This window comes from Parasutterella sp. St.1A3 (assembly GCF_059728705.1).
The window spans coordinates 401934-863306 of sequence record NZ_BAAGFK010000001.1 but is presented as its reverse complement, the minus strand read 5'-3'; the positions used below and the strand labels follow the sequence as shown (position 1 = coordinate 863306).

General features: G+C 49.6%; 424 protein-coding genes, 15 tRNA genes, 3 rRNA genes, 3 other RNA genes and 2 pseudogenes (2 of these 447 running past the window's edge). 176 read left to right on the top strand and 271 right to left on the bottom strand.

All coding sequences use genetic code 11. The annotated features are described in order from the left end of the window. The 5 genes from AC6I1F_RS04110 to xth all read left to right on the top strand — a co-directional run. On the top strand, positions 1-710 hold the end of the coding sequence (locus AC6I1F_RS04110; protein ID WP_290373230.1) for a PAS domain-containing sensor histidine kinase. The gene continues 1675 nt to the left of window position 1, outside the view; only the last 710 of its 2385 coding nucleotides appear in the window; the start codon falls outside the window, past its left edge; the stop codon is at positions 708-710. A gap of 322 nt (positions 711-1032) precedes the next feature. Further along, positions 1033-1710: a response regulator transcription factor gene (locus AC6I1F_RS04105; protein WP_160334092.1), complete on the top strand. Its 678-nt coding sequence runs from the start codon at positions 1033-1035 to the stop codon at positions 1708-1710. 101 nt (positions 1711-1811) lie between these two features. Continuing rightward, positions 1812-2666, top strand: coding sequence for a bifunctional methylenetetrahydrofolate dehydrogenase/methenyltetrahydrofolate cyclohydrolase FolD (gene folD, locus AC6I1F_RS04100; RefSeq protein WP_160334093.1), 855 nt, complete (start codon positions 1812-1814; stop codon positions 2664-2666). 11 nt (positions 2667-2677) lie between these two features. Further along, complete coding sequence (locus AC6I1F_RS04095; RefSeq protein ID WP_290432843.1) at positions 2678-4735, top strand: M3 family metallopeptidase; 2058 nt, start codon at positions 2678-2680, stop codon at positions 4733-4735. Further along, entirely contained in the window at positions 4732-5529 is a 798-nt protein-coding gene (gene xth / locus AC6I1F_RS04090) for an exodeoxyribonuclease III (protein WP_289163380.1), read from the top strand. Before AC6I1F_RS04095 ends, xth begins: the two co-directional genes overlap by 4 nt. Here xth and AC6I1F_RS04085 read toward each other — a convergent pair. The 7 genes from AC6I1F_RS04085 to rph all read right to left on the bottom strand — a co-directional run bounded on the left by AC6I1F_RS04085 (position 5513) and on the right by rph (position 13251). Continuing rightward, positions 5513-6556, bottom strand: a complete 1044-nt coding sequence (locus AC6I1F_RS04085) for a radical SAM protein (protein WP_289163377.1) — start codon at positions 6554-6556, stop codon at positions 5513-5515. The two genes, xth and AC6I1F_RS04085, sit on opposite strands and share 17 nt — an antisense overlap. Positions 6557-6577: 21 nt before the next feature. After that, a complete protein-coding gene (gene ntrC, locus AC6I1F_RS04080; protein WP_289163375.1) occupies positions 6578-7984 on the bottom strand; it encodes a nitrogen regulation protein NR(I) in 1407 nt (468 codons plus the stop codon). A gap of 30 nt (positions 7985-8014) precedes the next feature. Continuing rightward, a complete protein-coding gene (gene glnL, locus AC6I1F_RS04075; protein WP_160334098.1) occupies positions 8015-9085 on the bottom strand; it encodes a nitrogen regulation protein NR(II) in 1071 nt (356 codons plus the stop codon). A gap of 52 nt (positions 9086-9137) precedes the next feature. After that, the gene (glnA, locus tag AC6I1F_RS04070) at positions 9138-10559 is read right to left on the bottom strand and encodes a type I glutamate--ammonia ligase (RefSeq protein WP_160334099.1); all 1422 of its coding nucleotides are present in this window, start codon (positions 10557-10559) and stop codon (positions 9138-9140) included. Between the two features lie 205 nt (positions 10560-10764). Beyond that, positions 10765-11904, bottom strand: a complete 1140-nt coding sequence (gene hemW / locus AC6I1F_RS04065; protein WP_290149520.1) for a radical SAM family heme chaperone HemW — start codon at positions 11902-11904, stop codon at positions 10765-10767. Next, on the bottom strand, positions 11901-12506 hold the full coding sequence (gene rdgB / locus AC6I1F_RS04060; RefSeq protein WP_289163369.1) for an RdgB/HAM1 family non-canonical purine NTP pyrophosphatase: 606 nt from the start codon (positions 12504-12506) through the stop codon (positions 11901-11903). The genes hemW and rdgB overlap by 4 nt, the downstream gene beginning before the upstream one ends. Next, the gene (rph, locus tag AC6I1F_RS04055) at positions 12499-13251 is read right to left on the bottom strand and encodes a ribonuclease PH (protein ID WP_290432845.1); all 753 of its coding nucleotides are present in this window, start codon (positions 13249-13251) and stop codon (positions 12499-12501) included. Before rph ends, rdgB begins: the two co-directional genes overlap by 8 nt. A gap of 189 nt (positions 13252-13440) precedes the next feature. On the opposite strand from rph, the gene AC6I1F_RS04050 reads away from it, so the two are divergent. Both AC6I1F_RS04050 and AC6I1F_RS04045 read left to right on the top strand, forming a co-directional pair. Continuing rightward, complete coding sequence (locus tag AC6I1F_RS04050; RefSeq protein WP_289163365.1) at positions 13441-14343, top strand: YicC/YloC family endoribonuclease; 903 nt, start codon at positions 13441-13443, stop codon at positions 14341-14343. A 281-nt stretch (positions 14344-14624) separates the two neighbouring features. Beyond that, the gene (locus AC6I1F_RS04045; protein WP_160336414.1) at positions 14625-16436 is read left to right on the top strand and encodes an IS1634 family transposase; all 1812 of its coding nucleotides are present in this window, start codon (positions 14625-14627) and stop codon (positions 16434-16436) included. 158 nt (positions 16437-16594) lie between these two features. Here AC6I1F_RS04045 and ilvC read toward each other — a convergent pair whose 3' ends face one another. The 6 genes from ilvC to tadA form a co-directional block, all read right to left on the bottom strand. Beyond that, positions 16595-17611, bottom strand: a complete 1017-nt coding sequence (gene ilvC / locus AC6I1F_RS04040; RefSeq protein ID WP_160334104.1) for a ketol-acid reductoisomerase — start codon at positions 17609-17611, stop codon at positions 16595-16597. Between the two features lie 47 nt (positions 17612-17658). Continuing rightward, the gene (ilvN, locus tag AC6I1F_RS04035; protein ID WP_290432846.1) at positions 17659-18153 is read right to left on the bottom strand and encodes an acetolactate synthase small subunit; all 495 of its coding nucleotides are present in this window, start codon (positions 18151-18153) and stop codon (positions 17659-17661) included. Then, the gene (gene ilvB / locus AC6I1F_RS04030) at positions 18153-19895 is read right to left on the bottom strand and encodes a biosynthetic-type acetolactate synthase large subunit (RefSeq protein ID WP_290432847.1); all 1743 of its coding nucleotides are present in this window, start codon (positions 19893-19895) and stop codon (positions 18153-18155) included. Before ilvB ends, ilvN begins: the two co-directional genes overlap by 1 nt. Before the next feature lie 187 nt (positions 19896-20082). Further along, complete coding sequence (locus AC6I1F_RS04025; RefSeq protein ID WP_290432848.1) at positions 20083-21969, bottom strand: hybrid sensor histidine kinase/response regulator; 1887 nt, start codon at positions 21967-21969, stop codon at positions 20083-20085. After that, the gene (locus AC6I1F_RS04020) at positions 21966-22871 is read right to left on the bottom strand and encodes an LD-carboxypeptidase (RefSeq protein WP_289163360.1); all 906 of its coding nucleotides are present in this window, start codon (positions 22869-22871) and stop codon (positions 21966-21968) included. Before AC6I1F_RS04020 ends, AC6I1F_RS04025 begins: the two co-directional genes overlap by 4 nt. After that, positions 22864-23700 carry a tRNA adenosine(34) deaminase TadA gene (gene tadA / locus AC6I1F_RS04015; protein ID WP_290432849.1) on the bottom strand — a complete coding sequence of 279 codons (837 nt, stop codon included), beginning with the start codon at positions 23698-23700 and terminating at the stop codon, positions 22864-22866. Before tadA ends, AC6I1F_RS04020 begins: the two co-directional genes overlap by 8 nt. A 658-nt stretch (positions 23701-24358) precedes the next feature. Between tadA and AC6I1F_RS04010 the strand changes: the two genes are divergently transcribed. After that, positions 24359-26074 (top strand): IS1634 family transposase, encoded by a 1716-nt coding sequence (locus tag AC6I1F_RS04010; RefSeq protein WP_497801608.1) that lies wholly within the window; start codon positions 24359-24361, stop codon positions 26072-26074. Between the two features lie 61 nt (positions 26075-26135). Here AC6I1F_RS04010 and AC6I1F_RS04005 read toward each other — a convergent pair whose 3' ends face one another. The 4 genes from AC6I1F_RS04005 to AC6I1F_RS03990 all read right to left on the bottom strand — a co-directional run bounded on the left by AC6I1F_RS04005 (position 26136) and on the right by AC6I1F_RS03990 (position 30052). Continuing rightward, a complete protein-coding gene (locus tag AC6I1F_RS04005; RefSeq protein ID WP_289163489.1) occupies positions 26136-26285 on the bottom strand; it encodes an Arm DNA-binding domain-containing protein in 150 nt (49 codons plus the stop codon). A 255-nt stretch (positions 26286-26540) separates the two neighbouring features. Then, entirely contained in the window at positions 26541-28106 is a 1566-nt protein-coding gene (gene guaA / locus AC6I1F_RS04000; protein WP_160334109.1) for a glutamine-hydrolyzing GMP synthase, read from the bottom strand. 85 nt (positions 28107-28191) lie between these two features. Further along, positions 28192-29658: an IMP dehydrogenase gene (guaB, locus tag AC6I1F_RS03995; RefSeq protein WP_160334110.1), complete on the bottom strand. Its 1467-nt coding sequence runs from the start codon at positions 29656-29658 to the stop codon at positions 28192-28194. 100 nt (positions 29659-29758) lie between these two features. Next, positions 29759-30052 carry an RnfH family protein gene (locus AC6I1F_RS03990; protein WP_289170922.1) on the bottom strand — a complete coding sequence of 98 codons (294 nt, stop codon included), beginning with the start codon at positions 30050-30052 and terminating at the stop codon, positions 29759-29761. 101 nt (positions 30053-30153) lie between these two features. On the opposite strand from AC6I1F_RS03990, the gene smpB reads away from it, so the two are divergent. Both smpB and AC6I1F_RS03980 read left to right on the top strand, forming a co-directional pair. Further along, positions 30154-30603, top strand: a complete 450-nt coding sequence (gene smpB, locus AC6I1F_RS03985) for an SsrA-binding protein SmpB (protein WP_290432840.1) — start codon at positions 30154-30156, stop codon at positions 30601-30603. A 12-nt stretch (positions 30604-30615) separates the two neighbouring features. Continuing rightward, positions 30616-31164, top strand: a complete 549-nt coding sequence (locus tag AC6I1F_RS03980; RefSeq protein ID WP_289173850.1) for a phospholipase D-like domain-containing protein — start codon at positions 30616-30618, stop codon at positions 31162-31164. 32 nt (positions 31165-31196) lie between these two features. On the opposite strand, the gene AC6I1F_RS03975 is transcribed toward AC6I1F_RS03980, so the two are convergent. From AC6I1F_RS03975 to ppsA, 5 genes are all read right to left on the bottom strand, one after another. Next, complete coding sequence (locus tag AC6I1F_RS03975; protein ID WP_160334114.1) at positions 31197-32366, bottom strand: iron-containing alcohol dehydrogenase; 1170 nt, start codon at positions 32364-32366, stop codon at positions 31197-31199. 25 nt (positions 32367-32391) lie between these two features. Next, the gene (locus tag AC6I1F_RS03970) at positions 32392-32913 is read right to left on the bottom strand and encodes a hypothetical protein (RefSeq protein ID WP_160334115.1); all 522 of its coding nucleotides are present in this window, start codon (positions 32911-32913) and stop codon (positions 32392-32394) included. Continuing rightward, positions 32906-33391 carry a hypothetical protein gene (locus AC6I1F_RS03965; protein ID WP_289171920.1) on the bottom strand — a complete coding sequence of 162 codons (486 nt, stop codon included), beginning with the start codon at positions 33389-33391 and terminating at the stop codon, positions 32906-32908. The genes AC6I1F_RS03970 and AC6I1F_RS03965 overlap by 8 nt, the downstream gene beginning before the upstream one ends. Continuing rightward, positions 33388-33837: an NfeD family protein gene (locus AC6I1F_RS03960; protein ID WP_237178660.1), complete on the bottom strand. Its 450-nt coding sequence runs from the start codon at positions 33835-33837 to the stop codon at positions 33388-33390. The genes AC6I1F_RS03965 and AC6I1F_RS03960 overlap by 4 nt, the downstream gene beginning before the upstream one ends. Positions 33838-33920: 83 nt before the next feature. Beyond that, complete coding sequence (gene ppsA, locus AC6I1F_RS03955) at positions 33921-36299, bottom strand: phosphoenolpyruvate synthase (protein ID WP_160334117.1); 2379 nt, start codon at positions 36297-36299, stop codon at positions 33921-33923. An 89-nt stretch (positions 36300-36388) separates the two neighbouring features. Here ppsA and ppsR point away from each other — a divergent pair, with 89 nt between their 5' ends. Beyond that, on the top strand, positions 36389-37255 hold the full coding sequence (gene ppsR, locus AC6I1F_RS03950; RefSeq protein ID WP_160334118.1) for a posphoenolpyruvate synthetase regulatory kinase/phosphorylase PpsR: 867 nt from the start codon (positions 36389-36391) through the stop codon (positions 37253-37255). Here ppsR and AC6I1F_RS03945 read toward each other — a convergent pair. From AC6I1F_RS03945 to frr, 13 genes are all read right to left on the bottom strand, one after another. Further along, positions 37248-38051: a TrmH family RNA methyltransferase gene (locus tag AC6I1F_RS03945; protein ID WP_160334119.1), complete on the bottom strand. Its 804-nt coding sequence runs from the start codon at positions 38049-38051 to the stop codon at positions 37248-37250. The genes ppsR and AC6I1F_RS03945 overlap by 8 nt on opposite strands. Further along, a complete protein-coding gene (gene rnhB, locus AC6I1F_RS03940) occupies positions 38048-38683 on the bottom strand; it encodes a ribonuclease HII (protein ID WP_160334120.1) in 636 nt (211 codons plus the stop codon). Before rnhB ends, AC6I1F_RS03945 begins: the two co-directional genes overlap by 4 nt. After that, on the bottom strand, positions 38683-39834 hold the full coding sequence (gene lpxB, locus AC6I1F_RS03935) for a lipid-A-disaccharide synthase (protein ID WP_290149317.1): 1152 nt from the start codon (positions 39832-39834) through the stop codon (positions 38683-38685). Before lpxB ends, rnhB begins: the two co-directional genes overlap by 1 nt. Further along, the gene (gene lpxA, locus AC6I1F_RS03930) at positions 39834-40628 is read right to left on the bottom strand and encodes an acyl-ACP--UDP-N-acetylglucosamine O-acyltransferase (RefSeq protein WP_251569881.1); all 795 of its coding nucleotides are present in this window, start codon (positions 40626-40628) and stop codon (positions 39834-39836) included. The genes lpxB and lpxA overlap by 1 nt, the downstream gene beginning before the upstream one ends. Before the next feature lie 9 nt (positions 40629-40637). After that, positions 40638-41081, bottom strand: coding sequence for a 3-hydroxyacyl-ACP dehydratase FabZ (fabZ, locus tag AC6I1F_RS03925; protein ID WP_160334123.1), 444 nt, complete (start codon positions 41079-41081; stop codon positions 40638-40640). 1 nt (position 41082) lies between these two features. Then, complete coding sequence (gene lpxD / locus AC6I1F_RS03920) at positions 41083-42171, bottom strand: UDP-3-O-(3-hydroxymyristoyl)glucosamine N-acyltransferase (protein WP_290432839.1); 1089 nt, start codon at positions 42169-42171, stop codon at positions 41083-41085. Between the two features lie 153 nt (positions 42172-42324). Then, positions 42325-42825 carry an OmpH/Skp family outer membrane protein gene (locus AC6I1F_RS03915; protein ID WP_160334125.1) on the bottom strand — a complete coding sequence of 167 codons (501 nt, stop codon included), beginning with the start codon at positions 42823-42825 and terminating at the stop codon, positions 42325-42327. Between the two features lie 42 nt (positions 42826-42867). Beyond that, positions 42868-45189: an outer membrane protein assembly factor BamA gene (gene bamA, locus AC6I1F_RS03910; protein WP_370593384.1), complete on the bottom strand. Its 2322-nt coding sequence runs from the start codon at positions 45187-45189 to the stop codon at positions 42868-42870. A 31-nt stretch (positions 45190-45220) separates the two neighbouring features. Then, positions 45221-46570 (bottom strand): RIP metalloprotease RseP, encoded by a 1350-nt coding sequence (rseP, locus tag AC6I1F_RS03905; protein ID WP_160334127.1) that lies wholly within the window; start codon positions 46568-46570, stop codon positions 45221-45223. A gap of 5 nt (positions 46571-46575) precedes the next feature. Continuing rightward, positions 46576-47760 carry a 1-deoxy-D-xylulose-5-phosphate reductoisomerase gene (locus AC6I1F_RS03900; RefSeq protein WP_290432838.1) on the bottom strand — a complete coding sequence of 395 codons (1185 nt, stop codon included), beginning with the start codon at positions 47758-47760 and terminating at the stop codon, positions 46576-46578. Between the two features lie 9 nt (positions 47761-47769). Beyond that, a complete protein-coding gene (locus AC6I1F_RS03895; RefSeq protein ID WP_160334129.1) occupies positions 47770-48624 on the bottom strand; it encodes a phosphatidate cytidylyltransferase in 855 nt (284 codons plus the stop codon). A 4-nt stretch (positions 48625-48628) separates the two neighbouring features. Further along, a complete protein-coding gene (uppS, locus tag AC6I1F_RS03890) occupies positions 48629-49372 on the bottom strand; it encodes a polyprenyl diphosphate synthase (protein WP_289163510.1) in 744 nt (247 codons plus the stop codon). A gap of 15 nt (positions 49373-49387) precedes the next feature. Further along, a complete protein-coding gene (gene frr / locus AC6I1F_RS03885; protein WP_497801788.1) occupies positions 49388-49909 on the bottom strand; it encodes a ribosome recycling factor in 522 nt (173 codons plus the stop codon). Between the two features lie 288 nt (positions 49910-50197). Here frr and AC6I1F_RS03880 point away from each other — a divergent pair, with 288 nt between their 5' ends. Then, on the top strand, positions 50198-50329 hold the full coding sequence (locus AC6I1F_RS03880; protein WP_255453124.1) for a hypothetical protein: 132 nt from the start codon (positions 50198-50200) through the stop codon (positions 50327-50329). Positions 50330-50433: 104 nt separating this feature from the next. On the opposite strand, the gene pyrH is transcribed toward AC6I1F_RS03880, so the two are convergent. The 3 genes from pyrH to rpsB all read right to left on the bottom strand — a co-directional run bounded on the left by pyrH (position 50434) and on the right by rpsB (position 52915). Beyond that, positions 50434-51159, bottom strand: a complete 726-nt coding sequence (pyrH, locus tag AC6I1F_RS03875) for a UMP kinase (RefSeq protein ID WP_251451299.1) — start codon at positions 51157-51159, stop codon at positions 50434-50436. Between the two features lie 23 nt (positions 51160-51182). Further along, a complete protein-coding gene (gene tsf, locus AC6I1F_RS03870; RefSeq protein WP_290432836.1) occupies positions 51183-52070 on the bottom strand; it encodes a translation elongation factor Ts in 888 nt (295 codons plus the stop codon). Positions 52071-52156: 86 nt separating this feature from the next. Then, positions 52157-52915 (bottom strand): 30S ribosomal protein S2, encoded by a 759-nt coding sequence (gene rpsB, locus AC6I1F_RS03865; RefSeq protein ID WP_160334134.1) that lies wholly within the window; start codon positions 52913-52915, stop codon positions 52157-52159. A 296-nt stretch (positions 52916-53211) separates the two neighbouring features. On the opposite strand from rpsB, the gene map reads away from it, so the two are divergent. Together map and glnD are read left to right on the top strand one after the other, a co-directional pair. Beyond that, positions 53212-54027 carry a type I methionyl aminopeptidase gene (gene map / locus AC6I1F_RS03860; protein WP_160334135.1) on the top strand — a complete coding sequence of 272 codons (816 nt, stop codon included), beginning with the start codon at positions 53212-53214 and terminating at the stop codon, positions 54025-54027. 17 nt (positions 54028-54044) lie between these two features. Further along, positions 54045-56594, top strand: a complete 2550-nt coding sequence (glnD, locus tag AC6I1F_RS03855; protein WP_290432835.1) for a [protein-PII] uridylyltransferase — start codon at positions 54045-54047, stop codon at positions 56592-56594. Here glnD and ligA read toward each other — a convergent pair. Then, complete coding sequence (gene ligA, locus AC6I1F_RS03850; protein ID WP_497801607.1) at positions 56591-59392, bottom strand: NAD-dependent DNA ligase LigA; 2802 nt, start codon at positions 59390-59392, stop codon at positions 56591-56593. The genes glnD and ligA overlap by 4 nt on opposite strands. A gap of 92 nt (positions 59393-59484) precedes the next feature. Next, a complete protein-coding gene (locus AC6I1F_RS03845; RefSeq protein ID WP_290149324.1) occupies positions 59485-60666 on the bottom strand; it encodes a hypothetical protein in 1182 nt (393 codons plus the stop codon). Between the two features lie 236 nt (positions 60667-60902). Here AC6I1F_RS03845 and AC6I1F_RS03840 point away from each other — a divergent pair, with 236 nt between their 5' ends. The 7 genes from AC6I1F_RS03840 (at position 60903) to AC6I1F_RS03810 (ending at position 69065) form a co-directional block, all read left to right on the top strand. Further along, positions 60903-62285: an ISAs1 family transposase gene (locus AC6I1F_RS03840; protein ID WP_160336431.1), complete on the top strand. Its 1383-nt coding sequence runs from the start codon at positions 60903-60905 to the stop codon at positions 62283-62285. 233 nt (positions 62286-62518) lie between these two features. Beyond that, positions 62519-62938 (top strand): preQ(1) synthase, encoded by a 420-nt coding sequence (queF, locus tag AC6I1F_RS03835; RefSeq protein WP_160334139.1) that lies wholly within the window; start codon positions 62519-62521, stop codon positions 62936-62938. 148 nt (positions 62939-63086) lie between these two features. Further along, complete coding sequence (gene dapC / locus AC6I1F_RS03830; RefSeq protein ID WP_251451284.1) at positions 63087-64271, top strand: succinyldiaminopimelate transaminase; 1185 nt, start codon at positions 63087-63089, stop codon at positions 64269-64271. Between the two features lie 11 nt (positions 64272-64282). Beyond that, positions 64283-65089, top strand: coding sequence for a 2,3,4,5-tetrahydropyridine-2,6-dicarboxylate N-succinyltransferase (gene dapD, locus AC6I1F_RS03825; RefSeq protein WP_160334141.1), 807 nt, complete (start codon positions 64283-64285; stop codon positions 65087-65089). Positions 65090-65141: 52 nt separating this feature from the next. Then, entirely contained in the window at positions 65142-66284 is a 1143-nt protein-coding gene (gene dapE, locus AC6I1F_RS03820; RefSeq protein ID WP_289077733.1) for a succinyl-diaminopimelate desuccinylase, read from the top strand. Continuing rightward, positions 66277-67167, top strand: a complete 891-nt coding sequence (gene prmB, locus AC6I1F_RS03815; protein ID WP_251451278.1) for a 50S ribosomal protein L3 N(5)-glutamine methyltransferase — start codon at positions 66277-66279, stop codon at positions 67165-67167. Before dapE ends, prmB begins: the two co-directional genes overlap by 8 nt. Then, entirely contained in the window at positions 67167-69065 is a 1899-nt protein-coding gene (locus tag AC6I1F_RS03810) for an ABC-F family ATP-binding cassette domain-containing protein (protein WP_289163780.1), read from the top strand. Before prmB ends, AC6I1F_RS03810 begins: the two co-directional genes overlap by 1 nt. On the opposite strand, the gene AC6I1F_RS03805 is transcribed toward AC6I1F_RS03810, so the two are convergent. Then, entirely contained in the window at positions 69058-69435 is a 378-nt protein-coding gene (locus AC6I1F_RS03805; protein ID WP_497801787.1) for a DUF1178 family protein, read from the bottom strand. The genes AC6I1F_RS03810 and AC6I1F_RS03805 overlap by 8 nt on opposite strands. 121 nt (positions 69436-69556) lie before the next feature. Between AC6I1F_RS03805 and AC6I1F_RS03800 the strand changes: the two genes are divergently transcribed. Continuing rightward, complete coding sequence (locus AC6I1F_RS03800) at positions 69557-71353, top strand: IS1634 family transposase (RefSeq protein ID WP_281523370.1); 1797 nt, start codon at positions 69557-69559, stop codon at positions 71351-71353. Positions 71354-71531: 178 nt separating this feature from the next. On the opposite strand, the gene AC6I1F_RS03795 is transcribed toward AC6I1F_RS03800, so the two are convergent. After that, on the bottom strand, positions 71532-71954 hold the full coding sequence (locus tag AC6I1F_RS03795) for a DUF1178 family protein (protein ID WP_290149329.1): 423 nt from the start codon (positions 71952-71954) through the stop codon (positions 71532-71534). Between the two features lie 313 nt (positions 71955-72267). Between AC6I1F_RS03795 and AC6I1F_RS03790 the strand changes: the two genes are divergently transcribed. The 4 genes from AC6I1F_RS03790 to AC6I1F_RS03775 all read left to right on the top strand — a co-directional run bounded on the left by AC6I1F_RS03790 (position 72268) and on the right by AC6I1F_RS03775 (position 72641). Further along, positions 72268-72343, top strand: a tRNA-Gly gene (locus AC6I1F_RS03790). A 12-nt stretch (positions 72344-72355) separates the two neighbouring features. After that, a tRNA-Cys gene (locus AC6I1F_RS03785) sits at positions 72356-72429 on the top strand. A gap of 6 nt (positions 72430-72435) precedes the next feature. Continuing rightward, a tRNA-Gly gene (locus AC6I1F_RS03780) sits at positions 72436-72511 on the top strand. Positions 72512-72565: 54 nt separating this feature from the next. Beyond that, a tRNA-Gly gene (locus AC6I1F_RS03775) sits at positions 72566-72641 on the top strand. A gap of 167 nt (positions 72642-72808) precedes the next feature. On the opposite strand, the gene AC6I1F_RS03770 is transcribed toward AC6I1F_RS03775, so the two are convergent. Both AC6I1F_RS03770 and AC6I1F_RS03765 read right to left on the bottom strand, forming a co-directional pair. Continuing rightward, the gene (locus AC6I1F_RS03770; RefSeq protein ID WP_290149331.1) at positions 72809-74326 is read right to left on the bottom strand and encodes a helicase HerA-like domain-containing protein; all 1518 of its coding nucleotides are present in this window, start codon (positions 74324-74326) and stop codon (positions 72809-72811) included. Positions 74327-74434: 108 nt separating this feature from the next. Further along, positions 74435-75841: an ISAs1 family transposase gene (locus AC6I1F_RS03765; RefSeq protein ID WP_290149333.1), complete on the bottom strand. Its 1407-nt coding sequence runs from the start codon at positions 75839-75841 to the stop codon at positions 74435-74437. 207 nt (positions 75842-76048) lie between these two features. Here AC6I1F_RS03765 and AC6I1F_RS03760 point away from each other — a divergent pair. Then, positions 76049-76125: transfer RNA gene (locus tag AC6I1F_RS03760), tRNA-Arg, on the top strand. Positions 76126-76230: 105 nt separating this feature from the next. Here AC6I1F_RS03760 and AC6I1F_RS03755 read toward each other — a convergent pair. The 32 genes from AC6I1F_RS03755 to AC6I1F_RS03600 all read right to left on the bottom strand — a co-directional run bounded on the left by AC6I1F_RS03755 (position 76231) and on the right by AC6I1F_RS03600 (position 108912). Then, positions 76231-76599, bottom strand: coding sequence for a hypothetical protein (locus AC6I1F_RS03755; RefSeq protein WP_160334032.1), 369 nt, complete (start codon positions 76597-76599; stop codon positions 76231-76233). Continuing rightward, complete coding sequence (locus AC6I1F_RS03750; protein ID WP_160334033.1) at positions 76593-77048, bottom strand: hypothetical protein; 456 nt, start codon at positions 77046-77048, stop codon at positions 76593-76595. Before AC6I1F_RS03750 ends, AC6I1F_RS03755 begins: the two co-directional genes overlap by 7 nt. A gap of 64 nt (positions 77049-77112) precedes the next feature. Next, positions 77113-77559 carry a lysozyme gene (locus AC6I1F_RS03745; RefSeq protein ID WP_160334034.1) on the bottom strand — a complete coding sequence of 149 codons (447 nt, stop codon included), beginning with the start codon at positions 77557-77559 and terminating at the stop codon, positions 77113-77115. Next, positions 77556-77771, bottom strand: coding sequence for a hypothetical protein (locus AC6I1F_RS03740; RefSeq protein WP_160334035.1), 216 nt, complete (start codon positions 77769-77771; stop codon positions 77556-77558). Before AC6I1F_RS03740 ends, AC6I1F_RS03745 begins: the two co-directional genes overlap by 4 nt. Beyond that, positions 77768-78088, bottom strand: a complete 321-nt coding sequence (locus AC6I1F_RS03735; RefSeq protein WP_160334036.1) for a phage holin family protein — start codon at positions 78086-78088, stop codon at positions 77768-77770. Before AC6I1F_RS03735 ends, AC6I1F_RS03740 begins: the two co-directional genes overlap by 4 nt. Continuing rightward, positions 78081-79334 carry a radical SAM/SPASM domain-containing protein gene (locus AC6I1F_RS03730; RefSeq protein WP_160334037.1) on the bottom strand — a complete coding sequence of 418 codons (1254 nt, stop codon included), beginning with the start codon at positions 79332-79334 and terminating at the stop codon, positions 78081-78083. The genes AC6I1F_RS03735 and AC6I1F_RS03730 overlap by 8 nt, the downstream gene beginning before the upstream one ends. Then, a complete protein-coding gene (locus AC6I1F_RS03725; RefSeq protein WP_160334038.1) occupies positions 79331-80311 on the bottom strand; it encodes an SPASM domain-containing protein in 981 nt (326 codons plus the stop codon). The genes AC6I1F_RS03730 and AC6I1F_RS03725 overlap by 4 nt, the downstream gene beginning before the upstream one ends. After that, on the bottom strand, positions 80304-81182 hold the full coding sequence (locus AC6I1F_RS03720) for a hypothetical protein (protein ID WP_160334039.1): 879 nt from the start codon (positions 81180-81182) through the stop codon (positions 80304-80306). The genes AC6I1F_RS03725 and AC6I1F_RS03720 overlap by 8 nt, the downstream gene beginning before the upstream one ends. 49 nt (positions 81183-81231) lie before the next feature. Beyond that, on the bottom strand, positions 81232-81762 hold the full coding sequence (locus AC6I1F_RS03715) for a hyaluronate lyase N-terminal domain-containing protein (RefSeq protein ID WP_290432676.1): 531 nt from the start codon (positions 81760-81762) through the stop codon (positions 81232-81234). 12 nt (positions 81763-81774) lie between these two features. Then, positions 81775-82257, bottom strand: coding sequence for a hyaluronate lyase N-terminal domain-containing protein (locus AC6I1F_RS03710; RefSeq protein ID WP_289170928.1), 483 nt, complete (start codon positions 82255-82257; stop codon positions 81775-81777). Positions 82258-82265: 8 nt separating this feature from the next. Continuing rightward, positions 82266-82628: a hyaluronate lyase N-terminal domain-containing protein gene (locus tag AC6I1F_RS03705; protein ID WP_289170929.1), complete on the bottom strand. Its 363-nt coding sequence runs from the start codon at positions 82626-82628 to the stop codon at positions 82266-82268. After that, positions 82628-84865, bottom strand: a complete 2238-nt coding sequence (locus tag AC6I1F_RS03700; protein WP_290432675.1) for a hypothetical protein — start codon at positions 84863-84865, stop codon at positions 82628-82630. The genes AC6I1F_RS03705 and AC6I1F_RS03700 overlap by 1 nt, the downstream gene beginning before the upstream one ends. Before the next feature lie 63 nt (positions 84866-84928). Then, entirely contained in the window at positions 84929-91387 is a 6459-nt protein-coding gene (locus tag AC6I1F_RS03695; protein ID WP_289170931.1) for an LPD3 domain-containing protein, read from the bottom strand. Between the two features lies 1 nt (position 91388). After that, positions 91389-93947, bottom strand: coding sequence for a hypothetical protein (locus AC6I1F_RS03690; RefSeq protein WP_289187174.1), 2559 nt, complete (start codon positions 93945-93947; stop codon positions 91389-91391). Continuing rightward, a complete protein-coding gene (locus AC6I1F_RS03685; RefSeq protein ID WP_160334046.1) occupies positions 93947-94717 on the bottom strand; it encodes a hypothetical protein in 771 nt (256 codons plus the stop codon). The genes AC6I1F_RS03690 and AC6I1F_RS03685 overlap by 1 nt, the downstream gene beginning before the upstream one ends. 7 nt (positions 94718-94724) lie before the next feature. Continuing rightward, positions 94725-96806, bottom strand: coding sequence for a phage tail protein (locus tag AC6I1F_RS03680; RefSeq protein WP_160334047.1), 2082 nt, complete (start codon positions 96804-96806; stop codon positions 94725-94727). Between the two features lie 3 nt (positions 96807-96809). Further along, positions 96810-97442, bottom strand: a complete 633-nt coding sequence (locus AC6I1F_RS03675) for a phage connector family protein (protein ID WP_290432674.1) — start codon at positions 97440-97442, stop codon at positions 96810-96812. Between the two features lie 68 nt (positions 97443-97510). Continuing rightward, positions 97511-97924, bottom strand: coding sequence for a Bbp16 family capsid cement protein (locus AC6I1F_RS03670; RefSeq protein WP_160334049.1), 414 nt, complete (start codon positions 97922-97924; stop codon positions 97511-97513). Positions 97925-97934: 10 nt separating this feature from the next. Further along, a complete protein-coding gene (locus AC6I1F_RS03665) occupies positions 97935-98984 on the bottom strand; it encodes a major capsid protein (RefSeq protein WP_237178658.1) in 1050 nt (349 codons plus the stop codon). 17 nt (positions 98985-99001) lie between these two features. After that, a complete protein-coding gene (locus AC6I1F_RS03660; protein ID WP_160334050.1) occupies positions 99002-99700 on the bottom strand; it encodes a hypothetical protein in 699 nt (232 codons plus the stop codon). Then, on the bottom strand, positions 99693-99989 hold the full coding sequence (locus AC6I1F_RS03655; RefSeq protein WP_160334051.1) for a Bbp19 family protein: 297 nt from the start codon (positions 99987-99989) through the stop codon (positions 99693-99695). Before AC6I1F_RS03655 ends, AC6I1F_RS03660 begins: the two co-directional genes overlap by 8 nt. Before the next feature lie 242 nt (positions 99990-100231). Next, positions 100232-101929, bottom strand: a complete 1698-nt coding sequence (locus AC6I1F_RS03650) for a portal protein (RefSeq protein ID WP_202074496.1) — start codon at positions 101927-101929, stop codon at positions 100232-100234. Beyond that, positions 101929-102234, bottom strand: coding sequence for a hypothetical protein (locus AC6I1F_RS03645; RefSeq protein ID WP_160334053.1), 306 nt, complete (start codon positions 102232-102234; stop codon positions 101929-101931). The genes AC6I1F_RS03650 and AC6I1F_RS03645 overlap by 1 nt, the downstream gene beginning before the upstream one ends. After that, positions 102204-102656 (bottom strand): hypothetical protein, encoded by a 453-nt coding sequence (locus tag AC6I1F_RS03640; protein ID WP_160334054.1) that lies wholly within the window; start codon positions 102654-102656, stop codon positions 102204-102206. Before AC6I1F_RS03640 ends, AC6I1F_RS03645 begins: the two co-directional genes overlap by 31 nt. After that, positions 102643-103104, bottom strand: coding sequence for a GNAT family N-acetyltransferase (locus tag AC6I1F_RS03635; protein WP_160334055.1), 462 nt, complete (start codon positions 103102-103104; stop codon positions 102643-102645). The genes AC6I1F_RS03640 and AC6I1F_RS03635 overlap by 14 nt, the downstream gene beginning before the upstream one ends. Continuing rightward, positions 103104-104654, bottom strand: a complete 1551-nt coding sequence (locus AC6I1F_RS03630; protein ID WP_160334056.1) for a terminase — start codon at positions 104652-104654, stop codon at positions 103104-103106. Before AC6I1F_RS03630 ends, AC6I1F_RS03635 begins: the two co-directional genes overlap by 1 nt. A 216-nt stretch (positions 104655-104870) precedes the next feature. Beyond that, positions 104871-105269, bottom strand: a complete 399-nt coding sequence (locus AC6I1F_RS03625) for a hypothetical protein (protein ID WP_160334057.1) — start codon at positions 105267-105269, stop codon at positions 104871-104873. Then, complete coding sequence (locus tag AC6I1F_RS03620) at positions 105256-105594, bottom strand: hypothetical protein (protein ID WP_160334058.1); 339 nt, start codon at positions 105592-105594, stop codon at positions 105256-105258. Before AC6I1F_RS03620 ends, AC6I1F_RS03625 begins: the two co-directional genes overlap by 14 nt. Further along, positions 105587-105916 carry a hypothetical protein gene (locus AC6I1F_RS03615; RefSeq protein ID WP_160334059.1) on the bottom strand — a complete coding sequence of 110 codons (330 nt, stop codon included), beginning with the start codon at positions 105914-105916 and terminating at the stop codon, positions 105587-105589. Before AC6I1F_RS03615 ends, AC6I1F_RS03620 begins: the two co-directional genes overlap by 8 nt. A 94-nt stretch (positions 105917-106010) precedes the next feature. Further along, entirely contained in the window at positions 106011-106319 is a 309-nt protein-coding gene (locus AC6I1F_RS03610; protein WP_288319268.1) for a hypothetical protein, read from the bottom strand. After that, positions 106313-108658, bottom strand: a complete 2346-nt coding sequence (locus AC6I1F_RS03605; RefSeq protein ID WP_288319269.1) for a phage/plasmid primase, P4 family — start codon at positions 108656-108658, stop codon at positions 106313-106315. The genes AC6I1F_RS03610 and AC6I1F_RS03605 overlap by 7 nt, the downstream gene beginning before the upstream one ends. After that, positions 108655-108912 carry a hypothetical protein gene (locus tag AC6I1F_RS03600; protein ID WP_288319270.1) on the bottom strand — a complete coding sequence of 86 codons (258 nt, stop codon included), beginning with the start codon at positions 108910-108912 and terminating at the stop codon, positions 108655-108657. The genes AC6I1F_RS03605 and AC6I1F_RS03600 overlap by 4 nt, the downstream gene beginning before the upstream one ends. 120 nt (positions 108913-109032) lie before the next feature. On the opposite strand from AC6I1F_RS03600, the gene AC6I1F_RS03595 reads away from it, so the two are divergent. Continuing rightward, positions 109033-109776, top strand: coding sequence for a helix-turn-helix domain-containing protein (locus tag AC6I1F_RS03595; protein ID WP_289170934.1), 744 nt, complete (start codon positions 109033-109035; stop codon positions 109774-109776). Between the two features lie 3 nt (positions 109777-109779). Beyond that, the gene (locus tag AC6I1F_RS03590) at positions 109780-110202 is read left to right on the top strand and encodes a hypothetical protein (protein WP_288319272.1); all 423 of its coding nucleotides are present in this window, start codon (positions 109780-109782) and stop codon (positions 110200-110202) included. On the opposite strand, the gene AC6I1F_RS03585 is transcribed toward AC6I1F_RS03590, so the two are convergent. Both AC6I1F_RS03585 and AC6I1F_RS03580 read right to left on the bottom strand, forming a co-directional pair. Beyond that, positions 110199-110864 carry a terminase small subunit-like protein gene (locus AC6I1F_RS03585; protein ID WP_288319273.1) on the bottom strand — a complete coding sequence of 222 codons (666 nt, stop codon included), beginning with the start codon at positions 110862-110864 and terminating at the stop codon, positions 110199-110201. The genes AC6I1F_RS03590 and AC6I1F_RS03585 overlap by 4 nt on opposite strands. After that, on the bottom strand, positions 110833-111096 hold the full coding sequence (locus AC6I1F_RS03580) for a helix-turn-helix domain-containing protein (RefSeq protein ID WP_289187170.1): 264 nt from the start codon (positions 111094-111096) through the stop codon (positions 110833-110835). The genes AC6I1F_RS03585 and AC6I1F_RS03580 overlap by 32 nt, the downstream gene beginning before the upstream one ends. A gap of 1021 nt (positions 111097-112117) precedes the next feature. On the opposite strand from AC6I1F_RS03580, the gene AC6I1F_RS03575 reads away from it, so the two are divergent. Genes AC6I1F_RS03575 through AC6I1F_RS03560 form a run of 4 tightly spaced genes read left to right on the top strand, consistent with a single transcriptional unit; the run spans position 112118 to position 113917 of the window. Continuing rightward, positions 112118-112270 (top strand): hypothetical protein, encoded by a 153-nt coding sequence (locus AC6I1F_RS03575; RefSeq protein ID WP_288319275.1) that lies wholly within the window; start codon positions 112118-112120, stop codon positions 112268-112270. Between the two features lie 11 nt (positions 112271-112281). After that, the gene (locus tag AC6I1F_RS03570) at positions 112282-113049 is read left to right on the top strand and encodes a hypothetical protein (RefSeq protein ID WP_290432673.1); all 768 of its coding nucleotides are present in this window, start codon (positions 112282-112284) and stop codon (positions 113047-113049) included. A 2-nt stretch (positions 113050-113051) separates the two neighbouring features. Next, complete coding sequence (locus AC6I1F_RS03565) at positions 113052-113738, top strand: hypothetical protein (RefSeq protein ID WP_290432672.1); 687 nt, start codon at positions 113052-113054, stop codon at positions 113736-113738. Further along, on the top strand, positions 113735-113917 hold the full coding sequence (locus AC6I1F_RS03560; RefSeq protein WP_160334070.1) for a hypothetical protein: 183 nt from the start codon (positions 113735-113737) through the stop codon (positions 113915-113917). The genes AC6I1F_RS03565 and AC6I1F_RS03560 overlap by 4 nt, the downstream gene beginning before the upstream one ends. A 131-nt stretch (positions 113918-114048) precedes the next feature. Here the strand turns inward: AC6I1F_RS03560 and AC6I1F_RS03555 are convergent, their stop codons facing one another. Further along, positions 114049-114435 carry a hypothetical protein gene (locus AC6I1F_RS03555; RefSeq protein ID WP_288319278.1) on the bottom strand — a complete coding sequence of 129 codons (387 nt, stop codon included), beginning with the start codon at positions 114433-114435 and terminating at the stop codon, positions 114049-114051. Between the two features lie 291 nt (positions 114436-114726). Between AC6I1F_RS03555 and AC6I1F_RS03550 the strand changes: the two genes are divergently transcribed. The 8 genes from AC6I1F_RS03550 to AC6I1F_RS03515 all read left to right on the top strand — a co-directional run bounded on the left by AC6I1F_RS03550 (position 114727) and on the right by AC6I1F_RS03515 (position 121386). Further along, on the top strand, positions 114727-115266 hold the full coding sequence (locus AC6I1F_RS03550; protein ID WP_290432671.1) for a hypothetical protein: 540 nt from the start codon (positions 114727-114729) through the stop codon (positions 115264-115266). A gap of 163 nt (positions 115267-115429) precedes the next feature. Further along, positions 115430-115786 carry a hypothetical protein gene (locus AC6I1F_RS03545; RefSeq protein ID WP_160334072.1) on the top strand — a complete coding sequence of 119 codons (357 nt, stop codon included), beginning with the start codon at positions 115430-115432 and terminating at the stop codon, positions 115784-115786. Positions 115787-115841: 55 nt separating this feature from the next. Further along, positions 115842-116486, top strand: a complete 645-nt coding sequence (locus AC6I1F_RS03540; RefSeq protein WP_288319279.1) for a hypothetical protein — start codon at positions 115842-115844, stop codon at positions 116484-116486. Continuing rightward, a complete protein-coding gene (locus tag AC6I1F_RS03535) occupies positions 116479-117777 on the top strand; it encodes a DUF2800 domain-containing protein (protein WP_288319280.1) in 1299 nt (432 codons plus the stop codon). Before AC6I1F_RS03540 ends, AC6I1F_RS03535 begins: the two co-directional genes overlap by 8 nt. Before the next feature lie 157 nt (positions 117778-117934). After that, the gene (locus tag AC6I1F_RS03530) at positions 117935-118573 is read left to right on the top strand and encodes an ssDNA-binding protein (RefSeq protein WP_288319281.1); all 639 of its coding nucleotides are present in this window, start codon (positions 117935-117937) and stop codon (positions 118571-118573) included. Positions 118574-118769: 196 nt separating this feature from the next. Then, positions 118770-120854 carry a DNA polymerase gene (locus AC6I1F_RS03525; RefSeq protein WP_288319282.1) on the top strand — a complete coding sequence of 695 codons (2085 nt, stop codon included), beginning with the start codon at positions 118770-118772 and terminating at the stop codon, positions 120852-120854. Between the two features lie 2 nt (positions 120855-120856). Next, positions 120857-121159 carry a hypothetical protein gene (locus AC6I1F_RS03520; protein WP_288319283.1) on the top strand — a complete coding sequence of 101 codons (303 nt, stop codon included), beginning with the start codon at positions 120857-120859 and terminating at the stop codon, positions 121157-121159. Positions 121160-121170: 11 nt separating this feature from the next. Continuing rightward, entirely contained in the window at positions 121171-121386 is a 216-nt protein-coding gene (locus AC6I1F_RS03515) for a hypothetical protein (protein WP_288319284.1), read from the top strand. Between the two features lie 2 nt (positions 121387-121388). Here the strand turns inward: AC6I1F_RS03515 and AC6I1F_RS03510 are convergent, their stop codons facing one another. Next, positions 121389-121985 (bottom strand): DUF4145 domain-containing protein, encoded by a 597-nt coding sequence (locus tag AC6I1F_RS03510; protein WP_160334079.1) that lies wholly within the window; start codon positions 121983-121985, stop codon positions 121389-121391. Here AC6I1F_RS03510 and AC6I1F_RS03505 point away from each other — a divergent pair. The 5 genes from AC6I1F_RS03505 to AC6I1F_RS03485 are packed head-to-tail and all read left to right on the top strand — an operon-like array spanning position 121984 to position 124879. Next, positions 121984-122229, top strand: a complete 246-nt coding sequence (locus AC6I1F_RS03505) for a hypothetical protein (RefSeq protein ID WP_160334080.1) — start codon at positions 121984-121986, stop codon at positions 122227-122229. The two genes, AC6I1F_RS03510 and AC6I1F_RS03505, sit on opposite strands and share 2 nt — an antisense overlap. Next, positions 122226-122537: a VRR-NUC domain-containing protein gene (locus AC6I1F_RS03500; RefSeq protein WP_160334081.1), complete on the top strand. Its 312-nt coding sequence runs from the start codon at positions 122226-122228 to the stop codon at positions 122535-122537. Before AC6I1F_RS03505 ends, AC6I1F_RS03500 begins: the two co-directional genes overlap by 4 nt. Further along, entirely contained in the window at positions 122534-123925 is a 1392-nt protein-coding gene (locus AC6I1F_RS03495) for a DEAD/DEAH box helicase (protein WP_289187160.1), read from the top strand. The genes AC6I1F_RS03500 and AC6I1F_RS03495 overlap by 4 nt, the downstream gene beginning before the upstream one ends. Then, entirely contained in the window at positions 123922-124515 is a 594-nt protein-coding gene (locus tag AC6I1F_RS03490) for a hypothetical protein (RefSeq protein ID WP_160334083.1), read from the top strand. The genes AC6I1F_RS03495 and AC6I1F_RS03490 overlap by 4 nt, the downstream gene beginning before the upstream one ends. Beyond that, positions 124505-124879 carry a DUF3310 domain-containing protein gene (locus tag AC6I1F_RS03485; RefSeq protein ID WP_288319286.1) on the top strand — a complete coding sequence of 125 codons (375 nt, stop codon included), beginning with the start codon at positions 124505-124507 and terminating at the stop codon, positions 124877-124879. Before AC6I1F_RS03490 ends, AC6I1F_RS03485 begins: the two co-directional genes overlap by 11 nt. Positions 124880-125031: 152 nt before the next feature. Here the strand turns inward: AC6I1F_RS03485 and AC6I1F_RS03480 are convergent, their stop codons facing one another. Next, the gene (locus AC6I1F_RS03480) at positions 125032-126219 is read right to left on the bottom strand and encodes a tyrosine-type recombinase/integrase (protein WP_290432670.1); all 1188 of its coding nucleotides are present in this window, start codon (positions 126217-126219) and stop codon (positions 125032-125034) included. Positions 126220-127097: 878 nt separating this feature from the next. On the opposite strand from AC6I1F_RS03480, the gene AC6I1F_RS03475 reads away from it, so the two are divergent. Next, positions 127098-127418 (top strand): DUF4372 domain-containing protein, encoded by a 321-nt coding sequence (locus AC6I1F_RS03475; RefSeq protein ID WP_160334148.1) that lies wholly within the window; start codon positions 127098-127100, stop codon positions 127416-127418. A 12-nt stretch (positions 127419-127430) separates the two neighbouring features. Beyond that, positions 127431-128291, top strand: a complete 861-nt coding sequence (locus tag AC6I1F_RS03470; protein WP_497801786.1) for an IS4 family transposase — start codon at positions 127431-127433, stop codon at positions 128289-128291. A 61-nt stretch (positions 128292-128352) separates the two neighbouring features. Here AC6I1F_RS03470 and AC6I1F_RS03465 read toward each other — a convergent pair whose 3' ends face one another. The 6 genes from AC6I1F_RS03465 to AC6I1F_RS03440 all read right to left on the bottom strand — a co-directional run bounded on the left by AC6I1F_RS03465 (position 128353) and on the right by AC6I1F_RS03440 (position 134979). Further along, on the bottom strand, positions 128353-128964 hold the full coding sequence (locus AC6I1F_RS03465; protein WP_290150151.1) for a hypothetical protein: 612 nt from the start codon (positions 128962-128964) through the stop codon (positions 128353-128355). Between the two features lie 40 nt (positions 128965-129004). Beyond that, on the bottom strand, positions 129005-129505 hold the full coding sequence (locus AC6I1F_RS03460) for a hypothetical protein (RefSeq protein WP_290150152.1): 501 nt from the start codon (positions 129503-129505) through the stop codon (positions 129005-129007). Beyond that, positions 129469-129654 carry a hypothetical protein gene (locus AC6I1F_RS03455; RefSeq protein WP_290150153.1) on the bottom strand — a complete coding sequence of 62 codons (186 nt, stop codon included), beginning with the start codon at positions 129652-129654 and terminating at the stop codon, positions 129469-129471. The genes AC6I1F_RS03460 and AC6I1F_RS03455 overlap by 37 nt, the downstream gene beginning before the upstream one ends. Positions 129655-130007: 353 nt before the next feature. Next, a 5S ribosomal RNA gene (rrf, locus tag AC6I1F_RS03450) occupies positions 130008-130122 on the bottom strand. A gap of 143 nt (positions 130123-130265) precedes the next feature. Further along, positions 130266-133148: ribosomal RNA gene (locus AC6I1F_RS03445) — 23S ribosomal RNA — on the bottom strand. A gap of 286 nt (positions 133149-133434) precedes the next feature. Next, a 16S ribosomal RNA gene (locus tag AC6I1F_RS03440) occupies positions 133435-134979 on the bottom strand. The 16S, 23S and 5S rRNA genes sit together here, the layout of an rRNA operon. Positions 134980-135409: 430 nt before the next feature. On the opposite strand from AC6I1F_RS03440, the gene mobA reads away from it, so the two are divergent. Further along, positions 135410-136027 (top strand): molybdenum cofactor guanylyltransferase MobA, encoded by a 618-nt coding sequence (gene mobA, locus AC6I1F_RS03435; RefSeq protein ID WP_289171534.1) that lies wholly within the window; start codon positions 135410-135412, stop codon positions 136025-136027. A gap of 1 nt (position 136028) precedes the next feature. Beyond that, positions 136029-137246, top strand: coding sequence for a molybdopterin molybdotransferase MoeA (moeA, locus tag AC6I1F_RS03430; protein WP_251452616.1), 1218 nt, complete (start codon positions 136029-136031; stop codon positions 137244-137246). Here moeA and AC6I1F_RS03425 read toward each other — a convergent pair. Both AC6I1F_RS03425 and lolA read right to left on the bottom strand, forming a co-directional pair. Continuing rightward, positions 137221-138069 carry a metallophosphoesterase family protein gene (locus AC6I1F_RS03425; protein WP_160336032.1) on the bottom strand — a complete coding sequence of 283 codons (849 nt, stop codon included), beginning with the start codon at positions 138067-138069 and terminating at the stop codon, positions 137221-137223. The genes moeA and AC6I1F_RS03425 overlap by 26 nt on opposite strands. 199 nt (positions 138070-138268) lie before the next feature. Further along, positions 138269-138886, bottom strand: coding sequence for an outer membrane lipoprotein periplasmic chaperone LolA (lolA, locus tag AC6I1F_RS03420; protein ID WP_160336033.1), 618 nt, complete (start codon positions 138884-138886; stop codon positions 138269-138271). Between the two features lie 403 nt (positions 138887-139289). On the opposite strand from lolA, the gene AC6I1F_RS03415 reads away from it, so the two are divergent. Both AC6I1F_RS03415 and AC6I1F_RS03410 read left to right on the top strand, forming a co-directional pair. Then, positions 139290-140312, top strand: a complete 1023-nt coding sequence (locus AC6I1F_RS03415) for an amidohydrolase family protein (RefSeq protein ID WP_160336034.1) — start codon at positions 139290-139292, stop codon at positions 140310-140312. Positions 140313-140320: 8 nt separating this feature from the next. Further along, positions 140321-140995 carry an orotate phosphoribosyltransferase gene (locus tag AC6I1F_RS03410; protein WP_289077481.1) on the top strand — a complete coding sequence of 225 codons (675 nt, stop codon included), beginning with the start codon at positions 140321-140323 and terminating at the stop codon, positions 140993-140995. 46 nt (positions 140996-141041) lie between these two features. On the opposite strand, the gene AC6I1F_RS03405 is transcribed toward AC6I1F_RS03410, so the two are convergent. Beyond that, on the bottom strand, positions 141042-143570 hold the full coding sequence (locus AC6I1F_RS03405; protein ID WP_290432891.1) for a DNA translocase FtsK: 2529 nt from the start codon (positions 143568-143570) through the stop codon (positions 141042-141044). 88 nt (positions 143571-143658) lie between these two features. Here AC6I1F_RS03405 and trxB point away from each other — a divergent pair, with 88 nt between their 5' ends. Together trxB and AC6I1F_RS03395 are read left to right on the top strand one after the other, a co-directional pair. After that, a complete protein-coding gene (gene trxB / locus AC6I1F_RS03400; RefSeq protein WP_160336037.1) occupies positions 143659-144621 on the top strand; it encodes a thioredoxin-disulfide reductase in 963 nt (320 codons plus the stop codon). A gap of 12 nt (positions 144622-144633) precedes the next feature. Then, positions 144634-145284 carry a Smr/MutS family protein gene (locus AC6I1F_RS03395; RefSeq protein WP_289172234.1) on the top strand — a complete coding sequence of 217 codons (651 nt, stop codon included), beginning with the start codon at positions 144634-144636 and terminating at the stop codon, positions 145282-145284. 31 nt (positions 145285-145315) lie between these two features. Here the strand turns inward: AC6I1F_RS03395 and AC6I1F_RS03390 are convergent, their stop codons facing one another. The 3 genes from AC6I1F_RS03390 to argH (AC6I1F_RS03380) form a co-directional block, all read right to left on the bottom strand. Continuing rightward, complete coding sequence (locus tag AC6I1F_RS03390) at positions 145316-145654, bottom strand: P-II family nitrogen regulator (RefSeq protein ID WP_289172233.1); 339 nt, start codon at positions 145652-145654, stop codon at positions 145316-145318. A gap of 35 nt (positions 145655-145689) precedes the next feature. Beyond that, a complete protein-coding gene (locus AC6I1F_RS03385; protein WP_290432890.1) occupies positions 145690-147306 on the bottom strand; it encodes an NAD+ synthase in 1617 nt (538 codons plus the stop codon). 132 nt (positions 147307-147438) lie between these two features. Beyond that, positions 147439-148869: an argininosuccinate lyase gene (argH, locus tag AC6I1F_RS03380; RefSeq protein WP_290432889.1), complete on the bottom strand. Its 1431-nt coding sequence runs from the start codon at positions 148867-148869 to the stop codon at positions 147439-147441. A 158-nt stretch (positions 148870-149027) separates the two neighbouring features. Here argH (AC6I1F_RS03380) and hemC point away from each other — a divergent pair, with 158 nt between their 5' ends. Genes hemC through ppa form a run of 3 tightly spaced genes read left to right on the top strand, consistent with a single transcriptional unit; the run spans position 149028 to position 151296 of the window. Next, positions 149028-149963 (top strand): hydroxymethylbilane synthase, encoded by a 936-nt coding sequence (gene hemC / locus AC6I1F_RS03375; protein WP_289163555.1) that lies wholly within the window; start codon positions 149028-149030, stop codon positions 149961-149963. Continuing rightward, positions 149960-150718, top strand: coding sequence for a uroporphyrinogen-III synthase (locus AC6I1F_RS03370; protein WP_160336043.1), 759 nt, complete (start codon positions 149960-149962; stop codon positions 150716-150718). Before hemC ends, AC6I1F_RS03370 begins: the two co-directional genes overlap by 4 nt. Before the next feature lie 44 nt (positions 150719-150762). Beyond that, positions 150763-151296: an inorganic diphosphatase gene (gene ppa / locus AC6I1F_RS03365; RefSeq protein WP_160336044.1), complete on the top strand. Its 534-nt coding sequence runs from the start codon at positions 150763-150765 to the stop codon at positions 151294-151296. A gap of 57 nt (positions 151297-151353) precedes the next feature. Here the strand turns inward: ppa and AC6I1F_RS03360 are convergent, their stop codons facing one another. Continuing rightward, the gene (locus tag AC6I1F_RS03360; RefSeq protein ID WP_289184308.1) at positions 151354-152409 is read right to left on the bottom strand and encodes a branched-chain amino acid aminotransferase; all 1056 of its coding nucleotides are present in this window, start codon (positions 152407-152409) and stop codon (positions 151354-151356) included. A gap of 18 nt (positions 152410-152427) precedes the next feature. After that, positions 152428-153744: a metallopeptidase TldD-related protein gene (locus tag AC6I1F_RS03355; protein WP_497801606.1), complete on the bottom strand. Its 1317-nt coding sequence runs from the start codon at positions 153742-153744 to the stop codon at positions 152428-152430. Positions 153745-153848: 104 nt separating this feature from the next. Between AC6I1F_RS03355 and yjgA the strand changes: the two genes are divergently transcribed. The 4 genes from yjgA (at position 153849) to gluQRS (ending at position 157818) form a co-directional block, all read left to right on the top strand. Beyond that, positions 153849-154391, top strand: coding sequence for a ribosome biogenesis factor YjgA (yjgA, locus tag AC6I1F_RS03350; protein WP_251452625.1), 543 nt, complete (start codon positions 153849-153851; stop codon positions 154389-154391). Then, positions 154384-155655 (top strand): molybdopterin adenylyltransferase, encoded by a 1272-nt coding sequence (gene mog / locus AC6I1F_RS03345; protein WP_290432887.1) that lies wholly within the window; start codon positions 154384-154386, stop codon positions 155653-155655. The genes yjgA and mog overlap by 8 nt, the downstream gene beginning before the upstream one ends. 79 nt (positions 155656-155734) lie before the next feature. Next, complete coding sequence (locus AC6I1F_RS03340; RefSeq protein ID WP_290432886.1) at positions 155735-156907, top strand: mechanosensitive ion channel domain-containing protein; 1173 nt, start codon at positions 155735-155737, stop codon at positions 156905-156907. 41 nt (positions 156908-156948) lie between these two features. Continuing rightward, positions 156949-157818: a tRNA glutamyl-Q(34) synthetase GluQRS gene (gene gluQRS, locus AC6I1F_RS03335; RefSeq protein ID WP_160336050.1), complete on the top strand. Its 870-nt coding sequence runs from the start codon at positions 156949-156951 to the stop codon at positions 157816-157818. A 3-nt stretch (positions 157819-157821) separates the two neighbouring features. On the opposite strand, the gene AC6I1F_RS03330 is transcribed toward gluQRS, so the two are convergent. Continuing rightward, positions 157822-159183 (bottom strand): DEAD/DEAH box helicase, encoded by a 1362-nt coding sequence (locus AC6I1F_RS03330; RefSeq protein WP_160336051.1) that lies wholly within the window; start codon positions 159181-159183, stop codon positions 157822-157824. 303 nt (positions 159184-159486) lie between these two features. Beyond that, positions 159487-159993 (bottom strand): hypothetical protein, encoded by a 507-nt coding sequence (locus AC6I1F_RS03325; RefSeq protein WP_290432885.1) that lies wholly within the window; start codon positions 159991-159993, stop codon positions 159487-159489. A 1349-nt stretch (positions 159994-161342) separates the two neighbouring features. Between AC6I1F_RS03325 and AC6I1F_RS03320 the strand changes: the two genes are divergently transcribed. The 4 genes from AC6I1F_RS03320 (at position 161343) to AC6I1F_RS03305 (ending at position 165087) form a co-directional block, all read left to right on the top strand. Continuing rightward, positions 161343-163052, top strand: a complete 1710-nt coding sequence (locus AC6I1F_RS03320) for an IS1634 family transposase (protein ID WP_497801605.1) — start codon at positions 161343-161345, stop codon at positions 163050-163052. A 404-nt stretch (positions 163053-163456) separates the two neighbouring features. After that, positions 163457-163696 carry a hypothetical protein gene (locus AC6I1F_RS03315; protein WP_497801604.1) on the top strand — a complete coding sequence of 80 codons (240 nt, stop codon included), beginning with the start codon at positions 163457-163459 and terminating at the stop codon, positions 163694-163696. An 18-nt stretch (positions 163697-163714) separates the two neighbouring features. After that, entirely contained in the window at positions 163715-164143 is a 429-nt protein-coding gene (locus AC6I1F_RS03310) for a helix-turn-helix domain-containing protein (protein ID WP_160336441.1), read from the top strand. Next, a complete protein-coding gene (locus AC6I1F_RS03305) occupies positions 164125-165087 on the top strand; it encodes an IS3 family transposase (RefSeq protein ID WP_353653788.1) in 963 nt (320 codons plus the stop codon). The genes AC6I1F_RS03310 and AC6I1F_RS03305 overlap by 19 nt, the downstream gene beginning before the upstream one ends. A gap of 565 nt (positions 165088-165652) precedes the next feature. Here AC6I1F_RS03305 and istB read toward each other — a convergent pair. Beyond that, positions 165653-166438, bottom strand: a complete 786-nt coding sequence (gene istB, locus AC6I1F_RS03300) for an IS21-like element helper ATPase IstB (protein WP_497801603.1) — start codon at positions 166436-166438, stop codon at positions 165653-165655. Next, the gene (gene istA, locus AC6I1F_RS03295) at positions 166410-167981 is read right to left on the bottom strand and encodes an IS21 family transposase (RefSeq protein WP_251453080.1); all 1572 of its coding nucleotides are present in this window, start codon (positions 167979-167981) and stop codon (positions 166410-166412) included. The genes istB and istA overlap by 29 nt, the downstream gene beginning before the upstream one ends. 265 nt (positions 167982-168246) lie before the next feature. Here istA and AC6I1F_RS03290 point away from each other — a divergent pair, with 265 nt between their 5' ends. The 3 genes from AC6I1F_RS03290 (at position 168247) to AC6I1F_RS03280 (ending at position 171526) form a co-directional block, all read left to right on the top strand. Further along, positions 168247-168948, top strand: a complete 702-nt coding sequence (locus tag AC6I1F_RS03290) for an IS1634 family transposase (protein ID WP_497801602.1) — start codon at positions 168247-168249, stop codon at positions 168946-168948. Between the two features lie 12 nt (positions 168949-168960). Next, positions 168961-169665, top strand: a complete 705-nt coding sequence (locus AC6I1F_RS03285) for a transposase (protein WP_497801601.1) — start codon at positions 168961-168963, stop codon at positions 169663-169665. A 772-nt stretch (positions 169666-170437) separates the two neighbouring features. Next, complete coding sequence (locus AC6I1F_RS03280; protein ID WP_251452640.1) at positions 170438-171526, top strand: Fic family protein; 1089 nt, start codon at positions 170438-170440, stop codon at positions 171524-171526. A 20-nt stretch (positions 171527-171546) separates the two neighbouring features. Here the strand turns inward: AC6I1F_RS03280 and AC6I1F_RS03275 are convergent, their stop codons facing one another. The 33 genes from AC6I1F_RS03275 to AC6I1F_RS03115 all read right to left on the bottom strand — a co-directional run bounded on the left by AC6I1F_RS03275 (position 171547) and on the right by AC6I1F_RS03115 (position 194070). After that, complete coding sequence (locus AC6I1F_RS03275) at positions 171547-171927, bottom strand: hypothetical protein (RefSeq protein ID WP_251452643.1); 381 nt, start codon at positions 171925-171927, stop codon at positions 171547-171549. Beyond that, a complete protein-coding gene (locus AC6I1F_RS03270) occupies positions 171928-172299 on the bottom strand; it encodes a YcbK family protein (protein ID WP_370267201.1) in 372 nt (123 codons plus the stop codon). Then, positions 172296-172517, bottom strand: coding sequence for a hypothetical protein (locus AC6I1F_RS03265; protein WP_160336447.1), 222 nt, complete (start codon positions 172515-172517; stop codon positions 172296-172298). Before AC6I1F_RS03265 ends, AC6I1F_RS03270 begins: the two co-directional genes overlap by 4 nt. Then, positions 172514-172834: a phage holin family protein gene (locus tag AC6I1F_RS03260; RefSeq protein ID WP_251450741.1), complete on the bottom strand. Its 321-nt coding sequence runs from the start codon at positions 172832-172834 to the stop codon at positions 172514-172516. Before AC6I1F_RS03260 ends, AC6I1F_RS03265 begins: the two co-directional genes overlap by 4 nt. A gap of 34 nt (positions 172835-172868) precedes the next feature. After that, positions 172869-173576 carry a hypothetical protein gene (locus AC6I1F_RS03255; RefSeq protein WP_251450739.1) on the bottom strand — a complete coding sequence of 236 codons (708 nt, stop codon included), beginning with the start codon at positions 173574-173576 and terminating at the stop codon, positions 172869-172871. Then, entirely contained in the window at positions 173569-173934 is a 366-nt protein-coding gene (locus AC6I1F_RS03250; RefSeq protein ID WP_251450736.1) for a hypothetical protein, read from the bottom strand. The genes AC6I1F_RS03255 and AC6I1F_RS03250 overlap by 8 nt, the downstream gene beginning before the upstream one ends. Positions 173935-173942: 8 nt before the next feature. Further along, the gene (locus AC6I1F_RS03245) at positions 173943-175349 is read right to left on the bottom strand and encodes a hypothetical protein (RefSeq protein ID WP_251450734.1); all 1407 of its coding nucleotides are present in this window, start codon (positions 175347-175349) and stop codon (positions 173943-173945) included. A 12-nt stretch (positions 175350-175361) separates the two neighbouring features. Then, positions 175362-175484: a hypothetical protein gene (locus tag AC6I1F_RS03240; protein ID WP_277612790.1), complete on the bottom strand. Its 123-nt coding sequence runs from the start codon at positions 175482-175484 to the stop codon at positions 175362-175364. Between the two features lie 141 nt (positions 175485-175625). Then, on the bottom strand, positions 175626-176387 hold the full coding sequence (locus tag AC6I1F_RS03235) for a phage tail protein (RefSeq protein WP_202074648.1): 762 nt from the start codon (positions 176385-176387) through the stop codon (positions 175626-175628). Beyond that, complete coding sequence (locus tag AC6I1F_RS03230; protein ID WP_289184799.1) at positions 176365-177003, bottom strand: YmfQ family protein; 639 nt, start codon at positions 177001-177003, stop codon at positions 176365-176367. Before AC6I1F_RS03230 ends, AC6I1F_RS03235 begins: the two co-directional genes overlap by 23 nt. Beyond that, positions 176994-178034: a baseplate J/gp47 family protein gene (locus tag AC6I1F_RS03225; protein WP_251450730.1), complete on the bottom strand. Its 1041-nt coding sequence runs from the start codon at positions 178032-178034 to the stop codon at positions 176994-176996. The genes AC6I1F_RS03230 and AC6I1F_RS03225 overlap by 10 nt, the downstream gene beginning before the upstream one ends. Continuing rightward, the gene (locus tag AC6I1F_RS03220) at positions 178031-178444 is read right to left on the bottom strand and encodes a phage GP46 family protein (protein ID WP_160336442.1); all 414 of its coding nucleotides are present in this window, start codon (positions 178442-178444) and stop codon (positions 178031-178033) included. Before AC6I1F_RS03220 ends, AC6I1F_RS03225 begins: the two co-directional genes overlap by 4 nt. A 6-nt stretch (positions 178445-178450) precedes the next feature. Continuing rightward, positions 178451-178651 (bottom strand): hypothetical protein, encoded by a 201-nt coding sequence (locus AC6I1F_RS03215; RefSeq protein ID WP_290432949.1) that lies wholly within the window; start codon positions 178649-178651, stop codon positions 178451-178453. Between the two features lie 24 nt (positions 178652-178675). Continuing rightward, positions 178676-179209 (bottom strand): phage baseplate assembly protein V, encoded by a 534-nt coding sequence (locus AC6I1F_RS03210; RefSeq protein WP_251450727.1) that lies wholly within the window; start codon positions 179207-179209, stop codon positions 178676-178678. Between the two features lie 58 nt (positions 179210-179267). Then, positions 179268-179588: a hypothetical protein gene (locus tag AC6I1F_RS03205; protein WP_160336395.1), complete on the bottom strand. Its 321-nt coding sequence runs from the start codon at positions 179586-179588 to the stop codon at positions 179268-179270. A gap of 17 nt (positions 179589-179605) precedes the next feature. Beyond that, on the bottom strand, positions 179606-179971 hold the full coding sequence (locus tag AC6I1F_RS03200; RefSeq protein WP_371873845.1) for a phage baseplate assembly protein: 366 nt from the start codon (positions 179969-179971) through the stop codon (positions 179606-179608). Between the two features lie 134 nt (positions 179972-180105). Next, the gene (locus tag AC6I1F_RS03195) at positions 180106-180429 is read right to left on the bottom strand and encodes a hypothetical protein (protein ID WP_160336396.1); all 324 of its coding nucleotides are present in this window, start codon (positions 180427-180429) and stop codon (positions 180106-180108) included. A 20-nt stretch (positions 180430-180449) separates the two neighbouring features. Beyond that, positions 180450-181547, bottom strand: a complete 1098-nt coding sequence (locus AC6I1F_RS03190) for a phage baseplate assembly protein (protein WP_160336397.1) — start codon at positions 181545-181547, stop codon at positions 180450-180452. A 257-nt stretch (positions 181548-181804) separates the two neighbouring features. Beyond that, positions 181805-183028: a DNA circularization protein gene (locus tag AC6I1F_RS03185; protein ID WP_251450725.1), complete on the bottom strand. Its 1224-nt coding sequence runs from the start codon at positions 183026-183028 to the stop codon at positions 181805-181807. Then, positions 183028-184569: a phage tail tape measure protein gene (locus AC6I1F_RS03180; protein ID WP_289187183.1), complete on the bottom strand. Its 1542-nt coding sequence runs from the start codon at positions 184567-184569 to the stop codon at positions 183028-183030. Before AC6I1F_RS03180 ends, AC6I1F_RS03185 begins: the two co-directional genes overlap by 1 nt. Before the next feature lie 142 nt (positions 184570-184711). Further along, positions 184712-184975, bottom strand: coding sequence for a phage tail assembly protein (locus tag AC6I1F_RS03175; RefSeq protein WP_160336386.1), 264 nt, complete (start codon positions 184973-184975; stop codon positions 184712-184714). Continuing rightward, positions 184975-185331: a phage tail tube protein gene (locus tag AC6I1F_RS03170; RefSeq protein ID WP_251450720.1), complete on the bottom strand. Its 357-nt coding sequence runs from the start codon at positions 185329-185331 to the stop codon at positions 184975-184977. Before AC6I1F_RS03170 ends, AC6I1F_RS03175 begins: the two co-directional genes overlap by 1 nt. Positions 185332-185342: 11 nt before the next feature. Continuing rightward, positions 185343-185945, bottom strand: coding sequence for a phage tail sheath C-terminal domain-containing protein (locus tag AC6I1F_RS03165; RefSeq protein WP_497801600.1), 603 nt, complete (start codon positions 185943-185945; stop codon positions 185343-185345). A 39-nt stretch (positions 185946-185984) separates the two neighbouring features. Next, positions 185985-186863: a hypothetical protein gene (locus AC6I1F_RS03160; protein ID WP_497801599.1), complete on the bottom strand. Its 879-nt coding sequence runs from the start codon at positions 186861-186863 to the stop codon at positions 185985-185987. Continuing rightward, positions 186860-187429 carry a phage tail terminator protein gene (locus AC6I1F_RS03155; protein ID WP_160336408.1) on the bottom strand — a complete coding sequence of 190 codons (570 nt, stop codon included), beginning with the start codon at positions 187427-187429 and terminating at the stop codon, positions 186860-186862. Before AC6I1F_RS03155 ends, AC6I1F_RS03160 begins: the two co-directional genes overlap by 4 nt. Continuing rightward, positions 187426-187935, bottom strand: a complete 510-nt coding sequence (locus AC6I1F_RS03150; protein WP_160336407.1) for a hypothetical protein — start codon at positions 187933-187935, stop codon at positions 187426-187428. Before AC6I1F_RS03150 ends, AC6I1F_RS03155 begins: the two co-directional genes overlap by 4 nt. After that, on the bottom strand, positions 187916-188275 hold the full coding sequence (locus AC6I1F_RS03145; RefSeq protein WP_251450716.1) for a phage head completion protein: 360 nt from the start codon (positions 188273-188275) through the stop codon (positions 187916-187918). The genes AC6I1F_RS03150 and AC6I1F_RS03145 overlap by 20 nt, the downstream gene beginning before the upstream one ends. Continuing rightward, the gene (locus AC6I1F_RS03140; RefSeq protein ID WP_160336001.1) at positions 188272-188610 is read right to left on the bottom strand and encodes a head-tail connector protein; all 339 of its coding nucleotides are present in this window, start codon (positions 188608-188610) and stop codon (positions 188272-188274) included. The genes AC6I1F_RS03145 and AC6I1F_RS03140 overlap by 4 nt, the downstream gene beginning before the upstream one ends. Positions 188611-188658: 48 nt before the next feature. Next, positions 188659-189831, bottom strand: a complete 1173-nt coding sequence (locus tag AC6I1F_RS03135) for a phage major capsid protein (RefSeq protein ID WP_251450714.1) — start codon at positions 189829-189831, stop codon at positions 188659-188661. Further along, the gene (locus tag AC6I1F_RS03130) at positions 189832-190548 is read right to left on the bottom strand and encodes an HK97 family phage prohead protease (RefSeq protein ID WP_251450712.1); all 717 of its coding nucleotides are present in this window, start codon (positions 190546-190548) and stop codon (positions 189832-189834) included. After that, positions 190541-191764: a phage portal protein gene (locus AC6I1F_RS03125; protein WP_160336004.1), complete on the bottom strand. Its 1224-nt coding sequence runs from the start codon at positions 191762-191764 to the stop codon at positions 190541-190543. The genes AC6I1F_RS03130 and AC6I1F_RS03125 overlap by 8 nt, the downstream gene beginning before the upstream one ends. Positions 191765-191773: 9 nt before the next feature. Continuing rightward, positions 191774-193480, bottom strand: a complete 1707-nt coding sequence (locus tag AC6I1F_RS03120; RefSeq protein ID WP_160336005.1) for a terminase large subunit — start codon at positions 193478-193480, stop codon at positions 191774-191776. Next, on the bottom strand, positions 193477-194070 hold the full coding sequence (locus tag AC6I1F_RS03115; protein WP_160336006.1) for a P27 family phage terminase small subunit: 594 nt from the start codon (positions 194068-194070) through the stop codon (positions 193477-193479). Before AC6I1F_RS03115 ends, AC6I1F_RS03120 begins: the two co-directional genes overlap by 4 nt. Before the next feature lie 183 nt (positions 194071-194253). Between AC6I1F_RS03115 and AC6I1F_RS03110 the strand changes: the two genes are divergently transcribed. Next, positions 194254-195141 carry a hypothetical protein gene (locus AC6I1F_RS03110; protein WP_160336007.1) on the top strand — a complete coding sequence of 296 codons (888 nt, stop codon included), beginning with the start codon at positions 194254-194256 and terminating at the stop codon, positions 195139-195141. Between the two features lie 51 nt (positions 195142-195192). On the opposite strand, the gene AC6I1F_RS03105 is transcribed toward AC6I1F_RS03110, so the two are convergent. Next, entirely contained in the window at positions 195193-195594 is a 402-nt protein-coding gene (locus tag AC6I1F_RS03105) for an HNH endonuclease signature motif containing protein (protein WP_160336008.1), read from the bottom strand. A gap of 91 nt (positions 195595-195685) precedes the next feature. On the opposite strand from AC6I1F_RS03105, the gene AC6I1F_RS03100 reads away from it, so the two are divergent. After that, positions 195686-196114, top strand: a complete 429-nt coding sequence (locus AC6I1F_RS03100; RefSeq protein WP_160336009.1) for a hypothetical protein — start codon at positions 195686-195688, stop codon at positions 196112-196114. A 357-nt stretch (positions 196115-196471) separates the two neighbouring features. Here AC6I1F_RS03100 and AC6I1F_RS03095 read toward each other — a convergent pair whose 3' ends face one another. Together AC6I1F_RS03095 and AC6I1F_RS03090 are read right to left on the bottom strand one after the other, a co-directional pair. Further along, positions 196472-196843: a hypothetical protein gene (locus AC6I1F_RS03095; protein WP_160336010.1), complete on the bottom strand. Its 372-nt coding sequence runs from the start codon at positions 196841-196843 to the stop codon at positions 196472-196474. Between the two features lie 378 nt (positions 196844-197221). Further along, positions 197222-199744 carry a DUF5906 domain-containing protein gene (locus tag AC6I1F_RS03090; protein WP_290432755.1) on the bottom strand — a complete coding sequence of 841 codons (2523 nt, stop codon included), beginning with the start codon at positions 199742-199744 and terminating at the stop codon, positions 197222-197224. A 364-nt stretch (positions 199745-200108) separates the two neighbouring features. Between AC6I1F_RS03090 and AC6I1F_RS03085 the strand changes: the two genes are divergently transcribed. Beyond that, a complete protein-coding gene (locus tag AC6I1F_RS03085; RefSeq protein ID WP_290432754.1) occupies positions 200109-200264 on the top strand; it encodes a hypothetical protein in 156 nt (51 codons plus the stop codon). A 138-nt stretch (positions 200265-200402) separates the two neighbouring features. Here AC6I1F_RS03085 and AC6I1F_RS03080 read toward each other — a convergent pair whose 3' ends face one another. Then, positions 200403-200585 (bottom strand): hypothetical protein, encoded by a 183-nt coding sequence (locus tag AC6I1F_RS03080; RefSeq protein ID WP_290432753.1) that lies wholly within the window; start codon positions 200583-200585, stop codon positions 200403-200405. A gap of 78 nt (positions 200586-200663) precedes the next feature. Beyond that, positions 200664-200870 (bottom strand): hypothetical protein, encoded by a 207-nt coding sequence (locus AC6I1F_RS03075; protein WP_290432752.1) that lies wholly within the window; start codon positions 200868-200870, stop codon positions 200664-200666. Between the two features lie 102 nt (positions 200871-200972). Between AC6I1F_RS03075 and AC6I1F_RS03070 the strand changes: the two genes are divergently transcribed. The 7 genes from AC6I1F_RS03070 to AC6I1F_RS03040 all read left to right on the top strand — a co-directional run bounded on the left by AC6I1F_RS03070 (position 200973) and on the right by AC6I1F_RS03040 (position 204063). Beyond that, positions 200973-201617 carry a LexA family transcriptional regulator gene (locus AC6I1F_RS03070; protein ID WP_290432751.1) on the top strand — a complete coding sequence of 215 codons (645 nt, stop codon included), beginning with the start codon at positions 200973-200975 and terminating at the stop codon, positions 201615-201617. A gap of 133 nt (positions 201618-201750) precedes the next feature. Next, positions 201751-202065: a hypothetical protein gene (locus tag AC6I1F_RS03065; RefSeq protein WP_290432750.1), complete on the top strand. Its 315-nt coding sequence runs from the start codon at positions 201751-201753 to the stop codon at positions 202063-202065. Between the two features lie 49 nt (positions 202066-202114). After that, entirely contained in the window at positions 202115-202453 is a 339-nt protein-coding gene (locus AC6I1F_RS03060) for a single-stranded DNA-binding protein (RefSeq protein ID WP_290432749.1), read from the top strand. A gap of 256 nt (positions 202454-202709) precedes the next feature. Then, positions 202710-202919, top strand: a complete 210-nt coding sequence (locus tag AC6I1F_RS03055) for a hypothetical protein (protein ID WP_160336019.1) — start codon at positions 202710-202712, stop codon at positions 202917-202919. After that, a complete protein-coding gene (locus tag AC6I1F_RS03050) occupies positions 202909-203463 on the top strand; it encodes a 3'-5' exonuclease (protein ID WP_160336020.1) in 555 nt (184 codons plus the stop codon). Before AC6I1F_RS03055 ends, AC6I1F_RS03050 begins: the two co-directional genes overlap by 11 nt. After that, a complete protein-coding gene (locus AC6I1F_RS03045; RefSeq protein WP_160336021.1) occupies positions 203460-203849 on the top strand; it encodes a hypothetical protein in 390 nt (129 codons plus the stop codon). Before AC6I1F_RS03050 ends, AC6I1F_RS03045 begins: the two co-directional genes overlap by 4 nt. Next, positions 203842-204063 carry a helix-turn-helix domain-containing protein gene (locus AC6I1F_RS03040; RefSeq protein WP_160336022.1) on the top strand — a complete coding sequence of 74 codons (222 nt, stop codon included), beginning with the start codon at positions 203842-203844 and terminating at the stop codon, positions 204061-204063. The genes AC6I1F_RS03045 and AC6I1F_RS03040 overlap by 8 nt, the downstream gene beginning before the upstream one ends. Before the next feature lie 27 nt (positions 204064-204090). On the opposite strand, the gene AC6I1F_RS03035 is transcribed toward AC6I1F_RS03040, so the two are convergent. From AC6I1F_RS03035 to rpsU, 9 genes are all read right to left on the bottom strand, one after another. Continuing rightward, positions 204091-204507, bottom strand: coding sequence for a hypothetical protein (locus tag AC6I1F_RS03035; RefSeq protein ID WP_160336023.1), 417 nt, complete (start codon positions 204505-204507; stop codon positions 204091-204093). Further along, positions 204504-205067 (bottom strand): Panacea domain-containing protein, encoded by a 564-nt coding sequence (locus AC6I1F_RS03030; protein ID WP_160336024.1) that lies wholly within the window; start codon positions 205065-205067, stop codon positions 204504-204506. The genes AC6I1F_RS03035 and AC6I1F_RS03030 overlap by 4 nt, the downstream gene beginning before the upstream one ends. A 91-nt stretch (positions 205068-205158) precedes the next feature. Beyond that, positions 205159-206412 carry a tyrosine-type recombinase/integrase gene (locus tag AC6I1F_RS03025; protein ID WP_290432748.1) on the bottom strand — a complete coding sequence of 418 codons (1254 nt, stop codon included), beginning with the start codon at positions 206410-206412 and terminating at the stop codon, positions 205159-205161. Positions 206413-206584: 172 nt separating this feature from the next. Continuing rightward, positions 206585-206661: transfer RNA gene (locus AC6I1F_RS03020), tRNA-Ile, on the bottom strand. 9 nt (positions 206662-206670) lie between these two features. Further along, positions 206671-209247 carry an RNA polymerase sigma factor RpoD gene (rpoD, locus tag AC6I1F_RS03015; protein ID WP_160336026.1) on the bottom strand — a complete coding sequence of 859 codons (2577 nt, stop codon included), beginning with the start codon at positions 209245-209247 and terminating at the stop codon, positions 206671-206673. A gap of 279 nt (positions 209248-209526) precedes the next feature. Beyond that, positions 209527-210840 carry a Na+/H+ antiporter NhaC family protein gene (locus tag AC6I1F_RS03010; protein ID WP_160336027.1) on the bottom strand — a complete coding sequence of 438 codons (1314 nt, stop codon included), beginning with the start codon at positions 210838-210840 and terminating at the stop codon, positions 209527-209529. A 4-nt stretch (positions 210841-210844) separates the two neighbouring features. Next, positions 210845-212794, bottom strand: a complete 1950-nt coding sequence (gene dnaG, locus AC6I1F_RS03005) for a DNA primase (RefSeq protein ID WP_160336028.1) — start codon at positions 212792-212794, stop codon at positions 210845-210847. A 109-nt stretch (positions 212795-212903) separates the two neighbouring features. Continuing rightward, positions 212904-213350, bottom strand: a complete 447-nt coding sequence (locus AC6I1F_RS03000; protein WP_160336029.1) for a GatB/YqeY domain-containing protein — start codon at positions 213348-213350, stop codon at positions 212904-212906. 33 nt (positions 213351-213383) lie between these two features. Further along, positions 213384-213596: a 30S ribosomal protein S21 gene (rpsU, locus tag AC6I1F_RS02995; RefSeq protein ID WP_008811706.1), complete on the bottom strand. Its 213-nt coding sequence runs from the start codon at positions 213594-213596 to the stop codon at positions 213384-213386. 259 nt (positions 213597-213855) lie between these two features. Between rpsU and AC6I1F_RS02990 the strand changes: the two genes are divergently transcribed. Both AC6I1F_RS02990 and tsaD read left to right on the top strand, forming a co-directional pair. Further along, positions 213856-214548, top strand: coding sequence for an AAA family ATPase (locus AC6I1F_RS02990; protein WP_160334974.1), 693 nt, complete (start codon positions 213856-213858; stop codon positions 214546-214548). A gap of 73 nt (positions 214549-214621) precedes the next feature. Then, positions 214622-215653, top strand: a complete 1032-nt coding sequence (gene tsaD / locus AC6I1F_RS02985; RefSeq protein ID WP_160334973.1) for a tRNA (adenosine(37)-N6)-threonylcarbamoyltransferase complex transferase subunit TsaD — start codon at positions 214622-214624, stop codon at positions 215651-215653. A gap of 12 nt (positions 215654-215665) precedes the next feature. Here tsaD and ybaK read toward each other — a convergent pair whose 3' ends face one another. The 3 genes and pseudogenes from ybaK to ispH form a co-directional block, all read right to left on the bottom strand. After that, a complete protein-coding gene (ybaK, locus tag AC6I1F_RS02980; protein ID WP_160334972.1) occupies positions 215666-216157 on the bottom strand; it encodes a Cys-tRNA(Pro) deacylase in 492 nt (163 codons plus the stop codon). After that, entirely contained in the window at positions 216150-216581 is a 432-nt protein-coding gene (locus AC6I1F_RS02975; RefSeq protein WP_255453139.1) for a methylated-DNA--[protein]-cysteine S-methyltransferase, read from the bottom strand. The genes ybaK and AC6I1F_RS02975 overlap by 8 nt, the downstream gene beginning before the upstream one ends. Before the next feature lie 63 nt (positions 216582-216644). Continuing rightward, positions 216645-217568: pseudogene (gene ispH, locus AC6I1F_RS02970) on the bottom strand (4-hydroxy-3-methylbut-2-enyl diphosphate reductase); the annotation flags it as partial. A gap of 333 nt (positions 217569-217901) precedes the next feature. Between ispH and rpmB the strand changes: the two are divergent. From rpmB to AC6I1F_RS02935, 7 genes are all read left to right on the top strand, one after another. Then, positions 217902-218135 carry a 50S ribosomal protein L28 gene (rpmB, locus tag AC6I1F_RS02965; RefSeq protein WP_008811700.1) on the top strand — a complete coding sequence of 78 codons (234 nt, stop codon included), beginning with the start codon at positions 217902-217904 and terminating at the stop codon, positions 218133-218135. A gap of 12 nt (positions 218136-218147) precedes the next feature. Further along, on the top strand, positions 218148-218315 hold the full coding sequence (gene rpmG, locus AC6I1F_RS02960; RefSeq protein ID WP_160334970.1) for a 50S ribosomal protein L33: 168 nt from the start codon (positions 218148-218150) through the stop codon (positions 218313-218315). 170 nt (positions 218316-218485) lie between these two features. Further along, a complete protein-coding gene (locus AC6I1F_RS02955; protein ID WP_160334969.1) occupies positions 218486-220999 on the top strand; it encodes a sensor histidine kinase in 2514 nt (837 codons plus the stop codon). A gap of 10 nt (positions 221000-221009) precedes the next feature. Beyond that, complete coding sequence (locus tag AC6I1F_RS02950; RefSeq protein WP_160334968.1) at positions 221010-221726, top strand: response regulator transcription factor; 717 nt, start codon at positions 221010-221012, stop codon at positions 221724-221726. A gap of 132 nt (positions 221727-221858) precedes the next feature. After that, positions 221859-223142, top strand: a complete 1284-nt coding sequence (locus AC6I1F_RS02945; protein WP_290432747.1) for a citrate transporter — start codon at positions 221859-221861, stop codon at positions 223140-223142. A 40-nt stretch (positions 223143-223182) separates the two neighbouring features. Then, positions 223183-224397, top strand: a complete 1215-nt coding sequence (locus tag AC6I1F_RS02940) for a hypothetical protein (protein WP_202074549.1) — start codon at positions 223183-223185, stop codon at positions 224395-224397. Positions 224398-224419: 22 nt separating this feature from the next. Continuing rightward, entirely contained in the window at positions 224420-225415 is a 996-nt protein-coding gene (locus tag AC6I1F_RS02935) for an asparaginase (protein WP_160334966.1), read from the top strand. 70 nt (positions 225416-225485) lie between these two features. On the opposite strand, the gene AC6I1F_RS02930 is transcribed toward AC6I1F_RS02935, so the two are convergent. Continuing rightward, positions 225486-227024, bottom strand: a complete 1539-nt coding sequence (locus AC6I1F_RS02930) for an RsmB/NOP family class I SAM-dependent RNA methyltransferase (RefSeq protein ID WP_160334965.1) — start codon at positions 227022-227024, stop codon at positions 225486-225488. A 26-nt stretch (positions 227025-227050) separates the two neighbouring features. After that, the gene (gene purN / locus AC6I1F_RS02925; RefSeq protein ID WP_160334964.1) at positions 227051-227704 is read right to left on the bottom strand and encodes a phosphoribosylglycinamide formyltransferase; all 654 of its coding nucleotides are present in this window, start codon (positions 227702-227704) and stop codon (positions 227051-227053) included. A gap of 192 nt (positions 227705-227896) precedes the next feature. On the opposite strand from purN, the gene AC6I1F_RS02920 reads away from it, so the two are divergent. From AC6I1F_RS02920 to dut, 5 genes are read left to right on the top strand one after another with little or no spacing between them, the layout of a single operon-like run. Next, a complete protein-coding gene (locus AC6I1F_RS02920) occupies positions 227897-228844 on the top strand; it encodes a bifunctional riboflavin kinase/FAD synthetase (protein WP_160334963.1) in 948 nt (315 codons plus the stop codon). A 33-nt stretch (positions 228845-228877) separates the two neighbouring features. After that, on the top strand, positions 228878-231745 hold the full coding sequence (ileS, locus tag AC6I1F_RS02915; RefSeq protein ID WP_160334962.1) for an isoleucine--tRNA ligase: 2868 nt from the start codon (positions 228878-228880) through the stop codon (positions 231743-231745). Further along, positions 231745-232248, top strand: a complete 504-nt coding sequence (lspA, locus tag AC6I1F_RS02910) for a signal peptidase II (protein WP_160334961.1) — start codon at positions 231745-231747, stop codon at positions 232246-232248. The genes ileS and lspA overlap by 1 nt, the downstream gene beginning before the upstream one ends. Before the next feature lie 17 nt (positions 232249-232265). Then, positions 232266-233489, top strand: coding sequence for a bifunctional phosphopantothenoylcysteine decarboxylase/phosphopantothenate--cysteine ligase CoaBC (coaBC, locus tag AC6I1F_RS02905; RefSeq protein WP_160334960.1), 1224 nt, complete (start codon positions 232266-232268; stop codon positions 233487-233489). Then, on the top strand, positions 233461-233907 hold the full coding sequence (dut, locus tag AC6I1F_RS02900; protein ID WP_160334959.1) for a dUTP diphosphatase: 447 nt from the start codon (positions 233461-233463) through the stop codon (positions 233905-233907). The genes coaBC and dut overlap by 29 nt, the downstream gene beginning before the upstream one ends. Positions 233908-233914: 7 nt before the next feature. Here the strand turns inward: dut and AC6I1F_RS02895 are convergent, their stop codons facing one another. Beyond that, the gene (locus tag AC6I1F_RS02895; protein WP_160334958.1) at positions 233915-236092 is read right to left on the bottom strand and encodes an AAA family ATPase; all 2178 of its coding nucleotides are present in this window, start codon (positions 236090-236092) and stop codon (positions 233915-233917) included. Positions 236093-236104: 12 nt separating this feature from the next. Beyond that, positions 236105-236413, bottom strand: coding sequence for an ATP-dependent Clp protease adaptor ClpS (locus AC6I1F_RS02890; RefSeq protein ID WP_160334957.1), 309 nt, complete (start codon positions 236411-236413; stop codon positions 236105-236107). A gap of 301 nt (positions 236414-236714) precedes the next feature. Here AC6I1F_RS02890 and AC6I1F_RS02885 point away from each other — a divergent pair, with 301 nt between their 5' ends. Together AC6I1F_RS02885 and AC6I1F_RS02880 are read left to right on the top strand one after the other, a co-directional pair. Further along, positions 236715-236921, top strand: coding sequence for a cold-shock protein (locus tag AC6I1F_RS02885; RefSeq protein WP_160334956.1), 207 nt, complete (start codon positions 236715-236717; stop codon positions 236919-236921). A 59-nt stretch (positions 236922-236980) separates the two neighbouring features. Continuing rightward, entirely contained in the window at positions 236981-237418 is a 438-nt protein-coding gene (locus tag AC6I1F_RS02880) for a DUF192 domain-containing protein (protein WP_160334955.1), read from the top strand. Positions 237419-237501: 83 nt separating this feature from the next. On the opposite strand, the gene AC6I1F_RS02875 is transcribed toward AC6I1F_RS02880, so the two are convergent. Further along, a complete protein-coding gene (locus AC6I1F_RS02875; protein ID WP_160334954.1) occupies positions 237502-238089 on the bottom strand; it encodes a superoxide dismutase in 588 nt (195 codons plus the stop codon). A gap of 58 nt (positions 238090-238147) precedes the next feature. Further along, entirely contained in the window at positions 238148-239764 is a 1617-nt protein-coding gene (gene xseA / locus AC6I1F_RS02870) for an exodeoxyribonuclease VII large subunit (RefSeq protein WP_497801598.1), read from the bottom strand. Positions 239765-240270: 506 nt separating this feature from the next. On the opposite strand from xseA, the gene AC6I1F_RS02865 reads away from it, so the two are divergent. The 7 genes from AC6I1F_RS02865 to AC6I1F_RS02835 all read left to right on the top strand — a co-directional run bounded on the left by AC6I1F_RS02865 (position 240271) and on the right by AC6I1F_RS02835 (position 247461). Further along, a complete protein-coding gene (locus AC6I1F_RS02865) occupies positions 240271-241683 on the top strand; it encodes an ISAs1 family transposase (protein ID WP_497801597.1) in 1413 nt (470 codons plus the stop codon). Positions 241684-241790: 107 nt separating this feature from the next. Next, a complete protein-coding gene (gene lpxK / locus AC6I1F_RS02860; protein ID WP_160334952.1) occupies positions 241791-242831 on the top strand; it encodes a tetraacyldisaccharide 4'-kinase in 1041 nt (346 codons plus the stop codon). Positions 242832-242844: 13 nt separating this feature from the next. Next, entirely contained in the window at positions 242845-243039 is a 195-nt protein-coding gene (locus tag AC6I1F_RS02855) for a Trm112 family protein (protein WP_202074548.1), read from the top strand. Next, positions 243036-243806 carry a 3-deoxy-manno-octulosonate cytidylyltransferase gene (gene kdsB, locus AC6I1F_RS02850; protein WP_497801596.1) on the top strand — a complete coding sequence of 257 codons (771 nt, stop codon included), beginning with the start codon at positions 243036-243038 and terminating at the stop codon, positions 243804-243806. Before AC6I1F_RS02855 ends, kdsB begins: the two co-directional genes overlap by 4 nt. Positions 243807-243905: 99 nt before the next feature. Then, complete coding sequence (adk, locus tag AC6I1F_RS02845; protein ID WP_160334950.1) at positions 243906-244559, top strand: adenylate kinase; 654 nt, start codon at positions 243906-243908, stop codon at positions 244557-244559. 52 nt (positions 244560-244611) lie between these two features. Further along, entirely contained in the window at positions 244612-245631 is a 1020-nt protein-coding gene (galE, locus tag AC6I1F_RS02840) for a UDP-glucose 4-epimerase GalE (RefSeq protein ID WP_160334949.1), read from the top strand. A 177-nt stretch (positions 245632-245808) separates the two neighbouring features. Continuing rightward, on the top strand, positions 245809-247461 hold the full coding sequence (locus tag AC6I1F_RS02835) for an IS1634 family transposase (protein WP_160334948.1): 1653 nt from the start codon (positions 245809-245811) through the stop codon (positions 247459-247461). A 280-nt stretch (positions 247462-247741) separates the two neighbouring features. On the opposite strand, the gene AC6I1F_RS02830 is transcribed toward AC6I1F_RS02835, so the two are convergent. From AC6I1F_RS02830 to AC6I1F_RS02785, 10 genes are all read right to left on the bottom strand, one after another. Continuing rightward, the gene (locus tag AC6I1F_RS02830) at positions 247742-248356 is read right to left on the bottom strand and encodes a TlpA family protein disulfide reductase (protein WP_160334947.1); all 615 of its coding nucleotides are present in this window, start codon (positions 248354-248356) and stop codon (positions 247742-247744) included. A 30-nt stretch (positions 248357-248386) separates the two neighbouring features. After that, a complete protein-coding gene (locus AC6I1F_RS02825) occupies positions 248387-249190 on the bottom strand; it encodes an ABC transporter permease subunit (RefSeq protein WP_160334946.1) in 804 nt (267 codons plus the stop codon). Beyond that, a complete protein-coding gene (locus AC6I1F_RS02820; RefSeq protein ID WP_160334945.1) occupies positions 249187-249924 on the bottom strand; it encodes an ABC transporter ATP-binding protein in 738 nt (245 codons plus the stop codon). Before AC6I1F_RS02820 ends, AC6I1F_RS02825 begins: the two co-directional genes overlap by 4 nt. Continuing rightward, the gene (gene nosD, locus AC6I1F_RS02815) at positions 249911-251206 is read right to left on the bottom strand and encodes a nitrous oxide reductase family maturation protein NosD (RefSeq protein ID WP_160334944.1); all 1296 of its coding nucleotides are present in this window, start codon (positions 251204-251206) and stop codon (positions 249911-249913) included. The genes AC6I1F_RS02820 and nosD overlap by 14 nt, the downstream gene beginning before the upstream one ends. Next, positions 251206-251622, bottom strand: coding sequence for a nitrous oxide reductase accessory protein NosL (locus tag AC6I1F_RS02810; RefSeq protein ID WP_251450632.1), 417 nt, complete (start codon positions 251620-251622; stop codon positions 251206-251208). The genes nosD and AC6I1F_RS02810 overlap by 1 nt, the downstream gene beginning before the upstream one ends. Positions 251623-251796: 174 nt before the next feature. Beyond that, positions 251797-252732: an NrfD/PsrC family molybdoenzyme membrane anchor subunit gene (nrfD, locus tag AC6I1F_RS02805; protein WP_160334942.1), complete on the bottom strand. Its 936-nt coding sequence runs from the start codon at positions 252730-252732 to the stop codon at positions 251797-251799. Positions 252733-252734: 2 nt separating this feature from the next. After that, positions 252735-253496, bottom strand: coding sequence for a 4Fe-4S dicluster domain-containing protein (locus AC6I1F_RS02800; protein WP_160334941.1), 762 nt, complete (start codon positions 253494-253496; stop codon positions 252735-252737). A gap of 131 nt (positions 253497-253627) precedes the next feature. Next, positions 253628-254395, bottom strand: a complete 768-nt coding sequence (locus AC6I1F_RS02795; protein ID WP_288319305.1) for an FKBP-type peptidyl-prolyl cis-trans isomerase N-terminal domain-containing protein — start codon at positions 254393-254395, stop codon at positions 253628-253630. Positions 254396-254443: 48 nt separating this feature from the next. Beyond that, positions 254444-254869, bottom strand: a complete 426-nt coding sequence (locus tag AC6I1F_RS02790; RefSeq protein WP_160334939.1) for a rhodanese-like domain-containing protein — start codon at positions 254867-254869, stop codon at positions 254444-254446. A 63-nt stretch (positions 254870-254932) separates the two neighbouring features. Then, positions 254933-256981: a multiheme c-type cytochrome gene (locus AC6I1F_RS02785; protein WP_160334938.1), complete on the bottom strand. Its 2049-nt coding sequence runs from the start codon at positions 256979-256981 to the stop codon at positions 254933-254935. A 390-nt stretch (positions 256982-257371) separates the two neighbouring features. Between AC6I1F_RS02785 and AC6I1F_RS02780 the strand changes: the two genes are divergently transcribed. Together AC6I1F_RS02780 and AC6I1F_RS02775 are read left to right on the top strand one after the other, a co-directional pair. Next, a complete protein-coding gene (locus AC6I1F_RS02780) occupies positions 257372-259438 on the top strand; it encodes an IS1634 family transposase (RefSeq protein ID WP_497801595.1) in 2067 nt (688 codons plus the stop codon). A gap of 135 nt (positions 259439-259573) precedes the next feature. After that, the gene (locus AC6I1F_RS02775) at positions 259574-259888 is read left to right on the top strand and encodes a cyclase family protein (protein ID WP_497801594.1); all 315 of its coding nucleotides are present in this window, start codon (positions 259574-259576) and stop codon (positions 259886-259888) included. Positions 259889-259946: 58 nt separating this feature from the next. Here the strand turns inward: AC6I1F_RS02775 and AC6I1F_RS02770 are convergent, their stop codons facing one another. From AC6I1F_RS02770 to AC6I1F_RS02720, 11 genes are all read right to left on the bottom strand, one after another. Further along, on the bottom strand, positions 259947-260216 hold the full coding sequence (locus AC6I1F_RS02770) for a hypothetical protein (protein ID WP_160334411.1): 270 nt from the start codon (positions 260214-260216) through the stop codon (positions 259947-259949). Then, positions 260197-260727: a DUF805 domain-containing protein gene (locus tag AC6I1F_RS02765; RefSeq protein ID WP_160334412.1), complete on the bottom strand. Its 531-nt coding sequence runs from the start codon at positions 260725-260727 to the stop codon at positions 260197-260199. The genes AC6I1F_RS02770 and AC6I1F_RS02765 overlap by 20 nt, the downstream gene beginning before the upstream one ends. 525 nt (positions 260728-261252) lie before the next feature. Then, positions 261253-262188: a protein translocase subunit SecF gene (gene secF, locus AC6I1F_RS02760; protein WP_160334413.1), complete on the bottom strand. Its 936-nt coding sequence runs from the start codon at positions 262186-262188 to the stop codon at positions 261253-261255. Between the two features lie 2 nt (positions 262189-262190). Further along, positions 262191-264089 (bottom strand): protein translocase subunit SecD, encoded by a 1899-nt coding sequence (gene secD / locus AC6I1F_RS02755; RefSeq protein ID WP_290432679.1) that lies wholly within the window; start codon positions 264087-264089, stop codon positions 262191-262193. Positions 264090-264186: 97 nt separating this feature from the next. Next, entirely contained in the window at positions 264187-264537 is a 351-nt protein-coding gene (gene yajC / locus AC6I1F_RS02750) for a preprotein translocase subunit YajC (protein ID WP_160334415.1), read from the bottom strand. 99 nt (positions 264538-264636) lie between these two features. Then, on the bottom strand, positions 264637-265770 hold the full coding sequence (gene tgt / locus AC6I1F_RS02745; protein WP_160334416.1) for a tRNA guanosine(34) transglycosylase Tgt: 1134 nt from the start codon (positions 265768-265770) through the stop codon (positions 264637-264639). Continuing rightward, positions 265767-266831: a tRNA preQ1(34) S-adenosylmethionine ribosyltransferase-isomerase QueA gene (gene queA / locus AC6I1F_RS02740; RefSeq protein ID WP_290432678.1), complete on the bottom strand. Its 1065-nt coding sequence runs from the start codon at positions 266829-266831 to the stop codon at positions 265767-265769. Before queA ends, tgt begins: the two co-directional genes overlap by 4 nt. 43 nt (positions 266832-266874) lie before the next feature. Then, on the bottom strand, positions 266875-267456 hold the full coding sequence (gene greB, locus AC6I1F_RS02735; protein WP_160334418.1) for a transcription elongation factor GreB: 582 nt from the start codon (positions 267454-267456) through the stop codon (positions 266875-266877). 62 nt (positions 267457-267518) lie between these two features. Continuing rightward, positions 267519-269543, bottom strand: a complete 2025-nt coding sequence (gene ftsH / locus AC6I1F_RS02730; protein WP_160334419.1) for an ATP-dependent zinc metalloprotease FtsH — start codon at positions 269541-269543, stop codon at positions 267519-267521. Between the two features lie 217 nt (positions 269544-269760). Next, positions 269761-273210, bottom strand: a complete 3450-nt coding sequence (gene dnaE / locus AC6I1F_RS02725; protein ID WP_160334420.1) for a DNA polymerase III subunit alpha — start codon at positions 273208-273210, stop codon at positions 269761-269763. A gap of 220 nt (positions 273211-273430) precedes the next feature. Then, positions 273431-274075 (bottom strand): RlmE family RNA methyltransferase, encoded by a 645-nt coding sequence (locus AC6I1F_RS02720; protein ID WP_160334421.1) that lies wholly within the window; start codon positions 274073-274075, stop codon positions 273431-273433. A 42-nt stretch (positions 274076-274117) separates the two neighbouring features. Between AC6I1F_RS02720 and yhbY the strand changes: the two genes are divergently transcribed. Further along, positions 274118-274648 carry a ribosome assembly RNA-binding protein YhbY gene (gene yhbY / locus AC6I1F_RS02715; protein ID WP_160334422.1) on the top strand — a complete coding sequence of 177 codons (531 nt, stop codon included), beginning with the start codon at positions 274118-274120 and terminating at the stop codon, positions 274646-274648. Positions 274649-274665: 17 nt separating this feature from the next. Here the strand turns inward: yhbY and greA are convergent, their stop codons facing one another. The 5 genes from greA to carA form a co-directional block, all read right to left on the bottom strand. After that, positions 274666-275139, bottom strand: coding sequence for a transcription elongation factor GreA (greA, locus tag AC6I1F_RS02710; RefSeq protein WP_160334423.1), 474 nt, complete (start codon positions 275137-275139; stop codon positions 274666-274668). 138 nt (positions 275140-275277) lie between these two features. Then, a complete protein-coding gene (locus AC6I1F_RS02705; RefSeq protein WP_160334424.1) occupies positions 275278-276282 on the bottom strand; it encodes an ornithine carbamoyltransferase in 1005 nt (334 codons plus the stop codon). Positions 276283-276332: 50 nt separating this feature from the next. Continuing rightward, positions 276333-279554: a carbamoyl-phosphate synthase large subunit gene (carB, locus tag AC6I1F_RS02700; RefSeq protein ID WP_160334425.1), complete on the bottom strand. Its 3222-nt coding sequence runs from the start codon at positions 279552-279554 to the stop codon at positions 276333-276335. Next, positions 279547-280161 (bottom strand): D-sedoheptulose 7-phosphate isomerase, encoded by a 615-nt coding sequence (gene gmhA, locus AC6I1F_RS02695; RefSeq protein WP_160334426.1) that lies wholly within the window; start codon positions 280159-280161, stop codon positions 279547-279549. The genes carB and gmhA overlap by 8 nt, the downstream gene beginning before the upstream one ends. Continuing rightward, positions 280158-281348, bottom strand: coding sequence for a glutamine-hydrolyzing carbamoyl-phosphate synthase small subunit (carA, locus tag AC6I1F_RS02690; RefSeq protein WP_251449948.1), 1191 nt, complete (start codon positions 281346-281348; stop codon positions 280158-280160). The genes gmhA and carA overlap by 4 nt, the downstream gene beginning before the upstream one ends. 286 nt (positions 281349-281634) lie before the next feature. Here carA and tal point away from each other — a divergent pair, with 286 nt between their 5' ends. The 4 genes from tal to AC6I1F_RS02670 all read left to right on the top strand — a co-directional run bounded on the left by tal (position 281635) and on the right by AC6I1F_RS02670 (position 285930). Then, on the top strand, positions 281635-282603 hold the full coding sequence (gene tal, locus AC6I1F_RS02685; RefSeq protein WP_288319267.1) for a transaldolase: 969 nt from the start codon (positions 281635-281637) through the stop codon (positions 282601-282603). Between the two features lie 30 nt (positions 282604-282633). Then, a complete protein-coding gene (gene gmk / locus AC6I1F_RS02680; RefSeq protein ID WP_160334429.1) occupies positions 282634-283284 on the top strand; it encodes a guanylate kinase in 651 nt (216 codons plus the stop codon). 16 nt (positions 283285-283300) lie between these two features. Beyond that, positions 283301-283501, top strand: coding sequence for a DNA-directed RNA polymerase subunit omega (gene rpoZ / locus AC6I1F_RS02675; protein ID WP_160334430.1), 201 nt, complete (start codon positions 283301-283303; stop codon positions 283499-283501). A 110-nt stretch (positions 283502-283611) separates the two neighbouring features. Next, entirely contained in the window at positions 283612-285930 is a 2319-nt protein-coding gene (locus tag AC6I1F_RS02670) for a RelA/SpoT family protein (protein WP_160334431.1), read from the top strand. Between the two features lie 122 nt (positions 285931-286052). Here the strand turns inward: AC6I1F_RS02670 and ansB are convergent, their stop codons facing one another. The 9 genes from ansB to ffs all read right to left on the bottom strand — a co-directional run bounded on the left by ansB (position 286053) and on the right by ffs (position 293899). Next, positions 286053-287096: an L-asparaginase 2 gene (ansB, locus tag AC6I1F_RS02665; protein WP_160334432.1), complete on the bottom strand. Its 1044-nt coding sequence runs from the start codon at positions 287094-287096 to the stop codon at positions 286053-286055. Positions 287097-287473: 377 nt separating this feature from the next. Further along, positions 287474-288307 carry an ABC transporter permease gene (locus AC6I1F_RS02660; RefSeq protein ID WP_160334433.1) on the bottom strand — a complete coding sequence of 278 codons (834 nt, stop codon included), beginning with the start codon at positions 288305-288307 and terminating at the stop codon, positions 287474-287476. A 1-nt stretch (position 288308) separates the two neighbouring features. Continuing rightward, on the bottom strand, positions 288309-289118 hold the full coding sequence (locus AC6I1F_RS02655; RefSeq protein WP_160334434.1) for an ABC transporter ATP-binding protein: 810 nt from the start codon (positions 289116-289118) through the stop codon (positions 288309-288311). Positions 289119-289180: 62 nt separating this feature from the next. After that, the gene (locus tag AC6I1F_RS02650) at positions 289181-290227 is read right to left on the bottom strand and encodes an ABC transporter substrate-binding protein (RefSeq protein WP_160334435.1); all 1047 of its coding nucleotides are present in this window, start codon (positions 290225-290227) and stop codon (positions 289181-289183) included. Positions 290228-290324: 97 nt separating this feature from the next. Then, on the bottom strand, positions 290325-290465 hold the full coding sequence (locus AC6I1F_RS02645) for a hypothetical protein (protein ID WP_160334436.1): 141 nt from the start codon (positions 290463-290465) through the stop codon (positions 290325-290327). A 135-nt stretch (positions 290466-290600) separates the two neighbouring features. Next, a complete protein-coding gene (recR, locus tag AC6I1F_RS02640) occupies positions 290601-291209 on the bottom strand; it encodes a recombination mediator RecR (RefSeq protein ID WP_160334437.1) in 609 nt (202 codons plus the stop codon). A gap of 4 nt (positions 291210-291213) precedes the next feature. Further along, complete coding sequence (locus AC6I1F_RS02635; protein ID WP_304879052.1) at positions 291214-291522, bottom strand: YbaB/EbfC family nucleoid-associated protein; 309 nt, start codon at positions 291520-291522, stop codon at positions 291214-291216. 39 nt (positions 291523-291561) lie between these two features. Continuing rightward, entirely contained in the window at positions 291562-293688 is a 2127-nt protein-coding gene (gene dnaX, locus AC6I1F_RS02630; protein WP_160334439.1) for a DNA polymerase III subunit gamma/tau, read from the bottom strand. A gap of 115 nt (positions 293689-293803) precedes the next feature. Beyond that, positions 293804-293899: signal recognition particle sRNA small type (gene ffs, locus AC6I1F_RS02625), an RNA gene on the bottom strand. 250 nt (positions 293900-294149) lie between these two features. On the opposite strand from ffs, the gene trxA reads away from it, so the two are divergent. The 5 genes from trxA to AC6I1F_RS02600 all read left to right on the top strand — a co-directional run bounded on the left by trxA (position 294150) and on the right by AC6I1F_RS02600 (position 299615). Then, positions 294150-294473 (top strand): thioredoxin, encoded by a 324-nt coding sequence (gene trxA / locus AC6I1F_RS02620; protein WP_160334440.1) that lies wholly within the window; start codon positions 294150-294152, stop codon positions 294471-294473. Positions 294474-294601: 128 nt separating this feature from the next. Then, positions 294602-295858 carry a transcription termination factor Rho gene (gene rho / locus AC6I1F_RS02615; RefSeq protein WP_160334441.1) on the top strand — a complete coding sequence of 419 codons (1257 nt, stop codon included), beginning with the start codon at positions 294602-294604 and terminating at the stop codon, positions 295856-295858. 194 nt (positions 295859-296052) lie between these two features. Then, positions 296053-296346: a type B 50S ribosomal protein L31 gene (locus tag AC6I1F_RS02610; RefSeq protein WP_160334442.1), complete on the top strand. Its 294-nt coding sequence runs from the start codon at positions 296053-296055 to the stop codon at positions 296344-296346. 132 nt (positions 296347-296478) lie between these two features. Then, a complete protein-coding gene (locus tag AC6I1F_RS02605) occupies positions 296479-298212 on the top strand; it encodes an ArnT family glycosyltransferase (protein WP_160334443.1) in 1734 nt (577 codons plus the stop codon). 11 nt (positions 298213-298223) lie between these two features. After that, positions 298224-299615: an MATE family efflux transporter gene (locus tag AC6I1F_RS02600; protein ID WP_160334444.1), complete on the top strand. Its 1392-nt coding sequence runs from the start codon at positions 298224-298226 to the stop codon at positions 299613-299615. A 34-nt stretch (positions 299616-299649) separates the two neighbouring features. On the opposite strand, the gene AC6I1F_RS02595 is transcribed toward AC6I1F_RS02600, so the two are convergent. After that, positions 299650-299973: an FMN-binding protein gene (locus AC6I1F_RS02595; RefSeq protein WP_160334445.1), complete on the bottom strand. Its 324-nt coding sequence runs from the start codon at positions 299971-299973 to the stop codon at positions 299650-299652. 150 nt (positions 299974-300123) lie between these two features. Here AC6I1F_RS02595 and AC6I1F_RS02590 point away from each other — a divergent pair, with 150 nt between their 5' ends. Then, positions 300124-302667 (top strand): molybdopterin-dependent oxidoreductase, encoded by a 2544-nt coding sequence (locus AC6I1F_RS02590; protein WP_289164156.1) that lies wholly within the window; start codon positions 300124-300126, stop codon positions 302665-302667. Between the two features lie 67 nt (positions 302668-302734). On the opposite strand, the gene htpX is transcribed toward AC6I1F_RS02590, so the two are convergent. From htpX to gyrA, 11 genes and pseudogenes are all read right to left on the bottom strand, one after another. After that, the gene (gene htpX / locus AC6I1F_RS02585) at positions 302735-303625 is read right to left on the bottom strand and encodes a protease HtpX (RefSeq protein WP_160334446.1); all 891 of its coding nucleotides are present in this window, start codon (positions 303623-303625) and stop codon (positions 302735-302737) included. 138 nt (positions 303626-303763) lie between these two features. Next, the gene (locus tag AC6I1F_RS02580; protein ID WP_289172009.1) at positions 303764-304756 is read right to left on the bottom strand and encodes a tetratricopeptide repeat protein; all 993 of its coding nucleotides are present in this window, start codon (positions 304754-304756) and stop codon (positions 303764-303766) included. A 165-nt stretch (positions 304757-304921) separates the two neighbouring features. Beyond that, a pseudogene (locus AC6I1F_RS02575) lies at positions 304922-305221 on the bottom strand (integration host factor subunit beta); the annotation flags it as partial. Between the two features lie 20 nt (positions 305222-305241). Next, positions 305242-306939 (bottom strand): 30S ribosomal protein S1, encoded by a 1698-nt coding sequence (rpsA, locus tag AC6I1F_RS02570; RefSeq protein WP_160334448.1) that lies wholly within the window; start codon positions 306937-306939, stop codon positions 305242-305244. A 91-nt stretch (positions 306940-307030) separates the two neighbouring features. Continuing rightward, positions 307031-307687, bottom strand: a complete 657-nt coding sequence (gene cmk, locus AC6I1F_RS02565) for a (d)CMP kinase (protein ID WP_160334449.1) — start codon at positions 307685-307687, stop codon at positions 307031-307033. A 2-nt stretch (positions 307688-307689) separates the two neighbouring features. Beyond that, positions 307690-308985 carry a 3-phosphoshikimate 1-carboxyvinyltransferase gene (gene aroA / locus AC6I1F_RS02560; protein ID WP_251569719.1) on the bottom strand — a complete coding sequence of 432 codons (1296 nt, stop codon included), beginning with the start codon at positions 308983-308985 and terminating at the stop codon, positions 307690-307692. A gap of 20 nt (positions 308986-309005) precedes the next feature. Further along, the gene (locus AC6I1F_RS02555) at positions 309006-309869 is read right to left on the bottom strand and encodes a prephenate dehydrogenase (RefSeq protein WP_497801593.1); all 864 of its coding nucleotides are present in this window, start codon (positions 309867-309869) and stop codon (positions 309006-309008) included. Between the two features lie 2 nt (positions 309870-309871). After that, positions 309872-310993: a histidinol-phosphate transaminase gene (gene hisC / locus AC6I1F_RS02550; protein ID WP_289077132.1), complete on the bottom strand. Its 1122-nt coding sequence runs from the start codon at positions 310991-310993 to the stop codon at positions 309872-309874. Further along, a complete protein-coding gene (gene pheA, locus AC6I1F_RS02545; protein WP_289172008.1) occupies positions 310990-312111 on the bottom strand; it encodes a prephenate dehydratase in 1122 nt (373 codons plus the stop codon). Before pheA ends, hisC begins: the two co-directional genes overlap by 4 nt. A 14-nt stretch (positions 312112-312125) precedes the next feature. Continuing rightward, a complete protein-coding gene (serC, locus tag AC6I1F_RS02540; RefSeq protein WP_160334454.1) occupies positions 312126-313193 on the bottom strand; it encodes a 3-phosphoserine/phosphohydroxythreonine transaminase in 1068 nt (355 codons plus the stop codon). Continuing rightward, complete coding sequence (gene gyrA, locus AC6I1F_RS02535; RefSeq protein ID WP_289163239.1) at positions 313177-315969, bottom strand: DNA gyrase subunit A; 2793 nt, start codon at positions 315967-315969, stop codon at positions 313177-313179. Before gyrA ends, serC begins: the two co-directional genes overlap by 17 nt. A 14-nt stretch (positions 315970-315983) precedes the next feature. On the opposite strand from gyrA, the gene AC6I1F_RS02530 reads away from it, so the two are divergent. The 7 genes from AC6I1F_RS02530 (at position 315984) to AC6I1F_RS02500 (ending at position 325215) form a co-directional block, all read left to right on the top strand. Continuing rightward, a complete protein-coding gene (locus tag AC6I1F_RS02530) occupies positions 315984-316427 on the top strand; it encodes a HigA family addiction module antitoxin (RefSeq protein ID WP_289172006.1) in 444 nt (147 codons plus the stop codon). Beyond that, complete coding sequence (locus tag AC6I1F_RS02525; protein ID WP_289168625.1) at positions 316417-317757, top strand: amidohydrolase family protein; 1341 nt, start codon at positions 316417-316419, stop codon at positions 317755-317757. The genes AC6I1F_RS02530 and AC6I1F_RS02525 overlap by 11 nt, the downstream gene beginning before the upstream one ends. A gap of 95 nt (positions 317758-317852) precedes the next feature. Then, entirely contained in the window at positions 317853-318488 is a 636-nt protein-coding gene (locus tag AC6I1F_RS02520; protein WP_237178686.1) for an OmpA family protein, read from the top strand. A gap of 29 nt (positions 318489-318517) precedes the next feature. Then, positions 318518-319186 carry an HAD family hydrolase gene (locus AC6I1F_RS02515; protein WP_353889931.1) on the top strand — a complete coding sequence of 223 codons (669 nt, stop codon included), beginning with the start codon at positions 318518-318520 and terminating at the stop codon, positions 319184-319186. 65 nt (positions 319187-319251) lie between these two features. Further along, positions 319252-323289, top strand: a complete 4038-nt coding sequence (locus AC6I1F_RS02510; RefSeq protein WP_289172005.1) for a DUF748 domain-containing protein — start codon at positions 319252-319254, stop codon at positions 323287-323289. 38 nt (positions 323290-323327) lie between these two features. Beyond that, positions 323328-323693, top strand: a transfer-messenger RNA (tmRNA) gene (gene ssrA, locus AC6I1F_RS02505). Positions 323694-323883: 190 nt separating this feature from the next. After that, positions 323884-325215 carry a tyrosine-type recombinase/integrase gene (locus AC6I1F_RS02500; protein WP_289163234.1) on the top strand — a complete coding sequence of 444 codons (1332 nt, stop codon included), beginning with the start codon at positions 323884-323886 and terminating at the stop codon, positions 325213-325215. Between the two features lie 325 nt (positions 325216-325540). Here AC6I1F_RS02500 and AC6I1F_RS02495 read toward each other — a convergent pair whose 3' ends face one another. The 7 genes from AC6I1F_RS02495 to AC6I1F_RS02465 form a co-directional block, all read right to left on the bottom strand. Further along, on the bottom strand, positions 325541-326182 hold the full coding sequence (locus AC6I1F_RS02495) for a hypothetical protein (RefSeq protein WP_289163232.1): 642 nt from the start codon (positions 326180-326182) through the stop codon (positions 325541-325543). A gap of 38 nt (positions 326183-326220) precedes the next feature. After that, the gene (locus tag AC6I1F_RS02490; protein WP_289163230.1) at positions 326221-326961 is read right to left on the bottom strand and encodes a hypothetical protein; all 741 of its coding nucleotides are present in this window, start codon (positions 326959-326961) and stop codon (positions 326221-326223) included. Positions 326962-326967: 6 nt separating this feature from the next. Continuing rightward, the gene (locus AC6I1F_RS02485) at positions 326968-329475 is read right to left on the bottom strand and encodes a hypothetical protein (protein WP_289163229.1); all 2508 of its coding nucleotides are present in this window, start codon (positions 329473-329475) and stop codon (positions 326968-326970) included. Then, a complete protein-coding gene (locus AC6I1F_RS02480; RefSeq protein ID WP_289163227.1) occupies positions 329468-329728 on the bottom strand; it encodes a helix-turn-helix transcriptional regulator in 261 nt (86 codons plus the stop codon). Before AC6I1F_RS02480 ends, AC6I1F_RS02485 begins: the two co-directional genes overlap by 8 nt. 113 nt (positions 329729-329841) lie before the next feature. Then, the gene (locus AC6I1F_RS02475) at positions 329842-330684 is read right to left on the bottom strand and encodes a hypothetical protein (protein ID WP_289163225.1); all 843 of its coding nucleotides are present in this window, start codon (positions 330682-330684) and stop codon (positions 329842-329844) included. Further along, positions 330668-331825 (bottom strand): hypothetical protein, encoded by a 1158-nt coding sequence (locus AC6I1F_RS02470; RefSeq protein ID WP_289163223.1) that lies wholly within the window; start codon positions 331823-331825, stop codon positions 330668-330670. Before AC6I1F_RS02470 ends, AC6I1F_RS02475 begins: the two co-directional genes overlap by 17 nt. 53 nt (positions 331826-331878) lie before the next feature. After that, entirely contained in the window at positions 331879-336888 is a 5010-nt protein-coding gene (locus AC6I1F_RS02465) for a type ISP restriction/modification enzyme (protein ID WP_497801592.1), read from the bottom strand. A gap of 1077 nt (positions 336889-337965) precedes the next feature. Between AC6I1F_RS02465 and AC6I1F_RS02460 the strand changes: the two genes are divergently transcribed. From AC6I1F_RS02460 to AC6I1F_RS02450, 3 genes are all read left to right on the top strand, one after another. Then, a complete protein-coding gene (locus tag AC6I1F_RS02460) occupies positions 337966-339762 on the top strand; it encodes an IS1634 family transposase (protein WP_497801591.1) in 1797 nt (598 codons plus the stop codon). Positions 339763-340138: 376 nt separating this feature from the next. Continuing rightward, positions 340139-340342, top strand: a complete 204-nt coding sequence (locus tag AC6I1F_RS02455) for a hypothetical protein (RefSeq protein ID WP_289163219.1) — start codon at positions 340139-340141, stop codon at positions 340340-340342. A 265-nt stretch (positions 340343-340607) separates the two neighbouring features. After that, a complete protein-coding gene (locus AC6I1F_RS02450) occupies positions 340608-340823 on the top strand; it encodes a hypothetical protein (protein ID WP_289174043.1) in 216 nt (71 codons plus the stop codon). A gap of 1509 nt (positions 340824-342332) precedes the next feature. On the opposite strand, the gene AC6I1F_RS02445 is transcribed toward AC6I1F_RS02450, so the two are convergent. The 3 genes from AC6I1F_RS02445 to cysK form a co-directional block, all read right to left on the bottom strand. Beyond that, on the bottom strand, positions 342333-344144 hold the full coding sequence (locus AC6I1F_RS02445; protein ID WP_160336414.1) for an IS1634 family transposase: 1812 nt from the start codon (positions 344142-344144) through the stop codon (positions 342333-342335). Between the two features lie 1133 nt (positions 344145-345277). After that, positions 345278-345814, bottom strand: coding sequence for a protein adenylyltransferase Fic (gene fic, locus AC6I1F_RS02440; protein WP_160336276.1), 537 nt, complete (start codon positions 345812-345814; stop codon positions 345278-345280). A 551-nt stretch (positions 345815-346365) separates the two neighbouring features. Then, positions 346366-347289 carry a cysteine synthase A gene (gene cysK / locus AC6I1F_RS02435; RefSeq protein ID WP_289169063.1) on the bottom strand — a complete coding sequence of 308 codons (924 nt, stop codon included), beginning with the start codon at positions 347287-347289 and terminating at the stop codon, positions 346366-346368. A 449-nt stretch (positions 347290-347738) separates the two neighbouring features. Here cysK and AC6I1F_RS02430 point away from each other — a divergent pair, with 449 nt between their 5' ends. Both AC6I1F_RS02430 and AC6I1F_RS02425 read left to right on the top strand, forming a co-directional pair. After that, positions 347739-348308: a DUF3251 domain-containing protein gene (locus tag AC6I1F_RS02430; RefSeq protein WP_160336279.1), complete on the top strand. Its 570-nt coding sequence runs from the start codon at positions 347739-347741 to the stop codon at positions 348306-348308. Between the two features lie 184 nt (positions 348309-348492). Continuing rightward, positions 348493-349449 (top strand): AEC family transporter, encoded by a 957-nt coding sequence (locus tag AC6I1F_RS02425; protein WP_251570742.1) that lies wholly within the window; start codon positions 348493-348495, stop codon positions 349447-349449. Here AC6I1F_RS02425 and AC6I1F_RS02420 read toward each other — a convergent pair. The 4 genes from AC6I1F_RS02420 to msbA all read right to left on the bottom strand — a co-directional run bounded on the left by AC6I1F_RS02420 (position 349446) and on the right by msbA (position 355857). Then, entirely contained in the window at positions 349446-350732 is a 1287-nt protein-coding gene (locus AC6I1F_RS02420) for an MFS transporter (RefSeq protein ID WP_353889482.1), read from the bottom strand. The genes AC6I1F_RS02425 and AC6I1F_RS02420 overlap by 4 nt on opposite strands. A 22-nt stretch (positions 350733-350754) precedes the next feature. Beyond that, a complete protein-coding gene (locus AC6I1F_RS02415) occupies positions 350755-351954 on the bottom strand; it encodes a M20 metallopeptidase family protein (RefSeq protein WP_289169062.1) in 1200 nt (399 codons plus the stop codon). 439 nt (positions 351955-352393) lie between these two features. Next, positions 352394-353917, bottom strand: a complete 1524-nt coding sequence (locus tag AC6I1F_RS02410) for an SLC13 family permease (RefSeq protein WP_289077140.1) — start codon at positions 353915-353917, stop codon at positions 352394-352396. A gap of 167 nt (positions 353918-354084) precedes the next feature. Further along, positions 354085-355857, bottom strand: a complete 1773-nt coding sequence (msbA, locus tag AC6I1F_RS02405) for a lipid A export permease/ATP-binding protein MsbA (protein WP_251570732.1) — start codon at positions 355855-355857, stop codon at positions 354085-354087. A gap of 91 nt (positions 355858-355948) precedes the next feature. Here msbA and AC6I1F_RS02400 point away from each other — a divergent pair, with 91 nt between their 5' ends. The 3 genes from AC6I1F_RS02400 to dcuC all read left to right on the top strand — a co-directional run bounded on the left by AC6I1F_RS02400 (position 355949) and on the right by dcuC (position 359390). Then, positions 355949-356890, top strand: a complete 942-nt coding sequence (locus AC6I1F_RS02400; RefSeq protein ID WP_160335640.1) for a glycosyltransferase family 9 protein — start codon at positions 355949-355951, stop codon at positions 356888-356890. Between the two features lie 45 nt (positions 356891-356935). After that, positions 356936-357868: a DMT family transporter gene (locus AC6I1F_RS02395; RefSeq protein WP_289169061.1), complete on the top strand. Its 933-nt coding sequence runs from the start codon at positions 356936-356938 to the stop codon at positions 357866-357868. 142 nt (positions 357869-358010) lie between these two features. After that, positions 358011-359390: a C4-dicarboxylate transporter DcuC gene (gene dcuC, locus AC6I1F_RS02390; protein ID WP_160335638.1), complete on the top strand. Its 1380-nt coding sequence runs from the start codon at positions 358011-358013 to the stop codon at positions 359388-359390. Between the two features lie 166 nt (positions 359391-359556). Here dcuC and AC6I1F_RS02385 read toward each other — a convergent pair whose 3' ends face one another. After that, on the bottom strand, positions 359557-360333 hold the full coding sequence (locus AC6I1F_RS02385; protein ID WP_289169060.1) for a dienelactone hydrolase family protein: 777 nt from the start codon (positions 360331-360333) through the stop codon (positions 359557-359559). Between the two features lie 137 nt (positions 360334-360470). After that, positions 360471-361379 carry an AraC family transcriptional regulator gene (locus tag AC6I1F_RS02380; protein ID WP_289169059.1) on the bottom strand — a complete coding sequence of 303 codons (909 nt, stop codon included), beginning with the start codon at positions 361377-361379 and terminating at the stop codon, positions 360471-360473. Positions 361380-361698: 319 nt separating this feature from the next. On the opposite strand from AC6I1F_RS02380, the gene AC6I1F_RS02375 reads away from it, so the two are divergent. Continuing rightward, positions 361699-363489, top strand: a complete 1791-nt coding sequence (locus AC6I1F_RS02375; protein ID WP_497801590.1) for an IS1634 family transposase — start codon at positions 361699-361701, stop codon at positions 363487-363489. A 227-nt stretch (positions 363490-363716) separates the two neighbouring features. Here AC6I1F_RS02375 and AC6I1F_RS02370 read toward each other — a convergent pair. From AC6I1F_RS02370 to AC6I1F_RS02280, 19 genes are all read right to left on the bottom strand, one after another. After that, positions 363717-363792: transfer RNA gene (locus tag AC6I1F_RS02370), tRNA-Glu, on the bottom strand. Between the two features lie 36 nt (positions 363793-363828). Next, positions 363829-363904 (bottom strand) — tRNA-Ala (locus AC6I1F_RS02365). A gap of 34 nt (positions 363905-363938) precedes the next feature. Continuing rightward, a tRNA-Glu gene (locus AC6I1F_RS02360) sits at positions 363939-364014 on the bottom strand. A gap of 36 nt (positions 364015-364050) precedes the next feature. After that, a tRNA-Ala gene (locus AC6I1F_RS02355) sits at positions 364051-364126 on the bottom strand. A 34-nt stretch (positions 364127-364160) separates the two neighbouring features. Further along, a tRNA-Glu gene (locus AC6I1F_RS02350) sits at positions 364161-364236 on the bottom strand. A gap of 37 nt (positions 364237-364273) precedes the next feature. Further along, positions 364274-364349 (bottom strand) — tRNA-Ala (locus tag AC6I1F_RS02345). Positions 364350-364385: 36 nt separating this feature from the next. Beyond that, positions 364386-364461, bottom strand: a tRNA-Glu gene (locus AC6I1F_RS02340). A 37-nt stretch (positions 364462-364498) separates the two neighbouring features. Beyond that, a tRNA-Ala gene (locus AC6I1F_RS02335) sits at positions 364499-364574 on the bottom strand. Between the two features lie 77 nt (positions 364575-364651). Then, on the bottom strand, positions 364652-366088 hold the full coding sequence (gene gltX / locus AC6I1F_RS02330; RefSeq protein WP_289169118.1) for a glutamate--tRNA ligase: 1437 nt from the start codon (positions 366086-366088) through the stop codon (positions 364652-364654). A 271-nt stretch (positions 366089-366359) separates the two neighbouring features. Further along, a complete protein-coding gene (locus tag AC6I1F_RS02325) occupies positions 366360-368039 on the bottom strand; it encodes a putative transporter (protein ID WP_160335634.1) in 1680 nt (559 codons plus the stop codon). A 311-nt stretch (positions 368040-368350) separates the two neighbouring features. Next, positions 368351-370687 carry a Fe(2+) transporter permease subunit FeoB gene (feoB, locus tag AC6I1F_RS02320; protein WP_290432532.1) on the bottom strand — a complete coding sequence of 779 codons (2337 nt, stop codon included), beginning with the start codon at positions 370685-370687 and terminating at the stop codon, positions 368351-368353. 9 nt (positions 370688-370696) lie between these two features. Next, a complete protein-coding gene (locus AC6I1F_RS02315; protein WP_160335632.1) occupies positions 370697-370924 on the bottom strand; it encodes a FeoA family protein in 228 nt (75 codons plus the stop codon). A gap of 16 nt (positions 370925-370940) precedes the next feature. Beyond that, a complete protein-coding gene (locus AC6I1F_RS02310) occupies positions 370941-371186 on the bottom strand; it encodes a ferrous iron transport protein A (protein WP_289172196.1) in 246 nt (81 codons plus the stop codon). A 27-nt stretch (positions 371187-371213) separates the two neighbouring features. After that, positions 371214-372314 (bottom strand): porin, encoded by a 1101-nt coding sequence (locus AC6I1F_RS02305; protein WP_289172195.1) that lies wholly within the window; start codon positions 372312-372314, stop codon positions 371214-371216. A 312-nt stretch (positions 372315-372626) separates the two neighbouring features. After that, positions 372627-373601: a carboxylesterase family protein gene (locus AC6I1F_RS02300; protein WP_251452486.1), complete on the bottom strand. Its 975-nt coding sequence runs from the start codon at positions 373599-373601 to the stop codon at positions 372627-372629. A 213-nt stretch (positions 373602-373814) separates the two neighbouring features. Beyond that, positions 373815-373889 (bottom strand) — tRNA-Val (locus AC6I1F_RS02295). Positions 373890-374472: 583 nt separating this feature from the next. Continuing rightward, positions 374473-375390: a LysR family transcriptional regulator gene (locus AC6I1F_RS02290; RefSeq protein WP_251452484.1), complete on the bottom strand. Its 918-nt coding sequence runs from the start codon at positions 375388-375390 to the stop codon at positions 374473-374475. A gap of 107 nt (positions 375391-375497) precedes the next feature. Further along, positions 375498-376397, bottom strand: a complete 900-nt coding sequence (locus AC6I1F_RS02285) for a LysR family transcriptional regulator (RefSeq protein ID WP_289172194.1) — start codon at positions 376395-376397, stop codon at positions 375498-375500. Positions 376398-376433: 36 nt separating this feature from the next. After that, positions 376434-377987, bottom strand: coding sequence for an FAD-dependent oxidoreductase (locus AC6I1F_RS02280; RefSeq protein ID WP_251569426.1), 1554 nt, complete (start codon positions 377985-377987; stop codon positions 376434-376436). 390 nt (positions 377988-378377) lie between these two features. Between AC6I1F_RS02280 and AC6I1F_RS02275 the strand changes: the two genes are divergently transcribed. Further along, positions 378378-379868: a lyase family protein gene (locus AC6I1F_RS02275; RefSeq protein ID WP_289172192.1), complete on the top strand. Its 1491-nt coding sequence runs from the start codon at positions 378378-378380 to the stop codon at positions 379866-379868. A gap of 110 nt (positions 379869-379978) precedes the next feature. On the opposite strand, the gene rnhA is transcribed toward AC6I1F_RS02275, so the two are convergent. Beyond that, positions 379979-380425, bottom strand: coding sequence for a ribonuclease HI (rnhA, locus tag AC6I1F_RS02270; protein WP_160335627.1), 447 nt, complete (start codon positions 380423-380425; stop codon positions 379979-379981). After that, the gene (locus tag AC6I1F_RS02265; RefSeq protein WP_289172191.1) at positions 380422-381186 is read right to left on the bottom strand and encodes a class I SAM-dependent methyltransferase; all 765 of its coding nucleotides are present in this window, start codon (positions 381184-381186) and stop codon (positions 380422-380424) included. Before AC6I1F_RS02265 ends, rnhA begins: the two co-directional genes overlap by 4 nt. A 118-nt stretch (positions 381187-381304) precedes the next feature. On the opposite strand from AC6I1F_RS02265, the gene AC6I1F_RS02260 reads away from it, so the two are divergent. From AC6I1F_RS02260 to recN, 6 genes are all read left to right on the top strand, one after another. Next, a complete protein-coding gene (locus AC6I1F_RS02260; RefSeq protein ID WP_160335625.1) occupies positions 381305-383050 on the top strand; it encodes a lytic transglycosylase in 1746 nt (581 codons plus the stop codon). Between the two features lie 69 nt (positions 383051-383119). Next, on the top strand, positions 383120-383908 hold the full coding sequence (locus AC6I1F_RS02255; RefSeq protein WP_160335624.1) for an enoyl-ACP reductase FabI: 789 nt from the start codon (positions 383120-383122) through the stop codon (positions 383906-383908). Between the two features lie 16 nt (positions 383909-383924). After that, positions 383925-384317: a DUF423 domain-containing protein gene (locus tag AC6I1F_RS02250; RefSeq protein ID WP_160335623.1), complete on the top strand. Its 393-nt coding sequence runs from the start codon at positions 383925-383927 to the stop codon at positions 384315-384317. A gap of 18 nt (positions 384318-384335) precedes the next feature. Then, positions 384336-385031 (top strand): hypothetical protein, encoded by a 696-nt coding sequence (locus AC6I1F_RS02245; RefSeq protein ID WP_290432531.1) that lies wholly within the window; start codon positions 384336-384338, stop codon positions 385029-385031. A gap of 5 nt (positions 385032-385036) precedes the next feature. Further along, on the top strand, positions 385037-385909 hold the full coding sequence (locus AC6I1F_RS02240) for an NAD(+)/NADH kinase (protein ID WP_251452464.1): 873 nt from the start codon (positions 385037-385039) through the stop codon (positions 385907-385909). A 5-nt stretch (positions 385910-385914) separates the two neighbouring features. After that, positions 385915-387567 carry a DNA repair protein RecN gene (gene recN, locus AC6I1F_RS02235; RefSeq protein WP_289172189.1) on the top strand — a complete coding sequence of 551 codons (1653 nt, stop codon included), beginning with the start codon at positions 385915-385917 and terminating at the stop codon, positions 387565-387567. Between the two features lie 84 nt (positions 387568-387651). Here recN and fur read toward each other — a convergent pair whose 3' ends face one another. Further along, the gene (gene fur / locus AC6I1F_RS02230; RefSeq protein WP_160335619.1) at positions 387652-388107 is read right to left on the bottom strand and encodes a ferric iron uptake transcriptional regulator; all 456 of its coding nucleotides are present in this window, start codon (positions 388105-388107) and stop codon (positions 387652-387654) included. A gap of 100 nt (positions 388108-388207) precedes the next feature. Here fur and AC6I1F_RS02225 point away from each other — a divergent pair, with 100 nt between their 5' ends. The 6 genes from AC6I1F_RS02225 (at position 388208) to AC6I1F_RS02200 (ending at position 391468) form a co-directional block, all read left to right on the top strand. Continuing rightward, positions 388208-388705 carry an outer membrane protein assembly factor BamE gene (locus tag AC6I1F_RS02225; protein WP_160335618.1) on the top strand — a complete coding sequence of 166 codons (498 nt, stop codon included), beginning with the start codon at positions 388208-388210 and terminating at the stop codon, positions 388703-388705. Positions 388706-388726: 21 nt separating this feature from the next. Continuing rightward, positions 388727-389533 (top strand): 4-hydroxy-tetrahydrodipicolinate reductase, encoded by an 807-nt coding sequence (gene dapB, locus AC6I1F_RS02220; RefSeq protein ID WP_289172188.1) that lies wholly within the window; start codon positions 388727-388729, stop codon positions 389531-389533. Beyond that, positions 389533-389766 carry a hypothetical protein gene (locus AC6I1F_RS02215; RefSeq protein ID WP_160335616.1) on the top strand — a complete coding sequence of 78 codons (234 nt, stop codon included), beginning with the start codon at positions 389533-389535 and terminating at the stop codon, positions 389764-389766. Before dapB ends, AC6I1F_RS02215 begins: the two co-directional genes overlap by 1 nt. Positions 389767-389772: 6 nt before the next feature. Continuing rightward, positions 389773-390108 carry a hypothetical protein gene (locus AC6I1F_RS02210; protein ID WP_251569419.1) on the top strand — a complete coding sequence of 112 codons (336 nt, stop codon included), beginning with the start codon at positions 389773-389775 and terminating at the stop codon, positions 390106-390108. An 88-nt stretch (positions 390109-390196) separates the two neighbouring features. Beyond that, positions 390197-390378, top strand: a non-coding RNA gene (gene ssrS, locus AC6I1F_RS02205) — 6S RNA. 82 nt (positions 390379-390460) lie between these two features. Further along, positions 390461-391468, top strand: a complete 1008-nt coding sequence (locus AC6I1F_RS02200; protein ID WP_289172187.1) for a 2Fe-2S iron-sulfur cluster-binding protein — start codon at positions 390461-390463, stop codon at positions 391466-391468. Here the strand turns inward: AC6I1F_RS02200 and lgt are convergent. Together lgt and sbcB are read right to left on the bottom strand one after the other, a co-directional pair. Further along, complete coding sequence (gene lgt, locus AC6I1F_RS02195) at positions 391465-392250, bottom strand: prolipoprotein diacylglyceryl transferase (RefSeq protein WP_160335613.1); 786 nt, start codon at positions 392248-392250, stop codon at positions 391465-391467. The two genes, AC6I1F_RS02200 and lgt, sit on opposite strands and share 4 nt — an antisense overlap. Positions 392251-392256: 6 nt before the next feature. After that, positions 392257-393750, bottom strand: a complete 1494-nt coding sequence (sbcB, locus tag AC6I1F_RS02190) for an exodeoxyribonuclease I (RefSeq protein ID WP_288319508.1) — start codon at positions 393748-393750, stop codon at positions 392257-392259. Between the two features lie 211 nt (positions 393751-393961). On the opposite strand from sbcB, the gene AC6I1F_RS02185 reads away from it, so the two are divergent. Beyond that, a complete protein-coding gene (locus tag AC6I1F_RS02185; protein WP_160335611.1) occupies positions 393962-396487 on the top strand; it encodes an excinuclease ABC subunit UvrA in 2526 nt (841 codons plus the stop codon). A 79-nt stretch (positions 396488-396566) separates the two neighbouring features. Here the strand turns inward: AC6I1F_RS02185 and AC6I1F_RS02180 are convergent, their stop codons facing one another. Continuing rightward, positions 396567-397514, bottom strand: coding sequence for a LysR family transcriptional regulator (locus AC6I1F_RS02180; RefSeq protein ID WP_160335610.1), 948 nt, complete (start codon positions 397512-397514; stop codon positions 396567-396569). A 167-nt stretch (positions 397515-397681) separates the two neighbouring features. Here AC6I1F_RS02180 and AC6I1F_RS02175 point away from each other — a divergent pair, with 167 nt between their 5' ends. Continuing rightward, complete coding sequence (locus AC6I1F_RS02175; protein ID WP_160335609.1) at positions 397682-399472, top strand: C69 family dipeptidase; 1791 nt, start codon at positions 397682-397684, stop codon at positions 399470-399472. Between the two features lie 88 nt (positions 399473-399560). On the opposite strand, the gene AC6I1F_RS02170 is transcribed toward AC6I1F_RS02175, so the two are convergent. The 5 genes from AC6I1F_RS02170 to AC6I1F_RS02150 all read right to left on the bottom strand — a co-directional run bounded on the left by AC6I1F_RS02170 (position 399561) and on the right by AC6I1F_RS02150 (position 402905). Beyond that, positions 399561-399740 (bottom strand): hypothetical protein, encoded by a 180-nt coding sequence (locus AC6I1F_RS02170; protein ID WP_160335608.1) that lies wholly within the window; start codon positions 399738-399740, stop codon positions 399561-399563. 327 nt (positions 399741-400067) lie between these two features. After that, the gene (locus AC6I1F_RS02165; protein ID WP_497801589.1) at positions 400068-400988 is read right to left on the bottom strand and encodes an IS200/IS605 family accessory protein TnpB-related protein; all 921 of its coding nucleotides are present in this window, start codon (positions 400986-400988) and stop codon (positions 400068-400070) included. Positions 400989-401014: 26 nt separating this feature from the next. Next, positions 401015-401287 (bottom strand): AEC family transporter, encoded by a 273-nt coding sequence (locus AC6I1F_RS02160; RefSeq protein WP_160335097.1) that lies wholly within the window; start codon positions 401285-401287, stop codon positions 401015-401017. A gap of 167 nt (positions 401288-401454) precedes the next feature. Further along, a complete protein-coding gene (locus tag AC6I1F_RS02155; RefSeq protein WP_202074555.1) occupies positions 401455-402246 on the bottom strand; it encodes a sulfite exporter TauE/SafE family protein in 792 nt (263 codons plus the stop codon). Between the two features lie 176 nt (positions 402247-402422). Then, positions 402423-402905: an EVE domain-containing protein gene (locus tag AC6I1F_RS02150; protein WP_160335095.1), complete on the bottom strand. Its 483-nt coding sequence runs from the start codon at positions 402903-402905 to the stop codon at positions 402423-402425. Positions 402906-403002: 97 nt separating this feature from the next. Here AC6I1F_RS02150 and thiM point away from each other — a divergent pair, with 97 nt between their 5' ends. Both thiM and thiE read left to right on the top strand, forming a co-directional pair. Then, positions 403003-403797, top strand: coding sequence for a hydroxyethylthiazole kinase (gene thiM, locus AC6I1F_RS02145; RefSeq protein WP_160335094.1), 795 nt, complete (start codon positions 403003-403005; stop codon positions 403795-403797). Further along, the gene (gene thiE, locus AC6I1F_RS02140; protein WP_160335093.1) at positions 403798-404439 is read left to right on the top strand and encodes a thiamine phosphate synthase; all 642 of its coding nucleotides are present in this window, start codon (positions 403798-403800) and stop codon (positions 404437-404439) included. Here thiE and AC6I1F_RS02135 read toward each other — a convergent pair. Then, complete coding sequence (locus AC6I1F_RS02135) at positions 404436-404858, bottom strand: hypothetical protein (RefSeq protein WP_160335092.1); 423 nt, start codon at positions 404856-404858, stop codon at positions 404436-404438. The genes thiE and AC6I1F_RS02135 overlap by 4 nt on opposite strands. A gap of 151 nt (positions 404859-405009) precedes the next feature. Between AC6I1F_RS02135 and AC6I1F_RS02130 the strand changes: the two genes are divergently transcribed. The 13 genes from AC6I1F_RS02130 (at position 405010) to AC6I1F_RS02070 (ending at position 419603) form a co-directional block, all read left to right on the top strand. Then, positions 405010-405960, top strand: a complete 951-nt coding sequence (locus AC6I1F_RS02130; protein ID WP_160335091.1) for a hypothetical protein — start codon at positions 405010-405012, stop codon at positions 405958-405960. Positions 405961-406051: 91 nt separating this feature from the next. After that, entirely contained in the window at positions 406052-407047 is a 996-nt protein-coding gene (locus AC6I1F_RS02125; protein ID WP_160335090.1) for a LysR family transcriptional regulator, read from the top strand. 361 nt (positions 407048-407408) lie between these two features. Beyond that, complete coding sequence (locus AC6I1F_RS02120; RefSeq protein ID WP_160335089.1) at positions 407409-408302, top strand: phosphoribosylaminoimidazolesuccinocarboxamide synthase; 894 nt, start codon at positions 407409-407411, stop codon at positions 408300-408302. Positions 408303-408370: 68 nt separating this feature from the next. Beyond that, the gene (gene purE / locus AC6I1F_RS02115) at positions 408371-408865 is read left to right on the top strand and encodes a 5-(carboxyamino)imidazole ribonucleotide mutase (protein WP_289171962.1); all 495 of its coding nucleotides are present in this window, start codon (positions 408371-408373) and stop codon (positions 408863-408865) included. 11 nt (positions 408866-408876) lie between these two features. Beyond that, a complete protein-coding gene (locus AC6I1F_RS02110; protein ID WP_289171963.1) occupies positions 408877-410043 on the top strand; it encodes a 5-(carboxyamino)imidazole ribonucleotide synthase in 1167 nt (388 codons plus the stop codon). A gap of 9 nt (positions 410044-410052) precedes the next feature. After that, entirely contained in the window at positions 410053-411045 is a 993-nt protein-coding gene (locus tag AC6I1F_RS02105) for an L-threonylcarbamoyladenylate synthase (RefSeq protein ID WP_289171964.1), read from the top strand. 9 nt (positions 411046-411054) lie between these two features. Continuing rightward, positions 411055-411927 carry a pseudouridine synthase gene (locus tag AC6I1F_RS02100; protein WP_289171965.1) on the top strand — a complete coding sequence of 291 codons (873 nt, stop codon included), beginning with the start codon at positions 411055-411057 and terminating at the stop codon, positions 411925-411927. After that, positions 411924-412826: a DMT family transporter gene (locus tag AC6I1F_RS02095; RefSeq protein WP_289171966.1), complete on the top strand. Its 903-nt coding sequence runs from the start codon at positions 411924-411926 to the stop codon at positions 412824-412826. Before AC6I1F_RS02100 ends, AC6I1F_RS02095 begins: the two co-directional genes overlap by 4 nt. After that, entirely contained in the window at positions 412823-413617 is a 795-nt protein-coding gene (gene murI, locus AC6I1F_RS02090; RefSeq protein ID WP_289171967.1) for a glutamate racemase, read from the top strand. Before AC6I1F_RS02095 ends, murI begins: the two co-directional genes overlap by 4 nt. Positions 413618-413825: 208 nt before the next feature. Beyond that, the gene (locus AC6I1F_RS02085) at positions 413826-415571 is read left to right on the top strand and encodes a sensor histidine kinase (protein WP_255453144.1); all 1746 of its coding nucleotides are present in this window, start codon (positions 413826-413828) and stop codon (positions 415569-415571) included. Continuing rightward, on the top strand, positions 415564-416223 hold the full coding sequence (locus AC6I1F_RS02080) for a response regulator transcription factor (protein ID WP_289171968.1): 660 nt from the start codon (positions 415564-415566) through the stop codon (positions 416221-416223). Before AC6I1F_RS02085 ends, AC6I1F_RS02080 begins: the two co-directional genes overlap by 8 nt. Positions 416224-416225: 2 nt before the next feature. Next, the gene (locus AC6I1F_RS02075; RefSeq protein WP_289171969.1) at positions 416226-417635 is read left to right on the top strand and encodes an FAD-dependent oxidoreductase; all 1410 of its coding nucleotides are present in this window, start codon (positions 416226-416228) and stop codon (positions 417633-417635) included. A gap of 72 nt (positions 417636-417707) precedes the next feature. Then, positions 417708-419603, top strand: coding sequence for a flavocytochrome c (locus tag AC6I1F_RS02070; RefSeq protein ID WP_277612570.1), 1896 nt, complete (start codon positions 417708-417710; stop codon positions 419601-419603). A gap of 120 nt (positions 419604-419723) precedes the next feature. Here the strand turns inward: AC6I1F_RS02070 and AC6I1F_RS02065 are convergent, their stop codons facing one another. The 7 genes from AC6I1F_RS02065 to AC6I1F_RS02035 all read right to left on the bottom strand — a co-directional run bounded on the left by AC6I1F_RS02065 (position 419724) and on the right by AC6I1F_RS02035 (position 429741). Beyond that, positions 419724-420389: a FadR/GntR family transcriptional regulator gene (locus AC6I1F_RS02065; protein ID WP_289163745.1), complete on the bottom strand. Its 666-nt coding sequence runs from the start codon at positions 420387-420389 to the stop codon at positions 419724-419726. A gap of 75 nt (positions 420390-420464) precedes the next feature. After that, complete coding sequence (locus AC6I1F_RS02060; RefSeq protein WP_289171970.1) at positions 420465-421790, bottom strand: anaerobic C4-dicarboxylate transporter family protein; 1326 nt, start codon at positions 421788-421790, stop codon at positions 420465-420467. An 11-nt stretch (positions 421791-421801) separates the two neighbouring features. Next, a complete protein-coding gene (locus AC6I1F_RS02055; RefSeq protein WP_289171971.1) occupies positions 421802-422728 on the bottom strand; it encodes a DMT family transporter in 927 nt (308 codons plus the stop codon). Positions 422729-422797: 69 nt separating this feature from the next. Then, positions 422798-424195: an argininosuccinate lyase gene (gene argH / locus AC6I1F_RS02050; protein ID WP_289171972.1), complete on the bottom strand. Its 1398-nt coding sequence runs from the start codon at positions 424193-424195 to the stop codon at positions 422798-422800. Between the two features lie 394 nt (positions 424196-424589). Beyond that, positions 424590-427658, bottom strand: a complete 3069-nt coding sequence (locus tag AC6I1F_RS02045) for a hypothetical protein (protein WP_289171973.1) — start codon at positions 427656-427658, stop codon at positions 424590-424592. Positions 427659-427928: 270 nt separating this feature from the next. Beyond that, on the bottom strand, positions 427929-428273 hold the full coding sequence (locus AC6I1F_RS02040; RefSeq protein WP_289171974.1) for a cytochrome c3 family protein: 345 nt from the start codon (positions 428271-428273) through the stop codon (positions 427929-427931). 10 nt (positions 428274-428283) lie between these two features. Next, complete coding sequence (locus AC6I1F_RS02035; protein WP_289171975.1) at positions 428284-429741, bottom strand: FAD-dependent oxidoreductase; 1458 nt, start codon at positions 429739-429741, stop codon at positions 428284-428286. 165 nt (positions 429742-429906) lie between these two features. Here AC6I1F_RS02035 and AC6I1F_RS02030 point away from each other — a divergent pair, with 165 nt between their 5' ends. The 6 genes from AC6I1F_RS02030 (at position 429907) to AC6I1F_RS02005 (ending at position 434777) form a co-directional block, all read left to right on the top strand. Beyond that, positions 429907-430794: a MurR/RpiR family transcriptional regulator gene (locus tag AC6I1F_RS02030; RefSeq protein ID WP_289171976.1), complete on the top strand. Its 888-nt coding sequence runs from the start codon at positions 429907-429909 to the stop codon at positions 430792-430794. Between the two features lie 30 nt (positions 430795-430824). Then, entirely contained in the window at positions 430825-431955 is a 1131-nt protein-coding gene (locus AC6I1F_RS02025) for a DUF401 family protein (protein ID WP_289163827.1), read from the top strand. 128 nt (positions 431956-432083) lie between these two features. Beyond that, a complete protein-coding gene (locus AC6I1F_RS02020) occupies positions 432084-432644 on the top strand; it encodes a nitroreductase family protein (protein WP_289171977.1) in 561 nt (186 codons plus the stop codon). 36 nt (positions 432645-432680) lie between these two features. Then, a complete protein-coding gene (locus tag AC6I1F_RS02015) occupies positions 432681-433301 on the top strand; it encodes a LemA family protein (protein ID WP_289171978.1) in 621 nt (206 codons plus the stop codon). After that, positions 433270-434280 (top strand): TPM domain-containing protein, encoded by a 1011-nt coding sequence (locus tag AC6I1F_RS02010; RefSeq protein WP_289171979.1) that lies wholly within the window; start codon positions 433270-433272, stop codon positions 434278-434280. Before AC6I1F_RS02015 ends, AC6I1F_RS02010 begins: the two co-directional genes overlap by 32 nt. 2 nt (positions 434281-434282) lie before the next feature. Then, positions 434283-434777: a TPM domain-containing protein gene (locus AC6I1F_RS02005; protein ID WP_289171980.1), complete on the top strand. Its 495-nt coding sequence runs from the start codon at positions 434283-434285 to the stop codon at positions 434775-434777. Between the two features lie 146 nt (positions 434778-434923). On the opposite strand, the gene AC6I1F_RS02000 is transcribed toward AC6I1F_RS02005, so the two are convergent. Genes AC6I1F_RS02000 through AC6I1F_RS01990 form a run of 3 tightly spaced genes read right to left on the bottom strand, consistent with a single transcriptional unit; the run spans position 434924 to position 439143 of the window. Further along, positions 434924-436348: a lyase family protein gene (locus AC6I1F_RS02000; protein WP_289171981.1), complete on the bottom strand. Its 1425-nt coding sequence runs from the start codon at positions 436346-436348 to the stop codon at positions 434924-434926. Between the two features lie 10 nt (positions 436349-436358). Beyond that, a complete protein-coding gene (locus tag AC6I1F_RS01995; protein ID WP_289171982.1) occupies positions 436359-437813 on the bottom strand; it encodes a lyase family protein in 1455 nt (484 codons plus the stop codon). 13 nt (positions 437814-437826) lie between these two features. Next, complete coding sequence (locus tag AC6I1F_RS01990; protein ID WP_289163837.1) at positions 437827-439143, bottom strand: anaerobic C4-dicarboxylate transporter family protein; 1317 nt, start codon at positions 439141-439143, stop codon at positions 437827-437829. 168 nt (positions 439144-439311) lie between these two features. Between AC6I1F_RS01990 and AC6I1F_RS01985 the strand changes: the two genes are divergently transcribed. The 3 genes from AC6I1F_RS01985 (at position 439312) to purB (ending at position 442729) form a co-directional block, all read left to right on the top strand. After that, positions 439312-440343: a LysR family transcriptional regulator gene (locus AC6I1F_RS01985; RefSeq protein ID WP_289171983.1), complete on the top strand. Its 1032-nt coding sequence runs from the start codon at positions 439312-439314 to the stop codon at positions 440341-440343. 49 nt (positions 440344-440392) lie between these two features. Then, entirely contained in the window at positions 440393-441247 is an 855-nt protein-coding gene (locus AC6I1F_RS01980) for a DMT family transporter (RefSeq protein WP_289171984.1), read from the top strand. A 117-nt stretch (positions 441248-441364) separates the two neighbouring features. Further along, entirely contained in the window at positions 441365-442729 is a 1365-nt protein-coding gene (purB, locus tag AC6I1F_RS01975) for an adenylosuccinate lyase (RefSeq protein ID WP_289171985.1), read from the top strand. A 76-nt stretch (positions 442730-442805) separates the two neighbouring features. Here the strand turns inward: purB and AC6I1F_RS01970 are convergent, their stop codons facing one another. Beyond that, on the bottom strand, positions 442806-443204 hold the full coding sequence (locus AC6I1F_RS01970; protein ID WP_289171986.1) for a diacylglycerol kinase: 399 nt from the start codon (positions 443202-443204) through the stop codon (positions 442806-442808). Between the two features lie 48 nt (positions 443205-443252). Then, entirely contained in the window at positions 443253-444317 is a 1065-nt protein-coding gene (gene fba, locus AC6I1F_RS01965; protein ID WP_289171987.1) for a class II fructose-bisphosphate aldolase, read from the bottom strand. A gap of 357 nt (positions 444318-444674) precedes the next feature. Between fba and AC6I1F_RS01960 the strand changes: the two genes are divergently transcribed. Beyond that, the gene (locus AC6I1F_RS01960) at positions 444675-444929 is read left to right on the top strand and encodes a hypothetical protein (protein ID WP_289077677.1); all 255 of its coding nucleotides are present in this window, start codon (positions 444675-444677) and stop codon (positions 444927-444929) included. A gap of 332 nt (positions 444930-445261) precedes the next feature. Here AC6I1F_RS01960 and AC6I1F_RS01955 read toward each other — a convergent pair whose 3' ends face one another. From AC6I1F_RS01955 to AC6I1F_RS01935, 5 genes are all read right to left on the bottom strand, one after another. Then, positions 445262-446332, bottom strand: a complete 1071-nt coding sequence (locus AC6I1F_RS01955) for a porin (protein WP_289077678.1) — start codon at positions 446330-446332, stop codon at positions 445262-445264. Between the two features lie 76 nt (positions 446333-446408). Next, positions 446409-448067, bottom strand: coding sequence for an HAL/PAL/TAL family ammonia-lyase (locus AC6I1F_RS01950; protein ID WP_289171990.1), 1659 nt, complete (start codon positions 448065-448067; stop codon positions 446409-446411). A 36-nt stretch (positions 448068-448103) separates the two neighbouring features. Then, complete coding sequence (locus AC6I1F_RS01945; RefSeq protein WP_289164040.1) at positions 448104-448466, bottom strand: cytochrome c3 family protein; 363 nt, start codon at positions 448464-448466, stop codon at positions 448104-448106. Between the two features lie 2 nt (positions 448467-448468). Next, on the bottom strand, positions 448469-449041 hold the full coding sequence (locus tag AC6I1F_RS01940) for an FAD-binding protein (RefSeq protein ID WP_289164038.1): 573 nt from the start codon (positions 449039-449041) through the stop codon (positions 448469-448471). Further along, positions 449038-450000, bottom strand: coding sequence for an oleate hydratase (locus AC6I1F_RS01935; protein ID WP_289164037.1), 963 nt, complete (start codon positions 449998-450000; stop codon positions 449038-449040). Before AC6I1F_RS01935 ends, AC6I1F_RS01940 begins: the two co-directional genes overlap by 4 nt. A 128-nt stretch (positions 450001-450128) precedes the next feature. Here AC6I1F_RS01935 and AC6I1F_RS01930 point away from each other — a divergent pair, with 128 nt between their 5' ends. The 3 genes from AC6I1F_RS01930 to AC6I1F_RS01920 all read left to right on the top strand — a co-directional run bounded on the left by AC6I1F_RS01930 (position 450129) and on the right by AC6I1F_RS01920 (position 452810). Further along, positions 450129-450728, top strand: coding sequence for a TetR/AcrR family transcriptional regulator (locus tag AC6I1F_RS01930; RefSeq protein WP_289077682.1), 600 nt, complete (start codon positions 450129-450131; stop codon positions 450726-450728). 184 nt (positions 450729-450912) lie between these two features. After that, the gene (locus AC6I1F_RS01925) at positions 450913-452136 is read left to right on the top strand and encodes an IS1634 family transposase (protein WP_497801588.1); all 1224 of its coding nucleotides are present in this window, start codon (positions 450913-450915) and stop codon (positions 452134-452136) included. A 26-nt stretch (positions 452137-452162) separates the two neighbouring features. Beyond that, the gene (locus AC6I1F_RS01920; protein ID WP_290173566.1) at positions 452163-452810 is read left to right on the top strand and encodes an IS1634 family transposase; all 648 of its coding nucleotides are present in this window, start codon (positions 452163-452165) and stop codon (positions 452808-452810) included. Positions 452811-453004: 194 nt separating this feature from the next. Here AC6I1F_RS01920 and AC6I1F_RS01915 read toward each other — a convergent pair whose 3' ends face one another. After that, complete coding sequence (locus AC6I1F_RS01915; RefSeq protein WP_353939319.1) at positions 453005-453310, bottom strand: UTRA domain-containing protein; 306 nt, start codon at positions 453308-453310, stop codon at positions 453005-453007. Between the two features lie 365 nt (positions 453311-453675). Between AC6I1F_RS01915 and AC6I1F_RS01910 the strand changes: the two genes are divergently transcribed. Then, positions 453676-453963 carry a hypothetical protein gene (locus tag AC6I1F_RS01910; protein ID WP_289077701.1) on the top strand — a complete coding sequence of 96 codons (288 nt, stop codon included), beginning with the start codon at positions 453676-453678 and terminating at the stop codon, positions 453961-453963. Positions 453964-454113: 150 nt separating this feature from the next. Here the strand turns inward: AC6I1F_RS01910 and AC6I1F_RS01905 are convergent, their stop codons facing one another. Genes AC6I1F_RS01905 through AC6I1F_RS01890 form a run of 4 tightly spaced genes read right to left on the bottom strand, consistent with a single transcriptional unit; the run spans position 454114 to position 458513 of the window. Next, positions 454114-454755 (bottom strand): response regulator transcription factor, encoded by a 642-nt coding sequence (locus AC6I1F_RS01905; protein ID WP_251451670.1) that lies wholly within the window; start codon positions 454753-454755, stop codon positions 454114-454116. Further along, positions 454733-456511 carry a sensor histidine kinase gene (locus tag AC6I1F_RS01900; RefSeq protein WP_289171469.1) on the bottom strand — a complete coding sequence of 593 codons (1779 nt, stop codon included), beginning with the start codon at positions 456509-456511 and terminating at the stop codon, positions 454733-454735. The genes AC6I1F_RS01905 and AC6I1F_RS01900 overlap by 23 nt, the downstream gene beginning before the upstream one ends. 12 nt (positions 456512-456523) lie before the next feature. Then, complete coding sequence (locus AC6I1F_RS01895; protein ID WP_290150589.1) at positions 456524-456874, bottom strand: cytochrome c3 family protein; 351 nt, start codon at positions 456872-456874, stop codon at positions 456524-456526. A gap of 58 nt (positions 456875-456932) precedes the next feature. Further along, the gene (locus AC6I1F_RS01890) at positions 456933-458513 is read right to left on the bottom strand and encodes an FAD-dependent oxidoreductase (RefSeq protein WP_304626734.1); all 1581 of its coding nucleotides are present in this window, start codon (positions 458511-458513) and stop codon (positions 456933-456935) included. Positions 458514-459197: 684 nt separating this feature from the next. Here AC6I1F_RS01890 and AC6I1F_RS01885 point away from each other — a divergent pair. Then, positions 459198-460112: an LAPAL motif-containing putative phage structural protein gene (locus AC6I1F_RS01885; protein ID WP_497801587.1), complete on the top strand. Its 915-nt coding sequence runs from the start codon at positions 459198-459200 to the stop codon at positions 460110-460112. 1176 nt (positions 460113-461288) lie between these two features. Further along, positions 461289-461373, top strand: partial view of an IS1634 family transposase gene (locus AC6I1F_RS01880; protein WP_497801586.1) — the start only. Its footprint extends 1712 nt past the window's final position; the window shows 85 of its 1797 coding nt (coding positions 1-85); the start codon lies at positions 461289-461291; the stop codon falls past the right edge of the window.

Below are 461373 nucleotides of genomic sequence, written 5' to 3'. Positions count from 1 at the left end.
CCAACCGAATGGAAAATTCTTCTCGTCTGATTACTCTCGGTGAAATGGCCTCTACGATTACGCATGAAATTAATCAGCCGCTCACGGCGATTACGGCCTATGCCAACACCGCTATTGAAGTTATCGGGAACGCTCCTGAGGTCAACCGCGGACAAGTCCTCGAGATCTATAAAAAGATTGCGAATCAGGCCGGACGCATCGACAAGATTATTAAAAACATCCGCGCATTCGCCAAACGCAGACCGACGACACTCGAAAATGTGCCGCTCGCCAATGTCATCAATGACACTCAGGAGCTCGGCAAGCTGATTGAGAAAAAGTACGCCGGTATTCGCATTATCTATGAACTGCCGAAGGTTCTCCCCAATGTTCTTTGCGACCCGGTACAGATCATGCAGATTCTCATGAACCTGATCCGCAACGCGGCCGAAGCGATTCTGGAAGCGGGCTGCACAGACCGAACCATCGCGGTTATCGCCAAAGTCGGCGCCAACGAAGTGGAACTTCAGGTCGCCGACCACGGTCCCGGCATCAGCGACACGATGAAAGCCAGCCTCTTTACACCGTTCTTCTCAACCAAAAAGAACGGGCTGGGTCTCGGTTTGTCCACCTGCCAAACCATCGCCGAATCACACAACACACGGCTTAGAGTCAGAGATAATGAGGGCGGCGGTACTGTCTTCGTTTTTGATCTAAAAATCTGCAGCTGACAGCCCGGTAAGAAAACTTAGAAAAGAATTGCTTCTTAATATTTAATCACCCCCGCTTTCTTTGGAAACGGAGGTGATTTTTTTAGGAAATCCGTTAAAATAGTCGAATTCGGGTTATCACCTGTAAAAATATGTAATAATCCTTACTTAGTTTTAGCTAAGGTATAGTTCCCAGGTGAATTTGTAAAGAATAGCTTCACCCCCGATATAGATACTTCTCAGGGGTGTGATTTGTGCATATAATTACTATATGTGGTGTGTGATTGAATTTGATTCAATCGGTTAACAGATTTAACGCAAAATAATTTATTGTGGAAGGTACATGATGATTCAAATGACCTCGAAATCCTTTACTCCGGATTCACCGGACACTGCCGGCGTCGTTTACATTGTTGAAGACGACGAGGCCGTCCGTGATTCGCTGAAGTGGCTGCTCGAAGCGTCCAGCTATCGAGTTGAGCTCTTCGAAAGCGGAGAAATGTTCTTGGCCAAATTCGATCCGAATGCCATCGCTGTTCTCGTACTAGACGTCAGAATGCCGGGCATGAGCGGACTAGAAGTACAAGAACATCTGATCGCCCGCAAATGCGATATTCCGATTATCTTCATCTCGGGTCACGGCGACGTATCCATGGCAGTCTCCACTCTCAAAAAGGGTGCAGTGGACTTCATTGAAAAACCGTTCGATCAGGCAGCGCTTCGCTCCTTAATCGAAAGAATGCTTCAGGAAGCCCGTCAGCGCAAACTTAAAGCTGAAAAGCGCTCGCTCAACGACGCACTTCTCAGCAAGCTGACACCGCGTGAACTGCACGTTCTTGAACGTATTGTCAGCGGCCGCCTGAACAAACAGATCGCTGCCGACCTCGGCATTTCCATCAAGACCGTTGAAGCGCATCGCGCCTCAATTATGGATAAGACAAATTCCGGTACGGTTGCCGATCTGATGCGTGTGGTGATGAATGCAAACCGCACCCCGCTGAAAGACAACAACATGAACTAATGTTCTGTCGCTAAAGGAACTCAAAAGGGAAGGCTTCGGCCTTCCTTTCTTCTTTTTATTGATATATTTCTAAGTTTCAAATCAAATTATTCGGGGAACTTATGTCTGCCAACATCATTGACGGAAAAGCGCTCGCTGCCGGTATTCGACAGGAAATCCGCAGTAAAATCCAAAACTTCACTGACGCGCCGAGACCGCCCTGCCTTGCCGTAATTCTTGTCGGAGACAACCCCGCAAGCCAAATTTACGTACGCAATAAAATCAAAGCCTGCCTCGACACCGGCATCACCTCTTTGGAAAAACGCCTGCTCGCAGACGCTTCAGAGGCCGAACTGCTTTCTCTCATCAAAGAACTGAACGAAGACGACTCAGTCGACGGCATCTTGGTACAGCTTCCGCTGCCTAAAGGCTTTGACGAACAGAAAGTCATCCGATCCATCGCCGCGGAAAAGGATGTGGACGGCTTCCACGTCGAAAATATGGGCGCGCTGGTGACAGGGCTGAAGGGCTTTCGTTGCTGCACGCCGCACGGCGTCATGAAAATGCTTGAGTCCGTCGGATGCCCGCTCGAGGGCGCAAACGCATTGGTGATCGGACGCAGCAACATTGTCGGAAAACCAATGGCCCTCATGCTCCTTGAGAAGAACGCCACCGTCACTGTTGCGCACAGCAGAACCAAAAACCTTAAGGAACTCGCGAAAAATGCCGACATTATCGTATCCGCCGTGGGCAAAGCCGGTTTGGTGACCGATGACATGGTCAAGCCCGGCGCCGTCGTGATTGATGTCGGCATGAACAGAAATCAGGAAGGAAAACTCTGCGGTGACGTCGATATCGAAGCTGTTGCTCGTGTCGCGGGCTTTATTACGCCGGTTCCGGGCGGTGTCGGTCCGATGACCATCGCAATGCTCTTAGACAATACCATGCGCGCCTTCGAGAACCGTTTTAACCTGTAAGGAAGAATTTAATGTCAGATCGTATTGATATTCTCTCGATTATTGAGGATAAAAGTAAATTTATCGACTTTCCGAAATTAAATCAGGAAAGCTTTAAGCCGGCCGTTCTGTCGCTCATCAATACATTAAAAGAGACCGTCAGCGCCGTCACGCAAAATACTGAACCCGCGACTTGGGACAATGTCGTCAAACCGCTGGACGACGCATCGGAAAACCTAAGCTTTGTCTGGTCCGCCATTTCTCACCTCAACAGCGTGGAAGACACGCCTCAGCTGCGCGCGATCGTCAATGAGCTTCTCGCTCCGATCTCCGCTGTCTTTTCGGAAATCGGCCAAAATGAAGAGCTCTACGCCAAATATAAAGCGCTGAAGGCTGAAGACGCATTCAAATCCTTCGGCGCCGCTCGCCGCAGAATCATTGATCGGGAAATCGAAGGGTTTGTGCTTTCGGGCGCCGAACTCGATGAGGCCGGCAAGAAGGAAATGACAAAGATCAGCGCTGAAGAAGCCGAACTCAGCCAAAAGTTCTCTGAAAATCTTTTGGACTGCACCAACGACTTCGCAATCTATCTGCCTAAAGATACAGATCGGCTGCGCGGCATCCCCGAAGGCGAAAAAGCGCTTTTTGCGCAGCAGGCGGCTTCCGAAGGAACCGAAGGCTATAAGATCACGCTGCACATGCCGAACTATCTGCCAATCATGCAGTACGCAGATGACTCCTCACTTCGTGAAGAGCTTTATCACGCTTATACGACCCGCGCCTCTGAGTTTTCTCCCGCAGGAAAAGACAATGCGCCTGTCATGACGCGTCTGCTTGAGCTCAGAGTCAGAGAAGCTCATCTGCTCGGTTATAAAAACTACGCTCAGGTGTCCCTTGTCAGAAAAATGGCGGACACACCCGAACAGGTTGTTAAATTCCTGAGAGAGCTTGCCGCAAAAGCGAAACCCGCCGCGCTCAAGGACATGGAAGAGCTGATCCGCTTTGGTACACAGACACTGAACATGGACCAAATCAATCCTTGGGATTACAGCTACGTCAGTGAAAAGCTTCGCGAAGCCAAGTACTCTTACTCGGAACAGGAAGTCAAGCAGTACTTCCCTGAACCCGCGGTCCTCTCCGGAATGTTCTCCTTAGTAGAGAAAATGTTCTCCATCAAGATCGCGCAAAAGAATGTTCCGGTTTGGAATCCTGCCGTGAAATACTATGCAATCTCGGATAAGAACGGCAATGAAATCGCCGGCTTCTATACCGACCTGTATGCGCGCAGCGGCAAACGCGGAGGCGCCTGGATGAATGATCTCAGAAGCCGCCGTCTGCTTGATAACGGAGCCATCCAAACGCCGGTCGCTTATTTGGTCTGCAACTTCTCCGCGCCGGTTGGCGCTCAGCCTTCACTGCTGACGCTCAACGATGTGGAAACCATCTTCCATGAATTCGGTCACGGCCTGCATCACATGCTCACCCGTCAGACGGAACTCGCGGTTTCCGGTATCAGCGGAGTTGAATGGGACGCGGTTGAGCTTCCGAGCCAATTCATGGAAAACTTTGTGCTGAACTGGGACGTGATGCAGACCATCTCCTCGCATGTCAAAACCCATGCGAAAATGCCGCGCGCGCTCTTTGACAAGCTTGTCGCATCCAAGAACTTCGAAGCGGGCATGGCGAACGTCCGTCAAATTGAGTTCGCCCTTTTTGACATGCTGCTCCACATGGATGAGCATCCGCATAAAGACACGGTAGAAAAGCTGATTCGTGAGGTCCGCAAGGAAGTTTCCGTTGTCTTCCCGCCGCAGTACAACCGCTTTGCCAACTCCTTCTCTCATATCTTCGCGGGCGGCTATGCCGCAGGCTACTACAGCTACAAATGGGCTGAAGTCCTCTCCGCGGACGCCTTCTCTTTATTCGAAGAAAAAGGCATCTTTAATCCGGAAGTGGGAACAAAGTGGCTCGATGAAGTTCTCTCGCGCGGCGGAAGCCGTCCAGCAATCGAAAGCTTTGTCGCTTTCCGCGGCCGTGAACCTTCCGTTGACGCGCTGCTGCGTCAGTACGGTCTGCTGGAGGAAAAATGAGTTTCTCCGTCACGACTTGGAATGTCAACTCTCTAAAAGTGCGTCTGCCTCAGGTGCTGGACTATTTAGCGGACCGCAAAGACGATGTGCTCTGCCTTCAGGAGCTGAAGATGCAGGAATCAGCCATTGACCGCGCCGCAATAAACGAGGCGGGCTATGAGATCGACGCGTTCGGTCAGAAGACTTACAACGGCGTTGCCGCTCTGCTTCGCAAGCCCTATGAATTTATTGCCGCGGAAGAGATCCGCAATATCCCCGGCTTTGAAGATGAACAAAGCCGCCTTATTGCGGTCAGCGTCATGGTCAACGGCTCTAAGCTGAGAATCGTCAACGGATACTTTCCCAACGGCGAGTCACTTGAAAGTGAAAAGTTCCCTTATAAGCTCAGCTGGCTTAAAGCGCTTGCTGACTGGCTGCCCTCTGAACTGGGACGTTACCCGAACCTCGTTCTGCTCGGCGACTTCAACATCGCGCCTGAAGATCGGGACGTTTGGGATCCGGAGTCCTGGGCTGACAGCGTTCTCTGCGCGCCGCAGAGCCGTGAAGCCTTCCAAAAGCTCCTCGACTGCGGCCTCACCGACGCGTTCCGCGCTTTTGAGCAGCCCGAGAAGTCGTACTCCTGGTGGGATTACCGAATGATGGCCTTTCGGCGCAACCGAGGTCTTCGCATCGACCATATCCTGATTTCGAATACGCTTCGGGATAAAAATCTCGGCGTTGTCATCCACAAGGATGTCCGCGCCAACGAGCGGCCGAGCGATCATGCGCCCGTTACGCTTACTTTAGATCTTTAATCTGAATCACAGCGGTCCCGTCGCGGACCGCTTTCTGTTTTTCGCGCATTGCGCGAGCTCTGAGCTGTCCGCAGCCGCCGTCCACGTCCTGAGCAGCGGAATCCCGGAACTTCAGCAGAATATGAAAGGATCTGCAGACGGCTTTAAGCGCCTCAATCCGATCGGGATCAGGCCGATCATAGGGACTGTCGTCAATCTTATTGACCGGAATCATGTTGAGAACCGCAAACTGACCGTCCCAGAGTGAAGCCAGCTGATCGATTTCATCAGTACCGTCGTTAAGATCTCGGATCAGCGTCCACTGATATTGAATCGGATATTTGCTCAGTCGCGCATACTCTTTGCCAAAGTCAAGAATCTCTTTAACCGTCAGATCTGCCGCATTCGGAAGCAGCATACGGCGCTTTTCATCAAATGCGGAATGCAGAGATATCGCAAGAGCGGGTTTAATCTCCCTATGCGAGAGTTCCTCAAAAAGCCGTCTGTCCCCAACAGTGGAAATGACCAGCTCCTTGTAACCGATTCCGGCGTAGCGAGTAATATGGTCAAGCGCGGACAGAACATTTCTGCGATTATGCGAAGGCTCGCCCATCCCCATAAACACGACTTTAGAGATTTTTTGCCGGCTCTTGGCGTAGACCACCTGCGCTGCGATTTCAATATCGGAAAGCTGACGAACGAGACCGGAGCGCCCGGTCATACAAAAGCGGCAGCCGACCGCGCAGCCGACCTGCGTTGAAATGCAGACTCCGTCTCTCGGAAGCAGCACTGATTCGATCAGCTGACCGTCAGAGGCTCTCAGCACGGCTCTCGCGCCATTTGCTCCGAGATAATCGTCGCTGTCGGGCATGAGAACCTGAGCCAAACGGGTTCCCAGGGTTGCAGCCGCTTCAGCGGCCGCCTTCGGAAAAGTAAATTTCGCCTGTGTCAGCGGACGACCGAGATACCAATTGCGCCAGAATGCATCAATATGGCTCTGTTTGCAGCCTAGTGCGGCTAATTCGTTATTTACGCTCTCAAAATTCATGGCGCAATGATAGCAGGCGTCTTAATCCTCAGTTTTAAGATTTAATTCCGCAATCTTGCGTGTAATGGTATTGCGCCCAATACCAAGTCTGGAGGCGGCCTCCACTCGGCGACCGTGTGTGAATTCAAGCGCGGTTTCAATAACCGCCGTTTCGAAGGCGTCAGTGAGTTCTTTCATCAGGTCCGGCGTTTCTTCCTTCAATTTCGCCTCAACTGCCGCCCTCAAACCGTCCTGCCAGGTTCCGCCGACAAGAGGAGCCGCTGAGACCGCTTTAGCGGGAGCCGACTGAAGAATCTCCGCAGGAAGATCGCTCAGCTGAATATGCTGGGACGGCGCCATCACAACGAGCCAATTGCAAAGGTTTTCCAACTGGCGCACATTGCCCGGGAAAGGGAATTCCTTCAGAAAGTCCATCGCTTCGGCCGTCATAATTTTCTGTTCAACATCCAGACTTTCAGAGGACTTTTTCAAAAAATGCGCGATCAAAAGCGGAATATCCTCTTTGCGTTCCCGAAGCGGAGGAAGACGAATACGGATGACGTTGAGACGATGGTACAAGTCTTCTCTGAAGCGTCCCTCATGCACCATGCTCTCTAAATTCTGATGCGTCGCCGCAATGATGCGGACGTTGGCTTTAAGCGCCTGATGGCCGCCGACTCGATAATAGTATCCGTCAGAAAGCACCCTAAGCAGGCGTGTCTGAAGCTCTGCCGGCATATCGCCGATTTCGTCAAGAAACAGTGTGCCGCCTTCGGCCTGTTCGAACCGTCCGTGGCGAACACTGTTGGCGCCGGTGAAGGCTCCTTTTTCGTGACCGAAAAGTTCGCTCTCCATCAGATCTCTTGGAATCGCCGCCATATTGAGCGCGATAAACGCCTCTTTGGCTCGTGGACTATGCTTGTGAAGCGCTCTGGCAACCACTTCCTTACCGGCACCGGATTCTCCAGTCAGAAGGACGGTGGCTTTACTGTGCGAAAGGCGTCCGATAGCGCGAAAAACATCCTGCATCGCGCTCGCTTTACCGATTATTTCGGACACCTGCTGCTCGGGCGCGGCTTCTTCGGAAGCGTTTTCTTCAGAAGCGCGGCGGACAAGCTCAACCGCTTTATCAATATCAAAGGGCTTCGGAAGATATTCAAAAGCGCCGCTCTGAAAACTTGATACCGCGCTGTCAAGATCCGAGAACGCGGTCATGATAATGACCGGAAGCTTCGGATAATCGCGCTTGATCTCGGTCAGCATTTCCAGACCGCTCTTTCCCGGCATGCGGATATCGCTCAGAATGACGGAGGGCTGTTCTGTTTTAAGTGCCAGCAAAAGTGAGTCCGCTTCAGAAAAAGTCCTGCACGGCAGGCCGGCTTTTTTCAGCGCTTTTTCTAAAACCCATCGAATAGATCGATCGTCGTCCGCAATCCAAATATCTTTCATTCTGGTTCTCCGAGTGACTCGTTTTTCTTGTTATTGGGCGTTCAGCGGAAAGAGAATGCTGAAATCCGTCTTCCCGTTCTCGCTGCTGACGGATATAGTTCCGCCGTGCCGCTCTACGAACGATTGGACCAATGAGAGCCCGAGTCCGCTCCCCTTCTCTTTGCCGCTCACGAGCGGATAGAAAATGCTGTCCAAAAGCTCCTGCGGAATCCCCTCACCGTTATCGATAACATGAATATTCAGCGCAGCTTTTTTAATTTCTTCGCCAATCGAAACATGGTGCACCACACGCGTTTTCAGTCGAATCTCAGCCGTTCCCTCCCACATCCGTACCGAAAGCGCTTCTGCCGCATTACGCATCAGATTCAGAAAAATCTGCGTGAGCTGACCTCGGTCAGCGGTAATTTCCGGAGCACTGATGTCGTAATCCCTGACAATCTGCAGTCTGTCCTGAAATTCCGCTTCCACCAGCAGGCGTACCCGCTCAAGTACTTCATGAACATTGGTCGGCGCGGGATTATATGACTGCCGATACGGCGCAAGCAGCTTATCGACGAGCGACTGCAGACGATCCGCTTCGCTAATCACGACTTCCGTATATTCTTTCTGTTCCGGATCCGACAATTCGGTCTCTAAGAGCTGAGCGGCACCTCTGATGCCTCCGAGCGGATTTTTGATTTCATGCGCTAGATTGCGCAGCAGCCGGCGTGTATTTTCCGACAGTTCGTTCATGTGGCGCTCGTGGGAAATCAGAAGCGCTTTTGCTGCCGGAGAAATCTCAAAAAAAAGATAGCGCGGATCGTCGGCCATCGGATGGCAAGTCACAAAAACCTGCTTCGGCTCTTTAGGCGGCCGAAGCATCTCGCAGAGTTCCGACTGCACCAGATACGAAACATCCGGACGCTTGTAATAGTTTTGAATCCACGGTTCCGCACACGGCAGTACGGTATATATCGACCGATCCTTGAGAAGTTTCGCGCTCTGGCCAAGATAAAACTGAACGGTGGTATTGGCGTAAAGAATCCGCGCGTTTTCACCGCAAACAATTAGACCGAGCCGAAGCAGATCAAAACTTTCAAAATCCAATTTATCTAAGCTCATCTCAGCCTCGCTCGGTCTTCGTTTTGTCCGTCTTCACGACGGAGAGCCCCTATTACAGGGAGTAATACATATCGTATTCTTCAGGTGTAACAGCCATCTGAACACGAGTGACTTCCTGACGCTTCATATCGATGTAAGCAGCAATCATGTCCTCGCTGAACACTCCGCCGGCAGTAAGGAAAGCGTGATCATCAGCAAGCGCGTCAAGCGCCTGTTCCAAAGAAGAGCAGACGGTCGGGATCTTCGCGTTTTCTTCAGGCGGAAGATCATAAAGATTCTTGTCTGCGGCTTCGCCCGGATGGATCTTGTTCTGGATACCGTCGATACCGGCCATCAGCAGAGCGGCAAAGGCAAGATAGGGGTTAGCCATCGGATCCGGGAAGCGAACTTCAACACGGCGGGCCTTTTCGCTGGCCACATACGGGATACGCAAAGAGGCGGAACGGTTGCGTGCGGAATAAGCGAGCTTAACCGGAGCTTCAAAACCCGGAACCAAACGACGATAGCTGTTGGTGGTCGGATTGGTAATCGCGTTCAGAGCCCGGGCATGTTTGATCACGCCGCCGATGTAATAAAGGGCGAGATCAGAGAGACCTGCATAACCGTTGCCTGCGAAGAGGTTCTTGCCGTCCTTCCAAATGGACTGATGAACATGCATGCCGGAGCCGTTATCGCCAACGACGGGTTTGGGCATGAAGGTTGCTGTCATACCGTAGGCGGCCGCGACGTTCCAAACGGTGTACTTGAGAATCTGAGTCCAGTCGGCTCTTTCGGTAAGTGTGCTGAACAGGGTGCCGATTTCGCACTGACCGCATCCGCCGACTTCATGGTGGTGGACCTCAACGGGAACACCCTGCTGTTCAAGAAGCAGGCACATACTGGCGCGGACACTGTTTAAAGAATCCACCGGAGCAACCGGGAAATAGCCGCCTTTGACTCTGGGACGATGGCCGCCGTTTGCGCCGTCCATTGAGTCGGCATTCGACCAGAAGCCCTCATCGGACTCGATCTTGAAGAAGCTGCGGTTCATATCACAGCCCCAGCTGACGCCGTTGAAAATAAAGAATTCGGGTTCGGGGCCGAAGAACGCGGTATCGCCGATGCCGGTGCTCTTCAGATAGGCTTCAGCGCGATTGGCGATGCTGCGCGGGTCTCTGTCATAGCCTTTGCCGGTCGCAGGTTCGACAACACTGCAGGTCAGGATCAGGGTTTCCTGCCCTTCGTCGGCAAAAGGATCCATGCGTGCGCTTGAGGGCTGCGGCATCAGCAGCATGTCGCTCGCTTCGATGCCCTTCCAGCCGGTAATGGAAGAGCCGTCAAAAGCATGGCCTTCCTCAAATTTGTCTTCATCAAAAGCGGACACCGGAACGGAAACGTGCTGCTCTTTGCCTATAAAATCTGTAAATCGAAGGTCAACGAACTTAACGTCGTTTTCTGTCAGCATCTGCATGACATCTTCTATGGACTTAGCCATGATATCTCCTTTAGATCGGTAGAACTAAGAATAAATTGGTTTTCACCGGTGAATAAGCAAGAAGCGTGCCAAAAAAGACGCGCTAAAAATCACGCCCGCTCCCCTGCGTCTATTCCTGTTTTTGGAAAATCTCCACCATAATGCACTTTTTTGGTGCTTTATGCGGATTTTTCTGCACTTTTTTGATGCGCAGTTATTTAGTGCATCACAAAAAAGCTTCCAGCACCTCATTCAGGTACCGCCACCCTTTTTCGGTACAGAAAATACGCTTTTTAGGATCTTCAACAAGTCCGTCCTTTTCAAGGACTCGCCAAACGGGTTCGACTTCAGACCAGCTGACAAACGCCCGCTGCTCCCAATAATCTCTCGGCACCCCATCCCGAAGTCTGAGTACGTTCAGCATGAATTCAAACGGAATCGCCTCAGAAGGAACTTTTTCAGTATGCGAGACAAATGATTCTCCGCGGTTCTGACAGAGGAGCCAGCGCGCCGGATCCCTGTAGTTATAAAAGCGATGAATCTCTTTATCGTGGCTGTACTTGCCGTGCGCTCCCGGACCGACCGCAAGATAGTCTCCGAAACCCCAGTAATTCAGGTTATGCCGGCACCGATGACCGCTTTTGGCATATGCGGATACCTCGTAATGCTCAAGCGCGAGATCGGTCGTGTACTGCGCGATAAGTTCGGTCATATCCTCGAGTGTGTCTTCATTAGGAATTCCTTCGGGCGGATATTTAGCAAAATAAGTATTCGGCTCCAGAGTCAGCTGGTAATAGGACAGATGCGGCGGATCAATCTGCGCGATAAAGGCCAGTTCCTGTTTGAGATCTTCCAAGCTTTGATTCGGCAGACCGAACATCAGGTCGAGATTAAAGTTGTCAAAAATTTCGCGCACTCCGAGCGCCGCTTCCTTGGCTTCCCGAGCATTGTGCACGCGGCCGAGCGAGCGAAGCTTTTGATCTTCAAAGCTCTGCACGCCAAGAGAAAGCCGATTGACGCCGGCTGATTTAAAGTCTTTGAATTTAGCGAGTTCAAATGTTCCCGGATTGGATTCAAGCGTAATCTCCGCACCGCTCACCAGTCCGAAGGTCTCATCAGCGCAGGCCAGAATTTTCTCCAGAGACTCTGCCAACATCAGAGAGGGCGTGCCGCCTCCGAAGAAGACGGTTTCCAGAGGTCTGTCTGCAGCAAACTGCGCTTGTTCGCGCATGGAACGACAGATCGCCTCGGTGTAGCGCTGCTCCGGTATTTCGCCTTTGACCCCGTGTGAATTAAAGTCACAGTACGGACATTTTTTCAGGCACCAGGGCCAATGGATGTACAGAGAAAGAGGGATCGGCTTCAAAACTTCCAACCCCAGCGGCGCTGCAGAAGCTCGCTCATCCTGCGCATCGCTTTGCCGCGATGGCTCACCGAGTTCTTTTCCTCAGCGCTCATCTCGGCAGCCCGTCTGCCGTCAGGACCCACGATGAAATAAGGATCATATCCAAAGCCGCCCTCGCCTTTGGGCTCTTCAGCGATCTCTCCTTCCCAGAAATCAATCGCGATCAGCGGTTCCGGATCATCCGCAGAACGTATCGCGCAGAGCACGCATACGTAGTGCGCGCTTCGATCAGTGTGTCCCTTGAGCGCGTTCACGAGTTTGGCGTTGTTTGCCGCATCATTCGAAGGCTCTCCCGCATATCGCGCGCTGTAAACACCCGGCATGCCGCCTAATGCGTCCGCACAGATACCGGAATCATCCGCGATCGCAGGCAGACCGCTGTGCTTTGCGGCGTGGCGTGCCTTGGCGAGCGCGTTCTCCATAAATGTGCAGAAGGGTTCTTCCGCAGCCGGGATGCCTAGCGATCCCTGGGCGATCACTTCGGCACCCATCGGAGCAAGCAGCTCCTGCATTTCTTTCATTTTTTTCTTGTTATTGCTTGCAAGTACGATCTTTCTATTCATTGGCGGCTTTTCCTTCTTCAATAGCGCTTCTCTGGTATTCAAAAAGCTGAGAAAGACCGTTCTCGGCCAGATCGAGCAGCTGATTCAGCTCCTGACGGGTAAAGACTCGACCTTCGGCGGTCCCCTGCAGTTCTACAAATCCGCCCTGGTTTGTCATGACGACATTCATATCCGTTCCGCAGTGAGAATCCTCGATATAGTCAAGGTCGCAGACCGGAGTACCGTTGTAGATGCCCACGGAGAGCGCCGCCACCTGAGCGAAAAGCGGATTTTCTTCAAAGCGCCCCTCTTTCTGCAGTTTTGCGACAGCGAGCGCTAGCGCGACATAGGCGCCGGTGATAGAGGCGCATCTTGTTCCTCCGTCAGCCTGGATCACATCACAGTCGATTTTCAGCGTCATGGGGCCGAGTTTTGAGAGATCAACCGCCGCCCTCAGAGAGCGGCCGATGAGTCTCTGAATCTCCTGAGTTCTGCCGCTCTGTTTTCCTTTAGCGGCCTCTCGGTCGTTTCTCGTGCCGGTCGCTCTCGGCAGCATGCCGTACTCAGAGGTAACCCACCCTTTTCCGCTTTCGGCCATCCAGGACGGAATGCGAAAGTCCGCGCTTGCCGTGCAGATGACTTTCGTATCCCCCATCTCGATCAGACAGGATCCTTCCGCGTATTTATTACAGTTTGGCGTGATTCGAACGGAACGGAGTTCGGATGGGTTCCTTCCGCTCGGTCTCAGCTGAAGCTCTTCGGTCATTGTTTTCTCCGGATAATGTATCGCGTGCAAACGCCGCTTATCTGCTGCGGACATTATAGGCCTCGCGCGTCATCGACTGACGGCTCCCTAAAGCTGGTACAAAAGGTCCTTTAACCGCTCCGCGAGATTACAATGCATACCTAATGTTAGGAAGCGACATTTTTCAGCGCTTCCGTTTGGGAGAATTTCATGGGTACAGTTTCCAGCATGACAGGATACGGAAACGTCAAGATTCAGACCGAACTTGGCGAATTAAATGTTGATGTCCGCTCTGTCAATTCACGTTTTTTAGATTTCAGCTTCAGATGCCTGGAAGAGTTTCGACCGTTTGAGCCTAAAATTCGCGAATTAGTCGCCTCGACCGTCGCCAGAGGCAAAGTTGAAGTTCGCTTTAATCTTACGGCTTCCTCCGCGATCAGCGCTTCTCATATCAACGAACAGGCGCTTTCTAAACTTCTTTCCATGCAGGAGCAGGTACTTGCGCTGGCGCCTAACGCGGCCAAATTATCCGTAACGGCCATTCTGCAGTTTGAAGGAATTCTGGAAACTCCCGAAACGGATAAAGAAAAATTTGAAGAATCGATTTTGGCCGGTGTTCGCGACTGTCTGCAGCTCTTTAAGGAGAGCCGCCTGCGCGAAGGCGAAGCCCTGAAGAACGTTCTTTTGAAGTACTGCGGACAGATCGACGCGCTGGTCGATGAGCTTGAACCGAAAATTCCTCTGATTCTTCACACCATGAAAGAGAAGCTTGTCGAGCGGCTTGATGAGGCGCTCACGCAAACACTTTCGGAAAACAGCCAGATCTCCAAAGAGGAAATCAACGACCGCATTCGTCAGGAGGTGACGCTTTACGGCATCAAGATTGACGTTAATGAAGAGATGGAGCGGCTTCGCACCCATGTGCGCGAAGTTCGCCGTGTTTTAGACAGAGGCGGCGCAGTCGGACGCAGACTCGACTTTTTAATGCAGGAATTAAATCGTGAGGCCAACACGCTTGGAAGCAAAGCCGCTTCCATTGATATGACGCAGACCTCCGTCAATCTGAAACTGGTGATTGAATCGATGCGTGAGCAAATTCAGAATTTGGAATAACGCTCAATTCATTCCAAAAAAATCAGCGGCCTCGTTGGGCCGCTGATTTTTTATTTAAGCAAGACGCCTTTGATTAGTTCTTGCTGCGGTCGATATGACGATGAGCAGAGATGAAGGGCATCATGCCCCTGTCTTTAGCCTCGTAAATTCTTCCCCAACCCCCGTGGTTGCTTAATTGTTCCCATTTTTTTAGAAGATAAATTTAACTTATATTTGCTTTATATTATGCTTAGGTTTTACTTTTATGATATAATGAGTAAAAATCTGATTCCGGAGAGTCTATGCCTACAATTACTCTGCAGCACTACAAACGAGGTTCTCACTACTACGCCAGCATCATCGAAACCTTTCGAGACCCGGTTACCCGCAAGAACTCTTCTCGGACTTTGGAAGCTTTAGGAGATATTTCTGAAAAAATGAAGGAGGATCCAAACTACCTTCAATCTTTAAAAGACAGAGTCAAAGCTCTGCGCTCGGATGCCTCACGTGCAGAACAACTCCAAGAGGCTGCGGTTCGGCGGATTGCGCCTGCGGTTTCTGATTCTTCGGCAGCTGCCTCAGCTCCTCGGCTGCATTACGGGATGGCTCCCATACGAAAAGTCTGGGAAAAGCTTGGCTTAAACGCATGGTTCCGTAAGGCCGGATACAACAGAAAACTTTCTTGGGATTTAGATTTGGCCGTGTTCTATCAAGTGGCCAGCCGTATTCTCAGTCCCATGAGCCGGCGGGGAATGAGAAGACAATGTCCGCGCCATTTGTTCAAGTTTGACTCTGTATCACTGGATCAACACTACGAAGCTTTAGACATTCTTGCTGCTTCTAAAACGACCATCATCAAAAAACTTGATGAAGCTGTATCCAAGGAAATTGCGCGGGATTGTTCCTTAGTCTTTTATGACGTAACCACTTTCTACTTTGAGAGCTTTGAACCTGATTGTTTACGCGAAAGAGGCATGAGTAAAGAGCACCGGACTCATGAGACACAGGTTCTTCTCGGTTTATTAATTGATCGCTGCGGCATTCCTCTGGACTATGAAGTTTATCGCGGCAATACGGCAGAAGTTAAAACTTTAATGAAGGTTGTTGAGTCGTTCCGGCAGAAATGTCCGCAGGGCAAACCCATCGTTGTGGCTGACAGAGGACTTAACAGCAAAGAGAATCTTTCCAAGCTGATTGAAAACGACTGTGCCTTTATCGTGGCGCACAGTCTTCACCGGCTCAGCAGCAAAGAGTTGGATAACTTGTTTAGCGAGGACGGCTGGAAATATAAATTTGATTCAGAAACAGGCGAGATGTCATGGAAGATGAAGACAATGGACTGTCCTGAAGCGGTTAAACAAAAAGAATCACGAGAGGTTGTTAACCCGCGTTTGATAGTGACTTGGTCGGCTAAGCGGTATGCCCACGACATGAAGGAATTAAATTTGCAATGGGAGCAAGCTAAGAAGATGATGAGCGCCGGCAGCGGCAGAATTGATGCCTCATTTAAACGAGGCTCGAGACAATTTCTGAAAAGAGTAAAGCAGTCGGATCCGGATAAAAAAGCTCAAGAGGAGCGTTATGAACTAAACCGTGAGCTTTATGAACGGAAAATAAGATTTGCAGGCTATTACGGGTTGATTACTTGCTGCGAAGACTTAAGTGATGAGGAGATTTACTCGAGACTGAGAGAATTATGGAAGATAGAGAACTGCTTCCGAGTAATGAAGTCAGTACTGTGTACGAGACCGATTTATGTAAGAACAGAGGCACATATCAGGGGGCACTTTGTTGTTTGTGTTCTGGCATTGGCTTTGGAGAGGTTCATGGCATTTAAGCTTCGTGAGGCAGCTATAGAGTACTCTCCGGAGATGATGGTTGAATTACTGATGTCTCCGACAGTCTCTCCGATTGAAGGGGTAAAAAACAAGGTGAAGCTGTACCTTAAAACGGGAGAACAAGAGCTGGAGAAACCGGAAAGCAGCTACTCTAAGAGCGTGGATCTGAACCAAGAAGCCGAAAAAGTGATGGCTGTCTTTGGGGTTGAACCACTCCCAACACTCACCACCGTGGTTGATATTACAAAGCGTCTCGGAGTCAGATTGCCAATATAAGTGACTTTTGTCTGCTCAAAAAATGATATAACCCTCTGAATTAAGAGGGTTTTGTTTCATTTTTACAAACTAAAGACGAGAATAACGCTCAATTCATTCCAAAAAAATCAGCGGCCTCGTTGGGCCGCTGATTTTTTATTTAAGCAAGACGCCTTTGATTAGTTCTTGCTGCGGTCGATATGACGATGAGCAGAGATGAAGGGCATCATGCCGCGCAGGCGAGCGCCGACGACTTCAATCGGATGAGCCGCAGTCTGAGCACGGATAGAACGAAGCATCGGAGCGCCGACCTTGTTTTCAAGGAGGAATTCCTTAGCGTAGGAACCGTTCTGAATGTTCTTCAGAGCCTGACGCATAGCGGCGCGGGCTTCATCGGCAACAACACGCGGGCCGGTGACATAGCCGCCGAATTCAGCGTTGTTGGAAATCGAGTAGTTCATGTCGGCAAGACCGCCTTCATAAATCAGATCAACGATCAGCTTCATTTCATGGCAGCATTCGAAGTAAGCCATTTCGGGAGCGTAGCCGGCTTCAACCAAAGTTTCAAAGCCCATCTTGATGAGTTCAGCGATACCGCCGCAGAGAACGCACTGTTCGCCGAAGAGGTCGGTTTCGGTCTCTTCTTTGAATGTGGTTTCGATGATGCCTGCTTTGCCGGCGCCGTTGGCGGCAGCGTAAGACATGGCGACTTCGCGGGCCTTGCCGGATTTATCCTGATAAACAGCGATCAGCTGAGGAACGCCGGATCCTTCGGTGTATGTACGGCGAACTGTGTGTCCCGGAGCTTTCGGAGCAACCATCCAAACGTCAAGATCGTCTCTCGGAGTGACCTGACCGTAATGGATGTTAAAGCCGTGAGCGAAAGCCAGAGCAGCGCCTTCCTTCAGGTTCGGTTCAACCTGTTTTTTGTAGACATCGGCGATAAATTCGTCCGGAAGAAGGATCATGACGACATCGGCGTCTTTTGTTGCATCTTCGATGCTTGCAACTTTCAGGCCGGCAGCCTGAGCTTTCTTCCAGGAAGCGCCGTTCGGACGAACGCCGACGACAACATCAACGCCGGAATCGTGAAGATTCAGAGCGTGGGCGTGGCCCTGAGAGCCGTAGCCGATGATTGCGACTTTCTTGCCTTTGATAAGAGAAAGATCTGCGTCTTTATCGTAATAAACTTTCATTTTTTTCCTCTTTAATAAGTGACTTAATCCTTGGGTAAGTCAATTCGTTACAGTTTCAGTATTCTATCGCCACGGCCGATTCCGCAGGAGCCGGTGCGAACCATTTCCAAGACGGATTCGGGGTCGACCGCCTTAATGAAGGCGTCGAGCTTTTCAGAATTTCCCGTGAGCTCAATTGTATAAGTCTTATCGGTCACATCGATAATTCTGCCTCTGAAAATATCATTCAGACGCTTCATCTCTTCGCGGTCCTTGCCCAGCGCTCTGACCTTAATCAGCATAAGCTCGCGCTCGGCGTATTCCCCTTCGGTTAAATCCACCACCTTAATGACTTCGACCAGACGATTCAGATGCTTCGTGATCTGCTCAATCAGTTCGTCGTTGCCGATACTGGCGATGGTCATGCGTGAAACGCTTTTATCCTCCGTCGGGGCGACGGTCAAAGAATCGATGTTGTAGCCGCGGGCTGAAAAGAGCCCGACGACCCGGGAAAGTGCGCCCGGTTCGTTTTCCAAAAGAATAGATAAGACGTGACGATTCATTAGATTTTCTCCGAGCCTAGGATCATTTCCGTAAGACCGTGACCGGCCTTAACCATCGGCCAAACATTTTCGGTCGGATCGACATGAATATCGATAAACGCCAGCTGATCCTTATATTTTCCGAACGCATCCTTCAGGGCGGTCTCTACTTCCGAAGGCTTATCAACAACGATGCCGACATGCCCGTAAGCTTCGGCAAGCGCCTTAAAGTCCGGTGTGACCTCCATATGCGAGTGTGAATAGCGGCCGTCGTACTCGAGTTCCTGCCACTGACGCACCATACCGAGGTAGTTGTTGTTCAGAAGAATAATTTTCGGAGCAATGCCGAGCTGCTTAGCGGTCGCTAATTCCTGAATATTCATTTGAATAGAGCCGTCTCCTGTCACGCACACAACGCGTTTGTCGGGAGCCGCGACACAAGCGCCGATCGCATACGGCAGTCCCACACCCATCGTTCCGAGGCCGCCTGAACTCAGCCAGTGACGGGGTTTACGGAATTTCAGGAACTGAGCGCACCACATCTGATGCTGGCCCACGTCGCTTGCCACGATCATGTCGTCGCCGCCGATTTCCTGAAGCTTTTCAAGCACGAACTGGGGCTTGATGACCTTATCGCTGTTTTCGTAACTTAAGCAGTTGACGTCGCGCCACTGTTTAATCCGATTCTGCCACGCCGCCATTTTTTCAGGATCGGGCCGCTCCGGTTTCTGATCAAGCAGCGTCAGCATATCGGCGAGAACTTCCTTGACATCGCCGACAATGGGGATATCAACCTTCACTCGTTTGGAAATTGTCGAAGGATCCACGTCAATATGAATAATCGTGCGCTTATCCTGCGAGAAATTAGACGGCAGTCCGACCACTCGGTCATCGAAGCGAGCGCCGATAACGACCAGACAGTCGCAGTTCTGCATCGCCATATTCGCTTCGTAAGTGCCGTGCATGCCGACCATGCCGAGGAACTTCTTATCATTGGAAGGCATTGCGCCGAGTCCCATTAAAGTGGAGTTCACCGGTACGCCGAGCTCGTAGGCAAATCTCTGCAGCATTTCGCTCGCATTTGCCGAAACGACACCGCCGCCGATATGAAGAAGCGGTCTTTCGGATTTAAGAATGATCTGAAGCGCTTTTTTGATCTGACCGAGGTGTCCCTTCAGCACCGGCTTATAGGAGCGCAGTTCGACGTTTTCCGGATAGTTGTATTCGGTGATCGCTGCAGAAACATCTTTCGGGATATCAATAAGGACAGGGCCCGGTCGTCCTGTCTTAGCAATATAAAAGGCTTTTTTAATAATCGGAGCAAGATCGCGTACGTCTTTAACAAGGAAATTGTGTTTTACGCACGGTCTTGTGATGCCGACAATATCGACTTCCTGGAACGCGTCCTGTCCAATCGCGGCCGTATTGACCTGACCAGTAAAGACAACCATCGGGATACTGTCAGAATGTGCCGTCGCGATGCCGGTTACGGCGTTGGTCGCTCCGGGTCCGCTCGTCACCAGTGCGACGCCGACTTTATTGGAAGCTCTGGCGTATGCGTCAGCCGCATGAACCGCGCCCTGCTCGTGACGAACCAAAATGTGTTTGAATTTATTCTGTTTGTAAATAGCATCGAAGATATTCAGTACGCTGCCGCCCGGATATCCGAACACGTATTCAACACCTTCTTCTGCCAAAGCGCGGACAAAGATGTCCGAGCCGTTGAGTTTTTCGGCGGTCCTTCCCGCCTCTTCTTTTTTCATTTGGAAAAGTCCTTTCAAAGTCCGTGGGAAATTGATTGGAGTCCGAACACCGGATTTGTGATCGAGTCTCGGGATATCAGCAGACTGTCAGCCTTCTTTTGTTGTGGAAATTCGGCTGAGAGTTTTTTATCTTCTGTTGGAAGAAAATTCAATATAACTCAAATATTCTTCTCTGCGAGAGATATGTTTACTTTTTATCAAGCAGACGATGAATCGCCCGATTAATCTCGTGCGGGGAGATCGGTTTCTGAAGCAGCAGCGGCATTTCCATCAGGTCGACGGCAGAGTCGGAGAAATTCAGTCCTTCCGTTTCCTCCTCATACTGAGAGATTACCGCGTCACGCGGCGCGGCCGTGCTCACAATCGCGGGAATCCGCCGACCAAGCGCCGAGCGAATCCTAAAGATCGACTGCAGACCGGTCATATGTTCCGGGCCCAGATTGAAGTCTGAAAATATCAGATCAATCGGAGACTCGTGAACCAGTTTTGCCGCCAATTCGGCATCATAAAATTCTGCGGTCCTTACGACACATCCCCAGCCTTCCAAAAGTGTCTTAAGGCTTTCTCGAATCAATCGGTCGTCTTCAATAACAAGGATCCGAGTGCCGTCGAGCGGACGCAGGTTCAGCGTCTGAGGTTTAGCCGGAGAGCTTTCTTTTGATGTCTGTGCTCTCAAAGGAAGTTCCAAGCGGAAAATCGATCCCTTCCCGACCTTAGATATCACTTTAATGTCAATGCTCAAAAGCTCACAGATTTTCTTAACCACGGACAGACCGAGGCCAAAGCCCTCTTTAGCCTTAAAACCGCCCGCGCCTCGATAATAAGCCTGGAACAGTTTTTCTCTCTCTTCGGAGCTGATACCACATCCGGTATCGGAAACCGTAATGATGAGCGTGTTCTTTCGGCTGATCTTGCTGCGAAGCAGAATCATTCCGCTGCTGGTATACCGGACCGCGTTTCCGAGCAGATTACGAATCACTCGTTCCAGAAGCTGCTCATCCGTGACAATATCGGCGGGAACGCTCTGCACTTCCAAAGAAAGTCCCTTGTTTCGGCACTGCGGTTCAAATTCGGCTTCGAGTTCGGCGAACAGTTCCTGAAGCGAAAAGCGAATCGGATTGATTTTGATGGTTTTTGAATCCAGCTTTGAGATCATCAAAATCTGATCCACCAGAGTCGATACTGAATGGCACGCCTTAGAAAGACCTTCCACGATCGGTCGGGTTTGATCATCGGCCTGACTTTCGAGGACGGAAATAAAGATCCCCATTGCCTGAAGCGGCTGACGCAGGTCGTGATTAGCTCCGGCAAAAAATTTCGTTCTGGAATTGATTTCCATTTCCGCCGCTTCTCGGACATAATCCGCGCGCTGCCGCTGATAGATCAGCTGCTCCATCAGGTATTCGCGCTCAAAGGCTCGATAAATACCCTGCGTGTAAATGGAATTCAGACGTGCTCCGAAATAGAAGATGATTAAAAGCAGAACGGCAGACCAGAAGACCGCAACGAACCAGGGCGTCTCGTAAATAATAAAAAGCTTGACGAAGGTCGGAAGCAGTGTACAGGGTACATAAGCCCACAGCGCGGGCGGCCAGATCGCATAGAGCGGGATGCTTCCGAAAGTGACGCCCACAACCAAGGCAAGAAGGACCATTTCCACAATGACGTTGTCGGGAATCATGAAATAGAACCCGGCAAACCCCACGGACAGTCCCGATACGATAATCATCTGAAGAGAGCGGTTTCTCCAATATCTGAACTTCTTTTCCGGCTCGATCTCATTAAAAAAATCATCCGCAGACTTCATGCTGGCCAGTGTATGCATCAGCGCAAACCCGAGCCAGAGCCCCATAACCCAGCCGCCGACGTACTTCCAGCAGACACCCGAGAAAATAAGGATCAGCAACATTCGAATCGCGACTACTGCCGTTGTTCTGTGTTTCAGGATTGCGAGCTGACGGAATTCGACTTTTTTTCTCAGCTGCTCAGAGCTGTAATTGAGATGAATATGATTATTCTCCAGAGGGTCCGGCTCAAATACGTGTCGAAATCTTCTTAGCAGTCCGTTCTTCACAAACGAATCCTTTCTCTGAACGCGGGGCAGCCCTTCATGGTCAGAAGCGCCTTATGGCTGCGGATTGAAAGCACTGACTGCGCCCCAACGACGAGCGTTGCCATTTTCATCTTATGTCCAAACGGCAGGCCTGAAATAAAAGGCGTCGAAGTATGCATAGAAGCAAAACTCAGCGCTTCGTCCAAACCATATCCGAAATCATGCGCTGATCGCCTGACTTGAGAGAAATCCCCGAGAAGGACCGCTTTCTGATTTTCAATAACGCCTGACTGAATCAGCTGATTTAAGTTACGTTCGATTTTATAAGCCGGCTCATCCACATCTTCAACGAATAGGATCCCGCCCTTGATTCTGGGGAAATACGGCGTGCCTAAAGCAGCGCAAAGGATAGAAAGGTTGCCGCCCCAGAGTTTTCCTTCGGTTTCGAAATCATGGAACGGAGTATGAAAATCCAGTGTATAGTCCGTCGCGCCGAGCACATTAAAGAACGTCTCGATGGTATAAGGATCGCATTCAAGGTTGCCGAGCACGGAAGCCGTCGGGGCCTGCAGACTTTTTCCGCCGGTGAGCGCAAGGTATGCCAGAGAGAAGAAAGTGATATCGGAGAATCCGGCCACCCAAGTGCCTTTTTGCGCGATCACTGAAAAATCGACGCCCGGCAGAATTCTTGAAAAGCCGTAACCGCCTCTAGCGCAGAGAACTAGCTCCTCCTTCATGCACATATGGTTAAAGTCTGTGGTCCGCGCCGATTCGCTGCTGCCGCCAAATCTCATCGAACTTGAATAGACCGATTCCCCGACTGTTACATCCCAGCCTCTGCCTTCGAACAATGCCCTCGCACGTTCTACGACCTCTATATCCAGGACATTTCCGGACGGCGCTGTAATCCCTACTCTATTCACACTTTCTCCCACGAATCTGTCTTAATCTGGTAAAAAAATCACGGAGCAGCTGAAGGCTCTGATCCTGAAGTACGCCGCCGGTCACTCTCGTATGGTGGTTCAGCTGATCTATCTTAAACAGTTTTACCACACTATCAACCGCTCCGGCCTTATCGTCTTTAGCGCCGTAGATCAGTCTGCTGAGGCGCGCGCCGATTATGGCGCCCGAGCACATCGGACAGGGCTCGAGCGTGACGTAGAGCGAGCAGTCTTCCAAACGGTAGTTCTCGGTTGTTCGCGCGGCATCTCTGAGCGCAAGGATTTCCGCATGCGCCGAAGGATCTTTATCTGAAATGACGCGGTTATGCCCGCGGCCGACGATTTTTCCTTGAGGATCGACGACCACCGCGCCGACAGGCACCTCTCCTTCCAGCATTGCCTTATGAGCCTCAGCGAGCGCTTCGCTCATAAATTCCACATCCCGACTTGTATCCACTCGAGATGCTCTCTTTACTTCTTCCATTTCCAGCGCGCGGCGACGGCGTTCTTCGCGAATTTCGCGGCGTCGCTTATCAACGCGTTTTGTCAGATTGACCAAACTGATTTTGGCCTGCAGAGGTGCAGTTAATTTCAGGCTGTCCTGTGCGAGCTTATCGGCTGTCACGCTTAACCAGCTGCCTGCTGCGGCAAGGAAGGCTTCCGCTTCCGCCTTTGTGGGTTTTGTGCTGCAATCGCAGCAAGCCCTGAACACTGAAAGCACACAGTTAAGATTTTCCGGCTGTTTTGCCAAATCATCCAAAGATGAACCGGTGCGAATAGACAGGTTCACGAACTTCTCAATAACGTCCACTGCATCCTCCCAACTAAAAACAAATTCAAGAACAGTCTGGACCTTTATCGGACTATCTAGACAGTATTTGACATTTTGTAAGAAATCTCAAGTCTTTTATTCCCCGAAAAAATTCAGACCTATGCTCTCAGGCTCAATCCTTCCGGATTTAGGCCGCTATGGTCCGGCTCAAAAGATAATCTTGATCTTAGTTTTTAAAATGACTATTTGTATTTTTAACTTCTCCGGAGGCTCTTATCCTGTCCTATTGTGTTCTGATTCGTTTTGACTGAGGCTGCGCAAAACACACCCACGTTGACGCTTTCCCTGAAGTAAAACAATATAGGATCGCTGAGAATAGACGGCATGGGTTAACTCTAAGTCTTCCTTGCTCTGATTCCGGGTTTAGTTCATTTAAGTGTTGCCGCGCACTGCTTTTGACAAGAATCGCAAAAAATGCGTCCATTTTTTTCGTTCATTTGGGCAGTGAATAAAAACACAGGAGTTCTAAATCGGTAAAATATGACACCTGAAAGCTGTATAAGTGTTACATGACACTCAGTCTGTCGTTTTTAAATTAATCTAACTCTTTGATTTGTTAACCTATTCTTGGAAGAATTTCCTTGTTTTTTATCATGTATCAATTATAATTATTACATGTGATAAATTTATACATGAAATGCAGAAAATTACCGAAAACGATTGCTCTGAAACGATTGTCAGACAAAAGAGAAAAAACGGTGTTACTTACGTTTATAAAAGAATCGTGCGTTACAACCCGGCAAAACGCAATACGGAAGTAATTAGCAGCAAACTATTAGGAAAATTGGACGCGTCCGGTACCCTTATTCCAAATCGCCCTAAGAAAGCGCGTGCTCCGGTTACAAATAAACCGGCGCCGACAATAGAGAAAAAGATTGTCGGCATCTCTGATATTTTGAAATTTATTGCCGAGGATTGCGGCATTGAAGATGACTTATATGTCTCCTTCAAGGACGATGCCTGCGTCAACAAAATTCTTGATGTCGCAAACTACTGGGTTGCAAACCCGGGCCAATCCCTGAGTAAGTTCGAGGGCTGGCAAAGACTTCATCAAAATCGTTACGGCTACCTGATTACCGAGGACATTTATCACAATCTCTTCTGCGCGGTGGGTGCGGATACGCAAGCCGAGCAGCTTTACTTCAAAGCTCGTTCTAAAAGAGAAGGCAAATGCGTGCTTGCATACGACACCACAACGATTTCTACCTACGGTCAACGAGATGAGTTTGCGCGTTACGGCTTTAACAAAGATGCTGACGGCCTTCCTGTTATTAAACTTCTGACGCTGTTCTCCCTGCACTCCCATCAACCCATAGCATTCCGGAAGCAGCCCGGCAATTATCCGGATGTTATCAGTTTAACCAATGCGCTTAAAGAGCTGAGTTGGCTGGACATGGATAAGATGGAACTCGTTATGGACCAAGGGTTTTACAGTGAAAACAACCTCACTGAATTACTGCGCAGGCACGTCAAATTCCTCTGTCTTGCCGATCGTCGAACTAAGTGGGTCAGCAAGTTGCTCGATCAGTATAGGGACGAGTTGGACTCCCCGGAAAACTTCAATGGGCTTAACACGTTTGAGAGAGGATACTGCTGCTTAAACAAGAGAACCTTCGGTTTTACCCGCCAAAGAGGGACGGAGTCGGCCAAAGCCGGAGAAGAACAGATGTTCGAAAAGCGCATCTATACCTACCTGTATTTGGACACCGCCAGAGCTGCACAGGAAGAACAAAATTTCTACAGTTCCCTAATGGAGCTTAAAGCTCAGATGGAAGAAAACCGAAAAGAGTTGACCGACGCAGCCTTAGAAAGAGCGGCAAAATTTCTGGTCAGATCCAAACGTCCCTATTGCGGCAAATATAAGTACGTACTCAATAAAGAGTCGTTTAACAAAGAAATCCGTAAATTCGGATGCTTTGCTCTTGTGAGCAATCAGGCAGATTCTACGTTCGAAACCCTCAGAACCTACCGCAGACGCGAGCATATTGAAGACATCTTTGAGCTTGAAAAGGATTGCTTGGACGGCAGAGCACCTCGGGCCTGGGAAGCCGCAGCTTTGGAAGGCAGATTCTTTTGCCAGTTCATCGCACTAGGCCTGTATTGTGAGTTATACGAGAGAATCTTCAAAATCAAGGAACAACTCAAAGAAGACAACGCCGCAACAAAAAGCGAAGAACGGGATAACCGATTGTTATTACGCTGGCTGCAATCCAAGTCTCTTAAACAAATTCTCGATTACTTCAGCGTATTGGAGCTAACCGGCTTTAGAGCTGACCGCAATATCGCCATCCGGACTGAAGTTACTAAGCGTGATCAATTGTTTCTTAAACTTCTTGGGATAAAAAATGTTTGAAACATGTATCAATTAGACGGCTTTCAGGCTGCAAGCGTCATCTCACCATAACTGTCAATAGTTAGAGTCTCCTGGCGGTTGTTGTAGCGGTAATTGAATTTGAATGTTTTTTACCTGTGGGATAGACGAGCAAATAGAGGCCGTCGCGATCGGCAACCTTGTACTGCGTCTCTTTCGGTGTCAGTTGATTAATTTTTTTATCAGTCAGCATGTCGGAATTCCAAACCATCAAGAAAACACTGTTTTCAGTGAAACCATCATCATTTTACGATGGTTCGATGATTTTTTCGTCCTAAAACCATCAAATTAACCATGAAAATTTATTTGTAATACTGAGGAAAATAGACGAACAAAAGGAAAAAGAGCAAAACCGAAAGGACGGATAATTTATTGATTTTAGAAATAAAAAAGGGTGCTTTTTTGAAACACCCTGAAATACTAGAAAACGACTAAAAACCCGATTTAGTTATTCCCATTCAATGGTTGCAGGGGGTTTCCCGGATACGTCGTATACGACGCGATTAATACCCTTCACTTCATTAATAATTCTGTTGGATACCTTCCCTAAGAGTTCATAGGGGAGATGGGCCCATTTCGCAGTCATGAAGTCGCTTGTCTGAACAGCACGCAGGCTGACCACCCAGTCATAGGTACGGCCGTCGCCCATAACGCCGACACTCTTGACCGGCAGGAAAACAACGAACGCCTGGCTGACCTTGTCATACCAGTCCGCCGCACGCAGCTCTTCAATGAAAATCGCATCGGCTTCACGCAGCAGATCTGCATACTCGCGCTTAATAGCACCTAAAATTCGAACGCCAAGGCCGGGACCGGGGAACGGATGACGATATACCATCTCAGCCGGAAGACCAAGCTCAATACCAAGCTCGCGAACTTCATCCTTAAACAGCTCTCTAAGCGGCTCAAGCAGCTTCAGATGAAGCGTGTCCGGCAAACCGCCGACATTATGATGAGACTTAATCGTCTGGGCTTTCTTAGTCTTCGCGCCGTTGGATTCAATCACGTCCGGATAAATCGTGCCCTGAGCAAGCCATTTGGCGCGAGGAAGCTTCGCCGCCTCCTCCTGGAAAACTTCAACAAACAGCCGGCCGATAATCTTGCGCTTGGCTTCCGGATCCGTCACACCGTCAAGCGCCGCCATGAAGCGATCGGATGCATCGACAACAACAAGCTTCATACCCATATTCTCACGGAAAGTCTGAGCAACCTGCTCTCTTTCATGCAGACGCAGAAGACCGTTGTCAACAAAGACACAAGTCAGCTGTTCACCGATCGCTTTGTGAATCAAAGCTGCAGTGACGGAGGAATCAACGCCGCCGGACAAACCTAAAATAACTTCATCTTCGCCAACCTGGGCGCGAATCTTCTCAACCGCCTCAACCGCAAAATTGCCCATTACCCAGTCAGGATTGGCTTTGCAGATACGAAGCACAAAATTTTCGAGAATCTGACGGCCCTTTTCCGTATGCGTCACTTCCGGGTGGAACTGAACCGCATAAAAACCTCTCTTCTCGTCAGCCATGCCGGCAATCGGACAAGTCGGTGTGGAACACATCAGTTTGAATCCTTCCGGCATCTGCGTCACTTTGTCGCCGTGGCTCATCCAAACCTTGAGATAGTTGTGACCGTCGTCATCAATGAAGTCATACAGGTTCTCAAGAAGCTTTGTGTGACCGTGCTCACGGACTTCGGCATAGCCAAATTCCCTCTGAGCACCGCTCTCAACTTTGCCGCCAAGCTGCATCGCCATCGTCTGCATGCCGTAGCAAATGCCGAGGACAGGTACACCCATCTCAAAAACCGCTTTCGGCGCTTCATCGGTGGATTCTTCGTACGCACTCATGTGAGAGCCGGAAAGAATAATGCCGGTCGGCTTGAATTCACGAATGAATTCGTCCGTAACCTCACAGGAATGGACTTCACAGTAAACGTGAGCCTCACGGACCCGGCGCGCGATAAGCTGCGTCACCTGGCTTCCAAAGTCAAGAATAAGTATGCGATCGTGATTCATGTCGGTTTAAAACCCTTGTTAAAAAGTCGGTTCAGTTTAAATCCTCTGAACCGACTTTTGTTAGCTCTTCATGTTATGAAAGAAATTAATGTTCCAATCTGTAGTTCGGAGCTTCCTTCGTAATCTTCACGTCATGAACGTGAGACTCTCTCCAGCCCGCGGAAGTAATTTCAACGAAGGCCGCTTTCGTGCGCATTTCGTCAATAGTTCTGCAGCCGCAGTAGCCCATGGAGGAACGAAGACCGCCGGCAAGCTGATAAATGATCGCAAGAACAGATCCTTTATACGGAACCATACCTTCAATACCTTCAGGAACGAACTTATCAACATTGCCGTTGTTGTTGTCCTGGAAGTAGCGGTCGGCAGAACCTTTGCCCATGGCGCCGAGAGAACCCATGCCGCGGTAGCTCTTATAAGAGCGGCCCTGATACAGAATAATTTCACCGGGAGCTTCGTCAGTACCGGCAAACATGCCGCCCATCATGACGGAGTTGGCGCCGGCCGCGATCGCTTTGGCTACGTCACCGGAGAAGCGAACACCGCCGTCAGCAATCAGAGGAACGCCGGAATCCTTAAGGGCTTCGGCAACGTTGGAAATAGCGGTAATCTGAGGAACACCGACACCGGCGACCACACGTGTTGTGCAGATGGAGCCCGGTCCGATACCGACCTTGACCGCGTCAGCACCGTGTTCAACCAGCGCGAGCGCAGCGGCAGCTGTCGCAATATTGCCGCCGATAACCTGAATCTGCGGATAATGTTTCTTAACCCACTGAACGCGATCAAGAACACCCTGAGAATGACCGTGGGCAGTGTCAACAACGAGAACGTCAACACCGGCATCCACCAGCAGCTCGACACGCTCCTCTGTGCCGGCGCCTACGCCGACAGCAGCACCGGCAAGCAGCTTGCCGTGTTTGTCTTTGGCTGCATAGGGATGTTCGGTCGCTTTGGTGATGTCTTTAACAGTCATCAGGCCTTTCAGGTTGAAGTCATCGTCGACAACCAGAACTCGTTCCAGACGGTGATGATGCATCAGCTTCTTAGCGTCTTCCAAAGTGCCGCCCTCTTTCATCGTGATCAGGCGGTCTGCCGGAGTCATGATTTCGCTGATCTTGGCTTCCATACGGTCTTCAAAACGAAGGTCGCGGTTGGTCACCATACCGAGAACTTTGGTGCCGTCTACGACAGGCAGACCGGAAATGTGATGTTCGCGTGTCAGTCTGAGAACGTCCGCAACAATCATATCCGGGCCGATCGTAATCGGATCGGAAACCATGCCGGCTTCATGACGTTTAACTTTAGCAACTTCAGCGGCCTGAGCCTTTGAAGTCATATTTTTATGAATAATGCCGATTCCGCCTTCCTGAGCTAAAGCAATCGCAAGATTGGCTTCCGTAACCGTATCCATGGCTGCGGAACAAAGCGGAAGATTAAGTTTGATGTCTCTGGTGAACTGTGTGGTAAGGACGGTCTCGCGGGGAAGTACATTGGAATATGCAGGTACGAGAAGAACGTCGTCAAAGGTTAAAGCCTTTTGAAGGAGTCTCATTTGGAACCTCTAAGCACAAAAATGAATTATAAAGAAATTTGGATACCGCTTTTACGTTATTTATAAAAAAATCTATAGTGATTTTTACTTACAAAGCCTGTTATTTATCTGAAGCGTGTTTCCTCCCGCGCTGAATGGAAGCGCTCTTCTGCTCGGCTCTGAGCCGTCTGGCTTCTTTGGGATCGATAATAAGCGCAAGGGCGACTTCAATACGGTCGCCCTCGGAAAGCAGGGTATCGGCTTTGCACCTCAAACCGAAAATACTCAGACCATTTTCGTCACTGATCTGAACATTTCCCAACGCAAGTGCCTGAGAAACTGACGCACCTGCAGGGACTTCCAGTTCTGACTTCTTCAGTCCCTGTTTTGTTTGAACAGCCAGAGATACTTTCAACGATAAGTCCCCCATTTCCGTTTCAGATAAGTTTCGGAAATTCTACACGGGTTAAAATTCGTTTTCTAATATTGATTCTATTGTTTTTAGGAGATGCCGCCGTGGCTATCATTCAAAACAAAAAAGCTCGATTCGATTACACCATCGAAGACAAATTTGAAGCCGGTCTTGTCCTTCGCGGCTGGGAAGTTAAATCCATCCGCGCCGGAGGCGCTGCAATCAAGGAATCACATATCTTCGTCCGAGACGGAGAACTCTTCCTTTTGAACGCGAATATCACTCCGCTGAAAACAGCAAGCACACACGAAAAAGCGGATCCGACACGCACCCGCAAGCTGCTGATGCATAAGCATGAGATCATGCGTCTTATCGGAAGAGTTGAACAGGCCGGCTATACGCTTATACCTTTAGATATGCACTTCAAGGACGGCCGCGTCAAACTTGAAATCGGACTCGGAAAGGGTAAAAAACTCTACGAAAAACGCCAGGATGCGAGTAAAAAGGAATGGAAACGTCAGCAGGAGCGTCTGCTAAAAACTCGTAACCGTTAGTAGAGATATTAAATGAACAAACTTTGCATCAGTATTTTGGCGGCTGTCCTTTCGACGGCAGCCATTCAGCCTGCCCTGGCCGCTGAGTCCTATCCGGCCGACGTGCAGGTCTTTTTCTCTCCCCAAGGGGGAGCTCAGAAAGCCGTTGTTGAGGCGGTCGATCATGCGCAGAAGCAAGTGCTGATGCAGGCCTACCTGTTCTCTAATAAAGCGATCACTGAAGCCCTGATCCGCGCCTACAAGAGAGGCGTTGATGTCAGGATCATCATCGATCAGAAGATGCTTGCAAAGAAGAGAACGACTGTGCCGATGCTGTACGAGAACTCGGTGCCGACTTATATTGACACGACCCATCGAACCGCGCATGACAAAATTATTATCATCGACTCCGACATCGTCATTACCGGAAGTTTTAACTTTGTCGAGGCGGCTGAACAGTCCAACGGAGAAAACCTTCTCGTACTGCGTTCTGCAGGATTAAATCAAGCCTATCGAAAGAACTGGGAAAAACATTTCGGCCACAGTCAGACGAAAACGCTTGAGCTAAAAACAAAACCGTAAAAATTGAGAGCCCGGAACCCGGGCTCTTCTCTTTAGCGCATCATGTCGTAAATCTTTGCGATATCTTCAGCGTAAAGTTTCTTGAACCCGCCGAGCTTACCGGGGATACGCACCGCTTTTTCAGCAAGTTCGCGGGAATCTGCCTTATCTGCGCCCAAATCGGAGAGCGTCGCGGGCGCGCCCACTTCACGATAGAAGCGCTTGAGCGCCTCAATGCCTTTGAGCGCGGTCTCGTTGTCATCAGCGCCCGCTTCCTCGCCCATCACATTGATCGCGAACTGAGCGAACCTTGAAGGCTTGACATCATACACATAGCGCATCCAGGCCGGAATCACAACGGCCAGTCCGTCACCATGCGTAATGGAGGTATCCCAGGCGCTGAGTTCATGCTCCATCCCGTGCGAAGCCCAGTCTTCCGTCTGGCCGAGTGCATAGTAGCCGTTATGCGCAAAAGAACCCGCTACACTTACTTGACACCATGCGTCATAGTCTTCATGGTTTTTCATCAGCTTCAAACCGTTGCGCATGATCGTTCTCATCGCCGCTTCGGCCTGCCCGTCAACAAAGTCGGTACCTTCCGTCAGCGTGAAATAGCGCTCCATGATGTGGCTCATCATGTCAATAACGCCCGCGCGAATCTGTTTTTGCGGAAGCGTAAAGAAAATTTCCGGATTAATGACGCTGGCAAAAGGTCTCACAACGGGAGAGCCGGCGCCAAGCTTGCGCCCTTCTCCGGAAATCACAATACGAATACTCTGCTCGGAACCTGCCGCAGGCAGTGTCAGCACACAGGCGACCGGAAGCGCTTCTTTAGGGCTTACGCCTGCGGCAAAGAAGTCCCATACGTCTCCCTCATACGGCACGCCGATCGCGATGGCTTTGGAAGCATCAATGACACTGCCGCCGCCAACCGCAAGAACCGCACGAGCGCCGCACTCGCGCGCCGCTTCAATACCGTCGCGGACTAAGTCCAGCTGCGGATTCGGAGTGACGCCGCCTTTAAAGACCGCAGACAGCCCGGCAGCTTCAAGCGAGCGACGAACGCGGTCAATCAGTCCGCTTTTTTCTGCGGATTTACCGCCGTAAACAACAAGTACTGTGTCACCGGCTTGAAGCTTTCCCAGAAGAATCGCACCGATATCGTTCTCTCTGCCTTTGCCGAAAATCAGATGAGTGGGATTGCAGTATTCAAAATTATTCATATTGTCATTCCATTAGATTTGAGATTTATTCAAAATCATCGCCGACCGCACCGACAAAAAGCATGGTCCAGGTTTCAACCCACTCCTGAAGCATCGGCGGCAGGTTATTCGCGTCTTCGATCTCCCAGCCCGCCTGGAACGTGTCACGCAGCACTAAATAAGATTTCGCACAGAAGTAGGCGGCCGTCTCATAAATGGTTTCTTCAGGAGTGTCTTCTTCGGTCTTTTCCGCGATCTCCTGCACCGTCATACGGATAAACTGAGCTAAACCGTCCGGATTCCAGTCATCCGGTCCGATTTCAAAATGGGGATTTTTACCGCAGAAAGTATCTCCCAGCCACTCCACAAGCTTCTGATCTTTTTCTGCCCGTTCGTCCTCGGTAATCTCGCCCTGAACACACGCAATGGAGCGCTTAAACATGTTAACGAGCGCCTGAGACAAAATTCGGCGAACTACTTCAATATCCACAATGGAAGGCGGTTGCTCCGCTTTTGAGCTGTGATCGTGACCGCAGCCGCGGTTACAGTTAAGAGAGCACTTAGGCATCAAGATGTTCCTTGGTTATCAGCTGAACCCATTTACCAAGAAGCGCATTGAGTTTGATCGGACCTTCTTCGACAATCGTGTCCGGATTCTTCTCAATCTCCTGAATGAGTTCATGGACCTCGTTGGTAAACATGAACATGGCAACCTGCATAAAATCGCGTGAATCAACAACATCATGCTCGGTTAAACCGACCTGAGAGAGTCGATTTGACAGAGCGCTGCGAAGTCTCCGCTCGATCGTCTCGGGAGTGTTCACCTTTGCCGGCGCATAAGCCGGATTCTTTCCAAGAAGCGCAGAGGCTAAAAAGGCAGACGCCTTTTTATCCACATCAATCACTTCCTGACGGGATACATGCTTGCGCGCCGCCTCTGAAAGTCGATTGGCCGCAGCAAGCGCATGCGAGTAAAGCAAATAGTTGACCTCCTGCGGATCATCTAAGCTCGGGAGATCAGCACCCTCCGGAATAGCTGCGTTCATTTGATCAGCACCAGACGATTGGGAAGAATTTTCCATATCCTGTATTTTCCTGCTCTAAGCGAATCTCCGTTGTTAAAAGCGATTTCAGCTTCCCACAGTCGCCCGTCATATTGGACAGTGGCGAAACGATTGCTGCGCCACTCGTGGACAGTCACACTGCGTCCGACATGCCGGCGGAGAGATTCGGAATAATTGTCAACAGTCCTTCGATAACGATTAAGCGCCGCGATGAATATCATGACCAGTAAGGAAATAACGGCAAAGATCGCAACTTGAAAGTAAACCGAAGGCAAAAAGAATGAAAGAATCGCGGTAATAAAAGCCGCTCCTGAAATGACCAGAAGGAGGATGTTTCCGAAGTACAAATCCATTGCGCCGATAATCGCGGCTGCAACAAACCAAAAATAGGACAGTCCCATCACAACAACCTTTGCTTTGTTATCCAAGATCTATTCGATCATTATATGGGATAGAAAAACCGCGGCAATCTTTTTAGGACTGTCCGCGGTTTCCTAACGCATAATGAAGCTTATTTCTTGGCTTTCGCAAGACGACGCCATGTATTAAGCACTGTGTCCGGATTCAGGGAAATAGACTCAATGCCCTCGTCCATCAGCCACTGAGCGAGGTCCGGATGGTCGGAAGGACCCTGTCCGCAGATGCCGACATAAGCGCCTTTTTCACGGCAGGCTTTGATCGCTTTGGAGAGCAGTACCTTAACCGCCGCATCGCGTTCATCAAAGAAGTGCGCGATCAGACCGGAGTCACGGTCAAGACCAAGTGTGAGCTGAGTCAGGTCGTTGGAGCCGATGGAGAATCCGTCGAAGTACTCGAGGAATCTTTCAGCCAGCAAAGCGTTGCTCGGAATTTCGCACATCATATTGAGACGAAGTCCGTTAACGCCGCGTTTCAGACCGTGTTCAGCCAGCTTCTCATTAACTTCACGGGCTTCTCTTACGGTTCTGACGAACGGGATCATGATTTCAACATTGGTCAGACCCATTTCATCGCGAACTTTCTTGAGTGCTTCACATTCCATTGCGAAGCATTCCTTGAAGTCTTCAGAAACATAACGGCTGGCGCCGCGGAAACCGAGCATGGGGTTCTCTTCTTCCGGCTCATAAATCTTGCCGCCGATCAGTTTTCTGTACTCATTGCTCTTGAAGTCAGACATACGAACGATGACTTTCTTCGGATAGAAGGCGGCAGCAATTGTCGCAACACCTTCAGCAATCTTGTCTTTATAGAATTCTCGCGGATTTTCGTAACCGGCAGAAGCGTTTTCAACGGCTTCTTTCAGATCGGCCGGAAGATTCGGGTAGTCAAGACAGGCTTTCGGGTGGATACCGATATTGTTGTTGATGATGAATTCAAGACGAGCCAGACCGACACCCTTGTTCGGGATCGCCTGGAAGTCGAAAGCAAGCTGCGGGTTGCCGACGTTCATCATGATCTTGACCGGAATCTCAGGCAGTTCACCCTGACGAACTTCCTTAATTTCAAAGGGCAGCAGGCCTTTGTAAATATTGCCGGTGTCGCCTTCGGCGCAGGAAACAGTGACTTCCTGACCGTCTCTAAGGATTTCAGTAGCATCGCCGCATCCGACAACCGCCGCAATACCAAGTTCACGAGCAATAATCGCAGCGTGGCAGGTACGACCGCCGCGGTTAGTGACAATCGCGCTCGCTTTCTTCATCACCGGTTCCCAGTTAGGATCGGTCATGTCGGTAACGAGAATGTCGCCTTCCTGAACTAAATCCATCTGTTCGGGGCCGGCCACGATACGAACTTTACCGGCGCCGATCTTCTGACCGATCGCTCGGCCGGTGACAAGAACTTCGCCTTTTTCCAACAGAACGAATTTCTGCTGAACATCCTGGCTCTTCTGACGGCTCTTAACCGTTTCCGGACGAGCCTGCAGAATGTAGAGCTTGCCGTCGATTCCGTCTTTGCCCCACTCGATGTCCATCGGACGACCGTAGTGTTTTTCAATAATGACAGCGTACTTAGCAAGCTGAGTGATTTCTTCATCATTCAAAGCAAACTTGCGGCGATCGGCTTCGGGAACATCTTCAACCTTGACAGAGCGGCCGGAAGATTTGTCCAGATCGAAGACCATCTTGATCTTCTTGCTGCCGAGCACTTTGCGGATAACCGGGAACTTGCCCTGAGCAAGGATCGGTTTGTGAACAAAGTATTCGTCCGGGTTCACGGCACCCTGAACGACTGTTTCACCAAGGCCGTAGCTCGCGGTAATGAAAACAACCTGATCAAAGCCGCTTTCTGTATCCATCGTAAACATAACGCCGGCGGCTCCCTTGTCGGAGCGAACCATACGCTGAACACCTGCGGAAAGCGCCACATCGGCGTGCTCAAAGCCTTTGTGAACACGATAGGAAATCGCGCGATCGTTATAGAGAGAAGCAAAAACTTCCTTCATCTTCGCAAAGACCTGATCAATGCCGACAACGTTCAGGAAGGTTTCCTGCTGACCGGCAAAAGATGCGTCGGGAAGGTCTTCGGCTGTCGCAGAAGAGCGAACGGCCACGGAGATTTCTTCCTGACCGTCTTTCAGCCATTCATAATGTTCGCGAATTTCCTGTTCAAGCTTTGCGGGGAAAGGCGCCTCTTCAATCCAGGAGCGAATCTCTGCACCGGCTTTTGCAAGCTCTTTGACGTCATCTACATCCAGCGATTTAAGTCTTTCTTCAATCCTCTTATCCAGACCGCCTTCCTTCAGGAAAACGCGGAAAGCCTCTGCAGTTGTAGCAAAACCGTCAGGAACACGAATGCCCGCTTCTGTAAGCTGGCTTAAAAGTTCGCCCAACGACGCGTTTTTACCACCGACGATGTCAACATCGCTCATGCGCAGCTGGCTGAAAGGAATGACGAAACGTCCTTGTGTCATGTTTACCTCAAAATGGTGAGAAAAAATTTGCTAAATTTTAGCTTGTCTTTCACTGCAATTCACCTTATTTAATCAACAGGTAACAATTTATGACTTCTATCGGAACCGATAATCAGGGAAAGCCGAAGCAGCGTACCGTGTTTTTTGTATCGGATGCAACCGCTATTACGGCTGAAACGCTGGCAAACTCCGTATTGGCACAGTTCCACGGCCTGAAATATCAGCGCTTTAGAATGCCGTTCGTCAATACCGACGAAAAAGCTAAGGCTGCCGCTCTTCGAATTAATGAAATCGAAAAAGAAACCGGCGTGCGCCCGATTGTGTTCTCAACATTAGTTGCCGGCTCTCTCGCTTCCACATTCAACGAATACTGCAACGCCTTCGTTATTGAACTGTTCAGATCCTTCGTCGGCCCGCTTGAGCGTGAACTCGGCGTCCCGAGCGACCACTCCGTCGGAAAGAGTCATGAAATCGGAGATCAGGATCGTTACAACCGCCGTATCGACGCTATTAATTACACGCTTTCTCACGATGATGGACAGACTAACAATGGCCTTGAGGAAGCCGATGTCATCCTTGTCGGCGTATCGCGAAGCGGAAAAACACCGACAAGTCTTTATTTGGCCATGCAGTACGGCATCAAGGCCGCAAACTATCCTCTTATTCCCGAGGACTTTGACCGCGGAGAACTTCCGCCCGCTTTGGAAAGCTGCAAGGGAAAGATTTTCGGACTCTCGATTGCTCCTGAACGCCTCTCTCAGATCCGCAGCGAAAGGAGACCGAATTCGCGCTACGCGTCATTAGAAAACTGCCGCTACGAAGTGTACGAAGCGGAAAGAATGATGGATAACGAAGGAATTAAATTCCTGTCCTCCACGACAAAATCCATTGAGGAAATTTCGGCCACGATCCTTCTCGAACTCAAGGTCAACGTGGATCCGATGATGTCTATGTAGCCGATTTCAGCAGCCTGCGGCGACGCTGCTCAAATAAGCATACAGACGCGGCCGAGGCCACATTAAGGCTCTCGACCCGTCTGTCAATCGGAATCAAAAGCGTTATGTCGGAATTTTGCAGACTGTCCTGCGAAACACCGGCGCCTTCATTGCCAAACACCCAAATCGTGGGCCTCTCGCCCCAGTTCTCGGCAAACAAATCTTTTCCGCCTCGTGCGTCAGCGACCAAACACTGATTGCCGCTCTCCTCTTTGATCGACTTCAGAGATTTTCCGAAAATAAATCGACAGAAAAAGTGAGCCCCCATCCCCGCTCTTAATACTTTCGGACCCCAAATGTAGGCACATTGATCCGACACCGCGATAGTTGACACGCCGGCGGCAAGAGAAAGCCGAATAATCGAGCCCGCATTGCCGGGATCGGAAACTCCGTCAAGAAAAACAATATCCCCGTGCCCGACTTGTTCCTGCGGCACGGGAGTAGAAATCTCACAGACAATACCCGCACCGTTCTCCACCGGACAAATCGAAGCGAAATGTGCTGCGGGCAGCTCCAAAAGATAAATGTTCAAATGCTCAAGCTTTCCCAGAACAGCTCGAAGCTCGTGATTTCTGTCTGCTCCCTCACGGATAAAAATCGTACGAATTAATTCAGGATGCTTGCAGAGCTCGCCGGCCAGATGCAGACCTTCTGCTAAGGTTGTGCCGGTCCTACGGCAAAGTCTCGGATATTTAAGCAGACGTCTGGCTCGTTTTAAAGATTCATTCGCTCCGCTTGTTGCACGCACTCTTATCATCGCTGCTGTTTCCTCTTTAATCGATCTGCTTTTCGCTCAAAACGTTTTGCCACTTCCACTACCGGGCCGAACGTCAGCCGGTGAATCGGACAAGGGCCCCATTTATTGAGCATCTTAAGATGAAGTTCCGTTCCGTATCCGGAATGCTTTTCAAAACCGTATCTCGGATACATTTCCGCAAAAATTTTCATTTGAGCGTCGCGGAAGGTTTTCGCCAATATGGAGGCGGCGGAAATCGCCGGAATTAAATCGTCACCCTTAACGATCGGTTCCGCGCGAAAAGGCAGCTCCGGAAGGCGATTCCCGTCCACCAGTACGATATCGGGCTTATGTGTCAGCTGAAGCACCGCTTTTCTCATTGCGAGCATCGTCGCCTGAAGAATGTTCAGAGAATCAATTTCTGCGACAGTACCTTCCGCGATCCCCCAGCATATCGCTTTTTCCCGAATTTCTACCGCGAGACGCTCTCTGACATGCGCAGTCAGCTTTTTTGAATCGCGCAGACCTTCGATCGGGTTATTCGGGTCAAGTATAACGGCCGCGGCCACGACAGGTCCTGCAAGCGGGCCCCTGCCTGCCTCGTCTACCCCGCAGACCAGCCCCTGCGGCTCAAAATCAAATAAATAATCCATCAGCGCTTCAGAACCTTCTCAATCGCCTCGGTTGTCAGCTGGGCCGTCGGACGCAGCAGCGAATGATGAATGTCGGTAAAAATCGCTTTCAGAGCTTCCTGCCGCTTGGGCTCAAGCGCATGCAGAAGATGGGAGGAAAGGATTTCAGGAGAGCAGAACATCTGAACGCACTCGGGGACCAGGGATTTCTGCGCCAGAATATTCGGAAGTCCGATCCACTTTGTCTGTCCCTTGGACAAGATCAGCATCGCCGACAACGCGGGCATCTTGTAGCCGATAACCAGCGGCTTCTTATAGAGCGCCGCCTCAAGTGTCGCTGTTCCGCTTGCGACCAAAATCGCGTCCGAAGCTTCCATTGCCGTGTGAGACTGCCCGTCTAAAATTAAAGACGCTTCTTTCACCGCCGGGAACTGATCCAAAACCTTCAGAATCTCTTCTTTACGTTTAGCGTCAGCCGCGGGAATCACAAAACGACTCGTGGGTTCTGATTTAAGCACCAAATCCGCCGCGCCGAAGAATTCAGGCGCACACCATTTAATCTCGTCTTTACGGCTTCCGGGAAGAATCGCGATCACCGGTCCGACTGTTTTTAAACCGATCTTCTCACGAGCACCGAGCGTGTCAGGTTCAATCGGAATTAAATCCGCAAGCGGATGACCGATGTACGTGCAGCTGATGCCGGCTTCGCGGAATATTTTTTCCTCAAAAGGAAATACCAGCAGCAAGTGATCAACCGCCCTTTTAATCTGATGGATACGCTGCGGACGCCACGCCCAAACAGCCGGCGCAACCATATGGACGACCGGGATGCCGGTTGAACGCACTTTTTCTTCAATCGCCAGATTAAAGTCGGGCGCGTCCACGCCGATGTATGCCGCAGGTCGATTTTCGAGCGTGCGGCGTATCACGTCATGGCGAATCTTCAGAATTCTCGGCAAATGCCGCACAACTTCAAGATAGCCGCGCACAGAGAGTTCACTCGCGCTGTACCAGCTCTGAAGACCGTCGGCGACCATTCTTTCTCCGCCGATACCCTCCATCGCCATTTGCGGGAATGCCTCGGAAAGCGAAGGAAGAACACGCGAAGCCAAGTAGTCTCCGCTGTTCTCTCCGGCGGTCCATACGATCGAGTTGGATGTGAGTTTCTCCATTAGCGGGCAATCCCTCTCGGTGAAGACTCAATAAAGTCACGCATCAGTGCGCATACCTTCTTTGCCTGTTCGTCGTCAATACTGTCCGCAAGAGCGTTAATCGCAGTGACCGCCTCAGCAATCGTATTGCCGTCACGGAAAATCAAACGGTAGGCCTGACGAGCGGCGCGAATCGCCGTGTGAGTATATGCATGGCGCTTCATGCCTTCTACGTTGATGCCGAACGGAGCCGCAGGATAACCTTGGTACATGCCGTAAGGAATAATGTCCTGACGAACCATCGAACCGCCGCTGAGCATTGCTCCGCGCCCGATGCGCACAAACTGATGTACGCCGGACTGACCGCCGATGATTGCGTCATTGCCGACATGCACGTGACCGGCAAGTCCAACATTGTTGGCAATAATCGTGCCGTCGCCAACCACACAGTCATGCGCGATATGCACGTTCGCCATCAAAAGGTTGCCGTCGCCGATTTGCGTGAGTGAATGATCCTGAATCGTTCCGGTTGAGAGCGTGCAGTGCTCTCTAATGACGTTATCGTTTCCGATCACCAGGCGAGTCGGCTCATTGCGGTATTTTTTATCCTGGGGATCAATACCGATGGCGGCAAACGCGTAAATTTTATTGCGCTCTCCGATCACCGTATGGCCGGTCACGACGATATGGCTCTGCAGCGTCGTGCCTGCGCCGATCTCCACATTCGGGCCGATCGTGCAGAAGGGACCGATGACAACATCGTCCGCAATTCTCGCAGCAGGATCTACGATGGATGATGGATGAATATTAGCCATATTCAGCCTTTACTTTTTAGGGGTGCGGTAAGAACACATCATGTCGGCGCAGGCAGCAAGCTGACCGTCAACAGTCGCGTCGCAGTGCATCTTGATCATGCCGGCTTTTTCTCGAAGGAAAGTACATTCAAAGCGAAGCTGGTCGCCGGGAATGACAACGCGTTTGAAGCGAGCGTTGTCAATCGCCGCAAAATAGAAAAGCTTTTCCGGATCACGCTCTCCGCCCATGCGCGCAAATGCGAGCATCGCGCAGGCCTGAGCCATCGCTTCAATAATCAGCACACCCGGCATTACGGGAACGCCCGGGAAGTGACCGGTAAACTGCGGCTCATTAACCGTCACGTTTTTAATGGCAATCAGTTTATCCACACCGTTGGTCTCAAGTACGCGGTCAACCAGAAGGAACGGATAACGATGCGGCAGAAGCCTCATGATGTCATTAATGTCTTGCATATTATTTCTCAGTTAAAGAATCAATCTTAGCCGACAGGCGATTAAGCTGACGGCGAATTTCAGGAAGCCGTTTGATAACGGAAAGAATGTTGTAAAACTCTTTGTGCGGCATAGCAGGAATATAGCCTGCATAATAATCCGGTTTATCAATATTGCCGGGAACGCCCGCGCCGCCGCCGATAATTGAGCCGGCCGCGACCTTCAAATGACCGGCAAAGCCTGAGCCGCCGCCGGCCTGAACGTTGTCGCCGATCGTTGTGCTGCCTGCAAGACCCGTACGGCCCGACAAAACAACATTGTTGCCGACTTTGCAGTTGTGACCGATCATGACCAGGTCATCGATCTTGGTGCCGTCGCCAATCGTCGTACTAAGAAGCGCGCCGCGGTCAATACAGGTATTCGCGCCGATCTCAACATCCTCTCCGGTTTCTACCGCGCCGATCTGAGGAATCTTGACATAACGGCGATCGAGCGGCGCAAAACCGAAGCCGTCAGCTCCGATAACCGCGCCGGAATGAATAATATTGCGCGGGCCGATTTTGCAGCCATAATAAATATTGACGTTCGGATAAATATGCGAATCCTCGCCGATGACCGTGCCCTCTCCAATGACGGAATTGGCCCCGATAAAGCAGCGGGCACCGATCTTGGCGCCTTTGCGAATAACGGCTCCGGCTTCGACGGTTGCGGATTCATCAATCTCAGCGCCCTCTTCGACAACCGCTCTTGCATCAATGCCCGGCTGTGCTTTGACCTGCGGGAACATCACTTGAAGCGCAAGGGCGAACCAGGCGTATGGATTGCGTGTGACAACCAGAATGCGTTCAGGCTCGTCTTCGCCCCAAATCGTCTTTTTATCTTCTTCGGTAAGAACTAACGCGGTCGCTTTACTGTCTCTAGCCGCATCTCGGTATTTGCTGTTGGCGAGAAATGCAACTTCGCCGAATCCCGCTGTCTCAAGCGGAGCAATAGAGTGAATTTTTGCCGAACCGCCGTTGGCGCTGATCGTGCTGAGGAGCGTGTCGTTGCTCTTCTCTTTGATGCGATCCACCAACTCTAGCAGTGTGAGCGGTTCTGTCTGCTGGTTCATGATTATGCCTCCGTGGCAAAAAATTTAGCTTAACTGCACGGAGAACAAAAATCTGTTCTTTGAAACCCGGTGTCAGTTTAAGCCGCAATGGGTGCGGACTGCGCACTTAAGACAACAAGCAGACACCGGGCCTGCTTGTTGTAATGAGGAAAATTACTTCAGCTCTTTCAGGACCTGATCTGTAATATCAATCTTCGGATTGACGTAAATCGCTTCCTGAAGAATCAGATCATACTTTTCACGCTGAGCAATGTTCTTGATGACCGTGTTGGCCTGACGAAGAAGCTTCTGAAGTTCTTCGTTTCTGCGCTGGTTGAAGTCTTCACGCAGTTCGCGCTGACGACGCTGGAAGTCGCGGTCACGATCCTGAAGATCGCGCTGTTTGCGCAGACGTTCCTGATCAGTCATGGTCGGAGCATTCTTTTCAAAACGTTCGAAATCGCTCTTCAAACGCTGACCGGCAGCGTTGATCTCTTTGTCGCGTTTGGAAAATTCGCTTTCCAGTTTCTTGCTCGCAGCCTGTGCAGCAGGAGAATCACGAAGAATAACTTCTGTGTTAACGACTCCAATCTTAACTTCGTCTGCAAGGACTGCTGTCGAAGCAGAGCAAACTAATGCGGAAGCAAGAGCAACCGCCAACCATTTTTTTTGCATGAATGTATCTCCTACACAATTTTCTAATTGTGCCACAATTAACTAGAAACCTGTACCAATTTGGAATTGGAATCTTTCAAGTTCGTCGGAATTCTTCTTATTCAGCGGGAACGCGAAACTCAGTTTAAGCGGTCCCATCGGCGAAATCCAGGCTAAACCGACACCCACGGAGTATCTCAAATCTCCGAGGTCCAGTCTGTCCTTCTGGTACCCAAGAAGGGAACCGTCACTGGAGTAATTGGCTTTACGGCCCCAGACCCAGCCGCCGTCAAGGAATGTAAACATACGCAGTGTACGGTCTGCTCCGGGGATCGGTGTCAGAAGCTCAATCGAGAAGTTCAGTTTGCGGTTACCGCCGGAAGCATCGCCGTCAGAATCACGAGGACCTAAAGATGAAGTTTCGTAGCCGCGGACAGAACCGATACCGCCGCCGTAGAAGTTCTTGAAGAACGGATACTCTTTGCCGTTATAGCCGTCACCGTAGCCAAGCTCGGTGTTAAACGCGAATGTAATCGACTTCGTAATTGGCACAAACTGCTGGAACTGATACGTTGCACGGTAGTATCTCAGGTCAAGAACCGGCATGGACACTTCACCGAACAAGCGCTGATAACGACCTCTGGTCGGAGCAAGAATATTGTCTCGGCTGTCTCTGGACCAGCCCAATGTCAGCGCGACCGATTTCGGCTTGTCACCGAAGTCATGAACATACTCACGGTAACGCTGAGGCGCATTGGCTCCAAGCGTCACGTCCGTCATTTCAAATTTTCCGCCAAGGAAAATCTGATCGTTCTCAGTGATCGGAATACCGTATGTCACACCGGCACCGTAAGTTTCGTACTTAACGTCGTCGGTAATTTCCAACTCATCCAGGTCTAAGCGGCGGTCGTAAATTTCAAACGACTGGCTGATGCCGGAAGTCGTAATGTACGGCTGCGTAAAGTTTGCGGCATAGGTTCTGGAGCTCTTGGAAGTATTGACTTCAAGAGAAAGAGAGTTGCCGGTACCGAAAATATTGTTCTGCGAGAATCCGCCCGAAAGAATAATACCCTCGGAAGTAGAGTAGCCCGCACCGACGGAAATGTTGCCGGTCGGACGTTCTTTAACATGCACGTTCAAATCCACTTCGTCAGGAGAACCGGCTACCGGAGTCGGCTCAGCCGTCACGGTTTCGAAGAAGCCGAGACGGTCGATACGGTCTCGCGAAACCGCGACTTTATCGCTGTCAAACCAGCTGGCTTCATACTGACGAACTTCGCGGCGAATGACTTCGTCCTGCGTGCGAGTGTTGCCGGAAATCAGCACGTTGCGAACGTAGACGCGTCTGCCCGGGTCAATCGTATAAACAATCGTGACTTCGTCGTCATTTTCCGGATCGACAACCGGAGACGGAACGGCTCTTGCAAAGGCGTAACCAACCGTCGAAAGCTTATCGGTGAACTTTTTGCCCAGAGCATTAATGGCCGAAGCGTTGTAAACGCTGCCCGGTTTAATATCAACCAGCTCTTCAAACTCAGGTTCCAGACCGAGCATGTCGCCGGTCAGACGAATGCCTTTAATCTTGTAGCGCTTGCCTTCGTCAACGTTAATGGTGACGTAAATACCGGACTTGTCCGGGCTGATGGAAACCTGAGTGGAGTCAATCTTGAAATCCAGATAACCGTTGTTGTTGTAAAGCGCACGGATGGCTTCCAAGTCAGCTTCCAGCTTTTCTCTTGAATACTGGTCGCGTTTTGTGTACCAGGAGAACCAGTTCGGCGTACCAAGCTGCATCTCGTCGCGAAGGTCACCTTCGGAATAAACCTTGTTGCCGATGAATCGAATCTGCTGAATCTTGGAAGTCGTTCCTTCATCAACGTCAATATTGACGCGTACACGGTTGCGCTCAACCGGAGTCACCGTTGTTTTGACCTCCGCGGAATATCTTCCGCGGGTCAAATACTGTCTTCTTAATTCCTGAACAGCCCTATCCAAAACCGCTCTGTCAAAAACAGAACCTTCAGAAAGTCCGACCGATCTAAGCGATTTTTCAACACCTTTTGAATCGAACTCCGCAATACCGGTGGTATGGATGTTTGCGACCGTCGGGCGTTCCTGAACACGGACCACTAAAACGTTGCCGTCCATATCAAGCTGAACATCCTGGAACATACCGGAGGCATAAAGCGATCTCAAGGACATGGCACCGAGCTCAGCTGTGTAGGTGTCGCCAACTCGAATAGGAAGATGCGAAAAGACGGTGCCGGCTTCTGTTCTGGAAATACCCTCAAGACGAATGTCTTTGATCACATGTCCTTGGGCCCACACTTGAGCTGCCATAAGCGCGCCCAGACAGGCTAACGTAATTTTCTTAGGATAAGGCATAAATTCTTAATAAAAATCGGCTCTCTTAAAACTATGAAAAAAGCCTCGTCAAATCATTAAAAAGAGCGAGCACAGTCAAACCTAACAAAGCAGCAATCCCAACTTTTTGGGCTGCACTTTGAAAAGATTCGGATACAGGCTTGCCTCTAATCATTTCGAGAGAATAATACAGGAGATGGCCCCCGTCCAACATAGGAATCGGTAGTAAGTTCAATATTCCTAAACTTACCGAGATGACGGCAAGGAAGGATAAAAACGGGATAAAGCCCAGCTGGACGGACTGTCCGGCATAATCGGCGATAGAAACCGGACCGGAAATGTTTTTTACCGAAACATCTCCGGTAAACATCAATCCGATCATTTTCAGAGAAACTGAGGCCGTCTCCCATGTCTTACGTACGCCTTGAAGCAAACTTTCAAAAAAACCGTATGCAACTTTTGTTTTCGGGTAATCCACGCCAATGGAAGCCCCGATGCGTCCGGCTTCTTCTCCGTCGGCTTCAAGATGTGCTGAAGGTGTTACGCGGAATTTAAACTCTTTCCCTTGGCGATCAACGATAAATTCCAACGGCATGCCGGGCGACTTTTTAACCGCTTCGACCAGGTCAGCGGGCATTGGAACTGCTTTGCCATTAATGCTGATGACTTCGTCACCAACTTCCAGGCCGCCTTCTTTGGCAGCGGAATCTCCGACAAATCCGGTAATAATGGGACGGCTGACTTGCAAAGACAGACCGATACGGGTCAGCGGATCGTCATCCTGGCTGAGAGAGTCAAAACCGACATTTCTCAAATCCAGCGTGCGCTCAAACTCCGCTCCGTTGGGGGAATGCACTTCAATAGGAACTTCTTTGCCGAATTTGTTAATCAGCTCGAAACGAAGATCGGCAAAACTCTTTACGGCTGAACCGTCCACCCTCACGATCTGATCTCCGCGATGAAGACCAATCTCAGCCGCCGGCGTTCCGGCGGGAGGTTCCGCAGTTACAGGAAGCGGCTGTACGCTGCCGACCATAAACACTGCGGCAAAAAGCAGTACCGCTAAAATCAGATTCGCAGCCGGGCCTGCGGCCACAATGAAAAATCTCTGCCAAACCGACTTGGAACCGAACGTACGGTCCGCGTCCTCCGGTTTTATCGGCAGGCAGGCCGGATCCCGCTCGTCAAGCATACGGACATATCCGCCGAGCGGAAGCGCCGCTACGGACCACTCAGTCCCGTCCGGGTCATTTTTTCTTTTCCATGAGAAAAGCGGTTTGCCAAAACCAATCGAAAATTTCAAAATTTTGACACCGCAAAGGCGTGCCGCTAAATAGTGGCCCGCCTCATGAAAAGTGATCAAAACTCCGATGGTGACAATAAAAGCGATTACTGTCGTCATCAATGTCAATTCTTATCTCTCCGATGTTCGGGATATCCGTCTGCCCACGCCCGAGCCAGCTCTCTTGCCTGTCTGTCCGTCTCAAGAATTTCCTCCAGAGTTGTCGGAGCCGGCGGCTGGAAACCATACATCATGGAGCGGCACAAAACGGCAATATCCGTAAAGCCGATACGTCCCTCAAGAAACGCCTCAACACCGATCTCATTGGCGGCATTAAGCACAATACTGGCCGAACCGCCCATCTTAAGCGCTTCATAGGCATAGCCGAGCTGAGGGAAACGATTTAAATCCGGGTCTTCAAAAGTCAATGTTTTTATCTGAGAAAATTTTAACGGGGTCACTCCTGCCGTAAATCGATCCGGATACGCTAAAGAGTAAGCAATCGTGTTTTTCATATCCGGCGCGCCCATCTGAGCGATCACAACGCCGTCCTCGTATTCAACCATTGAGTGAATGATGCTCTGCGGATGAACCACCACGTCAATGCGTTCGGGCGGAAAGTCAAACAGCCAGCGCGCTTCAATGACTTCCAGCCCCTTATTCATCAGCGTGGCGGAATCCACCGTAATTTTGCGTCCCATCGACCAATTCGGATGATGCGTCGCCTCTTCGATCGTCACGTCGGAAAGGTCTTTTCTGGTTCGGAAAGGACCGCCTGAAGCGGTCAGAATAATGCGTGCTTTTTCACGCGAACGTTCGGTCTCGCCCACAAGACACTGGAAGATCGCGTTGTGTTCACTGTCCACCGGCATCAGCGTCGCACCGCACCGCTTAACGGTGTCCATGAGAAGTTTGCCGCCGCAGACCACACTCTCCTTATTGGCAAGCAAAAGCTTCTTGCCGGCTTCCGCCGCGCGGAATGTAGAAACAATGCCAGCTGCGCCGACAATGGCACCTACGACAATATCAACTTCCGGCGAGGCCGCTAGACGAGCAACCGCCTCGGCGCCTGCTTCAGCCCGTGCATTGCAGCCGATCGCCGCCAGGGCTTCCTTCAGCGCTTCTAATTTCGACGGATCCGAAGTCACCGCCAAAGAAACATTAAACCGCTTGGCAATCTCTGCGAGCTCTTTTACGCGGGAGTGCGCGGTGACCGCATACAGACGGAATTTGTCAGGATAGAGCTCAAGCACATCCAGCGTGCTTTTTCCAATGGAGCCCGTCGCTCCGAGAATCGCTACGTTTTGCATGGTCGCAGATTAGAAGCCTTGAAGAAACAGAAGAACAAAAACAGAATACGGCAGAACGCTCATCTGGGCGTCCAGGCGATCGTAAAAGCCGCCGTGACCGGGCAGAAGATTGCTTGAGTCCTTAATTCCGACGGATCTCTTGAGCGCGCTCTCAAACAAATCTCCGGCAATGGAAAAAAGAACCGCAATAAAGAGCACCAAGTCGGAGGCCCAAATATCCAGGCCCGAAATAATCGAATTGCTCCAGAGCGGGAAAGAAGGCTGAGCCCAATAAAGGACATACGAAAGCGCAATCACGCAGACAAACGCCGTCAGCGCGCCCGACCAAGTCTTTTTCGGACTGATCCCCTGAGCCATCTTCGGTCCGCCCATTGCGCGGCCGCCGAAATAAGCCACGATGTCGGCAACCCACACAATAGCTAAAACCGAAAGCATGTAGATCGGTCCCTTTGAACGGAACAGGTACATCAGAGAGAACCATGCCGCAGGCAGAATAACCCAGGCCAGAACTGAACCGAAAATCGGTTTTACCTGCCAGCCCGTTGTTCTGCGTGTGAAGACAAGCAAAGTAATAACAGCCCAAAGAACCGTCGCCGCACAGGTGATGACCATCAGGCCGGTACCGCTCTGCAGCCCCTGAAGAAAGGCCGGAGAAGCATATTCAATATAAAAGAAGAAACAAGCGGCTAATGCCCCGCAGACTCCGGCAAGCGCGGAGTTCCAGCGGCACAGGCGCAGCCACTCCCAAAAACAGCATCCGATCGCGACGGCGGCAACAGCGGTAAACGCAAGCGGAGAAATAAGAAGGGCTCCGATCACGATAATCAGCAAAACAACCGCTGTAATGACTCTTTGCAGAAGCATACGTCTATTCCTTTCGAGACGATTCTTTAATTTGTTCCGATGTTTGGCCAAAACGTCTCTCTCTGCCTGCATACCAAGCTAAAGCATCGGAAAATTCTTTTTCACCAAAATCCGGCCACAGGATGTCTGTGAAATAAAGTTCACTATAGGCAAGCTGCCAGAGCATAAAATTGCTGATCCGAATCTCTCCGCTGGTGCGGATAAAAAGATCCACATCACCGGACTCTGCCATTGGCAGATTTGCGCTCAGCTGCTCTTGTGTAAACTCTGCGCCGCTGTCCCTGATCTTTCTTGCCGCCTCTAAAATCTCCCAGCGGCCGCCGTAATTAATACAGAGATTCAGCGTAATTGCTTTATTGTTCTCAGTTTTGCGCTCCGCTTCGTCTATTTCTCTGCGCAGTTCTGCGGAAAAAGCGCTCAAATCGCCGATAAATCGGATCCGAACGCCGGATTTATGCAGCGATTCAATTTCCTTGCGCAAAGACGAAAGAAAGAGCTTCATCAAGCCCTGCACTTCCTCTTTCGGTCGGTTCCAATTCTCACTGGAAAAGGCAAACAGAGAAAGATGACAGACACCGGCTTTCGCGGCGACCTGCAGCACACGACGAACGCTCTCTACCCCTTTTTGATGTCCGACAAGACGCGGAAGCATACGCTTTTTTGCCCATCTTCCGTTGCCGTCCATAACAATAGCCACGTGCCGGGGCACCCGAGCACATGGCTTTTCGTTTGTATTACTACCCGGCATAGGGTGCGAACCGTACTAAACGGTCATAATTTCTTTTTCTTTCTCTGCGGAAAGCTTATCGATCTCTCCGATGTACTTATCGGTGAGTTTCTGGATTTCCGTATTAGAGCGGCGCTCATCGTCTTCAGTGATCTCTTTCTCTTTCAGAAGAGCGGCGACCTTGGTATTGGCGTCGCGACGCAGATTGCGGACAGCAACCTTGCAGTCTTCGGCTTCACCGCGGACGACTTTTGTAAGATCACGACGGCGCTCTTCAGTCAGAGGAGGCATCGGAACACGGATAACATCGCCGGATGTAGCAGGATTCAGACCGAGGTCGGAATTGCAGATCGCTTTTTCAACAACAGCAACCATTTTCTTTTCCCACGGCTGAACGGTGATCGTGCGCGCATCGGCAAGACCAAGCTGGGCAACCTGGCTGATGGGGGTCGGTGAGCCGTAGTAATCAACAGTGATATGTTCGAGCAGGCCAGTATGAGCGCGTCCTGTACGAATCTTCATAAAAGAGTCTTTAAGCGTCTCAATGGAACGCTTCATGTGATGTTCAGTCTGTGAAAAAATCTCTTTTGTTGTCATATATCAGTAACCTGTCTAATTTCTTGCTGGTAAATCAATTCCGCTGTCAAGCGGATGCGGTCTTCGTAACGTCTTAATCTTTTGAGTTTATCATGGTTTTCCACACGGATGACAGCCGCAAGCCCTATAAAAAGTTACCATTTGACGCAAGTCTTTTCCCGCCGCTCTTTCTGCTCGATTCGAGCGGCAGGAGCCTGCGCACTTTAGCCTCTGCGCTATTCTGAAGCGTCGATGTAAGAGGAGAAAGACATGGCAAAAATCGAAAAAATGTTCAACGGCATTCTTAAGGATCAGGAACAAAAAAGCGATGAACTTCGCGAAAAGATCCAAGCCGAAAACAAAATGAAAGAAGAGAAGAAAGAACACAAAGAAAGCAAATAACACTTCCTCTGTATTCATCCTTTATACCGCCCGGCCTGTCTGGGCTTTTTAATGCATGAAAAAAGCCGGGAAATTCCCGGCCCATGGTTCAATTCTCTCAGAGCTTAGAGATGAACGAGCGTGCCCTCGTCTTCTCCGAGCACAACGCGTTTGAGCGCGCCCGGTTTGTGCAGATTGAAGACGCGGATCTGCATGCCCTGATCGCGGCACAGCGTAAACGCGGTCGCGTCAAGAATCTTCAGTTTCTTCTGAATCGCTTCATCAAAAGAAATGGACTTATAGAGCTTAGCGTCCGGATCTTTTTTCGGATCTGCAGAATAAACTCCGTCAACCTGTGTGGCCTTCAGCACCATATCGGCGCCGATTTCAGCGCTGCGAAGCGCTGCGGCGGTATCCGTTGTAAAGAACGGATTGCCGGTACCGGCGGCAAAGATCACAACACGGCCTTTCTTCAGATGACTCAGGGCTTTTCCGCGAATATACGGCTCAGCAACCTGATCAATATCAAGAGCGCACTGAACGCGGGCTTCAATGCCGCTGTTGCGCAGCGCATCCTGAAGCGCCATAGCGTTCATGCAGGTGGCGAGCATACCCATATAGTCGCCGGTGGCACGGTCCATACCGGTTGAACCAAGCGCAACACCGCGGAAGATATTGCCGCCGCCGACTACGATGGCAAGCTGGACACCCAATTTCACAACTTCAGATATCTCACCGACGATGCTTTTCAGCGTGTCGCGGTTAATACCGAAGGCTTTGTCGCCCATCAGGGCTTCGCCGGATAATTTAAGAAGAATCCGTTTTGTCTTTGTTTGTCCAGTCTCACTCATCTTTTGCTCCGAATTAAGAGAAATTAAACGCGCGCAGCAGCGACCTGAGCAGCAACTTCAGCCGCGAAGTCGTTGGAGCGTTTTTCCATACCTTCGCCAACTACAAAGAGGGCAAATGAAGATACTGTAGCATTGTTGGACTTCAGAAGCTGACCAACTGTCTGCTTGTCGTCTTTAACGAACGGCTGAGAAAGAAGCGTAACTTCTTTGAGGAACTTCTGAACGGAGCCTTCAGCGATACGTTCGATCATGTTCTCAGGTTTGTTGGCTTCGTGAGCTTTTTCAATCGCAACGCGGCGTTCTCTTTCGATCAGTTCAGCGGGAATACCGGACTGGTCAAGAGCTTTCGGCTTGGAAGCGGCGATATGCATCGCGACGTCATGAGCGACTTCATCGGTACCGCCGATAACGTCAACGATAACGCCGATCTTGGAGCCGCCGTGGATGTATGTAGAGAGCTTGCCCTTGCCTTCAAGGATCTGGAAGCGGCGAACAGTGATGTTTTCACCGATCTTGCCGATAAGCGCCTTACGCTTTTCTTCGACAGTGGTGTCGCCAATCTTAAGCTGACCGAGAGCTTCAAGATCAGTCGGCTTGTGATCGGCAACGAGTTTGGCGATTTCATCGGCGAAAGCGATGAAATCTTCGTTCTTCGCAACGAAGTCGGTTTCAGAGTTCAGCTCGACGATAGCGCCGTTCTTACCGTTTTCATCAATGTAGATCGCAACAACACCGTCAGCAGTAATACGGCTGGCAGCTTTAGTTGCTTTGTTGCCAAGCTTGACGCGCAGAATTTCTTCTGCTTTTGCAAGATCACCGTCAGCTTCTGTCAAAGCCTTCTTGCACTCCATCATCGGAGCGTCGGTTTTAACACGAAGTTCTTTGACCATAGCGGCAGTTACAACAGCCATTGTATTTTCCTTAAAAAGTAAAAAATCGGATTAAAAGAAAGGGGCGAAAACGCCCCTCTCAAGACTACCTATGTGAAGGGGCTAAATTACTCAGCCTTTTCTTCGACGACGGTTTCTTCAACAAAGTCATCGGCCTTAGCAGCCTTGACAGTTTCGTCAAGATTCTTGTTCTTGCCAGCAAGGATCGCATCAGCGAAACCCTTGGTGTACAGAGCAACGGCGCGAGCGCTGTCGTCATTGCCCGGGATGACGTAGTCAACACCGGCCGGATTGTGGTTTGTATCGACGATACCGACAACAGGGATTCCAAGCTTGTTGGCTTCCTGAATAGCGATCTTGTGGTAGCCGACGTCAACAACAACCAGAGCGTCAGGCAGACCGTTCATGTCTTTGATGCCGCCCATGGCCTTGTTCAGCTTCTCGAGTTCGCGTGTGAAATCAAGCGCTTCTTTCTTTGTCATTTTCTCGAGGCCGCCGTCAGCAACGAGCTGTTCCATTTCTCTGAGCTTCTTCAGGGAAACTTTAACAGTCTTGAAGTTTGTCAGCATGCCGCCGAGCCAGCGCTGATCAACGTAAGGCATACCGCAGCGTGTGGCTTCAGCTACGATGGCGTCACGAGATGTGCGCTTTGTACCAACGAAGAGGATCGTGCCTTTCTGAGCAGCCAGGTTTGTCAGGAACTTGGCGGCTTCGTCGAATTTGGCGACGGTCTTTTCAAGGTTGATGATGTGAATCTTGTTGCGGGAACCGAAAATGTACTGGGACATCTTGGGGTTCCAAAAACGAGTCTGGTGACCGAAATGTGCACCAGCTTCGAGCAGTTCACGCATGCTCAGAGATGACATATTTGTAATTCCTTAAGGGTTTAATTCCAACAGCCTCACCTATTCCGACCGGAACCCTGTTTGCGAGGCTGCGCTAATAAAAAATAATTCGTCTTTCGAATATTTCGAAGACCGCGGGATTCTAGCACGAAAAGAAAAAAATTATGCAGAACGAACAATAAATTACAAACCGATGCGCGCTGGCGTCTCAATAAAAATTCAACGCCCATAGTGCCGAGCGGCACATTAATTCGATATTGAGATCAACTAAAATAACGCGCATCTGTGTTTCTATAAATAGAGAGAACTGAATTTAAATGGCTAAAAGAGAAATTCTTATAAAGACGCCGGAACAAATCGCGGGAATCCGCGAAGCCTGCAAAGACGCTTCAATGGTTCTGGACTACATCACTCCGTTTGTCAAACCCGGAGTAACAACCGAATATCTTGATGATTTGATGCTCCGCTACACCGAAGATGTGCTGAAGGATAAATCCGCATGCCTCGGATATGACCCGGACCACAGCATCCCTTACCCTAAAGCAACCTGCATCTCGGTCAACCATCAGGTCTGCCACGGCATCCCGGGACCCAAGGTTCTCAAAAAGGGAGACATCCTTAATATTGACGTCACGGTTATTAAAAACGGTTATTACGGTGACACAAGCCGTATGTTCTGCGTCGGAAAATGCTCCATCGCCGCCAACCATCTGATTGCTGTCACCTACGATGCGATGTGGAAAGGCATTGAAATGGTCAAACCCGGCGCACACTTCGGCGATATCGGCTACGCTATTCAGAAATTTGCGCACGCTCAGGGCTGCAGCGTTGTCGAAGAATTCACCGGCCACGGTGTCGGCGTCGGATTCCATGAGGAGCCTCCGGTTCTTCATTACGGCAAAATGGGTGCCGGAGCGGAAATGAAGCCCGGTATGATTTTTACGATCGAACCGATGATCAACGCCGGGCGCAAAGAGCTCACCATCCTCTCCAACGGCTGGACCGCCGTGACCAAGGATAAAAGTCTTTCCGCGCAGTGGGAGCATACCGTGCTGGTCACTGATACCGGTTGGGAAGTCCTCACCGTATCCGAAGGCAGCCCCGCAGTCCCCTCCTGGGTTAAAACCAAGTAACGAAACAATTTCGGCATATGCAGATCAGTGAAATCATCAACAACTTCAAAAAGACTCGACAGCAGCTGGCTAATGATTTCGCAGAGACGAATGATGCCGATAAATATCTTCTCGAACATTCGCGGGCGGCAGATGAAGCGGTCCGCGAAATTCTGAAACTTAAGGAGCTCTCTTCCAGAATCTCGGTCGTCGCAATCGGCGGCTTCGGAAGAGAGCAGCTCTTTCCCTACTCGGATCTTGACCTTCTCTTTTTACTCCCGGATGACGTGCTGGATTCCGAACTTAACTCTGTCGGTGCCGTTATCGGAGAGCTTTGGTCGCTCGGACTGACCGTCGGTTACTCAGTTCGCAAACTCGATGAGTGCATCGAACAGGCACGGTTAGATATCACGGCCCAAACCGCGATGTTGGAATCCCGGTTAATCGCGGGCGATTCGGAACTCTTTAAACGCTATACCTCCGAACTTGAGAAGAGTCTGGATTTCAAATCCTTCTACCGAGCTAAATTTATTGAGCAGGAACACCGTCATCTTAAATACCACGAGAGTTCGTACACGCTTGAACCCAATATCAAGGAATCTCCCGGCGGCCTCAGAGATCTGAATATTCTCATCTGGGTACTTCGTGCTGCAAAATTCGGCGCGACTTTTGACGAAGTACACCGCTCCGGCCTAATCACGAGGCGTGAATGCGACCTCTTGGAAATGGTGCGCGTTAACTTGTACCGACTGAGAATACACATGCACCTGCTCACGAGCCGGCACGAAGACCGACTGGTATTTGAGATCCAGGAGCCGTTAGCCAAAAAACTAGGACTAAGCGGCGTCCCCGGCCGTCGAGCCAGCGAAATCCTGATGCAGCGTTTTTATGTCAACGCCAAAACCATCGGGCAACTCAACAGTATTATTCTTCAAGCGGTCAAAGAGCGTTTTGTCACTGACAGCGGACCGCCCCTTGATCTGATCGACGGTTTTACTGTCCGCGGAGAAGTCCTCGACATCGCTTCGGACAATGCGTTCGAGGAATCACGCACGCGAATTCTTCAGGCCTTTATGATTCAGGAGCGGCATCCTGAGATCGCCCGTAAATCATCACGTCTTTACCGAGCGCTCTTTGGCGCACACATGCTGATGGATGAATCCTGGAGTGAGGATCCGAAAAACCTGCAGGCATTTCTAAAAATCATTCAGGGCCGCCGCGGCGTCTGGCATGCGCTCAATGAGATGAATCACTGGGGTGTGCTTGGAAGGCTGCTGCCGGGTTTCAAGAAAATAGTCGGTCAGATGCAGCACGATCTTTTCCACGCCTACACCGTAGATCAGCACACGCTGCTCGCGATCCGCTACCTCAGAAATTTCACTCACAGTGAAAATGCGCATGAACTGCCCATGTGTACGGAGCTGATGGTATCGCTGAAGGATAATTGGCGACTGGTACTTGCGCTTCTTTATCATGACATCGGCAAAGGCCGAGGCGGAGACCACAGCAAAATCGGCGCGGAGATTGTTAGGGATCTCTGCCGGCGTCTAAACCTTAAAAGCGATGATGCCGAGTACATCGAGTTTATGGTGCGAGAACATCTGACCATGAGTCAGGTTGCTCAGAAACAGGATATTTCCGATCCGGAGGTTGTCGAGGCATTTGCTCGGAAAGTAGGAAATTTGGACCGTCTGGTCGGCCTCTACCTCATCACTGTCTGTGATATTCGTGCGACCTCCCATAAGATATGGAACGCGTGGAAGGCTCAGCTGCTTCAGGATTTATTCTTATCAACCGCCAAAATTCTTAAAGGCAGGAAGATGACCCGCGGCATGCTGGTCGCACGCCGCCGTCAGGATGCGCTTGCGCTCTGCAAATTCTCGGCGCAGGACACCGAACGAATCAATGCGTTTTGGGATAATTTTGACGTCGCCTATTTTATGAAGCATTCAGTGCGCAATATCGTCTGGCATGCCAAGACGCTGCTTCCGCACCTTGAGTCCGAGCATTCCTTTGTCGCTGCACGTCCTCTGCGCGGTTTGGAACACGCCCACGAAATTCTGGTTTTTACAAAGGACCGGCCGGAACTGTTCGCTCAGATTGTCTCTGCCCTGCAGAGAACGAACCTGTCGGTTCTGGAGGCGAGAATTCACACCGGCAAAGACGGCAGAGTCGTCGACTCATTCATTGTTACGGACGATGAATCGGATCCGACTTTCGGAGCAACGCTCAAAGAGTTCGAAGTAAAACTCGCGCGCCTCATCGACAGCGGCGAAAAACTTCAGCCGCCTGTCCAGGGGCGTCTTTCCAGACAATCCAGACAGTTCCCGATCACGCCGAGCGTCACACTTCGTCCCGATGCCTCCGAACGCATCTACCTGCTGTCTGTCGTAGCAACCGACAGGCTTGGGCTTCTCGCATCCGTTGCGACCGTGTTTGTTCGGTTTAAATTGAACCTGCTGACCGCGCGTATCGCCACGCTCGGCGAAAGAGTTGAAGATATTTTCTTAATAGAAAGTCCGCGGCTTCAGGATCCCGCATTCTGCGGAGAACTTGAAACCGCGATTTTAGAGGTACTCGAAGTCTAGCGATTGAGCTCTACAAAGGTCTTGATCGCTAAATCTACGCACTGATCGGTCACTTTATTGAGTTCTTCGTCATTCGAAGCAATCTCAACAGAATTAGCGGAAGCCCCTCTGCCGGCAGCCGGATTTACTACCTGACAAATAGCGGCATAGGGCAGATTCAGTTCTTTAGCGAGACATGCTTCGGGCATCAGCGTCATACCGACATAATGGCCGCCGTCACGATCGATGCGATCGATTTCTGCCGCGGTTTCCAATCTCGGACCCTGTGTCACCGCATAGGTACCGCCGTCAACAATCGGTAAATTCATGATGTCGGCCATACGCACAATTTCATCGCGAAGATCCATATCAAACGGATATGTGAAATCAATGAAATTGATGACAGACTCTTTGCCGGTGTTGTACGAGGTCTCACGGCCCCAAGTGTAGTCGATGATCTGATCCGGAATCGCGACAGTGCCGATTTCATCTTCAACCAGCACGGCTCCCACCGAAGCCAGCGCGATAATCGCCTTGGGCTTAAATGTCGAAAGCGCCCAGATATTGGCTCGGTAATTGATCATATGAGGCGGCTTTTTCTCTTTGACGCCGTGCCGAGAAAGGAACACCACTTCCAGGCCGTCAATCTGACCGCGAGTCAGCTCCACCGGTTCTTTGCCGTACGGAGTATCGATCCTGTCGATCATGCGGCCTTCGAGCCGGCTGAGGTGATCGAGTCTGCTGCCTCCGATCAAAGCGTAAACATTAGACATCCGTGTTGTCCCCCCCCCCCGATTGATTAATTTAAACAAATCTTCTTCAGAAATGATATTAATACCAAGCTCCTGCGCTTTAGCAAGTTTACTACCGGCCGCCTCACCTGCGAGAACATAAGCGGTTTTCTTCGATACGGAGCCGCTGACTTTGCCGCCGAATTTTCGGATTAAGTCGCTCGCCTTATCACGAGAGAGTGTAGGCAGAGAGCCTGTTAAAACAAAAGTCATCCCTTTAAACGGAAGATCCTCGTCCTTAGTCCCCTGGTTTTCTTCCCACGTTACGCCGTCTTCAATCAGTGCGCCGATAACTTCCAGATTCACCGGTTCGGCAAAGAAATGCAGAATGCATTCGGCAACCGCCGGACCAATGTCTTCGACTTCCATCAGTTGCTCAAGCGATGCTTCCTCAATCTTCTTCAGCGCGCCAAAATGCGACGCCAGCGTCCGTGCGGTCGCCTCTCCCACTTCCGGAACGCCTAGCGCGTAAATAAACCGCTCTAAAGTCGTATGTTTGGACGCTTCAATAGAGGCAAGAAGCTTTTCCGCGGATTTTTCGCCCATGCGCTCGAGGCCGAGCAGGTTTTCTTTCTTCAGTTTGTAGATGTCCGCAACGGTTTTCACCAAATCAGCGTGGATGAGCTGTTCTGCGAGTTTCTCTCCAATGCCGTCAATGCCCATCGCCGTACGGCTGACAAAATGCAGAATAGCCTGTACACGCTGAGCTTTGCAGAAGAGACCTCCGCTGCAGTGGCGATCCTTCTCGCCTTCTTCTTTATAGGCATGAGAACCGCAGACCGGACAAATCTCCGGCATCACAAAATCTTTCGCATCCGCCGGCCGAAGTTCGGGAATCACTCGCACCACTTCCGGGATCACATCGCCGGCACGATGGACGACGACGGTGTCTCCGATTTTGACACCCAGCTTTTCCAAAAACTCTTCGTTGTTGAGGGATACGTTGCTGACGGTAACGCCGCCGACAAACACCGGCTTCAGCCGAGCGACCGGAGTCAGTTTTCCGGTTCTTCCCACCTGGACCGTAATATCGAGCACCTGCGTCTGTACTTCTTCCGGCGGATACTTATGCGCACATGCCCAGCGGGGTTCGCGGGACACAAATCCAAGCTGCTTCTGACGGTCAAAACTGTTGACTTTGTAAACCACGCCGTCGATGTCAAAAGGAAGATCCTGACGAATTTCCGCGACACGCGAATGGAAAGCCTGAAGCTCTTCCGGATTGTGCGCCAGACCGTGCTCAGGAGCGACCGGGAAACCTTTTCCTTTGAGGTAGGCCAACAGTTCCGACTGAGAGGACACCGGCATTTCAGAGACTTCGCCAAAACCGTACGCATAGAAATTCAGGCTTCTTTTCGCGGTCAGCGCCGGATCGAGCTGACGCAGACTGCCCGCAGCCGCGTTACGGGGATTGGCGAAAAGTTTCAGGCCGAGCGCCTTCTGTTCTTCATTCAGACGCTCAAAAACCGCTTTATGCATGATGACCTCACCGCGGACCTCAAAAACCTTCGGAAGTCCCTCAGCCCTAAGCGGAATCGTACGGATCGTTTTGACGTTGGCGGTCACATCTTCGCCCGTATAACCGTCCCCGCGCGTTGCCGCCTGAACCAAAATACCGTCTTCATATCGGAGGTTAATCGCCAAACCGTCAAATTTCAGCTCTGTATCGTACTCAATCGATACATCCTCGGGCAGCTCAAGCTCTCTGCGCATACGCGCTTCAAAGTTATAGGCGCCTTCAGCCGTATAGTCAGTCTCCGTATAGATGGAAAGCATCGGCACGGCGTGACGGACTTTGGAGAGTTCGCTCTGTACGGCAGCACCCACCCTCTGGGTTGGAGAAAAAAGACTTTTGAACTGCGGATACTGAGCTTCCAGACGCGAAAGTTCCTGAAACATCGAGTCGTAAAGCTCATCGGAAATCGTCGGATTATTGTCAACGTAGTAAGCCTTGTTATGCTTTTCCAGCTCATCGGTGAGCTGTTCCATTCGCTGCCTGACTTGGTCTAAATTCTCGGTCTCCGACATTGCGTCTCCTAGCGGTCAGAATAAAAAAGAGCCTTCAATTTACACCGATTGAAGGCTCTGATAAAAATTAAATGAGTAATTATGAGCCGACTCTAATCCAAGAGACGGTGCGCTCTCAGGCTGCCCGGCTCAACATCTTTGGCACGCATTTCCTTATAGAAACGATCGAGTTCCTGCTTCAGAAGGGAAATCATCGCGCCGTCGATAACTTTACCGTTAGAGCCGACAATTTCTGCATCGAAGACTGCCGCGAAGGCGTTCACTGCCGTCATAAAGAGGCGCAGCGGATCCTTCTCGGGCGCAATCAGCGGAACATTCAGAGAAATCGTGACGTTGCTGTCATCAATCCAGCGAATCTCGATCGTCCCCTTTCGGTTGCCGAGACGTCGGCCTTCTTTGTCCGTTACCAACTCTCCGATCTTTTCGTAGTGCTTGGAGCTGCGGCGCTTGAACCCAAGAAGCGTGGCCTCTCTCTCAAAGGTATCAATAGAAACCTTTTCAATCGGACGAAGCAGCAGCGTAATCTGCACGCCGAACTGCTTGATCAGCGCGTTCAGATACTGGGTGCGGTTCACCAGCTCCTGCACATCCTGAATTTCGCAGCTGCCGTCCAAATGCATTTCCATTCTTTGGAAAATCTGGCCGTTCAGCTGATTCAGAGACACATCATTAAAGGAAGCGTGACTTGAAGCAAGCTGTACGTAAAAAGCGACTGCTTCAAACATACCGATCGCGTCGGGTTTGAACCAGCGCTGGCTGTTGCTTTCAAGTGCGAGCACACGAAGAAGACCGTGCGGAGCGATTTCATCAAGCGCGCTGCGGACAAAAGGCGTCAGCTGGCTGCCCGTAACAGGTTTACGGAAATTAATTCGCACCAGTTCCATTAAGAACGGATCATGTTTAAAAAGGCCCGATTCACTTAATTCTTCCGGCTGCGGCTGCTCCAGATAGTTATCGGAGGGCTCGGACTGCTCAGCCGGCAGCGCAGAAACTTCCGATTCCTCTTTCTTCTCTTCTTCTGCTGTTTCAAGAGGAGGCTCGGCCGCCGGAGCATCCTCTTCTTTAGGCTCCTCTGAAGGAATCTTTATATGACTGATGGGTTTCGGCAAAGCGTCATCATTTCGAAGAATCGGCTCCTGAATCTCTGCATGCCTATTATCTTTAGGCGGCTCCGAGGATTTATCCTCTTTAATCTTGGTCCAATACCAGACCCCGCCGATTGCGGCTGCGATGATTATCACAATTGTGACAACCATACCCACTGTACTTATCATTGTTTAAAACCCCAAAAGCCTCGGTAAAACTTAGCGCTGAATTCGATATTTTACAGTCTTATTGCCAAAGGCCTATTGAGGTTGATCCTTAATGCAGGTTCGACGCACGATATTAATAAAAAATCTGAATAATATCTGCGAAAATTTCTGATAATTGCATGAATTTATTAGGAAAAGTGCTTGCCCTTTATCGTGATGAATAGTATAATATTAGAGATCAATATAAGGTGATTGCTATGTCAAGACCAAGATCTGATAACCCAAAAGAGCACACTTCTATCATTCGTGCGAAACGAAAAGACGGTTGGACTTATGTTCAAAGAGTCGTCAGCGTTTACGATCCAAAGATTAAAAACAGCAGAAGAATTTCAACGGAGACTTTGGGAAAACTTCCGCCCGGTGAAACTGATTTGGAGAAATTGGTTACTCTGGAACCGCGCAGAAGAAAAGGTTCACTTCAAGCGGCTAAGATTGCCGCACCTGCCCAAGAAGTGATTGATCCCAGAGATCCCGGACGGATCATTTACCCATTGGATATTGTCTTTTGCGTCATTCTTCTTGCTGCGATGCAAGGCAAAACTTCCTGCACGGAAATTGCAGAGTTCTGGCATCAATGCCGCCCCTTGCTGAGCAAGACCTTCCCCAACTTTCCTGATGAGGAAATATCTCACGATACCGTCAGGCGCATCACGATGATTATCGGCAAAGACAAAAATGCCGCTCTGATCGAACGGTTCGTTGAGATGCTGCGCAGCAGACTGTCTCACCCGGTAATTGCTGTCGACGGACAGGCTATCAGGGCTTCCCGGGATTCTTCTCAGCACTCCCCGTATGTTTTAAACATCATGGATGCAGACAACGAGTTGATTCTGGCTCAGCAAGTCATCGGTGAAAAGAACAACGAAATTACCCATGCCTCAAAGCTCATCGACACTTTAGACATTCGAGGGGCAATCGTCACAGCAGATGCTTTAAATACACAAACCGAGTTCGCCGCAAAGATCATTGCCGAAAAGGCCGACTACTGTTTGGCTCTGAAGGCTAATCAGGATCTTACATATGAACAGGTGCGCGGATTCTTCGAACTGGGAACACATGAGTACAAAATTGCGCGGCCTTCGGTAACAGACCAAGGCGGCAAAATTACGAAAAGAAAAACTCGAGTTCTTCCGGGAGCTCTTTTACCGGAAGAAATTCTTAATAAATGGGTTGGCCTCGATGAAGGATCGATCGTGGAAGCCGTCACTGACACGGTGAAGAAAAACACCGGAGAAATTCTTGGGCCTCAGGTCCGCTATTACATCTCATCATTAAGGTACGATGCCCCGAATGTGGAGCAGGTTCTGCATCGTGCCATTCGTCAGCACTGGGCAATTGAAAACAAAGGCCATTGGGCGTTAGATATGGCCTTTAATCAGGATCGGCTGCAGTGCACAAACGCTCAGTATCTGGCCGGAAGAACACTGCTTAACAAGATCGCCCTAAACTTCACGACGAAAATCCAAACACGCTTGGAAGAGACAACGGGCAAAGAGGCGCCGTCCAAACCGGTGATCAGGGCGAGGCTGAATAAAATTGAGGATATGCTGGCTGCAATGAATGATTGCATACGCATCTAGCGGCTCCCTGGGCTAAGGTCTCCCTTCAAAAGGAAACCCTTATCGTGGTCTTCTATTTAATTTCTGATGCGTCCGACCTGATCCTTAATGAAGAAAACTGTTTCTTTACAAGATATTGCAATATCCCGATACGGGCTTGCCGGCCATCGCACTGTGATAACATTTTTGACCTTCAAGAATCATTCCGTCTTTTTGACAGAAAATATCATTATTTTTTAGGTAAATATTCGTAAATGTCTACAAGACCCACTAAAAATTTGGAAACTTTCCCAAACCCGCAGCCCAATCGCGACTACCTGATCCACATTGAAATCCCGGAATTCACTTCGCTTTGCCCCCTTACCGGTCAGCCCGATTTCGCGACTCTGCTTCTTGACTACATTCCTGATCAGAAAAACGTTGAACTGAAGGCGCTCAAGCTCTATATGTGGAGCTATCGTCAGGAAGGCGCCTTCCATGAAGCCATCACCAACAAAATTCTGGACGATCTCGTCGAGGCTCTGAAGCCGCGCTACATGCGTCTGAAAGCAAAATGGTGGGTCCGCGGCGGCATTTATACAACCGTTGTCGTTGAACACCGCAAAGAGGGCTGGGTACCTGTCGCTCCGGTGGAACTGCCTGAATTCGAAACCAACGATCCGACCCGCGGCTAATCTGTGAGGAAGTTCAAAAAAGCTCGGCACAAGTCGGGCTTTTTTTCTATCCGTCCTGTATTCACAGGTTTTTATGGTGTACGGAAGAGTGTTTTGGGAATCGTGCTGATAAAATCAAAAATCAAGTTTGATTTCGGAATACAAAATAATGAATCCAGATCTATCGCTTACAAAACCTTATCCCTTTACACGTCTTAGAGCGCTCCTCTCCGATTCGAAGCTGCCTGACGGCATTGAACATATTTCCCTTTCTATCGGCGAGCCTAAGCACGCCGCGCCGGAAGCTGTAATCCGGGCTCTTTTCGACAGTTCCAAGCTTTTTGAGAAGTATCCCGCCACGACCGGCGCGCTTGAACTCAGAACTGCAATCTCTGATTGGATTTTCCGCCGCTATGGCGTAAAGACCGACCCGCTGACGCAGATTCTTCCGACCAACGGTTCGCGCGAAGCCCTGTTTTCTTTTACACAGGCCTATATCGACCGCACTAAAAGTCCGTTTGTTATTCTCCCCTGCCCCTTCTACCAGATTTATGAAGGTGCGTCTCTGATGGCCGGCGCAACGCCTTACTACTGTCCTCAGACCGCTGAGAATAACTTCGCGATGGACCTTGACTCAGTCCCGGAAGAAGTTCTTCGCAATACTCAGCTGGTTTTTGTCTGCAGTCCGAGCAATCCGACCGGAAAGGTTTTGAATTTAGAAGATTGGAAGAAACTCTTCAGCTATTCCGACAAATACGGCTTTGTGATCGGAAGCGATGAATGCTATTCCGAAATTTATTTTGATGAAGAAAGGCCGCCTCTGGGTGCGCTTGAAGCTGCCAAGCTGCTTGGCCGCGATAATTTCGAGCGCCTGATTGTCTTCTCGAGCCTCTCCAAACGATCCAATATTCCGGGCATGCGTACGGGATTTGTCGCCGGAGACGCAGCTCTGATCAAACCCTACCTTCTTTACCGCACTTATCACGGATGCGCAATGAGCGGTCCGATTCAGCAGGCAAGCATTGCCGCATGGAACGATGAAGAACATGTGCGTGAAAGCAGACGGCTTTATAAAGAAAAATTCGCGGCAGCGGTTCCGCTGATGTCTAAGACACTCGGAATTTCTATGCCGGATGCAAGTTTTTATCTCTGGGCTAAAACTCCGATCGATGATCAGGAGTACGCCAAACGCCTCTACGAAGAAAAGGCGATTACGGTTCTGCCCGGAAGTTTCCTCAGTCGGGACTGCGGCGGCCTGAATCCGGGGCGCGGCTACATCCGTATCGCACTTGTCGCAACTGTTCCCGAGGTTAAGGAAGCCGCAAGGAGAATTTCAGAATTTAACCCTAAATAAAGGAAAGATAAATGTTAGCGCTGCAGCAAATGATTGAAAACGCTTTTGAACTCAAGCCGGAGCACCTTCCGCCCGAGGTGACCAACTCGGTCGATGAAGTCATCCGCAAGCTTGAATCCGGAGAACTCCGCGTCGCCGAAAAAATCGACGGCGAATGGGTTACTCATCAGTGGATCAAAAAAGCGGTTCTTCTCAGTTTCAGAATTAATCCGAACCGCATTATGCGTGCAGGAGACATGAGTTTCTACGACAAGGTCCCGCTTCGCTTCCAAGACTTCAGCGCGGACGACTGGGCAAAAACCGGTATCCGCTGTGTTCCGGGAGCTGTTGTCCGCCAGGGCTCCTATATTGCACCGGGTGTCGTTCTGATGCCGAGTTTTGTCAACATCGGCGCGCACATCGGCGAAAACACCATGGTTGACACCTGGTCGACCGTAGGCTCCTGCGCTCAGGTCGGCAAGAACTGCCACCTCTCCGGCGGTGTCGGCATCGGCGGCGTTCTCGAGCCGCTTCAGGCCGGTCCTACCATCATTGAGGACAACTGCTTTATCGGCGCGCGCAGCGAAATTGTTGAAGGCGTCGTCGTGGAAGCCAACTCTGTTATTTCAATGGGTGTTTTCATCGGACAAAGCACGAAGATTTACGACCGCACCACCGGTGAAATCTTCCGCGGCAGAGTTCCCTCAGGCTCTGTTGTCGTCCCGGGAAGTCTTCCCTCTAAAGACGGCAAGTACAACCTGAACTGCGCCGTGATCGTCAAACGCGTTGACGAAAAGACACGCTCCAAGACCAGCATCAACGAACTGCTGCGTTCATAATTTTCATTAACGAAAGGCAGCTTCGGCTGCCTTTTCGCTTACCTGCACACTTATGTCTTACGACGCCATCTCCTTAACCAAATCTCTGATTCAATGCCCCTCGGTCACGCCGTCTGACGCCGGCTGCCTGGACATTCTCACAAAAGCGCTCACGGATGCCGGTTTCCAATGCCGAGAAATCAACCGAGGCGAAACGAAAAACCTTTGGGCCAAAATCGGCGCTTCTCAGCCGTCCATTTTGTTTTGCGGTCATGTCGATGTCGTTCCTGCAGGAAGCGCCCCTTGGAAATTCCCGCCCTTTGAGCCGACGGAATCCGAAGGATATCTGTACGGCCGCGGCGCGCAGGATATGAAAACATCGGACGCCGCATTTACTGCTGCCGCCTGCCGCTTTGTCCTAGAGTATCCGAACTTTAACGGAAGCATCTCCTTTCTAATCACCTCGGACGAGGAAGGTGACGGGCGTGACGGAACCAAATTCGCGCTTGAAGCGCTGATAAAGACGGAAGAAGCACCGATGTGCTGCATCGTGGGAGAGCCGAGCTGCTCGGTAAAACTCGGAGACACCATAAAAAACGGTCGAAGAGGCTCTCTCAACGGAAAACTGATCCTGAAGGGTATCCAAGGGCATGTCGCCTATCCGGAAAAAGTTAAAAATCCGATTCATATGGCCGGTCCGCTCATCAGCCGTCTTTCTTCAGAAGTTTGGGATGAAGGCTTCGAACCTTTCCCTCCGACGTCGTTCCAAATCAGCAACATTCATGCGGGCACGGGAGCGGTCAACGTGGTCCCGCCCGTCTGCGAAATCACGTTTAACATTCGCTACAACCCTGCGCACACGGCCAAATCTTTAGAAGAAAAGATCGAATCCATCTGCCGCGGACTTGGTCTTGACTATTCCGTCGCGTGGCAGGAAAGCGCGGAACCGTTTTTTGCTCAGGGCACATTCCTGACCAGCAGACTCTCTAAAGCGATTACCGCCGTTACCGGTATTGAGCCGGTGCTGTCGACTTCCGGCGGAACCAGCGACGGACGTTTTGTGAAAAATTGGTGCCCGGATATAGTTGAATTCGGTCCCACGAACGACAGAATCCATAAAATTGACGAACGTGTCGAACTTTCTCAAATTTCCGATTTAGCGGAAATTTACTATCAAACACTGAGAAATATATTTTTGGACCAAACTCATGAGTGATAAAACATCTTCGCTGACCACCATACGCGATTTCATTCGCTATGCGTCGACCCGCCTTTTCGAGTCTGAGGCCACATTCAGTCACGGATATGACGATCCCTTTCAGGAAGCGTCTTTTCTTGTGCTGCGTTCGCTGCATATTCCGCTGGAGTATGAACAGAAGTTTCTAGACGCTTCTCTGACGAGCAATGAGCGCGAGATGCTTCTGAACAACATCTCCAGAAGATGTGATGATTTGGAGCCTACCGCTTACATTGTCCACGAATGGTGGTTAGTCGGCTACCGGTTCTACGTGGATGAACGCGTACTGATTCCACGGAGCTTTATCGCCGAAATGATCGAAGATCGATTTGAAGGAATTGTGGAAGATCCGCTCAATGTCAAGCATGTTTTGGATCTGTGCACCGGCTCCGGATGTCTTGCCATCATGCTTGCCGATCTTTTTCCCAATGCCGAAGTTGACGCCGCAGACATTAGCCCGGACGCCTTGGAGGTCGCTCAGATCAATATTGAAGAGTATGGATTGGAAAACCGCGTCTTCCCGATGCAAAGCGATGTATTCAGCGGGCTGCAGGGAGCCAAATACGATCTCATTATTTCCAACCCGCCCTATGTGACACAGAGCGCGATGGAAAGTCTGCCGGCCGAATACTGTCACGAGCCCGCGCTTGCGCTTGAAGCGGGAGAAGACGGAATGGATGTCATCCAAAAGATCATGGATCAGGCCAAAGAGCACCTCTGCGATAATGGCGTCCTCATTGTTGAGCTTGGGGACAATTCGGACTTCTTTAAAGCCCGCTTCCCTGATCTTCCCGTGCAATGGATCAAAACATCGGGAGGAGACGAACAAGTCTTTCTCATTAAAAAAGAACAAGTTCCGTAATGCTGAAACTACAGAATTTATCTCTGACTCGCGGAGTCAGAGTCCTTTACAAAGGTGTTAATTTAACGGCTTCCGACGGAGAAAGAGTCGGTTTGGTCGGCCCAAACGGCTCCGGAAAATCGACGCTGTTTGCCGCTATCCTCTCAGAGCTCTCGCCCGAGGACGGTGACATCCTCGCGCCAGCTCCCATTCGAATCAGTCATGTCGCTCAGCGCATTTTAGAAACTGACTCTCAGGCTCTGCAGTTTGTCCTGGGAGGTCATCAGCCGCTGATGGAAGCCAAAGCGGCTCTGAAGAAGGCGGAAGAGTCTTCTGATGACATCGCTTATGCGACCGCACTTTCTCAGCTTGCGGAAATTAATGAAGGCGCGGTCGTTGCTGAAGCCGAAGAGATTCTCTACGGTCTTGGTTTTAAGCCGTCTGACTCCCAAAGAAAGGTCTCCGAATTTTCGGGCGGATGGCGCAACCGACTGGCATTAGCTCGAGCGCTGATGAAACCCTCGGATTTGCTGCTTCTTGACGAACCGACCAACCATTTGGATATCGATTCCGTCATTTGGCTGGAGAACTTTCTGAAGCACATTCATTCGACAGTCATTGTGATTTCGCATGACCGAGAGTTTCTTGACAGTGTTTCCAGAACAATCTGGGCTATTGAAGACGGAACCATCAATCGTTATTCCGGAAATTTCAGTCAGTATGAGCTCGCAAGAGCTGAAAAAATCAAGCTTCAGCAAGCTGCGGCAAAGGCTTATGAAGCCACGGCTTCTCACCTGCAGGCCTACATTGATCGATTCCGCTACAAAGCGACCAAAGCCAAGCAGGCTCAGTCCCGCATCAAGATGCTTGAAAAACTGAAGAAGGTCGCTCCTCTTCATTCCACCTACCAGTGGTCCTTTCATTTTCGTGAACCGGAGAAGATTCCTCAGCACCTGATTCACGCAGAGGAGCTTGACTGCGGATATCCCGACAAAAAGATTCTGACGAACGTTAAGTGTGTGATTTCAGCAGGCGCTCGCATCGGAGTCTTAGGTGTCAACGGTGCGGGTAAATCAACCCTCATTAAAACGCTCATCGGCGCGCTCAAGCCGCTCTCCGGTGAAATTCGCTACGGCAACGGCCTCATCATCGGCTATTTCGCGCAGCATCAGCTTGACGATCTTCGGGATGATGAAACCGCGCTTCAGCATTTAGCTCGCGTCGCTCCGCCCAATACACGAGAACAAGAGCTTCGTGATTATCTCGGAGGCTTCAAGTTTTCCGGTGAGATGGCAACGGCCCTGGTCGGCCCGATGTCCGGAGGCGAGAAAGCGCGTCTTTCTCTTGCGCTTTTGTCTTGGTCAAAGCCGAACCTTTTGGTTTTTGACGAACCGACAAACCACCTGGACATGGCGACGAGAGACGCGCTCACTGAAGCGCTCTCTTCCTACGGCGGAGCTGTGCTTTTGGTTTCACATGACCGCCATTTGCTTCGCGCCTGCTGCGACGAGCTGTGGCTGGTTCATGACGGGGCGCTGACGGAGTTCCATGGCGACCTGGATGACTATGCGGAATTTGTTCTGCGTGACAAACAGGAGAAGAAGAACGCCGGCAAACCGGAAGAGAAAGCTGTAGTCAGCCGTAAAGAACAGCGCAGAAACGACGCGCAGGAAAGGCAAAGAATCGCGGCTCTGTCCAGACCCATTAAAAAAGAGCTTGAAAAAGTTGAGAAGAAGCTCGAAAAGCTTTCTGCAGAAAAGAAAACTCTTGATGCAAAGCTTGCGGACACAGATTTCTATCAGGGCAACCAAGATGAAGTTGCAGTCTGTCTGAAAAAGCACGGAGAGCTTTCTGCCGAGATTGATGAACTTGAAGCCAAATGGCTCGATTTATCCGAGCAACTTCAAGACATCAGTTAACTTTATTTTTGGGCACGACGGGAACCTGAAGCACGTCAACGCCCTCTTCTTTCAATTGCTCCACTTCTTCCTGAGAGGCCGTACCGGAAATCACTCTTTCCTCGGCCTCTCCTCTTTTAATAGCAAGCGCTTCGTCAGCAAATTTATCTCCGACATATTCGCTGTCGTCCAAGATTTTGTGAATGGCCTTAAAAAGATCGCTGAGACTATCCAACGACTCACTGTTTTTCACTTCATCGGCGGCCTGAGTTTTCACGTGCGGCGCAGAGAGGGCGCGCTTCACCTCTGAAGACCCGCAGACAGGACAGGTAAACAAGCCGGCCTTTTTCTGCTTTTCAAAGTCCCGACTTTTCCAGAAAAATGTATCAATAAGCTTCTTTAACCTTCTGAATATTCAACGATAAATTCGAAATTTTTTCTAGAAAATTTAACGACAAGGTAGCTCAACTAAGGCTAATTATGATATAATTATCAATAAGGAGGAGTGAGTCGTGTCCATCTCAATTTCGGAAAGAAAGGTAAAAGGCAAGGTCTATATCTCTATCGTCGAGAAGTATCGAGATCCAATTACAAAAAGGTCCACAACTCGTCAGCTCAAAAGCTACGGGAACAAGGAACTATTTCTGCAGAAGCACCCTGACGGACTCGAACTTATCAATTCAGATTTAAAGCTCTTCCGGGAATCAACTCAGGCCTATGCGGAGGCGACCGAGCTGCCGAACGGCAGCGGAGTCTCAATCGTTGACAGCGCATCGAACTCCACTGAGTTAGGCAGTTCATTTCTCGTTTCACCAGCACCGTTTCTAACGATTTGGAACAAGCTTGAATTAGACCAATACTTCAAGAATCTAGAGCGCAATTACAGAGGAAAGGTTCCGGTCGATTTAAATAAACTGGCCTTTTACAATGCGGTTGCTCGGATACTCAGGCCTGAATCAAAACTAGGAACGTGGATTGACAGGAATAGATATCTATACGACTTTGAGAGCCTTTCTCTCAAGGATATGTACAACTTGCTGGATATACTTGACGAACGCAAGCAAAAGATCATTGATCGGTTAAACGCGGCAATAGACAAGCTTTATCAGAGGGATCTTACGATCGCTCTTTATGATGTCACCACCTTTTACTTTGAGAGTTTTATCGAAGATGAGCTTCGTGCTCGAGGTATGAGCAAAGAACATCGAACCCAAGAAACACAGGTTGTGATGGGCTTACTTGTAGACAGCGAAGGAATACCGTTTGGCTACGAGCTCTTTAGAGGTAATACTGCCGAAGTCGGCACAATGCTTGAGGTGGTGGAAGGCTTTAAAAAACGTTACCAGTTAAACAACGTAACGATCATAGCCGATGCCGGGTTAAACCAACTCATCAACTTGGAATCCCTTGAACAGGCCGGGTTTAAATATATTGTTGGCTATCCTCCTTACGTAAAACTAAACCGTACAGAACAAGATTCTCTTCTGGAAGAGGACGGATGGGAGAGTTATGACTGCGTAGAAGATTCTTGGCGCATCAAGCGAATGGCTCTTCCAATCAACAAGCGCGTTTATCCAAAGGGTGAGCAATCGAGAAAAATCCAGCTGGAGGCTGAGTGCATTGCAACGTTCTCTTTATCACGTTATAAGCACGACTTGGATGAACTGAGAAAAAAGACAACACGTGCGAAAGAACTCGTACGAAAAGGAGCGAAAGCTGTCCAGGCAGCTAATCGCAACGGCTATAAGAGTTTTATTAAATCAGAGCTTAAAGAAGTTCAATTTAATGAAACGCTTTACACCAAGCGTCTTAAATGGTGCGGTTACACGGCCTTGCTGACCAATATCGAAGATCAAGATCCGAGCGTCATTTATGCACTGCTTCGACAACTCTGGAGAATCGAGGATAACTTTAGAGTGTTAAAAACGGCGATTGAAGCCAGGCCGGTCTACGTATGGACAACCAAGCATATACGGGGTCATTTTGTACTGTGCTATATCAGCCTTGTCCTGACTCGTTTAATGCAGAAACAGCTGAAAGAGGATGCCTTGAAATACTCTGTAAGGCAGGTTGTAGAAGCCCTCAATGCGCTCAGCGTCTCCCCCTTGAATGCATTAAGAAAAAGTAAAAGTCAGCTATATCAGTGTGTGGTTGAAAACTCTGAAGGGAGCACGTCCTCCGGAGAGTACAAACCTCTTCTGGAAATTGCCAATGACATCTGGAAATCGTGCGGCTTGGAGCCCCTGACGCGTCTTGAGAGTCACGGCTCTTTAGTTAGGAAACTTGGAAGAAGCTTTAAAATCCGATGAATCGTTGAACTACGAAGTCGCTAAAATATAAAATCGGCTAAAGGCTTGGTACTCACGGGTTGTACCGCGAAATCGTTTTAAAAATCAAGGAAAAGTCGGGAAAAGCACGGAGAGCTTTCTGCCGAGATTGATGAACTTGAAGCCAAATGGCTCGATTTATCCGAGCAACTTCAAGACATCAGTTAACTTTATTTTTGGGCACGACGGGAACCTGAAGCACGTCAACGCCCTCTTCTTTCAATTGCTCCACTTCTTCCTGAGAGGCCGTACCGGAAATCACTCTTTCCTCGGCCTCTCCTCTTTTAATAGCAAGCGCTTCGTCAGCAAATTTATCTCCGACATATTCGCTGTCGTCCAAGATTTTGTGAATGGCCTTAAAAAGATCGCTGAGACTATCCAACGACTCACTGTTTTTCACTTCATCGGCGGCCTGAGTTTTCACGTGCGGCGCAGAGAGGGCGCGCTTCACCTCTGAAGACCCGCAGACAGGACAGGTAAACAAGCCGGCCTTTTTCTGCTTTTCAAAGTCTTCTTCACTACCGACCATTGCTTCGAATGTATGGCCGTTAACGCAGGCGAAATTAAAGACCTTCAGTGCCATAGTATTTTTAAAACTCCATCTCTATATTCAGATTATTGCAAAAAATTCTCTGTTATGCAGTAATTCTTAAAGACAATAAATGGAATATAACTTAATGTTTTCCCATATAATTTTCAGACTAACTTGAAGTGATTTATAACTTTGGATTGATATTCATTACAAATACACTCAAAACAAGTGAGATATTGCCTAATTACTCGGGCGATTCGCGGTGTCTGCTACATTCTTTTACTTCCTTTTTCTGCAAATTCAAAAAAATTTGCGGGTGTCGTTTGACAACATAGAAATCCACCTGTATAGTTCAACTCCTGTCGCGGGAGTAGCTCAGTTGGTAGAGCGCAACCTTGCCAAGGTTGAGGTCGCGAGTTCGAGACTCGTCTCCCGCTCCAATAATTTTTGTTGGCGCGATAGCAAAGCGGCTATGCAGCGGATTGCAAATCCGTTTAGAGCGGTTCGACTCCGCTTCGCGCCTCCAGTGAATGCGGGAGTAGCTCAGTTGGTAGAGCGCAACCTTGCCAAGGTTGAGGTCGCGAGTTCGAGACTCGTCTCCCGCTCCACAAAAACAAAAAATTAGTGTACAATTCGGTCTTCGTTGTTGATCAGCGATGAATGCGGGAGTAGCTCAGTTGGTAGAGCGCAACCTTGCCAAGGTTGAGGTCGCGAGTTCGAGACTCGTCTCCCGCTCCAATTTTTTGCGAGCCTAATGCTTGCTTTTTTTGTATCTACAGAATCCAATCCGCGGCCCGGAAGTCCTTCCGGGCTCAAGCCGAAGCCTCTCTCTTCGGCTCTGTCCTTTTCAAACGAATAAAAGTTAAGCGGCCTATTTAAGGCCGCCTGTGCATCGGTTTTGTGACTTACTTTTTCAAAAGTGAACCAAGAATACCTCTAAGCATCCGTTCACCGCTTTGGCGAACAACCTTCTCAAGTATTCCTTCTCTATGGCCTCCGCGGGGGCCGGTTGAGCCAAGAAGTATGTCTTTCATCTTACCGAGCAGGACATCGGTCACACCGTTTCCTTCTGCGCTGTCAGGAGCGCCGGTTCCGTTTGTCGGCGAGGCCGCCGTACTGCCCGCAGAAGCTGCCTGAGTTCCTCGATCCCTTAATATTTCAAACGCGCTTTCTCTATCAACAGCGTTCTCGTAGACCCCTTTCACAATGGATGTATCCATAAAAGCCTTTCGTTCTTCCGGCGTGATCGGTCCGATCTGGCTTCCCGGTGCATTTACCCAAACTCTCTGAGTAATTCCCGGTGTGCCGGAAGCATCCAAAAAGCTTATCAAAGCTTCTCCCACACCCAACTCCTGAATTGCCTGAGCAATGTTGATATTTGGATTAGGCCTCATTGTTTCCGCAACAGTTTTCACCGCTTTTTGATCTCTAGGTGTAAATGCGCGCAGCGCATGCTGAACACGGTTGCCCAACTGACCAAGGATCTTCTCGGGAATATCTGCAGGGCTCTGCGTCACAAAAAAGACGCCTACACCCTTAGAACGCACCAGGCGAACAACCTGTTCAACCTTATCGGTCAGCACCTGAGGCGCATCACTAAAGAGCATGTGCGCTTCGTCAAAGAAAAATACCAACTTCGGTTTATCCAGATCTCCGACCTCGGGCAGGTTTTCGTAAAGTTCGCTTAGGATCCACAAAAGGAATGTTGCATAAAGCTTCGGAGATTGCATCAGCTTATCTGCTGCCAGAATATTCACAACTCCTTTACCGTCCACTGTCTGCATTAAGTCGTGGATATCAAGCATCGGTTCGCCGAAGAACTTATCAGCGCCCTGCTTTTCAAGAGTCAGGAGGCCTCTTTGAATCGCTCCTATTGATGCGGCGGAGATATTGCCGTACTTGGTTTTGAACTGAGCCGCATTCTCCCCGACGAACTGAAGCATAGAGCGCAGATCTTTTAGGTCCAGCAGAAGGAGTCCGTTGTCGTCAGCAATCGCAAATACGGCGTTTAAAACGCCCTCCTGAGTATCGTTAAGTCCCAGCAGACGAGATAAGAGCAAGGGCCCCATATCGCTGATCGTCGCTCGCACCGGAAAGCCCTGCTCACCGAAGACATCCCAAAAGGTTACAGGGCAGGCGACCGGTACGGGTACATCCAAATGGCGCTTTTCCAGCCGCTGCCGCAGCTTATCCGAAATGACTGCCTCTCTGGCAATACCAGAAAGATCGCCTTTGATATCGGCAAGGAACACCGGAACGCCCTTCTTGGAGAATGCTTCAGCCAGCACCTGAAGAGAAACGGTTTTACCGGTACCTGTTGCGCCGGTGATGCAGCCGTGACGGTTTGACATGTTTGTCAGAAGGATTTCGTCCTTGAAGCCTTCGTCAGCACCTGTACGTCCAAATAAGATGTTGTTGTCCATAAATTCCTCCGTTTTCAAAATCATAGTCTGATTCCTCTCAGCAGGCGCTTGAAATGCTTAGATCGGTGAGAGATTTTTCAACGCACTCAGGGCGTACGCATGAAACTTTTATCCAATAATCCTGGTTAAAGCGTCGAGAGCGATACTGGGAGCATTGAATTGTGCCATGTATCGCTTAACACTCTTTGCTGTTTTACCCGTGTTGTTTTCTTCCTCTTTCTGCGCCTGCCTAATTACTCCTAGCGCCCATTTATGGAGAAGAGTGCGATTTTGTAGGTAATTTGCGTTCTTGCATTGAGTTCTGTCTTGAAAGAAATCTACATCTAAGACATAGTGCAAATCATTTTCAATACCCCAGTGACGCCGTACAGACCTCGCGCATTGTTCGGCAATGTGTGTATTGAACCAATTTAATGAACAGATGAAATACCTGTCTAAGGAACTAATTTGACCGATTGTTTTGTCAACAATCTCCGTCGTAGCCTTGATTATGGTTCCTTCATCTAAGCCGATCCATTTCTTTAAATGATCTGCCTTTAGGGTATTACCCGGTGAAACCGAGATACGACGAGTCTCTATTCGGCCGTGTCCCAGTTCAATCTTCTCGATCTCTAAAGTCCGAGTTTCCAATCTATCGACAAAGCACAACTGGATATCGTAATAAAGAGTTTTTTGGTTCTGTTTAACGGCCAAGCAGTAATCGGCGCCTTGTTCAATCAGCTTTGCCGCAAATTTCTCTTGAGTATGAAGAGCATCGGCCGTGACAATGCTGCCTCTTAAATCTAATCCTTCAACCATGTCGGCGGCGTAGGTTATTTCGTTATGTTTTTCTCCGATTAGTTTTTGTCCAAGAGCTATTCCATTATCCGTATCGTAGAAAGTAAGAATGTACTTGCCGTTCTTTTGTGTCGAGTTTTTTGAGGCCCGAACTGCCTGCCCGTCAACCGCAACAACCCTAGAGGTAAATTTATGCAAGAGCGGCTTAACCAGTTTGCTATAGAAGCTTTGGAACTGATCCGGATCAATAAGCATTAGAAGGCGGCGAACCGTGTCATGAGAAATATCTTGTTTTGGGAAGTCTTCAAAGATTGACTCGAGGGCAGGACGGTTATTTTTCCAATAGTCTACGATTTGAACACAATTGGTCTGGCCGGAAAGTGAGCAAAGTAGAGCAGCCAAATAAACATAGGCAAGAGGGTACTGTACCTTGCCCTTCTGACGAAGGTCTGTTATTTCGGAATCAACAAGTTTACGGGGCTTTTCTACTACAGTTGTTTTTGTTTCCGCGGCCTCGCGTTTCAACGATTTGAGCTCTTGACTCATCAGGTAACTTTTCGCGTAGGTAAAAACTCCATCAACGACGGTACCTACTTGCACTCTTTTTTCTTTGGAACGTTTTGCTTCTTTGCTGTAGTAGTAAGAAGATTTGAAGACATAAAACCGTTTTTGTTTTTCATTCCAATTAACTCTGCATCCTTTGGGAATGAGCGCAAGGATCGAATCGTCAGCCTTCATCGATAACCCCCAGTCTTATTTAATAAACGTATATATTATACGTTTATATTTAAAAAAGTCAACAGATTTTTCCGACTTTTTAATGAGTTAGATAATTATTTTACGGTTTTTCAAACGCCCGCCCTGCGATGCACTTAAAAAAATTGAAGCCACTTGCAAAGATTATTTTTTTATGTATAATTCAAACCTCGTTGTTAAACGAACAGCGCGCCAGTAGCTCAGCTGGATAGAGTACCTGGCTACGAACCAGGTGGTCGTGGGTTCGACTCCTGCCTGGCGCGCCAACCTCTTCTGAGCCTCAAGGCTTTTAGAGAGTAAACAGTGAAAACACCTCACAAAACACCACAGCGTGTCGTGAGGTTTTTTATTTCTCTATTGTCCTTCGGACGTTATTTGTGGTTCTGCTCGCAGAATTTAATTGCTCTTTGAGCCTGGTCGAGTAGTTCCCTACCCTCGACTGCCAGTTGTAGACATCGATTACGCTGTCTATCGGCAGCGGTTTTGGCTCTTCTTTCAAGCTCGGACAACTGGCCGCGCATCCACTCATACTCATCACGAGCACGAGACTCAGCAATCCGCAGATCAGATAAAGCCTGCGCGTCGTTCGCCTGTTTGGCCTTGTGTTCCTCGATCGCTCTCTCGAGCGCTGATATTTGAGTACGGGCATGTTTGAGTTCCTCCGTGTTCTGCCCCTGGTGATATCCGTAGAAGTATGCGGAAACGACCACAAGGAGCGCTCCGATAACCTTTGCTACCACGGCCACCACCCGTAGAAATAAGCTTGGTAGCTATACGACACTGCCAAGGTGGTCAGATCAACGATGTAAAACCACTTCCAGCGGGCGATAGCATTTAACAAGCCCTGCCTAAGTTGCCCCAGGTCGAAGAGATATTTATCCCGCACAAGGAAACAGAGGAAGAGCCATAAAACCAAAGACGAAATTAATCCCCCAGCTAACCACTCCTGCGGGCTTCTGGATATATAGGTCGGATAGAGAGACCCTCCTCCCTGTACGTTAAAAAGCCGCCAAAGGTATATTCCGAGATTAAGAAGCACCACACAAATGAAGCAGAGGCCGTATGTCTTCCGCAGTGTTGTTCTAGTCGGACCCATCTGCCACTCTTCAAGCAGCTTCCAAAAGTTCATACCGAATGTGCCCATCAATGTTGCTAAGAATATTCCAATAACTGATATAATTTCACTCATGGGTAAGCTCCATAAAGATTGTTAAAGACCGCTCTGTGCTACCAACACAGGGCGGTTTTAATTTTTACGAAAAGAAAAGTTCTAATTCCCGCATTCGCCGATCTCTCAGTCCTTTCTCATACTTGGTACCGGGACTGCAATATTTTGGCCACCATGTCCGGACGTTATCCCACTCGCCTCGGTTGATCATCCCGAACAACCGATACGTCCGACACTTGATAAGTCCGAAGTTGTAGACAAAACTCATGAGGGCGACGAACTGATTCTCATTGATATCGATATAAATCAGCGTTGCCAGCTCCTCCTGAGTGCGCTGTAGGTCTCTATCTAAAAGCTTGTAGGCCTCACCCTTGTTAACGACGTCACCCTCGTGAACGTCTCCTGTGTGGCCGAATCCGATCGTCCACCGCCCCGCCGGGCACCGGTAAGCGAGCGCAGAAAAACCCTCCTGCTCGGCAATGAAGCTGGACGCTATCTCAGGCGGGTACAGCATAAGGTTTTGTTTTCTCATCTGCCCTCCTCATGCTTCTTATAAAGCTCGTGAATCAGTTCAGTGTTGTGTTGGATGGCTCGCTCGTTGGCCCAAATGCCCTTTTTGATCTCGTCAAATACAACAGACCTCTCGCAGTAGTAATAACCCAGTAGGAAACCGAAACAGATGGCGATGGCAATGGCCGCTGATCTGCATAAGCGGATAGCCCACTCGTTTAAGAAGATGCTCATGATTTAGCTCCTAATCTGTTATCCAGAAATTTTTTGACGTAATAGGCAATAATCCTTACGCCCAGATATGCGGCCATAAATGAAATCCCGACGGCGGCAAGCTCGTTGACGCCATTCCCCTGAAGAATCCAGAAGACCCCGATAGCGGTAACGCCTCCTGATAGTGCTTCCCACATTGCTTCAAGGACAGAGAACTCGATTGGCTTTTCTTTTCGTTTTTCTCTCCAGTCGTCAACGTAGCGGAGAAGCCCCGCTATTAAGCCGAGACCTCCCACACAGGCGATGAGAGTATTAATTAGATCAGTGTGCTTAATCATGCGGGTCCTCCAGAGGGACGAAACTCTCAAGACTCAGGCCGAAGAGAAGCCAGAAGACCGCCTGAAAAACAGCGAAGTGGTAGCCAAATTCGTTCTTGCATGTAAGCGTTCTCGCAAGCCCCTCGATCTGGGGGCAGGCTCCGCGGCACAGAGTGAGCACCAGGCACTTCTTGCACTTCTCTCTGACACTCCACGGCTTGAAGTGCTTCGAGATATCGACTGCTTCAGGAGCCTCGATCGTGCCAACACATCCCTCCTCTGTGCAGTGATCGTGGCAGGAAAGGAAGTCGCCTTTGAGGTTTATCGCCGCGTTGTCCTCTCGGTTCATCATGCACTTGACCGCATTAGGGCTGAGCTTCGTTCTTTTCACAAGCGCTTTGAGAAGGCGGTCACTCTCGCCTGTAAGCGCGGGGAACTTGTCCCAACCTTCCCGGGTCAGCGCTTTAAAAATATTCTTCTGAAGCGTGAGCATCTGTTCTGCCGTAAACATCAGCTCGGAGTCTTGGACGCCCACGTGCGTCATGATGCCCTCAAAGTTCAGATGGATGCTCCCTAACTTAGCCTTGAAGAAGTCGGCGATGGCGTCCACGTCGGTATTCGCGGGCGACAGCACGCAGTTGATTGAGCAGTGCAGTTTGGAAAACGCTAGTCGCCACATGTCTACCATTGCCGGGTCATCCAGCGGGTCAGCTCCTCTCAGGTGGTAGCCCGGACCGTCATGGGAGAATGTGAGACTGATGCCGTAGGCCTCGCAGAACGCTATCTTCTCCTCATCAATCAAGGTGCCGTTGGTGATGATGGCAAAGCGCACCTCTGGGTACAGCTCCCGCAGTGCAGGTACGAGCTTTTGAAGAGTCTTCCAATAGACGAAGGGCTCGCCGCCCCAAAGCTCGATCACGCCGTGAACCCTAATGCCGGAGGCTTTCAGCCGTTCGATGAATGCAGGAACATCTTTAGGGGACGACACCCAGCGTTCATTTTCCCTATCACTTTGGGCGCAGTACTTACAGCTCATGTTGCACTTGAGACCGAGCTGAATGCGCAGGTCCCAGAGGTCCTTAGACTTTGAGTTTGAGAAACCCGCCTGTCCTTTCTGCTCCCTGAGCATGGCATAGGCCCGGAGTCGTTCATCTTTGGTAAGATCAACAGGATTACCCTGCCCGTCAAAAATTTCATTTGTTACGTTGTCGTAGACCCACGTTTCATTTTTACCGTCGTGGGTTCTACAGTTAAGCGCAAGTTTCATTTGAATAGTTTCTCCATGGTTTGGTAAAGACGGTACCGTTTGCGGGCAAAGTAGCAATCGATCTCATGAGTGTTGGACGTGTAGCAACCCCCTCGACACTCCTCAAGCGCCTCGCACTGCCGGCACTCGTCGCTGTCGAAGAACCGTCTCGGTGAAAGCTGAGCAACGGCTTTGATCGGGATAATCTTTTTGAAGATGTTTCCGGTAATGTTGGATGCGTCGTAATTGTGATGGCAGGCGTAAGTGTTCCCGTGCAGATCAACACTCAGAAGCTCGTCTCTCACGCACATCGGACCGACCCGAGACCTAACTGTGTTGCGGTGGTAGAGAAGCTGAGAGCACTGCCAAAGCGCCCACTGGTCGCCAAGGCGCGCCATCTCGATCACCGTTTCGAGGTGCGAGCAGAAGACATCCACGTCTTCCTGCGTCATGTAGTAGTCCTTAGCGCATCCGTCGTTGGCCCGTAAAAAATGTACAGCTGTATTGGGATATCGCCCGTAGCGCTCGCCCAGTGCATAGTAGAGGTCCCGCGCCGCCCACATGTCCGTCTGATAGTGGTGGACCAACATCGAGATTGAGAACTGATTGAGCTGGAAAATCAAGTCGAGCTGCTCGTCCGTGAATTCCCCGTCGTGCCAGGAAACCACCGTAAAAATGTCAGGATTGGCATTGGCATACTCGACGTAACCATCCGTCAGCGCTCGCCCGTTTGTTGTAATCGTGGACTGCTGAGGCGTGATACCGAGGCCCCTCAGGGTGCTGTGCAGAGCTTTGATTCGCTCCCAGTACAGCATGGGCTCGCCGCCCCAATATGCGATGCGCTCAACACGGCAACCCTCCAAATACTTCACAAGCCTATGCGCAAATGCTACAGGGTCGGCCTTGTGGTCGGCAGGGGACTGCTCGTTCGTCTGTAGGCAGTACCCGCATTTCATGTTGCAGGCGCTCCCAATCAGGAGGTTGACGTGTTTAACCATCGGCGCTCACCCGAACCACCGCCTCAGCCCTAGACGTGAAGAAGCGGTGATTGATTTTCATCCGCATTGACTCACCGTCCTGTAAGCCTAGGGCCTGTGCTCTAAAGCGGCCGACGCCATTAGTGACAGCAAGGCGTTTGTGCGGTGCGTAGCCATCCACGGGTTCTACAATGTAGCCGTCCCACGTGATGTCGGATGCGACTTCGTGAGTTTTCCCATCCTTTAGTGTCAGCGTGAAATCGACCCACCCGTCTGGTGCAACGGTTTCAGAAGACGGGGTAAGCTCGTAAGCCAAATTCAGCCACTTAGATGTAGTGCCTGTCATCACGTCGTCAGCCGTCCAAACGTCGCCTAGGTCATCAACGTTAGTAATTATTGTGGCGTCAGCCGTGGTTGTTATCGATCGGGCACACTCCGTCACTGGCGCTGCCGGGTTTCGAACCCATAAGTCAAACAACCACATACCGCCCATGTACCGGCAGTACTCCGCAGTGTTTCGAAAATCAAAGTATGTAAGACCGCCTTTTAGGTCGCAACGGAACACACGACCGTCAAACCAAGTAACAAAGTGTGCCCCTGGTACCCACACGCGCTGGAACTCCGGCTTAGTTTTATCGATGATTATTTCTGCAAGAATGACATAATCTTGGTCGTTGATCTGATACAGCTCGCTGTGCTTCATCTTGCAATAGCGACTACCCAGCTCCTCTGTCGTTGACAGCTTCTCGATCGGAACATATTCGGCGTCCGGTGCAATGTCAAAACCGTCTGTCGGGGCCAGCAATCGAAAAGCGGCTCGGGTTTCGTCCACGGCAAGAGAGAAGTGGTCGATCGGCAGTTCCTTTGCAATGACATGTCTAAAATGAGGCATTTATATTTCCCTAAAAAAGTTAAACAATCGAACAATCAACAAGCGTTTGTTATGAACTGTCGTCGCCACAGTCCGCAGAACTGCAGTTGCTCATACAGTTGTAATACCCCGTATCCATACAGTCACCGCCGCAACGCTCGCATCTGTTGCAGTCACCCGCACACTGGACCTGACCACAGTGAACTTGGTTGCACTGAACTTGATAACAGTGCACATTGCTGCATCGGGAGCATTGAGAACAGTACATGCAGTAAGAGCAATAAGAGCAGTGAGCTGTTTTCCAATTCAAATTGTTGGCTAGCTGGCTGACCTTGCTGAGTCCTGTCCAATAACCCACGTCGTCCGTCAATTGACTGACTTTAGTTAACGAGGTCTTTTTCCAAAGGCCCGCGTTCTCCGTGAGCTGAGACAACTTGGTCGGTATCTCAGACTTTTTCGCTAACGGAATGCCGCCCGCGGTCGAGCCATCATGTACAACTAGGGTTTTCTTCGTTGTGTCTACCGTGATCTCACGGTTGTAACCTTTAAAGTTTGCGTGCTGAGCGGTCGTTCCGCCGCGCAAAAGAATTGTTTTCACCATGTCGAAGCCCTGTTAGTTATCATCGCCACATTGGCATGCGGAGCAGTAGTCGTAGTACGCGCACTTAACCGTCGTGCAGTTAACCGTTGTACAGTTCACCGTCGTGCAGTTCACGGTCGTACAGTTGTGACAATTCGAGCATTGCGAACAGTACGTGCAGTAAGAGCAGTACGAGCAGTGACCCGTTAGATAATTCCTATCGTTTGTCAGCTGACTGATCTTCGTAAGGCTCGTCTTTGTCCAGAAGCCCTTATCGTTTGTCAGCTGAGAAAGTTTTGTGAGCTCAGATGAGCGCCACACCCCCACGTCATCTGTCAGCTGGGACAGCTGAGTTGGGAGTTCAGTCAGCTTTGCAAGAACAGTTCCTCCCTCGCTGGAACCGTCATGGACTCTGATCGTGTGCAGATCGTCATCGATCGTGATCTCTTTTTCCTGCCCTGTAAACGACACACTTTGCGCTGTCGTTCCGTGCTTCCATTGAATGACCTTTGACATTTATTCTCCTATGAGCAGTGCGTGCAGTAGCCGCAGTAAGTGCAGTAGGAACAATGCCCTGCCACGTAGCCCTTATCGTTGGTGAGTTGCGAAACGTTCACCAACTCCGATTTTTTCCAATACGCAACGTCCGCTGTTAACTGAGAAAGTTTTGTCAGATTTGAGCTTGAGCGGTAAACGTCGTTTATCAATTGATTTGTCGTCGTGGGAATCTCTGATTCTTTGGCGATTCTGTGGCCGCCTGCGGTCGAGCCGTCATGCACCCGCACTCGTTTCTCTGTCGTGTCCACGGTCACCTCTCGATCGTGACCTGTGAACGACGTATGCTCGGCAGAAGTTCCGCCTCGGAATTGAATGATTTTCAATGGCATCAGCTAAGACCTCCTAGATCAACCAATTCAGGGATTTGCCCTGCGGCACCCGTAGCCCCTGTTTGTCCTCTCGGTATTTTCAACACAAAGCTTGGGGCCTCGGCAGTGCCACTCTTAACCACCGAGGGAGACGCACTTGCGTCGAGCATCTCAACTGAAATCGTAATTACAGGGGTGGCACCCGTTGCTCCAGTAGCACCCGTCTCCCCTTTTTCGCCCGTTGCTCCAGTAGCACCCGTCGGGACTCCAAAGGTAAAAAGCGGAGCTTCGTCGGTGCCCGACTTCGTAACGGTCGCTGCACTACCGGCCGGAAGGGTTGTTGATTCAATATCGATAATGGGTGTCGCCCCGGTATCGCCCTTGTCCCCCTTCTCGCCTTTAAGACCTTGCGCCCCGGTAGCACCCGTCTCCCCTTTCGGACCAACAAGCTCTCCCGCGTTAACCCAAGACCCAATGGTAGTAGTTACTCCATCTTCATCCGTAACCTCTTCCGTCGTCCAAACATAGAGGTTAAGTCCTGCTAAATAGACTTTTCCTTCTTCCCCCTCAACTTTGGAAAGCGACTCATAGTCGGGATAGGTTCCGGCCACCTGAAGGCCGTCGCCCTTGTCTCCCTTCTCGCCTTTAAAACTACCGAGCTTGGGCGACAAAGTAGCCGTTCCCGCGGTAGGGTCTACTGCTACAACGGAGAAAAAATCTCCGATTGAGCTGACCACATGGTCGCCGACCTTGGTGTTGACAGCCGGCGTGATGGAGCTAATCTCAACGGTCTGCGAGCCCTCAGCTGTCACTAAATAACGGAAAGAAAAGCCAGCCGTAGCGTTGGCTTCTAAGACTTCCTGGCGGATTGTCTCCAGCTCTTCCGCAACACCCGCGGCACTCTCAACGATCGCCAAATTGTCAGACACTGCATCGACAGCAGAGAGTTTCTCCTGCACAGCCGTGATCTTTTCCAGGTTCTCTGACACCGCCGTCACATGGTTGATGCCGTCCGAAACCGTCCCGATATCGTCCAGTGATCGATAGACCGTTTCGATCGTCGGCCAGTTCTCGCTGACAGCATTCACATCAGTAATGCTCTCGGCAACGGTAGTGATGGACGCAAGGTTCTGGTTGGTCGTTTCCAGAGTTGTAAGGTTGTTTCTCAGAGTGGTGATGTCGTCTGCCTTCGGGCCCAGAGCGGCGATATCAGACGAAATACCCGATAGCGTTTTGAGGTACCCGCCCTCAATTATCGGCATATCCTCAGGCGCTTCTGTAACGAGACCGAGATCGAGCGTCGGAGAAGAGAACCCCTGCAAATCCGAAGAGACAATCCTAATGTCTTCCATGTTGTTGTTGACGTTCTCGACTTTCTCAATGTTGTCGCCCACGGGGTGGATGCAGTCGTCGATATGGTCCGCAACCTTCTTGATGTAGCCCTCAGTAACCCGAGTCTCACCGTCGATGTTTGTGTCCGTGATCGCGCCCAGGTCAAGCGTATCTGTCTCGAACCCCCTGAGATCGGAGCCGACTCGGTGGATTTCATCAATGTGATGCGCGTTCGTCTGAAGATCTGCAACATGTGGGGCAAGCACGTCTGTTGCTTTACCGATCACCTCAACTCTAGCCAGTACCTCCTCGGCTCGTGCCACTGCTGCATCGATCGCCGCCTTGTGGATATCGATAAGCGCCTTGGTTTCCTGAATCTCCTGCCACGTGGCGGAGACATTCTGGCCGGTGGAGACAACCTCGTTGTAGATTGCCTCCGCCCGCTGAGCGTAATCAGCCGCTCTGTTCGCGACCTCCAGAAGATCAGACATAACCTCCTGTGGTGTTTTCTCGCTGGTGAGAGGAACGATCAGACAGCGGCTCAAGGTCTCCTTGAGCTCCTGGCAGATGATGGTGAGTTTGTCGTAGGCGTCGTTCAGCGACTCAGGAAGGAAACCGTCATGGTTAGTCAGCACCAGCTGTTGGTCAATCGCCGTGTCCGAAGTGATCGCAACCCTCACACCTTTAGCGGGCGCATCCACAAACACTACCGAGCCCCCGGCTCTTTCGTCCTGGTTGCTGTTCAAGGTAACAGTGTAGTCCGTGCCGTAGCGCAGAGTCACCTCTTCATCCGTAACGCTGGTACCGGATGAGGTCTTGACTACCACATCTGTTTCACGAATCGCCTTGAAGGAAAACGGGAATTCCTTGAGAATCCCGTTTCCTATAGTCGGACCCGCTTTGCGGGGAATGTTCTGTACGGCCATTGCAAGAATCCTTGTTTGTTTGAAGGATTCTTGCAGACAGGCCGCCTCTCAATGCAACGATCTTTACTTACCGGTAATCAGGGAGAAGTACGAGTCCCCTTCCTCAATCAGGTTGTAGCCTTTGATCGCCTGGTTGATTGGCGAGACAGGAATACCCGTCCAAGAGCCGAGAGCGGAGATGAAATCCCGCAGCGCTCTTTCCGTGAACTCCTTATCTTCAAAGAGAATACCCTGAGCGTCTTTGAGCGCCTTGGCTGAGTCCGTGTACTTTCTCATCGCAGTCGGGCCGCGATATCCGTAGTCGCTCATTGCCGAAGCGAACTCACGTACACCCCACACCATTCCCGCATCGAACTGCAAGGAGGCAATGGCCGCGCCTTTCAGGTGCTTCACCCAGAATTCGTCCTCGTCATCGTCGTCCTCCTGCCCGAGAAAAGCCGCCGCCGCTTCCCGAATGCCATACTCAAGCACGGGCTGGAGGATGCAAATCGTGAGAATCTGAGCAGCCGCTTTCATCGTGCTCTGCGTCTTGCCTGACACGACCGCAAGGTTCAGCGCGGTATTGAAGAACGTATAGAAAACGGTGAAGAGTTTTTGCCAAGGGTTGCCGCGCTCGACCGCTGATAGGTCTCCAGGGCGTCCCGAGCCCTGAGAGTTCATCACCGCCCAATCCGCAAGGTCCACAGCTTCAGCGTCAGAGTGCCCCTCGTGAAGCGCTTTCTCGTACGCGCCGAACCACGTGGGAATATCGACTAGCAGCTGAACCATCGTGAGCGGGGCGTAGGCCGCCTCCTGCAACTTAGCCATAACTGTGGAAGCCCCGTTGATTCGGGAGCTGATCTCGCTTACCTCCCTGAACTGAGTGCGTGTGCGATCACGCATCATGGCGGATTTTCCACACACCCAGGCGTTGGCGTTCGTTCCGTGTTTCATCGCGTCAGCCATGCCGCGGCTCAGCCAGCGTGGGCCAAGAAGAGCCGCCGACTGCGTAAGGCCAACAACCTGAATAGCCGCCACGCCGAAGTTGAACCCGATGCCTGCAATTGACACCCCGTGGCGTAGGAGTGTTGCCACACCGTCAGAACTCGTCGTCTTCCCTCGCCCGTTCTCTCGAACGTCTCTGAGCCAATCGATGATCGCTTGGTAGTACTCGGAACCGTAGCGCTCGTGAATCGCTTTTGCGATCGGGCTGTCAGGGTTGAGAAGTTTTCGCATGTCGTTCATGAACTCAGCGTAGGCGCAGTAGTACGTCTGCTCGTTCAGCCCCTCAAACAGTGCTCGGGTTGTGAGAACGACCGGCTTCTTGTACTTCGTCAAGCGACCCTTCAAGTGTCCGTCCGCCACGCCTTGGTTAGAGAAGATGGACTGCATGCTGTTGACCCCGTCCACGGTTGCCAAACGAGCTCCTGACAACGAGGCCTTGCGGTCATAAACAATCGGATAGTAACCGCCCTTAAGGGTTCTGTTTCCAATCTGAACAGGCATCGGCTGAACCCAAACAGGAGTGCGGCCGTTCATCCGTTTGATGACCTTATCCACCTCCTGCCGGCTTTTCTCAAATGTGTCCCACACGGCCTCTGCCGCTTTATAGAAGCGCTCATCAGGGAGCATCTCTTGGAAGAAGGCGTCCATCACTGCGTCCGCTTTTGCCCAAGCCTGGGCGACAGCGGCAGGGTCTTTAGGGTCGTGGTTCTCAAGAATGTGGATACCAAAATCAACGGCCAGTGTCTCGGCTATCCGCTGGCGGTTCCCCTCGTTGCCGTAGTTAAGAAGGATTGTGAAGGCCTCTTCAACAGTAAACTCGGCTCCGTTGAATATTTTGCTTGCAACACGACGTCTGCTTCTCAGGTCTTTGAGGATTGGCGAGAGCGCTCGGTCAACTTCTTTTGAGAATTTTGCCTGAAGTTCAGCCTGTTTATTGGCGCAGTGGCCGTACGGGTGGATGATTAGCTTAGTAAGTATTCCGTCGTAAGCCCCGTCCAACACGGCTATGAGCGCGGAGGCTCGGGCCTGAGATAAGCCGAACTTAATAAGCCAATTCTTGAAGCGCTCCGACTTTCCGCTCTGCTCACGAAGACGCTTCGCCCCTCGGCCGTTCTGGTCTGCAACCGCTCGGATGCTGTCTGCTCCGTCCTGCTCGAGCTGATCGAGTTCGATCTTTTTATCTTCGAGCGTGAAGTGCTTCTCGTCTCGCCCGAGTTTTTCAAGCGCGGCCGTGAACTCCTTGAACTGCGTGAACCCCTCAGGCGTCTCCAGAAATGCAGTATCCGCTCGAGTAATCGCATCAGTTACGACTTGGAACTGGTCGAGGTTTGCTCCTGTTTCCGCTTCCAGCTTGTGAAGGGCTCGTTCAAAGCTTTGGCTCTCGGGGTTAAGCGACAGCTGTTTTTCCGTGAAACGCCCCATGTTGGCAAGTGCTCTCTGGATGAGCTCCCAGTGTCTCTGGTCCACGCTCTTTTTGGCTTTCGCTTTGAACTTATCGAAAGATCGCCGAGTCTTTGAGCGGTAAGTCAGCGCCTGTTTTGCAGCCTTTGCCATAAGTGCGAACCCAAGCTCCTTACGCTTAGCTCGGATTGCTCCGTCGATGTCCCCTTTCGCCCACAGCTGACGGGCTTCTCTCTTTGCTCGATTAGCCTCGGTGATGTACTTGGACGGTTTGATATCCGAGTACTTCATCTTGGAGACAGCCTCTTCAGCAAGGACCGCCATTTGTTCGTTGTTGACTGCGACGTTTTGCTTTCTTGCCATGCGCAGGAAGGCTTTCAGTTCAGCGGTCAGCACCTTGATCTTGGCGTCATTGAACATGGCGGCTCCTGCCGCGTCCTGAACCTGCTGAGGCGTTGCAAGCTCAGGGTTCTCGCGAACGAAGCGATCAGCCGCTCTTTGGTTGATGATGTCTTTCGGCTTGAGATTGTTGAGCAAGTCTTCAACCATGGTTTTTGCGTCAGGATAGTTCAGGCCCGCCGCAAGGTCATCAATCGGAAGCCCGCCCTTTCTCGGCTGCTTCACCGCAAGCCCAGCCTTGTGAAGCTCTTCAACCTGCCGCTTGGTAAAACCAAGAGCGAGAAGCTCTCCCATCGAGAGCTTGAAGAAAACTTTCTTACCGCCAACCACTGCGCCGTTGTGGATTTTGTCCCAAGCTTTATAGGTGTCAGTTGCTTCAAACGCTTTCTGTTCCTCGTCTCTGAGGCGCTTGAGTTCTCCCTTCACCTCGCCTTGGAGTTCTCTGAGCGCTTTGCGGCGCATAGCGTTCACTCTCTCAGACAGCCGCGTGTTGCGTTCAGTCTGCTCAGCCTCGGCTTCTGCGATCATGTCGTTGACACTCTGGTGGTAGCTCTCGAACTCTTCAGGCGTCATACCCGCTTCCTCAGCGGTAGCAAAAAGTGCCTCCACGTTCTGGCGGATAGCGGCCTCTCGAATCTGAGCTTCGGCCAAGAACATGTTGGAGAACATATCCTGAACTGACTCGTCGAACTGAGCGCCTGGAATCCCCGAGAGACACATATATAGCTTTTTCAGCCAAGCGGCAAACTGAGCAAACACGCCCTGAAGGTTTTCACTCGGAGCTTTGCCGAGCATAAGCCAAGCCTCAAAGGAGCGGGCGAACTTCTCATGCCCCTTTCTCTTTTGGTCCGTTGACATGGACTGCCACTGCTCAGGGCTTTTCACTCCGACAAACTTAAGCACTTTCTGCATGTTTTCTGCAAAGTGCTTTTCTCCTTCCGTCTTCTCCCCGCCTCTTTTGAGCATATCCGCATAGGCCTGCATCCTCGCTTCGAGGAACATGTGACCTGCCTCGTGCAGGAGTGTCGAGCGGTCTGCACTCTTCCAGCGGGCGATAAGTTTCAGGTCAGGATAGAAGTCGCCCTTAGAAGATTGAGAGAAGGAGTTGTTGTGCGATTCGCTTTGGCTCGTCAAGAACAACGCCTCTAGCAGCCCTTGCAGATCAGGGCTGATCTGTGGTAAAGTTTTCCCGAGCGTTTGGGCCTTTTCGGTCGTGAGCGCACCCCCCGTTGGACTGCTTGCAGTTGCAACGGGTTTTTCGTATGCGTCCAATTCAGCGCTTTGCTGAACCCATTCTCTCGCTTCTTCTAAGCTTTTTACTTCAACAGACTCAATGGAGTACGCTTTGTTCTTTGTGCCCGCGTCTCTGTACGTCTTAACAGTTATCTTGGCAAGATAATTAGAACCGTTGTATTCAATAGCGGAAAAATACCTTAAGACACCTCCGAGTGCGCCGTTTGTCTTCGTGTCCGGCTTGCTCCAACCGTGAATTGCCTTACTTGCAACCTTTTCTAAATTCGACAAGACAAAGTTGTGAATCTCTCCATTGGTTGACTTCGCCACTGCTTTTCCCGATGTCATCTTTCTAAGACTAGCTTTAGAAAAGTTTGCACTTGTCCCGTCTGAGAATTTAAGGTCCTTGCCTATTAACCCGCTGAGGCGCTTCTCGACCTCTTCTCTTCGGACAGGAGCAAGCTTATATAGGAGCTCGCCTCCTCTGATAACTAACTTCTTGAATCTCTCCAACTTACCCCACGACTGGCTAAAGGCATCAGCCTTCCACTGGCCTGGAGCCTGTCCTTCCACCTCAACGAGGTTGCCTTTCGCGTCTCGTTTAACGTCGGGCTCCCCGAGAATGGTGGCTCCATACTCCTGCCAGAACTGCTTCGGAGACATGTCAAGGTCAAGGGCGTTTGCGGCGACAAAGGACTGGACAACCGCTTGAACCGCCTGCGTCTCCTCCTCGCTTCTTGTCGCCTTGAGAACCTGCTCTCCGACAATTCTCCCAACATCGGCCACCTCAGCGTTGAAAAGCTCGGCCGTTGCGGAGCGCGCGGCCGCAAGCTGTCTGGCCGCAGCCGCTTTAACCTCTTCATCCTGAATAGCCGCCTCATTGACCGACGGCTCTCCGTTGAAGGATAAGCAGCTGGCAATCTCGGGATTCTCGTTCATCAGGGCCAAGGCTTGCGGAAGGGAAAGCTCAACCGAAGTTCCGTTCTGCTTAGCCTGCTTGACGCGTTCCTTTACTTCAGGCGACAGCGCCTTGGAGTCGGCCTCAGACAAAACTTCCAGTGCGGCGCCGTCGATCGAAACCGAAGTCAGCCCCGATCTTTGCACAACCTCCTCCATGTGGGACTCGACCGTTGACGGGTCGATCTTCACAGCTGACGATGCCTTTAGCGCCTCATTCAGTTTCTGAGCGGCCTGAGCCTTGATCTCTGCACGCGCCCTGTTTTGCAGAGTTTCTGAACGGGCTTCAAGTGACGTGGACGCCACCTCGATCGGAGCCATGAAGCCTTCGCCTGCGATCTCGGCGTAGATGTCCGCCCACGAGGTGATCCTCCCCTCAGCGAGAAGCTGGCCGCCTGCTTCGCCCGCACCTCCAAGCGCCCCGCCGAGAGGAACCTGGACGGCCATATTTGCGAAGTGCTTCTTTGCGGGCGCCTCAGCCCAGCGGGCAACAAGCGCCTTCGGAAGAAGAACCTTGGAGGCGACACCCAAGGACAGAGCATCGAACGCACCGACGGAGAGCGCGTGCGCTCCCGCCTTGCGTCTTGCCTCGTCGATCACGCCTGAGGTCAGCGCCTGGCCGGCCTTCTTCGGCTCCATGTAGTTCACGCCCGCTTCTTTGACGCCCTCGTCAACCTGAGACTTGTAATCCAGAGCGGCTGAATAGATACCGGCCAAAGCGGCTGAAACGGCAACGGGGGCGCCGACTGCTGTAGCGATAGCCGCGCCCGCAAGCGCTGGCGCATACTGCACGACCGATTCAGGAAAAAGATCGGCCGCGATCTGCACAGGGTCCTCGAAAAAAGCGTCTAGCGTTTTTTTCCAATCGCCTTTGTTTGCGTAGTATTTCTGCGTCGCGTCTGAAACCGGATATTGCGCTTTGCTCCACTCTTGGTAGCGCTTTTTCTCAAGCGCTGTCTCATACTGCTTTTCAAGCTCGGGGAGCGAGTCGATCTCATTTTTGAAACGGGCGACGTTGAGAATCGTCTCCTCTTCGTTTTTGCCCGCGAAGACTTCATCAGGGCTTGCCCCGTTGGCAATGAGCGCCTGCTTGGCTTTGATCTCGTCAATCCGCTCTTTCAGATCAATCGCCTCAGTCTCGTTTCTGAATAGGTCCTGGACCGTTCTCGTCCAGGCGTTTGCAAACGATCGGCCCGCAGTCTTCGGCTTAATACCTGCGGCTGTCGAGAGCTTCCAGATCGCGGACTCCGCAAGCGACATATTGCCTAGGTCTTCACGGACCACGTTCGCAAAGTTCGGCTCTCTCATCTTTTCAACTAGCACAGGTGCCATGGCCTGAATGCCCGCTATGTTCGCCTTGTTCGTGAGGCGCTCGGCGTCCTCTTCAGGTGTGATGAGCGCGGCCTGCTCCGGCGTCATGCGGAGCTCTTTTGCCTTGTTCAGGAGCATAGCCGACTGCTCAGGTGTCTTCTGGATAAAGTAGGACGACATCAGGCCCTGCTCAGCCTTAACCTTGTCTTCCCATTGAAGCTGTTCTTTGAGTCCCATATTAATACCCCTCGTCTCGAATTACGGAGAACCCCTCCTGCCTGTCTGCTGTTTCGCTCGAACAACGAGCCAAGAAATAGGCTCTGAGAAACTCGGCGCCCACGGGGTCTCTCCCTTTGATTTCTCTGAAGTCCTTGCGCACCTTCTGAGCGAACGCCTCATCAAAAACGATTTTGCTCACGTCCACGTTCGGAGAGCGGTTCATCACGATCTCGCGAGCGACGTTCATAATTTCTAGGTCTGAAGGCTCGTGACCGTACCTGTCCTTAGCGATTGTTTTGCTGATGCTTCTCACGTCGGTGAGCCCATCATCAGGAAGCTGGCTCGCCTTCGTACCGAAGAGCGTCACGAGTTTCCCCGGGTCCGCGCCCCCTAGGCCGTTCGTCATCCGACCGACGGCTTGCATAACGCTTAACTCGTCGGTAATGGCCGCGCCTGAAATCTGCCCCTCAATTGCAATTGCGCTCATAAACGTCTGAACCGCATTGTTGAAAGACGTACCGTCCTTGTCTTTATCCTTGAGCTTTGCCAGGGCAGGAACCGCAAGCATGGCCTGTTTGACCTTGGAAGAAGCCGGCACGAATTCAGGCAGGACCTGCCCCTGGATGCCTGCACGGCGCGCAAGCTCCTGCTTCTCCTGAGCGCTTCTGCCTTCGGCCTGGACCTTGAACCAACGGGTTTGAAGCACAGCGAAATCCTTTTGCGAGTAGTTCGGCTGAAGCATTTTCAGCCCATCCAGCGAGACGGCCCGCAGTTGGTTGTCGTCGGCGTAAAGGGCCGCAACCGCTGGGTTTGTTGTATCTTCCCCCTTTCTAAGCTTCTCAGAAATCGACATCGCATCCAGTTGTTGTTTGCGCGTCAACTGCGCCCAAAGCTGAGGAGGCACCGCTGACGGGTCACCGCCGCTCGCGTAAAGCGCATCCGAGATAGTGGCAAGAAGATTTTCCTGCCGTTGAACATACTCAGCTTTCTCCCTGCTTTGCTTGGTAATAAGTCTGCCAAGAACACTGTTACGGTAGCTTGGGTCCGTACGAGCCCTCGGGTCATTTGCCAAAAGCCACTGCTCGATCTGCTTCGGAGTCTCCCATGTGCGTTGAGCGGCAAAAGCGGCAGGCGTAAACGAGTTCACGCTTTTACCGTCGGCGCCCTTAACCCCGAGTGCGGAGTAGTTCTCCAGAGCCTGCATGCTCTTTGCAACCTTCTCCTGCACGTTCTTCGGCAGACGGTCAAACCAGCTTGCGCCTTCGGTGTCCTCTTCTGCTTCCTTCTGAGCGGCTTTAACCTCTCGGGGGCTGGAGTAATACGCCGCAAATGCCGCCTGCTTGTCGCCCGCAAATTGCCGCAGGTGGTCCGTATACACCTTCACACCCACCTCGATGTTGTACGTCTTATCATCCAGTAGGCGCTTTGAATCGACGTTTTTATCGAGTGCGTACGCATTCTCAAGCGAGACGTTAGACGCACCGTACCGAGACCGGGCAGAGAAGTTCTTTCCGTCGTGCGTAACTTCGCTCGTGTCCGTCTGAAGTTTTCCTAGTCCGTTCAGGACCCCGACCGTGAAGTCCTCCACGGCTTCAGCATCAGCGCCGCTTGCAGGAAGACTGACACCTTGCTCTGCGAGAATCTGACGCACCTTCTCTCCGTTCTGCATCACAAGGAACCCGCTATTCTGAACCGAGTACCGATCAACTGTGTTCTGCGCCTGAGCTTCTTTCACCGCAACATCAATGGTTCTTCTCAGACGGTTCACGTCGGAGCCGAGCATCTTGTGCGAATGCTTTCGCAAAAGACCGAGCGCCTGAAAACCGACTGACGGGTTTGGCCCCGCATTGGACATCACACCGTCGATCGCATTGGCGTACAGATTCGACGTGTATTTGCGCCTAAAGTTTTCCCTCTGGTCCTGCGGAATACCAAGAAGAGATGCCAACTTGTCCACGTTCTCAGTGAGGCGGCTTTCCCCATCGGCCAGAAGATCGGGCTTATAGCCGTTGACTGAGGCGGCTTCGACCTCGTAGTCGATTGCAGAGGTGTAGACGCCCTTCTGATACTCCATGCCCTGATTTGCGACGTGACTCGAGACGCCGCCGTAGACCGACTGGTAGACGTTCATCGCATGGCGGTTAAAGGCAGCTCTTTGCCGACCCGTGAGCTTCTCTCCGATCTTGTCTCCGTAGGAGCGCATATCTGCGTCCACTCGCTCAACAAGCCCCCTTCCCTGATCGTCAGGCTCCAGAGCGTTCGCCTGCAAAAGCTTTCTCCAGCCGTTCTCGCCTGCTTCAAGGTCTGTAGCGTGACGCCTTAAATCTGTGATCGCCGCGGTGACTCGAGCGTCATCCTGCTCGGCCTGCACCTTTGCTACCATGTGGTCGAACCGAGCGGATGCTTTGTCCAACAGGCCATGAAACTTTGACTCCTCAGCGATCGGAATGTTAAGCGATACGGGGTTGTATCCCCATTGGTTCTCTCTGACGTGGAATCCGTCATATTTGGGAACACTGACCGAACCTCTTCTCGGCGCGTAGCCGCCCGCGGATACATCTGAAATTTCCTTAGCCATTAGGAGCCTCCAAAGTAGCGGCTCCACCTATCGGCAACAACGGAGCCTTTTTCCAACAAACTGCCTGCCGCCTGCGACACCCCTTCGCTCGCTCGGTAGTCACCCATGATGCGGGCGATTGAACCCGCGTTGCTTGCCTGAAGCCCTTGAGCCTTATAGCCCCAAGCAGAGCTGATCGCATTCAGCTTGACCGAATTCATATCGAGTCGCTTCATGACCTCAGTGGAGGCAAGAACTTCAGCAGTTGAGCCCGAGCCGATCTTCACGCCGTTGGCGCCCATAGCGACTCTTTGCTGAGCTTTGACCTGGCCGGCCTTGTAGGTCAGCTGAGCCATCTGGCTCTCGCCCTGACGGTACGCCGACTCGGCTGACATCTGCGCCATCTGTCTGTTGTTCTCGGCAATCTCTTCCTGCTTCTTGCTGACGTACTTCAGAGTTTTCCCTGTCGAGTACGCGGAATAAACCGAGCCGATCATTTGACCGATTGCCAGACCGATGCTGGCGCCCTGCATTCCGTTGCTCAGCCCCTCGGACCAACCGCTCTTCGAAGCCGTATCGGTCTTCGGAGCCGTATCGATCTTCGGAGACTCCGGAACCACGTACGCTTCGCCAATGAAACTGCTTCCTGACGGCCCTACCGGGGCTGTCTCCAACAGACTTGGCATGCCAAATTTCTGCGTCACCTCAGCAAAGGGTTCCGTTCTCGTTGTGAACCCTGTGTGACTGAAGCCTAATTTCGGCCCCGTCCTCAGTGAAAGACTAAGTGCCATGTTATCCTCATTGTGCTAAATCAACTGCGACTGAAACGATCGTCAAGGGGAGCGGGTCCACCTGACGCACACAAATCTGCCCCGCATCGTTCCAGGCGCAGTACGGCATGATTGAAATCTCTTTCTCCATCCAATCGGGAGGAGACCCGTAAGGCTCGCTCGTTCTCTGCTTAGCCTCCACTAAGTTCTCGAAATCGGGGCCGATGAAAACGCCCGAAGATTTGACGACCCGCAGATACACGTCGTTGATGTTTTTAGAGTGCCCGATACCGTAGGAGCCATCCTGAAGCTGGACAGAGGCTGGCAGCGTCTGGAAATCCGCTGTGATCGGAAGGCCCACGAACACCTTTGTTGAGGGCTGGCTCAGCGTGATTGTGCCGTTCACCACGGTCTGCTGTGGAAGAACACAGCCATTGGCGAAGATCGATACTTTCTGTCCTTCAAGCCAGGTAAGGCCCGAGATCGTCTTGGTTGCGGCGCCTTGATAAATGCCGCCGCAGTCCACGTGGAACGCGTCCTCAAGCCGGGCGCAAAAGCGCTCGTGCATGCGCTCGACGTAACGCACAACGGCCCCGTTGATCGTGCGTCTCATGCTCAAATAAACGACGTCCTCTTCGCCCTCTACTACCGTCGTCACCGACTCGACCGCTCCGTTCGTGAAGTCGTGACGGTGCCAGCCGCAGATATTTTGCTCGGGCAGATAAGTACAGCCGATCAGGGAGCCGTCAGACATTGCGCACCAAATGATCGAGTCAGGCGCTTTCGAGAGCGCCATGTCCTTGACGGGGTTGTTCTCGAAGAAATGTTCGGAACGAATGGAGATGTCGCCCGTCGAGAAGCCCGAGGCCTGCCAGTTGTAACCGAGCTCCCGTACGTGGTTGCCTCGAGCCGCCGCGTAAACCATGGTCGAATTCACGATCACGGGCTGAACCATGGAGGAGCCAATGTTTGCCTGAACCTTGGCGTCGATCGAATCAGGAGCCAGGCCAGAACCGCTCCCCGCAGAAATTCGATACTCCGTCGAGTTCGTAAGGGCTACTAGTTGTGAAAGCGGAATCAAGTGGATGATCTTAGACGCCTCCTGAGCCGCGATTGTGAACCGGATGCGATTGTCGGATTGGCTCGGGATGGTGTAGCTGAGGTCAGACTCCGTGCCGCTTCGAGTCATCCACACCGTCTGCGGGTTTTGCGGCGTCCCTGCAAAGCATCTTCTCTGCTCGAAATATGCGACAGCACTAGGGTTGCGTCCGTTGCCGAGAACCTGGTCATATCGGGGCGGTGTAATTCCGCTGTCGGCGTCCAGGTTGTCGTCGTTAAGCGAGAGCTCCTCAGTCTCGCCAATGAAACTGTAAAGACCGCCCTTGTTCTTGTACACGCGGTATCGACTTGCGCCGGCCACCGCCGACCATGTGATCGTCACACCCGAACTATTCAAATAGAGGTTGCCTTTGCAGGAGCCTATCGCGCTCGCTTCGCTCTCCTGAATGCCGTCTCCCGTGTCCTGGACGGCAGTCACTTTGTACTTCAGCGTGTAGCGGGTTTTCTCTCCCTCAGTAAGCGTCACCCCGTCGCTTGGCTCAACGGTGAACACCACCGACGTGATCGTGGGCGGTGTCAGCGGGGCTCTGAACTGAACATCAGTAAGCCGCCAATCCGTCGCGCCGTAGCGCCTCAGCTCCTTCGGTGGGTAGTTCGCATGAACGATCGTCATCACGTCCATGCTTTGGACGTAATGGAGTTCGAACAAGTCCGCCGCTCGGTAAGGGGTTGCTACCTCATAGGGCTGACCGTTAGAGCCCATTAGAGTTTGGCCGATGGTATGAAATCGGATATAGCCGTCGCCGAACTCCAGAACCATCGTCTGATCGACCGTGAACGTGAACGGAATCAGACGGCAGGGCCGATCTGCGAACTTTGCAGCACGCACAAACTGAGTGCCCGGGCGAAGCTCCACGGGGCCCTGCGGTCGGACAATGAAATTCCTGCATCGGGCTAATCCCTGCGCATACTTCGGGTCGTCAAATCTTCCGTACATCGAGGGAGAAAACTCGCCCGACGAAAAACCAACCTGAACCTTTTTAATGCCCATTGCTTACCTCGCCTTTATCCATGAAGGGACAAAGTGGATGCGCTTCTGCTCTTGGCTCGCATCCTTGGTTTTTGCGATCGACAGAGACACTTGGAATTGTTTGAACAACGCCTGAGCAAGCGTCTGACCCTCTTTGCCCTTCACCCGTGCGCCTACAAGCTGATGGGCCAAAAAGTACGCTAAGGCCACGACGAAATCAGGAGTGAAGCGGCTCACGTCTGTGTTCGAAGAAACGTACTGCACGACGGCGTTTTCAACGTTGGAATATATCTTTCCGTCCTTCACCTCGAACTCCGCCTGTGTCGGGTCGTGGTCAGGGAAGACATGTGCAAAAGGGTGCCGGAGCACGCTTTGATAGCGGTACTCCTTCACGCTGATAACCCTTAGCGAGTCAGACGGCAGTTGAAATACTTTCCTCCAGCCAAAGCCCCCTTCGTCAACAAGCTCGGGAACCGCCTTGCGCTTTGTGGCAAAGCTCCAGTCGTGCATGTCAAGCAAAGCGCTTACCGCCATGGGGTACAGCCGTCGGCAGAGTTCAGCCTGCGTGCTTTTTTCAGGCGCATCAATTGAGACGACGTTCGCGGCATCACCCAAGTACGACAGCGCTAAATTGCAGATAGAAACGACATCAGCCATTCAATGCTTCCTAAAAAGAGGGGCGCACAAAAAGCGCCCCAAAGGTCCCAAGGAGTATCTCTGAAAAATTACGAGTTGCGTCCTAGCTCCGGCGCCTGCTCGAAGGCGGGGTTGTCCTGGAAGCCCGAGGTGATGAACGCCTTAACCTTCCCTGCACTCGCCCCGCTGAAGTGAGCCTGCATGTAACGCTTGTGTCTCAGAGGAAGCGGGATGGCGACTTGCGCACCCGCCTCTCCGTCAACCAACGTCACCGCTCCCGAGCAGTCCGTGAAAGGACCGTCCAGTGTGTCGGAGTCCTGGAGTTTGAATGTGACATCAGCTCCGGCGGCTTCAAGAAGCGCCGCAACCGCAACCGGTCTGCCTTCGTCATAGCCTGTTGTCGGAGACTCCTGCTCGAAATCGATTGCGAACTTGGAGGCCTGATCGCCTGTGAGCTCATCTCCGTCCTTGTCTGTGAACAGTTCAAGAAAATCAATAATCATCGCTCTCTCCTCAATTTGTGACCTGAGCCTCGCCGAATTCCAAGGCGTCCACTCTGCGGAACGGGATACCGTCAAATTTGGTAACGGTGCGGCCGCCGACCTCTTCCTGCGTAAGCTGGACGTTGTGAATGTTCGTGCGCTGAAGTCTGAGGTATGTCTCGACCGTTCGGTTGCAGTAGAACGCGAAGCGAGCTCCGGAGAGAGACGGGACCTGAACCACGGCTTTAACTAAAAGCTCGTAGAGGTTATGGCCCGGCACTTCCTTACCGCCTACTGTTACGGAGTCGCCGTTGTTGATCGGCGGCTGAGACAGAAGCATCGACTTGCTGATATTTGCGATACGGACGACGTAACGCCAGTCGCGCAATGTGAAACCCACGTCCCACGAGAAGTGAGTCTTGAACACACGGTACTCGCCGCCGGCTTCGTCGTATGCGGCTTCCTCACCGATGTCATTCTTCTGAAGCCCCGCGGGGGAGCCTTCTGGATAGATGCAGTGCGCAGTGTCAGGACCCCAGCCGATCAGCCAGATGGAGGTCAGATCGTCACCCGTTCCGCCCGCATCAATCACGTTCACGGCGTTGGCGGCCTTCTTCGGGTTCAGTGTGGAGTAACGCGGAGCCAGACCGAGGAACCGTTCAGGATTCTTGGATGTGTCGCCGTACAGTAAAGTGCGCTGGAACTCGCGGCTCATGGATTCAATGAAGGGGTGCTCTTCGCTAACGCGCCACGACTCCTTCATGCCATTCATCTCGGCAAGCTTCTTGTCCACCACGGCGAACGCTTCAAGCATGCCGCATGTATCGAACACAGACTTAACTTGAGACTTGGACGGCTGAACACCGTAGTTCAGCATTCTCCAGGCGACTGTCGGCAAACCGGAACGGACTGTCGTCTTGTGAGAAAACTTGTTGTTGCACTCCACCCATGTGGCGTCCGGAATCATTTCATTTGTGAGGTCCAGAACCTCTTTGATCTCGATCAGATCGCCGTTTTTATCCTGGCGGTCAAGCAGATCGGTAAGGTTCGGATTGCGAGGCATCGGCTTAATTTCAGCCATCATCATTCTCCTTTAAATTAATCGTCAACGACCATGTTCGAGTTCGGGTAGCGACGGCGCTTCGGCGGGTTTGCCGAGGCGTTTCCGTGAACACCCGAGTCCTGCTGCAAGGTCTTCCCGAGTCTGAAAAAGTGTCGAACGACTTCAGGGTGGTTGCCCAGCCCGGAAGCGTTCAGGATGGTGCGAAGCTCAGGGGTCGCGAATTCTCGATAGCCCGAGATTGCAACCGCCTTGTTCGCCCCGAAATTCGCACCGCCGATCTCGGGGTCCTTTTCACAATCCAACGCCCATTGCTCGGCCTTGGACCGTAAATCGTTCATCATGTGCGCTCTTGCTGTCGGCACCATCGCCTCAAAAAGCTTTTGGGCGTTCTCCTGAGAAAGGCCTACAGACTTAGCGGCGTCTGCAAACTGCTGTACGGACTCAGGTGTGTACTCGTTGCCGTTCACATCTCTGAAAGCCTCGTAGGTCTCAGGAGCACTCTGAGCTGTCTCCTGCTCCTGCGTCTGAGGCTCGGCCTCTTCAGCGGCCTGATCTCCGCTTCCAAGCAGGGTGTCCCCCATCAGGCTCTCAGCTGTCTGCTCGCTTCCAGAAGGTGCGGCCTGAGTCTCAGCCTGAGCCTGGTTCTCTGTTGCCTGCGCGGCCTGTTCTGCCGCATCTGGAGCCGCAGTCTGCGCGGTTTCTTGGTTCTGAACTTCCTGACTCTCGTCAGCCATGCTCGTTCTCCTTCATCATCAGTGTGTAGTTTTCGGGACAAATCTCGCTGATCTTTGCCATGAGCCTGTAGCCCATGTCCTTTTTCCCTTCAGCGTGCGCCATCGCAAGCGCCATGTAGTGCTCACGCTCCTTAACCTCCACGAAGGTCGTGCGCAGAACACCTGAGTTTGCGAGAAGCCAATGGACGATACGTCTGCCTGAGGGTGCACTCATGAGCTTTCTGAAGTCGTCCTTGAAGAGCTCGTCCCTTCCGGCTTGAGCTTTGATTCGCTCGTCTCGTGTACTCATCGAATCAGACTCCAGACAAATGCAGCTTCGATAACAACCACCATCCAAAGTGCGCATCTCGTCCACATGCGCATTTGTCCTTTCTCGTTGAACAGTAGTTTTTCCATAATGCTTAGCACTCGCTCTGGTATATGTTGAGAATTTCCTAAAGTCTTTTCTCGACACCGCCGCTGAGGTCCAATCAGCGGCGTTTTTATTTCCTGAAGAAACTCTACCTAAGCGGTTTCCTCTCAATGCAACACTTAGTAGCCGCTGAACGCTGAGTAGATTTCTCCCGAATCCGCAGACCTCAGACTGTCATCCAGTGGTTGGCCTGCTTGCGCCCCTCCTAAGTTCTTCATGATTGCCGAAGCCTGCTCGGCGTTTGCGAGCTGTTGCGCCTGCGCCTGAGCCTCTGCCCTCTGCTGACGGATAAGCGCAACTCGTTCACCTGGAAGAATCAGTTTCGGGTCGATACCCAGAACGTCCGAGTAATAGTCAACCCAATAGTCGCCGTCGAATTTGTCCAGCATCTCGGGCTTCATGTTCGCCAACACGCCTAGGTTCTGAGTGAATCGGTCCACCGAGTTCGTTGTCACGGCCTTTTGCGCCTGAGCAAGAACCGACACAAACTCAACGTTCAGGTCAACACCTTCCAGCTCCTGCGGAACGGGTGGGATGAGACCCACTCGAAGCAGTCGGTCAAACGTCATTGAGATCAGACGATCGTTCAGCTCAGCGTTCAGGCGCTCAAGAACAGGCCCCAGCATCAGCATCTTCTCCTCGTGGCGCTCGGCAATCTCTGTTGCGGTCGCTCTCTGAGAAGCGGGCATCCCCGTAATCATTAAAAAGATGTCCTTGTAGAAAGCCTCGTCGATTCGGCGCCGAGTGTCCTGAATGTCCTGAACCAAGTAGTCAAGCCGCAGGTTCACCTCGTAGGCAGAGCGTATAGCTTGGACCTGAGCGATGTTGTCCGCGTACACGACGCCGCCCGGTACCAGATTCGCTTCCTGGTTGCGCATGTCGGCGCTCGCAACTACTGCGGGGTCAGCCTGCAACGCGATTGCCTTGGACTTATAAAACTGCTCCTGCTGAAGCTGACGCAAGTCTCCTAACGCCTCCATGCCCGGGCCTGTCCCGTATATGTCGCCTCCTGTGACGTTCCAGCGAGCCGCAAGAACAGGGAACTGATAGAAGCCTGTCTCACGAAGCACACCGCCGTAGGTCCTATCGGCTTTGGAGCTCTCGAAATACACCGAGCGGTACGGCATGTTTTTTGCGTCTCTGCGCGAAGGGTCTCGATAGTCTCTTGGCTCAATGGCGTTAACCACGTCAACCCATTTGTCGTAGTCACCTCGGTCGTACAGCTTGCGCACTTCAGGCGAGACGTTCGCATAGCCGAACTCCGCAACAAGCGCAGAGACTGTCAGTCGGAACTCTCGGTACAAAGTGTTGACGTTTCCACGAGCGTCTGTTGCGAGCGCGAACTCCCCGATCGTCAGCGGCATGCAGTGAATCACGGACTCAAAGTCATCAAGCAGAACAACTGCTGTGGTGCCGAAAGCTCCGAGCTCCTCGTAGGCCATCTGTAATGCGCGGTAGGTGTTCGACTGATTGAACACCATCTGCATTAGCGTTGTGACTTTGCTCGACCATTCCTTAACGGCGTAGCTCTCGTCCAGCTTCGGGTCCTTGGTCGTCAGTCGAAACCACGGGCGGGCAGGACTTGTCATCCCTGCCATCATGCCGCCCGATAGCGTGCGAAGCGCTCGGGTGCCCGAGTTGTCGAGAATGGCTCTGTGGCGCTTGTCGCCCTTGTTATTGTCTGAGACAAGGAAGCGCCCCGCTCGAGGAATGAGAACCTCTGATATCTCCTGCCAATGCGGCATCCAGGTTGAGCGCTCCTCTTTCAGAGCTTCCCAGCGGCGAGCGCATTGCTTGCGCAGACTCGTTTCCATCATCAGCCTCCTAAGAGGGAGCTAACCCCGCCAAGGCTGAGCTTGTCCCGTTCAATGCCGCCGGCGCCGGTCAGCATTGTCGCTGAGGAGTCTCCTTCCTGAGCCGAGTCAAGAATGGAGCTCACGTCCACCTCGTTCTGGTTGGCTCGGTTGAACTCCTGCTGTTGCTGGTTCAACTGCTGAGCGCTGGACTTCGCCTGCTGGTCAGCCGCCCGCTTTGTCGCTTTACTCTGTTTTTTGCTGGAGTAAATGGACGCTCCCGCGGCCACCGCCGCAGTTACAGCTCCAACGATAGCTGCTCCTGACATTTCTTCTCCTTCCTTGTTAAAAGCCTTTCGGGCTCGTCTGTAAATTCAGCCTCCGCCTCCTCAACGGTTTTCGCCTTTGTGGGAAAACACATTGAGAACGCCGAATCGGTTATGGCGTATGCGGCGGCCCTTCGCCCCGCGAGTCCTTCGAGCACGTGATACCCCTTGAACTCGCGGGTGGTTGTTCCGTCGGTGATCTGAAAATGGCCCGCACAAATCAGCTGAGTCTCAATCTTCAGCTTGAGCCCGACAGCCACGCATCCTGCGGGCACGTATAAGGTTCTCGTGTACACGCCCGCGTGCAGGTGGTGCTCGGTTCGCACCTGAGGGGGCGCCGGGTACTTAGCGACCTCCTCGCAGAGCGTCTCGAAGTACTCGTTCACAGCAGGCGTCACCGGCCCCATGGGTTCAATCGACGTCATCACACTTGCACCAAAAAGCGTTGTGGGTGTGCACCATCCCGAGGTGCTCGCACAGCTTGTCAAGCGAGGAGCCCGGAGGCGCCATGAAGGAGCACCCGGGAGCGCCAAGCGTCCAAGCTGTCTTCTTGATTTCTTTTAAAAGCCGAAGACCCGTCACGCCTTTGCGCCAGGCCTTGCGCAGGTAGAACGACTCCACCGCAACGATTGGGAACGGATAGTGCTGAGACTCCGCAAGCAAGAGCCCGACAACCCCTACAACCTTTCCTTCGTCGTAAGCCGCTATGCAAAAGAGATTCCCTGTGTACTCGAGCTTGCGATAGCGCTCATACTGAACCATCGGGTCCCCGATCGCCTTGTTCGCTGTCTCCTGCGTGTACTCGTTAACCAAATCAGAAAAGCCTTCCGCATGAAAAAGCTCCTCAAAGGTTGTGTGCTGAATTTGTACCATTACCGTCTCCTCAGACAATCGAACGGGTCAAAGCCCCGCCGACCGTTGGCCTGCGAGCGCATCTTGAGTTCACCCAATGGGGTGTACTCCTCGACCTTAAAGGCGAATGTGAGCGCCAAAGCGTCCGCCGCGTCAGGTGATCGAAGACCCCGCTTTTTCATTTCCTTCTTAGTTTCAAGCTTTACCTGACCGCCCGGAAGAATGTCGTACTCGGGTGCGATCAAATCCTCAACCAACTCGCGATCGTCCGGTATCGTCCCTCCGTCAGAGAGCCACTGCTTCATGCGACCCCACATTTCCTCTCGTTTACGGGAGTACGTCTGAGGGTCGTCCGCCTTCTCGCCGAACTGCACGCCCCTGACGGGGTAGCCATCATCGCGCAGCATGTCTTTCGGGCCGCCGCCCACGCCGCCCTCATCCACGAAGATGAAGATGCGGTCAGCGGGAAAACCGAGCTTTTTAACGGAGTCAAAATGCGCCTTCACCTTTGCCACGAGCTGAGTTGTGGAGAGTCCGTGATAGCGCTTGATCGGAAGATAGCCTCGGCCAATGCGGGTGTAGATCACGGAGTCGTCGTCGCCAAAACGAGCAACGTCCACTCCGATAATTGCTGAAGTCGCAGTGTTGTGACTGATGCTGGTTTTTGCCGCCTGCTCTGCAACATCCGTAGGAATAAACTGCATTGAGGAAACGGACGGGAACTCTCCTCGGACACGCACTCGGAAGAAGTCCGAGTCCTCCCCGTACTCGTCGGCCCATTTAGCGATCTGCTCTTTGTTTGTAATCTCAACTGTTCGAGAATCGATATTTCTCAGGTTCCAGTACTGCTGCTTCTTGTAGTTATTGAAGCAGGCGTGAAAGGTCCCTGAAGATCGGGTCGGGTTCCCGAAAAGAAACATCATGGGTTCTCCGTCGGTGAGGCCGCCTTCAGCCACCTCGTAGACCGCCTCAGGGATAGCGGATGCTTCGTCGAAAATGTAGAACGGTGTAGAGGATGCGGCATGCAGACCTGCGAAGGACTCGGCGTTCTCTTCTTTGCAGGTGAGCGCGTCCACGCGCCAAGACTCAGGTGACTCTTTGGATTCAATTGAGCCCGCCTTAACTTCGAACATGTCAGCAACTAGTGAACGCTTCAGCCACTTTTTGATTTCCGCCCATGTCTTGGTCTCAAGCTGGCTTGCCGTGTTTGCGGTCACGACGCCCTTACAACCGGGACGCGTTGCAAGAATCCAGCACACGAGCCAAGCCGTGACACAGCTCTTTCCGATGCCGTGTCCGGATGCGATCGCGTAGCGCAGAGGCTCCACGGCATGCGAGCCGTCGAAGTTTCTTTGCTTAACCTCTTGGCCGATATCCTCTAAGAGCTGACAGGCCCATGCGTCGGGACCGTACTGAAACTTCGGATACTTAGAGAGCCACGGCTCTTTCAACCGAACCACCGACGTCTCAGGCGTCTCGCCCCAAGGAAAGGCCCAAAGGACAAAACGGAGCGGGTCCGCATAGCAGCGGGCGAGCTCCTCATTGAAAATTTCTTCAATCCTTTTGTTCATGCCTTCTCCGACTTTTGCGAAGAAGTATGTCGGATTGGCTTTCTCTCAATGCAACAAAGCCCCGAGAGCGGGGCGGATCGTCATAGCACTTAGCTAGTTCGAGATACACATCATCTTGGATTACGGACGTAGAAAAGCCCACCGATTACGATGGGCATATCTTGATGTAAAAAACAGCGTTATGTAGACAGCGATCGCTCCTGGCCTCACCCAAAGCTAAGCTCTGAACGGTGGCTCAACAATAGGGAAACTTGTCACTAACCCCGAAGACAGGATGTTGTGCTGCAAGTAGAAACTAAGCATATGGTAGACCGGTTTAATAAAATTGCCGTAAACAAAGTCCTCTGCTTTTTCCTTTTCTGTTAGAGGCTCCATAAACCAGAAAGCAGCCCGTCCAGTGCAGGAAGCTGAGTAAATTTCCTTATCGTCAGAACTCACACCTCTAACCATTAAGGTCCCTTCAACTACCAGCTGTTTTCCATCTTCTCGAAATTTTGTAGTAACAGGAAACGAGATCAGAGAGCGCCCTTCCACTCCATCGAAATTCGTAAAGGTCGGATTAATGTTAAACGACAGCGAAGTGATAACCAAAGGGTCTTCTTTAAGAATACGCATAGCAACCTACACTCCCATAAACTCTCGGAATCTTTCTTACCTTAGCCGGCATACAAAGAAGACATTCAGCCTCCTCGTTTCTCTCTTTCCGATACCGCCTCTCCGAATTTTCCCAAAAAATCTGGGTGCCTCCGATAGATTCAGCTAATCTTTTAGCAAGAGAATCAGACAGCGCAAGCTCTCCCGACAGGAAAGAAGTAAAGTCCACCTCGCCGAGGCCTAACGCATCACGAAGCTCTTCGCGCTTTACAATCCCATCTTCTATCGCGTCTCTGGCAACATCACCAGGGGATGTAATCCATTTGCCGGTTGCCATATTAATCATGGTAGTTCCCAATGTATTCAACACAAATAATAGTGACTAATTTTTCGCGCTCTTTTAGTCCACAAACGCCCGTTTCCGGTAGGCGAACAGAAAAAACCAATCTCATTTTCTTATCCAATTTAAACGCCATTTGTCCAGCTCTGTCTCCTGTTAGTACGTGTAGATGACCGAGAGGCGGAACATCTTCCATACTTGGGGCGTCCTTTAGAGAATCCAAATACGTATAGAGTTTCCTGGCACAGTGCTGACCAAGTTCAGCTTGAGCTCTTCTTTGGTCGGTACACAATTGTTCAAGATAAACGGTTGCGTACTCAACTTGCATTACTTGTCTCTAAAAATCAATTCGCTTGCATAAATTATATTTTATTTTTGTCCCTCCATTGGATACTTAGAGGCCCCGAGGTCGGGGCTTCATGCTACTGCTCGTTGGTGAGTTCTAGGAAGGCATCCTCGGAGTCTTTGAGGAAATCCGCAAGACACATGAGCAAAAGTCTCACCCCTTCGATTCTGAGCCAGACATCCTCCTCTGTAGCCTCTGAAGCGAGCGCCTCCTTCATCAGCTTACGCACCGCCTCCTTGCGGGACGCGGCAGTTCCGTCAACCCAATTGGCTGCATCGTAGTCACCTATGAACGAGTAACCGAGCGTGCCTGTAATTTTCTTCCTGAGTGCGAGCGGCTGGGACGCCATCAGCTCGACAAGTTCTTCCGTTGAAATATCTACCATTCCCAGCTCTCCTCTTCACTTTTGACTCTTGCGCCAAAAAGATAATTAATTTTTTTAGGCGTCATCTTGACACAGTAACCCCGCTCTTTCAGCCTTCTTGTCAACCATTGGGAGCTCTGCTTCTCTACTCCGCACTCCGCCGCCCAGAGTTTGAATGCCGCGTATACCTCCCGCATTGGCGTCTTTTCATCGGGCGCTGTACCTTCTAAACACTCCTCTGCCCAAGAACCGACAACGTCTTCCTCGCCACGCCACTTTTTAGCGGCCATATCCATAGACTTCGGAAGCGCCAACCCAAACTGCCTGTAGCGGCGCACGCCTTCAAATATCCAGTTCAGTATTCCCGAGGCCTCCTTAAGTAGCTTCTCTTTAAGGTTTTCGTCTTTCTTGAAATTCGGGTCCCTGTCAAAACTGCGAGGAAACTCGATCAATACTATGCGCCTCCAGGTTCCGTCGCTGTCATCTGCAACTTTTGGAAGGTGGTTGGTGCACACGAACACTGTGTGCGTTGGCTGGAACTCAATCGGCGATTGGTACATTTCACGAGCCGTAATCTTTTCGTTACCTGCTAGGCGCTTCAGCATCTCGCTTTTGATCTTAGCGCCCTCGGTTAGCTCCTCCGCAAGAGCAAGGCGCGCACCTTTCAACCTGACTACATCGGGAGACAGCCCCGTTGCTGAAGACGATCTTTTCTCGCTTAACGTCACAAGGGTTTCCGGCTGCATTGCAATACCATAAGAGCCAAATACCTCCAGAAGGACTGACATAATCGTGGACTTACCATTACAGCCGAAACCGTGAAGGAAGGCAATTTTGTTCTCCTTCGGGTTCCCGAGAGCTGTATACCCAACAAACCTTTGGAAGTACTCGACAACCTCTTCCCGTACTAAGCATTCTTCTAAAGTCTTTTTCCATAGTGGACAGTCGGCCTTAGCGTCAAACACTACAGAAGAACTCTTGGAAATCATACGAGAAGCATCTGGCTCAAGAAAGGACCCGGTCTCAAGATCAACATCACCGTTGGCGATACCAAAATACCGAAAATCAGAATCAAAGCTATCCGGATTCACTAGAATCGAAGCGTGAAGCCAAGAGAACACCGAGACGGTTTCACGGATGTACCGCACAGGCGACTTCAGATAGGCTAGATAGAATTTCTCGCGACTTCTTCGCTGTTCCGGTATGGTGGTTTCGTCAATGTAATCGATAAACTCCTGCTCGATATATGGAAGCAGCTTAGCTATCACTTGATCGAGGCTGGCAGTATCCCAGTGCTTTCCGTTAAACAAATACCAATTTGAATTCGCTGAGTCTCTCTTCTTGATCTCGTCCTTAAACAACTTATACATTTTCTCAGCTAAGGTACGAACGTAGACCTTCGCATCAAAATTCCTGTGGTTCCTCTTATAGCTTGCGATAATGGAGCCGATCGTTATCCTTCTGTCCCTGTCTTCTTTGAAACTAATCCACTTCTTCTCGCAGTCCTCAAAACCTGTATAGCTGTTCGCTTTCGAGCTCCACTCATCCCATAGCTTCAAGGCCTCATAGTCACCTTTGAAGTGGTTATGCAAAGCCATACCCGCACGAAGCCAAGAATCATAGCTTTCCGGGTCGATACCTGAACCATTCAAGTACTCCCTTGCCTGCTCGATCGTAAGCTGACTTAACCCCGGAGAAACGTCAGACCAGCTACCGTCGTCAATATCGTTCGGCTCCTCGTCGGACTCGTTATCTTTACCTGCCTTAGAAAACCCGTAGGACTTTGCTATTTGGATAAAGCGGATCTTCATTCTCTCCACATCCTCGTTTGTGAGAACTGGAAGCTCTTCGGGCTTGAAATGAAGAAGGTCCAGGCCCTCAGACTCTTTATCCCATTTATATTCTTTTCCCGTATCCGGATGAACTCCGTACAAAACGGTATGGCCGCTTTTTCTAAACTCCAGCAGTACCTCAACAACTTTACCATCGACTTCTTTTTCTAGCTTTCCCGTCCCGCTGTAGCTCCAATCAATACCGGGAGCTTGGAAAAAAATAGCCTTCCTGTTCGGCTTCCCCGTTCTTTCGATAGTCCGCCTCCTGTCAAGCGTTCGTAAAAATGCTTCTGAAACCTCCGGGTCATCGGAGTCTAAATCCAGTACACACACCGGATGATCTCCGCGGCCATTAATGATGCTCACGCCGCAGGCGGGGTATGGGTAGCGCTTGCACTGCTCAACCGTGTAAGGGGGAATATCACTCCACTTTTCATCAATCGGCTTCTTTGATTTGTAGCCGATCGGAATCACGCTGTATCCATTTGCGGCTAGAACGGCTCCGTACTTCCTCATATACTCGATCATGAGCTTTTCCTCTCCTTGAGCTTATCTTCCATTTCTTGTCTCGAAACCTCTTTTTGAAGATAGGTGTCGTAGAGGCTCTGCAACCGTTCAAATTTCATGGAACTCAAACCGACGGCTCCCCTTTTTACCTGATAAATATGCTGGTCCTTGACCGACAGGTAGTCGGCGATTACAGAAACGGGACACCCTAAATCAACCAGGCGGTTAACAATCGCCTGCGAGTTTTTTCTTTTCTTCAACAATACAGATCGCATGTCATTCAGCCTATATTTGCATAAAATAATTGCGTTTAATAATAGCAAATAATTTGATAATTTAAAATTAATTCACTAAAATTTAATTGCGTTCTATGTAAAAACAAATAAGGAACAAAAATGACCAATAAAGCCCAAACTGAAAAATCAGTTATTTGCCGAATAAAAAAGCAAATGGAGGAGAAAAACCTCACTGCTTACGCTCTTGCCAAAGCCTGTGATATGCCGCCTTCAACAATCGGGAGAATCCTATCTGGTCAGGCTTCGCCTAGAGCTTCGACACTTGCTTCTATCGCTCTTGCCCTTGACACCTCCATAGAAAGCCTTATCGGAAAAAGCAAAGCCAAGGAACTGCTTGAGAAAAACTCTGTTCTTAAAGCTGTCCAGAACAAAAGAATCCCTTTAATTACGCCGGACTGTGCATCTTGGCTGAGGGACGATCTGACAGATGAAAACCAAGTTCTCTCCAGCTCCGATATTGTTTGGCTTCCCGGCATGCCCAGTCCTGAGCTAAGCAGCATTGTTGATTTTTGCATGGTCGCACCAGACGACGCTATGTATCCTGAAATTAAGAAGGGCGAGTTTTTATATTTCAGAAAAGTGGACTCAAGCCACTATGCACAAAGCGGTGACGTTGTTGCTGTGTTCTACCGACACGACGCAGGCGACGCCGTAATCGATATCCGAAGAGTCATATTCCATCAAGGGTTTGAGGAGTTCGCGCCCTCAGAAACAATGAAAGGTCACTTCCGCACAGGAAGACTGGACCCCGACAGCGGTTACGACGAAGACATACGTCTTAACTTTGGAATCGTCGGCGTACTAGTTGCCAAGCTTTCTTTATCCCCGTTCGAGAGGTATTAAACCATGGAAAAATTTTTATTCAACGGATTCTTAGGCCGCACGTTTGTAGAGGCTTTTGAAAAAGGAATTTGTCTTTGCGCAGGGCTCCGTATCGGCGAAGCGGCAAACGGCCACCATTACAGCGACTATAACAAGAAAGTGTACAAGGAAGTAACGTCGTTCCTAGAGTCATTCCATATGGTTGAGTCTCACAGCTTTGCCGCTCTTGATGCCGATATCTTTTGTGTGCGAGCCGATCATTTTGTTGTTGAAATCGGCTTTTCAGAATTTACACACGGCGTCCCAAAATGCTGGGAAAAGCTATTCCGCGGTCCTAACATTACTGACGACCCTTTGCAGGCCGTCGTTTGGGCCAACGACAAAGGCACGCGTGCGGTTACTATCTTCACTCTGCCTTACTCCTACAACGATCTGTACAGAAGCTAGTCCAGTCCTTGCAGCCGTCTGCGAGCCGCCAAAATACCGGCGGCTCTTTTGTCTGTGACGTCAACGGAAATCTTGTCCCCGTAGCGCTCGGGAGCCCACTTCTTCAGAAGCTCCACGCGAGCGTAAAACGCCAGTTTGCGGGCGTAAGTGTTGTCGCCTCTTTTGCGGACAACCACTCGCTTTCCATCGGCAAGCTCCGTCTCCGCAACCTCTTCACACGTTATCGGACTCGAAGCGATCAGAAGTGCTTCATCGGCCAACGCGTCCATTCCTACAGCTCTGGCCTCGTCGTATCTTGCGGCAAAGCTCGGGTCCTTTTTCCTGCGATGGTAGATGTCGTTATAGCTGAGGCCCGCCATGTTCAGCCATACACGGATGATTCCGCCCTGCGTGAGAAAGGCGAAAAGATGCTCCTCACGCTCAGGCGACCACTTCCCACCGACAATGGCTGGAGGCACCTCTGTGGTCGGTTTTGTGTATAAGGGGGCGATTGCTTCACTCATATGAACCTTCTGCTCCCAGGTTGCGCGTTTTGCTTTGGGCGGCTTCTTGGCGCCGGCAATGTGGTTTACTGCCTGCTTCACCGTCTTCGGCGTGTACCTCGGGTCGGGCTTCTTTGGGTAAAGCCTCTCAAGCGTTTCCTGCGCCTTTTTGCGTGCCATATTCCCCTCGCATCCATCGGGCCACTGCCTGGCCCCTGCTCTCTCCGCTCAGCCAGCGGCAAATTGTTGATTTCGGTATCTCGAGTTTACGAGAAATTTCTGATAGGGAAAAACCCTCGTAACTGAGCTGGATTGCCATCTCAACATCCCGATCGGTGAATTTTGCACGCGGATGCTCCTGACCGATTCTTCGGCCCGCAGAGTTGAACGCTATCCAGCGATGCAGCTTCATGATCTTGGTCTCCGAGAGGTTTTTTATCCTTTTACAGAAGTCTAGCACGATTGACTTCTAGAATCGACAGGAAGGCATTAAATCGTCGATTTGAGAGGCTTTTATTCTTTTGTCGATAAATTCTTATCCGAAAATTTAAATGCAGTGACGAGCTTAAAAAGTGCCTCAAAATCGATTTTTGAAATTTTGCAAAATTTTTTGAAAATGGTTTTTCTAAGCCTGCGGAACTCACAGGAGGTTACCCGCGGACCGGCAGCCAAATTGGGCCCCACCCCACCTGGCGAAAAGCGCGGTCGATCACCCATCCAAACGGGAACTGCGAATCACCCCGCTAAAAACCCGTACTATTCAACATAACCGCTATTATGTTGAGTAAATTCAATTAGTTAATTACGATCACCCGCGGGGGTTTAGGGTTCACAGGCGCGCTACTTTTCTCGTTTTCTCGGCTGGAGTTAGGGAGCCCGAAACGCTTGCAGCCTATCAATCTGCCAATCTGCCAATCTGCCAATCTGTCAACCTATCAACCTTCCAACCTTCCAACCTTCCAACCTATCGACCCGTCCGGGTTGTGCAATCTACCGGCGCCGCCCTGTCTTCCAGGTGTGTATTTTTCAGGGCGCGGATAAACAGAAAAAATCTTAGTTTTTACACAACTTCTATATACGTATTTTTCTATTCATTATTCCTTTAATTTTTTACGTATACGAACTTTATAGAAAACAGGTAAAAAACTCTGCTTATCCGCCGTATACAACCCGCAAAAATCTACACGCCTGCAAAAATTTACATATTCGCTATCTATTAGCAACTGAATCCGCAAAAATCTACATATTAGGCGCCCGCAAAAATAAACGCATAACAACTATTAGCCCACGCAATGTATAAAAAATCTAAGTGATTTCCCTAATATTTGCGAAATTTACAAATTTTATTAGTTGCATAGCTTGCATTATTTGCACTTTGCTATTACTATTTGCTTATTGAATTTTTTAACAAACAACTAACGAGGATTTTAAATATGACGCTTTCTAAAACACTTTCCCGCGCGATCATTTTCATTCTGACGGTCGCACTCGCTACCCTCACACTGGTGGCCGCCCCGGTCACAATCGCCGCCCCGCTCGTCATCGCAACGGCGCCGCTCGCGGTCATCCTGTCCGCAATCATCTAAGGGGGCCGAAAATGACAAACAAATTAAACCCCTCCGCTCTCGCAGCCGCTATCATTGCCGCCGCTGAAAATAACGGCGATGCTACTGTTTTGGACCTGACCCACGCCCTCGAGGTGGTGGCTAATCTCCAGCCGCGCAGTGTTGAAACATCTCTGTCCGATTTCGCGGCTGAATTAGGCGACGCAACCCCCGATACGTATATCAGCGACGCAATTAGTCAGTTTGCAGATAACGCGGTTGATATCTATAACTACAATCTCACCACTTGGCTGTATAAATCCAACAGCGCCCCCGGATGGATGGAACGCGTTGTTAATGAGGGTTTATATCCTGTTGACGCTTATAGTTTCTATGACCACATCCGCGCGGCTCAATACTGCCAGTGTGACACTGAAATTAGAGACAACCGACCGGCCGCGCTGTTCCACTATGCACTGTTGAGACTAGCGCCCCTGTATAAGGGTTTAACTCGTGAAACGATTGAGGCGCTCGGTGATATCGACTATGACAGTTTCGAAACTATCGAGGAGCTCAATCGCGCGATAGATTCAGTGATTGATCCCTATTGGTTGGAGCTGGCACTAATTAAATGCGTCTGCTTCTGCCAGTGTTGGACATACTCCGAGATTGCTGCTCTGCTGCGCTCCTACGGACTTCCGGGGAGGAATGTTCTAGATCAATTGCCCCCGTGGGAGGGTTCACGTGCGAGCAGCACCGTTTTAGCTGAAATTATGAACATTACGGCCGCCGCCCGTAACACTGAGAAGAAGGAGGAATAATCATGACTGCTAAATTCTCATTCCTCGCCGCGCTTGCAGCTATGGACGCCGCCGCGCTTGCTGAAACTGTAGCTATACCGATTCCGTTTTGCGGTTTCTACGAGAGTGCTTTATCTGGTTTTATCGACGATGAAATCGACTCAGCTATCGAGTATGAAAATACCGAAACGGGCGCTAATCTCGATTCAGATGATTTCAACCTCAGGCCCTCTATCCGTATCAATCTCGCAAATAAATACGCTGGTTTTTATCCTGATTGGCTGAAAGAACACACCTCGGAAATTGACGACGGCGCCGGCCTTGATATTTCCGTATCGTTCGATCATCTCGACTCACCGGCCTATTACAACTATCGCACTGATTATCTGTATTGCAAGATCAGCCGCCGCGATGTTCTGCGCTGTGGCGCCTGGCTGGAATCACGCGATAAAAACTATTTTGCTGACTATGTTTATGGAGTGCTAAAACCTCGCTCCGGTTTCATCCCGCGCTATGACAACGATATCGATCGTTGGGAGGATTGCAGCGCCTGGAGTGGTGTCCAGTTGAGTTTAGTTTTAGACGCGCTGCAATCTTATTTAGAACGTACCGAGGACGTTTATCCGGCTGATCTGAGTTTTACGGAATACCTGAATGAATCCAGCCAGATAGCGATCTGGGATTATATGGAACGGAGGGCCGCGAAATGATTACTAGTTTCAGAATTCAGACGCCCGCGGGCGGCCGTGAGGTTTATTCACCTGGTTTAATCGTTGGCAACCGTGTTTATTGGACACGTGAAACCGACCGACCCGGCGCCCCGATCGATACGCGTTTATTACCGGTCACGGCCCGCCGCCGCGACGTTGTGGCAGCGTTCAGAAAATAACGCACCTGGAGGACTCCGGCCGCCTCCTTAAATCCGGGCCGGGGGTTCTATAAGCCGATTTATTAGAGTCGGTTTATAAAACTAAAAGCGGCATTAACCCGCCGCCCGCTCTTTAAAAACTTGTGAATACTTTACGGCTTATCTGTTTTGTTTTTATCTCGTCTTTCTTTTAAAACAGGTATAACGAAAGTGCTATATAGAAGTTCGTCACTGTTAAGAAGGTTATTGAGAAAACTATTAGACTCACAGTAAACCCCTTTAGTGGATTTACAAAAATAAATCAACGTTTTTTTAAAATCCTCTTTACAGTTCACTCTAGCAGCTTTCGCGATGGTCTGGACATCAGATATACCGTCGTCAGTGGTGGCTACAAAGGTATGAATACAATAATTTAGTAGGGTTCGATTTATTTGATATTCTGTCTCATAGTCAATTGAAGATTTATCAGGAGTCACCTTTGGAGCAGCCGCGCTAATTAAAGGGATAAGACAGGCTAAAACGAGAAATATATTTTTCATAACGAGGGATATAGTTGCATAGACTTATTAATGCAAGTATACAGCCCTCAAGAGTGCACATATTGACAGCGTAAAACGGCGGTTGTATTCTGCGATCAGGTTCTAAACAAACCTGGTACACAGCGGAAAACACCGCCCCGACAGATAAGCGGCTATTTTTATGCCCGGGCGTGCAGAGAATAAAAGACCCGTAAGGGAAATAATCTCGCCTAACTGTGTATAGGTGTTTAGCACCCGGGCGCCCTCTAAACAGGGGCGATAAATAAACATATTTACACAGGATTATTTATCATGAATATCAACTTAAACGCGTCAATCAACGGCGTTAACGCCGCCCGCTTATCCTCTCCAGTCGCTCCGGTAACACCGGTTAAATTCAACACTGCTAAGGCGATGCCCGGCGATGTTGTTACAGCCGGTTGGTATCGCAACCCGGGCGCGGCCTCTATTGTCCAAAACACACCGGAGGAAAGAAAGGCGCTGCGGGATGCAATCGCTGCGCATCTTCCGCGGTTTCATTTCTGGACTGGTTATATTGGAGAGGTTAATAACGCTATGGGAGTTAATCACTATTGGGAGATTCCCAGTAGTCAGATCAGCCAGGCAATAGCCTACATTGATTCAATGTTTCAGCCGCAGCCGGTTTATCCCTCCTACTCTCAAGCCCCGACGCCCGCTCCTGTTATCTCTGAAGACTGGATTAACGCGCGCTATGAGCTGGAGGCTGCGTTAAACCAATTTGAGACATACCGGAGGTGGTTTAAGGAACAGGCGGATTTAATGGACTATGCAATTAAATCAGTTAAATCTACGCTAGCAGCCCTCCAATAAAAGTATTCACAAGTTTTTAAAGATCAGGCGCCGGATTAAACCCCGGCGCTTTTAGTTAGACAAATCGAATTGTTAGATCTCTGGCACGCTCGCCAGACAGAAATAAGGACGCCCCGGAACGAACTCCGGAGCGTCCTTTTTTGCGTTTTTAGGACCTGTGAACATGCATAAAACGAGGATAGAAATAAGGGCCGTTAAAGCGGCTGAAATCGACGGCGCCGCCCCGCCCGCTCGGTATGTCGCTCGCCTCTCTATTGAGGCGCTGCCGGCGCCTGTGGTCACGTTCATTTATTTCGAGACTGGATATCAAGGGGCGCCCCTGACAGCGCAGGAAACCGACAGCGCCCGCGGTCTCGTTTTCCGTGCATTGGTAGCCGGTTCAATTCGCGAGATGTTGAGAGTGGCAGCCAGGCGCCTGGATAGCGGAGCGACCGAAAAAATTAAATTCTCCGGGCTTATCGATCTCGATAGGAGACGACCGCCCCGCGCTATTGATGCTCTTCCGGCGCCGGCCGTATAGGTTTTAAGCCCTCCGGCGCCGGGGCTGATCGGTGCTCAAATAATGGAGTGAATGAATGCAGAAAAAACTGAATTTAGGTATAGCTCATAACTCGATCAGGGCCGCCCGCGTGGCTCTGGAGGAGACAATTAAACAGTTGTTTAACAACAATGCTTACGCGGAGCCCGCCCCCTGCTCGCTCTCCTGGCTGAATCGCGATATCGCAGAAGCGTATAGCCAAATCGTTTCTATCGAGTGCAGGATAGAGGGCCTCGAAAACCCCGAAACAGAAGGGGTTATTAAATTGAAAAAGCAGGTTGAAACTTGTGACCAAGGCGGGGAAACCGGAGCTGCGGTCGAGTCGGCCGGCACCGAGGCTGGACTAGGCGAAAAATCTGAACCTGTCGCGCCCGCGCCTGCGAGCGAGGAAAAACCCGTTAAGCCCGCACCCAAGAAAAAGGCTCCTGAAGTAAAACAGGTACCTGAGGTTGTGGACGAGGACGCTGAAAAAGCCGAAAGAACTCGCATTTGCGGAGCCCTCTTCCGGGTGCTTAAGGGTCAGATGGATGGTAAAGCCGCCCGCTTGAGGACTGAAGAGGTCCGTGACGCATTCCTGGGCAAACCCACAACCGTGGACGACATCACGCACGATCAGCACGCCGCTTTCATAGCTCATATGCAGAAGGCGATCGACGACGCAAAGGGTGAGCAAAATGCCTGATCTGACCCCTATCATTCCCGTCGTTGACGAGTCCGCAAGCCGCGGCCACTCGCTGTTTCCTCCGTCAGCCGCCTCCCGTTGGATGGTCTGCACGGCCTCTCCCCTGATGGTCCGCGACTATGGTGTATTCACCACGAGCCCCGATGCGGAGGAAGGCACGAGAGCCCACTCCGTGATGGAGCAGTGCGCGATCGCCCTGCTTCGTGACGGTGAGGAGATCGACACCATCCTCAAGCGTGTTACGGACCAGGAGCTCAGAGAGTGCGCGCAAGTATATCTGGAAGACATTCGAGATTCTTACTTCGACACGCCCGACTCATGGATAGTCGAGGGCCGCATCCCTCTGAGCCCGATTTACGGGGTGCCCGATCAGTACGGGTACGCGGACTGCATCCTCTCAAGCGGCAATGAGCTGCACGTGTTCGACTATAAACACGGTGTGGGCATCCCTGTTCCGGCTGAGAGAAACAAACAGCTCATGATCTATGCATGGGCGGCATTACAGGCGGAAGGCGCTCAGGACATTGACACCATCACGCTTCACATCGTGCAGCCGAGAGCGCCCGGCCAGAATCCCGTCAACACCTGGACATGCTCACGCGAGGACCTGAGAGAATTCGGCGTGGACGTTGCACTGGCTGTCAGAAGGGCGGACGAGATCATGGATAGACCCCCCGTGGAGGGCGAATTCACACCGACACAGGAGGCCTGCCGCTATTGCCCCGCAAGAAGCTCCTGCCCCGCATTCGTGAATGTCGTCTCGAAGGCGCTCAGCATTCCGAAGCGTCTTCCGACACCGAAGGACGCCACAGACGATCAGCTTGGAGCCCTCCTGCAATTTAAAAAACAGGTGAACGATTGGTTCTCCGACGTTGAGGCCGAAGTTTTCAACCGCATCAGCCTCGGAAACGAGGTACCGGGCTTCAAGATCGTGGAAGGCAACAAAGGCATTCGCCGCTGGAAGAACAAGGCTGAAGCCGAGGAGGTGCTCAAGTCCATGCGCATCCCCAAGGACTTCGCCTACAAGAAAGAGGTCATCGGGCCGACACGAGCAGAGGAGCTTCACAAGAAGGTCAAGCGTGAGGACGGCAAGCCCGTCATCGGTGAGCGCCAGTGGGCAACTCTTCAGGAGCTCATCACTCGCAACCCGGGCAAACCTCAGCTCGTGCCTGCGAGCGACAAGCGCCCGAGCATCTCACTTGCTCTCGTGACTGAGGACGACCTCGAGGTGATTGCAGATGGAACAAAAGAGACGACATCTGAAGCAAATCCCGGCAGCGTACCTATTTGAGAACCCTCTGCCGCGGGTAGCGCAGGAGGTGCTTAAAACCGCCGCGTCTATTGAGCCTTGGCTCCCACGAGGAGAGTCAGCGGCCCGACGGAAAGCGCTGGACGACGCGCGGGAGATCATCAAAAGACGCTTTCCTCAATATTTTAGGAACTGAAAAATGACTAGTGAACATCAACAACATGCAACTTACGGTCGAATGAAATCCAATCCGAATATTCTCTTTTTAAGAGGCGTACGTGTTGGCCCTTTCGCCGCCCTTTATCGTCCGGCCGCTAATCTCTCCGGCAAAGATCAGTACTCTGCAACCTGCATCATCTCCGAGGAGCAACTGAAGTTTCTCGAGGACGAGATGAAACGGTCTGCCAAAGCCTTGTGGAAAGGCGACGCAGAAAAGATTTTCAAGAATCTCAAATCTGACTTCCTGGCAGCCCGCATTCGTGAAGATAAGTACCTTGGAAGCTACCCATCCGTCAAAGTAACCCGCAACACTAAGACCGACAAAGGTAACCCACTTCCTGCTCCGATTCTTAAGCAGCGCACGTTTAAAGGCGAGCCACAAAAACTCTGCGTGGAAGGTGAACCAGGCTCCGTCTATGACGGATGCTATGTCACTCTGATTCTTGAGCCCAAGGCATACGACTTTAAAGGTGCTAAGGGCGTGAAGTTCGACTTCAAAGGAATGATTTTCGAGAAAGACGGGGAGCCGTTCCTTGGAGGAAGAGGCATCTCTGATTCTGACTTTGATGACCTCGCGGAGGATGTTTCGGAAGAGACCGAAGACGACGTTTCTTGGTAAGCACTACTCCTCCTCTTTATGAGGAGGCGCTTTAGAATTGAGCTTGTTTTCAAACGAGCTCAGTTTCAAGGCAGAGGCGCGTCAAAACCGAAAAGTTCGGCCCCGTCCTTAGGTTGTCATAACCTTAAGTCCGCGGGATACCAAAGGCCTTCCGTAGAAGGACCTGCGCGCCAAGCCTCCAAAATTTGGAGCTCATATGAAAATCAAAACCTATTTTATGGACCTCGAGACCTACTCCGAGGTTCCGATCCAATACGGCACGCATGCCTATGCGGCCGACAAATCCGCCCGCATTCTCCTGTGGGCATACGCCCTCAACGACGGGCCCGTGAAAGTTTGGGACGTTGACCAGGAACCTAACATGCCTGACGATCTCAGGGCCGCCATTCACGACATCCAGTCGTACGGCGCTCGGCACGTGTGGGTAAACGGCGTGATGTTCGACACGGTCTTCCTCCAGTATCGGGACATCGACCTGCCGCTTATCCAGTGCGACGACGTGAGGGTCATCGCCTATCAGCATGCGCTGCCGGGCGGCCTCGGAGAGCTGTGCAAAATCTTCAAACTGCCGACCGACATCGCTAAGGATAAGGACGGCTCACGACTGATTCAGAAATTCTGCGTCCCTAAATTTAAGAACGGGATTAAGAACTACCGCATGAAGCGAGAGGACACCCCCGCAGATTGGGAGCGATTCGTCGAGTACTGCCGCCGTGACGTCTCCTCCATGCGTGAAATCTACAAGCGCTTTCCAGGGTTCAACAACACGGTTCAGGAAAAAGAATTCCAACTCCTGGACGTCACAATCAACCGCCGAGGTATGTGTGTCGATCTCGACCTCGTGCGTGCAGCGATTAAGCTGGCTGATAAAAGTAAGGACGAGATGGACGATGCGATCGCTGAGAAAACAGGCGGCGCTGTCTCCTCCGTCAACCAAAGACAGGCCATTCTCGATCATATCCGTGAGGCCTATGGTATCGAGCTTGAGTCCCTCAGATCAACAGACATTGAGCGGTATCTCGACGACCCTGAGATACCTGAGCCGGTCAAGGACATACTGCGCGATCGACTCAGAGGCGCAAAGACCAGTAAAGCTAAATACAAGGTGGTTGAAAACTGCAATGTTGAAGGCCGCCTCAAAGGGTGCCTCCAATTCCGAGGCGCCTCCAGAACAGGGCGAGTTTCAGGGGTTAAGTTCCAGCCGCAAAACCTACCCCGTCCTACCAAAGGAGCTCAGGAGATCGAGGCCGCTATCGAGCTGATGAAAGCCGACGCGCTTGACCTTGCGTACGAGCACCCGTCCGAGTTCCTGTCTGAGTGCCTGAGGGGTGTTATCGTCGCATCACCCGGCAAGCGCCTCTGCGTGGCTGACTACTCCAATGTGGAGGGCCGAGTGCTCGCATGGCTCGCAGGCGAAGAGTGGAAACTGCAAGCCTTCCGAGAGTTCGATGCGGGCCAAGGTCACGACCTCTACAAGCTGACGTACGGCCGCACGTTCGGCGTGGACCCTGAGAAGGTGACGAAAGAGCTCCGTCAGATCGGCAAAGTTGAGGAGCTTGCCCTCGGTTACGGCGGAGGAGCTGGCGCCTTTGCTCAGTTCGCAGACAAATTCGGCATCGACTTCACCCACATGTCAGAGCTCGTCAGAAAAACGGCAGACCCTGAGGTCTATGCGGACTCAGAGAACATGTGGGAATGGGCGCTCGAGAAGAAGATCACCGCAAAATTGCCGCATGACGTATGGGTCGCATGCAACACTGTGAAACAATCGTGGCGCAACGCCAACGCTCAGATCGTTGCGTTCTGGTCAGCGTGCGAGACCGCCGTCCGCTCAGCTATTGAGATTCCGAACAAGTCTTTTCCGATTCGCCCCGGCTTATACGCTCGACGTTATGGAAACTGGCTTCTGCTGCATCTCCCGTCAGGTCGCTTCCTTGTTTACCCGGCGCCGAGAGCGTCCGAAGGAGGCGACGTCACCTACATGGGGAACAACCAGCGGACCAGAAAATTCGAGCGCCTCAAGACGTGGGGCGGAAAGATTGTCGAGAACATTACTCAGGCTGTCGCATGCGACTTGTTGTTTGAAGCAGGCTTGAGACTTGAGAAGGCGGGCTACGAGATCGTCCTGTCTGTACACGACGAGTACATATGCGAAATACCTGATGACAAAACCCGAAATCATCGACACATGGAGGAACTCATGTCGTCACTGCCCTCATGGGCTGAAGGCCTGCCGCTTGTAGCGGCGGGGTTTGAAACTTACAGATATAGAAAGGAGTAATTATGTACAGCACATTCAAAAACTACACCACGGAAGAACTGGAACAGAAAGCAGAGGACGCCGCGAAAGAGGCCGCGGAAACCCTCCGCGAGGTTGAACCCCTCTGTGACGGGCAAGGCAGAGGCAGACTCATCCTTCCCCTCGGCCTCGGTCGATTCAATGGCGACGCAGAAGCGCCGTTCTTGCAGTTTGTTGACTCCGAAGGCAAGAGGTACTGCTGCCTGCTCCCGATTCATGGGCTGAAGGAATTGCATGCGTCAATCCAAGAATACCTGGATGCGTTTGATAACGAGACCCGCCACTGATTGGAGGACCGATGAAAGCATCTGAGGTTATCAAACACGAGCTCCCCAAGCTCACTGCGGAGCTCGAAACAAAAGGCTACCTCGTTAAGACCTTCGAGAAGTCCGGACAGATCAATGTCTATCTGAGCGGGCAGGTTTTTATCTATTACGTCACAACGGGACGGATTGTTATGCACAAAGAGCGGGGATTTTCTGCGTTCTTGAAGTTGCTTGAGGAGAACAAATGAGTCTACTTACCCAACAATTCTTTGGCACGCTGAGCATCCAGATAGGGCTTCACCCAAATCTCAACGAGTTGGTTTATCAACCTGGAAAGAATCTGAGCCATTTCAAGGTTATCCGATCCTTCCATGTTAATAACACCCGGATGCGCATATTCATTGCCAATCACTCTACAAACGTGAAGAAGTTCTTTGATGTGGGCGCTGGCACCAAGGGACTCAATGCGATCAATAAGACGAGCCTTTTCTTTGAACCCTTCCGGATTTTCAAGTCTCCCCGCGTAATTAACAAGGAGCTCCAGAGAGATTCTAAGAAGGGCGCAAGCAGCGCGAGGAGAAAGGCTGAGGATGCTTTGAGCCTCTTGGAATATTTCTTTTGCATCCTCCGGCATTTCTTCGACCGGAAGTATTCCTTGTTTAAGCGGCCAAACAATCGCTTCTTTGTACCAAAGCACAGGCTTCTTACAGCTCAGACACTCTGTAATACAGAGATAGTCGTCCCCGTAAAAATGGGTCTCATAGGTTTCTTGACTTTTAACTGGATGGATATCACTAAATGTTTTAGTCCCGCAATGCGGGCACACGTATGATGAAGGAATAAACATGAAAGACTCCAAAAGGGATTTATTTGAAATTCTAAAGGAACGTTCTTTAAACCTCTCCTCGCTTTTTAACGCGATCGAATGCGCTGAAGGCGACTTGAACAAGATCAAAAAACTAGCAATTAGAAGAGGCTCCGGCGATTCGGTGGATATCAAGGAGATCACGACCCTAGTTATTTCTGCCAAAAAGCATCTGGATGAAGCTCTTGTTTTCACCATCGAGTCTCTGCTGGAGAAGAACCAATGACCACACCTGAAGGACAGAACACACTGTTTCTAAAACAAGCCTGCAAGAAGCTCGGCATCACGGCATTCAAGCTCGGCTTCGAGGGCACTGTTGGAGCCCCCGACTGGTTGCTGATGCGTGACGGGCGTCACATCCTTATCGAACTCAAGGCCAAAAAGGGGCGCCTGTCTCCTCAACAGCAGAGGATGATTCGCACCCTCGAGGACGAAGGAGCGTTTGAGGTTTTCGTCTGCCACGATACCGATAGCATCAAGACCGCTATCTGCTGGGGTCTCTTTGGTGGCGTGAACGTGACGAGGGATTTATGAAATTCACACCGAGACCCTATCAGGAGCGGATGATTCAGGCGATTCTTCAGCGCAAGCGTATCGCACTTTTCGCGGGGATGGGTATGGGGAAAACCTCTGCCACGCTTGAAGCAATCCGACGCATCAGGGAAAAGAGGCCCAAGCTCAAAGCGCTTATCGTTGCGCCGCTCCGTGTTGCGCAAAGCACATGGCCCGATGAGCTCCTCAAGTGGGACGACTTCAAGCACCTCAAGGCCTCTGTCGTTTGCGGCAATCAGCGGGAGCGCATCCAGGCTCTCGAGACAGACGCGGACATTTACACCATCAACTATGAGAACATCCCGTGGCTCATCAACTGGTGCGGCGACAACTGGCCGTTTGACCTCATTGTTGCCGACGAGAGTACGCGGCTCAAAGGCTTACGCTCCAAGCAGGGCACGCAGCGGGCTAGGTTTCTAGCTAAGGTTGCCCATCAGTCCGAGGGGTTCATAGAGCTGACAGGAACACCGGCGCCCAATGGCATGCTTGACCTGTGGGGGCAGATGTGGTTCCTCGATAAAGGCGCGCGCCTCGGCAAGTCCTTCACTGCTTTCCAAAAGCAGTACTTCTACCCCGTCACTCACGGCGGAGCCGCTCAGCATTGGTGCGAGTGGAGACCGTTTGAAGGGTCGGACGAGAAGATCAAGGAGAAGCTGAAGGACATCACAGTTACTGTCAACCCCGAGGACTACTTCGATGTCGCACAGAACATCTCTAATGACGTGGTGGTTGAGCTCCCTCCTCTTGTTATGAAGCAGTACCGCCGCTTCGCTCGCGAGCTGTACCTTGAGCTTGAGAACGGAGAGGAGATCACAGCAGCGAACGCCGCAGTTAAAACGGGGCGCTTGCTTCAGATGGCAAGTGGGGCCGTGTACTCCGAAGAAGGTGAAGGCTTCGAGTTATTCCACTCCGCGAAGATCGACGCTCTGAGGTCCGTCATCGAGGAGGCAAACGGCATGCCTGTGCTGTGCTCCTATAGTTTCAGGCACGAGGTGGAGCGCATCAAGCAAGCGTTCCCTCAGGCAAAGCTTCTTGACAAGGACCCACAGACCATCCGCAACTGGAACGCAGGACGCATCCCGCTACTGCTTGCGCACCCCGCATCATGCGGCCACGGGCTCAACCTTCAGGACGGAGGAAACATTCTGGTGTTCTTCTCCTGCGGCTGGTCCCTTGAGCTTCACGATCAGATCATCGAGCGCATAGGCGCGGTCCGTCAGGCTCAGGCAGGACACGCGCGCCCCTCCTTCGTGCACTACATCGTGGCCAAGGGGACACTGGACGAGGTGGTGAAAGAGCGCCTTGCCTCCAAGCGTGAAGTACTGGATGTTCTGCTCGATAAAAAGACTGCGATTTTAGGGGACGAATGATGCCGTCGAACAAGAAGCCAAGAAAGGCATACAAGCCGCGCACCGTCAAAAACCCGGGCGTGTTCTATTCCCGCAAGAACATCGACCGTGTGAAAGAAATCATCACCGACATCATGCTCGTGGTCGAGATCACTCTGCCAAGAGGACTCGCAACGGACGATCACATGCACCAAATCCAAGATTTGCTGAATTGGGGCGGCCTCATGCTGGTCGATCGCCGTTGGCCTGGTCAGGAGTCCGAGGTGAGAGAGTTCCAAGCCGACCACTACTGCGCCCTCCACGCCTATAGCCGTATCGTAAAGCGCAAGCGCGAGGGAAAGACGCACGGCTATACGGGCACCGCTGAGGAGCTCAACGTCCTGCGTGATGTCTGTTGGCAGATCGCTGAGCTACTGCGAGAGGGCATGGAGCACAGCCCGCTGCGCACCCTGAAGGAGTTCCTTGCCGCTAAGCAGATCGTGGAAGAAGACCACGCAAGACGCGAGGCCCTAGGAATTCCGCACGGCGTCCAAGAAACAGACAAAGACCGAGTCGGAAGACTCATGAGACAGAAGCATTTCAATAAAAAGGAGAAACGAAATGACAACTGACCTTATCAACCACCCCGAGCACTATGAGGGGCAGGCAATCAAGCTGGAGCCGATCGATTTCTGCGAGCGCCTGCCGTTCTGCGAGGGGAACGCTCTCAAATATTGTTTCCGTGCGGGCCACAAGGAGGGCTCCTCTGAATTGCAGGACCTCAAGAAAGCTCAGTGGTATCTAAACCGTCGGAAATCAGCCGGCGCCGCAACAGTGAGCGACCGCTTTTTCGAGCTTCTCGTGTGGCTCCGTCGAGCCGAGGGAGTCATCGGTGAATCGGCAATGGCAACAACCCGCGGCGACTATGCGGCGTTTTGGGTCAAGCTCGCCGCGCACGTGAACAACCGAATCAAGGAATTGGAGAACGAGAAATGAACAAGCAAATTTTACAGAAGAGCGATATTGCCGAACTTACAGGCCGCCACGTTAAGACAATCGAGCGCTGGATTCGTGAAGGGTTCTTCCCCGGCGGCCGGTACATGAAGGGGCGCCAGGTATGGACGGAAAAAGAGTTTTCCGATTGGTTTTCAAAACTTCCGGAAAGGCTGCAAAGCAAAAACAGTGTCAGCCCACGCCTGCATGACGGGGCGTCTCAACTCTAATAAGTCGCTCCGCTGGTATGCCTGAAAGACAGCGTTGCCCACAGAGTGCATCAGACACTTCTCTGCAACGCTGTCGTTGATCTCATTCTCCGCCGCCCAGTCGCGGAACGTTGCTCTGAACCCGTGCATTGTGGCAGTTGTCCCTGTCATTCGTTTAAGAAGTACGCTCAAAGAATACTTGCTGCCTAGCGTATCCCGCACCGCAAACACGTACTCACCCTTGCGCTCAATAGAATTTAAAAGCTCGACCACCTGATCACTCAAAGGAACTCTATGAGGGTACGGCTTGCTATCCTTACGCCGCTCAGGTGGAATACTCCACACTCTCTCTTCAAAATTAAACTCCGACCACTTTGCGCCTGCCGTCTCTCCTACCCTACATGCCGTCAGAATCGTGAAGAGAATAAGCTGACGCGTCCGATTGTTGGCAGGAAGAAAGCACTTGAGCTTTTCCTGTAGTTCCTCCAAAGGCATAGATATGTGGTGCTTAACCGTTCTGACTTTTGACGGCGGCGGAAGATACTGGTCAAGGTTCCCTTTCCACAACGCGCAATTAAATTCTAGATACCCCTCGTTTACCGCATAGGCCAGAATGCTTTCAAGCCGAGTTCTGATTTTCAAAGCCGTCTGATTTTTGGCAGACCATATCGGCTCGAGAACCGCCACGACATCCGCTCGTTTGATTTCATCTATTCGTTTATTTCCGATGACGGGGTACACGTAGCTATTAAAGTACTGGACCGTGTTGGCGTACGTCTTATTGCTTCTCCATCGTTTCACCTCTTTGATCTTCTCTATCGTTTGTTCTGCAAAACTCTTGAAGCTCGGAATCTCTGCCCTTGAGTACTCCTCAGCGAGTCTCTCCTTCGTACTTTGGGTGAGCGGCAGACCGCTAGCTAACCGTCCCAGAAACTCTTTGGCGGTACTCTTTGCCTGTGTGAGATCGACCTTGCTTACAGGTCCAATGGATTTATCCCGCCTCTTACCGTCCACCATGTAGCGGAACACGAAGCGTCGCGTGTTGCCCCTGACAACGTAAAGCAGATTAGGCGCCGCCGTGTAGAAACCGTCCGGAAGAGTCAGATAATTTTTCACTGTGACTTTCGCTTTCATAAAAAACACCTCAAAAACACCACATAAAGCATAGCAAAAATCTTCCTTCTGCGTTCCTTAACGCTCCGAATCAGAAAATTTTTACATACTTATTTTGTAAATTTCTATTTGTTTTTAAAGTATTTTTATTAAAATAAATCCAAAACGCTCTATCTTTGAACTGGGCTTATTCCTGCATATGTTCGACTCCTGCCTGGCGCGCCATTTCTCCCGAATATTATGTTCGGTGCAGAAAACAGATACCTCCCAAGGCAGATCATTGCGTTGCGAGGTTTTTTGTTATCTGAAACAGATTATCCCCTCAACAAATCGCTTGAGCTACAGCGTCTCTGACGTGAACTAATTGTCTGCGGAATTAACTGCAGCATCTTCGCCGTTGCAATTTACCGGAACATCAAAAATTTTTCTAATTTGCAATTGCGCAAAATTTCTTAGTCCCATCCCGCCGTTGTTCTTAAGGAAGGTCGATTTGCAAAGATTTCAATGCTTCTCTGAATTTATCCTGCATTAACCTGCGATCTCCTCCAATCGCTCGATATGCGCGAGCTACCCTCATAAATTCAGAGGTATCGTCTGGCAAGTACTTTAATACTGAGTCCGATCTCTCTGATTTTCTGGCCCTCGTCAGCCTCCTCTTCAGATTCATTACGAGGATTAAACTCAGGAATAAAACAAACACTTTTCCTTCTAACCCTCTTTCATCATTGAGCATGAACCGGTCGGAACATTTTTCATTGAGGTTATTAAAGTTTTTTCAATAACTTCCTGCTGAAGATCACTACTGTCCAAAATAAATTTTTTCGGAACGTCTAGATTCAAAGATGCCGAATCTTCGATAAATTTAAAGTTCCCAACAATAAAAAATCGAAGGATTCGGCATGCAAAGAGCAACCATATCCATGTTTGCGCATCTTGTCCAGTCAATGGGTTGCAAACTTGAATTTCAACATTTAGTCAACAAGCATCAGTCAGACAAGGCATCCAAAGGCTTCTCAAGTTGGAGTCAATTTATTGCAATGCTTTTTTGCCAACTGACGGGGGCAGACTCACTCAGGGAAATTTCTGACGGTCTTTTTTCGAGTCTAGGCAAACTTAATCATATCGGAGCAAAAGCAGCCTGCCGCTCTACTTTAAGCCACGCTAACCAGAATCGTCCTTACAAGCTTTACGAGGACTTCTATCACGTATTACTGGATTAATTCCGTCATGAAATCCAAGGGCGCCTTAGCGAACGTTTTACAAAGCCCGTTTATTCGCTGGATTCAACGACAATAAGCTTGTGTCTGCGTTTGTTTGAGTGGGCGCACCATCGCAGAAGAAAAGGCGGAATAAAGCTACATACGCTTTTGAACAACGACCTATGTTTACCGGAGGTCATTGCTGAGACCCCGGCCAAAGTAAGCGACATTAAAGGTGCAAAGAGCATTCTGGAAAATATTCCAAAGGGATCCATCGTAGTGATGGATCGAGGCTACAACGATTACAGCCTGTTTAAAAGGCTCAGTGAAAAAGGCGTAACTTTTGTAACTCGCCTTAAAGATAACGCTGTACATACACCTATAAGGAAAGGTCTTATACAAGAGGATCCTGATAAGAAATGGGGACTCTACGAGATGAGCTTTACCGGTACTCAAGCACGAAAGCATTGCGAAGATATGCGATTCAGAGTGGTCCAATGGTATGGCGAAAAAACCGATCGTTGGTTTGAGTTCCTCACCAACAGCAAGGAGTTAACTGCTCCCGAAGTTACCGACTTGTATAAGGACCGTTGGCAAATTGAATTGTTTTTTAAACGCATAAAACAGAATCTGGTCATTAAATCGTTCGTAGGAACAACAGAGAACGCAGTTATGACACAGATTTGGACAGCTGCCATTGCCATACTTCTGCTGGAGCTAATGAGGCGCCGTTCCAGGTATAACTGGACGTTTTGCAGATTAGCCAGATACTTCAAGTTAAACCTTATGACCTGTAAATCGCTAGAACATAGGCTTAACAAGCCAGATATACAGGAATGGGAGAGTCCTCCGGAATCGTCACAGGGCTGTCTATTTTCTTGGAGAGGGGGTTGATTTCACCATTTAGGCTCCGGCAGACGTAAACCCTGATAAATCCAGATGGCAAGTTTTAAAATCAAATTATTTTGGACAGCAGTGGCTGAAGATATAAGTCGAGGGCTTTACCATCTGAAACCTCCTTGTTAGAGGCTAGAACCTGCAGGCCGAAGGTAAGATCTTCTTCCTTCCATTTTTCCGGACTATAGCGCCATCCTCGCTTATCTTTTATAAAGAAGCGCTTGACCAAACCTTTATCAGAGTCTTTTAAGACGACTTTCTCCTCAAGCTTATCCTTTATCTCTCTTAGCCTTTTTAACAGTATTTCTTTTTCACAGGCAGCACGAAGCGGGTCCAAATAAACATGAAAATTAAGAGGACCGTTCTCTGGATTATGAGTTTCCTTATCCCTATGCGGCCAGAAAGTTTTTAACGTTTTTGCTTGTACTCCGTATTCCGCAAGAAACGTGTCAGGCCCGTCGGAAGAGAGCTGAGGCGCTAAGCTGTCTACTGCGCTCTCACAGATATTCTCATCGGTGTTAAAGCCGCATATAAAGCCTATATGCTGTTCATATAGACGATCAAGGTGTGAAGGCGATGTAAGAACACTGTCTATAACCAGGTCAATATGAGAAGTTCTCAAATCCGAAGCAGTCGAAAGCAATTGCGCAGCTGCCAGAGGATCATTCACATGATCTTCAAGAACTCGGTAGAAGACAGGTTCACCGGAATCATCTGAAACGATGCATGCCAACCAAATTAAGCAGAGACAATCCGAAGCGTCCGCCGCAGCCGCCTGAAGCTGCCAGACGATTCAGCTCTGTGTAGGACAGCACCGACTTAGTATGAAAACACCAATAAATTGACTCAGGCTTTGTGTGATGAAGACGACTTCTCAGAAAGGCGGTGAGCTCCGACTCAGAGATTGGCTCAAAGAACACTTGTAGACGCCGCCCAGCGGTCAATCGGTCTGACACACTAACCTGAGAATTGCCAAATTTAAACTCAAAGACTGACGACTGAGGATTCGAAGCCAAAAAGATCGAAAGAGAAAGAAGAAGAGCGGCTCTTTCCTTGCCGAATATCGCCTCAAGACCAGCTGCCAAATGATTTTGCTGAGCGATCTCATGCAGCACATAAGAATCTGCCGCACTGCAGCTGATATAGTCTTCGTTGTCAGCAGCAGAAGGTCCGCTTAGTACGGATTTCGAAATACAGGCTGAGCTTCGCATACCTTGTCTTTGCTGAGCAGGACTTTTCTGCCGATGAGTTTCGCTTTGTACTGCTTTAGTTCCGGATATTCGGATAGAAACTTCCTTCCGAATTCAATGGAATTGTCCTCGAAAAGTCTGCCGACTGTTTTTGAAAAAGCTTTTCGCACTTATTATGGTTCCAATGATTCTTATAGAAAATTACGTAGTGAATTCCATGATTATTCTTGACAAATACCGGATGTATCTCTCCGGACCCAAGAAAATCTTGTTCCTGAATCTTAGAATCAATAGATATGAGATGCTCTGTGCTAGTCATAGAGTATTCTCCTCCGATGAAAACCTCCGGATAGTTATTCACGCTCAAAAAGGCCCCAACGACAGAGCGTATTGAAGAGAATCGACTGTTTGACTCGGGGTCATTAATAGAAAAACAATTTCGGAAGATTAAATTATTACCCCTCCACACAGACAAAATAAAACCTCTCACCGCGTTCGCAGCAAGAGGTTTTAAGAATGGAGAGCCCGGAGACTACCTACTTTCGCAAGAAATACAACTCACTATCATCGGCGTGGAGGCGTTTCACTGTCCTGTTCGGGATGGGAAGGAGTGGTTCCGCCCTGCTATGGCCTCCGGGCTTAAAACTGTCCGCTCCGGTTAAGGAGCCAATTCGGATCGATTTACTTCATCTTGGCAGCGCCTTGGATTTCTCTCAAGCTCAGCCTTCACTTTGTTCTTTCTCGCACGGACCTCACAGCCGGTCACAAGCAACACGGTTATAGGATCAAGCCTCACGAGCAATTAGTATCAGTTAGCTCAACGCCTCACAGCGCTTACACACCTGACCTATCGACGTCCTGGTCTCGGACGACTCTTCAGGGAGGTTTTACCTCCGGGAAGACTTATCTTCAGGAAAGTTTCCCGCTTAGATGCTTTCAGCGGTTATCTCGTCCGCACTTAGCTACCCGGCAATGCCACTGGCGTGACAACCGGTACACCAGAGGTGCGTCCACTCCGGTCCTCTCGTACTAGGAGCAGCCCCCGTCAATCTTCCAACGCCCACGGCAGATAGGGACCAAACTGTCTCACGACGTTTTAAACCCAGCTCACGTACCTCTTTAAATGGCGAACAGCCATACCCTTGGGACCGACTACAGCCCCAGGATGAGATGAGCCGACATCGAGGTGCCAAACACCGCCGTCGATATGAACTCTTGGGCGGTATCAGCCTGTTATCCCCAGAGTACCTTTTATCCGTTGAGCGATGGCCCTTCCATTCAGAGCCACCGGATCACTATGACCTGCTTTCGCATCTGCTCGAGTTGTTGCTCTCGCAGTCAAGCACGCTTTTGCCATTGCACTATCAGCACGATTTCCGACCGTACCTAGCGTACCTTCGTACTCCTCCGTTACCCTTTAGGAGGAGACCGCCCCAGTCAAACTGCCTACCATGCACGGTCCCCGAACAGGGTCACTGTCCCGGGTTAGAACCGCAAACAAATCAGGGTGGTATTTCAAGGTTGGCTCCGCGCGTACTGGCGTACACGTTTCTCTGCCTCCCACCTATCCTACACAAATCGGTTCACAGTTCAATGCAAAGCTGCAGTAAAGGTTCATGGGGTCTTTCCGTCTAGCCGCGGGTAGATTGCATCATCACAAACATTTCAACTTCACTGAGTCTCGGGAGGAGACAGTGTGGCCATCGTTATGCCATTCGTGCAGGTCGGAACTTACCCGACAAGGAATTTCGCTACCTTAGGACCGTTATAGTTACGGCCGCCGTTTACTGGGACTTCGATCAAGGCCTCTCAGCCCATCAATTAATCTTCCAGCACCGGGCAGGCATCACACCCTATACGTCGTCTTTCGACTTGGCAGAGTGCTGTGTTTTTAATAAACAGTCGCAGCCACCTATTCTCTGAGACCTTTTCACGCGAGCGCAGTCCCTGCGCCTACGTTACTCAGGCACACCTTCTTCCGAAGTTACGGTGTCAATTTGCCGAGTTCCTTCTCCCGAGTTCTCTCAAGCGCCTGAGCATATTCAGCTCGCCCACCAGTGTCGGTTTGCGGTACGGTCCCGCCGAACTGACGCTTAGAGGGTTTTCTTGGAAGTTCGTCCAATCACTTCTCTGCCTTAGCAGATCGCGGCTTTGCCTCGGAGATGCGTCTGCGGATTTGCCTGCAGACCTCCTACACTCACCCACCGGGACATCCAACACCCGGCTGACCTTCTAAACTCCGTCACCCCATCGCATTCGGCGGCGGTTCGGGAATATTAACCCGATTCCCATCGACTACGCCTTTCGGCCTCGCCTTAGGGGCCGACTCACCCTGCTCCGATGAACGTAGAGCAGGAAACCTTGGGCTTACGGCGAGCGGGCTTTTCACCCGCTTTAACGTTACTCATGTCAGCATTCGCACTTCTGATATCTCCAGAATCCTTCTCAAGACTCCTTCGCAGACTTACAGAACGCTCCCCTACCACGCAGAGAGTAATCTCCGCATCCGCGGCTTCGGTTAATGGCTTAGCCCCGTTACATCTTCCGCGCAGAAAGACTCGACCAGTGAGCTATTACGCTTTCTTTGAAGGATGGCTGCTTCTAAGCCAACTTCCTGGTTGTCACGGCCTTTCCACTTCGTTTTCCACTTAGCCATTATTGGGGACCTTAGCCGGCGGTCTGGGTTGTTTCCCTTTTGAGTCCGGACGTTAGCACCCGGTGCTCTGTCTCCCGTGCTCACGCTTCCAGGTATTCGGAGTTTGCCTTGGTTTGGTAAGACTCCATGTCCCCCTAGCCAAAACAGTGCTCTACCCCCTGGAGCGATACACGAGGCACTACCTCAATAGTTTTCGGGGAGAACCAGCTATCTCCAGATTTGTTTGGCCTTTCACCCCTATCCACAGCTCATCCGCTAATTTTGCAACACTAGTCGGTTCGGTCCTCCAGTGTGTGTTACCACACCTTCAACCTGGCCATGGATAGCTCATCTGGTTTCGGGTCTACACCCTGCGACTGTTCGCTCTATTCGAACTCGCTTTCGCTGCGCCTCCCCTAGTCGGTTAAGCTCGCCACAGAATGTAAGTCGCTGACCCATTATGCAAAAGGTACGCAGTCACTCCTTACGAAGCTCCTACTGTTTGTATGCATGCGGTTTCAGGTTCTATTTCACTCCCCTCCCGGGGTTCTTTTCGCCTTTCCCTCACGGTACTGGTTCACTATCGGTCGATCACGAGTATTTAGCCTTGGAGGATGGTCCCCCCGTCTTCGAACAGGATTCCACGTGTCCCGCTCTACTTCTCACTGCCTTAGTACCATTCAAAGCGTTTCGCCTACGGGGCTATCACCCGCTATGGCCGGACTTTCCATTCCGTTCGACTACGCTTCAAACTATCAGCTGTTAGGCTCTTCCGGGGTCGCTCGCCGCTACTGCCGGAATCTCGGTTGATTTCTTTTCCTGAGGATACTTAGATGTTTCAGTTCTCCTCGTTCGCCTCTGCACCCTATGTATTCAGATGCAGATACACCTTGCGGTGTGGGTTCCCCCATTCAGATATCTGCGGATCAATGCTTGTTTGCCAGCTCCCCGCAGCTTTTCGCAGGCTGCCGCGTCTTTCTTCGCCTGTGATCGCCAAGGCATCCGCCACATGCACTTAGTCACTTGATCCTATAACCCTGCCGCCTATTGCCCGGCCGGGTCACAAGTAACTTGGTTCTTTGTGCCCATATGCTGTCAATGTCTCATGCTTGAGAAATCTCAAAGTTTTAACTTTGCTTGATTTCCAATCACTACCCGTCTTGACTGACTCTCATCAAATCAGTCTTAACGTTAGATTTTTCAATCTTTCCGAATTGTTAAAGAACGTATTTCTTTTCGATTTATCGACTGCCGATAAGAGTGAGCGCTGAATGAATTCAAGCGTCTTCTAAAAGCCTTCATTCGCTTTCTCTTGAAAGGAGGTGATCCAGCCGCACCTTCCGGTACGGCTACCTTGTTACGACTTAACATTAGTCACGGTGCTCACCGTGGTCGCCGCCCTCCTTGCGGTTAGGCTAACGACTTCTGGTAAACACCACTCCCATTGTTTGACGGGCGGTGTGTACAAGACCCGGGAACGTATTCACCGCGGCATGCTGATCCGCGATTACTAGCGATTCCGACTTCATGCAGTCGAGTTGCAGACTGCAATCCGGACTACGATCGGTTTTCTGGGATTTGCTCCCCCTCACGGGTTGGCTGCCCTCTGTTCCGACCATTGTATGACGTGTGAAGCCCTACCCATAAGGGCCATGAGGACTTGACGTCATCCCCACCTTCCTCCGGTTTGTCACCGGCAGTCTCACTAGAGTGCCCTTTCGTAGCAACTAGTGACAAGGGTTGCGCTCGTTGCGGGACTTAACCCAACATCTCACGACACGAGCTGACGACAGCCATGCAGCACCTGTGTTCAGACGCCCTTGCGGGCACACTCTCATTACAAAAGCTTCTCTGACATGTCAAGGGTAGGTAAGGTTTTTCGCGTTGCATCGAATTAATCCACATCATCCACCGCTTGTGCGGGTCCCCGTCAATTCCTTTGAGTTTTAGTCTTGCGACCGTACTTCCCAGGCGGTCAACTTCACGCGTTGGCTGCGTTACTGAGAATTTTAATCCCCAACAACTAGTTGACATCGTTTAGGGCGTGGACTACCAGGGTATCTAATCCTGTTTGCTCCCCACGCTTTCGTGTATGAGCGTCAGTTGCGTCCCAGGAGGCTGCCTTCGCCATCGGTGTTCTTCCACATATCTACGCATTTCACTGCTACACGTGGAATTCCACCTCCCTCTGACGCACTCTAGCCAAGCAGTCACATATGCGGTTCCCAGGTTAAGCCCGGGGATTTCACATCTGTCTTACTCAGCCGCCTGCACACCCTTTACGCCCAGTAATTCCGATTAACGCTCGCACCCTACGTATTACCGCGGCTGCTGGCACGTAGTTAGCCGGTGCTTATTCTTAGAGTACCGTCAGCAGAGCTATTTATTCGATAGCTCCTTTTCGTTCTCTACTAAAGTGGTTTACAACCCGAGGGCCGTCATCCCACACGCGGAATAGCTGGATCAGGCTTGCGCCCATTGTCCAAAATTCCCCACTGCTGCCTCCCGTAGGAGTCTGGGCCGTGTCTCAGTCCCAGTGTGGCTGGTCGTCCTCTCAGACCAGCTACTGATCGTTGCTTTGGTGAGCCGTTACCTCACCAACCGGCTAATCAGTCATCGGCCGCTCCGCTCGCGAGAGGCCTGCAAGCAGGTCCCCCTCTTTCTTCCGTAGAACTCATGCGGTATTAGCCATCCTTTCGGATGGTTGTCCCCCACGAGCGGACACGTTCCGATGCATTACTCACCCGTTCGCCACTCGTCAGCCGAAAAAAGCAAGCTTTCCTCGCTGTTACCGTTCGACTTGCATGTGTAAAGCGTTCCGCCAGCGTTCAATCTGAGCCAGGATCAAACTCTTTTGTTTAATCTCTGTTGTCGCTCGAATCACTCTCTTGGTGTTTGACGGAGTATTTCTACTCCTTCATCCAATAAGTGCGAGCTAAAAATTGCTTCGCGAATTCAGTCTCCTAAACCCGCTTAAACCTTCAGCGCCCGCTCTTATCGGTCGTCGATAAATTTTTAAAGAACTTGCTTGATTTCTCAAGCGCAGAATTGCTATTTTACAGAACTGAAAATTCTTGTCAACTGAAACAGGAAAATTCAATGTAAAAATTTGTTTCTGCATCTCGAACAGCGCTTGGCGTTGTTCAATGAGGCGTGCATTTTACACATATTTTTGAGTTCGTCAAGCTGAGGCCCCTTCATTCGAAATCTCACTCGAACCTCGCGCCATATTTCCGCTCACTCAGGCGTTGTATTATCAGCAAATGTAATTCAGTGTTTAGGAGCGATCAGTGCCTCAATGCAAAGTTTCTGCTGTTCTGCTTGCCGGCGGTGAAGCTAAGAGAATGGGACGAATTAATAAAGGCTTCCAGCCCCTTAACGGCGCCGTCCTTGCCGAGCACGTACTGAGCTCCTTGAAGCATCAAACTTCAGATATATACATCAGCGCCAACTCGTACGCGGATGAGTATGCTCTGCGCTTTCCTTTTCCTGTTTTTCCTGACATTCGATATGACTTCCTCGGCCCTCTTGCCGGCATTGAAACCGTTCTGACCCGCGCGCCGAATATTGAATGGCTTTTTTGCTGTCCTGTTGATACACCTTACATCCCGGATAATCTTGTTCCTTCTTTGCTGAACAACGCGATAACGCTCGGAAGAACAGCAGCCTACCCTTGCCACAATGGGAAAGCTGAACCGCTTCACTGCCTGCTTCACTCGTCGGTACTGCCTGAACTCACTGCGTATCTTGACGCTGATAAGCGCAGTGTTTTTCGGTTTCTGAACTCTGTCGATGCCGTCGAAGTCCCAATTGAAACCGAAGACGATTCATTTATTAATCTGAATACAATAGAAGAACTCCGTCAGGCAGAAATGAAACAGACATCTAAAGACAGTATTGAGAATTGATATGAACGTGAAATCTTATGAAGACACCCTTGCTTTTCTGAGCAGTTATGTAAGACCGGCTGCGGAGACAGAAATTCGCAAACTTTCCGATGCGCTTGGCTTTGTTCTCGCCGAAAACCTGATCTCAAATCTGGATCTGCCTCGCTTTAATAATTCAGCAATGGACGGTTGGGCCTTTGGTTCCGAGAATATTCAGCCCGAAAGCTTCACGTTGACGTGCGTCGGCAGCGCCTTCGCAGGCCATCCTTATGAAGGAAAGCTTCGCCCGGGAGAATGCATTCGTATTATGACAGGTGCTGAGGTTCCCGAAGGGGCTGATACTGTCGTCAAACAGGAAATCGTAACCTCGGAGGGTTCATTAGTTACTTTCCCCGCGGGCGTGCGCAAAAATGAAAACGTACGCTTCTGCGGCGAAGAAGTTCAGCAAGGCTCTGTCTGTCTTAAAGCCGGCATTAAGCTTCGCTCTGCACATATGAACTTTCTTGCCGCAGTCGGCGTGAAAGAGGTCGTCGTTTATCGCAAACTCAAAGTTGGTTTCTTCTCCACCGGTGATGAATTGATCGGTGTAGAAGAAACAATGAGCGAAGGAAAAATTTACGATTCCAATCGCTACTGCATTAAGGCAATGATCGAGGAAGCCGGATTTGAACCCGTCGATCTCGGCCGCTTCCCGGACAATGAACAAAAAATTAAAGACGGAGTACTTCAGGCAGCAGTTCTCTGCGACGCTATCATTACGTCCGGCGGTGTCTCCGTCGGTGAGGCAGATTTCACTCGTGATGCAGTCCTGTCAAACGGAGAATTAGTAGACTGGAAATGCTTAATTAAACCCGGTAAACCTCTGGCTATCGGCAAAGTCAGAAATGCATACTTCTTCGGTCTGCCGGGGAACCCAACCGCCGCTCAAGTGACATTCCACGCCATTGTCTCTTTAGCGCTTCGCAGACTCTCCGGAGAAATTAATCCAACACTTAAAATGAGTCTCGCCTACGCTGGGGCAGACAATCTTAAGAAAAAACCGGGATACACAGAATTCCAACGAGGCGTCTTAGAAGTAAGAAACGGCCGTATCTGCGTAATACCCGCAGGTTCTCAAAAAACCGGCGCCATGCGCTCAATGGTAGACGCTAATTGCTTCATCTTCCTTCCGGAACAGCAGGGAGCGGTTCATGAAGGAGACCTACTGAGGGTTGTCAGCTTTTACGGCCTTTATTCTTAGATACCGGAGACCACTCGCGTCTCTGCAGTCGTCCGAAACGATTCTTGGTGAGCCGACGGAACTTCGAAGCTGGTGTTCGACGAACACCGGGGAACGGTAATTTCACCTGCTTCTGAATTTTTTCCTGAAGCTCCCTGGGATCAACTTGTGCGGGAACAATAATATTTCCCTCAAGATCAATAATCCCTCTAAGCCCAATACCACGGCACTTTAGCCCCTTCTGGGGAAGATAGCATCGACTTTCATGCTGATGCGCGTGAATAATCATTTTTGCGCCGAGACTGATTGCTAAATCATCAATCGCTTCAAAGCCCTTGGCATGCATAGAAGGAGCTTCGTGCGTAATAAGAATATCCGCCTTACACTCTCTCAGCTTTTCATAAACGGAATAAAAAATTGTAGAGCGGTGTCTGCGAGGCAGTCCGCCGCGCCACATGCCGCTTTTTCCTATCTTGCGGATAAACAGACTCGGCGAAGAGAACAAAGGAAGATTCGGAGGCATCCAAATTTGACCGCGGAAAACACCGCCCAGACCCGCAACCTTTACGCCGCAAATATCCTGTACACGGCCGTGGAGATTGTTTCTGGCAAAAGACGAACGCCAAAGCCGATCGTAAATAAGATCGGTATCCGTATCGTGATTGCCCGGAATCCAGTAAATCTTTGTCTTGGTATCACGGACAGATTTGAAAATCACATCCAGCGACTGAGGCGGCGTGAGATCGCCGAGGATCAGCACCGCATCCGGATGCCATTGATCGATCGCGCTCAATATGTGCGAAAACTCGCCGTGAGGGTCCCCGCACAAAAATATCTTACTCATTCATGCTCCTCTCGAATAATTCGCGAGGAACAGAGTTCATCCGGTTTCTCACCGAATGAATAAAACTTATTCTCTTCGTCATTTCAATCAGCACCGCTGTTTTACTTATTGATTCTCAATAGTGCTGCCCGTATATCTATGTACCCAAGAGAATAACACTATTTAGCTAATATCTATAGTCTCTTCATTAACAGAAGACCTATTTGACCTTGAGAACGTCAGCACCTTTAGGCGGAACAAAAGAGAAAACAGAGGGCGCAATACGCTCATTTGTTTTTACGTCCTTAAATTGAAGCGTCGTTTTTTCTCCCATCAACCCGTTAACCTGCAAAAGCTCAGGATTTTCACCCTTAAATCCGAATATCACTTCCTTCACACTGGCATCTTTTTTCTTCGGCACCAACTTAAATAACGTCAGTCCGTCTTTATCGGGCAGCTGAGTGATGTCCCAGTCCCTGTCTAATGAATCCTGACCGAAGAGAATCGACGCAGGGCTCTGAGGTATGGCTCCCTTAGCATTACGAACGGTAACTTGGTTCAAATCTTTATCCCAAACAAAGAGCTCTTTGCCGTCACATACCATGACCTGCTCGTACGGGGTCTGGTAAACCCAATTAAACTTACCGGGCTTCTGAAATTTAAAGTCGCCCTGCGACGGCTCTTCCGTCGCTTTACCCTGTTTGTCAACCGTCTGTTGAGAAAAAACTCCTGACACAGACTGCGATGCGAGAAAATTTTTTAATACGGACGCATCGGCTGCGCAGGCAATAGAATTCATTGCACCGCAGCAGTATAAAAACACAAGTAGTTTCTTCATATCTTTCCGTCTAACCTTATGCGGTTATCCGTCGTTTAAGGTTCCTAAGTAAAAAACAGGCACTGACTTCGCTTCTAAAAAGCCTCAGCCGAAATTAAATTCATCGGGGAACAAGATGCTTCCGAATGATTCTAGCAATGCTATAAATCGCGTCAGCAGAAAAAAACTTCATCTTGAGATAAAAAGTATTTTTTTGTTTCGAGTTCTGCTTCAGAGCACACGAAACCACAAAGATTTTTGCTATCCTTCGCAACATGCAAATTTCAACATTCAAACTGCGTGAAGGTAAAACCTTCAATTGTTTGAGGGCTCTTCGTGTGCCCGGCATCTCTTTTTCTTTTAATATGCGGAATTCCCAGACGGCATTTCTTTTAGAAGTGCCGTTTTTTTATAGGACAAAATAATGAATTTAGAAGCTCCTCTCACAATCCGCTCAATGATTGAGCCTGTGATTAAAAGAAACGGCGGATGGGTCAACACCCACGCGCACGCAGATCGGTCATTTACATTAAGTCCGGACGTACTGCAGATGAGAAAAACCTGTACTCTGCAGCAGAAATGGGACGCTCTTGACAGACTTAAATCCGAATCAACAGAGGAAGATTTCTACAGACGCTTTTGCCAATTCTTCGAGTTAATGATCTCTCAGGGCGTCACAGCGGTCGGAACTTTTGTGGATATCGATCCGCAAAGCAAAGACCGTGCGATTAAGGCAGGCATCCGCGCCAGAGAACATTATGCGGATCAGCTGATTGTTAAATTCGCAAACCAGACGCTCAAAGGTGTTATCGATCCGGTCGCCCGTGAATGGTTTGATATCGGCTCTCAGATGGTCGATATCATCGGAGCTCTTCCCAAACGTGACGAAAATGATTACGGAAAAGGATCCGAAGCTTTTGACATCATTCTCGGTACCGCTAAAGCGCTTGGCAAAATGGTCCACGCCCACGTCGACCAGTTCAACCAATCTCTGGAATACGAGACAGAAGAACTTTGCCGCAAGACAATTGAGCACGGAATGGAAGGCCGAGTTGTCGCGATCCACGGTATCTCAATCGCTGCTCACTCCAGACAATACCGTCAGCGTCTCTATGATCTGATGAAAAAAGCCAACGTGATGATGATCGCCTGCCCGACCGCTTGGATTGATACGCCTCGCTCGGAGCTGATCGGACCGGCGCATAACTCCATGACGCCTGTAGACGAACTTGATCCGGCCGGAATTACTGTCGCGCTCGGCACTGATAATGTCTGCGATGCGATGGTTCCCTGGAACAACGGAGATATGTGGCACGAACTCACAACCCTGGCAACCGGCTGCCGCTATGATGAGATGGAGCGCCTTGCGCGAATCGGCTCAGTCAACGGCAGAAAAGTCCTCGGACTTCCGGACCTTCCCAATACCGATTTCACTATCCAGATTTAATCACTCCTATGCCTACTTCGTTTCTTGCTCAAGACATTATGGCTGAACATCTGCTGTCCCATAATGCAATTGTCTTTCTTAAAGATAAGCCGATGCGCCTTCGCTCAGGCCTTGTAACGCCGATTTACGTCGATAACCGCACACTTCCTTCCTATCCGGAAGCCTGGCGGGATATCATCGAAACCATGGCCTCCCGCATCGTCGAATTAAAGATTCCGTTTGATATGATCGCCGGCGTTGAAGATGCGGGAACCGCACATGGAGGCGCGCTCGCATACCGTCTTTCTGTTCCGTTTATCACTGTCAGAAAGGTTGCTAAAAGCTACGGCGATAAAACGCGTATCGATGGCGAAAACGTAAAAGGAAAACGCGTGCTGATCATCGAAGACCATCTTTCTACAGGCTTGTCTCTGCTTGACGCCGCCAAAGCACTTCGTGAGCAGGGCGCGATCGTAACGCACTGTTTTGCGATCACAAACTTTGATATGCCTGAAACCGCCAAACTCTTCGACAAGAACGGTATTCAGGCTTTCCAACTCCTTCCTTTTGCAGCGATCGTCGAGAAAGCTGTCAGTATGGAGTTAATCACAGAGAAAGAAAAGGAAGATATCGAAAGCTGGCTGGATACGCCTTGGAGCTGGGCTTCGCAGCGCGGACTGCTCGCACAGTCAACTGAAAACTAATTGCTTTTCCCCTGCAGTTCAAAGGCCGCCCGAGGGCGGCCTTTCTTTAGTCTTCAAACGACGGAGTTTTCTGCGCAAGCACTTGCCGCTTGCCGTTTTGAGTCGGCGCTGAAACGATGCCCTCCTTCTCCATCTGCTCGATGAGATTGGCCGCACGGTTATAACCAATGCTGAGGCGACGCTGAATATACGAAATCGAAGGCCGATTCTCTGAAATCACCAAATCTACGGCCCGATCATACAAAGCGTTATCCTCACCTCTGGCAGCTCCGCCCGTGCTTACGCTTTCTGCTTCTTCAACCGCTTCCTCTTCCGCAGCGTTCGTCACGCCTTCAACATAGCAAGGCGTACCTTGAGAACGAAGATAGTTCGTCACGTTGTTAATTTCCTCATCCGTCACATACGCGCCGTGAATGCGCTGAAGCGGTTTGCTCGGCCGCATGTAGAACATGTCGCCTCTTCCCAGCAGCTCTTCCGCACCCGGAGTGTTGAGGATCGTCATCGAGTCATAGCGGTTCGAAACCTGGAAACTAATACGCGACGGGCAGTTCGCCTTAATCACGGCAGTCACAACGTCAGTACTCGGCCTCTGAGTGGCCAGAATGACATGCATGCCCGCGGCTCTCGCCTTCTGAGTAAGACGAGTAATCTTGTTTTCAACCTCCTTGCCGTACATCATTAAGAGATCCGAATACTCGTCAACGATAATGATGATATAAGGCATCTTTTCCAACGGAACAGGAGGTTCAACCATCTTGTTCATCAGAGTGATGCCCTGCGCGGCACTTTCTGCAATCTTCTCGTTGTACGCGTCAAAGTTGCGTACACCTGCCATGCGCAGCATCTTATAGCGGCGGTCCATTTCGCGAACACACCAGTTAAGCGCATGAGCCGCTTCAGACATATCGGTAATCACCGGAGTCAGCAGGTGAGGAATATCCTCATACATTCCGAATTCGACCTCTTTCGGGTCAATCAGGATAAGTTTCAGATCGTCCGGGTTGTTTTTATACAGCATGGACAAAATCATCGCGTTCACGCCGACGGATTTACCGGAACCCGTTGTACCGGCCACTAAAAGGTGGGGCGCTTTGGCTAAATCAATGACAACCGGCTCTCCTGCAACATTCTTGCCTAACGCAAGCGTCAGAGGAGAAGTGCTCTGTTTAAAAACCAGACTGTTAATGATTTCTTTAAGATAAATCGTTTGAACAGACTGGCCTGAATTTGGGACTTCCAGCCCGATGCAGTCAATCTCTCTTAAATTCTCAACCACTCGCACATTCGGCTGTCCTAAACCGCGAGCCAAATCCTTTGCGACCTCAACAAATTTCTTGGATTTAACGCCCACCCCCGGCTGTACTTTAAATCGTGTAATGATCGGTCCGGGAAGCGCTGAAAGCACTTTAGCGGTGATCTTATAGTTCTGAAGAATATGTTCAATTCGCTGAGAGGTAAGCCGCAGCTCATCCTGACTGACCGTCGTTTTCTCAAACGGCGGCTCGGTCAGTAGATTCGCACTCGGAAGTTCATATTCATGAACGGTTTCGACGAATGGTGCTTCCTCAGGCATTTCGCCGCTTAATCCGACTGTTTCGCTCTGTTCAACCGGAATATCATCCGTTTCTTCAGCGGTCGGACTCGCCTGGGGAGCCTGCGGGGGCTGCGGGGCCTCCGGAGCTGCCTGAGGCTCTCTGCGGGCTACAAATGTCGGATCGGGCTTAAAATCAATCGGCTCGAATTCATGAATGCCGACAACCTTATCCTCAGGCTTCGGACCGAAGATTTCGCTTTCGGTGACAACCTCCTGCTCCTTGATCGCAGGCTCGACATGCTGCTCATGCGGAGCATGATTGTCCTGAAGCATCTTCTCTCTTTCTTCAATAGAGGCTTTGCCCGCAGCAATATCCTCTTTAGTCTGGCGGATCGCCATAATGCGGCTGCCAATATTTTCCAGTACACGGCCGATACCTTCACACAGACCGATCCAGGAAAAACCGAGGAAAACCGATGCGCTGTAGAGCGCAATAATCAAAAGAAGTACTGTCGCCACCGTGTGGTTCATCCAGTAAAGCATCTCGGATCCGATCGCGCTGCCAAGTACGCCGCCGGTCGTCCCCGGAAGTTCTCCTGAGTAAGAATGAAACCGCAGGAAAAAGAGCGCGCAGGCCGACAGAAGCAGCAGCACGAAAGCGAAAATCCGAAAACCCATCGGATAGATTGTCGTCGTCACAGAGCGCCCTCTGATACGCTTTATTCCGCGAATCAGAAAAAAGAGCGCTCCGGCCGCAAAAATCCATACACCCCAGCCAAACAGCAGATAAATCAGATCAGAAATCCAGGCGCCCGCCGTACCGAAAATATTGGAAACTTCCTGCTCGGATGTAAAGCGCGAAAAACCGGGATCGCTGCTGTTATGCGTCCACAGGATTAAAGACAGCGCGATAAATCCGGCCGTCATACACACGCAAAGAATAAAGCCCCAAAGCTTGCTGATGCCGTTGAATTCCGGACCGGAAGAAGCTGTCGCGGGCGATCTTCTTGCCAAAAACATAGTCTCGATTGTGTTACTCATTGTGTGCTGAAGGTATCTGATTTATAGAAACATAACCTCGCTCTACTATAATCGTCGAGCATTTTTTAATTTATTCGGACGGTATTTTATGTCTAATATTACTGAACATTCTAAAGTTTTGGTCCTCGGTTCCGGTCCTGCCGGATACACTGCAGCTGTTTACGCAGCACGCGCCAATCTCAAACCGACGCTCATTACCGGAATGGAACAAGGCGGTCAGCTCACAACCACTACTGAAGTAGACAACTGGCCCGGAGACCCGAAAGGTGTTATGGGTCCCGAACTGATGAACCGCATGCTTGAGCACGCTGAACGTTTCGAGACAAAGATTGTTTTCGATGAAATCGTTGAAGCGCATCTTCAGGAAAAGCCGCTTCGTTTAGTCGGCAACAACGGTACCTACACCTGCGATACTCTGATTATCGCTACCGGCGCCAGCGCTAAATATCTCGGTATTCCGAGCGAAGAAACCTTCAAGGGCAAAGGCGTTTCCGCCTGCGCAACCTGCGACGGCTTCTTCTACCGCAACCAGGAAGTTGCCATCGTCGGCGGCGGAGACTCTGCGATTAAGGAAGCGATTTATCTCTCCGGCATCGCCAGCAAGGTTCACATGATCCATCGTCGTGATACCTACAGAGCCGAACCGATCATGGTCGACAAACTTAAGGCTGTCGCGGCTGAAGGCAAGATCGTTCTGCACGAGCACTGCACGCTTGATGAAATCCTCGGCGACAACAACGGTGTCAACGCTGTCCGCATCAACAACCTCAAGAGCGGAGAACAGGAAACTATTCCTGTCATGGGCGTCTTTATCGCTATCGGCCATAAGCCCAACACCGACCTCTTCGAAGGTCAGCTCGAGCTGAACAACGGCTATATTGTGACCAAAGGCATTGCCTCCGGCAGCGCTCAGGCGACAAACATCCCCGGCGTTTTCGCAGCCGGCGACGTTCAGGATCAGGTTTATCGTCAGGCGATCACCAGTGCCGCCACAGGCTGTATGGCCGCTCTGGACGCCCAGGAATATCTCGAGCTCAATAACCTCGCATAAGAAGCTGAGAAAATGGCCGGTTCTAAAGAGTCATTCGCTTCCCTGCTCGGACTGAAGGAGACGCTTCGAATTCAGTCCGAAGAGCGCGCTAAGGCCGCAGCGGAAGAAGAGAAAAGGAAAAAAGAGCGCCAAGCCAAAGCTCACGAGTTTGGAAATGCCATGAAGAAGCTCGGCGTTAAGCCCGTTAAGCTTCACAATGATGTTGTCCATCATGAAAAAGCGAAGCCGGATCCTTATCCCCGACAGACTAAGCTTGACAACGAAGCTGTTCTGACGGATTCGCTTTCGGACCATATCAATGCCGATCTATATTTGGATTCGGACGAAAGGCTTTCATACCGAGCCAAAAACATGGCGCCCGATATTCCTAAAAAACTCAGAGCCGGCACCTGGTCAATCAAGGGATCGCTCGATCTTCACGGATATACGTCCGATGAAGCGCGGGCGCTTCTCTCTGTTTTCATCACGGAACAAATGAAAGCAGGTCATCGCGCTGTCCGTATTATCCACGGACAGGGTTTTGGATCCTTTCAAAAGAAGCCCGTGCTGAAGGAAAGAGTCCCGGGATGGCTGATTCAGAAAAAAGAGGTTCTCGCTTTTGTCGAAGCGCCAAGCTTTGACGGCGGAGCCGGAGCGCTGTACGTTCTGCTCGCTCCTCTCTAAAAGAGAATCCTCCGAATTTCGGAGGACTTTTTTAAACCGCTGAGTTTCCGGTTTCACCCGTACGGATGCGTATCACTTCTTCAACCGGCATCACGAAGATCTTTCCGTCTCCGATCTTGTTGGTTCTGGCGGCTTTCATAATCGCCTCCACTGCCATATCGACCAGAGAATCGTCTACAACACACTCAATCTTCATCTTCGGCAGAAAATCCACCACATATTCAGCGCCACGGTACAGTTCCGTGTGTCCTTTCTGTCTGCCGAAACCTTTTACCTCGGTTACGGTCATTCCCTGCACACCAATTTCAGCAAGTGCTTCGCGCACCTCATCAAGCTTGAACGGTTTAATAATTGCGACGATCTGTTTCACGGTCTCTCCTTCGTTTTTTTGAGAGTTTAACACTCTCACAGCTTATATTTATCAGTCACCGGGAACCGCCAATCCCTGCCGAAAGCTACCTTTGTCACTTTCGGTCCGATCGGTGACTGCCGGCGCTTGTACTCTGCTCTCTGAAGCATGGTCAGAACGCGCTGAACGTCTTCATGCTTATAGCCCGCTTTAACTATCTGATGTGTGTCTTCACGCTCTTCAATAAAACGCTTGAGGATGCCGTCGAGCACACCATAGTCGGGAAGCGAGTCCTGGTCTTTCTGATTTTCCCGCAGTTCGGCTGTCGGAGGACGCGTCAGAATAGTTTCCGGAAATACGTTTTGGGCGCGGTTGAGCCAGCGGCATATTTCATAAACCTGAGTTTTATAAACATCCTTGAGCACAGCGTAGCCGCCTGCTAAATCTCCGTACAGCGTTGAGTAGCCGACCGCCATTTCACTCTTGTTTCCGGTTGTGGCCACCATTGAGCTGAATTTATTGGAGATTGCCATCAGAATCACGCCGCGGATTCTGGCCTGAAGATTTTCTTCCGTCACATCCTTCGGTTTTCCCTGAAACTGCCGCGCAAGCATAAATTCAAAAGCGGAGTAGCCGTCCTGAATCGAGATCGTCTCAAAGCGTACGCCGAGGCGATCTGCCAGCGCCAGAGCGTCTCTTCGGCTAAGACTCGAGGTGTAGACGGACGGCATCATCACGGCAAGCGTATTGTCCGCGCCCACGGCATCAACGGCGATCTTAAGAACAAGCGCCGAATCCACGCCGCCGGAAAGTCCAAGGACGATCCCTTTGAATTTATTTTTCTGCACGTAATCACGGAAGCCCGTCACCAAAGCACGATAAAGCAGTTCCACTGCTTCAGGTTGCGGCTCTACAGCGCCTTTAACTACGCGGCCGTTCTCTACGGCAACTTGTCCGAGGGCTGCGTCAAAATAGGCAAGTCTTGCGAGAACGCCCTCCTGCGAACAAGCAAATGAGGCTCCGTCAAAGACAATCTCATCCTGCGCGCCCGCCATATTGACATATACCGCATCCATCCCGAGCGCAGTGACATTGTTTTTGATTTTCTCAAGCCGCTGATTCAGTTTGCCTTCTTCATAAGGTGAAGCGTTTGGAATCAGAAGAATCTGCGCACCTTGGGCTTTTGCGGCCTTGGAGGCGTTTTCAAACCAAACATCCTCACAGACGGCAATGCCAAACACTGTATCTTTTATCTGAAAGACTTGTTTTTGCTCACCGCCGGGAAAGAAATAGCGAGCTTCATCAAACACACCGTAGTTCGGAAGTTCCTTTTTTTCGTAACAAAGAAGAATCTTTCCGCCTTTTACGACCGAGACGCAGTTGTAGAGTTTTCCTTCGCGTCGGCTCGGATGGCCGACAAGAATCGCCAGATTCGGCCAAGCTTCTGAAGCAGTGCGGATTTCTTCAAGTTTCAGACCGCAGTCGCGGATGAAGCTGTCCATAAGCAGAAGATCTTCCGGCGGGTATCCGCAGACAGACAATTCCGGCGTCAGAAGAATATCCGAGTTCTGAGCGGCTTTGCCGGCAGCCTCAAGAATTCGTGCGGTATTGCCCTGAAGATCGCCCGCTGTCTGATTCAGCTGAGCCAGTGTGATAATGATTCTTTCAGACATAAACTTTCTCAAAACGTATCGTTTTAATAATAAGAGATTGCGTGCGCAGATAACGGATTCAGACGCTCAGCTCGTCATAAAAAAAGAGCCGGCGTTTTAATTCCGACTCTCTTTGTTCAGCTGACTTTTAATTTAGCTGCGGTTTTTCAGACGGTCTTTCCAAATCTGTACCTGACGCATTACCTGAATCGGAGCGGTGCCTCCGGTATGATTTCTCGCCGCGACGGAGCCTTCAAGGGTAAGACTTTCATACACGTCGGGTCCGACCTTGTCCGAGAACTCGCGCAGTTCTTCCAAGGAAAGATCATGAAGCGCGCAGCCCTTTTCCGAGGCGAGGCGAACTGCGCAGCCCACTGCTTCATGCGCGTCCCGGAACGGCAGTCCCTTGCGCACAAGATAATCGGCAAAATCAGTCGCTGTCGGGAATCCGAGCATCACCGCTTCTCTCAGGCGGTCCTTACGAACTTCAATTCCGGGGATCATCTCGATGAACGCTCTCAGTGTATCTTTGACTGTGTCGATCGTGTCAAAGAGAGGTTCTTTATCTTCCTGATTGTCCTTGTTATAGGCAAGCGGCTGACCTTTCATCAGCATGAGCAGACCCATCAGGTGTCCCACAACTCGTCCGGACTTGCCTCGAGCTGCCTCGGGAACATCCGGGTTCTTCTTCTGAGGCATGATGGATGAACCGGTTGTAAAACGGTCCGGCAGCATGATGTAGCCGAAATTGGTATTCATCCAATAGATTAGCTCTTCAGAAAGACGGGAAATGTGCACCATGATCAGAGAGGCGCAGGAGCAGAACTCAACTGCAAAATCACGGTCGCTGACAGAATCCAGAGAATTCTGCGTTACACCTTCAAAACCGAGGAGCTCCGCTGTGTATTCACGGTCGATCGGATAAGTGGTGCCCGCGAGCGCGGCTGCGCCCAGGGGTGAACGATTGACGCGCTTGCGGCAGTCGAGCAGACGTTCGCGATCTCTCTCAAACATTTCCGCATAGGCAAGGAAGTGGTGACCGAGCGTAATCGGCTGAGCAACCTGCATATGCGTGTAGCCCGGCATGATCGTGTCGACATTTTTTTCAGCCACGTGCAGCAGAGACTCCTGAAGATGGGTCAGCAGCTTCACGATCTGATCAATTTCATTTCTCAGGTATAAACGAATATCCACCGCAACCTGGTCGTTTCGGCTGCGGCCGGTATGAAGACGCTTGCCCGCGTCCCCGACTAATTCAGTGAGTCTTGCCTCGATATTCAGGTGAACATCTTCCAGTTCAAGCTTCCAATCAAAGCGTCCGGTTTTGATTTCCTGAAGAATCTGGCGCATGCCGCGCTCAATATCTTTAAGGTCGGATTGGCTGATGATCCCGCACTTTGCGAGCATCTTAGCGTGCGCGACAGAACCGGCAATATCTGCTTCGGCCATGCGTTTGTCAAAATTCACACTCGCCGTGTAACGCAACACAAATTCGGCCATAGGCTCAGAAAAGCGTCCGCTCCAAGCCTCCTTTTTAGAAGCAAGCGGATCGGCGTGTACTGAGTTGTGATTAATTTGGGCCATAGCAACAATAACTATTTAAAAAAAGAAGATATTATATAGAATCCGCCGACTGAGCATCTTAACCAAGACTAGAATTTGGCGACGTTTTTTCTAATCTGCGCGTAACATTCCGTTGCTACACTAACGAAGTTATTTATTCAACTTCTGATGCAGTCACAATGACACAGGAAAACAAATTAATCATTGCCAGCCGTGAGAGTCCTCTTGCGCTTTGGCAGACAAAACACGTTCAGTCCGTCCTGAAAGAAAAATTCCCGGAACTTGACGTAGAAATTCTCGGTATCACAACCAAAGGCGACAAAATTCTAGGCGTCACTTTGTCCAAAGTCGGCGGCAAAGGACTTTTTGTTAAAGAACTGGAAGCCGCGATGCTCGAGGGCAAAGCCCAGTTTGCGGTTCACAGTCTGAAAGACGTTCCGATGACGCTGTTCAAACCTTTTGTGCTTGCCGCTGTCATGAAGCGAGAAGACCCACGCGACTGCTTCGTCTCACAGAAATATGAGCGTCTGGAAGACATGCCGGCGGGTTCCGTTGTCGGAACCGCGAGTCTCAGACGCGAACTGATGCTGAAAGCTCGATTCCCGCACCTCAAGGTCGAAATGATCAGAGGCAATGTCGGCACACGTCTTTCCAAGCTGGACGCCGGCTTATACGACGGGCTCGTTATGGCAAGCGCCGGCCTCAAGCGTCTTGGACTCAGCGAAAGAATCCGCTCTCTTATTCCGCCTGAAGTTTCTCTTCCGGCGCCCGGACAAGGCGCGATCGGCATTGAAGCGGTGGAAGGAGACGAAGTCACGCTGCAGTATCTGAGCACTCTGAACGACGAAGAAACACGTTTATGCACGAGAGCTGAACGCGCGGTTTCCTTCGCATTCGGCGGTTCCTGTCAGGTTCCCCTTGCAGCTTACGCCACCATTGAGGACGGTCAGATGTTTCTTCGCGCACTCGTGGGCAACCACATGACCGGTGAGTTTGTTTATTCCGAGCTCACGGCTGCGGCCGACACGCCGGAGAACAACGCCGAAGTCATCGTTCGCGATCTGAAGGAAAAAGGCGCTGAACGTCTGCTTCGCGAAGTGCTGAATCCGGCATGAAATCCATTCTGGTCATGAAGCCCGGGCGTGAGGGAAAGGCGGCAGCGGAAGCGGCTGCCAAAGGCGGCATGCCTGTCTTTTTTTGGCCCGCCTTCTCCTTTCGCAGTGCAAAGCGCAGTCAGGCGGATATTGAGAAGCTTGTGCAGGAAGCTCGAGACGGAGCGCTTCTGATTGTTGTCAGTCCCGCCGCGGTTCGCTGCCTTTCTGAGATCGTTCCTGATTTTCCGGACAGCACGCATTTTGCCGCGGTCGGCGCCCCGAGTGCCGAGCTCATTCAAAAGTATTGGCCGAACACCAAGCGCGCGATTTTCCCGAAGGGAACATCACTGCAGAGCGGATCAGAGCTGCTTTTTGACGAACTGAAGGCGCTCGGTCTTCCCAAGAAAGCGATCATTCTGCGAGGACAGACGGGCCGAGAGTTCCTCTTTGAAGAGCTTCAAAAAGCCGGCGTGGATGTCCGCAAAGAAGTCATCTACCGGCGCATCCCTTTCAAGGCGTCTGAGGAAGAAAAAGCACAGCTTGAGCAGACTCCTCCTGCCGCGGTGTATTTAACAAGTTCGGACTCCGCAGATATTCTTTTAGAAAACGTATGCGAATCCATGCGTGAATCTATCAAAGACGCCGCTGTTCTGACGATTCATCCGCGTATTGCAGAACGGCTGCATGAACTCGGTTTCCCGCGCGTCTCACTGATTGATTCACACGATCCGAACTTAATCCATGAACTCTGTCGTTTGGCACGGAGCTCTGAGTAATACTAAAATTAAACTTTTATTTTCCATCGAGTCGAGAGTTAAATATGGATATGTCAAAAATTAGTGCGGGGCGCGATCTTCCGCATGACTTCAACTGCGTCATTGAAATCCCCGCGCAGAGCGATCCTGTCAAATATGAAGTAGACAAAGAAAGCGGCGCGCTTCTGGTTGACCGTTTTATCGGTACCTCCATGCGTTATCCCGCCAACTACGGTTTCATTCCTCAGACACTCGGCGATGACGGAGACCCGGTTGACGTCTGCGTTATCACTCCGTTCCCTCTTCTTGCCGGTTCCGTCATTCGCTGCCGTCCGCTCGGCATGCTGCTGATGGAAGACGAAAGCGGCGGTGACATGAAGATGCTGGCTGTTCCGGTTCAGAAGCTGACTCCGAGATACAACAAGGTCAACACCATTGAAGATGTACCTGAAGATCTTCTGGCTCAGATCCGTCACTTCTTTGAACACTACAAAGATCTGGAAAAAGGCAAGTGGGCCAAGGTTTCCGGATGGACAGGTCCTGAAGAAGCCTGCAAAGTGATTATGGACGGTGTAGAAGCCTACAAAAAAGCTGAATAATGTTTAGCGCAAAAAAATCCCGAGAGTTTTTTCCCGGGATTTTTTTTGCCTTATGACTTATTTGATCTTATAGATCCAGCCTTCAGGACCTTTGACCGTACCCATCTGGATGCCGGTCAGAGTTTCTCTCAGTTTTGTGCAGACCGGTCCCATTTTTTCCATACCGGAAGGAAGATAAATATCGCCGTCAGGCGTATTGATCATGCCGATCGGAGCGAGTACCGCAGCTGTGCCGCAGAGCGCGCCTTCCTGCATGTCTTTCAGCTCGTCAAGACGAACTTTTCTTTCTTCTACCTTCATACCGAGAATATCGCGGGCGACCTCAACGAGTGAGCGGCGTGTAATCGAAGGAAGAATAGAGTCAGACTTAGGAACAACAATCGTTCCTTCTTTATCCACAAACAGCAGGTTCGCGCCGCCTGTTTCTTCAATGTAAGTACGAGTGGCCGGGTCAAGGTAAATGTTTTCCGCATAGCCCATGCGATGGGCCTCCATGGTCGGGTGCAAACTCATCGCATAGTTGAGGCCTGCCTTAATGTCCCCCGTTCCGCGCGGCGCCGCGCGGTCAAATTCAGGAATAGTGAGCTTCAGAGGCTTAATCGCGCCTTTGAAGTACGCGCCAACCGGCATGACAAAAATTCTGAAAATAAATTCGTTGGCCGGAGCAACGCCAATCTGAGGGCCGGAGCCGATCATGACGGGGCGAATATAAAGCGTAGCTCCGGTACCGTACGGAGGAACCCAATCGGCGTTAACACGAACCACTTCTTCAACCGCCTTTACAAACAGCTCTTTCGGGAATTCAGGCATTTCCAGGCGCGCTGCACTATGCTGCATGCGTTCTGCGTTTTGATCGGGGCGGAATGTAACGATGTGGCCGTCAACGGTTTCATATGCCTTCAGACCTTCGAAACAGCACTGAGCGTAATGGAAAACGCAGGCGGCTTCTGAAAGCTCAATATTCGGGTCCGAAATCAGCTTGCCTTCGGACCATTTGCCGTCTTTCCACTCAGCCTGGAAACGAAAATCTGTCGGTGTGTATCCGAATCCAAGCTTGCTCCAATCGATATCTTTTTTCATGTTGTGACTTCTCCTTGATAACTCACTATCAATAACTTCTATATTACTTTTTTAACTGCCTGCTACGGTCATTTCCGCTAGAAGAGTGGAACCGCACCGAACCACGCCGTTAAGATCATAATCTTCAGCCATCGCGTCAAACCCGAGAAACATATCCCGAAGGTTTCCCGCGACCGTAATGTTTTCGACGGGGTAGCAGATTTCTCCGTTTTCCACCCAGAAGCCCGAAGCGCCCTGAGAGTAGTCTCCCGTCGTTAAATTAATACCCTGCCCCATTGTTTCCGTGACGAGCAGTCCCCGATCCATTCTATGAAGCAGAGAGACAAGTGTCGGCTCACTCGCTTCATCGCGGTTTCGGAAGAAGAGATTAAATGGGCCGCCGGCGTTGCCGGTCGTTTCCATACCAAGCTTACGCGCGGTGTAGGTTGAAAGGAACAGCCCTCTTAATATGCCCTGATCGACAATAAGCCTTTCCGAAGGAAGCACGCCCTCGTCATCAAACGGGGCCGAGCCGTACGCGCCGGGAACAAAAGGATTTTCCACAATCGTCAGCTTGTCAGAGAACACTTTCGTGTCGAGCGCATTTTTCAAAAAGCTCATATCCCTATAGAGCATTGCTCCGGAGACAGCCCGAGTAAAACATCGGAACAAAGAGCGAGCCGCAGGCGCCTCAAAGATAACCGGACATTTTTGAGTCTTCAGAGAACGCGGAGAAAGCGCGCTTACCGCGCGGCGCGCCGCGATTTGTCCCATTTCTTCCGGTGATAAAAGATCATGCGGGCTCGTACCCAGGGAATACCACGAACCGTTCTGCATGCCGTTTTTATCACGCGCCACCAGTGAAACGTCTATTGAGTGATTACTGAACGGATAACCCGCAAGGAATCCTTCTGTATTTCCGAACACAAAACTGCCGACTGAAGAGTTGATCCCGGCGCCGTCTGAATTCACGATCTGCGGGCTGTAATCACGGCCTGCGCGCTCAGCCCTAACGGCGATATCCGTCATTTCTTCCACCGAAATATCCCAAGGGTGGCAAAGGTTCAGATTTCTCGGCTTTAAACACAGACGGTCCGCAGGCGGCAGTCCCGCGTCTTTGTCCTCCGCGGTATAGCGAGCCATATCAACCGCCGCTCGGATTGTATTTTCGATTGATTTCGGCGAGAGATCTCCGCTGGAGGCTGACGCTCTGGATTTGCCGATGTAGACGCAAATAGAAAAGCTTCGGTCTCTTGTGTACTCAATTGATTCCGTATCAAAGTTTCTCACTGTGACGCAGCGGCCCTTTTCATCGCTGACTTCGGCGGCCGCGGAAGAGGCGCCAAGTTTCAGAGCCGTCTCCAATGCGTGAGAAACAAGCGCCTTCATTTCTTCAGCGCTACTTATTGTGGGAGTTCCCATCGTTATGTACTCTCTATTATTAGTTTCTGAGTTTATGATAGCGCTAGTTGACCAACACAGAATGAATTGTCATGACAACAAGCGACTTAGAAGAAGAGGACTACGGCCCGAGTAAAAGCGAGCTTAAAAGAAGAGCGGAGCATCTGCAGGCGCTCGGAAAAGAACTGACGGAACTTGGCGCGGAAACTCTTGCCAAGATTGATCTGCCGGATAACATTGTCAAAGAAATTGAAGAATTCCGCAGACTGAGATCTTTCGGCGCGAAACGACGCCAGCTGCAGCTGATCGGAAAACTTATGCGACAGCTTGACGCCGATGCGGTCCGTGTCGCGATCGATCGCGCCACCGGGAATGATCGAGCCGCGGTCTCGGCGCTGCATAAGAGCGAAAGGCTTCGTGACGCGCTGATCGCCGAAGACGATGCGCTGACTAAATTTATCGAGCAGTTTCCCGAAGCGGATGTTCAGGAAGTACGCCAGCTGATCCGCAACGCAAGAAAAGAAGCTCAGGGCAGCAAACCGCCCAAGAGTGCCAGGGCGCTGTACAAATTGATTTATGCGCTGGTTCTGCCGCCGATCTCACTTGAAGCGGCTGAAGAGGAAGAAGATGAGTAAGAATCGCAAAACAAAAATCGGCTTAGTTTCTATTTCAGATCGAGCTTCCGAAGGAACCTATCGAGACAAAGGGATCCCGGCGCTGGAAGACTGGCTGAAGCAGGCGCTGCTGTCCGACTATGAAACTGTCAGCGCTTTAATCCCTGATGAGCAGCCGCTGATCGAAGCGACACTTAAGCGTCTCTGTGACGAAGACGGATGCGACTTAATTCTGACCACCGGAGGCACCGGTCCTTCCCGCAGAGACGTGACGCCTGAAGCGACGCTTGCCGTTGCGACACGCGTTATGCCGGGTTTTGGAGAACAGATGCGCGCTGTTTCTCTCGCTTTTGTTCCGACCGCGATTCTTTCCCGTCAGGTCGGCGTTTTGAGAGAGATCGAGGATCATGCCGCGCTGATCCTCAACCTGCCCGGTCAGCCTAAAGCGATCGCTGAAACCCTGCAGGGGCTCCCGTCCAAGGGGATTCACGGAATTTTTGCCGCGATTCCCTACTGCATTGAACTTATCGGAGGCCCCTCGATAGAGACACGTCCCGAGATCGTCAAAGTGTTCAGACCGAAATCAGCCGAACTGCCTGAAATCATTGAAAAGCAAGTCATTGAACCGGCTGAAGGCAAAGCGGACTCCGCTTTCATCATGCTTCACGGCTTAGGCGCCGACAGCAGTGACTTCGCGCACTTCAGAGAGGAGCTGATCGCGTGCGGCGCTCCGATGGAACAGACTCGTTTTATTCTCCCGAGCGCTCCTGTTCGTCCCATTTCGATGAATAACGGCTATCCGATGAAGGGATGGTTTGATTTATTCAGCCTGGACAACATCGACAAAGAAGATGAAGCCGGCCTGCTTGAGACCTGGAAAATCATTGAGCGACTGATTGCTCAGGAAGAGACTAAAGGAATTGATCGCTCCAGAATCTTTTTAGGCGGTTTTTCCCAGGGCGGATGCATGGCGCTTTTCTCCGCTCTGAAGATGACGCGTCCGATCGGCGGGATTATCGGCATCAGCTGTTATCTTCCGCTGATGAGCCGCTACGATGCGGAGCATGTCGGCGACGGCATTCTCTCTCCGATTTTTGTCGGCTACGGCAAGCAGGACAATATTGTTCCGCCGTCCTTTACCGAGATATCCATTAACGAGCTTCGCAAACTTGGCGCGACGGATCTCTGGTCTAAAGGCTATCCTGGCATTGAACACAACATGTGTTTGGAAGAGGTTCAGGACCTTTCCGATTTCCTGGAAAGATGCCTGAACGGCAATCCGTAACATCCTAATTTGAGGGGTAGGCGCCGCATGGCGCCTTTTTTTGCCTCTATATTGACAAAGTCGAAGATAAGAGGCGCTAATGACAGATCTCATGGACAAAATAATCACCGGCTCGGAAACTATTCTCAAGCCGCTTGAGATGACCCTATTTACGATTGGCGGATCAGAGATCAGCACTTTCGACATTCTCGAATTTGTGCTTGTTTTTCTCGTCGCCTACTGGCTCGGCAAGATTAGCGAGAGCAGTATTAAGCGTATCGGCAATCGTCACGGTTCCGTCCGTCCGGAATCTTTGTCGATGCTGGCCCGTTTCGTTCACTGGTCCATCATCGGTATCGGCATTCTGATCGGTTTATCGATGATCGGTCTGCCGATTACGCACTTAGCGATTTTAGTTTCAGCCCTCTCTGTTGGTATCGGCTTCGGGCTGCAGACGATTGTGAACAACTCAGTCGCGGGTCTAATTCTTATCTCTGAGCGCGCAGTCAGTTTAGGCGACATTATCGGCACGCCGGACGGCAAAGTCGGCAGGGTCACCATGATTACGATTCGCGCAACGCGCATCGTCACGCCGACCGGAGAGGACATCATTATTCCGAATGCCTCTCTGATTAATAAATCGTTCACGAATTACACCATGGACCGACGCGGCGTCCGCAAGATTTTCCCGTTCTCCATACCCTACGACATTGATTTCAGGAAAGTCAAAGAGATTATTGAAAAAGCCGCGGTCAGTGTCCCTTACTGCATTAAGCCCGATGAACTTCACGAAGTTGAATGCGGCATCACCGGATTCGGTAACTTCGGCATTAATGTGGAGCTAGTGGTTTGGGTGGATCCGGTTGAACTGATGGAACCTTATCGATTAGAAGCCGCTTTTCTCAATGCGATTAATGACGCCTGCGTCGCAAACGGCATCGTAATGCCGGGACCGTCTTACGGCGTGACCGTTTCACCGACTCCGACGCCGGTCGGATTCTCTGCTCAGGTTTCCGGAAGCACTTCGACGGTCCCTGCAAATCTTCAGGCCCCGGCCGCATCATCAAAAATTCCGCCGGCCGATCCGAACGCATCGGCAAAAGCCATCGGCGCTCCGACGATTTCTCCCGCAGCGGCCGCCTCCATTATCGGTTATCCGCAGACTTCTATTGAGAACGCCTCTAAACCGAAGGAAGAAGGCGAATCTGAAGAGAAGGAGTCAGACGACGAAGACGAGGAATCTTCCGGAGGATTTTTCTTTAAGAAGAAGTAAGATCGTTAGAATGTTATAAATTCAACAGATAGGTGACATTCTTGGCTGATTACGTCGGACGTTTTGCACCCTCGCCCACAGGCCCGCTTCATGCGGGAAGCTTGGCGTGTCTTCTTGCCAGTTACTTAGACGCTAAAGCGCATTACGGCCGCTGGCTGATTCGTATTGAAGACATCGATCCTGCCAGGGAGCCGGAGCACTGCGCTCAGCAGCAGCTGGAGCTCATGGAAAAGCTTCAGGTTCACAGTGACGGACCGATTCTTTTTCAATCCGACAGAAACGACGCTTATGAGAAGCGTCTGGCAGAGCTGCAGAAAAAAGGGCTTGTATACGGATGCGCATGCTCACGCAAATCTATTGAAGAGCAGGATCTCAGGCTTAATCTTCCCAAAGGCGTTTATCCCGGAACATGCCGCGGCGGCACGCACGGGAAACCGGTGCGAGCGCTTCGTTTTCTCACTCGTTCGCATCCTGTTGTCTTTACGGACAGGCTCTGCGGCACTTTTATGCAGAACGTTGAAAGAGAGGTCGGAGATATTGTACTCAAACGTGCGGACGGTCTTTGGGCCTATCAGCTTGCAGTTGTCACTGATGACGCGTATCAGGGCGTCACCCATATTGTTCGAGGGCAGGACCTGCTGGACAACACTCCGCGTCAAATTCTTCTTCAGAGAGCGCTGGGAGTACGCACCCCTGAGTATATGCATATTCCCTTAGTGACACACGAGGACGGGCAGAAGCTCTCAAAACAGAACGGCGCGAAAGCCGTTGACGCTGAAAATTTAGAAGCTGAAACAGCAAAAGCCTGGAAGCATTTAGGCTTCGAGGCTTTTGATTTCGACACGCTACCGGAGTTTTATGCGGAAGCGACGAAGCGCTGGCGCAGTTATCTCAGCGGTAAAAAATACTGATCTTTATTTTCTGCCGCTGCCGCCGAGCAGGACCGCGCGCGGCCGGCCGTTCTTTTCGCTTCTCTGCAGACGAGGCGCCTGTGCGGCTTTACTCTCTTTCGCATCTGACGGAACATAAGGCTGCGTAAAGAACGCATCCAAGTGTTCCTCCGGCTTCTCGTAGCTATAGCTGCGGGTGGTTCTGCGTTTGATTCTGTGCGCTTCGGGCGTCAGACTCTTCACATCGAATTTCTTCTTCAGCATTCTTTCAATTGCCTCGAAAGAGCGTGAATCAGCCGGCGTCACGAGCATTTGCGCCAAACCTTTTTGTCCAGCCCGGCCTGTTCTTCCGATTCGATGAACATAATCCTCGGAAATAAAAGGCACGTCAAAATTGATCACAAGCGGCAGTTCTGCAATATCGAGTCCTCGTGCCGCAACATCTGTTGCAACCAGAATATTAAGCGCGCCCGACTTAAAGTCGCCAAGGATCTTTAAGCGCTCGTCCTGGGTTTTATCTCCGTGAATAGCGTCGGCATTCAACCCGTAGTCCTGAAGATTTTTAGAAAGGCGTCTGGCCGTCAGTTTTGAATTGACAAAAACGATTGTCTGCAGAGGATTTCCGTTGGCGTCAAGTGCGCGGCTTTCGAGCAAATCGATCAAGGCGTCGCGTTTTTGAGTTTCCTGAACCTTATAGACTTCCTGGGTAATCGTCGAAGCCGTTGTATTTCTCTGCGCAACAGTAACCAGGACTGGGTCAACAAGGAAGTTCCCGGCTAATTTTTTAATTTCCAGTGAGAAAGTCGCCGAGAACAGCAGATTTTGGCGTTTTTTCGGCAATTTGTTCAGGATGCGCGAGATATCCGGCAGAAATCCCATATCGAGCATTCTGTCGGCCTCATCGAGCACGACAATACTGACCTGATTGAGGTTGGTACTTTTCTGTTCCAAGTGATCAAGCAGGCGTCCCGGTGTCGCGATTAAAACTTCCACGCCCTTTCGCACCTGTTCAATCTGCGGCTTGATATCGACACCGCCGTAGACGACACCGACACGCAGCGGAGTCTTGGCGGCAAAGTTGGAAAGCGCCTCTGCTGTTTGGTCTGCAAGTTCTCGAGTCGGCGAGAGGACAAGAATGCGCACAGGATGCCGCGCAGGCGACATGCTGGTATTTGCATCTTTCAGGATATTTTGAAGTGCCGGAAGACCGAAGCCGGCAGTTTTACCGGTTCCCGTCTGAGCCGCGGCAAGCATGTCCTTACCTTCAAGCACCAAAGGGATTGCTTTGCATTGGATCGGTGTTGGTTTCTCATAGCCCATTTCTTGGATCGCCTGGAGCAGACGAGGATCCAAACCGAATTGTAAAAAGTCTTGACAATCAGACATTGATATTTTTTTCAATAAAAAAGGAATTGTACAACCTATGAAGTACGGCTCTCGTAAATCGTATCTAGGTTATTCCTTTCTTGGGAACATTGAAAAGCTTACAAATTCTGACTGATCCGCAGTGCGCTGTTAAATGGATACTGACCGCCGGTGCTTTTTATCACTCGTCAGGAAGCATCCGACACTCACGCATTTAAACATCCAGCGCAATAGACAAACTGAGAAAATGCCGTGATTTCTCCGTTCAGCATAAACAGCAATCAGCCGCCCGGGAAGACGGCTTATCCTGAAAAGATAGGACGATCAGTTCATGTAGTCATACCCAAAGAATGCGGCCATCTGCTCCCATTCCCTTTCTTCTTCCTTACTGAGGCCCAGGGATGAGAATCTTCTGCGGTATTTAAGCGTCTGGCAGTCCGGATCGGCTAGAAGATATTGCGATTCTGCTTCAGGATCAAGATCGAATAAATTGTTCCCCTCAAAAAAATTTGTGAAGTAATCTTCTCTGAAGCATTCGGCCGCCGTGATTGTTGCTTCATCGGATTCGCCGCAGTACTCCTTAGACAAAGGTTCATCCATCGTATTTCCGAGTTCCTTAAGGCCGTTTACGAGCAATATTTTCTTTAGTGCCCACCAATAAGGACCGTAAGAAAGATATTCGTCATTGTTCTTGAGTAAACGATCCTTAATTACTTCGCAAGCGTGCGCTACGAAGTCCTCGCGTCCCGTCTGATCCTTCAGAGCTGCTTTTGCCGAGTCAATCTGTTCCTGAAGGAACTTCGGATCAAACTTAAATTCTGAATATGCCATTTACTTTCCCTCCTACTACTCATGTTGTCGACCGCATCGAATTCTCTACTTCATATATTACATATTTTTAACGCATACGGAAGATGGTATTTTTCGTGTAAAAAACCTAGGTTGAAGCTCGGACCTCTGTCTGAATATGATCAGAGAACTCGTTTCTTACAGGCTGAATATTTAACTCTGCATAGCTGACGTCTTTACTGTCGGGACTGCTTTTCTAAGGGCTATTTATGTGGTTAAAAACGATTAACGGTACCGCAGAAGAACGTCGAAAAAGATCTTTCAAACTCAGGAGGCAGCACATATAATCAATGCATATAGGGGCAATATGAAGAATTTTTTAGGAAAGTTGAAAAGCTTTTTATTAGAGGCGCTGCGCATTTCTATCGTCATATGCTCGCTTCCGTTTTTATTGATCGGAATGATAGTCTTTAACCCTTGGATGATTGCAGCAGCTATCCTCTTCGGATTAATGTGCTTCGTCATCCTTATAAGCCTTATCCTTTTATATTTTCTTAGTGCCGACGTTGTTCATTGGCTCTCTTTAACTGAGGTTTTTGAAATACATCCTTTTATTAGTTATTTCTGTCTTGCTTCTCTCTTCGCAGGCATCCTTGGAACATGCTTCCTGTTTTATCAATATGTGCGGAATCGGTCTGATCCGGAAGAAAATCCGGATCCTCGGGATAACATAGTCTCCAGAAGCTTTCTTTCCTGGAGTCAATTTATTGAGTCGCAAAAGAAATAGCTGCAGAGCCTTTTCGTTCCTGATGCTCATCTCAAATACACAATGTCAGCCTCCCGGAAAGCTGTCATTACAGCTAGCGAAAGCAGGATCTTTGATCTTCAGGATATTAACGGCTTTTCGACTCAGCCTACCGGTTAGCCATCGTTGGATATTATCCGAAGCGCGTACAAATCGCGTACATTTTAAATAAGAATTTTGAGTTTTATAGAACTGAGAGCTGTAGAACATAGAGAAGAAAAAATCCATGAAGCGCTTGTCTATCAGGAATTTTTACTTTCTTTTTCTTCTATTATCGCTCTTTAGCCCTGGAACTCCTCCCACTGTGAAATCTTCTCCTTTCCGGGCTTCTATCTGTAATTGTTTTGTTATTTCTTTTGCTGCCCTCGGCATTGGTAAAGCTCCATCTGCTATACGTCAATCTATACGTCAATAAAAATCCCATTGGAAGCCGTTAAGCGCTGTGAAGATACAGCAGGGAAAAACTGAAAAATTGCAGAACTAGAGAACTAAAAATTTAAAAATCACAAAAAAACCTTTTATTTCAGTGGAATAAGAGGATTTTTGTGCCATGCCAGATTATTTAAATGGATAATCTATTTCAATTATGAATACGCCAAAACTTCCTCCGCTCATTATTAAAAAGAGCCCTTCGGCTTATTACGTTTACACCTATAAAAATAAGTGGGATTCCGAGAAAAAGAGAAGTTATCGAGTTAGCTTCAAGAAGGTCGGTACTGTTACCTCCGGCCTGAAGGAAGGCCGAATCCGCTGGGACGAACACTTTTTAGCTGAGTGCCCTGAATTAAGGGATTTTATTTGCCAACGCAAGGGCAAAGACTATATCTTCACTGCGGTGAGTGAAGGCGGTTTTACTCTTTCTCAAGCAATGGATGTCAAACAACTGCATGCGGGAGCCACGTGGGCGCTGGATCAGCTCGTTGCGCAATCTCCTATCGGAGAAGCTCTTAAAAGGGCCTTCCCACAGCGCCGAGACTATCTAAAAGTTTTGTCGATTGCCTACTTCATAAACCTCAATCAGGACAACAATATTTCTAAATATCCGACCTTTGCCGAGGCAACTCGTCTTCCATGGGGCGGGTCATTGCATCCTTCCTCAATAGGCAGGGTTTTTAGGAAAATCAAAAAACAACAAATAGAAAATTACTTTTCTGCCATCCAGGAGGGATTAATAGAGCAGAAGAAAAAAAATGGGGACGACGACAGGCTGACATTGGCTTTAGATTCGACCTCCATTTCGAGCTACGCAAATAAGCTGCCAAATGTAGAAAGAGGCAGGAATAAAGACGAGGACAACCTTCCTCAAATTAATCTGCTGATGTTGGTCGAGTCCAAAAGCGGACTGCCTATCTTCTATCGAGCCTACGACGGAAACGTTCCGGACGTACAAACCGTCAGGCGGGTCATTGCTGACAACTCCAGACTAGGCATCCAAAACGTTGTTCTTGTGTCTGACCGAGGTTACAGCGGTACAAAAAACATCAATGACTGCCTGAGAAATAAAGTTGGCTTTCTGTTCAACATGAAGTGCGGGATATCAGGCAGCCTTACCCAAGAGCTCATTGATGAAGAAAGAGTTAACCTCCAGGACTTAAATCGAATGGATTGGTTTACTCAGGTCTTTCAGGTGACAAAGAAGATCAGCTGGATTTATGAACCTAATCCTGTAACGGGTCAGAGATCCACAAAAAAGACGCAGGAAACTGCGGAGCTTTACTGGCATATCTATTTCGATCGACAAATTGCTGAGAATGCCAGACAAGGGATGTTTGAGAGAATCATTCGTATACGCGAAAAGATGGCCGCCGGTAAGTCTCTCGATGAAAACGAACAAACATTACTAGAAGAGGTGTTTGTAAAACATGAGAAAGACGGCACGGTCAGCTACAGCGTCGACAATAAAAAAGTGGATCAAAAGCTCCGCTACAAAGGCTACCGGGTACTGGTAAGCGACGAAATATCCGATGCTGGAAAAGCTTGGTGCGCTTACCAGGAACGCTGGATAGTCGAAGATACATTTAAAACGCTTAAATCCCGCTTGGGCTGCTCAAGAAATCGAGTCTCGGACAACGAATCATTGACTGGTAAAACGTTTGTACAGTTCCTGGCAATCTCTATTGCGATGATTGTCAGAACCAGGCTGAGAAAATACAGTGAGGAGTGCAAAAAGAATAATAGTCTGCCGATGGTGTATGACAGTGACTGCAGAGTTCTGGACACTTTGAACAATGTAATGCAGACCAGATTCTGCGGAGGTTACTATTTCGGTGAAATCGCAGGGAAAAGGCGGATGTAATTTGAAGCCCTCGGAGTTCCGGTTCCTGATGCAGAGCCCGAAAAGGCCCAAGTCTACGAAGACGACGAAGAAGAGACAGACTTCTAAAGAAGATGCCTTCGGATTAAGAGCTGAGCCTCTGCTAGAGGCTCTAGATTCTGCAATATTTCAGGACGAAGAAGAGACAGACTTCTAAAGAAGATGCCTTCAGATTAAAAGCTGAGCCTCTGCTAGAGGCTCTAGATTCTGCAATATTTCAGGAAAAACCGCAAAAGCCCCGTATTTATCCTGAATTCCCAAAAACTAGATCATAAATATTACTAGTAGTTACACACAGTGCCCAAATTGCCCGTAAACCGGGCATTGGGCATTATTTTAACTGATTTAATAGATTATAATTATATAATCTACCTGGAGGGATTCATATGCTTGCGAAGACCATTGAGCATGTCATCAAGGTAAATATCAAGGGCAAGGACTATCTGTACCAATTTCAAAATGCTTGGGATCCGGTCAAACAGCGTTCTTATAGCAAACACCGAATCACCCTTGGGCGCCTGATTGACGGCAAGGTGGAATTGGGAAGGAAATTTCTTCGAAACAATCTGATTTCTCTCAACGATTCGAACGGTATTCTCAATGTGTCTTGTCCTGAAAAAAGTTGACTACTTAGGGAGTCAACAATGAAAGTTGAAGAACAGATATCTACACTAATGAAACAAGCAGAGGCAAGAAGGCTTGTTTCGGATTTGTACAATCAGGGGATGCCAATAAAAGAAATTGCAAAGCATGTGCCAGTTTGTTTGGCAACAGTTTATAGGTGGATAGATTTGCCAAAAAGAACGCCGGTTGTTGGGAAAGACCTTGATAGGAAGGGCCTTGATGGAAAACTCCTTAATGCAAGAGCCTGCCCTTCTTCAGATGAGGCTAAACCCGAGAATTTAGATTTGAATAAAGTAAGCGAAATCGCCTTATTGAAAGCTCAAATCAAAGAGCTCAAGGCGCAACTGCGAGCACAAAGCCTAAAAGCACAGGCCTATGAAACAATGGTCCAGCTAGCAGAAGAGCGCTTTGGCATACCTATAAGAAAAAAATCTGGCGCCAAACAATAGAAGTCCTGCAACAGCAGAGCTGTCCGTACGGAAGTGTAACGGCCCTGTGTAAGTTGTTTGGCGTCAGCAAGCAGGCGTACTACAAGGTTCAGAAAAGAGGCTCTTCAGAGGCAGAATCGAGGTATCTAACCGAGGAGATAATCATCGAGTACTGCAAAGAAGTACGCAGTGTTGACCCGAATATAGGCGGAAAAAAGCTGTGGGCGATGTACTCTCAAAACTTTCCCGGAAGATTGCATGTCGGACGAGACCGGTTCGCAGACATTCTTGCAGACAATCATTTAAAGCTGCGACAGAAGAAAAGAAAACCGAGGACAACCGATTCACAGCATAATCTGCCAACTTATCCAAACTTAATTAAGGACCTAATACCATATCGGGCGAACCAGATATGGGTTAGCGATATTACTTACGTACCAATTAAAGTAACGGATTGGGAATCGGAGTTTACATATTTAGCGCTAATCACAGATGCATACAGCCACGAGATTGTAGGCTGGAAACTAGGCTCTGACCTGAGCAATAGAACAGCAATCAGCGCACTAAAAATGGCACTCAGTCTATGCCAAGCAAGAGGGATAGATGTTAAAAAAGAAGGCTTGATCCACCACTCAGATCGGGGGGTTCAGTATGCAAGTAAAGAATATGTTGAATTGCTTCGAGCATCGGGCATATGTATAAGCATGACTGAAAACGGAGATCCAAAAGAAAACGCAATAGCTGAGCGAATCAATTCGACAATCAAAAATGAAATGTTGGGGAGTCGTAGGTTTGAAACCCACGAGCAATTAGAGCAAGCATTGTTTGAAGTGGTCTCTTTCTACAACGAGTGCCGACCGCATTTAAGCAATAACTTACTAACTCCGGCAAAGGCAGCAGCTTTAAGAGGGGAGTTAAAGAAGCATTGGAGATCACGTAGGGAGGAGTATCTAAGAGCTAGATAGTGAAGTAAAATTTGTTTATTCCTGCTTTCGGTTGCCAGTAGGCAACACCTCCTGGCAACCGAAAGCAGGAATAAGATCAACAAGAGGTAAACTAATTTCAGGGATTACTCTTTAAACAGTAAACTTTAACTAGGTTTAACAACATCAAGTAGTCAACCGATTTCAGGAAATGACATGGTTCGAACGACGATTCTCAGCGTTCGAACGGAGCTAATTTTCAGTGTCGGCTGATGCGTCAACGTTGATAGGTAAATCAAATTCTCACAGGTTCGAACGCTCAGTTTTAACCGTTGGGCCGACCTGTAGTTTACAAGATTTTGTGATAGCTATTTTTATAGTTGTTTGCAGTGATTTTGCGAGCACGTACGGTGTCAAGCCAACGTGGGATAAGTTGTAACGGAGCGCCAGCGAGGTTACAGCATTATGCCGCGAAAGTGGCTTGACGCCGTTCTTCTTTAATACGCTGTACAAAGGCCGTTAAGCACACTGCTTAACGGCCTTAAAAACAGGCGGCGACAAGCGTTAAAACGCGTTTGGCCCTGCAATTAACTTCTTCTATTGACCTTTAGGATTTCTGCACGCCTCCATATTGTTCCATTTGCCTGACTGAGGCACCGTACATTTCGATTCTGTGGGAGACACTGACGAGTCTGTCCAGGATTGCGTCGGAGTAAGTCGGGTCGTTGATATATTCAGCCCATTTACTGACCGGCAGTACGCTTGTGACGATAGTACTTGCGTACATGTATCTTTCGTTTATTATTTCCAGCAGATCCTCTCTGGATCTGGCGTCTAACTGTCCGATGCCCCAGTCATCGAGGACTAGCAGATCAACATTTTTATACTCCTTGAGTTTTTTGAAGTATGTTTCGACGATCTGATGTGACGCAGACATTTGGTTAAGCAGCAGGGGTATTCTGACTACCCTTGCTGTTTTCCCTTTCATGCAGGCCTGATTAGTTAAGGCGCACGCAAAGAAGGTTTTACCGCATCCGGCAGCTCCGGTAATAATGATGTTTTGGTGCCTTTCCATCCACTGCATCGTGAGGAGCGCCTCTGCCTGATTTCTATCTAATCCTCTTTCAATGCTGAAGTCGATTGTGTCAGGACGAGCGTTTGGCAAGCAGATTTTTGCTTCTTTAAGACGACGGTTTAGTGCATTCGAGTCTCGCTTTTCAACCTCATATTCCAGCCCTTCGATGACGCAGTCAAGCAAAGGCATTTGACAGGCGTCAGGGTCAGTAAGAATCGCACTGAAGCGCTCATAAGCGGCACGCATTTTCAGCCTCTTGCACAACTCGCTGAGACGCAGAATTTTTTTATCATGAGTAGTTATTTCTGATGTTTTCATGTTCAACAGTCCTATAGTCCTGGTCTTTGTCGGAATTATCTAAGCCCATAAGCAGCTCTTTCTTTCGCATATTCACAAAGTTCTCGATAAAGCTGTAGCTCAGGAACTTTTGTTCGAGCGCAACGCCGAGGGCTTCATTGGCAAGCCGGTTCGATCCTATTTTTGCAAGCCGCCTTAGGCAGGAGCAGAATCTGCGGGCGTTCATTTGATCGGATTCCCACTTGATCTCCAAGACGTTTACAACCGTACTTTCGTTGTAGCCGCAGTCGATCAGCTCTTGTGCCCATTCATCCTTACTGAGCCGTTGGTGCTTTTCCTTTGCCGTCAGATGCTCAGGCAGAATGTGCGTCTTCTGGCCTGAAGCTTCAAGCAATCTCTTGTGCTTGCCAATGCAGACGGCGGTCTCAATGTCGTAAATGAAGACATTTTCGGCTGTCTTCAGCACAGAGACTTTTTTACCTACGTGGCTGGCAGGAACGCTGTAACGATGACCACAGTCCTCAGTGAGCCTGATACAGTGCCCTTTGTCAACCTTTAAGTACTTCCAGCTGCCGACTTCAAAGGCAAGGATGGGAAGACTTGCCAGCGCTTTTTTCTCGTGCGCCGCAAATTCAATTTCGCGACTGCTTTGGCGATTCTTTGTGAACGGACGCTCGTTGAACTGACGTACCTTCTCAAGAATCTGCTCGTTCAGATCAGACAGATCAAACGCTCTTATCGGACCCTGCATCGACAGAGGCGCTATCACATGCCGATAGAAGTGTAAAACGCTGTTTTCTACGCGGTTCTTGCCCTTTGGACTTCGCGGCCGACAAGCAAAGGTGTTGATCCGGTAGTATTCGCACAGATTGGTCAGGATTGGAGAGTAATCGATTCTGCTTTGCTTATGCGACATGACAAGGCTCCTGGCGTTGTCGACTATAAGCGTCTTTGGAATGCCGCCGAAGAACTCCAAGGCTTTGACAATCCCTTGCATCCAGGAGTGCTGTTTTTCATCGTCAAAAGCGCAGGCAAACATCTTCTGACTAAATGTCATTGTGGCAACAAACAGTTTGGATTTGCGGCTTTTCCCATGCTTGTCGACCCAATTGATAAGCTCGCCGGCAAAATCGATTTCCATCGAGCCGCCGGGTACTCGCTCCAAGTTGGTATAAACCTCCTTCGGAGCTTTAGCTTTCATTGCCTTATCTATTTGACGGCAGAACGTCGGATACGAGCAGGCGCTGCTAGGGTCAGATGCCTTGTATGCTTCGTAAAGAAGCTGTCTGGTTGCATACTTGACGTTTGCAAGCTGAGTTATGACGTGATCTGTATCGATTTCTCGGTACTTTGCGTCAATGTGAGAACACAGCAGCTCTTCCAATACGGCTGAATCAGTCTTTTCGATCTCCGTGTACGTCAAGCCGGATGCTTTGATCTGGTTTGCGTATTTTGAGACAGTTGACTTCGATACGCTGACGGAAGCTGCAATTTTCGAATACGGTTGATTCAAGTTCAGCAGAGCTGCAATTTTCTTGATCTTTTCCATTGAAGATTGTTCCATAAATTGTCCCTAAAAAATTTAAGGACCTCAGACTACAATCCAACGGAAAAAACTGAAACATGCTAAGCGTTCGAACCAGTGAGAACACCGTACTCAACTGGCAGAACAATTAGCTAGCTACTATTATGAGAGGGGGCGTTCGAACACTTGAGAACACCGTTCGAATGGTTGAGAGAATTCAAACAATCCTCAATACAAGGATGTTGAACTAACTTTTACCGATAACAAACTCTGTCCGGTTGGTATTGCAGAGGTCAGTCTTCCGGTGGCACAAATTGTTTTGAACCGGTCGGAAGCACTCAATGCCGGAGCCAGCTATGTATTAGAGCAAATTGCCAAACAATCGGGAATAACTAAAGCCTTAAAGGTCGTCTTTCCTGAGCATTGGAAAGAGTTACTATCCTTAGCGATATTCTTAGTTATCCATCCTGACGCCACTGTCTCCAACTACGATGTAATAGCGCAAAACTCTCTCTATCCGACTGCCGCTATACCCTCTCAAAGAATCTCCGAAATATTTGAATCCATCGATTATCAACCCTCTGTCGAGCAATATCTGAAGCTGCGTCTTGCCTCTAATAAAGCATTGGACAAGAACAGTTACTGGGCATTTGATACCACTTCAGTGTCTTCTTTCTCACAAACAATTCATAAGGTTACCTATGGGCATAACAAAGAAGACCCTGACATGGCCATGCTAAAGCTGGCGCTGCTGATCGATGAGAAGACAGCCGAGCCGCTTTACTACAAGGTGCTGGACGGTTCTATTGCTGATGTTGTTTTATTGAAGAACCTGTTTATCCAGCTGGCTAAACTTGATGCGGAAGATGTCAACCTGGTGTTGGATAGAGGGTTCTGCTCTGAACATAATCTGCAAATTATGTTCCGCAATCACGTAGGCTTTGTCTGTGGACTTCGTTCAGAGCTAAAAATTGTTGAGCAAACTTTTAAGGAGGTGGCCGGATGACTCAGACTATGCTTGCCGGCAGCATTTAAAAATAGTGTTAACTGCTTTTGTGCAACGCGCGAAATTCAATGGTATTCCAACACAAGAAAATATGGCGCCGAACAGGACAAGTTGTTTATCCATGTCTATTACAGCAAAGAAAGAGAAGCTGACTATGTCATGAATATGACTCAATTAGTCGAAAGTTTTAAGTTGCGTCTGAAAAATGGGAAAGTGCCTAACTCTCCGTATTTCAGGCAATTCTTCAAACGCGGAAAAGATGACGACGGCAAGGTCAAATATGATTTTAATGTTCCGGCTTGGGCTCAGTTCTGCCAGAGTTGTGGTTTCTTCTTTCTTGGTTCTGACAGAATTTCCTTACCGGATGAAGCTCTAAACATTTACCGTCAAAAGGACACCGTCGAAAAAGCGTTTAATAACTACAAAGATAGATGCGGCGGCAGAAGATTGAGGTGTTTGGAGAGAGCTTTAGATGGAAAGGTCTTTGTCACGTATTTAGCTCTGAGTTTAAGACTGATGCTGCATAAGCGGATGCAGGACGCCAACATTGACCCTGAGAAAGCTCCACGCCTGATAAGTGAGCTTAATGCATTAACTGTCTATAAGTTCGCTCCTGAGGGCCAAGTCACATATCTCTGGCACGAGATCCCAAAGCGTTACAAGGAACTTATGCAGAAGTTGAAAATAAAAATCCCCGCCCCGATTTTTGTAATCTAGGAGCGGGAATTCAGGATTAGTCCGGGCAAAAAAAATATCCGAGTGTCTTGTAGACTCTCGGATGGTAACTTGGTGGCCCCAACATGAATTGAATACCATTGAAGCTCAAGGAATATAAATTAATTATTCTAAATTCCCCCAAATTTCCCCCTAGTCACTCGTTCTCTTCACAGTCTCTGCTGCACACCATTCAATGATTCAGCCATCTCGGACCGCACGTTCCGCACATTCAGCCTGTCATGGTTCAGTCAACTCACTTGTGGTTTTCTGCGCAGAATTTAATTGCTTGTTCAGCTCGGACGAGCAATTCTTTGTCTTCTGTTGTCAATCTGAGAGACTCACTGATATTAAATTGTAAATTAACTTGCAAAATCCCAGATATAAATCGACAATACTCGCGTTCCCGCTCTGGCAAATTTGCGTAACGGGCCTAAGCCCCAACTCTGTTAAGAGTGGGCCTCTACGGAAACGAGATTGCAATCGTCCGTAGTGACAATGAGCCTCCTTGGAGAAATCCTTGGAGGCTTTGCTTTATTTATCTTTGCTTTATTTATTTGTGATTTTGTACACAGAATTTAATAGTGCTGTTAACTCCGTTGAGGGCTTGTTGGATGATCTTCTATGCAGATTTAAGCGTAGATATGTCGATAAAACTACATTTCTTCATCATAAAAACTTGATATGTCGATGACGCGTACATATAATTATTTTGTGTTCACGATTTTTAATTTTGTCGACACATGCGAAATTTATAAACTTTAGCAGCCTCAATATGCAATGGGATCCAGATATACCGTTTAATGATTTGCCAGCACTTCCGCCACGCATTGATGAAATAGAAACTAAAGAACTTTTGAAGTTGTGCACCAGAGCTAGAGTTTCTCTCGAAGGACTGAGACAAGCGGTAGAACTCATCCCAAATCAAGCATTGCTAATTTATACAATTCCAATTCTTGAAGCTAAGGCCAGTAGCGAAATAGAGAATATAGTCACGACTACGGATGCACTGTTTAAATACCTAGAAAAGCCTCAAGGAGCCGACCCTGCTACCAAAGAGGCGTTAATGTACAGAACTGCACTATTTAACGGACTGGACTCCTTAAAAACCTGCCCCTTGTCTTTGAGGACAGCTAGAACTGTGTGCTCAGTGCTTCGGGGAACTGACGTTGATGTGCGAAAAATACCCGGGACCTACATAGGAAACTCTTCTGTGGGTTCAGTGATCTATACCCCGCCGTCCGGAGAAAACGTTATTCGGCAAAAGATGGCAGAGTGGGAGCAATTTATCAACACCCCTACAGAACTTGACCCGTTAATTGTTATGGCGCTGTCGCATTACCAATTTGAAGCCATTCATCCTTTCAGTGACGGCAACGGTCGAACGGGTAGAGTTCTCAATATTCTGTTTTTAGTCCAAGAAGGATTATTAGACCTCCCTATCCTCTACTTAAGCAGATACATTATTAAGAACAAGGCGGACTATTACCTAAAACTAAGAAACGTTACGGCAGAAGGGTCCTGGCATCCATGGATTGATTTTATGCTGAACGCAGTTATAGACACCTCGAATTGGACTAAAAATAAAGTGCTACAGATTCGAAAATTAGAGCAAGAGACTATCGAACTTTTAAAAAACGCACCTGAAACAAAGAAGATTTATTCGAGAGAACTTGTAGACTTGATCTTTTCTCTGCCTTATATCCGAATACAAAATTTAGTAGAAAACGGCATAGCAAAACGACAGGCCGCTTCGAAATATTTAAAGTGTCTTGCAGAGCGGGGTGTTTTAATCGAGGCAGTGACAACCAAAGAAAAACTGTTCATTAACCACAAGTTGCTAGACCTTTTGACCTCAGAATAAAATTTAAGACTGTTTAATCTTCATTTATGGTTCTCTGCGCAGAATTTAATAGCTCCGTTAGCTCTGTCGAGTAATTCTCGACCTCTGATTGCCAATCGGAGACATCGATTGCGCTCCTGATCGGCGTTTGTTTTGGACATTCTCTCAATATCTGCGAGTTGCTGGCGCATCCGGTCAAGCTCGTTGCGAGAAGCAGACTCAGCAACCCTAAGCTCAGCCATAGCAACCGCATCAGAGGTTTGCTTGGTTTTGAATTCCTCAATCGTAGTGCTGAGCACTGAAATTTGAGAGCGAGCATTCTTTAATTCCTCCGAATCTCGTCCGTTTTGAACGCCGATCCAGTACGTAAAAATAAGAGCGGCCGCAGCCGCCCCGATTTTTAGAACGTTTATTAAATTCATTTATCCATTCCACCTCCGCTCAGGTCCAAGATCGACGTGAACGAACGTGGGATAAAACCCAACGCCGCCTCCGCATCGTCTGTTAGCGATAATTTTTAGGCGCCCGAGGGCCTCCTGCCACCGTTTTTGATCTCGGTATCGTGTCGGACGAATGTCTGCTGCCTGGCCCTTAACATGATAGGAATTTTTAGCGCCTCCTACCTTTGCATTATGCTCAGGCGACCTATAGCCTGAGTTGATAAAAATTGGCTCTCCAAAATCGGCCCTGATCTCCTCTAACAAATGATAAAGGCCCGGATCAACGACCTCGGGCCACGGACTTGGTTTGCCATCTTTTGACGCAAACTCCTCGGGTTTAAAGTGCTCGCTCATTTTTTAAATTCCAACTCATGTTTTCTATACAGTTCGTGAATCAATTCCGTGTTGTGCTGGATGGCCTTCTCGTTTGACCAGATACCGCGCTTAATATCGTCAAAGATGACAGACCTCTCGCAGTAGTAATAACCAAGCAGAAAGCCAAAGCACACCGCAATCGCTATAGCCGCTGATCTGCATAGGCGGATTGCCCATTCATTTAAAAAGACGCTCATGATTTAGCTCCTAATCTGTTATCCAGAAATCGTTTGATGTAGTGCGCAATAATTCGGACGCCGAGATATGCAGCCATAAATGAAATCCCGACGGCGGCAAGCTCGTTGACGCCATAGCCTTCAAGAATCCAGAAGACACCGATAGCGGTAACGCCTCCTGATAGTGCTTCCCACAGTGCTTCAAGGACAGAGAACTCAATTAGCTTTTCTTTTCGTTTTTCTCTCCAGTCGTCAACGTATCGGAGAAGCCCTGCGATCAGACCGAGACCTCCCACGCAGGCGATGAGAGTATTGAGTAAGTCAGTATGTTTAATCACGTAAAACTCCAATTAAAGAGTTATTTGAAGACGGCTACACAATGTCACCTATATCGGGCGGATACATCCACATAACCAGTCCTGACGTCACCGCCACACTGATCTGGCGAACGTCCTTGTAGTAAATAGTCAAAGTCTCTGGAATATTCACGCTCACATCTGCCTGCTCTCCATTCGAGTCGCTTATCATCAGGCCTCCAATTTCCTCGCCATCTGGCGTGCCGAAAAAATAGTAATAGCAGTAAATAGCACTGTCCCTCATTACCTGATAGGTATTGGTTGTGGTTTCCAGAAGCATCCGCATGCTCCCTATACGGTCTGCCGCAAGGGGCCTCCGAGAAAGCATCGTTGCAAATTCACCGTCAAAAAAACAAAAATTAAACCTAATCGTTCGTATTGGAGTATTCCTCTTGGCAGGATTTACCAAAGACAGAGGCTCATAGAATGAACGAGCCGAGCCATAAAAATCGCCCCATGTTCCATGAAACATTTCATAAGGGTCTGCGTCATAGCGATCTTTGTTTTTTAGCGCCGCTATTGTTTCTCCGTCCGCATCCAGAAGCTCCAAATTGAAGCACCCTCCGCATGGACCGGGAGACCCCGAACCATTTTCATGCCCGGGTGTATTCTTTGGGTCTCCACAGTAATCCCGGTCGTTGTATAGATAAGGAATACGAAGCGAAAAACATGCTTGCGGGGCCGCTGATAACGAGTTCATCAGCAATGTGGGACGGTTAAACATTTCCGCCTCCATTAAGCTGAGCCTCTAACTCGTTAATCCGAGCTCTCCAAGATTCTCTCTGGGTGATAACTTCCGAGTATTCCTCGATATTTGCCGCACCTTCCGCAATCTTGATAACCACATAATCAGTCTCTCGAAGTTGAGCCTTAAGCAAAAAGATTTCTCTTTCTGTCTGCACTTGAGCCGGAGGTTCCGGATCAGGCTCCTCCGTATATGCAACTCCGAGTTTTTCCCAAAACTCAGCCTTGTTTTCTTCAGGCTCCTCGCCAAAAGCCTTCCTATCTTCTTTCCAAATCGCCTGACGAACCGCATAGCCTGAACGGTATTCTTTCCCGTTAAAAGTATATTTTCGAAGCATATTTCCTCCTAGGCTGTAAGACTTAGGTAATTGATATAACCCTTTGCGTTGCACTTAAAGAAAACCAGAACTCCGCCTGTTTCCAACGTAGGAGCCTCTCCTCCGACAAAAGACCATCCGGCACCTACTACTATCTGCGGACTCACACTTGTAAGCCGAGCTACCTTGATCCAAGATGCATCATCAGACGAAATATCCGTCGTGCCAATAGCTCCGATCCCTCCAAAATCAAAAATGTCCGGGCTGTCCTTTCCCACTGTGTAAACTTTTTCCGCAGACGCTTCTTGCGTCGGCGTATCCTGGTAACCCGCAAGTGAGCCTCTGTTTCCGGTCCTAGGGACTAAATTAGAAACATCCGCCGCTTCGCCCGGATCACCTTTATCGCCTTTTTCACCTTTGAGCTCAGCTTTCTGTTCTTCGGTCAAGTCACCAAATGTCAGAGGATCGCCCTTATCTCCTTTCGGTCCTTTTAAAGCCTGCAATTGTTCAGCCGTAAAATCCGAATAGACAAAAGGATCACCTTTATCCCCTTTTGGAATCTTAAAGTTAAAGTGCGGCGACTCATCCGCCCCGCTTCTTTCCACTTCCGGACGAGCTCCACTATCGAGCATACTCACTTCTATGGAAATCTCCGGGGCGGGTCCCATAGGACCGACATCACCAAAAACAGCCAGGCACGGACCAAGGACAATTTCCGTTCCCTTCAGCTCGGTAAGCTCAAACACTTCGCCGCTGCTGTTGATAATATGATCTCCAACTTTGGCATTAGAATTCGGCGTTAAAGCGGCTGTAAGGTTAGTTCCCTCATGCGCGTCAGTAAGCCACCTCATCGAATAACCGGCTGAATTTACAAGTTCTTCGACCTGATTCTTCGAGAGCTGGATTGCATCAAGGATCTCTTGAGCCTGAAGCTTAACAAGATTGACCTGTTCCCCGCCCTTTGCATCCAGAGCCGCTATAAGAGTCTGAAGTTTCTCTTCCAGCTCCGCTGTCTTTTGCTCAATCTCCTCCCGGGAAGCGGCCGTGGCTGCATTAACTGCCGCAACCTGAGTTTCTCCTGCCTCTCTAACCTGAGCAACTTTTGAATCCGCCTCAGCCTGAGCCGCCTCTGCAAACTCTTTAGCTTTATTAGCCCAGTCCTGAGCATCTCCCGCGAATCCTTCAGCTTTGAACGCCCGCTGTCTGAAATCTTCGAAAATATCGGCCAGCTGATGCAGATTATTTTCATCTGGCTCAATCCCCGCGCCTTCGATTACATTCATGAATTCTTCTGTAATCATATGGTGCCAATAGGAACCCAGTGTAGTAGGCAGCCTGTTTAGAGAACGATCCCCGTCCTGAGGATAGCCATAGGACGGATTTTTCGGAGGCAGAGGTGGAGTATCCGATGCGTTTGCGTAATAAAGTCTTTTCATGATGCACCTCCCTTAACCCATCGTAAATCGGTAAGCGAATACAACCAGTAACCAAAGAACAACCGCAGCCATCCCGACAAAAATCCATCGAACAATCTCTGCAGCCAAGCAAAGTTTTGAGTTTTCCTGTGACATTTTCCAGACCAATTTGCAAATATGTTTTGTTAAAATGATTCTCATAGAGTTACCCTTATTAACTCCATACAAAAACCGCCTTGAGCTCGCTACTCTTGGCGGTTTGCTTTTAGATATTAAAAAAGCCCCTTTCGGAGCCTGTTAAATGTGAATATATACGGGAACCCTGCTGGCAGGCGGCTGAATATGATTTGTTCTGCCATATACAGGAGAACATCGGGACGCATCGAAGTCAACTCGCCAATGATCATCATCACTACCGGATCGAGACCCTTGGTTGTGACGCGTCCAAGTACGCCAAAAAGCCCCGGCCACCATACCCGTATCATTGTCAAAAGCATTGAAGTCACCAATAGTTCCCCAGATGGGAGGCGCCCCGGAATCAATATATTGGCCTACTCCCCAGTTAGATCCCCAAAGTACTCTATCGAGCAAATAAGGGATGTTAAAAGTGGTTGAGCCATTACCGCCGCCCCACGTCGTGCCGATCGCTCTAAACAGACTGGCATAAGTTGAACGACTTACGGCTCTCCCGTCGCATAGAAGCCAATTAGGGTTATTGATGAAGCAGCCTGTATAAATAATGAACCCCGGCGGGAAGGTTTCAAATTTATCCACTCTGTCGCTAACTCCTTTTAGCGCTTCATCGATTTTCTTCTCCAACCTTGTCAGTCTGGCCTCGATGCTCTGATTAAGCTGATCCAGTGTATTTTTATCCGGTGTTAAGCCGCCTCCCACAATCGCGTTTCTAATCTCCTCCGTTACCGCGTTATACCAAGGCGCCTTCGGAACAGTCGCAAGCTGTCCGCCTGTACTCGACCCGTCCGTCGGGTATCCCAAAGGGGCATCTTCCGCAAATCTTGGCTCAACCTGAACCACTCTAGCTCCGTATGCTCTGTCCATTTTCCTGTTCCTTATAATCCCAATAGCCAAAATAAAGTGTGGTATGCGCAGGCGCATATCGTCTTATCAAGCACTCAATCACCGAGTCTCCCCACCAAGCGAGCGCCTCTTTTGTTTCTCCGGTTACCTCATGCCACTGCAGCGTACTGTTTGAACCTCCGATGACATTGACGCGCCAAGTGTGAGGCCAAATGCCGTCGGCCAGCACATCGTTCACTCGGCTCATGACGCTATAGCCTTTAAATTCATCTATCACAATGAGATAACCAAACATGGCCGCCAAATCGATAAAAAACTGCGGGGTCTGAGAGCCCACGGTCGTCATCTTCCAAATCAAAAGACGGCGTAACGTGTTGATATCTGTTGCGCCCCAGAGCTTTAAGCATTCATCCGGAAGGCCCCATTCTTCCAACCACTCGGGAAAGGTTTCTATCGCAAAGCGAGGGTCCGCCTCAGTAATCAGCGCATTCGCTCTTGAATCAATGCGTGCGAGCTCAATAGCCCAGACCTCAAACATCATGGCATACAAACTGGCCGAATCCCCTCTTGGCCATACCGGTCCCGGAGGAAGAAGCTCTTTGAGCATGCCTACATACTCGTTTGCCGTTACTGCCATGAAATCTCTCCCAGAGTCGGAAGCTCGTTATTTGTCTCCGGAACCGGATCAGCTGTTGGAAAGACGACTGAATGATCCTCCTCTCCCAAAGCTGCGCTAATCGCCGCTCGAATGTGAGATAAGTAAATCCTTTGTCCCGGCACGCCTTCTCGAGCGAATAAGTCTTTGAGCTCTTGTCTTACCGCCTCCCGAACTTCGGCGTCATCAGGCAGAAGCCCCGCGATCGTAATATTTACCGGTCGAACTTTAGGAGCACTGACATACAGATGAGCCGTGACCGGACGAAGCTTATCGATATGCTCAAACACCTTATCAAGCATCGCCTTATCCGGAATAATCTCATCCATACCGTCACAGACGAATCTAACCGTGACAGTGCCTTCTCCTTCCTCCTTCGGAAACGCCCAAGCTCTGGTTACTCCGGGTACCTCTAAGGCCCACTGGACATAATCCGATTCCGTCCCTCCGTGCGGAGTTTCTCTAACTCTGGAAAGAAGCCTTGCCCTCAGACTCTCGTCCGCTTCAGCCTCACTTCCTCCGCCAAGCTTAATAATTGTGACCTCGCTGTAGACACCGCTAATAGGCGAAACTAAGGTCAAAACATCGTCCTCCAGCTGATTGCCGGATATACCTTCATTTAACGCTTCTACAGATGTGCTTCCATTGGAGGCTGTCGGCCCTGTGGTCTTGTACTGGATGCCGTCATCGGACTGAAGTATGGTACCTTCAGGTATATTGACAAGGTCCGCGGAAAAACGAAAGATAACCTCGCCGGAAGCTTTTGTCGCCTTCTTTCTGGTCAATCCATAAATAGAAGCCCAGCGATCCAAATAATCACTCTCAGCCGTATCAAAAAACTGCTGTCGGTTCAAGTACTCGATATAGCCATAGAGTGAGTGGGCCGCACCAGCCAGTACTCGATCAAAGACTTTGGCATTAGAGCGCCTCATCTGCGGAACCGATAACCGGCTTTGGGTGTCTCCGTCAAGCCTTTCAATGATCTCTTTTAGTGTTGGTCTCTCAAAACTCATAACTTACTCCATACGTCAACAAAGCGAGCGGTAAGTGTTTTCTGGTTAGGACGAACAATTTCAATGAGCAGGTTAAGACGATCGATCCCGTCAAGCTCAGCCTTTGCGATCACTTCACTTGCAATATTGTCTTCAATCATCCACTGAAGCGCCTCCTGAGCGTATTCTTCTGCCAGGGCCAACGTTTCAGTGGTAAGGCTTGAGCGCATCAGCAGCCAAAGCCGTGAACCGAACTTATCTCCCTCTTCAGAAAAAGAATCCGCCCACCAACCCATCTTGGATTCAGTCGGTCTTTCGTCATCGTCCTCTGCTCTCGCCCAAGAAAAAAGGCTGTTCACCACAGCCCTCGCTAAATCATCCTTGGCAAAATCCGTTAGAGTTGCCTCGGCTCCGTTTAAATAAAATTGCATTGCCCCTCACTTAAAGGCATCTCTTATCGCCTTTACCGCTTTTGCTATTGTCCACACCGCCAGCCCATAACCAATTAAGTAAAGAGGCAGTGCGGCATACCAACTTAATGAGTCCGCCATCTTCAACATTCTCGCTAAATCTTGTAAAATATCCATATTGCTATAGTTTTCACGTTGTGAAAGAGCCCGCCTGAGTTCGTTGCTCAAACGGGCTTAATTTTTTGTTCTGCATTACATCTTTTGGTCCGGAGTTGCTCCGCCGTTATGCGTATGACCGTTGTAAGTTCCTCTCATACCGGCCATAGAGTAAGCGCCTCCTTTATCTTTGATGTCGCCTTTTGCAACGATATTGCCTCCGACTTCAAGATTTCCCGTGCATTTTGTCAAAGGAGCATCTACTGTCACCGAGGCCGAAGTGTTTACCAAGACCGGACTGGAAACGCCCTCTACCCTTATCCCGTCGCGAGAGAGATAGATTTTTCTTCCAAGATCATCAAAAACACAAACCTCTCCATCTTTCAGATCAGTCGGGCGATAGCGGCGATCCGTAACAACGACGGCAAGAGTTTGATCACGATCCCCGCCTAAAGCTAATCCAATAGCTTCAGCTCCGACATGAGGCTCAGAAGTAAAACCGTATGGTTCAAAATGCTCTACCGACTCTCTGATATCTCCACCCAGAAGCTGAATCTGCAGTGTTCGAAGTTTTCGAGCTCCGTTCTTGGCTGAGAGCGTCGCTCTGTTTATTAAAGCTTTTAAATTCATTTTCGTTAGGCAAAAATAAACCCGCCGAATTGGGCGGGTGAGTCTATAAAAGATGCAATTAGAATCTGCGCGGTTTACCAGCCAAGATTTCAGCAAGGGCTCCTGCATCGTCTAATCTAAAATCTTGGGACTTACGTATGGTTATCTCTGCTTGCAGTTTTTCGCGGAAAATCTTTTCTTCCATCTTTCGTTTTTGCTCCGGGCTGACGTAGACCATACCCTTCATATCTTCTTCAGTGGCATACAAGGCCGGATCCTTCCATCCTGGAATATGTACACAATTAGTTTCGTAGCCTTCAGGAGTGCGATCGCATTTAGTACCCGCAAAAGAAGGCAGTACGAAACAAAGAGGAACTAAAGCAAAAAGAATCTTTTTCATATCTACCACCTCGACTTTTAAGTCTTTCCACTGTCTTTCTTTATATCACTATTCTCCTCAATTCTAATCTTTTTTGCGTCAGGTTCAGAAAATAAATTAAAGCGAGATTTTGTACTTAATGTCATTACTGACGTTGTTCCACTACTACTCAGAGAGTATGTGATTTGTGTTGTGATCCACGAAGCGTTCTCAAATGGTCCCAGCATCGGATCTTTAAACCCAATAACTGAGTTAACCCTCCACAACTCTCCATTGCTCTGTCTCCAGCCCTGAACCTTGTAAGTTAGAGTATCCGACTCTCCCGCATTCACTTCTTTGATAATCTCCGCCTTTTTCTGAAGAATCTCCGTCGAAGCGTTCCAGGCTCTTGCTTTACAAACCACCTTGCACGCTTAACCCACCCATCTTAAGCTGTTCCTTTAAGATGATTAGCTGATACCGGAAGCTCGCTTGTCGGATTAGCGGTTTGGCAAAAACAAAACCCGCCGAATTAGGCGGGCGACGTGCATTTTTCAACTCAGCGGACTTTCCTAGGAACGCCAGAAAGAATATCTTTGATAGCCTGTTCTCTTGTTGCAACTCGATCCTGATACATTCGAGCGGTGATCTCATTCTCCAGAGCTTCTTTGAAAATCTTTTCATCCATCTTTCGTTTTTGCTCGGGACTAACGTGCACCATACCTTTCATATCTTCTTCGGTGATATGAAGCGCTGGATCTTTGTAATCCGGGTCGAAGACCCAGTCTTGCTGTCCTTTTTCATTAATGAAATAACGAACATCAGCTGATGCACTGCTCGCGACTGTCAGTAAGAAAAACACGAACAACAACCGAATCGACATATCAACCTCCGAAAGATAAATTAAATTTTACCAGAGCCAATCTTTATTTCGGACAAGTTCGATGTTTCTCCAATAGTCTTACTGTCCTTCTCTTCCAGCAGTCGAAATGCTTGAGGTGAAATGCACGTGAGTTCGACGGTTGATCCTGCAGACGACAAACTGTATCCAATTTTGCTAATCAATAACGGTATATTTTTTATTTCCAGTAAAGAATCGAAAATACTAACCTTGGTATTAACCTTCCACAGCTCGCCGTTGTTCTGCCGCCAACCCTGAACTTTGTAGGTTAATGTATCGGACTCCCCTGCGTTCATATCTTTGATAATCTCCGCCTTTTTCTGAAGAATCTCCGTCGAAGCGTTCCCAGGCTCTTGCTTTACAAACCACCTTGCACGCCGAACCTCTGGATCTCGGGCCGTCGCTTTGAGATGATTAGCCGACACCGGAAGCTCACTGGTCGGGTTGGCGGCCTGTCCTAAGGTAACGTAATCACTAAACCTCTTCGACGCATCCTGAGTACGTTTACCTTCAAGAATATTCTTCCCTAGTTCCAGAGTGTCGTGTGCATTACCTCCGGATCCGGCTTGAGCAATAACCAAGTTACCCGCCTCATCATCCGTAAGCAGAATTCCGTTCTTCTGAAGATATCGGGTCACGGCAGCACCTACAGTTTCCGTCGGGGAAAACTCTAAATTTCTCCTATCCACCGATTTCACTTGATCCACAACGCCAATTCCAAACGGAGCGCACACCGCCTTTAAGTTCTGCTCATGCGTCTGATTCTTGTAGGAGTTCGCCATCCCGTGCGGCATGCAGCAGTCCTGTAAGTCGACCGTCTTACTCGCGCCCGAGATAGTAATGCTGATTCCGGAGGCAGAATAACTTACCTCCCGCTTAGTAACGTAACCGGTCAGAACAAGATCGTCCCCAATAAATACCTTCACCTCATCCTGAGGCTGAATACCTATAGTCAGGTCTTCTTTACTTCTGGTTGACCTAACGGAGAAGACTCTGGCCAAGCTTTGAAGCGTGCAGGTAATACTCACATCCAACCAGTTCTCGTATTTTCTGCCGTTGACAAAAAGAGTTACGGTGTTATCTGAGATTTTCTTTGGCATGTCGCTCCTTCTCCCAAACCGCTATTTTGTGCTCCCAATACATTTGAGATTCGATCTCCTCCAGCACATCATTTCCTTTCCATGTAAGATTCGGACCTTCTATTAACTTTTCCCTGCAAATAAGATCCAAGTGGTATTTAAATTCTTCTTCTGAATAGCCTCGCCCGGGGTAATACGTTGACCACTCATACCCTTGTGCGCATACATTCAGAATATCGTACAGAATATTCCGATCTCTCCTCACTTAGCTTTCCTCATTACTCATTCAACAATTTCAGCGGCACCGACGGCACAAAACCTGAGTGCCGGATCTTATTTCTCCCGACAATCTCCGGCTCTCTGGTTGAGTCTCCGTAATAGTCATAAGCTAAAACCAGCGCCGGAGTCACCGCCGAAGGCGTAAACGTTACGAGCCTTGCCTGATTCTCTGCTCTTTGCGTAATTGCCTCATACACTGCGGAATGAGCCTGATTTAACGCTTCATAGACCGCATCGTTTCGGGTTCTAAACATCTCGGAATCAATCGCCTCAAGAATGTTGTCCCGAACCAAAATCAAATCGTCGTACGGAGCTGTTTGAACCGCCACAGATGTATCTGCTCTATCGTTTTCGGAGCCTACTTCAGAAGCGGCGAGCACCGCGTTTGAAATAGCGGACTGCCTTACAAGCGTTTGGATTGCCGCGTTGGCCGCCTCAATTCTCTCGCTTGTTGTCCTGGAAGCAGCTACTGCAGACTCCGCGCTGCTCAAAGATGACTCCTTCGTAAGCAGGCTGAATCTATTGGCGACATCGCTCCAGGCATGAACAGTAGAGGCAAAGCCCTGAAGTCCAAGAACATCCATAAGCCTTTGCCCCAATGAGCCCGGAGAGCCGCTAACTAATGTAATCGCATCGTTAGCTAAATCAGCCAAGTCATCAGCCAAATCGAACGCTTGATAGATTCGATTCAAACTTTCTGCTGAAAGAAGCTTTGTAAAATCCTCTCCCACCGTCTTCTTAACAAAGTCCTGAGCTCCGGCAATATCAAATTCTTTGATAAATTCGTCAAAGGCGGAATTGCTTAACGCGGATGCGGCCTTTAAACAGCGCGAACCCGCGTCAACAATCGAATTCGGAAACTCTAACTTGCCGCTTTCAACAAAGTTAAGTGTGACGGTGGAGAGGCGGTTGGATTCAAACTTCGGGGAGGTAAGATCAACGGCCACCACCTCCATGGTACCAAGCCACGGATGAATAAGCCTGCCCGACCCTTGTTTTTCACAAGCCGCAATCAGACGCTTCATCCGGGTAATATAGTCGGCTCCTATCACATACGCAGTCAGCGTAATAGTCCTTTTAGAGCGTCCCAAATCTTCGGTAAACGGCGTATCTCTTTGCGGATACTCAAAAGTCTGAGTCCGCCTGCCCACCTTAAAATCTGAACTTGTAACCTCAAAGGGCACCCCTCTAAAGGAGGCGCGTCTTAATTCCGGCGCGTTCATCAGTCAGCTCCCACAAAAGCATAATTTCCGGTCTCTGCTCTCATATTTCCTCCATTGGAGTCTGTTTTTTCTACCTGAGCGTTCAATCCCTGCGGAACCTCGACTCTGACAGTCAGCTGGTTATCAATCTCAGTCCTAGGCCCCATCAAACCTTGAGTCATAGAAGAGACTTGAGAGGAGTCCAGCATCGGAGCCTGCGCCTGAGGATTCTCCTGAGCAGAAAATCCGAGCATTTTCTTTGCCGAGCCTTTGATTCCTTCCCATGAAAAAGTGTTTTTAATACTGTCCCATGTCGCGCAAAGACCGTCCCAAAGTGCGCGGATGTTCTTACAAGCATTGTCCCAGGCGATAGAAAACCCTTCAGGCAAACCGCTTAAAACCTTTGATAAGTCCGGGAAGGTTTTCTCAAACCAAGCCGTGATTTCATCCCAGTTCTTCCATAAAGCCACACCGGCAGCGACTGCACCGGCAAGAATCACGCCCCATGGACCGAACGCGGAGACGAACGAAGCCCCCACGCCGTAAAGCGATTGACCGAGGCTAATCATATTCCCGGCAAGCATTAGACCGATGGCAGCGCCAAATCCCTTGATAATCGTGTCCCATCCGCCGATCGAGTCCACAAACTTCATGAATCCGTCGATACAGTTGAAAATACCGTTTACCACTGCCTCAAAGTTAATTTGAGCGATGGCCGAAGAGATCTTTTCAAAGATCTTTTCCAGCCTCTGAGCAATTAAATCTTTATTGGCAACTATCCAATCCTGAAGCCTCTTGACAATGCTCTCGATGATCGGAGCAAGCGAAGCGCCGATGGTGGCCGATACACCGTCTAAAACCTGAGAAAACTTACTCAGTGTGTCCGTAAGATGGGCAGAATCAGCCACCATCTTATCGGACATGACAATGCCAAGCTTCTCTGCCTCGCCGCCCATGTCATCGAGCCCTGCCGCTCCGCTCTCCAATACCGGTATCAGCTGTTTAGCCAAATCATCGCCGACAGCGGCCGTTAGAATTCTGAGCCTTACCGCAGGAGATTCATTGTTCTTAACCGCCTGAGCAAGATTGCGCATGACATCGGCCGCATCGCGAATGTTTCCCTTAGAATCCTTGAGAGAGACACCCAAGCGCTTAAAAATAGCTGCGAGCTCCTTATTTTCTCCTCTGGCTGCTTTCCCCATGTTGTAAGTCAGCTTAACCAGAGCTTGATCCATCTGCTCAGCTGACATACCTCCGAGTCCGGCAGCATAGCGAAGTTTCTGTAAAGAAGCGGCGCTCACGCCGGCTCTTTTACTGGCCTTATCGATAGAATCGCCCAGAGAGGTGAACTTATCCATTGCCGACTTTAGACTGAAGCCGCCAACTCCGCCTAAGACTGTCAGGGGCAAAGCGAACTTACCGGCCAAAGCGGCCGAGGATTTGCCTAAGGCGGAAAAGGAGCGCCCGAGCTTTCCGAAATTAGAGTCTATCTTCTTGAGCGCGGGGCTTATCTTATCCGTCGCGGAAAGGATGGCCTTGAGGCTGTACTCTTTTCCCGCCATTTTTTATCTTCCTCCATAATGCGAAGAGCCTCCTTCGCAAGCTCAATCACTCTTGAAAAAGGCTCTCTTGAGAGCTCCGTGGGTCGTTCTCCCCAGAAGCGGGCCGTGTTGTAAAAAACTTTCACGGCCGTTTTCTTCCGCGCTAGTCCGTACTTGTAAAAAAATCAGACACCTTACCGATTAGGGCCATGGCGTCCCTAATCCCCAGTGCGCCGACAGCTTCCTCCGGAAGACCTGAACAGACCACAAGGTATTTGCGAAGCAATTTAAGCTTTCCATCCGGCTCGGTTTGATCACCGGGCAGGCCAAGATCGCAAATTTCATTAAAGGTCGGTTCACGCAGATCCACTTTTTCTATCCTGTTGCCTGAAACAGTGATAGGCGTCTTCAGTACGTACGAAGCCATTACGACCACCTCCCGTTAGTTCCCACAAATTTCATTGCGACAGTTCCCGCGTCACTGTCATAGTTCATCTCTCCTTCAATGAAGGCCTCTGAGAGCGTATAGCTCTTGCCGTTAGCCAATTCAGCCACCACCGTTGCCGTGTCCATAGTGGACAGTTCTTCAATCGGGAAGTCTTCATCCATTAGGAACGTTCCGTCAATGTACGGCGCGATCGGCGTCTCCTTGTAATTAACGGAGCCGTTGGTCGACACAATGCTCTCTTTTGTGGTTTTCGAAAGCGGAATGGTCAGCCCTCCGGAGATATCCATCGTTCTGCCGTTGACAGTAATGTGGCAGATTCCTGCAATTCTTGACATTAAATCACCTCTTATTCGTTAAACTGAAGACGGAACTGAGCCAATACAGCAAAGACTCTTAACTGGTTAACCAGGTCAGGCGGCAGCAATACGTCGATTCTGTTGGGGTCATCTGCGTTTCTCTCCACGACAAGATACTTAGCAAACAAATCAGCGTTTTCTACAATCGCCTTGTCCTCGAGCTTGGTATACATAGCGATAAGTTCGCCGCGGATAATGGATGGTGTAACCACTGCCTGACCGGCTCCGAACCGCGTACCGTCACTTGCGAGCTTATGACGCGGGTATTTACTTGTAATACAGCTTCTCAAAGCTCGAATGATGTAGGCAAGCGTGTGCAGAGTCTCGGAATCCAGATACGAGTTATCCTCATCACCAAAACGATTCTTTTGATACGTCGTGACGGCTCTTTCCACTCTCATGTAGCCGGATTCCGTGTACTCGGTGGCGATACCGTTTGTGAGAAGTACTTGGCGCTCACTCATGGTAAAGCGCTTGCCGTGAGGCGCTGAAGTGATGCCGATCAGCTCTAACGTTTGAGTGGGACGAGCCGGATCAATAGACAATTTAGCCGCGTTCTGCGCCCCGTAGGCCGCTAAGACCTCAATTGCCATAGAAGGAACATCCGGCTCAATACCAATAATCGTAGCGTGCTAATCATTGCGGGCCGCTCCAAACTTCTGCAGCTCGTTAATCGAACCTCGTCTGCAGGTATAAACATGACCGTACATCTGCTTGTCATACGCCCACCTGCCGCTCGTATCATTCATGACCTCTCTAAAATAGTCCAGAGATACGGTATCTGAGTACGGCATCAGGATGAAGTCGTACTGATCATCTCCCATGATGCGGGCAATATCCAGCGTCTCGAAATCAGGAGCGCCTACACCTCCTGCCATCGGAGTGATCTTTACGCTTAATCCTTCAGGCGTCTCTTCGCCTGCTCCGTAGCCCTGAATGTTCAAGCCTAAAGCGATGTCATTGCCGTTTGCGCCCTTATTCTTAGCGCTGACGGTTACATATCCTTCTTCGACTTCCGCGTCCTCTGCGCTGGAAGATGCTTCTGCCGTAACCGGAAGATCCGGCTTGCCGTTAATGACCGAAGCAATAGCCGAAGCGACATCAGCCGGAGAATCATCTACACCAACCGGAACCTGAACGCGGTCAGCTCCGATATAAACACTCAAAATGCCGGCTAAAGTAGGAAGACCCGATATCGTATACGTGCCCGAAGCCGCAGCGGCCGCTTCCGGATCACTTAACGGAATCGCCCAGACTTGGCCCGCAGGGTCGTTTTTGCGATAAACGGTATTCATTCGGGCTAATTCAGAACCGCGGCCGAATAAATCCTTACCCTGACTTTCTCCGGTAACCAGAACCGGCACAAGCGGCTCTGCCTTACCTTCGGTCATTTGACCAATAAGAAGGGGCGTTTGAGTCGAAGTGGCTAAGTTAGCCATCGAATTATCGACTTCCGCATAAAAAAGCGGCGTTCTCACGTCGCTCGGAATGTTGTTAAATGAAATGCTCATTTAGTTTTCTCCAAATCAATTAAAACTTTTGCTTCAATTCTGCCGTCGGGATGTCCCTTCTCGGCAATCACGTCAATATCGGTGTACATCCTCAGGAATCTGCCCAAGCGGTCAATATCTGCACCATGACGAGTCTGCTCATCCTTGATTTCATACTCGCAGGAAAAATCAAGCTGAAGGGTCAGAGCCGCCCGGTTTATCTCCGCAATCGACAGCCCTTCAAACTGAATCCAGTCTTTGCCCGCCTTAATGTCATCGGAACCCAGAATCGCTCTGAAGACTTCCTTTTTTAAGTCATCGGCCGCTTCCCACGCCGTCAGACCCTGCTCGTCTTCCGTATTGGAGACCATGACGAGAACGGCAAACCTGAATCTCACAACCTGCCGATATCTTGAAGATGTCGCAGGATCTTGCGGATCCTCTGAAACAGGAAGAACAAACGCGGCTGGCATCGCCTCGGTTGACACTGATTCGCTTAACTGAGAAAAAGCCCCTATTCCGTAGACCCTTTGCTCAAAAGACGGGCAGTAATTTCTGAGTTCCTCAATAATGGGTTTTAACTTCACTTCAATAAGCTCCCTATAGGTCCGGGCTTGAAAGCGTTCTGCAGAATCTTTGAGACTTCGCTTTGAAACTGAACTCTGCCGTAGGATTCAACCGCTGCCGGAATCGGGTTTGCTCTTGGTTTGACGAGCTTTCCTGCAGGAGACTGCTTAGCATGCCCCTTCCCGCGCTTGGATTTTTTCGGGGCGGCATGCCCATAAACGACAAAAGCCGGATAAAAACCCCGACTTTTGAATGCTGCGGACACCTGCTTGCCCTTTAAATATGGTTTGATCGCCACCGAAAAACCCGATCGCGACACCTTGTAGCTTAGCGACTTCTGAAAAATCCCCGTTTGCTTTCCCGGATACTGGCCCGGCAGAGACACTCCTTTCTCTGCGGATAATTTCTTCGCAATTTTTGAAACGTCCTGCCCGATCTTTCTAAACCCCTTGCGCATTGCCTTCTTATCAAAGTCAGCAAAATTCAAGGGCCTGGCAAACTCGGCTTCAATTCTTAACGGCTGCATTGAGCACCTCGCATTCAAAAAGAGTAAAGCGACCTGCGCTATTGCAGTCAGTCACTCGTTTTGCTCGATACCAAACTCCCTCGCACTCGATTTCGATCAATCTCGGAAGATCCTGCGGGCGAGTCTTTCCCTTGACATATCGAACAAAAATGCGATGAGTAATCGACTCTTCTGTTTGAACGTTGTCCCAATAGACCGATCCGCCTATCACTTCAACTTTGCACCAGCACCGCCAAAGCGGTGTGCGTTCGGTTAAGTGATCGGACTTGCCGTTTGGAAGAAGCTTGGATGAGTAAATTGAGCAGCGCCGGTTCAGATCTCCGGATAAAGGTTCAATCATTTATAAGCTCTCCACGGATCTATTAACCTTTCGAAATAGGGTGTACTCGTGAAGGACTTCTCGCTGTCAGACTCTCGGTTTGTATAAGCAAAAGCAACACTGGCGCCCACCCAAACGCGAAGAGCTGCCGGAACACTTTCTTTATCCGTACATACGGCCTCGGAATCGGATGAGTTGCGAGCGATGACATGTCGTTTCAAACGATGCTCCAGATTCTCTGTTGCAGCTCGTCCCAATTCTTCCAAGAATGCATCTTCTGAGTCGTCATCAATCCGTAAGTACCGCCGAAGATAGTCTGCATCGACAATTGATACTATTGCCTTTGATTCATACATGAGCTTACGAGCGGCCTTTCGGTCGCCCGCCTCAAAGATAACAATCTGTTATTCGGTCGTATTTGTCTTTGTTAAGACAAGGTCACCTCCGACGATACCGCTCGGACGTTCGATCGCAAAAGCCAAACGGCGGTCAGCTTTGATCGTTACCAGCCCCTTTCTAAAGTTATTGCCGTCTTCATATCCAAACTCCACGACTGTTTCCTTACGGTCATAGATCATGCAGGCCATGTTGGTATCCAGCGTCAGAAACTTACCCTTGGGCATTGCGGAGCTTTCAACAACATAGGTATCCCAGACCGGACGGTTAGACGGACCCATCGGATCGCTAAACAGATAGCGGCCGTTCGAATCCTTCAGACAGCGAAGCTTGAAGTAGTCCACCGGATTCATGATCGTCACATTTGGAGTCAGACCAACAGACTTAACTGCCAGAGCCGCAAAACCGATCAAATCAACCTGATTCGTAATTTCCGGATTAGCTGCCGGATCAAAGCCGTGTGGCGTGTAGTTTCCGGTCATCAGAAGACCGCTTAAGTTAGCATTAGTACCATCACCATTCAGAAGCTGACTTTCAACGCGCTGCTTAACGCCGTACTGGACTCGGAAGTTAATGTAATCAGCAAGAGCCTGAGAATCCTCCATGAGGTCCTTAGTCACAATGAAGCAATTCCCAATATCCTTCACGTTAGCCGTCTGGGTATCGAACTCGATTTCAGACTGCGGAATTAAATCAACGCCGTTAATTACTTCTGCAGCATTGTTGACATATTTCTTCTCACGAGAGTAGACAATCGCCTTAGAACTCGTCGGAGTATGGTGAATTGTATCTTCGAGCGTTAAAGGAGCCGCTCCGATACCAATAATGCCCTGAATACGCTGATCCGGATAAACCTTTGAATCAACCGTACTGCCCGTGCCGACAGGATTCGGATCCGTCAGTGTGACAGAAAAACCTTTACCTTTGCCAGCCGCAAACTCCAGATAGCCAGCGTCGGCTACCACTCTGGCTCCGAGAGTAAGAGGCGCTTTAACGGAATCAGAGCCTCCCGGCTGCTGTTGTTTGAGGCGACGGATTTCTTCTGCAAGACCAAGCTGCTTTTTACCAAGTTCAGCAAGCTCTGCCTTGACTTTTTCGGTTTCTTCGGTCGTAGACAGCTGTCCTAATCTGTCCTCAATATTGGTCATTGCGGACAAGAGTTTTTCAATTTCTTCGTTCATTTAAATTTTCCCACTGAGTACTTTATCGATTCGCTCGGCAACCCCGAGCACCTTGTTTAATGCTTCAGCCAAAGCAGCGTCCCGCCGCTCTTCGCTCAGCACCTTCTTCACGCGAGAAACAAGCGACAAGGCTTGTTTCCGGCTAAAGCCGCAAGAATCCCTCAAGCAGGCTTCAAAATCTCTTAGCGTCTTGATCTTCTCGATGGTTTCGTCTAGAGAATCCTTCGAGAGAGTTTCTGCAATCCTTGCCTGGCCGTCAGCAGGGAAGCTGCAGATTGAAATTTCGTAGAGCGCTGCAATGCTCAAAACCTTGATATTGCCGTTGTCATCCTCGACGTATTCACCCAAACGAATGCCGACGGATAAACCGTCTAAAGTTCCGGCTTTGAGCGCCTCATAAATATCGGCGGCAGCTCCGACTCCGAGTGTGAGTTCTCCTTCAACATAAAGACCTTTATCGTCTTCTTTGAGAGAAGTCCAATGACCAACCGGAACTGCAGAATAGTCGTGATTGAAGAACATCTTCGGGGTAGAAGTCAAGCTTTTCAGTGCTGAACTATAAGCTCCTTGAGCTATATAGAACCCATAGCAATTCAAGTTGTCATAGACTGAGGCGTAGCCCTTGATCACTCCGATCTTCTTGTCATCGGATAGTTTTACCTCCACGCCTTCTAATCTTACGGATAAGGTCTGATCCTTTTTCAGCTCTTTAGACACTATCTGGCTCCTTAGTTTTTTGGTCGACCGTTGCTTTGGCCAATGCTGAAATAGGCCTCAGCGCCGACTGCGCAAAATTGACATCGCCACCTTCCACTGGCGGCAAGTTTTCGTATTGACGTGCTTCATTAACGGTTTCAACACCGTACTGAATGGCTTTCCCGTGGATTTCCATGCGCTCCTTCATGGTTGCTCGAAGCAAGTTATCCATAGAAATTTCCACTGTGTAGAGCGTGAATTCCTCCGGCGTCATGATGCGAGCTCTCACCGCCTGCTCAATTCGCCGGCATAACGGCAACAAAGTGAACTTTTGGAAACCCAAGATAATCTGCTCAATACCGCTGCCCCATGTCGTAGCCGAGTTTGATCCAACCAGAACTGAAGGAACGCCAAACCAGCGGCAAATTTCTTCCACGGAAAAGCGTCTCGTTTCTAAAAGCTGAGTTTCAGCCGGCGTAAGCGTCAGAGGCGTATAACTCAGACCGCCTTCGAGCACGTACAAACCGGATTGGCTACCGTTGGCCATTTCGTAGAAAGTTGTTTGAAGGCGCTCTCTCTGCTCTTTGTCGAGCGTGCCTTCCGAACTCAAGATACCGCTCGGCTTATTTGCATTGCCGAACAGTGTTGAGGCAGTCTCTTGAGCATCAGCTGCTTCGCTGATCGTGGCTGCCATCATATCCAGCTTCGATGCTCCGGCAAAACGGCCGCCGACACCCTTCAGGTGAAACATAAACTCTTTAGCGATCTTCTCAGATTCACCGTCATGGAGATACTCGTATCTCAGGGTCGAGCCGTCATAAATCGTTTTCACTTGCTGAGCGTTGAGCGGCATCATCGAGAGCACTTGTCCGGACGGATCATTGGCCTCTCGTTTGAGCCGGGCGTATCCGTTGCCTCGAAGCACCATATTGAAGATAACCTGAGACCAGAACTCGACTGGCGTCATGAACTCATTCGGGCCGTCGTGCAGCAGTTTCCAAAGTTCCGTTTCCCGGGCTAAATCCCTGTTTCCGCTGTCATTGCGGTAAACGAAGATCGGCATGGAGGCCACCGTTTCAGCCAAAAGTGTCGTGCATGCCATCACAGAGGAAATCTGCAGCGCCGTTTCTTCCGAGGTCTGCCGTTTCCTTGGAACCAGCTGCAGCATCGGTTCTGTCCGCTGCACCCCTTTACTGTCGCTGAACGGATTGCCGATCGAAGAAAAAAATGAACTCAAAAACATAATTTACCAATTGAAAATGAGCGGAGAATCAAGCATCGGTGTCAGATCCACCGGCTTTTCAATCTTTCCGCCGCCGATCAGGAATGAATAGAAAGCCATGATTAAGGCCACCACTAAGTCGATCTTGTTTTCATTCCTCAGCTTGTTCGGATAAATGTTGTCTTTCGCATCGCGATGACAGACGACGTTTGAAACGCACCAATTAAAAATCGGATCATCCGGATGATGAAGCCTTCCGGACATCACTAAAGCCTCGATGGTTTTCATCGGTTCGGAGAAGTTCTGGACACTGTTGCGAACCTCGACCATGGGACAGCCCTGATCGGTTAATTCACTGGCAAGTTGTGTTGCCTGCCACGGGTCGTAAGCGATTTCCTTCACGACAAAGTCTGAGCAGCTTCGCCGGACATACTCCTTGACCTCTTCAAAATCCACAACAGAGCCTTCCGTGACCTTCAAGCGAGCCTCATACTCCCACCCGCAGTAAGAAGCGTTTTTCGCCGAATTAACAGTATCCCGAGGAAGCCAAACCTGCGGAAAAACAAAAAAATGCTGGACGCCGTTGATCGTTTTAGGAAAGAGTCTGACAGCTGCCGTCAAGTCAATCTTGGATGCCAAGTCAAGCCCCAACCAAGATTCCCGACCGTAGAAATCTGACTCTTCCAAACTCGGTTCTGCACACTCATTCCACTTTGTCAGATCCATCCAAGCCGCATCCGCATTACACCAGACGTCCAGATGCTTGGTCTTAAAGTTGTTAACCGCACTTGTAACCGTCAGTGCCTTATCTCGCAATGATTTAATCGTTTCCGGATGGACCGAGACGCCCCAGTTCGGATTGGCTTTGATCAGCGCACTGTCGCTTGTCCACTCATCTTCTTTATCAATCGAGTAGATAATTCCGAACTGATCATCCCCGCCGGCACTTTTTCCGGATAAAACTTCGATCACGTAGTTCCTTAGCTCGTAACAGATTCCGGATAAGTTGAATCCGGCTGTCGTGATAGCAAACAACAACGGCTGCAGCCGCTTACCGATAGACGTTTCAACCACGTCATAGACTTCGCGTGTTTTATGAGCATGGAGCTCGTCAATACAGGCAAAATGTGTATTGAGTCCGTCTAACGTGCTGCCTTGAGCGGATTTCGCAACGAATTTTGAATTACTGGCAAGCTGAACTATCGAATAATCCAACGCCTTAATGCCAAGTTCTCGACTTACATCTGAGCAACGCCGGACCATATCACGAGCAGTATCAAAAACTTCTCTAGCCTGCTCACGGGTAGTCGCAAATGAATAGCAATCAGCACCCCCCTCTCCGTCAAGCGCCATCATGTACAAACCGATGCTCGCTGACAGCGTAGATTTCGCGTTGCCGCGAGGCACTTCTACATACGCTCTCTTGAATCGGCGCTTTCCGCTGTCTTTACGCAGCCAGCCGAAGATTGTTGTAAGAATGAAACATTGCCAAGGCTCCAGAGTGATCGTCTGCCCTGAAAGCGGACCTTTCACATGCCTAAGATGCTCGATAAACAAACAGACTCTGGTTGCCGCCCTCGCATCGAACCGATAAGGCCAATCTTCCCGCGCGGAGCGCTCTAAATCGGATTTTTGGCGGGTACATGCCTGGCGGACATACATACAGGCAGGAATATCTCCCGACAAAACCTTGTCGATGTACCAATTAGCCTTCGCTACGTAGTTCGTCATGTCACCGTCCTGTAGTCAACCTCTGAGAGACAATCGTCCACGGCTTTATCATCGAAAAGAGACAAAGTTTTTGTATCAACCTGTCCCGGTGTTTCTCCGGTTGCAATCACCCGAGAACGAGATGACGGCGTAAAGCCGAGCTCAGAGGCAACTGACTTGAAAGGCTGTATGCACTTCACAATCAAGTTAGCCAAAAAGTTATCCCTCTCCCAGAGTTCATCCCGAAACTTAATCATGGAAATCGCACTACTGTATTTCTCCGCTACACGGAGCTCTTCGATTTTTTTCTCCGCCTCTTCGATCTGCACGCGCAAGCGCTTTCTTTCGCGCCGATAACGGACTAGTTCAGCCCACTGTTCGCAGTATGTTTCGAACATTGCGAGGTCACATTGCTTAACCCAGCTGCCACCCTCATGCTCCAAAATAAATTTCCAATGGCATTTAGCCTCTTCGGATAAATAGTCTGGCGCCCCCGGCATATCGGTAATCCGCCCGTTCACCTTCGGTTCAAATTTATTAATCCGGCACGGCTGAGCGGTACCCTGTAGTTTCTTGATTTCGGTCGGGGTCCGTTTTCTTCCTTTCGTCACCAGAGAACTCCCTAAACACTAAACAGACAAAAGTTAAAAATTTTCCAATTTTGCACGCTCAAAAATTTGACTGAGGGCGCGGTCTCAAATGATCTCGTCATTTCACTTTTTCACCACCCCTCCCTATTAGGGAAAAGACCTTCTTTTTTATAAAATCCGAGTATTAACAGACAAAAGAAAAATATGACTTCAAATAAATCTCACGGTCCCGCTCCTTCGCAGCTTTCACAAACCAACTGGAGGGGGATAACTGCCTCTTCTTCACTATTGTTTCAAGAATGGGATAAGCTCTTCGACTCGTTATCGAATATCTGCGAAAGTTTGACAAAACCTTTAACTGACTTTCATTCAAAAAGTCAGAGACTTTTTCATTACCTTGAACAAATCAATAAATCAGAGGAGCTACCTGATTTAGATGTTTTTTTAGGAACATCCAAGCTTCAAAAAGACATCTCGCAACTGTTTCAAAAAGTTGCTGACATAGACAAACAGTTATCTCAAATTGGCTTAGACCAAGCAAAAATTTTCCACTCTCTTGAGTCATCTATTGTTAAGAGTTTAAAACCCTTTTCAAACACCAATTCTTTACTGAATACCATTGTAAATCGTCCCATTAAACTTCTGAACACCCCACGCACTGAAGAGCTGCTCTTTAACCTTCGGAGGCTTGAAAAATGCAAGGCATATTTTGGAAAGATTGACTCCAAAACTCCTATACGAGAGATTCTTAAATCCTTAGAAGGCGTCCCGGAAGAAGAGTATGGGAATGTACTGTTAAGCAAGTTCGGGCGGTCCAAAAAGAGAGGCAATGCAAGAAGAGTCAAAAGACAGGCAAAGAAAATCTTTAATTACATCCTTTACCTTTATAGTCTGTATACATTCCTAGCTTTCCTTGGAATTCCTCTTCCCGCTTCCTTTCCAGAATTTATTGAAGTAATTTTTCAACAACCAGTACAAGGCATTCAACAAACAAAGCAAAATCCACCCATAAGCAAGGGATTTGACAAACAGCTGCTCGTAGCGTCCTCCAGAAAGCGTAAAAAACGCGGCCACAAATATCGTCGTAAATAAAAAAGCTGTATCTATTTTCATAGCATCCTTTTGGTTTCCTCCGATAAGAACTTATGAATAGCGATTGGTGTTTCCGAAGCCGCCATCTTCAGCAGCCGTCTTTAGATCGTGATGTCTTTTGCACAGAGGCTGCCAGTTATTTCGATCCCAAAATAACCGTTTATCCCCCTTATGCGGAATGATGTGATCTACTACCGTAGCCAATCGTGGAAAACCTTCGGCCTCGCATCGGACACAGAAAGAATGACGAGCCAGAAAACTTTCCCGGGCTTTTCTCCATGCAGAGGAATATCCTCTAGAGGCTGCTGACCCTCTTTCTTGATCGAGCTGGCGACGGCGGTCTGATCTTTCGTCCTGAGCAATTTGCTTATGCTGCTCGCAGTAGGAACCGGAGTTACGGAAAAGTGCACCGCAGCCGGGATAGGCGCAGTGCTTTAACGGAAATACTGGCATAAATTCACATTAATTGGCCCGGTTGTTAGGCACAGCCGGGAAAGCCTTTCCTTTATGATTAAGTTTCCACACATAATCAAGGAATAATTCAATGCAAAAACCTTTAACAGATTTCTTCCAAGACCTCACTGAAGAACAACGTTCCCGAGTTTTAGACCTTATTGATACCCTCTCTGAAGATGTTCAATCTGTAGTGTTTCCGCCGGTTACTTATATGTCCGTCATGTCCCCGGTAAATAGCCCGGTCGCAACTCATTGGGTTGACATGGAAGCATTTAAAGTAATCAAAAACGCGCATATTCTTAATATTCAATTTCAGAATTATTATGAATTTTTTGCTTTACATGAAATCATCCTTCTCTTGAAAGGGAAAAAACCTAAGGAATACATTGCCACTCTCAATAAAAACCTTCCATTAAGCCAAAAAGCAAAAAACACGGCTAAATTCATTCTTATCCAAGCTTCCACAGCAACAATTTTGATTGAGCTTGCCAAACTCCTTAAGGTTCTTTCGCAATAAAGAACGAAAACACCACAAATAGCGAAATAACTATTTTCATCGGAAGGGGAGCCGGAATCACCGTCTCAATAAAATGATCGACGCCTCCGGCTAATCCGATACCTGCAAAGCAAACGAAAAATTTATACAAAAAATTTCGCTTCGTAACCTTAGTAAACTTAAGCATCATTCCTCCAAAGAAAATTAACCCGATTAAAGGCTAAACAGCCGTTTGTTAAACGCTTGATAAGAAAGGTACAGGAGGATGATTGAGAAGTTTTAAGTGCGCTAGCGAGGCTCTTAATGCACTCACTGCCAAATTTTATGAAATTATGCCCTTTTTTCGAGGCAAATGGGACATAGGGAATTTTCCTAATACTATTCACGTGATTTCTCCGTTTTCTCTAATTCGGCCTCAATCGCCTGATCCGCGGCGCATAAATACCGAAACAACGTTCTGCGGTTAATCTGCAGCCGATTCGCGGCTCTTGTCATGCCGATCCATTCACGGCCGCCGTAAAGCGCATAGACAGCGTCACGAAGCGGAGAAGGCAGTTCTCTAATTATTCTTTCCAGCTGCATCATCCGGAAATCAATTCCTGACGCGTTGATCAAATCATTCGAGCAACGGGTCTTATCAACGCCAGTACAGTTGTCTACAGCCAGCGGACAATGGAGTCTGCCGCGAATCCTGTTTCTCCACTGAAACCACAACGTTAAAAGCCTTTTGATCCACTGGATGCGATTCATATCTTCTTACCTGATTAGTTTTTCTTTGCTTTTTTCAATATTTCTTTACTGTTCATACTTAACAGTGTTTTGTTCAGACCCTGTTCATACCTTTTGTTCATACAAAATTTTTAAATATTTATTTGTTTTTATTATATTTTTTACTAATCTGTTCATACTGTTCATACCTTAATTAACTCCCATACGCGCGAAACACTCTTTACACATCCGTTTATTCCTCTCGCGCGCACGCGCACACGTAGGAGTTTGGCTATAGGTCTGAACAGTATGAACACAGCACAAATAACTATCTGTTTATAAATCAAAAAATACTGTTCATACCTGCCAATCTCCCCGCCTGAACAGGGTATGAACATCGGCAGGGTATGAACATTAAAATTAAAGGGGTTCATAGTTTCTAAACCTCTCTCGGGCCTTGTAGATTGATCTCTGGAACTTCAGTACACCATCCTCGAATTTTTGCTTCGGCACTTCCGACCACGACTTTCCATCCACGATTGTTTCAGGCCAATAAAGCTGTTTTTGCATAGTGACCAGGTTTGTGAAGACGGATGTATCAGGAGGCCCGTCATAGAGACTGACGCGCCTTCGGGCAGACCCAAGCCGATGCTTGCAGTAAGTTGTAAAGACCTCGCGGTTCACAGGACGCTCCCCAGACGCCTTGCACCACATCTGATAGGCGTCATAAAGGTGCCACGCGACCGCAGGTACAGCAGGAAACGGGGTGTCTCCCGCCTGCCATTCCTCAATAAACCGAATGCTGTTGTTGCTGCCTAACTTTTTCAGCTCAGCTCTTGCTTCTGTCTCCAGCGGACGAGTGTTTTCATCAAAATCTTCAAGGTCTAAGGTTAATAACCAACCATACAGAGCGGCCGCGCCTCCATTGTTGATTTCTTCAGCAAGCGCCTGAAAATATTCAGGCGGTGAATACTCTTCGAACCGAATCGCCATATAGCGCCGATCTTTCGGGTCCAAAATACCCGGTTGCTGTTCGTTGGACAGAAAAACGATATTTGTCTTGTTAACCTCAAACCGAGCGGGATAGCCCTTCTCATTGATCGTGTGCGTCGGATTCGTGACTAGGTTTTTCAGCATCCCCTTCAGAGTCCGCTTATCCTGATTCGTCACAACTTCTTCGCCAACCATAAACAGCTTCTGAGATATCCAGCCATTGAAATCCGATTGGATCATTGTCTGGTTAACTGAGCATCCATACTTACCGTAAATTTTGGCAATGACATTGAAGAAAATACTTTTACCGGTACCTTCTCGTTCGCCATAGATCATTAAGCCGGACGCCATCTTGGCACCCGGATGCTGCAGAGGATAGGCAAGCCAAGAAGAAATCCAATTAAAAATATTTTCGTCTTCGCCGCAAATCTTAAAGAGGTGTTCGATCAGGAGATGACACTTACTCGTATCGTACGTTGGAACCAGAGGCCAGCCCTCAAACATAGAAATCGAGCCTTCAGGGACCTTTTTAGGGTCCGGTTCAAAAATGAGCTGTTCCGGCTGAATGATTCTTCGGTTTCCAAACAGTCCTTGCAGCCACGATGAAACGAGTCTGCTGCCGTAGTACTGTTTGATAAATGAGATTTTTGCCAGGCGGTGATAAACGAGGTCCCAACAAGTGTCCGTGTTGTCAATCGCAACGTAGCGATCAGCCAGTACTCGGAGAATCGTCTTGTTGTTTTCCGTAATCTCGTTCGTCTTGGAGGTGCTTCTACCCCTTTTTGACGCCCTCACGGGCGTCGCAGACGAATACTCGAGCTGTTCGCGAACAGCATTAATGCCTTCTTCAGAGGCGAGATCGTTGAAATCCGTGCCCCATGTCTGCTGATTTGAAAACCTAGGAATGAACACGCAGGCGTTAACTCTAGCCGCGGCAATGTTGGCCTTGACGACGCCGGTGTTGTTCAGAGAGCGATGAGAGGGACGTGTTCTGTCGCCGATCCACTCCTCATACTCGACGCACGCTTCTCCGTCCTTTTTTGACCACCACGCTCGCACACGGCCGCCGTCAAAACATTGATCCTGAGCGGCGCTTCTGGATGAGTGCACATGCAGATCGATGCCAAATCTTGAGGCGCATTCCTCGCGCAGTTTTCTCAAATAGTGGGCGTCATTGTCCGCAGCGATACAGATTTTTGAGTCAGGGTATTTGGCCCTCAGCGTTTCCGCAACAGGCAGCAGGTTGCCAGCAGAAAAGGCGACGATGACCGGTTGGCCGACTGCCTCAAAAATTGAGCATCCTGTAGCCCAGCCCTCGGTTAAAAAAATGACCTCCGGTTTCTCGGGCAGAGTCCCCAGAACTGCAAACGAGCCTTTAGTTTCAGTTCCTGAGAGGAATTTTTTCTGAAATGTTCGCTCCCCCTCGGCAGTATCATCAGGGAAGATTGTCTGCAGGCCGACGAGCATCTCTTCTTTCCACACAGGAACTAAGATTTGATTACGTAACTGGCGAGCTCCGATCGGACGGATTTTTTTTGATCTCACATACGGATGAGAAGCGGATACGGAGTCAGCTGCCCTTTCCCACATCTTTGCGGCTTTCTCTCGGGCAGATTTACGACGCTCTTCGAGCGCCTTATCGATAACCTCCTGATCGGCCTTTTTACGGCTTTCAAGCTCTGTCCACTCTTCGCGAGTCCAGCCCTTCCTCGAGTGTTCGATTTTGTAGGTTTGGCTGCCGATTCCAAAAGTACCAAAATAATAGATTTTGCCGTTTGACAGCGATTGCTCCCAAATTCCATACCAGGCATCCTTTCCGCGCTTGAAATTTGAGTTATTGGGCTTGAATCGCCTCCAATTCCGACCGTTGACGATCAGGTCATGACCAGGCGGCAGATCAATACCGACTGCCGACATCTGTTCTTCAATTTCTCTGAGATTGTGAGCCATATCAGACCTCGTTTAGACCTCATTATTTTTAAAAGGGTGCGGACCTGAGCGATGGAGGAGGTCTATTCTCCAGCCGTTGCAATCGGCCGCCGTGTCCGCATTGATCGGTATAAAAACAGTTAAGAGGCCTTCCCCAAAGCGTGAGAAAATAAAGGTTCCAAACTAAATTTCAAAACGCTAGGGAGAAGGCCATGGAAAGCGATAAATTGGTTGAAATACTGAAATTTCTGTTGGGTAAATGCACTGTGGTTTTTAAATTTCTTACTAATGCAAGAGGACCGAGCCGTACTACCCGGAAGTCTTCTTCGCTGTAGGCTCTGAACCAGAGAAGTACTACCCAGGAAAGCAGGCGCCGAACCCGTACTTGAAAACCATTACTCTCGTTAAAGACGGCGCGCCCGCATACGAACTTTTCTTTGTAGACGCCGAAGGAAAAGACTTCATTGAGTTCACGATTGACGAGGGCAAAAAAGCGAGTTGGTTTCAAGTTTCTCTCAAATGGCGGCAATCGGTGGTTTAGATAGTTCATAGCAATCTCACAAGTTCATCCAAAACCAACCAATCGCATAGATGCCGCCGAGAAACAGGGCGACATACCAAATTAACGACAGCACCAGCGTCATCAGAATTCCGATTACGGTAAAAATTTCGTCCATAACTACCTCTCCAGATACACGAGCGCTGCGCTCAGAGCAATAAACAGCACAAGCAGCACCAGGCAAAATTTCATCGTGCGCTCTAACGAATACGAGCCATTGATGCGATCCAGTCGACGCGCATCCAGCTCCTGCAAGCGCCTCTCCAGGCGTCTGCCTGCTTGGGTTCTTTCTTCTTCTGTCATTCGTTTTCTCCGAATTCGTTTTCGTCTACCGAAACGGTCTGCTGTCTGTGCCATGTTTGATCGTGAAGTCAAGTGCTGTTATTTTTTTCGGGTTTGATCTATTAATCTCCACGCTTGTAATGATGGATACTCTTTTCTTAAAAGCAGTCCAACTACTCTCGGGATACCTCTTCTTTTCCAATTGCTGATGCAGCCTGAAGTAACTCCTAACTTCAACTGAATTTCCTTATGCTCTATTTCTTTGAGGATTACCTGAGCTTCTATTGCTGAGATTTTTTCGCTCATATTAACCATTGTTTGTATTTACATAAATACATTAACACCTGTTTAAATTTTGGTCAATCAACTGTTTTAAACATTTGTTTTAACCTTCTAAAAGAGGTGTCTATGAATCTTGCTGAAAGAATTAAACTCGTTCTGAACGAAACTGGATTAAATAAAACTCAGTTTGCAAGCAGAATAAAGGTGACTCCGGCAACAGTTGCCTACTGGTGCTCTGGTAGAACCAAACATCTGCGAGGCGATTATGCGTCAAGAATTAGCCGTGTCTTTGGTTATGCGACTTTTTGGCTATCAGAAGGGCAAGGTCCAAAGTTAATTAATAACGAATCAGGCTTCCCTTTAGTTTCAGCCCTCGATACGGAAAAAATTCCTCTCATAAAAATTGAAGATGTGGAGGATAAGACAAAGTGGAAAAGCGACTCGTTCATTCTTACGGATTTAAAAATGAGCAGTGATGCTTTTTCTATTGAAATTACTGACACTTCAATGTCTCCAATCTTTCAAGTCGGAGATCGAGTGATTTTTGATCCAGGCTTAGTCCCTAAACCCGGCGACTTTGTCATAGTTCGAGTAAAAAATGAAATCCCTGTTTTTAGAAAACTCAAGGTTCTCGGTTTTTCCTCTGATCTAACGCCGATCTTTGAATTTCTCCCGTTGAATAATGATTTTCCTCTATTTCAATCTAATCAGATAGAAACGAAAATTTTAGGTGTTATGACAGAGCATCGACGGTATCGAGCAAAATACTAGTTAGTTCCTTAAAAACTCCTTCTGCTATTACCAGCATGAAGGAGTTTTTTATATCTTTTACGTTCTATGTTGACATAAAATTAACAGTTGTTTAAATTATATAGTATTAACGATTGTTAATTATTTTCATGTCATGTCAACATATACTCCATTTATCTTCTTCTCAGAGTCGCAGGCCATTGCGTTTTCTGAAGCTGCCAGAACGCTGCTGACGTGGGCCGGCGCTAACTACCCCGCAACATTTTTCCATCTCGCTCGCGAATACATCGCGCGCATTGAATCTCCAGATCACAAAATTCCACTCGATGATGCCCAGGATTTACTGGCGCAGCTCGGCACCTGCTGTATGACAACTCAGCATGCACAGCCAACCAGAACGCTCTGGAGCGACTGTGTCCGGATCCTGTCGATAAAAATCGCAAACATGATGGTTGATTTGGAACCTTAATTATCCCACCTAGCAGCCGGGAAAGACCGGCACTTAAGGTCTTATATAAATGAAAAAACTCCACGAGATATTCAACAACGCGATCGAGGAGATGGCTGCAAAAAACAGCATGAAAACCGGAACCAAAATCGCCAAATTATCCCTGGCCACAACTCTCGTCCGCAAAAACGACCGGAACGAGCGCGTCGAATCAACCGAGTGGCACCGAGTGACGTTTTTCGGACGACTGGCCGAGATCGCTGAGCAATACCTAATGAAAGGCTCCAGTTGCTATGTCGAAGGCCGACTCAAAACCGACCGTTGGGAGGATTCAAACGGCCAGACACATTATTCAACACAAATCATTGGTGAAACGCTGCAATTACTAGGCAGCAATATGCGGAGGTAATTATGGATAGGAACTATCGAATTTTTGAAAGAGTCAAGAATTCATTAAATCAGAATCGGAAAAATCTTTCTCCCGAGGATTTGGAGGTTGTGAAATGCATCTTTGCCGCCCTGGTTACGGGAGTGGCCACAGGTAACGAACGGGATACATACAGCACCGCCTCCAAATTGTTAAAAATCGCAGAAAACTTCGGGTTTATCAAGAATCCGCCTTCTTGCGATTAGGTTGTTTTGGTTTCCAGATAAAGCAATTGATTATGAAAACAAGCGAAAAATACACATTCATCCTCAGCGAACGAGAGGCCGGCATTGTTCTGGCAGCGCTCGAGTTCGTTCTGAAACTATGGGACCTTGTTCCGTTTAGAGACGAAAAAAGTGAGCTAGCAGCAGTCAACGCTTTAGCTCATCGTCTTATGACTGAGGGACGTCAGATGAAAACGGAGCTAGAGGAACGCAATGCTCAGTGACTACAAAAACTCCGTTCACATTGTCATTGACATTGAGACTCTCGGAACTCGCCCAGGATGCCCAATCCTCTCAATTGGTGCGGTCAAAATGTACAACGGAATATTAGAGTGGCAACAGGAGTTTTTCGCCTCACTGGGATCAAACGCCAGACTCGGATTAAACGAGATCGGAGTGGAAACACTGCGCTGGTGGGAGGAAAAACACCCGGAGCAATTCAGGAGACTGCAGGCCAATAGCGAAAACCGAGAGCTCTCTGACGCGCTGGAGGATCTGAATCAATTCTGTAATCCGATAGTGCAGAAGACGGCTCCTCACTATTTTTGGTCCAAACATCCACATTTTGATTTTCCGATTCTCGAGGCAGCGTACGAGGCGATTGGAAAACCGCCGCCCTGGAAATATTGGCAAATCCGCGATATTGCCACCCTCGAGGACAAATTGTTTACCACGCGGGAGCCGGAATTAAACAACCACGACGCATTGTTGGACGCAATCAACGAGACAAACGTTCTCATTGACGCAGTCTGGGGAGACAAAAAATGATCATTAGTTTTGAATGTACAGATCAGGACGCAGTGCGTATCCAGAAGTGCCTCTGGCACGGATTTCATGATCTCTGCGATGGCGGATTCAACGGAGAAAGTGAGGTCTGCGAGTATCAGGATTCATGCAACATCCTCGACCAAGCGCTCCGTGAAGCCGATCGCAAAGAAAAATCATCCGGTGGAGGTATCTACATCACAGAGAAAGATGCTTACTGGATTCTCGGACTGATGAAACGAGTTGAGCGAGCAGTGACTGAATTATGTGGAAAGGACTCTATTGCGTGGCAGGACGGCCCTAAGAACCTTCAATACTATCTAAAAGCAAGTCTGCAGGTGCGAGAAAAATGCAGAAAAGACCACAAGACGGAGGCGAAAAATGATTGAGAAACTCACATTCCCAGAGGCTGCCAAGTATTTACAGATCTCCGTCAGCACGCTGGAGAATTATGTAGCTGGCGGTTATTTCAGAAAAATCAACGGAAAACGGATATTTGTCGCTAAAGACTATGGTTTTCCACGCCCGTTCTTACGAGGTGGCGTTCGTTGTTTCAAACGATGCGACCTAGACAAATGGGAAAAGCAGCAGATGTCTGCGTAGACATAGAATAAGGCCCTGCGGGGCCTTTTACAGTTTTAGGCCATTCTTTTCCATAAGCTGTATAAAATTAGCCGCCTCACGAGAAAGAACTGGAGATTTCCTAAATCCAGCGATGACCCTTTCAAACACTTCTGGTTTTAGCATTCCATAGTCTTTCATTTCTCCTTTAACAACCCTATCTTCTAACTTCAGGACATTCAAAGGGATGGCTCGCTGATAAAGACAGAAACTTTTATGCTTTATAAAATCGTGATCACCAACATTCAAAATACATGAGTCATCGTTACTTGGTGAGAACTCGTACCAACTGGAGACATTCACGCTCAAAATAGCTTTAGTTCCGGTGACACGGTAGAACATCGGTTCACTGCAAAGAATGATTAGGTGATCACTAAATCCCGAAACTCCGTAGACGGTTCCGCCACGAATTGCTGTATAACTCATGAGATCAGATCAGCAATTAATTTGTCATATTCATCCTGCTCTTGCAGGGATTTCATGATTGCGTCGGTTTGTCGTTGATCCCGACCGTGATTCCTCAAAATATCTTCGATTTTAAGCGGCAACCTAGATCTCCCAGGATTTTGCCACTCGGGACAATGTTCACAGGTATGAGTCAGATCTACCAAGTCAAATGCATCATAACGACCATACTTCTCATAAACCCTATCAAGGATCTTAATTGCTGCATCACTTAAGTGGTCGAAAGAATTTATGGTGAAGTCCCCCTTCTTAAGAGAGAACATGTTTTGTGCATTGCATTCAATCCATTTTGACCAGTAAGGATCTAAGTCTATTATGTGGAATCTATCTAACGTGTTGGAAAGGACCGGCCCATACGGTAATGAAAACAGTTCATCTCCAGTAAGTCGGCTCCCATGACTTAAAAGAAACTCTCGCTCGGAAAAGTACATAAGTTTCATGATCTTGATGTACTTTACTGGTCGCTTCGCCTTCCAAAGGAAGTAAGCCGCAACTTGAGCTGCTGTCTGCTCCTTGTACATATACCTCCTCCCTTTTTAGGAATGAAAACAACAAAACCACAATACAAAATTAGTTAGTTTTGCATTGTTTTGCAATCAACATTTTAGACTGTTATGGGCTCTCATAGACTTCTTTGAAACAATAAGTTGCCCATTCGTTCATCATTTCCCTGCGGCGCTTGAAGTGTTCGTTTCTCTCGTACGCTCCGTTATAAATGTCTTTCACCTTATGATGCAAACAGAGTTCTGCAATTCTCGGATCAAATCGCTTGTCGTTTCCGAGAGAATCATCTTGCGCCCATGTTCTAAATGTCGCTCTGGCGACCCCGTGCAAGGTCGGTCGTACCGGCTTCCCCAACTTTGCGGACTGCGCTGCATCTATCCAGCCCTCCCCTGAATCTTTAATCAGTCGGGAAACCATGCTGTCAGACAACGCCCTTCCCAAACTATTTTGAAAGATCAGTCCCGATGCATTATCCGGCTTGAAGCCTTCCAGCCAATTAATCACAATTTCCGGAAGCGGTACGATGAGAGAACCGTTTTCAGACATTTTCAACTGTTCAGGCGGAATAACCCATTCTCGATTCTCAAAATCAATCTGCTCCCACGTTGCCAAACGAGCAGTTCCGGAACGAGTTGCGGTGAGTACGGAAAACAAGAAACAACGGCCTGAAGCAGTTTTTCCAAAACGGTCATAAATGCAGCGAAAAAGAGAAGGCAGCTCCGCAACGGAGATAGCGCCTCGATTTTTAGTGACATGTCTCTCTCGTGGCAGCAAATACTGAAGAGGGCCGGTCCTATCTGCGGGATTAGAAATCGAAGTCAAATTTTTAGCAATTGACCAATTAAATACTTGACGCGTAAACCTCAAACAGCGATCTACCGTATCCGGCATATGCCAAATCGGCTGAGCAATCGAAGCGACTAATGCCGGTGTTATCTCATCCAGAAAACAATCCCCTATCACCGGAAAGACATACATTCGCATACGGCCATTAAAAACTTTATGAGCCTTATCCAACTCCTGCCAATTCCCTACTTCGATATTCCAGCCAGCGAATTTTTCTGCCGCTTGACGGAATGTAAGTCTGGCAGGAGACTCTCCGGATGATTTTTTTCTCTCAATAGACGCTAGAAATTCCTCGTCGTTCATACCAGAGAGCTGAGCAGCGCTTTTTCGTGCCTCAGCAATTGAAACCTTAGGATATGAGCCAAGAGCAACCTCTCTTGCTTTACCCGAACAATATCGTCGAAAAATCCAGTTACGATATTTTCCTCGGACTCGAAAACACAAACCGGGAGAGGCTGCATCTGTATACTTCCCATTCGGCAGCTCACAATCCAGCGCTTTAACCGTAAACCTCATTTCTCTGCCCCCAAAATTTCCCCTAAACAATTTTATATTTTTTTCTATTGTTTTAGTTTATTTTGAAAATTTAGAACAATAAAAAATCCCTGAAGACGTAGCATCTTCAGGGGTTTTCATCGTTTTTTATATTGGTTTACGTTGTTTTCTCTTGTTTTCGTTTATGGTGTTTTGGTGGCCCCAACAGGACTTGAACCTGTGACCAAGCGATTATGAGTCGCCTGCTCTAACCAACTGAGCTATAGGGCCTTCCGGAAGTTAAGAATCGCTTCCGCCTTCCATGAAGCTCTTAAGTTTATCAGATCTGCTCGGATGACGCAGTTTCCTCAAAGCCTTGGCCTCGATCTGACGAATTCTCTCACGAGTCACGTCAAACTGTCTACCCACCTCTTCCAAGGTGTGATCCGTGCTCATCTCAATGCCGAAACGCATTCTCAGTACCTTCGCCTCTCTCGGGGTAAGGGAGTCAAGAACCTCTTTGGTAATCTCGGTAAGACTGGACTGCTGCGCGGCTTCCGCAGGCGCAACGGTTCCAACGTCTTCAATGAAATCACCAAGATGAGAATCCTCATCATCACCAATCGGCGTTTCCATTGAAATCGGTTCTTTTGCGATCTTCAGGATCTTGCGGATCTTGTCCTCCGGCATATCCATCTTCTCAGCCAAAACCGCAGGATCAGGCTCAACACCGGTCTCCTGGAGAATCTGACGTGAAATTCTGTTCATCTTGTTAATTGTCTCAATCATATGAACAGGAATACGAATCGTTCTGGCCTGATCGGCAATAGAACGCGTAATCGCCTGACGAATCCACCAAGTCGCATAAGTTGAGAACTTATAGCCGCGGCGATATTCAAACTTGTCAACAGCCTTCATCAAACCGACGTTGCCTTCCTGAATCAAATCCAGGAACTGCAGACCGCGGTTGGTGTACTTCTTCGCGATAGAAATCACCAGACGAAGGTTGGCTTCCGTCATCTCGCGTTTTGCCTTGCGGGCTTTTGCTTCACCGGTCGCCATCTGGTTATAGACGTCTTTCAGATCTTTCAGAGGAAGCGTCACAGAATTCTGAATATCCGCAAGCTGCTGCTGAAGTTGCTGAATTTCAGGAAGCTTTCTCTTCACTTCGGCTGCGTAAGGCTTGTCACTGTCGGCAATCGCCTGAGTCCAGGCTTTATTGGTTTCATTTTCCAGGAATTCCTTAAGGAAAAGCTCTCTGGGCATCTTGGCGCGATTGACAACAACATCGTAGATTCTGCTTTCGTACTTACGAACGGTCTCTACCTGATTCTTCAGCATCGTGCACAGACGCTCAACCGTATTGGCAGTGAAACGAAGCGACAGGAGCTCTTCCTGAATTCCGTCCTGAGCCTTGATGAAAGCCGGTGAACGATAGCCTTCAGCCTCGTAAGCACGCTTCAAGTCATCATAAAGCTCTTTGCAGTGATCAAGCTTAGCCAGCACAACCGTCTTCAGCTCGTCGATCTGACCGGCTGTCATACCGGAAGCGCCGATATCAGTACTTTCGTCATCGTCAGCAACCTGCTCTCCGGCCTCTTCATCAAGACCGTCAACCAGACCGTCAACGATCTGATCAATCTGCATGGTGCCGTTGCGAACCTTCTCCGCATCTTCCAATATCGCAACAATGGTTGTCGGGCAGCCGGAAATCGCATGAACCATGTGTTTCAGACCATCCTCAATACGCATAGCGATTTCGATTTCGCCTTCACGGGTCAGCAGTTCAACCGAGCCCATCTCACGCATGTACATGCGGACAGGGTCGGTTGTACGGCCAAATTCACTGTCCACCGTAGCAAGAGCGGCTTCCGCTTCTTCTTCAGCGGCATCGTCGCTTGCTGTCGGAACAGAATCACCGATCAGAAGATCATCCGCTGTCGGAGCCTGTTCATAAACCTGAATACCCAGGTCGGCAAGTGTCGAAATAATTGAATCAATCTGATCGGAATCAACGATGTTGTCCGGCATGTGGTCATTGACTTCAGAGTAAGTCAGATAACCACGCTCCTTACCCATACGGATAAGAGCCTTTAACTTGTTCAGACGAGTTTCTTTGTCGTCTTCGACGTGATTGGCATAGCTGCGGTTCAAAGCTTCTTTCATCGCTTTGTCGCGGGCTTTGCCTCTGCCTCGAGTCGACGCGGGAGGAACATAAGACTCGGCAATGGCGACTTCTTCATCAATAGAATCGTCGTCAGAATCGCCGACTAAATCGTCTTCATTGTGTTCCTGTTTCGGCTTACGACCCGGACGACCGCGTTTGGCGGCAGGTTTAGCTGCGGCCTTTGTTTTGGCTGCCGGCTTTGCCTTCTCTGCTGCGGCTTCTTCTGTTTCAGCAGTTTTCTTCGCAGCCGTCTTCTTTGTCGTTGTCTTCGACTCAGCTGCGGCTGTTTTCTTCGCTGCTGTCTTTTTTGCGGCAGGTTTCTTAGCCGCAGGTTTTTCTTCAGCTGCTGTTTCAGCCTTTACCTCGGCTGTTTTGGCCGCAGTTTTCTTTGCTGCGGCTGTTTTCTTTGCTGCCGTTGTTTTGGGCTCTGTCTTAGCGGCTGCAGAAGCCGTTTTCGCGGCCGCTGTTTTCTTAGCCGCCGGAGCCTTCTTGGCTGGTTCGGTCTTTACCGTCTCTGCCGGAGCTGCGGCAGCTGCTTTCGTCTTAGCAGCGGCGGTCTTGGCAGGAGCCTTTTTAGCTGCGGCAGCTTTAGTGCCGGTCTTCTTCACTGTCGCGGCTGCGGCAGCGGTTTTGGTTTCTTTCTCAACAGCGGTCTTTTTTGCTGTTGCTGTCTTTTTTACTGCAGTTGTAGTTTTTTTGGCAGTTGCCATCGTTCAACCCTTTTGATGTTCCCATCAAAATGAAATTTCGCGCTGAAGAAACGCAAAAGCCCCTATAATGCACTTCGTCATTACACAGGTTCACATTTATTCGCACGAAAAACCGGAACGAGAAGAGCATGGGCTTTCGTCATAGAGTGCGGCGCTTTTCGCCGATCTTCCCTTCTAACCTCTTCAGCAATCCGGTGTCTTTTAAACGCCTCCGATCTTTCCACGATCTCCTGGGCGTATAAACAATGTTACCGACAAATCGGTGCCTCGATTATATCATTACCTGCAACTAGTACTTCCACTTATTCGTGAAAAACTGTGCCGAATAATCCCGAAAATGGGAAGAAGAAATAGAAAAAGCGCCGTCACCACGCAGGTCTGAGGAGCCCCGATTGTCGCAACCGGAACCGCTCCGGCAATCGACCACGGCAGAAGCGGAGGAATCACGATCGCAGTATCTTCAAGACTGATCGCCATCTTTTGTCTATCCGGTTCTATCTTTTTGCAAAGCTGTTCTGTAAGGATCACCGCAAGCATTTGATTGCAGGAAATCGCCGCAGTTAGAAATGCGGTAAAAACAATCGCTGTGTATTTTCCGCTTCGTGCGGCAAGCGATGCGACAAGCCCCTCGATATGCTTAAGAAGCCCGGTCTGCTCAAAAAGCCCCGCATAGGTGCAGGAAACCATAATGATCAGCGAGACCTGGACCATCGATACGAGCCCGCCTCCGTCCATAAGGCTTCCGGCCTGCGCATCGCGGCACTGATATCCGTAAACCAGCATCTTTGCCGTGCTCATCCAGTCGGCGCCCTGCACTGTCATAAAAACAGCCGATGCAGCGGCAATCGAGGCGGCGATTGTTATCTTGATATCCTTCTTCAGGGCGACCAGCCCAAACATGACAAAAACCGGAATCAGCAAATACCAATTCAGAACAAACTCTCGTGACAAAACGGAGGAAATATCAACGGAAGCGGACTTTGTGTCGGAGAAAAGACCAACTGCCAAGTAAATCAGAGAGCTGACCGTAAAGGGGAGCCAACCGGTCTTGACCATCAGCGCCATATTCTTATACAGGTCCGTCGACGTCACCAAACAAACCAGCTGAGCGCTTGTCGACACGGGAGAACATCTGTCTCCGGTAAAGGCTCCGGCAAGGACCGCGCCTCCGGCCCATAGAGGAGAAACACCCATGGAAACGCACATCGTCATCGTTACCACGCCCATGGTGGCAGCCGTACCGAAGGAAGTGCCAATGAGTGTACTGAGAAGCGCATTAAGCAAAAAAGTTGAAAAAAGGCAGACCTGAGGCGTCACGACTTCGGACGCATAGCTCACTAGAAGAGCGACGGTTCCGGAAGCTCTCCACGAAGCCGTTAATGCGCCAATTAACAGCATGACGATAATAATCGTCGAAACCTTCTTCACACTATCAAGCGAAGCCTTGAGAAGGACCTTAGCCGACGAACCCTTCAGAAGACCGAAAAGGAAAAACAGCAAAAAGCCAAACAAGAGCGCATATACAATCGAAAAACCTGTCGCAAGACAGAGAATCAGAACTGCAATAAATAATCCGAGAACACCAAGCTCCATTTTTTTACCTTGTCCTAAACGTCAGTTCCTCGTTAATTTTTCTGTCAGTATCTCTTATTTCCTGGCTCAGCTGCTTATTGACGCCAAGCAGTGACTGGAAAAGCTGACGCTGCTCCTGTGTCAGCGAATTACCTGAACACAGCGCCTTTCGCTGCTGCTCCACCTTTTCAAATTCAATCTGCAGAAATATTCTTTTGGTTTCCAGTCGAGCAAGACTTAAAGGTGTGCGCAGAGTTCTGCCTCTTTCAGAAGCGCTTTTAATATCCTTATCTTCGCCGTCAGCAAGCAGGAGTGTCTGGAGAATATTTCTGATTTTCTCCATCTCGGATTCAAACACTTCCTCCTCTGAGGGAGACGGAAGTCCGCCAAGAGAAGACAGAAGCGAATCGCCGTTATCATCTTCCTGACATATCTTCTGCAGTACCTTAAAAATTTTATCTGACGGTCCGAGTTCTCCGGAACTGAGATGCTCGGTAGCAGCCCCCTCAAATTCCAGAGCGAGTTGGGGATAGCGCAGAAAATTCCGCAAAAGCACAAGGATCGGTGTCTCAGGTTTAGGCGGAAGCGTCTTACCCGAACTCGGGGTATTGAATCTTTGCGCACCGAACCCGCCTTTGCCGAATCGGACTGATGCGCCGTTTCTGAAACCGCTTGGTCTCGGAGCGATCGGCGCGACTTTTTCAAATCCGAAATAGCGTGCCAGCTGATCTGTATCTTTGTATCCGGCAGCCGTTGCAATTCGTTCAATCAGTCCGTCGCGCAGCAGCACGCTTTTTGTTTTACGAATATAAGGAGCGGCCGCATCGAGAAAAGCACCCTTGTCTTCAAGAATAGACAAATCCAACCCTCGGGAGGTCGATTCAATTAAATAACTCGATAAAGGCAGGCCCTGAGATATCAGCTTCTCAAACGCTTCCGGACCCTGATTTTTCACAAGGCTGTCCGGATCTTCTCCTTCCGGCAGGAAGACAAACACCGCTTTCTGAGCGTCTTCCAGAAGCGGAAGACAAATATCCATCGCGCGCAGCGCCGCCTTACGACCGGCCGTGTCGCCGTCGAAAGAAAATATAATGTGGTCCGTCATTTTCAGCAGACGTTCCACATGTTCGGATCGTATCGCCGTCCCCAACGGAGCGCAGGACTCCCCGAAGCCGGCCTGCGAAAGCTGAATGGCGTCCATCTGACCTTCAACCACAATGACGCGTTTCTTTTCCTGAATGCTTCTTCGCGCTTCGTAGAGGCCGAAAACTTCTTTGCCTTTAGTAAAGATCGGGGTGTCGCCTGTGTTGATGTACTTAGGCTCCTCGCCAATCATGGTTCGGGCGCTAAAGGCGATAATTTGTCCGCGAATGTTGCGGATCGGGAACATCAGACGGTTTCTGAAGAAGTCATAAAAACTGCCGCCGTTCCCTTCTCTTTGCAGCCCGGCGTCGATCAGCAGTTTTCTGTCATCAGGGGAAAAGACCGAGTCAAGGTTATGCCAGCCGTCGGGCGCAAAACCGATGCCGAATTTTTCAAGCGTTTCATCTGTCAGTCCTCGGTCTTTGATGTACTTTTGGGCCGCGGAATTGTCCAGGAAGCGATTACGGTAATACTTCTGAGCCCTTTCCATGATATCCGTGAGTCTCGGTTTCTCCGGATTTCGGTTGAAAGTCGATTTACCGTCATAGACAACCTTCACTCCGCATTCCTGGGCAAGCTTCTCCACAGCGTCCGGGAACGGAAGATTCTCGTACTTCATAATGAAGCCGATCGCGTTGCCGTGTTCTCCGCAGCCGAAGCAATGAAATATCTGCTTATCTCTGCTTACTGAAAAGCTCGGGCTTTTCTCGTTGTGGAAAGGACAGCAGGCCCAGCCGTTTGCACCCTTGGACTGCAGCGGCACTCGGCGGTTCACAACCTCATAGATATCCGCCCGTTCCAAAAGCTCTCGGATGAAGGTCTGCGATATCAATTCAAACTCCTATTTTTACCGAGCACCGTGCCCGCAACCTATCGTTTTGACAAAACAAAAAGCCCCGTCGGCGTAAAAACCTTCGAGGCTTTAATTTATGAGATCGGACTTACTGAGTCAGCTTTGCTTTAATCAAGGCAGATACTCTGCCCATATCAGCTTTGCCTGCGACTTTGGGCTTCACCAAGCCCATTGCCTTACCCATCGCAGCCATTCCGCCGAGTCCGGCGCCTGCCAGAACCTCATCGATAACGGCTTCGAGTTCCGAATCTGAAAGCTGAGCCGGAAGGTAGACCTTAAAAAACTCGATCTCTGCAGCCTCTTTTGCGGCCAAATCTTCACGACCGCCTTTAGTGTACTGCTCAACAGAGTCATTTCTCTGCTTAATCAGCTTTGCGATAATCTGCTGGATCGCGGCGTCATCGGCAACGATCTGCCCATCCACTTCTTTCTGTTTAATTGAAGAAAGAAGCATACGCAAGGCACTCAGTTTTTCCTTCTCATGAGCGCGCATCGCGTCGCGCATGTCAGAAGTGATCTGATCCTTAATACTCATAGCCTTCTCTCAATAAAACTCACTAAAAGCCGATTAGTACAGCTTCTTCGGGAGCATCATGCTGCGAAGACGCTTGTAGTGACGCTTGATAGCGGCAGCTTTTTTGCGCTTGCGTTCAGCTGTGGGTTTTTCATAAAACTCACGAGCGCGGAGTTCTGTCAGGAGACCGCTCTTTTCGATCGTGCGTTTAAAGCGACGAAGAGCGACTTCAAAAGGTTCGTTTTCTTTAACACGGATTGTGGGCATCTAGCACCTAAACTTAAAAAACTGTTTAAAAGATTACTGTGAGTATGCGTTGAGCAAAAATACGCTCCCATACTCGAAAGAGGACAATTCTAATGCATTTTTAATTTCTTTGCCGCAACAACCGTCCGAAAAGTAACAATATTTGAGCAGTATGAAGGCAGAAAGCGCTCTGTTTTTATGTGCAAAATGGGTTGAAAGTTCCGATGTTCACTTCCTCGGCCGCCAAAATGTACGGCAGTCACTGAATTAGGAGCGTCTGATGGATGATTTAAATGATTACTCATGGTGTGCTTTTTATCCCGCTGCCGCTAGAGCGCTTTGTTCCTATCAAAACAAACGGGCAGCCCTGCTTAAAGAACTCTATGAAGCGCTGCCTGCGGAAACTGGTTATCTGCATGATCCCGAGCGCAAGCCTCTCAAAGACATTGATCCGTTTTCTGTTTTCGGCATCCTGAATCGACACATCAGTCAGAAGAAAAAGACAGAAACCGCCGAAGCCTTTAAAAGGATTTTCGGCTTAAAAGAGCCGGTTCCGCATAACTACCACGGCATTCCGCCGCTCAGCAATGAAAACTCCATGTTTTTCGGATTCAAAGACGGACAGACTGAGAAAGACATTGACAATCTTTGGCAGTTTTTTATTTCCGTACTTAACGACGAGAGCTGTGTCGGAGTGCAGTTTGACGAGATGACCGCACATCAGTACGGCATTAAATTCAATCTAACCATCGGCATGTATTGGATCCGACCGGAAAAATATTTCCCTTTAGATACTCCGAGCAGAGCGTTCCTTGAGCGTCACGGAATCAAGTGCTCCTCGACAAGCGTCCCGGCCTTTAAGGATTACGAGCAAATCTGTACCGGCGTACGTGACCTTCTCCCAAGCCTTCCGAACAAGCCGAAGAGTTTTGCGCAGGTCACCAGAGGAATCTATCTCTCGCTTCAGAAATAGCGCGTTGGTCTTTCGATCCGACAGCGAGCGTCTTAGAATGTTTGCTGTCTAACTTCTTACATTGATAAAAGAGATGCTGATACTAGGAATTGAATCTTCCTGTGATGAAACCGGGGTAGCGCTTTACGATCCCGAAAAAGGACTGCTTGCCGACGCTCTGCACTCTCAGATCGAGATGCATCGTCTTTACGGCGGCGTGGTACCGGAACTCGCAAGCCGAGATCACATTCGAAGAGTCATCCCGCTCATCAACGCGGTGATGGACAAAGCCGGCAAAAAACCGTCCGACCTTTCCGCCGTTGCAGTTACCGAGGGCCCGGGTTTAGCCGGAGCACTCCTTGTCGGCAATTCTGTCGCGCACGGCATCGGATTTGCGCTCGGAGTTCCCGTGATCGGCATCCATCACTTGGAAGGACACCTGCTCTCTCCGCTGCTGTCGGACAATCCACCGAAGTTTCCTTTTATCGCGCTTTTAGTTTCCGGCGGTCATACCCAGCTCATGGAAGTCAAAGGGCTCGGTGAGTACAGCGTCATAGGAGAGACGCTTGACGATGCGGTCGGCGAAGCCTTTGACAAGACTGCTCAGGCGCTTGGCAAGGCTTATCCGGGCGGTCCTGCAGTCTCGGCAATGGCGGATATGGGACAGTCCGGCGTCATCGACCTGCCGCGCCCTCTGCTTCATTCGCCCGACTGCAACTTCAGCTTCTCCGGTCTTAAGACCGCAGTCATGAACACCATCCGCAAACACAGCGGTCCTCTGACCGATGAGTACAAGAACGACTTGGCAAGAGCGTTTGTGGATTCAGTGACAGAAGTTTTGGTTGCAAAGAGCCTGCGCGCGCTCAAGTATTACGGGTATAAATCTTTGGTTGTCGCGGGCGGCGTCAGCGCCAACAAGCAGCTGAGAGAGGCTTTAAGATCAGCCTGCGGCAAAAGAGGCGTTAAGGTTTACTTCCCGCCGGCCGCGCTCTGCACGGACAACGGCGCAATGATCGCGGCTGCCGCAGCCGCGCATCTGAAAGAGATTTCGGAAGGCGCTTCCGAAAAAGAGGATGGCTTTTCAATCAAGCCCCGCTGGTCACTTGAAGAGTCCGGCAGGGCATGATTTACAACTGAGTTATTTCTCGATGGCGCATTCCACTTGGACTGCGCCAAGTTTTTCTGTCAGCACTGAAGGCTGAATCTTGACATTAAATCCTCTTCTTCCGCCGTTGATATAAATGAACGGCAGATCAAGGATCGTTTTTTCGACATAAATCGGCATGTGTTTCTTTGTGCCGAATGGGGACGTTCCGCCCACCTGATAGCCGGAATTCTTTTCAGCGATATTGGGCTTGCAGGGTTCAATATGCTTGCAGCCAACCTGTCGCGCGAGATTCTTTGTTGAAACTTCCCGATCTCCGTGCATCAGGATAACCAGAGGTTTTTCGTGCTCGTCCTGCATAATGAGTGTCTTCACGACCTGATGTTCATCCACTCCGAAGCATTTCGCAGCCTGTTCCGTGCCGCCGTGATCAATGTACTCATAAACACCCTCTTCGAAAGGGACTCCGTTTTTTTTGAGCCAAACAGTTGCCGGCGTGGCCGATACATGTTCTTTCTTACTCACTTGAAGCTCCACTGTAATGTTTTTCGTGATTCAAGAGCCATAATTTAATCGAAACATCTTCGGCTTTATGGTTAAAGCCGCCCGAATTGCCCTTACCGACCACTCGGTGGCAAGGAACAAAGATCGGCAGAGGATTATCGCCGCAGGCTCCACCCACCGCTCTCGGGCCGGAATGAATTTTCTCGGCAAGCGCTCCGTACGTCATTGTCTCGCCCGGTTCAATTTCAGAGATCACCTTCCAGACTTTCTGTCTGAAAGCGGTTCCACCCACACTCGGCTTCCAGCCTTTTACCGCAGCGATATCGCCGCTCAAATACTTCTGAAGCGCTTTGACTGCCGGATGATTTCCGTACTGATCCAGATTGGTCTCGCAGGGCTGAGTGCTCAGACTGACTCGGGAAAGCTGTCCGTCCTGAAAATCCATTCGAATACTGCCAAACGGCGCGGAGATCTGCGCACTCGGTATTTTTGCGGCATTGTCCACATCTTTCTGCCAGAGTCCTTTGGGAAGCGGAAACTTGACATCTTCAGGCGTTCCGCCAAGCGTTCTCACCTCATCGGCGCCCAAGTCTCTCAGTCTGTCGACAATCTCCTCTACGAGAATTTCCGGAGCGCTTGCTCCCGCGGTAATCCCGACATTTTCCACGCCTTCAAACCATGTTGAATCGATTTCCTCGGCATCATCAAGCAGATAAGCTTTTGCACCGGCGCCTTCGGCAACTTCCCGAAGGCGGTTGGAGTTCGAGCTGGATTTAGAGCCCACAACCAAGACCAGGTCCACCTCTTTTGCGAGCGCCTTAACCGCATCCTGACGATTTTGCGTCGCATAGCAAATATCCGCTTTCTTAGGTTCTACAACTTTAGGGAAGCGCTTCTTTAATTCATCGATGACCCGTCTGGCGTCGTCGTATGAAATTGTTGTCTGGCTGACATAAGAGACTTTTTCCGGATCTTCGACTTTCAGATCCCAGACCTGCTTGGGCTTTTCCACGACTTCAATCGCGGAAGGAACCTGACCGACCGTACCTTCAACTTCAGGGTGGCCGCGGTGTCCGATCATCACGATTTGGTAGCCTCCTCGATGCATTTTGCTGACTTCAGCGTGCACTTTAGTGACAAGAGGGCAAGTCGCGTCATAGATGATGAGATCTCTTGAGCGAGCCTCTTCCTCCACCGCTTTAGGCACGCCGTGGGCCGAGAAAACCACAACAGAGCCGTCCGGGACTTCCGAGACTTCGTTTACAAAGATTGAGCCTTTTTCACGAAGCGTGCTGACCACATGTTTGTTGTGCACGATTTCGTGCCGCACATAGATTGGCGCGCCGTGCACAATCAATGCTCTTTCGACAATCGCGATCGCGCGGTCAACGCCCGCGCAAAAGCCTCTGGGTTCCGCAAGAAGAATCTTCATCTTTCCACTCTGAGTATTCAATGTTCAGATATCATATTCAATCTGACGATCTTTGTTTCGTACCGATCGTCTTTTCTGTCCGCACATCTTTGCAAGAAGATGTGAAAAAAAATAAACACCACTCAGCTCTGCCGACAGGCCTGCCGGCCTTTAAATCGACTGCACAGCGAGAGCTCGCAAAGCATTTTCCTCAGTGCCTTTCAGAGGATATTTCTAACTGTCTTGTGCAAAAAGAGAAAAAAGTCAGTATAATCTCGGTTTTTGGTCCTCCCCGAGCGTATTTTTTCGGCGCGAGGAAAGTTTTATAACAGTTATTATTCTGGAGAGTTAGCGATGGCACGAGTGTGTCAAGTCACCGGCAAGGCTCCCATGGTTGGCAATCGCGTCTCGCACGCGAATAACAAGACCAAGCGCCGCTTTATGCCCAATCTGCAGTACCGCCGTTTTTGGGTTGAAAGCGAAAATCGCTGGGTTCGTTTGAGAGTTACAAACGCTGCACTGCGTACGATTGATAAGAACGGCATTGAAGCTGTTCTGGCGGACCTTCGCGCCCGCGGCGAAATCTAATAGGAGTTCACCATGGCGAAAGGAATCCGTGAAAAAATCAAGCTGGCTTCCACTGCTGGAACCGGCCATTTCTATACAACCACGAAGAACAAACGTAATCAGAGTGGCAAAATGGAAATGTCTAAGTACGATCCGGTTGCTCGTAAGCATGTGATCTACAAAGAAACCAAACTGAAGTAATTCAGACTTTGGGTAAAAACCGAAGCTTCGGCTTCGGTTTTTTTTGCCTTTGAGAAACGACCCTAGGCAAATATTTTGGCGTGCGCTCTGAAAATTGGAATAATATCGTCTGAACTCAGCTCCGGGGCCTCTTCCGAAATTCCTCCTCAGAAGACGCAGATAACAGCAACATGACCGATAAGCCAAAGAATTTCTCTGTTCCGCTTCCAACAGAAGTCGATGTCAAAGTAGAAGAAAATGTTATTCAGAAAGACTTCAGCGGCTACCTAACCAGAGCGCTTGCGTGGACGGCGCTAACTCCGCTGTTCATGCTCGGTTTCATGCATTTCAGTCAGCTGATGAATGCCACAGAAATCAATGATTGGCGTCAGATTGAAATCACTCGGCAGCTGTCCAATCGAATTTCCGAAGAAATTTACAGCCTTGCTAATTTCCTAAAGACAAGCGGAAATATCATCCGAGCTGAAGATATCCCGGTCAGGAGCACTGAAGCTCTTTTCGGAGAGAGCGCTAAATATCAAAAACTTTTTGATATCTCTGTTCTGAATTCAGAAGAGTCTCATGAAATTGAAAGTCCTTCTTCTGCCGATGCAGCTCCAATCGGCAAAAAAAAATCTTTCATCCGCGTCGACGATCGAGGTAATTTTTGCATTCGAGAACCCGTCACGGAGAAAAGCGGAAAGAAGCTGCTTCTTCAGGGATGCATCTCTCAAAAAAAGTTTTCCGAAATCATTGCTGAAACGATTCGCTCCGAGCCTTTCACGGTTCAGCTTTTCACAAATAACAACAGAAGCATCTTTCAGGAATCCCTGAACACCAAAAAACAATACGCTCCGTTCGTTCCGACGGAAGCTTTTATGTCAGTTGTCCGATCTCATCTTCTTTCTCCGCATCCGCTATGGCGAACCGATCAGGTTCGCAACAACTCTCAGGTTTTATCGGCCTCTTCAGTTAAAGCGACCGGATGGCTGCTTGTCGTCGGGCAGCCGGTCGCTGTTAGAGATGAACAGCTCTCATCATCGCTTTTAACCTCCGGAGCTTTTCTTATTCTCGGCCTGATCGGCACATTCGTCGTCGGCTCTTTCCTAGGGACGCGACTTACGCGCAGCGTCGAATGCGTTATTGAGCAGCTTGAGGAATTCAAAAAAAACAACCGAGTGGTTACACCATCTGCGGAAAGATTTAAATACGCACCGCTTGAGCTGCAGACCGTTTCCAAACAATTCAAAAGTTTGGCGCAGGCCGTAGTCAGCAGCCAGGAAAAACTTAAGCTGTCCAACGAAACGCTGACCGAACAGGTCAATCTTCGAACGGCTTCACTCAACAAGAGAAACGAAGAGCTGAAGAGCCTGCAGCTGCTGCTTGCTCCGCTGGAAGAACCGCCAAAAATCGTTATCGGCAAGACGATTGAACGATTCAAAGAAATCCTATCCCTGGAAGTGCTCTATTTCACAGACGCGGAAAAAATACCGAATGCGGAAAACTACATCGCCGTCAAATCTTCGGCAAATGAAGTCCTAGGCTATCTCTGTTTTGCAACGGTTCCGGGGCAGGAACAGGCCTCGGTATTTTCCTCGATTCTTCGTCTTGCGCGTTCGATTTCCATTGTGCTCGACAACGAAAATATGTTTCGTTCCATCAAAGTCGATCACTCCCGCTTCACCGCATTAATGGAATCCATGAGCGAAGGAGTCATCCTTATCGGACAATCAGGCAGTTTTCTTTTCTTTAACAAAAAGGCGGAAAACCTACTCGGCATTACTGAGCAAACGCCGTTAAATAGTGTTGAGGCTTATCTCTCAGAGGGCTTTAGGACCCTTTTTTCAGCAAACGCAGATGAAGCACACCTTATTCCGCATGAACCCGGCGTCACAAGAAGACTCGTCAGCAAGACCGATTCAGACTTTTTCCTGGAGATCTCAACATTCATTGTTCCCCACTTTCAGGGCTATGGTCAGCGAATGGGGCTTATTATTCGCGACATCTCAAAGGAGATGTCAATCGAGCGCATGAAGGGGAACTTAGTGTCCATCGTGGCTCATGAACTAAAAACACCGATCACCACAATGCGTCTTCAGGCAGAAACGCTTGATCGAATGATTTCAAACGGCAGGCCGGAGGACGCAAAAGAACTGATCGGCGATATGCTTTCTGAAAGTACACGGCTGCAGAATCTCATTTCCGACTGGCTTGATGTGTCAAGAATCGAAGCCGGCGCTTTAGTGATTCGTCCGAAGGTCCAGTCTCTGGGCGTGCTGCTGCGCATGGCAGAAAAAGTTGTGAAGCAGCACTACCCGGATCTGAAGATTGAGACCAATATCGACAAAGACGCTCAGTGTATTCTGGTTGACAAAGACAGGATACTTCAGGTGTTCATCAACATTCTGGATAATGCGGCCCGATACCGTTCTTCGGATTCCCCGATCTGTCTTGTCAGCTCCTCTCTGAAAGGAAAAGAAATCGAGGTTTCTTTCTCAGACAACGGAGTCGGAGTCCCGCCGACACATCTGTCAAAGATTTTCGATACTTTTTATCAAGTGGACATGAGCAACCGCAGAAAAGTCGGAGGAACCGGCCTAGGTCTGGCGATTTGCCGAGGCATTATGGCAGCCCACGGAGGAAGGATCTGGGCTGAGTGTCACAGCGGTAAAGGAATCACAATTAAACTACGCTTTCACTTGTAACTCAAATATTATGAGCAGACCACTAATCCTCATCATCGATGATGAAAGCAAAATCAGAAGACTTGTTGCAGCCAACCTTGAGCTGGAAGGATTCGACGTCGTTTCTGCGGGCGACGGTCAGCAGGGTTTGGAAATCTTCCAAAGAGCCGCCGAGAAACCGGACTTAATCCTTCTTGACCTTATGATGCCGGAAATGGACGGAATGACTTTCCTCAGGAAACTCAGAGCCTTCTCCAATACTCCAGTCATTATCCTTTCTGCAAAAGATGAGCGACCGACTGTTATTGAAGGCTTCAGAATCGGCGCGGACGATTTCATCGCCAAACCGTTCTATCTTCAGGAACTGCTCGAAAGAATTCGTGCTGTTCTAAGAAGATGCACTCGATCGACCGTTCCATATACGCATGCGGATTCGCAGACACTTAAGTCAGGGAAAATCCATCTGCAGCCTTCAAAAAGACAATGCTTTGTCGGCGAAACTGCAGTAAAGCTTACGGACACCGAATTTCGTCTTCTTCAGGAACTTGTTCGTCATGAAGGCGAAGTTCTCACTCATGAAAGGCTGCTGCGTCGTGTTTGGGGCGATGAGTACACGGGCGAAGTCCAGTACCTGCGCGTCACTTTTGCACGTATCCGACGCAAACTGGAAGCCGCGGGGTTGGACGGCGGAATCATCTCCTCTTATTCCAGTGTCGGCTACATTCTCTGCAGCTCTGAAGCAGACTGAACTAAGGGAAAATCTCTAGTCTTTGTAATTTTTTTGTAATTTTCCAAAAAGACAAATTTATCGAATTGTAACTTCCTGAGTGAATCATAGAAATTGGAAAGCTAAATTTCCATAACCCTAGGAGAAAACTCTATGACAACTCAAATGATTATCGCTCAGTGCCTTATGGTTCTGACGCTAGTCGTAATGATTACCGGCCTAACGCCTATTTACATTACGGCTATCACCGGCGCAGCCATTTCGGCCATCGTTGCCGGTTTCCCGCTTGCAGGAAACGCTCCGATGACGGTTGCAAAAATGATTAACTCCGGTTTGAATCCCGTCATTGCGGACATGACTGGCATCCTGCTGTTCATCGGCATTATGCAGGCGACCGGCTTCCTTGACGTGATCGTTCGCGACATCGTGCGCTGCGGCAACAAACTTGGCGGAGGTCCGGGCGTTTGTACCGCGGGCGGTATCGCTGCCGGCGTGATCGGCGCATTGACCGGTTTCACTCAGCCTGTTATCACAGCCGTCATTACCGGCCCTGCTGCAGTCCGCCTCGGCGTTGACCCGAACAAAGTCGCCGGTATTCAAGCTCACGCAGGCCACATCGGCAACTTAGCCGGCTTTACACACCCGACCCAAGTCGCCATTTTAGCAACCGCCGGCATTGGTTACGGTCTTTTCAACGTTCTCGGCTTAATCGCATCTCTCTCAATCTTCTTCATGTCTGCCCTTCGTGTCGTTCTCGACATGCATAAGAGAGGCGTTACCGTTTCGGAAGAAGACAGAATCGCAGTTATGAAAGAAATCAACGCGAAGGAATACAAGACGACTTCCTTCAAGGCCTTCTTCCCGTTCCTGATCCTTTTGGTCGGCTTTATTATGGGTCTTCCGATTTTCCTCGTCAGCCTGGTTTCCGCTCTTGTTGTTATGATCCTTGCTCATGAAAACATGAAGACTTCCGAGCAGAACATGATGAACGGTGTCGGCCTGATTGCTACTCCGTTGGTTGCCACGATCGGTTTCCTTTTCATGAGTACGGTTATCAAACAGGTCGGTTTAGTAGACACCATCTCTACCTTTGCCGGCCCGCTGCTCTCCTTCTCTCCGGTCGTTGCGATGTTTGCCGTCGCTTTCATCACCGGCTTTATGACTCAGTCTTATGCCGCTTCTGTTGCTGTTCTAGTTCCGTTCCTTCAGGTTGTTCTCGGTGCCGGCGCTGATCCGTTCGCCGCCGCGTTCGCTGCTGCTTCCGGCGCATCCCTGATCCAGTACTTCCTGACTGGCGGTCCGGTTGCCGCTCTTGCGACAGTCATTCCGGTAGTTCCCGGCTCCAACCTCAAGCAGGCCAACCTGTTCCAGCGTCCGTCCATCCTGTTCGGCTGCCTGGTTGCTTTCTGCATTACGCTTGCTTTAACAGTTTTCTAATTTAAATTACGGGGAGTCTTTTGACTCCCCCATACTGATCATGACAGCACTTTCTCCATCTAAATCTGCTTTCGGTACCTGCGGTATCGTCGGACATGCCGGCTGCGGACATGCCAACAGTCACCAAGGTTTCGTGCAGGACGATTCCGGCGGTCTCTCATGCGTTATCCGACTGCTTCAGAAAACCTTTGATATTGATCTGCGCATCGATTCGGTAAGCGCGAGAACAGGTTTAAATGGAGCTTATTTTGAAGTCACCACAAAAAGCGGAGGCATAGGAAAAGCCTTTGCAAGACGCGGCATCACGCCCGATGAGGCACGTCTTGCGCAGCAAATTATCGGCGCCGAAGCCGTCAACTCACAAACACTTGCCGTGCGCTGCTTCGGGCGAATTCTCGGACAGGGCGCAATGGAAGTACCGGTCGCTCTGCAGACCGCCATTGCTAACGCTTCAATGGACTCTTTCGCGAAGTCCTTCCCTGATCAATTTCTTTACGGGGAGGAAGAGATTGAAGGCAACTGCGGCAAAATTCTCGGTACCGTCATCGAAGCGGGAGGCTTTCCGACCTCTGTGCTGGCGCTCTCCAACGCGAGCATCGGCGGAATCGGACCGAATGAGGACATTGAAGGCAATGTCAATCTATTCGGCAAAAAAGAAATCATGCACAGACTGCGGCTTGATCAAATTCCGAGCATAGTGATTGAAGGCAAAGTGTGCGCCGAACCGGTCTCAGATGAGATTTCAGAAAATACATTCCTTGTACGCGGCAATGAGCAGGATGACAATCCGATTGTCGCGAAATGCGTAAAAGAAGCTGCCGAGATGCTCGGCTATCCGGTCCTTTATCGGCCGGAAATGCTGAAAAGAAGTCCTGACGCAATGCGAGGGCTCACTCACGAGAACGCTGTTTATATCGGCTCGCTGGCTAAGAAACTCGATGAAAGCAGCAGCGCTTTAGAAAAAGTTCAAATTGCAGCCGAACTCAATCGTTTCTGCAGTGAGGACCTCGGCGGCATCACATTCATGAGTGAAGAGATTCACAAAGTAATGGGCGGCGTCGGCTGTATACCCGGAAGCTCCTGCGTGCTGAGTCTCTTCATTCCTCGAGAAGAACTGCAGAAGGTTGTTCAGCCGACCCTTTCACTCGAGGATGTCGATCGCTACGTCCGAATCTGTACTGAATCCGTTCCGATCATTAATCGGAATCTTGAAGCGGCGAGCAGGCTCTACAGCACTGTCGCAGAAAAGTTTTAGTTTGTTTCCCCTGGAGAAAGAAATGTCAGAAAAGAAAAAAGTTATTGTATTTACAACCGGCGGCACAATCGCCATGAAATTTGATCCTGCTGTGAACGGCTTGGTTCCTGCCGTCAGCGGCGCCGATCTGGCTGCGGCCGTCCCCGGTCTGGAAAAACTCGCCGACGTTGAAGTGCGCGAGTTCTCAAACCACGCTTCCTGCGCAATGACTCCGCAGAAAATGTTCGATCTTTCCGCAATGATTGAAAAAGCGCTGGAAGAAGACGGAGTCGCGGGCGCTGTTGTCACACACGGCACCGACACAGTCGAAGAAACCTCCTACATGCTTGATCTGCTGCATAAGAGTGAGAAACCGATTGTTCTCACCGCCGCAATGCGCGGAGCCGGCGATACAAGTCCTGACGGTCCTGCCAACATTTACTGCGCGGTAAAAACTGCCGCTTCCGATGAGGCAAGAGGCAAAGGCGTACTGCTGCTTCTGAATGAAACCATTCATGCCGCGGCACAGGTCCGCAAAACACATTCCGCCAACCCGGCAACGTTCGAATCTCCCTGGTGGGGTCCCATCGGCTACTGTGATGTCGACCGAGTCGTCTTCAGACGTGAACCAATCGGCCGCCAGACATTCAGTCCCAAAGCTTTGACCGCACGCGTTGATATCGTTACCGGACAGACCGGCGTCGGCAGAGAGTACATTGATTTTGCTGTCGCTCAGGGCTGCAAAGGCATCATTTTGGAAGGCTTCGGACGCGGCAACCTCCCGGCAGTTTTAGAGCCCGGCATTAAAGACGCCAGCGATAAAGGCGTTGTCGTCGTGATCTCCACTCGTACTCCCGGCGGACGTCCTTACCAGGTCTATGCCTATCCCGGCTCGGTAACCGACAGCCGCAATAACGGCGCCATTCACGGCGGAGAACTTTCAACGGCGAAGACTCGTCTGAAATTGATGGTTATTCTCTCCGAGCGTCCTGAATTAGCTAACAACAAGCTCGAACTTGAAAAGCTGCTCGACGCGTAAGTTCTTACCGATCAAAAAACTACGGCCCTCCGAAGAGGGCCATAGTATGAAGGTTTAAGTCAGACAGCGACTATTCTTTTTGGACGCTCTCCTGAGCGTCGCCCTCCAAGGCAGGACTCTCCTTCTCCGTCCTGCCCTTTTTTTCATCCCTGCGCTGAAGCACGGCGCCAAAAAAGCCGTCTGTGCCGTTGAGCTGCGGAAGCATCACAAAGTATTCTCCAAACCGCTTCTTCTGATACGGAGAGATTTCAACGCCCTGCTTCTCAAGAATTTCATACGCATCCAGCAGTTCAAATTCCGGATTCTCCTCCAGGAATTCGCAGATGACACCCTGATTTTCGCGCTCCAGAATTGAGCAGGTCGCATACACAAGGCGGCCGCCTTTTTTCACCATCTTCGCAGCGGAACGAATGACGGACTTCTGAATACTGTTAATGCGTTCCAGTTCATCCTCGCCAAAGCGCCATTTCAAATCGGGATTGCGTCTATAGGTGCCGGTTCCGGAACACGGCGCATCCACAAGCACACGATCCATCTTCCCGTACAGGCGTTTAACGCGGCTGTCGTGCTCCGTTCGAATCACTGACGGATAAATGTTGGAAAGGCCCGCTCTGCGCATTCTCGGCTTTAATCCGCCCAGGCGCTTTTCATTCACGTCAAACGCATAGATGCGGCCGGTGGATTTCATCAGCGCGCCCAGCGCAAGTGTTTTGCCGCCGGCACCGGCACAAAAGTCGCAGACCATCTCGCCTCGTCTCGGCTGCACCAGACGCGCAATCAGCTGCGAGCCTTCGTCCTGAACTTCAACCAACCCGTCTTTATAAATCGGCCACTGCGTTAAAGCAGGCTTGATGTCCAGACGAACGCATTCCGGGGAATATTCACCTTTAACCGCCTTGACGTGATGTTTATCCAGCTCGGCTATCACATCGTCAACACCGGCCTTGAGCGTATTAACGCGCAGATCCAACGGAGCGCCCTGCTGCATGGCTTCAAAGAGCGCTTTGTGATCTGTGTACTGCACAACCGCAAGGTCATAGAGCCATTTCGGAACTTCAGCCTGAATCTCTTTAGGTGCTTTGCTGTCCTTGGGACGAAGCATATTCAGGAGCGTGTCTTTTTCCTTTCCGAGAATCTGATCACTGATCTTATCGACGCCGTACTGAAGCGCGAGTACGAGAAGCCCTGTAAGCCGCGGCGCCTTCACGGGCGTGACCGTTCCCATGCGCCAGGTAATCATGGAGAGATGCCGCAGACAGTAATAAATCGCCTCGGCAATAATTGTTCTTTCTCTCGGTCCGAGATGACGCGCTTCTCTAAAGTAAAGGCTCATCAGCACGTCCGCAGGTCCGTCAAGCTTCAGGATCTTGCGCAGCGCGCGGCCGAGTTCATCGACGACCAGGGAAGTGATGCGCACTTCTCCGGGATGCGAACTCAGCATTCTCGGATTCGGTGCCTTGTTAGGATCGTGCGTGTGTCTCTGTTCGGGAGACATCTTCGCGAGACGTTCCTTCGCCGCTCTCTGACGATCGGTTAATTTGCGCTTGGGCGCGTCGCTTCTTCTTCCTCTGGAAAAAGAAAACCGTGATCTTTCTGCTCTTTCTGCCATTTCTGCTCCTATGCGACGGACACGTCTTACTGCGCCAAAATAGCAAGCTCTCTGCTCGCCTCTTCGTCCATCAGCACTTTATTTCCATCCAATTTCACGCGGCCGCTCGCAACAAGGCGCACGGCTCGCGGATAAAGAACATGCTCCTGCACCAGTACGCGGGCGGCTAATATTTCAGGCGTGTCATTTGCCAAAACCGGTACCGTGGCCTGACCGACAATCGGTCCGCCGTCCAGTTCGGCCGATACAAAGTGAACAGTAACACCGTGAACGCGCACGCCGGCCTGAAGTGCCCTTTCGTGGGTATGAAGTCCGGTAAAAAGCGGAAGAAGCGCCGGATGAATGTTAAGAATTCTGCCGCTGAAGCGATCTACAAAGTACGGGGTCAATACGCGCATAAAGCCGGCAAGCACGATCAGATCAGCGCCGAACTCGTCGCAGGCGTCTGCGAGATCCTTTTCAAAAGCGCCTCGGCTTTCATAGCCCTTGTGATCAACCACTTTGGAAGGAATGCCGACGGAGGCCGCGTATTCAAGTCCTTTGGCATCAGCGCGGTTGGAAATCACGCCGCTGATATATAAACCGTATTTTTCAGCCCAGTTCTCACGAACGCTCGCTTCATATACAGACTTGAAATTACTGCCCCTTCCCGAAATAAGGACAACTATATTTTTTTTCATCGCTACGCACCAAGAGTAAAACAGTGAGATTGTGCCACGTTCATAAGCATTTTCACTCACTTTCCGCTACTGACGCTTCAAGTTTATTTTGCTGTTTTTTCAAAGCGATCTCAGCCTCTTTTATAATTGTTCTTTTGTGTGCATTAAAGGGCGGTGTGCGCCTGTCTCAGCAGCGCGCGCCCGGAGGTTTGGATGAAAAAAGTTTTTAGAGGGCTGCCTAAGCCGGAAGATCGGCTTGACTGCGCTTTAGCGATCGGCAATTTTGACGGTGTGCACCGCGGCCACCAAGCGCTTCTTCACGAAGTGGTAGATGCGGCTCGTGCTCGTCTGCTTTGTCCGGCCGTTCTGACCTTTGAGCCTCATCCGAGAGAATACTTTAACCCCGACGACGCTCCGCGCCGCATCCTGAGTCTTCATGACAAGGTGGAAGCTATCCAGGCCTGCGGCATCGAACGCGTTTACATTCTTAAGTTCGAACCGCATCTTGCTTCGCTTTCGCCTTATGAATTCGTCCGTGAGATTCTTGTCGACGGACTGCACGCCCGCTGGGTTACTGTCGGTGAGAATTTCCGCTTCGGCGCCAAACGAGCCGGAGATATCAAACTGCTGGAAAGCTTAGGGAAGGAATTTCATTTCGAAGTTCATCCGATGCCGATGCTTTATCACTCTGTCGCGCCGATCTCGAGCTCTCGAATTCGGCACGCTTTGGCTGAAGGCGACATCCCGTCTGCCAACTACATGCTCGGCCGTCCTTATATGATCAGCGGCCGCGTGCTTCACGGCAAGGAAATCGGCAGAACGATCGGCTTTCCGACAATGAATCAGCGCATTTTGCCGCCTTACTCCAAATCGAAACCCGCGATCGAAGGCGTATACGCCGTCAAAGTTCACGGCATCGGGCCGAGACCGATTGAAGGCGTCGCCTGTGTCGGCAGACGTCCCACCGTCATCGATCACGGAGAGTATCTGCTGGAAACACACTTGTTTAACTACCACGGAGACCTTTATGACCAGGTTCTCAAAGTGGAATTTTTTGCAAAGATTCGGGAAGAGAAGAAATTCAATTCCCTTGAAGAGCTGAGAGCTGCGATCGAAGAAGACCAGCGCAAAGCAAAACAAATCTTAGGATTATCCGTTTAACCTTGAAGAGCCCGAGGGGGCCAAGGAATAAAGATGAGTAAAAAAAATGACGCCGCGGCTAAGGAAGCCGCTAAAAAATATCCGCTGAATCTTCCTGATACACCCTTTCCCATGAGAGGCAATCTGCCTGCCCGTGAACCCGGCTGGATTAAGGATTGGCTGGAAAAAGACGTGTACGGGAAAATTCGCGCAGCCAGAAAAGGCGAAAAGCGCTTCCTGCTGCATGACGGCCCTCCGTATGCCAACGGAAACATTCATGTCGGCCACGCTGTCAACAAAATTCTGAAGGACATCATTCTCAAGACAAAGACGCTTGAAGGCTTTGACGCACCTTACGTTCCGGGCTGGGACTGCCACGGAATGCCGATTGAAATTCAGATTGAGAAAAAATTTGGCAAGAATCTTCCTAAAGAAGAAGTCATGCAGAAATGCCGTGAATACGCCAAAGAGCAGATCAAAAACCAGATGGCTGGGTTCCAGCGTCTCGGCGTGCTCGGTGACTGGAGCGATCCGTATCTGACGATGCGTCCTGAAACCGAAGCCGAAGAAATCCGTGCGCTTGGCGTCATCCTTGAAAAAGGCTTTGTTTACCGCGGCCTCAAGCCCGTGAACTGGTGTTTTGACTGCCAGAGCGCGCTTGCGGAAGCTGAAGTCGAATATGCGGACAAGTCTTCTCCGACACTGGATACTGCGTTCCCGATTTCCGCGGAAGACAAACCTCGTCTGGAACAGATCTTTAATTACAAATGCGATAAGCCTGTCGCCGCTGTGATTTGGACAACCACTCCGTGGACAATCCCTGCCAACCAAGCGCTCAACATGAATCCCGAACTGGATTACGTTCTTGTTGATACGCCCAACCGCATGTTCGTTCTGGCGGAATCTTTGTACGAAGAATCCCTGAAGCGTTTCGGCCTCGAAGGCAAACCGGTCGCTAAAGCCAAAGGCAGCGAGTTCCAGGGACTGCGCTTTAAACATCCGCTTTGCGAGATGGACCCCTTCTACGACCGCTTCTCTCCGGTATTCCTCGCCGATTACGTCGACGCCACTGCCGGTACCGGTATCGTTCACTCTGCGCCTGCATACGGTGTGGATGACTTTGTCTCCTGCAAGGCAAACGGAATCACTAATGACGACATCCTGAACCCTGTGATGGGCAACGGCAGCTACAGCGAGTCTCTGCCGCTCTTTGGCGGACTGAACATTTGGAAAGCCAAAGACAAGATCCTGGACACGCTCCAGATTACCGGCAACCTGCTCTCCCGCGGCAGCATGGTGCACAGCTACATGAACTGCTGGCGTCATAAGACACCGCTGATTTACCGTGCCACCAACCAGTGGTTTATCCGCATGGATGAACCCAATGCGGACACCAAAGGAGTCTTCAGCGCTGACGCTCCTGCAGATCCTCTGCGTAAAACCGCGCTTGAAGGGGTTGACCGTACCGAGTTTATTCCTGCATGGGGCGAAGCCAGACTGCACAACATGATCGCCAATCGTCCCGACTGGTGTATTTCCAGACAGAGAAACTGGGGCGTGCCGCTGCCTTTCCTGATCAATAAAGAGACGGGCAAGCTACATCCGGATACACTCGCTATCCTGCGCAAAGTTGCCGATATGGTTGAAAAAGACGGCATCGAGGCATGGACACGCGTCAAAGTCGAAGATCTGATCGACAAAGACACGGATAAATACGAAAAATCCAGTGACATTCTGGACGTTTGGTTTGACTCCGGCACAACGCACGTCACCGTTATGCGCGGCTCGCATGCCGACAAGCTGACCTACCCGGCAGATCTCTATCTTGAAGGCAGCGACCAGCACCGCGGCTGGTTCCACTCTTCTCTGCTCACCGGCTCCGCCATCGACGGCAGGCCTCCGTATCAGGCGCTTCTGACACACGGCTTTACAGTTGACGAGCAAGGCCGAAAGATGAGCAAGTCTCTCGGTAACGTCATTGCACCGTCTGAAATCTCTGACCGTTACGGCGCTGAAATTCTTCGTCTTTGGGTTGGTCTCTCCGACTACACCGCTGAAATCGGTCTTGGCGAAAGAATTCTCAAAGGCACCGTAGAGGGCTACAGAAGATTCCGCAACACCATCCGCTTCCTGCTTGCCAACGTCTCCGACTTTGACATTAACAAGGATGCGGTCGCAATTGAAGACATGGTTGAAATTGACCGCTGGGCGATTGCGCGCATGCAGCAGCTTCAGCAGGAAATCCGCGAACGTTATTCGAAGTATGAGTTCCATACCGCTTGCTCAGCGCTTCTGCTTTTTGCGAGTGATGACTTAGGCGGATTCTATCTTGATATTCTTAAAGACCGTCTCTACACGACCGGAGCCAACGGACAAGCTCGCCGCAGTGCACAGACCGGTCTTTGGTACATCACTGATACGCTTCTGAAGCTTCTCGCTCCGGTGCTGTCCTTTACCGCGGAAGAAGCCTATGCCTGCTTCAACCCGAACAATAAGGGCTCGATTTTCATTGAGAAATTCACCGATCTGCCGCACGTTAAAGAAAGCGCCGAGCTTCTCAACAAGTGGGCTTTGATTCGAGCGGTGCGCTCTGACGTTCAGGTTGAACTGGAAAGACTGCGTGAAAAGGGTCAGCTTGGCTCCTCACTGCAGGGCGAAGTCTCTATGAAGCTTCCTCAGCCCGAATACGATGTCATTTCTCAGCTTGGCGATGAGCTTTCCTTTGTCATGATCACCAGCAAGGCAACACTTGACGGTGTCAGCGACAAACGCGAAATCACGGTCAAACCGAGCTCCGCGCCGAAATGCGAAAGATGCTGGCAGTACAAGGAAGACGTTGGTTGTGACAAGAACTATCCGACTCTCTGCTGCCGCTGCATCGGAAATCTTTTCGGAACTCCTGAAACCAGACGTTTCGCCTGATGAAAAAAAATACCGCTATCAACAGCGGCTGGAACTGGCCGGCCCTTTTGGGCTGGCTGGTTTTTGCAGCGCTTCTGTTCGGACTTGATCAGTGGACAAAGGATTGGGTCCAGCATCAGATGATTGTCGGCGACAGCCGCAAAATCACTGATTTCTTTAATCTTGTCGTTGCCTACAACAGCGGCGCGGCATTCTCTTTCCTTGCAGACGCGGGCGGCTGGCAGAAACCCCTTTTTGCCGGACTCGCACTCGTCGTCAGCTTTGTTATTTGTATTCTGATCGCAAGAAAAAGCCAAGAAAAACTGCTTTGCCTCGGACTCTCGCTTGTTATGTCCGGCGCGCTTGCGAATGCCTACGACCGACTCACGATCGGAGTCGTCGTTGACTTTCTTGATTTCCACCTCGCGGGCTACCATTGGCCTGCGTTTAATGTCGCCGACATCTGCATCTGTGTCGGAGCCTTTATTGTTGTCCTTGTGGAATTTTTCTTTTCTAAGAAATAGCACTTAAAAGGAATAACATGTCCGTCTTAAAAAACAAACGGATCCTGCTGGGCGTCAGCGGCGGAATTGCCGCTTACAAAGCCTGTGAGCTCGTCCGTCTTCTCGTGAAGTCCGGTGCTGAAGTTCGGGTCATGATGACCAAGGTCGCCGAGCAGTTCGTTGGAAAAACCACCTTTGAAGCGCTCAGCGGCCATCCGGTCGAAACCGATCAGTTCAATCCGTCGGTACCGCTTGCGCATATTGCACTTCGTGACGGATGCGACTTAATGGTGATCGCACCCGCGACCGCCAATATCATCGCCAAAACCGCCTGCGGCATTGCCGACGACTTGGTCAGTACGACAATTCTCGCGCGCGCCTGCCCACTTCTTATCGCGCCGGCGATGAATGTCCGGATGTGGAATAACGTCGTAACACAGAGAAATGTATGTCAGCTTCAGTGTGACGGAGTTTTTTTCAGCGGGCCGGATAGTGGAGAACTCGCCTGCGGAGAGAACGGCAGCGGCAGAATGAGCGAGCCTCAGCACCTTCTTGAAGACATTGAAGCGGTTTTTACGCCCAAAGTTCTTGAAGGCAAACGTGTTCTCATAACGGGCGGTCCGACATTTGAAGCGATTGATCCGGTGCGCGGAATTACTAACCTTTCCTCAGGCAAGCAGGCGGCCGCCATTGCTAAGGCGGCCCGCAACGCGGGTGCGGAAGTCACGCTCGTCTCCGGTGCAGTTTCCGCCCGGATACCGCACGGCGTGCGGCTCATCGGTGTGACAGGCGCTCAGGATATGAAGAGCGCCGTCCTTCAGGAAGCCGCGCATCAGCATCCGGATATTTTTATTTCGGTTGCCGCAGTATGTGATTTCCGCGTCGAAAATCCTTCTGCGAAAAAAATCAAAAAAGAGGACAGCACTGAGACGCTCACACTAACGCTCGTTAAAAATCCGGACATTCTGCAGGAAACTGCCAAAAGCGGTTTATGTCGAGTCTGCGTCGGCTTTGCCGCCGAATCCGAGGATCTCGTCGAAAACGGCATGAAAAAGCTTCAGAAAAAAGGCGCCGATCTCATTGTCGCCAATCACTCCTCAGCAATCGGACAGGACAGCAACCGGGCTTATTTCATCACCAAGGCAGGCGCCGAAGCGCTTGAAGAAATGAGCAAGGAAGAACTTGCTCAGCGCATTATTCTTGAGGCATCCAACATTCTTTCTCAAAAAACGCATGAAAGCACAAATCAAAATTCTAGATAAACGCATCAGCGGCAATATGCCCTCATACGCATCTGCGGGCTCCGCCGGCTTGGATCTCAGAGCCGCCATTGACGAGCCGCTGACGATTGAAAGCGGAAAGTGCGAGCTGATTAAAACCGGCTTTGCGCTCTTCTTAAACGATCCGTCTTACGCAGCAATGCTTCTTCCCCGCTCCGGTCTTGGCCACAAACACGGAATCGTGCTCGGCAACTTGGTCGGACTGATTGATTCGGATTATCAGGGCGAACTGATGGTTTCCTGCTGGAACCGCTCTGATAAACCGTACACCATTGAGCCGATGGAACGCATCGCGCAGCTAGTTATCGTTCCGGTGCTTCAGCCTGAATTTGAAATCGTAGAAGAATTCCAGGCGAGTGAACGCGGAAGCAGCGGCTTCGGCTCTTCAGGCCGATCCTAAGCCGCGCTTATTCGTGTTCATACACAAAGCGAATTTGATCTTTTTCATCAGCGTCAATCGTGACGCTGTTTTTTTTCTGCAGGCGTCCGAAGAGCATCTCATTGGCGAGCTCGCGCTTGATCGAGCGCTGAATATACGAAATCATCGGGCGGGCGCCGAGAAGCGGATCAAAACCGTGCGCGATAAGATGCGCTTTCAACGCCTCGGTGTATGTCATAGAAATATTCTTTTCCGCAAGCTGACGGCTGAGTTCCTTGAGGAGTTTATCCGCCACAAGCGCGACCTGTTCTCGACCCAAACGATTAAAGTGCAGGACTTCGTCAAGTCGGTTTCTAAATTCAGGCGCAAACGCGGCACTGATGCCCCGAGCGCCGTTGACCGCGCCCTGAGTGCTGTCAAATCCGATGGTTCGCTTTTCGTAGTCAGCTGCACCCGCATTGGTCGTCATCAGCAGGAGGATATTTCTGAAATCCACGGTCTTGCCGCTTGAGTCGGTCAGCATCCCGTAGTCCATGACCTGAAGCAGAACGTTATAGATTGCCGGATGTGCCTTCTCGATTTCGTCGAGCAGGAGCACCGCATGGGGCGTGCGGCTGACTGCTTCCGTCAGCCGGCCTCCCTCCTGATAGCCCACGTAGCCGGGCGCGGAGCCAAGAAGTTTGGAAACTGAATACTCTTCCGAATATTCGCTCATATCAAAACGGATAAATTCCATCCCCATCTGCTTGGCGACCTGCTTAGCCAATTCGGTCTTACCTACGCCGGTCGGTCCGGCAAGAAGGAAGGAGCCGATCAGCTTTTCCTTATCAGCCAAACCGCTCTTTGAGAGTTTGATCGCATTCACAACCGCATCAATCGCATGGTCCTGGCCGAAGATTACTTTTTTCAGATTATCGGACAGATTACGAAGCGGCTCCCCGCCGCTTTCCGAGACCTTCTGCTCAGGAATACGCGCGAGTTTAGCGATCACTCGTTCAACTTCGTCTGTCGTCACCAGCGGATCCGCGCTTTTGCTCAGATAGTGAATCGCGCCCGCCTCGTCCATGATGTCCACGGCTTTATCGGGCAGTTTTCCGTTAGAGACATACTCCGAAAGTTTGACGATCTTCGAGAGTATTTCGTCGCTGTATTTCACGTGATGGAATGATTCAAAGTATTTTCTCTTTTGGGAGAGAATTTTGAGCGAATCTTCTGCCGACAGCTCCCGCAAGTCAATTTTTTGGAAATACGATATCAGGGAAGAGATATTTTTTTCCGCTGTGCGCAGACCGCGGTGCGTAGAAGCGCCAAGCACATGAATTTTGGGGTGCGCGAGCATCATCGCGAGCAAATCAGCGAACTCGTCAGCACTGCTGCCGTTAAGAATCTTATGCATATCGTCAAGAAAGACGATAGCGCTGCTGTCTCTCGTGACTGAGTCGATAAAGTCTCGAAAACGTTTAGTTAAATCTCCATAGAAGAGGCATCCGCTCTTGAGAGCGCTGAAATTGAGCGCGCAGAACTTCATCCCTTTCAGCCTGTCGGGCATAAGATCCTGCGCGATGAGGCGCGCAATGCCCTGAGCAAGCGTCGTCTTTCCGACGCCGCGTTCGCCCACGATCAAAGCGCTGCTCTTTATTTTTCTGGAGAATGCCAGAATCAGCCGATCGATTTCCTCCTGTCGGCCGACAAGCGGATCAAATGCGTCATTGGCGGCCCAAATATCACAGCGGGCATACACGGCTCCGCCTTCATCTTCGGGCTGCTCCTGCGAGATTTCACGATCATCGGTTTGCGTCAGCTCACTCGGTCTGATGCCGAACTGCTTCAGAAAGAAAGCCGCGTCGGAATCTTCATCTTCTTCGATCGCGACAAGAACATCCAGACAGTTAAGCGGTCTGAGCGAATTGCTTTTAACCAATGTGTCCGCAGCCCGATTAATCACTCTCTCGACACCAATCGTCGGTCTCGGATCGGTTTTTTCGCCCAGACGATTAAAGCCCGTCTGATCCCGAAGAAAACGATCGAGTCCTGCTTCAAGCCGGCGCTCTCTCAAACCCTCTTTTCTTAGTGCGTCTTTTACCTCGGGCTCCTGAATAAGCGCCCAAAGCAAATATTCGAGCGAAATAAATTCCGCCTTGTCGGCGCTTGCTCTGTCAGCTGCGGCGCCGATAGCGTGCGTCAGATCTTTTGAAAACTTAGCCATGCTTAACTGTTTTTATTTTTCCATTTTCATGCGAAGCGGATAACCATTTTCTTCAGCGAGCTCCGTCACTTCAAAGATTTTAGTTTCAGCAACGTCTTTAGAATAAGTACCGACCTGAGCCTGTCCGGTTTTATGCGCTTCATACATCAGCTCCAGCGCCTCGTCATGCTCCTTTCCGAAAATTGAGACAAGGACCTCGACAACAAAGTCCATCGGCGTGACATCATCATTCAGAATAAAAACTTTCCATAGGGAGGGCATGCGGAATTCCGGCTCCGCATAGACGACTCGGACCTGTTCTTTTTCAGTATCACTGTTCATATGATCGGCTTTTGTTTTGTGGTTATTGTGCAACGCAGAAACGATTTGATTATCCGCTTCTTTTTTACCGTCGAGAAGGGAATTGTTTTTTATTTCAATTAATCAAATAATTACTTGATTTGTTATTTTCATGCAATTTCTGAAAGTTATTCTGCACGTAAAACACTAATTGACATTTTGAAACACTCCATTAACAATTTACATAGACTGTTCGTCTTGACTCACAGGGCAGTCAAATTCGTTATATGCAGGGCGCGTGAGATTTTGGGACATCGCCGTTATTTTTTGGAGAAGTTTAAATATGGCAACAGGAACCGTAAAATGGTTTAACGACGCAAAAGGATTCGGATTCATCACTCCCGATGACGGCGGCGAAGATCTTTTCGCGCATTTCTCTGCGATCAAAATGGACGGATTTAAGACTCTGAAACAGGGTCAGCGCGTCACTTTCGATCTGAAGGAAGGTGAAAAGGGCAAACAGGCTGACAACATCAAACCGGCCTCGTAATCCTCTTTCTCACTGCATCCAAGCTCGAAAAGCCCCGCAAGGCTTTTCGAGTTTTCATTATGAAAAAAACATCTATCGCTCTGCTCTCAGCGCTTTGGTTCTCCGGCCTCTGTCAGGCCGCTGACTTTGTCACGCTTCAGTTCGGCAATAAGACCATTAAGGCGGAAGTAGCCATATCGGCAGCTGAGCGTCAGAAAGGCCTGATGTTCCGTACCTCCATGGCTAAAGACCACGGAATGCTGTTCATTATGGACGGCGAAGAAAGCGCCTGCATGTGGATGAAAAACACCAAAATTCCGCTTTCTGTCGCTTTTATTGACGCCTTTGGAAAAATTATCAATATCGAGGATATGGAACCCGAAACGACCGATATCCATTGCAGTCGAGCACCCGCAAAATACGCCCTCGAAATGAACAAAGGCTGGTTCGGAGCGTTAGATCCGGCAAAACAGTATGAGGTCAAGGGGCTCCCTCTAAAGTCTGTCCTCACGTATTGATCGAATTTTCCGACGAAAACTGCCGCGCAAAAACAAAGCCGCAGCCTAGATCAGCTACGGCCTTATTTTTTAGACTTCTCTAATTAGTCAGAGAAATTTTTTGCTGCAAAGTCCCAATTTGCGAGATTTGCCAGGAAAACCTTCACATACTGCAGACGGACGTTGTAGTAATCCAGATAGTAGGCATGTTCCCAAACGTCAACCACCAGAAGCGGTGTGGCGGTACCGGTAACCGGAGTGCCGGCGTTGCTGGTATTTACGATGTCGAGCGTGCTGTCTTCTTTCTGAACAAGCCATGTCCAGCCAGAGCCAAAGTTTCCGGCCGCGCTGTTGGCAAACGCTTCAGCAAAGGCATCGAAGCTGCCCCACTTTGCGTTGATCGCGTCAGCAAGCGCACCGTCGGGCTGGCCGCCGCCGTTCGGCTTCATGCTGTTCCAGAAGAAAGTGTGGTTAAAGCACTGAGCCGCGTTATTAAAGATCGGACCGGACTGAGTGGTGCGGATGATCTCTTCAAGAGGCATCTTTTCGTATTCGGTTCCTGCGATCAGCTTGTTCAGTGTGTCGTTGTAAGCCTGATTATGTTTGCCGTAGTGGTATGAAAGTGTTTTAGCGCTCATGTACGGTTCAAGCGCGTTTTGTTCATAGGGGAGGGGCGGAACTGTAAAAGCCATCTTCTTTATCTCCTTATCAATACTCGGATATTATCGGTTGTTTACCCGAAGCGGACTCTTATGAGGCCCCAACACGAGCAACCAATTTCCCATCCTTCATTTCAATTTCTATCAAGTCTCCGAACCTGAGTTCGCTTGCGCGTTTCACCGGCTGACCGTTCTTAAAAATGTAGCCGGCGCCTTCAGGCAGTCTGAGTTTCGGATCGAGTACTTTAATTAATTTATCCAGTCCCGACAAATGAGTTTTTCCGGTCGAGAGTTTTTGGCTGAGCACCATTCGCATAGACTGAGCCGCGGCATCCGCTTTCGCAGCGCTGAGATTCGGTCGGAAACTGCGTATCCAGGCATAGCTTCGTCCCACATCGTCCTTTTGGCCGTTCATCCTCTCGGTACAGCTGTTACTCAGACTGTAAAAGGCCGTTTGAATACGATTCGTCTGCAGATCCATCGGCCACTGAAAGCCATATCGAACCGATTTAAGCGAGTGAATAAAGGGGCGAAGCAGCATTTCCGCCTTTTCAAAGGGACGGCCGCTGTAGTTCACGCTCATTGATGCGGCACGAACGGTTTCGGTAAGGCTTTGCTGCGCCTGTCGGTACGAGGACCGCGTACGAGACTTCTCCTGCTCCAAGAGCGAGGACAATCCCTGAGCCAGAACATCCAAACTTGAAGACGTCTCTTTATGCAGGCGGGCAAAATCCACACGCACTAAACGGGAAGCAAGGTTTACGTGACGGGCAAAGGGTTCAAGAAACGTCCGGCCGTTTTCAAAGCGTGCTGAAAAATGCTCCAGATCAAAATACCGCTGATCTCCGTCTTTGCGGAACGTAAGCTCGGTGCGGTCCCAGAAGGTATTGATTTCCGATCGAAGCACGTCCAGTTTCTCGGCGGCCGCTTCAGCTGCCCCGGTCGGAGTCGGAGCTCTTCGGTCCGCAGCTAAGTCCGAGATCGTCGTATCTGTCTCATGACCGATTCCGGATATGATCGGAATACGACTCTGCACAATTGCCTCGGCCACAACCCTTTCATTAAAGTTCCAAAGATCCTCGATGCTTCCTCCGCCTCGAATCAGCAGCAGTACATCATCATTGCCGTAAAGATTAGCATATCGGATCGCCCGAGCGATCTTGAGTTCATTGCGAACGCCCTGTACCGGTGTGTCATAAACAGTTATGGACGCGTACGGTGCCCGCTCTCTCAGCCGATGGATCGCATCTCTAACCGCGGCGCCCTGTCGGCTTGTGATGATGCCGATGCGGTGAGGCACTCTTGGAATCGCCTTCTTTCTGTGATGATCGAACCAGCCGAGATCTGAAAGCTTTTTTTTCAGGCGCAGAAATTTTTCATAGAGCTCGCCTTCTCCGGCGTAACTTAATTCTGAGGCAACGAATGACAGGTTGCCACTCTTCTCCCAAACGTTAGCTGATCCCTTTAATCGGACCTTATCTCCAAGCTTAGGAGGCCTAATTCCATAACTGCGGCTTTTCCACAAAACGCAGGACAAGGCTGCGTCGCTGTCCTTAATCGTGAAATACCAATGACCGGAGCTGTATTGCTTAAAGGCAGAAACCTCACCTTCTACACAAATGAACCCTAGGTTGGCAAGCGCATTGTTCAGCAAACGAACCGCTTCATACACAGAAAGGAACTTAACCGACATCTTTGCGTTATCCATATGAAAAATCAGCCGATTTTCAGGCGATTTAATAGTTATCCCAAAAGTTACTCACAATTTTATTCACAATCCGACTCGGCTGCTGTGGAGGAAGATAATTTAATTGTCAATCTTGTTTTTGGCTTATATCTATTTGTTTTTACGTAATTTTTATAAAAAGGCTCGTATCTAAAATTCGAGTAAGGCACAAAAATCATTTGTCATTTTTCCATTAAGTTATTCACTTATTCACAAAGTTATCCACAATGTGGAGGACAAGTTTAATAACTATCCTATTGACTCAAAAGTAATTGTTTTTTTGCATCTGAAGAATGAAAAATCTTGACTTTTTCAAAAATCCTCTTAGGACATTCGTCAACAAAAAGTCGACAGTACAGATACCCGCTCAGGGCGAACGCACAAAATTTTTAACAAAACATCCTTAACTCATTAAAAAGTCGACAAAAACGGTTGACTTTTTTTGAAATATAGCATATAATATATATGTCTGTAATTTAATAGGTGGCATGATGGCTGTCAGCAAGGAAATCCTCGACCTTATCCCGCAAGGCTGCAAGGTCAACTGGAACGAGAAACAACAACGCTTCTATGTTTACAAGTCCACTTATTACTACAGTAAGGAACACAAAAGATCTCGTGAACAGCGTACTCAGGTCGGTACGATCGTTAACGGTGTATTTACTTATGCCAAAAGCTACCTTCTCAAACAACAAATCAAGGATTTGAAGCTGGAGGTTAAGTCTTCGACTGCAGAAGTCGTTAATAAAACCTCTGAAATTCTGTCCAATGAAGTTGTTGACCCTCGTCAGGCTGCGAAAGTTCAATATCCTTTGGCGTACGTGTATTTAGTCGCTTTGCTCAGCTCCTTGTCCGGGCAGACAAGTTGTGTGCAAATCGCAGATTATTGGAGCAACCATCGGGCAGCCCTGGAAACAGCATTTGAAGACTTTCCTAAGCAGGATATTTCTCACGATACCGTTCGGCGTCTTCTTATGCTGATAGATCCTGAACAATTCCAAAGCTTTTACGGCAGACTTGTAGAACCTCTGCTTCATAAATTTACTTCTCGAATTGTTGCAGTGGACGGTCAAGCGGTCAAAGCCTCCAGAAGAAGTGGAGAAAGAGCCGGTAAATACATTCTTACCTTCTATGACACTGAAAATGGAATTGCTTTAGGACAAAAGCTCATCGGGAGCAAGGAAAATGAGATCACGCACGCCGCCTCCATGGTTGAGGGACTCGATTTGGCAGGATGTATTGTTACGGCCGATGCACTCAATACGCAGGAAAAGTTTGCTTCAGCTTTAATCCAAAGAAAGGCAGACTACTGCCTTGCGGTGAAACAGAACCACAAATCGTTGTTTTATGACATGCAGTTAAGCTTCGTGGACCGCACCGAAACCCGTACGCTGGAGACCGAAAAAGTTGAACTCGGACATGGAAGAATCGAGACAAGAAAGATTTCGGTCCTTCCCGGAAGTTGCCTGCCCGCAGCCTTATTGAAGAAGTGGATAGGGCTGGATGAGGGCACGATCATTAAAGCTACAACAGAGAGCGTTAACAAGACAACCGGCGAGATCAGTTCTCTTGATCGCTACTACATTAGCTCCCTGAACTTCTTGAATGCCCATATCGCAGAACAATGTGCCAGAGCCGTTAGACGTCACTGGGGAATTGAAAATGACCTCCACTACGTCCTGGATGTTAACTTCTACCAAGATAGAACACAGTGCAAAAACGCCAACTATCTGCAAAACAGAGTCCTCTTGAATAAATGGGCGCTCGGGATGATCAGAAAACTTCAAAAAGAAGAGGAAACCGAAACCGGCAAAGAGGCTAAAAGCGTGAAGCGAATCATGGCTAAGCTGCAGTCTCCGACAGCAGCTCTGGAGGCGTTAACCTCACTAATTAACAAATAAATTCATGCGTACGCCCTGATACCCGCTGTTCAAAAATTGCTTTTCTCGAGTGATTATTTCAGAACGTTTAGAATTTAGAATAGAACTTTATTTTTTCTTCTTGTCTAATGAACGTACAACTAGAAACACTCCTGCATAAACAGTGGGATAAGCGCGGAATAATTTCCTGGCTCCTGCTTCCCGCTTCTGCGGTTTTTATGTGGGCTTCGAGCCGTCGGCGCAAAAACGCTAAAGTCACGAATGTCGGCGTCCCGGTTGTTGTGGTTGGGAATATTTATGTCGGCGGAACCGGCAAAACACCCGTAACCATATCTCTTGTTCGCGCTCTTCGGGAAAGAGGATGGAATCCCGGCGTCATTTCACGCGGCTACAAAGGGGCCGCCGACGCTCCTGTCGAAGTTGAGGAAAACAGTAATCCCGACATCGTCGGCGATGAACCGCTGCTCATCAAAAAATCCACCGGAGCTCCGACCTTCGTATGCAAAAAGCGTGTTGATGCCGCCAAATCCCTGTTGGCAGAATACCCGCTTGTCAACGTACTCATCAGTGACGACGGTCTGCAGCATTATGAACTTGGCAGAGATGTCGAGCTCGCTGTCATCGGCGCTCGCGGTTTAGGCAACGGCTGGGTGCTTCCTGCCGGACCGCTTCGCGAAAGACCTGCTCGGCTTGACGAAGTTGACGCCATTGTGCTTAACGCCACCGAAGATGTTGTGACTTCATCTACGCCTCGCTACGCCGCAACAAGCGGCTTTTCCGACGCGATCAATTATGCGAGCGGGGAAAAGATTACTTTGGATACGCTTGCGCGCATGCAGGCAAAAAAACAGCTGAAAGCGGACGCGATGGCGGGTATTGCCGTTCCGGACAGGTTCTTCTCAATGCTTCGCGCGCACGACCTTGAAATCAACCCGATTCCTCTGCCCGATCATTACAGCTTCACAAAAAATCCTTTTGCTGAAAGCAAGGCTGATCTCATTTTTATTACTGAGAAAGATGCTGTGAAGTGCAGAAAGCATCCGGAAATCAAAAATGATGAACGAATTTATGTCGTTCCTTTAGAAACGCAGCTGGATAAATTCCTCGTTGATTTTATTGAAAAGAAAATCACGGCTGCTTCCGAACGTTACAAAACAAATAACCACTAACCGGTAGATTCAAATGGATCCGAAAATTACAGAAATTTTGGTCTGTCCGATTTGCAAAGGACCTCTTCGCTGGAACAAAGACAAAAAAGAGTTCTACTGCAAAAGCGACTTAAAGGCGTTTCCCGTTGTCGACGACATCCCTGCGATGGTTCCGAGCGAAGCGCGCGATATGACTGAGGAAGAAGTTGAAAAACTGGAGAAGAAATGAGTTTTACCGTCATTATTCCCGCGCGCTTAAAAAGCACTCGGCTTCCGAATAAACCGCTCGCAGACCTCTGCGGCGTACCCATGATCGTGCACGTTGCCAGACAAGCGCTCAAAAGCGGAGCTTCCCGCGTGATCTGCGCTGTGGACGATGAAAGCATCCTTCAGTGCTGTCAAAAATTCGGTGTTCAGGCAGTCCTCACACGCAAGGATCATGCCTGCGGAACCGACCGCATCTGCGAAGCCGCAGAGAAAAGCGGTATTCCGGACAATGAAATCATTGTGAACGTTCAGGGCGATGAACCGCTCATCCCGCCCAATATCATTTCTGCGGCTGCCGACCTCTTGGTTAATGACGCGCAGAGCGTCATGGGAACGGCCGCGATCCGCATCAAAAGTTCCGAGGAATTCTTTAATCCGAACGTCGTCAAGCTGATTCTCGATAAGAACAACCGGGCGATTTACTTCAGCAGAGCGCCGATTCCGTGGGCACGCGATGAATTCGCAAAAAAACAAGAAGTTCTGCCCCAAGACCTCGGTTTGAGACATGTCGGCATCTACAGTTACCGATGCGGATTCCTGAAGAGCTACCCGACACTTCCGAAGTCTCCTCTGGAGGCCTTTGAAAGTCTCGAGCAGCTTCGCGCGATTTGGAATGACTACAAGATCGCGGTGTCTGTATTCAATGATGAAATTCCTCCGGGCGTTGATACCGCTGAGGACCTCGAAAGGGTCCGAGCTTTCTGCGCCGCTAAGGAATTTAACAGCTGACACCGATTGCTTTTAACCCAAGTCTCTTGAAATCTTAAGGACATCAGTCCAAAATGGTATCTTTAGACCCAACCACACTATATATATTCGGAGGCACACATGCGTTTGATTCTTCTCGGAGCCCCGGGAGCCGGTAAAGGGACACAGGCAGCCCTCATTAAAGAACACTATGGAATTCCCCAGATTTCGACCGGGGACATGCTCCGCGCCGCGGTAAAAGCCGGTACTCCTCTTGGCCTGGCTGCTAAGAAGATTATGGACGCCGGAGAACTCGTCAGCGACGATATCATCATCGGTCTTGTCAAAGAAAGACTGCTGGAGCCCGACTGCAAGAACGGCTTCCTTTTTGACGGCTTCCCCCGCACTATTCCGCAGGCCGAAGCTCTGGTTAAAGCCGGAATTCCGATCGATTATGTTGTCGAAATCGCAGTTCCCGATGAAGTCATTCTTGAACGCATGAGCGGCAGACGCGTCCACATCGCTTCCGGCCGTACCTATCACGTTGTCTACAATCCGCCGAAAGTTCCCGGAAAAGACGACGTCACCGGTGAAAATTTAGTTCAGCGTCCTGATGATAGCGAAGAAACCGTTAAAAAACGCCTTCGCGTTTATCACGATCAGACTGAAGCGCTTGTCGGCTTCTATAAGAAAGCCGCTGAAGAAGGCAAAGACAACACCAAATATGTCCGCATTGACGGCGTCGGTGATGTCAAAGAAATCAGCCGCCGTATTTTCGACGCCCTCGATAAATAATCCTTCCTAAACCGAGAGACCACTTCGGTGGTCTTTCTCTTTTTCTGAGCATATGAGCTATATCCTAGTTACAGGCGGAACCGGCTACATCGGATCCCACATGGTCGTCAAACTGATTGAGGCGGGGTATTCGCCCGTGATTTTTGACAACTTCAGCAATTCGAAGCGTACTGTTCTCGATCGAATCGAAAAAATCACCGGCAAGCGTCCTCCGCTTGTTGTCGGAGACATTCGTGACGAGAAAGCCCTTGAAGATCTTTTCACCCAATACAAGATTGACTCCGTCATCAATTTCGCTGGGCGAAAGGCAGTCGGAGAATCTGAGAGCGACCCCCTGCTCTACTTCTCATATAACGTCGAAGGCACCATTGTTCTGCTTCGCGTCATGAAGAAGTTCAACGTGAAAGAATTCATCTTTTCTTCTTCCGCGACTGTATACGGCGATCCGGGGTACGATGAATTTGACGAATCCACGCCGCTTGCTCCGATCAACAACTACGGTCTGAGCAAATGGATGATTGAAGAAGTGCTTAGAAAGCTCTTCAGAGCAGAGCCGGATTGGTCGATCGCGATTCTTCGGTACTTCAATCCGGTAGGTGCGCACGAATCCGGTCTGATCGGAGAAGATCCGAACGGCATCCCTAACAATCTGATGCCCTTTATTTCTCAGGTCGCAGTCGGCCGCAGACCCTGTCTGAAGGTTTTCGGCAATGATTACGAGACCCGAGACGGTACCGGCGCCCGCGATTATATTCACGTGGAAGACCTTGCGGACGGTCACCTCGATGCGCTCAGAGTTCTGAATCACAAGCCTCAGCTAATTACGGTAAATCTCGGCACCGGCAGCAATACAACGGTTTTAGAGCTCGTCAAAGCGTTTGAAAAAATGAGCGGACGCAATATCCCTTATGAAATCTGTCCGAGACGCCCTGGAGACAAAGCAGCCTATTGGACGAATCCGACCTTAGCGCACGAACTTCTCGGCTGGACGGCCAAACGCGGCATTGAAAAGATGTGCGAAGACACCTGGCGCTGGCAGATGATGAATCCGAACGGTTATCCGGACGAATAATCAGCTCTCCCGTATGTAAAGCCCGCTTCTCGGCGGGCTTTCTCTTTACTGAATCCCTGAAAAACCGATCATAAGTAGGCCGTATACAGTGCCCCAAACGCCCGCAAATCGGGCATTGAACATTATCTTTGTCTATTTAACCGATTATGATCATTTAATCCAAGTGGAGGGTTTCATATGCTTCCGCAGGCAATTGAGCATGTCATCAAGGTAAATATCAAGGGCAAAGACTATCTGTATCAATTTCAGAATGCATGGGACCCGGTTAAACGTCGTTCTTTTAGCAAGCACCGAATTACCCTTGGCTGTCTGATCGACGGCAAGGTGGAATTAGGGAGGAAATTTCTTCGAGACAATCCTCAATACAAGGATGTCGAACTAACTTTTGCCGATAACAAGCTCTGCCCGGTTGGCATGCCGGAAGTCAGTCTGTCGACGGCTCAAATGGTTTTAAATCGAACAAAAACACTAAACGCCGGAGCCAGCTATGTATTAGAGCAAATTGCCATACAAACTGGAATAACTCAAACCTTAAAAACCGTCTTTCCAAAGCATTGGCAGGAGCTGCTTTCCTTAGCGATATTCTTTGTTATCCACCCGGACACCTCTTTGTCTAACTACGACGTAATTGCTCAAAGCTCACTCTATCCGGCTGCCGTTATACCTTCGCAGAGAATCTCCGAATTATTTGAATCCATCAATTACCAACCCTCAGTCGAACAATACCTGCAGCTTCGTCTTGCCTCTAATAAAGAATCGGGCAAAAACAATTACTGGGTATTCGATGCCACTTCGGTATCCTCGTTCTCGCAAACAGTTCATAACGCAGCCCACGGACTCAACAACGAAGAGGCCCTGCTAAAGCTAGCGCTGCTGATCGACGAGAAGACAGCCGAGCCTCTTTACTACAAGGTGCCGGACAGTTCTATCACAGATGTTGTTTTACTGAAGAACCTGTTTGCGCGCTCGGCCAAAATTGATGAGGAAGATATCAGCCTGGTGTCGGATAGAGAGTTTTGCTCTGATCAAAATTTGCAGATGATGTTCCGCAATCACGTCGGCTTTGTCTGCGGGCTTCGTTCTGACTTGAAAATTGCTGAGCAAACCTTTGAGGCAGAAGCCGGCTCCCTCAGACTATGTTTGCCCGCAGCCTTTAAGAGCAGTGTTAACTGCTTTTGTGCAATGCGCGAAATTCTGCGGCATTCCGGTGTCGAGCAAGATAAGTTGTTTCTCCATGTCTATTACAGCAAAGAAAGAGAAGCCGACTGCGTCATGAACATGACTCAATTGATCGAAGATTTTAAGCGGCGTTTAACAGATGGAGAAGTTCCGAACTCTCCGTATTTCAGACAATTTTTCAACCCTGAGGAAGGAGCTGACGGCAAGAACAGATACGTATTTAATGTTCCAGCTTGGACTCAGTTCTGCCAGAGCTGCGGCTTCTTCTTACTTGGTTCCGACAGGATTGCGCATCCGGACAAAGCTCTAAATATTTACCGACAAAAGGGCATTGTTGAAAAATCGTTTAATAACTACAAAGACAGATGCAGCGGCAGAAGACTGGGGTATTCTGAAAGAGCTCTTGAAGGAAAAGTCTTTATCACGTATTTAGGTCTGACTCTAAGCCTGATACTGCATAAACGTCTTCAGGACGCCGACATTGATCCGGAGCGAGCACCTCGCCTGATAAGTGAACTCAATGCATTAACCATCAATAAGTTCGTCACTGAGGGACATGTCACATACCTCTGGCACAAGATACCAAAACGTTACGAGGACCTTATGAAGAAGTTGAAAATTAAAATTCCCTGCCCGATTTGTACAATCTAGGAAAGGAAAGTTGGGGTTGGGCCTCGAAGCGCACTATCTCATCGCACCTGCTGCGTTTACCCCAAAACTATGATACAAAAAACAAAGAAGAAACAAGGCGTAAGTTCAACCTCAAATAGCCTCAGGCTACTCAGCCGGCCCTAATGCCTGAACACGCGAAGCCGTAAATGTAGGAAGATCACCGAGATCGCACCGACAGAGCCAAGGTTTCAAAACGTTAAACAGAAGCTGAAAATAAAAATTCCCGCCCTGTTTTTACATGAACGGGAATTCAGATCCTTTACTGCTGTTTGCCGCTTTCTTCGAGTTTTGCGGGATCAGCGTACTTCGCCTCGAGCTTCTTCAGGAAGGTCAGAACGTCCGGATCCTCCCAGGGAAGATAGCCTCTCAGCACACCGACCATATTTCCGTCTCTGTCCAGAATGTAGTTCGTAGGTACAACTGTCAGAGGAATGACATTATCAACCGTCTTCCTCGGGTCAACCAGTGTCATGAAATCAGAAACCTTATTACGCTTTAAAAAACGCGGAAGACCAGTTACGGAATCATCCACAGAGACTCCGATGATCTTTATCTTCGAATTCTTCAGCTCCTGCTGAAGCTTTGTGATCGCGGGAATCTCTCTGATGCAGGGTGCGCACCAGCTCGCCCAAATATTCAGGATCACAACGTTGCCGCGATAGTTCCTGAGATCAACTGGCTCGCCGCTAAGCGTGTATAAATCAAGCGCCGGAATTTTGCGGGCATTTTGAAATTCGGTAAAAGGCGTCATCACCATCGGCTTTTTAAGCGCGTCTCCGGTGTTGTAGACCTTTTCCTGAAGCATCGCCTGTGACCAGGCTGCCGCGGAAACTGCCAGACAAACCGCAGCGACAAGTGCTTTTGCAATTTTCATTTGTATATCCTTTCTATTGGTGACGATCTGTCACAGGCTCCTTCTTCCGAAACTAATTCGATCGGCCAAAAATAAGGCCACCGCGCAGAGCAGCAAATATAACCCAAGATAAGCGGGGGCAATATACGTCGTTACGATACCTAACGATTCCTGATTGAGCAATCGGAAAGCACTGGCAGGATTCAAAACCATAAAGAAGTTCAGCGCCCCTTGCGTCAGAGAATCATCCGCAATCGCAAGAATCAGCAGAGCTAAATCGTAAAAAATCACAAGCGCGAGCCAGATCACCAGAAGAATGCCCAGCGCAAACGCTTTGAACGGACTGAGAATGCTGATTAAATAAGAGAGCAGAATCGAGATGACGCCAAGCATCCAGCCGCTTAATGCCAACAAGACCAAGTGCCTCAGCAGTGCGCTGAAGTCATAGGGAAGTAGTCTGGCAGCCGTCAGAATCAAAAGCACAGAGAACCCCAAAAAGATGCACAAAAAAAGCGCAGCGCTGTGACCGATCAGTTTTCCAAGCAAAATAGATGTTCGACTGATCGGATAGGTTAGGAGCAAAAGCAGCGTCCCCTGCTCGGCTTCTCCGACGAAAGCGTCGTAACTGATCAGAATGGCGATCAAAGGAATCAGAAAGACCGATAGAGAGACAAGGGAATTTAAAACCGCCGTCATCGGCCTGAAAGAAAAATCTCCTCCGATCGCAGCGGTTCCGAACACAATGCCGAGCGAGAGAAGGGCAAAAAGAAGCGTTCCGGTAATCAGCCAAAGATTACGCCAACAGTCTCTAAATTCTTTTGCAGCAACCAGAAGCGCTGAACTCAGTACTTTCATAAAACCTCTTTACCGTTCTCTTTGTCCAGCACTCGGCAGTAAATATCCAAAAGCGACATTTCAGCAGTCTCTTCAGACAAGCCGCTCTGCCGGATCATTTCTCTGCACGTACCTTCAGCGGCTTTTTTACCGCCGCAAATCATTAAAGCCCGATCCATATAGGCTTGCGCGAGCAGAAGCTCATGCGTGCAGACAAGAACCGCGCATCCAGCCTCTTTAAGACGATGCAGCTCCTGATACATAAAGGCGGACGCCTGCGGATCCAACCCAACCGTCGGCTCATCCAAAAGCAGCAGACCGGGCTTGGAGAGAATCGCCTGTGCAAGGCCGAGACGCTGCTTCTGACCTTTTGAGCTTCGATTCAGTGTCTGCTTCCTGACACATTCCAGGCCTAAGACGCTGATCAGTTCCTCTACCCTGTCTCTGCCGACGCCTTTCAGTGACGCAAAATATGAGAGGTGCTCTTCAAATGTCATTCCGCTGTAAAAACTAACATTCTCAGGAAGATAGCCGACGTTGAGCGGATCAGAACCGGCTTCCTTTTCAAAAATTCGAACCGATCCAGAAGCCGGTTTTAGAAGGCCTAAAAGCAGCTTGATCAATGTCGACTTGCCGGCGCCGTTCGGGCCGATCAGCGCGACCAGCTCACCCGGCGCAATCTGCAGGGATATGCCCTTGAGCACCGATCGTTTGCCCCGGTTAAAAAATAAATCTCTGCATTCAACTGCGTTCATTTGACACCCTTTCAGCTGATACGGAATCGGGATCGACGATCAGGGGATATGAGTCTGTGACGCCTTTGTCTTTATCAAAGTCGAATTTTGCGGTCATGAACTTTAACAGCACAATCAGCGGACTTTCCATGAGAAAGCGGATTTGCGGATAGAGCCAAAAAAGGCGATCTAAAGAATCGTTCGGCTGATACGGCACATCTCCGATGCCGTCCCTATTCAAATCCCAGCCCTGATAACCGCTCCAATAATTGCCTATTTTGCCGCTGCTCCATTCCAAGCGAGACGAGCCAACATAACGCACCTGAAGCCGATTATTAATAATTCGATTTCGGGTCAGTGTACTTTCTTCTCCGCCGAGTGCGATGCCGATTCCAACGTCATTGCCTTCAAACGTGTTGTTTTCGACAATATTGGCGCCGGCTCCATATATGAATAGACCTTTGCCCTCTGTATCGAGCTCTCTCCTGCCCCGTCGGTTATGCGTTTTCACCGCCTTATTGCCCCGAACAATGCTGTCCTTGGTTTCATTAAGCAGAACTCCGAACTCTACCGCGCCCTGAGATTCGGAATTTTCCAGACGAATTCGTTCCGAACTCATCAGCGCATAGCCGCCGATCACGGCTCTTGCCTTATTGTCCTGAGCGCGGTCTCCGCGCGTAAACATATAATGAATACCGTACTGAAGCCCGGCGAAACTATTGCCGCGGCTGTCCGTATTGTCGGTATTTTCAAAATAGAAACCGTCACGGGTATAGAGAACTTTATTGCCGCTGAGAGAAGCGTTTTTGACATAATTGAAATAAACGCCGTCACCTCTGTCCAGAACATGCATTTTTCTCTCCCCGCGAATCTCACAGTTTTCAACCGTGACATTCTCAGTGCGATCGGCTCTGACCCCAAAGCCGGGGCCTGTAATATTTAATTGATGAAGCCGGACATTTTTAAAGCCTTCATCGATGCGCACTCCGGCGTCTCGCTCATAAAGGTCTGAACCGAAATTTTTTATCCCCAGATCTGAGACTTCAGCATCTGAAGAGCGAATTAAAAGTGCAGTACCCTTCCCCTTAGCGTCTATAAAGGCCCCGGGGCTGCCCTTGAGTTTTATTTTTTTGGAAATAACAAAGTTTCCGGCGTATTCGCCGGGTCGCAGAACAATCCTATCTCCGTCGGCTGCGGCTGCAAGCGCCTGAGAAAGCTCCGGCGCGGAAGAAACATAAAAATCGGCCGCAGCTGCCGAGAACGACAGCATGATGACCGCAGCGCAGAGGACCAACCGCTTCATTAATGACCTTTCAGCGCCTTGATTTCCTCAAGGGTTACCTGCGTATAAGAGAGAAGTTTTCCGCCGTGTTCGCGCATAAAGGCCTGCGCCTGATCCTTCGTTTTAAAGGGGAGGATCGATTTACCCATAGCGCCGTGGACATCGGATCCTGCGACATAGAAGGCGTCTTTGGCGGAAAGCATTTTTTCATGAAGCTGTGCTTCTGTTGAATTTCCGAAGTCACTGACAAAGAAAGCCGCGGCGCGTCGTGCATTTTCCGGCTGGAGGATAAAGGTAAATCCGTCTTTTACGGAGCAGAATTTTAGAGGCTCTTTTTCGTTTTTGATAAAGATTTGAGCCTTTGCGCCAGGATAGTTAAGGATAACCATGCCGCAGATATGGCAGCGGTCATGTTTTGAAAAAGGAAGCGGTTTCAATTCCGGAGCCGGCGACTGTTTAGAGCATCCCGATAAAACTGCTGAGGTAACGGTGAGTAAGAAAAAGCGTCGGTACATATAAATCCTGTGTTCTCAGTGGATCTTAACCGCAATTGAGAATTTGAGATAGAAAAGCTTCGGGTTCCCGAAGAAACCCGAAGCAGAGTTAAAACATTAGATCGAATTGATCTGGCCTGCGTAGATGATGAACAAGCGAAGGCACATCATGCCGCAGATTGCCGCCAAACCGCTGGTGTAGAACACGGCAGCACTGTCTCGGAAATTCCGGCTTCCGAAGAAGCTGAGAACCAACGGGACGATGAAGCCGATACCCACAGCACCGATCCAGAAGACCTGTGCCCAAAGGCCGAAGCAGAATGCCGAAGCGGCAGCCTTAGCGGCCTCGTTACCGCTTACCAGAGCGATGATGATCATGAGCAGACACATTGCTTCAACAGCCATAATCGGCCATTCAGCTGCGTGGAGCGCATGAAGATCTTCACCGTGACGATCAGCACCGAAGAGCCAAGCGGCAAGCACTTTGGTCGCAGCGCAGCCGGCAGAGAAGCCAGAAGCGACGAAGAGCGCGGGCAGAACGGCGGTGTTGATCAGCGGGAAGCGGATCAGAGCGGAGATCAGGAAGCCTGTGTATGCGCAGATTGCGATCGCAAGAATCAGAACGATCCAGTCGAGCGCGACACGGAACTTAGCCAGAAAACCGATGGTCGGGTCAAGCCATTTCAGACATCCGATGGAGGTTATCTCCTGACGCAGTGAAACAAGCATCAGGACGAATACCAGCGGAATGTAAAACAGCAGAGCCATGACACCGATACTCATGACGGAAGTCGGGTTGTAGTAGACCAGAATTCGCCAGAAAAACAGCGGATTGGTAAGGTCCAGAACCAGACAGATCATGCCGAGGACGATCGTGACGAAGCCGATTAAACTGGCTGCTTTCATGATCGGGGTATCCTGATGGACACCTCGGAACAGATTCATACAGATCGCGACTGCGACGGCACCGCCTGAAATACCGGCGAGGAAAAGGTACACCGCAATCGGCCAAGGCCATGCGACACCTTCTGTCAAACCGATTGTAAAGTCCATAACTAGACTCCTTCTTTAGTTACAGGGATGTAGCGCAGACTCGGTTCGGTACCAAGATGCGGACGAATGCGGACGGTATCCTTCACACGCAGCAGACGACTGATAATGGACTGAGGATCATTTAAGTCGCCGAAGTACAAAGCTCCGTGACGACATGCCTGAACACAGGCCGGTTCCTCGCCGTTAGCCAGTTTGGTCTTAAGACAAAAGTCGCAGTTTTCCGCTGTTTTTGTCTTTTCATTGATGAAGCGAACGTTGTAAGGGCAAGCCGCAATACAGTACTTGCAGCCGACACAGCGATCCGGGTCCATCGTAACGATTCCGGTCTTGCTGTCCACATGTGCGGCACCGGTCGGACAGACGCGTGCGCAGGGCGCATCCTGACACTGCTGACAGGAAACACGAACGTAAATGCGTTCGCAGTCGCATCCTTCCAGTTTTCCGCACTGCGGACACGGCGTGCCGGGTACGTGCGTACTCTGCCGCTCCAGCAGCAGGCGCGAGCGCCCTTTAGGCAAGTCGTTGGCTTCATTGCAAGCTGTCTTGCACAAACCGCAGCCTATGCACTTGTTCTGATCAAAGACCATCGCATAGTGCGGTCTGGCGGTTGTTCCGCCGCTGCCGGTCTTAGCGCCCGAGGCGCCGGACTTCGCAGCTTGCGGAGAACCTTTATCTTCCGGCTTGCAGCCGCCTAAGGTGAGCACGAACAACGATCCAGCAGTCGTACCGGCTAGAAATTTTCTTCTGTCGATTTGTAAGCTCACGGTTATTCTCCATGACAGATTTGAGATCTGTCGTAATTTATTTCGCCGAGCGAATCCGCTTGAAGTTAAACTTTCTCTCTCCAGGCGGAGCGGTTTCCGAACGTTAGGTTCGGATAGTGCGGTTATGATGCTTAGCCATGCGGCCAAGCCATCTTGGGATGGCCGGCAGGCATTGCTGCATCCTTATTCGCACCCGGCTTTTCAACCTTTTTCAGTGTTACATCGAAGATAAGAGCTGATTCGGGCGGAATATCTCCGGCGCCTTCTTCACCATAGGCTAACGAGGCCGGGACGACGAACGTGTAACTCGATCCCTCTTTCATCATTGTCAAACCTTCTTTAAGTGCGGGGATCAGCGTCATCATGACAAACTTCTCTTCTCTAACCTTCCCGTCAGGGCTGGTAAAGACTTTTCCGTCGATCAATCTGCCGGAATAATCCACCGTGACGATGTCTTCCTCTTTAGGCTGGGGTCCGGCGCCTTCCTTCTGCACTTCATACTGAAGGCCGGAAGCCGTTACTTTGACGCCCTTCCTAGACTTATTGGTTTCCAAATAGTCGCTGCTCGCTTTTCTATTTGTCTCTTTGATCTTATTCAGTTTGTCGGTAAAGAGCTTATTGAGCTTCTCTGCGCGGGTGTTTAAGGCCTGAAGCATTTCATCCTCGCTGAGTTTGCTCTTGTTCTTCATCGCGTCCTGCAGGCCGGCCATCACCTGATCCATATTGACGGAGGCTCCGAGCTCGGTCTGTTTGTAGATCTGAGAGGATAAGTAGTTTCCTACCGAGGCCCCTAAGCTGTAAGACTCTTTAGCCTCCTGGTCCATCGGTTGAGCAAAAGCCGTTCCTGCAAGAGCAAAGGCTAGGGAGACTGACAGTAATGTTTTATCTAGGGTCAACATAATCACTTCTTTCATAAATGAGTTTGATGCTTCAATGATGAGAGGCACTTACGGTTTTTCTACTTTTCGGCCGGAAAGCTTCCAGCCGTCAATGCCGTCCGGCATCTGCCGAACATCCGTATACCCAAGCTTCATCACTTCTCGGGCAGCCATTTCACTGGAAGTACAAAGTTTGTTAGCGCAATAGAAAACAATGGTTTTGTCTTTATCGGCCGGAAGGAGTTTTTTCCAATCACGAACGTTGAAAAATATCGCGCCCGGAATGAATCCCTCTGTCCAAACTTCAAGGGTATTAACGTCATAGAACGGAACTCCAGCCTGCCAGAGCATTTCTGCTTCGCGCATGGATATTTGGTTAAGGAGCTCGTCATAAACGGGTGCTTCAACCAGCTCCTCTCCCCCGCCGCAGTGAGCGGCAGGAGCGAACAGGAGCATTGCAGAGGAGAACACCACCCCAATTAACTTCAATTTCATCATTTTTACTTCGATTGGGCTATGGGCCGAAGCCCATAGCGCATTTAACACTGTGCTTAACTACTACTTAGCTGCAGAGGCCTTGACGTAACCGCCTTGGTCAATAATGGACTGAGCTTTCGTGAGGTAAGCCTGGGCGGTATCAACACGCTGTTTCGTGTAATTGAACGCATGGACACCCCAAGAACCGTCTTTTTCGACCTGTTTGATAATGTCGGCAGCCTTGTCAAGAAGAAGCATAGCTTCAGTTCTCTGTTCCGGCGTCAGCTTCGTCACTTCAAGAAGCTTGTTGATACGAGTCTGAGCTTCGACATTCTTCTTATGGCCTTCCTTAATCGGGTTCTGCCACTTCATAACTTCGCCGTAAATCTCTTTCTGGTCCTGATAGATCAGGCCCTGATCGAGTTCGGACTGGAACGGGCTGTGGCAGCCTTGTCCTTCAACGACTGTGAAGTCAGCGATGGATGTACGTGCGCAACTCCACATCAGGTCAACGTAGCCGTGACCTTCTTCGTCGCGGGCAATACGCCAGCCCTTAGAGTTGGAAGCGCGGGACTGACCCGGAGCCGGATTCATCATCTTCTTCTCAGGATCAACTTCGATCTTGAAGAGGTGAGAGCGGCGAACAGCGTCGAAACCGGCCATATCAGGACGCTGAATCGCTGTGAAGTTTTCGCAGCTCATCGTGAACGGCATATGGCAGGCGATACAGTCAACCTTGCTGTGTGTGTCGGCATTCGCAACCATTTCAGCCTGTACAGTGTGGCAGTCTTGGCAGCTCTGACGGATAGCCGGACGTGTTACGCCGGACTTCCAATCGTTGCTGGTCACTTCGTGCGGATCGTGGCATGTCACGCAGCGCATACCTTTTTCGTAGTGCTTGGACATGAAAAGCTGAGCACCTTCTGTACCGCAGGACGGGCAGGAAGATTTTGTCTTAGCATTGAACGCGCGTTCGAGCTTGCCCTGTGCATCGGGACGATTAACTTCGTCTTCGATGAAGTTCAGGCGCTGATGGCAGCGATCGCAGTTTGTGCTCATGTTGTTGGTGTTGCCGACCAAGTGGCCGCCTTCACCGTGACATTCTTCGCAGGAGATGCCCTTGGAAATAGTGTGTTTCTGGAGCTCTTTCGGATTGCCTAAAGCAGCGAAGAATTCCTTCTTATCCTTAAAGTCAAACTTAAAGGCGTGGCAGACTTCGCAGTAGGATGTTGCCGACTGGAAGAGCAGTTTGCCTTCGTAAGTCGAACCGTAGGAAGTCATACCCCACTGATGAGAGGCAGACGGTCCGAAATCTTTCAGTTCAACCGGGAAGTCCGGGATCACGGCATGGATCTGTTTTGCTCTTTCCGGCGTCAGCCATTCAGCCCAGCCGCGAGAGAACTGGTTGCCGCCGGCGACGACCTTACCGGTTCCGTCTTTGAGCAAACCGTCTCTGACGTGATACGAACCGCGGACGAGCCATCCGTCGATGTAGCCGTATTTAGTACGCGGCGTACCGATTGTGGCGTAAATCACATCCGGTGTGATGCCGTCAGGCAGGATGGAAGCGTCAGAGCCATAAAGCTTTTTCTTCAGATCGTTGTCAACTTCGGGATGTTCTCCGGGGAAGCGGACGGTCTGAGCGTGACGGGAGCGTTTCCAACGTTCGTACTGAATCGCATGACATTCACCGCACTTTTCAGGACCGACGAATTTATTCGGGAAGTCCAGAATGCTTCGCTGGCCGAGACGATACTGGGACGCCATGGGGCGGTTGCCCGGCTGATGCGATGAATACTTCTGTGCATTGCCTTCGCCTAAATATTCAGATCCGCGCGTTGAGATAGCGGGTGTTCCGACAACTCTGCCGTCTTTACCGTATGTGGCAAAAATCGGATGGTTCTGGAAAAGAAATTCCCACATTTCTTTTTCCTGAACGATGTAGTCCTGCAAGGTACGAATACCTTTTGTCGGTTCTGTTAAATCAGGGTTGTCCAATACTTTCTGTGTGATCGCATTGACCTTCGGAGGCGGCAGCGGGGTGCCGCCCTCTTGGGCAAAAGCTCCAGTCACCGCAAGCGTAGCTGCAGCCGCAATCGCGGCAGCAGTAAAACTAGAGTTAAATAACATGATGTTCTCCTTTTGGAGACGCCGAACTGGATAAAGTGAAGAGGAGATCCAGTCCATTGTCTTCGATGAAGCAAAATGGGAAAGCAAACGATGATGAGACATCCACAATTCCACAGCTCCATCTTACGTTTTATGATTTTTAGGTGATACTGGTTAAATATCCCAGTCAAAAAACGGGTATTCCCCAATATTCGTGTTATTTGTTCGATATAATATTAATATTCATTTATATTCAATTAGTTATTGGTATATTTTTCAAACAATTAACCCGACTTTAGGAGAATAATTCTCTAAATTTTTTCGAGAACCCACGTGGTTCTTATTTTTTCACTTGTTTTTACTTTATTTCTATGTTATAATGTTGTAGTGATTTCTTTGTGAGGGACTACTATGTTTATCGGTATCGTTACCGGCGGCAAATATAAATACGTCAAGCTGCTTGAGGGATATAGAGATGAAAACGGCAAGACAAGAAATCGTGTTGTCAAAACATTTGGAAGACTCGATGTTCTTCTGAAAGAGGATCCGGAAGCAGTTAATAAACTCAAAGCCAAGTACAACGGTCAGCACAAAGAAAAACTCGAGCTGCAGCAAAAGCAGCGTCTAAAAGATCTTGAAGAAACATTAGCCTTCCAAGTGGACCAATCTCGTGTTCAAAGTCCTCTGCCGCTGCTTAATTACGGGCACTTTGCTGTCAAACAGATTTGGGAAGAAGACCTGGCTTTAGACCGAAAGTTCAAGTATGTGCAGCAAACAAGCAAGCTAAAGTTTGATCTGAACAGCCTGGTCCGTTACTTGGTGGCCGGAAAGATTCTTGAACCGGGCTCTATTGAGAAAACCTTTAGGCGAAAAGACGAGTACTTAGGCGACCCGATCAAAGACATAACTTTAGACAATTGTTATGACGCCTATACCTACCTGTTCGATCTCAAAGAAGAAATTATTAAGTGGGTCAATCGCCGGATGAATCAATCCTTCGGTACCGGAAGAACTCGTCTGCTCTTTTATGACGTAACGAACACTTATTTCGAAACCACCATGTCGGATAAAGAGAAGGACTATGAGAGGTCTGACTTTGCGGAGGTTTTAATCGATACGGTTAAGCAGGCTGTTATAAGCGAAGAGCTTCCAGTCGATTGTCTTGATCGAGAAGGAAATGTCATCGTCGAGAATCTTCCGGCAGCGTTCATTGAAAAGCTTACGGACGATAAGTATCGCTATTTCAGAATGCGGGGACCCTCAAAAGAACATCGCTTTGACTTACCGCTTGTCTCTATTGCTTTAGTCATTGATCAAAACGGCATTCCTCTGGATTTCCAGGTTTATGCCGGTAATGCCTCAGAGTTTGCAAAAATGCCGGAATCAATCCGCAAACTCAAAGAAAAATACGATGTTGAAGAAGCGGTAGTTGTAGCTGACAGAGGCCTGAACTCGGTTGAAAATTTAACGATGCTGAACGGGAACAATATGGGCTTTCTGATGGCTCAAAAAGTCACCAAGCTCGGTGAAACGCTAACGAAAAAGATGCTGGACCGGTCACGTTATCAGCCGCTAAACAGTGAAGTTCCAGATGACAATCTTTATCAAGTGGTCTCCGATTGGGAGAAATCGGGTGGGAACGGTTCAAAAATCAACTGTACATTAGTCTTTACGTTTAACAAAAAACGACAAAAGCGTGATCAGGCCATCTTGAAACTCTGGCAGGGAATCGTTCTTGCGAAGAAACAGGCGGGAGTCAAAATCGGACCGAGAAAAACCGGTTGGGCCTGTTTGGCAAAAACAGAAAACGGCAAGGATCAGCCAATTCTTGGAATTGATGAAAAGGTCTTGCAAAACAAACTGGCTCTATGCGGTTATGTTGCCGTTGTGTATAAGGAATCGCCGATACAAGCAGACAAAGACGGAGTGGTCTCTGAAAGAGAAAATCCGATCCTCAAAGATGCCGAAATCGCCGGTATGTATCATCGTCTTAACTGCATTGAGGACTGCTTCAGGGTTATGAAGTCCAATCTCGGTCTGCGCCCGATGTATGTGTTTAACTCAAAGCACATCATTGCGCATTGTCTGCTGGTTTACCTTGCGCTTATCACTGTCCGGCTTATACAAAATCGTGCTGAAAAAAGTTCCGTACACGTGACAGCTGAGGAAATCTCCACTTGTCTTCGAGAGGCAAACGTTGCCCCACTACTGCTAAGTGAAGAAAGGTCAGTCTTTGCAACTGTAGAGCAATGCAGCAATCTCAGAAAAGGTCTTGAGCGGCAAAGCACTTCTGAACTTGTAGAAATGATTAAAAGCGGGAAGATAAAAACATCGAAGACACCGGAGATCTTAGAGGCTTGCGGATTAAAAATGCCAAATAGGTTCTGTTCCTTACATGAGCTTGCCAGAAGTCTAAAGACAAAGTTCCCGGACTTTAACAGCGCTGTTCCGGCTCTAAAGAGGTTGGATTTATTATGACGCAGGAATAATTCTTAAACTGCCCTCAACCTAAGTAACACAAGGGATGAGGGCTTTTTTTATTTACGAGATTCTCCTAAAGTCGGGTATATTGCAGATGTCTCTCAGGCAGGAAAATTAATCAATATCCAAGATATGCCTGCTTCTGCTTTTAATTATCAGCGAATTCTACTGAAAACTAATCATCCTGAAGCCGGTATCTCAAAGGAACTTGCGAACAAACTGACCGGGCATGATGTCCGTTTGATCGGCATTTCCACCGCATCTATTGATCCGAAAGTTAGTATTCACTTTGAAGCTCACCATGCACTGCTTTCGCACGACATCTGCATTCTAGAAAACATCTGCCTGCAGGACGTCGAGGCCGGCCTTTACGAACTTCACGCAGTCCCGCTGAAATGGGAAGGCATCGAAGCATCACCGGTTCGTGCCTATCTTATTAAACGGTAAGCAAGTGTTTGCTCACTTATAAATAGAAATGCCCCGAAACTCGAGGCTCTTTTGCGAATTAAGCCTGAGGCTTCTCTTCTTCTACTTCAACAACCTCTTTGAAAAAACGGGGATGTTTTGCAGCCTTTTTCTTTGTGAGCTTGTCTTCCAGGAATTCTTTTTCCATTCTGATTTCATCAGCAACGATCTGGAGCTGACCGATCAAAGCGGATACATACTGCTCCTGCTCTTCGAGTCTTCTGATCTTTTTGCCAAGGCATTTGATCTTCTTGCCGCAGCCCTTCTTGTCATGCTTCTTGTCGTGTTTTCTATCCTTTTTGTCTTTCATCTTTATTTACTCCTTTATCTTGTGTTCCGATAATGCTTTTCAAATCTTTCTCGTATTGTTCCTCATCACGCTGTCTGCGCAATTGAGGAGTGAAACCGGGCTTAGTTAGGTATTCAACACCGTCAATGATGGGAGGCGGGGTTTTAACAGCCCTCTCTTCATGCGACAGTCTTTCCGTTGTCCCATACAGATTAGGCTGGAACGGATCAGGCGCCCAACTCATGACGAAGAAACAAAACGGGGGAAGTATAGCAAGAATAACCCACCATCCTGATAAGTTACAGTCATGGAGCCGTCTGATCATCACTAATATTGTAGGAATCGCCGTGAGCGCAGCGTATGCGGGCAGCAGGATTGGAAAGCCGGTGATCAGAAGATCCCCGAGCGCGCACAGGCTCATGAATATGGTTTGGAATATGAAAAAGCTCCATATTTCCTCACGACCGGCACGGCCGTGAAAGTTCACGATGCATTTCACCGCAAACAAATACCACCTAAATGCTCGTTTCATCCGCTCCACCACAATTTTGTCCTATGTTAAATATTCTTGGGAGAGCGAGGCCGTTAATCCGCCGCTTTTGGGAAATAAGAAAACAAGCATGACGAAAACAAACTCTCAGTCTTTATGATTATCCCGGCGTTGAGGGCTTTTTAAATTATTGTCTTGTGTACATGCTGAAGCATGTTTTATACCAATTTCGGTATCAAGTCCTCATGTGTAAGCCTTACTTCTAAACATCGTCCTATTTCTTTGTTAGACCACGGAAGCCTGTAGTACGAGTACGAGCTTTTTGAGGAGTATGCCGGGCGGGTTTGGCCGCTTCCAACGTTCTGAAAGACCCGGTTCACGTTACTTCTGCGCCAACCGTTACCAGCCCTTTTCCAACAATCTTCAGAGAACGTCCGCAGCCAAGCCTATAGGCAGAAGATGATTCTAAATATCAAAAATAATCGCCTCTCTTGGAGGCGATTATTTACAGGTATTTCAGATGTTCAAGGGCCGACTTTCAGCCCTTTTCACAGAAACTGAAAAGAATTACGGAACCATGTCAGTAATTTCATCTTTGCGGACCTTCTTCATCAGATCTTCGCGCTTGACACCAAGATAAAGCGCAATCGCCGCAGAAACAAACACGGACGAATAAACGCCAAGAAGAATACCAATGGTCAGCGCAAGCGCAAAATAATGCAGCGCAGGACCGCCGAAGAAGAACATGGAAAGAGTCACCATCAGCGTGGACGAGTGCGTAATGACCGTACGGGAAATCGTCTGCGTAATCGCAGTATTGACGATTTCTACCGGAGTCCCCTTTCTGATCTTGCGGAAACATTCTCGACAGCGGTCGAAAATAATCACGGACTCGTTAACCGAGTATCCGAGTACCGCCAGAACCGCCGCCAATACCGGCAGCGAGAACTCCCACTGAAACAGTGAGAACACGCCAAGGACCAGAAAGACGTCGTGCATGTTGGCGATAATGGCCGCAACCGCGAACTTCCATTCAAAGCGGAAGGCCAAATAAACCATAATGCCGACAATCACTAACAGCAGGGCTGTCAGACCGTCCGTCGCCAGCTCTTCGCCAACCTGCGGTCCGACGAACTCAGTTCGGCGCAGCTGCGCATCAGGTTCGCTCTTGTGAATTACGTTCATAACCTCTTCGCTCATCTGAGCAGAGGTTTTCCCGTTCTTCAAAGGCAGACGAATCTGCGCGTCCCGAGCCGTTCCGAAGTTCACGACCTGTACTTCTCCTCCGGTAGCCTTTTCTAATTCCACACGCAGCTCCTGAACAGGCACTGCGTTCGGATAGTTGACCTCCATTACGAGACCGCCGGTGAACTCAATCGAGAAAGCTAAGCCGCGTACAACAAGCAAACCAATCGCGATAAAGAAGGAAATAAACGAGATCGCGTTCAGAATCTTGGAATACTTCATGAACGGGATCGTTTTGTGGATTCTAAATAGTTCCATAGTTATGCTCCTTTTGCCTTAGGTGCGTCGGCATCAGGCCGCCAAACTTGTCCGATTGAAAGAGATGTGAGCTTTCTGCGGCGTCCGTAGTACAGGTTCACAATAGCTCTGGAAACCATGACGGATGTAAAGATAGAGGTCATGATGCCCAAACAGTGAACCACAGCGAAGCCTCGTACCGGGCCGGAACCGAAAATCAGAAGCGCGATACCCGCGATTAAGCTGGTGATGTTGGAGTCCAAAATCGTGTTGAACGCCATTCCGTAGCCCTCGCTGATCGCCTGCTGAGGCGTTCGCCCTATTCGGAGCTCTTCACGAATACGTTCGTTAATCAGAACGTTCGCGTCCACCGCCATACCAAGCGTCAGCGCCATAGCGGCAATACCCGGAAGCGTCAGTGTCGCCTGCAGCATGGACAGAATCGCGACCAGAAGCAGAAGGTTGCAGGTCAGAGAGATCGCGGAGATCAAGCCGAAGAGTCGGTAGTAAATGACCATGAAGACAGACACGGCAATGAAGCCCCACAGAGTGGAACGGAAGCCCGCCTTAATGTTTTCCGCACCCAGGCTCGGGCCGACCAGACGTTCTTCAATAATTTCCATCGGAGCGGCAAGAGAACCGGCTCTTAAAAGCAGCGCGGTATCAGTTGCTTCAATCGTAGTCATACGACCGGAAATCTGAACGCGGCCGCCGCCGATTTCCTGACGAATTACTGGAGCTGTCACAACTTCGCCCTTACCTTTTTCAAAAAGGATAATCGCCATGCGCTTGCCAACGTTCTCACGTGTCACGTCTTTGAAAATGCGTGCGCCCTTGTTGTCCAGAGTCAGGTTAACCGTCGGTTCCTGAGTCTGGTTGTCAAAACCGGGCTGCGCGTCATTCAGGTTATCGCCGGTCAGAACGACCTGACGTTTAACTAAAATGTCGCGGCCTTCACGATCTTTATAACGCTCAGTTCCGAAAGGAACCGTACCCTGCGCAAGCTGAGCAAGCGCTTCGGGACTGTCGTCCACCATTCTGACTTCAAGCGTTGCTGTGCGGCCGAGAATGTCTTTAGCCTTAGCGGTATCCTGTACGCCCGGAAGCTGAACAACAATACGGTCGGCACCCTGCTGCGCGATCACGGGTTCAGCTACGCCAAGCTCATTGATTCGGTTGTGCAGTGTCGCGACGTTCTGCTTCAGCGCATACTCCTGTACATCCTGCATAGCTTTCTGGGACATCGCGCCGATGATCATGTATTTGCCCGCCTGTTCGGACTTGGCAAACGTCAAATCAGACTGGCGGTTTCTCAGAATATCAAGCGCATTGTCTTCGTCTTCGGCATTGCGGAAAGAAATCTCAAGCGTGTCACCGACTCGATTGATACCGGTATGACGAATCTTCTTATCACGAAGGACAGTCCTGACTTCGCCTGAGGCCGCTTCGATTCTCTTTGTGACAGCCGCCTTCATGTCCACAGCGAGCAAAAAGTGCACGCCGCCGCGAAGGTCAAGACCGAGGTACATCGGCAGAGCGTTAAGGCTCAGCAGCCACTGCGGCGTATTCGGTACAAGATTCAGCGCGACCACATAAGCGGGATCGGCCGGATCGGGATTCAGAAGCTTTTCAATGATGTCACGGGAGCGAAGCTGAAGATCGCCTTCGGTCGGAGCCAAGCGAACGCGGATGGAATTCTGCTGAGCGCCCTGCTCAAAGAAAACACCGTTCGGCTCAATTTTCGCCGCCTTCAGAGCATCTTCAACACTCTTCAGAGTGTTTTCAGTAACTTTTGTCGTTGCTTTTCCGGGACTAACCTGAACTGCGGGCGACTCACCATAGAAATTCGGCAGCGTATAGATCGCAGCGATCGCGAGCACAACCACAATCAGAATATATTTCCAGAGTGGGTATCGATTCATAACTATTTTTGGCGGTTCTCTCGCCTATCTCGTTAAAACTACAAAACGACCGTCCCCTTTCCAGAGACGGCCGTGACATATCCGTTAGGCGCGGAAATTAAAACTTAACCGTTCCTTTGGGAAGAACTGCCTGAATGGCCAGACGCTGGAACGTAATCGCAACCGGCTTGTCTTCAACCTGGGCAATCTGAAGATTGATGTAGTTCTCATCGGCAGCAAGAATCTTGCCGCAGATACCGCCCGCTGTAATGACTTCGTCTCCGACAGTCAAAGCGTCAATCATCTTCTTGTGCTCTTTCTGGCGTTTCTGCTGCGGTCTGATCAAAAGGAACCAGAACACGGCAAAGATCAGAATCATGATGCCGAAAGAGGACGCCATGCTTTCAAGGCCTCCGGGTGCCGCAACCGCGCCGCCGGCAGCCTGAGCGTATGCTTCAGAAATAAACAATTTAATACTCCAATGTTAAATCACAAATATGCGGGATTTGTTTTATATAAATCTAACTAATTATAGAGGACTTAGTTAATTTGAATATGAAGAAAATTCCTAACCGACTCCTCTGGCTCGATCTCTGTAGAACTGCTCACGCCACTGTGTAAAGCGGCCTTCATCAAGCGCCTCACGAATCTCTTTCATCAGATTGAGATAGTAGTGCAGATTATGAATCGTATTGAGTCGGGCACCAAGAATTTCATTGACCTTCTGCAGATGATGCAGATAGGCTCGGGAGAAATTGCGGCAGCAGTAGCAGTCGCAGGTCTCGTCAAGCGGACGCAGATCATGCTTGTATTTGGCGTTGCGAAGCTTCACATCGCCGTAGCGTGTGAATAGCCAGCCGTTGCGGGCGTTGCGGGTCGGCATGACGCAGTCAAACATGTCGATACCGCGGCTGACGCCTTCCACTAAATCTTCCGGTGTGCCGACACCCATCAGATAACGAGGTCTGTCCTCCGGCATGATTCCGCTCATATGATCGAGAATCTTGATCATTTCTTCTTTCGGCTCGCCGACAGAAAGACCTCCGATCGCATAGCCGTCAAAACCGATGTCCTTCAGCCCGGCGAGAGACTCGTCACGAAGATTTTGGAACATCCCGCCCTGAACAATGCCAAAGAGCGCATTCGGGTTTTCAAGACGATCAAACGCTTCTCTGGAACGCTTTGCCCACCTCAGAGACAGCCGCATGGAATCTGCGGCCTGCTTTTCCGTCGCGGGTACGCCGTTGATCTCGTACGGCGTGCATTCGTCAAAAATCATAGCGATGTCCGAATTCAGCACCTTCTGAATTTCCATCGAAACTTCAGGTGTGAGGAACAATCTTTCACCGTTGATCGGAGAGGCAAAACGTACGCCTTCTTCCGTAATCTTTCTCAGTTTCCCAAGAGAGAAGACCTGGAAGCCTCCGGAGTCGGTAAGAATGGGTTTGTCCCAGCCCATAAAACCGTGAAGACCGCCATGCTCGGCGATAACATCCAGTCCCGGACGAAGCCAAAGATGAAAGGTGTTGCCCAAAAGAATCTGGGTGCCGATTTCATTGAGCTCAAGAGGGCTCATCGCTTTAACAGTACCGTATGTTCCGACGGGCATGAACACAGGGGTCTGAACGACGCCGTGGTTCAAATGGATTTCCGCTCTGCGCGCAGACCCTTCTTTTTTATGAAGTTTAAAAGTCAGACTCATGAGTTAGCCTTTTTTTCGAGAAAACATGCATCCCCGTAGCTGAAGAATCTGTACTTTTCTTCAACGGCATGTTTGTAAGCGTTAAGAATTTCGTCTCTACCGCAAAGGGCACTGACGAGCATAACCAATGTTGATTTAGGAAGATGGAAGTTCGTGACCATGGCGTCACAAACTTTGAATTCATATCCGGGCGTAATAAAGAGTCGGGTTTCCGCTGCTCCCGGAACCACTTTGCCTTCCGGATTTGAAGAAGCGCTCGCTTCAACGGTACGAAGACTCGTTGTTCCGACACAAATGACTCTTCTGCCTTCTTCTTTTGCCTTGTTGATTTTGCGGGCGGTCTCCTCAGGTATCGTGTACCACTCGGAGTGCATCACGTGTTCGGACAGATTCTCTACGCGCACCGGCTGGAAAGTTCCGGCACCGACGTGAAGCGTGACAAAAACTTCTTCACAGCCTTTATCCCGAATCTGCTGCAGAAGCTCTTCCGTAAAGTGCAGTCCGGCCGTCGGCGCGGCTACCGCGCCGGGATGGCTTGCGTAAACCGTTTGATAACGCGTTTCATCGGACTTCTCAGCCGCATGCTGAATGTAGGGAGGAAGCGGAACTTTGCCGTATTCATCCAGAACTTCAAGGACCGGACGTTCATAGCGAAGCTTAAAGAACTCTCCTTCTCGGCCGAGAACTTCTGCAACCGCAGGCTCACCGCCTTCCGGATGGTCAAAGTAAAGAATAGTTCCGGGCTTTGCAGGCTTGCTCGAGCGCATCATGGAGATAGCTTCGTGCGTACCGATCACACGTTCGGTCATGGCTTCAAAAAAGCCGCCGGTTTGTTTGCGGCCGGTGAGCCGGGCTTTAATAACTTTGGTGTCGTTAAAAATAAGAACGTCTCCGGCACGAACCAAGTTCAGAAGATCTCTGAAAATAAGGTCTTCAAGGCTACCGTTGGGCCGCACGTGAAGCAGTCGCGAGGAAGCTCGATCTTTCAGCGGAAATTGCGCAATCAGGCTTTCCGGGAGTTCAAAATCAAAATCAGATAAATGCTGTTCTTTTTCGTTCATGGCTTTACCGGCCCTGAGAAAATCGGCCCATTGGGCCGTATGGTTAAAGACTATGCGGTTTGCCCGGAGGCTCATCGACATAAGTCACTTCAAGAATATCGAGCTTTTTAACACCTTTTGGCGTCGGAAGGAGAACCGTATCGCCTTCAAAGTGTTTCAAAAAGACACGAGCGATCGGAGAAATCCAGGATACGTCACCGACCGAACCGTCCGCTTCGTCAATTCCGACGATGCGGATTTTAGACTCCTCGCCCTGTTCATTGGCGAATAACACGGTCGCGCCGAAAAAAATCTGATCTGTCGGCGGCCGATTCGCGATGTCGATGACTTCGCTGTTTTCAATACGTTTATTAAGAAAACGAATTCTGCGGTCGATTTCGCGCAGACGCTTTTTGCCGTAAAGGTAATCTCCGTTTTCGCTTCTATCGCCGTTTGACGCTGCCCACGCAACGACCTGAACCGTTTCCGGACGTTCCACCAGAACAAGATTTTTACGTTCGGCTAAAAGCCTGTTGTAACAGGCGCGCGTCATGTAATTCTTGGTTCCTTTGATTTCAGGTATCTTGACTTCCTCTTCGTCGTAGTCTTCTTCGTCTTCGGCTTTAAATTCGAGATCTTCGCTCATTTGTCTTCCCCTATAAGTTCAAAAGACCGCAAAAAGCGGCCTTCCGAACCTATTTGGTTATTTTAAGGCTTTGGCGCCTGATCAGGGCCTTCCGGCTTATCTTCAGGCTTGGCGTCTTCAGCTTTGGGCGCCGCCTGCTCCGTCTGAGGCGTCTCGTCAGCTTCCGGCTTCGAATCCTGAGCCTCTGCGGCATTCTCCTCTGCGGCCGGTGCGCTCACCTGAGCTTCAGGAGCAGCGTCAGCGACCTTTTTCTTCTTGGAGAGCTGCTTCGGAGGACGCGGATCCTTGCCTTCCATAATGTCATCAATCTGATCGGAATCGATCGTTTCCCATTCAAGCAAGGCATGCGCCATCTTGTGCATTTCTTCCTGATGTTCTTCGATCAGTTTGCGCGCGATTGCGTACTGTTCGTCAATAATACGGCGAACTTCCGCATCCACATTGCGCATTGTCTCTTCAGAAATATGCTTTGTCTGCGTGACGGAGCGGCCGAGGAAGACTTCATTCTCGTTTTCGCCGTAGACCATGGGGCCGAGCTTATCGCTCATACCGTAGCGCATAACCATGTCGCGCGCCATCTGAGTTGCGCGTTCAAAGTCGTTGGAAGCGCCTGTGGTCATCTGATTCATAAACACTTCCTCAGCGATACGGCCGCCAAAGAGAATCGCAATGCGAGTCAGAAGATACTGTCTGTCATAAGAATAATGATCTTCTGCGGGCAGCTGCATCGTCAGACCAAGCGCACGGCCGCGAGGAATAATCGTAACCTTATGAACGGGGTCGCTCTTAGGCATCAGACGCGCAACCAATGCGTGGCCGGATTCGTGATAGGCCGTATTCTTGCGCTCGTTCTCATCCATGACCATGCCTTTTCTTTCGGCACCCATCATGATCTTGTCCTTAGCGCGTTCGAAGTCTTCCATCGCGACCACACGGCCGTTTCTGCGAGCGGCAAAAAGCGCCGCTTCGTTCACGAGATTGGCCAAATCGGCTCCGGAGAATCCGGGCGTACCTCTCGCAAGGATCGCTTCGTCCACATCGGCGCCCACCGGGATCTTGCGCATGTGAACTTTGAGAATCTGTTCACGGCCGCGGATATCGGGTAGCGGAACCACAACCTGACGGTCAAAACGGCCGGGACGCAGCAGCGCCGGGTCAAGAACGTCCGGACGGTTGGTCGCAGCAATGACGATAACGCTGGAATTGGTATCGAAACCGTCCATCTCCACGAGCATCTGATTCAGAGTCTGCTCACGTTCGTCGTTGCCGCCGCCGAGACCGGCGCCGCGCTGACGACCCACAGCATCAATTTCATCAATGAAGATAATGCAGGGAGAATTCTTCTTCGCGTTCTCGAACATGTCGCGAACACGAGCCGCACCAACACCGACGAACATTTCTACGAAGTCGGAACCGGAAATGGTAAAGAACGGAACCTTCGCTTCGCCTGCAATCGCTTTGGCGAGCAGCGTCTTACCGGTACCCGGAGAGCCGACAAGCAGAACGCCGCGGGGAATGCGTCCGCCAAGGCGCTGATATTTGGTCGGGTCTTTCAGATAATCGACCATTTCGGAGACTTCTTCTTTAGCCTCGTCACAGCCGGCGACATCCGCAAATGTGATGTTGTTATTGGAGCTGTCAAGCATTCTGGCTTTGGATTTGCCAAAACTGAAGGCGCCGCCTTTGCCGCCGCCCTGCATCTGACGCATGAAGAAAATCCAAACACCGATGAGGAGAATCATCGGGAACCAGGAGATGAAGATAGAAGCAAGGAAGCTCTGCTCTTCGTCCGGCTGACCGTAAACCTGAACACCCGCCTTGCGGAGATCTTCAACCATCCAAAGATCGCCGGGCGCGGTAATCTTATAAGTCGCGCCTTCCGTCGGCGTGACAGTAAGGGTTCTGCCCTGAACATCAACGCGCTTGATTTTGCCTTCCTTAGCCTGGTCCATGAATTGGGTGTAGCTCGTGGAAGGTTCCGCAGTCGCGATCTTCTTAGCCCCGTCGAATTGTTTAAACACAGTAAACAAAACCAGAGCAATAACGATCCAGACAGCAACTTTGGCAAATAAATTATTTTTATTCAAAATATTATCCCTTTCGGCTTATCGCCGCTGCAAATGATCGGTTTCTAAAATATGACTGTTGTGACAGATCAAAGCACATAAGTGTCTCAACACAATACCAAAAACTTAAAAAGATTACAGTTCACACGGCCCTGTTTTTCCAATTGTTAACATTATGAAGATTCGAAGTGACTGAAACACGGTTTTTCACTCACTTCGGGATTCATCAGCATGCTAATCAATATTTGACGGATACCCCTTCAAGCGCGGAACATTCTTCTAACTTAGTGATGATGTCCCAACTCGGAGATATCTTCATCGGAAGCTTTGTGCAAAGCAGCTTGCCCGGGAACACGAATTCCATTTCGATCGGTACCGCGAACTCCTGATTCTTGATTGAATTATTCAGAATAATCTGCTGAATTCCTTCAAGCTCCGCAGGATCAGCATCTGGTCTGATGCGCATTTTGACTTTTGCGCCGTTTTCTTTTCTCAGCTCATAGAGCGGCGCAAATTCGCCGGCGGAAACCCAATCTTTATTCGTCTTCTTGCTATGGCCTCTCTTAATCGAAACCACCACAATTTCACCTTTGGGAATGGTCTTGATTTTCTCAAGATTTCGCTCGTAGTACTCCAGATTGATTCGGTAATCCTCAACCTTTTCTCCTGCTTCAAGGTGCAGCTGGACAAAATATTTGCCGTCCTTACTCTGACGCTTTTCACAGCCGGCGTAAATACCCGCGACCCGGAAGTCGCCAAATCCCTCCGGCGCCGCATCCAGGAGCGATGCGCCGTAATACCTGCTCAGCTCTTTCTTGTAGACATGACTCGGATGACTTGAGAAATACATTCCCATGACGGAAAACTCTTTCTCAAGCGTACTGCGTTCGCTCCAGGGCGTCACCTCAATCATTTCAACACACTGTTCCTCTTCTTCTCCGAACAGAGAGAACTGGTTGGAGGAACTTTCCGACTGCTGAGCTGCCTGAATAACTAAATCGACGTTATCAAACCATTTGCGGCGGTTTGGATCAATCGAATCAAAGACGCCCGCAAGAGAAAACGCCTGCAGGACTTTCTTGGTGATCGCAGAGGTGCCGACTCGTTTAGCGAGATCATACATATCTTTAAACGGACCATTTTCGCTGCGCTCTTTCACAATCGCGTCCGCAGGGCCCTGACCGATCCCCTTCAGAGCGCCGAAGCCTAAACGAATCACTTTGGTTTTCGGACTTGTGAAATTAAATTCGCTGCCGTTGATATCGGGACCTAAGATTTCCACACCATGCTTGGCGGCATCCGAAAGGATCGTACGCATCTTCGTCGCGTCCGTCATGACTTCGGTCAGGGACGAGGCAAGGAACTCCGCAGGATAGTAATTCTTGAGCCAAGCGGTTTTATAAGCGACATAAGAGTAAGCCGCGGCATGAGATTTATTAAATCCGTAGCCTGCAAACTTTCTCATCAATTCGAACAAATGCGTCGCAACTTCTTCGGTGACGCCGTTCTTTGCGGCGCCCTCAATAAAGACTTTGCTTTGGCGCTCCATTTCCGCGACGTCTTTCTTACCCATGGCTCGGCGCAGAATATCCGCGCCGCCAAGTGAGTATCCTCCGATTTTCTGCGCGACCAGCATGACCTGTTCCTGATAGACCATAATGCCGGAGGTTTCTTCCAAAATCGGAATTAAGCGGTCATCCGCGTATTCGGCTTTCTTTTTCCCGTCTCGAATATCAATAAAGTCATCAATCAGGTCCATCGGGCCCGGACGATACAGCGCGTTCAAAGCGATCAAGTCGGAAATCTTTGTCGGTACCGCGCGAATCAGCAGCTGACGCATACCGGTCGATTCAAACTGGAAGACCGCAACGGTATCGCCCTTCTGGAAAATATTCCGGTAGGTCGCTTCGTCGTCGCACTCCATATGTTCAATATCCGGACGGCTGCCGGTATTGGCTTCAATATAGTCAAGCGCGCGTTCAATGATCGTGAGTGTGGTAAGACCCAGGAAGTCGAACTTCACCAGGCCGACCGCTTCAACGTCTTTTTTATCGTACTGACTGATTACGTTCTCAGGGAGCATCCCAGCCGCATACAGCGGACAGAAATCAACGAGCTTTCCGGGCGCGATCAGCACGCCGCCCGCATGAATGCCCAGGCTCTTGGTTGTCCCCTCAAGTTTCAGTGCGTACGTGACCAGTTTTCTAACCTGAGGATCATTGCGCACCGCCGCTCTAAATTCCGGAATATCGGAGAGCGCCTCTGCCAATGTAATGTTCTTTCCGGGAATCGTCGGGATCATACGCGCCAGACGATCCGTCTCCATATAGGACATATCGAGCGTCCTGCCGACGTCCTTAATCGCACCCTTTGCCGCCATCGTGCCGAAGGTCGCGATCTGGCTGACCGATTCGTCGCCGTACTTGCTTTTTACATACTCAATGACACGGCCGCGGTTGTTCTGACAGAAGTCCACGTCAAAGTCAGGCATGGAAACGCGTTCCGGATTCAGAAATCGCTCAAACAGCAGGTCAAACTGAAGCGGATCCAAATCGGTAATGCCCAGGCAGTACGCAACCAGTGAACCGGCGCCCGAACCTCGCCCCGGACCCACCGGACAGCCGTGTGTCTTGGCCCAGTTAATAAAGTCCTGAACGATGAGGAAGTATCCTGGGAAATCCATCTCCTGAATAATTCCGATTTCGCGCTCCAGACGCTGTGAGTAGGTCGGGAACTTTTCTTTTCTGACCTTCTCATCCGGATAAAGCACTTTGAGACGGCGATCGAGACCCCGACGGGCAAGTTCAGCCATATATTCTTTGAGCGATTTCCCTTCAGGTGTCGGGAAAATCGGCAGCTGAGGCTTGCCAAGCTTCAGCGTCAGGTTGCACATCTTGGCGATTTCAACCGTATTCTCGATCGCGGACGGAATATCCGAGAACAAAGCAATCATTTCCTCTTTGCTCTTGAAATACTGTTCCGGCGTAAAAATTCTCGGACGGGCTTGATTGGCTAGCGTATAGCCTTCAGCGATCGCACTTCTTGCCTCATGGAATTCAAAATCTTCCTTTTCTTCAAACTGAATCGGATGGGCAGCGACGACCGGAATGTTCAGCTCTTTGGCAAGTCTGACCGTACCGTCAACCACCGCTTCAAGCTCGGGGCGGCCGATTCTCTGAATTTCCAGATAGAACTGACCCGGAAAACGAGCAGCAAGCTGCGCGCACTCCTCTTTGGCCGCTTCAAAGCTTCCGTTGAGGATCGATTTACCGACTGAGCCGGTATTAAAACCGGAGAGAACAATCAGTCCCTTGGCCATGTCCTCAGTGATCCAATCAAGGTCGATCTCGCCTCTGTCCTTATGCTGATTCTTCAGCCATGCGCGGGAGAGCAGCTCACAAAGCGCATGGTAGCCGTCCTGGTTTTTACACAGGAAAAGCAGACGATGGGGATCGTCCCGATTGTAGTGATTGGTGATCCAGCAGTCGGCGCCGAGGATCGGTTTAATTCCCGCACCGGAAGCCGCCTTGTAGAAAATCACGTCTCCGAACATTGCCGAGAGGTCCGTAATCGCAAGCGCCTTCATACCGGAGGCGATCGCTTTATGCACAATCTTTTTCGGTTTGATCAGACCGTCTTTGATCGAAAATTCGGTGTGCATGCGAAGGTGGACAAAATCTTGACTCATATCGTTCGGTTCCGGAGAAAAGGAAGGCTGGAATTTGGAAAATTCTAAAGGATCAATCTTAACGAAATGAGGACAGAATCGCATGGTTACAAACCAAACGATTGTCCTCTGAAAAGCCGAGCTGCATGAAACCAGGCCTTTGATGCGGTATATAAAAATATATTCCCGCCTCGATTGTTCGTCAGGAGCGGGAATTTAAAAAGAACGTTTTCAAACCGCGTTATTTCAGGTTCTTCGCTACTACATAAACTTCCGCCGAAGAACTTCTCGAGGCTTCCGGTTTACGCACGGAGACTTTCTTAAAGGTCTTTTTGCAGGCCTCGATATACTGCGAGTAGCCGCTGCCCTGGAACACCTTGCAGACAAAGAAGCCGTTAGGCTTCAGATTCTCTTTGGCAAAGTCAAGCGCAAGCTCGTTCAAAAGCAGGCAGCGCGCAGCGTCGGCGGCGGCTACGCCGGAGAGATTCGGCGCCATATCCGAAAGCACCACGTCGACTTTTTCACCTTCAAGCAGTTCTGTGAGCTGATCCGCAACTTCCTGCTCTCTGAAGTCACCCTGCAGAAAATGCACGTCTTCGATCGGATCCATCGGCAGAATGTCCATTGCGATGACTTTTCCGTCGAGCCTGCCTTCTTTATCCGTCAGGCGCTCCTTCACAATCTGGGTCCATGAACCCGGCGCGGCGCCCAAATCAACGACAGACATTCCGGGTTTAATGATTTTGTCTTTATCATCGATCTCCATGAGCTTGTAAACCGAACGGGCTCTGTAGCCCTCCTGAACGCTGCGTTTTACAAACGGATCCGTGAGATGTCTTTTTATCCACGCTGGATTTGAGCGTAATTTCTTTTCTGAGACCGGCATAAGGTTAAACTCTTACAAAATTTATAAGGAGATTCATCAATCATGACACAATTAAAACTCTCAAGGGACGAGCGCATCGCACTTCGAGCCCAGGCGCATCACCTTGACCCGGTCGTCCTTCTCGGCTCCAACGGCCTGACAGACGCTGTCATTAAAGAAGTCGACCGCGAACTGAATGTTCACGGCCTCATCAAAGTTCGTGTTCCGAGCGACGACCGCGAAGAACGCGTCGCGATCTATGAAGAACTCGCGGAAAAACTCGGCGCCGCCAAAATCCAGCTGATCGGTAAGCTCTTTGTTCTTTATCGCCCGATTCCTGAAAAGGAGGAAGAAGACGAAGAGAAACCCGCTCCGATGGACCGTGTGCGCAAGACCGGCGCAAAAGCGCGCAACAATCGCAAACGTCTAACGGAAAAGATCAACAGCAAGAAGAGCGGCGCAAAGAACGCGCCCTGGGCCAAGACCCTTAAAAAGGGAAAGACCCCGAAGGGTCAGGTCAAAGCGGTCGGAGCCAAGGGCAAAGCGCTCGGCTCCCACATGAAAAACAAAGGCGTCCTCAAAGAAGAAGAGTAAACGCCCTAGCTCTCGCTTTAAATAAATTCAACGGCGATGATTTCGTACTCGCTCACGCCCTTCGGGGCCTGAACCTCTACGACATCGCCTTCATTTTTGCCGATCAGCGCACGCGCGATCGGGCTGGCGATGGAAATACGGCCAGCTTTCGTGTCGCTTTCGTCGGCACCAACGATCTGAAAGCGCTGACGGTCTCCTGTTTCCACATCCTCAATCGTCACAGTCGCGCTGAACACAACACGACCGTTGTTGGGCAGCGTCGTCGGATCAATCACCTGGAACTGCGAAATCTTGCTTTCGAGCTCCATGATTCGGCCTTCAATAAAGGCCTGAGATTCTCTGGCGGCATCGTATTCCGCATTTTCAGAGAGGTCCCCTTTTTCACGAGCTTCGGCAATCGCCTGAACAACAGCAGGACGATCCTGCGTCTTCAAACGATGAAGCTCATCTTTAAGCATTTTTGCCCCGCGGGCAGTAATTGGAATAGCCATCTTCTACAAAAAAAATCTAGGGCGGTCAAAACTAACCGCCCAAATACATTTAAGGATGCATAATGATAGCGCAACCGCTCCCTTCCCGCCGCTTCTTTGAAACCAAAAAGCGCTGTAAGAAAGCGGTCTTCTATCTGCTTACGCTAAAGAGGAGACGATAACCGCCTTGATCGTGTGCAGGCGGTTGCCGGCCTGATGGAACACGATGGAAGCGGGCGATTCAAACACCTCTTCCGTCACTTCAACACCGTTGGCAAGTTCCGGATGAGCCGCGATCACCGCTTCTCCGACCTTGGTCTCTGTGTTGTGATAAGCAGGCAGACAGTGCATGAATTTCACATCCGGATTGCCGGTCGCGTCCATCATGGCTTTGTTAACCTGATACGGCAGCAGCGCTTTGATGCGTTCATCCCAGACTTCTTTGGGTTCGCCCATGGAAACCCAGATGTCGGTATGAATGAAGTCAACACCCTTAACGGCCGCCTTCACGTCTTCCGTGATCAGCAGACGAGCACCGGAGTGCTTGGCAAATTCTTCACACATATCGATGAGTTCCTGGCTCGGCCAGTATTCTTTCGGTGCGGCGATACGAACATCCATACCCATCTTCGCGCCGACGAGCAGTAAAGAATTGCCGGTATTGAAGCGAGCGTCGCCGACATAAGCGTAAGAGATGTCTTTCCAGCGCTTGCCACAGCTTTCTTTCATCGTGAGCAGATCGCACAGCATCTGTGTCGGATGCCATTCGTCTGTCAGACCGTTAAAGACCGGAACGCCTGCGTATTCGTGCAGTTCTTCCACAGTTTCCTGTTTGTAGCCGCGGAATTCGATCGCGTCGTACATAGATCCGAGTACGCGGGCTGTATCCTTAATGCTTTCCTTGTGGCCGATCTGCGAGCTCTGCGGATCAAAGAAAGTGGTGTTGGCGCCCTGATCATAGGCAGCGACTTCAAAAGCGCTGCGGGTACGAGTGGAGGTCTTTTCGAAGATCAGAGCGATGCTCTTTCCCTGCAGATGCTGTACTTCAGTACCGGTCTGTTTTGCCTTTTTAAGATTTTCAGCAAGACTGACGAGATAATCGATTTCTTCAGCTGTGTGATTGACAAGGCTCAGAAGTGAGCGATTTTTAAGATTAAAAGGCATTTTGCTTTTCCTTTACTTCATAGAGCGCCCTTGCGGGCGCGTTTCAATAATTAACTGTGTTTAGCGTGCAGTTCCTGCTGGGCGTACACCTCGGTGTCGTCCATATGCTGAATGCCTTCTATGACCGCCAGCGCGTTTGCCATCGCCGTATAGAAAGTCACATGGTTGGCAAGGCTCGCGATACGGATTGCGGAGGCGTCGGCAATTTCCGAGCGGTTTTCGGCGGCAACAGCAATCACAAGATTGATATTGCCGTTCTTCAGTTCGTCTACCACGTTGGGACGACCCTCGGAAACCTTGTTGACGACTTCACACTTAAAGCCCGCTTCGCGGATCACTTTTGCGGTGCCACGTGTCGCGACAAGCTGGTAACCCGCATCGACGAACTGCTTGGCAAGCTGCGGCAGTCTCGGCTTGTCTTCATCCTTAACGGAAATAAAGACGCGGCCTTCTCTCGGAATCGCGGAGTCCGCGCCGATCTGGCTCTTAAAGAGCGCTTCGCCGAAGCTTCTGCCGACACCCATGACTTCACCTGTTGAACGCATTTCAGGTCCGAGGACCGGATCGACGCCCAAGAACTTGGCAAACGGGAAGACGGCTTCCTTAACGCTGTAGTGATCCAGATCCACTTCAACGGGCTGGCCCTGCTCTTCAAGACTTCTTCCTGCCATGCAGCGGGCCGCAATCTTAGCGAGCTGCTGACCGGTGGACTTGGAGACAAACGGAACGGTTCTCGAGGCTCTCGGGTTCACTTCCAGCACGAAGATTTCCGGATGATCCGTAAAGGCGTGCTGAATCGCAAACTGAACGTTCATCAGGCCGACCACGCCGAGCGCTTTGGCCATCAGGCGAGTCTGACGCTTGACCTCTTCCACAATCTGCGGATCAAGAGAATACGGAGGAATGGAGCAGGCGGAGTCGCCCGAATGGACGCCTGCCTGTTCAATGTGCTGCATCACGCCGCCGATACGAACTTCTTTGCCGTCGGAAACCGCGTCCACGTCCATTTCAACCGCATCATCAAGGAATCGATCGAGCAGAACCGGAGAGTCAAACGTTACTTTGATCGCTTCACGCATATAGCGCTCAAGCTCGCCTCTTTCATGCACGATATCCATCGCGCGGCCGCCAAGCACGTAGCTCGGACGGACCACTAACGGGTAGCCGATTTCTTCGGCTTTGCGAATCGCTTCCTCTTCGGTATGAGCGGTACGGTTGGGCGGCTGGTGCAGACCGAGATCCTGAAGCAGATGCTGGAATCTTTCACGGTCTTCTGCCGCATCAATGGAGTCCGGTGTTGTACCGATAATCGGCACGCCGTTGGCTTCGAGCGCGCGGGCAAGTTTCAGCGGAGTCTGGCCGCCGTACTGAACAATCACGCCTTCTGGTTTTTCCACATCGATGATTTCAAGTACATCTTCCAGCGTCACCGGCTCGAAATAGAGACGATCACTGGTGTCATAGTCCGTGGAAACGGTTTCCGGGTTGCAGTTCACCATGATGGTTTCGAAACCGTCTTCGCGCAGCGCCATGGAAGCATGCACGCAGCAGTAGTCAAATTCAATACCCTGACCGATGCGATTGGGGCCGCCGCCAAGCACAACGATCTTTCTGCGGTCGGTCGGATTCGCTTCGCTCTCCTCTTCATAGGTGGAGTACATGTAAGCGGTATCCGTGGGGAATTCTCCCGCGCAGGTGTCCACGCGCTTATAAACCGGACGAACTCCGAGTTTATGACGCAGTGTGCGTACGCCGTCTTCCGTCACGCGGAGCAGTTTTGCCAGACGTCTGTCGGAGAAACCTTTCTTCTTCAGATAAACAAGCTCTTCCTTGGTCAGTTCGGCAAATTCCATCTCCTTGAGGCGTCCTTCGATATCCACAAGTTCCTTGATCTGAACCAGGAACCACGGATCGATTTTTGTGACGCGATGGGCCTCTTTAACGGAGTAACCCAAACGGAAGGCATCCGCCAGGTACCAGAGACGGTCAGGACCGGGCTCACTGATTTCGTGATGAATCTGAGCCTTGTCCGTGCTGATCTCATTGAGACCGTCTTTACCGGTTTCAAGGCCGCGCAGCGCTTTCTGAAGGGCTTCCTGGAACGTTCTGCCGATCGCCATGACTTCGCCGACGGATTTCATCTGAGTCGTCAGACGCTTATCGGCTTTGGGGAATTTTTCAAAAGCAAAACGCGGAGCTTTAACAACCACGTAATCGATGGTCGGTTCAAATGAGGCCGGTGTCGCGCCGCCCGTGATTTCATTTCTCAATTCGTCAAGTGTATAGCCCACCGCAAGTTTCGCGGCGATCTTAGCGATCGGGAACCCGGTCGCTTTGGAGGCTAAAGCTGAAGAGCGGGACACGCGAGGATTCATCTCGATAACGACCAAACGGCCGTCCTTCGGGTTGACCGCAAACTGCACATTGGATCCGCCCGTATCAACACCGATCTCGCGCAAAATCGCGATCGAGGCGTCACGCATGACCTGATACTCTTTATCGGTCAGAGTCTGAGCCGGCGCCACGGTAATCGAATCACCGGTATGAACACCCATCGGATCCAGGTTTTCGATCGAGCAGACGATAATGCAGTTGTCTTTGCTGTCACGAACCACCTCCATCTCGTACTCTTTCCAGCCGAGCAGCGATTCTTCAATCAGCAGCTCATGCGTCGGAGAAAGTTCAAGACCTCGTGTGCAGATCTGGATAAATTCTTCCATGTTGTAGGCGATACCGCCGCCGGTTCCGCCGAGCGTGAAGCTCGGACGAATAATCGCGGGAAATCCGATCTTGACCTGCACTTTAAGAGCGTCGTCCAGCGAGTAAGCGATGCCGGATCGGGCGCTCGAAAGGCCGATCTTGTCCATCGCTTCCTTAAATTTCAGACGGTCTTCGGCCTTTTCTATCGCGGCGGGAGAAGCGCCGATTAGTTCGATTCCGTATTTTTCGAGTACCCCGTGCTTGGCAAGATCCATCGCGCAGTTCAGCGCGGTCTGGCCGCCCATGGTCGGCAGAATCGCATCAGGGCGTTCCTTAGCGATAATGCGTTCCACCACCTCGCGGGTAATCGGCTCAATATATGTCACATCGGCTGTCTGGGGGTCCGTCATAATCGTCGCGGGGTTGCTGTTGACGAGAATGACCTTATAGCCTTCCTCGCGAAGAGCCTTACAGGCCTGCGCGCCGGAATAGTCGAATTCGCAGGCCTGGCCGATGACAATAGGACCCGCTCCGATAATAAGAACGGATTTAATATCAGTGCGCTTAGGCATTTTCTTTTTCCTTAGATTCGGTTGATTCTGCAAGTCCGGCTTCAATGAGCTCGATCATGATGTGAATGAGCTTGATATGCAGCTCCTGCACACGATCGGCAAAGCGCCCGGCAGGCGTCACGATCGCCACATCCGCGAGTTCGCATATCGGGGTGCCGCTTTTTCCGGTGAGCGCGACCACACGCACACCGCGCGCCTTTGCAGCCTGAGCGGCTTTAACCACGTTTTTGCTTGTGCCGCTCGTTGTGATCGCAAGAAGAACATCGCCTTCTTTTCCTACCGCCTCAAGAAAGCGGGAGAACACATATTCGTATCCAAAATCATTGGCCACGCAGGACATATGTGAAGGATCGGCAAGCGACATCGCGGCGATCGCGGGCCGATCCTGGCGGAATCTGCCCGAAAGTTCCTCGGCAAAGTGCATTGCGTCGCAGAGCGAGCCGCCGTTGCCGCAGGACATGACTTTGCCGCCGTTTTTAAGCGAGGCGATCATCAGGTTCGCAGCCTGAGCGACGCGCTCGAGCGCTTCTTCGTTGGCAATCAGGTTATTGAGACCGGAGCGCGCTTCTTCAAGCGCAGCTTTTACTTGCTGAATTTGATCTTTCATAGACTTTTCTTAGCTTCCTGAATCTTGTCGAGGAAGTGGTTGAAGAGATCCTGAATATCGTGCGGTCCGGGGCTCGCTTCCGGGTGTCCCTGGAAGCAGAAAACCGGCGCGTCTGTCAGCTCGAAGCCCTGCAGAGAGCCGTCAAAAAGTGAGCGGTGCGTCACTTTCACGTTCTCGGGCAGTGTATCGGCGTCCACCATGAAGCCGTGGTTCTGGCTGGTGATATAGACGCGCTTGGTTTCGAGATCAACGACCGGATGGTTCGCGCCGTGGTGACCGAACTTCATCTTGAGTGTTCGGCCGCCGCAAGCAAGACCCAGGATCTGGTGGCCGAGGCAGATGCCAAAGAGCGGAATGCGCGCGGCAATCGCTTTCTGAGCCACTTCAATCGCAAAATCGCACGGTTCGGGGTCTCCCGGACCGTTTGAAAGGAAAATACCGTCAGGATTGACTTCCATCGCTTCTTCAAATGTTGTCTTAGCCGGCACGACGACCACATGGACACCGCGATCGGCTAAAAGACGAAGGATGTTTTCCTTGATACCGAAATCCCATGCCACTACGGTGTAGGGATATTCCTCGGGCTGGAAGGAGCCGGGGCGGCCGTAGCCGTTATCCATGCGCCATGTTCCTTCGCCCCATTCGTAGCGGTAGGTGGTGCTGACCTGACTGGCAAGTTCCTGACCAACCATACGCGGCGCCTCAGCAGCCGCTTTGGCAGCCTCCGCGATCTGCGCTTCGGTGAGTTTGCCGCAAGCCGCAGCGACAATGCATCCGGGCTGAGCGCCCTTCGTTCTGAGAATTCGCGTCAGGCGTCTTGTGTCGACTTCGGCGATCGCCACAATGCCGTTCTGTTTGAGATATTCGCCAAGGCTTCGCTGGCTTCGCCAGTTGGAAACCACCGGGGATTCGCTGCGAATCACCAGTCCGGCGACATGAACATCGGAAGACTCGACGTCTTCCTGATTAACTCCGACATTACCAATGTGCGGATAAGTTAATGTAACTATTTGACCTGTATAAGAGGGATCTGTGAGGATTTCCTGGTAGCCGGTCATCGCTGTGTTAAAAACCACTTCTCCGACAGTCATGCCGGGAACTCCGACCGACCGGCCTACAAAAACAGCTCCGTCCGCAAGCACTAAGGCTGCTTCGGGTCGGGTGTCATCAATTAGTTTTGTTTTCACTATGACTCCGTATCACCATCGAGACGCCGTTTCGGTCCCGATCGCATTTGTTGAGATTGCGTCAGCCGAAGCTCATTCTCCGACTAAACTTTTTGATTATATCAATGCAATTTACGTGCCTTTATGCCTCTCAGTACTGTTTTTACGGAGTCTTCACCAAGGCTTTCCCGCATCCTTGAGAACGCACTCTAAGCAGTCCGGAGGTATCTCTTTGATTTCATCTGTGATAATCTGCTTAGATTAATTGCATTTTGGCTGACTATTCAGCGTATCTGAAGAACATAAAATCATGAAACAGGTTGACAAACTCTCATCCTTTACAACCATCGTCGCCGACACCGGCGACATCGCCTCCATCGCTAAGATTCAGCCTCAGGATGCGACCACTAATCCTTCTCTTATTCTCAAGGCGGCCAATGTCGCTGATTATCAGCCGCTTCTTAATGAGGCCGCGCTCAGCGCCGAATCTCTTGAAGACGCCGCCGACCGAGTGCTGGTCAATTTCGGCTCTGAGATTCTCAAGCATGTGAAGGGACGTGTTTCCACAGAGGTCGACGCCTCTTTGTCTTTTGACACCGAAAAGACCGTTGCGAAAGCGCGCCGCATTATCGCGCTCTATCAGGAAAAAGGCATCGGCAGAGGACGCGTACTTATTAAGATTGCTGCAACCTGGGAAGGCGTGCAGGCCGCCAAGGTTCTCGAAGAGGAAGGCATCCACTGCAACCTGACGCTGATTTTCTCGGCCGCTCAGGCTGAAATCGCAGCAAACGCCAAAGCGACTCTGATTTCGCCATTTGTCGGCCGCATCTATGACTGGTACAAGAAAAAAGCCGGCGAAAGCTGGGTTGAATCCGAAAACCGCGGCGTGAACGACCCCGGCGTCAAGAGCGTGACAAACATCTTCCATCTGCTTAAAGGCATGGGATCCGAGACTCAGATCATGGGCGCGAGCTTCCGCAATAAGGATCAGATCATCGCGCTCGCGGGCTGCGACTTGCTGACGATCTCTCCTGCGCTCATTCAGGAGCTCTCTGAGAGTGAAGAAGCGTTTGAGCCGCAGCTTGACAAAGCCAAGGTACAGCCGCTCTGCCGCAAACCGATGACCGAATCCCAATGGCGTCTCGCCATGTGTGAGGACGAAATGGCGTCCTTCAAACTTGACGAAGGTATCCGAGCTTTCATGAAAGACACCATGAAGCTCAAAGAAATTCTTCGCAGCCTTGAAGCTGCCCGCGGCAAAGCGTGGGCAAATTAAGACAGCGATGCTCGTATTGAGGAGACTGAATTGACAGAACAATCTCGGAAAGAACCGGCGAGCGGCTACGGCTCGCTGTTTCTGGTTTCCGCGCCGAGCGGAGCCGGCAAATCTTCGTTGGTCAACGCTCTGCTTGCTCAAATGCCCGACATCGCTTTATCGATTTCAACCACAACCCGCGCGCCGCGCCCGGGCGAAGTGAACGGGCGCGAATATCATTTTTCAACGGTTGAGGATTTCCTCGCCGCACGCGACAGAAACGAATTTTTAGAATGGGCCGAGGTTCACGGAAACTATTACGGCACTTCCCGCAAATGGATTGAAGACCGCATGCTCGCGGGCGGCGATGTGCTCCTGGAAATCGACTGGCAGGGCGCTCGCCAAGTGCGCAAGCATTTCCCGGAAGCGGTCAGCATCTTTATTCTCCCGCCCTCCATTCAGGCGCTGGAAGACCGCCTTCACAAGAGAGGTCAGGATTCCGAGACTACCATCACAAAACGCCTTTTGGGCGCGGGCGCAGAGATGGCTCATGCCTCAGAATTCAATTACGTTATAATTAATAGAGTTTTTGAAGACGCGCTGAAGGAATTCAGCGCCATCGTTACAGCCAGCCGACTGCGATTTGATAAGCAGGCGGCTCGTTGTCGTGATGTTTTTATCCAGTTGGGTATTCCCGGCTGAACATTGGATGAATTAAATGGCACGTATTACAGTTGAAGATTGCTTAAAGAAGATCCCGAACCGTTTCCAGATGGTTCTTGTGGCTTCCGTCCGCGCCCGTCAGCTTTCTCAGGGACATGCGCCCAAGATCGAATGCAAGGACAAGGCCAGTGTTGCGGCGCTGCGTGAAATCGCAGAAGGCGTAACAGGATTGGAGATGCTGAGTCAGATAAAATAAGGGTTTATCTGCATCGACGCCAAGGGTTCGGCAAGAGGCCGAACCCTTTTTTATTGGTCAATTGGTGCAGAATATAAGAAAACAACACTTCCAGCACAGGAGAGCAGCCCATGGATCAAACCGGCAAGCCGCAGCGACAGAGTGTCGCCAAGAGAGCTGCAAATTTATTTAAGTCAGCTGTCGGGCTTACTACAGAAGAAAAGCCGGCAGTTCAGAAGGAGGAGAAACCTGTTTCCGAAGCGCTCGTCGTCGAGAAACTGAGTCCGGTCGCTTCTGCAAACAAACTTGCTGAGCGCTGCCGTCTTTACCTTTCTACTGCCGACGTCAACAAAATCAGAGAAGCATTCCGCTATGCGGACGAGGCACACCTTGGTCAGTTCAGAAACTCAGGCGCCCCCTACATTACGCATCCGATCGCTGTCGCGGAAATTCTTGCTTCCTGGCATTTGGACGCACAGGCCATTGAAGCGGGCCTTATGCATGACGTTCTTGAAGATACCGGCATCACAAAAATCGAGATGAGCGAAAAATTCGGCGTTAAGGTCGCCGATCTCGTTGACGGTGTCTCAAAGCTCGACAAGCTCAAATTCTCTTCCAACGAAGAGGCCCAGGCGGAAAGTTTTCACAAGATGCTGCTCGCGATGTCCAGGGACGTCCGCGTCATTCTCATCAAGCTAGCGGACCGCCTGCACAACATGCGTACGCTCGGCGCGGTCAAGCCGCATAAGAAATTCCGCATCGCCAAAGAAACGATGGACATTTACGCGCCGATCGCAAGCCGACTCGGGCTGTACTCGGTCTACCGGGAACTCACCGACATGAGTTTCTCCTACATGTATCCGATTCGATACAAAGTTCTGGAGAAAAAAGTTGAGGATGCTCGGGCTCGTAAGAAAAATCAGCTTGATCAGATTTTCCATGAAACCAGCGACAAACTCGCCGAACGCAAGATCTCCGGCGAAGTCCAGGGCAAGAGCAAGGCACTCTGGCGCATTTACACCAAGATGAAAGAGCGCCACATCCACTTTAGCGAAGTGCTGGATGTGCATAGTTTCCGCGTACTGGTTTCAACTCGAGACGACTGCTATCGTGCGCTTGGCGTGATTCATGAACTCTTCAAGCCGGTTCCCGGCCGCGTCAAGGACTTTATCGCGATTCCGAAGGCGAACGGCTATCAGAGTCTGCACACCACGGTTATCGGTCCCGGCGGACTGATGGTGGAATTTCAGATCCGCACCGAGGAGATGCACCACATTTGTGAAGACGGCATCACCGCCCACTGGCTCTATCGAGACCGTTCCCAGGCCGAAGCACTTCAGCGCTCGACTACCAACTGGCTGAACAGTCTGTTGGAGATTCAGAAGCAGAGCGGAACTTCGCTTGAATTCATGGAGAACATCAAGGTCGACATCTTCCCCGACCGAGTCTATGTATTCTCTCCGCAGGGCAAAATTATTCAGCTGCCGAAGGGCGCGACCGCGGTCGACTTCGCCTATCAGATCCACTCGGATTTGGGCAACTGCTGCGTCGGCTGTGAAATCAACGGAGAAAGAGCGCCGCTCACTCAGCAGCTGAAGAACGGCGAGATGATCAACATCATCAAGGGCGACAAGCCCACTCCCAATCCTTCCTGGCTGAGCAGCGTCAGAACCGGCCGAGCCCGAGCCGAGATTCGTCAGTACATGCGCTCGCTCTCTGCTGAGGGCAAGATCGAACTTGGCCGAGAACTGATCGCGCGTCTTTCCAAGACACACCATCTGCCGATCTCTAAGGTTACGGATGAAGATTGGGAACGCGTCTGCAAGGCCAACGGTTTTGCTGATAAGAACGCGGTGCTCGAAGCAATCGGAAGCGGTCAGAAAGACAGTCTGCTGCTGGTGCATCAGCTCACTGCCCGTCATTCGCTGCGGAGCAAGGGCGAATCGCCCGAGCAAAGAGAGCTTGATCCGGTGCTGAATCTTAGGGGCAGAACCTGCAAACTTTCGCCCTGCTGCACTCCGGCGCGCGATGACGCGATTGTCGGTCACAATATTAAAGCGACCAACACCGTACACATCCATCGCAAGGACTGCTCACACGTTCAGAGAGGTCTGAGAAGCGATCCGGAAACCTGGTCGGATTTCCAATGGAATCCCCAGTATCACGAGGGCTTCCATATCAAGCTTGATATCGACATTACGGATATTCATTCGACACTGGAACAGATCACCGGCACGATCGCCAAGCAGGGATCGAGCGTTACCGGTTTCTCCATGTCGACTCCGAGTCCCGACAGTGCCAAAGTTGAGATCACGGTGCTGGTTAAAGACACGAATCATCTCTCCAAGATCATCAATGCGATTCGCGCCATTGAAACGGTTCGTGTTGTCAGCCGTCATCTTGAAGCCGATATCAACACAAAACCTGTGGATGTCGAAGCGGACGAATAATCTTTTCTTTCTTGAAAAAGGCCGCTGCCAATTTTGGCAAGCGGCCTTTTTTTGATTTCAGAATCGAGCCGAAACTGTGCGGGAGCCCTCCTTTAAGCACTTATCCGGCCGGATTTCCAGTCTTAGTACTGGTCAAAGTTCTTCTGGATTTCTTTCGGATCCTTTGTCTGAGTCAGAGAGAGCATCAGGAGAACACGAGCTTTCTGAGGATTCAGAGAGCCGGAAGAAACAAAGCCGTACTTCGCGTCATCAACTTCTGCGTCCTTAGTTGTGGAACCGGTCGGAACACGAGAAGAACGAACGATCGCGATGCCGTTCTTAGCCGCTTTCTCGATGATCGGGAAAGTGGACTGATGGAGGTTGCCGTTGCCGACACCGGCGGTCACAATACCGTCGTACTTGGCGTCTACCAGAGCCTGGGCCTGAACGCCTTCAACACCGGCGTGCTGATAAACGATGCCGACCTTCGGCAGTTTGTCGAGCTTGCTGACATCAAACGGAGTCTGTGTTGTGTGTTTTGTCACAGGAGCTGCGTCCCAAAGAACTTTGCCGTTGTGGATCGTAGCGAGCTGACCGGCATTCGGGCTTTGGAAGGTTTCTACACCGGTTGTGTTGGTCTTCATAACATCGCGGGCACCCAGAACTCGGTCATTCATCACAACCATCACGCCTTTGCCTTTAGCGGTAGGATCAGCAGCGACGGCAACCGCGTTGTAGAGATTGGCAGGACCGTCAGCGGAGAGGGCGTTGGAAGGACGCATCGCGCCAACGAGAACGATCGGCTTGTCGCACTTAGCGGTCAGGTTCAGGAAGTAAGCGGTTTCTTCCATCGTGTCTGTGCCGTGTGTAATTACAAAACCATCTTTTTTAGCGCATTCGGCATTAATTTTCTTAGCAAGTGTGAGCCAAACCTGATCGCTCATATCCTGTGAACCGATCTGAGCGACCTGTTCGCTGGAAACGTTTGCGACGTTCGCAAGTTCCGGAACGGCCTGAACCAGCGCATTGACACCGACTTTAGCTGCGGAGTAGCTGGTCTGATCAGCGGCCTTGGCCTGACCTGCGATCGTACCGCCTGTGGCGTAAACAGCAACTTCAGGCTGAGCGGCGGCAGCGGCCGCACAGACAGCGGCTAAAGATGCGGCGGCAATAGTTTTTAATAACATTGTGTTCTCCTCTAAACGATTGAATAATCAAAGCTTCTAAGTGGTCATAAGCTTCGTTTTTAACTAATACAAGAATTTGGTATTAGTACGGGTAATTGTAATTAATTCTTTCAAAAAGAATATCCCCGTTTTTAGTGTTTACCTTAGTAAATATAATGACAAGTAATTCTATTAATAGCGTATTTACGTTATATATTTATATTTTCTGCGCCATATTCCTAAGAATTTAGTTTTTCTTTTATTCAAAATTCAAACAAAACGGTCTGAAATCTCTTCGAACAGATTCCGTGCGCTACGCAATAAAGTGAAGCTTGCAGACAGAAAAAAAGCATGAGCGGCTTTTGGCCATTCATGCTCTTTTTGTGAATTTACACGAGTTAGAGTTTTTCGCTCTTACCGCCCTTAGGCTGCCATCTCATGTAATGATGCTCAGCAAGCGACACCGCCCAGTCAAGCACCAAAGCAAAGCCGGTCAGCACCAGAATACCCGCCATAACGGTATTGATATCGAAGGTACTTTCGGCCTGAAGAATAAGATAGCCGACACCGCTGGCAGAGCCTAAGTATTCGCCGACCACCGCACCAACGAAAGCCATACCGACGGAAGAATGCAGTGAAGAGAACACCCAGCTTGTCGCACTCGGAAGATAAACGTAGCGCAGAAGCTGACTCTTATTGGCGCCGAGCATTCTCGCGCTCGCCAAAACGTTCGGACTGACTTCACGCACGCCCTGATAAACGTTAAAGAACACAATGAAAAATACGAGCGTAATACCGAGCGCGACCTTAGAGCCAATGCCCAAGCCGAACCATACGCCGAAGATCGGGGCCAAAATCACGCGGGGCATCGAGTTCAGACCCTTGATATAGGGATCCGCAATCGCCGCGGCTGTGGGAGCAAGCGCAAGCCAAAGTCCGATGAAAAGGCCGGCAATGGTACCAAACGCAAACGCCAGAACGGTTTCTGTCAGCGTGACCCAAAGATTGGGATAGATTTCATAGTTTACGAAGAACCAATCCCAAATCACCTTAAAGATCTGAACAGGTTCGCCAAAGAAGAAAGCGGCCTGATTTTCATCCTCAAACATGAAGGGCGGAACAAGACCCGGCTTGGTCATCAGCCACCAGAAGAAGAAAATCGCAACTAAAAGAAACAGCTGACAAGTCACCAGCTTGGTACGAGACTGAAGAATGGTTGTATGTTTTGTCATTTTATTTCACCCTGTTTCTCATGTTCTCATAGCCCTTGAGCACTTCTTCTCTCAAGTCGGCCCAGATGGCGTTATGCAGTTCTATAAAGCGCGGCGTGACTCGAACTTCTGCCACATCACGCGGACGAGCGATGTCAATGTAGAACTCGCCGATCGGGTGAGAACCCGGGCCGGCCGAGAAGACGACGACTCGGTCGGAGATAGAGATCGCCTCATCAAGGTCGTGGGTAATAAAAAGTACCGCTTTTTTCTTCTGTGCCCAGAGTTCAAGCACTTCGTTTTCCATCAGCTGACGCGTCTGAATATCGAGCGCTGAGAACGGCTCATCCATCAAAATGATGTCCGGATCCATAATCAGCGTCTGAGCGAGCGCGACGCGCTTGCGCATACCGCCGGAGAGCTGATGCGGGTATCTGTTTTCAAAACCGCTCAAGCCCACACGGGAAAGCCAGTGCTTGGCCATCTCATGGCGTTCTTTCTCCGCAACTCCTTTGAACTGAAGGCCTGCGGAGACATTGTCAATCGCGGTTCTCCAGGGCATCAGGGCTTCGGCCTGAAACATGTAGCCTGCTCTTTTATTAAGGCTCTGCAGTTCTTCTCCGAAAACCTTGACCGTGCCTTTTGACGGGGAAAGCAGGCCTGCGGCCATATTCAAAATCGTTGATTTGCCGCAGCCGGTCGGACCGACTACGCTGACGAATTCTCCGTCGCCAATCGTCAGATTGACATCGCGGACTGCTGTGTAGTGCTTATTGTCATCAGAGACAAAACTGCAGGTTACGTCAGTAAATTCCAATGCGGGTTGAGTCATTTTATTCGTTCTTATCTAATAAACAGGACGGAGCTCGGAACCCGAGCTCCACATTCGCTATTTTATTTGCTGAGCGGATATTTTTTTAAGGCTTCGTCAACAAATTTATTGGTGTAGACGCGGCCGAGGTCAAGTTTGGCCGGATCAAGCTTGTCGTTCACCTTGCGGAGCACATCAAGAGAGATCTGGGCGCAGCCGTCGGGGAATCTTCCGTCCGGAGAAAGCGCGTCGCGATTGCCCTCAAATCCGGCGAGATACACTTCGCGGTTACCCATCAGGTAGGATTCCGGGACCACCTTGGCGACTTCTTCGGCGCTCGCTTTAGTCAGCCACTGATTGGCGCGAACCATCGCGTTTGTCAGCGCCTGAACCGTGTTCGGGTTCTTCTTCACAAAAGCTTCGGGAGCGTAAAGCGTTCCGGCAACCAGGTCGCCGTTAAAGATCTTTTCAGCCTCACTGACTTTACGGGTATCCACGGCCATTTCGGCGTCGCCGTTCTGCAGAAGAATTGTGACAACCGGGTCAAGGTTGATGAGCGCGTCGATCTGACCGCTGCGCAGTGCGGAAACCGCACCGGAAGAAGAGCCGACTCCGATGAACGCCACATCCTTAGGTCCGAGACCGCCTTGAGCAAGGATGTAAGTCAGAACCGCCTGAGAGGAAGAGCCGGGCGCAGTAACGCCGATCTTCTTGCCCTTCAAGTCGGAAATCTGCTTGTAATCCTTCATCTTTTTGTTCGAAACCAGAAGCGCCTGCTGAGGAGCTCTGCCCTGGAGCACAAAGGCAACCATCGGCTGATTCTTGGCCTGCATGGAAAGGGTGTGTTCAAAAGCACCGGAAACTACATCGGCACTGCCGCCAACAACCGCCTGAAGAGAGCGGGAGCCGCCCTGAAAGTCCACAACCTTGACATTGAGACCTTCGTCTTTGAAATAGTTGAGGCGCTCGGCAATAGTTAAGGGAAGATAGTAATAAAGGCTTTTACCGCCGACGGCGATGGTGACATCTGTTTTTTCCGGCGCTGCCTGAGCAAAGCTTGTCGGAGCGGCAATCATCGCTGCGGCCGCGAACGCGGCGGCGATGACAGTTCTGCGAGTAAAGGTGATCATTGTTTTCCCCATAAAAAAAGGCCCGTTTTGGATTACGGACCGTTCTTGTTTACTAAAACTTCTCTGAAACTTTTTTTGCTAATCAAAAACAGTCCGCTCACGCAAGTAGGCGCAGTCGCAGCAGGGGCAGGGCCAGGCCCAGAGCAAGACCGAGAAGAGAAACAGAGGCAAAAGAAACAGCAGTCGCCGGTTTTTTAACCGGGGCTGTCATATTTCGATGGCCTGGAAATGTATTCACTTTCTCTTCCGCTGATTAACGTTACAAAATAAGAATACCTTTTATCTTTGCTCTGCGCGAAAAATCGAATAAGTATTTTCCTTAATCTCGAAAGAAATTTTCAGAAAATCCGGTTTTATGAGAAAAGAATACTGTTTAGAGTTCACGCACTCGACGATTGAGCATCGCCTGAGCGACGGTATTCACGTCGGTATACTCAAGCTCCGCACCGGCAGGAACGCCTTTAGCGATACGCGTTAAACGCAGCTGAGGATGATGTTTGGTCAGCAGATCCGTGATCGCGAGCGCAGTGGCCTCACCTTCAGCGGTAAAAGAAGTTGCGATAATGACTTCCTTCAAAGAGTCCTCTGCGGTTCTCTGAATCAGCTTGTCCAGTCCGATTTCGTGCGGACCGATGCCGTTGAGCGGAGAGAGCCTGCCCTGAAGTACGAAGTATCTGCCGTTATAAGAAAGACTCTGCTCAATGACCATCAGATCGGCGACGGTTTCAACGATGCAGAGCTGGCTGTCGTCACGATTGGGTGACGAGCAGAAAATGCAGAGATCCTTATCCGTAAGACTGTTGCATCTCGGACATTTATGAACGCAGTCGACTGCCTCGAGCAAAGCCCTGCCCAATCGAGTCGCGTCGGATCTATCTCCGCTGAGAAGCTGATAACTAATGCGCTGAGCCGCTCTCGGTCCGATACCGGGGAGCCGCTTCAGCGCATCGATCAGCTCAGATATAGCACCTGGCTGTTCCATTCAATTAGAACGGCAGTTTCATGCCGCCGGTTGCCTTGCTGATCTTCTTGTTGGTTTCTGCTTCAACCTGCTTATTGGCATCATTGATAGCGACAAGCAGCAGGTCCTGAAGTGTTTCCACATCGCCGTCTGCGCCGACCAGACTTTCATCAATCAAAACGCTACGGCAGACGTTTTTGCAGGTCATTGTGACTTTGACCATACCGTTGCCGGCTTCACCGGTCACTTCGATGGTTTCAAGCTCTTTCTGAGCTTTCTGAATGTTCATCTGCATGAGCTGAGCCTGTTTCATCATCTGGCCCATCTGGCCCATTCCGCCAAAACCTTTCATTTATCTATCCTTTTTAAAAAGTTAATTCTTTCTGACCTGTCCGTTCTCATCGAGAAGCTCGAGATCATCGGCAGTCGCCTGAAAACCAAACAGCTCCTGAGCCTTCTTCACGAGCGGTTCGTTCTTAACCGAAGCGAACGCCGCCCGCTTTTCGTCTCTCAGTTTCTGCGCCCAAAGCATGCGCAGATTCTGTCCGCTGCTGCGGGCCACTGAAACGGAAAGTGTAAAACTATCGCCGAAACGCTCCCGCAATTTCGCGGTAAGTTTATCAACCATATTCCGATCTGTCAGTTTCTCCAGATCCACCTTGAGTTCCATGTGATTGTTCTCAAAGCTGACAAGTTCGGCGCTCGTCACCAGCGGCTGAGCAGAATCTTCCAGCTGAATTGCTTCTGCCGCCTCAAGCCAAGGATTCATTTGAATCGGCTCCTCTGGGATGACTTCACGCTTTTCTTCTTCACGTGCTCTGCGAGGCAGGGACTTCAGAGCTGACGGGACGTCCGAAAAACTGATGTCGTCCATTGCGGGCGGAAAATCCGGAGCCGAGACGTCATCAAAAGGAAAAGGACTGCTCCCGACGGGGTCAGCCGCTACTAAATCATCGTAGTTCAGATCTGAATCCGTCGGAGTCCACGCCGCTCCGTCATCATTTCCCCAGTCCGATTCGTTCGGGACGGCTGCCGGCGCCGCAGGAGCAGGAACCGCTGCGACCCTCTTATCCGTCGCATCGGGTGCGGACGCTTCTTTCACAGCCGCTTTTTTCTGCGCCGGTGCTCGAGCTGCGAGAATTCCTTCGACATAAACAACTTCGCGCTTTTCTGACATGTCCCACGGAGGCAGATCTCCCTGAGGGATCATCGATGCGGGCGCTTCTGCCTTCTGAGGCTTCGGATCTGAAACGACAGGAGAAACTGCAGACTCCGCTGCAGCCGGCTGAACGTTTGTTTTAGCCGGCGGTTCAGCCTTCGCCGGCTCAGATTTTGGGAGCGGAGCCGCAGCCGCTTGCTTTTCCGTGATCGGAGCCGGTATCGCCGGAACTTTATTGCCTTCAAACGGTGCAAAGGCGAGCATGCGCAGAATCGCCATCGTAAAGCCCGCGTACTCGTCCGGCGCCAAATGCATTTCGTTGCGGCCGTGAATCGCGATCTGATAAAAAAGCTGGACTTCGCTTGGAGAGAATGCCTGTGCGAGTTTCGCCAAATCCGCCGCATCCGGCTCTTCCGGATTGAGGGTATCGGGCAGCTGCTGCGCCATTGCGATCTGATGCAGAAGCACTGCCAAATCTTTCATGGCCTGGTTATAAGAAAGGCTTCGCGCGCCGATCTCATCAGCGACCGCCATAATGGATTTAGCATCGTGATTGGCAAGCGCGCCAAGCAGGCGAACCAAAGTTGTGGAGTCGACGGTACCGAGCATTTCGCGCACCGAATCCAGCGTCAGATTGCCGGCGCTGTAGGCGATCGCCTGATCCAAAAGTGAAAGTCCGTCACGCATGGAACCGCGGGCTCCGTTCGCAAGAAGTCGCAGCGCGGGCTTTTCAAATGAGACGCCCTCTTTCACCAGAAGTTCAGCCATGTGATCGGAAATCAGCTGCGGAGAAAGACTTTTCAGATTGAACTGCAGACAGCGGGAAAGCACCGTAACGGGAACCTTCTGCGGATCTGTTGTCGCCAAAATAAATTTCACGTATTCCGGAGGCTCCTCGAGCGTTTTCAGCATGGCGTTGAACGCCGCGCTCGTCAGCTGGTGCACTTCGTCGATCATATAGACCTTGAAGCGGCCGCTGGTCGGAACATATTTCGCTCTTTCGAGCAGTGAGACCATGTCGTCGATGCCGCGGGTACTTGCCGCGTCCATTTCAATGTAATCAACGAAGCGGTCTTCATCGATCGCGCGGCAGGCTTCGCACTTTCCGCAGGGCTCGGCGGTGATTCCGCCTTTGCCGTCTTCCCCGACGCAGTTCAGACACTTGGCTAGAATACGGGAGATCGTCGTTTTGCCGACGCCTCGAGTGCCCGTGAATAAATAAGCGTGATGGAGTCGATTCTCAGTCAGCGCATGAGTCAGAGCCCGAACGACGTGGTCCTGCCCAAGCAGTGACGAGAAATCATGAGGACGCCATTTACGCGCCAGTACCTGATATGACATGAAGAATCTCCGACAAGGCTGTAAGAGTGCCTTTCTCCTGAAGAAAATTATATTAAGGCAAGCTGTCCGATTTTAGGATAATCGGCATCAACGGTCACTTCGGAAAACAAAAAGAAAAAGCGAACCACACCTCGGCACTACTTCCTCCGCTATGGCTGCTTCGTTCCCGACCTGACCAGATTCACGGTTTCCATATGCGAGGGGGCTCGCAGGCAGAATTATATATGAACAGACAAAAATAGGAAGCGGCTCTTAACAATTGGATACCGCTCGGCGTAAAATCCAGTTCTATTCAATATCATGCAGTATGCAAACTGTGTATAGTTACATGAATCCCAACAGAATCCCCTTTTGGGGAATACCCGGCGGCTCCTATTTGCCTCGGTGTTAGTATTTTCCCTGTTGGGCTCCGACAGAGTTCTCTGTCAGAGCATTCCAATTTTGATAGGAGATTTAAAAAAATGGCTTTGAAAAATGTGACGGACGCGTCCTTTGTTGATGATGTTCTCAATCAGAAAGGCGTCGTTGTTGTCGATTTCTGGGCCCCCTGGTGCGGTCCCTGCCGCATGCTTGGGCCGGTTCTGGAAAAGGCCGCAGAATCGCTGCCGGAAGGCGTTCAGATCGTAAAGTACAACGTTGACGAAAGTCAGAGCGTTGCTCAGCAGCTGAACGTTCGCGGAGTGCCGACACTGGCTGTCTACAAAGACGGCGAGCTTCAGGCTCAGCAGGCCGGCGTTATGAACACTGCTCAGTTCGCAGCGTTCCTTCAGAAGTTTATCGGCTAATTGTTCGAATCGTCTCGGTCGGCTCCGACCGAGACTTCCCACCTCTCTTTTTCTCCCTCCCTATTATTTAATTAAGCCCAATCGGTGAAGCATTTTTGCTATTAATCTCCCGATTGTCGATATTTCTTATGCATCTTTCCGATCTAAAGTCTAAGCACGTTTCCGAGCTGCTGGATATCGCACTCGAACTCGACGTAGAAAACGCAAGCCGCCTGCGCAAGCAAGAACTGATGTTCGCCATTCTTAAAAAGCGCGCGAAAGCGGGCGAACAGATTTTCGGTGACGGTACGCTGGAAATTCTTCCTGACGGTTTCGGTTTCCTTCGCTCTCCGGTGTCTTCATATTTAGCCAGCACGGAAGATATTTATATTTCCCCTTCACAGATTCGCCGCTTTAATCTTCATACCGGCGATACCGTTGAAGGCGAAGTCCGCATTCCTAAGGACGGAGAACGTTATTTCGCGCTTGTCAAAGTGGATAAGGTCAACGGCCTGCCTCCCGAAGCGCTCAAACACAGAATTCTTTTTGAGAACCTCACACCGCTCTTCCCCGATCAGATGCTCAAGCTCGAACGCGACATCTCTTCGGAAGAAAACCTGACCGGCCGACTGATTGACATCATCGCCCCGATCGGCAAAGGACAGCGCGCCCTTTTGGTCGCTTCTCCGAAATCCGGTAAGACGGTTCTCATGCAGCACATCGCGCATGCGATTACCGCCAATCATCCCGATGTCATTCTGATGGTGCTCCTCATCGACGAGCGTCCTGAAGAAGTGACCGAAATGGAACGCTCCGTCAAAGGCGAGGTCATCGCCTCCACCTTCGATGAACCGGCAACTCGCCACGTTCAGGTTGCCGAAATGGTGATCGAAAAAGCCAAACGCCTTGCTGAAAGCAAGAAAGACGTTGTCATTCTGCTTGACTCCATTACACGTTTGGCCCGCGCCTACAACACCGTTGTTCCTGCCTCCGGCAAAGTCCTAACAGGCGGTGTGGACTCCAATGCGCTTCAGCGCCCGAAACGCATCCTCGGCGCCGCGCGTAATCTTGAAGAAGGCGGCTCACTCACCATTATCGGTACAGCTCTCGTCGAAACGGGCAGCCGTATGGACGACGTCATCTATGAAGAATTCAAAGGCACCGGCAACATGGAAATCCATCTTGACCGCCGTCTTGCTGAAAAACGTGTCTACCCGGCCATCAACGTGGCCAAGAGCGGCACACGACGCGAAGATCTGCTGCTTGATCCGAAGACACTTCAGATGATTTGGGTCCTGAGAAAATTCCTCTACGACATGGACGAAATCCAGGCGATGGAATTCCTCCTCGACAAGATGAAACCCACGAAGAACAACGCAGAATTCTTCGAAATGATGAGACGCTAACCGTCCCCGGACATCAGCCGGCTTCAGAAGAAGCCGGTTTCTTCTTAATCTATCCGTTTGCTTTCAAACGATTTTTAGGGCATAATGTCGCCCTTGTTTTAACTTAGGCACGTTCCGACATGCCTGACATAAGACCTGCACCGGCAGGCAGTCACGCAAGGTTGGTGGCGACCGACAATTTTTTTGGAACTTTCATGAAACAGAATATTCATCCGCAGTATCGTGAAGTCGCCTTCACCGATATGTCCATCGGTAAGACCTTCATCATCCGCTCTACCGCAGAAGCTCGTGACACCATCGAAATCGACGGCGTTACCTATCCGCAGGTTAAGCTTGATACATCCAGCGAATCCCATCCTTTCTACACTGGCGCCCAGACTCGTATCGTCGAAGCCGGCCGTGTTGAAAAATTCCGTCAGAAGTTTGCTGCCAAGTCTGCCGCCCTCAAGGCAAGCGCAGAAGCCGCTAAAGCAGCTAAGGCTAAGTAATAGCAAATATTCGACAGCAGCGCTTGCGAATTCAAACGTAAGCGCTTGTAATGAGTGGGCAGCGATAAGCTGCCCTTCTTTTTATCGTTAGAATTTAGTCGTTATTTATCCATTCTCATACAAAGGTTTGATGTGATTACAACAAATTCATCTCCGGCCTCCGTCAATGAGTCGGAGGCACGCAAACTCCCCCGCTGGCTTCTTTTCGCGGTTCTTATCGCCTTTGTATTGCCGCTGTTCTTCTCCTCAGACGTTTGGAGCGGCCGCTCACTTTCCTCGTTCGGTGTCGCCTGGAACATGGCGAACGGCTCTTTCTCCGACTGGCTGATGCCGAATATTAATGACGTTCCGGTAGCTGACGCCGGCCCTCTTTCCTATTGGCTTGAAGCGATCAGCATCCTCTTATTCGGCCGCATCTTCGGCGATGTCGCCGCTTATCACATCGCGGCCGGTCTGTGGTTTGCGATTACCACCGCTTCCATCTGGTACACAGCCTATTCTCTGGCGAGCCGAGACGAAGCACTTCCGCTTAAATTTGTATTTGCCTCTGAAGTTCACCAAAGGGACTACGCAAGAGCGTTAGCCGATATCGCGGTACTGATGACAGTCGGAACCTACGGTCTGATCGCGGCCTTCCACGAGTTATCCGTGGTCACAGCGGTTCTCGCGTTTTCCTCTTTCGTACTTTTCTGCGTCGTTATTTCGCTGCGTTATCTTTGGACGGGTTCCATTCTCGCAGGACTTTCGCTCGGCGCTATCGCGCTTTGCAGCAGCCCCGGCGTCGGTCTGTGGTGTGCGCTTGCAGCATGGGTCGCAATTATCTGCACTCCGGATTACACCAGCCGCACCAAGCGTACGATCGTTACGCTCGCGTCCGCCTTTTCGACCGCCATGATATGGCCGGCTCTGGTATTCCTCGCCTATCCCGCCGAGGGCTATCACTGGTTCGGGTCCTGGCTTGGTCTCAGCACCAGTGCGTTTGCTCCGCTTGCGCTCACGGATTATCCCTGGCTGATCAAAAACCTGATCTGGCTGACGTTCCCGCTTTGGCCCTTGGCGATTTGGGGTGTGTACTCCTGGCGCAATCAGATTCATCAGGCTCCTGTAGCCATTCCGCTTTCCTTCTTCCTGGTCGCGCTCTGCTCGGTCCTCTTTACAGGAACGGAAGCCAACAGCACGATCCTCTGCATTGTGCCTTCGCTCGCTATTTTGGCTGCTTTCGGCATTGTGAGCCTCAAACATTCGGAAGAAAACGTACTGGATACCTATGCCATCGTCGTCTACACACTGGCGATCGGCGCTGTGTGGTTCTACTTCTATGCGTGGACTCAGGGCGAACCTGAGAAGATGGCCTACTCTCTGACTCGTCTGGCGCCCAACATTACCGAACACGGAACAAGCGGTATTCTGCTGATTCTTGCCCTTGTGATGACTGTCGCCTGGCTTGCGCTGGTTTTCTGGCGCTTATTCCGTCGTCCCATCTATATTTGGCGCGGAGCTCTTTTGAACGGAGCCGGCCTTACTGCCGTCTGGGTTATTGTCATGAGTCTCTTTGTCAGCCTGATTGACGGCGCAAGCTCCATGCAGCCAATTGCTGACAGCGCCGCTAAGGCACTCGCAGCCGAAGGCGCAAAAAGCGGAACTGTCGCGCAGTACAACCTTACCAAGAGCGATATCGCCGCATTCAACTATTGGGGCGGCATTTCCTTTAACGAGGAAGAACAGCCCGAATGGGTTGTTGCAAGCGTAAACGCTGATTCTGAAGAAGCCCCAGAGTCGCTCTCAGACTACCGAGCGGTCAAAGTCATTGAAGGCAGACCGAGAAGCGGTAAGCAGTTCCTTATTCTTCAGAAAGTCGCAGACTGAGGCCGGAGGGTATGACAACACGAGTTTTGCCGCGGCTGCAGCCGCCGGACACGAGCTACTGGTCAATCCTGAGGCTGTCTTTGCCAATTTGGATTTCCAACTTGGCGATTGTAGGCGGCGCCACAATTGACACACTGATGACCGGCCACTTAGGAGCACAGGACCTTGCCGGCGTAGCCATCGGCCTGGCCGTTACGGTTTCCGTATTTATTGCGCTGGTTGGTGTCATGCAGGGCTTATCTCCGATTGCAGGACATCATTTCGGAGCCGCAAACCATAAACGAATCGGCTATGAGCTTCATCAGACCATTTGGCTCGCTATGTGTCTCTCGGTCATTGCGATCGCGCTGATGACATATACGCCGCTTTGGATGACTCTCACCAATGCTCAAGGGCGCGTCGCCGAAGTCGCTTCAAGCTTTTTGATCATCAACGCCATCGGACTTCCTGCAGCGATGTGCGGCAGAGCCTACATGGCGCTTAACGCCGCGGTCTCTCGCCCGAAAGTGGCGATGTGGATTGCACTTCTGATGCTGCTGTTTAAGATCCCGACAAACTACGCGTTTATTTTCGGCTGGTGGATCATTCCGGGATTCGGAGGCGCAGGATGCGCGATTTCTTCGACCATTAATGCGTTTCTCAGCTGCACGCTTTATTGGGCCATTTGGCACTATGACAGCTTCTACGCAAAGATGCGTCAGGAAAGAATCTGCAAACCGGACCTCAAGGCGCTTGCCAATCTGCTGCGGCTCGGTATTCCGATCGGGCTTTCTTCCTTCTTTGAAGTGACGTCTTTCACGTTCATGACGATTTTCATTTCTCGTCTTGGCGCAGATATCGTTTCAGCGCACCAGATCGTGTCCAACCTCAGTTCACTCTTTTACATGGCGCCTCTCGCTATCGGTGTCACAAGCTCGGTGCTGGTTGCGCAGTCGATCGGAGCAAACAGTCCTCAGAATGCGCGTCTAGCCACCAAGAGAACATTGAAATTTGCTATCTGTCTGGCGGTCTGCGTCGCTCTGTTGCTGTACTTCTTCAAGTATTTCTTCCTCGGTCTCTATACCAAGGATCAGGAAGTCATCGCTGTTGCAGCCTCCCTGATTGCGTTCTGCTCGATTTACCACGTATTTGACGCCATTAACTGTGTCGGAAGCTTTGCAATGCGCGGCTATCGAATTACAGTACTGCCGATGGTGCTCTACGGCGTCTTCCTGTGGGGCTTCGGTTTGGGATTTGGAAGCATTCTGGCGTTTACCGATTATCTGACACCGGAGCCGCTCGGGGCTGCGGGCTACTGGTCTGCGATCACGGGAGGTCTGATTCTTTCAGGTTCTATTGTCGGCATCTTCGCGGTCCGTGTGGCCAAAAAGAAGGAGCTTGGTCAGCCGGTTTGGATCCGCTAAAAAAGTTAAGGAGGCCCAAGAGCCTCCTTTATTTTTACTGCGCTTTGGAAAGCGCGTCTTTTACCGCCTGTTTGATTCCGTGAGAAGATTCCGTCGCTCCGCCCACATCCGCGACGTCAGGCGTATTGTTTTTGACCATCGCTGCGGGAAGCTCCGCGGCAGGTCCTGCCATAATTGCGTCCGTATCGGAGTGTCTCAGAATTTTGACATCAGAGATTTTTCCGTCTTTTACCACAACGCTGACTTTCGTTCTTCCACCTTTGCCGTTTCCAACACCGACATAGGTTCCATCTTTATAAGCCGCTGATGCGGATGCGGCAAAACACAGAAGCGCTGCGGCACAAAGGCTCTTTCTCATATATCACCCAATATATTGAAAAATAAATAAAAAAATAAGAAAAAGACAATTCAGAAAACTACTATATATCCAGTCTAATCGAAAATCATTATCATTTAGATCGGACCGTGAAGTCCTTTAATCTTAACCCAAAGATCATAGGAGAAATGCATGACGAAACTCTCCCGTCGTACATTCATTGCCGCATCCATGGCAACAGGGGTCGGAGCCGCCACATCCCACGCGGCCGAACCGACTGCACCGACACAAAATAACGCCGCCAACTATCCGGCCGCCACAGGAAGCGCTGCCCAGTATGCAGCAAATCCGCAGCCGCTGCCCGATCTTGCGCTGACAGAAACATTCAGTCTTGGAAAATCACCGATTAATGAAGGATCGTGCATTACCGCCTGCCGCTGGGGGCTTGTGCGTCCTCAGGTCAGAGGCGGCAAAATGGTCGCTCTGCTGCCCTTCGAGTACGACTACGCGCCCACTCCGAACATGAACAGCCTCTGCGAGCTACCCTACTCTCCGAGCCGCATTCGTTTCCCGATGGTTCGAGAAAGTTATCTTAAAAACGGCCCCGCCTCCCGCGATAAGCGCGGAAACGATCGTTGGGTCCGCGTCACTTGGGATCAGGCTTTGGATCTTGTTGCCAAAGAGATGAAGCGCGTTTACAAGGATTACGGTCCAAGCTCAATGTTCGGCCGCTCCTACGGCTGGATGTCTACCGGCAAGATCAATGCTGCAATCAACCTGCAGCAGCGTCTACTGAATCTCTGCGGCGGTTTTATCGGCTGCATCAACAGCTACTCGACCGCTGCTATCGGCCGCATTCTTCCTTATGTTATCGGTGTTGCCGATCCCCGCTCTACAAGCTGGGACAATGTACTCAAGAACAGCAAACGCGTCGTGCTCTGGGGGTGTGACCCGCTCGTCACCAATGACATTGACTGGCTGACTACGCTTCATAACGGCGCAGGCTACTTCCGTGCGCTTAAAGAATCCGGCATCAAAACCATTGACATCAATCCGATCCGCACCGATACCGGCGAATACCTCGGCAGCGAATGGATCGCTCCGGTTCCGGGCACTGACTGCGCCCTGATGCTCGGTATGATTTACGAACTGGAAAAGAGCGGTAAAGCGGATAAGGAATTCCTGAAGAAATACACTTCCGGCTACGATAAATTCCTCGACTACGTGCTCGGCAAGAGCGACAACACTCCGAAGACTCCTGAATGGGCAGCCAAGATCACCGGCGTTCCTGCTGAGAAGATCGTTTCACTGGCGCATGAGCTGCAGGAAAACCGCACCATGATCATGATGGGCTGGGGCATTCAGCGCATCCAATTCGGCGAACAGCCGCACTGGATGGGCTTTACGCTTGCAAGCGTACTTGGTCAGATCGGTCTGCCCGGCGGCGGCATCGGAACCAACTATCAGTACTCCAACGGCGGCTCGCCGGTGGCTTACGGTCCGTTCCTTGGCGGTATCTCGGGCGCGGTTAAGCCGGTTCTTCCCTTTAACCAGAATTGGAAAGGAAGCAAAGTCATTCCGGTTGCCCGATTTGTTGAATGCTTCCTGCACCCGGGCAAGACTATCGACTTTAACGGCACTAAGGTCACATATCCGGAAGTGAAAATGGTTATGTGGGCAGGCGGCAATCCGTTTGCGCATCAGCCTCAGACCAATAAGCTTGCCGAAGCCTGGAAGAAACCTGAAACCGTTGTGGTCACAGACAACGTCTGGACCGCTACTGCACGTCATGCGGACATCGTGCTGCCCGCAACCACGCAGTTTGAACACAACGACATCACCAACATCGGTACCTACTCCAATGATGGTCTTGTCGCGATGCAGCAGGCGATTGAACCGCAGTGGGAATCCAAACCCGACTATTGGATCTTCTCTCAGCTTGCTAAACGCATGGGATGCGAACAGCAGTTCACAGAAGGTCTTGACGAAATGGGATGGATTAAACGTGTCTACGAGGAATCCCGTCAGCTTGGAACCAAGATGGGTGTAGCGCTCCCGAGTTTTGAAGACTTCTGGAAGAAAGGCTACTTCCTCTATGACGTGAAACCGGCCGACAGAGACTTCGTCGCCTTTGCCGACTTCAGAGCGGATCCTGAAACAAACGACCTCTCAACGGAAAGCGGCAAGATTCAGATCTTCAGCCCGAAGATCCACTCTTACGGCTACAAAGACTGCTTAGGTCATCCGAGTTATCTCGAACCGACGGAATGCCTTAATACTCCGAACCGCAAGTATCCGCTTGCCTATATGGCCTGCAAGAGCCGCTATCGTATGCACAGCCAGCTTGACGGCGCTGTCGGCCATTACTTTGCGGATATCAGAGGCCGTGAACCGCTCTGGATTCATCCGGATAACGCTTCTGCCCGAGGCATTAAGAACGGTGACATCGTCATGGTCAAAAACGACCGAGGCGCGGCTCTGGCCGGCGCCTATGTCACGGATCGAGTCCGCAAGGATGCTGTCGTTCTGCATCACGGCGCATGGTACGCACCGAAGAAGATGAAAGACGGTACTCTGCTCGATATCCACGGCAACTCCAATACGCTCAGTATGGACGTTCCGACATCAAACCTCGCCTGCGGCAATATCGCCTCCTCCGGCTTGGTTGACGTTGTTAAATACACAGGAGAGCTTCCCTCAGTCTATGTCTGGGAAGAGCCGGAATACACGGAATAATCCGTAACTGAAAAGCACAACGGCCGCTTACGCGGCCGTTGTCTTATCTGCTGATTTAGTACAGGGGTCAGCGCATTTCACGAAGCGCTGCGATACGAGCTTCAATCGGCGGATGGCTCGCTAAGAGTTCACCGATGTTGCCCATGATGCCGAAGCCTTTAACTGCAGCCGGAAGCTCCTCGGTCGGAACACCGCCGAGTCTGGCAAGCGCATTGATCATCGGAGCAGAAGAACCCATGATCTGAGCAGCACCCGCATCAGCACGGAATTCGCGGTGACGAGAGAAGGCAGCCACAACCATCGCAGCAAGGAATCCAAGCACGATATCCAGGACAAGCGAAGTCACGTAATAGCCGATGCCGGGAGCGTCGTCTTCGTTGCGCAGAACGCCGCGGTCAACAAAGTTACCGATCACTCGGGAAAGGAAGACTACGAATGTGTTGGTCACGCCCTGAATCAGAGTCATAGTGACCATGTCGCCGTTTGCAACGTGCGCGATTTCGTGTGCAAGCACGGCTTCGACTTCTTCTTTATTCATGCTCGAAAGAAGACCGGTGGAAACCGCAACCATGGCAGAATTTTTTGTCGGACCGGTCGCAAAGGCGTTTGCTTCGCCTTCGTAAATACCGACTTCCGGCATCGGGATACCGGCTTTCTGAGAATGTGAATGCACAGTATTGACCAGCCAGGCTTCAAGCTTGTTGGCCGGATTTTGGACATCGATCATCTGAACGCCCATAGTGCGTTTAGCGATCATTTTGCTCATCAGAAGAGAAATGATGGAGCCGCTGAAGCCAACAATGGCGGCAAAGACAAGAAGCGTGCCTAAGTTCTGGCCTGCGCCTGCAACATTGGCGAAATTAATTCCGAACACAGCTGAAACGATGTTCAGGACAACGCCAAGTACGACGAGAACAGCTAAGTTGGTCAGAAGGAAAAAGCCTATTCTTTTTAACATATCTACTGATCAATCCTCGGTTAAAAAAGGTTATGTTTATCCCACTATTATCGGGTACTGAGAGGAATTTTTGTCATAAAAAAGAATGATAAATTGTTTCCAATTTTGCTCTTTTTTAAAAAATCCCCCCGCAGGCGCCTATTTCTTTTCCAAGTCCATCGTATCCCATGCTCCGCAAGCCGGGCAACGCCATAAATAACTGTGGGTTCTAAAGCCGCATTCTTTGCACTTAAATTCGGAAAGTCCGGCCGGAATAAGCGGATTCTTTCCGGTAGCAGCCTGCCGCTTCAAGGTTTGTTCAACCGCGCTGATGAGCGCAGAAATCGCGTTGGCAGCCGGCCCCTGTGCCGGCACGGCTTTAAGCATTGAGACAGCATCTTCGCCTTTACCCGCTTTTACGATCATAAAGGCGGCCAAATTCAAGATTGCAGGATCCTTTTGAGCGGCCTGAAGCACATATCCAACCGCTTCCTGCATTTTGCCCTGAAGTGCGAGCGTCGGGAAGATCTTAACTGCGACGAGACTCTCAAGATTAGGAGAATCTTTGACCGCTTCCTGCCAGGCCTTAACTGCCGCGTCGGTCTCACCCTTAGCCTTCAGAATATCGCCCCGCAGGATTCGCGCGCGAACACTTGTCGGTTCCGCTTTTAACGCTTCAAGGACATTTTTTTCCGCTTCTTCGGGTTTCTTTAACTTCAGACTGATGGCGGCAAGTTCACAGTAAAACTGTGCAATACGGGATTGATACTGCTCTTTTGTAATTTTTTGAAGCTCTTCAGCCTTAGTGACCGCCTTATTCCAATCCTTCGTCATTTCATAAAGCTTGAGAAGCTGTTTATCGGCCTCGATACGAAGCTCTTCCGTTTGATCGGCGAGTTCTTCATAAGCAGCCTCCGCTCGATCAAACATCCCCGCTTTCAGAAAATCAATCGCCAGTTCTTTCAGCGCATCGATGCGAACCTGAAGAGGGATATTCTTATCAGCGCTTAACTGCTGATGCAGACCTATCGCATCGGAGAATTTGCCCAGTCCGCGCAGCTGCGCGGCTTCATCCAAAACTTTTTGCGGATCATTGACCGTATTTTCAGTTGTCATAACTTTACGCACTCTGTCTAATAATCTATCTGTCATTGTGCTCCACGAGGGAGCTTTCACTGTCCTGCCATTGTAATTCTCATTACCTCGCTGAGCGCTAATGATGTTTATATCGGGACAAAGAACAAAATATTCGGCAAAAAAAGGCCCGGCTTATTCAGCCGGGCCGGGCGCTTTATTGAAATCGCTTACTCATTACTCTTCAGTAACAGAGTTATCCACTCGTTCACGCATTTCCTTGCCTGCTTTGAAGTGAGGCACGATTTTTGCGGGAACTTCAACGGTCGCACCGCTTTTCGGATTACGACCGATACGAGGCGGTCTGTAATTCAGCGAGAAACTTCCGAACCCGCGGATTTCGATCCTACTGCCCTGCGCAAGAGCTGCAGTCATGGCGTTGAGGATGGAGTTAACTGCATCATCAACATCCCTGACCGTCAGACGATTGGCAATAACCATGGGGTCGTTTGCCAACAGTGCGATGAGTTCAGATTTGGTCATTTCTTAAAGCTCTCTGGTAATTATTTAGACTGATCCAGTTTTGCTCTGAGAAGAGCGCCGAGGTTAGTCGTACCAGAGTTGGATTCATCGCTGCCGATCTTAGCCATCGCTTCACGCGTTTCAGCCTGGTCCTTAGCACGGACGGAGAGCTGGATGGAGCGGTTCTTACGATCGATATTAACGATGGCGGCGGTGACTTCATCGCCTTCCTTAAGAACGTTTCTGGCGTCTTCAACACGATCTGTGCCGATTTCGCTGGCGCGCAGATAGCCTTCAGTGTCGTTGCCGAGGTCAATAACAGCACCCTTGGCGTCAACGCTCTTGACAGTACCTGTCACAACAGTGCCCTTTTCGTGAGCAGAGCAGAAGTTGGTGAACGGGTCGCCGCTCATCTGCTTAACACCGAGGGAGATGCGTTCGCGTTCAACATCGATGGTGAGAACCATAGCTTCGAGTTCTTCGCCCTTCTTGTACTTGCGAACAGCTTCCTCACCGGGTTCTGTCCAGGAGAGGTCAGAGAGGTGAACAAGACCATCGATACCGCCTTCGAGGCCGATGAAGACACCGAAGTCAGTGATGGACTTGATCTGGCCCTTGACGATGTCGCCCTTCTGATGAGAAGCAGCGAATTCTTCCCAAGGATTCGGCTTGCACTGTTTCATGCCGAGAGAGATACGACGGCGTTCTTCGTCGATCTCGAGAACCATGACTTCAACTTCGTCGCCGAGAGCAACAACTTTCTTCGGATCGACGTTCTTGTTTGTCCAATCCATTTCGGAAACGTGGACAAGACCTTCGATACCGGATTCGATCTCAACGAAAGCACCGTAGTCAGTGATGTTGGTGACTTTGCCGAAGAGACGTGTACCCTGCGGGTAGCGGCGGGCGATACCGATCCAGGGATCTTCGCCAAGCTGCTTGATACCGAGAGAAACACGATTCTTTTCCTGGTCGAACTTGAGAACCTTGGCTGTGATTTCCTGGCCCTGTTCAAGAACTTCGCTCGGATGACGTACGCGGCGCCATGCGAGGTCGGTGATGTGCAGAAGACCGTCGATACCGCCGAGGTCAACGAATGCACCGTAGTCAGTGATGTTCTTAACGATGCCCTTAACAACAGCGCCTTCCTTGAGTGTTTCAAGAAGTTTGGCTCTTTCTTCGCCCATAGAGGCTTCGACAACCGCGCGGCGGGAAAGAACAACGTTGTTGCGCTTACGATCAAGCTTGATAACCTTGAATTCAAGGGTCTTGCCTTCGTAGGGTGTGGTGTCCTTAACGGGACGTGTATCAACGAGGGAACCCGGCAGGAATGCGCGGATGCCGTTGGTCATCACTGTCAGGCCGCCCTTAACTTTGCCTGTAACGGTACCGGTAACCAGCTCGCCGGATTCGAGGGCTTTTTCAAGGTTGAGCCAGGCGGCAAGGCGCTTAGCTTTGTCGCGGGACAGGATGGTGTCGCCGTAGCCGTTTTCGAGGTTTTCGATAGCGACGGAAACGAAGTCACCTACCTTGACGTCAACTTCGCCGCGGTCATTCTTGAATTCTTCAACAGGAATGAAGGCTTCGCTCTTCAGGCCGGCGTTAACAACAACGTAGTTGTAATCAACGCGGACAACTTCTGCAGGGATGACTTCGCCCTGTTTCATTTCCTGCTTAGCGATACTCTGCTCGAATAACTCAGCAAAACTTTCGGTAGGTTTGGTTGTAGTGTTGGTCATGAATGTAAATGGTTTGCTTTATCGAAATAAAGCGGTTAAAAATTCCCATCGGCCACCATGGACGATAGGGGCATCAAAATTAAAGGGCTTTTTAGGGCCTAATCTCCCGATACCATGAGAGAACTTTATCTATGGTTTCCTGAAGCGTAAGTTCAGAGGAATCCAATATCCTCGCGCCTTCCGCCGGCTTGAGCGGTGCTACCGCGCGCTCAGTGTCGCGTCGGTCTCTCTCCTTCAAGTCAGAAACAAGGTCGTCGATTTTACTATCAATTCCTTTTTCTTTCAACTGGTTATAACGTCTCTTTGCACGAGATTCGGCCGAAGCTGTAAGAAAAATTTTAAGACAGGCATCCGGGAACACCACTGCGCCCATATCCCTGCCGTCAGCCACAAGCCCCGGCTCCTGCGCGCAGCGTCTCTGTAGCTGAAAAAGCGCGTCCCGAACCGTAGGATAGGCCGCGATTTGACTCGCGTTTAATCCCGCTTCTTCAGTACGGATAACATCTGTCACATCTTCGTCGTTCAGATAAATTCTGCCGTCCTTAAAAAGCGGTTTCATATTTTCTGCGACTTTCGTCACGGCAGCCTGATCGTCAAGCGACACACCTTCTTTCACGCAGGCTGTCCCCGCCAGTCGGTAAAGCGCGCCGCTGTCCAGAACATGAAAACCTAAAACTTTGGCGACACCGGCCGAAACGCTGCCTTTGCCCGAAGCGACCGGTCCGTCAATCGCGATAATATCTGCCATTCTTAATTCTCCACCACTGTTGAAAGGCGAGTGAAATAATCCGGAAAAGTTTTTGCGACGCACTTCGGATCATTAATAAATACAGGAACACCGCCCGCCGCGATCAGGGACATGCACATTGCCATGCGATGGTCTTTGTAAGTGTCAAACGTCGCGCTCTGCAGTTTCTCCGGCGGTGTAATACGAATCCAATCCTCGCCGCTTTCCACCTTGCAGCCGACTTTGCTCAGCTCTTTTTCCATCGCGGCGATACGGTCGGTTTCCTTAACCCGCCAGCTGCCGATTCCTCTGAGCGTCGTCTCGCCGTCGCACATCGGCGCAATAGCCGCAAGCGTCATTGCCGCATCCGGAATGGTTCTCACATCCGCGTCAATCCCGTGGAGTTTTTTCGCATAAGGATTCGGTGCGGTTTTGATCCAATTTTCACCGCGGGTAACCGATGCGCCCATCTTTGCTAGATACTCCACAAAAGCAGCGTCTCCCTGAACGCTGTCCTGTCCGACCCCTTCCACTTTGAGAGGTCCGACAAGAGCGCCAAGCGCGAGGAAATACGATGCGCTCGAAGCATCTGCTTCCACTTCAAAAACGCCCGGCGATTTGTAGCGCGCACGAGGAACAAGGAAGTCTTTCTCCGTTGTTTTTACCGTCACACCGAATTTCTCCATGAGACGACACGTCAGCGAGACGTACGGCGAGCTGATCAGTTCGCCGTCTACGCGTATCCTCAGGCCTTCCTCCGGCGCAAGCAGAGGCGCAGCCATCAGAAGTCCTGAGAGGAACTGACTGGAGACATCTCCGCGAATGTGCGCGAGGTTTCCTCGAATGTGAAACGCCGGTTCAATTTTGATCGGTGGAAAACCTGCTTCGTTTAAATATGAAATTTTCGCGCCAAGTGCGTTGAGCGCTTCAACCAAATGCGCGATCGGACGCTCACGCATGCGGGCAACCCCGTCAAGCGTGTATTCCCCGCCGCTGAAAGCGAGCGAAGAGGCTAAAGGACGCATAGCGGTTCCCGCGTTGCCGAGAAAGAGATCGGCTTTTTTAACCGGGAATGCTCCGCCGCAGCCCGTCACCTTAACGATCGTGCCGTCTTCATTCTGCTCAAATCCGACTCCGAGCCCGCGCAGCGCGCCAAGCATCATTTCGGTATCTTCCGCCACCAAAAGGTTTCGCACCTCAGTGACGCCGTCGGATAAAGCCGACAGGAGAAGCGCCCGATTGGAAATACTTTTAGAACCCGGAAGACTCACCGAGCCTCTAACCGCTGAAATCGGACTGACTCTGAGACATTCATTCATAAATAGAATCCTTTTTATTGCTATTTGCCGGGGAAAACCAGTCCGCGGCGATTACGCATCGCGTTCTCAAACACGCGTTCAATGGCCTGAGCGTCGCCCTCATCAATATATTTCTGAAGCGCGTCAAGCTCTTTGCGATAGCTGCGGAGCTCCTCGGAAATCGCGTCGCGGTTGCTGATGCAGATATCGCGCCACATCACAGGTGAGCTCGCCGCGATTCTGGTAAAGTCTCTAAATCCCGCACCCGCCAGTTTCAATTTGACGTGCGCGGAAGGCTCCTTCGCGATCATGTCAACAAGCGCATAAGCAAGCACATGCGGAAGGTGGCTGACGGACGCAAAAATTCTGTCATGCTCCTCGGGCGTCATCTCCTGAACTTTGGAGCCCGCTTTTTTCCAGTTCTCCGTAATCAGTTCGACAACCTTCGGATCCATACCCTCGGCAGGCGTGGAGATCACAACCTTATTCAGAAAGAGATCGGGATCGGCGTACTCGACGCCCGGCATCTCGCCGCCCGCGATCGGATGCGCGGGCGCATACTGATTGAATTTATCTCCGAGCCCCTTGCGCGCGGCCGCAATGACCGAGCCGCGGGTGGAACCGACATCAGTGACCACCGCGCCCTTTTTAAGGTACTTGCCGATTTCGGCAAAAACGCTTTCCATCGCCTTGACAGGCACGGACACGACGACAATATCGGATTTCTCAACCGCCTCGCGAAGGGAGAGGGTACATTCGTCAGCGACCTTTTTCTCAAGCGCGGTTTTCTGGTTCTCTTCATTGATATCAAAGGCGATTACATGATCGACAAGACCCGCCTTTTTCCAGCTCAGGGCTACGGATCCGCCGATCAGTCCGCAGCCCAATACAGACATTGTTGCCAAAGCTACTCTCCGAACTTGTTCAGACCTTCCTTGAGAACCTCGAGGAATCTCTCGTTCTGCTCGGGTGTTCCGACCGTGACGCGAACCCATTCAGGAAGGTCATAAGAGCGCATACGGCGCACGATAATGCCCTTCTTCAGCAGATAATCGACAATCTCATCGGCATGGCTGCCGATGCGGACTGTGATGAAATTCGCATGAAGCCCCATATAAGGCAGTCCAAGCTGATCGAACGCTTCGGTTAGGAATTTAATGCCCTCTTTGTTAACTTCGAGCGTCTTCTTCACAAAATCCTGATCCTTGAGCGCGGCAAGAGCGGCGATCTGAGATAGATCATTCACGTTAAAGGGATGACGCACGCGGTTGAGCAGAGAAAGAAGCTCGGGCTGCGCAATACCGTACCCAACGCGGGCGCCCGCCAGCCCGTATGCCTTGGAGAAAGTTCTTGCGATCATCACGTTGGGGTGTCTGCGGACCATTTCGACAGAATCGCACTGAAGCGCAGGCTCTAAAAATTCCACATACGCCTCGTCAAAGAGCACCATAACATTCGGCGGAACCTGATCCAGGAACTGCAGGATGTCGTTCTCGGCCAAATACGTTCCGGTCGGATTATTCGGATTGGTCAGGAAAATCAGGCGGGTTCTCGAGTCAATCGCGTCAAGCATCGCCTGCAGATCCGCGTTGTAGTCGCCTGTTGCCGGCACTTCAATCGTTTCAGCACCGCAAAGACGCGCCACCATCGGATAAAGCGAGAAGGAGTACTGCGGATAAATCGCAGTTGTGCCGACGGAGAGCACCGTCTGTGCCGCCAGTCCGAGAAGCTCGCTCGAGCCGCTTCCGATCACAACCCAATCCTGAGGCACGCCGTACTTCTCGGCAATCGCCTTCTGCAGATGGTAGGAGTCCGCGTCCGGGTAACGGTTCAGGCTGAAGACCGCCTTAGAGACCGCTTCCTTAACCTTGTCGCTCATGCCGTTCGGGTTTTCGTTGGCGACCAGCATGATAATATCTTCCGGCTTCAGGCCGAGATCCGCAGCAACGTCCTCAATCGGCTTGCTCGCCTTGTATTTATCCAGTTCCTGAACCCAGAGCGGGGTTTGGATTGTTTGTTCTTCGCTCATAACTTTGTTCCTTTGTCTTCTGATCCGCTTTCTTCATTGGCAATCGGATAAGAGCCTAAATTCTTAAATGAAGCGCAGCTGCTGCGGAAATCATCCAGTGCGCTGCGTACCTTGGGATCATCGCAATGACCTTCAATATCCACGTAGAAGAAATATTCCCATGAACCGCGTTTGGCCGGGCGCGACTCAAAGCGCGTCATTGAAACGCCGTGGTCATAGAGCGGCTTGAGCGCCTGAAAGAGCGCTCCGGCTTTATGCGGTACGGAAATAATCAGGGATGTTTTGTCTTTTCCCGGCGCCTTAGAGGGTGACGTTCCTTCTTTACCGAGCACCACAAATCTCGTGCGGTTGGTGGACTGATCCTGAATGCTCGGATAAGCAATCTTCAGTCCGTAATGCTCAGCAGCCGCTTCGCCTGCGATCGCGGCGGATTCCGGATCCAAAGAAGCGAGACGAGCCGCTTCGCCGTTGCTTGCCGCGGGGACCCGCTCAAGCTGCGGATAGTGGCGGTTCAGCCAGCTCACGCACTGTCCGAGCGACTGTGGATGGGAGTAAACGCGCTTGACGCCGTCCATACGGCCGGACGTTGTCAGAAGATTATGGTTGATCGGGATTGAGGTCTCCGCAATGATCGTCAGATTCGTGAGCTGAAGGCAGTCCATCGAGCGATTGACCGCGCCCTCAGTCGAGTTTTCGATCGGGACGATACCGTAGTCGGCGCTGCCCGCTTCCACCGCATGAAACACATCATCAATGCGTTCACAGGCAATGCCGTCCACACCCGCTCCGAACTGACGAAGCATCGCAAGCTCGCTGAACGTGCCCTGAGGCCCGAGGTAAGCGACGCGCGCCTTATGTTCCAGCGCGCGGCAGGCGCTCATAATCTCTTTAAATATGCTGCTGATGCCCTTTTCCGTCATAGCGCCTTTGCTCTGCGCCCAAACTTTGCGCAGCACTTCGGCCTCCCGGTCGGGACGATAAACGGGCGCATTAGCGCTTCCCTTAACCGCACCGACCTTCTTTACAACTTCAGCTCTTCGATTCAGAAGCTCAACGATCTGAGCGTCGATTTCATCGATTTGAGCGCGAAGGGGTTTTAGCTCTTCATCAATGTTCATTCTGAGTCTTCTCCTTAGCTGTGAGCTTCGGCAAATTTCTTCATATAGTCGGCAAGCACTTCCACCGCCTCGATACTGACGGCGTTGTACAGAGAAGCTCTCATGCCGCCGAGAATTCTGTGCCCTTTAATATTGGCAAGACGCTTCTCATAGGCCTGACGTACGAATTCGTCATTTAGTGACTCGTCTTTGAGGTTGAAGACGACATTCATGCGTGAACGGGAAATCTTCTCCACGTTGTTGTAATAAAAGCCCTCGGACTGATCGATCAGATCGTAAAGAATCTGACTCTTAATGACAGAGCGGCGCTGCATTTCCTTGACACCGCCCTGATCGAGCAGCCAGCGCGCGACCAGATTGGCGATGTAGATCGCAAAGGTGGGCGGCGTGTTGTACATTGATTCGCTCTTTGCGTAGGTTTCGTAGTCGAGCATCGTCGGTGTCGAGGGATCGGCTCTTCCGAGCAGATCTCTGCGCGCGATGACGACGGTGAGCCCCGCCGGTCCGAAGTTCTTCTGAGCGCCCGCGAAGATAAGACCGAACTTGCGGACATCGACCGGCTGACTAAGAAAGTCGCTTGACATGTCCGCAATCAGGGGCACAGACACTTCGGGCGTATACCAGTAGCGGATACCGTTAACCGTTTCATTAGAGCAGTAGTACAGGTAGGAAGCGTTCTCCGTCAGCTTGATTTCGTCCTGACGCGGCGCTCTGAGATCGACGCAGGCCGCTTCGGCCGCTTCTCCGATCTTCTGAGCTTCCTTAAAGGCCTTCTTGCTCCAGACCCCGTTCACCGCATAATTGCCGCAGCCGCCCACGGAGAAGTTCATGGGGACCATAGCGAACTCTAAGTGACCGCCGCCCTGAAGGAACATGACTTCGTATTCATCAGGGATGCCGTAAAGCTCACGCAGCAGAGAGACTGTTTCACGGTAGATACCAATGAAGTCTTTGCTGCGGTGGCTCATTTCGAGGATGGACAGACCTAAGCCGTGCCAATCCGTCATTTCCGCTGCCGCCTGCTCAAGCACGCTGAGCGGCATGGCCGAAGGGCCGGCGGCAAAGTTATAAATTCTCGTCATCTTTTTCTTCCTCGATGATTTCGCGGTCTTTCTCTTCGATCTCTTTTTCTTCTGCCGCTGTTTCGGAAATGACTTCGGCCTCTACGGCGTTTTCATCCGAAGCGGCATCTCCGTCATCGTTCTCCGTCACGCGTTCCAGGCCGACCAGATGAACGTCGGAAGCCATAGAAATCAGTGTGACGCCCTGAGTGTTGCGCGACATCACGCGAATTTCGCTGACGCGTGTTCTCACGAGTTTGCCCTCGGAGGTAAGAAGAATGATTTCATCTTCATCCTTGACGAGGAGCGCTGCGACCACCTTGCCGTTGCGTTCCGACGTCTGGATAGAGATCATGCCCTTAGTGCCGCGGCCGTGGCGGGTGTAGTCCGCAATCGGAGTACGTTTGCCGTAACCGTTTTCGGTAGCGGTAAGGACTGTCATGTCATCGTCGCCCGCGACCAGCATCGCGATCAGTTTCTGTCCGAACTCAAGACGCATACCGCGGACACCGGTTGCAGCGCGGCCCATGCTGCGGACTTCGTCTTCGGCAAAGCGTACCGCCTTGCCGTCGTCGCTGAAGAGCATCACATCGTGCCTGCCGTCAGTGACAGCCGCGCCGATCAGCACGTCGTCTTCAAGCAGGTTGATGGCGATAATGCCCGCCCTGCGCTGATTTCTAAAGTCGCCGATCGGAGTCTTCTTAACGGTACCCGAGGCGGTTGCCATAAAGATGTACCAGTCTTTGTCGTAGTCCTCGTCGGAGATCGGAAGGACAACCGTGACTTTTTCGTCCTCCACGAGTTCAAGGAGGTTAACGATCGGTCTGCCTTTGGAAGCCGAAGAGCCTTCCGGAACATCCCAGACGTTAAGCCAGTACATGCGGCCTTTATTCGTGAAGCAGAGCAGCACGTCATGGGTAGTCGCCACAAAGAGCTGGTTAATCAGATCGCCCTCGCGCATCTGAGCCGCTTTCTTACCCTGTCCGCCGCGTTTCTGAGCGCGGTACTCGGTCGAAGCCTGGCTCTTGATGTAGCCGGTATCGGTCATGGTGACCACCATTTCGCGAAGCGGAATCAGATCTTTCGTCTTAACACCTTCGGCAAACGGAACGATCTCTGTCAGACGTTCGTCGCCGTACTGAGCCTGAATATCTCTCAGACTCTGGGCAATGATCTGTGTCACGCGCTCGGGTTTTCTCAGAATATCGTTGAGATCGACAATCTGATCGGCAAGTGCCTGATAGTCGCCGCGAATCTTGTCCTGCTCGAGACCGGTCAGGCTCTGAAGGCGCATCTGAAGAATATTTCTTGCCTGAAGCGAGCTCAGTCGATAAGTCTTTTGATCGGTGAGACCAAGATTGAGATCCTCGCCCTTCGGACGCATTTCGCTCTTATCCATCTGAGCTCGTTCAATCAGCTGAGCGGCAATTTCAGCCGGCCACTCGCGCGCGAGCAGACGAGCCTCGGCTTCCTGGCCGTTGGCTGATGTCTTGATGATCTCAATGAATTCATCGAGGTTAGCGAGCGCGACCGCCTGACCTTCCACCAAATAGATCTTGGAAATCGCCTTATCGAGCTGGAAGCGTGTCCGGCGGTTCACCACTTCTCTTCTGAAGAAGAGGAATTCCTGAATAATTTCCTTGATATTGAGCAGTTTCGGCTGACCGTTCACCAGAGCGACCAAGTTAATGCCGAAGGAATCCTGAAGCTGCGTGTTCTTATAAAGCTGATTGAGAACAACGTTGGCGTTGGCGCCGCGTTTGAGCTCGATAACGCCGCGCATACCGGTTTTATCGGATTCGTCGCGAACGTAGGAAATCCCTTCGATTTTCTTTTCACTGCCGAGCTGAGAAATCTTCTCCAGCAGCAGGCGCTTATTCACCTGATAAGGGATTTCGTCGATGATGATGGATTCACGGTTGCCGTTATCCCATTCTTCAATATGCGTTTTGGCGCGAAGCACCGCTTTGCCTTTACCGGTTCTGTAGGCTTCGTGCACATCGGCAAGACCGTAAAGAATACCGCCTGTGGGGAAGTCCGGCGCGGGAAGAACCTTGATGATCTCATCAATCGTCGCATCCGGATGCTCAAGCATCAGCAGACACGCGTTGACTGTTTCAGAGAGGTTGTGCGGCGGAATATTGGTCGCCATACCGACCGCGATACCGGCCGATCCGTTGACCAGCAACTCCGGAAGCAGCGTCGGGAGAACCGTCGGCTCTTTTTCGCTACCGTCGTAGTTCGGTACAAAATCAACAGCGTCCTCTTCGAGACCGACAAGCATTTCAGAAGAAATCTTTGCCAAACGAACTTCGGTGTAACGCATCGCCGCAGCGCCGTCACCGTCGATTGAGCCGAAGTTGCCCTGCCCGTCAACCAGCGGATAGCGCATGGAGAAACTCTGCGCCATACGAACGATCGTTTCGTAGGCGGCGAAGTCGCCGTGCGGATGGTATTTACCGAGCACGTCTCCGACGACGCGAGCGGATTTCTTATGCGCGCTGTTGTAAGTGTTGTTCAGCTCATGCATCGCGAACAGCACACGGCGGTGTACCGGTTTCAGGCCGTCTCGCACGTCCGGAAGCGCGCGGCCCATGATGACGCTCATCGCGTAATCCAGGTAAGAGCGGCGCATTTCCTCTTCAAGCGAAACGCGTTCCGCTTTATTAACCTGCTCACGAATCAGCGCCCAATCGGGTTCGCCTCTGCGGTCGGTCTTGCGGCCGCGGGGACGGCGCTTGCCTTCTTCGCCTTCCGGCTTTTCTTTTGTGTCTTCGTTCTGATCGTTGTCAGCCATCTGTAAATCCTTTTATGACATCAAAAATTAACCTGTCAATTTTACGTGACGAAACGCCAAATAATGCCGAAAACGATGCTAAAACTTATTTTGATCGGTTTTTATGTGATATTGTAAGACGATACTATCGTATTACGTTACTAATGATTGATTTATCTTCCATTCATCCCGGGACGATTTTAAAAACAGTGTTTTTAGAGCCGCTCGGCATCACGCCTTATCGACTTGCCAAAGACATCGGCGTGCCGCAGACGCGCATCAGTCAGATACTTGCGGAAAAACGAAGCGTGAGCGCGGACACGGCGCTGCGCTTGTCGCGCTATTTCGGATTAGACGATAATTTCTTTTTAGTGGCTCAGGCCTCCTACGAGCTGAGCAGGACGCGTCCTCTCATCGAGGGTGACCTTAGACACATTAAGCCATTCAACCCGGTAGCCGAGACAAACGATGAAAGTTGACAAAATTCTTATTCCTCGCTGGATAATTCCGGTCGTGCCCCGAGGCGCAGTTCTTGAAGGACATTTTCTGGCGATCCGGGACGGTCGGATTTCAGCGATCGCTCCGATCTCGGAATTAGCGGATTTTGAAGCTGACGAAATTGAACAGCTTGAAGACTGCGCTCTGATGCCCGGCTTAATTAATTGTCATACGCACGCTTCGATGAATCTGCTTCGCTGCGTCGGGTCCGATCTGACCACTCCGCAGTGGCTAACCGAGTGCATTTGGCCGATTGAAGGCAAATTGATGAGTCCGGAATTTGTTTATCAGGGTGCGCTTTTAGGCGGAGCGGAAATGATTCACGGCGGCACGACCATGTGCCACGACATGTATTTTTACGGCGCTGAAGCCGCAAGAGGCCTAAGGGAAAACGGGCTTCGCGTTGTCGAAGGCGCGTTTGTGATCGGCTTTCCGTCCAAAGAGTACAGCAGAGAGGCGCAGTGTCTTCAGGGCGCGGAAAAGCTCTTTGCGTCAGCCGCCGACGATGATCTTCTCAGTATTAATTTAGCGCCGCACGCGCCCTACTCTGTTTCCAAAGAAGCGCTTCAGGCATCGATGCGGCTTGCGCAAACGCTTGACACCACATGGCAGATTCATCTGTCGGAGACCGATGAAGAGCGCGAAAACGCCATCAAAGCGTTCGGATGCTCACCGGTGGAATACTTATCTCGGATCGGCTGCTTAAATGAGAGAACGGCAGCGGTTCACTGCGTAAGTCTTTCAGATCGTGATATTGAGATTTTGAGCAAATCAGGTGCAAGCGTTATCCATTGTCCGGTAAGCAATATGCGGCTTGGATGCGGCGCGAGCCCGGTCGCCAAACTGCTTGAAGCGGGCGTCAATACGGCGCTTGGCACAGACGGAGCCGCCAGCGCGTGCACGTTAAGCATGTTTGAGCAGATGCGCACAGCCGGGATGATTGCCAAAGGATTTTCCAAGGATCCGTGCGCGCTGAATGTAAATCAAATTATCGAAATGGCAACAATAAACGGGGCCAAAGCGCTAAAATCTGATGAGCGGGTCGGCTCTCTCGAGATCGGGAAGGATGCCGACCTAATTGCCATTGACTTGTCACGGTTTGTAACCGTGCCCGTTTTGGATGTTTTATCCTGCCTTGTTTACGCGGTTGAAGCACAATGCGTATATCAGGTTTGGGTTAAAGGCGGATGTGTTGTGAAAAAACAACATAAATCCGCACAAAAATCTGATCTCGGCGAGTTACTGACAAAAAGTGACTTAATGTCGTGGCAGAATAGGGTGTGTGAGATACTACAGGACGGCTCTCGATGACGTTCCGGTGGTAAGCACTCGGAACGCATTACGGCCGTTTCCTGAAAATGCCGTATCATATTGTGTGGTTTTATCTGCATCAAAAGAGGAAAATGATGAATACAAAGACAAAATTGGGACTGCTCGTTGCTTCTGTTGCAATGGCCGCTTCCGGAGCTGTTTGCGCAGCTGTTGCCCCTGCCAACCCCTATGTTCAGGCAGCCGGACAAACTCTTATGACTAACTTCGGTCTGTGCGTCCGCACAGGCTACTGGACTCCGGCTCTTGCCGAAGCTCAGGGCGCTCTTGGCCAGAACTGCCAGTGCGACACTGACATCATCAAATGCGAAGCCGGCGCTGAAAGAATTACTCTTTCCGCTGACACACTGTTCGCTTTTGACAAAGCCGTTCTGAAACCCGAAGGCGTTGCCAAACTGACAGAACTCACAAGCCGCATGTCCGGCCTGACACTCGACGTCGTCATGATCGACGGCTATGCTGACCGTATCGGCGGTGCTGCATACAACCAGAAACTGTCTCAGCGCCGTGCTGACGCTGTTAAGACATTCCTTGCCGAACACGGTGTTCCTGCCGCTCGCATCCACGCTGAAGGCAAAGGCCAGGCTGACCCTGTCGTCAACTGCCCGAACCCGTCCGCCAAGGGCGAAATCAAGACATTCAAACAGCTTGTTGAATGCCTGCAGCCGAACCGTCGTGCCGTTATCGAAGTTAAGGGCACACGCAACAAGTAATTGCTAATTCGCTTGTGAAAAAGGGGCCTTTGGGCCCCTTTATTTTTGTCATGACACCTCAGACCTATCTTTTTGACCTAGACGGTACCCTGCTTGACTCCGCGCCTGATCTTGCCGCGGCGGCCAACCATCTCAGAGAAGTTCGGCATCTTGAGCCGCTTCCCTTTGAAGTGCTTCGCAAGACCGCTTCGAGCGGGGCGCGCGGGCTTCTCGGCGCGGCCTTCGGCATCAAACCGGAAGATCCCGGCTATAAAGCGCTCGCAAACGAATTTCTGGACTACTACCAGGAACATATGACGGACCACGCAGAGCTTTTTGCGGGCATTCTCGAGCTCATCAATTCGATTGAGGCAAAGGGCTTTGCCTGGGGCATCGTCACCAATAAGCACGCTCGTTTTGTGCTGCCGCTGATTGAGCATCTCAAACTTACGCCCGGCGCGGTAGTCTGCGGCGACACGCTCAGTGTGAGCAAACCGCATCCGGAGCCGATCATTCACGCGCTTCGTCTTCTTCAGAAACCGGCCGAATCTGCGGTATATGTCGGAGACGACCTGAGAGACATTCAGGCTGCGAATTCCGCTCATGTATTTTCCATTGCCGCTCAATGGGGCTATCTCGGCTCTCCCGTTGGTGTCGAGGAGTGGAAAGCGGATGCGATCGTGCGCAATCCGAGTCAAATCTTGGAAATTAACATCTAGCGTCATTCATACTTCTAACTAGCAAGATTCTGCGTGTTGATTTTTTATCACGAGGGATAAGAAGTATGAGTAAAAAGATTTGGATTACGACCGGCGTGGTCGCGGCTCTGGCGACTGTCTACACAGCAGGCGGTTTTTGGGGCGTTCCTTCGGGCATACAGTGGGCTATTAAGAAGTATGCAGAGCCGTTTACCGACCGCAAAATCACGCTTGACGAGGTCAAATTCAATCCTTTTACACTGCAGCTGACCGCCAACGGCCTGAGGATCCAAAAAGAAGGAGAACCGCAGGCCTTTATGGCGCTGAAGTCCCTTGACACAAAGCTCAACTGGAAATCGCTCGTCAAATTCTCTCCGATTGTGGATCATGTCACGCTCGACGGTTTTGAAGCCAACATCATCCGCACGGGCCTTGACACTTTTAATTTCAGCGACATCATCAACAAGATCGCCAAAATGCCCTCAGACAAAGATGAGGACAAGAAAAAGGATGATGATCCGGTCAGATTTGAAATTGATAATGTTTCTCTGATCAATTCCTCCATCACGCTCGATGACAAGTTCAGAGACAAGGTCGACAAATTCACCGACATCAACTTAGCGGTTCCTCTGATTTCGAATTTCAAGACCGAGGTGGACAACCCGACGCAGCCGAAGCTTCAGTTCAACTTTAACGGCGAGCCCTTCTCGATTAACGCTTCAAGCGAACTCTTTGTTCCCTCGCTCAAGACCGGTGTCGACTTCACTCTCAGAGGGCTCAACCTTGAGAACGCCGCTTCTTTTAATCCGATACCGCTGAACGCGAAGGTCACATCCGGCACGATGGATGCCGCCTTGAATCTTGACTTTGCCAAGACTGTCGATCAGCAGGAAGGCTATCTGAGACTCAGAGGCACATTAAAGATTCTGAACCTTTCGATTCAGGATGATCTTGACGCCAACGGCTATCAGATCGCGAACTTCCGTGAAATCAACATCAATCTGAAAGAGTTCTCTCTATTCAGGCAGATTCTTGAGCTTGGCGAAGTACAGTTTCAGGAACCGAAATTTGAAATTATCCGTACGGCCAAAGGCATTAATGCGGCTGAGCTTGCCACTCATATTCTGAAAGACGCAAAACCCGAAAAAAGCGCCGGAGCTGCCAACTCTGAAGCCGTCAGCGAGGAAAAGGCTCCTGAGGCAAAACCGACAGCTGTGGGCAAGGAAGTAAAACCCGAAGCCGCTAAGTCGGAAGAAACCAAGGCAGAACCGACAGAAAACAATGCGGCCGCACCGACTGAGACACCGCGGGAGACAGCGCAGACGAAACCCGCGAAGCCTGAGGAAAAAGCTAAAGAAGCTTTGCCTGAGAAGGCTTCAGAAAGCTCGACAGAAATGACGCCTCAGCAGGAAGCGGCTCTGAATATGCTGATGCGTTCGGCTCACGCTGCCGAATCAACACCTGAGGCACCCACTGCCGGCGCGGAATCGAGCAAGACAGCGGAAACCTCCGAATCCGGCAGTACTGGTGCAGGAGCCGTTCCGACTGAAGCTCCCACGCCGAATGAAATCGAGCCCAAGAGTGAGGAAGCTCAGTCAGACGTAAATCATGACAAACCATCCATCGCGGACAAAGGACCCAACGCGCAGGAGGACCCCGGCTGGAAGTGGAGTGTTGAGAAAGCGAGCATTCGCGGAGGCACGGTCCATTTCTCTGACAAGACGAACGGCTTTGATCATGACGTCACAAACATCAACGCTTCAGTGGCTTCGCTGAACGCGCAGCCCGGAAACAAGAGCGACATCAAGGCTTCTCTTGATGTGCTTGAGGGCAGCATTACCGCCGAAGGTACGCTTGATTTAACGCCTCTTGATCTTGAGCTGAATCTCGGTACAAAAGATCTTTCCGTTCCGAAGCTCTCGCCCTACATTCAGGAGTTCTCCGCCGCCAAGATCGCAGGCGGTAAATTCTCGAGCAGCGGCAAGTTCAGCCTGAGCATGAATGAAGAGCTGAAGTTCAATTACAGCGGTGAGGCAGGTCTGAGCGGCGCTGTGATTCATGAGCCGAACGGCTCTCAAGCGCTTTCCGTCGCGAGTGCCGAAGTCAAAGGCATCGACGTTTCCGGCCTTTCGACGATCAACGTCAAGATTGCTGATATCAATATCGCAAGTCCGAACGTCAAGGTTATTCGTGAAAAAGACAATTCAATCAACTTAATGACGCTTGCCGAGCCGGGTAGAAAGCCTTCCGCCTCTGCTGCTGCGGTAAAACCGGCGCCAGCCAAAGCCTCTTCGTCTTCATCAGCTCCGCTTAGCTGGCAGATCGGCAGGATCAGCCTGAGCGGAGGCTCTGTCGACTTTACAGATGCAACGAACGGATTCCACAAAGTCATCTCCGCGATCAACGCCTCGGCCGGTCCGATCAGTAACAATTTATCTGCGCAGACCGCGGTCAGCGCGAACATGAACATTATCGGCGGGCATATCGGCGCGAGCGGAAATCTGGTGATCAGCCCGTTCAAGACAAGTTTGGACGTCACTACGAGCGCGCTGTCCATTGCCGATCTGACGCCCTATATCTCTCAGTATTCCGGCGCCCACGTGACCAAAGGCACCTTCTCCAACAAGGGCAAAGTCACGCTTTCCACCGCAGCTGATCCGATCAGCTTCAGCTACAACGGTTCAGGCGACGTAAGCAATCTTAACGTCACGACGGCAAAGGGTGAACCGGCCGCATCGCTTACCAAGCTCAGTGCTTCCGGCGTCAGCATCAGCGGCCTTTCTCCGCTTCAAATCAACATTAATTCGCTGACGGCGTCTAATCCGAGCGTCACGATTGTCAGAGCGAAGAACGGCGCAATCAATCTTGCCTCTTTAGCGGATCCGGGCGGAAAAGCGGCGCCTGCTGCCAAACCCGCAGAAAAACCCGCCAAGAAAACCGGCAAAAAGGCTAAGTTCTCTTCGCCCACTGCCGATCTGCCCGCAATGACCATTAGCAAAGTGGTTCTGAGCGGCGGTCGCGTTCGCTTTACAGATAATTCCGTCTCACCGGTATTTAACATTACCGCCAACAAGATCGACGGCAGCATGACCGGTTTCTCGACAGCGAAGAACTCGAAAGCGAACGTTGACGTACATGGTTCGCTAAACGGAACCCCGATGACTCTGAAAGGCACGGTAAATCCGTTTGCATCCAATCTGACCGTCGCGATGCAGGGCTCCGTACAGTCGCTGTCGCTTCCCACCTTCTCTCCGTTCTCTGCGGAATTTACCGGTTACCCGATTGTCCGGGGGCAGATTACCTACAACGGTTCCCTTGATGTTCACAAAGATGAAGTGAAATCAGAGAACAACATGGTCATCAACAAACTGGAATTCGGCAATGAGATACCGAATGCCAAGAACACGATGCCTGTCGGGCTGGCAGTTTCCCTGCTCCAGGACAGAAGCGGTCAGATTGACTTGAACATTCCGGTAAGCGGATCTCTGAATGATCCGGAGTTCTCGATTGGCGGAATCATTGTCAAAGTCATTGCCAACTTGATTACCAAAGCGGTGACTGCGCCGTTCGCTCTGATTGGTTCGATGTTTGGCGGCGGTGACGCAGACCTTCATAATCTCGCCTTTGACGCCGGCACAGCCAAACTGAGTCCGAAGACGGTTGACGCATTGAAGGTTGTGGCCAAAGCGATGAGTGAGCGCCCTGGCATCAAGATTCAGATCATGGGTATCGCCGATGACAAGCAGGACACTCAGGGGCTGAAGGAGAGCCTGCTGATGCGTTCGATGCGCTATGCCATTTATCGGGATTCGACTGCCGCAACAGACATGAAGCAGCTTACGCCGGTGCAGATTAGTCAAGCGATTAAAGCGCTTTACAGCGAATCGGAAATTCCGGACAAGCCAAAGCTTACGGACGTACAGCAGATGCATCAGTTCCTGCTGGAGCATCAGCGTGTTGCGACCGCGGATTATGTATCGCTTGCGCAGAGGCGCGCGGATGCGGTCAGGAACTATCTGATCAATGTTGAGAAGATCAATCCGGATCGTTTGTTTATCGTTTCTCCGCAGGATCAAAAAGGCGACACAAAGGTTCCCGGGATCGCTTTGGGTCTTCAAAATTGATAAGGCGATGAATTTTATGTAAAATGAAAGATTCCTGTGGGGGCGACATGGTTTCGACAGGGGCAATGAGGTAATTGGACGCGTGCCGAGGTGTAGTTTCCTCGCTAAACCACTTACAAAAATATAAACGCCAACGATGAGCGTTTCGCTCTCGCCGCCTAAGTCCGGTGAGACGCTGCAACCGGTTTGCTCTTAGATCGGGTCGGGGAACCGACAGCAGCGACATAGCATAAGAGCTAGTCTTCGATGGAGTTGTGACGTCGGAGGCGAAACAAAGCAACTGGCCGGCAACTGGCATCGCTAGTTTGCAGGGTTGTCGGTAAGATCTAAATGAATTAGATACGCACGTAGAGGCTGTTGCTGATAGCTTTTGGACGCGAGTTCGATTCTCGCCGCCTCCACCATTTTAGGTTCCCAGACCATCCAAAGATGTCTGGGATTTTTATTTAAATCATATAGTTATCTCACTTTCTTGTCTAATACTGTCTAAGGAAATCCAACCCAATCTTATTTTTTATGATGGTTTTTATGATGGTTTTTGAGAGTTCTAAGTTGTAAAATGCAAAAAGACCATCATAAATAGAGGAGACATCAATGCCAAAAAGGGTTTCCGAACTGACCGCTTTCCAGTTAAAAAACTTAAAAAACGGCATCCACAATGTTGGAGGAGTCAAAGGACTTTACTTTAAGAAAACAGACACCCAAGCCAGATTTTTTCTCAGATACTCCGATGTTTCTGGAAGACACGATTTCTCTTTAGGGAGCTATCCTCAACTTTCTCTTTCTCAAGCTAGAAAAGCAGCGTTTGAAACTTGGCAACTGATTGATTCCGGAAAAGACCCAATTAGAGAAAGAGAAGAAGAGAGGAAAAACAAACTAAGGGCTATTGAAGAAAAGAAGTTGGCTGAGGAAAGCCATGAACTAACCTTTTCGAATATTGCGTTGCAATGGATTGAAGATCGAGAAAGTCATGGCTACTGGATTAACAACATCAGAGAGCCGAAGTGCACAATCCAAATTTTGGAAAAAAATGTCTATCCGTTTATCGGACAAAAAAACATTGAAGAAATCAATCCTGAAATGGTAAGAGCCATTCTTGAGCCGATATGGCAAAAAAAACCGAGTACGGCAAAGAAAGTAAAAACCTATCTTCGACAAATTTTTCAGTGGGCTATTGCATTAAAAAAGAGGAAGGACAAAGAAAATCCAGCACAGATGGACGGAACGTTAGGTGTCTTGATGGAACCTTTGCAAAAGAACAAGAAAGAAAAGCAAAATTATGCTTCCTGCCCAGTCAAAGACATTCCTCAACTAATGGCCGAGATTCATTCTTACAACTCAATTTCCGCCCGTGCCTGTGAATTCTCTATTCTTACAGCGACCCGCTCTAAAGCGGTTAGATTCGCCCGATGGAATGAATTTGATTTAGAGAAAGGAATCTGGATAATCCCTATGGAACACGACAAGATAAAAATACCCAACAGGGACAGAACAATTTTTCTTTCTGAACAGGCTTTAACTCTTCTCAAAAATTTGCCAAGATTTAACGAAACAGAACTAGTTTTTCCAAGCAATCGAGGCTCTCATCTGTCAGACTGCGGAATCAATATGTTTCTAAGAGGACTTCACGAAAAGAAGTTTGCTGAAGACGGTATCGGCTGGATAGATCCGCATAAGACAGAAAAGACAGGAGAACCATGCACGATTACTGTCCACGGTACAGCCCGTGCAACGTTCCGCACTTGGGCTAAGGATGACGAATTAGGCAACAATCGAAAGTTTGACCAAGAAGCCGTAGAGCTGTGTTTACTGCATTCAAAGAACGATGCCTACAACGGAGCATACGACCGAGCAAAGCTGGAAAAGGAAAGACGCTTCGTAATAGATTGCTGGGGCAAATACTGTTACAGCCGTTTGAGCAAATAACTCAAAATCTCACTATGTAAAAATTTTTGCGGGGAGTTGCAGGGCTTTATTTAAAGCAAATTAGAAATTTGTCAAATTCTAGAAATAGAGCTTTTAGGTTGAATAAATATTTCACTCGTGACATGTTTTCCAATCCCGAGGAAAAAGCCCCGCAAAAACCCCGCAAACCCCGCAGAATTGTTTAAATTCAATTAGTTACGTTACGAGGCTTTTACGATAAAACCCCGCAAGTTCTCCGATCTTTAGAAATTCTCCATTTTGCACGCACAAAAAATTAAGGAGCCGCACGGTCTTGCGTGACTCCTCTTTTAACTTTTGACCCGCCCTATGGGTGGAATTTGCCAAACGAAATCAGTCTTTGATTTAATTTCCTCAGTTTTTCATCAAAAGCGTCATCGGCTTTTGCTTCGGCCTCCAAGAAAGCCTCTCTCAAACGATCATAGGTTTTATGATGCATTCCCTTCGGCTTAATCCAGTATTCGCCTCCCAGTTTCTCTTTGAGCTTAACGGCCTTACTGCGCAGCCTCTCAAGTTCATCCTCATTCTCTGATGGATAAGCCAAGTGCCCACAATGCCTGCAACACCACGTATTCGATAAATAGACACAGCAGACGCGGCGCCGGCAGTGAGGACATTCAAACCAATATTGGAAGCCTCCGAATCGGCAAGGAGTTTTCAATAATTTGATTTCTACGTCCTTATCCTCCCACGGACCGTCATTGCGGCTTACTTTGTAAATCAGCCGAATGTTGTCTTCCGCAATCAGGACTTCCATTTTTCCCCACGGTTTACCGTTGCAGCTCCATTCGATCGTTTTAACTCCCTTGCTTTTTAACAAACCATGCTTATTCATCCATCGAACATTTAAGAAGCGAAGGTTTGTAATCAGTTCCCTTTCCCTGACACGGCCACTACCATATCCGCCCATCTGTCTTTCTCCCAAATGTTTTGTTAATTCAGTGCTCAAAAACCGTCGATATCCGCACTATCCTTGATTTACGAGGTTTAAGGAACATTCCCCGAAAGACTCTTTAACTTGATCAGCATGGCTAGTGTTCGCTCATATTTACGGTCTAAGTGAGCTTCATATCTGGCAAAAGAATCAAAATTGACCTGATTTATGGCGTTCCCAAGGGCCTGTTCTTTGATTTCAGAGACGTGATTGACAACCGCTAGGGTTTGTTCAATGGCGGATTTGGCCTTTCCCGATAGGAAGACCGACAGCCCATACCTGTCGTGCTGAGCATACTCATCTGTGTACCAAAGATTAAGCAGGAAGTCTCCGAGACATTCTTCAGCTCTTTTTGTGCAGTTCCTTCCGCCCTGCGATAGGATTTCTTCTGCCCGCTGTCGTTTCTGCTCTTCGGATTCCATCTCTTTGCGTTTCTCTTCCAGTTCCTCAGCAGAGAGCCTCAGAAACTCTCTTATTTCAATTTTTTCATCTTCAATGTGTAAAGACAGGGGAGCCGTGCTGTTTAGAAGTCTTTGGGAGAGATTCAACGCATTGGCAAGGCCGTTATTGATTTTGGCATTCTCCGCTTTCAGAAGTCGTTTCTTTCGCCATACGATAGTCGCCAATTCTTCAACTAAAGTGCTCTCAGTCACATTGACGGGAACAAAGTCTGCTTCGTACTGTGCCAGCAAATCTTCAAATTCCTCTTTGGATTCATGCGGCAGGACGGCTTCTTTAGAAAGAATCCCATGTTTAACCGCGTTTAAGCGTCTTACTTGATAAATCTTTTCCATGATGGATTACTCCCGATGTTTGCGGATAGAAAGTTGATACTTGGGCTGTTTGGTATGCGCATCTATTGAGACAAGATTTAATCGAATGCCATTAACCGACCAGCCGACTTTTTTCTTTAGCCACCAACCCAAGCGATTGCGATTGACGATGCATCCGTCAAAGCATCCGATATCTTCCAGCGGCTCTCTGAGCAGTTCCGAATCAACCGAGCGTGCGGCTCGCTCTGACAAGTCCTTTACACTGAACGGCACTGTTTCAAACTCTCGCCTTATTCCGTCAAAAACTCTTCCCACCTGAACTCTTTCAGGATCGTCATTCATCGCCGTAAACACCTTTTTTACAGGGTCAGGCAGTCCCAGCCAAAGCAATGGTTGTCGGCACCACTCGGACCACTTTTCAAAAGAGTTAAGATTCGGACAGTCCGTGTGCGGTTTACCGGAGTGAATCCATGCGGAAATAATTGTTAAAGCACAACTGACGTAATGTTCTCGCCTCTCCCTGACCTGTTGCAGCAAATTGGGATTTTTAAAGGTTCGTGAAGCCGGTATCTCTTCTTTTGTATCGATACAGATAGAAACGGTTCGTCTGGTCATATCCCCGACCGGCGCCACATTATTGCCGTTAGCGAGAATAAGCGTTTTGGTTCCCACCGTTGCTGTTCTGGACTCTCCCAATACCCGTCCGGTCAATGCTTCCGAGGTAATCGCCGAGCACAGATACTTATGCGGATAAAGATCACTGGTCAGATTATCGAAGAACAATACAGACGGAGCTTTAAGCAATTCCGCTAAAAGAAGTTTCTCGCATTCAACCGAGTCTTTAGGAAAGGCGATGGGAGAGGGTTTCTCTGCTGTAGCCATAAGAGAAATCAGCTCCGAGAGAACTCCTTTGCCGGTCCCTGGCTGATGCGCTTTGATTAAAAACATCGGAGCCAACGGAAGCAGAGTTCTCACCGAGGCCGTCAGCATTGCGCACAGTGCCGCCGATTCATCACTGGAATCTTCAAACTGAAACTCTTCCAATAACTTCCTTAACTCTGCCAACGCCTTTAGCGCATCGTCTAAAAATGGTTTTTCTTCCAACTGATATTTCTCAGCGTCATACGAGCAATAAAGCCGCGTTTTTGGGTGGTACCCCCTCTCAAGATCAATTTTCCCGTCCTCTTGTAAGATAGGCTGTCTTGCAATCGCTTCGATCTCCGGCAGGAATTTATGATTCTGACTTTCCAGGAGTGCAGTCAGGCATTTGGCAGAAGGGTCTGTCGGAACACATCTTTTGGCTCTTCCGTCGTATCTCTGCCAGCGGGACAGCTTTGCCATCTCGAGCGTAAGGTCGTGGATGTTCACTTCTTTGAGTACCGAACTTCTCAGTTGTTGATAAACCGCAACCACTCTGCCTGCTCTTTGATAAAACAAACCGGTCCTTGCCAAAATTCTTTCTGCGGCTTCCACGATTCTGTTGATTTCTCCCGGATTCACAAAGATTCGATCCTTCATATAAGCTTCTTCCGGGTCAATTCCGAGAAACTCTAAAAGATCGGAAATGTTTCTCTCCTGACAGTGAGCGTGCTGACACTTAAATGAGCCGATTGGGTGTTCATCATCCGGCTCCCAATAGCAGGCACCGGAATCAACCTGATCGGTGTGCTCTTCTGTCCATGGGCAAGTAATGTCGTACTTTCCCGACTCTATCTCTGACTTAATCAGTCCATGATTCCTGAGAGATTCCACTACAATATTGACCGATGGTTTTGGCTTCCACACGGCATTGCCGTCATAAGAGCATTGCACCGTTTTTGCTTTGGTCGGCAGCGGTGCTTTCGCTTTCTTAGTTTCAGATAAAGAGATTCCGTAAACCTCCATAAACTGCTGTAGGCTGTATCTCTTCTCGGGTTCCCATAGTTTCATCTGACAGCGAAAAGGCGGCTCTGCTTTGGTGTTGGAAGCGCAGGGAAGCCGCATTAACCTTGTTGATGGACCACCGGCGCCGGGATCACTTAATCCTTTGCGGATGATTGCTTTACTTAATGCGTCCGCTGTTTGCAAATCGGTAATCGGTTTTTCCAGAATGTAGCCGACTTGGAAGTTTCCTTCGGATGTCTCCAATACCCATGACGGAGCGAGCTTAATTTGGCTCCAAGGAATTTGAGCTTTGGTTTTACCGTCTGTCGGTTGAGCAACTACATCATCAAATGCAATAGCGAACTGACCGGCAAACTGAGTTTTCTTTCTCCGGTACTTTTTGTGTTCATCAGGCTGAAAAGCCGAGATAGAAAAGTAAGAGTTGCAGTTAACGTCTTTGGGCTCGTTTACTTTGTTCCAAGCAAAGCCATACCAATCAGCAGAACGAGCAGTTGCGGGAGAACGGCTAAAAGAAACGCACACAGGTGCACAGTCGGTTCCACTAAATTCGGATGCATGGCAAAAAATGTTTTCAAGAAATTCATAGTTGGATACCTCAATCGATTGCGAAGAAAGAATGGCATGAGAAAGGGAACCGACAAAATTAGACATTTGCCGCTCCTTCTGCCAAGTGAACACGGTCTTTGACTAACCGCATGACCAGCGATTTAATTTCTTCATCCGTTTTACCCAGAATGCGAGCGGCATTGACTGCGTTAATTTCGCTTTCTACCCATCCGACACTGCGGGGTCCGAGTTGAACCGAGGGCGGCAGAAGCCCCTTTGCAACCTGAGAGTAAAAACTTGAACGGGGCAGGCCCGTAGCCTGCTGTGCTTGTGAGGCTCTTAGTATCTTCAAAGCCATGTTTGGACTCCTTTAGAAGTCTGTTTGACATGGCCTCAATTACGCCTACAGTAACTTACTTTCGATAGATACTTTTTTGAGGTCCGTATTTTCGGGGCTTGCGGAAATTATTTTTATTTTTTTACTGTGAGAGAATTATGCCTCTCTATCATTTCTTTCAAATACTTTTCCTTTAGCTTGAGAATAGAACGATCGCTTCTTGCCGCTTTCAATTCGTTCTCGATTGTGCTGAGGGACACTCCTTCTTCTTTGGCAATAGTTTTGTATATCGGACTAATGCCGATTAGCCTATAAAATTCCACGGCGGCTAATAAACGTGCTCTTCTCTGTTCTTTCGGTTCGTCAGCTTTTTCCGTCACAAGAAGAAATTCTTTTTGCGGCGGCTGTATAACATAAGAACTCCCATCAAACCCAACCACATCTTTTACCTCGAGAGTATTCTCACCAATTTTCAGTAGCCAGTGAAAGTTCTGATAAAGCAACTGTACAGTCAGCCTTAACTTGCCGGAGTGAACAATACCAATCACTTCTTGTTGCTTGTTTGTCTCTTCTTGGAGACCAGCAAAGTAGGGTTTGCAGCCAAATAATTGATATAAGAAGTTCTTCACATTTCCCAAGGAAAATTGATAACCCCTCATCTGTTCATCAGAAACGGGAATTCTTCCGGTATCTTCCCGCTGTTCACAAAAAATCCAATACCGACCGCCTCTTTGCATTACCGGAACTTCTGAACACAAGTATTCGCACTTGTCACACCGAACGGCTCTGATTGGAGGCGCCTCTTTGAGAAGTTTGGAGTGCAAAAGTGCTTCAAACTTTACCGGCACCCACTCCAAAGTCTCATACCGGCTAATAACAACAGACGGCTCTTTATCGCTGATAAGTGATAACAAAACGCATAACGGATCATCCTTACTCAGAGGTTCTACGATTCTCTTTTTAGGTCTGCCCGCCATCGCTCAAATCCCTTGGCTCAATTCCTGAGTCAATCAGCATTTTTCTGAGTACGGCGTGCGTTCCCTCTCGATGCAGGTTGCATAAATTCGGAGTTGTCAGACGAATCGTTTCTGTTACTTCTTTACCGTCTTCGTTAAGTACCACTACTTTGATCTCTGCTTGGGTGACAAAGAATCCATCCAAAGGACAAGCCTTGGAAAAAGACTCCAAAATCTCGTAAATCTTCTCCAGTTGTTTTTTCCACATCGGAGATTCCAGTACCACTCGACTGTCCCATGTATATCGTCTGGTTAAGCGAATCTTTGAAATTGCCACTCTCTGAATAATGGAGGATGGCTCGTACCGAAATTTAAAGTTTGGATTCAGTAACGGTGCCAGCTCGTAAATTCTGCTGTCCTTCTCGCTTTCGGGCAGTTTCTCTATGCCAAGGATTGTCTGCGCAAACAGCTCCTGAATTTCATAGATTCTGGTCTTGTTCCCTTTGCACATCAGGTCCAAAGTTCCCTCGTCCCGGACATAGATAAAAATAACGGTATAGGCTTGCTTGGCTACTCGGGCAGAAAGTTTATTGCCGTGCCACTCTAAGACCTCTCGGGAGTAATCCTCGGGATAGGCAAAAAAGTAATCCTGATTCCTTCTTCTCAGTACTTCCACTCGACAGTTCTTCCCTTTACCGTCATGCTCAAAGAAATAGTCGCCTAATCTTTTTGCCAAAGCCTCTATTGCTTCCGGCGCCGTTTCTGCTTTTAGATGGCCGAACCCTTTGCGTTTTTTCCACCAATTCTGAGGAAGGCAATCCGAATGGTGAAATAAGCAGGCATTGTCCCACAACTCAGAACGGTTCAAAAATGTATAAAAAACACGTCTGTTCAAAGGAAAATCTTCCCATTGGGACAAGATTTTTTCGTGGCCTCCGTCTTGAAACTCGGCTTCATCCAATATGGCTCTGATTCCTGCTTCATCTGCCATATCGCTAATCTTTATGAAGTCTCTTTCCGCAGAAACTTTGATCTCTTGCGGAAGATTCTTCCAATCCGTCAGTTGACATTCAAATTCAGTTTGTTCCGAACCTTCCTCAGGCACACCAAAAGTAATTCCATGCTTTACTGCAAAATACTCGTGAATTAAGTCCGCAGGCATTTTGCGGAAAAAATTCCTAATTTCAAAACTCCCTGACATAAACCCTCCGAAACTTAATCACTCTCTTTATCCAGACGATGAATATTCAGTGCAGGAAGTGCCTTTACAATCTTCATCGTTTCAAGACTGACTGTAATCACTCTAAGGAACAAATCGTATAGATAGGCAGGGTCTCCCAGTTCCTCCCCATACTGATTGAAGTCATTAACGATGCCGCTGTCTTTATCAATAGAGATACGGCACCTTTCTACGATCCAGTCCAAAGCGCTCTTTTTGTTGACTACATATTCCTGTGCTTCCAAGGGAATATTCTCAATCGTGATGTCTTCGTTATAAATCAAACGAGTTTTATCTTTTGCGGCATTGCCTGTTTTACCGGCAATCTTGCCCCATTTCATCTGCGTCACTCGGAAGGTGTTTCCTTCACGCATCTTCACAGTCACGCCTTTATAGCGAGGCTGTTTTTCAAAATTCACGTGCAAGTCCGCTAATTTTCTTCCTGCCTCGGAAAATGCCTTGAAGTCCTCATAAGTTGCAACTCGCGGGATTCTAGGAAGTTCTTTGCTCAGATTGTTCGCATACTTGGTTCGATAGTCTTGATTATGCAAAATCCCGTAGATGTAGTAGAACAAGTCATCCTTTGTGATTGGGTTATTCGGATAGACCTCTTGGAAATGAGCTAATGCCTCATCAGTAATTGCATCCTCTCTTACGTAATCGACAGAAGAGGGCTTTTTCTCTTCAGAGGCAAACAAATCATCTTCCAGACCTTCGGAAGATTCCTTCGTTGGTTTGTAGATGTAGCAAGGAAAGCATTGGGAGTCGCCGTTAAAGTGGAGATCGGCAATTTGATTAACCATCAATGCGATAAAACCATCAGTTGCCTTGGCTCCTTGGTTGACGCAAATGGCAAGGTTTTCTGACGTGGATGTAGGAAAGAATGAACTCGCTAAACACCGACCTTCATTTATTAAATCAGTGTCGCAATATAAAAATTGAGGGAAAAATGGTCTGTAAAAACTTAGCCTTAACTCTTTGATATTAAATTCTAATTCCTTATCTCTTTCTATTAGCTTAGGCAAGCCCCCTGCCCAAGATATTTTTTGAGGGTCATACTCTACAAAATCTTTAGCCGCAATTTTTTGCGTACCCGTTTCTTTTACAAAATTTCTATAAAGGAGCAATTGTTGATTGTAAAAATTAATAGAATCTTCCACCTTCGCAATCAGTTGGTCCTTATTGCTATTGAATCCCCATGCATCCCGACTTGTTCCTATCCCTCTGGAGTAATTTTTAAAGATTGCTTCTTCTGCTATTTTTTTTCCTCCTACTCTCAAAAATAGGCTGTAGGAATCATCTCTTTGGTTCAACCAATCTCCGTGCTTGTCAGGATAGATTCTCTGCCACTTCACATTTGAAATTAACTTTACTTTTACCAGCTGGGAAAGTTTTTCCTCCCTGGTCAAATAATTTTCCACAGCATGAAAGAAGATTTTTCCTTTTTCAGGATCATCTGGATTCTTAACAAGAAAAACTATTGCAACGGGAGCGCGGCTTCCCTCCCCAAAAATCTTTCCCCCTTCTTGGCGAGATCTCTCTCCAGATGTTCTTTGATTCCCCTTCAAATGAAACACATAAATTGAATTGAACTCTTCGGCCATGCACTTTCTCATACCGTCGGCACTATTGGATTCAATCCATCCGGCGTTTGTCACAAAACCGATAACTCCTTTATCTTTTATACGATCTGAGGCCCAGCGGTAGGCACGGATATAAGAATCGTAAAGGGAGCCTTTCATTCTCTCTTTATTACCCTTATTTATATAAGTTTTAGAAATGCGACGATCTAATTCTAAGTAATGTTCGTTCTGATTATTATCATTAGCATCGTCTTGTCCTACAGAGTAGGGGGGATTCCCAATAATCACCCTGATATCCAAATCATTCGCCTTGGCTAATCGCGCATTGTTTTCAGCCAGCGACGTACTGAATAAAGTCTTGGCATCATGGTCCGCAAAAGTATCCGTCCAAATCATTACGGGATTCGGTCCATATTCCTGATCCGGCACCAAGTCATGGAGAGTGGCTTCCAAATTCATAGAAGCTACGTAATAAGCCAGCGGAACAATTTCCTGCGCATGCATATCGTTGTTGAATTTCTGAGGCAGATGCTCTTTTGCAATTAACCCGCTTTGCATCAGTCTCGTAAGAAAAGTTCCTGTTCCGGTAAACGGATCAAGGATATGCACATTAGGGGAATCAATGGTTGTACCAAATTCCTTTTGGAGAATGTCTGCTACCGAGTGATTGATAAAATCCACCACCGGAACGGGGGTATAGATGATTCCCAATTTGTCCCGCATCTTGGGAAAAGCAAATTTAAAGAACTTATCAAACAATTCGATGATGACTGTTTGCCGGTCTTCTGCCGTTTTAATGTTCTTGGCCCGCACCCTTACCGAGTTATAGAAACCCTCCAACAGCTTCGTTGCCGACTGCAAACCCTCTTTATCAAGGGCATCCAACATCTGCGTCATTGCTCTTGAAATTGGATTCTTTTCCGTAAACGGAAATTCTGAGAACAGAGCATCCATGACCGGTTTTGTCACAATGTGCTGACCCAGCATATCCAGTATCTCTTCTTTGGATAATTCTCCGTTCAGGGTATTCTTAAGTTCTGTCGAAAAGGCTTCAAACTTCTTTCTGGACGCTTCGTTCTCCGGTTTGTCTAAAACAGCCTCAATATGCTTAACCTGCTCTTGGCAAATCCTGCCTACATCTTCAGCCCAGTCAGACCATTCCTTGCGATTGCCAACTTTTTTAACGATGCGGGCTCTTATTTCTTCTTCTAAGATTTCGTCTTGTCCAAACGGAAGCTCTTGTTGTTTGCTATTTCCGCCTTTGGTTCTTTTCCCTTTTCCTGTCCCTCTGCGTCTGCGCTTAATCCCTCCGCTGTTTTCGCCGGTGCTTGTCTTTCTTGTGAACTTTTTATCAGTAAGACAGATAACTTCTAATTTCTCTGAATTGATACTCTTTAACTGACCGTCAACCATTGAGCCGAAATCTTCATCGATAGACTTCAATGCCCTTAACACCTGCCAGACAGTTTCAAAATCTTTGTTATTGTCTAATACGGCTTCAGGAGGAATTCCCGCAGGCGTGACAATCGGAATAATGACATAGCCTCTCTCCTTTTTTGTATCCTTGGAAGTACGCATCACTCGTCCAACGGTTTGAACCACATCAACCATTGATTTGCGGGGCGACAAAAACATAACGGCATCCAATGCCGGAACATCGACTCCCTCGGAAAGACACCGCACATTAAAAAGAACCTTGCAGGTCCCTTCTGCTACACCAGCTCTCAGCCATTCAAGACGATTGGCCTTTTCAGTGGCATCCATTGAACCGTCAATATGACGTGTTTCACAAACAAGACTATTCTGCTCATCGAAGAAATCCTGATGCAGATACTTAGTCTCTCTCTTTAATTTTTCTTTGAATCTTTCAATGGTATTTTGGAACTCAGCAGTGAACTGTTTGGAGGAAACTTTGTCATATTTTTCGGAAGGATTGATTACCTGAGCAAAGCCGACAGCTCTCCTCATCGGCTGTAAGTCATCTCCTAAAGACACTTCTCCTTGTAAGTCCCTTTTAGACAAAGCTCGCCAACACCCAATGACTTTTGCCGCATTTGATACCGACAATCCGCCCGTAGCCCCCAACACAAGCTCATCAGGATTGTTCTTGTCTCCAATCATCGATTCATTAACGGTAAGGACGATGACTTTGTAATCAACCAAACTGCCCAATCGGACGGCTTCGGTGAAGTTTATGGAATAAAAGGTCTTGCCATAGACTTCTTCATCATCCATCGAATAGAGTTCAATGTCTCCCGATTCTTTTTGGCTTTTGGCATCTCTGCCGTAAATCTTAGGCGTTGCGGTCATGTACAGACGTTTTTTAGCCGCAACATAGTCGTTGTTATGAATACGGGTGAAGACAGCTTCTTTCTCGTCTGTAAAATGACCTCCGGCAGTGCGGTGAGCTTCATCACAAACGACCAAATCAAATTCTCCGATGGGATCGGTTTCCAATGTTTGCGCCTGATGAATGACATCGATAGATTGATATGTGGAAAAGACCACAATCATGGCGTCTTTTTTCTCTCCGGCAGCCCTAATTTGTTTGCAAAGACTCTTCGCATCTGTCGTTGCCGGATATGCCAGTTCACTGCCTACGGTCAAAGATTCCAAGTCTTCTAAGTCCGCTTTGCCGGTGGAAGAATCTGAGCAGACAGCAAAAGCATTTATCGGAAAGACACACTGCTGTTTCCAATCTGTGAGTGTCTGAGAGAGCAGAGATAAGGACGGAACTAAAAATAAAACCTTCTTACCGGCGCCGGCCTGCTTCTCGGCAATCTTCAAAGAAGTATAGGTCTTACCGGTGCCGCAAGCCATAATAAGCTTGCCTCGGTCAGCACTTTCAAAACCGGAAATGACTTTCTTTATGGCTTCTTTTTGATAGTCCCGCGGAGTACGCTTGGCAACTTCCTTTAACTCCCCTCTTTGGTAGGCAGCCCAATCCACAGTGGAATTTGCCAAAGTCTCTCTCGTAATCAGAGTGACAGGAGGTGTTTGCTGTTGGAATTCTTCCTTGACGTTATCTGTCCAATTCTCATTCGTTGCTACTAAAAATCGCCTGGTAAAAAACGGCTTATTGGAAGAAGCAAGGAAGGAATCAACTCCCGACTTTGGAACGGTTGCTTCTTTGTCGTAAAACTTACATTGAATTGCTGTATATCCGTTTCCGTCCGAATTAACTCCAACCAAGTCAATGCCAATGTCACGACAGGAAGATACAAGCTCAGGATGTTGTTTGCTCCAATCTTTATAGGTTAAGACTTCAGAAAATAAATCTCGATAAGTTGGTTCTTTGATTAGCCAGTCACGGATAAGAGTTTCAAACCGAGTTCCCTTATCTCTTTCAGTACCGGCAGATGCCTCCTCCAAACTATTTAATAAAATGTCTAACGGAAAATACCCCCCCCCGAGTTCAGCCATACTATTTATCATCTTGGGATTAACCTTTATGTAAAATTCAATGCTTAATTGGATGCTTTTGTATATTCTTGGATTTTAGAAGACTTAACCCAAAGAAAACAAACCTGACCAATGTCCTGAGGATAGAAGAATAGTTTGCGGGGTTTTATCGTAAAAGCCTCGTAATATAACTCATTGAATTTAAACAATTCTGCGGGGTTTGCAGGGTTTTGCGGGAATTTTTCACCGGGATTGGAAAAAGTGTCAAAATAGAAAAATAAAAACAGAGACTACGGGTATTTACCTAGCGATGATTTTATGATGGTCTTTTTGATGGTCTTATACAAATTTGCAACGTTAATACCCGATAATCACTGAACAGATCGATTCTCGCCGCCCCACCATTTTAAATTCCCAGAACGTCGGAAGATGACTGGGATTTTTATTTAAATCATACAGTTAGCTTCTTCAACTGAAGCTGTGCATTTTAGATATCCGGCAAACCTTCAGCCTGCTGCCGTCATTACTTCGGAAAATTCTGCGGAAGCATCCTCTAAACCCTTTCCGAATGAGTTGGAAGATTTTATTTTGTCATTGCAGCTATTGGAATAATTCCGGACTAAGACTAAAACTCTTTCGCTTTGCTTTCCGAATTCGAGCATCCGCTTTCTCGGGCATGATCAGAAGCGGCTTCACTGCGCCGGAGATTATCGTTTTTGTCATTTCCTAACTCACGAGCAATGTCATTCTGATCGAAAAAGAACCCCGAACATTCACTCAAAAGCACGTAGCCTTTTTTCGAAGCTACATCAGTGTCTAAGACGCCCTATGAAAGATGGGTTGTAACGCTTGAATCGTCATCGAAGAGACCACTATTTTTTACTTGAGAATTCCCTCGATATTCGGAAAGCAGTTTCTGAGAGTTTTGCTAAAATGCCCCTATCCTCATCGGTTTTCGCATGGCCGTGACGGAATTCTGAAAAATTGCAGAACTAGAGAACTAAAAATTTAAAAATCACAAAAAACCTTTTATTTCAGTGGAATAAAAGGATTTTTTGTGTTATACTAGATTACCTAATTAGATAATCGATTGTAATTATGAATACGCCAAAACTTCCTCCGCTCATTATTAAAAAGAGCCCTTCGGCTTATTACGTTTACACCTATAAAAATAAGTGGGATTCCGAGAAAAAGAGAAGTTATCGAGTTAGCTTCAAGAAGGTCGGTACTGTTACCTCCGGCCAGAAGGAAGGCCGAATCCGCTGGGACGAACACTTTTTAGCTGAGTGCCCTGAATTAAGGGATTTTATTTGCCAACGCAAGGGCAAAGACTATATCTTCACTGCGGTGAGCGAAGGCGGTTTTACTCTTTCTCAAGCAATGGATGTCAAACAACTGCATGCAGGAGCCACGTGGGCGCTGGATCAGCTCGTTGCGCAATCTCCTATCGGAGAAGCTCTTAAAAGGGCCTTCCCACAGCGCCGAGACTATCTAACAGTTTTGTCGATTGCCTACTTCATAATCCTCAATCAGGACAACAATATTTCTAAATATCCGACCTTTGCCGAGGCAACTCGTCTTCCATGGGGCGGGTCATTGCATCCTTCCTCAATAGGCAGGGTTTTTAGGAAAATCAAAAAACAACAAATAGAAAATTACTTTTCTGCCATCCAGGAGGGATTAATAGAGCAGAAGAAAAAAAATGGGGACGACGACAGGCTGACATTGGCTTTAGATTCGACCTCCATTTCGAGCTACGCAAATAAGCTGCCAAATGTAGAAAGAGGCAGGAATAAAGACGAGGACAACCTTCCTCAAATTAATCTGCTGATGTTGGTCGAGTCCAAAAGCGGACTGCCTATCTTCTATCGAGCCTACGACGGAAACGTTCCGGACGTACAAACCGTCAGGCAGGTCATTGCTGACAACTCCAGACTAGGCATCCAAAACGTTGTTCTTGTGTCTGACCGAGGTTACAGCGGGACAAAAAACATCAATGACTGCCTGAGAAATAAAGTTGGCTTTCTGTTCAACATGAAGTGCGGGATATCAGGCAGCCTTACCCAAGAGCTCATTGATGAAGAAAGAGTTAACCTCCAGGACTTAAATCGAATGGATTGGTTTACTCAGGTCTTTCAGGTGACAAAGAAGATCAGCTGGATTTATGAACCTAATCCTGTAACGGGTCAGAGATCCACAAAAAAGACGCAGGAAACTGCGGAGCTTTACTGGCATATCTATTTCGATCGACAAATTGCTGAGAATGCCAGACAAGGGATGTTTGAGAGAATCATTCGTATACGCGAAAAGATGGCCGCCGGTAAGTCTCTCGATGAAAACGAACAAACATTACTAGAAGAGATGTTTGTAAAACATGAGAAAGACGGCACGGTCAGCTACAGCGTCGACAATAAAAAAGTGGATCAAAAGCTCCGCTACAAAGGCTACCGGGTACTGGTAAGCGACGAAATATCCGATGCTAGAAAAGCTTGGTGCGCTTACCAGGAACGCTGGATAGTCGAAGATACATTTAAAACACTCAAATCCCGCTTGGGCTGCTCAAGAAATCGAGTCTCGGACAACGAATCATTGACAGGTAAAACGTTTGTACAGTTCCTGGCAACCTCTATTGCGATGATTGTTAGAAACAGACTGAGAAAATACAGTGAGGAGTGCAAAAAGAATAATAGTCTGCCGATGGTGTATGACAGTGACTGCAGAGTTCTGGACTCTTTGAACAATGTAATGCAGACCAGATTCTGCGGAGGTTACTATTTCGGTGAAATCGCAGGGAAAAGACGGATGTTATTTGAAGCCCTCGGGGTTTCGGTTCCTGATGCAGAGCCCGAAAAGGCGCAGGTCTACGAAGACGACGAAGAAGAGACAGACTTCTAAAGAAGATGCCTTCAGATTAAAAGCTGAGCCTCTGCTAGAGGCTCTAGATTCTGCAATATTTCAGGGAATTGGACGGTTTCGCTATGGTCACCCGCTCAATCTATGAAGCAAAAACCAAAGCAAACGGCCCGGAAGTACCAATTCCGAGCCGCTCAAATGGAAGATTGTCATGCGATTAAAAACATCTTCTGCTCTGATTATATCAAAGGTACTTAAGCGATGGTTGCCTAAAGTGATCGTTGCACTGGTACTGCTGATGTGGTCGCGGTAAGAGCGCCTGAGTAAAAGGCCCCGTTAGTTTTCGCTGGCGGGGCCTAGGTGTTTCTGACCGAATATCACGTATACGCAACTATGGACCGTCTCAAACACTCCAGGGGTGCCCGAGAGTCTAGGAGACGGAGCAATCCGTTGGAAGATCGACAATACAAAAGACGTTGGTATTGCCGAAAAGAAAACAGGGCTTGACGGCAGACTTTATGACCCGACCTTTAACGCCTCTTTATCCAATACTATTTACGGTGGCGCCAACACGGTTCAACCTGCGGCGCTGCGATCGCTTGTTTTGATTCGATCGTATTAGAACGCCCTCACCAATACGAGCGCTCGCATTGAAGAGGGTTGTACGGCGTCAGATGCGCCATAAACGCTTGATACCCGTGAGGCGTCCATAAACACAGATACGCCTCTGTAGGTTTCGCCGTTATTTGACCATGCGAATCGAGTTGACACATAGCCATTGAGACGATAGCAACCGGACACGTCCTGAATGTCGCCGTCGGAAATGCGGTCAAATCCCAAATGACCCGGAATATTCGGGGCCGAATAACGGCGGTGCCTTCCGAATCGTGAGCAACAATGAGCGTTTGGGGGTTGAGTCTCCCAACGGTGCGTTTTACGGGCAAGAGGAACGTCGTATCAAAGCATTCCTCAGCGGAGACGAGGCAGCGGAGAAACCGACAGAGGTGTGGATGGACCTCTCCCGATCGAATGCAATTTTCGGTAATTCCGACACTGTACAGCCCGCATCAATGCGAGCGCTCGTTCTAGTACGCGCGTATTAAAGTCAGGGACCTTAACGCGTTAGGTTGCACGGTATTTGAAGCGCCGTAAATGGAATTGCTTTTTTGCAGATCAATGTGAAGCGGCGTTCTGCTCATTTCAGTGCCAGGTACTCTTGCGAATGCCCGATATTCTGCCATTTCTAAGCCGACGCACCCCGCAAATCCCGAATCCTCTTCGGCGGTTTCTCTCATTGCAAAACTGAGTATTGAGCGCCTGGAATAACCATTGCTATTCGGAACCTTTCCGAATATCTCGGGCGGCTATTCGCATATTTACCCGACAGTTAGAGAATTGACTGTGTCAGGCGCCCTATACCATTCAAACAACGGGACCCAATTGACAACGAGTCAAACTACAGGAAAAACAGATGAGCCTGCTGGCATTTCATTTGATGCGTCCAGAAGCTCTGCGGTTTATAAATCTGATGTTTCGACGGTTCAACCAGCATCAATACGGGCGCTAGTGCTAATACGATCTTATTAACACCAACGTTCGCATTGAGGAGGGTTGTACGGTTTCCGAATTTCCAAAAATAGAGTTTGATTTCTGGGCTGAATACGTGAAAACCGAAGTACCGGTAACTGCGGTAGTACTTACTCCGACTGCCTCAAGCGTTCCTTCGTTTGTAGCGTGGCTAAAACCTCCATTCGCGCCTGCTGTTGGGCTGATTAGATTCCTTCGAGTGGAAAAGGAGCCTGAGTTATTCGGTCAGAAACACCCAGGCCCCGCCAGCGGAAAACTAACGGGGCCTTTTACTCAGGTGCTAGCAGTAAAGCATGAGAATCAAAGCGACCATCAACTTAATGAGAAATCGCAAGATTTGCTTTATACTAGCGAATAAGGTTTTGTTATGCATGTCAAACCTTTTTCTTTGAGCGCCCATGGATTGCCGTCCCTGGGCGTTTTACTTTGGTTTTTGCTTCAACGATTGAGCGGGTAACCATAGCGAAACCGTTCAATTCCTCATTCAGTCATGCACACCTGAACAGGACCTCTGCATTGTAGCAAAACTCTTGGAAGCTGCTTTCCGAATATCCTCGCTACATCACGGTTGCGAGCGGCGGCATTAGGAGACGGATCAACGTCTGAAATAGGCTTGGCAATCGAAGCGATCTCTGCCGTTGAGCCAGAAATTGGCTCCTCAAGCGCCGTTGGAACGTCAAAAACATCTGCCTCTCAGGAATTCAATTTCTCCGCAAATCGTTCTGCTCAGGTTTTTGGGGCCTCTGACACCGTGCAACCGCAGTCGTTGCGCGCCTTGATTTTAGTGCGAGCGCTTTAATACGCCCTGACCAAAACAAGCGCCCGCATTGAGGCGGGTTGAACGGCTTTATATACAGCGGAGCTTCTGGACGCATCAAATGAAATGCCAGATGGTTCATCTGTTTTCCCTGTAGTTTGGCTCACCGCTAGTTGAGTACCATTATTCTCGTCTTTAGTTTGTAAAAATGAAACAAAACCCTCTTAATTCAGAGGGTTATATCATTTTTTGAGCAGACAAAAGTCACTTATATTGGCAATCTGACTCCGAGACGCTTTGTAATATCAACCACGGTGGTGAGTGTTGGGAGTGGTTCAACCCCAAAGACAGCCATCACTTTTTCGGCTTCTTGGTTCAGATCCACGCTCTTAGAGTAGCTGCTTTCCGGTTTCTCCAGCTCTTGTTCTCCCGTTTTAAGGTACAGCTTCACCTTGTTTTTTACCCCTTCAATCGGAGAGACTGTCGGAGACATCAGTAATTCAACCATCATCTCCGGAGAGTACTCTATAGCTGCCTCACGAAGCTTAAATGCCATGAACCTCTCCAAAGCCAATGCCAGAACACAAACAACAAAGTGCCCCCTGATATGTGCCTCTGTTCTTACATAAATCGGTCTCGTACACAGTACTGACTTCATTACTCGGAAGCAGTTCTCTATCTTCCATAATTCTCTCAGTCTCGAGTAAATCTCCTCATCACTTAAGTCTTCGCAGCAAGTAATCAACCCGTAATAGCCTGCAAATCTTATTTTCCGTTCATAAAGCTCACGGTTTAGTTCATAACGCTCCTCTTGAGCTTTTTTATCCGGATCCGACTGCTTTACTCTTTTCAGAAATTGTCTCGAGCCTCGTTTAAATGAGGCATCAATTCTGCCGCTGCCGGCGCTCATCATCTTCTTAGCTTGCTCCCATTGCAAATTTAATTCCTTCATGTCGTGGGCATACCGCTTAGCCGACCAAGTCACTATCAAACGCGGGTTAACAACCTCTCGTGATTCTTTTTGTTTAACCGCTTCAGGACAGTCCATTGTCTTCATCTTCCATGACATCTCGCCTGTTTCTGAATCAAATTTATATTTCCAGCCGTCCTCGCTAAACAAGTTATCCAACTCTTTGCTGCTGAGCCGGTGAAGACTGTGCGCCACGATAAAGGCACAGTCGTTTTCAATCAGCTTGGAAAGATTCTCTTTGCTGTTAAGTCCTCTGTCAGCCACAACGATGGGTTTGCCCTGCGGACATTTCTGCCGGAACGACTCAACAACCTTCATTAAAGTTTTAACTTCTGCCGTATTGCCGCGATAAACTTCATAGTCCAGAGGAATGCCGCAGCGATCAATTAATAAACCGAGAAGAACCTGTGTCTCATGAGTCCGGTGCTCTTTACTCATGCCTCTTTCGCGTAAACAATCAGGTTCAAAGCTCTCAAAGTAGAAAGTGGTTACGTCATAAAAGACTAAGGAACAATCCCGCGCAATTTCCTTGGATACAGCTTCATCAAGTTTTTTGATGATGGTCGTTTTAGAAGCAGCAAGAATGTCTAAAGCTTCGTAGTGTTGATCCAGTGATACAGAGTCAAACTTGAACAAATGGCGCGGACATTGTCTTCTCATTCCCCGCCGGCTCATGGGACTGAGAATACGGCTGGCCACTTGATAGAACACGGCCAAATCTAAATCCCAAGAAAGTTTTCTGTTGTATCCGGCCTTACGGAACCATGCGTTTAAGCCAAGCTTTTCCCAGACTTTTCGTATGGGAGCCATCCCGTAATGCAGCCGAGGAGCTGAGGCAGCTGCCGAAGAATCAGAAACCGCAGGCGCAATCCGCCGAACCGCAGCCTCTTGGAGTTGTTCTGCACGTGAGGCATCCGAGCGCAGAGCTTTGACTCTGTCTTTTAAAGATTGAAGGTAGTTTGGATCCTCCTTCATTTTTTCAGAAATATCTCCTAAAGCTTCCAAAGTCCGAGAAGAGTTCTTGCGGGTAACCGGGTCTCGAAAGGTTTCGATGATGCTGGCGTAGTAGTGAGAACCTCGTTTGTAGTGCTGCAGAGTAATTGTAGGCATAGACTCTCCGGAATCAGATTTTTACTCATTATATCATAAAAGTAAAACCTAAGCATAATATAAATCAAATATAAGTTAAATTTATCTTCTAAAAAAATGGGAACAATTAAGCAACCACGGGGGTTGGGGAAGAATTTACGAGGCTAAAGACAGGAACTCTTGGAAGCTGCTTTCCGAATATCCTCGCTACATCACGGTTGCGAGCGGCGGCATTAGGAGACGGATCAACGTCTGAAATAGGCTTGGCAATCGAAGCGATCTCTGCCGTTGAGCCAGAAATTGGCTCCTCAAGCGCCGTTGGAACGTCAAAAACATCTGCCTCTCAGGAATTCAATTTCTCCGCAAATCGTTCTGCTCAGGTTTTTGGGGCCTCTGACACCGTGCAACCGCAGTCGTTGCGCGCCTTGATTTTAGTGCGAGCGCTTTAATACGCCCTGACCAAAACAAGCGCCCGCATTGAGGCGGGTTGAACGGCTTTATATACAGCGGAGCTTCTGGACGCATCAAATGAAATGCCAGATGGTTCATCTGTTTTCCCTGTAGTTTGGCTCACCGCTAGTTGAGTACCATTATTGAAGTGGTACAAGGCCCCAGAAATATCTGGCGTCCGAATCGTTGGATAAACATGAGAATAGCTTCCGAGGATATTCGGAAATTTGTAAAAGCAGAGAACTAAGCTACAATTTCGGGACCATGAAAGGGAATGACCGTCATCCGAAGTCCTCACCCTCGAAACCTATGCCAATCCCTTAATTTCAGGGATTATCAAAGGATTACGGCGTATGCCGTAGAGGGCCCCGAAAGGGATCGGATAAAACAAAACCCGGGTGGGACCGGGCTTTGTTGAATCTTAACTTCTTATGAGGTACCGAGATGGCTACGACATTTCTAACCTCGTGGGAGATTATCGCACATAACACGATTATCTGGACAGGCGTATTCACGCCTAAGACCAAGCGGCATTCATTGCATTTATCTTCATCAACAAAATATTCTCAATACGGTTATTTTTAATCTTTCAGCATCTTACGTAAGACCATTGCGCTTGAAAAACAAGTCAAACATATTTCCCGAAAGACCTTTGAAAAATTGACTGCATTGAGCACTTAAGGCGCAGCCTTCTTCTCTCCGTTTTACGGTTCTTCGTAGTAGTAGGACTGTTCGATGCCTTTAAAAATCATTTCTCTGTTATCAACATCTTCTGTCAACGCCTGCTGAAGCAAGAATCTTAATTCCAAATCATTAATCGGACTTCTTTCCATTGCCTGAAGATAAAGTGTTTTATCAACCTTTTGCCAGTCAACAACTTTTCCCAAACGCTTTTTCAAAATTTGATCAAGCCATATGCGGGTTGAGCGACCATTTCCCTCCATAAAAGGATGAGCAACATTCATTTCTACGTATTTGGAAATGATCTCTTCAAAAGAGCTCTCCGGCATTAGTTCAATCTTTGCAAGAGCCTCCACAAGATAAAGTGCATTTGCGAACCTAAAGCCACCTTTAGAAATATTTTGCTGTCTAACCTCTCCTGCGAAATCGTATAGCCCGTCAAATAAGTACTTATGGATCTGCCGGAGTCCTTTGAAAGAGCCAATTTCAAATTTATTTATGGCGCCGGATGCAAACAATTCTTTTGCCTTCTCAAGGCTTTTCCTATCTAAATTCCTCATTGAATCACTCCTGTTTTATGATAGGCAGCGCTTTGAACCATTGCCGGACAAGCCTTTTTTAGCAGTTCCTTTGCTTCTGATGCGATTTTTCTTGCTTCTTCGGCACACGTGTATAAGGCAACTATTGCTCTCTGCACCTCGATCGGAGGCAGCGGGATTTTCACACGGCACATGTCCTCCCATTCAAAAAACTCATGCGCGGCTCCCTTTGAGTGATAACGGGAATATCCGTCGAATTCGCTACGCTTAAACCAAAGTAAAAACGGCCGAGGATTCGCACTACAAGGCCGCTTTAAAGTACAGATAAAATGCACAAATTCAAATCTGTCGACACTAGTGTACGGCATTTAATCCGATTTATCATTAAATTGATTGTCGGATTAATTTTATTGCTGATGTGCTAGTCGCGTGAGTAAAGAACCCCAAAGCGAAAGCAGCGGAGCTCGCGTGTTTTTGGTCCGAATATCCTTAGTGAACTTGATTCATATGCGAGCGACGGTTCCAGCTCATTCCGCCATGGACAGGTGCCGTTTCATTAATCAGAATTGTTTTTAAGCAAACAACTCTGTGGACAAATACCTGTCTCCGGTATCCGGGAGCAAAACGACAATATTTTTGCCTTTGTTTTCGAGGCGTTTAGCCAGTTCGATGCCGCCAGCGAGCGCCGCGCCGGAAGAGATTCCGACAAGGAAGCCCTCCTCTCTTGCGATACCGCGAGCAGCCTCATATGCGGCTTCTGCGCTGATCGGCATCACTTCGTCCAAAATCTCCGTGTCAAGGTTCTTAGGAATGAAGCCTGCCCCGATACCCTGAATCTTGTGCGGACCGGCCGCTTTACCACTGATCACCGCTGAGGTATCCGGCTCAACTCCGACGATCCTGACAGCAGGGTTCTTCGACTTGAGGAAACTGCCCACGCCGGAGATTGTGCCGCCAGTACCGACTCCGGCAACAAAAATATCCACCTTACCCTCGGTGTCAGCCCAGATTTCCGGACCCGTCGTTTTAAAGTGCGCCTGAGGATTAACAGGGTTGGAGAACTGAGAAGGAATAAAGCTGTTTGGATTTTCTTTTGCCAGCTCTTCAGCCTTCGCGATTGCGCCTTTCATGCCCTGCTTACCGTCCGTGAGGACAATTTCAGCGCCATAAGCCTGAAGAAGTTTTCTTCTTTCAATGCTCATAGTTTCCGGCATGGTCAGAATAATTTTCATACCTCTTGAAGCGGCTGCGGCAGCCAGACCGATGCCGGTATTGCCGCTTGTGGGTTCAATAATCACGGTATTCTTCTTGACTTTGCCTTCGGCTTCTGCAGTGTCAAGCATTGCGAAAGCGACGCGATCTTTGACGGAACCCGCGGGATTAAAGTACTCAAGTTTGGCAAGCAGGTTTGCGCCTAAGCCGCGGTTTGCGCTGAAACGGTTAAGCTGAACAAGCGGAGTGCCGCCGATTAATTCACTTACAGATTGATAAATCATTTTGGTACCTCGAGAATTTCGGTCAGCTGACAGGGATAGAACCTTGCCGAGCCGAGTTAATAGAAAATGAATTTTTGAAACGAAAAGGGAGAAATGAAAAGACGAGTGCTGATGACAGGGGTGATTAACAGCACATGCGACAGGAACACAGACAACACAAGGCACTGCAGAATGCCCTGCGTTCAAAAGAAATCGGCTGTGCTCTCATTTGAATCTGTCCTTTGAAATAGATTGCTCGGTTCTGTCACGAACCTCGCATCAGTAAAAATTATAGGAATCGATTGCGAAAAAAACGAGTTCGGAAAGATTATTTCTCAGTGGATAAATTTTCAATGCTCACTTTGGGGTAACTCCGTAAGCTTGACAACCTATACCCCTCTTTTCCCACTACTATTAGGGATACTACTTACATTTGTTTCACTTTACGGCGTTGCTGTTATGGAGTTGTCATGTTTTTAAAGCCGTTTGTTATTTTCGCTGTCGGCGTTATCACTTTTGTTGCTGCTGAAGTCTTCGCTTATGCTCAGCCCGCGACGGCCGAACCAACCGCTCCCGCAGTTTCGCTCTCAAGTCGTGTGAAATCTCTGACTGAGACGGTTCAGACGCTCGAAAAGCGAATTCAGAACCTTGAAAATCAGACCATCTACAATTCCGCCGCCTTGATTCCGGGTGACACAAAACTGCAGAGCATTCGTTCGGGAAGCGCCGTCTTTCTGATGTCCATTGACAAGCCGCAGGCCACTGCCGACGGAAGCGAATTTACACTGACCGTTGTCAACCCTCAGGCCATTACCTATACGAACATTAACTTTGACATCCGCATCTTCGGAAAGGATGCCAACGGGAATCCTCAGGCCTATAAGACAGCGCACCTTCTTTCGCGCATCACGCCCGCTTTTGACGCCGGAACAAGCAACAAATTTAAGTTCGCGGTAAAAGGCGTTAAGCCGGACAACTTCGCTGCCGCTTACGTTGCCACCGTCACGTTCGGCTCAGTCGCCGCCTCCAGCGCAGAATAGTCTTCCGTTTCAAAAGACCCGAGCCAGAGATATTTTGGTTCGGGTCTTTTTATGTCGGCTTCTAAAACGCTGCTGTTAAATATGCCCAATTCGACGGGCATTTTTTATATTTTTTCTCCGGAGAATGACAATAAAAGCATTCGGCTCTGCCGCACAAGAAGTCTAAAGTTATCTCGGAGCAGCAATGATCTACAACATTCTTTTTAATGATGTCATTCCTATTTTTGTGGTGATGGCGCTTGGGTATGCCGGCGCCAAATGTCACTCATTCACTCCGGATCAGACTCAGGGGCTCAATAAAGTCGTCCTGAACTTCGCGCTTCCTGCAGCGCTCTTCGCGTCGATTACACGAGCAAGCAGAGACATGATTTTTGATGACCTCAAGCTCACGGTTATCTCGGTGCTTGGCGTCACTGTTCTTTTTCTTGTCGCGTTCTTTATTTGCTGGAAAGTCTGGCGCCACACTATCTCAGAGGCCGCTGTCTGCGCATTAATCGCAGGTTCTCCCACCATCGGGTTCTTAGGATTTGCCGTTCTTGATCCGATTTACGGCGCCACTACAGCGACAGGGCTCGTCATCGCAATCGTCGCCATTGTCGTCAACGCCGTTACGATCCCGATCGGCTTCTATCTGCTGAATCTCGGACTTCCTAAAAGCGAAACCGGCGGCGGAAGCCTTGGAGCCATTATCAACGCGGTCAAGCAGCCGGTTGTTTGGTCTCCGGTGCTTGCCGTCGTACTGGTCTTATGCGGTCTAAAACTTCCCGAAGCGTTTTATCCCTCATTTGAACTCATCGCGAAAGCCAACTCGGGCGTCGCGGTTTTTGCGGCGGGACTTGCGCTTGCCACTGTGCCGTTCGGCATCAGCGCTGAGATTATCTGGAACACGGTCTTCAGACTCTTTCTTTCTCCGCTCGCCATTTGCATCGCAGGAGCGCTCTGGGGTATGGAAACCGAAAGTCTATCCATGCTGGTCATGGCCTGCTGCATGCCGCCCGCATTCTCCGGCATCATCATTAGCAGCCGATACAACATTTATGTCAAGGACGGCGCTTCTTCGCTCGCGCTCAGCACATTAGCCTTCGCGGCCGCAGCGCCCTTCTGGGTTTGGGCGACCCCGAAAATCGCAGGCCTGCTCTAAGACTCAGGTTTCTGAGAAACAGGAATATCTCCGCTCTGCTCCTCAGTGACCGTTATGTCTTCAAGCTCCTTGGTAAATTCGAGCTCTTCTCCTTTGGAAGGTTTCTTTGCGCCGCGCGTCACCAGATAGTAAAGCGGCAGACCGACGGCGCAGGCCGCTGCGGTAATGCCGAACACACCGTCATAACCAAACGTCGGAACAAGATAACCGGAAAGGTACGGAGCGGCTCCGATTCCTAAGTCAAAGAAAATGAAGAAGCTGCTGGTCGCCTGCGCGTAACGCTCTCGCGGCACCATTGCGACCGCCGAGGCGTTTCCGATTGAAGTGATATTGCCAAAACCCAGACCGCACAGCGCGCCGGCGACTAACACTCCGATCGAGCTCGGGAGCGCCCAAAGGATCACAAGTCCGAGGATAAGGCTGATGATCGCGGGATAAAACACGATCGCAGGACCGTGAAGGTCATACATTTTGCCGGTCATCGGGCGCGTCAGCAGAATCGCCGCGGCATACACCAGAAAGAAAAACGAGGCGGCGGCTTCCACATGGAAGACGTGCGAGTAAGGTGCCATAAATGCCTGAATATTGCCCCAAGCCAGACAGAATATCGCGCACACCAGACAGAACGGAATCAAACGAACATCGATGAAGTCCGAGAGTTCGATTTTCTTCTTTGTCTGAGCCTTGGGTTTCTCATTGACCCGAACCAAGAGCCAAAGAGCGAGACTGACCGCCGAAAGCGCGATGGACACCCAGAAAATTCCCGTGTATCCGATTTTGCCGACGAACGAGATCCCGATAAAGGGGCCGGAGCAGATGGCGAGCGCCGTACTCATCGAGTAGTACGAAATACCGCGGCCCTGAAACGCCTTAGGCGTAATCACCGCAACCAAGGTACCCGCTACTGTACCGATAATACCGATTGCCGCTCCGCTCAAAAATCGGACGATGAGAAGCATCCAAGTCGAAGATACCGCCAGGTAAGCGAGATTGGATACGAAATACAGCGCTAAGCCCGCGAACAGAAGCTGCTTATAGCCGACCGAATTCACAATCCTTCCGGAAAAAAAGCGCCCGACCAGGCATCCGATCACCACAATGCCGGTGAGAAGACCGGCATACGCAAGGGAACAATTAAAAGCAGAAACCGCAAATTGCGTGTTGACGACAAAGATCGCATAATAGCCCGTCATCCCCAAAAAGTTGATGAGCGCGATCGCGACAAAGGTTCTTGAGAAAATCGCTTTAAGTACAGAAGAACCTGTGTGTGGCTGAGTTGTCATTTTTATTTTGGATCCAAGAAATTTACTGTCGATCGGCTAAGCTCGACAAGGCCAGATAAGCAAAGAGCGCGCCTGCTTCCGTAATGATTCGATCATTGAAGTCATAGTGCGGGCTGTGCAGCGCCGCCTGATGCTCCTTGTCTCTGACACCGATAAAGAAGAAACAGCCCGGAACTACCTTTTGATATGCGCTGAAGTCTTCGCTGATCATATAGGGCTCCGTTAAGCGCAGTGTGCGCTCACTTCCAAACATGCGGGCGGCCGCGCGCTCAGCAAAATCCGTCAGTTCGGCGTCATTGTCGACCGCACCTACCAGTCTGATGTAACGCGCCTCAGCCTCGAGTCCGAACGCCTTGGCGATGCCTACTGAGCGGGTTTTGATTTCGCGTTCGATCAGATCTCTAACCGGCTCTTCAAAAGTGCGTGTTGTTCCGAGCAGATGAACCGTTTCCGGAATAATGTTGTATGTGTTCGGGTTCCCGGCTGTAAAGGAGCAGACGGAGACAACTGCGGATTTAAACGGATCGAGTGTCCTTGAGACCAAAGTCTGAAGCGCGATAAAGATTTCGGCTGCTGCCGGAAGCGGATCTTTGCCGAGGTTGGGGCGAGCGCCGTGGGTGCCTACACCTTTCACATCGATCTCAAATCGATCGCAGGCCGCCATTGTCGGGCCGGCCCTAAATCCGATCATGCCTAAATCCAGAAGCGGTTCGTTGTGCGCGCCGTATATTTCTTTGACATCGTATTTTTTGAATACTCCGGACTGCACTACACTGTCCGCGCCGTTCACGCTTTCTTCAGCTGCCTGGAAGATACAGAGGATATTGCCTGCAAAGCCTCTGTGTCTGCTGAGGTAAAGAATCGCCGCGAGCAGCCACGTTTGATGACCGTCATGTCCGCAGGAATGCGCCATTCCGTTTTCTGAAGCCCACGGACAGCCGCTCTGCTCGGTGATATTGAGCGCATCGATATCGGCACGAAGGGCGATAGTTTTACCAGGCTTGCTGCCTTGGATCAAAAGGAAACCGCTGCCGGGAGATGCCGCTGTATCCAAACCCTCGATTCCGTTTTCTTTGAGAAATTCAGCGATCTTCTTAAGCGTCAAAGCCGTATCAAATCCGACTTCGGGTTCCCTATGCACCCGTCTTCTAAAGTCGATTAAACGCTTTTCGTATTGTTTAATCTCATCGATGATGTCCTGAGGGTTCAGGTCCTGCTGCATAAAAAACTCCTCTATTTCGATTTCTGAATCGTTTCTATTCGCGTTTTGACGCCTTGTCGCGGACAATGACCGCAGATTCCAACCCTCTACAGACACGTTTGAAAAATAGCGGCGGTCAGCGGAAGCGCGCCGAGATCCGACGTTTCGCAGAATGGGAATTCAAGAAGCATCATTTAGCGCTGCGTCTTAAGCCGACTTATGAATATAAGTGCGTATTTTATTCTCTCGTACACATAAAAAATTCAGAGGTTATAAGACAAATTCCATATTTCTTCGCTGCCGCGCAGGGCCAATATTTATTTTCTTAGATTTCAGTACCGCGCTTAAGATATTGGGTTATCGAGGCCATCAGCCAAAAGACGGCCGCCTCTGCGCAAATAATAATTAAGCCGTGTTCCCCAGAGGAAAACACGGCTGTTTAGTTTTGTGAAGCAAGCGCTTAGTTAGGCAGGCTCAGAACTCCGCCAAGCACCATACAGACTCCAGCAATCACGAATATAGAAATAACGTTCAGCCAGAAACCAGCTTTGATCATATCGCCGATCTGAATGTGACCGGTACCGAAGATAATCGCGTTCGGGGGTGTCGCAACCGGCATCATGAAAGCTGCAGAGGCGCCGAGCGTCGTCACCAGAAGAACCTGCTCGACCGGAATACCAAGCACGGGAGCAGCCGCCGCAAGAAGCGGAAGCATCGTGGCAGCAAGCGCTGTGTTGGAAGTGAATTCCGTAGCAAAAATAACCAGAGCAGCCACACCGATAACAACTGCCACGGCAGGAAGACCGGTAAAGGAGGCAGCCTGAGCAGCAATCAGCTGAGCCGATCCGGTTGCCTGAATGGTTGCGGCCATCGTAAGACCGCCGCCAAAGAGCAGAAGCACATCCCAGGGAATACTGTCGCAGTGCTTCCAGTCAAGCGCTCGCTCACCTCTTCTGAAATCCACCGGAATACAGAAGAGAGAGATACCGGCAGCCATCGCAATAATCGCGTCGCTAACCTGCTTGAAGGGACGAACGCCGTCAATCGTAAACGAACGGATCTGAGCGCCGAAGCACCAGAGAATCACGGTCACGACAAAGACAATCAGAACAACGGTTTCACCTTTAGAGAGTTTGCCCAGAGAAATCAGTTCTTCCTTGATCCATTCCTTTCCGCCTTCGATTTTCTTGATCTGTTCGCGGAAAAGCACCTTAGTTAAAAGAAGCCAGCTTAAAGGCATCAGGATCAGGACGACCGGCATACCGACCTTCATCCAGTCGAAAATCGATACATCGATGCCGTAGGTCTGCTGCACGAAACGGACAAAGATACCGTTCGGAGGCGAACCGATAATGGTGCCCATACCGCCGATCGAGGCTCCGTACGCTACTGCCAGCAGCACGCAGATGCCGAAATTTCTTTCTCCTTTAGTAATTGTGGGAGAGGATGAACTTTGACGAACAACAGACATAACCGCCATCGCGATCGGAACCATCATAGCGGCGGTCGCGGTGTTGGATACCCACATGGAAATGAAGCCGGTGGCGACCATCATGCCGGCGATAATTGCGCCGGGCGATGTGCCGACAATCTGCAGCGTCTTAAGCGCGATACGCTTATCAAGTCCCCAGCGCTGAATGCCCGCAGCAAGCAGGAAGCCGCCTAAGAACAGATAGATCGTATCAGAAGCATACGGAACAAGTGTTTTAGCGAGCGTATTTACGTCGCATAAGGGATACAGCACAATCGGAAGCAGTGCGGTCACTGCAATCGGAACGGTCTCTGTAAACCACCAGAGCGCCATCCATAACAGAATGGCAAGACAGGCTTTAGCCGCGTGTGTAATGGCGACTGTTTGACCTGAACCGTTCACATAAGAATCCGGCAGAACCAGATAGAGCAAAAGAGCGAGCAATGGCGCAAGGAAAAGCGCGACAGTTTTCGATAATTTCGAAAACGTTCCCATCTGTGTCGGTGTTTCCATAAAAAATCCCAGAAAAAGATGATTAACGGTGTTTTTCTTTTAAAACAGAGTTTATTTAATCATAATTTTTAGGAATTTCTTGGCTTTATGGAATAATTTTTTCAGTAAGAGAAATTAAAATTTCGTATCATGAGAACGCATACTCATTTTACGCTCTCACGAATGGGTTATTTCCCCTCTGAATGATGCTTATCGACCTGCTTGCTGAACTGAATCTTATACAGATGCGCATAAGGTCCGTCCTTCTGCAGTAGTTCAAAATGAGTACCGGTTTCCACAATCGCGCCCTGATCGAGAACAACAATGCAGTCGGCATCCACAATAGTTGAGAGACGATGCGCAACAACAAAGCTGGTTCTGCCGCTTCTCAGCTTATCGAGAGAGGCTTGAATATATTTCTCACTTTCGGTGTCGAGCGCGCTCGTTGCCTCATCAAGAAGAAGAATCGGCGCGTTCTTAAGCAGAGCCCGCGCGATAGAAACGCGCTGACGCTGTCCGCCCGAGAGCTTCGCGCCGGACTCGCCGATGCGGGTATTGATGCCTTCGGGAAGACTTTGAATCAAGGGAAGCAGATAAGCCGCTTCAGCAGCCTTCATAATTTCCTCTTCCGAGACCTCTCTGCCCGCACCGAATGCGATATTGGCAGCGATTGTGTCGTCAAAAAGCATGACTTCCTGCGTGACAATCGCAATCTGTTCGCGAATACTTGCAAGCGTCAGCTCATTCTGCGGGATATCGTCCATGAGGATTTCTCCCGAGGCAGGAATCATGAAGCGGGGAATCATATTAATGATGGTGCTTTTACCCGCGCCGGATGCGCCGACCAATGCCACCATTGAGCCTGCTTCAACCTTCAGGCTGAAATCTTTGAGAGAAGGCTCAAGCGCCTGAGGATATTTGTAGCAAACATTTCTAAATTCGACTTTGCCCTTAGCTCTTCCAAGTGTTTTTGTGCCCGGATCTTTTTCCAGAGGGACATCGATCATTTGGAAAAGACTTTCCGCGGCCGCGGCCATTCTCGCGATCGTTCCGTTGAGATTCGCGAGTTTACGGATCGCGGGCATCATCAGCAGCATCGCTGAAATATAAGTTACGAATTCAGACAGAGAAAGCGTTCCGTGCTGCGCCTGAACCAGGGCAACGAAAACCACGACGGAGACACCGCACATAGAAACGAGCTGGGTGAGTGGGGTGCCCAGCCCCTTAACAACCTGCTGACGCATCGTCAGGCCCTGCAGACGACGATTGACGTGCCCAAAGCGTTCGGCCTCGAACTTATATGCGTCATAAACCTTGATAAGACGCTCGGATTTATAAGTCTCGCCAAGCACGTTGAGCATGGCGCCGAAAGTCACTTGACTGTCGCTGGTGAGTTTTTTCAGTTTTTTACTGACGGTTCTGAGAATAACGACTAAGAAGGGCGCGACCACCAAAGTCACCGCGGTCAGCTGCCAGTTATGCCACAAAAGCACACACATCAGCGCAATGACCTGCAAAGAGTCTCGCACCAAAACAGTAAGAACTTCTGAGGCACTCGAGAGCGCCTGGGAGGCTTCATTGACAAATCTTGAAACCACTCTTCCGGACTGCTCCTGCTGCACGGTTTCTTCCGGCCAGCGGATCATGTTGTCAAACATGAGACCTCGAATCTGGACCAGAACCTTCTGTGACACCATCTGAAGCAGATACGAGCTACAGAACTGTCCGCCTCCGTGGAGCACCGAGATTCCGATCAACGCGATCGGCGCCCAGATCGCCACCAGACCGTTTTTCTGATAAAAGCCCAAATCCGTCAGTTTGCCCATGAGCAGCGCCATCAGTGACGATGTCGCCGCAGCAATAACCATTGCGATCAGAGCCAGAAAAATGTACCCTTTGTACGGCGGAAGATACGAAAAAAGTCGGTAAAGCGGTTCTTTATTTACGGGATTAACTTTCAAAGAAAACCTCTCTAGTTTCAGTTCGGAATAGTTTAATGTCTGTCTTGGCGTTAGACTACTTATCTTGGTTTCTTACTTTGCAACAGTTTATATGGCAATACTTTTTGTAAGACTGCCGAATCATATCGGCGACGCGGTCATGACGATGCCCGCCCTTAATTTGCTAGAAGCGGCCGGATTTCAGCTTTATCTGGTCGGCAAACCCTTTGTCGGGCAGCTGTTTGAAGGAACTAACCGAAGATTTGATCCGATTGAAGGGAACCTTCTGGACGACATTAAGCGCATTCGAGAGCTTGCTGCGACTGTCGAGCGTCCGAGAGGACTCCTGATGCCGAATTCCCTCGGCTCAGCCCTTCTTTTTAAGATGGCCGGCATCAGCTGTACAGGGCTCGCCACGGACGGCCGCAGCCTTTTGCTGGAGCATGCGATTCCGGAGCCTCCGAGAATGCACGAAGTCGAACGCTTTTGGTATGTCGCCTATGAAGCGCTCAAGAGCTGGGGCATTAAGCCGCCCTACTCCAAGCTCACCAAACGCATCAATATGAAGCTTGCCAAACGCAATGAAGCCGGCGCGCGCAATCTGGCGCAGAAAATTCATCTTCCTTCGCGCTACGCGATTTTGGCGCCGATTGCCAAAGGACGTCACGAAGGCAAGGAAAAATATTGGAAGCATTTCAATGAACTCGTGAAGCCGCTGCGCGACCGCGGTATTGAACCCGTGGTCTTCCCGGCTGCCGACGAGGCGGAAGTTTCCCGCCTGGCGGCACCGGACGCGACTATTTACGAGCCCACGTCACTTGGCAACTTCGCAGCACTTTGTTCAAAAGCCGCAATTGTTATCGCCAACGACTCCGGAGTCAGTCACATTGCGGCAGCTGTCGGAGCGCCTCAGGTCACTATTGTCGGCGTAACCGACATTGACCGCACCAGTCCGTGGAACGATAAAAACATTATTGTCGGCAGAAAGGGCAGATGGCCTGAAGTCGATGAAGTTATTACCGCAATCGACGACTGCCTCAAAGCAAATCGATAAACTATAAGGACGGGAGAAATCGTATTTCCCGCCTTTTTTATACTTATGCTGCGACAGTCTTTATGGGCAATTGCTGCGGCGGCCTGTTTTTCGGCCATGGCCGCATGCGTAAAATTCTGCAACGGAACATTCGGTTCGCTCGAGCTGGTTTTTTACCGCTCAACGTTCACGACTGTTTTTATCCTCTGCCTTTGCGTAGCGAAAGGCTGCTCGCTTAAAACTCAGTACCCATTTCTGCACTTAAAGCGCGATTTCTACGGTTTTGCCTCGGTTGCGATCTGGTTCTTTACTCTGGGAAAACTTCCTTTAGGCACCAATATCACGCTGACCTACTGCACGCCGCTCTTTTTAGCGGCTAACTTTATTATTTTGAGCCGCATCCAGAAACGTAGCGCACCGTGGGGCTCAATCGGCGCTATCGCGTTAGGCTTTCTCGGAATTGTCCTTCTTGTGCGCCCAAACTTCTCCGAAAGCGAATTTATCGCCTGCCTGCTATGTCTTTCGGTTGCGCTGATTGACTTATTCGGCTACTGGCAGCTGAGATTTTTAGGCCGTGTCAAGGAGCCGTCTCAGCGCGTGGTGTTTTATTTCGCTTTCACAAGCATGATTGGCGCCGCGCTCGGGGTGCTCCTCTTTACGGACGGTTTCCACAAACCGACCTTGGACAACTGTATTCCCCTTGCCTTAATGGGACTCTTCGCAACCGGCGGCATGCTTGCAGCTACCCGGGCATGGATGGGCGGAAATATGCTTCTTGCCGCCTGTCTCGGTTTCTCCGCTATTCCTTTCTCGGAGCTCATCGGCATCGTCCTGTTCGGCAATATACCGTCTCTGCTGTCCATCCTTGGCATGATATGCGTCTGCATTGCCGGAATGTTCGCGACGGTCTTTACCAAAAGAGAAGAGAAACTGCTTAATGAAGCGGCCGAGGAATCCGCTTCAGCTCAATCCGAAAAACAGTTTCAGCCCAATAATTGAGCACTTTTTTGCGGAAACCTTCAGCTGCAGCCGATTTAATTCGTTCGTTTCCAGAAAAATCGAAAAAAATAACTTCTAAAGGCTATTGGGCAGATATAATTATTAACAATTTAATAATCCTAAATATCCCAAAGGAGCCTTTATGCAATCTCTTACGCTGATTTTGTCAGCCGTTATTGTTGTGCTCACCGGCTGGGCGATTATTAAAAAGTTCCAAGTCAATATGGTTCTTTTCCTTGCCGGTCTTCTGCTCAACGTTTTGGCTGTTATGAACGGTGCAACGAACTTCCTTCCGAAGAACGCTGCCGCAACCGGTTTACTCGGTTTCGATTTCTTCGAATTATTCCGCGCGATCTGCCGCACACAGATTGCCGGCGTCGGTTTCATCATTCTGGTCTCCGGCGGTTTCGCTGCATACATGCAGGCTGTCGGCGCTTCCGACCGCTTCGTCACAGTCTGCGCAAAGCCGATTCAACTTCTTAAGAATCCGTACCTGATCCTGGGTCTCGTGTTCATTGTCGGCCACTGCCTCGGTCTTGTGATCACTTCGGCCGCTGGTCTTGCCATGCTTTTGATCGTGACGGTTTATCCGCTCATCATCAGCGTCGGCTGTTCTCCTCTTGCCGCAGCCGCGGTTGTCGCGAGCGTCCTCTGCGTCGGTTACGCGCCTGCCTCCGGTGTCGCGGTTATGGCTGCCGAATTGGTGCACCTTGACCCGGTTGAATACCTTGTCTCTTATCAGCTTGTTATGGCCGCTCCGGTCGTTCTCGTTATGGCAATCACACACGTGATTGTTCAGAGATACTTCGACAAGAAAGACAATGTTCACGGCGAGGTTGCCGACATCGCTGAGCTTGAAGCCAAGAGAAAAGAAATCGAGAAGACTCCTCTGATTTACGCAGCAATGCCGGTTCTTCCTCTGGTTCTTCTGCTGATCTTCAACAAGATGGTTTACAAGACCATTACGATGAACGTTGCCACAGCGATGTTCCTCTCTTGGTTCGTCTGTTTCCTTGTTGACCTTGTTGTCCGTCGCAAAGCCAAAGAATCCTTCGATCTTTCGTTTGCAATGTTCAAAGGCATGGGCAGTATCCTGACAAGTACTGTCGGTCTTATCTTCGTTGCCGCCTTCTTTGCTAAAGGTCTGCAGCAGGTCGGCCTTATTACTTACCTCATCGATATCGCTAAGAACTGCGGTCTCGGTGTTACAGGTACCGGTGTTGTGCTTTCCGCGATCATCGGTGTCGTGACAGTCCTTACCGGTTCCGGTGTTGCCGCCTTCACCAGCTTGGCCCACGTCATTCCGGATGTCGCTCAGCACCTCAACTCCAACGGTATCGCCATCATGCTGATGATGCACACTGCTTCTGAAATGCTCCGCGCTCTCTCTCCGGTCGCAGGCGTCATCATTATCGTGTCCGGCTTCGCAAAGGTCAGTCCGTTTGCCATTATCAAGAGAACGGCAATCCCCTGCGTTGTCGGCTACCTCACCATGCTGATCATTGTCTCTGTGCTCTTCTAAACACTTGACATTAGTCTGCCAAGACCGCCTCAAAAGAGGCGGTTTTTTATTGCGCTTTTGTTTTAACGAAGGTCAATTCACTTTGAGGGTCATCCGCAGCGCAAAAATAGAAATGCCTCCCGGACTTATCTTCCGAGGAGGCACAGAATTCAGGTTTTAGTGAGTGTTAGCTTCTCAGGACCCGAGTCAGGAACGCGGCTGCCGCATCTCTTGCAGCGGACAGATTGAAGAGTGTGTGCGGCGCACCGGGCAACAGCACAATCTGCGCGTTCGGATTGCTCGCAAGCGCTTTGCCCGCATGCCCCAAAGCGCTGGGATTATCGAGGTAGCTATTGACCTGACTGAAGAATTTATCCGTTGCACTCATGACATTGAGCACCGGAAGCGTATCCGGAAGGTATGAGTTATGAGAGGTAACGTGATAATTGTCTTCGCAGGACCAGGAGAAGATCATGCGGCCCTTTTCTGCGATCATGCCTTCTTCCGGTTTGTAGCGTGCCGCAGTGACACCGCCTTCGCTGGTTCCTGCAATGATCACTCGTCCGTCGCACCAGGGAACGTTTTTAAGTTCGCGCATTGCGTAATTGAGTTCAGCCAAACGCATGCCGTGAACATCCTCATAGTCAGCGGCCGGAACAGGAGAAGAATAGATCAGACGATCTTTTGTCTGCATAGAATCGGGAATCACAACCGCGACGCGCAGCGCATCGGCAAGCCAATAAGCAAACGTTTTAATCTGCGCATTGACGCCGGAGCTTCCGTGCATAAAGACAACGGTCGGGTGCGATGCGGTTTCATTTGCGAACTCGTTCAGCAGACCGACTTTGGGCGCGCCGCCTGCTTCCGGAAGCACCACGTAAGCATTGACAAAAGTCTCACGAAGCGTCGCTTCGGTATGTTTTCTGACGCTTCCCTGAAGCGAGCCGGTATATTCAATAGTCATGACTTCTCCTTGATCGGTTGGTTATTTGCATATCCTTCTTATTTTATTCGTTAGGCAGTGGCAGCAGACGAAAAACAAGCGGAAACTTTCTTAATTTCAATGATTCAAATCTTTCATTCCGCTTCGGGTGCGTCTGACTAAACAGCAATATCTCTGGCCGGAGATTTGCCAAAAAGCCGCTTATATTCTCGACAGAACTGCTGAACACTCTGGTAACCGACTTCAAAGGCTGCGGCAGTAGCAGAGTAGTTCTGATAAAGCATCAGACGTCTGGCCTCATGGAGTCTCAGTCTTTTCTGGTACTGGAGCGGCGACTGAGAAGTCACCGCCTTAAAGTGCGCATGGAAAGTGGACGGAGCCATAAAGGACATTTCTGCCAGTGTTTGAATACGAAGAGGTTCTTTGTAGTGTTCTTTGATCCACTGCACGACCCTTGCGATTCGCTGATTCGGCATGTCTTGAATACAGAGCGCTCTCAGATTGGCGCATTGACCGTCTGTCAGTGCGTAGTAATGAATTTCTCGAAGGACGGATGGCAGAAGCATCTGCATATGCTGCGGGTTGTCCGATAGTCGGATCAGTCTTTCGAACGCATTGACAATTTCCGCAGAAGGCTTGGCGACACAGAAGGCATTGGGCTCCGAATCACAGGTCGGCAGGCTGTCGGGCATTTTCTCCATTAATTCAGAAAGCAGCTGAGGATCCAATTTAAGCGAGACAGAAATAAACGGTTCTTCTTTGCAGGCTCCTTCAATCCTAAAGGACGTCGGAATTTCAACCGATGTAACAATCATCGTGTCGCCGCCGTAGGAATATCTGAGTGAACCGATATCAATAACCTTGTACCCCTGAACAATAATGGCGACCGAAAGAGTGTAAAAGCAGTTTTTATCGATCGTATCTTCTGTGATCACGTGAAGATTGAGGCTCGGAACCTTGCGCCAACCCTCGTCATGTTTTTGCCATTTATCTTCAATCAGTGTCTTAAGTTCTTCGCAGAGTGTTTTTGCGGCCTGACGGCCTTTTTCGCTTTTTCTGCTCTGCATACACCTTTTCCTTGTGTCGATAAGAAAATCACATGACGTCTGAAGCGCAATTTACGCCTCAGCCCAAATTTAAATGTACTCGATCACAAAAAAGACAAAAAGAAATGATCCTCTTGACATATTGCCCGATCCTATGACCGTTCAATAATAACGATTAAAAGGTACGCCCAATATTCCGAAGATTTGACCCTGAATTCCCAAAATTCTAGGAGCTATTTTTACAAATAGTCTCATCTTCAATTTAACTAATTGATTTTATACCCCTTTTGAGTAATGCATGGATGGACTTCTTTAACTTCATAGGCGATAATTATAACCTATGAAAGAAACCAATCACCCTACAAATATGGATAGCAAAACTCAGGAACAGTGCTTCTTAGAAACAGGTTTCATACATCCCGTGTTCGTGAAGAACAATCATGGGATTCGTTATGCGATTTTCTACAAGAACCGCTGGAACAACAATAAATGTGAAAAGGTTTTCCAAAAGACTGTTGGAAGACTTTTGGAAGATGATTCAATTGAGTTGGGAAGGAGGTTTCTCGCTGAATATCCGGCTTTAAAAGACTGCAAGGCAAAACTTGTTGGAAGGAAGGTTCGATTGTTTGGCGGCGTCGCATGTCCTTTGCCGCCTTTGGTTCCAAATGCAGAGCAGAGGAAAGCTTTTCTTGATGAACTTGATCAAGATACACGTTTGTCGGCCGGTGCCTCATATGTTTTATGGGAAATTGCTAAGCAAAACCATTTACAAGCTGATTTGGAAGCGGTTTTCGGTAAAGACAGGGCTGCTTATCTTCTTTCTTTGGCTATATTTTTTGCAGCAGACCCGGGTGCAGTTGCTTCTGAGTTTGAAATTTACAGCGCCCAAACATGGCTTCCCTGTACGCCGACTACCTCTCAGCATGTTTCTGATCTCTTTGAGCAAGTCTCTAACCCGGAGATAATGTCTTTTCTGAGGAAACGGCTGCTGTACTCGCAGCTGGAGACTAAAGGAGACGTCTATTGGAGCTTTGATACGACATCAATATCGTCTTATTCCGAAACGATCCGCAAAGTCGCTTACGGCTATAGCAAAGAAAACTCGGAATTGCCTCAATTAAATTTAGGGTTGATTGTCTCGGAATATTCCGGAGAACCTCTCTACTACAAAGTGCTGGAGGGTTCTCTGAGTGATCCATTAGCCTTAAGACAAATGCTTGCGGACGCCGCCGATTTAGGAAGCTCTCAGGTGAACTTAGTGATGGATAGAGCTTTCAGTTCTCCTACTTTGCTCGACCGGCTCTACGAACAGAATTTAGGATTTATTTGTGGCTCTAAAACTAATCTGAATTACTGCAAATCTGTTCTGAGCAGCTTCGAACCCCAGCTCCGATTCGGAGGCGTTGATACATTCTTAGAGGAATTTGGCGTCCAGGCTAAAACTTCGTCAACAACGTGGTCTTACAGAGACCCTGCAACTGGATATTTGGAAACGCGGCCTCTTTACATTCATGTCTATTTGGATCCGGCGCGAGCCGCCGCTGAAAATGAGTCTCTTCTCAGGCAAATTAAGAAAGTTCAAGACAAACTTGCAGAGAAAACCGCCCTCAAGGACTCAGATAAGGATTTAATTAAACGTTTCTTCATAAAGAGCTCTCAGGGATGGAGTTACAGTCCGAAGAAATGGGAAAACAAGGCGCACAGCCTCGGGCTGTTCGTTCTTGTCTCGAACACCGTAGGCTCAGCAAATGAAGCTCTCAGAATATATCGACAGAGAGATATCATCGAAAAAAACTTCAACAATCTCAAAGAACGCTGCTCAGGCCGTCGAATGCGATGCCGGGAAAGAGCTCTTGAAGGAAAAGTCTTCGTTTTATTTTTAAGCCTGATCCTTCTAATGAATCTGAAGATGAGATTTACCTTAGCAAAGAGAACCGAAGCGAAGCAGGACCCATCGTCAAAGTACTTGCCGAACGATACACCGGACTTCCTGAGAATGATGGGGGCTGTTGACGTAACCAGCAGGAAATCTGACGAAGAAAACTCTTTTTACTGGGACCTAATCCCCAAGAAACTAAGAGCGACGATGGAAGCTCTGAAGATAGCCGTGCCTCCAAGATTTATCACCTAGAGGGCACGGAATTCAGGATTTGACGGAAGTTCAACCCGTTTATATTGTCAAAAATTGGCGCACTCGGGAAAAATAGGATGTAGGAAACTTCTGCGCGTGGCCCTGATCACGAACCAAGGAGAATCCCGGAGAGAAAAAAAACGATTCCGCGCCTGACAGAGGTACGAAGAAAAAACAAACCGCAGAAACAGCAAAGCCGCCCAATCGGCGGCTTTGAAAATAAATGGTGGCGTCCTCACGGGGATTCGAACCCCGGTACCGACCGTGAAAGGGTCGTGTCCTAGGCCTCTAGACGATGAGGACAATTGCTTTCCGGCTTACGCCGAATCGCTTAAAACTTGGTGGAGGTAAGCGGGATCGAACCGCTGACCTCTTGCATGCCATGCAAGCGCTCTCCCAGCTGAGCTATACCCCCACAGACTTCAGTTGTGCAACTGAGTCAGGAATTGTGGCGTCCTCACGGGGATTCGAACCCCGGTACCGACCGTGAAAGGGTCGTGTCCTAGGCCTCTAGACGATGAGGACAATCGCTTTCCGACTTGCGCCGAATTGCTTGAAACTTGGTGGAGGTAAGCGGGATCGAACCGCTGACCTCTTGCATGCCATGCAAGCGCTCTCCCAGCTGAGCTATACCCCCACAGACTTCAGTTGTGCAACTGAGTCAGGAATTGTGGCGTCCTCACGGGGATTCGAACCCCGGTACCGACCGTGAAAGGGTCGTGTCCTAGGCCTCTAGACGATGAGGACAACTGCTTTCCGGCTAATGCCGAATTGCTTAAAACTTTGGTGGAGGTAAGCGGGATCGAACCGCTGACCTCTTGCATGCCATGCAAGCGCTCTCCCAGCTGAGCTATACCCCCACGGGTTTTGGTTACTTGAACCGAATCAAAATTTAGTGGCGTCCTCACGGGGATTCGAACCCCGGTACCGACCGTGAAAGGGTCGTGTCCTAGGCCTCTAGACGATGAGGACAATCTGCTTCCCGGCTAATGCCGAAATGCTAAAAACTTGGTGGAGGTAAGCGGGATCGAACCGCTGACCTCTTGCATGCCATGCAAGCGCTCTCCCAGCTGAGCTATACCCCCGAAAGAAGAGCGATATTAAGGAAGAATTTAATTCCTGTCAACTCCGCCATCAATATTCGCTCAATAAAAAGTAAAAATTAGTTTCCAGCGCGCTGTTTAGCCCACTGATCCATGCCTTCCTTCAGTCTCGCTAGAACTCTTTCACGTCCGATGAACTGGAGTGTTGCATCGATTGACGGAGTTTTTTCGGCTCCCGTTGCAAGCACACGAAGCGGAATAGCAAGATGCAGAACCTTGACGCCTTTTTCGTCCATGATTTCTTTCATCAGGCCGTAAATATTGTCTTTTTCCCAGTCAATGGAAGGCGCTTTCTCGACGAAGAGTTTCATCGCTTCAAAAGAGGCCTCTTCTTTATCTTTCAGCAGTCCGGGAAGCGAAGAGGCGTCAACAGGGTTATCCGCAAAGAAGAGCATGGAAGCGTCAGCCAGAGCCTCAAGCGTGTTTTCACGTTCCTTGAGGAAGCCGACCAGGCCACAAAGGTCTTTAACCTTAGAAAGATCCGCACCGCGTTTTTCCAGTCTGGGCTTGAGCAGCTCAACCAGACGAGCGTTGTCGGCCTTCTTCATGTACTCATGGTTAAGCCACAGAAGCTTCTTCATATTGAACTGGGCCGGAGAGCGGCTGCAGTCGGACAGATCGAACCATTCGGCAAGCTGTTCGCGCGTGAACATTTCATCGTCGCCATGGCCCCAGCCTAAACGAGCCAGGTAGTTGAAAAGCGTCTCCGGCAAAAAGCCCATTTCGTCATACTGCATTACGCTCACGGCGTTGCGGCGCTTAGAAAGCTTCTTGCCGTCTTCGCCGTGAATCAGGGGCAGATGCGCAAATGTTGGCAGCGGAGCGCCGATCGCTTTGTACAGGTTAATCTGTCTCGGAGTGTTGTTAATGTGGTCGGCACCGCGAATGACATGGCTGATCTGCATGTCAAAGTCATCGATCACAACAGCGAAGTTGTAGGTCGGAATGCCGTCGCCGCGCATAATGACGAGGTCATCGAGTTCGGTATTAGAAACACTGATCGGACCATAAACCGCATCGTTCCATGTCACAATGCCGTCGTCCGGATTACGGAAGCGGATCACCGGAGTGACACCGGCCGGAATTTCTTTACCGACCGCGTTTTCAGGACGCCAGCGCCCGTCATAACGGGGTTTTTCACCACGGGCCTTCTGTTCTTCACGCAGCTGATCAAGCTCTTCTTTTGTTGTGTAGTCTTTGTATGCCAAGCCTCTTTCGAGCAGGTCGTTGGCAACCTGACGATAGCGCTCAAGGCGGTTCATTTGGTAAACGACTTCTTTATTGTCGTAGTCGAGGTTCAGCCATTTCATTCCGTCAAGAATGGCCTGTGTCGCTTCAGCCGTGGAACGTTCCTGATCGGTATCCTCGATGCGAAGAAGAAATTCTCCGTCGAAGTGACGGGCGACAGCCCAGCAATAGATTGCAGTACGGGCGGTTCCAAGATGCATCATTCCAGTCGGACTGGGAGCGATTCGAGTACGAACTTTCGTAAACATAGTCTTTTCCAAACAAAACCTTAAATAGTTAACTTCCCGCCATTTGCGAGACATAAAGATTGATTTTAACGCTTACAGATGCGCTTCGGATTCAGTATGAGGATTTTCGTTCTAAACGAGTCCATTGTTCACCGCGCATAAAAGGAGCGCGGTTTACCAATGCGTTTTACTGCAAATCACGGCAAATACAGATGTGGGCGGAGAACGGACCGAGTTTTCGGGTTCTAAAAAGAAAGAGGCCCGAAGGCCCCTATCCTGTGTTCGCTTCTCACTAGCTGACGAACTGCCAGAGAATCAGCAGCACGAACTGTCCGGAAAGAATTCTCAGGAACATCGCAAGCGGATAAACCGTAGAGTATGCAATCGCCGAGCAGCTCTTTTCCGAAAGCGTATTCGCATAGGCCAAAGTCGGAGGATCGGTCGTGGCACCCGCGATCATGCCGACAATCAGGTGGTAGTTGAGCTTATAGACGACGCGCGCAACGCATCCGACGATGATGAGCGGAATAATCGTGATAAAGAGACCGAGCACCGCATAGAGCACTCCGTTACCCTCAGTGATCGCTCTTACGAACGGAGCTCCGGCAGCCAAACCGACACTGGCAAGGAAGAGCGCAATACCGAGCTCTCTAAGCATCAGATTCGCAGAAGCCGTGGTGTAGGTCACCAAATGCAGACGCGGCCCCCAATAGCCCAGCAGAATCGCGACAATGAGCGGGCCGCCCGCCAAACCAAGTTTCAACGGAACCGGCATGCCCGGAATCGCAATCGGAAGACTTCCGAAAAGAATGCCGACCGCAATACCAAGGAAAATAGATATCAGGTTCGGATGATCGAGTTTCTTTTCCTGATTGCCGAGTTTGTCGGCAAGGCGGCGAATAGAACGCTCAGGGCCGACGCAGTAGACGACGTCTCCAAGCTGCAGCGTCAGATTCGTATACGGAAAGAGCGTCATGCCTGCACGGAAGATACGTGTGATATTGACTCCGTCATAGCGGCTCAGGTGCAAATCATGAACGGTAATGCCGTTGACTTCCTCACGCGTCACGCGGATGTTTTTAGCGGTAATCGGAGAGCTCTCAGTCGCCAGATCAATGTCCGTCTCTTCCTTACCGCAGAAGGTCACAATTGCGTCCTTGTTCTCTTCGGCCGCGACAATTCTCATGACGTCGCCGACGTGAACTACGTCTTCCGCGTGCGGACTGATAATTTCTCCGTCATGCAACAGACGGGAGCAAATAAAGGGACGGCCGATAAAATGACGAATCTGTTCGATGCGCTTACCTTCCAGACCCTGATTCACAATACCGACGTGGAAAAAGATCGGCACGTCCGAATTCTCCTTCTCCGCCTCTTCCCACATTCTGTCCTCTTCTTTGAGATCAATGCGGAAAACCAAACGAATCACAATCGCCGTACCGATAATCGCGACGACACCGAGCGGATAGGCGCACGCATAGGCCACAGCGATATCCTCGCCTTTGTAGTCCAGCATACTGAGCGCTTCCTGAGTCGCGCCAAGACCCGGCGTATTGGTTACAGCGCCGAAATACACACCGAGCATCTGAGCCAGTGAGACGCTGTCGGAGAACATGAAGAACAAAGCGATCGTTACAACGAGACTCAGTCCGACTGCGAGAAGCGTCAGAAGATTGAGCTGAATGCCGCCGCTTTTAAATGACGAGAAGAACGAAGGACCAACCTGAAGACCGATGAAGAAAACAAAGAGGATAAGTCCGAAATCCCTCAGAAAATGCAGAACCGTTTGATTCACGGTCAGACCGAGATAGCCGGCGGCAAGACCTGCAAAAAGAACGAAAGTCACTCCGAGAGAGATGCCAAAAACTTTAATTCGGCCGAGTATCGTGCCAACGGTAATAACGAGCGCGTAGACCAGAAGAATATGCCCTACCGAATTTTGGTCCGTCCATAGGGCTGTTAACCATTCCATGCTTGTGCCTAATCGATTTGAGGTTGATTAAAAAGTTATATCTGTCAGGATGTTGTCTCTGATAATTTTAGAGAAAATCCTTTTTCTTGACATTCAGCCGAAGGCTATAGATTGATGGTTTTCACTAGCAAAAATTGTGCGTTTTATAAATATCCATTTTGCATTTTTCGCAAACAAGTTGCTTCAAAGATGCGCTGACTGTCGGAGCCTTGGCAGGCACTGCAAAAAAATAACCGGACGCGTCGCGCTGTTAATTCAGCGTTCCGCGCCCGGAGCAGGAGCTGTCTTCTCTCAGCCCCTCTGACAATTAATTAGGCACCGGCGTAATTAGCGCCCTCAATTTTTCTGTCTTCTTCTTTTCCTGCTCTGCGCAGTCCGAGAACGATCGCGGTAATGACAGCAACGCTAAGGACGATGCAGACACCGGCGTAGGCCGGATTATTAGAGAAGCGTCCGACCTGGTAGACGATCGTTGCCGAACAATATCCGACAGCAGTTGTCCACAAGGCGGCAAAGAGCGCCCAGCGGGTTCCGACTTCTCGATAGACAGCGCCCATCGCAGCTCCGCACGGGAGGTACAGAAGAACCATCAGCAGATAGGCAAAAGCACCAAGTTCTCCGTCGTAGAGACGGTTCATGGAAGCAATCGTAGAAGACTTAACTTCTTGAGCTTCAGCCTGCTCTTCGACATTGGAAAGGTCGGAGTCAACCGAGATACCCAGCGGATCAGTGAAGAACGCACCGATGTCACCGAAGTTTTCGGAGATAGAGCCAACAGCTTCTTTAAAGGATTCTGCAAGATTAAATCCACCCTCTTCCTTAGCTTCTTCTCCCTCCGCTGTTTTTTCATCCATGGAGGAATAAAGAGAGTCGAGTGTGCCGACCACTGCTTCTTTCGCGAGAATTCCGGTAAAGACGCCAACGGCGGCCGGCCAGTTTTCTTCCTGAATACCCATCGGCTTGAACACCGGAACGATTGTCTTGCCGATCTGAGAAAGAACGGATTTATCAGAGTCTTCGTTGCCGAACGTTCCGTCAGTTCCTAAAGAATTCAGGAAGCAGAGCACGGCGACGAGGACGACAATGACTTTACCTGCGCGGACCACGAAGCCTTTCAGACGATCCCAAGTGGAGAGCAGAAGATTTCTTAATGTCGGCAGATGGTACGGCGGAATTTCCATCAGGAATGCGCCCGACTCGCCCTTAAGCGCCGTTCTCTTCAGCATAAAGCCTGTCGCGACAGCAACTGCAATACCGATGAGATAAAGCGCGAACACCAGATTCTGACCATTCATCGGCCAGAAAGCTGTGGCAAAAAGAACGTAGACTGGAAGTCTTGCGCCACAGCTCATAAACGGAGCCATAAGAACAGTCGTGATTCGATCGGATTTCTTTTCCATCGTGCGGGACGCCATAATGGCAGGCACGCCGCAGCCGAACCCAACGATCAGTGGAACGAAAGATTTGCCGGGCAGTCCGAGAGCTCGCATAAAACGATCCATAACGAAAGCCGCTCTCGCCATATAACCCGAATCCTCAAGGAAGGAAAGCGCGAAGAACATGCACGCGATCACCGGCACAAATGTCGAGACACACTGAATACCGCCGCCAATACCGTCGGCAAGAATGGTCTTAAGCCATTCAGGAGTGCCAAGATATGTCAGCAGCTCTCCAAATCCGTCAATAAAGATCGCTCCAAAAAGGATATCGAAGAAATCTATAAACGCTGAACCGATATTAATCGCAAAGATAAACATCAGGTACATCACACCGAGGAAAATCGGAATACCGAGCCAGCGATTCAATACGACCTTATCGATCTTGTCAGTCAGCGTCTGACCGGCCTGACCGGTTCTCACGATTGACTGCTGAGACACTTTAGAGACGAACTGATAACGAACATCAGCCATCGCCATATCGACGTCTCCGTCATATTTAGTATCAATTTCCTGTAGGATCGGCTCGGCTTCATCAATGGAGATACCCGGGAAAACTTTTAGAATCTCCGCGTCGCCTTCAACAAGCTGTTCCGCGACCCATCTGGATCTCGGAATAGCTTGTTTAGCAAGAATTGCGCCAACCTTGGTAATCGCATTTTCAATATCCGCGCTGAAGACGATAGGATTGTCGGCCGCTTCCGGCTCACTCAGTTGTTTATCGAGTGCCTGTTTGAGCTCTTCAATACCTTTTTTACGACTCGCGACGATACCGACGACCGGGCAGCCAAGCTCATCCTGAAGTTTCTCAAGATTGATTTCAAGACCGTGCGTCTTAGCGACGTCAAGCATATTGACGACCACAACCATCGGGATTTGAAGTTCCAGAAGCTGAGCGGTCAGATAAAGGTTGCGTTCTAGGTTAGAAGCATCGACGATATTGATAATAGCCTGCGCTTCAGAGCTTGCGACATAGTCGCGCGCCACTCTTTCATCTTCACTGACGGAAGAGCTCGGCTGAAGCGAGTAGATGCCGGGAAGGTCGACGAGCGTGATTTCGCGTTTATCGATATTGAAGCCGCCGGTTTTCTTTTCTACCGTAACACCAGGCCAATTGCCGACAGACTGTTTCGCGCCAGTCAGCACATTAAAAAGAGTTGTTTTTCCGCAGTTGGGATTGCCTATGATGGCAACGATATTCTTTTGGGTCATGATGGCCGCCTATATTTTTTCAACTTCCAGGACATTAATTTCGGCCTTCCGAACACTCAGGAAGGAACCGCGGATTTTGATTTCCACCGGATCTCCCAAAGGTGCGACTCGGCTTACCTCAAACTCAGTTCCGGGAAGAGCTCCCATAGAAAAAAGTCTTCGGCGGTATTCATTGCTGCCGGGAAGAATTTTTGTGATTCTTCCGCGTTCTCCGGGAACGAATTCGTGAAGTTTCATAATTTCCACCTCGCTTTTACTTATCAGACAGAACGACTTTGACTAAGTCTGCGATATCCCGGTTGACCGCAATTCTGCCGTCGCCGACGGCAACCAGAAGCGGCGCGCCGGGATTATTCGCAAGGACGATCACGGAAACGCCTCGTTGCAGTCCAAGTTCGCGAAGCTGTCGAATAACGTTTTTATCCGACGAATTCACTTTTGCGACAATTGCTTTTTGATCGGCTGATAAATCGGTCAGTCTCAAAGCCTGGAATGCCATGTGTGTTTCCTTTGTCCCATTCTGTTTTTAGAATTCGTGGCGCATGCCTACGCCAAGACTCCAGTTTTCGAAGTCACCGCGGACTTCAGCGGTCTTAAGTGCTTTGCCGCCCTTTTGCCACGCGCCCCAGCCGTAAATCATCGTGCGTTTGGAGAGCGGGTACTCGTAGGCCGCGCCGACACCGAGACGATCGAATTTGTCACGATCGGGCGCAGCGTCCGCATCCTCCATCGTGACCTTGTCCATAGACTTAATCTTGCCAAAGCCGTAGTTAACCGCGGCCTTGAAAGTACCGCCCGCGGCAGGAACTTCCGCTCCCAGCGTGAAAGCGTTCTGATTCAGACCTTTGCCGGCGAAGACCCAGTCTTCTGACTGATCGAAGCCGTGAAAATGAGAAGCGTACTGATAGCCGAAATAAACCTTAGCGGCTTCAAAGTCGTAAGCCGCGCTCAGGTTGTAAACCATTGTCGGTTTCATATCGTCTTCGCCCTTATTGTCAAAGCGTTCGACGATACCGGCGAGATTGAGGCCGCCGATTTCATATGTTGCGCCGATACCGAAGTAATGGGCGTTGCGGCTCCATTTCTGCGTATCGGATTCTGTACCGTTGGAGTACTGCAGATGAAGCTGCAGGCCGCTGAATTCCGGAAAGCTGTAATGAACGGTGTTGTTATTGATCTGCCCAGTAACAAAAGCGTTTCCGAGACCAATCTGAAGATAATCCGTTCCGAAAGGAGACGCATCCCAAATGGAATAAGTTCCTTCATAGGAAGCGAGGCCGCCGATACGGCCGAACGCAAGGGTGCCGAATCCGCCGCTCACATTCAGAGAAGCCTGTTTAGCCCAGGCAAGTCCGGATTCACCTTCCGCACCGTCATCCATGGTGTAGGAGTTTTCGAGGTTAAAACCGACGCTGTAGCCATTGCCGAGTTCTTCGGTTCCTTCAAGACCCCAAACACTGCCCCCGGCAACGCCGTCCATCAGCTGAACGGTAGCGGTACGGCCTTTTTCTTTCTGAACCGCAACCGCTCCATCGATAAAACCGTAAAGCGTTACGTTGCTTTCAGCAAGTGCAAGGGGAGCGGCTGTCATGACGACAGCTACAAGGAGTGTCTTAGAGAATTTCATAATTTTGCCTTAATGTGTAATTGATAATAAGAAACATTCCTATTAATCAAAATAAGATATTTTTTTGAATTAACCGCCCTTTCTGATAACAAACCTTCAAAAGGCTGTTTTTTCTGACGAAGAAAAAGCTGTTTTCTTATGTAGAAGAATTCGTTTATTTATATGATTATTTTAGATTAATTTATATCAATCACATACATATTCATTCTAAAGGCAAACTTTAAGTATTTTCCCGTACTATTAATTTTTGTTGCTTAAATGAAACAAAACCGACTCGTACGAGTCGGTTTTTTTTGAGAATGATTTTCCTTTCTAATATTTCACCGGCGCACCGAGTTGCTGATTTAAAAGCCAATCTCTTGCGGCGCCAATCTTATAAGCGTAATCAAAACTATACATATGTTCGCTTCCTCCCTCCGGAGGGAGGACTGAACCAGAGGTAAATACGATGAAGTTTATCGGGTTTCCTCTTTGGAAGAGTTCTTGGGCGAGCATATTCTGTTCGTCTTCCGGAAGTTTTGCACTCCACTCGGCCGCACTGTAAGGAAGTTCATCCTCTCTCAGCAAATCGAGTATCTTTTGAATTTGCTGTCCGGCAGATCCGTCTTTTCCGGCAGCAAAGAAGATGAACTTATCATCAAGCAGCTTATCGTAAGTTTTAGGATCCCAGTGACAGTCCACAAACATACCTGCCGCGAACAATCCAGGGAACTGGGTCATGAAATACATCGACATCATGCCCCCCATTGACTGACCGGTTGTGAAAAGCTTGCGCCGGTTAATCGGAAGAGTTTTGAGAAGCGATTCCAACAGACGAATGGTCATATCCACTTCCTCTGTTCGTTCATATGAATCGTTGACCGTGACGCCTGAATACTCAGGGACAAGAACAAAACAGGGATGCTTGCTTTGGAAATCAGGCTCTGCAAATACCAAGGCTCCGTAGCCCTGAGTTATGGCTGCATCAATAGAGCGGCCGGGAGTACTCGCATCCGCCATGAAAAGCACCAACGGGTATTTCTTACCTCTCACAAGGTGTTCAGGCGTATAGAGTGAATAGTTAAGGATCCTGCCGGTTTTAGGATCACTGAACTGCTGCGCCTTAAACTTAGTGCCAACGGTTTGGATCAGGCCTTGGAGGATTGGGTCGCCCGTCTTGTCGATCACCGGACCCTGGGCCCGGGCGCCCAGCCAGGGGCCGCCTTTTTTTTTACCATAATCTGCGCAGCCGCTTAAAGCTGTCAGACTGAGAACTGAAACATATTTTAAGAATTGCTGTCTTTTCATCTAGTTACCAGCGTCACCGCCGCCCCTATTAAAACGCAACGGAGGCTAGTGTAAGTTTCGTTGATTTTCTATGGCAAAGACGGTGACCAAATATGGCACAAGCTTTGTAAATGTTTTAAAGAGGAAAGGAGGCCGCTAAAGTCGGCATTAATCCGCAGATTTTTGCAGATTTTATACAGAATTTTTAAGCTAATTTATTGATTTTGCAAAAAATGGTGCACGATACTGGTTTCGAACCAGTGACCCCTGCCGTGTGAAGGCAGTGCTCTACCCCTGAGCTAACCGTGCACTTGAGATATGGGATTCTACACGAATTTAGAAGTTTTGCGAAACGCTTGCCTAGAAGTGACCAAACGACGAATTAAAAGGTTTCGCTCTCGTCACCCGCTCAACCATCGAAGCAAAAACCAAAGTAAAACGCCCAAGGCTGCAATCCCTGGGCGCTCAAAGAAAAAGGTTTACCATCTACCTGAAAACCTTAAACGTTAGTATAAAGTTAGTCTTGCGATTTCTCATTAACTTTGATTCTTATGCTTTACTGCTAGCACCTGAGTAAAAGGCCCCGTTAGTTTTCCGCTGGGGGGGGGGCGGGTGTTTTTAGACCGGATATAAAAGAAGAACACCGAGGCTGCGACACTTACGAAACTGTCCTGGAATCTCTTCGTCCCGTGTTGACAAGCGGAAAAAGAGCGGAACTTCACAATGCGCGGTGAGAATTTGCAAAGGATTTTGCGAGTTTATTTTTTTCTCGACGCCGAAAGTCCCATCCCTCAGAGCTCCGATTTGGCATCTAGAGTCCAACCAGCGGGACCACGCTCGCTCGTTTCACTATCTGCAGCTGTTATTGCCTATGCCGCTTCCAATCGAATTATTATAGCCGCCGAGACTGATAAATCCTTCGGCTTTCCTCGGAAAACCACTGAGCAAAGATTCTGAACTTTGGCGTGTTCCACGATGTCTTCGTCAGAACCGTAAAAAGCGGAGCGGTCGGTTTTCTCCAGCTGCTGAGAATCGGCACAAGAGTCCCTTTTTCAATTTCCTCAAGGCAGAAGAATCTTGGAATATCAATCGCGACGCCTTTGCCTTCCAGGACGGCTTTTTTTATTGTCCACAGACTGTCGGAAGAAAAGTAGTCCAAACAGACAATCGGTTTTTTCTCAGTTCCGCGATAAAGAAATTTAGTGGATTCACGCTCGCGGCCTCCGTATGCAAAAACACGAACCTTTTTAAGATCCTCCACAGTATCGAGCGGAGCGAATTTCTCAATAAAATCGGGAGACGCCACCGCTTCGTACGTGTTGATTCCTCTTTCTATCATTACCAGATCATCAGACTTATCAGGAACAGAAGTTAAGGTAATGATGTCCACTTTGCAGGATCGGAGCGCGGTCAAGCCGGAATCAACGCGGGTCTCAAAGCGCACGCCCGGATAAATTTCACAGAAGCGATCCAGCAGATTCACCAAATGCGTACTTGCAAAGCCTGCCGCCGTAGAAAGACGGATTGTTCCCTTAATCTCATGCTCTACTTTGGAGATATTGTCATAGGCTTCGTCTAAAGACTTCAGCGGACCGCTCAATCGGTTGTAGACCATCAGGCCGTAATCCGTCAGATTAAGCTTGCGTCCGTTTTGGCTAAACAAGGGATGGCCAACTTCCTCTTGGAAGGCGCGCAAAGCGCGGCTGACCGTTGACTCATTCACGTCAAACCTGACGGCAACAGCTGAAATTCTTTGAAGCTCGGCAAAAGCGATGAAATACCTCAAGTTTCCCAGATTATTTCTCAGCATGTCATCTAATCCACGTTGATAGCTGGCTCCATTGTACGCAACCAAAGAAGAGTTTGATCGTTAAAAATCAGCTAAACAACCAGACAGCTCCCGTTATCTTCAACGCCTCAATTCCAGTCTGTTGATTTCATAACTTTCACAAGTACGTCTCTGCACTTCTTGAAAAATTTAGACCTAAGGGAGTCTTTGCGGTAAGAAAGTTCCACCGGATCATTGACGCTGTTAAAAGGGATATCACAATAGACAAGGTCCGGGTGTTGGGCACATAGCAGCTTAGCAACATAAACAGGAACCAAAACCACTCTCCCAGTTCCCAATATATAACGCTCAATGCCGCAATAATGAGAAGTCAGGCCGACAAGTTTTCTTTTAAAGCCATTTCTACGAAGTATTTCGTCCGACACGCCTTCAGAACCCCCGAAGTGCACACTAAAGTGCTCCATTTTTAGATACTGAGAAAGAGAAAGTTGATTGTCTGAGGACCCATCTGGTTTTTGATAGAGGCAGACATCTTTATGAGTGCCAAAGCCTTCTCTGGCAACAATGTTGCTGTGTGTTCCACCTGCGGTAATACAGAAATCCGCTTTGCGATCGATAATTATCTGCTCAGCAAGGAGAGTATTCACTTGATGAAAAATCACCAGAACGTCAGGCAGACTTTTGGAAAATTCCTCAATAATTTTAGGTCCAATGAAATACTCAAAATCATCCGAGCAGGCTATGACAACCTTGCTGACGTTCGAGTTTTCAGCTTGATGGAAAATTGCATTTGCGTCTGCAATAAGTTTGGATATCTCCGGATAAATGGTAACTGCTTTGTTTGTCGGAGACAGCTCGTGGCCATTAGATATAAAAAGAGGATCCTCGAAAACCAATCGAAGCTCCTGCAGCCTTCTACTGACTGTAGGCTGCGATGAACCAAGCTTTGCGGCCGCCTTACTTATGCTTCGGCAGGCGTAAAGCTCATAGAAGATAAGTGCAAGATTCAAGTCCATAGAAAAGGGCATAATTTTTCATCAATTATGCCCGGTTTTTTATTTTGTTTACTTCAAACTTTCAACAGCGCGTTCAGCAGCAATCCTGCCGGAAGTCAACGCAAAGGAAGATGTCGCCCCTTCGACCTTCAAATCGTCCGTACTGTCAAACAATCCTCCCATATCCGCACCGACCACATATAAATTCGGGATGGAGTCACCTTGAGCGTTCTGAGCTTCAAAATTCTTGTTTATCCTAATTCCTCCCAACGTTAGGAAATAAGTGCGGATTCCTTTTAAAGCATAGAACGGCCCTTTGTTCAAATCGAATTTTTCAAGGTGAGCAGGATTTCTTCCGTATTCCGGGTCTTTCTTTTGATCGGCAAATTCGTTTATTTGAGCAATTGTCTTTTTCAGATTCTCAGCGGGAACACCAATCTGAAGCGCCAAATCGTCAATCGTATCAGCCTTAAATGCCCAGCCGTTCTTCATTCCAACTTCAAAAGTTTTCGGAAGCTCTGTCAATTTAGTTCCGGCAGGAACAATCGCGTTAAAGGGAATAAGTGCGCCGTCATGCATTAAGCGATCCAGTTTATTTTGATCAAAGATCGTGTACATAACACCGCCGGCATTCGTCATCGCCGCATATACATCGGTAAAGAGAGATCCGCGAGACTCATTGTAGAAACGTTCGCCGTCACGGTTTACCCAAAGCCAGGGCTGCACAAGAGCACATCTTCCATGTTTAAGGTAATCGGCGCCGTTAAATTGATTAATCAAGGGCTCTTCGGGAAGGTACGGAGCATTACCCACAACATTTTCCATATTGGCAACCGAAGCACCCACACGAAGCGCCATATTGATGCCGTCTCCAGTGCGGCCGTCACCAATAGCGCTTCTCAAGCGGATTGGTTCTGAAACGGATAGGTCCGATGAGTCAGTCACATACTTTTCAATCATTCCTTTATTTGCAGCAAATCCACCACTCGCAAGGATAACTTTCTTAGCATGGACTATAACTTTTTCGCCAGTCTTTGTATTCACGGCTTCAACACCAACAATTTTACCGTCACGGTTAATTAGCTTTTGAGCCGGAGTCTGCAGCAGGACGGTACCACCGTTCTTTTTCACTTGATCACTGAGCTTTGCAACTACATTCGAAGCCCCGCCTTTGAAGAGATGCCAACAGTTGTAAGACTCGCCCTGCGGCCAAAGAGTGCGGATTCCTCTTATCTCAACGCCTTTATCTGTAACCCAATCAATTGTCTCGCCAGACCGCCCAATGAGCTGACGAATCACTGCGGGGTTTGTTCGAAAATGATTAAAGTCAAGGAAACGATCGATATTTTTTTGTATATCCCAAGTGATACCGTGTTCCTTCTGATACTTCGTTCCCAGGCCCAAAGAACCTTCCGGAAAATTACCTGCCCCGCCAAGAATTGATGTCTTTTCCAACACAACCGGTTTTACGCCTAGTTCTGTTGCCCTTGCAGCTGCAGAGATTCCGCTAAGTCCACCGCCAACAATAACTAAGTCAGTATCAATAATCTGAGTTGCCCAAGCAGACGAAGCAATACAAATTGAAAACAGCGAAGCTGTTACTGAGAGTTTAAATTTTCCCATGAGATTCTCCTTAAGATTCACGAACCTCATCTATTGTGACGAGAGGCAGAAAAAAAATTGAATACCTGCTATTCACTATTTTCGAAAATTAGAACCACACTACAGCAGCCCGATCGATCAACTCAATTGGAATTTCTTTTCCAGAACAAGTCATCTTCTCGAAATAGCTCCTGTCATAACACAAGAGTTCATCAGGGAACGCATTTTTAGAGGCTTAATCTGACAGCTGTTCAAGCAAATTATTGCTAAATATTATTTGCGTTTTATGCAAGTAATAAGTTGCATATCAATGCATTGTATGAATCAGTTAAAACTTTTAGCATCAATCTCATAACGAATCATCACAAACCACACATAACAACAACCAACCTCAAACCACTCATAACCACTATGAAAGGAAACGATCTGACAGCTGCGGCGGCAAATCAGACCGCAGCCCCTTTCTTAAAAAAAGAACCGAAAGACGAATTCTTCTGGCTTAGCCAAATAAACAAAGCCTCGGTCATTACAAACCGCGAGCGAGGCATCCTTTCCGAGGAAACTGCAAAAAAAATTGCAAAGGCTATCTGCCAAGTCATTGAGAACGGCTGTAAGCCCGGAGCTCTGAGACCCTCACGTGTCATCAAGTACGAGCCGCTCCTCATCGAAGCCGCCGGCCTTGACGCAACCATGCTTCACGTCGGTCGCTCAAGTCAGGACATGCATGCGACTTATTACTCCACCATCATGCGTGACAACGTTCTTGCATTGGCCCGCAAGCTTGTCGGCAGCATGCGGATCCTCAACACGCTTGCTAAAGACCATACGGAGACCATCGTCCCGAACTACACCAACGGTGTTGCCGCTCAGCCCAACAGCTATGCGCATTACCTGCAGGGCTTTCTTGCCGGCTTCAAGCGTGACAGCAAACGGCTCGAACAGTTCTATGAGCGTTTAAATCTTTGTCCGATGGGAACAACCGTTCTTAACGGAACCGGCTGGCCGCTTAACCGCGAGAAAATCGCTGAGTATCTCGGTTTTGACGGCCCCGTCGAAGACGCATATGACGCCGCTCAGATTAAACCGGTCGATGAACCGACCGAACTCTCATCAATCCTGACCTCAATCGCGCTTCATGTCGGCACTTTTGTTCAGGACGTTTCTGTGCAGTACGCCCAGCCTCAGCCCTGGATTCTCCTGCAGGAGGGCGGCGACAATACCTATGTGTCTTCTGCGATGCCTCAGAAGAGGAATCCCGGCCTTATGTTCGGAGTTCGCGAAGCGGCAAGCGGGGTTCTTGGAGAGGCTCAGGCTGCGGTTTTCAGAGCGCACAACATCATTCCGGGAATGATTGACCCGAAGCGCGTACCTGCCAACAGCTCGATGGTTTCAAGCACAATCAAGATGCTGACTCAGTTTGACAAGATGCTCAACGCACTCAAGATCAGCCCGGAGAGAGCGCTCAAAGAGCTGAACAGCGATTGGACCGCCTCGCAGGAAATCGCGGATGTTTTGATGCGTGAATACAAACTGCCGTTCCGCGTCGGCCATCATGTCGCAAGCCAGATTGTCTCTTATGCGAAGGCAAATGGCTACAACCCGACAAATTTCCCATACGCCCAGGTCAAAGAGATATACGCGCATGTCATTAAAACGGAATACCCGTCGGCTAGCGAAGTCTGCCCCATGAACGAAGAGGAATTTAAAACGACGCTGAATCCGAAAACCATTATTGAGAACCGCCGCACATCGGGCGGTCCGCAAAAGAGCGAAATCAACAAAGCGATCGCGCGTTCTGACCAAGCGATTGCCGAGCATGAAGCTTGGGCTGTCAGTCAGCAGGAGCAGATTGTCCATGCTCTGGAATTGCTAGACAAGGACTTCCGTCAGTTATTGGGTTAACCGGTTTTCTCCTCATCCTATCCGCAGCATCCCTCCTGCCTGATTCGGATAGGAAATTAAATCCCGGGCGCCTGCAGCCGCAGTACACCCGGGATACTTTTTACCCGCGATTATCTATTGCGTTTCAGGACTTCTTCCACACCTTGATTCGCAAGCTGATCGGCCATTTCATTGCCTTCAATGCCGTCATGTCCCTTGACCCAGATCCATTCAACCTTGTGTCGGCTGGCAGCTTCATCAAGTTTTTTCCACAGATCGGCATTTTTAACCGGAGTGCCCCCCTGAGTTTTCCAATTCTTCTTTTTCCAGCCGTAAATCCATGCGGTCATCCCTTCCTTCACGTACTTGGAGTCTGTATGAAGCTTCACGGAGCACGGCTCAGTCAATGTATTAAGAGCGTTGATCGGCGCGATCAGCTCCATCTGATTGTTTGTGGTATTGAGAGAGCCACCGCAGAGCTTGCGCTCATGACGGCCGTATTTCAGCCACGCACCCCAGCCCCCGGGCCCCGGGTTTCCTTTGCTTGCGCCGTCCGTCCAAATTTCTACCTGTTTCATTCTTTTTTACCTTCAAACTGAGAGCGGCTGCCCTCCTCTAGGCGCGCTCCGGCGCCGAGAAAATTAAACTTTTTCGTAATGGCTTTGCCAACCAGCTTCGCGCCCAAAGCTTCTTTGGTCGCGCTCAGCGCAAAAATCGCACCGCACTGCGGCCACCACCTGTCACCGGCTTTTTCCAGCCAGGAAGACTCTTTGTGAGACTCCGGAGAAAACGACCAGCTGTAGCGGCCGAAGGTGCCTCGATCCACATGGAAGGACAGCAGAGATAACCAATCTTTCAGCTGAAACACCGACATAAACTGCTTACCCGGGAGAAACACCTTTGCGCCGAATTTTTGCAGATGGAAACGAATGCCCCAAAGACTCGTCAGATTAAACCCGGAAAGCACCACTCTGCCGCCGGGAATTAAAACTCTGCTCACTTCGCGCAGCAACGCATGCGGATCTTCGGCCATTTCCAGCGCATGAGGCAAAAGCACCAGATCGAGACTTTCACTTTCAAACGGCAGCTCACTATAAGAGAGCTGTATGCGGACGCGGCTGTCTTCGAGCTGAGTCAGAGGACGCAGACTGCGTTCTCCGATCACCTTGAGCGGAATACGGTTATCGCTCAGAAAATCGATGCCGGAGGCTCCGATCTGTACGGCATGGTACCCGAAGCAGTCTGCGACCAAAGCGTCATACTGCGCCCGCTCCCACCGCAGAGCATACTGCCCGAGCGCTGATGAATAAAACTGCGCAAGCGTGATATTTGATGTCATATACCGTGAACCTCATCGGAAAAATCAAGTTACATCGCCTAGAGCTTTTCCGTCGGAAGTACCATAAATTCGTTTAAATTAGCGTTTTATTGTATCGTGTCTTTCTTCAGTGACTGCAATGTACTTAAAAACCTCGTTCCGCATACTAGCTATTGCCCTTGCTTTGAGCTGTTCGACCTACGCGACGGCTTCAGAGCCCGATCAGGAAGAAATCAAAGAGATCGTGACGCCGGGCGCGGATGATGACGAAATCTATACCGTCTGGACACGCATCAGAGACGGGTTCAAAGTACCTGACATGCAGAACAGCGTTGTGGAAGCCAACGTCGCTAAATACTCAAAACGACCGGATTATCTGCAGCGCATGGCGGACCGCTCACAAAAGTACCTTTACCACATCATTGAAGAAGTTGACGCGCGCGGCATGCCGACCGAAATCGCGCTGCTGCCGTTTGTTGAAAGCGCCTTTGTCACCAACGCCAAGTCCAGAGTCAAAGCCGCGGGTCTCTGGCAGTTCATGCCCGCGACCGGAAGAGATTATTCGCTCGATCAGACCATGTGGCTCGACAAACGCTACGACGTACTGCAAAGCACATCTGCGGCGCTTACCTATCTTCAGAGGCTTTACGACGAATTCGGCTCCTGGCCGCTTGCGCTGGCAGCCTACAACTGGGGCGAAGGCAACCTGCGCCGCGCGATTAAGCGAAATCAGGCGAAGGGTCTTCCGACCGACTATATGTCGCTGAAGATGCCTGATGAAACCCGCAACTATTATCCGAAGCTTCAGGCTATCAAAAATATCGTTAAAGATCCCCGTAACTTCGGGATAAAGCTTCCCACGGTATACAACGAACCTTTCTTTGTTCAGATCTTCAAAGATCAGGACATCGATGTTAAGCGTGCGGCCCAATTGGCCGGAATGTCTCAGGCAGAATTCAGCACGCTGAATCCATCCTTTAACCGTCCCGTCATTGTGGCCTCCCACAACCACTCCATGCTGATGCCGACCGATAAGGTCGACACGTTCGTGGAGAACCTCGTGACATACCGCATGAGCGGAAAGCCACTTTCGAGCTGGACGACTTATCGCGTCAAACCCGAAGACACCATTGCTTCCATAGCGAAGAAAGCGCACATGTCGGAGGAAGCGCTTCGGGAAGCCAACCAAATACCTTCCGGCAGACGCATTAAACCGGGCTCACTCGTTCTCGTCAGCCGCGACAGCGGTCTTGGCGATGCAGAAGATATTTCCTCGGACACGATTGACGCTTCCTTCGCTCTCGCTCAGGACTTCCGCCGCGTCTCCTACCGTGTCAGAAAAGGCGACACGCTGCCGCGCGTTGCACGTCGTCTCGGCGTATCGACTAAGACTATCGCCTCGAGCAACCGCCTCAGAGGCCATCGTCTGAAAGTCGGTCAGATGCTTTACGTCAATGTCCCGGTTAAGACTCGTCAGGTTGCCTCCAAGCCTCCGGTTACAGAAAAAGCCTCAAACGCCAAGTTCTACGTTGTGCGCAAAGGCGACACGCTTTTCAGCATTGCTCAGCGCTACTCTATTTCCGTAAACGCCCTTAAGAGTGCCAACCATCTCAGCAGCAACAATGTTTCCGTCGGACAGCGTCTTACGATCAACGCAAGCGGTATTCCGACCAAGCAGGCTGTGGTGCTTGAGAAAGTTCCCGAGAAAGTTCAGAAGCGCATTAACGAGCGACCTCTTGCCAAACAGCGTACACATAAAGTGCGCAAAGGCGACACGCTTTTCTCGATCGCGTCTTCTGCAAATATGTCGGTCAATCAGCTGAAAGCGCTGAACGGACTAAAAAACAACAGTCTTCACGTAGGTCAGACGCTTAAACTAAGGTAATCCGATACCACTCTTTAGCAAACTCGCTTAATATCTTATGATTCTTAAAAAACTTTCTAAGGATCATCAATGAGCCTGCTTAAAGACAAGAAAATCTTGATTACCGGTGTTTTATCCAATCGTTCTATCGCATACGGCATTGCGCGAGCCTGCCACAGAGAGGGCGCTCAGCTTGCCTTTACCTATCAGAACGAAAGATTCCTCGACAGAATCACGGGTTTTGCCAAGGAATTTGACAGCGACATCGTCATTCCGCTTGACGTCTCCGATGATGCACAGATTTTCTCAATGACTGAAGTGCTTCGTGACAAATGGGGCTGTCTTGACGGCGCGGTGCACTCGATCGGTTTTGCTCCGAGAGAAGCGATTCAGGGTGACTTCCTTGAAGGACTTTCGCGAGACGCCTTCGGCACAGCGCTGGACATTTCCGCTTACTCCTTCCCGGCGATGGTTAAAGCGCTGCTTCCGCTCATGGAAGGCCGTCCTGCTTCTGTTCTCACACTGACATACCTGGGCAGCGAGCGCGTTGTTCCGAACTACAACACCATGGGCGTTGCCAAGGCCGCCCTTGAAGCTTCTGTTCGTTATCTTGCCGCAAGTCTCGGGCCGAAAGGCATTCGCGCTAACGCAATCTCTTCCGGCCCAATCAAGACACTTGCCGCGAGCGGCATTAAAGACTTCTCGAAACTGCTGCACCACATGGAGTCTCTTGCTCCGCTGCAGAGAACCGTCACTATTGATGAAGTCGGCAACACTGCCGCATTCCTCCTTTCCGATTACGCGTCCGGCATAACGGGGGATAATATCTATGTGGACGCAGGGTTCCATGCTGTCGCCATCAGCGACTCTCTGGAATAAAAATTTAGGAGTTTTTATGCATATCTGGGCTTTTCTCGGCGCACTCATGCTGGCTTCCGGCATCGCATTGGGCGCGTACGGCGCGCATGGGTTAAGAGCCGCCGTCACCGTTCCTCGTCTGATTGAGAGTTATGAATACGCCGTTCTCTACCAGCTGATCAGCGGTCTCGGCTTTTTTGCCGTTGCGTGGGCAACCCAGCACTTTAAGGCTTGGCTTGTCAATATCGCGGGCATTCTTCTGCTTATCGGCAGCCTCGGATTCTCCGTGAGTCTTTATCTGCTTGTGCTGATTCAGTGGCGCCCCTTCCCGCTTGTCACGCCCATCAGCGGCTTCTTCATGATCGCCGCGTGGGTCGTCATGGCGATCGCAGCGCTTACCTCTCAGCCCAAACGCAGCAGCTTCTACTAAAGCGCCAGGATTTCGGTCATGTACTACTCCAAACTCGCAGCGCCTATTCTGCTTGTCGCGGACTGCACTCAGGCGCCTCCGCTGGATCTGGCAGAAGAGGTGCTCGGTTCCGAAATCCTTGCCTACGCTCGGCAACATCCGAGCCAGGCGCATGCGCTTATTTGGAGCAGACTGATCATCACAACGATCCTATCGCACTATTTCCCCGACGAGTTTGAAAAGGCTGTGATCGAGGATGAGTTTGAGGACTCTGTCAGTTGTAAAGGGCTGCCGTTCAAATATGCAAAGATCGGAGCGACCACGGGCAGAGTCGCTATCGCGATGTCTACCCTTCCGGTCTTTCTCTCGTTTAAAACCTACGACACGACCAATTCGATGAAGGAGCTCGTCCGCATGCGCTTCTCCGTCATTTTTAACGATTGGATTGATCGGCAGGAAAATCCCGAACTCGCTTTTTACCATTTATGGGCCCTCACCGACTGTCTCTCTCAGCGAGGCAACCCGACGGTGCGGGCAGTCATCGGTGACGATGACCAGCTTAGCGTACGCGGCTCCAGCGTCATGCTTCGCGAAACATTTAAATTTTGGAGCTCTTCGGAGTGGATCTGCGCAGTTCAGGGCCCGGCGCTGACGACGCTTCTCACTGCGATCCGTACCCCCGAAGATACAATTAGGCTGCTTCGCGATATTCAAAGCGAAAAGGCCGGGAAATAATAAAAATGTCTGTTGAATTTCAAACCGTCGCCGTTTTTGGCAAGCGTGACTCCACCGATTTTGCTCCTTTGAAGCAGCTTCGAGATTTTCTGATCCGGCACGGCAGAAACGTCATTTTGGAGAAACGGGCCGCTGAGGCGCTCGGGCTTGACTGCGGCCGCACTCTGGAAGAAATCGGCACGCAGGCGGATCTTTTTATTATTTACGGCGGCGACGGCACATTTCTCGGCATTTCCCGCCGCATGGCCAAATACGAAGTGCCTTTTATCGGCATTAATGCCGGCCGACTCGGATTCATTACGGATATTCCTTCCGAGCGCATGGAAAACGAGCTCTCGGAAATTCTAAACGGTCACTACTACACAGATTCGCGCACGCTGCTTGAGTGCATTCAGATGCGGGGCGACAAAGAGGTCTATCGCAATGTCGCACTCAATGAAGTCGTCATTTCGCGCGGTGTTTCCGGCGGCATGGTGGAATGCTCGGTCATCGTCAACCGTCTTCAGATGTGCAGCATGCATGCCGACGGTCTGATTGTGTCCACGCCGACCGGTTCCACCGCCTACGCGCTGAGCGCGGGTGGTCCGATGATCTATCCGTCTGTGCCCTGCATGCTGATGATCCCGGTGGCGCCGCACACGCTTTCCAACCGTCCGATAGTTCTGCCGGAATCCTCGCTTATTGAAATCTGCGTTACACAAATTCGAGACGCGATTCTATACTTTGACATGCAGGATCAAAACGAAGTACTGATCAACGATGTCCTGAAGATTTCTCCTTATAAACACACAATCAAGATTCTTCATCCAACTTCGCACAATTACTTCGATACACTAAATCAAAAATTACACTGGAACTACAATCCCACGGATCGCTAACCATTATGCTCAGCACGCTGAATATAAGAAACTTTGTCATCGTAGAAAAACTTGAGCTGGACTTCCAAAACGGCTTCTCCGCGCTGACCGGTGAAACCGGTGCCGGCAAGTCCATTCTGATTGACGCGATTCAGCTTTTATTCGGCAGCCGCAGCGACGCGGGACTTATTCGAGAAGGCGCGGACAAGAGCGATCTCAGCGCCTCCTTCACCACCAATGAAAAAATTCGTGAGTGGCTCGCGGAAAATGATTTCACGGGCGAAGAGGACGATCTTATTCTTCGCCGCACACTCGATATCAAAGGCAAGAGCAGAGCGTGGATTAATGGAATTCCAGCCTCCCTTTCTCAGCTTAAAGAGCTCAGTCAGATGCTTGTCGTCATTCACGGGCAGCATGCGCATCAGTCGCTTCTGCGCAAAGGCTCCCAGCTGGAGATGCTCGACGACTATGCAGGGCTGAGACCGACGATTTCAGAACTTAAAAAGCGCTGGAATGCTTGGCGGGACGCGCTAGAGGCGCTCGATGAAGCCAAAAACCGACAGGCACAGCATCAGGCGAAAGCTCAGCAGCTGAGCTGGTACTTGGAAGACATGGATGAGCTCGCTCCCCTTAAAGGCGAATGGGATACGCTTAACGAAGAGCACACTAAGCTCTCTCGTTACACAGAGATTCTGGAAGCCTGCGAAAGAGCCCGGGCTACCCTGACAGAAGCTGATGAAAGCGCGCTTTCGATGGTGGATTCCGCCATTTCCGCGCTGGACGACATCTCGGACATCGATAAGAAAATCGAGAGCGTATACGGCCAGCTCAACGAGGCTAGAGAAATCATTGATTCCGCTTCAAGCGACGTGGAGCATTTTTTAAGCCGTATGGATTTTGATGAGGCGCGTTTTGCAGAAGTTGATGAGCGCCTGAGTTCCTATCTTTCGCTCGCACGCAAATATCACATCGAGCCCGGCGAACTGTATGAAGAAATGATTCAGTCGCGGCTCAAACTTTCCGAGCTTCAGGAAATCAACGTCACAGAGCTTCAGAACAAGGCGCAGAAATCTCAGCAGCGCTATGAAGCGCTTGCCGCCGAGGTTAGCGCCGAGCGCAGCAAAGCGGCGCTCAGGATGCAGACAAATATCACCGAAGTCATGCAGACGCTCGCGATGGAAGGCGGCTCATTTGAAGTCTCCGTGACGCCGAGCGAGCATCCGGGACCGCTTGGCACGGATTCGTGTGAATTTTTAGTGGCCGGCCATGCGGGTGTTGCCCGTCGCTCGCTAGCCAAAGTCGCCTCGGGCGGCGAACTCGCGCGCGTCAGTCTCGCGATTGCTGTCACCGACACGATGACAGCGACCGTGGACACTCTGATTTTTGACGAAGTGGATTCCGGCATCGGCGGCGGAGTCGCGGAAACCGTTGGCCGGCTGCTTGCGCAGCTCGGTGAGCATCAGCAGGTTCTCTGTGTGACGCATCTGCCTCAGGTCGCAAGCTGCGCCTCACACCACTTCAAGATTGTGAAGCATGCTGAAAGCAAGGACGAAGCCCCAACCTCAACGGTGATTCCGCTCGATGAGGAGGAACGCGTTAAAGAAATCGCGCGCATGCTCGGCGGCATCAAAATTACGGATAAAACGCTCGAGCACGCTAAAGAGATGCTCAGACATTAATATTTAAAGGCGGACATTTTGGGTCCGCCTTCTCTATTTGGACGATAGTTTTATCGTCCTTCATGCATTTAAAGCTTCGTGCTCTTATTTTTTGTTCTTGTCACGGCATGCCGGGCAAACACCGTAAAGCGCCATGGAATGATCGACAAGCGAGTAGCCGTGTTTCTGCGCGATTTCAAACTGACGCTTCTCCACTTCCTCATCAATGAATTCAACGACTTTTCCGCACATCACACAGATCAGATGATCATGATGATGACCGTCGTCGAGTTCAAACAGCGCCGTTCCGTGTTCGAAATTGCGGCGAATCAGAATCCCCGCACTCGCGAACTGCGCGAGAACACGATAGACCGTTGCAAGGCCGACGTCTTCGCCCGCGTCCACCAGCTCCTTATAAACTTCTTCGGCGCTCATGTGACGATCAGTCCCGTTAGACGTCTTCTTCTGGAACATCTCCAGAATCTTCAGTCTCGGACCGGTTGCCTTAAGCCCTAATTCTTTTAAATTCTTCGCGTTGTCCGCTATCTCTTTATGCTGCATTCAACAATTCTCGTTAAGAGGTTTTCTTCAAAGTGTTAATCTAAACACTAATCCTTTATCATACATGGTTATTGTATTACCACTAAACAGAACCCTCTTCATGAAACCTCTTATTTTGTGCGCAGTACTGCCCCTTACACTTCTGGCCGGCTGTTCCTCCGTATCGGATTACGTTCCCAAGATCCTTACACCGTACCGTCCGGACATCCATCAGGGCAACGTGGTAACCAGTGAAATGGTAGAAAACCTGCATGAAGGAATGACTAAAAATCAGGTCATCTTCCTGCTCGGTACAGCAACACTGCAGAGTATCTTCCACAAGAACGAATGGAGTTACGTCTACTATCTGAATCCGCGCGGCGGTCAGCCGACGGTCCGCAAGCTGACCATCGTCTTCAACGACGACAATCGAGTCGAGAGCTTCAAGTCCGATCCGATGCCGGATGAAACCGACGCTGACTTAGCCATTCTCGGCGAACGCGCCAGAGAAGAGACGCTCAAGCGTCACAGTGACTTCGTTGCCGAGAAGAAGAGCTTGGAAGCTGAAGGAGCTGCCTCTGAAACTCAGGGCGCTGAAGAAGCCGCTAAGACGGAATAATCAAAGTATTGGAGATTTGTCATGGTTAAAATCGCAGTTGCCGGCGCTAAAGGCCACATGGGCAAAATGATTATTGACGCCGTGTGGAACACGGAAGGCGCCGAACTGGTTTGCGCGCTCGCGCACAAAGAAACGGATCACGTCGAAGCCAATGAAGACGCCGGCGCCTCCCTCGGCTTTAACAGCGGCGTTAAGATCAGCTGCGACAATGAAACGCTCCGCACGAGCGGCGCTCAGGTACTTATCGATTTCACCCGCCCCGAAGGCACGATGGCTTTCCTTGATATCTGCAAGGACGCGGGAATCGCCATGGTCATCGGCACAACCGGTCTGAATGCGGAGCAGAAGCAGAAACTCGAAGAAGCCTCCAAAGTGATTCCGATTGTCTTTGCTCCGAACATGAGCACAGGCGTCAACGTCACGAATAAGCTTCTTGCGCAGGCTGCGAAGCTTCTCAAAGACTACGACTGCGAAATCGTCGAAATGCATCACAGCCGCAAAGTGGACGCGCCGAGCGGAACCGCGATCGCCATGGGCAAAGTCATCGCTGAGGCCAGAGGTCAGAACTTTGAAGACGTCGCCGTTTGGGCTCGTCAGGGTCATACCGGACCGAGAGTTCCGGGCAGCATCGGCTTTGCCGCGCTTCGCGGCGGGGACGTGGTCGGCGACCATCAGGTGATTTTTGCGGGTCCGGGAGAACGCATTGTCATTTCGCACCTTTCGAGCTCGCGCGCCGGATACGCCGAAGGCTCCGTCAAGGCCGCTCAGCACGTTGTCAATCAGAAACCGGGACTGTATTCCATGGATGACGTCCTTGGTCTTAAATAATGAACAGCGCCGCTCAAGAGGCATTCAAACAGCTCGAGCTCAGGATTCTTGAGTTAACTTCGCGTCTTAAGAATCTTGAGCACGAGAACCATGTCCTGCGCAGACAGATTGATGACAAAGACAAAAGTCTTGACGCACTGCGCAATCAAATCAAAATCGCGGCTGAGGAGCTCGACACGCAGCTCAAACGAATCAAAATCTTCCGCGACGATCTTCAGAAGTCTCAAGAGTAAAGCATCGTGGCTAATAAAATCCCCTATCGTATTCACGTTCAGAATTTAAAGCTCCTCGTGCGTCTGCCGGAAGAGACGAACCTCGGCGAAGTGGATAAGCTGATCCACATGTTTAACGAGTACCTCGTGTCCTATAACAACGGCAAACCGGCGGAATTAACGTCTGATCCGAACACGAAGCTTTTGATCCTTTCGCTCTTTTCTTTTCTGATCGATCCCGATATCAAAAAGCAATTAAGGGAACAGGTCCCCGACAAAGAAGTATCCAATGATGACGAAACGCTACAAAAAGTACGTCATCTGATCGAACTTTGCGACCAAGGACTCAGCCGAGCCCCTTAGAAAGCGGCTTCATACCCGTAATACTCATCTTGCGCAATAGGCGCCTTTACCACTTTCTTTCCTCAGCGCAAATGACTAGAATTAAGTACGTCCCCTGCGGAATTCGAGCATCGGTCAGTTGTTCTTTGAACCAATGCTACAAGCAAGGAGGCTGACTTGCTATTTCTTTAAAGTTGAGCGGCACGCGATGCTGCTCCTTTCAAGTAGCAGAGGCCTCCACCCTGAACTTCCGGTTCAGGACTCAGGCCGTACGGTTCAGGCGGGGGATTTTGAAGGCGCTTTTCGACATCGGAAAGCGCCTTCAATTTTGGTATAGAATTTTTTTCTTCAAATCAATAAATTATTTAACGAGATGCCTTTCCGTATTAAATTATCCGGAACGCCGTATGAATTTTCGGCCGACCCCGATGAGAACATTTTCGAAGCAGCCGAACGAAACGGCTACGCGCTTTCCTGTGCCTGCCGCTCCGGCGCCTGCGGCGCCTGCAAAGCTCAGATTATTTCGGGCGACGTTGATCTGGGCAAATATCAGCCTTTCGCACTGACGGAAGCGGATATTAAATCCGGTCTGGCGCTGATGTGCACGGCAAAAGCGCGTTCGGATTTAGAAATCAAGGTCAGAAGCGTCAAAGTGCTGGAGACGGCCAAGCCCGCATTCATTCAGGTCGAGGCTGTTGAGAAAACGCTCCTGCGCGACTCCATCCTTCGTCTTGTTCTCAAGCGTACTGACGGCGGCCTCTTTGACTTTAAGGTCGGACAATCCTATGCGGTTGAACTTCCGGGCGGACTTTCCCGCAGCTACTCCGTCGCGAGTTCCGAACTGCAGAAAGAAACCATCGAATTCTTAATCCGCCGCGTCACAAACGGCGTCTTTACGAGTCTTTTGTTCTCTGACGGATTCCGTGTCGGAGATCAGATGAAACTCAAAGGACCGGACGGAGAAGCCGTCTTTAATACACCCAAAGGCAGAAAGGCGATTTTCCTTGCCACCGGGACCGGTATCGCTCCGATCAAGAGCATGATTCAGACGCTGATTGAAAAGGACGATCTGAAAGACCGCAGTCTCCATATCTACTGGGGTGTCCGCACTTCAGACGATCTTTTTGTTGATGATCTCTTTAAGGACTGGGCAGCGCACTACCCGGAAATCCATTACACGCCGATCGTCTCCAGAGAGGAAAGCTGGAAAGGCGTAACAGGACACGTTCAGACACAGGCCGCGATTGATCACGGCGACATGTCCAAAGTGGATGTTTATATGTGCGGCAACGGCAGGTTCATCCGCTCCGCGTTTGACTATCTGACCGTCCGCTGCGGCTTAAAGGACGATCACGTCTTCTGCGACAGCTTCGGCGATTAATTTCTTCTTTGGGCCCAGATATAGAGGCCCAAGCCGAAGAGAATCATCGGGATGGAAAGCCACTGTCCGCGCGATAAGTCAAAGAGCTGGAGGCCGAGGTAGCTGTCCGGCTCCCGGAAGAACTCAACGATAAATCGCGCCAGCCCGTAACCCATAAGGAAAAGTCCCGAGACCGCGCCTGCCGGTCTCGGCTTAACCGAGTAAATCCAAACGACTAAAAACAGCACCAAGCCTTCAAGCGTCGCTTCATAGAGCTGAGAAGGATGGCGCGCGATACCGTCTCCGGCCTGCGGAAAAATCATTGCCCAGGGCAAATCCGCTGACGCCGCTCTTCCCCAGAGCTCACCATTAATAAAGTTGCCCAGACGGCCGAAGAAAAATCCGAGCGGAACCAGCGGCGCGACAAAATCACCGACTGTCAGAACAGACTTATGGTTGCTCCAGGCAAAATATAAAAGCGCCAGGATCACGCCGATAAATCCGCCGTGCGCGCTCATACCCCCGTTCCAAACTTCAAAGATCGCAAGCGGATGCGAGAAGTAATATTCCGGCTGATAGAAGCAGACAAAGCCCAGGCGGCCGCCGAGAATCACGCCGATCATCCCGTAGAACAGCAGATCGTCGAGATTGGTGCGGCTGATCCCGCGCCAGTCCTGTCTGCATCGGAACATCCCCAACAGATAGAAAAGGCCGAAGCCGATGAGATACATCAGGCCGTACCAATGAATTGCCACCGGTCCCATGCGGACGGCGATCGGGTCAAACTCCGGATGAATGAGCATAACGAATTAACCTTGATAATCGGCTAAAAGATTTTCACCATATTCGCGAACTTCTTCGAGAATCTGAAGCTTAGCTTCATCATCCGCGTACTGTTTCTCAAGTTCGTCGATTTCGCTGAAAAACTCTTCAAAGGTGCGAGAGCCGCCGTAACCGTTGACAAGCTTCTGCATCTTATATTTTCTCCACTGCGCCTCTGTGTCGGGCTCCAGCGTTTCCTCAGGCCAGTTTCTTGCCATGAAATAAAGCGTGAGACGTATAAGTTCGTCCTTGGTATAGCCGATCGTGGGAAGCCGCTCCGCCATTTCCATCGGGCTCAGCTTGCGGAAATTGGTCATTTTATCGCGGTCGCTGAAGGGGAAATTATTAAAGTAGAGATGCTCTTCGGGGATCACAACCTGATTATCGAAGCGCTGACTATCCTTTTCCGCGAGTTCCGCAAAAAGGCTGTTGAGCGCCGGAATCCGATCCTTCATCTCCCGAATCTTCTGCGCATTGGCGAGGAAATAAGCGGCATCGTGTTCGAAAAGTCCTTTACCGTTTTTATCCACCCAGCCGATACCTCTGACGAGGAAGGGCTGTTTTTTTAGATTGATCATGACAAAGGGAAGCGGCTCAACGCCTTTTTCCCGATCTTCGGCTTTAACGAAGAGGCGCGTTTTCATATCTTCGGCGCTAATGGTCATCATCGCACTAGGATCGGCGTTTAAGTCCCAGCATACCCAAGTTCCTTTGATGCTCGGGCTCTCCATCAGCGGGAAGACCGGACGAAGGCCGCGGCTGCGTTCATGAGTCCTGAAAGGATCAACATAGAGAAGCGGTGCCTGCTCGCTCATCAGCTTGACCAAATTCTCAGCGCGGCTGATCGTGAGCGCGTATTCCCAAATCTTGGGCTTTTTCTGACAAATCAGTTTTGCGAGCAACATCGTCGCATAGGCGTCAGACGAAGCGTCGTGCGCGTGTTCGTGCGAGAGTCCGTTTGCCTTCGAAAGGTTTTCAAGTTTCATACTGACAAAACCGTCTTCTCTCTTAGGCCAATTGAGCGTGTCCGGATAAAAGGCGTAGAGCGCCTTGATAAAAGGAAACAGATCGAACCTTCCTCTGCCCTCTCCTTTTTCCCGGGTATAAGGCGGAATCAGGTTGCGCCAAAAGAGAAAGCGCGTGACGGTGTCATCAAAGCTGATGGAATTAAAACCGATCGAAATCGTGCCCGGTTTTATCATCTGCTGATAGATGGATTCCGCGAAATCAGACTCCGTCATGACGTTTTCTTCTTCGAGCAGCGTCATCGGCGTGATCCCGGTAATCAGAGAAGCGCCGGCTGACGGAAGGTAATCGTCCGCAAGCTGGGAATAGAGAATGATCGGTCGTCCGAGCACATTGAACGAAGCATCCGTGCGAACAGCGCCGAACTGAGCCGGTCGGTCCTTGATAGCGTTTGCCCCGAATGTTTCGTAGTCAAACCATAAATATGTTGTGTTGTTTTCTGCTTGCTGAGTCATCCGGCGGTCCGATCGAAAAAAACTGATTCCTGATTATAAAGTTAAGGATCGTCAGGAATTGCTTCAAGATATTCTGATGAGGGAGAAAAACCTGCAAAGACAATTAAAACTCCGAGCACCTTCATCTTTCTCTTTTTAAGCACTGATCTTATTTTCCGGTCCTGATGAGTTTATCTTTGCACAAATACCGAATTACCTCCGGAATAGAAAAATGAAGGACCGCATTCTTGTGCGCGGGGCTCATGTTTACAATTTAAAAAATTTGGACGCGGATATTCCGCTCAATCAGCTCGTGGCGATCTCGGGCCTTTCCGGCTCGGGCAAATCCTCGCTAGCGCTCGGTGTGCTTTACGCAGAAGGCTCGCGGCGCTACCTTGAAGCGCTTTCCGCTTATACGCGGCGCAGACTAACGCAGGCTCAGGAAGCCAAAGCGGACTCCGTGCAGAACATCCCGGCCGCGCTGGCGCTGCATCAGAGACCGACGACACCGGACATTCGAAGCACGTTCGGCACGCTCACAGAACTGCTTAACAGTATTCGTCTGATGTATTCCCGTCTCGGATCGCACCGCTGCCCTAACGGGCACTATGTACCGCCGAGTATGAACGTAGCATTCGGCCGCAAGCTGAAATGTCCGGTCTGCGGCGAAGAGTTTTACGGCCCGAGCGCTGAAGACTTTTCTTTCAACAGCAGCGGCGCGTGCCAGAGGTGCGGCGGAACCGGTATTGCTCTGACGGTTAACCGGGCAAGTCTCGTGCCGGACGAATCGCTCTCCATTGATCAGGGGGCGGTTAAACCTTGGGGAACACTCATGTGGTCTCTGATGACGAACGTCTGCAGAGAAATGGGCGTGCGCACCGATATTCCGTTTAAGGATCTGACAGAGAAAGAAAAACAGATTGTTTACGACGGCCCTGCCGTTAAAAAACACATTCTCTACAAGGATAAAAACGGTCAAGTCATACCGCTTGACTTCACCTACTTCAGCGCTGTTAATTCGGTCGAAAACGCGCTGTCCAAGGTAAAGGATGAAAAAGGCATGAAGCGGGTTGAACGCTTTCTGACGAGAGGACCCTGCCCATGCTGCCACGGGACTCGATTAAACGAGAAAGCGCTTTCCTCCAAGCTGATGGGACAGAACATTGCCGAGATGAGTGAGCACACGCTCGGAGAACTCATGAAGCTTACGCTTGAGATTCCGACAGCGCTGCCGGAGGAAATGACCGATATGGCCGAGAGCATTGTCAAAGAATTTCAAAGGACAGGCCAGCGTCTCGTCGACCTCGGACTTTCTTATCTGACGCTCGATCGAGCCGGCGCCACGCTCTCCAACGGAGAGCTGCAGCGCGTTCAGATCGCCAGAGCAGTCAGGAGCGAAACCACGGGCGTGCTTTACGTTCTGGACGAGCCTTCAATTGGTCTGCATCCGTACAATGTAGACGGTCTGATGCATATTATTCGTGAGCTCGTCGAACGAAAAAATTCCGTCGTCATGGTCGACCATGACACACGCATTCTGAGGCTTGCGGATCAGCTGATTGAGATCGGCCCCGGCGCAGGCGAAAAAGGCGGCCGAATTATCACGCAGGGAACGCCTCTTCAGGCAGAAAGCAATCCCGCCTCTCTGATCGGGCCGTTCCTTGCCGATAAAGCTCAGATCATTGTGCGTAAGCGCGCTGATGAAAAGCATATGTTTGATCTTGGCAGGATCCGCATCAAGACCAAGCCCTTTTATACGATGCACGCCCTGGACGCCTCTTTCCCCAAGGGGCGGCTCACCGTCGTGACCGGAGTCTCGGGCGCAGGCAAAACCTCTCTTGTGCTGGAGTGCTTGGTTCCCGCTCTGCAGGCCGTCATCCATAAAGAGCAGCTTCCGGAACATGTCGTCAGTGCGGACGCAGAAGGCGTAACTTCCGCTGACATCATTGACTCAAAGCCGATCGGCGCCAATGTGCGGTCTACGGTTGCAACTTATGACGGCGTCTTTGACGACCTGCGCAAACTTTTTGCGAAGACGGAGGACGCTAAAAAGGAGAAACTCTCCGCAAGCGATTTCTCGTACAACACCGGCAGTCTTCGCTGTCCCACGTGTGACGGCACCGGCTCAATTTCATTAGACGTGCAATTTCTGCCGGACATCAGCATCACATGCCCGACATGCGGCGGATCACGCTACGCCAAACACGCCTATGACATTAAGTGGAAGGGCAAAGACAGCAAGGGCGACGGTATTTCTCTTCCGGACATTCTGTCACTCACCGCGGAGGACGCCTCAACGGTACTCAAAGGAGAGAAGAAGATTGAGCAGCAGCTGGATATTCTCAACACGCTCGGCATCGGCTATCTGACGCTGGGTGAGGCGACTCCGGCGCTTTCGGGCGGGGAAGCACAGCGGCTGAAGCTTTCGTCGGAAATGAACACTCCTCAGTCCAGCAGTGTTTTTGTGTTTGACGAACCGACCATCGGGCTGCATCCGCTTGACGTGCGCAAGCTGATTCAAGTCTTTGATCAGCTCATAGCGCACGGCGCCACGATTATTGTCATTGAGCACGATTTAGATTTAATCGCGAACGCCGACTATGTCATAGACATGGGGCCGGGCGGCGGCAGTGAAGGCGGAGAGATTGTCGCTGAAGGCACGCCGGAATGTATCGCGAATAATCCGAAGAGTCTGACGGGACGATATTTGAAGGAAGTTCTAGCCGCCAATCCAAAAGAGGTGAACTCTTCGATCTGATAGAAGCAGCCGCAATCAATTCATGTTATGCACACCCTGTCTGTGCCGAAGCCATGCAGACAGGATCACTTGCGGACTCTTAGTAGAGCGCGTAGGAAGGAGAAGATGTTTGGAATACCGCCAATCGCTTCCTCAGCTCGGAGGCTGCATATTCAATGAAACAGGAAACAATCGGCTCCGTAATCATTGCCTCAACACCCATGAAGTAATTAACGGAAGGACCTTCTAAGTCGGGAAGAACTCTGACAATTTCACCTTCGGCCAAATACATTTCCGTCATTATGTAAGGGAGAGCCCATGCGACGCCGAGCTTTTCTGTAACCGCCTCCAACACTGTCTCAGAACTGATGAAATACATTCGGTCTGACTCCGGCAGCGGATAGGTTTTGCCGCTTCTGCTGTCAAAAAGAAACGGAGACGGACAAGTCCAGTTAGAACAAAGCAAAACCATTTCTTTGGAAAGATCCTGAAGAGTCAGGCCGCCGCTATATTTATCGGCGATTGATGCAGGAGCGCAAATTATCGTAGGTTCTTTTCCGAGCAATACGGTATTGGATCTTTCGTTTTGCGAAAGGTTCGCAAAAATCGACACATCCGCGGGTTTAAGCCTGTCTCTCAAAGAATATTGGTTGTCAATCAGCTCAAACTCCACTTCCGGATGCGCCTTTTTAAATTCTGCGCACAGACGAAAAAAGAATCTCGAAATCGAATTGGATATTGAGCAGGCGATGTGGATTTTTTTCATTCTGTCTGCGCTGTGAATATCCGAAACGAAAGATTTGAAAGAATCCAAAGGATTTTTTGCAGCCGCCAAAAGCTGTACGCCTTCCGGTGTCAAACGAGTTTTCTTTGTAGTGCGTGCGAAAATCGGATACCCGAGAACCGCCTCAATATCTTTGATTTTCTGACTCACGGTCGCGATGCTTAAATCAAGCTCTGCGGCAGTTTGATTCATAGAGCCGTTGGAAGCAACCCGCATTAAGAGCTCCCAGTCCTTTAAGTTCTCCAAATCAAAATTTGAGGCCAATTTCTTTTTCCTCGCGATATAGTGGTAAACCCAGGGTTTTCCTGAGCAATTGGTCGATTTTTCCTCACATAATAAAGTAAATCCTGTCCGTCTGAACCAAAGCCTAAAGGCTGATTAAACGTCCTTTTTACGCACTCAGACCTCTTCCAAAACTTTAAGGAGCAGCTATGACCAAGTTTGCACTTACCGCCGCCGCACTGGCAGCAGGATTAATTCTAGGAACCAACGCTATTGCATGTTCAACCGTCGTTGTCGGCAAAAACGCTTCGGCCACCGGAAACATTCTTGTCGGCCATAACGAAGACAATGATAGCCGCATCATCACATCCCAGTACTGGGTTCCTGCAGCCGACCATCCTGCCGGAGAGGTCATCGAATATGAACCGGACGCCGCTAAGATTCCGCAGGTTCCGCACACCTACGGATACTACTGGAGTCAGACGCTTCATCCTGCCGGTTACTCGTATTCTGACGGCTTTGTCAATGAAAACGGTGTCTCGCTTGCTTCAAACCAGAGCTATGACACCTACGACAAAGACGAAGCGGTCAAGGACGGCGGCGTCGGATACGCCATTAGAAGAATCGTTGCCGAGAGAGCAAAGAATGCTCGCGACGGCGTCAACATCGCCATTGACTTAGTCAAAAAATACGGCTATCGCGCTGCCGGCCGTGTGTACACAATCGCCGATAAAGATGAAGCATGGCAGTTAAATCTTATCCGCGGAGGCAGATATCTTGCCAAGAAGATCGGCGACAACGAAGTGCTGTATATCGCCAACGCCTACACCCTCGGCCCGGTTGACGTAAACGCTCCTGACGTCATCGCCTCTCCCGACCTTATCGAACATGCAATCAAGATGGGCACCTACAAACCGAAAAAAGAAGGCGACTACAGCGACTTCAACTTCCGCGAAGCCTATCAGACAGACGCAAGAAGAGATGCAGACTGGATCAAAGACCGCTCTCAGACCGGATGGAAATATCTCACCGGCAAAGAAATCCAAAATCCGAACGACTTCCCGTACTCCATCACGCCTTCCAAGAAGCTTACGGTTGAAGACGTCAAGAACATCCTTCGCAGTCATTATGCTCACGAAAAACGCGATAACGGATTCTTCCATCAGAGCATTAACGACATCTGCAATCCCGGAACCTTTGAATCCGTCGTCTACGAAATGGTTCCTAACAAGAACTATACGATCGGCTGGAGAACATCCGGCATGCCGAGCGAAAATCCTTATATTCCGTTCTATCCGCTTGCCAAACCCTCTGCCGCGCAGTCATTCATGACGCCTGATGAAGCGACAAGACAGCAGTTCCACGCCAAAGCTTCCAGCTTTGACTACAAACCGGAACTGCCGCTTTACACCTTCCTGACCAACCAAGCTCTGTCGGACTATCTGGACGGTCACAAGAAGCTCGCAAAAATGATCAGCGCGCAGGAAAAGGACTGGGATAAAGGCCGCAAGTCTGTGGAACAGCAAGCCGCACTGGCAGAAAAAGTCGGCGGAACAGAAAAAGCGCTTAATGTGCTGCATGCGTTTAACGTTAACGCGTACCAACAAGGTGCAAACCTTGTCGCAAAAGCGAAGGACGCACTTCCGAAGACCAATGTTCTGTTCCTGGAAGAATCCATCAGTCAGGGCAATGACAAAGCCGCGAAAGTCGCAATTCTCGGAAGCAAGACATTTGACGCTTCAAAGATCGATGCAAAGAGCGTGAGAATTCAGCCGGCTCATCCGACAGAAGATGTCGAGATCATTCCTGATCCCGCAACCGCCCAGTCCGTGGCGATGAAGGATGTCAATGGAGACGGTATCCCCGACGCTGTCATTACATTCTCAGGAAAACAGGCCGCTAAGTACTGTGTTCCCGAAGTGACCCAGGACGTCTATGTTTACGCCAAGGCCAACGGCAAGAAGATTGCCGGCTTCGACACGATCAAGGTCATTAAGTAAAGACGATTCGTTCAGAGATTAATTGATCTCTTCTCCTTTGGGCCGGACTTGTTCCGGCCTCTTTTTGTGCCTAAAACACTGCGCGCCGCTATTTCGTGTAGCAGGTCATACCTTTGGAGATGTCTCCGTCGATCAGGTAATTGCCGTCAGCGTAAAGGTGGTAGCGAACGGTCACACCTGAATCCACCAGTCCGCGCCAAGAAGAAGCAAGCGGATCATCGACGGTACATAAACTTTGCTTGAAGATACCCACCGCCCAGGCGACCATCACAGAGTCGGTAAAGACTTTCTTTGCTTCTTCTTTTTCCTGCTGAGAGGCGGCTGATTTAACGACATTGACTTTCAGCAGAATATCGTTGCTTCGCTTAATGAACTACCTCGCACTCACGTGCGAGGTTTCATGGGAGCGTGCTCCCATTTCTAGCAATTGACGAACACCCGCACATACATGCAGGTTTCGTACAATTGCGGGCGTGTCCACAAAGACGCCCCCATCGAGTTCGAGCAGCTTTTTGAGCCACTCATCCCCGAGTTCTTTTCGGCCGATATTGGCTGCGCCATTGATATCGGCATTGATCAAATGTCCGTCTGACGATCAATAGAGGCCGCGCTTGATTCTCTTTCCCGAAAATACCGGCTTTGTCTTGCCTTGCTTCGGGTCGAAATCTGCAATGACATCCATGTCTAGCGCACTGGCCTTAGAGGTGTAGCTTTCCTCCCGCACTGTCACTTGAATGCCGTATTCTTCTGCCTTATACCGGACCATCTCAATAAACTTAGCATGCGGGAGCATGACAAAATTCTGATTGTTTCGCTTGCCGAGGTTCACACTCTGTTTCCAGTTTCTATTGGTACCAATGACAATGCGACCTATATCATGCGCAAGACAAAAGTTGACAGCCAAACGGCTGGCCTTGTGCATCAAGTCTTGGAGCTGCCAATAACGTTTGACTCCTTTTATTCGAATGTGCTCATAGTGTTTCTTACTTCTCAGTTCAGCGACTTGTTTGTTGTACTGCTGATTGATGCTCTTCAGTATTTTGCCTTTGACCAAAAACGGCCTGATTCCGGGTTTGGTCGAAACGAAAGTTGCAAAATTATCAATACCTAAATCACAGCACAAAGCTTCATTCGGATTCAAAGCGGCGCGTTTTGAAGTTTTACACTCATCCTTACCGACACGATAAGTCAGCTCCACAATAAATGTATTACCCATCGGAATAATTCTCAGATCGCCCGTAACTGCTTCCTCTGCTTTGGCATTGAACTCCTGATGTTTACAGCAAACTACATGAATGGGAGAAAAATCGATATCTTTCCCGCCCGTGATTGTCAGTTGATAATCACGGATTTGATAGCCGTTGCGGCCGAGTTCAATGGCAATTGTCGCAAGCGTCCACATAAGAAAGCCGTTCAAAGAAAAGATCACGGCAATGGAAGGAAGACTTCCTTTGCCAAGCAGCGAAATAGCGATCGGCACCCCGAGCTGAATGTTGTTGGAGAAAACGCCTGCCATTCCAAAAAGCGTCTGGCCGTCTCGGCTCAGGTGCAGGAAGTTTTTCCAATAAAAAAGCCAATCGCAAAAACAATAAAACAGGAACCGAAGAAAGCTACGCCGATAAGCCAGTTCGACGAAGGCAGATTCGGAAGATCGCTCATCAGGCGAAACAGCAGAATCGGGATCGTGACGGTAAAGGAAAACTTTGACAGAGCATTGCCGATATCAACAGAGACAAATTTAAAGCGGGCGAAGAGGTAGCCCAAACCAATGATGCAAAAGAGCAGGAGCGCCACTAAAAAGTTTTGTAAAAACATCTTTCCTCCATACTCCGAACGGGGATCGGCAGCTCGGAAGTCATCGGATTCGAAGAAGATGAGGCGGTTTTTCCGACCTTTTTTAGTTATGACAATCTGAATATTATTGGAGCTCCCGCAATTATTTTGGGAGCTCCATTCTGAGATAAATCAATCAAAACACAGAACTACATTGCAAGGTAGGCCTGGCGCAGCATGTACATGCACAGCACGCAGAGCAGGCATGCAAAGATCTTTTTGAGCGGTTTTGTATCAATTGAATGAGCCACTTTTGCTCCGAGCGGCGCAAACAATACGCTGGTGACCGCGACAGAGAAAAGCGCCGGGATACAGATGTAGCCGAGCGTAATCGGCCAGCCCGGGAGATTCTCCACGTTCCAGCCGCTGACGATATAGCCCATGGTTCCGAAGAACGCGATCGGGAAGCCTAATGCCGCGCTTGTCGCCACAGCATTGTGCATTTTGACGTTGCACCAAACCATCCATGGAACGGAAATGAATCCGCCGCCCGCGCCGACTAAGGCAGAAAGCACACCGATGATGGTGCCCATGCCGAACTTACCGGCAGAGCCCGGAAGTTCTCGATCGGCCTTCGGAGGCTTGTTCATAAACATCTTGAATGCTGAGAAGCCGACGAATACGGAGAACAAAAGAGAAATCCAGAAGGTAGACAGGAAACCGGCAATTTGCGCACCGACCATTGCACCTACCAGAATGCCGGGTGCAACTGCCGCGACGACTTTCCAGAGAACCGCGCCTCTCTTATGGTGCGCTCTCACTGAAGAAAGAGAAGTAAAGGCGATCGTCGCCAATGATGTCGCGATCGCGACATGCACGATGTGCGTCTGAGGAATAACGCTGGTTGGGATGAGCATAATCAGGAACGGCGTGATAATAAGACCGCCGCCAATGCCAAGCAGTCCCGCCATAAAACCTGTAAAGCATCCGAGAAGAGCCATCAGGCCGATAGTTATTAAGTCCAATTCAGTCCTCTTGGTGGTTTGATAAGTATAAGAATTCGAAAAATATAGCGCTGAATCATGCAGCCAAACAAAATCGCACGAATGAAATCCGGGAACCTCAGTGCAATTACTGACTTAATTCAGCGCTAAACGCAGGGAATCTTCTTCCGACTTTAAGCTTCGTCAATGAGAATTTTTTGAATCGCGTTCCACTGTGCCTCGGTGACCGGTGTAATCGAAAGACGATTGCCTTTGCGAAGCACTGCCATATCAGCACACTCCGGTATTGCGCGAAGGTCAGCAAGCGTAACAAGTTTTACCTTCTTCAGCACCTGAACATCGACCTGAACCCAGCGCGGCTTCTCCGGTGTCGCCTTCGGGTCGTAATACTCGTCATGATCGTCAAACTGCGTCGGATCGGGATAAGGTTTTGAAGCAATGCGCCCGATGCCGACGATCCCAGGCTCCTTGCACGAAGAGTGGTAGAACAGTACCGGATCATCAATCTTGCACTTGTCACGCATAAAGTTTCTTGCCTGGTAGTTGCGTACGCCGAACCAGCCGACTTTTGAGCCTTCCATGGCGAGTACATCGTCGACGGAAACTTCCGAGGGTTCCGATTTCATCAGCCAAGCATACGTATCAAAACCTGCCATAATTACCTTCCTAACTATTTGAAGCGCCTGTTATAACACAGCGGAAAAATCTGTTGTGTACGCACTGCGGGCCAACATTTTTGAAAGGAACAACCGGATGACCGATTCATCAATCCTTACCGCGGATCCCAAAAATACCGCGAAGAAATTAGAGACCTTCCGCTCAATCCGCCCGCTGGTGCACTGCATTACCAATGAGGTTGTTCAGGAGATTACCGCAAACGTTCTGCTTGCCGCAGGTGCGTCGCCCGCTATGGTCGTCGGCGAAGGAGAAACCGAACAGTTCGCTTCGATCGCGAATGCGGTTTCCGTCAATGTCGGAACACCGTACGAAAACCGTGTCGCCATTATGAAAAAAGCCGCGCGTGCCGCTTCAGAAGCAGGCAGACCCTGGGTTCTTGACCCGGTCGCGGCGGGCGGCATGCCGTGGCGGGACAAAATCATCTTTGAACTTCTGGAACTCGGACCCGCCGCAGTGCGCGGCAACGCCTCCGAAATCCGTTTTCTTGCGGGCGTCGGCACCGGAGGAAAAGGCGTCGATTCGCTGGACTCTTCCGAGCAGGCTGTTGAGGCGGCTAAAACCCTTGCTAAAAAATATAAAACTCTGGTTGTCGTCACCGGAGAAACCGATTACGCCACCGACGGCGAACGCGTATTGGCAGCCCGAGGCGGAAATCCGATGATCACACTGGTTGTGGGAACCGGCTGCTCGCTCTCCTCCCTGCTCGCCGGATTTATCGGCGCTAACGGCGCAAGTGTCGAGACCTGCATCGCCTGCTGCGATTACGTCAACCGAGCGGGCGAATTAGCCGCCGCCCGAGCCAAGGGACCCGGTTCATTCCACTGCGAATATCTGGACGCGCTTTGGCTTCTGCAGCCGGGGGACTTTTAAATGAAGAAAAAATTTGATCTGTCACTCTATCTGGTACTCGACGCCAATCTCTGCATGACACCCGACGGCATGGTGGAAACGACACGCAAAGCGATTGACGGCGGCTGCACCATCGTGCAGCTGAGAGCGCCCGAGTGGAAAAAGAAAAAAGTACTGGAAGCCGCCCGTAAATTAAAAGCGCTTCTGGAGCCCGAAGGCATTCCGCTCATCATTAACGATCATATCGACGTCGCGCTGCTTTCCAAGGCTGACGGACTGCATGTCGGACAGGACGATATCAGTCCGACAGATGCGAGAGCACTCCTTGGCAATAAAGCCGTCATCGGCCTTTCGATCGGAAGCGGAGAAGAAATGCGGGAAGCCGACCCTGAGGCCGATTACTTCGGCATCGGCCCGGTATACGCGACTCAAACCAAGAAAGACGCAGGCGCAGCAGTCGGGATTGAGGGGCTGAAAGAACTTTGCGCCATGACAGAAAAGCCGTGCGTTGCGATCGGCGGCATCAATCGCTCAAACGCGTTTAAATGCGTTGAAGCGGGCGCTGACGGCGTTGCCGTCGTTTCCGCGATCTGCGGCGCAGATGACCCGGAAGCGGCCGCCGCCGCAATTCTGCAGGAAGCGGACTTAGCCAAAAGAAGTTAACGGCTTCCTTTGGCGGCTCTGCGGTTCAGCCACGTCTGCAGACCAAAGGCTGCCAGAAGAATGACCAGCCAAGCGCCCATGAACATAAACGTCATGCGCATGCTGCTTTTTCTGGCGGCGGTCTGAACAAAGAGACCGTAGGCCGAACGAGCTTCTTCTAAAGTCGGCGAACAGATCAGAGGATTCTTCTGCGGATCGAACACCTCAGCGCGAATCGCCTGTGGTGTTTTTGCGTCACCCGTAATTTGGTATTTCGCGCAATAGTCTTTCAGCGTCTTGGTCTCAGTCGTCTGAATGTATTTCCAGTTGGCTTCCGCAAGCGCCTCTCCCTTTGAGTACGCGGTCATCGTGTCCCAGATGCACCAGGTGCCGCAAACCAGAAAAGATACTAAAAACCAAAGCTGCCAGCGAATTTTCATGTTTGTTCCGTTCGTGTCTGAAAGTTTTTCAGGCACGCAGAAAATATTTCAAAACTTTTCCAAGTGCCTTATTAGGGCAATGATCATACCTGTCCGATGATACGGTCGACTATGATGGCCTCACTATCGGTGTATGAAAGGAAATACCATTATGAAGAAAAATATCGCCGCTGTCGCAGCCCTCATCGCTGCCGCATCCCTTCTTTCTGCCGCACACGCGCAAACCCCTGAAACATCTGCTCCGGCTGCGTCTCAGGCAAGCGAAGCCGCACACAGCGCCGGCCAAACTGTCTCCGGCTGGTTTGACAAACTCTCCGACTCCGTCAAAAAAATCGGAGAAAAGAGCTCGGAATACGCTGATGAAGCTCAGAACTACACCACACAGCTGAAAGATCAGTGGCCCTCTATTAAAGAGAAGTTCAGTCAGGGCTGGCAGGAAAGCATGCAGAAAGGCAGCGAAGGCAAAGAAGCTATCCAGAAATGGATGAACGATACGTTCTCCAAAGAACGCATGGACAAAGCGGAAAGCTGGCTTGCCGACTTCAAGAACGGCGTCGAAGACAAAGTGGTTGATCCGCTCGTGCCTTATATCCTGACCATCCGTTATCCGAACCCGATGGACGAATGGAATCAGGGCTACAAGCGTCTCTTCCCGGTTCAGGTCCAGGGCTTTGAGCAGCCTGTGGAACTGACGCTCCCGCTTTCTTGGAACCTGTCTCAGGATCTTTCTCTCGGACAGAATGAATTCATGAGCTTCAGAAGCGAATCGGGCAGCGGCAAGTATGTCGTCGCGCTCATTACAACCCCGACCGGATCAACGGTCGACAGCCTGGTCGCAGGACTTCAGAAAAACAGAGCTGACGCCGTGACAGAAAAACTTCCCGACACTCAGATTGTGCGCGTCACCTATCCGGCGGTAAATGACAAAGACAACGCCGTGTATTACTACGCGATTCCGATGGACGGAAAGGCGATGCTGCTCTGCGGAGAGGTTCTGAGATCGGACGGACAGAGCACGCAGCAGCTCAATGAAGCGCTTGCAGCTCAAAGCGACTTCTTTAACGCCGTTGCGAAAAACGTATTTGTTAAACCCGCCAATTAAACAAAATTTTCCTGCAAAACAGCCCGACTCGTTCGGGCTGTTTCATTTTGCAAGGTAAAATTTCGATATTACTTTTGTCAGGAGCTGCGACATGGCCGGTCTCAATTCGCTTAACGTCTCACGCCCTCCGCTCAATCAGCGAGCTTCGGTGTTCATGCTCTGTTATGACCTTAAAAATTTCTCCCGCGTGGCAGAAGTTCTGCACATCTCTCAGCCGGCAGTCTCCAAGTCGATTAAAGCTTTTGAGGAGCAGGTCGGCGTCAAGCTCTTTACCCGAACGAAGCCGCTTCAGCCGACGCCGGAAGCCGCGCTTCTTTATAACAAGCTGAGAGACATTACGAGTGATTTAAATGAATTCTTTGAGGAGCTCAGAATCCGCAGAGAAAACCTGCCCTCGCTTCGGCTCGGCATGCTTGAGAGTCTTTCGGTTACGCTCGGCGTCAGTCTTGCAAGGGAATTAAGAAAGGACCACGGCGATATCGCGATCACTTCCGGCAGCGCGAACGTTCTGATTCCGAGGCTTCAGAACCGCACCGCGGATTTGATTCTGACCAATAACCTCTACACCAACACCAAAGCGATCAGCCGCAAAAGAATTTTTGAAGAACCGACGCTTCTGATTTTTCCGAAAGGCTATCTCTCCAAACACAGAGTCCGGATTCAGGATTGGAAAGATCTGAAGCATCTGCCGCTGCCTTATATCGGCTATTGGAACGAGTGCGGCGCGGGTCAGGTCAATGAAATGTTTTTGCGAAGCAGAGGTATTTCTCTCATTCCGGATATCGCGGTCGACTGCAATATGCTGCTCACAACAATGGTTGCCGACGGTCTCGGCTGGGGCATGGCGCGTCCGACCGTCATTATGGAAAATCAGAATTTCAGTGACAGCCTGGATATCATTGCGTCTCCGGAACCAATTTTTTTCAGAGCGGTATATCTGATGTGGATCAGCAAGGAGTTTGATGCGGAAGCCTCTCGCCTTGCCAAACTCATCAAGAACCAAGTCGCAGCGGTACTCGCGCCAAAAATTAATGAAGTGCTTCCGGGCGTTACGCTCAATATTAATGTTGAGCATCAGGGCCTATAACAAACAAATTTTCATATTTAATCTAACCAAAAGTTTTGTTTTACTTAAATAAACTGAACTCAGTTTGAAGGGAATAGCAAGGTTTATTCGCTTACTGTTCCGATTTTTGACAACCGGGTGATTCACCTCGACCACTCAATACGGACGGCTCTAAGCCGTATTGAACCCTCCTTTGTCAGCGGCCGACTTCTTTCTCCTTTGAAGTCGGCACCTTTTTTTTCTTGTTCGGACGGTCATTTTCTATGCCCGAGGACTAAAACACGCGGCCGCTCGAATTAAAATGGTGCTGGTTAATTTCTTTGCTTCAAATCCATACAAACGCCCGCTCTTCAGCTGGAAACGGCGGGTCACAGGAGAAAAAATGGCTGAAATTGTCAAGACTTCCATTAAGTCACTTCCTCTCGTCTACCGCGGCAAAGTTCGCGACAGCTATGCTGTCGGCGACGATAAACTTCTGATTATCGCTTCCGATCGTATTTCCGCCTTTGACGTTATTCTCGGCGATCCGATCCCGAAAAAAGGCAAAATTCTTACTGCGCTGACTGACTTCTGGTTCAAGCAGCTTGACGGTATCGTTCCGAATCATCTCACCGGCATCAAGCCTGAAGACGTCGTCGAAGCCGACGAAGTCGATCAGGTTAAAGGACGCGCCGTTGTCGCCAAACGTCTGAAACCGATTTTGGTTGAATGCGTTGCCCGCGGCTATCTTTCCGGAAGCGGCTGGAAAGAATATCAGCAGACAGGTTCCGTCTGCGGCGTAAAACTTCCCGCCGGCCTGAAGCAGAGCGAAAAACTTCCCGAACCGATCTTCACACCGGCCGGTAAAGCCGAAGCCGGTCAGCACGACGAGAACATCTCTTACGAAAAAGTCGTTGAGCTCTACGGCGAAAAGATCGCTTCTCAGATTCGCGACTACACACTCGCGCTCTACAAGAAAGCGGCTGACTATGCGGCCACAAAAGGCATCATCATCGCCGACACCAAGTTTGAATTCGGTCTGGACGAAGACGGCACGGTTGTGCTGATGGACGAAATCCTCACACCGGACTCTTCCCGCTTCTGGCCTGCCGACGAATACAAGGTCGGTCAGTCCGAACCGAGCTTTGACAAGCAGTTCATCCGCGACTGGCTGGAAACACAGCCCTGGAATAAGAAAGCGCCCGCGCCTGAAATTCCCGCCGATGTTCTGAAGAAGACCAGCGAAAAATACGAAGAGGCGCTGATTCGTCTCGCCGGCCACGGTGTTGAAGACTAAGTCTTCTGCCCCACTCATGAAACGCGCCGCAAGGCGCGTTTCGATTACTGACTAATTAGGAATTAACGATGACAGAAACAAAACCCGCAGTCGCTATCCTCATGGGCTCCAACTCCGATTGGGATGTCATGAAAAACGCCGCCGACATGCTGACGCAGTTCGGCGTTCCGTTTACCGCGAAAGTGGTTTCCGCGCACCGTATGCCGGATGAGATGTTTGAATTTGCAGAAAACGCCCGCAAGAGCGGCTTTAAAGTGATTATCGCGGGCGCAGGCGGCGCAGCCCACCTTCCGGGCATGCTTGCCGCTAAAACCACGCTGCCGGTATGCGGTGTGCCGGTTCCGAGCCGCTACCTCAAAGGTCAGGATTCGCTTTATTCAATCGTCCAGATGCCCAAGGGCGTGCCGGTCGCGACCTTTGCCATCGGTGAAGCCGGTGCCGCAAACGCCGCGCTTTACGCCGTTCAGATTCTCTCCGTCACGGACGAAGCGCTTGCGGACAAATTAGCGGACTTCCGCCGCGCGCAGAATCAAAAAGCCCGCGACATGGTTCTTCCTCTTTAATTGACCCGAATATGACAGACAAACCTATTCTTCCGGGCAGCTGGCTCGGTCTTCTCGGCGGCGGTCAGCTCGGCCGCATGTTTGCTCAGGCAGCGGCGACGATGGGCTACCGCGTATGCGTGCTTGAGCCGGATCCGAAGGCGCCCGCGGCCGTGGTCGCAGAAAAGCACATCTGCGCACCCTACACCGACGAGAAAGCGCTCGAAGAACTCGCTTCGCTCTGCCCGGCTGTGACAACGGAATTTGAAAACGTGCCTGCTCAGGCGCTTGAATTTCTGGCGTCCAAAGGCGTAAGAACTAGTCCCTGCGCAAACGCTGTACGCGTCACGCAGGATCGTTTTGACGAGAAGAGCTTTATCCGCTCCGCACTCTGCCCGGTAGCGCCTCATCTTCTGATTCTCTCCGATCATGACTGCGAAGAAGTCACGCCGGATTACTTCCCCGCGATTTTAAAAACCGCCCGTCTCGGCTATGACGGCAAAGGTCAGATCACAGTAAACGATAAGCGTGAACTTCTCAGCGCGTTTGAAAAACTCGGGCGCGTCCGCTGTGTTTTAGAAAAGCGACTGCCGCTTTTTAAAGAAGTGTCCGTTATCGCCGCGCGCAACCGCAAAGGTGAGGTGAGCGTTTATCCCGTCTGCGAGAACTACCACCGCAACGGTATTCTTGCGGTATCGATCATGCCCGCGCGCGTGGATGAAGAAATCGCGAAGAACGCCAGAGCGATTGCGGAAAGAATCATCAATAAGCTCGATTACGTCGGCGTTCTCTGCACCGAACTCTTTGTGCTTGCCAACGGTCAGCTTGTCGCCAATGAGCTTGCGCCGCGTCCGCACAATTCCGGTCACGCCACCATTGACGCCTGCGTCTGCAGCCAGTATGAACAGCAGGTGCGCGCGATGGCCGATCTGCCGCTCGGATCTTCCGAGCAGGTCAGCAAATCCGTCATGCTGAATCTTTTAGGAGATTTGTGGTTTGATGAGAACGAAGAGATTCGTGAACCGCACTGGGAAAGCGTATTAGACATTCCGGGGCTCAAACTGCATTTATACGGCAAGAAGCAGCCGAGACACGGCCGTAAAATGGGCCACATTACATGTATCGCTTCAAGCGAAGAGGAAGCCATGTTTAAAGCCCAAATGGCGGCTCGCCTTCTCGGATTGGAGCTTCCGGAATAATCGATAAGCATGAAAAAAGAGCTTGAAAAAGCAGTTGAAGTGTTAAAGGTAGGCGGTCTCGTCGCAATCCCGACGGAGACCGTCTACGGTTTAGCGGCGGATGCGGAGAACGAAGCGGCGGTTAACAGCATATACGCCGCTAAAAATCGTCCTGCAACGCACCCGCTGATCGTTCATGTCTGCGGCGCGGACGCGATCCCCTACTGGACAAAGGATGTTCCGAGCGACGTTAAAAAGCTTACGGACGCCTTTTGGCCCGGTCCGCTCACGATTGTGCTCAAGAAAAGCGAGAGAGCCAAGGACTTCGTCACGGGCGGCCAGGACACCGTCGCGCTGCGCTGTCCGTCGCATCCGCTCACGCACGAGCTGCTTTGCCTTTTTGATGAAGGCAAAGGAAAAGGCGTGGCCGCTCCGAGCGCTAACACGTTTGGAAAGATCAGTCCGACCACCGCTCAGCACGTTCGTGACGATCTCGGCGTCAAGCCCGAGGGCAAAACCGACTACATACTGGACGGCGGCGAATGCACCGTTGGTATTGAATCCACCATTCTGGATATGAGCGGCACAGAGCCCCGCATCCTGCGCGAGGGCGAAATCACCGCCGAGATGATTTCCAAGGTCCTGGACAAACCGGTTATGCACGGCGCAATCGGCGCTTCTCCGCGCGTCTCCGGTTCTCTGAAGAGCCACTATGCGCCGGAACACGCGCTGAAGATTGTCTGCGCTGAAGATTTAGCGGGCGAAACGCAGTTTGCCGCGCGTCACTTCGAGACCTTTGCGCTGATCGCGCCGAAAGCGATTGCCGATCGCTTTGCCAAAGTCTGCGTGCGCGTCAAAGGCTACACAGATACGAAAGACCTTCAGGTCCATCTCTACAGCTGGATGCACGAACTGGACAAGTGCGGCGCGGATATGATTTTTGTGGTGGAACCCGAGTACAGCGAGACATCGGCCGGTGTTCTCGATCGTCTGAGCAGAGCGGCCGCTGATAAAAAACACTGAGCGAAAATCATGACTGAACAAACCGCTTCTGACCTTGTCAGACTTTCCAAACGAATGAGCGAATTAGGTCTCTCTTCCCGCAGAGAGGCAGACGAATGGATCGCCAAGGGCTGGGTCAAAGTTGACGGCCAAGTCGTCAGCGAACTCGGCTCAAAGGTGCGCCCTGATCAGAAAGTCGAAATCGATAGAAGAGCGAAGGAGCAGCAAAGCGAGCGCGTGACGATTATTTTGAATAAACCGCTCGGCTATGTTTCCGGGCAGGCCGAAGACGGGCATGAACCGGCCAAAGTGCTAATTCAGCCGAGAAACCGCTGGGCGGATGACAAAACCAAGCAGCGCTTCAACCCTGGACAGTTAAAGAGTCTTGTCCCCGCGGGAAGACTGGATATTAATTCCACAGGTCTGCTGGTGCTGACGCAGGACGGTCGAGTCGCCAAGCAGCTCATCGGTGAAAACAGCACCATCGAAAAAGAATACATTGTGCGTGTCGCGCAGACGAACGGAGCCCCTAACTCTGAGTTTCCGCAGGAAAAGCTTGCACTTTTAAACTTCGGTCTTGAATTAGACGGCAAGCCCCTTCAGAAAGCGGACGTCTCGTGGCTGAACGACGATCAGCTGAAATTCGTGCTGCGTGAAGGCAGAAACCGACAGATCAGACGCATGTGCGATTTAGTCGGTCTCAAAGTGCTCGCGCTGAAACGCGTCCGCGTAGGCGGCGTCACACTTGGCAAACTGCCTGTCGGAAAGTGGCGTTATCTTTCGGACTTTGAAAGTTTTGAAGCAAAATCCGGGCTGCGCAGTCGTCCGACAGGAAGCGCGCACCCAAGAAATAAAAACAACAGTTATCACCGCAAACCCAACCGAAACGACAGAACCCGATGAATTTTTTCACTAGGCACGTCAGGCCCGAATGGGCGCTTGTCATGGTGACAGCGCTCTGGGGCGCATCCTTTATCCTTCTTTCCATCAGTCTTAAAGGACTTTCTCCGGCGCTTCTCGTAGCGCTTCGCTTTATCGGCGGCGCGCTTGTGATGGCGCTTATTCTGCGCTCAAGGCTTTTTAACCTTCGCAAGGAAGGTTGGATCGCGGGTTTCAGCGCGGGATCCTGCATCTTTTTAGGCTATTTTCTGCAAACCGTAGGGCTGCAGACCATCTCGAGTTCAATTTCCGCCTTTTTGACCGCGCTATATGTGCCTTTTGTTCCGCTCTTTCAGCTGATACTTTTCCGCAAGCGCCCGGGACTTATTGTTTCCTGCGGCATTCTGAGCGCGTTCCTCGGCATGATTCTCATCATGGATCCGAGCCGAATTTCCTTTAGCGGGAACTTTGGAGAATGGATCACAATCGCAAGCGCCTGCTTCTGCGCGCTTGAGATATTGGTGCTGAGTCATTTTGCCAACAAGTGCGATCCGATGCTGTTCTGCTTTACGCAGCTTTCCACGGTTGCGATGTGGAGCACGCTTTACTGCCTTACGTTTGAGGATATTCGTTTTGCGCCGACCGGCGCCACGTTTATCTGTCTGGCGATTCTGATCGGCATGATCGCGTTTAACCAGTTCGCGATGAGCTGGGCGCAAAAGAGCGTGTCGGCAACAAGGGCTGTACTGATTTACACGCTGGAACCGGTTTTTGCAGGCCTAATCGGCTGGCTCGTCGGAGAACACATGGGCTGGAACACGCTTGCAGGCGGCACACTGGTCGTACTCAGCATTTTGGTCAGTTCATGGCTTCCGGGCTATCTTAAAAGCCGCAAGCGTCTTAATCCGAGCGAGGCCTCATGAACAAAGCGCCTGTCGGAGTTTTTGATTCGGGACTTGGCGGTCTTTCTGTGATGAAAGCGATTCGCTCGCTGATGCCCAATGAAGACCTGCTCTATTTCGCAGACTGCGCCTATGCGCCCTATGGGGATCGATCCTCGCAGTACATTATCGAGCGCTCGGAAAGCATTACACGGGAGCTTCTGCTGCGCGGCGTGAAAGCGCTTGTCGTTGCGTGCAACACTGCGACCGCAACTGCGGTCAATGACCTGAGATCAAAGTTCTCGCTTCCGATTATCGGTATTGAACCAGCGGTTAAGCCCGCGGCCGCCGCCTCCAAAACCCGAGCGATCGGCGTCCTTGCCACCACACGAACGCTGACGAGCGAACGTTATCGAGATTTAGTGAAGCGTTACGCTCAGGACTCGATTAAAGTTGTTTCCGTGCCGTGTCCCGGTCTTATGGAGTGCGTTGAAGCCGGAGCTTGGGAGAGCCCGCATACGCTTTCGCTGATTCATAAGTATCTGGAGCCGATTCGCAGAGCAAATGCCGATCAGATTGTGCTCGGATGCACGCATTATCCGTTCCTCACTAAGCAGATCCAAGCGCTTGCGCCTGCCGGCATTACGATTATTGATCCGAGTCTTGCGGTGGCCAAAGAGCTTCGGCATCGGCTGTCGCTAATTGACGGGCTGAACGAAACAGATCATGAAGGCTCGGAGCGCTTTCTTATCAGCGGAGAGGCCGAAAACCACCGCAGTGTTGTTGAGCTCTTGTGGAATCGTCCGGTACAGCTTGAGAGCATTAGAGACTGAACCGAACCGGCGTTCTGTTCATTGACATCTACAGGGAAGTTGTCTGTTTTTTAGCTGACTCGAGCGAATAGTTCCAGCGGAAACCTCTGCGGCTTGCTTCGCATTCCGATTGCACAACCGCAAATTGAAGTTACTCGTATTACCGAATTGCTCTTTAGCGTATTCCCGCTAATATGCGCTTATGAAGATTTATGTGCGCCTTATTCTCATGATATCTGTCCCTCTATTTGCAGGGCTGGCTCATGCGTCTAACAACACTATTACGATTGGAACCGTTCAAACTCTCGATACGTCGTTCTACATTCATACTTTTGGCCCGACGCTGTTAAATCTTCGCTCTAAGCATCCGGATCTGATATTTAAGACCCGAGAATTCAAAGATTATGACTCAATGGTTCTAGCAGCTGAAAACAACGAACTTGATTTTTTCATGACATCTGCCGGAATGGCTGCATACTTGGAGAGAATCGAAAAGGCGCGCGCAATAGCGACCCGAACACACCCCAGGGCTACGATTCCCAGAGAATCCGTAGGAGCCGCTTTCATCAGCCGTTCTGATAGAAATGACATCCGCACTTTGGCTGATTTGAAAGGCAAAAAAATAGCGGCTTACTCGGATGAAGGTTTTGACTGGTATCTAGCGCTCAATGAACTCGTAAGGCTCTACTCAGACATAAAAGAAATTGAAAAACACACTGTCTTCACCAATCACGAGTTCCCTGATGTAATTGCACGAGTCGCAAATGGAGACGTTGATATCGGGATCCTTAGTGCCTGCGAGGTGGAAGACCTTCTTAAAAATGAAAGTTTTTCTTCCAAAGATTTCAAAGTCATTGGGCCGAGAAAATCGGCATCTTTAAAGTGTCTGCACAGCACTGATCTCTATCCGGGCATTGTTGTCGGCGCGTTTGCTCACACCGATCCTAATAAAGCAAAGCTTCTAGCCTCTTCACTTCTGAGCATGCCGCCCAGCCGCGACGCCTACAGCTGGGGCATTGCTAATAATTATCAAGACATTGAAAGCCTATTTCGCAAGCTAAAAATAAAACCGTTTTACAACCCGACGCTTGAATCGGTGTGGGACGAATACAAGAACTTTGTGTATGCTGCAATCGTTTTGATCATTCTGTTCATTATTCACTACCTCAGAACAGAACAGCTTGTTCGCATTCGAACAGAACAGCTTCGAACTGAGATCCAAAAGAAAGTTCAGCTTCAGAAAGAAGCTTCTGCAGTCCGGGACAAGCTTAACCGAGCCGAGCGCTCAGGCATCATCTCTCAGCTCTCCTCTATCGTTGCGCATGAAGTGAATCAGCCCTTGGAAGCAATCATCAATTACTCCGCCTGTCTCAGCAAGTACGTTGAAAACAATTACCGGGAGGATAAAACAGCTTCGGAAATTTCAAACCGAGTGGCTGGCTCTGCGGCCCGCGTCGCTGCGATCATTGATCACGTCAGAAGCTACGCAAAAAAGAAAGAAAGCGAAAAAATTGTCCTGTCCCTCACTCAGACGCTAAAAACTACAATTAATGAGTTTCAGCATGCGGATTACGGTACGGACATCAAGTTTGAGCCAGATCTGGGCAATAAGGAAATCCTTGTCGAGGCTGAGCCGCTTGAACTTAAACTGCTCTTTTCAAACCTTTTCAGAAATGCGAAGGAAGCTATGGAGTCAGAGGAAGAAAAGGTCATCTCAGTCATGCTCCGGCAGACTCCCGATGGAAAGGCGGAAATCCGAATTTCCGATCGGGGACGCGGCCTGCAGGAAAGCGACCTACCAAAATTAACTTCGCCTCTCTTTACAAGAAAGCCTCAAGGCACCGGTCTTGGGCTGTCCATTTGCCGCCAAATCGCAGAATCTCACGGCGGTCATTTGGAATTTGAAAAGACTGCGGAAAACGGACTAATTGTCAAAGTCTTCCTACCAACGGTTAAAGGAAATATAAATGCTTGACCCGATCATACGCATTGTGGACGATGAAAAAGAAGTACGGGATTCTCGAAGTTTTCTTCTCAGACTGAACGGCTGGAATACCGTTTGCTATGAGGATGGTCTGGAATTTTTAGAGCATGACGATTTTGAACGTCCAGGGTGCGTCATACTGGATTTGCGCATGCCGAAACTAACCGGCCTTGAAGTAATGTTGGAACTTAAGCGCAAAGGCGCAACCCTTCCGATTGTCTTCGTAACAGGACACGCCGATGTCGATTCCGCGGTACTCGCCTTCAAAGAAGGAGCCTTTGACTTTCTGAAGAAACCGATTAAACCTGAAATACTGCTTGAGACCGTAAAAAAACTTTCAGACTACTGCGTCAGAGATTGGGAGGAGAAAGCATCTAAGCAGCACTGCAGTGACTTGATTGAAGGATTGACAGCTCGGGAAATGTCTGTCGCGCATCTTGTTATTTCCGGACTCAGCAATAAAGAAATCGCCGCGGAGCTTGATCTTGCCGAGCAGTCCGTCAAAATTTATCGAAGTAATTTATGCCACAAACTGAACGTAAAAAACGCGCTTGAGCTGAAGGCTCTATTTGACGCTGCGGGCGTCCTTGATAATGATAAGTACGACCCGAACTTCTTCACTAAGACACTCATTTTGAAATAAACATGCGTCGCCGGCAAACTCTCTTTTTTCCTGCCCTTCTTTTTGCTCAGTCCTGCTTAGGCACTTGGGCTAAAGCGTCATTTCGCGCTCCTGACGTTATCGTCATTGGAGCTGGTGCAGCCGGCCTTGCCGCAGCCTGTACCGCTGCTGAAAACGGAGCAAAAGTTCTTGTATTAGAGAAGAACAAAGAGATCGGAGGCAACACATGGATCGGAGGCGGCTACTTCAACTTCGTCAGTCCGGAAGACCAAACAGACAGCCCACAGAATTTCTATCTTGATATTATCGAGGAAGGCGGGTCTTCTGCTGATCCGGCACTGGCTAAAGTTCTCGCTTTTGAATCGTACGAAGTCATGCTTTGGCTGAAGAGCCTTGGGATGAACTTCGTCAAAAGTTCTGTTGCCAGTTTCGGAAACAGCAAGCCTCGCTCGGCACGACCGTCAGGATATGAGGGCGACGGATACATTCGAACACTGAGCTTGTACGCTCGGCAGCTCGGTGTCGAAATTATCACTGCCGCGGATGTTATCAAGCTCATTACTCGCAAAGGCTCAATCTGCGGTGTTCAGGCACTCATTGAAGGAAAACTCACTGAAATTTCGGCATCAAAATCAGTCATCCTTGCTTCAGGCGGTTTTGCCTCCAATGAGAAAATGATCCGTCAATACGCTTCTGAATTTGCTGATCTGCCGTCCATAAGCCTCAAAAGCGCAGACGGAAAGATGATTGAAGCGGCACAGGACATCGGCGCCGCCGTGACGCTCATGGACAAAGTTTTCTGCATGGTCGGGACCCGGCGAGGCGGTCAATTCAGAGGACGCCTGCACGGCGACAATGCCCGCTACATTCTTGTCGATCACCGAGGCAAACGCTTCATCAGAGAAGATGCCGGAATGACTGAAATACAAGACAAGATCCTCTCCCTTCCTGAAAAAGAAGCGTTTCTAATTACAGATGATGACAACTTTAGGAGCTACAGCCCTACTATTCAGAGAGACAGTATTCGGGCCGTCGAGACCGGTGATATCGTCTGCTCGCTGACCCTTGAAAACCTAGCCAAACAGCTTAATATCTCTGCCCACGAATTAAAAAAGACGATTGATGAATACAACGGCTTCGTCAGACAAAAGTATGATCCTCTTGGCAAAGCAAAAGGACAACTCCTGCACGAACTTCGCACGGCTCCTTACTGGGCCGCATTCGCAGTCATGAACGTTTGCTATACGGTAGGCGGTCTTCGCATCAATAACCGTGCACAGGTGCTCGGCAAGCAAGGCGAGCCTATCCGCGGACTTTATGCAGCCGGAGAAATCACCGGAGGCGTTCACGGCCAATCCAGACTCAGCGGAAACGGATTGACGGATGCACTCGTCTTCGGCCGAAAAGCAGGGAAAACCGCATCCTCACCATAAACTTTCGTATATAGTTTACGTCCCGAGTTTTGAGAATAATTGTTCTGTCAGCACTCAATTCTTGGAGGAAAAATGAAAAGACTGCTTACTCCCGCAGCCGCGGCATTACTGTTCATATTCGGATTTACTGCTTCAGCCGCAGACGGAACATTTGAAGGAGAAGCTCAGGGCCACAACGATGCAATTCACGTCGCTGTCACTGTTGAAAAGGGTCATATCAAGGACGTCAAAATCCTTAAAAACTTTGAATCTCCCGGCGTTTCCGATCTTCCTAAAGCTTTTATTCCTAAAGCCATCGTTGATCATCAGACACTGAAAGTTGACCGCGTATCCGGCGCAACTTTCACATCTATGGGTATTCTAAGTGCTGTTTCCGACGCACTTAAGAAAGCCGGTCTTGATCCTGCACAATTCCGCAAAGGCGAGGCAGTTAAATACGCCGTATCAGTTCCTGCTAAATCTGAAGCTGACGTTGTCATCGTTGGCGGCGGCGGGGCCGGTATGTCTGCAGCTGTTGCCGCAGCGCGCAAAGGAGCCAATGTCATTGTTCTTGAGAAAATGCCGTTCCTCGGTGGTAATACCATTCTCGCCGGAGGTGCTCTGAACGCTGCCGATGAAGCGCTTGAAAGCAAGCAGAAGATGTCTGAAGGACAGATGAAACTCGTAGAGGATGTCCTAAAAGATAAGCCTAGAAGCGAACTTCACAAACAACTTCAGACCAAAATATCCGCTGACTACAACGCTTGGATTAAAGCTCACCCGGGGGTTCTTTTTGACAGTCCCGAATTCCATGCTCTTCAGACTTGGAAAGACGGTGATTATGAAGCCGATCTTGATCTGATCTATGAAATGACGAAACACGCCCCCGAAACGGTTGTTCGCCTTTCGAAAATGGGCCTTGAGTGGCACCCGTATACCAGCCAGTACGTCGGCGCTCTCTGGCCTAGAAGCCATGACGCTGCGAACTATCACAGCGGCTTAGGCTATCTCAATACCTACCGAGATACGATAGATAAAGAAAAACTCCCCGTTAAGGTCTACTACATGACTCGTGCTAACGAGCTGATCAAAGATAACGGTCGAGTCGTCGGTGTTAAGGCTAAAGATGGTCAAGGCAAAAACGTCGAGGTCCTTGCTAAGAAAGGTGTTGTTTTAGCAACAGGCGGTTTCGGAGCGAATATCGAAATGCGCATGAAATACGACCAGCTTTGGGACGGCAAGCTTGACAAGCGCATCGGTACAACTAACAGCCGCGCGATTACCGGTGACGGCATTCCGATGGCAGAGAAAGCCGGTGCCAAGTTAGTCGGCATGGGTTATATCCAGCTGCTTCCGGTTACTGATCCAACCACCGGTCAGACGATCGCAACCTGTGAAGGTACAGCACTTTACGTTAACAACGAAGGCAAACGATTTGTCAACGAAATGGAACGTCGAGACGTCCTTTCGAAAGCTGCGATTCAGCAGCCCGGCGGGACATTCTGGAGAATGTGCACGGTTAAAAACGCTCGGGTGAAAGACGGCCTTACTGTTCACGGACTGTCCGTAGACAGCCTCATCAAAGCCGGCAAACTGGTCAGAGGTGAAACTGTCGAAGAGCTCGCGAAGAAGACAAACATCGATCCTAAGGTCCTGAAAAAGACCTTTGATGAATTCAACAGCTTCTGCCGCGGCGAAAGAAAAGATACGGAATTCAATCGTCCGTCGTGCTCTCCGACGATTCCGATGTATGAAGGTCCGTACTATGCGGAACCCCGCAAACCGTCCGTACACCACACCATGGGAGGCGTCGCGATTAACACGAACGCTCAAGTTCTGGATGCAAACGGGAAACCGATTCCAGGCCTTTACGCCGCAGGTGAAGTCACCGGAGGTCTGCACGGCAAGAACCGCATCGGCGGAAATGCTATCGCTGACGCTCTGACATTTGGCAACATCGCAGGTATCTCTGCCAGCCAGAATAAATAAAGCTGATTTTTAGCAGTTCAACAGAGAAGGCCGCCATTTGGCGGCCTTCCTCTTGCACACTGACGGCATTTCCTTGACGAGAGAAACAAAGCTAAAGCACTGCGGTTCAGCTGCTATTACTCACTGCCCGTCTTTTACTTCAATCATCTCCGTCAGGATCAAAGCGGCAGAATTTAACTCCTTATTTTTTAAACTTGCGAGAAGCTTCTCGCAGAGATCCGCCCGTTTTTCAAAAAATTCCTTCGGCTTCTCTTTGATCAGATGCTTGGTTGATTTGAAATAGGTCCGCACAACACCGGCAAACACTTCCATCACTCGATTGCCGCAGCTGTGCAGCATGAGCAGATGAAATTCCATGAGAAACGCATCGGCCTTTAGCGGATCTTCCGAGTAAAGCCGTATGTTCTGAGCAAGCTGTCTCATCTGGGCCTGAATCGCAGGAGTAAGCCGCTGAATCACAAAAGGAATGACTGCAAGCTCAATCATCAGCCGCGCCTCGTTAAATTCTTCTTCATCAAATCCTGCAAGCTTCAATTGCTCCAGAATGTTATACGTCATGTCATTTGTCGCGAGCCTTTTAATGATGGTTCCACGCTTCTTCTGACGCTCAACCACACCCATCTGTACCAGAAGATCCAAGGCCTGACGCACTTTATAGCGCGTCAAATGAAGATTAGCGATCAGTTCATCTTCTCCGGCGACTTTGTCGCCGGGCTGAGGATGTGTTCTAAAAATATAACGCTCGACCTTGAGAAATTCTTCTGATTTTGGAGACAGCGGCATCATTTACTCCTGTTATCAGACCATTCTAATTGCAAAGCCGAGGATCCTGCCTCGGCTTCGAAAGATTAAGTGACCGTCTTAGAAAACAAACTGAGCAATCACATAACCAATGACTAGCTGACTGAGCGTCGTCACAATACCGGGCAGCATGTAGCTATGATTAAAGACGAATTTGCCGATTCTTGTCGTTCCGGTTCTGTCAAAGGCAACGCAGCCGATGATCGCGCCGCCCGCAGGAATAACAAAGTAGCCGCTGACCGCAGGGAACATCCAAACTAAGTCAGACGGAGCAATGCCTAAACCGATACCCATCGGAACCAGAGCGGTAACCGTCGCACCCTGAGAAAAGAGCACGCCGGAGAGAATGAACAGCGCAACTGCAAAGAGAATCGGAGCACCCGCAATCATGTTTCCGAACTCGGAAACAAACATCGGTTTATAGAAATTAAAGAAAGTCGCTGTCAGCCAAGACACACCGTAAACCGCGACCATGCCGATTAAGCCGGAACGAAAGACAGAGCCGTCAGCAAGTTTCTTCGGTTCAACATTGGCAATCACCATGATGAGGCCGGCGCAGCAGAGCATCACGATCTGAACCATATTCGGAATAGAAAGACGTGTCACCTTGCCTGCGGTTTCCCATGAAGGAAGAAGACTTGGGAAAGAACCGAAGAAGACAACTGCCAAAATGCCAAGCGCAAAAACCGCAACACCTCTCTTGGCCTTGGAAGAATAGCTGCGCATGTCAGTGCTGACCGGCTTGTCCTGGAACTCGCCGCTCATCACGCGTCTCTGGAATTCGGGATCGTCGGCAAGCTCATAGCCCTTCTTGAACATGAAAGCGCAGCCGATCAGAACACCGATCAGACAGGCAGGGATCGATACCGCGAAAATCTGCAGCGGTGTTACTCCTTTAACCGCGAGAAGAGCAATCACAGCGCCAGTCGCAGCAGACATCGGAGAACCGGTAATACCCGACTGGGCTCCTATCACGGACATCGTCAGCGGACGCTCCGGACGGACTCTTGCGCCGATCGCAACTTCGGCAATGACGGGATAAACCGAGAAAGCAACATAAGCAGTACCGCAGAAGAGCGTGAAGAGGTAGCAAACCAACGGTCCCATGAAAGTAATGTTCTTTGGATGTTTACGCAGCATCTTCTCTGCGATACTAACCAAGAAATCCAAACCGCCTGAGCCCTGCAGAATAGACGCGCAGGTGATCACAGCAGTGATGATGAGCAGCACACTCACGGGCGGCGCCCCGGGTTTCATATCAAATACAAAGACCAGGACAGCTAGGCCTATACCGCCTGCTGCGCCTAGGCCTGCACCGCCCCATTTAGCGCCTATAAAGATAGCGACAATGACGACGATCAGTTCCATCCAAAACATCATGTCCATCATAATTCTCCTTATTGAAGGGTTTTAGGTCTCAGGACTTCAGTAATCTTGTTTCTGTTGGGCGCAATGATCGCAACAATCAAAAGAACCATGCCTGCCCAGCGGAATGCCGGAATATGTTCACCGAGGAGAAAACTGGCAAAGCAGATGGTGAATACCGGTTCAAATGAGCAGAAGATTCCTGCCTGCGTCGCACCGAGCATTTGGATCGCTTTGGATACGAATATGGTTGACAGTACTGTCGAAACCACGCCGTAGCCGAAAGTAACGCCAAGCTGTTCTGCATTAAGACTGAGAACAGAAACAGGATTGTGGAAGAAACAAAGTCCGAGACTGGCAAAAAGAAGGGTTAAGAAAGTGATCTTGTAAGCTGACACATTCTCCGCGAGCTGCTGAAGCGAAAGAAGGTATGCAGCGTACATGAGTGTGGATAAAAATCCGAGGGCTAAAGCCGTAAGAGTGATTCTGGAACGCAGCGCATCAGAAAAGATACACACGCACGCCAAGACGATCAGTGCGACTGAAACAATCTGGCTCGACTGTATTTTCTTGTGAAAGACGGTTCCGTTAACAAGAAGAATGATCACCGGATAAACGTAAGTGATCAGACTCATCATTGACGCCGGAATATCTTTCAGCGCATACACATAGAGAAGATTCAGCGGCAAAAGGACGATTAAGCCGATAAAGAGCGATTTAATCAGCAGCGATTTGGAGAAGCGATAAAAACCGTCCTCCAAAAACGGACCGGCAATGGCAAGAGTCATAACAGCGAACAAAAATCTCGACTGCAGGATCTCTATTCCGGAGAGCTGGGCCGCATACCCTAGTTTCGCAAAAATCGGATTAAGGCCGTATGTCACCGCACTTAGTATGGAGAACAATATTCCCATGCCTAAGCAGCTGCGCATGCCTTGTTTTTCAATAATGTCTCTCATAGTTTTGTGAAGAATTTTCTGCCGGTAATCCGATGGCGCGAGTCAAACCCGCGCCCTGATTTGCGATGTTTAGAGAAGCTTCTGATGTGCGTCGTCGAGGAATTTCTCAGCGTTCTGCATCTGAACTTTTACGGCTTCAGGAGAAGTGCCGCCGTAGGACTTTCTGGCACCCACAGAGTGTTCAAGGGAGATATCTTCAAAGATATCTTCTTCAAACAAATCCGACTGAGCCTTGAATTCTCCCAGCGTGAGCTCTTCCAGAGTTTTATCTTTTTCAACGCAGTAACGAACGGTCTGCCCTACTACGCGATGCGCATCTCTGAACGGCATGCCTTTCTTGACAAGGTAGTCGGCCATATCAGTCGCGGTAGAGAAGCCGTGCGCCGCAGCCTGATATGTGCGTTTAGCGTTGATTCGCATCTTGCGGACCATCGGAGCCATAACTTTCATAGTGTTCTGCCAAAGGTCAATCGTCTCGTAAGAAAGGAACTTGTCTTCCTGCATATCCTTGTCGTATGCAAGCGGGATACCTTTCATCATGGTCAACATGGCCTGGAGGTAGCCGTACATACGGCCGGTACGACCTTTAATCAGTTCCGCAAAGTCACAGTTCTTCTTCTGCGGCATGATGGAGGAGCCGGTTGTGAAGTCATCGGAGAGTTCGACAAACTTATATTCCTGGCTCGCGAAGATAATGATTTCTTCGCAAAGGCGGGATAAGTGCATGTAGCTCATTGCGGCGATAGAGGCGAACTCAATGCAGTAGTCGCGGTCAGCAACAGTATCGATACTGTTTTCTGTCGGCTTCTTGAATCCGAGCTGTTTGGCAGTCGACCAACGATCGATCGGGAAGTCCGTTCCCGCTAAAGCGGCGGCACCCAATGGGCACTCAACAAGACGGTCGAGGAAGCTCTGCAGTCTGTCGTAGTCGCGTTTGAGCATCCAGAAATAAGCCATCATCCAATGTGCGGCAAGTACGGGCTGAGCAACCTGAAGGTGTGTGAAGCCCGGCATGATGGTGCCGAAATTCTTCTCTGCCTGTTCAAAAAGGGATTTCTGGATTTCGACGATCAGCTTCTGGCATTCTTTCGTTGCGTCGCGGAAGTAGAGATAGCTGTCCACGCAGCACTGATCGTTACGGCTTCTTCCGGTATGAAGACGACCGCCTGCGGGTCCGATAATTTCGGTGAGGCGCTTTTCAATTGCCATGTGAATGTCTTCGTCTTCGGCGTTAAAGACAAACTTGCCTGCTTCAATTTCTTTGCCGACTTCTGCGAGACCTTTTTTAATCAGCTCGACATCTTCTGCCTTCAGAATACCGGTTTCGCCAAGCATCGTTACATGCGCCATGCTGCCTTGGATATCGTACGGGCAGAGACGAGTTTCTACTTTGATGACTGCACCGAATTCTTCAACAAATTTAGACGGTACTTCAGAAAAACGACCGCCCCACATTTTGCTTGACATAAATATTTCTCCTACAAGAAGATTTGACTGCTAACAACTACATAACCTATTTGTAAGTTTAGAAATATTTTTATATCGATAAATCTATGAATTCCCTGTATCAAAACCAAGCATATACGATGAGCTAATCTTTATTAACTATTTGTTTTATTTATTTTTAAATATATTTAAATTAATAAGAATATATCGATATATTTTATAAATCTTATTTCCTTTCGCTAATAAATGCCGTTTTTAAGTTGCATGGCAATTAAATTTTTCTGAAATCCAACCGCAAACCGAACAAATCTTGTGCTCTGAAGTCCACTTTGATTGGCCGATGCGATCGGATCTAAATCCCTTCAAATAGACAGAAGGCCGTCAAATTGACGGCCTCCCGGTAAAGAACAGTTTATTAAGCAGGTTCCTGCTGCTTTAAGCCTTGTTCGGCTAATTTCTCCTGTTTTTGAGAAACCTGAACAATATCGCCGCCATCAGCCTTAACTCGGATCTCCTCAATGGCCTGCAGGTAATCCTTGTAGTTTTCCAAGTAGAAAGAAAGCGCCTTGGAGAATTTCTGTCCGAGCATTCCGTCAAGGAAGAGACGTGATACCTCCTGGTACTGAGACAGCGTCTGCTGGAAGCGTACAAACACCAGTCTTTCTTCCGCACTCATCTTGCGAAGCTCGGACATGAAGGCGTATCTTGCGCAGGGCTGGTAGTACCAGATGTACATCAGGTCTAGCGAAATCACAATGCACTGAATCTCCATCGCCTTCGACTTCATCGAAATCATGTTGATGAATTCGGAAGGATTAGAAAGGAGCGAGAGGATGTCGTTCTTCGGGAACGCAAGTTCAAGCTTGGTGAAGCAGTCAAACAGGCCTTTGACGCCCATCTTAAAGTCTGAGGTACGCAGACGATAGTTGTTCTGACGATCCGCGACACTTTCGATCACGCCCGCAACGGTGTCAGAAGCAAACTTGGAAACAATTGCGGCCGCGGGCACTAGAACCGCCGCAGCGGAACCGCCCGTCAGAATTGGAATGATCATTGCCAGTACAAAGTTGTAGACCATCGCCACCGGAATCGCGAGCACGCTTCTGAAGAGATTTCCAACCACCGCGGTTTTCGGGAAGCCTCGGAAGATATTGTGCGAAGAGATATATAAGCCGTTCGCAAGCGCGATGATCGAGAACACCAGAAGCGGCGCTTTATCTACAGTGATGCCGAGCCAATGGCCGAGCAGGATGTTGCGCGTAAAGCCTTCCAGCAGCACGACCGACATGCCTGTGTACATAAGCGAATCACTCACGCGGGACCAGTTCACAACCTGAGTCCAATTAATGCGCATACCCTGACGGAATCCGCCCGCCGCGATCAGCGCCTGAATAATGTTACGGACACCGGTGATACTGAACCAAATCAGCGCGCCGAACCAAGCAAGCACCCACCAGTTCTGCGTCATCATGAACGTGAAGAACGCCGGAACAAAACCGATGGAAACCTTCAGGATGTTTAAAAGCGTGGTATTGGTGTACGCAAAGCCCTGCTTCTTACCGTTTTTTTCTTCGCTCTGCTTATGAACAAAACCGTTGGAATCCGCAGGCGTCTCACCGCCCAACGTAATGATGTTTCCTTTATCAGTGAGAGCGGCATGCGCGTAGCCGGCTTCCCAGACTCGTTCGTGTTTTCTGCCGAGTTTGGAGCATCCGGTCTTTTCTTTGAGCCATTTAATCCAGCCGGGCGAGTGCTCGTTTTCCGAGTACACATCCACGCATTTAACCGGCACTTTAAGTGGTAGGCTGAACGGGCTGAATCGGGATTTTTTACCGATCATTTTCTGCGCGCTCACAGGAAGCGTTTCCGGCACGGCAAGCCCCATGCCAAAATGCGAACCCAAGAGCGTCGTGGAGTCCGTACCGAATCGACTTCCAAGGGGCTGGCGGCGGTAGAAACTCAAGAGCAATGGAATGTTTTCCAGAATCTCGGTAAATACCGCCTTCTTCTGCGGATGCTCCTGCACCTGCGGAAGCGCGAGCATCGAAGAAATCAGACGTTTAAGCTTGATGACGTTTCTTTCATTGATCGCGTGCTGCAGATCATTGATCTCCTGAATATTCTCCTGTGACCCAAGCTTCCACTCCTTCATGTTGAAGACTTCCAAGTGCGAAATAGCGCCTTCCGTATCCCACAGAAGTTCCAGCACATCGACAGCGCTCAGCCGACTTGTCAGCAAAGTGGCGCGCGAATTCGCACGCACAGACTTGAGCATGGAAAGCAAAGACGCGATATCAATATTCAGAAGCTCCGGACGATCGTCATCCTGAGGAAGGCTCAGCGACTTAATCTCGGAGTTGCGGCTTGGTCTCAGATAGTTCTGATACAGATACGCAGACGTGAGCTCATCAAGCTTTGCCAAGGATGCGTTCAAATCGGCTTTTTCGTTTTCGGCCGCGGTGCCTAATGCCTCTTGGATTTCTTCCGCTCTCGCTTCAAGAGCCGGAAGAATGGACTTATGCGTAAATTCAGCCAAACGAACTAAGGAGGTTTGTCCGGTTCCGATGAATGCTCTGAACTGCTCTTCAGAAAGTTTCGGCAGTTTCAGGCCGTATTCCTTTTCGATTGTCGGGGCGTGCTTCTCGTTAAAGGCGGCAAGCGTCTCAAGGACTCGCTCACGCGCCCAAAGTTCGACCTTTCGGCCCTGGGCCATTAAGCGAACAACATCCGGTTCCTGCAGGAAGTCCATCACGCTCTTCGTATCGGTAAATCCTCTGGGCGTCCAGAGAATCTCTACGTATCGATCGTCAAACTTGGCCCTGTATTTAATGCCTAAGCGGACGGAAATTTCCATGATGCGCGCCGCCTCGAACAGCTCGTAAACGGCGTGCGGATCCACATAGTTGTAATACACGACGGACAGACGTCGAATACCTTTTACACGAGCATCCATCACCAGGTAAGTCGGGTTCTTGCGACCCATGGTGTTTGAATCATGAACATGGTCATCCATGGTCTTCTGATTCCACTCTTCCGGCATTTCCAAAAGATAGTACCTAGTGAGAAAGGAGCGGACGATTCGGGGGTTGCCTGCGGCAACCTTTTGGAAGTCGTGGATCAGACGAAGCTGCTCTTCCTCATTGCCGCGGGAGCGGACAATATCTTTCATGATTTGAATCAGCACGCGGGCCGTATTGAACTTAAAGGGCGTCTGAGCGCTGTAAAGCACTTCTTCATGAAGTGTTTTAAGCGCGGACAGGCGCTCATTCATTCCTTCGATGCTGTTCAGTCTCTGCAGAAGGTTAATGACCGCCATTGCCATGCGAACTTCATGGGTGGTGACCATATTCTGGATACCGTGCGGATGCAGACTGGTATTAAAGGCCTCCTGCTCTTCGGATGTCGCGGGGCCGTGGTCAATCACCTCGTTGATGCGTCTGAGCAGTTCTCTGTCTTTTTTATCGAAGTTAAAAGTTTCTCTCACGTCTGATTCTTTCTGGGAACTTTTGAAAACTTTTAATAATACGGGAGGTTATTTATTCGCGTTAGGTGGAAATTACCTACTCGGTAACACTTTTTCCAAGAACGTGGGGTATAGCTGTCGTGACGACGATTTGAAACGAATTCCTCGTTCATTTCTATTAACTAGCTCTCCTTATTCATATCCACGTCACAGGCACTTCATCAAACGGCTGTTTAATCCCAAAACAAATAAAGGAGACCATAAGGTCTCCTCATGCCCGTCACAATCAGACTACTTTACTTTCAGTTCAATTTTGTGACATTGAGAACACATGTTAACTGACGGTTGATGGCCCTTATGACACTCTTCGCAAGACTGATCGCCCATATGCGTATAGTGAGGATTAGGCTTGAGATCCTTAGTCTTTTCTTTCATAGCCTCAAATCCGCCATGGCAGCTTTGACATTTTTCAGTCGGAACCGCCTTTGCAGGGGGATTCTCCGAATGACAAGCCGCACAGTTCTGTCCCTTCTGAACATGTCTGTCCGCTAAAGGAGCGGCGTTCTGAGCAAACACCGAAACCGAAAATAAGGCTAAGAAACCCGCAAAAATAGAGGCTAACAACTTATGTTTCATTTCATTCTCCTTATTTGCCTGTGATTGCATGTCTTGCGGCGATTCTTCCCATCGCCACGCCGCTCGTAATTTGGCAGCCCGGAATGTCTTCCGCATACCAGAGGCCGCCTGCAGCATTACCGGCTGCGTAAAGTCCTTTAATCGGAACATCATCCAAATCAATAACCTGCGCATGCTCATTGATCTTCGGTCCCCCAAAAGTAGCCGCAATACCGCCGCTCATCGGAATGGCATAAAACGGCGTGGTAGAAACAGGGTGCGGTTTCTTTCTGTTGTGAGGGGGTTCCTGTTCAGAACCTTTATTTTTAGCAATTGCCTCGTTGAACTCTTTTACGCTGACAACAAGATTTTTCTCATTAATGCCGGCTTTCTTAGCTAATTCAGCGATAGTGTTGGCCTCGTAAACAGGGCTGTTCAATCTCTTGAAGCGGTCTAAGAGTTTGGTAAGGATATTGTCTTCATCGTTTGTCTTGATGTCGCAAATGATGAACGTCCGATTATCAGGAGTTACCTGCGGCAGAAGCTTAGAGCGTATGGCCTGCCCCAAGCTTTCATCTACACAGCGCTTGCCGTCTTTACCAACAATCATTCCGTATGCGGAGTTGCTGACACGAGCCGGATTTGCATGCGTTTCAGGAACAATCGGACCAGCGTAAAACTCTGTCATGTTTACAAGTTTTGCGCCAAGCGGTCTGGTCATAAGAATATTTTCGCCGGTGTTCCTCATGGAGCCTCTCAAGTTCAGTCTTGCAGCCCACGGACCCATGTACATCACGCGCATTTCTTCATTAGCCGAGAATCCTCCGGTCGCGATAATCACACCCTTGGCAGCCATAAACGACTTGACTCCTTCAGGTGTTTTCGCCTTGACGCCAATGACATCCCCATCCGGATTAGTGATAAGTTCAAAGGCTTTCGTGTTCACAAAAAGTTTGACTCCGTCGTCCTTTGCTTTCTTAAGAAGCCTTCTCATCAGAATAGATCCTCCGGTAGTTCCGTCTGTGGTCATAAAGAAAGCTCTGGACAAATTTGGCGCCGGCAACCCCTTTTTCAGCGTCAGGGGGACGCCCATATCGATAAGCCAGTCAATACTTGGGCCGGATTCCTTGGCAAAAGCCTCAATGACTTTTTTATCTCCAACCCCTTGTGTTTCGTGCCAAGCATCATTGACAAATTTCTCGAGAGTGTCCCCGGTCTCTTTTTGATAGCGGCTTCCTACGCCGCACAGACGTCCGGAAGCATAAAACGTGTTGCCGTCAGGACGGAGCGCCTTTTCAAGAACTGCGACAGAAGCTCCTAATGATCTTGCTTCTATGGCTGCCGCCATACCAGCCGCGCCAGCGCCTATCACGATAAAGTCAAAGTTGTTCGTCTTGGATTCAGACGGTTCCTGTGCGTGAACCAGCTCTGCGGTACTCATGATTCCTAAAGAACCGAGTCCAAGCTTAAATAAATTGCGTCGCTGCATAAGTTCTCCTTGCAATTTTTATTTCAAATGAAGCTGAATGAAATTCTAATTACGTAATAAATTTTTCAAAATTAGTAGTTTTACTAACTAATAATTCCAATTTCTCACAAAACAGAGAATAATTTGTTGATTAAAATGAAATCTAAATTTCAGAAGAAACGAATAATGCAGCAAACTGAATTAGCCAATGTTCCAAATTTTTTAAAGCTTTTAGAAGTAAAAGCTCAGCAGCTGTCTCGTCAGCACAGAAGAATCGCAAATTTTCTTCTGCATAACCATCTGGAAGCGGCTTTCCTTAACGCTTCAGAACTTGCAGAAAGAGCCGGAGTCAGTTCGGCAACAGTTGTGAGATTCGCAACTGCGATGGGGTTCAGCGGGTTCCCTGCCCTGCAGAAAGAGCTTCAGCAAATCGCTCAGGGTTCAATTGGAAAACATGAATTTCTAGCGGTTGAAGCTTCCGACAAAGACGATACTCTGTCAGCAACCATCAGACAGTCGATGAAAGCTTTAAAAACTTTCTCCGAAGAATTGGACAATGAAAATTTTTTAAAGGCCGCCAATACGCTATACAGGGCCCGCAAAATTGTCACCGTTGGCCATAAGGCGAGCTTCGGCGTTGCAGTTCATGCTTCGTATGTCCTCGGTAAGGTTCATAAAGATGTTCGCTACATTCAGGGAACTGATGAATTTGATGCCTTTTCTGCAATCAACGATCTTTCTGAGGAAGACGCCGCTTTAATTTTTACAGTGATTCACTATCCGCGGTCAACGCTGAAGCTGATAAGACTCTTGGCAAGAAAAGGCGTCAAGATCATTGTCGTCTCCGACTACAGAACTTTTGACGAAATCAGTCTTGCTGAAGTGTCCCTGCTGACACCTCTTCTTTTTCAGGGGTTCTTGGATATCATGTCTCCCATGCTCGCACTGACTGACGCCCTCGCCTATGAAATCTACAAGCTCGATGAGCCTGTCGCGAGAAAACGATTAAAAGAATTCAATGAATTTAACGAGCAGGACGGAGCTTTCCTTCAAATCTGCCGGTTCGCCGAATAAATTCAAGCGATAAAGAACCAAGGAGAGACTATGACGATAGGAAGGTTTTTCTTAGCTGCGTCATTAGCACTGCTAGTCTTTTTTGGTAATAGTCGAACAGTTCATGACACATTTAACCGCTTAGGCACCTTCGATTACTTTTTTGCTCCTCTTCTAATCCTCTATTTGGTATCTGTCTTGGAGCGAATTCTTGATCGACTAAGCGTGATCTCGTCGATCGAAAACTATCTGGCGGATCGGAATTTAACTCGTCTGTCCTATGCGTTCATCCCCGGGCTAATCGGTTTGATTCCGTCTATAGGCGGCGCGCATTTTGCCTGCTCCATGTTTCCGTCTTCAGCTGGGAAAAAACTCTCAGGCTGTCAGCTCGCCGCGATTAACTATTTTTTCAGGCACTTCCACGTATACAGCAACCCACTGATCACGGGAACCGTCTTGGCCTGCGCCATTACAAACACTTCTTTGTGGTTTGTCAGTCTAACTTTGCTTCCGCTCACTTTGCTTACTTTCCTATTGGGCTGGAAGTTTCTGATTCCGAGTTCTAAGAAATATTCAAAAGAAACCGGCCACTCAATCAAAAGCTCGATGAGCTTGAAAATAATCCTCGTATTCGTTTCAATCTTCATTGAAACTCTGATCTTTTTTCTCTTGGATATAAAAATCTTCTTCTGGCTGGCAACCGTCATTTTTACGCTGGCATTGGTTTCACCTCAGACCGTTTGGAAAGCTTTCAAGCCAAGCAAAGATAACCTTTTTCTACTCTCTGAGGTCGCGTTCATCCTAATATTTGCTGCTGTTATCAACTCGCTTGGGATCAATCAGCTACTGACAAACTTCATCTATTCGAGCGGTGTTCCTACAGTCCTCACATTTTCTCTTGTTACTGTCTTTTTGGCTTATATAACAGGGATAAGCCAAGCGTATGTTGCGATTGTCATGCCTCTGATCGTCGGCTTAACCGGAAACCAGTTCAACTTAGTGTGCTGGCTGTTAGCGCTGGGATTCTTTATCCAATACTTAACTCCCGCTCATTTGTGCCTCATTGTTTGCGCTAAGTACTTCAAATGCTCGGCATTCCGTCTAATTCAGCAGATCTTTCCGCCGGTTGCTCTGGCTTTCCTCTTATGGTCTCTAGGATTTTTGGCGTTTTGCCTTTTCTAAACCATACAGCCCGATCTTTTCTGCTAAACACTTTCCAATTTGAGTTCGGACGCTTCTACATTAAGTAGAAACCATTATGATTATCGGCAAAGCTTAAAGTTAGTCCCGATTATTTAGAAAAATGCAAAATGCCTAGCTCAATCATTCAGAGGCTTGCCTCACGGCACTCCGTGGGCGCAAAGTTTCTAACAGAACCCGTACCCACAGCAAAGGATTATGAAGAGGCCGCTCTGTGGGCCTCTGCCGCACCGGATCACTGCAGACTGCATCCGGTGCGTTTCGTCATCATAGAAAACCGCGCCAAGCTCGCGGACTTCTTCGAAAGCGGTGAGCTTTCCATGGGCGCAGATGCCGAAGAAGCCGCAAAAGCACGCAGCAAAGCGACTAAAGCGCCCGCTGTCGTCGCGGCTATCGCAAAAATCAGCACCGACAACGCCCGTGTCCCGGAATACGAACAGTGGATGAGCGTTGGCGCCGCGGTTTCTAATTTTCTTTCCGCGCTGGAAATCAAAGGATTCGGCGGCAAGATCGTGAGCGGATCCAGCACCAAATACCCGGATGCGGTTAGAGCCTTCTGCAGAAAAGACGAAATCATCGCCTGCTGGATCATGCTCGGTACACCTAAAAAAGACGCTCCGACTCCCCAGCCTAGGGAACCGATCGAGCAGCTGCTGACCTATTTTTCTTAAACTTTTAATCAGACCTTTAGACACGAGGTGCCTTCTATGAAACGATTTTTCATGTTAGTCGCAGGCATGTTTATGACTGCCACCATGCTGACGGGCTGCGGATACAACGAAATCCAAACGCTCGACGAATCCACTAAAGCAGCATGGAGCGAAGTGCTGAATCAGTATCAGCGCCGCAATGACCTGATTCCTAACGTCGTGAACTCCGTCAAGGGCGAAGCGGATTTCGAGAAATCCACCCTGACAGACGTCATCAACGCCAGAGCTAAGGCCACGTCCATTCAGGCGACTCCGGAATTGATGGAAAATCCCGAAGCGTTCAAGAAATTTACACAGGCTCAGGGCGAATTAAGCAGCGCTCTCTCACGTTTGCTCGTCACGGTAGAACGCTACCCTGAACTCAAGAGCAACGCCGCCTTCCAAGAGCTGAGAGTTCAGCTTGAGGGATGCGAGAACCGCATCGCGATTGCACGCAACCGCTACATTAAGACGGTTCAGGAATACAACACTTATATCCGTCAGTTCCCGCAGATGGTCTGGGTCTGGATCCTCGGCTACAAACCTAAGGCGCAGTACACGGTAGCTGATGAAGCCGCTATCACAACTCCTCCAAAGGTGGACTTCGGTGGAACAACTGCTCCTGCTCCGGCCAAGTAAATGGCTTAGTTTTCTAGCCGCTTTGATCGTCAGCATCGCAGCGCTTTTCTGCGAAGCAAACGCGGCCGATCTGCTTCCGGTACCGGATGTTGCCTATGTCACTGACACGGCAAATATCCTGACACCGGAGCAGAAACGCTCGCTCGAGGCAAAGCTCGCTTCCTTTGAATCCAAAGTCGGCTCTCAGATCGCGGTCATCATTGTCCCCTCCACAAACGGAGAGCCGATTGAGGATTACGCGCACAGAGTCGGGGATCAATGGAAACTCGGACGTAAAAATGTCGGTGACGGACTGCTCTTTGTCGTCGCTGTTAATGATCACAGAGTTCGCATTGACGTGATGCGCGCCTTGGAAGGCATCATCCCGGACGTCACCGCGTCCCGCATCCTTAACGAAGCGGTCCTTCCGGCCTTCAAAACCAATAATTACTATCAGGGCATCAATCAGGGCCTCAATAGAATCTTTGCGCGCATTGAGGCGGGCAATCTGCCGGCGCCCGACGCAAAATCTTCTGATGAAGGCAACTGGAACATCTACGATCCGGATGAAGCCCTTTGGGATCAGCCTTGGGTCGCAGTGATTTTCATCGGCTTTGTGATCACCATGATGTTAAGAGAGCTGATGGGCCGCAAATCCGCGCCCATCGCCGGTCTGGCAGTCGGCGGACTCTCTGCCTTCATCATGCAGTCGCTCACAGCGGGCATTATCATTGCGATCGCAGTGGTCATCATCGCCATGAGTATCCCGACTGCTGTCCTTGAGGCGGGTGCAAGACGCACTGCGCGAATGTACTCTCAGGATCGCCGCTATCGCAGTCGAAATAATGGAGGTGGTTTCGGCGGCTTTGGAGGATTCGGCGGTGGCGGCGGATTCGGCGGAGGCTTCGGTGACGGTGGCGGAATCGGAGGCATGGGCGGCGGTGCCGGCTCCGGAGGCGGAGGAGATTCCGCTGGCGGCGGCGCAAGCGGGAGTTGGTAAAAATGTCAGTCGGAAGAATACTTAAACATTGGGTAATGTCACCAATCCCGGTGACCATGGCCTTTCCTCAGTCTTCTCTGGACGAGGTGTCCCGCTGCATTGAAGAATGCGAAACCCGGACCAGCGCGGAATTCCGCCTGATCATCGAACGCAGCATTCCTTCTAAGGATCTGAGAAGAAACATCACAGACGCCGATCGGGCAAAAGAGCTTTTCGGCCAGTACGGCGTTTGGGACACGGAAGAGAACAACGGCGTTCTGATTTATCTCAATCTAAGCGATCGCGCGATTGAGATTTATCTGGACCGAGCGGCTACCCGCGTCGTCAAGCAAAACGAACTGAACGAGATCGTCAAGAGAATCGAGGAAAGTTTCTCCCAAGGCCAGTTCGAAAGCGGCGTCTGCAACGCGTTCAAAGAACTCGCCAAACTGCTTGCGCCGGCGTTTCCCAATAAGCTCGTTGAGAATCCGGTGCCAAACGAGCCGGTTATCCTTTAATTATCTAAGCCCGCGTCACCGCGGGCTTTTTAATAATTAAAGACTTGTCGTAGCTCTTGCTTACACTATTCAGCAAGGCAAACACCCTCAGCTAGAGTGTTTGTCGTTTAAGAAATTTTCTTAATGCGGAATAGTTCACTCTAAACTCACACATTTCTGTAGTTCTGGTATTTCGCAAAAAGCTCCTCCATCTTGTCTGCGTCGACAAGATTATCAACATTAAACAGATCCTCAATAACCTCGTTAGGCAGCACGTGAGCTTTCTTTGCCGCTTCTTTACAAGTTATGTCTTCATCGAGAGCCAAATGAGCTATCTTTGTGCCGACCTCATAGCCAAACAGCGCGGAAACCATCGTCGCCAAAGAGGTTGACTTTTCCGTCATCCCACGGCAATGCTCTCTATTGGCGGTTATTCCTTTAATACATTTATCCGCAAAGACGCGCATGGTTCTAGACAGCAGATCGGAACTCTCAATGAAGCTTTTAACCGGAATTCCTGAAGAGGTCCCCAATTCCAACCAACCAGAAAGTACGCCGGCAATTAGCCCTGCATGATTAGAGCAAACTCTGTCTGTGGACAAGAAAACCATTTCCGGAATAACTGGGTTAACCTTACCAGGCATAATGGAAGAGCCGGGTGCAACAGCGGGCAAATTGATTTCTCCAAATCCCGCTCTTGGACCGGAGCCTAAAAGTCTTATATCTCTCGCCGTTTTCCATACGACTGTGGCAAGAGCCTGCAGATGAGCGTGAGCAATCACAATACCATCTGTGGCCATCATGCCGTCAAAGAGATCTTCTTCTGTATAGATTGGCCGTCCGCACACGTCTGAAAGATGCCGCTCAATCACTTTTCTAAATCCCGGCATGCAGCCCATACCAGTTCCGACGCAGGTTCCTCCTATACAAGATCTGTTCCAGCGGCTTTGCTCCGATTTCAATCTCTTAACAAGTCTTTTTGTCGCGTGCGCAAAAGCTCCGAATTCCTGGCCTAAAGTCATAGGGACCGCGTCTTGCAGACAGGTTCTCCCCATTTTAATCACGTCTGCAAATTCATCTGCTTTTGCTTGCAGCGCATCAGCAAAATACTCTGCTGCAGAAATCACTTTGCCCAATTCTTCATAGATCACGATTTCTTTTGCTGTCGGAATCAAGTCGTTAGTAGACTGACACATGTTCACATGTGTATTGGGATGAATTCCTCCCTTAGTCTTATCTCCCGTCATTAATTCGTTAGCTCGGTGCGCGATTACTTCGTTCACGATCATGTTTGTCGGTGTACCCGAACCACGGTAAATGTTGACAACAAAATTGCCTTTAAACTTTCCGTTAGCAACTTCCCAAGCAGCTTCTTCAATGAATTTTGCTTTAGTCGGGTCAAGTGCTCCTATTTCAACATTTGCGCGGGCACAAGCTATCTTACACAGTGCAACTGCTCGGATGTATGAAGGATAGTCATCTAATGTCAGCGAACCAACATTAAACGCTCTCTTGTTCCTTTCAGAGACAATTCCCCAATAGGCAGAATCGGGAAGATCCATTTCTCCCAAACCATCATGTTCTTTTCGCATTTGAATCTCCTTAGCCGATTTTTCTCAGATTTGAGTATTTTTTAAACATTTCAATAGTCGCCTTGCGATCTGCGAGTTTCCTGACATCAAATAACTCCTCAGCGACTTCCGGCTCGATCAGGCCCTCACTTAACGCAACTTCCTTACACGATTTGCCTTCTGCATATGCTTTCTTAGCAATTTTGGTCCCGACTGGATAACCATATAAAGCAGAAACCATCGTCGCTAGTGAGGTACTCATCTCTGCGTTATGTCTTGCTAAATCCGCATTCACCTTGATGCCCTTAATACACAAGTCGGTTACTAATCTGAATCCCTTATCAATGAGTTCAAGAGACTCCATGCTGCCCATAAAGCTGCCGCACGTGCTGGAGCACAGGTCCAAATCGGATTCATTTATTGTTAAGGTGGCCATCATGTCATGAGAAATAACTTGCTGCATGATCTGAAGAAGCATCTCCGGCATGTAGGGATTGATCTTGCCCGGCATAATCGACGATCCCGGAGCAATTGAGGGAAGAATAAATTCTCCAATCCCTGTCCGAGGTCCGGAACTAAAGACATACAGATCGTTTCCAATCCTTCCGCCGGCACAGGCGATACACTTTAGCACTCCCATTAAATAAATAAAGGAGTCATTGTTTTGCGAACCGTCAAATAGTGCGGAATCCTCAATAACTTCGCTCTCCATTTTGGCCTGTTTCATTGGGAAACCTACTATTGCAGACAAGTGTTTGTATACTGCCTCGTTATATCCGGGAAGTTCTCCCATACCGGAGCCCAAAACCGTAGCGCCAAGGATCGTTTCCTGATACTCAGGTAAGAGCGCTTCCAGCCGCCTTCTATTTCTTGCGATTAAGGAATGCCATGCGCCAAAGACCTGACCAAAAGTCATAGGAACAGCATCCTGCATGCAGGTTCTCCCCAAGCGAGGAATATCTTTAAACTCAACTGCCTTTTCTGCCAAAGCATCTTCGAAATATTTCACTGATTCGAGAGTTTTGCTGATCATCCGATACAGGACAATCGCTTCAGCAGCCGGGTATGTATCGTTTGAAGATTGACACATGTTCACATGTGTATTGGGGTGAACGGCATCGTAGCCCTTCTCTCCTGTGAGGATTTCATTTGCACGATTAGCAATTACCTCATTGATGTTCATATTGACGCCGGTACCATGGCTTCTCCAAACATTCACGGGGAATTGGTCTGCAAACTTACCTGCGATAATTTCATCGCAGGCTTGAGCAATCGCCTTAGCTTTATCATTTTCTAAAGCACCGATCTCTGCATTCGTTAAAGCCGCTGCCTTCTTAATCTCGGCCATAGCTCGGATAACATGAGGAAGCTCATTGAAAGTATGGTCCGTTACGTCATAATTATTCGCACAACGAACAGTTTGAATACCATAGTAGGCATCGTCCGGAACAGGAAGTTCTCCTAAAGAATCTTTTTCAATACGCATTTAATATCTCCGATTAGAAAACGAAGTATGAGATAACCAAGCCAATAAGAATCGAGCTGATGCAAGTCACGAAGCCGGGCAGCTGGAAACTGTGATTCAATACATACCTGCCGATTTTTGTTGTTCCTGACCTATCGAAAGTTATTGCGGAAATCGCACTGCCTGTCGCTGGGAAGAAGAAGAGACCGTTAACAGCCGGGGCAAAGGCGACGAGAGATCCCAACGGGAGACCAAGCGATACACCCAGGGGCATGATCGATCTTGTGGTAGCTCCCTGACTTAACAACAGAGCTGACATAACGAAGATCATAACGGCAAAGAGGATCGGGAACTCTTGGACTACTCCTCCTAGACTTTCAATAATGAAAGCTTTATGTGCAAGGAAGAATGTATCTGTCATCCACGCAATACCGAAGATTGCAATAACCCCAGTCATACCTGCCGAGAACACGCTGCTTCGAGCGATCTTTGACGGCTGCACGTTGCATGCAATAACCATAATGAAAGATGTAAGAAACGCAATGATCTCAATAGCATTGGGAATAGAGAGATAGGTTGTCTTGCCGTTCACTAGCCACGAAGGCATTAGAGTCTTAACACTACCCAAGAGAACAATTGCCAAAACACCGATTGCAAATAGAACGACTGAAACAATAGCTTCTCTACTCGGTTTGTAGTTCTTTTGCTCTCCTTTGTTAAAAGTTACTTCGCCGCTTTCAATTAATTTCAGGAATTCGGGATCTTTTTCAAGGTCAAGGCCTTTCTTATAAACACTCAGCGCCCCAATCATGATGCCAAGGAAAATGGCTGGAACAAGCACAGCCATTATCTGCCCCAGAGACACACCCTGAGCCGCCAGAACTGCTAACAGAGCCGCTGTGGAAGCTGAAACCGGGCTTGCTGAAATACCATGCTGACTTGCAACCATCGCGATCGACATCGGACGTTCAACACGAATCTTCGCTTCTAATGCCACTTCGCAAATAACCGGATACACAGCAAGTGCAACGTAACTGGTTCCGGTAAAAACCGTGAAGAGGAATGTCACGATGGGCGCCATAAATGTAATTCTCTGCGGTCTGCTGCGCAAAACCTTTTCAGCAATATGGACGAGAAAATCCAGTCCACCGGCAACCTGAAGAGTTGCTGCCATAGAAGAAACTGCAATGATGATAAGAAGAACATTCACCGGCGGTGATGCCGGTTTTAAACCGAATACAAATACTAGTAAGAACAAACCGACACCGCCGGCAAAACCCATTGCAACACCATTCTTTCGGGCTCCCAGCATGATGCAGGCCAGTATGATTATTGCCTGAATCCAAAGCATTTTTATTCTCCCATAAAGATTGAGAAGTGAGCTTAACGCTCAATTGCGAGAATTACATAAGTCATCTTTTCTTATCACTAACCCAAAAACAGTGAATAGTTAGAATTCATAACACTCAACTTATGCACCTACAACAGACTTTTCCTCGCAAAATGGATACAAGGGAAAATGGGAGCTAAAAATATGACGCAAAGTGTTTCCACATCAGAATTATTTTTAAGTCGCCAGGCTCTAATTTTTTTAAAAGCTGCTGAAACAAGAAATTTAAGCGTTACCGGGCAGTTTTTCGGGCTCACACAAAGCGCCGTATCTCGAGCAATGATCGACTGGGAAAAACAATGGGGTTGTTCTCTTTTTGACAGAACCTCAAGACCAATTTCTCTCACCGCTGAAGGAAAAGTTCTTCAACAGGAGCTGAACAAACAGCTTGAAGAATTTTTGAATCTTGCTGAAGAAATCAAACAGAAAAACAGACTGAAACCTATTTTGCGAATAGGCTGTGTTGAAAGCATGAGCGTAGATCTTCTTCCGCAGCTCATCATTAGGCTCAAATCAAAAACAAAACGGCTAACAACTGTTATTGCAACATCAAACTCCTTGTATCGCCAACTTCGAGAAGGCCAGTTAGACATCATAATTTCGAGTGATCCGTCGGCAGAGTTATCCGGTCTGAAACAAGTTCTTATTTTTCAAGAAGGAAGCCTGATAGTTCTTCCAAAACGTTTTGAAGGCGACCCCTGCTGCGAAAGCTGGCAAGGTTTACAGTTCTGCGGCATCCCCTTCATAAAGTACCACCACGCAACAGGGGGAGGAAAGCTAAATGATGTCTTCTTTCGCTCACTTGGTATCTCCCTGACCAATCAATTGGAAGTCGACAGCAACAGCACAATGCTTTCACTGATCGCAGAAGGAGTTGGCTGGACAATTTCTCGAGTCAGTACAATTCTTCAAAATAAGGCATACATGGATAAGATTTTCTTCACTAAGATGCCTAATCCCTTGTTAACAAGAAGGCTTTACGTACTCACAAGGCAAAGCGAACCTGAACTCCTCATGGAACAGGTCATCAAAGAAGTTTGCGACATCTTAAAAACAAAAATCTACCCACAGCTAATCTCCATCGCTCCTTGGATGGAAAAAGATATTTTTGTTCTGGATCCTAAAAAATCCATTTTTAGCTCATCTGAACAAGAACGTTAGTCAAAGGCGAAACCTTTTTAATTTTCTCGTCTCAAGAAGGAAAAAAACCATGAATCGCGGCCCCCTGCTCATCTTGTTAGGAGCACTATGTTTCAGTACTTCCGGAACCTTTCAGAGTTTTGCCCCGAACGGCGCAACCCCTTTTACGATAACAGAAGTACGAATGTTCATAGGCTCTCTGGGGCTGTTCTTTTGGTGTCTCGCGACAAATAGTTTGAATCTGTCATGGAAAAATATTCGTTGGAAATACATTTTATTAGTAGCAGTTTCACTTCTTCTATTTCAGTGGCTATTCTTTTCGTCCACCCTAAAAATTGGAGTTGCTGTTGGAACCATCATTGCAATTGGTTCAACGCCAATCTGGACCGCCATAATTGAATGGTTATTTTTTTCAAAAACTCCTTCCAGACGATGGTGTCTTTCGACGCTACTTGCCGTCGTAGGAATCATTGCATTGAATTGGCAGAGTATAGGATCAGGAATTTCTCCAATATATTCTTTCCTCCCGCTTTTAGCCGGATTAGCTTATGCCTGTGAAATCATATTTTCAAAGAAAGCAATGGAAAACGCTTCGGCTGAAGTCGTCATGATGTTCGTCATGTTATTTGTGGCACTTATAAATCTGCCTACTCTCTTTTTCTTCTCTTTAGATTGGGTTTTCAGTTTAAGAGGAGCATTTGTTGCTCTGGGGCTTGGCTTAGTCACCGCAACATTAGCTTTTTCATTTTTCTTTAGCGGAGCAAGAACGACTTCTGCCGCTGTAGCTTCAACACTTGGAATGATGGAGCCGCTCGGAGCTGCTGTTTGGGGCATTCTTCTGCTTCACGAACCTTGTGGGTTACTTGTATTTGTTGGAATCAGCCTAATCCTTATTTCCATCTTCATACTGATCGAAAAAAATTAGATAAACCTCTCGTGCTGCTTACACTGCAATGGCAAGAATTACTAACGTCTCGCATTGCATACGTATATTGGCTGATAAAATATGGGCTCCCAATTTTTTACTTTAAAAGTAATCATCATGGAATTGTCTGCTTTAACCGCTGTTTCCCCGCTTGACGGCCGCTACGGACGCCAAACTGAAGCCCTGCGCGATATCTTCTCTGAATTCGCATTTATGCGTGCCCGAGTCACCGTCGAAGTCGAATGGCTCATCGCACTTGCCGAGTTCAATCTTCCCGAACTTAAAGATCTCTCCAAAGAGGACAAACTCTATCTGCGCGGTCTGGTTTCCAGTTTCTCCGTCGAAGACTGCAAAGCCATCAAGTCCATCGAAGCAACAACAAACCATGATGTAAAGGCTGTTGAATACTGGATCAAGAGCAAAATGGAAATCAACGAACATCTCGCCGCCGCAAGCGAGTTCGTTCATTTCGGCTGCACTTCAGAAGACATCAACAACACGTCTCACGCCTTAATGCTCTCCGCAGGCCGCGAGCTGCTCTGCTCCCACCTGCAGACCATTATCAATAAGCTCAAAGAATTTGCGCACGAATGGGCCGGCGTCTCCATGCTTTCTCGCACACACGGCCAGCACGCTTCTCCGACCACTGTCGGTAAGGAAATGGCCAACTTCGTCGCTCGTCTTGAAAACGCGGTTCAGGCTATTGAGTCCGTCAAGCTTCTCGCGAAGATGAACGGCGCTGTCGGCAACTACAACGCCCACACCATCGCTTATCCGGACCGTGATTGGCCCGCTTTCTCCCGCAACGTCATTGAAAACCGTCTGCACCTCACGTTCAATCCCTACACCATCCAGATTGAACCGCATGACTACATGGCTCAGCTCTTCAATGCGATCACACGCGCGAATACCATTCTCATTGACTTGGATCGCGACGTTTGGGGCTACATCTCTCTGAACTACTTCAAGCAGCAGCTCAAGGAAGGCGAAGTCGGCTCTTCCACAATGCCGCATAAGGTCAACCCGATTGATTTCGAAAACTCCGAAGGCAACCTCGGAATGGCAGACGCCTTCTTTACGTTCCTCTCCCAGAAACTGCCGATCTCCCGCTGGCAGCGCGACCTCACTGATTCAACAGTCCTTCGCAATTTAGGCGTTGCTTTTGGCTACAGCATCGTCGGCTACACATCGTTAATGCGAGGCCTCAATAAGCTGCGTCTGAACGAAGAAGCGATCTCCGCTGATCTGGATAACTCTTGGGAAGTTCTGGCTGAAGCGATTCAGACCGTGATGCGCCGCTATGGTGTTCCGCATCCCTACGAACAGCTCAAAGCGCTGACACGCGGAAAAGGCATTACACCGGAAACTCTGCACGCCTTTGTTACCCAGCTTGAAATTCCGGCTGATGCGAAAGAATCTCTGCAGAAGCTGACACCGCACGATTACATCGGTATTGCTGAGCAGCTCGCTAAAGACATCTAATCGTCTTTACAGGAAAACCGCCGGACGTTTCGAACGCACGGCGGTTTTAATTTTTTTGCTTTAAATTTAGAGACTTCTAGAGGAAAGTATCCGCAAGAATACTGACCCAAGTAATAAGGGCAAACGTTAGCGCAAGAAGCACCGCGGCGCTCCCTAAGTCTTTTGCTTTTCCGGAGAGCGGATGAATTTCTCCTCCGAAACGATCCACCACCGCCTCGATCGCGGAATTGAGTACTTCAACAATCAAAACAAGAATAACGGAGCCAATCAGCAGAAGTTTGTAAACCAAAGAAACCGGTAAAAGTACTGCGACCGGAATCAGAATGACGGCTAAGACGGATTCCTGACGAAAAGCGTCCTCGGTTTTCCAAGCTGCTTTAAAGCCCTGAGCAGAATAGCGAGTCGCGTTAATTAAACGTCTGAGTCCGGTTTTGCCTTTAAGTTCGGAGGCGTCTTTCGGTTGCGGTTTTGTCATGGATCAATAGTTAAAAAAGACCGCCGAAGCGGTCTGTTCGAATCGGAATTACTTAACCTTCTGCGCCAGAACGCCTTCGCTATAGAGGCGAGCCATTTCCGGAAGCGGCAGCGGGCTGATCTTGGAAGCCTGTCCTTCGCATCCGAAAGCAAGGTATCTGGACTTGCACATTTCAACAGAAGCCTGTTTAGCGGCCTTGAGATAAGCTCTCGGGTCAAAGGCTTCAGGATTTTCTACGAAGTACTTGCGAATTGCGGCAGTCATCGCCAAACGAATGTCGGTGTCGATATTAACCTTGCGAACACCATACTTAGTCGCTTCGACGATTTCTTCAACAGGCACGCCGTATGTTGTGCGGAACTGACCGCCGTATTTGCGGATTTCTTCCAGGTATTCCTGAGGAACAGAGGAAGAACCGTGCATCACGAGATGTGTGTTCGGAATACGCGCATGAATTTCTTTTACACGCTGAATCGAGAGGATGTCGCCTGTCGGCTTGCGTGTGAACTTGTATGCGCCGTGACTTGTACCGATCGCAATCGCCAAAGCGTCAACCTGTGTTTCTTTGACGAATTCTGCAGCCTGATCCGGATCAGTTAAAAGCTGATCACGAGTCATTTCAGCGTCAGTGCCGTGTCCGTCTTCCTTGTCGCCCTTCATGGTTTCGAGAGAACCGAGGCAACCCAGTTCGCCTTCAACAGAAACGCCGACTTTGTGCGCAAAGCCGACAACTTCCTTTGTCACGTTCACGTTGTATTCGAAAGTCGAAATTGTCTTTCCGTCGCTCATGAGGGAGCCGTCCATCATGACAGAAGAGAATCCAAGATCGACTGCGCCCTGGCACACAGCCGGGCTCTGACCATGGTCCTGATGCATACAAACAGGAATATGCGGATAGGATTCAATAGCGGCCTTGATCAGGTGTTCAAGGAATCGTTCTCCTGCGTACTTACGAGCGCCTGCTGAAGCCTGCATGATGACAGGAGCATTGACCTCGTTTGCGGCCTGCATAATGGCCTGAACCTGCTCGAGGTTATTGACGTTAAAGGCGGGAATACCGTAGTTATTTTCTGCTGCGTGGTCAAGAAGTTGACGCAACGACACAAGAGCCATTTTTTTCTCCGAAAGTTAGAAGGGTCCAACAGAACCCTAATCTGGTAATTTTACCTAAAGTAAATCAATGAGGACAATCCTTTTTGTCTTTGGCAGCCGAAGAATTGTCACTTTTCCCTTTAGAGTGAAACCTAAACCACACACTTATTGTCAATCGGCTCAGAGAAAAGATTTGCCTCTGCTCCTCTCGGTTGAAAATAGCTAAATCCCCTGCCCATACGCTTATTCCTGCGGCTCTCTGGAATTGTGAACTCTTTTTCCGGAGTCGGTCGTCTTAAAAGTGGGAACACCAAAAGTAAGCGGTAAATCTTATAATGCTCGTGAAGGGGGTGACTTATGAGCATCATGGACAGCGTTATGCAAAGCACCGTAGGATTTGTTCTTCTTATCTTAATCGGTCTGGTCAGACTCCCGTTGCTTGTCTTGGTTCCGGTCGCAGGCGTCATTCTTGTATGGAAAGCCATCGGAGAGATTTCCAATCCCTTTTTTCGTGACTTACTGCACGGTCTTTTCCTGTGGCTTTTTCTGGTTGTTTTCGTCATCAAAACCACAAATATTAATTGGTTCCGTAAGCACCTCTGGAGGCTTCCTGAATTGAAAGATCCTCAATAAAATGTCAAACGACAAGTTTAGTGACCCGTCGCTGAACTAACCCCATGGGCTGAGACTCTTAGCTTGTAAAAGGGGCTGGAGTGAAAGTTAAAAAAGTCTTCAAGAGAAAGGGAGATTGTAGAGTGTCCACGTTGCGGCTATTTCCCGGAAAAGGCTTTAAAACCCGCTGAATCGTTGAACTACGAAGTCGCTAAAATCTATTCATGCCTTGGCACTCAAGGGATACACAGCGAAGTCGTTTAAAAAATCAAGACGGAATCAGGAAAACGCCTATGCCTAACAAGGTCTCTGTCAGGCATAGGCTAGGTATCATTCAATTGGAAATGTTGTGATTAGAAGCTGTGGCTCACACCCAAACAAACGGTCCAGGAATTAAATGCGGACTTATATTCATCGGTATTAAGAAGCTTATTTGCCTTTCCATAGCCTCCGTACACATAAGTTAGCGTGCGTTTGCTCACAGGGTACTCGTAAGCCGTGCCTGCAGACCAGATATTGTATTTTTTCCCAGAATGGTTAGATTTGCCATGCGCATAGTTACCTTCAAACTTCCATTCTCCGCCCCAGGCTTTACGACCAACCGCCGCTGTCACTGCGTGCTGAGAGACTCCTTTTCTGCCTTGCATCGCATAATTCCAGCCCGGCAGCATCTGACTATTATGAGCATACTGGTAGCCGGCCCAAAACGTCCAATCTCCAAAACCCTGCTGACCTCCTAGAGTAAAAAGCTGCGTAGACTTGGCGCCAAGGTCTTTGTTATCAAGTAATTCCCATATAACGCTAAAGATCGTTTCATTGTGAGAATAGTCCAAGCCAATACCATAGTAATGAGAATTCTTAGACCACTTCTGATTATCCTCTCCCTCACTGTTCAGGCCTGTCCCGTTTGAATACATCGCTGTAATAGACATCCCGGAAAACTCTGGAGATCGATAAACCACAAGATTGTCCATCCTGTCACTCACAATAAACGCGCTGGCTAAATTTCCATCCGTGTAGTATGAGGTCCATAGTGCTCCGCCGTGAAGGATGGTATACGTTCCGCAGTCTGAAGAAAGACCTCCGGCACGACCAAAAGCTAATTCGCCCCACTTGCCTTTGACCTGAAGCAGTGCCTCTCTACTAAAAGCTTTTCCAGCATAGGCTTCTGATCCGTCATCAGCATTAAACCCTTGTTCGAGAATAAACCCAACGGAATTGCCATTGCCTAAATCCTCAACTCCCCTTAAACCGAAACGGCTGCCTGCGTAAATACCGTTATCCATTTTTACAACGGCAGATTCTCCTTTGTGCTTCGTCACAGTGACAGCCTCGTCAATCACGCCATAAAGAGTAACTTCGGAAGCAGTTGCGTTCAGACAGGCAGCAGATATAAGAGCTGAGAGAAGAAGTTTACATTTCATATAAAATTCCTTGTACCCGGCAGCCTGCACAGGCTGCCGAGAGTAATTATTGAAATTAGTGCGTCGTTATCACAAGTTATTTAACTTGTGTGAACTCGATATTTTTGAGCACGCGAAGGCCATTGTTGATATCCGGGGTGTAGAAACGATCTTTAGAAACAAACGGAACAACTTTGCGATACTGTTTCAGAAGCTGTTCAGTACCTTCACCCATTTGCTTACCTTCCTGTTTTCTCATATCCATGGCCTGAGTGGTATGAAGGACTTCATAGGCGTAGATTTCATAACCTATATCAGCCACCTTGGAAAGCCGATCGGCCGTAAGGTTAACATTGGAGAAAGTTTCTTCAATACCGATTGAAGTCGGAACTCCGTAACCAATGGCGCTATTCGTCAGAGCCATCGCCTCGGCGTAAAGACCAGACATTGACTGAGCAATATTGGCAAATCCGTCTCCTCCGTTATTTTCTTTTGCAACGAGGTAAGTCGGCAGGCCGGTCCTGTGGCCGTCTACAAGCTGAGTCGTACGCCAAGCCGAGGTATGAATAACCTGGCCAATCGCTTTAGTAAGAGATTCCAGCTGGAGCGCAAGCTGAGTATTGTCAAAGTTAGAACAGGAGTTAACAAACACATTCGGCTTACCAGCACGCATTTCATCTAAGACCTCAGCGCTGCTATACCAAAGATCATTCCTTGCGTTGGTATTAACAATCGGATTATCCGTAGTGTGATTAATCGCTGTATTTAAGAGGTCTTTAGCCTGTCGAAGCTCTTCCTGTGCCGCTGCAAGGATATAGCCTGCAGAACGGAAGCTAAGAGGATCTTGCAGATAACGTTTTGAATCTTTTTTCCACAAATATGAACCCTTCAGATTCGCCAAAACAGCTTCAGCCGCTTCGTGCCCTTGGGGCCAGCCTTTTGTATCAACCGTATGCCAAAGGTATGGCGACACATTACCGTTCAGAGCTTCAAGACTGGAAGCAATTACGACAGGACTTAACTTCAGATAATGCTCAGCTTTCTTTACTGCCGCAATTGATTGGGCTTCTGCAACATTACTATTGGAAAGAATGGAAATACCATCCATCCCGAACGGATGATAAGGGGATAATTTAAGCTGCTGACGAACCTGAGCAGCGGGAACTCGTTTCCCCTTATAGCTCACATCCCACTCTCCCATTAAAGCCAAACCAATGTGTGTCACCATGCTCAGATCGTTAGCACCTTCGGATCCTCTGGAGGGGATCAGGGGGCAAACATCATTGTTGATGTACTCCATGTAAGCGTTTGCGGCTGCTTCACTCATTCCGGTAAAGCCTGCTGCCATCTGATTCAAACGGATCACCATCGCCATCTTGGAGATACGATCGTCAAAGAATGGTTCTAAACCGGCCGCCTGAATGCGCATTTGTCTTTCGTTAAACTGAATAGAAGCCGATCGGTTTGGTTCATCTTCTACAGATGATCCGGCAACTTTCTGATCTTTCAACGCGCCATAATTCACAGTCAGCCCGTAAATATCTCGTCCGTCTGTGGCTGCGTCAATCGGTGCTTTATATGAAGCCTTAATGCGTTTCCATCCGTCATCAGAAACCTTGACAGTTTCTCCGGGCTCCGAAATTTTCCATAGCTCATCTACAGAAAGGCTCTTTCCATCTAAGACGTGTGTGGCAGCCGACGCCGAAGCTGTTAATAACAAGCCAACCACAGGCACAATGAATTTGCTGATACACATGATTTCTCCTTGGTAAAAATGATCTAGAGTTGTTTACTATCTAAAATTCTGCCATTCAACTTTATGACAGTTACTGCAAAGGTCCTTACTCTGCTTATGTTCTGAGTGACATACTGAACATTCCACCGTATTGCCATAGTGAGCAGATTGATGAGGGTACTTATCTTTTGAGTTCTTTTTGGTCTGTATCTTTTCCATCGGACCGTGGCAAGCAACACAAGCGTCACTCTTGGGCTTCGAGAAATCAGTTTGTGCACCGTGACAAACAGAACACTGCATTTGAGAAGCCATTTTATGCTTCATCGGCATTCCGGCCAGATCTGAGGCAAACGCTCCTTGAATTCCAAGACAAAATAACACCAGACCAAGTATCGTATTTTTTTTCATTTTCTTGCCCATTCCTATTTCTGCGTTCCCACGTTTCTCGTTTCGACTAAAGCTGCTGCGTTCCGTCCGGCCTCCAAACCAAAGACCATACAGTCGACAGAAGAGCATCCGCCAAGACGGTCCATCCCGTGTACACCACCCGTTATTTCTCCGGCTGCATAGAGTCCGGAAATTGGCTTGAGCGTTTCATAAGAAATAACTTCTGCCTTCGGCGTAATAGCCACTCCACCCATGCAGTAGTGAAGTTTCGGAGTCAGTCTCATGGAGTAGAAGGGTGCTTCCAACTTTTGCTTAACATCTAAGGGCTTTTCAAACGGATCTTGTTTTTTCCCAGCCACGATTTCGTTGTATTCTGAAATTTGCTTCTTCAGCGCATCGAGCGGGATATCGTAAGCTTTGGCCAAGTCTTCAGTTGTCGAATGACGAAATACGCAGCCATCCCGATAAGCAGCTTTAAACCCTTCGGCGTGCTCTGTTGTTTTTTCTGAGCAGAACACAATCGGATAGTTAATTTTATCGGCGTCGCTCTGAGTTAGAACTTTCAATTGCGCCTCTGCACGCGTTCTCCTGTCCGCCAACTCATTCATATAACGGTTCCCGGTTTTCGGATTAATCGAGATACCTTCAGCAAAAGCGTAGTAGCGAAGAAACTGGCTGGTCCGGCACCTTTCTCATCGGGAGAAGCCCAAGGTCCCAACTGATACATATCCAGCATTGTAGGAAGAGCTCCGGCCTTCAGAAGAGCTCTGAGCATTTCGGCTGTTGCACCCGGCTGAGATGTGCATTCAAGAAGGGCATAAGCCGGCATCGTAGTCTTAACGAACGAATTGTCCTGTCCCCAGCCGCCTGTACAGACAACCACCGCTCCCTTCGTTCCGATCGTCTTTGTTCTTGACGACTTCCCTGTTTGCCAGTCATATCCCTCATTGACACGCACACCTCTGACCTTCCCGTCAGTCACTATAAGTTCAGTAACTTGTGTGCGATTTCTAAATTGAACCCCTCGGCTCTTGAGCCAATTATGAATCGGCACAACAATACCTCCGCCAGAGGCGCTTGCGGGGACTAGCGCTCTGGGAGTACTGTGGCCGCCTAAACGAATCACCTTGTCTTTGAGTTCTACACCGCATTCATCGAGCATCCCGCAAACACTTGCCGCATCCTCGGCAAATTTCCTGGCAAGAGAGGGATGATTAAATCCTCTGCCAGCCTTGTACATATCTCCCACCATCAGCTCGACTGAGTCTGTAATACCAAGGGCTTTTTGCTTCGGGCTCAATGGAAGTGACATCAGACCACCGCACAGGCACGAATTTCCGCCAAAAGCTTCCATTTTTTCAAGAATCAAAATATCTTTAAGACCTGCTTTCAATGCAGCATATGCAGTAGCTAATCCGGCAAATCCGCTTCCTACAATGACAAGGTCGTGACTTTCAGAGTAATTAGTTTCGGCAGCACTAACAGTTCCTGCAAGGGCCGATCCTATGCTTCCAGCAACTATTCCTTGTAAAAGACTGCGGCGTTTTATTGAGATTGATGGTTTCATTTTCTTCCTTAATTTACTATACCGTCCAGACGGTTTATATATTAACTAACTGATTTTATACGAGCTATTAGTGTTTTCTCGCATATTTATTTTTTTGTGTTAGTCTTCTTGGCAGGATGGATCAAAAAATGATTGAACAAGAAAATCAACTGAGAAATAAGAGTCGGCAAAAAGGCAGAAGAAGTTCCGGCGTCGAAACGAAAGAACTGATTTTGGGCGCGACACGAGAAGTTGCCGTCAAATACGGCGTCTCACAGCTCACCATTGATGCCGTAGCTGAAGCCGCAGGCGTAAGTAAGGGTGGCGTTCTTTATCATTTCCCTAGTAAGAAAAGTCTCATCACGGCCCTTATGCAGCAGTATGTGGATCACCTTTCTCAAGAGCTCGAGACTGCACTCTCTCATCAAAAGGGTAAGTCTTATCCCCTTGTTCGGGCCTTCATCGAGTGGTTCCGAAAAAGCAATGGCATTGAGCCTGAAAATCGTACTTGGGGTGCGGCAATTTTTGCTGTTCAGGCTTTTGATCTTTCCCTCATGGAACCTTTACAGTCTTGGTACCGCAGTCTATTTCAGAGAATACGCGACAGCATCGGGGACAAAAATCGAACGGCAGAAGCCGTTCTCGCAGTAGAAGGCTTATTCATGCTGTCTCTTTACAACATTTCATATTTTTCTGACAAAGAACTCGAAAATTTTCTACAATTTTTAGAAAATTCCATAGACAGTTAATCATCATCTACTTCTCAAAAACTGCGGCCACCTGCTGGGCTGGAGTTTTTCTTGTTTCTCACTTTTTAGCTAACTAAAAGCCTCATGAGCCCCGATGGGCTCTTATTTTTGCGCCTATTTTATTATTTGCTTTTACGTATTAACTATACGTATAACAATAGAGGTTTTATCCAGGTACGTACTCATGCACTACAGAATCGGATTCAGCTCTAAGAAAGAAAGCGCCAGTGTTTACATTGGATGCTCGGTAAGAAAACCAGGCGTCAACCACCCGGTACGGGAGATTGTTAAACGTCTTGGAAAGAAAAAAGATCTTCTGGAAAAGGATCCGAACGCACTTGAGAAGGTTCAGTTGGAAGTCGACGAGATGAACCGCGGTGTTCAAGGCAGGAAAATTGTCTCGACACCGGCCACTCTGGAGAACTTAAACTCTGAGCTGGCCGAGCTGATGCAAAACCAAAGTCTAATGAAAGATGCTCGATTCGATAACCGATGCGCCGGGGATCTTATCCTCAAGAGTATCTACGATGAATTGAATCTGGATTACAAACTGAACTACATTTCTAAGGATGCCGCTTTCAAGTATGACTTGGCAAAGATAACTAAGGATCTGGTGCTTCTCAGAGTCTTAAACCCTGCCTCGAAGCTGCGTTCCTCCGTTCACGGTCCGGCTGAGTATCTAGGCTTTTCCTCGGACAATGTCAACCACATCTATAAGTCCTTAGATGTTCTATGCAGGAACAAATCTGCAATCGTTGATTACGTTAATAAGCAGTTTGGTAAGCAAGTCCCGACAAGAAATACAGCTGTGTGCCTGTACGACATTACGACATACGCATTTGAAAGCACAGACCAGGATGCACTTCGTGACTTTGGATACTCGAAAGATAAGAAGTTCAACGAGGTACAGGTGGTGATGGCTCTTGCCACGGATCAGCAAGGATTACCGCTGGATTACTCTCTGTTCAAAGGAAATCAGGCGGAGGCGGCAACCATGGTGCCCTTCATATCCGAGCTCAAGAAAAAGTTCAAGGTATCAAACTTTACGGTTGTCGCCGACAGAGGCTTAAACAGCAAAGCCAACATTGACGCACTGGTTAAGCTTGGCAATAACTACGTTCTATCCTCAAAGATCCGAGGCGCCAGTGAAGACATCAAAGCTCAGGTACTTGACCCTGAGGGGCGCAAGCCGCTGATCCGTACAGGCAGTGACGGTGAGGTCATTGAAGAAGGCTGGTACAAGGAACTGCATGTTACGGAGCCGATTCTTTATAGATATCCGAATTATGTCTTTGAGCAGAATGATGAGAAAAAGCTGGAGGATTTAGAAAATCAACTCAATCACAAAACAACTAAGTCGGCAAAGAACGTTAAAAGCACGATCAAACGCAGATACATAATCACGTGACTCCGTCCCGCGCCGCCAAAGATAGAATGGATCGAGACAGGCTAATCAGGGAAGCCAACTTGCTGATAGAGCATCCCTCCAACATAAAAGCCAATTTCAAACGAGGCGGAAGAAGCTTTGTAATTGTGGACATGCAGCAGAAGACGGCCGGACCGGGCAGTAATCTCATTGAAGAGCAGGAACAATTTGACGGGATTCACGTCGTGGAAACTTCCTTGGACTCTCCCGCACAAGAAGTCTTAGCGATTTATGGGAATCTGCGGCGCCTAGAAAACAGCTTTAGAAACCTGAAAAGCTCTCTGCAGGCAAGGTCGGTTTATGTTCGACTGCCGGAACATGTCAGAGGCCACTTCTTAACCTGTTATCTGGCGCTGTGCATCAGTAGATACCTAGAGCATAAATTGAATGACGCCGGCAAGCATAGGACTCCGGATGAAATTGTCCATAGCCTAAATTCAGCCAGCATTGCGTTGATTAATCCAACCCAAAAAGTTGAGTTCTACGGGACAAGCGGATTTAATGAGACAGTTGCGGACATTATGTCCGTAGCCGGGTTAACTGTCCCTGACACATTTGAACAGCCCAGTACCCTCAGGAGAAAGCTGAAAGTCTTTGCTGCTATGAGAGACCTATTTACTTCTACTACGACAAAAAATAAAAAAGAAAAAACCTAGCAACATTGATAACACGGGCTTCAAGGTTTTTTATGACTCTAAAAGTGTAGAAAACAGATGTTTCCTTTTTACTTGTCATAGGCACCTCGAAGTAGTGAAGTCATTGTAGCGGCTGCTGCAGCTTCAAAAAAACTGCTCTAGCCGTGCTAACGAAAGGTTACAGGGAATCGACATCTTTAAAGGTTTGGTTTGCCCTAAATGCCTTTCGAAAGTTTTTTCTTAGCAGAAATCGAAAACGAGAACTTGTCAGCCGGATGATACGACAGTGAGGCCACGATGGTTCTGCCCCATTCATCCAAATATTGCCTAAGTATTCTTAACGAGGGGCTTTTAACCGGCAAATTAAAATACTGAGCAACCCTTTCAGGCATTTCCGTTCCACTGAAGGTTTGGCGGACCTCAACACACTCTCTTCCGGTAGTTTGCTCAACTAACGATACGATTAACTCCGAGGGATGATTTTTAATGATATTTAGTACGTTTTTCGCATTAGGAAGAATATAGACAAAGGTAACAACAACCGGTTTGGGGATCTCTGTCTTGTCCTAAAAATAGTTGACTACTTTAAGTACAAGGCAATAGTCGTACATACGGCCTGCCTACATACTTGTTATTGCTGAAATACGGTTGGCAATCATCATTAAGCATCCAAAAGACGCTGGAAAGGTTTCCACGCAGTTGCAAAAAACACCTTGCTTCAGCAGCAGAAAGAAAAGCAGATTGTTAAACTTCCTTGACCTCCGTAAAACCTTCAGGTGCCATAATTGGAAGGGGATAAAAGAAAAACGCGGGCCTACACCTGACACAAAAAAAAGTCTTCGAGAAAAACGTGGTAATCCTATAATGTAAACAGGGGGAACTTGGTATGGATCTCGTTACGTTGCTGTTGGTGGGCATTTTTGGTTCTGCATTTCTTGTTTTTTACAGCTATCTTCTCGGTCTTTTTCTCCTGCCTCTTGTAGTATTGCTTCTATGTGCAGTTCTTATCATATGTTATGAAGGCCTCGGAGCATTGATTGAGGCCAACCCTGCTTGGCTGGAATATTTCGGTTATTTTTTGGGTTACATCATTGCGATTTGGCTTTTCTCAAAAACCAAAATCTATAAACGCATGAATGATTGGTTGATAGAAAAAATAGCGCGAATGTATTGAAGGCAAAGAAGACCTGCTTTCTAGACGTCCATTGTTGGTCCGGGAAGGATCGGTCTTCTGCGTCCCTAATTTACCGTATATGACCATCACTGCAGCGGCATCCGGACTCCGATGACGCTCTTCCTCAAGCTTTCTGTGGTGAAGGCTCTTTCAGTTTCCCGGCGATAGCGCCTTTTCAATGACACCTAAACAAGCCAGCAGTTCACTCTTGCTGTGAACATTAAATTTTTTTGAAAGATTTAATCGATGTCCCTGCACCGTCCGCTCTGAAAGACCTAGCCGTTCCGCAATCTGACGACTAGTGAGCCCTTTGACAACAAGATTCAAAATGTCTTTCTCTCGGACACTGAGCTCATTAAATATCTCAATCAGCTCCCGAGCTGAAAGTCCGGACTCCTTTGCCAGATATTTCCTTGCACACTCGTCTAGAACAGCTTCAAGTTTTTCAGAGGTCACCGGCTTCGTTAAAAAATCAAATGCGCCTCGCTTCAATGTTCGTACCGCCGTATCTACGTCGGCATGTCCTGTGATAATCACAATTTGAAGCTTACAGGCTTCCTCAATCAGCTTCTGCTGAAGAGTAAGCCCCGACATCCCCGGCATACGAATATCCAATAAAACGACACCGGCAATATCGCGGTTGTCCTTCTCTAAAAACTCAGCGGCGCTCGAGTACCCGACCGACTTCCATCCTAAACAAGTCAGAAGAAACTGCAGCCCCGTGAGAACGCCGGGATCATCGTCAACAATTCGTACCAGGAAACGAGATTTAATCTTGTCTTCCGTTGCCATCGCTTTCCTCTTTCCATAAGCCAAAGCAAACTTTGACAGTCAAACCGCCATTGTCATTCGCTCGAAAATCAATCGTGCCGTTCATTGCTTCAAGAATTGAATGAACCACTTTCAGTCCCAATCCCAGACCTTCGCGCTTATCACTCTTTAAGACATTAAGAGATAAATTTTTCACGTCTTGTTCAGACATCTTTCGACCTTCATTTGAGACTGTCAGGCAGGCAGTCTCTCCGGAGGTTTTCAGCTGAATGTCCGTAGCCCCTTGAACCGCAGAACACTCTTCGAGCGCGTTCTTCAATAAGTTCCAGACAAGAATCTCAATTTCAACCGCATCAGCCTCGATAAATACGCTCTCTTCAATGTCAGGAGTATGGAGAGTCGCCTCAGGGAATTTAACTGCCAATGTTTGGCAGATTTCATGAAGGATCGAGGAAATATCCACTTTTGAATCCCGCGATGCCGTCTGTTTGGAGTACTCGCGAACCTTATTAACAATTGACGAGGCTCTGTCTAACTCCTTGTCCATATTACTGACACTGTAAAGAAGCACCGAATCGCTGATAGCGGTTTTGCTCCTAAGCAGCGCTTTTAATCCGTCCACAAAATACTTGCAGGCAGCAAGCGGCTGATTCATTTCGTGAGCAAACATCGACGAAAGCTGAGCGACCAGATTCAACTTCTGCTCTGTTTCCATCTTGGCGGTCAGCTCCTGTGCGCGTTTTTCTACCTCTCGTCTCGTCCTTTCCGCCGCTAAAAGCCGCTTCGTTGCGCGGTCGATAAGCTTTTGAGCGCGCCAGCTGTGGACAATCAATCCTAAAACGCCAAGAATAATGATGGCAAAGATCGGCCAAAACTCTTTCAGAACGCGCTTTGCCGACCATTGATTCAGATATTCATAGGGCCCGACGCGAAGAGATTTGTACAGTTCGTCCACCGGTTTAAAGTCTGTCGCTATTGACCAATGCTGACCGGTCGGCCCCGGTTTCATGGAAAGCAATGCAACTGCGACCTGGCGGGCCAATTCAGACTTAACGCTGAATGTCGCAGCGAAAGTGTTGTTGGGATATGCGCTCGTAGAGTGCAGACAAGCAATCTTTCCAGGTCTGGGCGCTACAACTTTGATTTTGTCGAACACTGCAATGTTTTGGTACTCGTGTTCTTCAAGCCAGCAGGCCCTGATGAAGGCAACTTCCGCCCGGCCCGAAATAACTTCGTCCAGCAGTTTATGCGCTGACTCTCCGACAAAATGCGTCGACGAAAAAAAATTCTTCGGGTCGTAGCCGTGTTTCACCAACTCCGCTATGCCAATCCGATACCCGTGAAAGGCCGATTCATAATTGGCCGCGAAGGTTTTGCCGCGCATATCTTCCAGAGTCTTAATATCGGTTCTGTCCCTTCTCGTGATGAATGCGCCTGCTGTCCCGAAGTTAGGCTCCGGCTTCTCGTTTGTGACCACCGTCGCAATGTCACGGGCACCAAACCTCAGCATTCGATAGAAAAATCCGGAACTTGCGTAGAAGAAATCGATCTTCCCCTCTTTAACCGCATTCTCCAGATCGGCGGAGCTGTAGACCTTCGCAATAACTTTCCTCGGCGCGAAGACTTTTTGAAGATGCTTCAGACTCGGAGAAAAGTCCATATCGTTGCTAAGGGGCGCGGAGAAATGTATCAGACCAATAGTGATCGGCTTCTCAGAAGACTCGGAGAAGCCGACGATGGGAATCAAGAGTAGGAGGATAAGAATTTTCCGCAGCATCTTCACTTTAGTTTAACCGCCGTGACAAGAAGAGCACTTCTTCAGCCGGTAATTATGATGGCATGCGTAACAAGGCTCAAGAGATGCCGATTCATCTTTGTAGCCGGGCTTTGGAGGCATTGAGTGCTGCGCATGACAATCAATACACTCTGTCGCGTTCTTGTCCGGACCTCCTGCATGAGGAATCCACACATGGGGATTGACGGGACCGCTGTCAGAGTTGGCTTGAACGTTTTTCTTGATCAGGTCATCGAACGTCGGACCATGGCAAGCCAAGCACTGCTCTTTTTTCATCATCTCTTCTGCCGCTTGAGCTGAAAAAACTGAGCAGGCAAGAAGAATCATAACTGCAAAATATTTCATGGCTGTTTCATTTGCACCCGGCAGCGCTGCCGCCGGGCTATTTGATTTCTAAAGATGTTTAATTTCCGGCTGCGTGTTCACCGGCCCAGCGGCCCGGCATGATGGCACGAGGCATGCCGTTGCCTACATAAAGACCACCGGCGCTTTCGCCTGCCGCATAAAGGCCTTTGATCGGTTTCATATCCTGACCAAGAACCTGGGCATTATCATTGATCGCAAGACCGCCCGTAAGGTTATGCACGCAGAGTACGAGACGTACCGCATGGAAGGGACCGGTTTCGATCTTCTTCGTCAGGCTTTCTGCGGGCTTGTCGAAATCATCATCTTTCTTTGCATCAACGAACGTGTTGTAGCGAGCAACTGTCTTTTCAAGGTTGGGCTGATTGGTCAGTTTCGCAAGCTCGGCAAGACTATTCGCTGTAAACGCATAGTTCTCTTCACATGTCGGAGCCTTGGTATCCCAGTGATATTTCTTGGCAGTGGCATCGTCAAAGACTGTCCAGAGGAATTGATCAGGCTGAGCCAGAGCGACATCGTAGAAAGAGTAGCCGCCGAGATTTGCCTTATCGACTTCCTTCACAAAACGGCCGCCGCTCTTGTTGGTGAAAATAACTTCTGCCCAGCGCGGACCTGAGATGCCAAGGCCCGGAGCGCCGTATTTGCTGCCTTTCGGGAAACCGTAGTGAGCCGTACCAAATTTTCTTCTCAAATGCGGAGTGTCTTCACAGCGATCGCCAACAAGCATACCGCCGGCGCGTACACCTGCAAGAATGGCACTGCCGTCCGGTGCAACAAACGGATAACCGGTGGAAATCATATTTTCTGTGAATCTCGGATCCGTCAAACGACGGAGTTCAGGATTGGCCTTCCAAGAACCGCCTGCAAGAACAACTCCTTTGGAAGCCTTGATATTCATGATTCCGCCGTCAGGATTCTGAACTTTAGCTCCGATTACCGCGCCTTCAGGAGACACATACACGTCAAGAAGCTTGTGCTCCAACAGAATCTGGCCGCCTTTTCCTGTGAAATATTGGTAGAACGGCATCATGATGCCGCGACCGGTCATGAAACCGCCGCTCGGCTGAGGCTTTCTTCCGCCGACACCGCTATCGCTCCACCAAATGTGGTGGTAAGACTCATGATGCTGAGAATCGTACTTACCGGGTTTTGTGAATGTCGGAAGGAAGCGGACACCATGATTCTCAAGCCAAACCTGAGTTTCCGGACACCACGTGGAGTATTTTGCAATAAGTTCAGGAGTATTTTTACGGTACTCGTGATGAAGTGGGTTAGTCAGCTTCTTGTACAGAAGCTCAGGCGAATCCTCCACGCCGTGTTCTTTTTGAGTGCGAGTGCCGCCGCCCAAAGCGATAATGCCGCCGTTAATGATGGCGCACCCGCCATAGTTCTTACCTTTTTCAAGAACGAGAACTTTGGCATTTTTATCCATCGCTGAAATGGCTGCAGACATACCTGCGATGCCTGATCCGGCGACAAGAACCTCAGTTTCAGCGTCCCATTTTGAGGGAAGTTTGAGTGTCGCTTCATCGGCTGCATGAGCTGTAGAAGCAGCGCTGAGGGCTCCGCCCAGTGAGGCAAAGGCAGAAGCTTTAAGGAAAGAACGACGAGATGTAGTCATTTTGTTTGCTCCTTGGTTTTGAGTTGATTCATTGTTGTTTCAAATGAATTTTCTCCCTTGGAACTGCTCGAGTAATTTGATTTTTATCAAAAGAGATGCTCTTTTTAATTATCCAAGGATGCGGACAAAGACGAATAACGTTTCGTCATGCGGGGCTCCAGAGCAAATTAGCATCTTGCAGGATGAAAGTATTGGGAGTGAAGAAGCGCAGAGTTGAAATGAAAAGACAGTGGCTCCAGGGAGAGACCCTATCAGTCCGCCTACCCCAAGCCGGCTTGGAGCGCACCCGAGGGTTAACTGGGCTGGAGCCACCTCTTTATTTCATATTATCAGGATTGCTGCAAACAGCAAAGGGAAAATTAACTCTCCAAAATAAGTCTCTCAACTTAACAAAAACAAATAACTCAAAATTTCAAAGAGTCGATGATCCCCCTCAACGATTCGAACGGTATTCTCAATGGTTCGAACGGAGTTAATTTAAGCGTTCAAGCCGGTGATAAATCCCTGTGCAACCGCTACGACAATTAGCTTGTTTCGATTGTGAGAGATGGAGGTTGAAACATAGGACAAGAACTGTCGCTATCGAGCGTATAAAGAATTCCTGGAGGGGACGTAAACACTCCAAAAAGCTCAGATGAATACAAAGATCATTTCTTAATTTATTAAAATATTTTGACAACTCAAATGAACGATAGGAACAATAGCATGAGAAGCTCAACACCCATGAGGCTTCACTTCGAAGGCTCCGACCTGGACTCTCACCAAATGAAAGTTCAGGAGCTTGCTCCGTCTTTGGTCGCGCTAAACAAACTCGTTAAAACGCTCAACGATAACATCTATGGGAATAAGGCTAGCGCACAGCTTTATATCAAAGCATTCAAGCCGGGGAGCTTTGGAATTGACCTTCTTCTCGACACAAGCATTCTTGAACAGGTTAAGGACCTTCTTACTTGTAATACGACATCTGCATTCATCAACGCTCACGAAATAATTCAAATTATGCTTGAGTTGTTTGTATTAAAGCGTTGGCTTGCCGGTAGAAAACCAGATCTTATCGAAGAAAAAATTGACAAAGATGATGAACACAAAGTCAAGATCATAATTAAAGAAGAAAAACTTGTTGTCGATCACAGAACATACAACCTCTATTTTCATCATCCTGAAATCAGAGATGATTTAAATAGCGTCGCCTCTCCCCTGGCATCAGCTGGTGTGGACAAGATGCAGCTGTCTTCAACAAGAAGTGAGTTCGTTTTATCAAGAAATGACTACCAATCTTTCATTGCCGATCCGGAGAACAAAGACTTTTCAGAAAACATTCTTCAGAACGTAGCTCTTTTACTAAAATCGCCATACTTTGAAAAGGATAAGAAATGGAAGGTCCTTATGGGCGATCAATCAATATTCGTTTCAATTGAGGACGTGGCCTTTATGAATCAAGTTCTTTCCGGAGACGAAACGTTTGCGACCGGTGATGCTTTGGTGGCAGACATCGTTATGACTCAATCGATTGAAAACAACAAAATTGTGACTTCGTACAAAGTCATAAAAGTTATTGAACATAAAAATGCGCCCCGGCAATTGTCTATGCCGCTTTAATCCGAAGTTCTTACGTAGAGTTTTATAAGCCGGAATCTGGAAAAGGAAAGCTGGAATCTAACAAAATTTAATTGAACAGAAAAGAAGGTCGCTCCAGGGCAAGAGCCATACAAGCCGCCTATGCTAAGCGCTTAGCACGCACCCGAGGCTTAACTGGGCTGGAGCGATCTCTTTGTTTCCTTTTAACAGAATTGCTCCAAGCAACAAAGTGAAGATTGGTCCTCAAAAATAATTCGACTGATCCAACTGCTGATTTCTCCCAACGATTCGAACGTCATTCTCAACAGCGTACACCTGTAAAGATTGTCGATCACATGGACAAGGCAATAGATAAACGACGCCTGCCTACATACTTATTTTTCCTGAAGTTCCGTCAACGACCATCATTAAGCACCGTAAAGATGTTCAAAACGGTTCCCGCACTGTTCTGAGAATTATCCTAATCGTGGACACCTTAAAAATAACTTCACGAGCACATAAATAGAACGGCGACATTCTTATCGCGGACATCAGCTAATGCCAGAGACGAATAAACTAAAAACTCACATTGCCAACTGGAAGGGTTGGACACAAGCAACAGAATTTTGGCGCTGATTCCTAATTGTCTTCCGAAAATTGAACCGGGAATACTTAAAGAAGAACACTATAGGAGCTTTCCAGGGAAAGAATTCTTAGCCAAACTGTTTATCCCCTCCTACCGCTGCGTCGTAGATAAGCTTTTTAAATTTAGCATCGAAGCCGATCAAGTTCTTCTTAGATTGTTCCCTTGTAAATGCTTACCAAGAAGGGATCGCCATCAGCCACTTTCAAAGTTCCTTTATTTTTGCTAACTACAACATCATGCTGCTGCGCGACAAATTGACAAACGCAGATCAACAAGGTTTGTCATTTGCTTAATTCTCGAATTATTCGAAAAGTGAGTTCCAACCGGAGTCAAAAAGCTTGGAGTAAGATCGGAGACACCGAAGTTTGCCGTACCTGCAGGATTTATCTCTTGTAGGAAACATAATTCAGACTGTCGGTTAAGAGTTTTGCCTGCTTAGGCATAACGAACTGAAAAATTGCAGAACTAGAGAACTAAAAATTTAAAAATCACAAAAAAACCTTTTATTTCAGTGGAATAAAATGATTTTTTGTGCTATACTAGATTACCTAATTAGATAATTGATTGTAATTATGCATACGCCAAAACTTCCTCCGCTCATTATTAAAAAGAGCCCTTCGGCTTATTACGTTTACACCTATAAAAATAAGTGGGATT

Excerpts from the sequence above, each read along its gene's own strand:
- AC6I1F_RS04105 (WP_160334092.1), top strand. The coding sequence starts at position 1,033 with ATGATGATTCAAATGACCTCGAAATCCTTTACTCCGGATTCACCGGAC.
- folD (WP_160334093.1), top strand. The coding sequence starts at position 1,812 with ATGTCTGCCAACATCATTGACGGAAAAGCGCTCGCTGCCGGTATTCGA.
- AC6I1F_RS04095 (WP_290432843.1), top strand. The coding sequence starts at position 2,678 with ATGTCAGATCGTATTGATATTCTCTCGATTATTGAGGATAAAAGTAAA.
- xth (WP_289163380.1), top strand. The coding sequence starts at position 4,732 with ATGAGTTTCTCCGTCACGACTTGGAATGTCAACTCTCTAAAAGTGCGT.
- AC6I1F_RS04085 (WP_289163377.1), bottom strand. The coding sequence starts at position 6,556 with ATGAATTTTGAGAGCGTAAATAACGAATTAGCCGCACTAGGCTGCAAA.
- ntrC (WP_289163375.1), bottom strand. The coding sequence starts at position 7,984 with ATGAAAGATATTTGGATTGCGGACGACGATCGATCTATTCGATGGGTT.
- glnL (WP_160334098.1), bottom strand. The coding sequence starts at position 9,085 with ATGAGCTTAGATAAATTGGATTTTGAAAGTTTTGATCTGCTTCGGCTC.
- glnA (WP_160334099.1), bottom strand. The coding sequence starts at position 10,559 with ATGGCTAAGTCCATAGAAGATGTCATGCAGATGCTGACAGAAAACGAC.
- rdgB (WP_289163369.1), bottom strand. The coding sequence starts at position 12,506 with ATGAATAGAAAGATCGTACTTGCAAGCAATAACAAGAAAAAAATGAAA.
- rph (WP_290432845.1), bottom strand. The coding sequence starts at position 13,251 with ATGACCGAAGAGCTTCAGCTGAGACCGAGCGGAAGGAACCCATCCGAA.
- AC6I1F_RS04050 (WP_289163365.1), top strand. The coding sequence starts at position 13,441 with ATGGGTACAGTTTCCAGCATGACAGGATACGGAAACGTCAAGATTCAG.
- AC6I1F_RS04045 (WP_160336414.1), top strand. The coding sequence starts at position 14,625 with ATGCCTACAATTACTCTGCAGCACTACAAACGAGGTTCTCACTACTAC.
- ilvC (WP_160334104.1), bottom strand. The coding sequence starts at position 17,611 with ATGAAAGTTTATTACGATAAAGACGCAGATCTTTCTCTTATCAAAGGC.
- ilvN (WP_290432846.1), bottom strand. The coding sequence starts at position 18,153 with ATGAATCGTCACGTCTTATCTATTCTTTTGGAAAACGAACCGGGCGCA.
- ilvB (WP_290432847.1), bottom strand. The coding sequence starts at position 19,895 with ATGAAAAAAGAAGAGGCGGGAAGGACCGCCGAAAAACTCAACGGCTCG.
- AC6I1F_RS04010 (WP_497801608.1), top strand. The coding sequence starts at position 24,359 with ATGCAGAAAATTACCGAAAACGATTGCTCTGAAACGATTGTCAGACAA.
- AC6I1F_RS04005 (WP_289163489.1), bottom strand. The coding sequence starts at position 26,285 with ATGCTGACTGATAAAAAAATTAATCAACTGACACCGAAAGAGACGCAG.
- guaA (WP_160334109.1), bottom strand. The coding sequence starts at position 28,106 with ATGAATCACGATCGCATACTTATTCTTGACTTTGGAAGCCAGGTGACG.
- guaB (WP_160334110.1), bottom strand. The coding sequence starts at position 29,658 with ATGAGACTCCTTCAAAAGGCTTTAACCTTTGACGACGTTCTTCTCGTA.
- AC6I1F_RS03980 (WP_289173850.1), top strand. The coding sequence starts at position 30,616 with ATGAACAAACTTTGCATCAGTATTTTGGCGGCTGTCCTTTCGACGGCA.
- AC6I1F_RS03975 (WP_160334114.1), bottom strand. The coding sequence starts at position 32,366 with ATGAATAATTTTGAATACTGCAATCCCACTCATCTGATTTTCGGCAAA.
- AC6I1F_RS03970 (WP_160334115.1), bottom strand. The coding sequence starts at position 32,913 with ATGCCTAAGTGCTCTCTTAACTGTAACCGCGGCTGCGGTCACGATCAC.
- AC6I1F_RS03965 (WP_289171920.1), bottom strand. The coding sequence starts at position 33,391 with ATGAACGCAGCTATTCCGGAGGGTGCTGATCTCCCGAGCTTAGATGAT.
- ppsA (WP_160334117.1), bottom strand. The coding sequence starts at position 36,299 with ATGACACAAGGACGTTTCGTCATTCCTTTCAGCCAGCTGCGCATGAGC.
- ppsR (WP_160334118.1), top strand. The coding sequence starts at position 36,389 with ATGACTTCTATCGGAACCGATAATCAGGGAAAGCCGAAGCAGCGTACC.
- AC6I1F_RS03945 (WP_160334119.1), bottom strand. The coding sequence starts at position 38,051 with ATGATAAGAGTGCGTGCAACAAGCGGAGCGAATGAATCTTTAAAACGA.
- rnhB (WP_160334120.1), bottom strand. The coding sequence starts at position 38,683 with ATGGATTATTTATTTGATTTTGAGCCGCAGGGGCTGGTCTGCGGGGTA.
- lpxB (WP_290149317.1), bottom strand. The coding sequence starts at position 39,834 with ATGGAGAAACTCACATCCAACTCGATCGTATGGACCGCCGGAGAGAAC.
- lpxA (WP_251569881.1), bottom strand. The coding sequence starts at position 40,628 with ATGGCTAATATTCATCCATCATCCATCGTAGATCCTGCTGCGAGAATT.
- fabZ (WP_160334123.1), bottom strand. The coding sequence starts at position 41,081 with ATGCAAGACATTAATGACATCATGAGGCTTCTGCCGCATCGTTATCCG.
- lpxD (WP_290432839.1), bottom strand. The coding sequence starts at position 42,171 with ATGAACCAGCAGACAGAACCGCTCACACTGCTAGAGTTGGTGGATCGC.
- AC6I1F_RS03915 (WP_160334125.1), bottom strand. The coding sequence starts at position 42,825 with ATGCAAAAAAAATGGTTGGCGGTTGCTCTTGCTTCCGCATTAGTTTGC.
- bamA (WP_370593384.1), bottom strand. The coding sequence starts at position 45,189 with ATGCCTTATCCTAAGAAAATTACGTTAGCCTGTCTGGGCGCGCTTATG.
- rseP (WP_160334127.1), bottom strand. The coding sequence starts at position 46,570 with ATGACGACAGTAATCGCTTTTATTGTCACCATCGGAGTTTTGATCACT.
- AC6I1F_RS03900 (WP_290432838.1), bottom strand. The coding sequence starts at position 47,760 with ATGCAAAACGTAGCGATTCTCGGAGCGACGGGCTCCATTGGAAAAAGC.
- AC6I1F_RS03895 (WP_160334129.1), bottom strand. The coding sequence starts at position 48,624 with ATGCTTCTGCAAAGAGTCATTACAGCGGTTGTTTTGCTGATTATCGTG.
- uppS (WP_289163510.1), bottom strand. The coding sequence starts at position 49,372 with ATGCCGGGTAGTAATACAAACGAAAAGCCATGTGCTCGGGTGCCCCGG.
- frr (WP_497801788.1), bottom strand. The coding sequence starts at position 49,909 with ATGAAGCGTTCCATTGAGACGCTTAAAGACTCTTTTATGAAGATTCGT.
- AC6I1F_RS03880 (WP_255453124.1), top strand. The coding sequence starts at position 50,198 with ATGGCAAAAATCGAAAAAATGTTCAACGGCATTCTTAAGGATCAGGAA.
- pyrH (WP_251451299.1), bottom strand. The coding sequence starts at position 51,159 with ATGAGTGAGACTGGACAAACAAAGACAAAACGGATTCTTCTTAAATTA.
- tsf (WP_290432836.1), bottom strand. The coding sequence starts at position 52,070 with ATGGCTGTTGTAACTGCCGCTATGGTCAAAGAACTTCGTGTTAAAACC.
- rpsB (WP_160334134.1), bottom strand. The coding sequence starts at position 52,915 with ATGTCATCTCTGAGCATGCGTGAACTGCTCGAAGCTGGTGCACATTTC.
- map (WP_160334135.1), top strand. The coding sequence starts at position 53,212 with ATGGCTAAAAGAGAAATTCTTATAAAGACGCCGGAACAAATCGCGGGA.
- glnD (WP_290432835.1), top strand. The coding sequence starts at position 54,045 with ATGCAGATCAGTGAAATCATCAACAACTTCAAAAAGACTCGACAGCAG.
- ligA (WP_497801607.1), bottom strand. The coding sequence starts at position 59,392 with ATGTCGGAGACCGAGAATTTAGACCAAGTCAGGCAGCGAATGGAACAG.
- AC6I1F_RS03845 (WP_290149324.1), bottom strand. The coding sequence starts at position 60,666 with ATGATAAGTACAGTGGGTATGGTTGTCACAATTGTGATAATCATCGCA.
- AC6I1F_RS03840 (WP_160336431.1), top strand. The coding sequence starts at position 60,903 with ATGTCAAGACCAAGATCTGATAACCCAAAAGAGCACACTTCTATCATT.
- queF (WP_160334139.1), top strand. The coding sequence starts at position 62,519 with ATGTCTACAAGACCCACTAAAAATTTGGAAACTTTCCCAAACCCGCAG.
- dapC (WP_251451284.1), top strand. The coding sequence starts at position 63,087 with ATGAATCCAGATCTATCGCTTACAAAACCTTATCCCTTTACACGTCTT.
- dapD (WP_160334141.1), top strand. The coding sequence starts at position 64,283 with ATGTTAGCGCTGCAGCAAATGATTGAAAACGCTTTTGAACTCAAGCCG.
- dapE (WP_289077733.1), top strand. The coding sequence starts at position 65,142 with ATGTCTTACGACGCCATCTCCTTAACCAAATCTCTGATTCAATGCCCC.
- prmB (WP_251451278.1), top strand. The coding sequence starts at position 66,277 with ATGAGTGATAAAACATCTTCGCTGACCACCATACGCGATTTCATTCGC.
- AC6I1F_RS03810 (WP_289163780.1), top strand. The coding sequence starts at position 67,167 with ATGCTGAAACTACAGAATTTATCTCTGACTCGCGGAGTCAGAGTCCTT.
- AC6I1F_RS03795 (WP_290149329.1), bottom strand. The coding sequence starts at position 71,954 with ATGGCACTGAAGGTCTTTAATTTCGCCTGCGTTAACGGCCATACATTC.
- AC6I1F_RS03770 (WP_290149331.1), bottom strand. The coding sequence starts at position 74,326 with ATGGACAACAACATCTTATTTGGACGTACAGGTGCTGACGAAGGCTTC.
- AC6I1F_RS03765 (WP_290149333.1), bottom strand. The coding sequence starts at position 75,841 with ATGAAGGCTGACGATTCGATCCTTGCGCTCATTCCCAAAGGATGCAGA.
- AC6I1F_RS03750 (WP_160334033.1), bottom strand. The coding sequence starts at position 77,048 with ATGAGTGAAATTATATCAGTTATTGGAATATTCTTAGCAACATTGATG.
- AC6I1F_RS03745 (WP_160334034.1), bottom strand. The coding sequence starts at position 77,559 with ATGAGAAAACAAAACCTTATGCTGTACCCGCCTGAGATAGCGTCCAGC.
- AC6I1F_RS03740 (WP_160334035.1), bottom strand. The coding sequence starts at position 77,771 with ATGAGCATCTTCTTAAACGAGTGGGCTATCCGCTTATGCAGATCAGCG.
- AC6I1F_RS03735 (WP_160334036.1), bottom strand. The coding sequence starts at position 78,088 with ATGATTAAGCACACTGATCTAATTAATACTCTCATCGCCTGTGTGGGA.
- AC6I1F_RS03730 (WP_160334037.1), bottom strand. The coding sequence starts at position 79,334 with ATGAAACTTGCGCTTAACTGTAGAACCCACGACGGTAAAAATGAAACG.
- AC6I1F_RS03725 (WP_160334038.1), bottom strand. The coding sequence starts at position 80,311 with ATGGTTAAACACGTCAACCTCCTGATTGGGAGCGCCTGCAACATGAAA.
- AC6I1F_RS03720 (WP_160334039.1), bottom strand. The coding sequence starts at position 81,182 with ATGCCTCATTTTAGACATGTCATTGCAAAGGAACTGCCGATCGACCAC.
- AC6I1F_RS03715 (WP_290432676.1), bottom strand. The coding sequence starts at position 81,762 with ATGGTGAAAACAATTCTTTTGCGCGGCGGAACGACCGCTCAGCACGCA.
- AC6I1F_RS03710 (WP_289170928.1), bottom strand. The coding sequence starts at position 82,257 with ATGTCAAAGGTCATTCAATGGAAGCACGGAACGACAGCGCAAAGTGTG.
- AC6I1F_RS03705 (WP_289170929.1), bottom strand. The coding sequence starts at position 82,628 with ATGCCATTGAAAATCATTCAATTCCGAGGCGGAACTTCTGCCGAGCAT.
- AC6I1F_RS03700 (WP_290432675.1), bottom strand. The coding sequence starts at position 84,865 with ATGGCCGTACAGAACATTCCCCGCAAAGCGGGTCCGACTATAGGAAAC.
- AC6I1F_RS03695 (WP_289170931.1), bottom strand. The coding sequence starts at position 91,387 with ATGGGACTCAAAGAACAGCTTCAATGGGAAGACAAGGTTAAGGCTGAG.
- AC6I1F_RS03690 (WP_289187174.1), bottom strand. The coding sequence starts at position 93,947 with ATGGCTAAGGAAATTTCAGATGTATCCGCGGGCGGCTACGCGCCGAGA.
- AC6I1F_RS03685 (WP_160334046.1), bottom strand. The coding sequence starts at position 94,717 with ATGGCACTTAGTCTTTCACTGAGGACGGGGCCGAAATTAGGCTTCAGT.
- AC6I1F_RS03680 (WP_160334047.1), bottom strand. The coding sequence starts at position 96,806 with ATGGGCATTAAAAAGGTTCAGGTTGGTTTTTCGTCGGGCGAGTTTTCT.
- AC6I1F_RS03675 (WP_290432674.1), bottom strand. The coding sequence starts at position 97,442 with ATGGCTGATGTCGTTTCTATCTGCAATTTAGCGCTGTCGTACTTGGGT.
- AC6I1F_RS03670 (WP_160334049.1), bottom strand. The coding sequence starts at position 97,924 with ATGATTATTGATTTTCTTGAACTGTTCACAGACAAGGACGGAGATGAG.
- AC6I1F_RS03665 (WP_237178658.1), bottom strand. The coding sequence starts at position 98,984 with ATGGCTGAAATTAAGCCGATGCCTCGCAATCCGAACCTTACCGATCTG.
- AC6I1F_RS03660 (WP_160334050.1), bottom strand. The coding sequence starts at position 99,700 with ATGGCTGACGAGAGTCAGGAAGTTCAGAACCAAGAAACCGCGCAGACT.
- AC6I1F_RS03655 (WP_160334051.1), bottom strand. The coding sequence starts at position 99,989 with ATGAGTACACGAGACGAGCGAATCAAAGCTCAAGCCGGAAGGGACGAG.
- AC6I1F_RS03650 (WP_202074496.1), bottom strand. The coding sequence starts at position 101,929 with ATGATGGAAACGAGTCTGCGCAAGCAATGCGCTCGCCGCTGGGAAGCT.
- AC6I1F_RS03645 (WP_160334053.1), bottom strand. The coding sequence starts at position 102,234 with ATGTCAGGAGCAGCTATCGTTGGAGCTGTAACTGCGGCGGTGGCCGCG.
- AC6I1F_RS03640 (WP_160334054.1), bottom strand. The coding sequence starts at position 102,656 with ATGACGTCGATTGAACCCATGGGGCCGGTGACGCCTGCTGTGAACGAG.
- AC6I1F_RS03635 (WP_160334055.1), bottom strand. The coding sequence starts at position 103,104 with ATGGTACAAATTCAGCACACAACCTTTGAGGAGCTTTTTCATGCGGAA.
- AC6I1F_RS03630 (WP_160334056.1), bottom strand. The coding sequence starts at position 104,654 with ATGAACAAAAGGATTGAAGAAATTTTCAATGAGGAGCTCGCCCGCTGC.
- AC6I1F_RS03625 (WP_160334057.1), bottom strand. The coding sequence starts at position 105,269 with ATGCGTATTCTTAAAGAAGACCCTTTGGTTATCACTTCGCTGTCGTTT.
- AC6I1F_RS03620 (WP_160334058.1), bottom strand. The coding sequence starts at position 105,594 with ATGATTAATATGGCAACCGGCAAATGGATTACATCCCCTGGTGATGTT.
- AC6I1F_RS03615 (WP_160334059.1), bottom strand. The coding sequence starts at position 105,916 with ATGCAAGTTGAGTACGCAACCGTTTATCTTGAACAATTGTGTACCGAC.
- AC6I1F_RS03610 (WP_288319268.1), bottom strand. The coding sequence starts at position 106,319 with ATGGTAGATATTTCAACGGAAGAACTTGTCGAGCTGATGGCGTCCCAG.
- AC6I1F_RS03605 (WP_288319269.1), bottom strand. The coding sequence starts at position 108,658 with ATGATCGAGTATATGAGGAAGTACGGAGCCGTTCTAGCCGCAAATGGA.
- AC6I1F_RS03600 (WP_288319270.1), bottom strand. The coding sequence starts at position 108,912 with ATGCGATCTGTATTGTTGAAGAAAAGAAAAAACTCGCAGGCGATTGTT.
- AC6I1F_RS03595 (WP_289170934.1), top strand. The coding sequence starts at position 109,033 with ATGACCAATAAAGCCCAAACTGAAAAATCAGTTATTTGCCGAATAAAA.
- AC6I1F_RS03590 (WP_288319272.1), top strand. The coding sequence starts at position 109,780 with ATGGAAAAATTTTTATTCAACGGATTCTTAGGCCGCACGTTTGTAGAG.
- AC6I1F_RS03585 (WP_288319273.1), bottom strand. The coding sequence starts at position 110,864 with ATGGCACGCAAAAAGGCGCAGGAAACGCTTGAGAGGCTTTACCCAAAG.
- AC6I1F_RS03580 (WP_289187170.1), bottom strand. The coding sequence starts at position 111,096 with ATGAAGCTGCATCGCTGGATAGCGTTCAACTCTGCGGGCCGAAGAATC.
- AC6I1F_RS03575 (WP_288319275.1), top strand. The coding sequence starts at position 112,118 with ATGACGCTTTCTAAAACACTTTCCCGCGCGATCATTTTCATTCTGACG.
- AC6I1F_RS03570 (WP_290432673.1), top strand. The coding sequence starts at position 112,282 with ATGACAAACAAATTAAACCCCTCCGCTCTCGCAGCCGCTATCATTGCC.
- AC6I1F_RS03565 (WP_290432672.1), top strand. The coding sequence starts at position 113,052 with ATGACTGCTAAATTCTCATTCCTCGCCGCGCTTGCAGCTATGGACGCC.
- AC6I1F_RS03560 (WP_160334070.1), top strand. The coding sequence starts at position 113,735 with ATGATTACTAGTTTCAGAATTCAGACGCCCGCGGGCGGCCGTGAGGTT.
- AC6I1F_RS03555 (WP_288319278.1), bottom strand. The coding sequence starts at position 114,435 with ATGAAAAATATATTTCTCGTTTTAGCCTGTCTTATCCCTTTAATTAGC.
- AC6I1F_RS03550 (WP_290432671.1), top strand. The coding sequence starts at position 114,727 with ATGAATATCAACTTAAACGCGTCAATCAACGGCGTTAACGCCGCCCGC.
- AC6I1F_RS03545 (WP_160334072.1), top strand. The coding sequence starts at position 115,430 with ATGCATAAAACGAGGATAGAAATAAGGGCCGTTAAAGCGGCTGAAATC.
- AC6I1F_RS03540 (WP_288319279.1), top strand. The coding sequence starts at position 115,842 with ATGCAGAAAAAACTGAATTTAGGTATAGCTCATAACTCGATCAGGGCC.
- AC6I1F_RS03535 (WP_288319280.1), top strand. The coding sequence starts at position 116,479 with ATGCCTGATCTGACCCCTATCATTCCCGTCGTTGACGAGTCCGCAAGC.
- AC6I1F_RS03530 (WP_288319281.1), top strand. The coding sequence starts at position 117,935 with ATGACTAGTGAACATCAACAACATGCAACTTACGGTCGAATGAAATCC.
- AC6I1F_RS03525 (WP_288319282.1), top strand. The coding sequence starts at position 118,770 with ATGAAAATCAAAACCTATTTTATGGACCTCGAGACCTACTCCGAGGTT.
- AC6I1F_RS03520 (WP_288319283.1), top strand. The coding sequence starts at position 120,857 with ATGTACAGCACATTCAAAAACTACACCACGGAAGAACTGGAACAGAAA.
- AC6I1F_RS03515 (WP_288319284.1), top strand. The coding sequence starts at position 121,171 with ATGAAAGCATCTGAGGTTATCAAACACGAGCTCCCCAAGCTCACTGCG.
- AC6I1F_RS03505 (WP_160334080.1), top strand. The coding sequence starts at position 121,984 with ATGAAAGACTCCAAAAGGGATTTATTTGAAATTCTAAAGGAACGTTCT.
- AC6I1F_RS03510 (WP_160334079.1), bottom strand. The coding sequence starts at position 121,985 with ATGTTTATTCCTTCATCATACGTGTGCCCGCATTGCGGGACTAAAACA.
- AC6I1F_RS03500 (WP_160334081.1), top strand. The coding sequence starts at position 122,226 with ATGACCACACCTGAAGGACAGAACACACTGTTTCTAAAACAAGCCTGC.
- AC6I1F_RS03495 (WP_289187160.1), top strand. The coding sequence starts at position 122,534 with ATGAAATTCACACCGAGACCCTATCAGGAGCGGATGATTCAGGCGATT.
- AC6I1F_RS03490 (WP_160334083.1), top strand. The coding sequence starts at position 123,922 with ATGATGCCGTCGAACAAGAAGCCAAGAAAGGCATACAAGCCGCGCACC.
- AC6I1F_RS03485 (WP_288319286.1), top strand. The coding sequence starts at position 124,505 with ATGACAACTGACCTTATCAACCACCCCGAGCACTATGAGGGGCAGGCA.
- AC6I1F_RS03480 (WP_290432670.1), bottom strand. The coding sequence starts at position 126,219 with ATGAAAGCGAAAGTCACAGTGAAAAATTATCTGACTCTTCCGGACGGT.
- AC6I1F_RS03475 (WP_160334148.1), top strand. The coding sequence starts at position 127,098 with ATGCAAAGAGCAACCATATCCATGTTTGCGCATCTTGTCCAGTCAATG.
- AC6I1F_RS03460 (WP_290150152.1), bottom strand. The coding sequence starts at position 129,505 with ATGCGAAGCTCAGCCTGTATTTCGAAATCCGTACTAAGCGGACCTTCT.
- moeA (WP_251452616.1), top strand. The coding sequence starts at position 136,029 with ATGAACGTGAAATCTTATGAAGACACCCTTGCTTTTCTGAGCAGTTAT.
- AC6I1F_RS03425 (WP_160336032.1), bottom strand. The coding sequence starts at position 138,069 with ATGAGTAAGATATTTTTGTGCGGGGACCCTCACGGCGAGTTTTCGCAC.
- lolA (WP_160336033.1), bottom strand. The coding sequence starts at position 138,886 with ATGAAGAAACTACTTGTGTTTTTATACTGCTGCGGTGCAATGAATTCT.
- AC6I1F_RS03415 (WP_160336034.1), top strand. The coding sequence starts at position 139,290 with ATGAATTTAGAAGCTCCTCTCACAATCCGCTCAATGATTGAGCCTGTG.
- AC6I1F_RS03410 (WP_289077481.1), top strand. The coding sequence starts at position 140,321 with ATGCCTACTTCGTTTCTTGCTCAAGACATTATGGCTGAACATCTGCTG.
- AC6I1F_RS03405 (WP_290432891.1), bottom strand. The coding sequence starts at position 143,570 with ATGAGTAACACAATCGAGACTATGTTTTTGGCAAGAAGATCGCCCGCG.
- trxB (WP_160336037.1), top strand. The coding sequence starts at position 143,659 with ATGTCTAATATTACTGAACATTCTAAAGTTTTGGTCCTCGGTTCCGGT.
- AC6I1F_RS03395 (WP_289172234.1), top strand. The coding sequence starts at position 144,634 with ATGGCCGGTTCTAAAGAGTCATTCGCTTCCCTGCTCGGACTGAAGGAG.
- AC6I1F_RS03385 (WP_290432890.1), bottom strand. The coding sequence starts at position 147,306 with ATGTCTGAAAGAATCATTATCACACTGGCTCAGCTGAATCAGACAGCG.
- argH (WP_290432889.1), bottom strand. The coding sequence starts at position 148,869 with ATGGCCCAAATTAATCACAACTCAGTACACGCCGATCCGCTTGCTTCT.
- hemC (WP_289163555.1), top strand. The coding sequence starts at position 149,028 with ATGACACAGGAAAACAAATTAATCATTGCCAGCCGTGAGAGTCCTCTT.
- AC6I1F_RS03370 (WP_160336043.1), top strand. The coding sequence starts at position 149,960 with ATGAAATCCATTCTGGTCATGAAGCCCGGGCGTGAGGGAAAGGCGGCA.
- ppa (WP_160336044.1), top strand. The coding sequence starts at position 150,763 with ATGGATATGTCAAAAATTAGTGCGGGGCGCGATCTTCCGCATGACTTC.
- AC6I1F_RS03355 (WP_497801606.1), bottom strand. The coding sequence starts at position 153,744 with ATGAAGGCGCTTGTTTCTCACGCATTGGAGACGGCTCTGAAACTTGGC.
- yjgA (WP_251452625.1), top strand. The coding sequence starts at position 153,849 with ATGACAACAAGCGACTTAGAAGAAGAGGACTACGGCCCGAGTAAAAGC.
- mog (WP_290432887.1), top strand. The coding sequence starts at position 154,384 with ATGAGTAAGAATCGCAAAACAAAAATCGGCTTAGTTTCTATTTCAGAT.
- AC6I1F_RS03340 (WP_290432886.1), top strand. The coding sequence starts at position 155,735 with ATGACAGATCTCATGGACAAAATAATCACCGGCTCGGAAACTATTCTC.
- AC6I1F_RS03330 (WP_160336051.1), bottom strand. The coding sequence starts at position 159,183 with ATGTCTGATTGTCAAGACTTTTTACAATTCGGTTTGGATCCTCGTCTG.
- AC6I1F_RS03325 (WP_290432885.1), bottom strand. The coding sequence starts at position 159,993 with ATGGCATATTCAGAATTTAAGTTTGATCCGAAGTTCCTTCAGGAACAG.
- AC6I1F_RS03320 (WP_497801605.1), top strand. The coding sequence starts at position 161,343 with ATGAATACGCCAAAACTTCCTCCGCTCATTATTAAAAAGAGCCCTTCG.
- AC6I1F_RS03315 (WP_497801604.1), top strand. The coding sequence starts at position 163,457 with ATGCTTGCGAAGACCATTGAGCATGTCATCAAGGTAAATATCAAGGGC.
- AC6I1F_RS03310 (WP_160336441.1), top strand. The coding sequence starts at position 163,715 with ATGAAAGTTGAAGAACAGATATCTACACTAATGAAACAAGCAGAGGCA.
- istB (WP_497801603.1), bottom strand. The coding sequence starts at position 166,438 with ATGAAAACATCAGAAATAACTACTCATGATAAAAAAATTCTGCGTCTC.
- istA (WP_251453080.1), bottom strand. The coding sequence starts at position 167,981 with ATGGAACAATCTTCAATGGAAAAGATCAAGAAAATTGCAGCTCTGCTG.
- AC6I1F_RS03280 (WP_251452640.1), top strand. The coding sequence starts at position 170,438 with ATGCAATGGGATCCAGATATACCGTTTAATGATTTGCCAGCACTTCCG.
- AC6I1F_RS03275 (WP_251452643.1), bottom strand. The coding sequence starts at position 171,927 with ATGAATTTAATAAACGTTCTAAAAATCGGGGCGGCTGCGGCCGCTCTT.
- AC6I1F_RS03270 (WP_370267201.1), bottom strand. The coding sequence starts at position 172,299 with ATGAGCGAGCACTTTAAACCCGAGGAGTTTGCGTCAAAAGATGGCAAA.
- AC6I1F_RS03265 (WP_160336447.1), bottom strand. The coding sequence starts at position 172,517 with ATGAGCGTCTTTTTAAATGAATGGGCAATCCGCCTATGCAGATCAGCG.
- AC6I1F_RS03255 (WP_251450739.1), bottom strand. The coding sequence starts at position 173,576 with ATGTTTAACCGTCCCACATTGCTGATGAACTCGTTATCAGCGGCCCCG.
- AC6I1F_RS03250 (WP_251450736.1), bottom strand. The coding sequence starts at position 173,934 with ATGCTTCGAAAATATACTTTTAACGGGAAAGAATACCGTTCAGGCTAT.
- AC6I1F_RS03245 (WP_251450734.1), bottom strand. The coding sequence starts at position 175,349 with ATGAAAAGACTTTATTACGCAAACGCATCGGATACTCCACCTCTGCCT.
- AC6I1F_RS03240 (WP_277612790.1), bottom strand. The coding sequence starts at position 175,484 with ATGTCACAGGAAAACTCAAAACTTTGCTTGGCTGCAGAGATTGTTCGA.
- AC6I1F_RS03235 (WP_202074648.1), bottom strand. The coding sequence starts at position 176,387 with ATGGACAGAGCATACGGAGCTAGAGTGGTTCAGGTTGAGCCAAGATTT.
- AC6I1F_RS03230 (WP_289184799.1), bottom strand. The coding sequence starts at position 177,003 with ATGGCAGTAACGGCAAACGAGTATGTAGGCATGCTCAAAGAGCTTCTT.
- AC6I1F_RS03225 (WP_251450730.1), bottom strand. The coding sequence starts at position 178,034 with ATGAGTTTTGAGAGACCAACACTAAAAGAGATCATTGAAAGGCTTGAC.
- AC6I1F_RS03220 (WP_160336442.1), bottom strand. The coding sequence starts at position 178,444 with ATGCAATTTTATTTAAACGGAGCCGAGGCAACTCTAACGGATTTTGCC.
- AC6I1F_RS03210 (WP_251450727.1), bottom strand. The coding sequence starts at position 179,209 with ATGAATTTAAAAGCTTTAATAAACAGAGCGACGCTCTCAGCCAAGAAC.
- AC6I1F_RS03205 (WP_160336395.1), bottom strand. The coding sequence starts at position 179,588 with ATGAAAAAGATTCTTTTTGCTTTAGTTCCTCTTTGTTTCGTACTGCCT.
- AC6I1F_RS03195 (WP_160336396.1), bottom strand. The coding sequence starts at position 180,429 with ATGTCGATTCGGTTGTTGTTCGTGTTTTTCTTACTGACAGTCGCGAGC.
- AC6I1F_RS03190 (WP_160336397.1), bottom strand. The coding sequence starts at position 181,547 with ATGCCAAAGAAAATCTCAGATAACACCGTAACTCTTTTTGTCAACGGC.
- AC6I1F_RS03185 (WP_251450725.1), bottom strand. The coding sequence starts at position 183,028 with ATGAACGCGCCGGAATTAAGACGCGCCTCCTTTAGAGGGGTGCCCTTT.
- AC6I1F_RS03180 (WP_289187183.1), bottom strand. The coding sequence starts at position 184,569 with ATGGCGGGAAAAGAGTACAGCCTCAAGGCCATCCTTTCCGCGACGGAT.
- AC6I1F_RS03175 (WP_160336386.1), bottom strand. The coding sequence starts at position 184,975 with ATGGCTTCGTACGTACTGAAGACGCCTATCACTGTTTCAGGCAACAGG.
- AC6I1F_RS03170 (WP_251450720.1), bottom strand. The coding sequence starts at position 185,331 with ATGTCAAGAATTGCAGGAATCTGCCACATTACTGTCAACGGCAGAACG.
- AC6I1F_RS03165 (WP_497801600.1), bottom strand. The coding sequence starts at position 185,945 with ATGGCAATTGAGGTCTTAGCGGCCTACGGGGCGCAGAACGCGGCTAAA.
- AC6I1F_RS03160 (WP_497801599.1), bottom strand. The coding sequence starts at position 186,863 with ATGAGCATTTCATTTAACAACATTCCGAGCGACGTGAGAACGCCGCTT.
- AC6I1F_RS03150 (WP_160336407.1), bottom strand. The coding sequence starts at position 187,935 with ATGCAGCCGTTAAGAATTGAAGCCGAGTTTGCCAGGCCCTTGAATTTT.
- AC6I1F_RS03145 (WP_251450716.1), bottom strand. The coding sequence starts at position 188,275 with ATGATTGAACCTTTATCCGGAGATCTGAACCGGCGCTGCTCAATTTAC.
- AC6I1F_RS03140 (WP_160336001.1), bottom strand. The coding sequence starts at position 188,610 with ATGTATGAATCAAAGGCAATAGTATCAATTGTCGATGCAGACTATCTT.
- AC6I1F_RS03135 (WP_251450714.1), bottom strand. The coding sequence starts at position 189,831 with ATGAACGAAGAAATTGAAAAACTCTTGTCCGCAATGACCAATATTGAG.
- AC6I1F_RS03120 (WP_160336005.1), bottom strand. The coding sequence starts at position 193,480 with ATGACGAACTACGTAGCGAAGGCTAATTGGTACATCGACAAGGTTTTG.
- AC6I1F_RS03110 (WP_160336007.1), top strand. The coding sequence starts at position 194,254 with ATGACTTCAAATAAATCTCACGGTCCCGCTCCTTCGCAGCTTTCACAA.
- AC6I1F_RS03105 (WP_160336008.1), bottom strand. The coding sequence starts at position 195,594 with ATGCCAGTATTTCCGTTAAAGCACTGCGCCTATCCCGGCTGCGGTGCA.
- AC6I1F_RS03100 (WP_160336009.1), top strand. The coding sequence starts at position 195,686 with ATGCAAAAACCTTTAACAGATTTCTTCCAAGACCTCACTGAAGAACAA.
- AC6I1F_RS03095 (WP_160336010.1), bottom strand. The coding sequence starts at position 196,843 with ATGAATCGCATCCAGTGGATCAAAAGGCTTTTAACGTTGTGGTTTCAG.
- AC6I1F_RS03090 (WP_290432755.1), bottom strand. The coding sequence starts at position 199,744 with ATGGCTCACAATCTCAGAGAAATTGAAGAACAGATGTCGGCAGTCGGT.
- AC6I1F_RS03080 (WP_290432753.1), bottom strand. The coding sequence starts at position 200,585 with ATGACAGAAGAAGAAAGAACCCAAGCAGGCAGACGCCTGGAGAGGCGC.
- AC6I1F_RS03075 (WP_290432752.1), bottom strand. The coding sequence starts at position 200,870 with ATGAGCGAAAAAATCTCAGCAATAGAAGCTCAGGTAATCCTCAAAGAA.
- AC6I1F_RS03070 (WP_290432751.1), top strand. The coding sequence starts at position 200,973 with ATGAATCTTGCTGAAAGAATTAAACTCGTTCTGAACGAAACTGGATTA.
- AC6I1F_RS03065 (WP_290432750.1), top strand. The coding sequence starts at position 201,751 with ATGTCAACATATACTCCATTTATCTTCTTCTCAGAGTCGCAGGCCATT.
- AC6I1F_RS03060 (WP_290432749.1), top strand. The coding sequence starts at position 202,115 with ATGAAAAAACTCCACGAGATATTCAACAACGCGATCGAGGAGATGGCT.
- AC6I1F_RS03055 (WP_160336019.1), top strand. The coding sequence starts at position 202,710 with ATGAAAACAAGCGAAAAATACACATTCATCCTCAGCGAACGAGAGGCC.
- AC6I1F_RS03050 (WP_160336020.1), top strand. The coding sequence starts at position 202,909 with ATGCTCAGTGACTACAAAAACTCCGTTCACATTGTCATTGACATTGAG.
- AC6I1F_RS03045 (WP_160336021.1), top strand. The coding sequence starts at position 203,460 with ATGATCATTAGTTTTGAATGTACAGATCAGGACGCAGTGCGTATCCAG.
- AC6I1F_RS03040 (WP_160336022.1), top strand. The coding sequence starts at position 203,842 with ATGATTGAGAAACTCACATTCCCAGAGGCTGCCAAGTATTTACAGATC.
- AC6I1F_RS03035 (WP_160336023.1), bottom strand. The coding sequence starts at position 204,507 with ATGAGTTATACAGCAATTCGTGGCGGAACCGTCTACGGAGTTTCGGGA.
- AC6I1F_RS03030 (WP_160336024.1), bottom strand. The coding sequence starts at position 205,067 with ATGTACAAGGAGCAGACAGCAGCTCAAGTTGCGGCTTACTTCCTTTGG.
- AC6I1F_RS03025 (WP_290432748.1), bottom strand. The coding sequence starts at position 206,412 with ATGAGGTTTACGGTTAAAGCGCTGGATTGTGAGCTGCCGAATGGGAAG.
- rpoD (WP_160336026.1), bottom strand. The coding sequence starts at position 209,247 with ATGGCAACTGCCAAAAAAACTACAACTGCAGTAAAAAAGACAGCAACA.
- AC6I1F_RS03010 (WP_160336027.1), bottom strand. The coding sequence starts at position 210,840 with ATGGAGCTTGGTGTTCTCGGATTATTTATTGCAGTTCTGATTCTCTGT.
- AC6I1F_RS03000 (WP_160336029.1), bottom strand. The coding sequence starts at position 213,350 with ATGAGTATTAAGGATCAGATCACTTCTGACATGCGCGACGCGATGCGC.
- rpsU (WP_008811706.1), bottom strand. The coding sequence starts at position 213,596 with ATGCCCACAATCCGTGTTAAAGAAAACGAACCTTTTGAAGTCGCTCTT.
- AC6I1F_RS02990 (WP_160334974.1), top strand. The coding sequence starts at position 213,856 with ATGGATGATTTAAATGATTACTCATGGTGTGCTTTTTATCCCGCTGCC.
- tsaD (WP_160334973.1), top strand. The coding sequence starts at position 214,622 with ATGCTGATACTAGGAATTGAATCTTCCTGTGATGAAACCGGGGTAGCG.
- AC6I1F_RS02975 (WP_255453139.1), bottom strand. The coding sequence starts at position 216,581 with ATGGATTTTCAGGACGGACAGCTTTCCCGAGTCAGTCTGAGCACTCAG.
- rpmB (WP_008811700.1), top strand. The coding sequence starts at position 217,902 with ATGGCACGAGTGTGTCAAGTCACCGGCAAGGCTCCCATGGTTGGCAAT.
- rpmG (WP_160334970.1), top strand. The coding sequence starts at position 218,148 with ATGGCGAAAGGAATCCGTGAAAAAATCAAGCTGGCTTCCACTGCTGGA.
- AC6I1F_RS02955 (WP_160334969.1), top strand. The coding sequence starts at position 218,486 with ATGACCGATAAGCCAAAGAATTTCTCTGTTCCGCTTCCAACAGAAGTC.
- AC6I1F_RS02950 (WP_160334968.1), top strand. The coding sequence starts at position 221,010 with ATGAGCAGACCACTAATCCTCATCATCGATGATGAAAGCAAAATCAGA.
- AC6I1F_RS02945 (WP_290432747.1), top strand. The coding sequence starts at position 221,859 with ATGACAACTCAAATGATTATCGCTCAGTGCCTTATGGTTCTGACGCTA.
- AC6I1F_RS02940 (WP_202074549.1), top strand. The coding sequence starts at position 223,183 with ATGACAGCACTTTCTCCATCTAAATCTGCTTTCGGTACCTGCGGTATC.
- AC6I1F_RS02935 (WP_160334966.1), top strand. The coding sequence starts at position 224,420 with ATGTCAGAAAAGAAAAAAGTTATTGTATTTACAACCGGCGGCACAATC.
- AC6I1F_RS02930 (WP_160334965.1), bottom strand. The coding sequence starts at position 227,024 with ATGGCAGAAAGAGCAGAAAGATCACGGTTTTCTTTTTCCAGAGGAAGA.
- purN (WP_160334964.1), bottom strand. The coding sequence starts at position 227,704 with ATGAAAAAAAATATAGTTGTCCTTATTTCGGGAAGGGGCAGTAATTTC.
- AC6I1F_RS02920 (WP_160334963.1), top strand. The coding sequence starts at position 227,897 with ATGAAAAAAGTTTTTAGAGGGCTGCCTAAGCCGGAAGATCGGCTTGAC.
- ileS (WP_160334962.1), top strand. The coding sequence starts at position 228,878 with ATGAGTAAAAAAAATGACGCCGCGGCTAAGGAAGCCGCTAAAAAATAT.
- lspA (WP_160334961.1), top strand. The coding sequence starts at position 231,745 with ATGAAAAAAAATACCGCTATCAACAGCGGCTGGAACTGGCCGGCCCTT.
- coaBC (WP_160334960.1), top strand. The coding sequence starts at position 232,266 with ATGTCCGTCTTAAAAAACAAACGGATCCTGCTGGGCGTCAGCGGCGGA.
- dut (WP_160334959.1), top strand. The coding sequence starts at position 233,461 with ATGAAAGCACAAATCAAAATTCTAGATAAACGCATCAGCGGCAATATG.
- AC6I1F_RS02895 (WP_160334958.1), bottom strand. The coding sequence starts at position 236,092 with ATGGCTAAGTTTTCAAAAGATCTGACGCACGCTATCGGCGCCGCAGCT.
- AC6I1F_RS02890 (WP_160334957.1), bottom strand. The coding sequence starts at position 236,413 with ATGAACAGTGATACTGAAAAAGAACAGGTCCGAGTCGTCTATGCGGAG.
- AC6I1F_RS02885 (WP_160334956.1), top strand. The coding sequence starts at position 236,715 with ATGGCAACAGGAACCGTAAAATGGTTTAACGACGCAAAAGGATTCGGA.
- AC6I1F_RS02880 (WP_160334955.1), top strand. The coding sequence starts at position 236,981 with ATGAAAAAAACATCTATCGCTCTGCTCTCAGCGCTTTGGTTCTCCGGC.
- AC6I1F_RS02875 (WP_160334954.1), bottom strand. The coding sequence starts at position 238,089 with ATGGCTTTTACAGTTCCGCCCCTCCCCTATGAACAAAACGCGCTTGAA.
- xseA (WP_497801598.1), bottom strand. The coding sequence starts at position 239,764 with ATGGATAACGCAAAGATGTCGGTTAAGTTCCTTTCTGTGTATGAAGCG.
- AC6I1F_RS02865 (WP_497801597.1), top strand. The coding sequence starts at position 240,271 with ATGATGGCTGTCAGCAAGGAAATCCTCGACCTTATCCCGCAAGGCTGC.
- lpxK (WP_160334952.1), top strand. The coding sequence starts at position 241,791 with ATGAACGTACAACTAGAAACACTCCTGCATAAACAGTGGGATAAGCGC.
- AC6I1F_RS02855 (WP_202074548.1), top strand. The coding sequence starts at position 242,845 with ATGGATCCGAAAATTACAGAAATTTTGGTCTGTCCGATTTGCAAAGGA.
- kdsB (WP_497801596.1), top strand. The coding sequence starts at position 243,036 with ATGAGTTTTACCGTCATTATTCCCGCGCGCTTAAAAAGCACTCGGCTT.
- adk (WP_160334950.1), top strand. The coding sequence starts at position 243,906 with ATGCGTTTGATTCTTCTCGGAGCCCCGGGAGCCGGTAAAGGGACACAG.
- galE (WP_160334949.1), top strand. The coding sequence starts at position 244,612 with ATGAGCTATATCCTAGTTACAGGCGGAACCGGCTACATCGGATCCCAC.
- AC6I1F_RS02835 (WP_160334948.1), top strand. The coding sequence starts at position 245,809 with ATGCTTCCGCAGGCAATTGAGCATGTCATCAAGGTAAATATCAAGGGC.
- AC6I1F_RS02830 (WP_160334947.1), bottom strand. The coding sequence starts at position 248,356 with ATGAAAATTGCAAAAGCACTTGTCGCTGCGGTTTGTCTGGCAGTTTCC.
- AC6I1F_RS02825 (WP_160334946.1), bottom strand. The coding sequence starts at position 249,190 with ATGAAAGTACTGAGTTCAGCGCTTCTGGTTGCTGCAAAAGAATTTAGA.
- AC6I1F_RS02820 (WP_160334945.1), bottom strand. The coding sequence starts at position 249,924 with ATGAACGCAGTTGAATGCAGAGATTTATTTTTTAACCGGGGCAAACGA.
- nosD (WP_160334944.1), bottom strand. The coding sequence starts at position 251,206 with ATGAAGCGGTTGGTCCTCTGCGCTGCGGTCATCATGCTGTCGTTCTCG.
- nrfD (WP_160334942.1), bottom strand. The coding sequence starts at position 252,732 with ATGGACTTTACAATCGGTTTGACAGAAGGTGTCGCATGGCCTTGGCCG.
- AC6I1F_RS02795 (WP_288319305.1), bottom strand. The coding sequence starts at position 254,395 with ATGTTGACCCTAGATAAAACATTACTGTCAGTCTCCCTAGCCTTTGCT.
- AC6I1F_RS02790 (WP_160334939.1), bottom strand. The coding sequence starts at position 254,869 with ATGAAATTGAAGTTAATTGGGGTGGTGTTCTCCTCTGCAATGCTCCTG.
- AC6I1F_RS02785 (WP_160334938.1), bottom strand. The coding sequence starts at position 256,981 with ATGTTATTTAACTCTAGTTTTACTGCTGCCGCGATTGCGGCTGCAGCT.
- AC6I1F_RS02780 (WP_497801595.1), top strand. The coding sequence starts at position 257,372 with ATGTTTATCGGTATCGTTACCGGCGGCAAATATAAATACGTCAAGCTG.
- AC6I1F_RS02775 (WP_497801594.1), top strand. The coding sequence starts at position 259,574 with ATGCCTGCTTCTGCTTTTAATTATCAGCGAATTCTACTGAAAACTAAT.
- AC6I1F_RS02770 (WP_160334411.1), bottom strand. The coding sequence starts at position 260,216 with ATGAAAGACAAAAAGGATAGAAAACACGACAAGAAGCATGACAAGAAG.
- AC6I1F_RS02765 (WP_160334412.1), bottom strand. The coding sequence starts at position 260,727 with ATGAAACGAGCATTTAGGTGGTATTTGTTTGCGGTGAAATGCATCGTG.
- secF (WP_160334413.1), bottom strand. The coding sequence starts at position 262,188 with ATGGAACTATTTAGAATCCACAAAACGATCCCGTTCATGAAGTATTCC.
- secD (WP_290432679.1), bottom strand. The coding sequence starts at position 264,089 with ATGAATCGATACCCACTCTGGAAATATATTCTGATTGTGGTTGTGCTC.
- tgt (WP_160334416.1), bottom strand. The coding sequence starts at position 265,770 with ATGAGTCTGACTTTTAAACTTCATAAAAAAGAAGGGTCTGCGCGCAGA.
- queA (WP_290432678.1), bottom strand. The coding sequence starts at position 266,831 with ATGAACGAAAAAGAACAGCATTTATCTGATTTTGATTTTGAACTCCCG.
- greB (WP_160334418.1), bottom strand. The coding sequence starts at position 267,456 with ATGAGCGAAGATCTCGAATTTAAAGCCGAAGACGAAGAAGACTACGAC.
- dnaE (WP_160334420.1), bottom strand. The coding sequence starts at position 273,210 with ATGAGTCAAGATTTTGTCCACCTTCGCATGCACACCGAATTTTCGATC.
- AC6I1F_RS02720 (WP_160334421.1), bottom strand. The coding sequence starts at position 274,075 with ATGCCGGTCTCAGAAAAGAAATTACGCTCAAATCCAGCGTGGATAAAA.
- yhbY (WP_160334422.1), top strand. The coding sequence starts at position 274,118 with ATGACACAATTAAAACTCTCAAGGGACGAGCGCATCGCACTTCGAGCC.
- greA (WP_160334423.1), bottom strand. The coding sequence starts at position 275,139 with ATGGCTATTCCAATTACTGCCCGCGGGGCAAAAATGCTTAAAGATGAG.
- AC6I1F_RS02705 (WP_160334424.1), bottom strand. The coding sequence starts at position 276,282 with ATGCCTTTTAATCTTAAAAATCGCTCACTTCTGAGCCTTGTCAATCAC.
- carB (WP_160334425.1), bottom strand. The coding sequence starts at position 279,554 with ATGCCTAAGCGCACTGATATTAAATCCGTTCTTATTATCGGAGCGGGT.
- gmhA (WP_160334426.1), bottom strand. The coding sequence starts at position 280,161 with ATGAAAGATCAAATTCAGCAAGTAAAAGCTGCGCTTGAAGAAGCGCGC.
- rpoZ (WP_160334430.1), top strand. The coding sequence starts at position 283,301 with ATGGCACGTATTACAGTTGAAGATTGCTTAAAGAAGATCCCGAACCGT.
- AC6I1F_RS02670 (WP_160334431.1), top strand. The coding sequence starts at position 283,612 with ATGGATCAAACCGGCAAGCCGCAGCGACAGAGTGTCGCCAAGAGAGCT.
- ansB (WP_160334432.1), bottom strand. The coding sequence starts at position 287,096 with ATGTTATTAAAAACTATTGCCGCCGCATCTTTAGCCGCTGTCTGTGCG.
- AC6I1F_RS02660 (WP_160334433.1), bottom strand. The coding sequence starts at position 288,307 with ATGACAAAACATACAACCATTCTTCAGTCTCGTACCAAGCTGGTGACT.
- AC6I1F_RS02655 (WP_160334434.1), bottom strand. The coding sequence starts at position 289,118 with ATGACTCAACCCGCATTGGAATTTACTGACGTAACCTGCAGTTTTGTC.
- AC6I1F_RS02650 (WP_160334435.1), bottom strand. The coding sequence starts at position 290,227 with ATGATCACCTTTACTCGCAGAACTGTCATCGCCGCCGCGTTCGCGGCC.
- recR (WP_160334437.1), bottom strand. The coding sequence starts at position 291,209 with ATGGAACAGCCAGGTGCTATATCTGAGCTGATCGATGCGCTGAAGCGG.
- AC6I1F_RS02635 (WP_304879052.1), bottom strand. The coding sequence starts at position 291,522 with ATGGGCCAGATGGGCCAGATGATGAAACAGGCTCAGCTCATGCAGATG.
- dnaX (WP_160334439.1), bottom strand. The coding sequence starts at position 293,688 with ATGTCATATCAGGTACTGGCGCGTAAATGGCGTCCTCATGATTTCTCG.
- trxA (WP_160334440.1), top strand. The coding sequence starts at position 294,150 with ATGGCTTTGAAAAATGTGACGGACGCGTCCTTTGTTGATGATGTTCTC.
- rho (WP_160334441.1), top strand. The coding sequence starts at position 294,602 with ATGCATCTTTCCGATCTAAAGTCTAAGCACGTTTCCGAGCTGCTGGAT.
- AC6I1F_RS02610 (WP_160334442.1), top strand. The coding sequence starts at position 296,053 with ATGAAACAGAATATTCATCCGCAGTATCGTGAAGTCGCCTTCACCGAT.
- AC6I1F_RS02600 (WP_160334444.1), top strand. The coding sequence starts at position 298,224 with ATGACAACACGAGTTTTGCCGCGGCTGCAGCCGCCGGACACGAGCTAC.
- AC6I1F_RS02595 (WP_160334445.1), bottom strand. The coding sequence starts at position 299,973 with ATGAGAAAGAGCCTTTGTGCCGCAGCGCTTCTGTGTTTTGCCGCATCC.
- AC6I1F_RS02590 (WP_289164156.1), top strand. The coding sequence starts at position 300,124 with ATGACGAAACTCTCCCGTCGTACATTCATTGCCGCATCCATGGCAACA.
- htpX (WP_160334446.1), bottom strand. The coding sequence starts at position 303,625 with ATGTTAAAAAGAATAGGCTTTTTCCTTCTGACCAACTTAGCTGTTCTC.
- AC6I1F_RS02580 (WP_289172009.1), bottom strand. The coding sequence starts at position 304,756 with ATGACAGATAGATTATTAGACAGAGTGCGTAAAGTTATGACAACTGAA.
- rpsA (WP_160334448.1), bottom strand. The coding sequence starts at position 306,939 with ATGACCAACACTACAACCAAACCTACCGAAAGTTTTGCTGAGTTATTC.
- cmk (WP_160334449.1), bottom strand. The coding sequence starts at position 307,687 with ATGGCAGATATTATCGCGATTGACGGACCGGTCGCTTCGGGCAAAGGC.
- aroA (WP_251569719.1), bottom strand. The coding sequence starts at position 308,985 with ATGAATGAATGTCTCAGAGTCAGTCCGATTTCAGCGGTTAGAGGCTCG.
- hisC (WP_289077132.1), bottom strand. The coding sequence starts at position 310,993 with ATGAGCGAAGAACAAACAATCCAAACCCCGCTCTGGGTTCAGGAACTG.
- pheA (WP_289172008.1), bottom strand. The coding sequence starts at position 312,111 with ATGAACATTGATGAAGAGCTAAAACCCCTTCGCGCTCAAATCGATGAA.
- serC (WP_160334454.1), bottom strand. The coding sequence starts at position 313,193 with ATGACGAGAATTTATAACTTTGCCGCCGGCCCTTCGGCCATGCCGCTC.
- gyrA (WP_289163239.1), bottom strand. The coding sequence starts at position 315,969 with ATGGCTGACAACGATCAGAACGAAGACACAAAAGAAAAGCCGGAAGGC.
- AC6I1F_RS02530 (WP_289172006.1), top strand. The coding sequence starts at position 315,984 with ATGACATCAAAAATTAACCTGTCAATTTTACGTGACGAAACGCCAAAT.
- AC6I1F_RS02525 (WP_289168625.1), top strand. The coding sequence starts at position 316,417 with ATGAAAGTTGACAAAATTCTTATTCCTCGCTGGATAATTCCGGTCGTG.
- AC6I1F_RS02520 (WP_237178686.1), top strand. The coding sequence starts at position 317,853 with ATGAATACAAAGACAAAATTGGGACTGCTCGTTGCTTCTGTTGCAATG.
- AC6I1F_RS02510 (WP_289172005.1), top strand. The coding sequence starts at position 319,252 with ATGAGTAAAAAGATTTGGATTACGACCGGCGTGGTCGCGGCTCTGGCG.
- AC6I1F_RS02500 (WP_289163234.1), top strand. The coding sequence starts at position 323,884 with ATGCCAAAAAGGGTTTCCGAACTGACCGCTTTCCAGTTAAAAAACTTA.
- AC6I1F_RS02490 (WP_289163230.1), bottom strand. The coding sequence starts at position 326,961 with ATGGAAAAGATTTATCAAGTAAGACGCTTAAACGCGGTTAAACATGGG.
- AC6I1F_RS02485 (WP_289163229.1), bottom strand. The coding sequence starts at position 329,475 with ATGTCTAATTTTGTCGGTTCCCTTTCTCATGCCATTCTTTCTTCGCAA.
- AC6I1F_RS02480 (WP_289163227.1), bottom strand. The coding sequence starts at position 329,728 with ATGGCTTTGAAGATACTAAGAGCCTCACAAGCACAGCAGGCTACGGGC.
- AC6I1F_RS02475 (WP_289163225.1), bottom strand. The coding sequence starts at position 330,684 with ATGGCGGGCAGACCTAAAAAGAGAATCGTAGAACCTCTGAGTAAGGAT.
- AC6I1F_RS02470 (WP_289163223.1), bottom strand. The coding sequence starts at position 331,825 with ATGCCTGCGGACTTAATTCACGAGTATTTTGCAGTAAAGCATGGAATT.
- AC6I1F_RS02465 (WP_497801592.1), bottom strand. The coding sequence starts at position 336,888 with ATGGCTGAACTCGGGGGGGGGTATTTTCCGTTAGACATTTTATTAAAT.
- AC6I1F_RS02460 (WP_497801591.1), top strand. The coding sequence starts at position 337,966 with ATGAATACGCCAAAACTTCCTCCGCTCATTATTAAAAAGAGCCCTTCG.
- AC6I1F_RS02445 (WP_160336414.1), bottom strand. The coding sequence starts at position 344,144 with ATGCCTACAATTACTCTGCAGCACTACAAACGAGGTTCTCACTACTAC.
- fic (WP_160336276.1), bottom strand. The coding sequence starts at position 345,814 with ATGAGGAATTTAGATAGGAAAAGCCTTGAGAAGGCAAAAGAATTGTTT.
- cysK (WP_289169063.1), bottom strand. The coding sequence starts at position 347,289 with ATGATTTATCAATCTGTAAGTGAATTAATCGGCGGCACTCCGCTTGTT.
- AC6I1F_RS02430 (WP_160336279.1), top strand. The coding sequence starts at position 347,739 with ATGTTTTTAAAGCCGTTTGTTATTTTCGCTGTCGGCGTTATCACTTTT.
- AC6I1F_RS02425 (WP_251570742.1), top strand. The coding sequence starts at position 348,493 with ATGATCTACAACATTCTTTTTAATGATGTCATTCCTATTTTTGTGGTG.
- AC6I1F_RS02420 (WP_353889482.1), bottom strand. The coding sequence starts at position 350,732 with ATGACAACTCAGCCACACACAGGTTCTTCTGTACTTAAAGCGATTTTC.
- AC6I1F_RS02415 (WP_289169062.1), bottom strand. The coding sequence starts at position 351,954 with ATGCAGCAGGACCTGAACCCTCAGGACATCATCGATGAGATTAAACAA.
- AC6I1F_RS02410 (WP_289077140.1), bottom strand. The coding sequence starts at position 353,917 with ATGGAAACACCGACACAGATGGGAACGTTTTCGAAATTATCGAAAACT.
- AC6I1F_RS02400 (WP_160335640.1), top strand. The coding sequence starts at position 355,949 with ATGGCAATACTTTTTGTAAGACTGCCGAATCATATCGGCGACGCGGTC.
- AC6I1F_RS02395 (WP_289169061.1), top strand. The coding sequence starts at position 356,936 with ATGCTGCGACAGTCTTTATGGGCAATTGCTGCGGCGGCCTGTTTTTCG.
- dcuC (WP_160335638.1), top strand. The coding sequence starts at position 358,011 with ATGCAATCTCTTACGCTGATTTTGTCAGCCGTTATTGTTGTGCTCACC.
- AC6I1F_RS02385 (WP_289169060.1), bottom strand. The coding sequence starts at position 360,333 with ATGACTATTGAATATACCGGCTCGCTTCAGGGAAGCGTCAGAAAACAT.
- AC6I1F_RS02380 (WP_289169059.1), bottom strand. The coding sequence starts at position 361,379 with ATGCAGAGCAGAAAAAGCGAAAAAGGCCGTCAGGCCGCAAAAACACTC.
- AC6I1F_RS02375 (WP_497801590.1), top strand. The coding sequence starts at position 361,699 with ATGAAAGAAACCAATCACCCTACAAATATGGATAGCAAAACTCAGGAA.
- gltX (WP_289169118.1), bottom strand. The coding sequence starts at position 366,088 with ATGTTTACGAAAGTTCGTACTCGAATCGCTCCCAGTCCGACTGGAATG.
- AC6I1F_RS02325 (WP_160335634.1), bottom strand. The coding sequence starts at position 368,039 with ATGGAATGGTTAACAGCCCTATGGACGGACCAAAATTCGGTAGGGCAT.
- feoB (WP_290432532.1), bottom strand. The coding sequence starts at position 370,687 with ATGACCCAAAAGAATATCGTTGCCATCATAGGCAATCCCAACTGCGGA.
- AC6I1F_RS02315 (WP_160335632.1), bottom strand. The coding sequence starts at position 370,924 with ATGAAACTTCACGAATTCGTTCCCGGAGAACGCGGAAGAATCACAAAA.
- AC6I1F_RS02310 (WP_289172196.1), bottom strand. The coding sequence starts at position 371,186 with ATGGCATTCCAGGCTTTGAGACTGACCGATTTATCAGCCGATCAAAAA.
- AC6I1F_RS02305 (WP_289172195.1), bottom strand. The coding sequence starts at position 372,314 with ATGAAATTCTCTAAGACACTCCTTGTAGCTGTCGTCATGACAGCCGCT.
- AC6I1F_RS02300 (WP_251452486.1), bottom strand. The coding sequence starts at position 373,601 with ATGAAAAGACAGCAATTCTTAAAATATGTTTCAGTTCTCAGTCTGACA.
- AC6I1F_RS02290 (WP_251452484.1), bottom strand. The coding sequence starts at position 375,390 with ATGCTGAGAAATAATCTGGGAAACTTGAGGTATTTCATCGCTTTTGCC.
- AC6I1F_RS02285 (WP_289172194.1), bottom strand. The coding sequence starts at position 376,397 with ATGCCCTTTTCTATGGACTTGAATCTTGCACTTATCTTCTATGAGCTT.
- AC6I1F_RS02280 (WP_251569426.1), bottom strand. The coding sequence starts at position 377,987 with ATGGGAAAATTTAAACTCTCAGTAACAGCTTCGCTGTTTTCAATTTGT.
- AC6I1F_RS02275 (WP_289172192.1), top strand. The coding sequence starts at position 378,378 with ATGAAAGGAAACGATCTGACAGCTGCGGCGGCAAATCAGACCGCAGCC.
- rnhA (WP_160335627.1), bottom strand. The coding sequence starts at position 380,425 with ATGAAACAGGTAGAAATTTGGACGGACGGCGCAAGCAAAGGAAACCCG.
- AC6I1F_RS02265 (WP_289172191.1), bottom strand. The coding sequence starts at position 381,186 with ATGACATCAAATATCACGCTTGCGCAGTTTTATTCATCAGCGCTCGGG.
- AC6I1F_RS02260 (WP_160335625.1), top strand. The coding sequence starts at position 381,305 with ATGTACTTAAAAACCTCGTTCCGCATACTAGCTATTGCCCTTGCTTTG.
- AC6I1F_RS02255 (WP_160335624.1), top strand. The coding sequence starts at position 383,120 with ATGAGCCTGCTTAAAGACAAGAAAATCTTGATTACCGGTGTTTTATCC.
- AC6I1F_RS02250 (WP_160335623.1), top strand. The coding sequence starts at position 383,925 with ATGCATATCTGGGCTTTTCTCGGCGCACTCATGCTGGCTTCCGGCATC.
- AC6I1F_RS02245 (WP_290432531.1), top strand. The coding sequence starts at position 384,336 with ATGTACTACTCCAAACTCGCAGCGCCTATTCTGCTTGTCGCGGACTGC.
- AC6I1F_RS02240 (WP_251452464.1), top strand. The coding sequence starts at position 385,037 with ATGTCTGTTGAATTTCAAACCGTCGCCGTTTTTGGCAAGCGTGACTCC.
- recN (WP_289172189.1), top strand. The coding sequence starts at position 385,915 with ATGCTCAGCACGCTGAATATAAGAAACTTTGTCATCGTAGAAAAACTT.
- fur (WP_160335619.1), bottom strand. The coding sequence starts at position 388,107 with ATGCAGCATAAAGAGATAGCGGACAACGCGAAGAATTTAAAAGAATTA.
- AC6I1F_RS02225 (WP_160335618.1), top strand. The coding sequence starts at position 388,208 with ATGAAACCTCTTATTTTGTGCGCAGTACTGCCCCTTACACTTCTGGCC.
- dapB (WP_289172188.1), top strand. The coding sequence starts at position 388,727 with ATGGTTAAAATCGCAGTTGCCGGCGCTAAAGGCCACATGGGCAAAATG.
- AC6I1F_RS02215 (WP_160335616.1), top strand. The coding sequence starts at position 389,533 with ATGAACAGCGCCGCTCAAGAGGCATTCAAACAGCTCGAGCTCAGGATT.
- AC6I1F_RS02200 (WP_289172187.1), top strand. The coding sequence starts at position 390,461 with ATGCCTTTCCGTATTAAATTATCCGGAACGCCGTATGAATTTTCGGCC.
- lgt (WP_160335613.1), bottom strand. The coding sequence starts at position 392,250 with ATGCTCATTCATCCGGAGTTTGACCCGATCGCCGTCCGCATGGGACCG.
- sbcB (WP_288319508.1), bottom strand. The coding sequence starts at position 393,750 with ATGACTCAGCAAGCAGAAAACAACACAACATATTTATGGTTTGACTAC.
- AC6I1F_RS02185 (WP_160335611.1), top strand. The coding sequence starts at position 393,962 with ATGAAGGACCGCATTCTTGTGCGCGGGGCTCATGTTTACAATTTAAAA.
- AC6I1F_RS02175 (WP_160335609.1), top strand. The coding sequence starts at position 397,682 with ATGACCAAGTTTGCACTTACCGCCGCCGCACTGGCAGCAGGATTAATT.
- AC6I1F_RS02170 (WP_160335608.1), bottom strand. The coding sequence starts at position 399,740 with ATGGTCGCCTGGGCGGTGGGTATCTTCAAGCAAAGTTTATGTACCGTC.
- AC6I1F_RS02165 (WP_497801589.1), bottom strand. The coding sequence starts at position 400,988 with ATGGCAGGCGTTTTCTCCAACAACATTCAGCTCGGGGTGCCGATCGCT.
- AC6I1F_RS02160 (WP_160335097.1), bottom strand. The coding sequence starts at position 401,287 with ATGTTTTTACAAAACTTTTTAGTGGCGCTCCTGCTCTTTTGCATCATT.
- AC6I1F_RS02155 (WP_202074555.1), bottom strand. The coding sequence starts at position 402,246 with ATGGCTCTTCTCGGATGCTTTACAGGTTTTATGGCGGGACTGCTTGGC.
- AC6I1F_RS02150 (WP_160335095.1), bottom strand. The coding sequence starts at position 402,905 with ATGGCAGGTTTTGATACGTATGCTTGGCTGATGAAATCGGAACCCTCG.
- thiM (WP_160335094.1), top strand. The coding sequence starts at position 403,003 with ATGACCGATTCATCAATCCTTACCGCGGATCCCAAAAATACCGCGAAG.
- thiE (WP_160335093.1), top strand. The coding sequence starts at position 403,798 with ATGAAGAAAAAATTTGATCTGTCACTCTATCTGGTACTCGACGCCAAT.
- AC6I1F_RS02135 (WP_160335092.1), bottom strand. The coding sequence starts at position 404,858 with ATGAAAATTCGCTGGCAGCTTTGGTTTTTAGTATCTTTTCTGGTTTGC.
- AC6I1F_RS02130 (WP_160335091.1), top strand. The coding sequence starts at position 405,010 with ATGAAGAAAAATATCGCCGCTGTCGCAGCCCTCATCGCTGCCGCATCC.
- AC6I1F_RS02125 (WP_160335090.1), top strand. The coding sequence starts at position 406,052 with ATGGCCGGTCTCAATTCGCTTAACGTCTCACGCCCTCCGCTCAATCAG.
- AC6I1F_RS02120 (WP_160335089.1), top strand. The coding sequence starts at position 407,409 with ATGGCTGAAATTGTCAAGACTTCCATTAAGTCACTTCCTCTCGTCTAC.
- purE (WP_289171962.1), top strand. The coding sequence starts at position 408,371 with ATGACAGAAACAAAACCCGCAGTCGCTATCCTCATGGGCTCCAACTCC.
- AC6I1F_RS02110 (WP_289171963.1), top strand. The coding sequence starts at position 408,877 with ATGACAGACAAACCTATTCTTCCGGGCAGCTGGCTCGGTCTTCTCGGC.
- AC6I1F_RS02105 (WP_289171964.1), top strand. The coding sequence starts at position 410,053 with ATGAAAAAAGAGCTTGAAAAAGCAGTTGAAGTGTTAAAGGTAGGCGGT.
- AC6I1F_RS02100 (WP_289171965.1), top strand. The coding sequence starts at position 411,055 with ATGACTGAACAAACCGCTTCTGACCTTGTCAGACTTTCCAAACGAATG.
- AC6I1F_RS02095 (WP_289171966.1), top strand. The coding sequence starts at position 411,924 with ATGAATTTTTTCACTAGGCACGTCAGGCCCGAATGGGCGCTTGTCATG.
- murI (WP_289171967.1), top strand. The coding sequence starts at position 412,823 with ATGAACAAAGCGCCTGTCGGAGTTTTTGATTCGGGACTTGGCGGTCTT.
- AC6I1F_RS02085 (WP_255453144.1), top strand. The coding sequence starts at position 413,826 with ATGATATCTGTCCCTCTATTTGCAGGGCTGGCTCATGCGTCTAACAAC.
- AC6I1F_RS02080 (WP_289171968.1), top strand. The coding sequence starts at position 415,564 with ATGCTTGACCCGATCATACGCATTGTGGACGATGAAAAAGAAGTACGG.
- AC6I1F_RS02075 (WP_289171969.1), top strand. The coding sequence starts at position 416,226 with ATGCGTCGCCGGCAAACTCTCTTTTTTCCTGCCCTTCTTTTTGCTCAG.
- AC6I1F_RS02070 (WP_277612570.1), top strand. The coding sequence starts at position 417,708 with ATGAAAAGACTGCTTACTCCCGCAGCCGCGGCATTACTGTTCATATTC.
- AC6I1F_RS02065 (WP_289163745.1), bottom strand. The coding sequence starts at position 420,389 with ATGATGCCGCTGTCTCCAAAATCAGAAGAATTTCTCAAGGTCGAGCGT.
- AC6I1F_RS02060 (WP_289171970.1), bottom strand. The coding sequence starts at position 421,790 with ATGGACATGATGTTTTGGATGGAACTGATCGTCGTCATTGTCGCTATC.
- AC6I1F_RS02055 (WP_289171971.1), bottom strand. The coding sequence starts at position 422,728 with ATGAGAGACATTATTGAAAAACAAGGCATGCGCAGCTGCTTAGGCATG.
- argH (WP_289171972.1), bottom strand. The coding sequence starts at position 424,195 with ATGTCAAGCAAAATGTGGGGCGGTCGTTTTTCTGAAGTACCGTCTAAA.
- AC6I1F_RS02040 (WP_289171974.1), bottom strand. The coding sequence starts at position 428,273 with ATGAAACATAAGTTGTTAGCCTCTATTTTTGCGGGTTTCTTAGCCTTA.
- AC6I1F_RS02035 (WP_289171975.1), bottom strand. The coding sequence starts at position 429,741 with ATGCAGCGACGCAATTTATTTAAGCTTGGACTCGGTTCTTTAGGAATC.
- AC6I1F_RS02030 (WP_289171976.1), top strand. The coding sequence starts at position 429,907 with ATGCAGCAAACTGAATTAGCCAATGTTCCAAATTTTTTAAAGCTTTTA.
- AC6I1F_RS02025 (WP_289163827.1), top strand. The coding sequence starts at position 430,825 with ATGACGATAGGAAGGTTTTTCTTAGCTGCGTCATTAGCACTGCTAGTC.
- AC6I1F_RS02020 (WP_289171977.1), top strand. The coding sequence starts at position 432,084 with ATGCCTAGCTCAATCATTCAGAGGCTTGCCTCACGGCACTCCGTGGGC.
- AC6I1F_RS02015 (WP_289171978.1), top strand. The coding sequence starts at position 432,681 with ATGAAACGATTTTTCATGTTAGTCGCAGGCATGTTTATGACTGCCACC.
- AC6I1F_RS02005 (WP_289171980.1), top strand. The coding sequence starts at position 434,283 with ATGTCAGTCGGAAGAATACTTAAACATTGGGTAATGTCACCAATCCCG.
- AC6I1F_RS02000 (WP_289171981.1), bottom strand. The coding sequence starts at position 436,348 with ATGCGAAAAGAACATGATGGTTTGGGAGAAATGGATCTTCCCGATTCT.
- AC6I1F_RS01995 (WP_289171982.1), bottom strand. The coding sequence starts at position 437,813 with ATGCGTATTGAAAAAGATTCTTTAGGAGAACTTCCTGTTCCGGACGAT.
- AC6I1F_RS01990 (WP_289163837.1), bottom strand. The coding sequence starts at position 439,143 with ATGCTTTGGATTCAGGCAATAATCATACTGGCCTGCATCATGCTGGGA.
- AC6I1F_RS01985 (WP_289171983.1), top strand. The coding sequence starts at position 439,312 with ATGGGAGCTAAAAATATGACGCAAAGTGTTTCCACATCAGAATTATTT.
- AC6I1F_RS01980 (WP_289171984.1), top strand. The coding sequence starts at position 440,393 with ATGAATCGCGGCCCCCTGCTCATCTTGTTAGGAGCACTATGTTTCAGT.
- purB (WP_289171985.1), top strand. The coding sequence starts at position 441,365 with ATGGAATTGTCTGCTTTAACCGCTGTTTCCCCGCTTGACGGCCGCTAC.
- AC6I1F_RS01970 (WP_289171986.1), bottom strand. The coding sequence starts at position 443,204 with ATGACAAAACCGCAACCGAAAGACGCCTCCGAACTTAAAGGCAAAACC.
- fba (WP_289171987.1), bottom strand. The coding sequence starts at position 444,317 with ATGGCTCTTGTGTCGTTGCGTCAACTTCTTGACCACGCAGCAGAAAAT.
- AC6I1F_RS01960 (WP_289077677.1), top strand. The coding sequence starts at position 444,675 with ATGCAAAGCACCGTAGGATTTGTTCTTCTTATCTTAATCGGTCTGGTC.
- AC6I1F_RS01955 (WP_289077678.1), bottom strand. The coding sequence starts at position 446,332 with ATGAAATGTAAACTTCTTCTCTCAGCTCTTATATCTGCTGCCTGTCTG.
- AC6I1F_RS01950 (WP_289171990.1), bottom strand. The coding sequence starts at position 448,067 with ATGTGTATCAGCAAATTCATTGTGCCTGTGGTTGGCTTGTTATTAACA.
- AC6I1F_RS01945 (WP_289164040.1), bottom strand. The coding sequence starts at position 448,466 with ATGGGCAAGAAAATGAAAAAAAATACGATACTTGGTCTGGTGTTATTT.
- AC6I1F_RS01940 (WP_289164038.1), bottom strand. The coding sequence starts at position 449,041 with ATGAATGAGTTGGCGGACAGGAGAACGCGTGCAGAGGCGCAATTGAAA.
- AC6I1F_RS01935 (WP_289164037.1), bottom strand. The coding sequence starts at position 450,000 with ATGAAACCATCAATCTCAATAAAACGCCGCAGTCTTTTACAAGGAATA.
- AC6I1F_RS01930 (WP_289077682.1), top strand. The coding sequence starts at position 450,129 with ATGATTGAACAAGAAAATCAACTGAGAAATAAGAGTCGGCAAAAAGGC.
- AC6I1F_RS01925 (WP_497801588.1), top strand. The coding sequence starts at position 450,913 with ATGCACTACAGAATCGGATTCAGCTCTAAGAAAGAAAGCGCCAGTGTT.
- AC6I1F_RS01920 (WP_290173566.1), top strand. The coding sequence starts at position 452,163 with ATGGATCGAGACAGGCTAATCAGGGAAGCCAACTTGCTGATAGAGCAT.
- AC6I1F_RS01910 (WP_289077701.1), top strand. The coding sequence starts at position 453,676 with ATGGATCTCGTTACGTTGCTGTTGGTGGGCATTTTTGGTTCTGCATTT.
- AC6I1F_RS01905 (WP_251451670.1), bottom strand. The coding sequence starts at position 454,755 with ATGGCAACGGAAGACAAGATTAAATCTCGTTTCCTGGTACGAATTGTT.
- AC6I1F_RS01900 (WP_289171469.1), bottom strand. The coding sequence starts at position 456,511 with ATGCTGCGGAAAATTCTTATCCTCCTACTCTTGATTCCCATCGTCGGC.
- AC6I1F_RS01895 (WP_290150589.1), bottom strand. The coding sequence starts at position 456,874 with ATGAAATATTTTGCAGTTATGATTCTTCTTGCCTGCTCAGTTTTTTCA.
- AC6I1F_RS01890 (WP_304626734.1), bottom strand. The coding sequence starts at position 458,513 with ATGACTACATCTCGTCGTTCTTTCCTTAAAGCTTCTGCCTTTGCCTCA.
- AC6I1F_RS01885 (WP_497801587.1), top strand. The coding sequence starts at position 459,198 with ATGAACGATAGGAACAATAGCATGAGAAGCTCAACACCCATGAGGCTT.